Annotated in this window: 447 protein-coding genes, 4 tRNA genes and 2 pseudogenes (2 of these 453 only partly in view); 213 read left to right on the forward strand and 240 right to left on the reverse strand. The window is 74.7% G+C overall.

Features of this window, described 5'->3' with window-relative positions; all coding sequences use genetic code 11:
• Window positions 1–4,122, forward strand: the 3' portion of a protein-coding gene (locus WCD58_RS01905) for an ATP-binding protein (RefSeq protein WP_337698933.1). Its footprint begins 1,599 nt before the window's first position; only the last 4,122 of its 5,721 coding nucleotides appear in the window; the start codon falls outside the window, past its left edge; its stop codon occupies window positions 4,120–4,122.
• Between the two features lie 169 nt (window positions 4,123–4,291).
• Here WCD58_RS01905 and WCD58_RS01910 read toward each other — a convergent pair whose 3' ends face one another.
• A complete protein-coding gene (locus WCD58_RS01910; RefSeq protein WP_337698934.1) occupies window positions 4,292–4,537 on the reverse strand; it encodes a hypothetical protein in 246 nt (81 codons plus the stop codon).
• 223 nt (window positions 4,538–4,760) lie between these two features.
• Here WCD58_RS01910 and WCD58_RS01915 point away from each other — a divergent pair, with 223 nt between their 5' ends.
• A complete protein-coding gene (locus tag WCD58_RS01915; protein WP_373696185.1) occupies window positions 4,761–5,630 on the forward strand; it encodes an enoyl-CoA hydratase-related protein in 870 nt (289 codons plus the stop codon).
• On the opposite strand, the gene WCD58_RS01920 is transcribed toward WCD58_RS01915, so the two are convergent.
• Genes WCD58_RS01920 through WCD58_RS01930 form a run of 3 tightly spaced genes read right to left on the reverse strand, consistent with a single transcriptional unit; the run spans window position 5,627 to window position 8,166 of the window.
• Window positions 5,627–6,283, reverse strand: coding sequence for a winged helix-turn-helix transcriptional regulator (locus tag WCD58_RS01920; RefSeq protein ID WP_337698936.1), 657 nt, complete (start codon window positions 6,281–6,283; stop codon window positions 5,627–5,629). The genes WCD58_RS01915 and WCD58_RS01920 overlap by 4 nt on opposite strands.
• 57 nt (window positions 6,284–6,340) lie before the next feature.
• The gene (locus WCD58_RS01925) at window positions 6,341–7,006 is read right to left on the reverse strand and encodes a response regulator (RefSeq protein WP_337698937.1); all 666 of its coding nucleotides are present in this window, start codon (window positions 7,004–7,006) and stop codon (window positions 6,341–6,343) included.
• A complete protein-coding gene (locus tag WCD58_RS01930) occupies window positions 7,003–8,166 on the reverse strand; it encodes a sensor histidine kinase (protein ID WP_337698938.1) in 1,164 nt (387 codons plus the stop codon). The genes WCD58_RS01925 and WCD58_RS01930 overlap by 4 nt, the downstream gene beginning before the upstream one ends.
• 169 nt (window positions 8,167–8,335) lie before the next feature.
• Between WCD58_RS01930 and WCD58_RS01935 the strand changes: the two genes are divergently transcribed.
• Window positions 8,336–9,049 carry a hypothetical protein gene (locus WCD58_RS01935; RefSeq protein ID WP_337698939.1) on the forward strand — a complete coding sequence of 238 codons (714 nt, stop codon included), beginning with the start codon at window positions 8,336–8,338 and terminating at the stop codon, window positions 9,047–9,049.
• Between the two features lie 82 nt (window positions 9,050–9,131).
• Here WCD58_RS01935 and WCD58_RS01940 read toward each other — a convergent pair whose 3' ends face one another.
• The 6 genes from WCD58_RS01940 to WCD58_RS01965 all read right to left on the reverse strand — a co-directional run bounded on the left by WCD58_RS01940 (window position 9,132) and on the right by WCD58_RS01965 (window position 13,558).
• Entirely contained in the window at window positions 9,132–9,533 is a 402-nt protein-coding gene (locus WCD58_RS01940) for a VOC family protein (RefSeq protein ID WP_337698940.1), read from the reverse strand.
• Window positions 9,534–9,573: 40 nt separating this feature from the next.
• A complete protein-coding gene (locus tag WCD58_RS01945) occupies window positions 9,574–10,368 on the reverse strand; it encodes an enoyl-CoA hydratase (protein WP_337698941.1) in 795 nt (264 codons plus the stop codon).
• Window positions 10,369–10,453: 85 nt separating this feature from the next.
• Window positions 10,454–11,143, reverse strand: a complete 690-nt coding sequence (locus WCD58_RS01950; RefSeq protein ID WP_337698942.1) for a DUF4383 domain-containing protein — start codon at window positions 11,141–11,143, stop codon at window positions 10,454–10,456.
• Window positions 11,140–11,424, reverse strand: a complete 285-nt coding sequence (locus tag WCD58_RS01955) for a hypothetical protein (RefSeq protein ID WP_337698943.1) — start codon at window positions 11,422–11,424, stop codon at window positions 11,140–11,142. Before WCD58_RS01955 ends, WCD58_RS01950 begins: the two co-directional genes overlap by 4 nt.
• A gap of 78 nt (window positions 11,425–11,502) precedes the next feature.
• Window positions 11,503–12,252 carry a histidine phosphatase family protein gene (locus tag WCD58_RS01960; protein ID WP_337698944.1) on the reverse strand — a complete coding sequence of 250 codons (750 nt, stop codon included), beginning with the start codon at window positions 12,250–12,252 and terminating at the stop codon, window positions 11,503–11,505.
• 19 nt (window positions 12,253–12,271) lie between these two features.
• A complete protein-coding gene (locus tag WCD58_RS01965; protein ID WP_337698945.1) occupies window positions 12,272–13,558 on the reverse strand; it encodes an alpha-hydroxy-acid oxidizing protein in 1,287 nt (428 codons plus the stop codon).
• Window positions 13,559–13,680: 122 nt separating this feature from the next.
• Here WCD58_RS01965 and WCD58_RS01970 point away from each other — a divergent pair, with 122 nt between their 5' ends.
• On the forward strand, window positions 13,681–14,124 hold the full coding sequence (locus tag WCD58_RS01970; RefSeq protein ID WP_337698946.1) for a nuclear transport factor 2 family protein: 444 nt from the start codon (window positions 13,681–13,683) through the stop codon (window positions 14,122–14,124).
• A gap of 7 nt (window positions 14,125–14,131) precedes the next feature.
• Here the strand turns inward: WCD58_RS01970 and WCD58_RS01975 are convergent, their stop codons facing one another.
• From WCD58_RS01975 to WCD58_RS02025, 11 genes are read right to left on the reverse strand one after another with little or no spacing between them, the layout of a single operon-like run.
• The gene (locus WCD58_RS01975) at window positions 14,132–16,732 is read right to left on the reverse strand and encodes an ATP-binding protein (protein WP_337698947.1); all 2,601 of its coding nucleotides are present in this window, start codon (window positions 16,730–16,732) and stop codon (window positions 14,132–14,134) included.
• Window positions 16,733–16,750: 18 nt separating this feature from the next.
• Window positions 16,751–17,446: an alpha/beta fold hydrolase gene (locus WCD58_RS01980; protein ID WP_337698948.1), complete on the reverse strand. Its 696-nt coding sequence runs from the start codon at window positions 17,444–17,446 to the stop codon at window positions 16,751–16,753.
• A complete protein-coding gene (locus WCD58_RS01985) occupies window positions 17,436–17,882 on the reverse strand; it encodes a RidA family protein (RefSeq protein WP_337698949.1) in 447 nt (148 codons plus the stop codon). Before WCD58_RS01985 ends, WCD58_RS01980 begins: the two co-directional genes overlap by 11 nt.
• A complete protein-coding gene (locus WCD58_RS01990) occupies window positions 17,879–18,538 on the reverse strand; it encodes an HAD-IA family hydrolase (RefSeq protein ID WP_337698950.1) in 660 nt (219 codons plus the stop codon). Before WCD58_RS01990 ends, WCD58_RS01985 begins: the two co-directional genes overlap by 4 nt.
• 44 nt (window positions 18,539–18,582) lie before the next feature.
• Window positions 18,583–20,397 carry a PEP-utilizing enzyme gene (locus tag WCD58_RS01995; protein ID WP_337698951.1) on the reverse strand — a complete coding sequence of 605 codons (1,815 nt, stop codon included), beginning with the start codon at window positions 20,395–20,397 and terminating at the stop codon, window positions 18,583–18,585.
• A complete protein-coding gene (locus WCD58_RS02000; RefSeq protein WP_337698952.1) occupies window positions 20,387–21,508 on the reverse strand; it encodes a PEP/pyruvate-binding domain-containing protein in 1,122 nt (373 codons plus the stop codon). The genes WCD58_RS01995 and WCD58_RS02000 overlap by 11 nt, the downstream gene beginning before the upstream one ends.
• A complete protein-coding gene (locus WCD58_RS02005; RefSeq protein WP_337698953.1) occupies window positions 21,505–21,750 on the reverse strand; it encodes a EutN/CcmL family microcompartment protein in 246 nt (81 codons plus the stop codon). Before WCD58_RS02005 ends, WCD58_RS02000 begins: the two co-directional genes overlap by 4 nt.
• Window positions 21,747–22,076 (reverse strand): BMC domain-containing protein, encoded by a 330-nt coding sequence (locus tag WCD58_RS02010; protein ID WP_337698954.1) that lies wholly within the window; start codon window positions 22,074–22,076, stop codon window positions 21,747–21,749. Before WCD58_RS02010 ends, WCD58_RS02005 begins: the two co-directional genes overlap by 4 nt.
• 2 nt (window positions 22,077–22,078) lie before the next feature.
• Window positions 22,079–22,369: a BMC domain-containing protein gene (locus WCD58_RS02015; RefSeq protein WP_337698955.1), complete on the reverse strand. Its 291-nt coding sequence runs from the start codon at window positions 22,367–22,369 to the stop codon at window positions 22,079–22,081.
• Window positions 22,369–23,184 carry a DODA-type extradiol aromatic ring-opening family dioxygenase gene (locus WCD58_RS02020; RefSeq protein ID WP_337698956.1) on the reverse strand — a complete coding sequence of 272 codons (816 nt, stop codon included), beginning with the start codon at window positions 23,182–23,184 and terminating at the stop codon, window positions 22,369–22,371. The genes WCD58_RS02015 and WCD58_RS02020 overlap by 1 nt, the downstream gene beginning before the upstream one ends.
• A complete protein-coding gene (locus WCD58_RS02025) occupies window positions 23,181–24,143 on the reverse strand; it encodes a DODA-type extradiol aromatic ring-opening family dioxygenase (RefSeq protein WP_337698957.1) in 963 nt (320 codons plus the stop codon). The genes WCD58_RS02020 and WCD58_RS02025 overlap by 4 nt, the downstream gene beginning before the upstream one ends.
• Window positions 24,144–24,251: 108 nt before the next feature.
• Here WCD58_RS02025 and WCD58_RS02030 point away from each other — a divergent pair, with 108 nt between their 5' ends.
• The 9 genes from WCD58_RS02030 (at window position 24,252) to WCD58_RS02070 (ending at window position 31,380) form a co-directional block, all read left to right on the forward strand.
• Entirely contained in the window at window positions 24,252–24,974 is a 723-nt protein-coding gene (locus WCD58_RS02030) for an IclR family transcriptional regulator (RefSeq protein ID WP_337698958.1), read from the forward strand.
• Between the two features lie 71 nt (window positions 24,975–25,045).
• Entirely contained in the window at window positions 25,046–25,987 is a 942-nt protein-coding gene (locus WCD58_RS02035; RefSeq protein WP_337698959.1) for an acetaldehyde dehydrogenase (acetylating), read from the forward strand.
• Window positions 25,984–27,018 carry a 4-hydroxy-2-oxovalerate aldolase gene (dmpG, locus tag WCD58_RS02040; RefSeq protein WP_337698960.1) on the forward strand — a complete coding sequence of 345 codons (1,035 nt, stop codon included), beginning with the start codon at window positions 25,984–25,986 and terminating at the stop codon, window positions 27,016–27,018. The genes WCD58_RS02035 and dmpG overlap by 4 nt, the downstream gene beginning before the upstream one ends.
• Before the next feature lie 4 nt (window positions 27,019–27,022).
• Window positions 27,023–27,445: a tautomerase family protein gene (locus WCD58_RS02045; RefSeq protein ID WP_337698961.1), complete on the forward strand. Its 423-nt coding sequence runs from the start codon at window positions 27,023–27,025 to the stop codon at window positions 27,443–27,445.
• A gap of 7 nt (window positions 27,446–27,452) precedes the next feature.
• Window positions 27,453–28,442, forward strand: coding sequence for an AraC family transcriptional regulator (locus WCD58_RS02050; protein ID WP_337698962.1), 990 nt, complete (start codon window positions 27,453–27,455; stop codon window positions 28,440–28,442).
• A gap of 39 nt (window positions 28,443–28,481) precedes the next feature.
• A complete protein-coding gene (locus WCD58_RS02055) occupies window positions 28,482–29,717 on the forward strand; it encodes a cytochrome P450 (protein ID WP_337698963.1) in 1,236 nt (411 codons plus the stop codon).
• Between the two features lie 72 nt (window positions 29,718–29,789).
• The gene (locus WCD58_RS02060) at window positions 29,790–30,128 is read left to right on the forward strand and encodes an ArsR/SmtB family transcription factor (protein ID WP_337698964.1); all 339 of its coding nucleotides are present in this window, start codon (window positions 29,790–29,792) and stop codon (window positions 30,126–30,128) included.
• Window positions 30,125–30,640, forward strand: a complete 516-nt coding sequence (locus WCD58_RS02065) for an SRPBCC domain-containing protein (RefSeq protein ID WP_337698965.1) — start codon at window positions 30,125–30,127, stop codon at window positions 30,638–30,640. The genes WCD58_RS02060 and WCD58_RS02065 overlap by 4 nt, the downstream gene beginning before the upstream one ends.
• A gap of 17 nt (window positions 30,641–30,657) precedes the next feature.
• Entirely contained in the window at window positions 30,658–31,380 is a 723-nt protein-coding gene (locus WCD58_RS02070) for a pentapeptide repeat-containing protein (protein ID WP_337698966.1), read from the forward strand.
• On the opposite strand, the gene WCD58_RS02075 is transcribed toward WCD58_RS02070, so the two are convergent.
• Window positions 31,377–32,285, reverse strand: coding sequence for a methionyl-tRNA formyltransferase (locus WCD58_RS02075; protein ID WP_337698967.1), 909 nt, complete (start codon window positions 32,283–32,285; stop codon window positions 31,377–31,379). The genes WCD58_RS02070 and WCD58_RS02075 overlap by 4 nt on opposite strands.
• A gap of 61 nt (window positions 32,286–32,346) precedes the next feature.
• Between WCD58_RS02075 and WCD58_RS02080 the strand changes: the two genes are divergently transcribed.
• A complete protein-coding gene (locus tag WCD58_RS02080; protein WP_337698968.1) occupies window positions 32,347–33,177 on the forward strand; it encodes an alpha/beta hydrolase in 831 nt (276 codons plus the stop codon).
• A gap of 12 nt (window positions 33,178–33,189) precedes the next feature.
• On the opposite strand, the gene WCD58_RS02085 is transcribed toward WCD58_RS02080, so the two are convergent.
• Window positions 33,190–33,945: an SDR family oxidoreductase gene (locus WCD58_RS02085; protein ID WP_337698969.1), complete on the reverse strand. Its 756-nt coding sequence runs from the start codon at window positions 33,943–33,945 to the stop codon at window positions 33,190–33,192.
• Window positions 33,946–34,090: 145 nt separating this feature from the next.
• Here WCD58_RS02085 and WCD58_RS02090 point away from each other — a divergent pair, with 145 nt between their 5' ends.
• Window positions 34,091–35,869 carry a PEP-utilizing enzyme gene (locus WCD58_RS02090; RefSeq protein WP_337698970.1) on the forward strand — a complete coding sequence of 593 codons (1,779 nt, stop codon included), beginning with the start codon at window positions 34,091–34,093 and terminating at the stop codon, window positions 35,867–35,869.
• 20 nt (window positions 35,870–35,889) lie between these two features.
• Window positions 35,890–37,026: a PEP/pyruvate-binding domain-containing protein gene (locus WCD58_RS02095; protein WP_337698971.1), complete on the forward strand. Its 1,137-nt coding sequence runs from the start codon at window positions 35,890–35,892 to the stop codon at window positions 37,024–37,026.
• Between the two features lie 62 nt (window positions 37,027–37,088).
• Here WCD58_RS02095 and WCD58_RS02100 read toward each other — a convergent pair whose 3' ends face one another.
• From WCD58_RS02100 to WCD58_RS02115, 4 genes are all read right to left on the reverse strand, one after another.
• Complete coding sequence (locus tag WCD58_RS02100) at window positions 37,089–37,916, reverse strand: hypothetical protein (protein ID WP_337698972.1); 828 nt, start codon at window positions 37,914–37,916, stop codon at window positions 37,089–37,091.
• An 85-nt stretch (window positions 37,917–38,001) separates the two neighbouring features.
• Window positions 38,002–38,766 carry an IclR family transcriptional regulator gene (locus WCD58_RS02105; protein WP_337698973.1) on the reverse strand — a complete coding sequence of 255 codons (765 nt, stop codon included), beginning with the start codon at window positions 38,764–38,766 and terminating at the stop codon, window positions 38,002–38,004.
• 11 nt (window positions 38,767–38,777) lie between these two features.
• Window positions 38,778–39,395, reverse strand: coding sequence for a carboxymuconolactone decarboxylase family protein (locus tag WCD58_RS02110; RefSeq protein WP_337698974.1), 618 nt, complete (start codon window positions 39,393–39,395; stop codon window positions 38,778–38,780).
• Complete coding sequence (locus WCD58_RS02115) at window positions 39,392–40,702, reverse strand: MFS transporter (protein ID WP_373696172.1); 1,311 nt, start codon at window positions 40,700–40,702, stop codon at window positions 39,392–39,394. Before WCD58_RS02115 ends, WCD58_RS02110 begins: the two co-directional genes overlap by 4 nt.
• Before the next feature lie 72 nt (window positions 40,703–40,774).
• On the opposite strand from WCD58_RS02115, the gene WCD58_RS02120 reads away from it, so the two are divergent.
• The 4 genes from WCD58_RS02120 (at window position 40,775) to WCD58_RS02135 (ending at window position 44,889) form a co-directional block, all read left to right on the forward strand.
• On the forward strand, window positions 40,775–41,734 hold the full coding sequence (locus WCD58_RS02120; protein ID WP_337698975.1) for a GlxA family transcriptional regulator: 960 nt from the start codon (window positions 40,775–40,777) through the stop codon (window positions 41,732–41,734).
• A gap of 93 nt (window positions 41,735–41,827) precedes the next feature.
• The gene (locus tag WCD58_RS02125) at window positions 41,828–43,177 is read left to right on the forward strand and encodes a Rieske 2Fe-2S domain-containing protein (RefSeq protein ID WP_337698976.1); all 1,350 of its coding nucleotides are present in this window, start codon (window positions 41,828–41,830) and stop codon (window positions 43,175–43,177) included.
• 11 nt (window positions 43,178–43,188) lie between these two features.
• The gene (locus WCD58_RS02130) at window positions 43,189–43,428 is read left to right on the forward strand and encodes a hypothetical protein (protein ID WP_337698977.1); all 240 of its coding nucleotides are present in this window, start codon (window positions 43,189–43,191) and stop codon (window positions 43,426–43,428) included.
• A 96-nt stretch (window positions 43,429–43,524) separates the two neighbouring features.
• Window positions 43,525–44,889, forward strand: coding sequence for an HNH endonuclease signature motif containing protein (locus WCD58_RS02135; RefSeq protein WP_337698978.1), 1,365 nt, complete (start codon window positions 43,525–43,527; stop codon window positions 44,887–44,889).
• A 34-nt stretch (window positions 44,890–44,923) separates the two neighbouring features.
• Here the strand turns inward: WCD58_RS02135 and WCD58_RS02140 are convergent, their stop codons facing one another.
• From WCD58_RS02140 to WCD58_RS02170, 7 genes are all read right to left on the reverse strand, one after another.
• Window positions 44,924–45,763 (reverse strand): proprotein convertase P-domain-containing protein, encoded by an 840-nt coding sequence (locus WCD58_RS02140; RefSeq protein WP_337698979.1) that lies wholly within the window; start codon window positions 45,761–45,763, stop codon window positions 44,924–44,926.
• A 92-nt stretch (window positions 45,764–45,855) separates the two neighbouring features.
• Window positions 45,856–46,197, reverse strand: a complete 342-nt coding sequence (locus WCD58_RS02145; RefSeq protein WP_337698980.1) for a Rieske (2Fe-2S) protein — start codon at window positions 46,195–46,197, stop codon at window positions 45,856–45,858.
• On the reverse strand, window positions 46,194–46,397 hold the full coding sequence (gene thmT, locus WCD58_RS02150; RefSeq protein WP_337698982.1) for a 2-hydroxymuconate tautomerase: 204 nt from the start codon (window positions 46,395–46,397) through the stop codon (window positions 46,194–46,196). Before thmT ends, WCD58_RS02145 begins: the two co-directional genes overlap by 4 nt.
• 55 nt (window positions 46,398–46,452) lie before the next feature.
• Window positions 46,453–47,232 (reverse strand): 2-keto-4-pentenoate hydratase, encoded by a 780-nt coding sequence (locus WCD58_RS02155; RefSeq protein WP_337698984.1) that lies wholly within the window; start codon window positions 47,230–47,232, stop codon window positions 46,453–46,455.
• A gap of 2 nt (window positions 47,233–47,234) precedes the next feature.
• On the reverse strand, window positions 47,235–48,038 hold the full coding sequence (locus WCD58_RS02160; RefSeq protein WP_337698986.1) for a 2-keto-4-pentenoate hydratase: 804 nt from the start codon (window positions 48,036–48,038) through the stop codon (window positions 47,235–47,237).
• The gene (locus WCD58_RS02165; RefSeq protein ID WP_337698988.1) at window positions 48,039–48,830 is read right to left on the reverse strand and encodes an IclR family transcriptional regulator; all 792 of its coding nucleotides are present in this window, start codon (window positions 48,828–48,830) and stop codon (window positions 48,039–48,041) included.
• The gene (locus WCD58_RS02170; protein WP_337698990.1) at window positions 48,827–49,552 is read right to left on the reverse strand and encodes a hypothetical protein; all 726 of its coding nucleotides are present in this window, start codon (window positions 49,550–49,552) and stop codon (window positions 48,827–48,829) included. The genes WCD58_RS02165 and WCD58_RS02170 overlap by 4 nt, the downstream gene beginning before the upstream one ends.
• A 126-nt stretch (window positions 49,553–49,678) precedes the next feature.
• Between WCD58_RS02170 and WCD58_RS02175 the strand changes: the two genes are divergently transcribed.
• From WCD58_RS02175 to WCD58_RS02190, 4 genes are read left to right on the forward strand one after another with little or no spacing between them, the layout of a single operon-like run.
• Window positions 49,679–50,593, forward strand: a complete 915-nt coding sequence (locus WCD58_RS02175; protein WP_337698992.1) for a catechol 2,3-dioxygenase — start codon at window positions 49,679–49,681, stop codon at window positions 50,591–50,593.
• Window positions 50,594–50,601: 8 nt separating this feature from the next.
• Window positions 50,602–51,540 (forward strand): catechol 2,3-dioxygenase, encoded by a 939-nt coding sequence (locus tag WCD58_RS02180; protein WP_337698993.1) that lies wholly within the window; start codon window positions 50,602–50,604, stop codon window positions 51,538–51,540.
• Window positions 51,537–52,610, forward strand: a complete 1,074-nt coding sequence (locus WCD58_RS02185) for a histidine phosphatase family protein (protein WP_337698995.1) — start codon at window positions 51,537–51,539, stop codon at window positions 52,608–52,610. The genes WCD58_RS02180 and WCD58_RS02185 overlap by 4 nt, the downstream gene beginning before the upstream one ends.
• 1 nt (window position 52,611) lies before the next feature.
• Window positions 52,612–53,430, forward strand: coding sequence for an IclR family transcriptional regulator (locus tag WCD58_RS02190; protein WP_337698998.1), 819 nt, complete (start codon window positions 52,612–52,614; stop codon window positions 53,428–53,430).
• A 4-nt stretch (window positions 53,431–53,434) separates the two neighbouring features.
• Here WCD58_RS02190 and WCD58_RS02195 read toward each other — a convergent pair whose 3' ends face one another.
• Window positions 53,435–54,535, reverse strand: a complete 1,101-nt coding sequence (locus tag WCD58_RS02195) for an FAD-dependent oxidoreductase (RefSeq protein WP_337699000.1) — start codon at window positions 54,533–54,535, stop codon at window positions 53,435–53,437.
• Window positions 54,536–54,609: 74 nt separating this feature from the next.
• Between WCD58_RS02195 and WCD58_RS02200 the strand changes: the two genes are divergently transcribed.
• The 7 genes from WCD58_RS02200 (at window position 54,610) to WCD58_RS02230 (ending at window position 63,707) form a co-directional block, all read left to right on the forward strand.
• Window positions 54,610–55,284, forward strand: coding sequence for a TetR/AcrR family transcriptional regulator (locus WCD58_RS02200; RefSeq protein ID WP_337699002.1), 675 nt, complete (start codon window positions 54,610–54,612; stop codon window positions 55,282–55,284).
• A gap of 10 nt (window positions 55,285–55,294) precedes the next feature.
• Window positions 55,295–56,815: an MFS transporter gene (locus WCD58_RS02205; protein ID WP_337699004.1), complete on the forward strand. Its 1,521-nt coding sequence runs from the start codon at window positions 55,295–55,297 to the stop codon at window positions 56,813–56,815.
• A gap of 68 nt (window positions 56,816–56,883) precedes the next feature.
• Window positions 56,884–58,038, forward strand: a complete 1,155-nt coding sequence (locus WCD58_RS02210; RefSeq protein WP_337699006.1) for a cobalamin-independent methionine synthase II family protein — start codon at window positions 56,884–56,886, stop codon at window positions 58,036–58,038.
• A gap of 301 nt (window positions 58,039–58,339) precedes the next feature.
• Window positions 58,340–61,492 (forward strand): helix-turn-helix transcriptional regulator, encoded by a 3,153-nt coding sequence (locus WCD58_RS02215; RefSeq protein ID WP_337699008.1) that lies wholly within the window; start codon window positions 58,340–58,342, stop codon window positions 61,490–61,492.
• Complete coding sequence (locus tag WCD58_RS02220) at window positions 61,485–62,252, forward strand: DUF5995 family protein (protein WP_337699010.1); 768 nt, start codon at window positions 61,485–61,487, stop codon at window positions 62,250–62,252. Before WCD58_RS02215 ends, WCD58_RS02220 begins: the two co-directional genes overlap by 8 nt.
• A 79-nt stretch (window positions 62,253–62,331) precedes the next feature.
• Window positions 62,332–63,201, forward strand: a complete 870-nt coding sequence (locus WCD58_RS02225) for an RluA family pseudouridine synthase (RefSeq protein ID WP_337700777.1) — start codon at window positions 62,332–62,334, stop codon at window positions 63,199–63,201.
• Window positions 63,198–63,707, forward strand: a complete 510-nt coding sequence (locus WCD58_RS02230) for a 2'-5' RNA ligase family protein (protein ID WP_337699012.1) — start codon at window positions 63,198–63,200, stop codon at window positions 63,705–63,707. The genes WCD58_RS02225 and WCD58_RS02230 overlap by 4 nt, the downstream gene beginning before the upstream one ends.
• A gap of 75 nt (window positions 63,708–63,782) precedes the next feature.
• Here WCD58_RS02230 and WCD58_RS02235 read toward each other — a convergent pair whose 3' ends face one another.
• Window positions 63,783–63,938, reverse strand: coding sequence for a hypothetical protein (locus WCD58_RS02235; protein WP_166660086.1), 156 nt, complete (start codon window positions 63,936–63,938; stop codon window positions 63,783–63,785).
• 328 nt (window positions 63,939–64,266) lie between these two features.
• On the reverse strand, window positions 64,267–65,082 hold the full coding sequence (locus WCD58_RS02240; protein WP_337699019.1) for a proprotein convertase P-domain-containing protein: 816 nt from the start codon (window positions 65,080–65,082) through the stop codon (window positions 64,267–64,269).
• Window positions 65,083–65,268: 186 nt separating this feature from the next.
• On the opposite strand from WCD58_RS02240, the gene icmF reads away from it, so the two are divergent.
• Window positions 65,269–68,502: a fused isobutyryl-CoA mutase/GTPase IcmF gene (icmF, locus tag WCD58_RS02245; RefSeq protein WP_337699021.1), complete on the forward strand. Its 3,234-nt coding sequence runs from the start codon at window positions 65,269–65,271 to the stop codon at window positions 68,500–68,502.
• A 3-nt stretch (window positions 68,503–68,505) separates the two neighbouring features.
• On the opposite strand, the gene WCD58_RS02250 is transcribed toward icmF, so the two are convergent.
• From WCD58_RS02250 to WCD58_RS02260, 3 genes are all read right to left on the reverse strand, one after another.
• The gene (locus tag WCD58_RS02250) at window positions 68,506–68,922 is read right to left on the reverse strand and encodes a hypothetical protein (RefSeq protein WP_337699023.1); all 417 of its coding nucleotides are present in this window, start codon (window positions 68,920–68,922) and stop codon (window positions 68,506–68,508) included.
• 182 nt (window positions 68,923–69,104) lie between these two features.
• Entirely contained in the window at window positions 69,105–70,460 is a 1,356-nt protein-coding gene (locus tag WCD58_RS02255; RefSeq protein WP_337699025.1) for a wax ester/triacylglycerol synthase family O-acyltransferase, read from the reverse strand.
• 63 nt (window positions 70,461–70,523) lie between these two features.
• Window positions 70,524–70,949: a hypothetical protein gene (locus WCD58_RS02260; RefSeq protein ID WP_337699028.1), complete on the reverse strand. Its 426-nt coding sequence runs from the start codon at window positions 70,947–70,949 to the stop codon at window positions 70,524–70,526.
• 99 nt (window positions 70,950–71,048) lie between these two features.
• On the opposite strand from WCD58_RS02260, the gene WCD58_RS02265 reads away from it, so the two are divergent.
• Window positions 71,049–71,828, forward strand: a complete 780-nt coding sequence (locus WCD58_RS02265) for a helical backbone metal receptor (RefSeq protein ID WP_337699030.1) — start codon at window positions 71,049–71,051, stop codon at window positions 71,826–71,828.
• Between the two features lie 3 nt (window positions 71,829–71,831).
• On the opposite strand, the gene WCD58_RS02270 is transcribed toward WCD58_RS02265, so the two are convergent.
• Entirely contained in the window at window positions 71,832–72,512 is a 681-nt protein-coding gene (locus tag WCD58_RS02270; protein ID WP_337699032.1) for a hypothetical protein, read from the reverse strand.
• A 22-nt stretch (window positions 72,513–72,534) separates the two neighbouring features.
• Window positions 72,535–73,296, reverse strand: coding sequence for an SDR family NAD(P)-dependent oxidoreductase (locus tag WCD58_RS02275; RefSeq protein ID WP_337699034.1), 762 nt, complete (start codon window positions 73,294–73,296; stop codon window positions 72,535–72,537).
• A gap of 79 nt (window positions 73,297–73,375) precedes the next feature.
• Between WCD58_RS02275 and WCD58_RS02280 the strand changes: the two genes are divergently transcribed.
• The gene (locus WCD58_RS02280; protein ID WP_337699036.1) at window positions 73,376–74,293 is read left to right on the forward strand and encodes an AEC family transporter; all 918 of its coding nucleotides are present in this window, start codon (window positions 73,376–73,378) and stop codon (window positions 74,291–74,293) included.
• Window positions 74,294–74,303: 10 nt separating this feature from the next.
• Here WCD58_RS02280 and WCD58_RS02285 read toward each other — a convergent pair whose 3' ends face one another.
• On the reverse strand, window positions 74,304–75,524 hold the full coding sequence (locus tag WCD58_RS02285; RefSeq protein ID WP_337699037.1) for an MFS transporter: 1,221 nt from the start codon (window positions 75,522–75,524) through the stop codon (window positions 74,304–74,306).
• 106 nt (window positions 75,525–75,630) lie between these two features.
• On the opposite strand from WCD58_RS02285, the gene WCD58_RS02290 reads away from it, so the two are divergent.
• Genes WCD58_RS02290 through WCD58_RS02300 form a run of 3 tightly spaced genes read left to right on the forward strand, consistent with a single transcriptional unit; the run spans window position 75,631 to window position 78,275 of the window.
• Window positions 75,631–76,563, forward strand: coding sequence for a LysR family transcriptional regulator (locus WCD58_RS02290; RefSeq protein ID WP_337699039.1), 933 nt, complete (start codon window positions 75,631–75,633; stop codon window positions 76,561–76,563).
• A 54-nt stretch (window positions 76,564–76,617) separates the two neighbouring features.
• The gene (locus WCD58_RS02295) at window positions 76,618–77,469 is read left to right on the forward strand and encodes a 3-hydroxyacyl-CoA dehydrogenase family protein (RefSeq protein ID WP_337699041.1); all 852 of its coding nucleotides are present in this window, start codon (window positions 76,618–76,620) and stop codon (window positions 77,467–77,469) included.
• A 2-nt stretch (window positions 77,470–77,471) separates the two neighbouring features.
• A complete protein-coding gene (locus WCD58_RS02300) occupies window positions 77,472–78,275 on the forward strand; it encodes an SDR family NAD(P)-dependent oxidoreductase (RefSeq protein ID WP_337699043.1) in 804 nt (267 codons plus the stop codon).
• 400 nt (window positions 78,276–78,675) lie between these two features.
• Here WCD58_RS02300 and WCD58_RS02305 read toward each other — a convergent pair whose 3' ends face one another.
• Window positions 78,676–79,152: a methylated-DNA--[protein]-cysteine S-methyltransferase gene (locus WCD58_RS02305; protein ID WP_337699046.1), complete on the reverse strand. Its 477-nt coding sequence runs from the start codon at window positions 79,150–79,152 to the stop codon at window positions 78,676–78,678.
• A 50-nt stretch (window positions 79,153–79,202) separates the two neighbouring features.
• On the opposite strand from WCD58_RS02305, the gene WCD58_RS02310 reads away from it, so the two are divergent.
• The gene (locus tag WCD58_RS02310) at window positions 79,203–80,141 is read left to right on the forward strand and encodes an NADP-dependent oxidoreductase (RefSeq protein ID WP_337699048.1); all 939 of its coding nucleotides are present in this window, start codon (window positions 79,203–79,205) and stop codon (window positions 80,139–80,141) included.
• 53 nt (window positions 80,142–80,194) lie between these two features.
• On the opposite strand, the gene WCD58_RS02315 is transcribed toward WCD58_RS02310, so the two are convergent.
• The 3 genes from WCD58_RS02315 to WCD58_RS02325 form a co-directional block, all read right to left on the reverse strand.
• Window positions 80,195–81,487, reverse strand: a complete 1,293-nt coding sequence (locus WCD58_RS02315) for an Nramp family divalent metal transporter (RefSeq protein ID WP_337699050.1) — start codon at window positions 81,485–81,487, stop codon at window positions 80,195–80,197.
• Window positions 81,488–81,542: 55 nt separating this feature from the next.
• Window positions 81,543–82,676: an alpha/beta hydrolase gene (locus WCD58_RS02320; protein ID WP_337699052.1), complete on the reverse strand. Its 1,134-nt coding sequence runs from the start codon at window positions 82,674–82,676 to the stop codon at window positions 81,543–81,545.
• Between the two features lie 298 nt (window positions 82,677–82,974).
• Window positions 82,975–83,763 (reverse strand): TspO-related membrane protein, encoded by a 789-nt coding sequence (locus tag WCD58_RS02325; protein ID WP_337699054.1) that lies wholly within the window; start codon window positions 83,761–83,763, stop codon window positions 82,975–82,977.
• 69 nt (window positions 83,764–83,832) lie between these two features.
• Here WCD58_RS02325 and WCD58_RS02330 point away from each other — a divergent pair, with 69 nt between their 5' ends.
• On the forward strand, window positions 83,833–84,300 hold the full coding sequence (locus WCD58_RS02330) for a MarR family transcriptional regulator (RefSeq protein WP_337699056.1): 468 nt from the start codon (window positions 83,833–83,835) through the stop codon (window positions 84,298–84,300).
• 16 nt (window positions 84,301–84,316) lie between these two features.
• Window positions 84,317–85,159: a hypothetical protein gene (locus tag WCD58_RS02335; protein WP_337699058.1), complete on the forward strand. Its 843-nt coding sequence runs from the start codon at window positions 84,317–84,319 to the stop codon at window positions 85,157–85,159.
• Window positions 85,160–85,240: 81 nt separating this feature from the next.
• Here WCD58_RS02335 and WCD58_RS02340 read toward each other — a convergent pair whose 3' ends face one another.
• The 3 genes from WCD58_RS02340 to WCD58_RS02350 form a co-directional block, all read right to left on the reverse strand.
• Entirely contained in the window at window positions 85,241–86,281 is a 1,041-nt protein-coding gene (locus WCD58_RS02340) for a protein kinase domain-containing protein (protein WP_337699061.1), read from the reverse strand.
• Window positions 86,278–86,841 (reverse strand): hypothetical protein, encoded by a 564-nt coding sequence (locus WCD58_RS02345; protein ID WP_337699063.1) that lies wholly within the window; start codon window positions 86,839–86,841, stop codon window positions 86,278–86,280. The genes WCD58_RS02340 and WCD58_RS02345 overlap by 4 nt, the downstream gene beginning before the upstream one ends.
• Before the next feature lie 133 nt (window positions 86,842–86,974).
• Complete coding sequence (locus WCD58_RS02350) at window positions 86,975–88,678, reverse strand: L-lactate permease (RefSeq protein ID WP_337699065.1); 1,704 nt, start codon at window positions 88,676–88,678, stop codon at window positions 86,975–86,977.
• 158 nt (window positions 88,679–88,836) lie between these two features.
• Here WCD58_RS02350 and WCD58_RS02355 point away from each other — a divergent pair, with 158 nt between their 5' ends.
• Window positions 88,837–90,303 (forward strand): peptide MFS transporter, encoded by a 1,467-nt coding sequence (locus WCD58_RS02355; RefSeq protein ID WP_337699067.1) that lies wholly within the window; start codon window positions 88,837–88,839, stop codon window positions 90,301–90,303.
• 6 nt (window positions 90,304–90,309) lie between these two features.
• Window positions 90,310–91,188, forward strand: a complete 879-nt coding sequence (sigJ, locus tag WCD58_RS02360; RefSeq protein WP_337699068.1) for an RNA polymerase sigma factor SigJ — start codon at window positions 90,310–90,312, stop codon at window positions 91,186–91,188.
• On the opposite strand, the gene WCD58_RS02365 is transcribed toward sigJ, so the two are convergent.
• Entirely contained in the window at window positions 91,178–91,750 is a 573-nt protein-coding gene (locus WCD58_RS02365; protein WP_337699069.1) for a carboxymuconolactone decarboxylase family protein, read from the reverse strand. The genes sigJ and WCD58_RS02365 overlap by 11 nt on opposite strands.
• Before the next feature lie 68 nt (window positions 91,751–91,818).
• Here WCD58_RS02365 and WCD58_RS02370 point away from each other — a divergent pair, with 68 nt between their 5' ends.
• The 3 genes from WCD58_RS02370 to WCD58_RS02380 are packed head-to-tail and all read left to right on the forward strand — an operon-like array spanning window position 91,819 to window position 94,637.
• Complete coding sequence (locus tag WCD58_RS02370; RefSeq protein WP_337699071.1) at window positions 91,819–92,976, forward strand: acyl-CoA dehydrogenase family protein; 1,158 nt, start codon at window positions 91,819–91,821, stop codon at window positions 92,974–92,976.
• Between the two features lie 52 nt (window positions 92,977–93,028).
• Window positions 93,029–94,210 (forward strand): acetyl-CoA hydrolase/transferase C-terminal domain-containing protein, encoded by a 1,182-nt coding sequence (locus WCD58_RS02375; protein WP_337699073.1) that lies wholly within the window; start codon window positions 93,029–93,031, stop codon window positions 94,208–94,210.
• A 58-nt stretch (window positions 94,211–94,268) separates the two neighbouring features.
• Window positions 94,269–94,637 carry a hypothetical protein gene (locus WCD58_RS02380; RefSeq protein WP_337699075.1) on the forward strand — a complete coding sequence of 123 codons (369 nt, stop codon included), beginning with the start codon at window positions 94,269–94,271 and terminating at the stop codon, window positions 94,635–94,637.
• Between the two features lie 4 nt (window positions 94,638–94,641).
• Here WCD58_RS02380 and WCD58_RS02385 read toward each other — a convergent pair whose 3' ends face one another.
• Window positions 94,642–94,923, reverse strand: a complete 282-nt coding sequence (locus WCD58_RS02385; protein WP_133829807.1) for a metal-sensitive transcriptional regulator — start codon at window positions 94,921–94,923, stop codon at window positions 94,642–94,644.
• 32 nt (window positions 94,924–94,955) lie between these two features.
• The gene (locus tag WCD58_RS02390; RefSeq protein ID WP_337699084.1) at window positions 94,956–96,326 is read right to left on the reverse strand and encodes a serine hydrolase; all 1,371 of its coding nucleotides are present in this window, start codon (window positions 96,324–96,326) and stop codon (window positions 94,956–94,958) included.
• Between the two features lie 227 nt (window positions 96,327–96,553).
• Between WCD58_RS02390 and WCD58_RS02395 the strand changes: the two genes are divergently transcribed.
• Complete coding sequence (locus tag WCD58_RS02395; protein WP_337699086.1) at window positions 96,554–98,839, forward strand: heavy metal translocating P-type ATPase; 2,286 nt, start codon at window positions 96,554–96,556, stop codon at window positions 98,837–98,839.
• Window positions 98,840–98,854: 15 nt separating this feature from the next.
• On the forward strand, window positions 98,855–99,865 hold the full coding sequence (locus tag WCD58_RS02400; protein WP_337699088.1) for an aminotransferase class V-fold PLP-dependent enzyme: 1,011 nt from the start codon (window positions 98,855–98,857) through the stop codon (window positions 99,863–99,865).
• Between the two features lie 76 nt (window positions 99,866–99,941).
• On the opposite strand, the gene WCD58_RS02405 is transcribed toward WCD58_RS02400, so the two are convergent.
• Window positions 99,942–101,393 (reverse strand): MFS transporter, encoded by a 1,452-nt coding sequence (locus WCD58_RS02405; RefSeq protein ID WP_373696186.1) that lies wholly within the window; start codon window positions 101,391–101,393, stop codon window positions 99,942–99,944.
• Between the two features lie 87 nt (window positions 101,394–101,480).
• Here WCD58_RS02405 and WCD58_RS02410 point away from each other — a divergent pair, with 87 nt between their 5' ends.
• Window positions 101,481–102,215, forward strand: a complete 735-nt coding sequence (locus tag WCD58_RS02410; protein ID WP_337699092.1) for a M50 family metallopeptidase — start codon at window positions 101,481–101,483, stop codon at window positions 102,213–102,215.
• Here the strand turns inward: WCD58_RS02410 and WCD58_RS02415 are convergent.
• A complete protein-coding gene (locus WCD58_RS02415) occupies window positions 102,212–103,015 on the reverse strand; it encodes a (2Fe-2S)-binding protein (RefSeq protein WP_337699094.1) in 804 nt (267 codons plus the stop codon). The genes WCD58_RS02410 and WCD58_RS02415 overlap by 4 nt on opposite strands.
• 147 nt (window positions 103,016–103,162) lie before the next feature.
• Here WCD58_RS02415 and WCD58_RS02420 point away from each other — a divergent pair, with 147 nt between their 5' ends.
• Complete coding sequence (locus tag WCD58_RS02420; RefSeq protein ID WP_337699096.1) at window positions 103,163–104,431, forward strand: ICP22 family protein; 1,269 nt, start codon at window positions 103,163–103,165, stop codon at window positions 104,429–104,431.
• Here the strand turns inward: WCD58_RS02420 and WCD58_RS02425 are convergent.
• Entirely contained in the window at window positions 104,413–104,907 is a 495-nt protein-coding gene (locus tag WCD58_RS02425) for a methylated-DNA--[protein]-cysteine S-methyltransferase (protein ID WP_337699098.1), read from the reverse strand. The genes WCD58_RS02420 and WCD58_RS02425 overlap by 19 nt on opposite strands.
• A 17-nt stretch (window positions 104,908–104,924) precedes the next feature.
• The gene (locus WCD58_RS02430; protein ID WP_337699100.1) at window positions 104,925–105,503 is read right to left on the reverse strand and encodes a hypothetical protein; all 579 of its coding nucleotides are present in this window, start codon (window positions 105,501–105,503) and stop codon (window positions 104,925–104,927) included.
• Between the two features lie 110 nt (window positions 105,504–105,613).
• Here WCD58_RS02430 and WCD58_RS02435 point away from each other — a divergent pair, with 110 nt between their 5' ends.
• Complete coding sequence (locus tag WCD58_RS02435; RefSeq protein WP_337699102.1) at window positions 105,614–106,576, forward strand: GlxA family transcriptional regulator; 963 nt, start codon at window positions 105,614–105,616, stop codon at window positions 106,574–106,576.
• Here WCD58_RS02435 and WCD58_RS02440 read toward each other — a convergent pair.
• Window positions 106,563–107,525 carry a cation diffusion facilitator family transporter gene (locus tag WCD58_RS02440; protein ID WP_337699105.1) on the reverse strand — a complete coding sequence of 321 codons (963 nt, stop codon included), beginning with the start codon at window positions 107,523–107,525 and terminating at the stop codon, window positions 106,563–106,565. The genes WCD58_RS02435 and WCD58_RS02440 overlap by 14 nt on opposite strands.
• Window positions 107,526–107,626: 101 nt before the next feature.
• Here WCD58_RS02440 and WCD58_RS02445 point away from each other — a divergent pair, with 101 nt between their 5' ends.
• Both WCD58_RS02445 and WCD58_RS02450 read left to right on the forward strand, forming a co-directional pair.
• Window positions 107,627–108,265 (forward strand): class I SAM-dependent DNA methyltransferase, encoded by a 639-nt coding sequence (locus WCD58_RS02445; RefSeq protein ID WP_337699107.1) that lies wholly within the window; start codon window positions 107,627–107,629, stop codon window positions 108,263–108,265.
• The gene (locus WCD58_RS02450) at window positions 108,262–109,881 is read left to right on the forward strand and encodes a Na+/H+ antiporter (protein ID WP_337699109.1); all 1,620 of its coding nucleotides are present in this window, start codon (window positions 108,262–108,264) and stop codon (window positions 109,879–109,881) included. Before WCD58_RS02445 ends, WCD58_RS02450 begins: the two co-directional genes overlap by 4 nt.
• Window positions 109,882–109,895: 14 nt before the next feature.
• Here WCD58_RS02450 and WCD58_RS02455 read toward each other — a convergent pair whose 3' ends face one another.
• The 4 genes from WCD58_RS02455 to WCD58_RS02470 form a co-directional block, all read right to left on the reverse strand.
• Window positions 109,896–110,207 carry a hypothetical protein gene (locus WCD58_RS02455; RefSeq protein WP_337699112.1) on the reverse strand — a complete coding sequence of 104 codons (312 nt, stop codon included), beginning with the start codon at window positions 110,205–110,207 and terminating at the stop codon, window positions 109,896–109,898.
• 73 nt (window positions 110,208–110,280) lie between these two features.
• Window positions 110,281–111,084: a helix-turn-helix transcriptional regulator gene (locus WCD58_RS02460; protein WP_337699113.1), complete on the reverse strand. Its 804-nt coding sequence runs from the start codon at window positions 111,082–111,084 to the stop codon at window positions 110,281–110,283.
• Window positions 111,085–111,149: 65 nt separating this feature from the next.
• Entirely contained in the window at window positions 111,150–111,743 is a 594-nt protein-coding gene (locus WCD58_RS02465) for a hypothetical protein (RefSeq protein ID WP_337699116.1), read from the reverse strand.
• Window positions 111,740–112,645: a cation diffusion facilitator family transporter gene (locus WCD58_RS02470; RefSeq protein WP_337699118.1), complete on the reverse strand. Its 906-nt coding sequence runs from the start codon at window positions 112,643–112,645 to the stop codon at window positions 111,740–111,742. Before WCD58_RS02470 ends, WCD58_RS02465 begins: the two co-directional genes overlap by 4 nt.
• A gap of 160 nt (window positions 112,646–112,805) precedes the next feature.
• Here WCD58_RS02470 and WCD58_RS02475 point away from each other — a divergent pair, with 160 nt between their 5' ends.
• Window positions 112,806–114,977: a bifunctional lysylphosphatidylglycerol flippase/synthetase MprF gene (locus tag WCD58_RS02475; RefSeq protein ID WP_337699120.1), complete on the forward strand. Its 2,172-nt coding sequence runs from the start codon at window positions 112,806–112,808 to the stop codon at window positions 114,975–114,977.
• A 10-nt stretch (window positions 114,978–114,987) separates the two neighbouring features.
• Window positions 114,988–115,215 (forward strand): DUF2630 family protein, encoded by a 228-nt coding sequence (locus WCD58_RS02480; protein WP_337699122.1) that lies wholly within the window; start codon window positions 114,988–114,990, stop codon window positions 115,213–115,215.
• A gap of 499 nt (window positions 115,216–115,714) precedes the next feature.
• On the opposite strand, the gene WCD58_RS02485 is transcribed toward WCD58_RS02480, so the two are convergent.
• The 5 genes from WCD58_RS02485 to WCD58_RS02505 form a co-directional block, all read right to left on the reverse strand.
• Complete coding sequence (locus WCD58_RS02485; protein ID WP_337699124.1) at window positions 115,715–117,271, reverse strand: amidase; 1,557 nt, start codon at window positions 117,269–117,271, stop codon at window positions 115,715–115,717.
• A gap of 105 nt (window positions 117,272–117,376) precedes the next feature.
• Window positions 117,377–119,056 carry an MFS transporter gene (locus tag WCD58_RS02490; RefSeq protein WP_337699126.1) on the reverse strand — a complete coding sequence of 560 codons (1,680 nt, stop codon included), beginning with the start codon at window positions 119,054–119,056 and terminating at the stop codon, window positions 117,377–117,379.
• A gap of 38 nt (window positions 119,057–119,094) precedes the next feature.
• Window positions 119,095–119,736 carry a TMEM175 family protein gene (locus tag WCD58_RS02495; protein WP_337699128.1) on the reverse strand — a complete coding sequence of 214 codons (642 nt, stop codon included), beginning with the start codon at window positions 119,734–119,736 and terminating at the stop codon, window positions 119,095–119,097.
• 7 nt (window positions 119,737–119,743) lie between these two features.
• Window positions 119,744–120,358, reverse strand: a complete 615-nt coding sequence (locus WCD58_RS02500; RefSeq protein WP_337699130.1) for a histidine phosphatase family protein — start codon at window positions 120,356–120,358, stop codon at window positions 119,744–119,746.
• Between the two features lie 7 nt (window positions 120,359–120,365).
• The gene (locus tag WCD58_RS02505; protein ID WP_337699132.1) at window positions 120,366–120,794 is read right to left on the reverse strand and encodes an HIT family protein; all 429 of its coding nucleotides are present in this window, start codon (window positions 120,792–120,794) and stop codon (window positions 120,366–120,368) included.
• A 146-nt stretch (window positions 120,795–120,940) separates the two neighbouring features.
• Between WCD58_RS02505 and glgX the strand changes: the two genes are divergently transcribed.
• Genes glgX through nhaA form a run of 3 tightly spaced genes read left to right on the forward strand, consistent with a single transcriptional unit; the run spans window position 120,941 to window position 127,401 of the window.
• Window positions 120,941–123,160 carry a glycogen debranching protein GlgX gene (gene glgX / locus WCD58_RS02510; RefSeq protein WP_337699136.1) on the forward strand — a complete coding sequence of 740 codons (2,220 nt, stop codon included), beginning with the start codon at window positions 120,941–120,943 and terminating at the stop codon, window positions 123,158–123,160.
• Window positions 123,157–125,502, forward strand: coding sequence for a malto-oligosyltrehalose synthase (gene treY, locus WCD58_RS02515; RefSeq protein WP_337699139.1), 2,346 nt, complete (start codon window positions 123,157–123,159; stop codon window positions 125,500–125,502). Before glgX ends, treY begins: the two co-directional genes overlap by 4 nt.
• 18 nt (window positions 125,503–125,520) lie before the next feature.
• Window positions 125,521–127,401, forward strand: coding sequence for a Na+/H+ antiporter NhaA (gene nhaA / locus WCD58_RS02520; protein ID WP_337699141.1), 1,881 nt, complete (start codon window positions 125,521–125,523; stop codon window positions 127,399–127,401).
• Between the two features lie 249 nt (window positions 127,402–127,650).
• Here nhaA and WCD58_RS02525 read toward each other — a convergent pair whose 3' ends face one another.
• The 7 genes from WCD58_RS02525 to WCD58_RS02555 all read right to left on the reverse strand — a co-directional run bounded on the left by WCD58_RS02525 (window position 127,651) and on the right by WCD58_RS02555 (window position 134,661).
• A complete protein-coding gene (locus tag WCD58_RS02525) occupies window positions 127,651–128,547 on the reverse strand; it encodes a ferric reductase-like transmembrane domain-containing protein (protein ID WP_337699143.1) in 897 nt (298 codons plus the stop codon).
• 10 nt (window positions 128,548–128,557) lie between these two features.
• Complete coding sequence (locus tag WCD58_RS02530; protein WP_337699145.1) at window positions 128,558–128,737, reverse strand: hypothetical protein; 180 nt, start codon at window positions 128,735–128,737, stop codon at window positions 128,558–128,560.
• A 76-nt stretch (window positions 128,738–128,813) separates the two neighbouring features.
• Window positions 128,814–129,104 (reverse strand): hypothetical protein, encoded by a 291-nt coding sequence (locus WCD58_RS02535; protein ID WP_337699147.1) that lies wholly within the window; start codon window positions 129,102–129,104, stop codon window positions 128,814–128,816.
• A 94-nt stretch (window positions 129,105–129,198) separates the two neighbouring features.
• On the reverse strand, window positions 129,199–131,955 hold the full coding sequence (locus WCD58_RS02540) for an ATP-binding protein (protein WP_337699149.1): 2,757 nt from the start codon (window positions 131,953–131,955) through the stop codon (window positions 129,199–129,201).
• A gap of 39 nt (window positions 131,956–131,994) precedes the next feature.
• Window positions 131,995–132,792 carry an alpha/beta fold hydrolase gene (locus tag WCD58_RS02545; RefSeq protein WP_337699151.1) on the reverse strand — a complete coding sequence of 266 codons (798 nt, stop codon included), beginning with the start codon at window positions 132,790–132,792 and terminating at the stop codon, window positions 131,995–131,997.
• Window positions 132,793–132,848: 56 nt separating this feature from the next.
• Window positions 132,849–133,844: an aldo/keto reductase gene (locus WCD58_RS02550; RefSeq protein WP_337699153.1), complete on the reverse strand. Its 996-nt coding sequence runs from the start codon at window positions 133,842–133,844 to the stop codon at window positions 132,849–132,851.
• 157 nt (window positions 133,845–134,001) lie between these two features.
• Complete coding sequence (locus tag WCD58_RS02555; protein WP_337699155.1) at window positions 134,002–134,661, reverse strand: hypothetical protein; 660 nt, start codon at window positions 134,659–134,661, stop codon at window positions 134,002–134,004.
• A 205-nt stretch (window positions 134,662–134,866) separates the two neighbouring features.
• On the opposite strand from WCD58_RS02555, the gene WCD58_RS02560 reads away from it, so the two are divergent.
• Together WCD58_RS02560 and WCD58_RS02565 are read left to right on the forward strand one after the other, a co-directional pair.
• Window positions 134,867–136,963: a sensor histidine kinase gene (locus tag WCD58_RS02560; protein ID WP_337699156.1), complete on the forward strand. Its 2,097-nt coding sequence runs from the start codon at window positions 134,867–134,869 to the stop codon at window positions 136,961–136,963.
• The gene (locus WCD58_RS02565; protein ID WP_337699158.1) at window positions 136,960–137,604 is read left to right on the forward strand and encodes a response regulator transcription factor; all 645 of its coding nucleotides are present in this window, start codon (window positions 136,960–136,962) and stop codon (window positions 137,602–137,604) included. Before WCD58_RS02560 ends, WCD58_RS02565 begins: the two co-directional genes overlap by 4 nt.
• A 1-nt stretch (window position 137,605) precedes the next feature.
• Here the strand turns inward: WCD58_RS02565 and WCD58_RS02570 are convergent, their stop codons facing one another.
• Complete coding sequence (locus WCD58_RS02570; protein WP_337699160.1) at window positions 137,606–142,666, reverse strand: SpoIIE family protein phosphatase; 5,061 nt, start codon at window positions 142,664–142,666, stop codon at window positions 137,606–137,608.
• Between the two features lie 95 nt (window positions 142,667–142,761).
• On the opposite strand from WCD58_RS02570, the gene treZ reads away from it, so the two are divergent.
• Complete coding sequence (gene treZ, locus WCD58_RS02575) at window positions 142,762–144,528, forward strand: malto-oligosyltrehalose trehalohydrolase (protein WP_373696173.1); 1,767 nt, start codon at window positions 142,762–142,764, stop codon at window positions 144,526–144,528.
• A gap of 73 nt (window positions 144,529–144,601) precedes the next feature.
• Window positions 144,602–145,513 (forward strand): SDR family oxidoreductase, encoded by a 912-nt coding sequence (locus tag WCD58_RS02580; protein ID WP_337699164.1) that lies wholly within the window; start codon window positions 144,602–144,604, stop codon window positions 145,511–145,513.
• 16 nt (window positions 145,514–145,529) lie between these two features.
• On the opposite strand, the gene WCD58_RS02585 is transcribed toward WCD58_RS02580, so the two are convergent.
• Genes WCD58_RS02585 through WCD58_RS02595 form a run of 3 tightly spaced genes read right to left on the reverse strand, consistent with a single transcriptional unit; the run spans window position 145,530 to window position 147,087 of the window.
• The gene (locus tag WCD58_RS02585) at window positions 145,530–146,141 is read right to left on the reverse strand and encodes a protein-L-isoaspartate(D-aspartate) O-methyltransferase (protein WP_337699166.1); all 612 of its coding nucleotides are present in this window, start codon (window positions 146,139–146,141) and stop codon (window positions 145,530–145,532) included.
• Window positions 146,141–146,656 carry an STM3941 family protein gene (locus WCD58_RS02590; RefSeq protein ID WP_337699168.1) on the reverse strand — a complete coding sequence of 172 codons (516 nt, stop codon included), beginning with the start codon at window positions 146,654–146,656 and terminating at the stop codon, window positions 146,141–146,143. Before WCD58_RS02590 ends, WCD58_RS02585 begins: the two co-directional genes overlap by 1 nt.
• Window positions 146,653–147,087, reverse strand: a complete 435-nt coding sequence (locus WCD58_RS02595; RefSeq protein ID WP_337699170.1) for a CoA-binding protein — start codon at window positions 147,085–147,087, stop codon at window positions 146,653–146,655. The genes WCD58_RS02590 and WCD58_RS02595 overlap by 4 nt, the downstream gene beginning before the upstream one ends.
• A gap of 112 nt (window positions 147,088–147,199) precedes the next feature.
• Between WCD58_RS02595 and WCD58_RS02600 the strand changes: the two genes are divergently transcribed.
• Window positions 147,200–150,133, forward strand: coding sequence for an FAD-binding and (Fe-S)-binding domain-containing protein (locus WCD58_RS02600; protein ID WP_337699172.1), 2,934 nt, complete (start codon window positions 147,200–147,202; stop codon window positions 150,131–150,133).
• Between the two features lie 112 nt (window positions 150,134–150,245).
• On the opposite strand, the gene WCD58_RS02605 is transcribed toward WCD58_RS02600, so the two are convergent.
• Window positions 150,246–151,424 carry a MalY/PatB family protein gene (locus tag WCD58_RS02605; protein WP_337699174.1) on the reverse strand — a complete coding sequence of 393 codons (1,179 nt, stop codon included), beginning with the start codon at window positions 151,422–151,424 and terminating at the stop codon, window positions 150,246–150,248.
• Window positions 151,424–152,842: a pyruvate kinase gene (gene pyk / locus WCD58_RS02610; RefSeq protein ID WP_337699176.1), complete on the reverse strand. Its 1,419-nt coding sequence runs from the start codon at window positions 152,840–152,842 to the stop codon at window positions 151,424–151,426. Before pyk ends, WCD58_RS02605 begins: the two co-directional genes overlap by 1 nt.
• Before the next feature lie 87 nt (window positions 152,843–152,929).
• Between pyk and WCD58_RS02615 the strand changes: the two genes are divergently transcribed.
• The 4 genes from WCD58_RS02615 to WCD58_RS02630 all read left to right on the forward strand — a co-directional run bounded on the left by WCD58_RS02615 (window position 152,930) and on the right by WCD58_RS02630 (window position 156,942).
• Window positions 152,930–154,285, forward strand: a complete 1,356-nt coding sequence (locus tag WCD58_RS02615; protein WP_337699178.1) for an AI-2E family transporter — start codon at window positions 152,930–152,932, stop codon at window positions 154,283–154,285.
• A gap of 79 nt (window positions 154,286–154,364) precedes the next feature.
• Window positions 154,365–154,841, forward strand: coding sequence for a hypothetical protein (locus tag WCD58_RS02620; RefSeq protein ID WP_337699180.1), 477 nt, complete (start codon window positions 154,365–154,367; stop codon window positions 154,839–154,841).
• 63 nt (window positions 154,842–154,904) lie between these two features.
• Complete coding sequence (locus tag WCD58_RS02625) at window positions 154,905–155,744, forward strand: DUF4097 family beta strand repeat-containing protein (RefSeq protein ID WP_337699181.1); 840 nt, start codon at window positions 154,905–154,907, stop codon at window positions 155,742–155,744.
• 4 nt (window positions 155,745–155,748) lie between these two features.
• On the forward strand, window positions 155,749–156,942 hold the full coding sequence (locus WCD58_RS02630) for a cytochrome P450 (RefSeq protein ID WP_337699183.1): 1,194 nt from the start codon (window positions 155,749–155,751) through the stop codon (window positions 156,940–156,942).
• On the opposite strand, the gene WCD58_RS02635 is transcribed toward WCD58_RS02630, so the two are convergent.
• From WCD58_RS02635 to WCD58_RS02675, 9 genes are all read right to left on the reverse strand, one after another.
• Window positions 156,926–159,415 carry a RelA/SpoT family protein gene (locus tag WCD58_RS02635; protein WP_373696174.1) on the reverse strand — a complete coding sequence of 830 codons (2,490 nt, stop codon included), beginning with the start codon at window positions 159,413–159,415 and terminating at the stop codon, window positions 156,926–156,928. The genes WCD58_RS02630 and WCD58_RS02635 overlap by 17 nt on opposite strands.
• A 208-nt stretch (window positions 159,416–159,623) precedes the next feature.
• Window positions 159,624–160,166 (reverse strand): adenine phosphoribosyltransferase, encoded by a 543-nt coding sequence (locus WCD58_RS02640; RefSeq protein WP_337699187.1) that lies wholly within the window; start codon window positions 160,164–160,166, stop codon window positions 159,624–159,626.
• Complete coding sequence (gene secF / locus WCD58_RS02645; RefSeq protein WP_373696175.1) at window positions 160,163–161,524, reverse strand: protein translocase subunit SecF; 1,362 nt, start codon at window positions 161,522–161,524, stop codon at window positions 160,163–160,165. The genes WCD58_RS02640 and secF overlap by 4 nt, the downstream gene beginning before the upstream one ends.
• Window positions 161,521–163,326 carry a protein translocase subunit SecD gene (gene secD / locus WCD58_RS02650; RefSeq protein WP_337699189.1) on the reverse strand — a complete coding sequence of 602 codons (1,806 nt, stop codon included), beginning with the start codon at window positions 163,324–163,326 and terminating at the stop codon, window positions 161,521–161,523. The genes secF and secD overlap by 4 nt, the downstream gene beginning before the upstream one ends.
• Before the next feature lie 104 nt (window positions 163,327–163,430).
• Entirely contained in the window at window positions 163,431–163,862 is a 432-nt protein-coding gene (gene yajC, locus WCD58_RS02655) for a preprotein translocase subunit YajC (protein ID WP_337699191.1), read from the reverse strand.
• A gap of 69 nt (window positions 163,863–163,931) precedes the next feature.
• On the reverse strand, window positions 163,932–164,996 hold the full coding sequence (ruvB, locus tag WCD58_RS02660) for a Holliday junction branch migration DNA helicase RuvB (protein ID WP_337699194.1): 1,065 nt from the start codon (window positions 164,994–164,996) through the stop codon (window positions 163,932–163,934).
• The gene (gene ruvA / locus WCD58_RS02665; RefSeq protein ID WP_337699196.1) at window positions 164,993–165,598 is read right to left on the reverse strand and encodes a Holliday junction branch migration protein RuvA; all 606 of its coding nucleotides are present in this window, start codon (window positions 165,596–165,598) and stop codon (window positions 164,993–164,995) included. Before ruvA ends, ruvB begins: the two co-directional genes overlap by 4 nt.
• 43 nt (window positions 165,599–165,641) lie before the next feature.
• A complete protein-coding gene (locus WCD58_RS02670; RefSeq protein WP_337699198.1) occupies window positions 165,642–166,442 on the reverse strand; it encodes an alpha/beta fold hydrolase in 801 nt (266 codons plus the stop codon).
• Between the two features lie 56 nt (window positions 166,443–166,498).
• On the reverse strand, window positions 166,499–167,092 hold the full coding sequence (locus tag WCD58_RS02675; RefSeq protein ID WP_337699200.1) for a crossover junction endodeoxyribonuclease RuvC: 594 nt from the start codon (window positions 167,090–167,092) through the stop codon (window positions 166,499–166,501).
• Between the two features lie 442 nt (window positions 167,093–167,534).
• Here WCD58_RS02675 and WCD58_RS02680 point away from each other — a divergent pair, with 442 nt between their 5' ends.
• Both WCD58_RS02680 and WCD58_RS02685 read left to right on the forward strand, forming a co-directional pair.
• Window positions 167,535–167,999: a nuclear transport factor 2 family protein gene (locus WCD58_RS02680; protein WP_337699202.1), complete on the forward strand. Its 465-nt coding sequence runs from the start codon at window positions 167,535–167,537 to the stop codon at window positions 167,997–167,999.
• A gap of 75 nt (window positions 168,000–168,074) precedes the next feature.
• Window positions 168,075–169,193 carry a mandelate racemase/muconate lactonizing enzyme family protein gene (locus tag WCD58_RS02685; RefSeq protein ID WP_337699204.1) on the forward strand — a complete coding sequence of 373 codons (1,119 nt, stop codon included), beginning with the start codon at window positions 168,075–168,077 and terminating at the stop codon, window positions 169,191–169,193.
• On the opposite strand, the gene WCD58_RS02690 is transcribed toward WCD58_RS02685, so the two are convergent.
• Window positions 169,190–169,849, reverse strand: coding sequence for an alpha-ketoglutarate-dependent dioxygenase AlkB (locus WCD58_RS02690; RefSeq protein ID WP_337699206.1), 660 nt, complete (start codon window positions 169,847–169,849; stop codon window positions 169,190–169,192). The genes WCD58_RS02685 and WCD58_RS02690 overlap by 4 nt on opposite strands.
• A 53-nt stretch (window positions 169,850–169,902) precedes the next feature.
• On the opposite strand from WCD58_RS02690, the gene WCD58_RS02695 reads away from it, so the two are divergent.
• Together WCD58_RS02695 and WCD58_RS02700 are read left to right on the forward strand one after the other, a co-directional pair.
• Window positions 169,903–170,169 carry an acylphosphatase gene (locus tag WCD58_RS02695; protein ID WP_337699208.1) on the forward strand — a complete coding sequence of 89 codons (267 nt, stop codon included), beginning with the start codon at window positions 169,903–169,905 and terminating at the stop codon, window positions 170,167–170,169.
• Window positions 170,166–171,290 carry a DNA glycosylase AlkZ-like family protein gene (locus WCD58_RS02700; RefSeq protein WP_337699209.1) on the forward strand — a complete coding sequence of 375 codons (1,125 nt, stop codon included), beginning with the start codon at window positions 170,166–170,168 and terminating at the stop codon, window positions 171,288–171,290. Before WCD58_RS02695 ends, WCD58_RS02700 begins: the two co-directional genes overlap by 4 nt.
• Here WCD58_RS02700 and WCD58_RS02705 read toward each other — a convergent pair.
• Genes WCD58_RS02705 through WCD58_RS02715 form a run of 3 tightly spaced genes read right to left on the reverse strand, consistent with a single transcriptional unit; the run spans window position 171,274 to window position 173,613 of the window.
• Entirely contained in the window at window positions 171,274–172,326 is a 1,053-nt protein-coding gene (locus tag WCD58_RS02705; RefSeq protein WP_337699211.1) for an endonuclease/exonuclease/phosphatase family protein, read from the reverse strand. The two genes, WCD58_RS02700 and WCD58_RS02705, sit on opposite strands and share 17 nt — an antisense overlap.
• Window positions 172,323–172,817: a GNAT family N-acetyltransferase gene (locus tag WCD58_RS02710; protein ID WP_337699213.1), complete on the reverse strand. Its 495-nt coding sequence runs from the start codon at window positions 172,815–172,817 to the stop codon at window positions 172,323–172,325. The genes WCD58_RS02705 and WCD58_RS02710 overlap by 4 nt, the downstream gene beginning before the upstream one ends.
• A gap of 34 nt (window positions 172,818–172,851) precedes the next feature.
• On the reverse strand, window positions 172,852–173,613 hold the full coding sequence (locus WCD58_RS02715) for a YebC/PmpR family DNA-binding transcriptional regulator (protein ID WP_337699215.1): 762 nt from the start codon (window positions 173,611–173,613) through the stop codon (window positions 172,852–172,854).
• Between the two features lie 204 nt (window positions 173,614–173,817).
• Between WCD58_RS02715 and WCD58_RS02720 the strand changes: the two genes are divergently transcribed.
• The 3 genes from WCD58_RS02720 to WCD58_RS02730 all read left to right on the forward strand — a co-directional run bounded on the left by WCD58_RS02720 (window position 173,818) and on the right by WCD58_RS02730 (window position 176,323).
• Window positions 173,818–174,312 (forward strand): PaaI family thioesterase, encoded by a 495-nt coding sequence (locus WCD58_RS02720; RefSeq protein ID WP_337699217.1) that lies wholly within the window; start codon window positions 173,818–173,820, stop codon window positions 174,310–174,312.
• 80 nt (window positions 174,313–174,392) lie between these two features.
• Entirely contained in the window at window positions 174,393–175,790 is a 1,398-nt protein-coding gene (locus WCD58_RS02725; protein ID WP_337699219.1) for a PQQ-dependent sugar dehydrogenase, read from the forward strand.
• A gap of 59 nt (window positions 175,791–175,849) precedes the next feature.
• Entirely contained in the window at window positions 175,850–176,323 is a 474-nt protein-coding gene (locus WCD58_RS02730; RefSeq protein ID WP_337699223.1) for an SRPBCC family protein, read from the forward strand.
• Between the two features lie 3 nt (window positions 176,324–176,326).
• On the opposite strand, the gene WCD58_RS02735 is transcribed toward WCD58_RS02730, so the two are convergent.
• Genes WCD58_RS02735 through WCD58_RS02745 form a run of 3 tightly spaced genes read right to left on the reverse strand, consistent with a single transcriptional unit; the run spans window position 176,327 to window position 178,372 of the window.
• A complete protein-coding gene (locus WCD58_RS02735; RefSeq protein WP_337699225.1) occupies window positions 176,327–176,809 on the reverse strand; it encodes a winged helix-turn-helix transcriptional regulator in 483 nt (160 codons plus the stop codon).
• Window positions 176,806–177,852, reverse strand: a complete 1,047-nt coding sequence (locus WCD58_RS02740; RefSeq protein WP_337699228.1) for an LLM class flavin-dependent oxidoreductase — start codon at window positions 177,850–177,852, stop codon at window positions 176,806–176,808. Before WCD58_RS02740 ends, WCD58_RS02735 begins: the two co-directional genes overlap by 4 nt.
• Window positions 177,853–177,862: 10 nt before the next feature.
• Window positions 177,863–178,372, reverse strand: coding sequence for an SRPBCC family protein (locus WCD58_RS02745; protein WP_337699230.1), 510 nt, complete (start codon window positions 178,370–178,372; stop codon window positions 177,863–177,865).
• A 138-nt stretch (window positions 178,373–178,510) separates the two neighbouring features.
• On the opposite strand from WCD58_RS02745, the gene WCD58_RS02750 reads away from it, so the two are divergent.
• Both WCD58_RS02750 and WCD58_RS02755 read left to right on the forward strand, forming a co-directional pair.
• On the forward strand, window positions 178,511–178,798 hold the full coding sequence (locus WCD58_RS02750; protein ID WP_337699232.1) for a DUF1490 family protein: 288 nt from the start codon (window positions 178,511–178,513) through the stop codon (window positions 178,796–178,798).
• A gap of 1 nt (window position 178,799) precedes the next feature.
• Complete coding sequence (locus WCD58_RS02755; protein WP_337699233.1) at window positions 178,800–180,962, forward strand: heavy metal translocating P-type ATPase; 2,163 nt, start codon at window positions 178,800–178,802, stop codon at window positions 180,960–180,962.
• A gap of 13 nt (window positions 180,963–180,975) precedes the next feature.
• On the opposite strand, the gene WCD58_RS02760 is transcribed toward WCD58_RS02755, so the two are convergent.
• Complete coding sequence (locus tag WCD58_RS02760; protein ID WP_337699235.1) at window positions 180,976–181,968, reverse strand: LLM class flavin-dependent oxidoreductase; 993 nt, start codon at window positions 181,966–181,968, stop codon at window positions 180,976–180,978.
• Window positions 181,969–182,068: 100 nt separating this feature from the next.
• Between WCD58_RS02760 and WCD58_RS02765 the strand changes: the two genes are divergently transcribed.
• Together WCD58_RS02765 and WCD58_RS02770 are read left to right on the forward strand one after the other, a co-directional pair.
• Window positions 182,069–183,013: an ATP-binding protein gene (locus WCD58_RS02765; RefSeq protein WP_337699237.1), complete on the forward strand. Its 945-nt coding sequence runs from the start codon at window positions 182,069–182,071 to the stop codon at window positions 183,011–183,013.
• A 71-nt stretch (window positions 183,014–183,084) separates the two neighbouring features.
• Window positions 183,085–183,477 (forward strand): SCO5389 family protein, encoded by a 393-nt coding sequence (locus tag WCD58_RS02770; protein ID WP_337699239.1) that lies wholly within the window; start codon window positions 183,085–183,087, stop codon window positions 183,475–183,477.
• Here WCD58_RS02770 and pdxT read toward each other — a convergent pair.
• The 5 genes from pdxT to WCD58_RS02795 form a co-directional block, all read right to left on the reverse strand.
• Window positions 183,446–184,078, reverse strand: coding sequence for a pyridoxal 5'-phosphate synthase glutaminase subunit PdxT (gene pdxT / locus WCD58_RS02775; protein WP_337699241.1), 633 nt, complete (start codon window positions 184,076–184,078; stop codon window positions 183,446–183,448). The genes WCD58_RS02770 and pdxT overlap by 32 nt on opposite strands.
• A 20-nt stretch (window positions 184,079–184,098) precedes the next feature.
• On the reverse strand, window positions 184,099–184,554 hold the full coding sequence (locus WCD58_RS02780; RefSeq protein WP_337699243.1) for a DUF4190 domain-containing protein: 456 nt from the start codon (window positions 184,552–184,554) through the stop codon (window positions 184,099–184,101).
• 20 nt (window positions 184,555–184,574) lie between these two features.
• A complete protein-coding gene (locus tag WCD58_RS02785) occupies window positions 184,575–185,108 on the reverse strand; it encodes a hypothetical protein (RefSeq protein ID WP_337699245.1) in 534 nt (177 codons plus the stop codon).
• 43 nt (window positions 185,109–185,151) lie between these two features.
• Window positions 185,152–186,054, reverse strand: a complete 903-nt coding sequence (pdxS, locus tag WCD58_RS02790) for a pyridoxal 5'-phosphate synthase lyase subunit PdxS (RefSeq protein ID WP_337699247.1) — start codon at window positions 186,052–186,054, stop codon at window positions 185,152–185,154.
• A gap of 104 nt (window positions 186,055–186,158) precedes the next feature.
• A complete protein-coding gene (locus WCD58_RS02795; protein WP_337699249.1) occupies window positions 186,159–186,743 on the reverse strand; it encodes a TetR/AcrR family transcriptional regulator in 585 nt (194 codons plus the stop codon).
• Between the two features lie 73 nt (window positions 186,744–186,816).
• On the opposite strand from WCD58_RS02795, the gene WCD58_RS02800 reads away from it, so the two are divergent.
• Window positions 186,817–187,221 carry a VOC family protein gene (locus WCD58_RS02800; protein ID WP_337699251.1) on the forward strand — a complete coding sequence of 135 codons (405 nt, stop codon included), beginning with the start codon at window positions 186,817–186,819 and terminating at the stop codon, window positions 187,219–187,221.
• On the opposite strand, the gene WCD58_RS02805 is transcribed toward WCD58_RS02800, so the two are convergent.
• The 8 genes from WCD58_RS02805 to WCD58_RS02840 form a co-directional block, all read right to left on the reverse strand.
• The gene (locus WCD58_RS02805) at window positions 187,218–188,267 is read right to left on the reverse strand and encodes an NUDIX hydrolase (protein ID WP_337699254.1); all 1,050 of its coding nucleotides are present in this window, start codon (window positions 188,265–188,267) and stop codon (window positions 187,218–187,220) included. The two genes, WCD58_RS02800 and WCD58_RS02805, sit on opposite strands and share 4 nt — an antisense overlap.
• Window positions 188,264–189,460, reverse strand: a complete 1,197-nt coding sequence (locus WCD58_RS02810) for a glycosyltransferase family 4 protein (RefSeq protein ID WP_337699257.1) — start codon at window positions 189,458–189,460, stop codon at window positions 188,264–188,266. The genes WCD58_RS02805 and WCD58_RS02810 overlap by 4 nt, the downstream gene beginning before the upstream one ends.
• 159 nt (window positions 189,461–189,619) lie before the next feature.
• Window positions 189,620–191,062 carry a sugar porter family MFS transporter gene (locus tag WCD58_RS02815; protein ID WP_337699258.1) on the reverse strand — a complete coding sequence of 481 codons (1,443 nt, stop codon included), beginning with the start codon at window positions 191,060–191,062 and terminating at the stop codon, window positions 189,620–189,622.
• The gene (locus tag WCD58_RS02820) at window positions 191,059–192,036 is read right to left on the reverse strand and encodes an ROK family glucokinase (protein WP_337699260.1); all 978 of its coding nucleotides are present in this window, start codon (window positions 192,034–192,036) and stop codon (window positions 191,059–191,061) included. The genes WCD58_RS02815 and WCD58_RS02820 overlap by 4 nt, the downstream gene beginning before the upstream one ends.
• Window positions 192,033–192,782 carry an HAD family hydrolase gene (locus tag WCD58_RS02825; RefSeq protein WP_337699262.1) on the reverse strand — a complete coding sequence of 250 codons (750 nt, stop codon included), beginning with the start codon at window positions 192,780–192,782 and terminating at the stop codon, window positions 192,033–192,035. Before WCD58_RS02825 ends, WCD58_RS02820 begins: the two co-directional genes overlap by 4 nt.
• Entirely contained in the window at window positions 192,779–195,385 is a 2,607-nt protein-coding gene (locus WCD58_RS02830) for a glycoside hydrolase family 65 protein (RefSeq protein WP_337699264.1), read from the reverse strand. The genes WCD58_RS02825 and WCD58_RS02830 overlap by 4 nt, the downstream gene beginning before the upstream one ends.
• Before the next feature lie 118 nt (window positions 195,386–195,503).
• A complete protein-coding gene (gene otsB / locus WCD58_RS02835; protein WP_337699267.1) occupies window positions 195,504–196,385 on the reverse strand; it encodes a trehalose-phosphatase in 882 nt (293 codons plus the stop codon).
• Window positions 196,386–196,537: 152 nt separating this feature from the next.
• Window positions 196,538–197,737, reverse strand: a complete 1,200-nt coding sequence (locus tag WCD58_RS02840) for an ROK family transcriptional regulator (RefSeq protein ID WP_337699268.1) — start codon at window positions 197,735–197,737, stop codon at window positions 196,538–196,540.
• Between the two features lie 168 nt (window positions 197,738–197,905).
• Between WCD58_RS02840 and WCD58_RS02845 the strand changes: the two genes are divergently transcribed.
• The 3 genes from WCD58_RS02845 to WCD58_RS02855 are packed head-to-tail and all read left to right on the forward strand — an operon-like array spanning window position 197,906 to window position 199,407.
• Complete coding sequence (locus WCD58_RS02845) at window positions 197,906–198,343, forward strand: SRPBCC domain-containing protein (RefSeq protein ID WP_337699270.1); 438 nt, start codon at window positions 197,906–197,908, stop codon at window positions 198,341–198,343.
• Window positions 198,330–198,701 carry a metalloregulator ArsR/SmtB family transcription factor gene (locus tag WCD58_RS02850; protein ID WP_337699272.1) on the forward strand — a complete coding sequence of 124 codons (372 nt, stop codon included), beginning with the start codon at window positions 198,330–198,332 and terminating at the stop codon, window positions 198,699–198,701. Before WCD58_RS02845 ends, WCD58_RS02850 begins: the two co-directional genes overlap by 14 nt.
• Complete coding sequence (locus WCD58_RS02855) at window positions 198,691–199,407, forward strand: DUF899 family protein (protein ID WP_337699274.1); 717 nt, start codon at window positions 198,691–198,693, stop codon at window positions 199,405–199,407. Before WCD58_RS02850 ends, WCD58_RS02855 begins: the two co-directional genes overlap by 11 nt.
• A gap of 94 nt (window positions 199,408–199,501) precedes the next feature.
• Here WCD58_RS02855 and WCD58_RS02860 read toward each other — a convergent pair whose 3' ends face one another.
• Genes WCD58_RS02860 through WCD58_RS02880 form a run of 5 tightly spaced genes read right to left on the reverse strand, consistent with a single transcriptional unit; the run spans window position 199,502 to window position 204,998 of the window.
• Window positions 199,502–200,416 (reverse strand): phosphatidylinositol mannoside acyltransferase, encoded by a 915-nt coding sequence (locus WCD58_RS02860; RefSeq protein ID WP_337699277.1) that lies wholly within the window; start codon window positions 200,414–200,416, stop codon window positions 199,502–199,504.
• Window positions 200,413–201,090, reverse strand: coding sequence for a phosphatidylinositol phosphate synthase (gene pgsA / locus WCD58_RS02865; protein WP_337699278.1), 678 nt, complete (start codon window positions 201,088–201,090; stop codon window positions 200,413–200,415). Before pgsA ends, WCD58_RS02860 begins: the two co-directional genes overlap by 4 nt.
• A complete protein-coding gene (locus tag WCD58_RS02870) occupies window positions 201,087–201,647 on the reverse strand; it encodes an HIT family protein (protein ID WP_337699282.1) in 561 nt (186 codons plus the stop codon). Before WCD58_RS02870 ends, pgsA begins: the two co-directional genes overlap by 4 nt.
• Window positions 201,647–203,698, reverse strand: a complete 2,052-nt coding sequence (gene thrS / locus WCD58_RS02875; RefSeq protein WP_337699284.1) for a threonine--tRNA ligase — start codon at window positions 203,696–203,698, stop codon at window positions 201,647–201,649. The genes WCD58_RS02870 and thrS overlap by 1 nt, the downstream gene beginning before the upstream one ends.
• 40 nt (window positions 203,699–203,738) lie before the next feature.
• Window positions 203,739–204,998, reverse strand: coding sequence for an alpha/beta hydrolase fold domain-containing protein (locus tag WCD58_RS02880; RefSeq protein ID WP_337699286.1), 1,260 nt, complete (start codon window positions 204,996–204,998; stop codon window positions 203,739–203,741).
• A gap of 139 nt (window positions 204,999–205,137) precedes the next feature.
• Between WCD58_RS02880 and WCD58_RS02885 the strand changes: the two genes are divergently transcribed.
• Window positions 205,138–206,370 carry a helix-turn-helix domain-containing protein gene (locus WCD58_RS02885; protein ID WP_337699288.1) on the forward strand — a complete coding sequence of 411 codons (1,233 nt, stop codon included), beginning with the start codon at window positions 205,138–205,140 and terminating at the stop codon, window positions 206,368–206,370.
• Between the two features lie 22 nt (window positions 206,371–206,392).
• Here WCD58_RS02885 and WCD58_RS02890 read toward each other — a convergent pair whose 3' ends face one another.
• From WCD58_RS02890 to WCD58_RS02900, 3 genes are all read right to left on the reverse strand, one after another.
• On the reverse strand, window positions 206,393–207,547 hold the full coding sequence (locus WCD58_RS02890) for a fatty acid desaturase family protein (RefSeq protein ID WP_373696188.1): 1,155 nt from the start codon (window positions 207,545–207,547) through the stop codon (window positions 206,393–206,395).
• Between the two features lie 265 nt (window positions 207,548–207,812).
• Complete coding sequence (locus WCD58_RS02895; protein WP_337699293.1) at window positions 207,813–208,991, reverse strand: iron-containing alcohol dehydrogenase family protein; 1,179 nt, start codon at window positions 208,989–208,991, stop codon at window positions 207,813–207,815.
• Window positions 208,992–209,017: 26 nt separating this feature from the next.
• Window positions 209,018–210,103 carry a mandelate racemase/muconate lactonizing enzyme family protein gene (locus WCD58_RS02900; protein WP_337699296.1) on the reverse strand — a complete coding sequence of 362 codons (1,086 nt, stop codon included), beginning with the start codon at window positions 210,101–210,103 and terminating at the stop codon, window positions 209,018–209,020.
• 96 nt (window positions 210,104–210,199) lie between these two features.
• Here WCD58_RS02900 and WCD58_RS02905 point away from each other — a divergent pair, with 96 nt between their 5' ends.
• On the forward strand, window positions 210,200–210,652 hold the full coding sequence (locus WCD58_RS02905) for a hypothetical protein (RefSeq protein ID WP_337699298.1): 453 nt from the start codon (window positions 210,200–210,202) through the stop codon (window positions 210,650–210,652).
• Window positions 210,649–211,365 (forward strand): IclR family transcriptional regulator, encoded by a 717-nt coding sequence (locus tag WCD58_RS02910; protein ID WP_337699299.1) that lies wholly within the window; start codon window positions 210,649–210,651, stop codon window positions 211,363–211,365. The genes WCD58_RS02905 and WCD58_RS02910 overlap by 4 nt, the downstream gene beginning before the upstream one ends.
• 28 nt (window positions 211,366–211,393) lie before the next feature.
• On the opposite strand, the gene WCD58_RS02915 is transcribed toward WCD58_RS02910, so the two are convergent.
• Window positions 211,394–212,578: an MFS transporter gene (locus WCD58_RS02915; RefSeq protein WP_337699302.1), complete on the reverse strand. Its 1,185-nt coding sequence runs from the start codon at window positions 212,576–212,578 to the stop codon at window positions 211,394–211,396.
• Window positions 212,579–212,656: 78 nt separating this feature from the next.
• Window positions 212,657–213,217, reverse strand: a complete 561-nt coding sequence (locus WCD58_RS02920) for an MOSC domain-containing protein (protein ID WP_337699304.1) — start codon at window positions 213,215–213,217, stop codon at window positions 212,657–212,659.
• Window positions 213,218–213,291: 74 nt separating this feature from the next.
• On the opposite strand from WCD58_RS02920, the gene WCD58_RS02925 reads away from it, so the two are divergent.
• The 8 genes from WCD58_RS02925 (at window position 213,292) to WCD58_RS02960 (ending at window position 220,953) form a co-directional block, all read left to right on the forward strand.
• Window positions 213,292–214,407, forward strand: coding sequence for an N-acetylglucosamine-6-phosphate deacetylase (locus tag WCD58_RS02925; RefSeq protein WP_337699306.1), 1,116 nt, complete (start codon window positions 213,292–213,294; stop codon window positions 214,405–214,407).
• Window positions 214,408–214,545: 138 nt separating this feature from the next.
• Window positions 214,546–215,817: a glycosyltransferase family 2 protein gene (locus WCD58_RS02930; protein WP_337699308.1), complete on the forward strand. Its 1,272-nt coding sequence runs from the start codon at window positions 214,546–214,548 to the stop codon at window positions 215,815–215,817.
• A 39-nt stretch (window positions 215,818–215,856) separates the two neighbouring features.
• Complete coding sequence (locus WCD58_RS02935; protein WP_337699311.1) at window positions 215,857–216,036, forward strand: hypothetical protein; 180 nt, start codon at window positions 215,857–215,859, stop codon at window positions 216,034–216,036.
• Window positions 216,037–216,040: 4 nt separating this feature from the next.
• Window positions 216,041–216,865 (forward strand): polysaccharide deacetylase family protein, encoded by an 825-nt coding sequence (locus tag WCD58_RS02940; RefSeq protein ID WP_337699313.1) that lies wholly within the window; start codon window positions 216,041–216,043, stop codon window positions 216,863–216,865.
• Window positions 216,862–218,388 carry a lanthionine synthetase LanC family protein gene (locus WCD58_RS02945; protein ID WP_337699316.1) on the forward strand — a complete coding sequence of 509 codons (1,527 nt, stop codon included), beginning with the start codon at window positions 216,862–216,864 and terminating at the stop codon, window positions 218,386–218,388. Before WCD58_RS02940 ends, WCD58_RS02945 begins: the two co-directional genes overlap by 4 nt.
• 96 nt (window positions 218,389–218,484) lie before the next feature.
• Entirely contained in the window at window positions 218,485–218,997 is a 513-nt protein-coding gene (locus WCD58_RS02950; protein WP_337699318.1) for a CvpA family protein, read from the forward strand.
• Between the two features lie 2 nt (window positions 218,998–218,999).
• A complete protein-coding gene (locus WCD58_RS02955; RefSeq protein ID WP_337699320.1) occupies window positions 219,000–220,088 on the forward strand; it encodes a hypothetical protein in 1,089 nt (362 codons plus the stop codon).
• Window positions 220,089–220,122: 34 nt separating this feature from the next.
• Window positions 220,123–220,953 carry a hypothetical protein gene (locus tag WCD58_RS02960; protein WP_337699322.1) on the forward strand — a complete coding sequence of 277 codons (831 nt, stop codon included), beginning with the start codon at window positions 220,123–220,125 and terminating at the stop codon, window positions 220,951–220,953.
• Here the strand turns inward: WCD58_RS02960 and WCD58_RS02965 are convergent.
• Entirely contained in the window at window positions 220,950–221,621 is a 672-nt protein-coding gene (locus WCD58_RS02965; RefSeq protein ID WP_337699324.1) for a maleylpyruvate isomerase N-terminal domain-containing protein, read from the reverse strand. The two genes, WCD58_RS02960 and WCD58_RS02965, sit on opposite strands and share 4 nt — an antisense overlap.
• 312 nt (window positions 221,622–221,933) lie before the next feature.
• Here WCD58_RS02965 and WCD58_RS02970 point away from each other — a divergent pair, with 312 nt between their 5' ends.
• Entirely contained in the window at window positions 221,934–222,257 is a 324-nt protein-coding gene (locus tag WCD58_RS02970) for a MarR family transcriptional regulator (protein ID WP_373696176.1), read from the forward strand.
• On the opposite strand, the gene WCD58_RS02975 is transcribed toward WCD58_RS02970, so the two are convergent.
• Together WCD58_RS02975 and WCD58_RS02980 are read right to left on the reverse strand one after the other, a co-directional pair.
• Complete coding sequence (locus WCD58_RS02975) at window positions 222,254–222,475, reverse strand: hypothetical protein (RefSeq protein ID WP_337699327.1); 222 nt, start codon at window positions 222,473–222,475, stop codon at window positions 222,254–222,256. The two genes, WCD58_RS02970 and WCD58_RS02975, sit on opposite strands and share 4 nt — an antisense overlap.
• A gap of 47 nt (window positions 222,476–222,522) precedes the next feature.
• Complete coding sequence (locus WCD58_RS02980; protein ID WP_337699329.1) at window positions 222,523–224,091, reverse strand: MFS transporter; 1,569 nt, start codon at window positions 224,089–224,091, stop codon at window positions 222,523–222,525.
• Window positions 224,092–224,175: 84 nt separating this feature from the next.
• On the opposite strand from WCD58_RS02980, the gene WCD58_RS02985 reads away from it, so the two are divergent.
• Window positions 224,176–224,823, forward strand: coding sequence for a VOC family protein (locus WCD58_RS02985; RefSeq protein WP_337699331.1), 648 nt, complete (start codon window positions 224,176–224,178; stop codon window positions 224,821–224,823).
• Window positions 224,824–224,826: 3 nt separating this feature from the next.
• Here WCD58_RS02985 and WCD58_RS02990 read toward each other — a convergent pair whose 3' ends face one another.
• Together WCD58_RS02990 and WCD58_RS02995 are read right to left on the reverse strand one after the other, a co-directional pair.
• Complete coding sequence (locus WCD58_RS02990; protein ID WP_337699333.1) at window positions 224,827–225,642, reverse strand: GAF and ANTAR domain-containing protein; 816 nt, start codon at window positions 225,640–225,642, stop codon at window positions 224,827–224,829.
• Window positions 225,643–225,909: 267 nt separating this feature from the next.
• Window positions 225,910–227,355 carry an HNH endonuclease signature motif containing protein gene (locus tag WCD58_RS02995; protein WP_337699335.1) on the reverse strand — a complete coding sequence of 482 codons (1,446 nt, stop codon included), beginning with the start codon at window positions 227,353–227,355 and terminating at the stop codon, window positions 225,910–225,912.
• A 171-nt stretch (window positions 227,356–227,526) separates the two neighbouring features.
• Between WCD58_RS02995 and WCD58_RS03000 the strand changes: the two genes are divergently transcribed.
• Window positions 227,527–228,108 carry an HD domain-containing protein gene (locus tag WCD58_RS03000; protein WP_337699337.1) on the forward strand — a complete coding sequence of 194 codons (582 nt, stop codon included), beginning with the start codon at window positions 227,527–227,529 and terminating at the stop codon, window positions 228,106–228,108.
• Here WCD58_RS03000 and WCD58_RS03005 read toward each other — a convergent pair.
• Entirely contained in the window at window positions 228,087–228,536 is a 450-nt protein-coding gene (locus WCD58_RS03005; RefSeq protein WP_337699339.1) for a cupin domain-containing protein, read from the reverse strand. The two genes, WCD58_RS03000 and WCD58_RS03005, sit on opposite strands and share 22 nt — an antisense overlap.
• Before the next feature lie 110 nt (window positions 228,537–228,646).
• On the opposite strand from WCD58_RS03005, the gene WCD58_RS03010 reads away from it, so the two are divergent.
• The 3 genes from WCD58_RS03010 to WCD58_RS03020 all read left to right on the forward strand — a co-directional run bounded on the left by WCD58_RS03010 (window position 228,647) and on the right by WCD58_RS03020 (window position 230,699).
• Window positions 228,647–229,366 carry a winged helix-turn-helix transcriptional regulator gene (locus WCD58_RS03010; protein ID WP_337699340.1) on the forward strand — a complete coding sequence of 240 codons (720 nt, stop codon included), beginning with the start codon at window positions 228,647–228,649 and terminating at the stop codon, window positions 229,364–229,366.
• Window positions 229,367–229,451: 85 nt separating this feature from the next.
• Window positions 229,452–229,880 (forward strand): ester cyclase, encoded by a 429-nt coding sequence (locus WCD58_RS03015; RefSeq protein WP_337699342.1) that lies wholly within the window; start codon window positions 229,452–229,454, stop codon window positions 229,878–229,880.
• A 3-nt stretch (window positions 229,881–229,883) separates the two neighbouring features.
• Window positions 229,884–230,699 (forward strand): alpha/beta fold hydrolase, encoded by an 816-nt coding sequence (locus WCD58_RS03020; RefSeq protein WP_337699344.1) that lies wholly within the window; start codon window positions 229,884–229,886, stop codon window positions 230,697–230,699.
• Here the strand turns inward: WCD58_RS03020 and WCD58_RS03025 are convergent.
• On the reverse strand, window positions 230,694–231,641 hold the full coding sequence (locus WCD58_RS03025) for an AraC family transcriptional regulator (protein ID WP_337699345.1): 948 nt from the start codon (window positions 231,639–231,641) through the stop codon (window positions 230,694–230,696). The two genes, WCD58_RS03020 and WCD58_RS03025, sit on opposite strands and share 6 nt — an antisense overlap.
• A gap of 112 nt (window positions 231,642–231,753) precedes the next feature.
• Between WCD58_RS03025 and WCD58_RS03030 the strand changes: the two genes are divergently transcribed.
• Window positions 231,754–232,446: a DUF899 domain-containing protein gene (locus WCD58_RS03030; RefSeq protein WP_337699347.1), complete on the forward strand. Its 693-nt coding sequence runs from the start codon at window positions 231,754–231,756 to the stop codon at window positions 232,444–232,446.
• Window positions 232,447–232,548: 102 nt separating this feature from the next.
• Complete coding sequence (locus WCD58_RS03035; RefSeq protein ID WP_337699349.1) at window positions 232,549–233,424, forward strand: EthD domain-containing protein; 876 nt, start codon at window positions 232,549–232,551, stop codon at window positions 233,422–233,424.
• Between the two features lie 51 nt (window positions 233,425–233,475).
• Here WCD58_RS03035 and WCD58_RS03040 read toward each other — a convergent pair.
• From WCD58_RS03040 to WCD58_RS03055, 4 genes are all read right to left on the reverse strand, one after another.
• Window positions 233,476–233,547: transfer RNA gene (locus WCD58_RS03040), tRNA-Val, on the reverse strand.
• Window positions 233,548–233,570: 23 nt separating this feature from the next.
• The gene (locus WCD58_RS03045) at window positions 233,571–234,053 is read right to left on the reverse strand and encodes a TIGR02611 family protein (protein WP_337699351.1); all 483 of its coding nucleotides are present in this window, start codon (window positions 234,051–234,053) and stop codon (window positions 233,571–233,573) included.
• A complete protein-coding gene (locus WCD58_RS03050; protein ID WP_337699353.1) occupies window positions 234,050–234,916 on the reverse strand; it encodes an anti-sigma factor domain-containing protein in 867 nt (288 codons plus the stop codon). Before WCD58_RS03050 ends, WCD58_RS03045 begins: the two co-directional genes overlap by 4 nt.
• Window positions 234,913–235,485 carry a sigma-70 family RNA polymerase sigma factor gene (locus tag WCD58_RS03055; RefSeq protein WP_337699355.1) on the reverse strand — a complete coding sequence of 191 codons (573 nt, stop codon included), beginning with the start codon at window positions 235,483–235,485 and terminating at the stop codon, window positions 234,913–234,915. The genes WCD58_RS03050 and WCD58_RS03055 overlap by 4 nt, the downstream gene beginning before the upstream one ends.
• Window positions 235,486–235,785: 300 nt before the next feature.
• On the opposite strand from WCD58_RS03055, the gene WCD58_RS03060 reads away from it, so the two are divergent.
• The 4 genes from WCD58_RS03060 (at window position 235,786) to WCD58_RS03075 (ending at window position 236,594) form a co-directional block, all read left to right on the forward strand.
• Window positions 235,786–236,211, forward strand: a complete 426-nt coding sequence (locus WCD58_RS03060) for an SsgA family sporulation/cell division regulator (protein ID WP_274279071.1) — start codon at window positions 235,786–235,788, stop codon at window positions 236,209–236,211.
• A gap of 108 nt (window positions 236,212–236,319) precedes the next feature.
• A tRNA-Gly gene (locus tag WCD58_RS03065) sits at window positions 236,320–236,392 on the forward strand.
• Window positions 236,393–236,446: 54 nt separating this feature from the next.
• A tRNA-Cys gene (locus tag WCD58_RS03070) sits at window positions 236,447–236,518 on the forward strand.
• A 1-nt stretch (window position 236,519) separates the two neighbouring features.
• Window positions 236,520–236,594, forward strand: a tRNA-Val gene (locus tag WCD58_RS03075).
• A 93-nt stretch (window positions 236,595–236,687) separates the two neighbouring features.
• Here WCD58_RS03075 and WCD58_RS03080 read toward each other — a convergent pair.
• From WCD58_RS03080 to WCD58_RS03125, 10 genes are read right to left on the reverse strand one after another with little or no spacing between them, the layout of a single operon-like run.
• Complete coding sequence (locus tag WCD58_RS03080; protein WP_337699361.1) at window positions 236,688–237,926, reverse strand: tyrosine-type recombinase/integrase; 1,239 nt, start codon at window positions 237,924–237,926, stop codon at window positions 236,688–236,690.
• A complete protein-coding gene (locus WCD58_RS03085; RefSeq protein ID WP_337699363.1) occupies window positions 237,926–238,111 on the reverse strand; it encodes an excisionase family DNA-binding protein in 186 nt (61 codons plus the stop codon). Before WCD58_RS03085 ends, WCD58_RS03080 begins: the two co-directional genes overlap by 1 nt.
• 3 nt (window positions 238,112–238,114) lie before the next feature.
• Window positions 238,115–238,474: a hypothetical protein gene (locus WCD58_RS03090; RefSeq protein WP_337699365.1), complete on the reverse strand. Its 360-nt coding sequence runs from the start codon at window positions 238,472–238,474 to the stop codon at window positions 238,115–238,117.
• The gene (locus WCD58_RS03095; RefSeq protein WP_337699367.1) at window positions 238,471–238,683 is read right to left on the reverse strand and encodes a hypothetical protein; all 213 of its coding nucleotides are present in this window, start codon (window positions 238,681–238,683) and stop codon (window positions 238,471–238,473) included. The genes WCD58_RS03090 and WCD58_RS03095 overlap by 4 nt, the downstream gene beginning before the upstream one ends.
• Window positions 238,680–238,913 carry a hypothetical protein gene (locus tag WCD58_RS03100; RefSeq protein ID WP_337699369.1) on the reverse strand — a complete coding sequence of 78 codons (234 nt, stop codon included), beginning with the start codon at window positions 238,911–238,913 and terminating at the stop codon, window positions 238,680–238,682. The genes WCD58_RS03095 and WCD58_RS03100 overlap by 4 nt, the downstream gene beginning before the upstream one ends.
• Window positions 238,910–240,400 carry an FtsK/SpoIIIE domain-containing protein gene (locus WCD58_RS03105; RefSeq protein ID WP_337699371.1) on the reverse strand — a complete coding sequence of 497 codons (1,491 nt, stop codon included), beginning with the start codon at window positions 240,398–240,400 and terminating at the stop codon, window positions 238,910–238,912. The genes WCD58_RS03100 and WCD58_RS03105 overlap by 4 nt, the downstream gene beginning before the upstream one ends.
• Window positions 240,397–240,675 (reverse strand): hypothetical protein, encoded by a 279-nt coding sequence (locus tag WCD58_RS03110; protein ID WP_337699373.1) that lies wholly within the window; start codon window positions 240,673–240,675, stop codon window positions 240,397–240,399. Before WCD58_RS03110 ends, WCD58_RS03105 begins: the two co-directional genes overlap by 4 nt.
• The gene (locus WCD58_RS03115) at window positions 240,675–240,926 is read right to left on the reverse strand and encodes a hypothetical protein (RefSeq protein WP_337699375.1); all 252 of its coding nucleotides are present in this window, start codon (window positions 240,924–240,926) and stop codon (window positions 240,675–240,677) included. The genes WCD58_RS03110 and WCD58_RS03115 overlap by 1 nt, the downstream gene beginning before the upstream one ends.
• A gap of 3 nt (window positions 240,927–240,929) precedes the next feature.
• Window positions 240,930–241,265 carry a hypothetical protein gene (locus WCD58_RS03120; protein ID WP_337699377.1) on the reverse strand — a complete coding sequence of 112 codons (336 nt, stop codon included), beginning with the start codon at window positions 241,263–241,265 and terminating at the stop codon, window positions 240,930–240,932.
• Entirely contained in the window at window positions 241,265–241,675 is a 411-nt protein-coding gene (locus WCD58_RS03125; protein ID WP_337699378.1) for a hypothetical protein, read from the reverse strand. Before WCD58_RS03125 ends, WCD58_RS03120 begins: the two co-directional genes overlap by 1 nt.
• A 208-nt stretch (window positions 241,676–241,883) precedes the next feature.
• Between WCD58_RS03125 and WCD58_RS33860 the strand changes: the two genes are divergently transcribed.
• Window positions 241,884–242,090: a helix-turn-helix domain-containing protein gene (locus WCD58_RS33860; RefSeq protein ID WP_337699380.1), complete on the forward strand. Its 207-nt coding sequence runs from the start codon at window positions 241,884–241,886 to the stop codon at window positions 242,088–242,090.
• Between the two features lie 16 nt (window positions 242,091–242,106).
• Here WCD58_RS33860 and WCD58_RS03135 read toward each other — a convergent pair whose 3' ends face one another.
• Entirely contained in the window at window positions 242,107–242,319 is a 213-nt protein-coding gene (locus WCD58_RS03135) for a hypothetical protein (RefSeq protein WP_337699382.1), read from the reverse strand.
• A 103-nt stretch (window positions 242,320–242,422) separates the two neighbouring features.
• Here WCD58_RS03135 and WCD58_RS03140 point away from each other — a divergent pair, with 103 nt between their 5' ends.
• Entirely contained in the window at window positions 242,423–243,895 is a 1,473-nt protein-coding gene (locus WCD58_RS03140; protein ID WP_337699384.1) for an NsdA family TPR-like regulatory protein, read from the forward strand.
• 586 nt (window positions 243,896–244,481) lie between these two features.
• Window positions 244,482–245,327, forward strand: a complete 846-nt coding sequence (locus WCD58_RS03145) for a hypothetical protein (protein ID WP_337699386.1) — start codon at window positions 244,482–244,484, stop codon at window positions 245,325–245,327.
• Between the two features lie 7 nt (window positions 245,328–245,334).
• Here the strand turns inward: WCD58_RS03145 and WCD58_RS03150 are convergent, their stop codons facing one another.
• Both WCD58_RS03150 and WCD58_RS03155 read right to left on the reverse strand, forming a co-directional pair.
• Window positions 245,335–246,495, reverse strand: a complete 1,161-nt coding sequence (locus WCD58_RS03150; RefSeq protein WP_337699388.1) for a hypothetical protein — start codon at window positions 246,493–246,495, stop codon at window positions 245,335–245,337.
• A gap of 1,085 nt (window positions 246,496–247,580) precedes the next feature.
• Window positions 247,581–248,750 (reverse strand): rep family protein, encoded by a 1,170-nt coding sequence (locus WCD58_RS03155; RefSeq protein WP_337699390.1) that lies wholly within the window; start codon window positions 248,748–248,750, stop codon window positions 247,581–247,583.
• Between the two features lie 708 nt (window positions 248,751–249,458).
• On the opposite strand from WCD58_RS03155, the gene WCD58_RS03160 reads away from it, so the two are divergent.
• From WCD58_RS03160 to WCD58_RS03175, 4 genes are all read left to right on the forward strand, one after another.
• Entirely contained in the window at window positions 249,459–249,806 is a 348-nt protein-coding gene (locus WCD58_RS03160; protein ID WP_337699392.1) for an SLOG family protein, read from the forward strand.
• Between the two features lie 746 nt (window positions 249,807–250,552).
• Entirely contained in the window at window positions 250,553–250,927 is a 375-nt protein-coding gene (locus WCD58_RS03165; protein ID WP_337699393.1) for a YybH family protein, read from the forward strand.
• A gap of 26 nt (window positions 250,928–250,953) precedes the next feature.
• Entirely contained in the window at window positions 250,954–251,085 is a 132-nt protein-coding gene (locus tag WCD58_RS03170) for a hypothetical protein (RefSeq protein WP_337699395.1), read from the forward strand.
• Window positions 251,086–251,176: 91 nt separating this feature from the next.
• A complete protein-coding gene (locus WCD58_RS03175) occupies window positions 251,177–251,941 on the forward strand; it encodes an IclR family transcriptional regulator domain-containing protein (protein WP_337699397.1) in 765 nt (254 codons plus the stop codon).
• A 4-nt stretch (window positions 251,942–251,945) separates the two neighbouring features.
• On the opposite strand, the gene WCD58_RS03180 is transcribed toward WCD58_RS03175, so the two are convergent.
• From WCD58_RS03180 to WCD58_RS03195, 4 genes are read right to left on the reverse strand one after another with little or no spacing between them, the layout of a single operon-like run.
• Window positions 251,946–252,623, reverse strand: coding sequence for an AAA family ATPase (locus tag WCD58_RS03180; RefSeq protein ID WP_337699399.1), 678 nt, complete (start codon window positions 252,621–252,623; stop codon window positions 251,946–251,948).
• A gap of 7 nt (window positions 252,624–252,630) precedes the next feature.
• Window positions 252,631–253,434 (reverse strand): alpha/beta fold hydrolase, encoded by an 804-nt coding sequence (locus WCD58_RS03185; protein WP_337699401.1) that lies wholly within the window; start codon window positions 253,432–253,434, stop codon window positions 252,631–252,633.
• Window positions 253,434–254,408 carry an NADPH:quinone oxidoreductase family protein gene (locus WCD58_RS03190; protein ID WP_337699402.1) on the reverse strand — a complete coding sequence of 325 codons (975 nt, stop codon included), beginning with the start codon at window positions 254,406–254,408 and terminating at the stop codon, window positions 253,434–253,436. The genes WCD58_RS03185 and WCD58_RS03190 overlap by 1 nt, the downstream gene beginning before the upstream one ends.
• Before the next feature lie 59 nt (window positions 254,409–254,467).
• Complete coding sequence (locus WCD58_RS03195) at window positions 254,468–255,073, reverse strand: class I SAM-dependent methyltransferase (protein ID WP_337699404.1); 606 nt, start codon at window positions 255,071–255,073, stop codon at window positions 254,468–254,470.
• Window positions 255,074–255,221: 148 nt separating this feature from the next.
• Here WCD58_RS03195 and WCD58_RS03200 point away from each other — a divergent pair, with 148 nt between their 5' ends.
• Window positions 255,222–255,452 carry a DUF8847 domain-containing protein gene (locus WCD58_RS03200; RefSeq protein ID WP_337699406.1) on the forward strand — a complete coding sequence of 77 codons (231 nt, stop codon included), beginning with the start codon at window positions 255,222–255,224 and terminating at the stop codon, window positions 255,450–255,452.
• Here the strand turns inward: WCD58_RS03200 and WCD58_RS03205 are convergent.
• Window positions 255,431–255,817, reverse strand: a complete 387-nt coding sequence (locus WCD58_RS03205) for a hypothetical protein (protein WP_337699407.1) — start codon at window positions 255,815–255,817, stop codon at window positions 255,431–255,433. The genes WCD58_RS03200 and WCD58_RS03205 overlap by 22 nt on opposite strands.
• 92 nt (window positions 255,818–255,909) lie before the next feature.
• Here WCD58_RS03205 and WCD58_RS03210 point away from each other — a divergent pair, with 92 nt between their 5' ends.
• Window positions 255,910–256,752, forward strand: coding sequence for an alpha/beta fold hydrolase (locus WCD58_RS03210; RefSeq protein ID WP_337699409.1), 843 nt, complete (start codon window positions 255,910–255,912; stop codon window positions 256,750–256,752).
• Here WCD58_RS03210 and WCD58_RS03215 read toward each other — a convergent pair.
• Entirely contained in the window at window positions 256,749–257,387 is a 639-nt protein-coding gene (locus WCD58_RS03215; protein ID WP_337699411.1) for a TetR family transcriptional regulator, read from the reverse strand. The genes WCD58_RS03210 and WCD58_RS03215 overlap by 4 nt on opposite strands.
• A gap of 110 nt (window positions 257,388–257,497) precedes the next feature.
• On the opposite strand from WCD58_RS03215, the gene WCD58_RS03220 reads away from it, so the two are divergent.
• Window positions 257,498–260,056, forward strand: coding sequence for a DEAD/DEAH box helicase (locus tag WCD58_RS03220; protein ID WP_337699413.1), 2,559 nt, complete (start codon window positions 257,498–257,500; stop codon window positions 260,054–260,056).
• Between the two features lie 82 nt (window positions 260,057–260,138).
• Complete coding sequence (locus WCD58_RS03225) at window positions 260,139–260,348, forward strand: hypothetical protein (RefSeq protein ID WP_337699415.1); 210 nt, start codon at window positions 260,139–260,141, stop codon at window positions 260,346–260,348.
• Here WCD58_RS03225 and WCD58_RS03230 read toward each other — a convergent pair.
• From WCD58_RS03230 to WCD58_RS03235, 3 genes and pseudogenes are all read right to left on the reverse strand, one after another.
• A complete protein-coding gene (locus tag WCD58_RS03230) occupies window positions 260,345–260,491 on the reverse strand; it encodes a hypothetical protein (RefSeq protein ID WP_337699417.1) in 147 nt (48 codons plus the stop codon). The two genes, WCD58_RS03225 and WCD58_RS03230, sit on opposite strands and share 4 nt — an antisense overlap.
• Window positions 260,492–260,549: 58 nt before the next feature.
• Window positions 260,550–260,789: pseudogene (locus tag WCD58_RS33585) on the reverse strand (hypothetical protein); the annotation flags it as partial.
• A 171-nt stretch (window positions 260,790–260,960) separates the two neighbouring features.
• Entirely contained in the window at window positions 260,961–261,965 is a 1,005-nt protein-coding gene (locus tag WCD58_RS03235; RefSeq protein WP_337699419.1) for an AraC family transcriptional regulator, read from the reverse strand.
• A gap of 120 nt (window positions 261,966–262,085) precedes the next feature.
• On the opposite strand from WCD58_RS03235, the gene WCD58_RS03240 reads away from it, so the two are divergent.
• Both WCD58_RS03240 and WCD58_RS03245 read left to right on the forward strand, forming a co-directional pair.
• On the forward strand, window positions 262,086–262,958 hold the full coding sequence (locus WCD58_RS03240) for an NmrA family NAD(P)-binding protein (RefSeq protein ID WP_337699421.1): 873 nt from the start codon (window positions 262,086–262,088) through the stop codon (window positions 262,956–262,958).
• Between the two features lie 15 nt (window positions 262,959–262,973).
• Entirely contained in the window at window positions 262,974–264,317 is a 1,344-nt protein-coding gene (locus tag WCD58_RS03245) for a cryptochrome/photolyase family protein (protein ID WP_337699424.1), read from the forward strand.
• Between the two features lie 3 nt (window positions 264,318–264,320).
• On the opposite strand, the gene WCD58_RS03250 is transcribed toward WCD58_RS03245, so the two are convergent.
• A complete protein-coding gene (locus WCD58_RS03250; protein WP_337700781.1) occupies window positions 264,321–265,187 on the reverse strand; it encodes an exodeoxyribonuclease III in 867 nt (288 codons plus the stop codon).
• 112 nt (window positions 265,188–265,299) lie between these two features.
• Here WCD58_RS03250 and WCD58_RS03255 point away from each other — a divergent pair, with 112 nt between their 5' ends.
• Window positions 265,300–266,904, forward strand: a complete 1,605-nt coding sequence (locus WCD58_RS03255; protein ID WP_337699426.1) for an ATP-binding SpoIIE family protein phosphatase — start codon at window positions 265,300–265,302, stop codon at window positions 266,902–266,904.
• Window positions 266,901–267,218 carry an STAS domain-containing protein gene (locus WCD58_RS03260; RefSeq protein ID WP_337699428.1) on the forward strand — a complete coding sequence of 106 codons (318 nt, stop codon included), beginning with the start codon at window positions 266,901–266,903 and terminating at the stop codon, window positions 267,216–267,218. Before WCD58_RS03255 ends, WCD58_RS03260 begins: the two co-directional genes overlap by 4 nt.
• Before the next feature lie 37 nt (window positions 267,219–267,255).
• Here WCD58_RS03260 and WCD58_RS03265 read toward each other — a convergent pair whose 3' ends face one another.
• The 3 genes from WCD58_RS03265 to WCD58_RS03275 form a co-directional block, all read right to left on the reverse strand.
• Window positions 267,256–267,711, reverse strand: coding sequence for an SRPBCC family protein (locus WCD58_RS03265; protein WP_337699430.1), 456 nt, complete (start codon window positions 267,709–267,711; stop codon window positions 267,256–267,258).
• An 84-nt stretch (window positions 267,712–267,795) separates the two neighbouring features.
• Window positions 267,796–269,727, reverse strand: a complete 1,932-nt coding sequence (locus tag WCD58_RS03270; RefSeq protein ID WP_337699432.1) for a trypsin-like serine peptidase — start codon at window positions 269,725–269,727, stop codon at window positions 267,796–267,798.
• On the reverse strand, window positions 269,724–271,436 hold the full coding sequence (locus WCD58_RS03275) for a peroxidase family protein (RefSeq protein WP_337699434.1): 1,713 nt from the start codon (window positions 271,434–271,436) through the stop codon (window positions 269,724–269,726). Before WCD58_RS03275 ends, WCD58_RS03270 begins: the two co-directional genes overlap by 4 nt.
• Window positions 271,437–271,874: 438 nt before the next feature.
• On the opposite strand from WCD58_RS03275, the gene WCD58_RS03280 reads away from it, so the two are divergent.
• From WCD58_RS03280 to WCD58_RS03305, 6 genes are all read left to right on the forward strand, one after another.
• The gene (locus WCD58_RS03280; protein ID WP_337699436.1) at window positions 271,875–274,580 is read left to right on the forward strand and encodes a helix-turn-helix transcriptional regulator; all 2,706 of its coding nucleotides are present in this window, start codon (window positions 271,875–271,877) and stop codon (window positions 274,578–274,580) included.
• A gap of 54 nt (window positions 274,581–274,634) precedes the next feature.
• Window positions 274,635–275,963: an ATP-dependent 6-phosphofructokinase gene (locus tag WCD58_RS03285; protein WP_337699438.1), complete on the forward strand. Its 1,329-nt coding sequence runs from the start codon at window positions 274,635–274,637 to the stop codon at window positions 275,961–275,963.
• 88 nt (window positions 275,964–276,051) lie between these two features.
• A complete protein-coding gene (locus WCD58_RS03290) occupies window positions 276,052–279,144 on the forward strand; it encodes an ATP-binding protein (RefSeq protein ID WP_337699440.1) in 3,093 nt (1,030 codons plus the stop codon).
• Between the two features lie 88 nt (window positions 279,145–279,232).
• Complete coding sequence (locus WCD58_RS03295; protein WP_337699442.1) at window positions 279,233–280,282, forward strand: methyltransferase domain-containing protein; 1,050 nt, start codon at window positions 279,233–279,235, stop codon at window positions 280,280–280,282.
• 2 nt (window positions 280,283–280,284) lie between these two features.
• Window positions 280,285–282,396 (forward strand): alpha/beta hydrolase, encoded by a 2,112-nt coding sequence (locus WCD58_RS03300; protein WP_337699444.1) that lies wholly within the window; start codon window positions 280,285–280,287, stop codon window positions 282,394–282,396.
• The gene (locus WCD58_RS03305; protein WP_337699446.1) at window positions 282,393–282,644 is read left to right on the forward strand and encodes a hypothetical protein; all 252 of its coding nucleotides are present in this window, start codon (window positions 282,393–282,395) and stop codon (window positions 282,642–282,644) included. The genes WCD58_RS03300 and WCD58_RS03305 overlap by 4 nt, the downstream gene beginning before the upstream one ends.
• On the opposite strand, the gene WCD58_RS03310 is transcribed toward WCD58_RS03305, so the two are convergent.
• The 6 genes from WCD58_RS03310 to WCD58_RS03335 form a co-directional block, all read right to left on the reverse strand.
• Entirely contained in the window at window positions 282,637–283,035 is a 399-nt protein-coding gene (locus WCD58_RS03310; RefSeq protein ID WP_337699448.1) for an FKBP-type peptidyl-prolyl cis-trans isomerase, read from the reverse strand. The genes WCD58_RS03305 and WCD58_RS03310 overlap by 8 nt on opposite strands.
• 10 nt (window positions 283,036–283,045) lie before the next feature.
• On the reverse strand, window positions 283,046–284,359 hold the full coding sequence (locus tag WCD58_RS03315; protein WP_337699451.1) for an MFS transporter: 1,314 nt from the start codon (window positions 284,357–284,359) through the stop codon (window positions 283,046–283,048).
• Between the two features lie 30 nt (window positions 284,360–284,389).
• Window positions 284,390–286,210, reverse strand: a complete 1,821-nt coding sequence (locus WCD58_RS03320) for a thiamine pyrophosphate-requiring protein (protein WP_337699454.1) — start codon at window positions 286,208–286,210, stop codon at window positions 284,390–284,392.
• A gap of 69 nt (window positions 286,211–286,279) precedes the next feature.
• The gene (locus WCD58_RS03325; protein WP_337699456.1) at window positions 286,280–287,740 is read right to left on the reverse strand and encodes an alpha/beta-hydrolase family protein; all 1,461 of its coding nucleotides are present in this window, start codon (window positions 287,738–287,740) and stop codon (window positions 286,280–286,282) included.
• Window positions 287,741–287,750: 10 nt separating this feature from the next.
• Window positions 287,751–288,833, reverse strand: a complete 1,083-nt coding sequence (locus WCD58_RS03330; RefSeq protein WP_337699459.1) for a glutathione S-transferase family protein — start codon at window positions 288,831–288,833, stop codon at window positions 287,751–287,753.
• Window positions 288,830–289,552 carry a DUF2306 domain-containing protein gene (locus tag WCD58_RS03335; protein WP_337699461.1) on the reverse strand — a complete coding sequence of 241 codons (723 nt, stop codon included), beginning with the start codon at window positions 289,550–289,552 and terminating at the stop codon, window positions 288,830–288,832. Before WCD58_RS03335 ends, WCD58_RS03330 begins: the two co-directional genes overlap by 4 nt.
• Before the next feature lie 64 nt (window positions 289,553–289,616).
• Here WCD58_RS03335 and WCD58_RS03340 point away from each other — a divergent pair, with 64 nt between their 5' ends.
• The 5 genes from WCD58_RS03340 to WCD58_RS03360 all read left to right on the forward strand — a co-directional run bounded on the left by WCD58_RS03340 (window position 289,617) and on the right by WCD58_RS03360 (window position 293,230).
• Entirely contained in the window at window positions 289,617–290,279 is a 663-nt protein-coding gene (locus tag WCD58_RS03340; protein ID WP_337699463.1) for a TetR/AcrR family transcriptional regulator, read from the forward strand.
• 106 nt (window positions 290,280–290,385) lie between these two features.
• On the forward strand, window positions 290,386–290,961 hold the full coding sequence (locus tag WCD58_RS03345; protein WP_337699464.1) for a dihydrofolate reductase family protein: 576 nt from the start codon (window positions 290,386–290,388) through the stop codon (window positions 290,959–290,961).
• Between the two features lie 11 nt (window positions 290,962–290,972).
• Window positions 290,973–291,590, forward strand: a complete 618-nt coding sequence (locus tag WCD58_RS03350) for a dihydrofolate reductase family protein (RefSeq protein ID WP_337699466.1) — start codon at window positions 290,973–290,975, stop codon at window positions 291,588–291,590.
• Between the two features lie 42 nt (window positions 291,591–291,632).
• Entirely contained in the window at window positions 291,633–292,013 is a 381-nt protein-coding gene (locus WCD58_RS03355; RefSeq protein WP_337699468.1) for a YciI family protein, read from the forward strand.
• Complete coding sequence (locus tag WCD58_RS03360; protein ID WP_337699470.1) at window positions 292,010–293,230, forward strand: RNA polymerase sigma factor; 1,221 nt, start codon at window positions 292,010–292,012, stop codon at window positions 293,228–293,230. The genes WCD58_RS03355 and WCD58_RS03360 overlap by 4 nt, the downstream gene beginning before the upstream one ends.
• Here the strand turns inward: WCD58_RS03360 and WCD58_RS03365 are convergent.
• Both WCD58_RS03365 and WCD58_RS03370 read right to left on the reverse strand, forming a co-directional pair.
• On the reverse strand, window positions 293,227–293,805 hold the full coding sequence (locus WCD58_RS03365) for a dihydrofolate reductase family protein (protein WP_337699472.1): 579 nt from the start codon (window positions 293,803–293,805) through the stop codon (window positions 293,227–293,229). The genes WCD58_RS03360 and WCD58_RS03365 overlap by 4 nt on opposite strands.
• The gene (locus WCD58_RS03370; RefSeq protein ID WP_337699475.1) at window positions 293,802–294,695 is read right to left on the reverse strand and encodes an alpha/beta hydrolase; all 894 of its coding nucleotides are present in this window, start codon (window positions 294,693–294,695) and stop codon (window positions 293,802–293,804) included. The genes WCD58_RS03365 and WCD58_RS03370 overlap by 4 nt, the downstream gene beginning before the upstream one ends.
• Before the next feature lie 55 nt (window positions 294,696–294,750).
• On the opposite strand from WCD58_RS03370, the gene WCD58_RS03375 reads away from it, so the two are divergent.
• The 4 genes from WCD58_RS03375 to WCD58_RS03390 all read left to right on the forward strand — a co-directional run bounded on the left by WCD58_RS03375 (window position 294,751) and on the right by WCD58_RS03390 (window position 298,913).
• Window positions 294,751–295,227 (forward strand): ester cyclase, encoded by a 477-nt coding sequence (locus tag WCD58_RS03375; RefSeq protein WP_337699477.1) that lies wholly within the window; start codon window positions 294,751–294,753, stop codon window positions 295,225–295,227.
• A 95-nt stretch (window positions 295,228–295,322) separates the two neighbouring features.
• A complete protein-coding gene (gene ppc / locus WCD58_RS03380; RefSeq protein ID WP_337699479.1) occupies window positions 295,323–298,109 on the forward strand; it encodes a phosphoenolpyruvate carboxylase in 2,787 nt (928 codons plus the stop codon).
• A gap of 98 nt (window positions 298,110–298,207) precedes the next feature.
• Complete coding sequence (locus WCD58_RS03385) at window positions 298,208–298,402, forward strand: hypothetical protein (RefSeq protein WP_337699481.1); 195 nt, start codon at window positions 298,208–298,210, stop codon at window positions 298,400–298,402.
• A gap of 214 nt (window positions 298,403–298,616) precedes the next feature.
• Entirely contained in the window at window positions 298,617–298,913 is a 297-nt protein-coding gene (locus WCD58_RS03390; protein WP_337699482.1) for a hypothetical protein, read from the forward strand.
• A 9-nt stretch (window positions 298,914–298,922) separates the two neighbouring features.
• On the opposite strand, the gene WCD58_RS03395 is transcribed toward WCD58_RS03390, so the two are convergent.
• Window positions 298,923–299,672, reverse strand: coding sequence for a GNAT family N-acetyltransferase (locus WCD58_RS03395; RefSeq protein WP_337699485.1), 750 nt, complete (start codon window positions 299,670–299,672; stop codon window positions 298,923–298,925).
• A gap of 109 nt (window positions 299,673–299,781) precedes the next feature.
• On the opposite strand from WCD58_RS03395, the gene WCD58_RS03400 reads away from it, so the two are divergent.
• On the forward strand, window positions 299,782–300,585 hold the full coding sequence (locus WCD58_RS03400; RefSeq protein WP_337699487.1) for an esterase/lipase family protein: 804 nt from the start codon (window positions 299,782–299,784) through the stop codon (window positions 300,583–300,585).
• Between the two features lie 41 nt (window positions 300,586–300,626).
• Here WCD58_RS03400 and WCD58_RS03405 read toward each other — a convergent pair whose 3' ends face one another.
• Both WCD58_RS03405 and gltB read right to left on the reverse strand, forming a co-directional pair.
• Window positions 300,627–302,090, reverse strand: coding sequence for a glutamate synthase subunit beta (locus WCD58_RS03405; protein WP_337699489.1), 1,464 nt, complete (start codon window positions 302,088–302,090; stop codon window positions 300,627–300,629).
• A complete protein-coding gene (gene gltB, locus WCD58_RS03410; RefSeq protein WP_337699491.1) occupies window positions 302,083–306,696 on the reverse strand; it encodes a glutamate synthase large subunit in 4,614 nt (1,537 codons plus the stop codon). Before gltB ends, WCD58_RS03405 begins: the two co-directional genes overlap by 8 nt.
• A 415-nt stretch (window positions 306,697–307,111) precedes the next feature.
• Here gltB and WCD58_RS03415 point away from each other — a divergent pair, with 415 nt between their 5' ends.
• The 9 genes from WCD58_RS03415 (at window position 307,112) to amaP (ending at window position 311,559) form a co-directional block, all read left to right on the forward strand.
• On the forward strand, window positions 307,112–307,654 hold the full coding sequence (locus WCD58_RS03415; protein ID WP_337699493.1) for a DUF3072 domain-containing protein: 543 nt from the start codon (window positions 307,112–307,114) through the stop codon (window positions 307,652–307,654).
• Window positions 307,651–308,421 (forward strand): pyrimidine reductase family protein, encoded by a 771-nt coding sequence (locus tag WCD58_RS03420; protein ID WP_337699495.1) that lies wholly within the window; start codon window positions 307,651–307,653, stop codon window positions 308,419–308,421. Before WCD58_RS03415 ends, WCD58_RS03420 begins: the two co-directional genes overlap by 4 nt.
• A 156-nt stretch (window positions 308,422–308,577) precedes the next feature.
• On the forward strand, window positions 308,578–309,084 hold the full coding sequence (locus WCD58_RS03425; RefSeq protein ID WP_337699497.1) for an Asp23/Gls24 family envelope stress response protein: 507 nt from the start codon (window positions 308,578–308,580) through the stop codon (window positions 309,082–309,084).
• Entirely contained in the window at window positions 309,081–309,437 is a 357-nt protein-coding gene (locus WCD58_RS03430; protein WP_337699499.1) for a hypothetical protein, read from the forward strand. The genes WCD58_RS03425 and WCD58_RS03430 overlap by 4 nt, the downstream gene beginning before the upstream one ends.
• Window positions 309,434–309,718, forward strand: coding sequence for a hypothetical protein (locus WCD58_RS03435; protein WP_337699501.1), 285 nt, complete (start codon window positions 309,434–309,436; stop codon window positions 309,716–309,718). Before WCD58_RS03430 ends, WCD58_RS03435 begins: the two co-directional genes overlap by 4 nt.
• 76 nt (window positions 309,719–309,794) lie before the next feature.
• Window positions 309,795–309,974 carry a hypothetical protein gene (locus WCD58_RS03440; protein WP_133825242.1) on the forward strand — a complete coding sequence of 60 codons (180 nt, stop codon included), beginning with the start codon at window positions 309,795–309,797 and terminating at the stop codon, window positions 309,972–309,974.
• Window positions 309,971–310,420, forward strand: a complete 450-nt coding sequence (locus WCD58_RS03445) for an Asp23/Gls24 family envelope stress response protein (RefSeq protein WP_337699507.1) — start codon at window positions 309,971–309,973, stop codon at window positions 310,418–310,420. Before WCD58_RS03440 ends, WCD58_RS03445 begins: the two co-directional genes overlap by 4 nt.
• Window positions 310,421–310,423: 3 nt before the next feature.
• A complete protein-coding gene (locus WCD58_RS03450; protein WP_337699509.1) occupies window positions 310,424–310,957 on the forward strand; it encodes a DUF6286 domain-containing protein in 534 nt (177 codons plus the stop codon).
• The gene (gene amaP / locus WCD58_RS03455) at window positions 310,954–311,559 is read left to right on the forward strand and encodes an alkaline shock response membrane anchor protein AmaP (RefSeq protein ID WP_337699511.1); all 606 of its coding nucleotides are present in this window, start codon (window positions 310,954–310,956) and stop codon (window positions 311,557–311,559) included. The genes WCD58_RS03450 and amaP overlap by 4 nt, the downstream gene beginning before the upstream one ends.
• Here the strand turns inward: amaP and WCD58_RS03460 are convergent, their stop codons facing one another.
• On the reverse strand, window positions 311,560–312,630 hold the full coding sequence (locus WCD58_RS03460; protein ID WP_337699513.1) for an ATP-dependent DNA ligase: 1,071 nt from the start codon (window positions 312,628–312,630) through the stop codon (window positions 311,560–311,562).
• Window positions 312,631–312,720: 90 nt separating this feature from the next.
• Between WCD58_RS03460 and WCD58_RS03465 the strand changes: the two genes are divergently transcribed.
• The 4 genes from WCD58_RS03465 to WCD58_RS03480 all read left to right on the forward strand — a co-directional run bounded on the left by WCD58_RS03465 (window position 312,721) and on the right by WCD58_RS03480 (window position 317,202).
• Complete coding sequence (locus tag WCD58_RS03465) at window positions 312,721–314,292, forward strand: alpha/beta hydrolase (protein ID WP_337699514.1); 1,572 nt, start codon at window positions 312,721–312,723, stop codon at window positions 314,290–314,292.
• Between the two features lie 57 nt (window positions 314,293–314,349).
• A complete protein-coding gene (locus WCD58_RS03470; protein ID WP_337699516.1) occupies window positions 314,350–315,312 on the forward strand; it encodes an SDR family NAD(P)-dependent oxidoreductase in 963 nt (320 codons plus the stop codon).
• Window positions 315,309–316,529, forward strand: coding sequence for an acyl-CoA dehydrogenase family protein (locus WCD58_RS03475; RefSeq protein WP_337699519.1), 1,221 nt, complete (start codon window positions 315,309–315,311; stop codon window positions 316,527–316,529). The genes WCD58_RS03470 and WCD58_RS03475 overlap by 4 nt, the downstream gene beginning before the upstream one ends.
• A 256-nt stretch (window positions 316,530–316,785) precedes the next feature.
• Window positions 316,786–317,202, forward strand: a complete 417-nt coding sequence (locus WCD58_RS03480) for an ATP-binding protein (RefSeq protein ID WP_337699521.1) — start codon at window positions 316,786–316,788, stop codon at window positions 317,200–317,202.
• A gap of 9 nt (window positions 317,203–317,211) precedes the next feature.
• On the opposite strand, the gene WCD58_RS03485 is transcribed toward WCD58_RS03480, so the two are convergent.
• Window positions 317,212–317,817 (reverse strand): TetR/AcrR family transcriptional regulator, encoded by a 606-nt coding sequence (locus WCD58_RS03485; RefSeq protein ID WP_337699523.1) that lies wholly within the window; start codon window positions 317,815–317,817, stop codon window positions 317,212–317,214.
• Between the two features lie 31 nt (window positions 317,818–317,848).
• Here WCD58_RS03485 and tsaA point away from each other — a divergent pair, with 31 nt between their 5' ends.
• Window positions 317,849–318,283 carry a tRNA (N6-threonylcarbamoyladenosine(37)-N6)-methyltransferase TrmO gene (gene tsaA / locus WCD58_RS03490; protein WP_337699526.1) on the forward strand — a complete coding sequence of 145 codons (435 nt, stop codon included), beginning with the start codon at window positions 317,849–317,851 and terminating at the stop codon, window positions 318,281–318,283.
• Between the two features lie 98 nt (window positions 318,284–318,381).
• Here the strand turns inward: tsaA and WCD58_RS03495 are convergent, their stop codons facing one another.
• Both WCD58_RS03495 and WCD58_RS03500 read right to left on the reverse strand, forming a co-directional pair.
• On the reverse strand, window positions 318,382–318,975 hold the full coding sequence (locus WCD58_RS03495) for a hypothetical protein (RefSeq protein WP_337699528.1): 594 nt from the start codon (window positions 318,973–318,975) through the stop codon (window positions 318,382–318,384).
• Window positions 318,972–319,559: an RNA polymerase sigma factor gene (locus WCD58_RS03500; protein WP_337699530.1), complete on the reverse strand. Its 588-nt coding sequence runs from the start codon at window positions 319,557–319,559 to the stop codon at window positions 318,972–318,974. The genes WCD58_RS03495 and WCD58_RS03500 overlap by 4 nt, the downstream gene beginning before the upstream one ends.
• Window positions 319,560–319,638: 79 nt before the next feature.
• On the opposite strand from WCD58_RS03500, the gene WCD58_RS03505 reads away from it, so the two are divergent.
• The 5 genes from WCD58_RS03505 to WCD58_RS03525 are packed head-to-tail and all read left to right on the forward strand — an operon-like array spanning window position 319,639 to window position 323,558.
• A complete protein-coding gene (locus WCD58_RS03505; RefSeq protein ID WP_337699532.1) occupies window positions 319,639–320,340 on the forward strand; it encodes an SDR family NAD(P)-dependent oxidoreductase in 702 nt (233 codons plus the stop codon).
• 27 nt (window positions 320,341–320,367) lie between these two features.
• Window positions 320,368–320,973 carry a histidine phosphatase family protein gene (locus tag WCD58_RS03510; RefSeq protein ID WP_337699534.1) on the forward strand — a complete coding sequence of 202 codons (606 nt, stop codon included), beginning with the start codon at window positions 320,368–320,370 and terminating at the stop codon, window positions 320,971–320,973.
• 25 nt (window positions 320,974–320,998) lie between these two features.
• Window positions 320,999–322,195 (forward strand): glycosyltransferase, encoded by a 1,197-nt coding sequence (locus WCD58_RS03515; protein ID WP_337699536.1) that lies wholly within the window; start codon window positions 320,999–321,001, stop codon window positions 322,193–322,195.
• Complete coding sequence (locus tag WCD58_RS03520) at window positions 322,192–322,887, forward strand: 2-keto-4-pentenoate hydratase (RefSeq protein WP_337699538.1); 696 nt, start codon at window positions 322,192–322,194, stop codon at window positions 322,885–322,887. Before WCD58_RS03515 ends, WCD58_RS03520 begins: the two co-directional genes overlap by 4 nt.
• Window positions 322,884–323,558 carry a DUF427 domain-containing protein gene (locus WCD58_RS03525; RefSeq protein ID WP_337699540.1) on the forward strand — a complete coding sequence of 225 codons (675 nt, stop codon included), beginning with the start codon at window positions 322,884–322,886 and terminating at the stop codon, window positions 323,556–323,558. The genes WCD58_RS03520 and WCD58_RS03525 overlap by 4 nt, the downstream gene beginning before the upstream one ends.
• A 55-nt stretch (window positions 323,559–323,613) precedes the next feature.
• On the opposite strand, the gene WCD58_RS03530 is transcribed toward WCD58_RS03525, so the two are convergent.
• Entirely contained in the window at window positions 323,614–324,363 is a 750-nt protein-coding gene (locus WCD58_RS03530; RefSeq protein ID WP_337699543.1) for an HAD family hydrolase, read from the reverse strand.
• Window positions 324,360–326,723 carry a phosphoribosyltransferase domain-containing protein gene (locus WCD58_RS03535; protein ID WP_337699545.1) on the reverse strand — a complete coding sequence of 788 codons (2,364 nt, stop codon included), beginning with the start codon at window positions 326,721–326,723 and terminating at the stop codon, window positions 324,360–324,362. Before WCD58_RS03535 ends, WCD58_RS03530 begins: the two co-directional genes overlap by 4 nt.
• 71 nt (window positions 326,724–326,794) lie before the next feature.
• On the opposite strand from WCD58_RS03535, the gene WCD58_RS03540 reads away from it, so the two are divergent.
• A complete protein-coding gene (locus WCD58_RS03540) occupies window positions 326,795–327,466 on the forward strand; it encodes a GNAT family N-acetyltransferase (RefSeq protein ID WP_337699547.1) in 672 nt (223 codons plus the stop codon).
• 118 nt (window positions 327,467–327,584) lie between these two features.
• Window positions 327,585–328,490, forward strand: coding sequence for a hypothetical protein (locus WCD58_RS03545; RefSeq protein WP_337699549.1), 906 nt, complete (start codon window positions 327,585–327,587; stop codon window positions 328,488–328,490).
• A 3-nt stretch (window positions 328,491–328,493) separates the two neighbouring features.
• On the opposite strand, the gene WCD58_RS03550 is transcribed toward WCD58_RS03545, so the two are convergent.
• The 6 genes from WCD58_RS03550 to WCD58_RS03575 form a co-directional block, all read right to left on the reverse strand.
• A complete protein-coding gene (locus WCD58_RS03550; RefSeq protein WP_337699551.1) occupies window positions 328,494–329,618 on the reverse strand; it encodes a serine hydrolase domain-containing protein in 1,125 nt (374 codons plus the stop codon).
• 21 nt (window positions 329,619–329,639) lie between these two features.
• Complete coding sequence (locus WCD58_RS03555) at window positions 329,640–329,873, reverse strand: hypothetical protein (RefSeq protein ID WP_337699553.1); 234 nt, start codon at window positions 329,871–329,873, stop codon at window positions 329,640–329,642.
• A 95-nt stretch (window positions 329,874–329,968) separates the two neighbouring features.
• Complete coding sequence (locus WCD58_RS03560) at window positions 329,969–330,376, reverse strand: PASTA domain-containing protein (protein WP_337699555.1); 408 nt, start codon at window positions 330,374–330,376, stop codon at window positions 329,969–329,971.
• Between the two features lie 168 nt (window positions 330,377–330,544).
• Complete coding sequence (locus WCD58_RS03565; protein WP_337699557.1) at window positions 330,545–330,724, reverse strand: hypothetical protein; 180 nt, start codon at window positions 330,722–330,724, stop codon at window positions 330,545–330,547.
• Window positions 330,721–331,968: an Nramp family divalent metal transporter gene (locus tag WCD58_RS03570; protein ID WP_337699558.1), complete on the reverse strand. Its 1,248-nt coding sequence runs from the start codon at window positions 331,966–331,968 to the stop codon at window positions 330,721–330,723. Before WCD58_RS03570 ends, WCD58_RS03565 begins: the two co-directional genes overlap by 4 nt.
• Before the next feature lie 120 nt (window positions 331,969–332,088).
• Entirely contained in the window at window positions 332,089–333,048 is a 960-nt protein-coding gene (locus WCD58_RS03575; RefSeq protein ID WP_337699559.1) for a manganese catalase family protein, read from the reverse strand.
• 393 nt (window positions 333,049–333,441) lie between these two features.
• Between WCD58_RS03575 and WCD58_RS03580 the strand changes: the two genes are divergently transcribed.
• On the forward strand, window positions 333,442–334,170 hold the full coding sequence (locus WCD58_RS03580) for an AfsR/SARP family transcriptional regulator (RefSeq protein ID WP_337699561.1): 729 nt from the start codon (window positions 333,442–333,444) through the stop codon (window positions 334,168–334,170).
• A gap of 5 nt (window positions 334,171–334,175) precedes the next feature.
• On the opposite strand, the gene WCD58_RS03585 is transcribed toward WCD58_RS03580, so the two are convergent.
• A complete protein-coding gene (locus WCD58_RS03585) occupies window positions 334,176–334,862 on the reverse strand; it encodes a TetR/AcrR family transcriptional regulator (protein ID WP_337699562.1) in 687 nt (228 codons plus the stop codon).
• Window positions 334,863–334,876: 14 nt separating this feature from the next.
• On the reverse strand, window positions 334,877–336,016 hold the full coding sequence (locus WCD58_RS03590; RefSeq protein ID WP_337699564.1) for an FAD-dependent oxidoreductase: 1,140 nt from the start codon (window positions 336,014–336,016) through the stop codon (window positions 334,877–334,879).
• Between the two features lie 181 nt (window positions 336,017–336,197).
• Between WCD58_RS03590 and WCD58_RS03595 the strand changes: the two genes are divergently transcribed.
• Together WCD58_RS03595 and WCD58_RS03600 are read left to right on the forward strand one after the other, a co-directional pair.
• The gene (locus tag WCD58_RS03595; RefSeq protein WP_337699566.1) at window positions 336,198–337,703 is read left to right on the forward strand and encodes an FAD-dependent monooxygenase; all 1,506 of its coding nucleotides are present in this window, start codon (window positions 336,198–336,200) and stop codon (window positions 337,701–337,703) included.
• Between the two features lie 8 nt (window positions 337,704–337,711).
• Window positions 337,712–338,275 carry a TetR/AcrR family transcriptional regulator gene (locus tag WCD58_RS03600; RefSeq protein WP_337699568.1) on the forward strand — a complete coding sequence of 188 codons (564 nt, stop codon included), beginning with the start codon at window positions 337,712–337,714 and terminating at the stop codon, window positions 338,273–338,275.
• A gap of 90 nt (window positions 338,276–338,365) precedes the next feature.
• Here WCD58_RS03600 and WCD58_RS03605 read toward each other — a convergent pair whose 3' ends face one another.
• From WCD58_RS03605 to WCD58_RS03615, 3 genes are read right to left on the reverse strand one after another with little or no spacing between them, the layout of a single operon-like run.
• Window positions 338,366–339,607: a cytochrome P450 gene (locus WCD58_RS03605; RefSeq protein ID WP_337699570.1), complete on the reverse strand. Its 1,242-nt coding sequence runs from the start codon at window positions 339,605–339,607 to the stop codon at window positions 338,366–338,368.
• A gap of 11 nt (window positions 339,608–339,618) precedes the next feature.
• Window positions 339,619–340,560 (reverse strand): PDR/VanB family oxidoreductase, encoded by a 942-nt coding sequence (locus WCD58_RS03610; protein ID WP_337699573.1) that lies wholly within the window; start codon window positions 340,558–340,560, stop codon window positions 339,619–339,621.
• Window positions 340,561–340,609: 49 nt separating this feature from the next.
• Entirely contained in the window at window positions 340,610–341,359 is a 750-nt protein-coding gene (locus tag WCD58_RS03615; protein WP_337699575.1) for an IclR family transcriptional regulator, read from the reverse strand.
• Window positions 341,360–341,466: 107 nt separating this feature from the next.
• On the opposite strand from WCD58_RS03615, the gene WCD58_RS03620 reads away from it, so the two are divergent.
• Window positions 341,467–342,393, forward strand: a complete 927-nt coding sequence (locus WCD58_RS03620) for a Rieske (2Fe-2S) protein (RefSeq protein ID WP_337699577.1) — start codon at window positions 341,467–341,469, stop codon at window positions 342,391–342,393.
• A 13-nt stretch (window positions 342,394–342,406) separates the two neighbouring features.
• Window positions 342,407–342,763: a Rieske (2Fe-2S) protein gene (locus WCD58_RS03625; RefSeq protein WP_337699579.1), complete on the forward strand. Its 357-nt coding sequence runs from the start codon at window positions 342,407–342,409 to the stop codon at window positions 342,761–342,763.
• A gap of 3 nt (window positions 342,764–342,766) precedes the next feature.
• On the opposite strand, the gene WCD58_RS03630 is transcribed toward WCD58_RS03625, so the two are convergent.
• Window positions 342,767–343,621 carry a CPBP family glutamic-type intramembrane protease gene (locus WCD58_RS03630; RefSeq protein WP_337699580.1) on the reverse strand — a complete coding sequence of 285 codons (855 nt, stop codon included), beginning with the start codon at window positions 343,619–343,621 and terminating at the stop codon, window positions 342,767–342,769.
• 229 nt (window positions 343,622–343,850) lie between these two features.
• On the opposite strand from WCD58_RS03630, the gene WCD58_RS03635 reads away from it, so the two are divergent.
• Entirely contained in the window at window positions 343,851–344,501 is a 651-nt protein-coding gene (locus WCD58_RS03635; protein WP_337699582.1) for a hypothetical protein, read from the forward strand.
• 19 nt (window positions 344,502–344,520) lie between these two features.
• Here the strand turns inward: WCD58_RS03635 and WCD58_RS03640 are convergent, their stop codons facing one another.
• Complete coding sequence (locus tag WCD58_RS03640; protein WP_337699584.1) at window positions 344,521–345,390, reverse strand: CPBP family intramembrane glutamic endopeptidase; 870 nt, start codon at window positions 345,388–345,390, stop codon at window positions 344,521–344,523.
• A gap of 162 nt (window positions 345,391–345,552) precedes the next feature.
• Entirely contained in the window at window positions 345,553–346,518 is a 966-nt protein-coding gene (locus WCD58_RS03645; protein WP_337699586.1) for an Lrp/AsnC family transcriptional regulator, read from the reverse strand.
• A gap of 110 nt (window positions 346,519–346,628) precedes the next feature.
• On the opposite strand from WCD58_RS03645, the gene WCD58_RS03650 reads away from it, so the two are divergent.
• The 3 genes from WCD58_RS03650 to WCD58_RS03660 all read left to right on the forward strand — a co-directional run bounded on the left by WCD58_RS03650 (window position 346,629) and on the right by WCD58_RS03660 (window position 349,792).
• Window positions 346,629–348,149 (forward strand): DHA2 family efflux MFS transporter permease subunit, encoded by a 1,521-nt coding sequence (locus WCD58_RS03650; RefSeq protein WP_337699588.1) that lies wholly within the window; start codon window positions 346,629–346,631, stop codon window positions 348,147–348,149.
• Window positions 348,146–348,973: an SAM-dependent methyltransferase gene (locus WCD58_RS03655; RefSeq protein WP_337699590.1), complete on the forward strand. Its 828-nt coding sequence runs from the start codon at window positions 348,146–348,148 to the stop codon at window positions 348,971–348,973. Before WCD58_RS03650 ends, WCD58_RS03655 begins: the two co-directional genes overlap by 4 nt.
• A gap of 75 nt (window positions 348,974–349,048) precedes the next feature.
• Complete coding sequence (locus WCD58_RS03660) at window positions 349,049–349,792, forward strand: TetR family transcriptional regulator (RefSeq protein WP_337699592.1); 744 nt, start codon at window positions 349,049–349,051, stop codon at window positions 349,790–349,792.
• 19 nt (window positions 349,793–349,811) lie between these two features.
• Here WCD58_RS03660 and WCD58_RS03665 read toward each other — a convergent pair whose 3' ends face one another.
• Window positions 349,812–350,243, reverse strand: a complete 432-nt coding sequence (locus WCD58_RS03665) for a nitroreductase family deazaflavin-dependent oxidoreductase (RefSeq protein ID WP_337699594.1) — start codon at window positions 350,241–350,243, stop codon at window positions 349,812–349,814.
• Window positions 350,244–350,295: 52 nt separating this feature from the next.
• Here WCD58_RS03665 and WCD58_RS03670 point away from each other — a divergent pair, with 52 nt between their 5' ends.
• Entirely contained in the window at window positions 350,296–351,039 is a 744-nt protein-coding gene (locus WCD58_RS03670) for a hypothetical protein (RefSeq protein ID WP_337699596.1), read from the forward strand.
• Here the strand turns inward: WCD58_RS03670 and WCD58_RS03675 are convergent.
• The 3 genes from WCD58_RS03675 to WCD58_RS03685 form a co-directional block, all read right to left on the reverse strand.
• Window positions 351,023–352,117: a hypothetical protein gene (locus WCD58_RS03675; RefSeq protein ID WP_337699598.1), complete on the reverse strand. Its 1,095-nt coding sequence runs from the start codon at window positions 352,115–352,117 to the stop codon at window positions 351,023–351,025. The genes WCD58_RS03670 and WCD58_RS03675 overlap by 17 nt on opposite strands.
• 19 nt (window positions 352,118–352,136) lie before the next feature.
• Window positions 352,137–353,714: a fatty acyl-CoA synthetase gene (locus WCD58_RS03680; protein ID WP_337699599.1), complete on the reverse strand. Its 1,578-nt coding sequence runs from the start codon at window positions 353,712–353,714 to the stop codon at window positions 352,137–352,139.
• A 292-nt stretch (window positions 353,715–354,006) separates the two neighbouring features.
• The gene (locus WCD58_RS03685) at window positions 354,007–354,462 is read right to left on the reverse strand and encodes a BLUF domain-containing protein (RefSeq protein WP_337699601.1); all 456 of its coding nucleotides are present in this window, start codon (window positions 354,460–354,462) and stop codon (window positions 354,007–354,009) included.
• A gap of 120 nt (window positions 354,463–354,582) precedes the next feature.
• Between WCD58_RS03685 and WCD58_RS03690 the strand changes: the two genes are divergently transcribed.
• Window positions 354,583–354,906, forward strand: a complete 324-nt coding sequence (locus WCD58_RS03690) for a rhodanese-like domain-containing protein (protein WP_337699603.1) — start codon at window positions 354,583–354,585, stop codon at window positions 354,904–354,906.
• Here the strand turns inward: WCD58_RS03690 and WCD58_RS03695 are convergent.
• Entirely contained in the window at window positions 354,903–355,691 is a 789-nt protein-coding gene (locus WCD58_RS03695; protein ID WP_337699605.1) for an alpha/beta fold hydrolase, read from the reverse strand. The genes WCD58_RS03690 and WCD58_RS03695 overlap by 4 nt on opposite strands.
• Before the next feature lie 145 nt (window positions 355,692–355,836).
• On the opposite strand from WCD58_RS03695, the gene WCD58_RS03700 reads away from it, so the two are divergent.
• Entirely contained in the window at window positions 355,837–356,832 is a 996-nt protein-coding gene (locus WCD58_RS03700) for an LLM class flavin-dependent oxidoreductase (RefSeq protein WP_337699607.1), read from the forward strand.
• A 36-nt stretch (window positions 356,833–356,868) separates the two neighbouring features.
• On the opposite strand, the gene WCD58_RS03705 is transcribed toward WCD58_RS03700, so the two are convergent.
• The 4 genes from WCD58_RS03705 to WCD58_RS03720 all read right to left on the reverse strand — a co-directional run bounded on the left by WCD58_RS03705 (window position 356,869) and on the right by WCD58_RS03720 (window position 359,954).
• The gene (locus WCD58_RS03705; protein WP_337699609.1) at window positions 356,869–357,888 is read right to left on the reverse strand and encodes a DNA glycosylase AlkZ-like family protein; all 1,020 of its coding nucleotides are present in this window, start codon (window positions 357,886–357,888) and stop codon (window positions 356,869–356,871) included.
• Window positions 357,857–358,129 carry a hypothetical protein gene (locus WCD58_RS03710; RefSeq protein WP_337699611.1) on the reverse strand — a complete coding sequence of 91 codons (273 nt, stop codon included), beginning with the start codon at window positions 358,127–358,129 and terminating at the stop codon, window positions 357,857–357,859. The genes WCD58_RS03705 and WCD58_RS03710 overlap by 32 nt, the downstream gene beginning before the upstream one ends.
• A 294-nt stretch (window positions 358,130–358,423) precedes the next feature.
• A complete protein-coding gene (ligD, locus tag WCD58_RS03715; RefSeq protein ID WP_337699613.1) occupies window positions 358,424–359,458 on the reverse strand; it encodes a non-homologous end-joining DNA ligase in 1,035 nt (344 codons plus the stop codon).
• Between the two features lie 13 nt (window positions 359,459–359,471).
• Window positions 359,472–359,954, reverse strand: coding sequence for a MarR family winged helix-turn-helix transcriptional regulator (locus tag WCD58_RS03720; protein ID WP_337699615.1), 483 nt, complete (start codon window positions 359,952–359,954; stop codon window positions 359,472–359,474).
• A gap of 48 nt (window positions 359,955–360,002) precedes the next feature.
• Here WCD58_RS03720 and WCD58_RS03725 point away from each other — a divergent pair, with 48 nt between their 5' ends.
• From WCD58_RS03725 to WCD58_RS03740, 4 genes are all read left to right on the forward strand, one after another.
• A complete protein-coding gene (locus tag WCD58_RS03725) occupies window positions 360,003–360,350 on the forward strand; it encodes a hypothetical protein (RefSeq protein WP_337699617.1) in 348 nt (115 codons plus the stop codon).
• 39 nt (window positions 360,351–360,389) lie between these two features.
• Window positions 360,390–360,815 (forward strand): peptide-methionine (R)-S-oxide reductase MsrB, encoded by a 426-nt coding sequence (gene msrB, locus WCD58_RS03730; protein WP_337699619.1) that lies wholly within the window; start codon window positions 360,390–360,392, stop codon window positions 360,813–360,815.
• 56 nt (window positions 360,816–360,871) lie between these two features.
• Window positions 360,872–361,627 (forward strand): class I SAM-dependent methyltransferase, encoded by a 756-nt coding sequence (locus WCD58_RS03735; protein ID WP_337699621.1) that lies wholly within the window; start codon window positions 360,872–360,874, stop codon window positions 361,625–361,627.
• Window positions 361,628–361,789: 162 nt separating this feature from the next.
• Window positions 361,790–362,215, forward strand: coding sequence for a PH domain-containing protein (locus tag WCD58_RS03740; RefSeq protein WP_337699624.1), 426 nt, complete (start codon window positions 361,790–361,792; stop codon window positions 362,213–362,215).
• 3 nt (window positions 362,216–362,218) lie between these two features.
• On the opposite strand, the gene WCD58_RS03745 is transcribed toward WCD58_RS03740, so the two are convergent.
• From WCD58_RS03745 to hemE, 5 genes are all read right to left on the reverse strand, one after another.
• Window positions 362,219–362,533 (reverse strand): hypothetical protein, encoded by a 315-nt coding sequence (locus WCD58_RS03745; RefSeq protein WP_337699626.1) that lies wholly within the window; start codon window positions 362,531–362,533, stop codon window positions 362,219–362,221.
• An 82-nt stretch (window positions 362,534–362,615) separates the two neighbouring features.
• Window positions 362,616–363,308 carry a hydrogen peroxide-dependent heme synthase gene (hemQ, locus tag WCD58_RS03750; RefSeq protein ID WP_337699628.1) on the reverse strand — a complete coding sequence of 231 codons (693 nt, stop codon included), beginning with the start codon at window positions 363,306–363,308 and terminating at the stop codon, window positions 362,616–362,618.
• A 26-nt stretch (window positions 363,309–363,334) separates the two neighbouring features.
• Window positions 363,335–364,699, reverse strand: a complete 1,365-nt coding sequence (locus tag WCD58_RS03755; protein WP_337699629.1) for a DUF2252 domain-containing protein — start codon at window positions 364,697–364,699, stop codon at window positions 363,335–363,337.
• Between the two features lie 19 nt (window positions 364,700–364,718).
• Window positions 364,719–366,143 (reverse strand): protoporphyrinogen oxidase, encoded by a 1,425-nt coding sequence (gene hemG / locus WCD58_RS03760; RefSeq protein WP_337699631.1) that lies wholly within the window; start codon window positions 366,141–366,143, stop codon window positions 364,719–364,721.
• A complete protein-coding gene (gene hemE / locus WCD58_RS03765; protein WP_337699633.1) occupies window positions 366,140–367,210 on the reverse strand; it encodes a uroporphyrinogen decarboxylase in 1,071 nt (356 codons plus the stop codon). The genes hemG and hemE overlap by 4 nt, the downstream gene beginning before the upstream one ends.
• A 184-nt stretch (window positions 367,211–367,394) precedes the next feature.
• Between hemE and WCD58_RS03770 the strand changes: the two genes are divergently transcribed.
• The 3 genes from WCD58_RS03770 (at window position 367,395) to WCD58_RS03780 (ending at window position 370,640) form a co-directional block, all read left to right on the forward strand.
• Window positions 367,395–368,000 (forward strand): DUF3000 domain-containing protein, encoded by a 606-nt coding sequence (locus tag WCD58_RS03770; protein ID WP_337699635.1) that lies wholly within the window; start codon window positions 367,395–367,397, stop codon window positions 367,998–368,000.
• A gap of 478 nt (window positions 368,001–368,478) precedes the next feature.
• Window positions 368,479–369,174: a response regulator gene (locus WCD58_RS03775; protein WP_116706142.1), complete on the forward strand. Its 696-nt coding sequence runs from the start codon at window positions 368,479–368,481 to the stop codon at window positions 369,172–369,174.
• Window positions 369,175–369,365: 191 nt separating this feature from the next.
• Window positions 369,366–370,640, forward strand: coding sequence for an HRDC domain-containing protein (locus WCD58_RS03780; protein WP_337699637.1), 1,275 nt, complete (start codon window positions 369,366–369,368; stop codon window positions 370,638–370,640).
• On the opposite strand, the gene WCD58_RS03785 is transcribed toward WCD58_RS03780, so the two are convergent.
• The 8 genes from WCD58_RS03785 to WCD58_RS03820 all read right to left on the reverse strand — a co-directional run bounded on the left by WCD58_RS03785 (window position 370,628) and on the right by WCD58_RS03820 (window position 381,130).
• Window positions 370,628–371,722 carry a sensor histidine kinase gene (locus tag WCD58_RS03785; RefSeq protein ID WP_337700786.1) on the reverse strand — a complete coding sequence of 365 codons (1,095 nt, stop codon included), beginning with the start codon at window positions 371,720–371,722 and terminating at the stop codon, window positions 370,628–370,630. The genes WCD58_RS03780 and WCD58_RS03785 overlap by 13 nt on opposite strands.
• Window positions 371,723–371,825: 103 nt before the next feature.
• On the reverse strand, window positions 371,826–372,497 hold the full coding sequence (locus WCD58_RS03790; RefSeq protein WP_337699638.1) for a response regulator transcription factor: 672 nt from the start codon (window positions 372,495–372,497) through the stop codon (window positions 371,826–371,828).
• A gap of 52 nt (window positions 372,498–372,549) precedes the next feature.
• The gene (gene dxs, locus WCD58_RS03795; RefSeq protein WP_337699640.1) at window positions 372,550–374,538 is read right to left on the reverse strand and encodes a 1-deoxy-D-xylulose-5-phosphate synthase; all 1,989 of its coding nucleotides are present in this window, start codon (window positions 374,536–374,538) and stop codon (window positions 372,550–372,552) included.
• A gap of 91 nt (window positions 374,539–374,629) precedes the next feature.
• Window positions 374,630–375,217 (reverse strand): class I SAM-dependent methyltransferase, encoded by a 588-nt coding sequence (locus WCD58_RS03800; RefSeq protein WP_337699642.1) that lies wholly within the window; start codon window positions 375,215–375,217, stop codon window positions 374,630–374,632.
• 39 nt (window positions 375,218–375,256) lie between these two features.
• Window positions 375,257–376,567 (reverse strand): M20 metallopeptidase family protein, encoded by a 1,311-nt coding sequence (locus WCD58_RS03805; RefSeq protein WP_337699644.1) that lies wholly within the window; start codon window positions 376,565–376,567, stop codon window positions 375,257–375,259.
• The gene (locus WCD58_RS03810) at window positions 376,564–377,745 is read right to left on the reverse strand and encodes an amidohydrolase family protein (RefSeq protein WP_337699646.1); all 1,182 of its coding nucleotides are present in this window, start codon (window positions 377,743–377,745) and stop codon (window positions 376,564–376,566) included. Before WCD58_RS03810 ends, WCD58_RS03805 begins: the two co-directional genes overlap by 4 nt.
• A 56-nt stretch (window positions 377,746–377,801) precedes the next feature.
• Window positions 377,802–379,037: a class I SAM-dependent RNA methyltransferase gene (locus tag WCD58_RS03815; RefSeq protein ID WP_337699648.1), complete on the reverse strand. Its 1,236-nt coding sequence runs from the start codon at window positions 379,035–379,037 to the stop codon at window positions 377,802–377,804.
• A complete protein-coding gene (locus WCD58_RS03820) occupies window positions 379,034–381,130 on the reverse strand; it encodes an APC family permease (protein WP_337699650.1) in 2,097 nt (698 codons plus the stop codon). Before WCD58_RS03820 ends, WCD58_RS03815 begins: the two co-directional genes overlap by 4 nt.
• Window positions 381,131–381,218: 88 nt before the next feature.
• Here WCD58_RS03820 and WCD58_RS03825 point away from each other — a divergent pair, with 88 nt between their 5' ends.
• Together WCD58_RS03825 and WCD58_RS03830 are read left to right on the forward strand one after the other, a co-directional pair.
• Window positions 381,219–381,884: a potassium channel family protein gene (locus WCD58_RS03825; RefSeq protein ID WP_337699652.1), complete on the forward strand. Its 666-nt coding sequence runs from the start codon at window positions 381,219–381,221 to the stop codon at window positions 381,882–381,884.
• Window positions 381,884–382,552 carry a potassium channel family protein gene (locus WCD58_RS03830; RefSeq protein WP_337699654.1) on the forward strand — a complete coding sequence of 223 codons (669 nt, stop codon included), beginning with the start codon at window positions 381,884–381,886 and terminating at the stop codon, window positions 382,550–382,552. Before WCD58_RS03825 ends, WCD58_RS03830 begins: the two co-directional genes overlap by 1 nt.
• Here WCD58_RS03830 and WCD58_RS03835 read toward each other — a convergent pair whose 3' ends face one another.
• From WCD58_RS03835 to dut, 4 genes are all read right to left on the reverse strand, one after another.
• Window positions 382,553–383,131, reverse strand: coding sequence for a DUF3159 domain-containing protein (locus WCD58_RS03835; protein WP_337699655.1), 579 nt, complete (start codon window positions 383,129–383,131; stop codon window positions 382,553–382,555). It lies immediately after the preceding gene.
• Window positions 383,132–383,444: 313 nt separating this feature from the next.
• Complete coding sequence (locus tag WCD58_RS03840; RefSeq protein ID WP_133825167.1) at window positions 383,445–383,819, reverse strand: OB-fold nucleic acid binding domain-containing protein; 375 nt, start codon at window positions 383,817–383,819, stop codon at window positions 383,445–383,447.
• A 107-nt stretch (window positions 383,820–383,926) separates the two neighbouring features.
• Entirely contained in the window at window positions 383,927–384,649 is a 723-nt protein-coding gene (locus WCD58_RS03845) for a DUF3710 domain-containing protein (RefSeq protein ID WP_337699659.1), read from the reverse strand.
• Entirely contained in the window at window positions 384,646–385,149 is a 504-nt protein-coding gene (gene dut / locus WCD58_RS03850; protein WP_337699661.1) for a dUTP diphosphatase, read from the reverse strand. Before dut ends, WCD58_RS03845 begins: the two co-directional genes overlap by 4 nt.
• A 25-nt stretch (window positions 385,150–385,174) precedes the next feature.
• Between dut and WCD58_RS03855 the strand changes: the two genes are divergently transcribed.
• Window positions 385,175–385,672 (forward strand): DUF3093 domain-containing protein, encoded by a 498-nt coding sequence (locus WCD58_RS03855; RefSeq protein WP_337699663.1) that lies wholly within the window; start codon window positions 385,175–385,177, stop codon window positions 385,670–385,672.
• On the opposite strand, the gene WCD58_RS03860 is transcribed toward WCD58_RS03855, so the two are convergent.
• Window positions 385,673–385,975 (reverse strand): DUF4193 domain-containing protein, encoded by a 303-nt coding sequence (locus tag WCD58_RS03860; protein ID WP_133825164.1) that lies wholly within the window; start codon window positions 385,973–385,975, stop codon window positions 385,673–385,675.
• A 382-nt stretch (window positions 385,976–386,357) separates the two neighbouring features.
• On the opposite strand from WCD58_RS03860, the gene cei reads away from it, so the two are divergent.
• Window positions 386,358–386,981: an envelope integrity protein Cei gene (cei, locus tag WCD58_RS03865; RefSeq protein WP_337699667.1), complete on the forward strand. Its 624-nt coding sequence runs from the start codon at window positions 386,358–386,360 to the stop codon at window positions 386,979–386,981.
• A 3-nt stretch (window positions 386,982–386,984) separates the two neighbouring features.
• On the opposite strand, the gene WCD58_RS03870 is transcribed toward cei, so the two are convergent.
• Window positions 386,985–387,836 (reverse strand): inositol monophosphatase family protein, encoded by an 852-nt coding sequence (locus WCD58_RS03870; RefSeq protein ID WP_337699669.1) that lies wholly within the window; start codon window positions 387,834–387,836, stop codon window positions 386,985–386,987.
• 278 nt (window positions 387,837–388,114) lie between these two features.
• Between WCD58_RS03870 and WCD58_RS03875 the strand changes: the two are divergent.
• The 5 genes and pseudogenes from WCD58_RS03875 to fmdA form a co-directional block, all read left to right on the forward strand.
• Window positions 388,115–389,512, forward strand: a pseudogene (locus WCD58_RS03875) (RNA polymerase sigma factor); the annotation flags it as partial.
• A 374-nt stretch (window positions 389,513–389,886) separates the two neighbouring features.
• A complete protein-coding gene (locus WCD58_RS03880) occupies window positions 389,887–391,446 on the forward strand; it encodes a LytR C-terminal domain-containing protein (protein ID WP_337699671.1) in 1,560 nt (519 codons plus the stop codon).
• A gap of 448 nt (window positions 391,447–391,894) precedes the next feature.
• On the forward strand, window positions 391,895–392,131 hold the full coding sequence (locus tag WCD58_RS03885) for an FmdB family zinc ribbon protein (protein WP_337699673.1): 237 nt from the start codon (window positions 391,895–391,897) through the stop codon (window positions 392,129–392,131).
• A gap of 69 nt (window positions 392,132–392,200) precedes the next feature.
• Window positions 392,201–392,860 carry an AmiS/UreI family transporter gene (locus tag WCD58_RS03890; RefSeq protein WP_337699675.1) on the forward strand — a complete coding sequence of 220 codons (660 nt, stop codon included), beginning with the start codon at window positions 392,201–392,203 and terminating at the stop codon, window positions 392,858–392,860.
• A gap of 51 nt (window positions 392,861–392,911) precedes the next feature.
• Window positions 392,912–394,165, forward strand: a complete 1,254-nt coding sequence (fmdA, locus tag WCD58_RS03895) for a formamidase (protein WP_337699678.1) — start codon at window positions 392,912–392,914, stop codon at window positions 394,163–394,165.
• A 9-nt stretch (window positions 394,166–394,174) separates the two neighbouring features.
• Here fmdA and WCD58_RS03900 read toward each other — a convergent pair whose 3' ends face one another.
• Window positions 394,175–394,330: a hypothetical protein gene (locus WCD58_RS03900; protein WP_337699680.1), complete on the reverse strand. Its 156-nt coding sequence runs from the start codon at window positions 394,328–394,330 to the stop codon at window positions 394,175–394,177.
• Window positions 394,331–394,411: 81 nt separating this feature from the next.
• Between WCD58_RS03900 and WCD58_RS03905 the strand changes: the two genes are divergently transcribed.
• Window positions 394,412–394,588, forward strand: a complete 177-nt coding sequence (locus WCD58_RS03905; protein ID WP_337699681.1) for a hypothetical protein — start codon at window positions 394,412–394,414, stop codon at window positions 394,586–394,588.
• 19 nt (window positions 394,589–394,607) lie between these two features.
• Here the strand turns inward: WCD58_RS03905 and WCD58_RS03910 are convergent, their stop codons facing one another.
• Entirely contained in the window at window positions 394,608–396,104 is a 1,497-nt protein-coding gene (locus tag WCD58_RS03910; RefSeq protein WP_337699683.1) for an ArnT family glycosyltransferase, read from the reverse strand.
• A gap of 90 nt (window positions 396,105–396,194) precedes the next feature.
• Between WCD58_RS03910 and gvpJ the strand changes: the two genes are divergently transcribed.
• From gvpJ to WCD58_RS03935, 5 genes are read left to right on the forward strand one after another with little or no spacing between them, the layout of a single operon-like run.
• Window positions 396,195–396,569, forward strand: coding sequence for a gas vesicle protein GvpJ (gene gvpJ, locus WCD58_RS03915; protein WP_337699685.1), 375 nt, complete (start codon window positions 396,195–396,197; stop codon window positions 396,567–396,569).
• Window positions 396,570–396,604: 35 nt separating this feature from the next.
• The gene (locus tag WCD58_RS03920) at window positions 396,605–396,892 is read left to right on the forward strand and encodes a hypothetical protein (RefSeq protein ID WP_337699687.1); all 288 of its coding nucleotides are present in this window, start codon (window positions 396,605–396,607) and stop codon (window positions 396,890–396,892) included.
• A 58-nt stretch (window positions 396,893–396,950) separates the two neighbouring features.
• Window positions 396,951–397,745 carry an inositol monophosphatase family protein gene (locus WCD58_RS03925; protein WP_337699689.1) on the forward strand — a complete coding sequence of 265 codons (795 nt, stop codon included), beginning with the start codon at window positions 396,951–396,953 and terminating at the stop codon, window positions 397,743–397,745.
• Between the two features lie 42 nt (window positions 397,746–397,787).
• On the forward strand, window positions 397,788–400,517 hold the full coding sequence (locus WCD58_RS03930; RefSeq protein ID WP_337699691.1) for a helix-turn-helix transcriptional regulator: 2,730 nt from the start codon (window positions 397,788–397,790) through the stop codon (window positions 400,515–400,517).
• Between the two features lie 11 nt (window positions 400,518–400,528).
• On the forward strand, window positions 400,529–401,098 hold the full coding sequence (locus WCD58_RS03935; protein ID WP_337699693.1) for a hypothetical protein: 570 nt from the start codon (window positions 400,529–400,531) through the stop codon (window positions 401,096–401,098).
• Here the strand turns inward: WCD58_RS03935 and WCD58_RS03940 are convergent.
• Entirely contained in the window at window positions 401,095–402,450 is a 1,356-nt protein-coding gene (locus WCD58_RS03940; RefSeq protein ID WP_337700788.1) for a type I glutamate--ammonia ligase, read from the reverse strand. The two genes, WCD58_RS03935 and WCD58_RS03940, sit on opposite strands and share 4 nt — an antisense overlap.
• Window positions 402,451–402,777: 327 nt before the next feature.
• Here WCD58_RS03940 and WCD58_RS03945 point away from each other — a divergent pair, with 327 nt between their 5' ends.
• Entirely contained in the window at window positions 402,778–402,972 is a 195-nt protein-coding gene (locus WCD58_RS03945; protein WP_274189263.1) for a DUF7455 domain-containing protein, read from the forward strand.
• A 425-nt stretch (window positions 402,973–403,397) separates the two neighbouring features.
• Here WCD58_RS03945 and WCD58_RS03950 read toward each other — a convergent pair whose 3' ends face one another.
• Both WCD58_RS03950 and WCD58_RS03955 read right to left on the reverse strand, forming a co-directional pair.
• A complete protein-coding gene (locus WCD58_RS03950) occupies window positions 403,398–405,164 on the reverse strand; it encodes a DEAD/DEAH box helicase (protein WP_337699698.1) in 1,767 nt (588 codons plus the stop codon).
• Window positions 405,165–405,208: 44 nt separating this feature from the next.
• Window positions 405,209–405,469 (reverse strand): DUF3039 domain-containing protein, encoded by a 261-nt coding sequence (locus WCD58_RS03955; RefSeq protein WP_337700790.1) that lies wholly within the window; start codon window positions 405,467–405,469, stop codon window positions 405,209–405,211.
• 148 nt (window positions 405,470–405,617) lie between these two features.
• On the opposite strand from WCD58_RS03955, the gene WCD58_RS03960 reads away from it, so the two are divergent.
• Both WCD58_RS03960 and WCD58_RS03965 read left to right on the forward strand, forming a co-directional pair.
• Window positions 405,618–406,910, forward strand: coding sequence for a hypothetical protein (locus WCD58_RS03960; RefSeq protein ID WP_337699700.1), 1,293 nt, complete (start codon window positions 405,618–405,620; stop codon window positions 406,908–406,910).
• A gap of 39 nt (window positions 406,911–406,949) precedes the next feature.
• On the forward strand, window positions 406,950–408,569 hold the full coding sequence (locus tag WCD58_RS03965; RefSeq protein WP_337699702.1) for a DUF1996 domain-containing protein: 1,620 nt from the start codon (window positions 406,950–406,952) through the stop codon (window positions 408,567–408,569).
• A 9-nt stretch (window positions 408,570–408,578) separates the two neighbouring features.
• Here WCD58_RS03965 and WCD58_RS03970 read toward each other — a convergent pair whose 3' ends face one another.
• From WCD58_RS03970 to WCD58_RS04000, 7 genes are all read right to left on the reverse strand, one after another.
• Complete coding sequence (locus tag WCD58_RS03970) at window positions 408,579–409,034, reverse strand: hypothetical protein (RefSeq protein WP_337699705.1); 456 nt, start codon at window positions 409,032–409,034, stop codon at window positions 408,579–408,581.
• Window positions 409,035–409,082: 48 nt separating this feature from the next.
• Entirely contained in the window at window positions 409,083–409,526 is a 444-nt protein-coding gene (locus tag WCD58_RS03975; RefSeq protein WP_337699707.1) for a DUF3099 domain-containing protein, read from the reverse strand.
• Window positions 409,527–409,599: 73 nt separating this feature from the next.
• Window positions 409,600–410,190 carry an HhH-GPD-type base excision DNA repair protein gene (locus WCD58_RS03980; protein WP_337699708.1) on the reverse strand — a complete coding sequence of 197 codons (591 nt, stop codon included), beginning with the start codon at window positions 410,188–410,190 and terminating at the stop codon, window positions 409,600–409,602.
• A 4-nt stretch (window positions 410,191–410,194) separates the two neighbouring features.
• The gene (locus WCD58_RS03985) at window positions 410,195–410,722 is read right to left on the reverse strand and encodes a GNAT family N-acetyltransferase (protein ID WP_337699710.1); all 528 of its coding nucleotides are present in this window, start codon (window positions 410,720–410,722) and stop codon (window positions 410,195–410,197) included.
• An 18-nt stretch (window positions 410,723–410,740) separates the two neighbouring features.
• A complete protein-coding gene (locus WCD58_RS03990) occupies window positions 410,741–411,529 on the reverse strand; it encodes a DUF1365 domain-containing protein (protein WP_373696177.1) in 789 nt (262 codons plus the stop codon).
• On the reverse strand, window positions 411,526–412,767 hold the full coding sequence (locus WCD58_RS03995; protein WP_337699712.1) for an NAD(P)/FAD-dependent oxidoreductase: 1,242 nt from the start codon (window positions 412,765–412,767) through the stop codon (window positions 411,526–411,528). Before WCD58_RS03995 ends, WCD58_RS03990 begins: the two co-directional genes overlap by 4 nt.
• Window positions 412,768–412,790: 23 nt before the next feature.
• Window positions 412,791–413,495 carry an alpha/beta hydrolase gene (locus tag WCD58_RS04000; RefSeq protein ID WP_337699714.1) on the reverse strand — a complete coding sequence of 235 codons (705 nt, stop codon included), beginning with the start codon at window positions 413,493–413,495 and terminating at the stop codon, window positions 412,791–412,793.
• Window positions 413,496–413,610: 115 nt separating this feature from the next.
• Between WCD58_RS04000 and WCD58_RS04005 the strand changes: the two genes are divergently transcribed.
• Window positions 413,611–414,072 carry a peroxiredoxin gene (locus tag WCD58_RS04005; RefSeq protein WP_337699716.1) on the forward strand — a complete coding sequence of 154 codons (462 nt, stop codon included), beginning with the start codon at window positions 413,611–413,613 and terminating at the stop codon, window positions 414,070–414,072.
• Window positions 414,073–414,091: 19 nt separating this feature from the next.
• On the opposite strand, the gene WCD58_RS04010 is transcribed toward WCD58_RS04005, so the two are convergent.
• Window positions 414,092–414,916, reverse strand: coding sequence for a DUF1295 domain-containing protein (locus WCD58_RS04010; RefSeq protein WP_337699718.1), 825 nt, complete (start codon window positions 414,914–414,916; stop codon window positions 414,092–414,094).
• Entirely contained in the window at window positions 414,913–416,244 is a 1,332-nt protein-coding gene (locus tag WCD58_RS04015; RefSeq protein WP_337699720.1) for a class I SAM-dependent methyltransferase, read from the reverse strand. The genes WCD58_RS04010 and WCD58_RS04015 overlap by 4 nt, the downstream gene beginning before the upstream one ends.
• Before the next feature lie 153 nt (window positions 416,245–416,397).
• Here WCD58_RS04015 and WCD58_RS04020 point away from each other — a divergent pair, with 153 nt between their 5' ends.
• From WCD58_RS04020 to WCD58_RS04030, 3 genes are all read left to right on the forward strand, one after another.
• The gene (locus tag WCD58_RS04020) at window positions 416,398–417,081 is read left to right on the forward strand and encodes a M50 family metallopeptidase (protein ID WP_337699722.1); all 684 of its coding nucleotides are present in this window, start codon (window positions 416,398–416,400) and stop codon (window positions 417,079–417,081) included.
• An 84-nt stretch (window positions 417,082–417,165) separates the two neighbouring features.
• Window positions 417,166–417,891 (forward strand): alpha/beta fold hydrolase, encoded by a 726-nt coding sequence (locus WCD58_RS04025; protein WP_337699724.1) that lies wholly within the window; start codon window positions 417,166–417,168, stop codon window positions 417,889–417,891.
• Between the two features lie 55 nt (window positions 417,892–417,946).
• On the forward strand, window positions 417,947–418,783 hold the full coding sequence (locus WCD58_RS04030) for a lysophospholipid acyltransferase family protein (RefSeq protein WP_337699726.1): 837 nt from the start codon (window positions 417,947–417,949) through the stop codon (window positions 418,781–418,783).
• 295 nt (window positions 418,784–419,078) lie between these two features.
• Here the strand turns inward: WCD58_RS04030 and acs are convergent, their stop codons facing one another.
• Window positions 419,079–421,016: an acetate--CoA ligase gene (gene acs, locus WCD58_RS04035; protein ID WP_337699729.1), complete on the reverse strand. Its 1,938-nt coding sequence runs from the start codon at window positions 421,014–421,016 to the stop codon at window positions 419,079–419,081.
• Between the two features lie 242 nt (window positions 421,017–421,258).
• On the opposite strand from acs, the gene WCD58_RS04040 reads away from it, so the two are divergent.
• From WCD58_RS04040 to WCD58_RS04050, 3 genes are all read left to right on the forward strand, one after another.
• Entirely contained in the window at window positions 421,259–422,755 is a 1,497-nt protein-coding gene (locus WCD58_RS04040) for a DUF7782 domain-containing protein (RefSeq protein WP_444876313.1), read from the forward strand.
• Window positions 422,752–423,213, forward strand: a complete 462-nt coding sequence (dtd, locus tag WCD58_RS04045) for a D-aminoacyl-tRNA deacylase (RefSeq protein ID WP_337699733.1) — start codon at window positions 422,752–422,754, stop codon at window positions 423,211–423,213. Before WCD58_RS04040 ends, dtd begins: the two co-directional genes overlap by 4 nt.
• 177 nt (window positions 423,214–423,390) lie before the next feature.
• Window positions 423,391–424,389, forward strand: coding sequence for a sigma-70 family RNA polymerase sigma factor (locus WCD58_RS04050; protein WP_337699735.1), 999 nt, complete (start codon window positions 423,391–423,393; stop codon window positions 424,387–424,389).
• Window positions 424,390–424,626: 237 nt separating this feature from the next.
• On the opposite strand, the gene WCD58_RS04055 is transcribed toward WCD58_RS04050, so the two are convergent.
• The 4 genes from WCD58_RS04055 to WCD58_RS04070 form a co-directional block, all read right to left on the reverse strand.
• The gene (locus tag WCD58_RS04055; protein WP_337699737.1) at window positions 424,627–425,127 is read right to left on the reverse strand and encodes a hypothetical protein; all 501 of its coding nucleotides are present in this window, start codon (window positions 425,125–425,127) and stop codon (window positions 424,627–424,629) included.
• Window positions 425,128–425,211: 84 nt separating this feature from the next.
• Window positions 425,212–427,902, reverse strand: a complete 2,691-nt coding sequence (locus WCD58_RS04060; RefSeq protein ID WP_337699739.1) for a bifunctional acetate--CoA ligase family protein/GNAT family N-acetyltransferase — start codon at window positions 427,900–427,902, stop codon at window positions 425,212–425,214.
• A 16-nt stretch (window positions 427,903–427,918) separates the two neighbouring features.
• A complete protein-coding gene (locus tag WCD58_RS04065; RefSeq protein WP_337699741.1) occupies window positions 427,919–429,118 on the reverse strand; it encodes an acetoin utilization protein AcuC in 1,200 nt (399 codons plus the stop codon).
• A gap of 61 nt (window positions 429,119–429,179) precedes the next feature.
• Window positions 429,180–430,100, reverse strand: coding sequence for a sulfurtransferase (locus tag WCD58_RS04070; RefSeq protein ID WP_337699743.1), 921 nt, complete (start codon window positions 430,098–430,100; stop codon window positions 429,180–429,182).
• Between the two features lie 85 nt (window positions 430,101–430,185).
• On the opposite strand from WCD58_RS04070, the gene WCD58_RS04075 reads away from it, so the two are divergent.
• Together WCD58_RS04075 and galE are read left to right on the forward strand one after the other, a co-directional pair.
• Window positions 430,186–430,911, forward strand: a complete 726-nt coding sequence (locus WCD58_RS04075) for an iron-dependent transcriptional repressor DtxR (RefSeq protein ID WP_337699745.1) — start codon at window positions 430,186–430,188, stop codon at window positions 430,909–430,911.
• Window positions 430,912–430,946: 35 nt separating this feature from the next.
• Window positions 430,947–431,939 (forward strand): UDP-glucose 4-epimerase GalE, encoded by a 993-nt coding sequence (gene galE / locus WCD58_RS04080; protein ID WP_337699747.1) that lies wholly within the window; start codon window positions 430,947–430,949, stop codon window positions 431,937–431,939.
• A gap of 3 nt (window positions 431,940–431,942) precedes the next feature.
• Here galE and WCD58_RS04085 read toward each other — a convergent pair whose 3' ends face one another.
• Window positions 431,943–433,016, reverse strand: coding sequence for a DUF4192 domain-containing protein (locus tag WCD58_RS04085; protein WP_337699750.1), 1,074 nt, complete (start codon window positions 433,014–433,016; stop codon window positions 431,943–431,945).
• 145 nt (window positions 433,017–433,161) lie between these two features.
• Here WCD58_RS04085 and sthA point away from each other — a divergent pair, with 145 nt between their 5' ends.
• A complete protein-coding gene (sthA, locus tag WCD58_RS04090) occupies window positions 433,162–434,610 on the forward strand; it encodes a Si-specific NAD(P)(+) transhydrogenase (RefSeq protein ID WP_337699752.1) in 1,449 nt (482 codons plus the stop codon).
• A gap of 112 nt (window positions 434,611–434,722) precedes the next feature.
• On the forward strand, window positions 434,723–435,811 hold the full coding sequence (locus tag WCD58_RS04095; protein ID WP_337699755.1) for an aminotransferase class V-fold PLP-dependent enzyme: 1,089 nt from the start codon (window positions 434,723–434,725) through the stop codon (window positions 435,809–435,811).
• 87 nt (window positions 435,812–435,898) lie between these two features.
• On the opposite strand, the gene WCD58_RS04100 is transcribed toward WCD58_RS04095, so the two are convergent.
• The gene (locus tag WCD58_RS04100; protein ID WP_337699757.1) at window positions 435,899–437,026 is read right to left on the reverse strand and encodes a baeRF2 domain-containing protein; all 1,128 of its coding nucleotides are present in this window, start codon (window positions 437,024–437,026) and stop codon (window positions 435,899–435,901) included.
• 83 nt (window positions 437,027–437,109) lie between these two features.
• Between WCD58_RS04100 and WCD58_RS04105 the strand changes: the two genes are divergently transcribed.
• The 7 genes from WCD58_RS04105 (at window position 437,110) to WCD58_RS04135 (ending at window position 442,126) form a co-directional block, all read left to right on the forward strand.
• Window positions 437,110–437,991 (forward strand): fumarate hydratase, encoded by an 882-nt coding sequence (locus WCD58_RS04105; RefSeq protein WP_337699759.1) that lies wholly within the window; start codon window positions 437,110–437,112, stop codon window positions 437,989–437,991.
• Complete coding sequence (locus tag WCD58_RS04110; RefSeq protein WP_337699761.1) at window positions 437,988–438,542, forward strand: FumA C-terminus/TtdB family hydratase beta subunit; 555 nt, start codon at window positions 437,988–437,990, stop codon at window positions 438,540–438,542. The genes WCD58_RS04105 and WCD58_RS04110 overlap by 4 nt, the downstream gene beginning before the upstream one ends.
• Window positions 438,543–438,554: 12 nt before the next feature.
• Window positions 438,555–439,013 (forward strand): cupin domain-containing protein, encoded by a 459-nt coding sequence (locus WCD58_RS04115; RefSeq protein ID WP_337699763.1) that lies wholly within the window; start codon window positions 438,555–438,557, stop codon window positions 439,011–439,013.
• A 102-nt stretch (window positions 439,014–439,115) separates the two neighbouring features.
• Window positions 439,116–439,862, forward strand: a complete 747-nt coding sequence (locus WCD58_RS04120; RefSeq protein WP_337699765.1) for a dienelactone hydrolase family protein — start codon at window positions 439,116–439,118, stop codon at window positions 439,860–439,862.
• A gap of 2 nt (window positions 439,863–439,864) precedes the next feature.
• Window positions 439,865–440,122: a DUF6295 family protein gene (locus WCD58_RS04125; RefSeq protein ID WP_337699766.1), complete on the forward strand. Its 258-nt coding sequence runs from the start codon at window positions 439,865–439,867 to the stop codon at window positions 440,120–440,122.
• A 159-nt stretch (window positions 440,123–440,281) separates the two neighbouring features.
• Entirely contained in the window at window positions 440,282–441,055 is a 774-nt protein-coding gene (locus tag WCD58_RS04130) for a PadR family transcriptional regulator (RefSeq protein WP_337699768.1), read from the forward strand.
• 222 nt (window positions 441,056–441,277) lie between these two features.
• Complete coding sequence (locus WCD58_RS04135) at window positions 441,278–442,126, forward strand: alpha/beta fold hydrolase (RefSeq protein WP_337700794.1); 849 nt, start codon at window positions 441,278–441,280, stop codon at window positions 442,124–442,126.
• Between the two features lie 73 nt (window positions 442,127–442,199).
• Here WCD58_RS04135 and WCD58_RS04140 read toward each other — a convergent pair whose 3' ends face one another.
• The gene (locus tag WCD58_RS04140) at window positions 442,200–443,252 is read right to left on the reverse strand and encodes an alpha/beta fold hydrolase (protein ID WP_337699770.1); all 1,053 of its coding nucleotides are present in this window, start codon (window positions 443,250–443,252) and stop codon (window positions 442,200–442,202) included.
• A 40-nt stretch (window positions 443,253–443,292) separates the two neighbouring features.
• Between WCD58_RS04140 and WCD58_RS04145 the strand changes: the two genes are divergently transcribed.
• On the forward strand, window positions 443,293–445,335 hold the full coding sequence (locus WCD58_RS04145) for a prolyl oligopeptidase family serine peptidase (protein ID WP_373696178.1): 2,043 nt from the start codon (window positions 443,293–443,295) through the stop codon (window positions 445,333–445,335).
• Window positions 445,336–445,386: 51 nt separating this feature from the next.
• Here the strand turns inward: WCD58_RS04145 and WCD58_RS04150 are convergent, their stop codons facing one another.
• Window positions 445,387–445,875: a GNAT family N-acetyltransferase gene (locus WCD58_RS04150; RefSeq protein WP_337699774.1), complete on the reverse strand. Its 489-nt coding sequence runs from the start codon at window positions 445,873–445,875 to the stop codon at window positions 445,387–445,389.
• Window positions 445,876–445,949: 74 nt separating this feature from the next.
• Entirely contained in the window at window positions 445,950–446,327 is a 378-nt protein-coding gene (locus tag WCD58_RS04155) for a VOC family protein (RefSeq protein ID WP_337699776.1), read from the reverse strand.
• Window positions 446,328–446,392: 65 nt separating this feature from the next.
• Between WCD58_RS04155 and WCD58_RS04160 the strand changes: the two genes are divergently transcribed.
• Window positions 446,393–446,819: the 5' portion of a TetR/AcrR family transcriptional regulator C-terminal domain-containing protein gene (locus WCD58_RS04160; protein WP_337699777.1), read on the forward strand. Its footprint extends 317 nt past the window's final position; 427 of the gene's 744 nt are visible here — the first part of the coding sequence; it begins with the start codon at window positions 446,393–446,395; its stop codon lies beyond the right edge, outside the window.

The following is a 446,819-nucleotide window of genomic DNA, read 5'->3' on the forward strand; positions in this document are numbered from 1 at the left end:
CGGCTGCGGGTGGCCCGCACGCGGCCGTCGCACTACCGGGTCGTGCTCGAGGGCGACGGGGACGGCTCCGGGGTGGACGTCGTCGTGGAACGCTCCGGGCGCTTCGAGCGCCGCCTCACCGTCGGCGGGCGCACCTTCGGCGTGCTGTCGGTGGCGCAGGGACCGGACTACCTCGTCGAGGTCGACGGCGCCGTGCACCGCATCGCGGGCGGCGAGGCCGGGCTCGTGCGCGCGCCCGCCCCGGCCATGGTCGTCTCGATCCCCGTCTCCCCCGGCGACACCGTGGCCGAGGGCGACACCGTCGCGGTCGTCGAGAGCATGAAGCTCGAGACCGCGCTGCGGGCTCCGGTCAGCGGGCGGGTGGCCGAGGTGCTGGTCGACGCCAACACCCAGGTCGAGGGCGGCTCGCGGCTCGTACGGCTCGAGCCCGACGCCGACGACCCCGGCGGCTCCACCGGCGAGGAGCGGGTCAGCCTCGCCGCGCTGGCCTCCCCACTGCCGGACGCGGAGCGCAGCGGAGCCGGACCGTTGATGTCGGAGGACGAGCGCGCCGACGCCCGCACCCGGGCCCGCGACGCGCTCGCCGCCCTGCGCGCGCTCGTCCTGGGCTACGACGTCGACGAGCGCGAGACCACGCCGCTGCTCGAGGCGCTCGACCGCGCCCGCGAGGAGCTCCCCGCCGACGACCGCGACCTGCTCGCCGACGAGATGAGCATCCTGCGCATCGTCGCGGACCTGTCCGCGCTCTCGCGCAACCGTCGCCTCGAGGGCGGCCCGGGCGAGCTCGACGACACGGCGGTCGACGAGGAGTCGACCCGCAACCCGCAGGAGTACTTCTACGCCTACCTGCGCTCGCGCGACGCCGACGCCGAGGTGCTGCCCGAGTCGTTCCGGCTCAAGCTCGCCCGCGCGCTCGAGCACTACGGCGTGCCCGACCTGGGCGCCGCGCCGGAGCTGCTCGGGCCCGCGCTGTACCGGATGTTCCTGGCCCACCGCCGCGCCGGCGCGCACCAGCCGGTGGTCGCCGCGCTGCTGCGGGCGCGGCTGCGGGCGCCGGAGTCGGTGCATGCGGACGGCAGCGATGGGGGCGAGGCCTACCGCACGGTGCTCGACCACCTCGTCGCCGCCACGCAGGTGCGCCACCCGCAGATCGGCGACCTCGCCCGCCAGGTGCGGTTCCGCTGCTTCGACGCGCCGCTGATCGAGTCCGAGCGCGAGCAGACCCAGGAGCGGGTGCGCGCCGAGCTCGACGCGCTGTCCGGCGACCCCGCGACCCGCCGGCGGCAGATCGACGAGATCGTCGCGTCCGGCGAGCCGATCCTCGGGCTGTTCTCCGAGCGCCACCACGCGGTGATGCTCGAGGTGATGACCCGGCGCTACTACGGGCTCATCCGCGACGTCGGCGACGTGCAGGTCGACGAGCACCTCGGCCGCCCGCTGCTCACCGCGCGCTACACCCACGACGGGGACTCGTACGTCGTGGTCGCGACCGTGGCGACGGTCGACCAGCCCGACGGCGCCACCGCCCCGGCCACCGTGTCCACCGACCTGCACCGCCTCATCGAGGCGCTCCCGGACGGCGACACGGTGCTCGTCGACCTCTACGTCACCTCGCCGCGCGGCCCCGAGGCCCCCGACGGGCCCGAGGAGCGCGCCACGCGGATCCGCGACTCGATCGGCACGATCCCCGCGGCGGTCGGGCGCGTGACGGTCGGCATCCGCGGCACCGTCCACGACGGCGACCACGGGGGCGCCGCGACCAGCTGGTTCACCTTCCGGCCCGACGACGCGCACGCCCCGGTCGAGGACCGCACCCTGCGCGGCCTGCACCCGATGGTCGCCGAGCGCCTCGGGCTGTGGCGCCTGCGCGACTTCGAGCTGACCCGCCTGCCGTCGGCCACCGACGTCCACCTGTTCCACGCGCAGGGCCGCAACGTGCCCGAGGACCGGCGGCTGATCGTCACCGGCGACGTCCGGGACCTCACGATCCTGCGCGGCGACGACGGGGCGGTGCGGGCGCTGCCCCAGGTGGAGGCCGTGCTCGACGCGGCGCTCGACAGCCTGCGCTCGGCGCGCGCCGCCGACGCGGAGCTCGCGGCGCTGCGCTGGAACCGCGTGCTGCTCTACGTGTGGCCGCTCGTCGAGGTCCCGCTCGCCGAGCTCGACGGGATCGTGCGCACCCTCGCGCCGCGCACCGAGTCGCTGGGCATCGAGCAGGTCATGGTGCGCTTCCGGACCCCGGACGGCGAGTTCCTGCTGCGCATGTCCCGCCCGCCGGGCGCCGGGCTCACGCTGCGGGTCACGGCTCCGCCGACCGGGCCGATGGGCGAGCTCGACGCGTACACGCAGAAGGTCATCAAGGCCGCGCGGCGCGGGGCGCTCTACCCCTACGAGCTCGTCCCGCTGCTCACCCGCAGCCCCGACCCGGGCGGCGAGGCGGGCACGTTCACCGAGTACGACATCGACCCCGGGACCCTCGCGCCGGTGCCCGTCGACCGGGCGCCCGGGTCGAACACGGCGAACTTCGTCCTCGGCATGGTCACGACGCCGACGGTGCGTCAGCCCGAGGGCCTCACGCGCGTGGTGCTGCTCGGCGACCCGACCCGCGCGCTCGGGGCGATCGCCGAGCCGGAGTGCCGCCGCGTCCTCGCCGCGATCGACCTCGCCCGCGAGCACGGCGTGCCCATCGAGTGGTACGCGGTCTCGGCGGGCGCGAAGATCGCCATGGACTCCGGCACGGAGAACATGGACTGGATCTCCCGCGTGCTCCGGGCGATCATCGACTTCACCCAGGACGGCGGCGAGATCAACGTCGTCGTCACCGGCATCAACGTCGGCGCCCAGCCCTACTGGAACGCCGAGGCCACGATGCTCATGCACACCCGGGGCATCCTCGTCATGACCCCGGACTCGGCGATGGTGCTCACCGGCAAGCAGTCGCTCGACTACTCCGGCGGCGTCTCGGCCGAGGACAACTACGGCATCGGCGGCTACGACCGCATCATGGGCCCCAACGGCGAGGCGCAGTACTGGGCGCCGGACCTCTCGGGCGCGGTCGACGTGCTGCTCGCGCACTACCGGCACACCTACGTCGTGCCCGGCGAGCGCTTCCCCCGCCCCGCGCCCACCCACGACCCGGTGGAGCGCGACGTCCGGTCCGCGCCGCACCACGGCGACGGGTTCACGGTGCTCGGCGAGATCTTCGACCCGGCGAGCAACGCCGAGCGCAAGAAGCCGTTCGACATCCGCTCGCTGATGAGCGGCGTCGCCGACACCGACCACCCGACGCTCGAGCGCTGGGCCGACATGCAGGCCGCGGAGTCGGTGGTGGTGCTCGACGCCCACCTCGGCGGGCAGCCCGTCGAGCTCATCGGCATCGAGTCCAAGCCGCTGCCGCGCCGCGGCCCGCCGCCGGTGGACGGGCCGTCGCAGTGGACCGCGGGCACGCTCTTCCCGCGGTCGTCGAAGAAGACGGCGCGGGCCATCAACGCCGCGAGCGGCAACCGGCCGGTGGTCGTGCTCGCGAACCTCTCGGGCTTCGACGGCTCCCCCGAGTCGCTGCGCGGCCTGCAGCTCGAGTACGGCGCGGAGATCGGGCGGGCGGTCGTCAACTTCGACGGGCCGATCGTGTTCTGCGTCGTGTCGCGGTACCACGGCGGCGCCTTCGTCGTGTTCTCCGGGACGCTGAACGACGAGATGGAGGTCGCCGCGGTCGAGGGCTCGTACGCCTCGGTGATCGGCGGGGCGCCGGCGGCCGCGGTGGTGTTCTCCGGCGAGGTCGCCAAGCGCACCGCCGCCGACCCGCGCGTCGCCGACCTCGAGAGCCGGATCAGCGAGCGCCTCGAGCGCGGCGAGGACGTCGCCGAGCTGCGCGGCGAGCTGGCCGGCGTCCGGCCGGTGGTGCGCTCGGAGAAGCTCGGCGAGGTGGCCGACGAGTTCGACACGAAGCACTCGGTGGCCCGGGCCCAGGAGATGGGCTCGGTGCACGCCATCGTCGACCCGGAGCGGCTGCGGCCCTACCTCGTCGACGCGGTGCGCCGCGGGATGGAGAAGACGCTGGCGCGGGGGGCGTCGGGGTCGGCGTCGGGGTCGGCGTCGTCGGAGGTGCTCTCGCAGTCCTGATCGTCACCCTGCTCGTCGTCGCGGGCGCGCGGCGCGGGCAGGGTGAGGTCCAGCTGGTCGTCCCCGGCCTGCTGGGGCCGCCGGTAGTGGGAGACGACCCACCCCGACTCGCGCGGGTGCCCGTGGACGAACGACATGTCCCCAGGAAACCACGGGGGTCCGACAGCGACTACCGGATCACGAAGCCCAGACCGCGACCCGTGGCGGCGTCGCGGGCGCACGAGAGCACGCGGGCGAGGTCGGGGTCGGCGGCGCGGTCGCCGGCCTCGACGACGATCGTGAGCACGGCCCCCTCTCCCGCGCCCGCGATGACGCCGTGCAGGCGGCAGCTCAGGGTGGCGGCGTCGTCGGGGACGGCGACGACGATCTCGGCGGGGTCTGTCGGCGTGGACGCGTCGGGGAGCGCAGTGGTCACGGGTCCTCCTCGGGCGCCGCGGGGGCGCCGGCTGGGGAACGGGCGACCGCACCGTCGACCCGGACTCCTGACCTTCCTACCCCACCGGGGCCCTGTCCACGCCGCACGGCGCCCGTGATCGCTTCGTTGCCTCGCGCAGGTTCCGGTCAGGGTTGACCGTTCCCGGGGGCGGCGAGAGGGTGCGTCTCGTCGGTGACCGAGGGACGGGGAGGCGCGCGTGCCGGTGGAGGACTACACCGAGATCGAGTACTCGGTGGCGGACGGGATCGCCACGATCGTGCTCGACCGGGAGGCGCGGATGAACGCCTTCACCGGCCGGATGTGCGACGAACTGGTCGCCGCCTGCGACGCGATCGACGCCGACGACGCCGTGCGGGTGCTGGTCATCACCGGCCGCGGCCGGGCGTTCTGCGCCGGCGCGGACCTCGGCGAGGGCGGCAGCACGTTCGACGACCGGGGCCGCGGCAAGGCCGAGCGCTACGGCGAGATCGACGGCGTCGGGCGCGACCGGGGCGGCGTGGTGTCGCTGCGCCTCGCCGCGCTGCGGGTGCCCGTGATCGCGGCGGTCAACGGCCCGGCGGTGGGTGTCGGCGCGACGATGACGCTGCCGATGGACGTGCGGATCGCCGGCGCGTCGGCCCGCTTCGGGTTCGTGTTCGCGCGCCGCGGGATCGTGCCCGAGGCCGCGTCGAGCTGGTTCCTGCCGCGCGTCGTGGGCATCTCGCAGGCCATGGAGTGGGCGATGACCGGGCGGGTCTTCGGCGCACAGGAGGCGCTGGAGGGCCGGCTCGTCTCACGGGTCGTGCCCGACGAGGAGCTCCTGGACACCGCCTACGCCCTGGCCCGCGAGGTCGCCGAGAACACTTCGTCGGTGTCCGTGGCGCTCACGCGGCAGATGATGTGGTCGATGCTCTCGGCGAGCTCGCCGTGGGAGGCGCACGCCCTCGACTCGCGCGCCGTCGTCGAGCTCGGGCGCGACGCCGACGCCGCCGAGGGCGTCACGGCGTTCCTCGAGAAGCGCCCGCCGGCGTTCCCGCTGCGCCGCACCCGCGACCACGTCGACCTGGCGCCGGGGTGGCCGCAGCGACCCTAGGCGGGCAGGGGCTCGGGCATCTGCACGCTGTCGGCGAGCCGCTCCAGCGCGGAGACGTCGCCGGTGAGCTCGAGCAGGCCCTGGGCCTGCGCGTCGGCGACCGGCAGGCCCATGTGCACCACGCCGGCGAGCGTCGTGGGCGAGCAGCGCACGGTGGCGTCCGCGCCGGACACCTCGCCGCGCTCGATGTCCAGCTCGCCGTGCGCGAGGTGGACCTTGAAAGGCTGCTCGTCGAGCACCAGCTGCAGGGTCACGTCGACGTCGGCGGCCCGCGCGGGCACGAACAGCGTGCGCAGCGACAGGATGAACGAGTCGACCTTGATGCTGTCCGCCTCGGGCAGCGAGCGGGCGGCCCAGCGGCCGAGCGCCTGGAGCACCGGCTCGAGCTCCTGGCCCCACTCGGTGAGCTCGTACACCGCGGACGCGGCGGGCGGGGGCAGCCGGCGGCGGCGCAGCACGCCGGCGTCCTCGAGCTCGCGCAGGCGCTGCGAGAGGACGTTCGGGCTGGCGTGCGGCAGGCCGGCCCGCAGGTCGGTGAAGCGCTTCGGCCCGAGCACCAGTTCGCGCACGACGAGCAGCGCCCAGCGCTCCCCCACGAGGTCGAGCGCGTGCGCGGCGCCGCAGCCGTCGAAGTAGTCCCGTCGTGCAGCCATAGCCGCACCCTACCACCGGATACGTCTACCGACCCGATAAGTTGCTTTGTAGGACCATCACGATCCGTGCTCGGCCGTGACCACGCCGTGCTCCCACGCGAACGCGATGAGCCGCGGCCGGTCCGGCAGCCCGAGCTTGTCGAGCACGCGCCCGAGATGGGTCTTCACGGTCGTCTCCCCCAGGTGCAGCCGGGCCGCGACCTCGGCGTTCGACAGCCCCCGGGCCACCTCCGCGAGCACCTCGGCCTCACGCGCGGTGAGCGTCGCGAGCTCGCGGGGCGGCGTCGGGCGGGGCCGCCCGCGCGCGACGGCGGCGACCACCCGGGGCACCACCGACGGGTCGAGCGCGCCCTGGCCGTCCGCGACCCGGCGCACGGCGTCGAGCATCTGCTCGGGCGGCGCGGTCTTGAGCAGGAACCCCGCGACCCCCGCGCGCAGCGCCGCCTCGAGCGTCTCGTCCTCGTCGAGCGTGGTCAGGACGAGCACGCGCGCCGACGACCCGGCCTCGGCGAGCGCCCGCGCGGCGCCGATCCCGTCGAGTCCGGGCATGCGCACGTCCATGAGGACCACGTCGGCCCGGGCGTCGAGCGCGACGCGCACGGCGGCCTTCCCGTCGCCCGCCTCCCCGGCCACGACGAGGTCGGGCTCGCCCTCGAGCAGCATCCGCAGCCCGGCGCGCACGAGCAGCTCGTCGTCGGCGAGCACGACGCGGATCGCGCTCACGAGGCCACCGACCCCGCCGCCGCGACCGGGGAGGGCCCGAGCGGGAGGACCGCCTCGACCCGGAACCCGCCGCCCTCGCGCGGGCCCGCGACCAGCGTGCCGCCGAAGAGGGCGGCGCGCTCGCGCATGTGCAGCAGGCCGTGCCCGTCGTCGGACCGCGTCGCCTCCGCGCCGGCGCCGCGGTCGGTCACGGTGATCGTGAGCGACTCCCGGCGGTGGGTCAGCACGACCTCGGCCTCCCCGGCGCCGGCGTGGCGCAGGACGTTCGTGAGGGCCTCGGCGACGATCCGGTAGGCGGAGGTGTCCATCGCGGGCGCGAGGGACACGGGCTCGCCGTCGTGGCGAACGCCCACCGCGAGCCCGACCCCGTCGAGCTCGGCGACCAGGGCGTCGAGGCGGGCGAGCGAGGGCGCGGGGTCGAGCGGGTTCGCGCCGTCGGCGTCCTCGCGCAATGCGCCGACGACCCGGCGCAGCTCGTCGACCGAGCGCCGGCCCAGCTCCTCGACCGCGCGCAGCACCTCGCCCTCCGGGGTCTCCTGGAGGCGCCGGCGCAGGACGCCGACCTGCAGGGTCATGACGCTGACGGTGTGCGCGACGGCGTCGTGGAGCTCGCGGGAGATGCGGGCGCGCTCCTCGACCACCGCCAGCCTCCCGGAGCGTTCCCGCTCGGCGGCCAGCGCGGCGGCGAGCGCGCGCAGCTCCGCGCCCCGGTGCCGTTCCCGGCGCAGCAGCCAGCCCAGGCTCCAGGCGCCGCCCATCGTCGCCGCGAAGAAGACGAACTCGAACAGGGACTCGCCGTCGACGACGATCGACGCGGCGGCGCCCAGGGCCGCCAGCGCGGCGCCGAGCGCGCTCCAGCGCGGCGGCAGGCGCAGCCCCCCGTAGGCGATCAGCACCATCATCGTGATCAGCGCGGTGCCGCCGATGCCCGGGGAGTCGGGGGTCAGGAACACCTGGAGCGGGAAGCTCACGACCGCCGCGAGCACCCCGACCGCCGGGAGGAACGGGGCCACCGCGGCGCCGGCGATGAGCGCCGCCATCGGCAGCAGGACCCCGCCGACCGGGGCGCCCCGGTAGGTCAGCGCCTCGACGAGGCTCGCCGCGGTCACGAGCGCCGCGCCGCCGACCGCCATCGCGACACGGGTGACCACGGGGCTCATCGCGCGGACAGTAGGCCGCGACGTCGCCGCGCGGGTCCTCCCACGGGAGGACCCGGAATGGACTCGCGGAGGATCATCACGGCCCGCAGACACGATCCGTGATCGTAGGCGGCTTCGTAGCGTTCCGGTCACCGCTCGAACAGCGCAACCGGAACCACGAGGAGCCACCATGAGCACCGTCAGCAGCGACCGCACCGCCGTCATCGCGACCCAGCAGCCCGCCGACGGCCCCGCCCCGTTCGTCCGCATCGCCGCCGGCCTCGCCCTGATCGCGTTCCCGGTGCTGTTCACGGCCGGGATCGCCACGTCGCCGCCCCAGGCCTCGGACGCCCCGGCGGACTACGTCGCCAGTCTCGGGGCGGATCCCTGGCTCACGGCGGTGTCGGCGGGCCTGCTGCACTACTCCTGGGTCGCCTTCGCGCTGGGCGTGCTCGCCGTGATCGGTCTGGTCCGGGGGCCGCGGGGACGGGTCGTCGTGCCGCTCGCCGCGATCGTCACGTCGCTCTCGGCGATCCAGCTCTCCGGGCTCCTGCTCTCCGACTGGTTCACCGGCGCCGCCGCGCGGTCGATGCCGCTCGAGGCGGCGACGGCGATGACCGAGGGCGTCTGGAACGACCCGTGGGTGTCGACGTGGACGATCACCGGACGGTTCGTCGGCTTCGTCGGCATCCCGCTCGTGATCGCCGCCCTCGCCCGCGCCGGGGTCGTCAGCTGGTGGCTGCTGCTGGCCTCGGTGATCGGGTTCGCCGGGTTCTTCGTGCCCGTCTCGTTCGGCATCCTCGTCGGCATGTTCGTCGCGACCGCGCCGATGATCGTCGTCGGCGTGCGCCTGCTCCAGCGCGCCTCGGCCCGCGTCCGCCGCGAGGAGCTCGCCGCGGCGTGAGCTCCCCGGATACGAACGAACGGCGCTCTCGCTGCTACGCAAGCAGCGAGAGCGCCGTTCGTTCGTCCGGGGCGGGCGAGGCTCAGGTGCCCGGCGCGATGAAGAACTCGAGGGCGATGTTGTCGGGGTCGCGGAACGAGATGCCCGAGCCGTAGTGCGCCTTCTTGATGCCGCCGTGGGCGATGCCGAGCTGGTCGAGCTTGTCGCGCCACTGCTCGAGCTCGGCGGTGCCCGAGAGCCCGAAGCTGACGTGGTCCAGGCCGGTGCGGCGCTCGTCGGCGCGGTCCTTCGACTCCTTGCCCATGTGGGTGTGCAGGCCGAAGAGCGAGCCGCCGTCGAGGGCGTACACGACGTGGCGGAACTCGCCGCCCTCCTCGTCCTCGACGAGCACCGGCTCCGCGGCGAAGAGGCGGTTGTACCACTCGGTGCTGCGGTCGATGTCGGACACGGTGATCGCGACGTGCTGCAGGCCGGGGAAGGCCATGGACGGGCTCCTTTGCCTCGAGGGATCCGGGAAGCGGCAGCTACTCGTGGTGCTGCCAGTGCGGGGCCCGCTTCGCGAGGAAGGCCGACATGCCCTCCTGGGCGTCGCAGGTCATGGCGTTGGTCGCCATCGTCTCGCGCATCGCCTCGTACGCCGCGTCCTCGGGCAGGTCGACCTGCCGGTAGAACGCCTCCTTGCCGATGCGCAGCGTGACCGCGCTGGCGTCGGCGACCTTGGCCGCGAGCGCGCGCACCGCCCCGTCCAGCTCGTCGGCGGGGACGACCTGGTTGACCAGGCCCCAGTCGGCGGCGGTGGCGGCGGCGATCGTCTCGCCGGTGAGCAGCAGCTGCATCGCCCGCTTGCGCCCGATCGCGCGGGTCACCGCGACCATCGGCGTGGAGCAGAACAGCCCGATCTTCACCCCGGGCGTGCCGAACACCGCGCCCTCGGCGGCGACCGCGAGGTCGCAGGCGGCGACGAGCTGGCATCCCGCGGCGACCGCCACCCCCTGCACGGCGGCGATCACGGGCTGGGGCACCGCGTGGAGCGCGGTCATGAGGTCCGTGCAGACCGCGAAGACCTCGCGCTCCTCCTCGAGCGTCCGGTCGACCATCTCCGAGAGGTCGTGGCCGGCGGAGAACGCCGGGCCCTCGGCGCGCAGCACGATCGCCCGGACCCCGTCGCGCGCGGAGACGTCACGCAGCGCGGCGGTCAGCTCGGTCATCGTGGCGACGGACAGCGCGTTGCGGCGCTTCGGGTTGTCGAGCGTCAGCACCGCCGTCGGCCCGTCGACCTCGATGCGTAGTGCCGATGTGGTGACGGTCCCCGTGGTCATGCGTCCACGTCTATCAGTCGTGCGCGACCACGGCCAGATCGCGACGGACGACGACGGCCCCTCCGTTCGGAGGGGCGTGCGCGAGTCAGTGCGCGGCGCCGTCCATCCAGATCGCGCGGCGCTCCTCGTGGGTGCGGGCGTGGTCGGCGGCCGCGAGGCGTCGGCGCTGGTCGTCGTCGGCGACGCCCTGCGCGAGGGCCCGCTCGGCCGCGGCCATGGCGGCGTCGGCGTCCGCCTCGGCCGGCGACGCCGGACGCGGCTGGCGGTGGGCGTCCTCCGGGGCGTCGGCGGCGTCGCCGTGGTCCTCGGGGTCGTCGGGCCGCCGCTCGAGCTTGTACGGGTTGTCGGGCGGGAGCTTCGCCGAGGCCCGCCCGTACGCGCCGGTGAACAGCAGCACGCACCCGGCGGCGATCGAGAAGAAGACGTTCGGCAGGCGGAAGGCCAGCAGGTTGTAGGCCGTGCCGATCAGCGCCAGGTTGGCGAACGCCGACACCAGGAAGAGCGTGCCGACGACCATCATCACGGTCGAGGCCAGGCGCCCGCCGCGGATCGCCGCGGCCACGAGTACCACGGCGGTGACCAGCGAGATCGTCGACAGCGCCCCGTTGGTCGACAGGCCCATGACGGGCGCGCCCTCGGTGTCGAAGAACGACAGGCCGCCGACGAGCCCGAGCACGCCGAACGCCGCGATGACCAGCGCGACCACGACCGCCCCGATGCGGTGCACGTGGACGACGCGCTGGTCCGGGCGGACGCCCTGCGCCCCGGTGCTCATCGCTCGGCCTCGCGCCGCGCCTCGGCACCGGTCTCGCCGGCGTAGCCGAGGTCGTGGCCGGCGGCGCGGCCCACGAACACGTCCGTGTCCCCGGTGCCGGTGACCGAGCCCTGGTCGCCGCGGTGCTCCGTGTGCGTCCCGCCGGTGGGGCGGGAGGCGGCGGTGCGCGGGTCGTGCCCGGCGTCGGACTCGGAGGGCTCGGCGGCGGTCGAGGGGCCGACGGGCCCGTTCTCACCGGTCAGGCGGGCGCGCCAGCGGGCGAGGGTGTCGGCGAGGGACATGACGGGTGCTCCCCGGGGTGGTGGTCGGTGACCCAGGAGCATCGGCCGTGCACGACGAGTCGAAACCTCGCGCCACCCTCACCAGCGGTGCGCCGCGCGCTCCCCCGCGTCGAGGTAGGCCGGGTTCAGCCACGGCGGCAGCTCCGCCGGGACCTCGACGTCGGCGCGCTCGCCGCGGTACGTCACCACGGCCCGGGCGCCGTCGAGCTCCACGTCGACGTGCTCGAGGTTGCGCGGCTCGCCGACGTCACGCCCGAGCGCGGCGCTCGCGAAGCCCCGCAGCAGCGCCGAGTGCGAGCTGGCCAGGGCCACCGTCCCCGGCGCCTGCGCCTTGATCCCGGCCCACGCGCGGTAGGCGATCACCTGGGGCGGCTCGAAGTGCAGGTCGGTGGAGACCATCCACCGGTCGATCGGTCCGCCGGCCTTGGAGCCCGCGCCGAAGTCGGTGTCGAAGCGGTCGAAGGCGCGCGCCCAGTCCGGGTGCTCGCCCTCCAGCCCGATGCGGTGCTTCGCGACCCCGGACGACTCGCGCGCCTGCCCGCCGTAGAGGAACTGCAGGCTGTCGAAGCGGCCGTCGGGCACCAGCTCGCCGATCTCGACGCCGCTGTCCGGGCCGAGCTCGGCGAGCAGCACCTCGCGCAGGAGCACCGCGGTCGCCGTGCCCCGGGCCGTGGGGGCGTGCGGCATCGCCACCCGCGTCCCCGGGGCCAGCGTGGCGGCGAGCTCCTTGCCCTTCGCGCGGCACTGCTCCTCGCCGAGGTCGGTGAGCCCGACGTCGTCGAAGTAGCCGTGGGTCTCGCCGTGGCGGATCAGCAGCACCCGGGTCATGCCCTCCACCCTGGCGTGATCACCGTCCCGGGCGCACGGCCGGTTCCCCGCTGGCGAACGGCGCGAGCTCCACGTCGGCCGGTGTGCGGGCCCCGGCGAGGGCGAGCGTGAGGTCCAGCTCGGCGAGGACGTCGCGCACGACCTGCGCCACCCCCGCCGCCCCGGCCAGCGCGAGCCCGTAGACCCAGGGCCGGCCGAGGCACACCGCGCTCGCCCCGAGGGCCAGCGCGCGGGCCGCGTCCGAGCCGCTGCGCACCCCGGAGTCGAGCAGCACCGGCGCCCGCCCGTCGACGGCCTCCACGACACCGGGCAGCGCGTCGAGCGTCGGCACCGACCCGTCCACCTGGCGCCCGCCGTGGTTGCTGACCAGCACGCCGTCGACCCCGTGGTCCAGCGCGCGCCGAGCGTCGTCGGGGTGCAGCACGCCCTTGAGCACCACCGGCAGCCGCGTGCGCGAGCGCAGGGTGGCGATGTCGTCCCACGCGAGCGTCGGGCGGGAGTAGACGCGCAGGAACGTCTCCACGGCCGCGCGGGGCAGCGGCGAGCGGAGGTTGTCGAGGAACGCACCGGGGTGGTGGCGGCTGATCTCGAGCAGCGTCCGGACGGCGGCCGGCGTGGGCCGGGGGCTCGCCCGGCGGGGGCCGTCGGCGGTCTCCTGGGCGAGCCGCGCGAACACCGGGTCCGACGTGTACTGCGCGATGCCCAGTCCGCGGGCGAAGGGCAGGTGCCCGAGGTCGAGGTCACGCGGGCGCCACCCCAGCGTCGTCGTGTCGAGGGTGACCACCACGGCGCCGGCGCCCGCCGCCTCGGCGCGCTGCAGGAAGCTGTCGACGAGGTCGTCGGAGGTCGACCAGTAGAGCTGGGACCACCAGCCGGCCGTGGCGCGCGGGGCGATCTCCTCCATCGGGAAGCCGGCCTGGTTGCTCACGATCATCGAGACGCCCGCGTGCGCGGCGCCCTCGGCGACGGCGAGGTCCGCGCGGCGGTGCACGAGGTCGGTCGCGCCGATCGGGGCGAGCAGCAGCGGGTGGTCGTGGCGGCGGCCGAACAGCTCGACCGAGGTGTCCCGCTCGCCGACCCCGCGCAGCATCCGCGGCGCGATCCGGTGCCGCTCGAACGCCGCCCGGTTGGCGCGGACCGTCTCCTCGCTGCCGGCCCCGCCGGCGACGTAGGCGTGGGCGCGCCGCGACATCGCCCACCGCGCGCGGCGCTCCAGCGCCGGGAACGCCGTCGGCACCGCCGGCCGCCGCCCGGTGATCCCCGCCCGGTACACCTCGTCCTGCCGCACCCGCCCGCTCTGGCCCATGCCGCTCATCCTCGCGTGGCCGTCCCCCTTCGGCCGCGCGTGTTCCAGCCTGGGGGCCACGCTTGCGTTGAACGTCAGGAAATCCGCATCCTCGCCCGGCACACCGAGATCAGGAGGCCGGGTTGAGCGCAGGGACGACGTCGGCGGAGCTCGAGGCCACCGTGCGGGGCTACATGGACGCGTGCACGTCCGGGGACGCCGACGCGGTCGCCCGCCACCTCGCCGGGAACGCCCGGCACTACTTCCCGCCGGACATGTACGACGGGCCGTGGGTGGGCGCGCGCGTGATCGCCCAGCGCTGGGCCACCGCGGTGCGCGAGCGCGGGTCGTCGTGGACCGTCGACGCGATCGTCGTCGACGAGCCGCGCCGCCGGGCGGTGTGCGAGTGGACCCACCACAAGGGCTCGCTCGGGGTGATCCTGCGCGGCGCGGAGTGGTACGAGTTCGACGACGAGGGCCGCATCACCGAGATCCGCGCCTACTACGCCTCGCCCCAGGCACCCGACCTCACGCGCCTCGAGCTGGGTGGCTTCGACTACGCGGGGCGGGGCTACCCGCACGCCTGACGAGGGCTCACCGCGGCTCGCGCCGACGGTCCGGCGCCACGCCCAGCTCCCGCGCGACCGCCGCGGCCTCGCGCCGGGTGCGCACGTCCAGCTTGGCCAGGATCGCCGACACGTGGTGGTCGGCGGTCTTCTCCGAGATCACGAGCCGGGCCGCCACCTCGGCGTTGGTCAGCCCCTCGGCGAGCAGCGCGAGCACCTCGGTCTGGCGGTCGCTCAGCCCGGCGGGGTTCGACCGCGTCGCCGCGTACGGCCCGCGCGGGATGTGCGTGACGCCCAGCTCCCGGAGCCGCCGGCGGGCCATCCGCGCGGCCGGCTTCGCGCCGAGCCCGTCGAGGATCCGCAGCGCGCGCAGCGTCGGCTCCGCCGCGCCGGAGTCGAGCAGCTCGAGCGCCTGGTGGTACGGGGCGCGGTCGGCCTCCCACGCGGCCGCCGCAGCCTCCCAGTCGCCGCGGATCCCGGCGGCGTGGACGGCGCGGGCCCCCGCCGGCACCTCGACGGCCCGTCCGAGACGCCGCTGCCAGCGGGCCAGCTCGCCGCGGTCGAGCTCCCGGCCGGGCGCGGCGGTCAGCCCCTCCAGCCGCGCGACCGCCTCGTCGGCGTCCCCCACGCGCCCGGTGAGCCACGCCGTCTCGATCTCCAGCAGCCCGGACGTCCACGAGACGTCGTAGCACCGGGCGCGGGCGGCGAGGTCGCACGACCACGCCAGGTACGCGGGGGCGTCGTCGTCGCCCCGCCGCGCGAGCAGCCGGGCCAGGGGCGGGAGCGCGTAGCGCAGTGAGCCGCGCTCCGGCTCGCCGCGGACGCCGGCGATCCCCCGTAGGCCGGCGATCGCGGGGTCCCAGTCGCCGTGCACCGCGCGCAGGCGGTACCCGACGGCCTGCCACGACGTGGCGAGGAACCAGGTCTCCAGCTCCTCGGCGTAGGCGATCGCCTCCTCCAGGTGGCGGGCGCACTCGTCCCAGCGCCCGAGCCCGAACAGGTCGAGGACCAGGAGCCCGTGAGCGATGAGCGTGAACGTGTGCGCCCCGGCCGCCCGGGTGCCGGCCAGCCCCTCGCGCATGAGCGCGAGACCGTCGTCGTGCTCGCCCGCGATCAGCCGCGCCCGGCCGAGGCAGGTCAGGCTCATCCCGAGGTGCTCGGGGGCGCCGGTGCGCTCCGCGGAGGCGGCGGCCGCCTCGGCGGACGGGAGGACGTCCTCGTCGCCCGTCATGGCGAGCAGCACCGAGCGCCACAGCAGCGCGAAGGTCCGCGCGGGCGTCTCCGGCACCGACTCGAGCAGCGCGACGGCCCGGGCCAGGCTCGCCTTCGCGTCGGCGGTCAGCGCCAGCGACCACTGCGCCGGCCCGAGCACGATCAGCGCCTCACCGAGAGCGGCGACGTCCCCGAGCTCCTCGTAGGTCCGCGCCGCGGCCAGCCCGTGCTCCAGCGCCTCGGTGGGCTCGTCGGTCGCCCAGAGCACCGACGCCAGCCGGTTGCGCGCGGCCGCGGCCTCGGCGGCGGGCAGCAGGTGCTCGCGCGCGAGCAGCAGGCGCAGGCACCCGATCACCTGGCCGTAGCTGCCGTCGCGCCCCGCCCGCTCCGCCGCCCGCGGGGCCAGGTCGACCACCCGCGCGTCGTCGGCGGCCTCGACGGCGTGGTGCAGCGCGCGGGGCAGGTCGACCTGCTCGGGAGCGCCGTCGAGGAGCGCGTCGAGCACGGCGGCGTGCGACCGCATCCGCTCGCTGGCCGGCAGCGAGTCCTCGACCGCCCGGCGCGCCAGCTCGTGCCGGAACGCCACGGCGTCGGCGCGCACCTGCAGGACGCCGCGCCGCTCGGCCTCGGCGAGGACCGTGAGGTCGCTCAGCAGCGCCCGGGCCAGCGGGAGCTCGACCTGCGAGGGCACGACGGCGAGCTGTTCGAGCGCACCGCGGGTCGCCGGCGGGAGCCGGTGCAGGCGCGCCATGACGGCGTCGGCGACCGTGAGGGGGACGGTGTCGTCGCCGGCCGCGACCACCTCGGTGACGTAGAACGGGTTGCCGCCGGTGAGGGCGAAGACCGACACCGAGGACGGGCCGGCGAGCGTGGCGACGGCCCGCAGGGACAGGCGCGGCACCACCACCCGGTGCACCGCCGTGCCGGTGAGCGCGCCGAGCAGGCGCTGCGCCGGGTGGTCGCGGCCGACCTCGTCGTCGCGGTAGGAGACCACGAGCACGGCCGAGGTCCGCTCGATGCGGCGCGCCACGTAGCGCAGGACGTCTAGGGTGGCGTCGTCGGCCCAGTGGACGTCCTCGACGACGAGCACGGTCGGCCGGGCGAGCTCGGCCAGCACGCCGACGAGCACGTCGTCGCGGGTGCCCTCGGCGAGGAGGCGGTCGAGGCGCTCGGAGTGCCCGGCGAACGCGTCGCGGATCGCGCCGAGCGTGCGGGGCGTGACGAGGTCGTCGCAGGCGCCGAGCAGCACCCGGGTGCCGGGCGGCAGCGCGGCGACGAACGAGGAGATGAGACTGGACTTGCCGATGCCCGCCTCGCCCGCGACGAGCACCACGCCGCCGCGTCCGTCGGCGGCCGCGGTGACCGCGCCGGCGAGCACCTCGAGCTCGCTCGCGCGCTCGAGCAGCGTGACGCTCACGACGACGATCGTCGCAGGTCAGCGACCCTCTTCACCAGCGAGCAGATCCGTCACCTGTCGGTACACGGTCGGCCACGCGGCGTGCTCCGGGTCGACGAGGGTGAAGTGGTCGCCGGCGACCTCGACGAGCTCCGCGTCGTCCCCGGCGGCCCGGGCGGCGGCGACGTAGGACCGGCTGATCGACAGCGGCACGCGGTCGTCGCCGGGCGCGTGCACCGCGCGCAGCGGGACGCCCAGCGGCAGCAGGGCCACCGGGTCGGCGGCGGCGTACCGGTCGGGCGCCTCGTCGGGTGCAGCCCCGACGAAGTCCTGGACCGCGCCGTCGCCGATGCCCTCGCGCGCGGCGTCGGCCAGCGTCAGCACCCCGGCCAGCGAGACCACGCCGAGCACCGGGACCCGCGAGGCCACCCACGCCGCGAGGTGCCCGCCCGCCGAGTGGCCGACGAGCACGGCGGGCCCGTCGACCGTGCGCAGCGCCGCCTCGACGTCGTTCAGCGTCGCCGGCCAGTCCGCCTGACCCACCCGGCGGTACTCGACGTTGACGACCGTGTGCCCGCGCGCGTGCAGCGCCTCGGCGACCGGGGCGATGTGGTCGAGCGCGACCCGCGCCCGCCAGAAGCCGCCGTGGAGCAGGACGACGGGTGGCCCCGCACCGGGGTACACGTCGACGAACCGGTGCTCCCCCGGCCCGTAGGACCGGCGCTCAGCGGACACGCAGCATCGCGTCCAGCTCGACGGCGAACCCCTTCGGCAGCGCGCGCACGCCGATCGCGGTCCGGGCGTGCTCGCCGCGCTCGCCGAACACGGCCGCGAGCAGATCCGACGCCCCGTCGACGACACCGGGCTGGTCGACGAAGTCGTCGGTGCACGCCACGTAGCCGCGCAGCACGAGCACCTGGGCGACGCGGTCGAGCGAGCCCAGGGCGTCGCGGGTCTGGGCGAGCAGGTTGAGCGCGCACCCCCGGGCGGCGGCGTAGCCCTGCTCGACGCCGAGGTCCGCGCCGAGCCGGCCCGTGTGCCCGTCGGCGCCCTGCCCGGCGAGGTGCAGGACGTCCCCGGCCATGGTCCAGCCGCGGTAGTGCCCGGCGGGGCTCCTCAACCCCGGCAACGTCAGCCCCAGCTCGGTCAGACGCTGCTCCGGGGTACTCACGGCGACCACACCCTCCGCCGCCGCGGCTCCTCGGCCGGCAGCCCCAGCGCCCGGGCGACGCGCGCGACCGAGCCCGCCGGGTCGGTGACCTCGAACAGCTCGGCGGCCATGCCCGCGGCACGGGCCCCGTCGAGGTTCGCGGCGAGGTCGTCGACGAACAGACAGCGCCGGGGGTCCTCGCCCAGCGCGTCCGCGGCCGCGCGGAAGGCCTGCGGGTCGGGCTTGAGCACGCCCATCTTCGCGGCCTCGAGCACCCCGTCGAAGCGGGCGACGGCGGGGAAGCGCGTGGGCCAGTCGTCGCCGAACCAGTGCGCCATGTCGTTGGTGAACGCGACGACCCGCACCCGGCCCGCGAGCCGGGCGATCAGCCCGAGCACCTCGTTGCGCACGTAGGAGCAGTCGCGCCACAGCGCCCCGATGTCGAGGTCCGGGCGCCGCTGCGCCAGCCGCGCCCAGTAGTCCCGCTCCTGCGAGGCGCCGGCCTCCACCGACCGGTAGTCCTCGTCGACCCCCGTCGGGCCGGCCGGGAAGCCGGGCACCGCCGTCGACTCGAACAGCGTCGGGATGACGACCCCGCCCATGTCGAGCAGCAGGGTGCCGCTCGCGGTCCGCGTCCGGCGCAGGGCGCGCCGCCGGCCGGCGCGGACCGCGTCCACCGGGACGGGCTCCGAGCCGTCGGGCGGGCGAGGAGCGCAGGAGGTCACAGCACCGTCACCACACCGCTGTTCCCGTCCACCCGCACCCGCTGGCCCGTCCGCAGCGTCGAGACCGCGTTGCCGGTGCCGACGACCGCCGGCATCCCGTACTCCCGGCACACGATCGCCGTGTGGCTCATGATCCCGCCGACGTCGGAGACGGTCGCCGCGACGCGCGCGAACACCGGCGCCCACGCCGGCGACGTCGCCGGGCAGACCAGCACGTCGCCGGGCTGGACCTCGGGCAGCTCGTTGGGGTGCGTGACCACCCGCACCGGGCCCTCGACCACCCCCGGCGAGCCCGCGGTGCCCCGCAGGGTGCCGTCCTCGGAGTCGGCGCGGAGCCACTCCGCCACCGACGCCGTCGTGATCCCCCACAGCATCACGGTGAACGGCTCGTCGATCTGCGTCGGCGGCGGCCCGAGCGCCGGCGGCGGCTCCCAGGCCCGCAGGGCGGTGTAGATCTCGCGACGGCGGGCGATCGTCGGCCGGAGGTGCTCGGCGCCGCGCGGCCGCGAGCCGACCGACCACGCCGCCACGCAGTCGTAGATCGCCTCGGCGACCTCGTAGCGGCGCAGGAAGAACATGTCCTCGGGCTCGTCGATCTCGCCCATCGCGGCGAGCGCCCGGGAGAGCTCGTGGGACTTCGCCCAGAACGTCGCCCACATCCAGTGCTCGATGTAGAGGACGTGCTCCTCGATGAACGCGAAGACCTGGCGGGCCAGGGCGACGGTCTCGTCGAAGGTGGCGCGGTCGGCGTCGGAGAGCAGCTCGCGGTAGCCGGCGGTGATCCGGTCCCGCTCGGCGAGCACCTCGTCGGTCGGGCGGTCGATCGACTCGCCCTCCTCCAGGCGCCGGAGGTACTCCCGGACCGACGCGAGCGGGATGTCCGGCTGGTCCGCCCAGGTCGGGTAGGTGTGGTAACCGCCGGGGTGCCCGGGGTCGGTGTTGATGAGGAACCACGGGTCCGCGGTGCGCTCCCAGTCCGCGACCCACTCGGCGCCGGCGGCGTCCCCCCGCAAGGACGCGAAGAGCGACGCCGCGTCCTCGGTGCCCGACAGGCGCTCGACGAGCCCGAGCCGCTGGGCCTCCTTGGCCAGGCGCTTGAGCTCGTCGTCGGGCCGGTAGAGCTCGACCCGCAGCCCGCCGACCATCCGGGAGATCGACTGGTCGGAGATGTCCGGGAAGGCCTGGCGGCACAGCCCGAAGAACGTCAGGTAGGCCGCGTAGCCGATGTTGAGCAGCTCGAAGTGGTACTGGTACGTCTCGTACATCGTCAGCACGAGACGGTCGAAGTCCCGGATCATCCGGAACCCCGCCGAGTGCCCGACGTGGTCGAACACGGTGCTCTCGGGCTCCAGGTCGGGCAGCGGGTCGAACCGCATCTCCCGGATCTCGGAGAGCCTCGCGGTGACCTTCTCCTTCCACTCCGCGTAGATCGCGTCCCAGCGCTCGTAGTAGTGCCCGGCGCGGCGGCCGAACTCCTCGGCGCGGGCCCCGATGTGCTCGGCCGGAGCCGGCACGGGGGTGACGTAGAGGCGGCCGTTGACGATCCGCTGGTCGACGCCAAACGCGGGCGGCATCGCGAAGATCCGCGTGTTGAACGCGCCGAGCGCCTGCCACCAGCACTCGCACTGGATCTCGTCGTAGGGGTGCAGGACGTCGGGGTGGTGCAGGCGGTCGGCGAACCAGAACCGGCCCTCGTCCAGCTCGCGGCGCTCCGGGCCGAAGAGGTGGTACCAGTCGTACATCGACTCCCAGCCCTCGGCGCCGGGCGGGGTCTCGATCTCGAACGGGCTCGGGAAACGGTCAGCCGCCATGGTCGGGCCTTCCTTCGGGCGTCGGGGTCACAGCCCCTCGTGTGAGCGTCGCCAGGACCGCGGACAGGGCGGTCCGCGTGCCGGGTGTGTCGGTGGCGGCGCGCGGGCCGCGGGCGCTCCAGACCGTCTCGGGACGGGTCTGGAGGAGGTGGACGCGCGCCGGTCCGCCCGGCTCGGCCACCGCGAACTCGCCGTCCTGCGGCACCCCGGCGTCGCGCTCGACGCGGCGGGCCAGCGCCAGGATCTCGGCGAGCTCGGCGTCGTCGAGGCACGGCTGCTCGCGGCGCTCGGCGGGGACGTCGGTCTCGCGCGTGCCCGGGTGCTCGGGGTCGCGGACCAGGGCGCGCGCCTTCTCCGCGACCTCGCGGCGCACGACCTCGCCGCTGATCTTGTCGATGACGAAGCGGTCCGGGGTCACCGTCCCGGAGACCAGCGGCTCCCCCAGCCCCCAGACCGCCTCGCACACGACGGTCGAGCGGTCGCCGTTCGCGGGGTTGAGGGTCATGAACACCCCGGCGGCCCGCGCGGGGACCATCTCCTGGACGACGACGGCCATCGCGCCGGCCGGCCCCGCGCCGTATCCATGGTCGAGCTCCGCTCCGCTGCGTCTCCCGGCGTGCTCGCGGTAGGAGACGGCGCGGGCGGTGTAGAGGCTCGCCCAGCAGCGGCAGACGGCGTCGGCGACCGCGTCGCGGCCCCGCAGCTCGAGGAACGTGTCGTGCTCGCCCGCGAACGACGCGCCCGCGGCGTCCTCGCCGACCGCCGACGAGCGCACCGCGACCCGCGTGATGCCGCCGGCGAGCCCGTCGTAGGCCGCGCGCACGGCGTCGAGGACCGGCCCGGTGGTGGCGGCACGCAGCAGGCGCGCGCGGGCCTGGGCGGCCGCGCGCTCGACCTGGTCGATGGGGGCGTCCGGCGCCAGGTCCCGCAGGGGCGCCTCCACGTCGTCGACGTCCGGGAGCGCCGCGCGGAACGCGTCGGTGGTGACGACGAACCCGCACGGCACCCGCGCGCCCAGCGCCACCAGCCGGTGCAGCCCGGCGCCCTTGCCGCCGACGGCGGCGACGTCCGCGGCGGCCGGGTCGGCGAGGCCCAGGATCCACGCACTCACGGCGCATCCCACCCGGCGACCAGCGCGACGACCGCGGCGTCGACGCAGCTGCGCCCGGTCACGGCCGCCGCGGCCTCGTCGGTCGCGACGAGCACGGTGGTGCCGGTCCCGGCGTCGAGCATGTCGACCGCGACCCGCTGCGTCCCGGAGTCCTGCTCGCGCACCATCACCATCCGCACGCCGCCGAGACCGTCGACCTCGCGCTCGGACCAGACCCGCCCGACGACCTCGCCGAGGATCACTGCCCCGTCCCCGCCCCGATGGCCCGGGTCAGGCGGTCCGCGCTCCCGTTCTCCAGCAGCCCGACCGACACCCCGTGCGGCTTCGGGTACACCTGGGCGGCGCGCAGCTCGCCGTACTGCTCGATGGCCGCAGACCCGGCGTTGACGGCCTGGCGCACCGCGGCCAGCGACCCGCGCACGGCGGCGGCCAGGTAGCCGCTGCTGACCCGGTCGACGGTGACGGTCTCGACGTCGGCGGTCTTCATCATCGCCTCGATGCCCGCCGCGAGCGCCACCACGCCGCGGGTCTCGACGATGCCGATCGCTCCGGCTCCCCGCTCGGCCACCTCTAGCTCCCCACCATCGCCATGTCGCCGGCCAGGGCCTGGACCGGGACGCACGGGCTCGCGAACACGATCGACTTCACCGCGCGGCCGGACACCGCCCGCGCGACCTCCTCGCCGACCTCGACGGCCTCCTCGACCGTCGCGAGGTCGCCGGTCACCGCCACCGCGACGAGCCCGCCGCCGAGGCGCACCGCCCCCTGGACCTCCACCTCCGTCGCCTTGACCATGGCGTCGACCGCGTCGAAGACCGGCACGAACCCCTCGGCCTCGATGAACCCCACTGCGCGTGCCATCAGCTCTCCTGTCCCGTCCACCAGACGACCGCCGCACCCGTGCCCCACACCGGCCCGTAGGCCAGGACCTCGCCCGGCCCGTCCACCGCACCGCTGCCCGCCAGGAACGCGAAGGCGCGGAACTGGCTGTCGGCCTGCGCCGCCGCCGCGAACTCCTCGCGCATCGCCAGCACCGCCGCGCGGTCGCCGGTGCGGATCGCGTCGAGGACCTTGCGGTTCCAGCGGTCGTGCTCGGGCTCGACGCGGTCCTGCGACGGGCGGATCCAGCGCGGCGTCAGCCCGGACGACAGCCCGCTGACGGCAACGACCCCGAGCCGGCGGCCGAGCCCGGCCGCCGCCCGCACCCCGGCCGCCGCGACCTCGGTCATCGCGGACGCCTCGGCGTAGAGGTTGCACGACACCTGGGCCCAGCGCCCGTTCCCCGACGGGTCGAGCAGCCGCGACGCGACCACCGCGCCGGTGTCGACCGGGAAGCCGTCGTAGCGCGTGCGCCGGGCCTGCATGCCGGCGGCGTCGATCGCGTCGGCCCAGGCGTGGGCGAGCTCGGTGTCGACGGTCAGGTCGTGGTCGAGGTGCCCGTAGTCGTAGGCGTACCAGTTCTCGTCGGTGCGCCGGCCGCGCAGGCGGTCGTCGCACTGCACCTGGTGGCCGAGCACGGTGAACCAGTGCGTCGAGAGCAGCAGCACGGTGTCGACGCCCGCGGCGCGCAGGCGGTCGCCGACGGTGCGGGTCGCGGCGGCGAGCTCGGCCCAGCTCTCGGCGGGGTCGCCCGCCAGCAGGTGGGGCATGGCGGGGACCAGGGCCGCGGGGGTCACGGGGCGACCCACTCGACGAGCGCGTTCCCGGTCGCGATCACCGTGCCGTAGGCGAGCACGTCGCCGGCGATCGCGGGCCAGCCCATCGCCGCGAGCAGCCAGGTCAGGCTCCCCGCCTTGGTCTCGGACGACGTCGCCTCGATGTGCCGCGGGACGGCCTCCTTCAGCCGCGCCGTCGGGCCCTCGCGGATGGTCTGCAGCAGCTCCATGTCGCCCGCGTACTGCGCGTGGTCGAAAGGCCGCTCGACGCCCATGTCCTCGGGGAGGTCCGGCTCGGTGTCCCAGTGCAGGTGGGACAGCGAGTTCGACGCGAGCAGCACGGCGCGGCGGCCGGTGCGCTCGATCGCGCGGCGGGTGGCGGCACCGAGCGTCTCCATCTCCGCGAGCGAGGCGTCGGAGTAGTAGTACGGGTTGTTGTTGGCCGAGAGCGACACGACCGGGAGGTCCCAGTCGGGGTTGGCCAGGTGCAGCGCCCCGATCGTCGCGTAGTCGACGCGCACGCCGTCCTCGCGCATCGCGCTGGTGACCAGTCCCGCGCGGGCGCCCTCCTCGACGATCGCCTCGGCGAGGTCGACGTCGGTGCGGAAGTCGTAGTGGTAGCGGAAGAGGTGCGGGAAGATCGGTTCCACGGAGACGCCGCGGGGGTTCGGCACGCAGTTCACGTGGTGGCCGACCATCGTGATCCAGTGCGGCGCGTGCACCACGAGCACGTCGGGCTCGTGGGCCCGCAGGCGCGTCCGGAGCTCCTCGTAGCCCCAGCGCAGCACCTCCCAGCCGCCGGTGGAGCGCGGCTCGTTCTGCGGCGGGTTCTCGGCGTAGACGAGGTGCGGCGGGTGCGGCGCGAGGTAGCCGGCGACGATGCCGCCGCGCCGGGGCGTCGGCGCCACCCGAGGGGTCTCCTCGGCTCGACGACGACCCGACCGGCTGCTGCCCGCCGTGACGTGGAACACACGCGCCATGACGCCGACGCTAGGGAGCGGCGCGGTCACCCACCCAGGCCTGCGTCCCGTCCTGCTGGACACCGCTTCCCACCGCGGAGCATCCTCGAACGGGTGACGGTGGCGGCGGTGAGCAAGTCCGCCGTCCTGCTGCGCGCGTTCGGCCCCACGTCCGACGTGCTCTCCACCCGCGCCCTCGCCTCGCGCACGGGCATCCCGCGCAGCACGGTGCACGTGCTGGCGAGCACCCTCGCGGCCGAGGGACTCCTCGAGACCGTCCCGGGCCGCGGCTGGCGGCTCGGTCCGCTGCTCGTGGGCCTCGCCGGGCAGATCATCGAGCGCACCGGGCTCGTCGCGGCCGTCGAGGGCGGGCTGGGCGGGCTGCGGCGGGCCGTCGGCCAGGAGGTCCACGTCGCGCAGCTGGTCGGCGGCTGGACCGTCTACCTGCACCGCGAGGCCGGCCCGGTCCGGGCGCCCATGGACAACCGGGTGGGGCTGCGGGCGCCCGCCTGGCGCGGGGGCTGCGGCAAGGCGGCGCTCTCGCGGCTGGCGCCCGCGGAGGTCGACGAGCGCGTCGGTCGCCTGTGCCGCGACGAGGGCGTCGACCCGCCCGACCGCGGCGCCCTCCACGAGGAGCTCGGCGCGGCACGGCGCGTCGGGTACCTCGTCTCCTCGACGTTCCAGGCGGGCCGCACGTCGGTGGCGGCGCCGGTGGTCGACGCCGACGGGCGCCCGGTCGGCGGGCTCTCGGTGGCGGGCCCGTCGTCGCTGTTCACGCGGCCCGTGCTCGCCCGGTGCGCCGAGGACGTCGTCGGGGCGGCGGCCCGGGCGGGACGGCAACTGGTCTGCTGACGGGCACGCGCGTCCCGGCTGGTGGAACGCTGCGGTTCCCCGGTGTCGGTGAGCGGTGTCACTCTGCGGGCATGAGTGCGCCTGCGAAGGTCCCGGCCGCGATCGTCGGTCCGGGCAACATCGGCACCGACCTGCTGGCCAAGCTCGCGCGCAGCTCGCGCCTCGAGGTCACGGCGATGGTCGGCGTGGTCGAGTCCGAGGGGCTGGAGCGCGCCCGTGCGGCGGGCGTGGCCGCGTCGGCCGAGGGCGTCGACTGGCTGCTGCGCCAGGACCCGCTGCCCCGCATCGTCTTCGAGGCGACGTCGGCGAAGGCGCACGTCGCCAACGCGCCGCGCTACGCGGAGGCGGGCATCACGGCCGTCGACCTGACGCCCGCGCACCTGGGGCCGATGGTGTGCCCGGCGGTGAACATGGGCGAGCACCTCACGGCCCCGAACATCAACATGATCACCTGCGGCGGGCAGGCGACCATCCCGATCGTCGCCGCGGTCTCCCGGGTCGCGCCGGTGGCCTACGCGGAGATCGTGGCGTCGGCGGCGTCGCGCTCGGCGGGCCCGGGCACGCGCGCCAACATCGACGAGTTCACGCAGACCACGGCGGGCGCGGTCGAGGAGGTCGGCGGCGCCAAGCGCGGCAAGGCGATCATCATCCTCAACCCGGTCGAGCCGCCGATGATCATGCGGGACACGGTGTTCTGCTCGCTGCCCCCGGAGGTCGACACCGACGCGGTCGCGGCCTCGGTGCACGACATGGTCACGCGCGTCCAGCAGTACGTCCCGGGCTACACGCTGCGCGCCGAGCCCCAGTTCGACCCGCCCTCGGAGAAGTGGGGCGGGCGGGGCCGCGTGGCCGTGTTCCTCGAGGTCAAGGGCAACGGCGACTACCTGCCGGAGTACGCCGGCAACCTCGACATCATGACCGCCGCGGCCGCGCAGGTGGGCGAGCTGATCGCGACCGACCTCGGAGACGCAGCGGAGCGGAGCTCGACCATCGACGCGGAGGTGCCGGCATGAGCCGACCCGAGATTCGCCACGACGTCCGGCTCACCGACACCACCCTGCGCGACGGCAGCCACGCGCAGGCGCACCAGTTCACGGAGGAGCAGGTCCGCGACACCGTCCGCGCGCTCGACCGCGCCGGCGTCGAGGTCATCGAGGTCACCCACGGCGACGGTCTCGGCGGCTCGAGCTTCAACTACGGCTTCTCGCACACCGACGAGCTGCAGCTCATCGCCGCGGCCCGCGAGGAGGCGAGGCAGGCGAAGATCGCGGTGCTGCTGGTGCCCGGGATCGGCACGGTCGACGACCTGCGCCGGGCCCGCGACGCCGGCGCCGACGTCGTGCGCGTCGCCACCCACTGCACCGAGGCCGACGTCTCGCCGCAGCACTTCGGGGTGGCCCGCGACCTGGGCATGGAGACGGTCGGCTTCCTCATGATGGCCCACCGCACGTCGCCCGAGGACCTCGCGAAGCAGGCCCGGATCATGGTCGACGCCGGGTGCCAGTGCCCCTACGTCACCGACTCCGCGGGCGCGCTGCTGATGAACGACGCGCGGGCGCGGTTCGAGGCGCTGCTCGCCGAGGTCGGCGACGAGGCGTGGGTCGGCTACCACGGCCACCAGAACCTCTCGCTCGGCGTCGCGAACTCCGTGATCGCCGCGGAGCTGGGCGTCAAGGAGATCGACGGGTCGCTGTGCGCGCTCGGCGCGGGGTCGGGCAACTCGCCCACCGAGGTGCTCGCCGCGGTGTTCGACCGGATGGGCATCGCGACCGGCGTCGACGTTACCGCGCTGCTCGACGCCGCCGAGGACGTCGTGCGCCCCTACCTGCACCGGTGGCCGAAGATGGACCGCAACGCCATCACCCAGGGCTGGGCGGGCGTCTACTCCAGCTTCCTGCTGCACGCCGAGCACGCGGGCGAGCGCTACAAGGTCCCGGTGCCCGACATCCTGCGCCGCTGCGGCGAGCTGGGGCTCGTCGGCGGCCAGGAGGACATGATCATCGACATCGCGCTGGAGCTGGCGCGCGAGCGCGAGCAGGGGTGACGACGTGCCCGTGCTCGAGCTCCACCTCGTCGAGGGCGACCACTCCCCCGCCGAGCACGCCCGGCTGCTCGACCGCCTCAGCGTGCGCTACGCCGAGGTGCTGGAGTCGCCGATCGAGCGGGTCCGCGCCTACCTGACGCTGCACGCGCCGGAGCACTGGGCGGTCGGCGGGTCGACGCGGGTGGAGCCCGCGCCGTACTTCACCGCGATCGTGCTCGAGGGCCGGCCGGTCGAACAGCGCCACCGCCTGCTCGCGGAGTTCACCGACCTCGTCGTCGAGCTCCTCGGGGTGGAGCGGTCGCGGGTGCGCGGGCGCATCATCCAGGTGCCGCCGGACGACTGGGCGATCGGCGGCGTCCCGGCGTCCGGCGCGCGCCGGGCGGAGATCGCGGCGCGGGCGGCCGCCACAAGGTCCCCGGCTGGGTAGCCCCCCAGTGCAGGTCACGACCTCGGACCCGGATCGTGCTCGGGCGGAGTGCGCGGACGTCTACTTCCCGCACCGCCTGACGATGCTCCACGACCCGGGCGAGTTCTCGATGTCGCTCTCGGCCGTGGACCTCGGGGCGGTGGCGGCCGGGGTGCTGTCCTACGGCGGCGAGGTCGTGATCGAGACCGGCGAGCTGGCCACCGGCTACGAGGTGAACATCGCCCTCGACGGCGTCCTGCGCACGCGCAGCGGGCGCGCCGACGTGTGCTCCACGGCGACGACGGCCGCGGTCTACCGGCCCGACGGCACCGCCCGGCTCCACGGCTGGGCCCAGGGCGGGCGGCTGTTCGGGCTGAAGATCGAGCGCGGGGCCCTGGAGGACCAGCTGGCCTCCCTGCTCGACCGGCCGGTGCGCGGGGCCGTCGCGCTGGCGCCGACGATCGACCTCGAGACCGACGACGGGCGCCGGTGGTGGTCGCTGGTGCGCACGCTCGCCGACCTCGCGGCCGACCCGCGCGGGCTCGCCGCCGACCCGCGGGTGATGGGCCCGTTGATCGAGGCGGTGGTCGCGGGCCTGCTGCACACGGCGGACCACCCCTATCGCGACGCCCTCGCCACGCCCGCCACGGCGGTGGGGCCGCGGTCGGTGCGCCGCGCGGTGGCCGCCGTCGTCGAGCGCCCCGAGCACCCGTGGACGGTCGCCTCGCTCGCCGCGATCGCCGGGGTCAGCGCCCGCGGCCTGCGCGACGGCATGGTCCGCCACCACGGCGTCTCCCCCATGGCGCTCGTCCGGGACGTGCGCCTGCGCCGCGCCCGCGACGACCTCGCCGCCGGCCGCGGCAGCGTCGCCGAGGTGGCCACGCGCTGGGGTTTCACCCACCTCGGCCGCTTCGCCCGGTCCTACCGTGACGCCTTCGGCGAGCCGCCGTCGCGCACTGCCGGAACCGGCGCACGGGCTACCGCGCGCGGATCGACGGGTGAGCCACGCCACACCTAGCGTCGGTGGCCCACCACCGTCCCCGGGAGGCACGACGCCGTGACCACCACCGACGAGAGCAGCCCCGCGCTCGAGTTCAACCCGATGGTCAGCCCGCACCGGGAGGACCCGCACCTGTTCTACCGCGAGGCCCGCGCCCACTCGCCGATGATCAATCCGGTCCTGGGCGCGTACATGGTGACGAAGTACGACGACCTCGTCACCGTCATCGACGACCCGGCGACGTACTCCTCGGCGGTCGCCGTCCCGAAGATCTACTGGAATCCGCCCGAGGTCACCGAGGTCCTGCGGGCCGGCCACGTCCCGGAGACCAACGCCGTCGTCAACGAGGACGAGCCCGCCCACCACCCCATCCGGCGCGTGTTCGATGCCGGCTTCACCGGGGCCCGGGTGCGCGCGATGCTGCCGACGATGCGGGCGACCGCGGAGTCGCTGATCGACGGCTTCACCGACGGCCGCGCCGACCTGGTGGGCGGCTATGCGGTCCCGTTCGTGCAGTCGGTGATCAACGCGATCATCGGCTTCCCGGCCGACGACGGCGAGCGGATCCAGCAGTGGACCGACGACGTCAACATGCTGTGGAACCTGCTCGCACCCCTCGAGGACCGCATCGCCTCGGCCCGCCGGATGGCCGACTACACCGTCTACCTGCAGGCCCTCATCGACGACCGGCGCGCGCACCGCCGCGAGGACCTGATCTCCGACCTGGTGCACGGGGCGAACGGCTTCCCCGGCCTCGACGACGACTACGTCATCAACGTCGTGCGCGGGGCCGCCCGGGTCGCCGGCTTCGACACCACCCGGGACGCGATCACCGCGACGATGCTGGCGATCCTGCAGAACCCGGACGTCCACGCCCGCGTGCAGGCCGACCCGGCCAAGGCCATCCCGAAAGTCACCGAGGAGGTCCTGCGCCGCGACGCCCCGCACCGCGGCCTGTTCCGCATCACGACCCGCGACACGAGCCTCGGCGGCACCGACCTGCCCGCGGGCACGATGGTGCTGCTGCTCTTCGGCTCGGGCAACCGCGACGAGACCACGTTCCCCGACCCCGACGTCGTCGACATCGACCGCGCCAACGTCCGCGACCACCTCGCCTTCGGCCGCGGCCTGCACGTCTGCCCCGGGGCGCCGATGGCCCGCGCCGAGATCCGCGTGGCCCTCGAGACGCTGGTGCGGCGCCTGCCCGGGATGCGCCTGGCCGACGGCTACGAGCCGACCTACATCGCGAGCTACTTCTTCCGCGGCCTGGAGACCCTCGACGTGACGTGGTGAGCGCGGCGCGCAGGCGACCGCGCCCACTCCATGCCTTGCGCGGCATATTCCTCGTGCGGCATGCTCGGCGCCGTGACCACCACAGCGGACGCCGGGACGTGGACCGCCCTCGCCGACCCGCACCGGCGCGCCATGCTCGGCCTGCTGCGCGAGCGACCGCGAGCCGTCGGGGAGCTCGTCGACCTGCTCGCGCTCAGCCAGCCCAGCACGTCGAAGCACCTGCGGGTGCTCCGCGAGGCGGGCCTGGTGCGCGCCCGGCCGGAGGCCCAGCGCCGGGTCTACGAGGTCGACCCGGCGCCGCTCGTCGCCCTCGACGCCTGGCTCGCGCCCTACCGGCGGCTGTGGTCCGACAGCCTCGACGCCCTCGGACGGCGCCTCGAGGAGACCGATCCGCGGAAGGACACCCCGTGAGCCCCACCGGCAGCTACCTCGAGATCGACGGACGCCCCGCGCTCCGCTTCGTCCGCGAGTACGACCACCCCGCGGACCGCGTCTTCGCCATGCTCACCGACCCCGACGAGCTGGCGCACTGGTTCCCGGCGCGCGTCGCCCCGGCCGCCGGGTGGACGAGGGGCGCCCCGATCACCTTCACCTTCGAGGCCGACGGCGACGGCGGGGGCGGCGAGGTCCTCGCCCACGAGCCGCCGCACCGCGTCGGGTTCTCGTGGGGCGGCGAGCAGCTCTGGTTCGAGGTGGAGACGCTGCGCGACGGCCGCACCCGGTTGACGTTCACGCACCTCATGGACGAGCGCGACGGTGCCTCGCGCAACGCCGCCGGCTGGGACCTCTGCCTCGACGCCCTCGACGGGGCGCTCGCCGGCACCCCCGGCGGCGCACCGGGGGGCCGCACCCCGGCGTGGGAGGAGCTGTACGAGGCCTATGTCGCCGCCGGCGTCCCCTCGGGAGCCCCGATCCCCGGGTGAGGGCAGACTCGCCGCCCGTGAGCACCGACCCCCTCGCCGCGCTGGAGCAGGGCCACGAGGTCACCGACGTCGACTTCACGCGCGCCGACCCCGAGGCGGTCCGCGAGGCGCTGAGCGACGGCGGGCAGTGGGTGCTCCGGCGCTGCGACCTCAGCGAGCTCGACCTGTCCGGCGTCGACCTGGCCACGGCCACTCTGGAGCGCTGCACGCTGACGAGGACGCGGCTGCGCGGGGCGGTCCTCGACGGCGCGACCGTCGAGGGCGGCTCGCTGGCCGAGGCGGACCTGGGCGACGCCGACCTCACCGACGCGGTCCTCTCCGGCGTCGACCTCTCCCGCGCCCGCCTCGTCGGCGCCCGGCTCACCGACACGGAGTTCCGCGACTGCCGCATGATCGGCGCCGACCTGACCGGGATGCGCAGCCTCGCGGTGACGTTCTCGGTGGACGGGTGCTCGCTCGCCCTCGCGCGGCTCGCCGACGCCGCCCTGCGCGGCTGGCGCCTCGCGCGCGTCGACCTCTCCGACGCCGACCTCTCGGGCGCCGACCTGCGCGACGCCGTGCTCACCGACTGCGCGCTGCGCGGCACCGATCTCACCCACGCCCGCCTCGAGGGCGCGGACCTGCGCGGCGCCGACCTCGGCGAGATCACCCCGGAGACGCCGGCGCTGCTGCGCGGGGCGATCGTCTCCGCCGAGCAGGCCGCCGACGTCTGCCGGGCGCTCGGCCTGCAGGTGGTCTAGGCGAGCCGGTCCCCGGCGCGCAGCACCGCGGCCGGGTCGCAGCCACGCCCGGACGCCACGAGACGGCGCGGGCGGACCCACTCGTCGGCGGTCGCGACCACCGGGCCCTCGTCGTCGACCTCCACCTCGCCGGCGGACCGGCCGGGGCACGGCTGCCCGGTGGTCGCGAGGCGCACGACGCCGAGCTCGGTGCCGTCGCGGTCGGTCGTCGGGATGCCCCAGGGCGACGGGTAGGGCCCGTAGTCGCAGGCCCGGACGAAGTCGACGACCTCGCGGGCGGGCTTCGACCAGGGCACGCGGCCCTCGTACGGCACCGTGCGGCCGAAGTAGCGCCGGGTGGCGAGGTCCTGCGGATGCTGCGGCACGACACCGGCGTCGAGGTGCGCGAGCAGGCGGTCGACGAGCTCCTGGCCGCGCCCGACGCACTTCACCGAGACGGTGAGCGCGGTGTCCTCCGGCGTGATCGGGAAGCGGACCTGCTCGACGACGTCGCCGGTGTCGATCCCGGCCTCCATCCGGTGCAACGTGACGCCGTGCTCGGCGTGACCTCGCGCGATCGCCCAACTGGGGGCGTTGAGTCCCGCACACTCGGGCAGGGGTCCGGGGTGGAGGTTGAACGCCCCGACGCGGGGTGCCGCGAGGACCTCGGGACGGACGAGGTGGAGCGAGTGGACGTTGAGCAGCACGTCGATCCCCGCGTCGCGCAGCACGTCGGCGAGTCCGGGGTCGCGGACGCGCTCCGCGGGCAGCGTCAGCACGCCCCGCTCGGCCGCCGCGGCGGCGACGCTGCGGGGCTCGTCCGCGCGGCTCGCGGTGAGGACCATGCGCAGACGGTGACCACTGCCCGCGACCCGCTGCAGCGCGCGGGCCCCCGCGGCCTCCTCGGCGACCAGTGCGATCTCCACGAGCACCACCTCCCCAGTCGGGGACAATCCCTACCATTTCGGACGTAGAGGACGAACAGGCATGGTCGTGACGCGGCTCGTCGCCACGGGCGTCGCCGTGCTGCTCGTCGCCGCGCTCGTCCTCGTGGGCGGCCTGTGGCTGTTCCAGCGCGAGCTCGTCTACGTGCCGTCGGACGGGCCTGTCGAGCCGGCGGCGACCGCGCTCGCGGAGGCGCAGGACGTCACGCTCACGACCGCCGACGGCCTGGCGCTCGGCGCGTGGTTCGTCCCCGCGCGCGGGGAGCGGCGCGAGGTGACGGTGCTGGTCGCGAACGGCAACGCCGGCGACCGCTCCGCGCGCTCACCGCTGGCGGCGGCCCTCGCGGAGCAGGGGCTCGACGTCCTGCTGTTCGACTACCGCGGCTTCGGCGGCAACCCCGGCAGCCCGAGCGAGGAGGGGCTCGCGACCGACGCCCGCGCGGCCCGCGACCACCTCGTCCGCGAGCGCGGCGTCGACCCCCGGCGGTTGCTCTACCTGGGCGAGAGCATGGGGTCGGCGGTGGTCGCCCGGCTCGCGGCGGAGACCTCAGGGGCGCCGGTCGCGGGCATGGTGCTGCGCTCGCCGTTCGTCGATCTGCCCTCGATCGGCGAGCTCGTCTACCCGTTCCTGCCGGTCCGGGCGCTGCTGGCTGACGAGTACCCGGTCGCCGAGACGGTCGCCCGGGCCCGGGTGCCGACCACCGTCGTGCTCGGCGAGGCCGACCGCACGATCCCGCCCGCCCAGAGCCGCGCGGTGGCCGCCGCGGCCGGCGGGGACGTCGTGGCCGTGCCGGGTGCCGACCACAACGACGCCGTCCTCGCGCACGGCCCGGCGGTGATCGGCGCGGTGGTGGCGCAGGCGGAACGAATCTAGGACGGCCGGGCTCTAGATCCCCCGGCGCGCGCCCATGTCCAGGGCCAGGGTGGAGCCGGTCAGCGCCGACGCCTCGGGGTCGAGCAGCGTCGCGACCGCCCAGCCGACCTGCTCCGGGGTGACCATCGCCCCCAGGGGCGACTCGGCTCGGCGCTCGGCGAGGACGTCCTCCACGTCGACGCCGCGCGCCGCGGCCTGCGAGGCCGAGAGCCGGCGCAGCCGGTCGGTGTCGGCGGGCCCCGGGGCGACGAGGTGCGCGGTGATCCCCCGCGCGCCGTAGGCGTCGGCGAGCTGGCGCACGAGGTTGGCCAGCGCCGCGTTGGTGACCCCCGCGCCCGGGACGTGCGGCGACGGCTCGGCGCCGTAGTGCCCGCCGAGCGCGACGATCCGCGAGCCGTCGGTCAGCCACGGGTCGGCGGCGCGCACCAGGCGTAGCAGCCCGCCGACCTTGAGCGCGACCGCCGCCCCGAGCGCCGCGGGCTCGACGGCGTCGAGGCCCCCGAGCGCGGGCAGCCCGGCGGCCTGCACGACCATCCGCACCGGCAGGTCCCGGGTGCGCAGCGCCTCGGCGATCACCGCGCCCGCGCCGTCGTCGCCGATGTCCGCCGCGCACGCCCCGACGCCCTCGTCGTCGGCCGACAGCGCCGCGAGCGCCTCGCCCGAGCGGGCCACGGCGAGCACGGGCAGCCCGCGCGAGCGCAGCCGGCGCACGATCGCCCCGCCCAGGGCCCCGGTGGCGCCGACGACGACGGCGAGCGGCTCGGTCATGCCCCGGCACCCTAGGGACACCCGGGCGGGCCACCCACGCCCCCGTTCGGCGGCGGGCAACGTTCGCGGTGGAGGAACGTGTTGCTTGCATCACAGCGCCGTCGGGATGAACGGTGACCCCGCGCTCATCGACGAGGAGGATCAGATGGCCAACGTGGTGCCGGTGGACGAGTTCGCCACGGGCGAGTGGTACCCGGGGTTCAAGCCGGAGCACTTCGAGTCGCCGTACATCGTCGACGCCGCCGGCCCGTTCCGGCCCGGGGACGAGCAGGGCTTCTGGTTCCTGGACTTCCACTGGTCGCGCGGCCTGACCCCGCTCGCGGCGACCCTGTGGAGCTCCGACGGCTACTGCTGGGGCACCCAGCACGCCGCCGAGGCGCTGCCGCTCCCGCCCGGCCGCGGCATCACCGCACGCTTCGCCGGCACCCACCTCTACGGCTGCGCCCTGCCCGAGACCGACCCCCGCGAGATCGGCGCCCGGGCCAACCGCATCGCGACGAACCTCCCCCACTTCCTGCAGAACTACCGCTCGATCTGGGAGGCCGGCCGCGACGAGCTGGAGTCGACCTGGCAGTACTTCCGCGGCGTCGACTTCGCCGGGGTCCCGGACCTCACCGAGCTGCTGACCCAGGGCCGGCGCTACCACAAGCGCTCGATGGAGATCCACTTCGGCGTCATGTACCCGATGCTGGCGAACTTCCTCGGGTTCTACGGCGCCTGCGCCGACATGGGGATCAACCCCAGCGAGATCGGCAAGTTCCTCCAGGGCGAGGACACCAAGATCATGGAGACCGACCGCGAGCTCTACAAGCTCGCCCTGCGGGCCCGCCAGGGCGGGCTCGAGGCGGTCTTCGAGGAGAACGAGCCGCACCAGCTGCGCGAGGCGCTGGGCCGGCACGGCGGCGCCGCGTCGATCTGGCTGACCGAGTTCGACGACTTCCTGCAGGTCTACGGCTGGCGTGCCGAGGCCACCTGCGACGTCGGCGTCCCGAGCTGGATCGAGGACAACACGATCCCGCTCGGCCTGGTCAAGACGTTCCTCAAGCGCGACGACGCCCACGACTTCGAGGCCGCCGCCCGCAACGCGGTCGCCGAGCGCGACGAGGCGATCGACAACGCACGCTCGGGCCTGACGCGCGAGGAGCAGGCGGTCTTCGACGCCGGCCTGCAGTCCAACCAGGCGGCCAACTTCCCCTGGTGGCAGGACGACCACAACTACTACATCGACCTCAAGGTCATGCTCCCGCTGCGGTGGGGGTGCCAGGAGCTGGCGCGGCGCGAGAACGCCGACGACAGGGACGACATGCTCTACCTGTTCTGGCCGGAGCTCCTGGACGTCGCCAGCGGGCGGCGCCCGTACGCGGGCGAGCTCAAGAGCCTCGTCGGCGAGCGCCGCCAGTACTTCGACCACTGGTTCGCCAAGCGCAGCGAGATGCCCAAGGTGCTCGGCACGATCCCCGAGGCCGTCGAGGACCCGGTGCTCATCGAGATCTTCGGGCTCAACCCCGGCGCGATCAAGGCCGTGCAGAACCCGGACGCCGCGAAGCAGACGGTGATGTCGGGCGTAGCGGCCGCCAAGGGCACCGCGCGCGGCATCGCCCGCGTGCTGCAGTCGTCCGACGAGCTGCATCGCCTCGAGCCCGGCTCGATCCTCGTCTGCGAGTCGACGTCGCCGAACTGGACGCCGGCGTTCGGCAAGATCGCTGGCGCCGTCTGCGACGGGGGCGGCATGCTGTCCCACGCGGCGATCGTCGGTCGTGAGTACGGCGTCCCGACGGTCACCGCGGTCGGCGTCGCGACGCTGTCGATCACCGACGGCGACGAGATCGAGGTCGACGGCACCACCGGCACCGTCACCATCCTCACGAAGGCCACCACCACCCCGGACACCGCCGCCGAGACGCCCGCGGGGGTCGCCGGGTGACCGCCGCTGCGGAGGTACGCATGACCGTGCCCGACCCCGTCGAGCCGACCCCCACCGTCACACCCGTCACGGGGCACAGCTGCGACGCCGTCGTCTGGATCGACGAGGTCGACCCGCAGCGGGCCATCGCGGCCGGCGGCTCGAAGATGGGGCGGCTCGCCGAGCTCCTGCGCTCGGGTGTGGAGGTGCCGCAGGGCTTCGCGGTCACCGTCGACGCCTACTCCGGGCACTGCCGCGAGTCGGGCCTCGACGAGCGCATCGACGCGGTGATCGGGCGACTCGGTGCGTCGCCGAGCGAGGCCGAGATCGAGGCGGCGTCGGCGGAGATCCGGGCGATGTTCACGGCGACGCCCGTCGGCGAGCACCTCACGGCCCGGCTCACCGAGGCCTACGAGGAGCTCTGCCTGCGCGCCGTCGACGTCAACGTGCCGGTCGCGGTGCGCTCGTCGGCCACCGGCGAGGACGCCGCCGACGCCTCGTTCGCGGGCATCTTCGACACCTACCTCGGGGTGTCGGGGATCGAGCGGGTCCTCGACGCCGTCCGCAACTGCTGGGGCTCGCTGTTCACCGCCCGCGCGCTCGCCTACCGGCTGCGCAAGGGCATCAGCCACCACGCGATGCCGATCGCCGTCGGCGTCATCGAGCTGATCCACGCCCGCGCGTCGGGCGTGGCGTTCTCGGTCCACCCGGTCACCGGGAAGTCCGACCGGATCGTCGTCGAGACCAGCTGGGGCTGGGGCGAGGCGATCGTGCAGGGCCTCGTCGACCCCGACCACGTCGAGATCGGCAAGGCCGACGGCCGGGTGCTGAAGTACGACGTCGCGCACAAGCGGGTCGTGTCGGCGTTCGACTTCGCGGTCGGCGCGGTCACCGAGATCGAGATGCCGGCCAAGCTCGCCGACCGGCAGGTGCTCGACGAGGAGCAGATCGGCGCGATCGCGTCGGCCGTCCGCTCCATCGAGGAGCACTACGGCCACCCGGTGGACGTGGAGTGGGTGATCAGCCGCCACCGCCGCGCGGGCGACCCGGTCTGCATCGTGCAGACCCGCCCCGTGACGGTGACCGCGGCGCCGGAGGAGGCCGCGCCGACGGCCTACGACCCGGTGGCGCTGGCCCAGAAGTACCTGTTCTCCGGCAAGCCGATCCCGGGACGGTGACGGCTTCGCCAGGTGAGTGATCCGGGTCGCCAGGGCGACCCGGATCACTCACCTGCGCAGCATCAGCCGTCGGGTCCGTCGGCCGCTTTGCCGTCGTTCTCGGTCTCGCCCTCGGTCCCCTCGTCGTCGGCCTCGGTGGGCGCGGCGGTGTCGGAGGCGGCACCGGGATCGGAGGCCTCCGGCGCCCGGGGCGCCGGGATCGCCGGCGCGGCCGCACTGTCGTCCGCCAGCCGCTGGTAGACGCGCCCGAGGTCGATCAGGCCGGACACCTGGGCGACCGGGTCCCCGTGACGGTCCAGGAAGCGGACCGCTTCGGTCAGGCTCACTGCCGCGTCCTGGACCCGGCCCAGGAGCACCTGCATCCGCGCCGCCGCCCGCAGGACGCCCCCGCAGGTGCCGGGGCGCGCCTGCTCGTCGATCAGCGTCAGCGCCCACTCGAACGTCTCCAGGGCCTGCCGGTAGGCGCCGACCGCACCCTGGTCACCCAACTGTTCGTAGAGCAGGCCCAGGCGGTACACCCGGTCCGCCCGCCGTGACCGGCTCAGATCCATCCCCGGGCGGCTCAGCAGCTCGGCGGCCTCGTCGGCCACGACGTGGGCCTCCTCGATCTCCCCCGCGCGGAGGAGACACTTCGCCAGGGAGGTCAGGGTGATCTGCAGGTCTTCCGGGGCCGCGCCGGTGCGCTTCGCCGCCGCCGAGCGACGGTAGAGGTCCGCCGCCTCCAGGACCCGTCCGCTCGACTCGTGGACCTGGGCGATGTCGTGCAGCAGGACGCCGTATGTCACCGGGCGCTCGTCGGCGTCCGTCAGGGCGAGCGCCCGCTCGAACGCGGCCAGGGCCTGGTCGAGATAGAACTCGGGCGAGGCGACATCCTGCGATTCGGTGGTCACGGGCGCTCCAGGGGGTTCCGGCTCCCGCTCAGGATAGGGCGGATCACCCCGAAAGTGTGAGCTGTGCCACCGTCCGAGCGGTCCGCTACGTCAGCGCGAGCCGCCGGCTGATCACGTCGGCGGTGTCGGTGACGAGCGTCGTGTAGCGGCGCATGGTGGCCGCGGCCGCGCGCGTGACGGGGACGGCCACGCTCACCGCCGCGACCGACTCGCCCGCGCCGTCGCGGATCAGCGCCCCGACCGACACGACGCCCAGCCGGCTCTCCTCGCGGTTGTCGGCCCAGCCCCGCTCGGCGATCTCGGCCAGGCGCCGGCGCAGCGTCACCGGGTCGGTGATCGAGTGCGGGGTGGGCCGCTCCGGGGACCAGGTCGCGAGGCGGGCCTCGAGCTCGTCGGGCGGCAGGGCGGCCAGCAGGACCTTGCCCGTGCTCGTCGTCGTCGCCGGCAGGCGCGTCCCGACCCGGGCGAAGATCCGGACGGTGTGCGGGCTCTCCAGTCGCTCGACGTACACCGAGTCCATCCCGTCGAGCACCGCGAGCTGCACGGTCTCCCCCGTGGCGTGGCGCAGGCCGGCCATGGCGGGCATCGCCGCCTCGTGCAGCCCGACGTGCGGGGCGACGCTCGCCCCGAGCTCGTGGACCGCCAGGCCCAGCCGGTAGGTGCCGCCGGGCCCGCGCTCGAGGAGGCGCTCGTCGGCGAGCGTGGCGAGCAGCCGGTGCACCGTGCTCGTGCCGAGCCCGAGGCGGCGGGCGAGCTCGGCGACCCCCAGCTCGCGGTCGGTGACCGAGAACTCCTTGAGCAGCCGCGCCGCGTTGCGCACCGAGCTCAACTGCCAGCTCGGGCGCTCCACGAGGGCAGAACCTAGTCCGGGATCGGCGGCGCCGGGATCTCGAAGGCGTTGAGCAGCGCCGAGGTCGCGAGGTACATCCCGACCAGGTGCACCATGTCGAGGACACCGTCGCGCCCGAAGGTCTCCTCGGCGGTCGCGTAGGTCTCCGGCGTGACGCGGTGGGTGCGCACGAGCTCGTCGGTGAACCGGTGGGCGGCGAGCTCGTCGGGCGCGAAACCCTCGGTCGAGCCCCCGCGCAGGCCCGCGACCACCGTCTCGGACAGCCCGACCGACCGGGCCACGGCGACGTGGGCGTAGATCTCGTAGTCGGCCTGCCAGGCGATGCCGACGGTGAGGATGACGACCTCCCGGATCGGCGCCGAGAGCGACGATCCGCGCTGGTCGGCGACCACCCAGCGGTTGAACGCCCGCGCCGGCTCGGGGCGCAGGACGAACGGGTTGAAGGGGCCGATCAGCCCACCCTGGTCGTCGGTGGGCGCGAAGCCGGAGCGCTCCGCCCAGGCCCCGGCGTTCTCGAGCAGCTTCTCGCGGGCGGCGCGCTGGTCGTCGTCGAGGTCGAGCGACTCGTTGCGCGGGAGGCGCCCGCCCCAGTCGCGGTCGTCGGCGCCGGGGTGCTCGGTGATCGTCACCCGCCGGAGGCTAGCCCCGCCGGGGTGCGCGCGGCGCGACGGATCGCGACCGAGAGTCCCGCGGCCACCAGGCACAGCGCGCCCGCCGACCACCAGGCACCGTCGTACGCGCCGGTGAGGTCCCGGATCAGCCCGGCGCCCACGGCCGCGATGGCCGACCCCACCTGGTGCGCCGCGAAGACCCAACCGAAGACGATCGGCGCGCGCGAGCCGAAGTGCTCGCGGCACAGGGCGACGGTCGGCGGCACCGTCGCGACCCAGTCGAGCCCGTAGAAGATGATGAACGCCCACAGCGGCGGCGCCGCGGTCGGCGCGAGCAGGAACGGCAGCACCATGAGGGACGCGCCGCGCAGCACGTAGTAGACGGCGAGCAGCTTGCGCGGGTCGACGCGGTCGGTGAGGTAGCCCGAGGCGATCGTGCCCGCGACGTCGAACACGCCGACCACCGCGAGCAGCCCCGCGGCGGTCGTCGCGGGCATGCCGTGGTCGTGCGCGGCGGGCACGAAGTGGGTGTTGAGCAGCCCCACGGTGGTCGCGCCGCAGATCGCGAACCCGCCCGCGAGCAGCCAGAACGTGCTGGTGCGCGCGGCGTCGAGCAGCACGGTGACGGTGCGCCGCGCCGCGCCGGTGGTGACGACCTCCTCGGGCTCGGCCTCGCCGGTCGCGGCCCCGTGCGCGACGGTGCCGACGTCGGAGGGCCGGTCGCGCAGCAGGAGCAGCACCAGCGGCACGACGACGAGCGCCCCCGCCGCGACCACCAGCGAGGCGAACCGCCAGCCCACCGACCCCGCGAGCGAGGCCATCAGCGGCAGGAACACCAGCCCGCCGGCCGCCTGGGCCGCGGTGAGGACGCCGGACACGAGCCCGCGGCGCGCGACGAACCAGCGCCCGACCACCGTCGCGACGAACGCCAGCGCCATCGACCCGGTGCCGACCCCGACGAGCACGCCCCAGAGCAGGACCAGCTGCCAGGCCGCGGTCATGAACACCGTGAGGCCGCTGCCCGCCGCGACGAGCAGCAGGGCGATCGAGACGACGCGCCGCATCCCGAAGCGTTCCATCAGCGCGGCGGCGAACGGCGACATGACCCCGTAGAGCAGCAGGTTCAGCGACACGGCCGAGGAGATCGTCGCCGTCGACCAGCCGAACTCCGCGTGCAGCGGCTCGACGAACACGCCGGGCGCGGACCGGAAGCCCGACGCGCCGAGCAGCGTCACGAACGCGGTCGCCGCCACCGCCCACGGCCAGGCGGAGGAGCGGAGACGGGGCTCGCTCGGGGTCGGGGCGTCGGGCCGCGTCTCGGTCACGAGAGGACAGCGTGGACGACCGCCCGGCGCGGAACCAGTGGCCGGAACGCCATGTCGTGCAAGAATCCGGCCATGGCTCACGTGGTGGCCGTCCTCGCCCTCCCCGAGGTCGTCGGCTTCGACCTGCAGATCCCGCCGCAGGTCTTCGGCACCGCCGAGGGGCCCGACGGTCCGCTCTACGACGTGCGCGTCTGCGGCCTGACCGACCGCGTCCCGTCGACCGCCGGGTTCTCCCTGCTGCTCGACCACGGGCCCGAGGCGCTCGCGGCGGCGGACACCGTGATCGTGCCCGGGACCCACTACGTGCCCGCGCGCCGCGACGGCGTCCTGCCCGACGACCTGCTCGCCGCGCTCGACACCGTCCCCGCCCACGCCCGCTGGCTCTCGATCTGCACGGGCGCGTTCGTCCTCGCCGCGGCCGGGCGCCTCGACGGGCGGCGGGTCGCCACCCACTGGGCCCGGGCCGCCGAGCTGCGCGCCCTGCACCCCCACCTCGAGGTCGACGAGTCGGTCCTGTTCGTCGACGACGGCGACGTCGCGACCTCGGCGGGCCTCGCCGCCGGCCTCGACCTCTGCCTGCACGTGCTGCGCGGCGACCACGGGGCGGAGGTCGCCAACGCCGTCGCGCGCCACCTCGTCGTCGCCCCGTGGCGCGACGGCGGGCAGGCCCAGTTCATCGACCACCCGCTGCCCCCGGCCGGCGCCGGTGCGACGGGCGCGGTGCGGGCGTGGGCGGTCGAGCACCTCGACGAGGACATCGACGTCGCGGCCCTCGCGGCGCGCGCCTCGATGAGCGTCCGCACCTTCGCCCGCCGGTTCCGCGCCGAGACCGGGACGTCGCCGCACGCGTGGCTGGTGGCCCAGCGGGTCGCCCGCGCGCGGCGGCTGCTCGAGGGCAGCGACCTGCCCGTCGACCGCGTCGCCACCGCCGCTGGACTGGGGACGGCGGCGTCGCTGCGGGCCCATCTCGCCGACGAGGTGGGCCTATCGCCGCTCGCCTACCGGCGCCGCTTCCGGCGCGAGGGCGCCTGAGCGCCTGCGTCCCGCGGAGAGGGACGCGGCTCTTCTCCGTCGTCCGGCGGCTGCTTAGCGTCGTGGTCACCGCCACACCCCGGGAGGACGCACGTGCTGACCGCCGAGCAGAACGAGGAACTCACCGCCGTCGAGGCCGGCACGCCGATGGGCGAGGTGCTGCGCCGCTACTGGTACCCCGTCGCGTTCGCCCGGGAGCTCACGGAGTTCCCGGTCAAGCGCGTGGAGCTGCTCGGCGAGTTCTTCGCGCTGTGGCGCTCGCCGTCCGGGAAGTACGGGATCATCCCCGAGCCCTGCCCGCACCGGAAGGCGTCCATGGCCTACGGCGTCGTCGAGGGCGACGGGCTGCGCTGCCCGTACCACGGCTGGAAGTTCGACACCGACGGTGCGTGCACCGACCAGCCCGCGGAGAAGGCGAACACCAACTTCCAGGAGCGTGTGCGCGCCACGGCCGGCAAGGTCGAGGAGCTCGGCGGGCTCGTGTGGGCCTACATCGGGCCGGACCCGGCGCCGCTGCTGCCGCGCTTCGACGTCTACGTGATGGACGGCTACCGCGACATCGGCTGGGCGGACATCCCCTGCAACTACGTGCAGGTCATGGAGAACGCCGTCGACCCGCACCACGTCGAGCACCTGCACGGGCGCTACTTCGAGTTCATCGGCCGCCACGAGGGCTTCGAGGCCCCGGCGTCGTTCGGCAAGAAGCACCAGCGCATCGGCTTCGACGCCTTCGAGTGGGGCATCATCAAGCGCCGCGTGCTGTCCGGGGCGAGCGAGGACAACGACGACTGGAAGGTCGGGCACCCGCTCGTCTTCCCGTACAACATGCGCGTCGGGGGCGGCGGCATCCACCAGATGCAGATCCGCGTGCCGATCAACCGCACGACCACGCGGTTCATGCTCTACACGGTGCACGCGCCCGAGGGCTACGAGCCGGTCGAGCAGGCGTCCGTGCCGGACTACGAGATCCCGGTGTTCGACGACCGCGGCAACCACGTCGTCAACTACGTCGAGGGCCAGGACATCATGGCCTGGGTGACGCAGGGGCCGATCACCGACCGCACCACCGAGCACCTCGGGCGCTCGGACATCGGGGTCTCGCTGCTGCGCAAGATGTTCCGCCAGGCGATGCAGGCCGTCGCGAAGGGCGAGGACCCCCTGGGCACCATCCGCGAGCCGCACGAGCGCATCGACCTGCCCTGCGAGAAGGACAAGTTCCACGCGGGCGGCGCCGAGTTCGCGATCGACTTCTGCAACATGGGGTCGACGCGCTACTCCCCCGCGCTCGAGCCGATCAAGCAGGTCCACCTCGCGGCGGCGGCGCGGGTCGAGGCGGACAAGGAGGCCGGGCGCCCGTCGTTCACCCCGGCCGGCGGCATCGGCACGGCGACCCTCGCCCCCGACACTTCCGCGCAGGTGGACTCAGGGACGATCCCGCGGTGAGACTCTCTGCTGTGACGACTCCCGACGGCTCGCCCGGCGCGAAGATCGACCGGCGGTTCGCCGCGGACGTCGAGGCCCACCGCCGCGACGCGCCCCGCTTCTGCCCGGCGTGCGCCCGCGACCTGGGGCTCGCGAACGAGTTCTGGGAGGGCGACGCGCGGCGCTTCTACTGCTGGTGCGCCACCTGCGGCTGGACCGGCGAGGTCACGACCACCGGCGACACGGCGATCGGCCACGAGCCGGAGCACTGACCATGGTGTTCGGGCAGGCTCCGGGATCGGGATTGCGGCTCCCTTCGAACCCGACGCCGGTGTCGCCGATGACGCCGACCTGGTATTCTCGAACACATGAGCGAACGGGTGCTCGGGCCGGTGGAACGGGACGCGCTCGAGCGCGCCCGCCTCGGTGAGATCGCCCGCCGCCGTAAGGGCTACCGCCGTCTCGAGCAGGTCGCCGAGCTCGACCGCGGCCAGGTCGCCGAACTGTCCGGGGACCGCTCCACCTCCCGCCTGCTCGAGGCCCTGTGGCGCATCCCCGCCGCCGAGGCGAAACGCCTCGTCGGCGAGGCGCGAGACCTGTGCCCCCGCAGCTCGCTGCCCGGTGAGCCGCTACCCCCGCGGTTGCCGGCCACCGCGACCGTGGCGGCGGCGGGGGAGGTCGGGCCGGCGCACATCGCGATCATCCGCACCACCATGCGCCGCCTCGACCGCGTCGACGACCTGCCCGTCGACGACTGGACCGCCGCGGAACGCACCCTGGCGGACGAGGCGACCCGGCTGGGTCCGAAAGGGCTGCAGGCGGTCGCGGACCGGGTGCTGGCCCACCTCGACCCCGACGGCGAAGAACCCCCCGAGGAGGACGCCGGGCGCGACGACGAACTGTGGTTCGTCCGCCGCCGCAACGGGATGCTGCTGTTCCGGGGGCGGATGTCCGACCCGGTCGACGCCGAAGCGTTCGTCGAGACCATCGACACCCTCGCGACCCCCTGCGGGCCCGACGATCACCGCGAACTCAAGCTGCGGCGCATCGAAGGACTCAAAGACCTCGTCAACGACGCCGCCGGCCCGCACGGCATCGCCACCGACACCCAGTCCGACACCAACGTCGAGACTGAGGACAGCACGACCGGCGACACGGTCGCGGATGCGCTGATCCCCGCGCCCCGCCGCCCGGAGCCGTCCGGACGGGCACCGGCGCGGGCCCAGCGACCCGGGCGGGCACTGCTGACGATCACCCTCGACCAGCGGTGGCTCACCGACACCCTCACCACCCGCGCCCGCCACCGTGGCTACGGGCTGCTCGACTCCGGCGCCCCGGTCCACCCCGCCACCCTGCGGCGCTGGGCCTGCGACGCCGACATCGTCCCCATTGTCCTCGGCGCGAAATCAGAACCCCTCGACGTCGGACGGCTCCAACGCACCGTCACCGACGCCATCCGCCGCGCCCTCAACCTGCGAGACGGCGGCTGCGCCTTCCCCGACTGCGCCCGCCGCCCCCGCCGCTGCCACGCCCACCACATCCGCCACTGGCGCGACCACGGCCCCACCCAGATCGACAACCTCGTGCTGCTGTGCAGCTACCACCACCAACTGCTCCACCACGGCCACTGGACCGTCACCATCCGAGACGGCCGACCCTGGTTCACCCCACCCCACTGGATCGACCCCCACCGACAACCCCGCCTCGGCGGACGACCCCGCGTCCCGACCTGAGCGTCGCGGCGGGTGCTCCGTCCGGACGGCACCGTCAGCGCTCGACCTTGATCTTCCAGCTGTCGAGCGTGCCGCGGTCGATCGCGACCCCGTCGGCCACCGAGAGCGTCCACGGGCCGGCGACCGGCTGCCCGACGAGCGGGGCGAGCGGGCCGCCCTGGTTGCTGTCGAGCGTCAGGGCCAGGCCCGGGCGGTTGCGGTCGCACTGGTCGAGGTCGGAGAGCACGGCCGTCGCGCCCTGCGGCGAGCGCAGGGTGACGACGAGGTCGCAGACGTACGGGTGGCTGATGGTGACGTCGACCTGGAGCGCCGAGACCGTGCCCGATCCGTCGAGCGTGATCGTGTCGGTGATGCCCGCCGGGTTGGCGTCGGGGATCGGCACCGAGCGCACGGACTCGCCCTCCACCGTGCTGCTGCCAAAGGTGACGAGCAGGACGACGACCGCGACCACCGCGACGATCAGCGCGGCGCCGCCGCCGAGGAGCCAGGGCAGCGCCTTGTTCTTCTTCGGCGGCGGCTGCTGCTGCTGCTGCCAGCCGTAGCCGCCGTACGGGCCGTAGCCCGGCTGCCCGTAGGGCTGCTGCTGCCCGTACGGCTGCCCGTAGCCCTGCTGCGGGTATCCGGGCTGGCCGTAGGGCTGCCCGTACCCCGGCTGGCCGTACGGCTGCTGACCGTAGGGCTGTTGGCCGTACGGCTGCTGCCCGTATCCCTGCTGGGACGGGTCGCCGGTCTGTCCCCCGTAGTACGGCTGGGGTCCGGACGACTGCTGCCCGTAGGGGTCGGCGGTGGGCCCGTACTGCGTGGGCCGGGAACCGAACGACTCCGGGCGATCAGGGTCTCCGGAGCCGGAACCGCCGCCGAAAGGGGAGGACACGCGCGGCAACATACCTCCCGGGCGGGGGCGTCCGGTCTCCCCTCGCGAGATCGTCGCGGGCCCGTGCGGAGGACCGGGACGAACCGGGCGGACTACTCACGCGCGTGGGCCCGCAGGCGCTCCGACCACGACAGTTCCCGGGGCGGATCGCCGACGTCGGCGTAGGTGACACCGTCGATCACCCGCACCGGGTGCACCCCGAGGACGTGCTGCGGGGAGGTCGCGCACTCGCCGGTGTCGAGGTCGAAGCGGTACCAGTGCCAGGGGCACACGATCGTGTTCCCCTCCCGCACCCAGCCCTGCTCGAGCGGGCCCCGGTTGTGCGGGCACGCGGCGTCGACGACGCGCAGGCCGTCGGGCACCGCGAGCACGACGAAGCGCCGGCCGTCGTCGCTCGTGACGACACCCGGCGCCTCGACGCGTATCAGGCTCACCGCTGACCGGACGCCCGCAGCGCGGCCAGCGACTCCCCGCCCACGAACCAGTGCTCCGGTTCGCACTCGGTGACGACGACGCGCACGTTGCCGGGGGGCGCGCCGACCGCCCTGGTGACGGCGGCGGTGACCTCCTCGCCCAGCGCGGCGAGCTGCTCGGGGGTGCGGCCCCGGGCGAGGGTGATCTGCACGAGCGGCATGACAGGGCCTCCCATCGTTGTGAGCACTTTCCGGGCCTGGAGGCCCGGAAAGTGCTCACGTACAGGCGAGCTCGACCGTCCCGAGGCGGTCGACGGTCACGGTGACGACGTCGCCGGGGGCGACGGGGGTGGCGGCGGTGAGGCCGCCGGAGAGGACCACCTCGCCGGCCGCGAGGCCCTCGCCCGTGGCGGCGAGGCGGCGCACCAGCCAGGCGACCGCGGCGGCGGGGTGCCCGAGCGACGCGGCGCCCGAGGCCGTCGCCATCAGCTCGCCGTTCTTCTCCAGCAGCACGCCGACCAGCCGGACGTCGACGCCGGCGGCGGGCACCGGGGTGCCGACGACGAAGCGGGCGGCCGAGGTGTTGTCGGCGACGACGTCGGCCATGGTGAAGCGGTAGTCGCGGAACCGGGAGTCGAGGATCTCGATGCCGACGGCGAGCCCCGACGTCGCGGACAGCACGTCGGCGGCCGTCACGTGCGGGCCCGCGAGGTCGCGCCCGAGGACGAACACGATCTCCGGCTCGGCGCGCGGCTGGATCAGCTCGCCGGTGCGCAGCGGCTCCCCGAGATCGAGGGCGCCGGTGCCCGGCAGGAACCCGAACACCGGGTCCGAGACCCCGACCTGTGCCTGCTTCGCCCGCGAGGTCACCCCGAGCTTCCAGCCCACCCGCGGGCCCGCCCGCTCGCGCAGCACGCGCTGGACGGCGTAGCCGGTCTCGAGGTCGAGAGCCGGATTGGGGTCGGAGAAAGCGACGTCGTCGGTGAGCGGCTCGATCGCGGTGCGCTCGGTGACGGCCTTGGTCAGCCGGTCGGCCAGCTCCTGGAGGTCGGCCATGGCTAGGACTCCTTCACCCGGATCGTCACCGGCCCGAGCCGGTCGAACTCGGCGCGGAACACGTCGCCCGCGGCCAGCGGGACCGCCGCGTGCAGCGCCCCCGTCATGATCATGTGGCCGGGCTCGAGGGCCACCCCGGCCTCGCCCAGCACGTTCGCCAGCCACGCGACGACGGCCAGCGGGTCGCCGAGCGCCGCCGCGCCCGCCCCGGTGTCGACGAGCTCGCCGTTGCGCGTGAACGTCATGCCGATCAGGCGGGTGTCGAGCCCCGCGAGCGGCACCAGCCGCGAGGACACCGCGACCGCGCCGTTGGACGCGAGGTCGGCGACGGTGTCGGCGAGCTTGATCCGCCAGTCGGCGATGCGGGAGTCGACGATCTCCATCGCCGCCGCCACCCCGGCCACCGCCGGTGCGACGTCGGTGGGCCCGATGCCGGGGCCCTGCAGCCGCGAGCCGAGCACGAACACGATCTCGGCCTCGACCTTGGGCGCGATGAAGCGGCTCAGCGGGATCGCGTCGCCGTCGCGGTAGACCGTGGACGAGAGGACCGGGCCGTAGTCCGGGGTGTCGATCCCGATCATCTTCTGCATCGCCGCGGACGTGACGCCGACCTTGTGCCCGACGACGCGGTCGCCGTCGGCGAGCAGCAGCGGCACGAGCTCCTGCTGGATCGCGTAGCCGTCGGCCATGTCGAGGTCGGGCTCGGTGTCGGTGAACGGCGCGATCGGCACGCGCGTGCGCCGCGCCTCGTAGAGCGCCCGCGCCTTCGCCTTCACTGAATCTGCCGGGGGGTCGGTGAGGGCCACTCAGCTCTCCTTCTCGAGTATCGGTGCCTCTTCGGACCAGCCGAGCCGGCGGGACACGGCCTCGCCCGCCTCGACGATCGTGCGGGCCAGCCGTTTACGGGGCATCGCGCGGAACCGGCTGACCGGCGCCCCGATACCGATGGCGGCGACGACGACCCCGCGCGCGTCGCGGATCGGGGCGGCGAGCGACGCGACGCCGACCTCGCGCTCGTCGACCGCGTCGGCCCAGCCCCGGGCGCGCACGGTGACCAGCGCCCGGCGCAGCTCGTCGGGGTCGGACAGCGTGTGGGGCGTGTGGCGGGACAGCGTCGCCGTGGCCAGGTAGCGCTCGCGGACGTGCTCGGGCGCGAACGCGAGCAGCACCTTGCCCGAGCTGGTGCAGTGCACCGGCACCCGGCGGCCCGTCTCGGTGAACAGCCGCAGCGCGTGGCTCGACTCGAGCCGGTCGACGTAGACGACGTCGTGACCGTCGAGCATGCCGACCTGCGCGGACTCGCCGGTCTCCTCGCGCAGGTGGGCGAGCACCGAGCCGGCGGCGGCGTGCAGGTCCATGTGCACGCGGACGGCCTCGCCGAGCTCGAAGACCACGAGCCCGAGGCGGTAGCCGCCGGTGCGCGGGTCCTGCTCGACGAGCCCCTCGGCGGCGAGCGTGGTGAGCAGCCGGTGCACCGCGCTCTTGCCGAGATCGAGGCGGCGCGCCAGCTCGGAGACGCCGAGCGACTCCTCGCGGGTGAGGAACGCCTTGAGCAGCCGGGCGGCGTTCGTGACCGTCTGCAGCGGCGCGTCGGTCACGCCGGCTCCTGACCTGATGGGTCGAGCTCCGCTTCGCTCCGTCTTCCGGTGAACGCCTCGAGGAGCACCTTGCGCACCGCGTCCGGGTCGGGCGTCGCACCGGGCCTCAGCGCGGCGTCCACGGCCTCGCCCACCGCGGTGTCGTACGGGCGGATCGCGCGGGCCAGCAGGATCTGGGCGCGGGCGAGCCCTGCCACGGCGGCGCCCTCCATCTCGTCGACCAGCGCCTCGCGGCCGCGGGCCCGGTCGCGCAGGCGCTCGAAGTCGCGCGCCGCGGCGGAGTGGGAGCTCGCCAGCCCGGAGCCGACGTGCCCGGCGTGGTGCGGCGAGAGACCGGACCCGGGCTGGGTGACCACGTGGTAGACGACCGTCGAGATCCCCAGCGCGCCGCGGACCTTCTCCGACGCCGGCCCCTCCGACTCGTCGATCAGCCCGAGCGCGGGCACGACCACCGGGTCGTAGAAGCGCACGACCCACTCGAGCCCGTCGGCCGAGCCGGGCAGCTCGACCTCCTGCCCGCGCGTGGGCCCGAGGCCCTCGGTGGTCGCCAGGATGTGCAGGTTGCGCGCGCCGACCGCGGCCACGGTGACCCGCCCCGCGGCGATCAGCGGCAGCCGCCCCTGCACCGCCGGCGGGAACGTCTCGGCCTGCTTCAGGTAGGCGCGGTGGATGCCCTCGACGTAGCCGGCGACCGCGCGGCGCATGGCCATCGGGTCCGCCACGTCGACCCCTCCCGTCAACCCCTGGCGTTCCGGAAGTCGGAACGCGTTGTCTTCCTTCCGGAACGCTAGGGCGGTTAGCGTCGCGGCGTCAAGGAAGCAGGCTCGCCCGCGGAAAGGGCATCTCGCATGGGAATCCTCCGCCTGGCCCACGTCGACGTCCGCACGCCCGACCTCGATCTGTCGGCGGCGTACTACACCGAGGTGATGGGCCTGCAGCAGGTGCAGCGCACCGACGACTGCGTCTACCTCAAGTGCTGGGACGAGGAGGACCACCACTCGCTGCGGATGCGCTACAACCCGCGCACCGGGATGGACTCGTTCACCTTCCGCGTCGAGGAGGAGGACGACCTCCACGAGCTCGAGAAGAAGGTCGAGGCCTACGGCTGCCCCACCTCGCGCGTCAGCCGCGGCGAGGCGGTCGGCCAGGGCGAGTCGCTGCGCTTCGAGGTGCCGTCGGGCCAGATCATGGAGCTGGTCTGGGACATCGAGAAGACCGGCAACATGCTCGGCAAGACCAACCCGTCGCCGGTCCCGCCGCCCGACCTGCCCGGCATCGCGCCGCCCCGGATGGACCACATGCTGGTCAACGCCGAGGAGGTCGCGGAGTCCGCGGCGTTCTTCATCGACGTGCTCGGGATGCGCATGACCGAGCAGGTCCTCGACGGCAACGGCCACCAGCTCGGCGTGTGGCTCGCGGGCAACACCCGCTCCCCGCACGACATCGCCATCGTCAACGGCCCCAACGGCGCCCTGCACCACTGGGCGTACTGGCTCGACGACTGGGACCACATCCGCAAGGCCGCGGACACGCTGGCCTTCAACGGCGTGCAGATCGACCAGGGCCCGACGCGCCACGGCGTCACCCGCGGCAACACCATCTACTTCTTCGACCCGCTCGGGATCCGCAACGAGGTCTTCACCGGCGGCTACTGGGTCGACCCCGACACCGAGATCCTCACCTGGACCGAGGACAACTTCGGCAAGGGCCTCTTCTACTACGAGAACGTCATCAGCCAGCGGTTCCTGCGGATGCACACCTAGGAGACCCCGTGCCCACCACCAGCGACCGGATCATCCGGCTGCAGCACGTCGAGGTCCGGGTCCCCGACCTCGAGCTCGCCACCGCGTACTACACCGAGGTCCTGGGCCTCATCGAGACCGCGCGCGACGAGCGCGACGGCGCCCCGCGGGTCTTTCTCAAGTGCTGGGACGAGCGCGAGCACCACTCGGTGATCCTGCGCGAGGCCCCCACCTACGGCCTCGACCACATGTCGTTCAAGCTCAACGAGGCCTCGGACCTCGACCACTTCACGACGAAGCTCGAGGCCGCCGGCGTGCCGGTCAAGCGCTTCGCGGCGCGCGAGCTGGGCCCGGGCTGGGGCGAGGCGATCCGCTTCGACGCCCCGTCGGGCCACCTCGTCGAGCTCACCCACGGCACCGAGCGGATCGGCAACATGCTGCCGAAGACCAATCCGCCGCCGCGCCCGCAGGACCTCATCGGCATCGCGCCGCCGCGCCTGGACCACGTCTTCGTCATGGCCGAGGACGTCGAGGCGTTCACCGCGTTCTTCACCGAGCTGCTCGAGTTCCGGCTCACCGAGCAGATCCTCGCCAACGACGGCCACCAGCTCGCCACGTTCCTCGAGCACTCGCACACCCCGCACGACATCGCCGTCATCACGGGGCCCAACGGGGCGCTGCACCACTTCGCGTTCTGGCTCGACGACTGGAACGGCATCCGCGAGGCGGCCGACGCGCTCGCGTACCACGGCGTGACGATCGACGTGGCCCCCACGCGCCACGGCGTCACCCGCGGTTACACGACGTACTTCTTCGACCCGGCCGGCAACCGCAACGAGCTCTTCACCGGCGGGTACTGGGTCGACCCGGACTTCGAGCCGATCACCTGGACCGAGGAGGAGATGGGGCGCGCCATCTTCTACTACCACCGCCAGGTCAACGAGCGCTTCTTCACGGTGCACTCGTGACCGGGGTGGAGAACCGGCCCGACGCCCGCCGCGTCGACCGCTACGAGGCCCCGGACTACCTGTCGCGCTACCGCTCGCGCCGCGGCGGCTCGGCGGAGACGCCGCCGGCGCCCGAGGACAGCCAGAACACCGACCAGGCGAGCACGCCGCTCTACCTGCGTCGCTTCCGCGAGCGCGGGTCGGCGCCCGCCGACACGGGCACCGTCTCCTACGAGGGCAGGACCTTCACGCCGGCGCTCGCCGAGGCGAGCCGCGGCAAGGAGGTCGCCGCGCCGGTGGAGCGGCGGGCGTCGGAGAAGATCGTCTGCGAGATCTCGATCATCCGGCACGGCATCACCCAGGGCTACTCCACCGACGCCGGCCTGACGCCGATGGGCGGCTGGCAGGCCCACCGCCGGGGCCACGAGCTCGCGCGGCGCTTCGACCACGGCGACAGGGTGCGCCTGGTCTGCGCCGACACCAACCGCGCCCGCCAGACCGCCGACCAGCTGTACAACGGGATCACCGACGGCCTGCAGATGTGGGGCATCGACGCCGAGATCACCGAGAAGGAGCCGATCCCCGAGCTGCGCAACTTCGGGGTCTGGACCCCCGACGGCCTGCGTGACGTCACCTCGGCGTTCCGGCAGTACCAGGCCACCAACGAGACCCTCGAGCGCCTCGCCGTCGGCGACCGCCCGCGCTGGCTCGTCGAGATCGACCGCTTCTACCGCACGCAGCTGGGCGGGGCGGACCCGATCCAGGAGTGGCTGACGATCCCGATGATGTACTTCGAGCCGCCGGCGATGTGCGTGCGCCGCTTCTGGCGGGGGTTCCACCGGCTGATCACCGAGTCGACGCAGCCCGACGGCACGCTGACCCACCGGCGCATCCTCGCCGCGACCCACTCCGGCCCGATGCGCGCCTTCGCCACCTGGGCGCACGGCTACGACCCCGGCGAGCCGCTGAACACCGAGGAGATCCGGGTCAAGGTGCGCGAGGGCGCGCAGAGCGCGTTCGTCTCCTACCGCAACCGGGTCACCGAGGTGAACGTCCCGCCGCCCGACGAGTTCCCGCACTGGGAGGCCTGAGATGACGGTGCTGTCCCTCCCCCCGCTGGATCTCGACGCCGGCGTCGGCCCGGCCGAGGACGACTCCCCGCTGCGGTCGGTGTCGACCGCGGTCTCGGTGCTCGACTGCTTCGCCGACGAGGCCGAGCTGGGCGCGACGCGCGTCGCCGCCCGGCTCGGGATCGCCAAGAGCACCGCGTGCCGGATGCTGGCGGCCCTGGCCACCGGCGGACTGCTCGAGCGCACCGGCTCGGGTCGCTACCGCCTGGGCCTGCGCCTGTTCGAGTACGGCCAGCTCGCCGTCGACCGGCTCATGCTGCGCGACGTGGCCCTGCCCGCGATGGGCGAGCTGCGCGAGCTGCTGCGCGAGACCATCCAGCTCGGCGTCAGCGTCGGCACCGACGTGCTCTACGTCGAGCGCGCCGAGTCGGCGGCGATGAACGTGCGCTTCCGCAGCGAGCACCGCCGCAACCCGGCGCACTCGTCGAGCGCGGGCCGGGTGCTCGCGGCTGCTGACCCGGCGCTCATCACGGCGATCCTCGAGCGCGGGCTGCAGCGCTACACGCCGTTCACGGTGGTCGACCCGCTGCGCTACCGCCAGATCCTCGCGATCACCCGCGAGCAGGGCTACGCGACCTCGCGCGAGGAGTTCGAGCCCGGCTGGTCGTCGATTGCCGCGCCGATCACCCTCACCCGGGGCGGGCGCCCGCACCCGGTGGCCGCGCTGTCGGTGGTCGGGCCGACCTCGCGCGTGCTCGGACCCCGCAAGCCGGCGGTCGTCCAGGGCGTACGCCGGGCCGCGGCACGGATCTCCGCGGACCTGGAGCGCGCGCGGGGCTGACCCCTCACGACGTGAACGCCGCGACCAGCCCGTGCGGCGCCGCGTCGCCGAACATGAGCGCGTAGAGCTCGGCGCCGTCAGTCGCGGCCGCCTCGCCGCGCGGGAACAGGGCCTGCTCGTAGGCGTCGAGCGCGGCCTCGACGTCGCCCGGGTGCGCCGCGATCGCCAGCGCGAGCTCCGCACCGTCCTGCATCGCGATGTTAGCGCCCTCGCCGTTCGGGGGCGCCAGGTGGGCGGCGTCGCCGACCAGCGTCACCCCGGCGACGCGCTCCCAGCGGTGGCCGATCGGCAGGGTGTTCAGCGGGCGCACGACCGGCGGGGTGTCGGTCTCGGTGATCAGGGCGGTGAGCTCGGGCGCCCAGCCCGCGAACTCCGCGGCGACCCGGGCGGTCACGTCGGGCCCGTCGAACCACTCCGGCGGCCTGGACAGCGCGATGTAGGCGTGCAGGGTGCCGCCCGCCTCGCGGTGGGCCTGGATGCCCTTGCCCGGCTCGGGGGCCATGAGCGACCCGCCGCCGACGGCCGCCGCGGCCGCCGGGTGGCGGGTGTCGCCGTCGTGGAGCCAGGTCTCCACGAAGGTGGTGCCCGAGTAGGTCGGGGTGGCGTCGGAGACCAGGGAGCGGACCCGGGACCACGCGCCGTCGGCACCGACGAGCAGGCCCGTGGTGACGGTGTCGCCGCCGGCGAAGGTCGCCTCGTGGCGGCCGTCGCCGAGCGCGCGGACGCCGGTGACCTTGTGGTCCCAGCGCACGGTGCCCTCGGGCAGCGCGTCGAGCAGGAGTCGCCGCAGGTCGGCGCGCTGCACCTCGGGGCGGCCGCCGTCACCGGTGTCGGGCTCGTCGTGGAGCACGGTCCCGTCGCGGCCGAGGATCCGCATGGCCTGGCGGCCCTCGAGGACCAGCGCGCGGAACTCCTCGGTCAGCCCCGCGGCCGCGAGGGCCGGCTGCCCGCTGTCGGCGTGGATGTCGAGCATCCCGCCCTGGGCGCGCGAGGTCGGTGAGGGTTCGGCCTCGTGGACCGTGACCGGGATGTCGTGGACGGCCAGGACGCGCGCGAGCACGAGCCCGCCGAGCCCGGCACCGATGATCGTGACGTGGGTGGTCATGGTGACTCCTCCTCATCTGCCGTGGAACGTCGTTCCATGGCCCGATGTTGGAACGCCGTTCCAAACATGTCAAGATGACCTCCGTGACCACCCCGCCCCGCCGCCGCGCCGAGGCGCTCACCCGCGGGCGCATCGTCGAGGTCGCCGTCGAGCTGCTCGACACCGACGGCGAGGGCGGGCTGACGTTCCGGGCCCTGGCCAGGGCCCTCGCGACCGGGGCCGGGGCGATCTACTGGCACGTGGCGAACAAGGACGAGCTGCTCGCCGCCGCGACGGACGCGGTCGTCGCGGACGCCCTGGCGACGGAGTCCGCCGGTGACCCCGCGGACCGCGTGCGGGCCGTCGCGCTCGGCCTGTTCGACGCGATCGACGAGCACCCGTGGGTGGCGGGCCAGCTCTCGGCGAGCTCCTGGCAGGCCACCTCGCCCCGGATCTTCGAGATCGTCGGCCGGCAGGTCCGCGACCTCGGCGTGCCGCACGCCCGCTGGTTCACGGTGACCTCGGTGCTCGTGCAGTACGTCCTCGGCGCCGCCGCCCAGAACGCCGCGAACGCGCGCATCCTCGGCCCCGACGTGGACCGCGACGAGTTCCTGGGCGCGGTGTCGACGACCTGGGAGGAGCTCGACCCCGACGAGTACGCGTTCACCCGGACCGTCGCCGAGCAGATGCGCTCCCACGACGACCGCGAGCAGTTCCTCGCGGGGATCGACCTGGTGCTCGCGGGCATCAGCACCCTCGCGCCCGGGTAGCCACGGGCTCGTGCCTGCGCCCGACCAGACTCCCGTGCCGGGCCGGTGGGCCGCCCTCGCGGTCTGCATGCTCGCCGGCGTCATGATCTTCGTCGACGTCAGCATCGTGAACGTCGCGCTGCCGGCGTTCCGCACCGGCCTCGGCGCGAGCCCCGCCGACCTCTCCTGGATCGTCGCCGGCTACACGCTCACGTTCGGCCTGGCCCTCGTCCCGGCCGGACGCCTCGGTGACGGGCGCGGGCGCAAGCGCGTGCTGGTCGCGGGCCTCGTGCTCTTCGCGCTGGCGAGCCTGGCCGCGGGGCTCGCGCAGGACGCCACCTGGCTCGTCGCCGCGCGCCTCGTGCAGGGCCTGGCCGGCGGCCTCGTGAACCCACAGCTCCTCGGGCTCATCCAGCAGATGTTCCGCGGGTCGGAGCGCGGCACCGCGTTCGGCGTGTTCGGCGCGGTCAACGCGTCGTCGACGGCGGTCGGTCCCCTGCTCGGCGGCCTGCTCATCGACCTCGGCGGGGCGGAGGGCTGGCGCTGGGTGTTCCTCGTGAACCTGCCGCTCGCGGTCGCCGCCCTCGTGCTCGCGCCCCGGCTGCTGCCCGCCGACCCCGGCCGGGAGGAGCGGACCCGCACCTCGCTCGACCCCGTCGGCGCGGTGCTGCTCGGCGTCGCGGTGCTCGGGGTGCTGCTGCCGGTCGTGCTCGCCGAGCGCGACCCGGCCGCCGCGCCCTGGTGGACCGCGGCCGTCGGCCTCGCGGTCGGCGCCGGCTTCGTCGCCTGGGAACGCCGGTACGCCCGCGGCGGGCGCGACCCGCTGCTCAACGAGCGGGTCCTGCGCAGCCCCGGCTACGTGCTCGGGACCTCGCTGGGCGCGCTCTACATGGCGGGCTCGACCGCGATCTTCTTCGTGCTCACCGTCTACCTGCAGCAGGGCCTGGGCTACTCCGCGCTCCTCGCCGGGCTCGCGACGATGCCCTACGCCGTCGGCTCGGCGATCGCCGCCGCGTGGGGCGGGCGGGTCGTGACGCGGGTCGGCCGGCCGCTCGTCGTCGCCGGCACGGTCGTCATGGCGGTCGGGATCGCGACGACGCTGCTCGTGGTGGCGTTCCGGACCGACCCGTCGACCGGGCTCTACACGGCGCTGCCGCTGTTCGTCGCCGGGATCGGCAGCGGGCTCGTGATCACCCCGAACCAGGCGCTGACGCTGCAATGCGTGCCCACCGACCAGGGCGGCACCGCGGGCGGCATGCAGCAGACCGCGCAGCGGCTCGGCTCGTCGCTGGGCATCGCGGTGGTCGCCTCGGTGTTCTTCACGGTCCTCGCCGCGTCCGGGCAGCAGTTCGGGACCGCACTCGCGGTCGGCCTCGGCGTCGTGCTCGTGTGCGTGCTCGCGGCGTTCGCGCTCGGCCTCGTCGACGTGCTGCGCCGCCGCCGGGGACACCGGCGCGGCCCCGACGACCCCGCCGCCCTCGGCACCGGGCTGGTCTCCGGCACCGCCACGGAGCCCGACCCGCACGCGGCCGCCGGGCACCCGCACCACTGAGTCTCTCCGTTCGCCGCACCGGAACAGCTCACGTACGACCCGGCGACACCGCTCCTACCGTCAGGTCCATGCAGCGCAGCACCGACCGCGTCCTGACGACCCACGTCGGCAGCCTCGCCCGCCCCGAGGCCCTGCTCGACACGATGCGGGAGAAGGAGCACGGCCGTCCCTACGACGCCGACCTCTTCGCCCGGCAGGTGACCGAGGCCGTCGCCGACGTCGTCGCGCGCCAGCGCGAGACCGGCATCGACGTCGTCACCGACGGCGAGATGGGCAAGGTCAGCTTCGCGACCTACGTCCAGCGCCGGCTCGACGGCTTCTCCCCCGACTCCGGCGAACGCCTCCTGCCGCCGTCGTGGCAGGTCGAGATCGACGCGTTCCCGGAGTACTACGAGGGCTACCTCGGCAAGTACACGAAGACGGTCGCGCCGATGCAGACCGTCGCCTGCGTCGGGCCGGTGAGCTACACCGGCCAGGACGAGCTGCAGACCGACCTCGCGAACCTGCAGAAGGCGATCGCGGACGTCTTCGGGGTGGTCGAGGCGTTCATGCCCTCCACCTCGCCGCGCGGGTTCGGGCGCAACGAGTACTACGCCACCGATCGCGAGTACTACGAGGCCGTCGGCGAGGCGCTGCGCGAGGAGTACCTGGCGATCGTCGACGCCGGCTTCCTGCTCCAGATCGACGACCCCTGGCTGATCGAGATCCTCTCCGACCCGACCCTCGAGCCCGCCGAGCGCGACCGCACCGCGCGCGAGCACGCCGAGATCGTCAACCACAGCCTGCGCGACATCCCGACCGAGCGCATCCGCCTGCACACCTGCTACGGGCTCAACCACGGGCCGCGCATCCACGACATCGGCATGGGCGAGGTCGCGCCGTACATGATCGCGATGCGCGCGGGCGGCTACTCGTTCGAGGTCGCCAACCCGCGCCACATGCACGAGTGGAAGATCTGGGAGGACCTGGCGCTGCCGGAGGGGTCGGTGCTGATCCCCGGCCTGCTCGGGCACGCGCAGAACTACGTGGAGCACCCGGAGCTGATCGCCGACATGATCGGCTGGTACACGTCCTGCGTCGGCCGGGAGAACGTCATCGCCGGCGCCGACTGCGGGTTCTCGTCGCGGGCGAGCTACTCCCCCGAGGTGCACCCGAGCGTCGTCTGGGAGAAGTTCCGGGCGCTGTCGGCGGGCGCGCAGATCGCCACGCAGCGCCTCTACTGACGTTCGGCTCTGCCCGCTCGGCTCTGTCCGCTCGGAAGGGGGAGGCGGGGCGTCCGGGCGTCCCCCCGGGCGCCAGCAGGCCCCGCCTCCCCCTCCCGTCGCGCGCCCGGCCACATGACCCCGGGCGAGCGCGAGGACGTCCGAGCGACCCCCTCCGGTCCCCCGACGACCGTCGTCCCGCCCTCACGACGAAGCTTCTCGGAATCGGTCGAGCCGGCACATCAGAAGAAATGACTAGCCCGACAGGTGGCCTGCCTACGCCGCTGGACGCCGCCGATCGCGCGCGCCTAGCGTCCTCGCCGTGGGAGGTCAGGGGGCGTACCGGGAGGGTGGCGCGGGCACGGCCGAGCCGCCGCCCTGGCGTGCCGCCGACGCCGCCGTCCTCGCCCGGTGCTGGGAGCGCGCCCGGAGCAGCGGCGCGCTGACCGTCGTCCTCACCGGCGACGCGGGGGCCGGCAAGACCCGGCTGGTGCGCGGGCTCGCCGAGCGCGCCGAGGCCGACGGCGGCGTCGTCGTCAGCGGCGCCGCGGTCGACGTGGGCGAGCAGCTGCCGCTCTGGCCGGTCGCCACCGGGCTGCGGCGGCTGCTGCGCCCGGCTGGCACCACTGCGGACGCCCCGCCGGCCGTCCTCGCCGCGCGCGCCGCCCTCGCGCCGTGGCGCGACGAGCTCGCCCCGCTGCTCGACCCCGGCCCCGGCGCGACACCCCCGTCGGGCGGGCACCTGCTCGAGCTGGTGCGCCGGGTGCTGGTCACCCTGGCCGCCGAGGCGCCCGTGCTCGTGGTCGTCGACGACCTGCACTGGGCCGACCGCACCACCCGCGAGCTCGTGGTGTCCCTGGTCGCGCACCTGACCGACGAGCGGATCCTGCTCGTGGCCACGGCCCGCTCGGAGGCGCTGGACGTCACCCATCCCCTGCGCCGCATGCTGCCCGAGCTGACCCGCGACCGGGCCGTGCGGGCCATCGAGCTCGCGCCCCTGCCCCGCGGGCGGGTCGAGGAGATCGTGCGCGACGCCGGCGGCGACACCGGGCTGACCGACCTGGTGTGGCGGCGCTCGGCGGGCAACCCGTTCATCGTCGCCGAGACGCTCGCCGCGGTCGCCGACGGCGCCGCCGACGGCCTCTCCCCCGGGCTGCGCGGCCTCGTCCTCGGGCGGCTCTCGGGGCTGCGGCCGCTGGCGCAGACCGTGGTGGCCGCGCTCGCGCTCGGCGAGGAGCCGGTGCCGCACCGGCTGCTCGCGGAGGTGGTGCGCACCGAGGAGGACGACCTGCTCGCCGCCCTGCGCGAGGCGGCCGAGGCGGCGATGGTCGTCGTCGACCCGGAGGTCGAGGGTTACGCGCTGCGCCACGGGCTGATGCGCGACGTGGTCGCCGCCGAGTTGATGCCCGGGGAACGCCGCGGGCTGCACCGCCGCTACGCGCTGGCCTACGACGCCGTGCTCGGCGCGGGACCGGAGCTGGCGCACGACCCGGCGGCCTCGCTGCGCCGCGCGCACCACTGGACCCGCGCCGACGACCCCGAGAGCGCCCTGCCCGCGGTGGTGCACGCCGCGACCGTCGCCGAGCAGATCCACGAGTTCGGCACGGCGCACCGGCAGTGGATGGCGGCGCTGGCGCTCGCCGCGGCCCGCGCGACGCCCCCGTCGGCGCGGGTCCTGCCCGGTCACCGACCGCCCGCGCTGCCCCCGGCCGGCGGCGACGACCCCGAGGCGGGCGTCATGCTCGCCCGCGCCGCCGACACCGCCCAGCTCGCCGGGGAGTACGACGCGGCCGTCGACCTCCTGCGCCGGTTAGTCCCCGACCCCGCCGCGGCCGGCGCCGCCGAGCTGCCCGCGGTGGTGCGCCTCGGGCGCTCGCTGCTCGACGCGGGGCGCACCGGCGACGCCGTCGCCGTGCTGCACGACGCCGGGCGCGCCGAGCGCGTCGGCGACGACCCCGCCCTGGCCGCCGTGCACGCCGCGCACGCCGAGGCGCTGCTGATCACCGGCGACGTGCGCGGCGCCCAGCGCGAGGCCGAGCGGGCGCTCGCCGTGTCGCGCCGGCAGGGCGAGCACGCCGAGCAGGCGCCGATGCTCGCCACGCTGGGCTCCGCGCTGGCCTACCTCGAGAACCCCGACGCCGGGCTCGCCGCCGTCGCGGACGGGCTCATGATCGCCGAGCGCACGGGCGACGCCGCGGCGGTCGGGCGCGCCTACCAGGCGTGGGCGGACCTGCTGTCCGGGCCGCTGGGCGAGCTGCACGAGGGCGTGGAGATCGCGCGCCAGGGCGTGGCGCGGATGCGGGACCTGGGCCTCGCGCGCTCGGCGGGCGTGCGGCTGCTCGCCACCACGGCGAACGGCCTCTTCCGGCTCGGGCGCTGGTCGGAGGCCTCCGACGCCGTCGACGAGGCGTGGGCGCTCTCGCCGACCGGCGCCGACGCGCTCGAGGTCCGGCTCGCGCGCTGCCGCCTCCAGGTCGGGCGCGGCGAGTTCGTCGAGGCCGACGAGGACCTCCGCGCGGTGGATCTCCTCGCGCTCGACGGCACGGGCGAGGACTCCGCGGCGCCGGACGACCGCACCCCCGGCCCACCCCGCCGGGGCACCGTGGCCTCGCGCTACCGCGTCCCGCTGCTGACCCTGCGCTCGGGCGTCGAGATGTGGCGCGGGCGCCCGGACCTCGCGCGCACGCTCGTCGCGCGCGGTCTCGACGTCGCCGAGCACACCCCCGACGACGTGTTCCTGGTCGCCCCGCTGGTCTGGCACGGGCTGCGGGCCGAGGCCGAGGCCGCCGCGCGCGGCATGGCCACCGACCGCGCCGCGCTCGAGCGCCTCGCCCGGCACGTCGTCAACCTGGAGCGGCGGGTGCCGAGCACCGTGCCCGCGCTGCGCCGCACCGTGCTCGCCTACGTGACCATGTGCCGCGCCGAGGCCGGCCGCGCCGCCGGCGCCTCCGACCCGGACGCCTGGGCGCAGGTCGCCGAGATGTGGGGCAAGCAGCTCAACCCCTACCCCGCGGCCTACGCCATGCTGCGCCGCGCCGAGGCCCTGCTCGCGTCCGGTACCCGCCGCGGCGAGGCGGCCCGCGCGCTGCGCTCGGCGGCGGAGACCGCGACGGCGATGGGCGCCGGGCCGTTCCTCGACGAGATCGCCGGGCTCGCGCGCCGCGCCCGCCTCGACGTCACGCACGCGGGCGAGGCACCGGTCGCGACGGCCGCCGGCGAGACCACCGCCGCCGCGCGCCGCGCCCCCGAGCTCGCGGCCCTGACCTCCCGCGAGCACGAGGTGCTCGCCGTCCTCGCCGACGGGCTGTCCAACCGCGAGATCGCCCACCGCCTCTACATCAGCGAGCGCACCGTCGCGGTCCACGTCTCCCGGGTGCTCGCCAAGACCGGCACCCGGTCACGCACCCAGGCCGCGGCCCTGCTCCAGCGTGTCCGCGCGCGTCCCACCGGCCCCGAGCGAGGAACCCGTGCCTGAACGCCAGACCCTGGTGGGCAACCAGACCCTGCTCGCGCCGCTCGCGGCGCAGCGCCCGACCGACGTGCCCGGCGTCGTCACGGCGCTCCGGGAGCTGCGGGACACGGCGGACCACCTGGGCGGCACCGGGGACCGCCACCGCGACGGGATCGCCTGCTTCTCCGACCTCTACCTCACGATCACCCAGGACGTCCTCGCCGAGTACGAGCGGGGAGCGATGTTCCACTGCGGCGAGTTCATCCTGCAGCTCGACATCGCGTTCGCGCGGCGCTACCTCGTCGCCCTCGACGACCACCTGCACGGCCGCCCGAGCGCGCCCGGCTGCTGGGAGGTGCTGTTCACCCGGCGCCAGGAGGACCACGAGGAGTGGCAGTTCGCGGTCGTCGGGGTCAACGCGCACGTCAACTTCGACCTGGCCTTCGCCCTGCTCGACGTGTGGGAGGACAACCCGACCCCGCTCGCGACGACGAGCGCGCAGTACGCGGACTACGAGGCCATCAACACGATCTTCCGCAACAACATGGACGCGCTGTGCGAGAAGAACGAGGTGCCCTGGACGAAGTGGGGCCCGGACGGCGGGATCATCGACGGGCTCGGCAACCTCGTCGGCAACATCCTCGTCTCCGGGACCCGTGACGTCGCCTGGACGTTCGCCGAGCACATGTGGGCGCGGCGCACCGCCGACCCCGAGCACTACCGCGTGGCGCCCACCGCGGCGCTCGACAGGATCGCGACCGGCGTCGCCGAGGCGTTCCTCTAGGGATCCGTAGTCTCGGGCCGTGCCCCGCCGCAGCCCGCCGCTCCCGCCGCGCGACGGGCTCGACCCGGCCCGGGTGCGGATGCCGGACGCGGGCCCGTGGGCGACGCTGCGCGACCACCTCGTCGACCGGCTGCCGGTCCCGCCCGCGCGGGTCGACGCGATGCTCGCCGAGGGGCGGATCGTCGACCACGACGGGCCGCTCGGGCCGGACACGCCGTTCGTGCCCCGGTCGGTGATCTGGTTCCACCGCGACCTGCCCGACGAGGCGCCGGTGCCGTTCGAGATCGACGTCGTGCACCGCGACGACGAGATCGTCGTGGTCGACAAGCCGCACTTCCTCGCCACGATCCCCCGCGGGCGCCACGTCCGCGAGACCGCGCTGGTGCGGCTGCGCCACCGGCTCGGGCTGCCGGCGCTGAGCCCGGCGCACCGGCTGGACCGGGTGACCGCGGGCCTCGTCCTGTTCGTCGTCGAGCCCGCGCGGCGCGGGACCTACCAGAACCTGTTCCGCGACCGGCGCGTCACGAAGGCCTACGAGGCGGTCGCCCCCTACGACCCGGCGCTGGCGCTGCCGCGCACGGTGCGCAGCCGCATCGTCAAGGAGCGCGGGGTGGTCACCGCGCAGGAGGTGCCGGGCGAGCCCAACGCGGAGACGCGGGTGGAGCTGCTCGAGGCGCGCTCCGACCGGGCGCGCTACCGTCTCGAGCCCCGCACCGGGCGCACCCACCAGCTGCGCGTGCACATGGCCTCGCTGGGGCTGCCGCTGCTCGGCGACCCGTTCTACCCCGCCGTGCGCGACGTGCCGCTCGACGACTTCCGCGCGCCGCTGCAGCTCCTGGCCCGCGAGCTGGCGTTCCCGGACCCGCGGACCGGCGAGGAGCTCCGCTTCACGAGCCGCCGGAGCCTGCAGGCGTGGGACGACCCCGACGGATGGACGGCAGGCCCGTGAGCGACACCGACCCGCTGATCGTCACCGCGCTGCTCGACGAGGAGACCCAGGCGGAGCTCGACGCGCAGCGCCGGCGGTTCTTCCCGTCGCGGCGCCTGGTGGTCGGCGCCCACCTGACGCTGTTCCACGCCCTGCCCGGACACCGCGCCGACGAGGTCACCGCCGCGCTGGACGAGCTGGCGGGACGGGCACCGATCGCCGGGCGGGTGCGCGCGCCGTTCGCGCTCGGGCGGGGCGTGGCCTACCGGATCGAGGCGCCCGGGCTCGACACCCTGCACGCGGCGATCGCGCGGCGCTTCGCCGACGACCTCACCCGCCAGGACGCGCGGCGGCCGCACCACCACGTCACCGTGCAGAACAAGGTCGACCCCGAGACCGCGAAGGCGACGCTCGCCGAGCTCGTCGCCGCGCACAGCCCCTACCCCGCGACGGTGGTCGGCCTCGCCCTCTGGCGCTATCGCGGCGGCCCGTGGGAGGCCGCGGGCGAGTTCCCGTTCCGCGGGTAGCGCCCACCGAACAGAACGGCCCGTCCCCCTCGCCGGGGACGGGCCGTGGTCGTGCGTCTCGGTCGTGCGGAGCGGTCAGAAGTAGGTCTTGCGGCCACCGACGCCACGGCCGACGGCGCCCAGGATCGTCAGGATGAGCCCGACGACGGCCAGGATCGCGCCGATCGTGTAGAGGATCGAGATGCCGGTGACAGCGCCGATGATGATGAGGATGACGCCGAGAATGATCACTTCGTACTCCTAGTACCGAGGGGCCCTTCGGGGGCGGGGCCAGCCTGATACCCGGCGTGATGAGGCAGGAACCCCGGCGTTCGGACCATTCCTGACTCACCCGTTCGCCTCATGACGCGGGCGTCGAAACGCTTCCCCCGCCGCAGCGTCGCCGGGGCGGGTATCGATCGGTGAGCGCTCTGCGCCGACCGCGTGGACCTGCCCCGCGAGCCTCGGCCGCGCCGCCCCCCGAACGAACGAACGGCGCTCTCGCTGCTTCGGAAGCAGCGAGAGCGCCGTTCGTTTCGCGCAGGCGCGCCGGGTGCGCGCCGGGCGTGCGGCGTCCGGGTCAGTCCGACTGGACCGTCAGGCCCCACCCGGTGAGCCGGCCCTGGTCGATGCCGACGCCGTCGACGACCTTCAGCTGCCACTGCCCGCCGGCCTGCTGACCGGCGAGCGGGGCGAGCGGGCTGCCCGGCGTGGTGCTGTCGAGGTTCAGCTGCAGGCCCGGGTTCTGCCGGCTGCAGTCCTGCGGGTCGGCGAGCGTGACGGGCGTGCCCTGCGGCGAGATCAGGGTGACGGTGAGGTCGCAGGTGAACGGGTGCGTGATCGTCGCCTCGACGTGGACGCTCTGCACCTGGCCGGAGCCGTCGAGCGCGATGACGTCGGTGACGCCGGCCGGGTCGGCGTCGGGGATCGCGACGTTGTTCGCGGACACCCCGATCAGCGTGCCGCCGCCCGAGAGCAGGACGACCGTGCCCACGACGCCGGCGACGAGGACGAGCGCGACGCCGGCGACGAGCCAGCCGATCCAGCCCCGTTTGCGCGGCGGGGGCACCGGGGCGTAGCCGGGCACCGCGCCGGTCGGGGGCGGCCCGTAGCCGGGCGCCGGGTAGCCGTAGCCCGCCTGCCCGTAGCCCGCCTGCCCGTAGCCCGCCTGCCCGTACCCGGCCTGCCCGTACGGGGGCTGGTCGTAGAGCGGCGGCCCGTATCCCGGCGGCGCTCCCCCGGCTCCCGGCACCTGGCCGACCACCGCGGTGGGCTGGGCCGAGGCAGGGATCTCACCGACCTGACCCGCCTGACCGACGACCGCGGTCGGCTGGGACGACTGCGGCACGCCCTCCCCGGCGGGGAAGGGACCGGACGGCGGGAGGACGGTGCTCATGGGGTGCTCCGGGGGTGAGCGGACGGCTGTCTCGACGCACCGTAATCAGATTCGGGCCCGAACGGCTCGCTCTTCACTCTTTCAGCCCAGCAACGACTTCGCTCCGTGAGTGATGTGTGTCGCTGGCCGCGAAACGCTTTGACGTCCTACTATTTGCCGGAGCGCCGACCTGGACTGCGAGGAAGCATGACGGACGAGCTGTACGTCCCGACCCACCCGATCCGCTTCGTCACCGCGGCGAGCCTGTTCGACGGGCACGACGCGGCCATCAACATCATGCGGCGGATCCTCCAGCGCCAGGGCGCGGAGGTCGTGCACCTGGGCCACAACCGGTCCGTGGACGAGGTCGTCACGGCCGCGATCCAGGAGGACGCCCAGGGCGTGGCCATCAGCTCCTACCAGGGCGGGCACGTCGAGTACTTCTCGTACCTGGTCGACCTGCTGCGCGAGCGCGGCGCCGGGCACGTCAAGGTCTACGGCGGCGGTGGCGGCGTCATCGTCCAGGACGAGATCGACCAGCTGCACGCCCACGGCGTCGCGCACATCTTCTCCCCGACCGACGGCCAGCGCCTGGGCCTGCCGGGGATGATCAACACGATGATCCGGGCGTGCGACGTCGACCTCGGCGCGGAACCGCCCTCGAGCTGGGACGGCGTCTTCACCGGCGAGCCCGCGACGCTCGCCCGCGCCCTGTCGGTCGCCGAGGCGGGTGCCCTGCCCGACGAGGTCCGCGAGCGCGCGCGGTCGGCGGTCGAGGGCAAGGCCGTGCCGGTCCTCGGCATCACGGGCACCGGCGGGTCGGGCAAGTCCTCACTCACCGACGAGCTCGTGCGCCGCTTCCGCCTCGACCAGGAGGACAAGCTGCGGATCGCGGTGCTCGCCGTCGACCCGACGCGCCGCAAGGGCGGCGGCGCCCTGCTCGGCGACCGCATCCGCATGAACTCGCTCGGCGGGGCGCAGGTCTACTTCCGCTCGATGGCCTCGCGCGGCGGCGGCGGCACGCTGCCCGAGAACCTCGCGGACGCGATCCTGCTGCTGCGCGCCTCGGGCGCCGACCTCGTCATCGTCGAGACCCCCGGCATCGGCCAGGGCGACGCCGGCATCGTCGACGTCGTCGACTCGTCGCTCTACGTCATGACGCCGGAGTTCGGCGCCGCGTCCCAGCTCGAGAAGATCGACATGCTGGACTTCGCGGACGCCGTCGCCATCAACAAGTTCGAGCGCCGCGGCGCCGACGACGCCCGCCGCGACGTGTCCCGCCAGCTCGTGCGCAACCGCGACGCGTTCTCCTCGTCGTGGGAGGACATGCCGGTCTTCGGCACCAGCGCCGCGACGTTCCACGACGACGGCGTCACCGCGCTCTACGGGTACCTGCGCACGCTGCTCGCCGAGCACGGGATGACGGTCGGCGATGGCCGGCTGACCATCCCGGACTCCAAGGTCTCCACCGACTTCGCGGCCTCGATCCCCCCGGAGCGCGCCCGCTACCTCGCCGACATCGCGGGCACGGTGCGCGGCTACCACGACCGCACCGGCGCGATGGTCACCGCGGCCCGCCGGCGCGCGGCGCTGCGCACCGCCGCCGAGGCCCTCGGCGACCGCGAGGCGGGCGAGCTGCCCGCCGTCCTCGCCGAGGCCGAGCGCGACCTGCCCGGCGAGGCCGTGGCGCTGCTCGACGCCTGGCCGGAGACCGTCGAGGCCTACGCGGGCGACGAGATGGTCGTGCACGTGCGCGACAAGGAGCTGCGCACCCAGCTGACCCGCGAGACGCTCTCGGGCAACAAGGTCAACCGCGTCGCGCTGCCGGCGTTCACCGCCGACGAGGAGATCCTGCGCTTCCTGCGCAAGGAGAACCTGCCCGGGCACTTCCCGTTCACCGCCGGGGTGTTCTCGTTCAAGCGCGAGGGCGAGGACCCGGCGCGCATGTTCGCCGGCGAGGGCGACGCGTTCCGCACCAACCGGCGCTTCCACTACCTCTCGGAGGACTCGCCGGCCAAGCGCCTCTCGACCGCGTTCGACTCGGTGACGCTCTACGGCCACGACCCGGCGACGCCGCCCGACGTCTACGGCAAGGTCGGCACCTCCGGGGTGTCGATCGCGTCGCTGGACGACATGAAGGTCCTCTACTCCGGCTTCGACCTGAGCTCGCCGACCACCTCGGTGTCGATGACGATCAACGGCCCGGCGCCGGCGATCCTCGCCTACTTCCTCAACACCGCGGTCGACCAGCAGGTGGACGCCTTCGCCGAGGAGCACGGACGGGCGCCGAGCGAGTCCGAGCGGGCCGAGCTCGCCGAGCACGCCTACCAGAACGTGCGCGGCACGGTGCAGGCCGACATCCTCAAGGAGGACCAGGGCCAGAACACCTGCATCTTCTCCACCGAGTTCTCGCTGCGGATGATGGCGGACATCCAGGAGTGGTTCATCCGCCACAAGGTGCGCAACTTCTACTCGGTGTCGATCTCCGGCTACCACATCGCCGAGGCCGGGGCGAACCCCATCAGCCAGCTCGCGTTCACGCTGGCGAACGGGTTCACCTACGTCGAGTCCTACCTCGCGCGCGGCATGGACATCGACGACTTCGCGCCCAACCTGTCGTTCTTCTTCTCCAACGGCATGGACGCCGAGTACTCCGTGATCGGCCGCGTCGCCCGCCGGATCTGGGCGGTGGCCATGCGCGACCGCTACGGCGCGAACGAGCGCAGCCAGAAGCTGAAGTACCACGTGCAGACCTCGGGCCGGTCGCTGCACGCGCAGGAGATGAACTTCAACGACATCCGCACGACGCTGCAGGCCCTCTGCGCGCTCTACGACAACGCCAACTCCCTGCACACCAACGCCTACGACGAGGCCGTCACCACGCCCTCGCAGGAGTCGGTGCGGCGCGCGCTGGCCATCCAGCTGATCATCAACCGCGAGTGGGGCCTCTCGATGAACGAGAACCCGCTGCAGGGCTCCTTCGTCATCGACGAGCTGACCGACCTCGTCGAGGAGGCGGTGCTCAAGGAGTTCGACTCGATCGCCGAGCGCGGCGGCGTCCTCGGCGCGATGGAGACCGGCTACCAGCGCGGCAAGATCCAGGACGAGTCGATGCTCTACGAGTCGCGCAAGCACGACGGCTCGCTGCCGATCGTCGGGGTCAACACCTTCCTGCCGCCCGAGGACGCGGAGCAGGAGGGCCACGAGCTCGAGCTCTCCCGGGGCACCGAGGAGGAGAAGAAGGGCCAGCTCGAGCGGGTCGGCGACTTCCAGGCCCGCCACGCCGACGCCGCGCCCGAGGCCCTGCGCCGGCTGCAGGACGCGGCGACCTCGGGGGCGAACGTCTTCGACGAGCTCATGTCCGCGGCGCGCGTGTGCACGCTCGGTCAGCTCACCGACGCCTTCTTCGAGGTCGGCGGGCAGTACCGGCGCAGCATGTGATCGCTACCGGCGGCTGAACCAGGACCCGCTCTCGGGGCGGTACAGGAACACGACGAGCGCGACGGCGAGGCCGGCGGCGAGGACCGCCGGCACCGTCGTCGTGGCGTCCCCGCCCGGGAGCACCGCGAACAGCGCGAGCACCGTCAGCGTGCTCAGCGCGGTCATGGTGACGCGTGCCCAGTCCCGGCCCGCCCACATCCGCGCGGTGAGCCAGAGCCACACGCCGTTGCCGACGAGGAAGAACACGACGGGCAGGGTCTCGGCGATGCCGCGCGCCGTGCTGCCGCTCGTCGTGACACCGCTCTCGCCGTGGAGCACGTCGGCGATGCCGGAGATCGCCGGGGAGTCGTTCATCAGCAGCACGAGCCCGAGCAGCGACACCGGGACCTGGAGCAGGGCGACGACGAGCGCCCGGCTCACCGCGGGTGGTCGCGGGACCGGGCGGGGCGTGACCCTCGCTGATCGACCGTCGCGGCGGGGCGTGGGCATCGGACCGGGGACCGTGGAGAAGGACATGCACGGAACGTAACGCCCGGCGGAGATCAGGAGGGGTTCTGTCCGGATTCGGCCAGAGATTCGTCAGGATTCGTGACTCCGGGTAGCTACTCCAGTGCGGCGAGCTGCTCGTCGAGGGCGGCGACGAGGCGGTCGACGCCGTACTCGCCGCCGAGGATCGCGGTGTCGGCGCGGACGCCGAGGCGCACGCGCCCGGCGTAGGACAGGATGCTCACGCCCAGGGCGAGGTGCCCGGAGCACGGCACCCAGAACAGGGCGTCGCGGACGCGCGTCCCGACGATCGTCAGCGGGGCGACGGGGCCGGGGACGTTCGAGATGATCACCGAGGACGTCGTGGCGTACCGGGCCACCAGCGCGCGGGTCCACGCCGGGCGGCCGTGGCCCGAGCCCGCGATGCCGGCGAAGGTCGCCAGGGCCTGGTTCGTCCGCTTGATCGTGCCCATCGCGTCGTGCACGCGCTCGATCCGCCGGCCGGGGTCGGGCTCGTCGGTCGGCAGCGGCGGGAGCACGAGCCCCACCTCGTTGCCCAGCTCGTCGGAGATCGGGCGGTCGAGCGGGCGCATGTTGATCGGCATCACCGCGCGCAGGCGCGGGAGGTCGTCCCCGAGCACGGTGCGCAGCGCCCCCGCGATCGCCGCGCACAGGACGTCGTTGACGCTCGCCCCGTGCGGCTTGCCGGCCGCCTTCACCGTCTCCAGGGGGACCATCGACGTCCAGCGCGCCGACTTCGTCGTGCCCGGCTCGCCCAGCAGCGACGACGGCGCGTCCCGGGGCGGGCGGGCGAGCATCGTGGCGGACGTCCGCACCGCCCGGCCGGTGGCGCGCAGCTCCGCGGCACCCTCCTCGGTGCCCGCCGCCCGCACCTTGCCCCGCAGGTCCGCGACCCGCCCGCGCAGCTCGCGGTGCAGCAGACGCCAGTCGTGCGCCCGGCGCGGCCGGCGCGGCGCCTCGGCGTAGGCGGCCGGGGTGCCCTCGGCGGCGGGGTCGTCGGACAGGACGTGGAACAGGTGGTTGAGCGCGACGCCGTCGGCGAGGCCGTGGTGGATGTTCACCAGCAGCGCCGACCCGTCGCCCCGGTAGCCCGACACCAGGTGCAGCGACCACCACGGCCGGTCGGCGGGCAGCGGCTGCGACATCGCGGCCCCGACGTGGCGGGCGAGCGCGGCGTCGTCCCCCGGCTCGTCGAGCGCGACGACCCGCACGTGCTCGGTGAGGTCGGGCGGGGCGTCCACCCACCGCGCCGGGCCGAACCGGCCGACGGGCCACCTCGGGCGCTGGCGCAGGCCGGGGTAGACCGCGACCCAGCGCTCGCGGACCCGCTCGCGGAGCGCGTCGATGTCGATCGGACCCTCGCAGAAGAGGATCCCGTGCACGGCCATCCGGTTGGTCGGCTGCTCGAGCTGCAGCCAGGCCGTGTCGATGCCCGACGCCCAGCGGTCCACGACGATGTGCCTCCGGTCACGCGAAAGATACCGGTACCGACGGTATCGGATGCCGCGGACGGCTCAGCCGGGGCGGTACCAGTCGCGGACGTCGCGGCGCAGGAGCAGGCCGAGGGCCGTCACCGTGCCGGCGATCAGGAGGAGGTCGACGACGACCCCGACGGGCCCCTCGCTCAGCGCGAACGTGAGAGTCATCAGCACGCTCGCGACGCCGAGGAAGCCCAGGGCGGTGCGCGCGCCGCCGTGGCGGAGCCACAGCCGCCCCGCGACCACCACCCACACCGCGTTCACCACGACGGCGAGGCCGACCAGCGCACCCGGCGGCGGTTCCACGAGGGTCGCGGCGAGCAGCGCCGTGAGGGGCCCGAGCAGCGGGGTCAGCGCCGGCACGAGCGGGACCAGCACCGACGCGACGAGGGCCACCGCCGCCTGCACCACCAGGATGACGACGATCACGCGGACCGCGACCGGGCGGCTCGGGGCGATCACCAGGCGGAGTCTGGCCGTCCGCGGGCCGGACCGGAAGGGAACGCCCCGAACCGGACATCCCCGACCACCCACGCCGCCGTCCTGCGGCACCCTGGGGTCATGAACGTCGTCGACGACGAGGGCCGCCGCGTCCCGCTCCCCGCGAGCGTCGGCCGGGTGGTCAGCCTCGTCCCGTCGCTCACCGAGGCCGTCGGGGTCACCGAGCCGGGCCTGCTGGTGGGCGCCACGGACTGGTGCACCCACCCGGACGACCTCGACGAGCACGGGATCACGCGGGTGCGGGGCACCAAGAACCCCGACATCGACACCATCGTGGCGCTGCGCCCGGACCTCGTCCTGGCCAACGCCGAGGAGAACAAGCCCGCCGAGCTCGAGAAGCTGCGTGCGGCGGGGCTCGCGGTGTACGTCACCGACATCCGCACGGTCGACGGCGCCCTGCGCTCGCTGGAGCGGATGCTCGCCGCCTGCGGGCTCGAGCGCCCGGCCTGGATCGACGGCGCGCGGGCGGCGTGGGACGCCCTCCCGCTGCCCGACGCGCCGCGCCGCGCCGTCGTCCCGATCTGGCGCAAGCCGTGGATGGCGGTCGGCTCGGACACGTTCACCGGCGCGGTGCTCGCGCGCCTGGGCGTCGAGAACGTGTTCGACGACTCGCCCGAGCGCTACCCGCGCTTCGACCCCGCCGACCTGCCCCCGCACGACCTCGTCGTCCTGCCCGACGAGCCCTACCGGTTCACCGCCGACGACGGGCCCGAGGCGTTCGCGGCCCCGTCGGCGCTGGTCAGCGGCCGGTTGCTCACCTGGTACGGGCCGAGCCTGCTCGAGGCGGCGCGGGTGCTGCCGGGGGCGCTGGCGGTCGACGAGGCCACGGCGGCCCGCTGAGCGCTACCCGGCGGTACGCCGCACCTCGTCGTGGGAGCCCTCGACGTCGATGCGCGCGAGGGCCCCGGCGAGCCGGCCGATCTTCTCCGGCCGGTTCCCGTAGCGGGCGAGGTCCTCGGCACTCTCCCCCAGTCCGAGGGCCGCGGCGGCGCGCAGCGCACGGGTGCCGGCGAACGGGGCGACCTCGTCCCAGAGCGGCTGCACCTCGCGGAAGTACACGTCGACGACACCGTCGTCCACGCCGGGCAGCGCGGTGAGCAGCTCCCGCTCGCGCGCGGGGTCGTGCCCGGCCTTCTCGCGCAGCCCGCGCAGGTCGCCGCCCCAGGTCTCGGAGACCGCCGACGCGAGCGCGACCAGCGTCGCGGCGGTGTCGGAGGCGCTGTCGTCGCCGTCGCCTCGGTCGACGCCCTCGACGGCGGCGCCGAGCTCCTTGGCGACGTCCTGCGCGCTCGCCGCCGCGAGGTCCGCGGGCGTGTGCCAGCGGTTGGTCACCTCGTGCGCCGCCCGCGCCGGCCCGCTGCTCTCGCCCCGCGGGGCGACCAGGACGGCCGTCACGAGCAGCCCGAACAGGCTCGCCGGGTTGTTGGTGCGCCCGAGCCCGATCTCCTCGGCGAACCCCCGGCCCTCGCGCGCCAGGACCGCCCGGACGGTCAGCTTCTGGTCTTCACGCAGCGTGTCGTCCATGGGCGCCGGGCTACCCGATTCCCTAGGTCGTCGTCACCCCGCCGTCGACGGTCAGTGTGGTGCCGGTGACGTAGGACCCGGCGTCGGAGGCCAGGAAGACCAGGGCAGCGGCGAGCTCCTCGGGATCCCCGATCCGGTTGGCGAGGACCCGCGGCATCATCGTCTCGAGGTAGCCCTCGTGGTAGCTGTCGGTCATCTCCGAGGTGAAGAAGCCCGGGGCCAGCGCGTTGACCCGGATGCCCTTGCGCCCGGTCCACTGCTGCGCGAGGTCGCGGGTCAGGCCGATCAGCCCGGCCTTCGACGCCGAGTACGCGGCCTGCGGCAGCCCGGCGGTGGTGAGTGCGAGGATGCTCGAGACGTTGACGATCGAGCTGCCGGGCTGCATGTGGCGGGCGGCCGCCTGGGCCATCCAGTAGCAGCCGTTGAGGTTGATGTCGATGACCTCGCGGAACTGCTCCGGGGTCTCCTTGGTCGCGGGGTAGGCGGTGCCGATGCCGGCGTTGTTGACCAGGACGTCGAGGCGCCCGAGCTCGTTCACCGCGGCGTCGGCGAGCGCCCCGCAGTCCTCCGGGGAGGCGACGTCGGTGCGCACGGTGACCGCCCGGCGCCCGCGCTCCTCGACGGCCTTGCGCGTGTCCTCCAGCTTCTCGGTGCGCCGCGCGCCGAGCACGACGTCGGCGCCCGCCTCGGCCAGCGCGGTGGCGAACACCGCGCCCAGCCCGGAGGAGGCGCCGGTGATGACGGCGACGCGGTCGTCCAGTCGGAAGCGATCGAGGATGCCCATGGTCACAGGACCGTAGGGCACGTTCTCCGGGGCCCGCAGCGCTCCCGGGCCCGGCCTAGGCTCGCGCGGTGATCTCACGGTGAGCGGGGTGCTGACGGGCTTCCTGGTCATCGGCGTCGTCGTGGCCGTCGGGGTGCTGGTCGGGCGCCTGGGCGTGCTGCCCGACGGGGCGACCGAGGTGCTCTCGCGCACGGCGTTCTTCGTGGCCAGCCCGGCGCTGCTGTTCGTGACGCTGCTGCGCGCCGACGTGGCGCGGGTGCTCTCCACGGGGCTGGTGGTCACCGCGCTCGCCGCGCTCGCGGTGTGCCTGCTCTACGTGCCGGTCGGCGTGCTGCGCCGGCGCCCGCGGGGCGAGACGGTCGTCGGCTCCATGGCGAGCGGCTACCTCAACGCCGGCAACCTCGGCATCCCGATCGCCACCTACGCGCTGGGCAGCGCCGCCGAGATCGCGCCGTCGCTGATCTTCCAGCTGGCCGTGCTGACGCCCGCGTACACGACGTTGCTCGACGTCGTCGCGGCCCGGCGCCGCGGCGAGGACCCGGGGCTCGGCGGGGCGCTGCTGGCGCCGCTGCGCAACCCGCTGCTGCTGGCCACCGTGGCGGGGCTGCTGCTCAACGTGGCCGGGGTGCACGTCCCCGAGGGCCTGCTCGAGCCGATCGAGCTGCTCGCCGACCTCGCGGTGCCGGCGATGCTCCTGGCGTTCGGGCTCTCGCTCGCGCACGCCCAGCGGCCGGGCCGCGACGACGACCCGGTGTGCCTGGGTGCGGTGATCCTGCTCAAGAACGTCGTGCACCCGTTCCTGGCGTGGACGATCGGCTCGGCGTTCGGGCTCACGGGCCCGGCGCTGCTCGCGGTGGTGGTGAGCGCGGCCCTGCCGACCGCGCAGAACGTCTTCGGCTACGCCGTGCGCTTCGCGACCGGGGTGCCGCTGGCCCGCGACGCGGCGCTGCTCACGACCGTCGTCAGCGTGCCCGTCCTGCTGGTGGTGGCGCTGTGACACGTGCGTGTCAGGCGGGGACGAGTTCGCGGTCCGGCTCGGTGGCCTCGGTGGCGGCCGCCTCGCGGCGGCGGCCCCGGACCTCGAGGCCGCCGGAGAAGATGAGCACCAGCAGGCCGACGACGGCGAGGGTCGCGCCGACGACCGTCGGGGCCAGGTAGCCCAGGCCCGCGGCGATCACCATGCCGCCGAGCCAGGCGCCCAGCGAGTTGGCGATGTTCGACGCCGACTGGATCGCCGCCGACGCCATGGTGGGCGCCCCACCCATCGAGCCGACGAGGTCGAGGATGCGCGTCTGGATCGCCGGGCCCAGGGCCAGTGAGAACATGCCCGCCCCGAACAGCGACAGCACCGCCAGCACCGGGTGGTGCACGGTGACGACGAAGCTCACGAGCACGCCGGCCAGCGCGAGCAGGCAGACGTAGAGGGTGGCCATCGGCGCCCGGTCGGCGGCGCGGCCGCCGAGCACCGAGCCCGCGGTCATGCCGAGCCCGACGACGGCGAGCAGCACCGTCACGGTCGCGGTGGAGAAGCCGCCGACCTCGGTGAGCATCGGCGACACGTAGCTGTAGACGGCGAACATCGCGCCGAAGCCGAAGATCACCGCGGCCAGCGAGAGCACGACCTGCGGGTGGCGCAGCGTCGACACCTCGGCGCGCAGGGCGCCCTTCCCGGTCGCGGCGGGCGCGGCGGCGGGGACGAACGCGGCGATGCCGGCGACGGCGACGAGGCCGATCACGCCGACGACGCCGAACGTGGCTCGCCAGCCCGCGGCCTGGCCGAGCAGGGTGCCGAGCGGCACGCCGACCACGTTGGCGATGGTCAGGCCCAGGAAGACGCGCGACACGGCCGTGGCGCGGCGGTCGCGGCCGACCATGCCGGCCGCGGCCACGGAGGCGGCGCCGAAGAAGGCGCCGTGCGGCAGGCCGGTGAGGAAGCGGACCGCCATCAGCGAGCCGATCTCGGGCGCGACGGCGGAGAGCAGGTTGCCGACCGCGAAGACGCCCATGAGCGCCATGAGCACGGTGCGGCGGGGCAGCTTCACGGTGGCCCCTGCGAGCAGGGGGGCGCCGACGACGACGCCGGCGGCGTACGCGGACACGAGGTGGCCGGCCTCGGCGACGGGGACGCCGAGACCGTCCGCGACCTCGGGCAGCAAGCCCATGATCACGAACTCGGTGGTACCGATGCCGAAGGTGCCCAGGGCAAGGGCGATCAGGGCCAGAGGCACGGGGAGCTCCTCAGGAGGACGTCGTCTTCATCCGTCGCGCTCCACCGTCGGCGTCCTGCAGTCATAAGTCGAAGAAGCTGAGCGACGATGCGCATAAGCTGAGCTGATGCCGACCCTGCGCCAGCTGGAGTCCTTCGTCGCCGTCGTCGACGAGGGATCGTTCACGCGGGCCGCCGACCACCTGTTCGTCAGCCAGCCCGGCCTCTCGCAGCAGATCGCGGCGCTCGAGAAGGAGTTGGGCGGATCACTGTTCAGCCGCCTGCCGCGTGCGGTGGCTCTCACCCCCACCGGCCGGGCCCTGCTCCCGCACGCCCGCGCCGCCGTGACCGCCGCCGAACGGGGCAGCGCCGCGGCCCGCCAGGTGACCGGGACCGAGGGCGGCGAGCTGCGCATCGCCTGCGTGTACTCGGTGAGCCTCGGCCTCCTGCCGGGCGTGCTGCGGCGCTGGCGCGCCGAGAACCCCGACGTCACCGTGCGCCTCTTCGAGCACCGCCACGGCGACGCCCTCGCCGCCGCCGTCCGGGAGGGCCAGGCCGACATCGGCGTCGGGCCCGTCCCCGCGCAGTGGCGGGGACGCCTGCGTGCGCTCGGGCACGAGGAGATGGTCGTGCTGCTGCCGCCCAACCTCGGTCCCGACGACGTCATGGCACCCGCGGGCGGCGAGATCGCGCTCAGCCGCCTCGAGCACGTCCCGTGGGTGCAGTACGCGCCCGACCACGCGCTGGCCGACGTCCTGTTCGACGCGTGCGAGCAGGCCGGGTTCCGGCCGCTCGTGGCCGTACGCACCGAGCAGACCGCCGTCGCCCCGCTGCTCACCGCGGCGGGGATCGGGCCCTCGTTGGTGCCGGCGGCGATCGTCCCGCCGGTGTTCGCGGGCACGATCGCCCGCCCGCTCCCGCGCGTCGACCGCGAGCTCGCGGCCTACACCGGCGCCGAACCGGACACGCTGACCAACCGGTTCGTCGCCGACGTCGCCCGGCACGCCGTGCTCATGCCCGACCACGTCGCGAGGGCGCTGCAGGGTCCCGCCGTGCTATGACACGGGCGATCAGCTCGCCCGAGAGACCCCGAGAGACCCTGGAGGTCACCCCGTATGGATGCACGCCCGACGAGTGCCGTCATCGGCGGCGGGACGATGGGCGCCGGCATCGCCCACGTCCTGCTCGCCGCCGGGAGCCCGGTGACCCTCGTGGAGGCGGACGCGGACCGGGTCGAGGCCTCGCGCCACGCCGTGGAGTCGAGCCTCGACGGCGCCGCGCAGCGCGGCAAGCTCCCCGAGGGCGTGGGACGCGACGACCTGCTGGCCCGCCTGACGATGTCCACCGGCGTCGACGATCTGCCCGACGACACCGCGCTCGTGGTCGAGGCCGTGCCCGAGCGCGTCGACATCAAGCAGACCGTGCTGGGCGGCGCCGCCCGCGCCTGCCCGGCCGCCGTGCTCGCGTCGAACACCTCGTCGCTGTCGATCGCGGCGATCGCCGCCGACCTGCCCGGCGAGCGCGTCATCGGCATGCACTTCTTCAACCCGGTGCCCGCGCAGAAGCTCGTCGAGCTGGTCGTGCACCCCGGGACGTCGGAGGAGACGACCGCCGAGACCCGCGGCTGGGTCGAGGCGCTGGGCAAGACCGCGATCGTCGTCAACGACGCCCCCGGCTTCGCGACGTCGCGGCTCGGCCTCACCGTCGGGCTCGAGGCGATCCGGATGGTCGAGGAGGGCGTGGCGAGCCCCGAGGACATCGACACCGGGATGCAGCTCGGCTACCGCTGGCCGATGGGCCCGCTGCGGCTCACCGACGTCGTCGGGCTCGATGTGCGCCTCGCGATCGCCGAGCACCTGACCCGCGAGCTGGGCCCGCGCTTCACCCCGCCGCAGCTGCTGCGCGACAAGGTCGAGCGCGGCGAGCTCGGGCAGAAGTCCGGCCGCGGCTTCTACGACTGGAGCTGACCATGGAGCTGGGACTGGACGGGCGGGTCGCGATCGTCACCGGTGCCTCGCGGGGCATCGGGCTGTCGTGCGCGCGGGAGCTCGCCACCGAGGGCGCGCACGTCGTGCTCGTGGCCCGCGACGCCGAGGCGCTGGAAGCCGCGGCGGGGCGGGTGCGCTCGGCGGGGCCGGCGTCGACGGTGCTGCCGATCGTCGCCGACACCACCGACGACGCCTCGGTGCGCGCGATGGTCGCGCGGGTCGTCGACGAGCTCGGCGGGGTGGACGTGCTGGTCAACGCCGCGGCGCGCCCCGCGGGCGGCTCCCCGATCCCGCCGCTGGCCGAGCTGACGGATGCGGCGGTGCTCGAGGAGGTCGACACCAAGGTCCTCGGCTACCTGCGCACCGCGCGGGCGGTGGCGCCGCACATGACCGCGCAGGGGTGGGGCCGGATCGTCAACGTCTCGGGGCTCAACGCGCGCCGCACCGGGTCGATCGCGGGGACGATCCGCAACGTCGGCGTCGCCGCGCTCACCGCGAACCTCGCCGACGAGCTCGGCCCGCACGGCGTCGGCGTCGTCGTCGTACACCCGGGCTACACCGAGACCGAGCGGACGGTGGGCATGATCGCCGACCGGGTGGCGTCGACCGGGAAGTCGGAGGACGAGGTCCGTGCCGACCTCGCGGCGGGCACCAGCCTGCGGCGGATCATCACCGCGGACGAGGTCGCCGACGTCGTCGTGTTCCTCGCCTCGCCGCGGGCGGTCGCCGTCACCGGCGGCGCCGTCGCGGCCGCGGGCGGCGAGCGCGGCGTGGTCCACTACTAGTCGGTCGCGCCGAGGAGAGACGCACGTCAGCGCTCCGGGGGTCCCCGGTGATCTCCGCGCTGATCGCCCCCTGAACATGCACGAACCGGCGCCCCGTGATCGGGACGCCGGTTCGTGATCTGGGAGGAAGTGTCAGCTCGGGACCCGCACGGTCCCGGTCGTCCCACCGACCGCCTGTCTGCGCTCAGCGGCGTGGAGTCTGGTGTGGATCAGCTCCCGTGCGCGGTGCGGCGCCGGGTCGACCGGGTCCTCGTGATGCGGTGCGGGGTGTTCCCTGCGTCCAATCCATCACCTCTTCCCGGTCATCCAACTTGGCCGTGTGCGCGGTGCGGACCAGCCCTCAGCTCGTGTGATCGGCACCACAGCGACACCTCTGACGGTACTCGCGGCGCGGCCCCGGTCAAGGGCTTCCACGTTCGAGGGACAGGAGCAAACGCTTGCGGTCCACGCCGGGTCCCCCACCTGACGGAAGGCCCGCGGCGTTGACTACGCGGTGACACGGAACGAGCAGGCTGACCGGATTGCGCGCGTTCGCGGTGCCGACGGCCTGGGCCGCGCGGGGTCGTCCGACGGCCGCCGCGAGCGCGCCGTAGGTCGTCACCGTCCCGTACGGCACCTCCGCCAGCACCGCCCACACCGCCCGCGAGAACGCCGTGCCGGGCGGGTCGACGGGCACCGTGAAGCGCCGCCGCGAACCCGCGAAGTACTCGTCGAGCTCGCCGGCGAGGTCGTCGAGCCCGGCGCACGCGCCGCCGTCGGGGTCGCCGAAGGCCGGGTCCGGGTCGCGGTCCCGCTGGTCGTGGACGTGCAGCCCGCGCACGGCGTCCACCTCGTCGTCCCACGTCAGCGTGAGCGGGCCGATCGGGCTGTCGATCACACGGAAGCAGCGCACGCGTCCCGGTCTACCCGACCGGGTAGGCAGGACACGTGCGTGCCATCGGAGTGAATTCCTACGGAGGACCGGACGCCCTCGAGGTCGTGGAGCTGCCCGAGCCCCACGCCGGGCCGGGCGAGGTCCGCCTGCGGGTGCGGGCGGCGGCGGTGAACCCGACCGACACCCTCGCCCGCGACGGCTCCCGGGCGGAACGCCAGCGCAAGGACCCGCCGCCCTACGTGCCGGGCATGGACGCGGCGGGCGAGGTCGACGAGATCGGCGAGGGCACCGACACCGAGCTCCACGTCGGCGACGCCGCGATGGCGATCGTCGTGCCCGACGGGAGCCACGGCGCCTACAGCGAGTACGTCGTCGTGCCGGCCGCGTCGGTCGTGCGGGCGCCGAGGGACGCCTCGACCGTCGAGGCGGCGACGCTGCCGATGAACGCGCTGACCGCGCGGCTCGCCCTCGACACCCTGGCGCTGCAGCCGGGCCGGACGCTCGCCGTGACGGGCGCCGCGGGCGCGCTGGGGGGCTACGTCGTGCAGCTGGCGAAGGCGGACAGGCTCACCGTCGTGGCCGACGCGTCGGAGGCGGACGAGTCGCTGGTGCGCTCGCTCGGGGCGGACGTCGTCGTGCGCCGCGGCGACGACGTGGCCGCGCGCATCCGGGAGAGCCAGCCCGGCGGCGTCGACGCCCTGGTCGACGGGTCGCTGCAGGGCGACGTGCTGCTCGACGCCGTCCGGGACGGCGGTCGCATCGCCACCGTGCGCGGGCACCGGGGCGCCGAGGACCGCGGGATCACGTGGCACCCGGTACTCGTGCGCGAGGTCGCGCGGGACCACGCGGCGCTCGACCGCCTGCGCCGGCAGGCCGAGGAGGGCGCGCTCACCCCGCGCGTCGCCGACACGATCCCGGCCGAGAAGGCCCCGGAGGCCCACCGCCGCCTCGAGGCCGGCGGCGTCCGCGGCCGCCTGGTGCTGACGTTCTGACCCCTCCGTGCGTGATCTTCCGAGCTACACCTGGGAAGATCACGCACGTAGGGCTAGCCGAACGTGTCCATCAGCTCGGTGACGCAGAGGACGAGGAACAGGGCGGCCGCGCCGATCAGCAGCGTCGTCGACAGCCACCCGTTGCGCCACTCCCGCGGGGTGCGGCTGCTGTTGAGCAGCCAGAGCAGCGTGATCGCCAGGAACGGCATGAAGAACGCCCCGAGCGCGCCGTACGCGACGACCAGCGCGAACGGCCGGCCGAGGAACAGCAGGACCATCGGCGGGAACGTCAGCCACAGCAGGTAGGCGCGGAACGGGGTGCTGCGCTCGGCGTCGTCGTGGAGCTGCCCGGCGGCGGCGAGCTGGTCGGGGGTCTTCGCGACGGCCTCGCGGCGGGTGCGGACGAAGTCGGTGACCATCAGGCTCACGCCCTGCCACACCCCGAGCAGCGACGAGAACGACGTCGCGAAGAAGCCGACGAGGAACAGCGTCGCGATCACCGGGCCGAACCGCTGCTCGAGGATCGCGTCGAGGTCGAGCAGGCCGCGGTCGCTCTCGACCAGCGCGATGTTCGCCGTGTAGAGCAGCTCCGCGCCGACGACGAGCATGGCGGCGACGAAGATTCCGGTGGTGATGTAGGCGACGCGGTTGTCCAGGCGCATGACCTTCATCCACGAGCTGTCGCGCCAGCCCTTGGCGTTGATCCAGTAGCCGTAGGCCGCCATCGTCACCGTGCCGCCGACGCCGCCGACGAGCCCGAGCGTGTAGATCCCCGAGCCCTCCGGCAGCGTCGGGATCAGGCCCGCGAGCATCGCCGGGACGTCGGGCAGCACGAGGATCGCCAGCCCCACCACGACGACGAACATGACGCCGACGAGCGCCGTCATGATCTTCTCGAAGAGGGGGTACGAGCCGAACCACACGAGCACGAGCCCGACCAGCCCGCACGGGATGCCCCACGCCGGGATCGACCCGCCGAACATCGCCGCGAGCGGCAGCGCCGACGACGTCATCGCCGTCGCGCCGTAGACGAAGCCCCAGATGGCGACGTAGACGACGAAGTAGACCGTCGTCCAGGGCCCGAGCGAGCGCCAGCCCGCGAAGATCGTCGAGCCGGTCGCGAGGTGCCAGCGTCCCGTGGCCTCGGCCAGCGCGATCTTGACGACGACCCCGAGCACGACCGCCCAGAGCAGCGTGTAGCCGTACTCGGCGCCGGCGACGAGCGTCGCGACGAGGTCGCCGGCGCCGACACCGGTCGCGGCGACGACGATGCCCGGGCCGACGATGCTCCAGCGCCGGCGGGTCTGCTGGGTGTCGACGGCGTCGTCCGTACCCCGATCGGTCATGCGGGGTAGTTCAGCACGAATCGTCACACTCTCGGCACCCCCGGCGACCGGTCGGTCACGGTGTGCGAGCGGCGACGTGCTCGGCGAGGAACGCCGCGACCTGCGGGCGCGTGACCTGCGCGCCGGGGCTGCCGAAGGGGTGGTCGAAGACGTGGTCGGCGTGCGGCACCTCGACCAGCCGGCCCGGGACGCCGGCGGCGCGCAGGTCGCGGTCGTAGGCGTGGACGCGCTCGGGGAAGACGAAGTGGTCGGCGGAGCCGAGGACGAGCAGCGTCGGCGGGAGGTCGGGGCGGATGAGGTCGGCGGGTGAGGCTGCTGCTGTCTCGAGGCGTTGCTGCGCAGCGGGTCCCCCGAGCACCGCGTCCTGGAGCGAGCGGTCCACGGCGCGCAGGTCGGTGACCGGGTAGTAGGCGACGACGGCGCGGGGGCGCGGGGCCGGGAGGTCGCCCGCGAGGATCGCGCTGGTCGTGCTCAGCGCGAGCGTGGCGCCCGCCGACTGGCCGGCGAGCACGATCCGGCCGGGGTCGAGGTCCTCCTCGGCGGCGTGCGCGGCGGCCCAGGCGGCGGCCGCGGCGACGTCGCGGCGCTGGCCCTCCCCCACCGGCGCGGGCGGCGGCAGGCGGTACTCGACGGCGACCACGGCGTACCCGCGGTCGGCGAGCCAGCGGTTCAGCGCGGTGCGGTCGTCGCGCTCGCCCCGGACCCAGCTGCCACCGTGCACCCAGACGACCACGGGGTGCGGGCCGGGACCGGCGGGCCGGTAGAGGTCCAGGTGCAGCGGGCGCCCGAGCTCGTCCAGGGCGTACTGCTCGGTGCGGTCCGGGTGCCCGTCGGGCTGGCCGACGACGGTGAGGGCCGCCCACCAGTCGACGCTGCTGCCGCTCGTCTGGCTGGCGAGGACGGCGGTGAGCGCAACGGTGCCGGCGAGGGCGACGGCGGCGGTCACCACCCCGTCCCGGCCGCCGAGGAGCCAGGTGCCGACGCCGAGGCCGACGCCGAGCAGGGCCGCGAGCGCGGCGTGCAGGGGGTACTGGCCGGTGACGAAGGAGCCGAGGAACCCGATCACCGGCAACCGCGGGGCGTACGTGCCGAGGGCGACGACGAGCACGCCCAGCAGCCACACGATCCCCACCGTGCGCACGAGCCACACCAGCACCCGGCGTCCTCCTCGCTCCTCGCCGGTGATCACCTCACCACGCCGGTCCTCCGTGTGCCGACGGCGCGGGGTTCGGGGGTGGTGACGCAGCGAACGTGGTGTTCGCTGCTTCTACGCGCGCGAAGTCCCCGCTGATCAGGGCGGGCGGACGCCCGCGGATGATCACGAGTGCGGTGTGCACCTCGGGAGGCCGTTCGACGTGGACAGCGCTCTCCTGATCACGCCGGCTCGGGGCGCTCGGCGTGTCGCGCGGCGAGCCTGTGGCGATCCTGGCGTGGGACGCCGGCGATGCCGCATCGCTCGCACCCCGCCGACGCTGCCGACGACGCCCTCAACCGAAGGCGGCGGCGACGCGGGCGCCGGGCGGGGCGGTGAGGACGCGGCGGGCGGCGACGGCCAGGACGGCGAGCAGGGCCACGAGCGCCGCGACCACCACGGCGACCGGCGGGCCCATGGCCACGATCGCCCCGAGCGCCCAGACCACCGAGGCCGCGTAGGGCACGGCGCCGGCGCCCCGGGCCACGACGCCGGACGCGATCGCCCCGGTGACGAGCAGGACGAGCGCGCCCAGCACGGCCAGGTCGCCCGGCGCGCCGAGGAACGTGCCGGTGGTGGCCGCGCCGACGACGGTCGCGACGCTCACCCACCCCGCGTAGAGCGCCACGGGACCGTGGAGCATCAGCCGGTCCGCGGCGCCCGCCGCCGGGAGCCGGGTGAGCCGGGCCAGCGCCACCGCGAGCACGACGAGCAGCGCGACGATGATCACCTGCGCGAGCACGACCGCCTGCGCCGAGAACGCGAGGATCCACCCCGCGTTGAGCAGCGTCGACGCCACGAGCCACCAGCCCGTCGCCCGGTGCACCGCGCGCTCGGGCTGGCCGGGCAGTACCCCGCGCACCGCGAGCACCAGCAGCCCCGCGTACACCAGGCCCCAGATCGAGAACGCCGCCGGCACGGGCATGACGACCGTGGTGTTCTCGCGCGCCACCACCCCCACCGACAGCCCGAACGCGCCGGAGCCGCCCAGGCCGCCCGCGACCACCTGCAGCAGCGCGCCGGCCAGCAACGCCCCGGCCCGGACCCGGTCGGCGACCGTCGCGCCGGTGATCACGGAAGTCACAGCCACATCCCTCCATCGTGGAATCTCTCGATGATGGAGATTACCCGCTCCCCCGATACGATGCAGAACGTGACCGGCGAGCGCGAGCACCTCGTGCAGCTCCTCCAGGACTACGCCGACGAGGCGGGCCGGCTCGGCCACACCTTCGCCGCCGGGCAGGGCCTGCACCGCACCGACGCGGCCGCGCTGCTCGCCGTCCTGCGTGCCGAGCGCGAGGGCGACGCGCTCACCCCGGGCCGGCTCGGCGAGGAGGTCGGCCTCTCGTCGGGAGCGACGACCGCGGCCGTCGACCGCCTGGAGCGCCTCGGCCACGTGCACCGGGTGCGCGACGACGCCGACCGCCGCCGCGTCACGCTGCACCACGACCCCGCCGGCGCCGAGGTCGGGCGCGCCTTCTTCGGCCCGCTCGCCGCGCGTCTCGACGCCGTCCTCGCCGGCTACACGCCCGCCGAACTGGCCGTCGTCCACCGTTTCCTCACCGACGTCGTCACGTCGGTCGCCGAGCACCGCGCCGAGATGACGGAGCCGCCGCAGTGATGGGGACCCCGCCCGCATGAGCTCCCCGATCGGCGCGCGCGCCGGGGTCGCGGCGGTCGTCGTCGCCGTCGTGGCGGTCCTCGCGCTCGTGATCACGTTGATCGTGGTGCTGTCGCGGAGCGAGATCGGGGCGCGGCCGCGCTGCACGATCACCGCGCCGCCCGACTCCCCCGGCCTGCCCGCCACCTGGACGCTCTCGCCCGAGCAGGCCGACAGCGCGGCGACGATCGCCGGCGTCGGCCGGCGCCTCGGCGTGCCCGACCGCGCGGTGACGATCGCCCTCGCCACCGCCATCCAGGAGTCGACGCTCGCCAACCTGCGCGGCGGCGACCGCGACTCCCTCGGCCTGTTCCAGCAGCGCCCGAGCCAGGGCTGGGGCAGCGAGGAGGAGATCCTCGACCCCGTCTACTCGTCGACGGCGTTCTACGAGGCGCTGCTGCAGGTGCCGAACTGGGCGACGATGGACATCACGGTCGCCGCGCAGACGGTCCAGCGCAGCGGCTTCCCCGAGGCCTACGCCGACCACGAGCCCGAGGCGCGCCTCATGGCCGTCTCGCTGCTCGGGCAGGCGCCGGGGTCGTGGACCTGCGTCGACCTCCCGGCGACCCCGGCCGCCGACCCCGGCAGCGGCGCGGTCGCCGAGCTCGCCGCCTCGGAGCTCGGGACCCGGCGCCTGTCGGGTGCGCAGGAGCCGGAGGCCGGCTGGGCGATCGCGACCTGGCTCGTCGCGCACGCCGAGCGCCTGGCGCTCGAGAGCGTCACGTTCGACGGGCGCACGTGGTCGGTCGGCTCCGGGGCGTGGGAGCAGACGGGCCCCGCCGACGGCCGGCTCGCGCTGCGGCGCCTCGGCCAGCCCTGAGCCCGCTCCGCCGAACGCCAGATCGAGCGCGTGGCGTGAGGGACGTCCAGTGTCTGCGACGCCACGTCGCTGACACGAGCACTACGCCAGGAGCAGGAACGCGCCCGCGCCGAGGAGGACCAGGACGGCGAGGACGATCAGCGCGACGCCGACGCGGCGGACCGCCGACCAGGGTTCGGTCTCGCCGGGGTCGGGGCCCTCGTCGGGGACGTCCTGGGGGCGGGTGCCCGTGGGGCCGGCGTCCGACGGGGCCGGGCGGTTGATCACCTCGGTGCGCAGGGTCGTGTCGGTCGCGGCGAAGCGGCGGAGGTCGTCGGCGAGCTCGCGGGCGTCGTGGTGGCGCATCGCGGGCTCGAGGGCCAGGGCGCGCAGGACGACCGCGTCGAGGTCGGGCGAGAGGTCGCGGACGAGCTCGCGCGGCGGCACCGGCGACTCGCGCAGGCGCTGCGAGGCCACCTCGACCGAGCTGGGCCCGCGGAACGGGACGTGCCCGGTGAGCAGCTCGTAGAGCGTGCACCCCACCGCGTAGACATCGGAGCGGCCGTCGAGCGGGTCGCAGCGGACCTGCTCGGGCGAGAGGTACGCCGCGGTGCCGACGACGACGCCGCTGCTCGTGAACCCCTCGACGTCGGCGACGCGGGCGATGCCGAAGTCCATCAGCTTCACGGTGCCGTCGGTGCAGCGCATGACGTTGCCGGGGTTGACGTCGCGGTGGACGACGCCGCGCTCGTGCGCGGCGGCGAGCGCCTCGCACACCGGCACCAGCAGCGCCGCGGCCTCCTCGGCCGGCAGCCGGCCCCGGTCGCGGAGCTCGTCGCGCACCGTGCGCCCCTCGACCAGCTCCATGACGACGAAGACCTCGCCGCCGCCCGACGCGCCGACGTCGTGGACGGCGACCACGTGCGGATGGTCGATCACGGCCGCCGCGCGCGCCTCGTCGCGCAGCCGCCCGCCGTACTCGGCGTCGCCGCGGAACTCCGAGGGCAGCAGCTTGACCGCGACCGTGCGCCCGAGCTCGCGGTCGACCGCCCGGTGCACCTCGGCCATCCCACCGCGCCCGATGAGCCCGAGGAGCTCGTAGCGGTCGGCGAGCACGCGCGGCGGGCTCTCGGGCGCGCTCACATCCGCCGCGTCCGGGCCGCGTCGCCGCCGGCGAGCAGGGCGTCGAACACGTAGCGCTGGTCGACCATCGCCTGGCGCATGTCCTCGGTGCCCGCGGAGCCGTCCTCGACCTCGGTGGACACCCGGTGCGCGGCGCGGTAGCGCTCGACGAGGTCGGGATGGTCGACGGAGATCATCTTCGCGCGGTCCGAGAACCGCTCGACGGGGTAGCCGCGCTCGCGCATCACCTGCTGGACGAGCAGGTCGGCGTCGCGCAGCCCGGTCGACGGGTTCTCGACGAAGCTCGACTGCGCGGTCTCCCACGCCTGCCCGAAGCGGTCGCGCTCCCCGCCGTCGAGCTCGCGCACCTCCAGCTCGCGGCGCCGCTTGAGCCGCGCGCGCAGCTCGCGCTCGCCGTCGCGGGTGCCGTACTCGCCGACCACCCGGTCGTACTCGTCACCGAACTGGCTGCGCAGCGCCGCGCGTCGCGAGCGCGACCGGCTGCGCGCCACGACGACGAGCACGATCCCGACGACGAGCACCGCCGCGGCGATCACCACCACGATCAGGATCGGATCCATGCACCCCTCCGTGCGCGAGCCGGCTGCCGCGACCGCGCGGAGCGATCACACCACCAGGTACCCGCATGATCGCGCGCGACGGGTGGGGCGGCGCCAAGTGCCGTCCAACGGAGCTACCCCATCACCCGCACGCTCAGCCAGGAACGACCATCCAGCCCAGCACCGGGGTCGACTGGAGATACACGAGCACGCACATCCCGGCGAGGAACACGAGGCTCCACAGCAGCACCTTGCGGAAGATCTCGCCCTCGCGCCCGCTCATCGCGACCGCCGACGCCGCGATCGCGAGGTTCTGCGGCGAGATCATCTTGCCGAGCACGCCCCCCGAGCTGTTCGCGGCGGCGAGCAGGATCGGGTCGAGCCCGGCGCCCCGGGCGGCGGTGACCTGCAGCGAACCGAACAGCGAGTTCGCCGACGTGTCCGAGCCGGTGACCGCGACGCCGAGCCAGCCCAGCACCGGCGAGAGCACCGCGAAGAACCCGCCGGTCCCCGCGAGCAGACCGCCGAGCGTGAGCGTCTGGCCCGAGGTGTTCATGACGTACGCCAACGCGAGCACCGCCATCACCGTGACGATGGCCGTCCGCAGCTGCACCAGCGTGCGCCCGTAGGCGGCGACCGCCGCGCCCGGCCGCAGCCGCAGCACGAGCGCGGTGAGGACGCCGGCGATGAGCAGGATCGTGCCGGCGGACTCGAGCCAGTTCAGGGTGAAGGCCTGCGTGGACACCGGCTTCCCGGCCTCGGTGAGGACGTTGAGCCCGGGCCAGTCGAACTTCGTCGTCGTGGCGCCGAGCGCGTCGTCCACGGCCGGGATCTGCTGGAGCGAGAACAACAGGATGATGATCAGGTAGGGCGCGTAGGCGAGGACCACGTCGCGCCGGGTGTCCCGGGTGTGGTCGTCGTGGTCGGCGCCCTCGGGCGCCCGGGGGGTCCCCGGTTCGTCGGCCGTCGCGTCACCGCCGCCCCCGGACCCGACGGTCACGGTCTCGCGGGTCTCCTGCGGCGCGTCCGTGCGGACCTCGGCACGGCGCGGGGGCCGGACCCGCACGAGCAGCACCACCGCGCCCGCCGCGAGCAGCGCCGCGACGATGTCGGTGAGCGCGAGGGAGACGAAGTTGGACGTCGCGTACTGCGCGACACCGAAGACCACCCCGGCGACGAGCGCCACCGGCCACGTCTCGCGCAGGCCCCTGGCCCCGTCGACGAGGGCGACCAGGACGAACGGCACGAACACCGCCAGGATCGGGGTCTGGCGGCCGACCATCGCCCCGAGGGCCTCCTCGGGCAGCCCGGTCACCGACGCCAGCGTCGTGATCGGGACGGCGATCGCCCCGAACGCGACCGGCGCCGTGTTCGCCACCAGGGCCACCACCGCGGCCTTCAGCGGGCTGAACCGCAGGGCGATGAGCATGACCGTGCAGATCGCGACGGGGGTACCGAAGCCCGCGAGCGCCTCGAGCAGCGCGCCGAAGCAGAAGGCGATGATGACGGCCTGCACGCGCTGGTCGTCGGACACCGAGCCGAACGAGCGGCGCAGGACGTCGAAGTGCCCCGTCACCACCGTCATCTGATAGATCCAGAGCGCGTTGATGACGATCCAGAGGATCGGGAAGAACCCGAACACCGCGCCCTCGGTGCCGGCCAGCAGCGCCTGGCCGACGGGCATCCCGTAGGCGAGCACCGCCACGAGCAGCGCGACCGCCAGGCCGATCAACGACGCCAGCCAGGCCCGCACGCGCAGGGCGCCGAGCAGCACGAACAGCGTGAGCAGCGGGAGCACCGCGACCAGCGAGCTCAGCGCCAGCGACCCGCCGAGCGGGGTGTCGTTCTGCACGTACACGGTGCCCACCTCCGGAACGCGGCAGTGCGTGGTGGCGCAGGGTGCCCGTTCCGTCGCAGCGTGTCGACACGAAACGGTGACGACTTTCGGGGAACGGAAACATCAAGTCTCGGTGAGTTCTCTGGCGATCGCACTGGGCGAGGAGCACCCTGCACGCCGTGACGACGACCCCGCCGGCGACCACCGGCTCGACCGACCGCCGCTTCTTCGGCCATCCCCTGGCCCTCGGCAGCGTCTTCTCGGTGGAGCTGTGGGAACGCTTCTCGTTCTACGGGATGCAGGCCGTCATGGCGTACTACCTGTACTACGCCGTGGCCGAGGGCGGGCTCGGGTTCCCCGAGGAGTCCGCGACGAGCATCATCGGCGCCTACGGCGGCCTGGTCTACCTCGCGGCCGTGGTGGGCGCGTGGGTCGCCGACCGGCTGCTCGGCGCGGAGCGGACGCTGTTCTGCTCCGCGATCGCGGTGATGGCCGGGCACCTCGCCCTCGCGGTCCTGCCCGGGGTCCTCGGGGTCGCAGTGGGCCTCGTGCTGGTGGCGCTGGGCAGCGGCGGGGTGAAGACCTCGGCGACGACGGTCGTCGGGTCGCTCTACGACCGCAACGACCCGCGCGCCGACGCCGGCTTCTCGATCTTCTACATGGGCGTCAACATCGGCGCGCTGGTCGGTCCGCTGCTCACCGGCCTGACCCAGGAGCTCGCCGGGTTCCACTGGGCGTTCGGGCTCGCCGCGATCGGCATGGCGATCGGCCTGACGATCTACACCCTCGGCCGCCGCGGCCTGCCCGCCGGCGCAGCCGTCGTGCCGAACCCGCTGCCCACCGGCGCCTGGGTGCGCCCGGCCGTGGTCGCGGTCGTCGTCGTGGTGCTCGTCGCCGTCGGCTTCGCCACCGGCATCCTGACGGCCGCCACGCTGTCGACGAGCGTCGCGATCGTCGTCGCCCTGATCTCGATCGCGATCTTCGCGATCATGCTGACCAGTCCGGAGGTGGAGGACGACGAGCGCAGCCGCGTGCGGGCGTTCATCCCGATGTGGCTGGGCAGCGTGGTCTTCTGGTCGCTGTTCCAGCAGCAGTTCACCGTCGTCACGCTCTATTCCGACACACGGCTGGACCGGAACCTGTTCGGCTGGGAGATGCCGATCGCGTGGGTGAACTCGATCCAGCCGTTCTGGGTCATCGTCCTGGCCCCGCTGTTCGCGGTGCTCTGGACCAAGCTCGGCGACCGGGCCCCGTCGACTCCCGTCAAGTTCGCCCTCGGCGCCGGGGGGATGGGCGTGGCGTTCCTGCTCTTCCTGCCCTGGGCCGGCGGCGGCGTGAACACCACGCCGGTGCTCGCGATCGTGTTCATCCTGCTGGTCTTCGCCCTCGCCGAGCTCAACCTCTCGCCGGTCGGGCTCTCGCTGTCCACCCGCGTCGGGCCGGCCGCGTTCCGGAACCTCACGGTGGCGCTGTTCTACCTGTCGGTCTCGCTCGGCTCGGCGCTGGCGGGCACGCTCGCCGGCTTCTACTCCCCCGAGACCGAGGGCGCCTACTTCGGGATCACCGGTGCCGCGGCGATCGTCCTGGGGCTCGCGCTGTTCGCCCTCAGCCCGTGGATCCGGCGGGCGATGCGCGGCGTGCGGTAGCCGCCGATGGACGCCGCCGTCGACGCCCTCGAGGAGCACCGCCCGTCGCTGCTCGCGGTCGGCTACCGGCTGACCGGCTCCTGGGCCGACGCCGAGGACGCCGTGCAGGACGCGTGGCTGCGCTGGGACCGGCTCGGGGCCGACGGGCGCGACGCCGTGCGCGACGTCCGGGCCTGGCTGGCCACCACCGTCGCGCGCCTGTGCCTGGACCGCGTGCGCTCGGCGCCGGCGCGCCGCGAGAGCTACGTCGGGCCGTGGCTGCCCGAGCCGCTGCTCACCACGGGGCCCGACGACGTGCTCGACGCCGTCGTCACCGCCGCGGACGTCCGCATGGCCACGATGCTCGTGCTCGAGCACCTCACGCCCGACCAGCGTGTCGCGCTCGTGCTGCACGACACCGTCGGGCTCGGGTTCGACGAGGTGGGCGCGGTGCTCGGCACCACCGCGCCCGCCGCCCGCCAGATCGCGCACCGGGGCCGGCGCCGCGTCCGGGAGGCGGCGCGGGACGGCGAGCTGCCGGCGCCCGTCGGGGAGCCCGAGCAGCGCCGCGTGCTCGACGCCTTCCTCGCCGCGCTCGCCTCCGGCGACGTGCCGACGCTGGTCGCCGTCCTGCACCCCGACGCCGCCCTGCGCACCGACGGCGGCGGCGTCGTCAAGGCCGCGCGGCGGGTCGTGCGCGGCGCCGACAAGATCGCGCGCCTGCTCGTCGCGCTCCTCGAGGAGGCGGGACCGGACCTCCTCGACGTGGTGCGCACGGTCACCGTCAACGGCGAGGTGGGGATGCTCGTGCCGTCGTCACCGCCGATGGTCGGGGTGCTGACCGTCGCCGACGGGCGGGCGATCGGCGTGCACGTGGTGATGACCCCGGAGAAGATCAGGACCTGATCGTCGGGACCTCGCACGCGTCGGCGAACCCCTGCGCGTGCAGGCCGAGGGCGGCGTTGGCGCGGGCGCGCTGGTTCTCGACGGCCACGTGGTGGGTCAGCTCGACGAGCCCGGCGTGCCCGAGGCGGGCGTCGAGGTCGGCGACCTGGGCGTCGGTGACCGTGATCGGCTGCGCGGTCATCGCGTCGGCGTAGGCGAGGACGGCGCGCTCGTCCTCGTCGAAGGCGGGGTCGTCGGGGGCGCCGTCCGCGGTGGCGCGGCGCAGGTGGTCGACGTCGAGACCCTCGTGGATCCAGAGCATCTCGCCGAAGTCGACGCACCACGAGCAGCCGACGCGGGTCGCCGTGCGGTACACCGCGAGCTCGCGCAGCCGGGCGGGCAGGACCGTCGACGACCGTTCCAGCAGCGACTCGCTCACCGCCGCGGTCCAGAACAGCCGCCGGTGGTGGCGCAGCGCCGCGAACGGCTCGGGGACCTCGCCGAACCGGCGGCGCGCAAGCGCGTAGGCGAGGCGGCCGAGGACGCCGGCGTCGCGGTCGCCGACGAGGGGGATGCGGGCCATGGGTCTCCTTGTCCGGGGTGTCGAGAGGTGGACGGCGCAGCCCCGCGGAACGTGACACCGTGTCGCCCATGGAGGCCTCCGACTTCGCCGACGTCCTGTCCTCGGTCCGCGAGTTCGTGCGCGAGGAGGTGGTGCCGCGCGAGGACGAGATCGAGGCGGCCGACGAGGTCCCCGAGAAGCTGCGGGCGCAGTGCAAGGCGATGGGCCTCTACGGGTTCGCGATCCCCGAGGAGTTCGGCGGCATCGGGCTGTCGATGGCCGAGGAGGTCGAGCTCGCCATGGAGCTCGGCTGGACCACGCCGTCGCTGCGCTCGCTGTTCGGCACCAACAACGGGATCGCGGGCCAGGTGCTGCTCACCGGGGGCACCGCCGAGCAGCAGCAGGAGTGGCTGCCGCGCCTGGCGACCGGCGAGGTCGTCGCCTCCTTCGCGCTCACCGAGCCCGATGCCGGCTCCGACCCCTCCTCGTTGACGACGAAGGCCGTCCAGGACGGGGACGAGTGGGTGATCACCGGCGCCAAGCGCTGGATCACCAACGCCCCGCTGGCCGATGTGCTCATGGTCTTCGCCCGCACCGACCCGGACGCCTCGCCGGCCAAGGGCATCTCGACGTTCCTCGTGCCCACCGACGCCGCCGGGGTCTCGTTCTCCGAGCACGACGCCAAGATGGGCCAGCGCGGGTCGTGGACCTGCGAGGTCTACCTCGACGACGTCCGTGTGCCACAGGCGAACCTCATCGGCGGGGAGCAGGGCCTCCACCGCGGGTTCGTCACCGCCATGCGCTGCCTCGCCCACGGGCGCCTGCACATCGCCGCGCTGTGCATGGGGATGGCGGCGCGGCTGGTGCACGAGATGACGGAGTTCGCGACGGAGCGCGAGCAGGGCGGGCACAAGATCGCCGCCTACCAGCTCGTCCAGGGTCTCGTGGCCGACTCGGTGACCGACTGGCACGCCGGGCGCGCGCTGGTCCGGGAGGCCGCGCGCACCTACGACGACGGCTCGGACACCACGCTGGGCCCGTCGACGGCGAAGTACTTCTGCTCCGAGGCCGTCGGGCGCATCGCCGACCGCGCGGTGCAGGTCCACGGCGGCTCGGGCTACATGCGCGGCGTGCCGGTGGAGCGCCTCTACCGCGACGCGCGCCTGTTCCGCATCTACGAGGGCACCAGCCAGATCCAGCAGGTGATCATCGCTCGCGGCGTGCTGGGAGGCGCTGCGCGCATGTGAGTGGAATGGGTCGCCGGGGCGACCCATTCCACTCACGTGCGAAGCTTCGATCATGGCGCTCGACGGCCGCGTCCTCGCGGCACTGGTCCGGCCGGGTGCGCGGATCGCGCTGGCCGACGGCACCGGCAGCCCGCGCGCCGCGTACCCGCTGCTCAGCGCGCTCGCCCGGGAGCGCGGCGACCTGCGCCTGGTCACCGGTTGGCTCCCCGGCCCCGCCGACGGGCTCGAGCTCGACGCCTTCGCCGACGCCCGCACGGTGATGCCCGGCTGGGGCCTGCGCCGCGCCGCGGACGCCGGGCAGGTCCGGTCGGTGCCGGCGCGCCTGTCGGCCGTGCCCGCCCTCGTCGCCGGAGCGCTGCGCCCCGACCTGCTCGTCGTGGCCGCCGCGCCCGGACCGGTCGGCCCGGTGCTCGGCAGCGAGGCCTCCTGGGTGCGCGCGGTGATCGACCTCGGCGTGCCGATCGCCGTCGTCCTCGACCCCGGGCTCCCCCGCGCGGTGTCCGGTCCGCCGCTGCCCGACGAGCAGGTCTTCGTGCTCGGCGAGGCCGCCGACGGCCCGCACGTCGTGGCCGCGGCCGACCCCATCGCCGAGCACGAGGCGGTCGGCCGCCACGTCGCGAACCTGCTCAGCGACGGGGTGCGCCTGCAGTGGGCGCCCGGCCAGCTCGGGGCGGCGGTGGTCGACGGGGTCCGCGCGGCCGGGGTGCGCGTGCACGCCGACTCCGGGCTGCTCGGCGACGGCGTCGTGGCGCTGGAGAAGGCGGGACTGCTGCTCGGCGACCCGGTGGCGACCTACCTCGTCGGCACCCCCGAGCTCTACGCCTGGGCGGACGCCCGCGGGCGCGCCGGGCGCCCGGTCGTCCACCGCATCGAGCACACCCACGACCCGGCGCGGCTCGGCGGCGACCCGCCCCTGGTCGCCGTCAACACCGCGGTGGAGATCGACCACGACGGTCAGGTCAACGTCGAGGGCACCGCGACCGCCCTGGTCGGCGGCATCGGCGGGCACCCCGACTACGCGGCCGCCGCGGCCCGGGCGGCGCGCAGCCTGTCGGTGATCGCGCTCGCGTCGCACCACCGCGGGCGCTCGACGCGCGTCGAGCGGCTCTCGCGCCCGGTGACCACGGCGTCCCACGACGTCGACGTCGTCGTCACCGAGCACGGCCACGCCGACCTGCGCGGACTCGACCGTGACGAGCGCCGCCGCGCGCTCGACCCCCTCTTCCCCCACTGAGATCCGCCTAGGGTGGGTACGCCCTGCGTTCACCCCGCCGATCCCCGGAGGACACCCCATGGCCGACGGCACCGCCGCTCCGCCCGCCGCCCGCGCGCACCTCGCCGCGGTGCCCGACGAGACGGTGACGCGCACGCCCCCGCTGCCGTCGGAGACCGCCCCCGAGCCCTGGGAGGCCCCGAACCTGCTCGCCGCGCTCGACGCCGGCGACGAGGAGGCCGTGAAGGCCTGGGTGCGGGCGCACACGCCGACCCCGGAGAGCCTGGTGCTCCACGGGCTCTACCTCGGCGCCGGGATCCTGGGGCTCATCGAGTGGCCGTCGGTGCTGCTGGCCGTGCTCGGTCAGATCGTCGTCGACCGGCGCTTCGGCGGCGTGGAGTCGCTCGCCGCCGAGCTGCGCGCCCGGGTCGAGGCCGCGCGGGCCTGAGGTCCTAGGACCGCACGAGGCGGGCGATGGCCGCGGAGGCCTCCTGGACCTTCTCGGCCGCCTCCTCGTCGCCGGCCTTCGCGGCGTCGACCACGCAGCCGCCCATGTGCTCCTCGAGCAGGCCGAGCGCGACGTTCTGCAGGGCGCGCGTCGCGGCGGACACCTGGGTGAGGACGTCGATGCAGTACTTGTCGTCCTCGATCATCCGCGCGATGCCGCGGACCTGACCCTCGATGCGCCGCAGCCGCCGCAGATGGTCGTCCTTGCTGTCCGCGTAGCCGTGCATGACCCTCCTCGCGCCGGGGTGCGGACCCGAGGCTACCCGGCCGAGGACACCGGCCGGAGGTGCTCGCGGAGCGCGCCGGCGGCCGCCGAGACGTTCTGGCGCGCCTGGTCGTAGCCGGGGGGCGCGCTGCTGAGCACCGCGACCATGTAGCGCCCGTCGACGATGCCCGCCGAGTGCACCTCCGCGCGCCCCTGGAGGCAGCACATCCAGCCCTGCTTGACCGGCGTGGCCCCGTCGAGGAAGCCGAAGGCCTGGTCGAAGCCGTCGCCGGCGACGCGCGCGGCACGGCCCATGGCCCCGAGGACGAGGTCGCGGTCCTGCTGCGGGAGGTCGGCCTGGACGTGGCGCAGCAGCTTGACCATGTCGCGCGCCGAGGTCTGCACCTCGCCCCACTGCGACGAGTCCTCGGGGGTGCTCGTGTCCTCGAGGTCGAGCGACTGCGACACCCGCGTGATCGCGCCGGGCCCGTCGTACTGGGTCCACAGGGCGTTCATCGCGGGGTCGCTGCTCGAGACCAGGGCGGCGTTGACGAGGCGGACGTCGCGGGCGCCCAGGGTCAGCTCGCCGTCGCGCTGGCGCTGGAGCATGTCCACGACGAGGAAGAGCTTCGCCAGCGACGCCGTGTCGAAGGTCTGCTCGCCGCTCGATCCCGGCGCGAGCTCGCCGGTGGCCAGGTCGATGGCGGCGACGCCGACGGTGGCACCGTTGCGTCCGCCCGCCTCCTCCCCCGCGGCGACGGCCCCGGCCAGGTCGATGCGCGGGGCCTCGGGGGCCGTGGCGGGGCCGACCGACTCGACGGGCTCGGCGCCGCCCGGGATCTCCTGGAGCAGGTGGTCGGCGGACGCGAGGGGATCGGCGGTGCCGGTGGAGATCGTGTCGACCGTGACCATCGTCCCGGCCATGAGCGCTCCGGCCATCGCGGCGCCGAGTCCGAGCGGCACCCCGCGTCCGCGGCGCCGGGGGGCGGCGGGGACGACTCCCGGGGTGACCCGCGACGCCCGGCGCGCGGGCGTGACGTCGGCGGGGAGCGCGACCGGCAGGCCCGGCGAGGTCCCGGTGGGCCGGGCGGTGGTCCGGGGCGCGGCGGTGCGCGGGCGCTCCTCCGGGACGACGTCCGGGCGGACGTGGCGCCCGGACGGGCGGGGGTCGACGCCGGGCTGCCGGACCGGGGCGCCGGCGTGACGTCCGCCGTGCCGGGGCCCCGGACGCTCGGCGGGCGGCGGGGTGGGTACCCGCGGTGATGCGACCCGAGGAGCCGGCGGCGCCCAGGGGGCCGGTGCCTGCTCCGGCCGCCGGCGGGGCGGCGCCACGTGACCGGCGTTCGCCGTCGGGACGGGCATCCGGCGCACCGGCGGCGGGGGCGTGAGCACGGCCACACCGGTCGCCGGGCCGGACGCCTCCACCGGCGCGCGATGGCGCGCCGGCGCGTCGACGGGCCCGCGGGGGCCGGGCGGCCCGGGGTGTCCCGGTGGTCCATCCGGCCCCGGCCGCGGCGGCGGCCGGTGGGAGGTCACGGTTCCATCACACCACTTCGCTCGCCGTGATCGGCGACCCCCCGACCGAAACGGTGCTCCGGTTTGACAGTCATACCCCCCAGGGGTACCAACGAGGGCGTGGAGACGAGGGCCCGATGAGCGCACCGGCGGCGTCGAGCGCCCCCGCCCCGACGTCGGACCCGGCCCGCGTCGAGCTCGCGATCACCGGGATGACGTGCGCCTCGTGCGCCGCCCGCATCGAGCGGCGCCTCAACAAGCTGGACGGCGTGCACGCGGACGTCAACTACGCGACGGGCACCGCGTCGGTGGAGCACCCGGTGGCCGTCGGCGTCGACGACCTGGTCGCGACGGTCGAGAAGCTCGGCTACGGCGCCGCCCCGCCCGCTCCCCCGTCGGCTCCCGCCGGGGACACCGCCGCTCCCGACCACGCCGACGTCCTGCGCACCCGCCTGCTGATCAGCCTCGCGCTGACGGTGCCGGTGGTGGTGCTCGCGATGGTGCCGGCGTGGCAGTTCACCAACTGGCAGTGGCTCTCGGCGATCCTCGCCGCCCCGGTGGTCGTGTGGGGCGGGCAGGACGTCCACCGCGCCGCGTGGACCAACCTGCGCCACGGCGCGGCGACGATGGACACGCTGGTGTCGGTCGGCACGCTCGCGGCGCTGGGCTGGTCGTTCTACGCCCTCTTCCTCGGGCACGCGGGCATGCCGGGCATGACCCACCCGCTCTCGCTCACCGCCGACGCGGGCCCGGACGCGATCTACCTCGAGGTCGCCGCCGCGGTGACGACCTTCGTGCTGGCCGGGCGCTGGTTCGAGGCCCGCGCCAAGCGCCGCGCCGGCGACGCGCTCCGGTCCCTGCTCGACCTCGGCGCCAAGGACGTGGCGGTCCGCCGCGACGGGCGCGAGGAGCGCGTCCCGGTCGAGCGCCTGGCGGTCGGCGACGAGTTCGTCGTGCGCCCCGGCGAGACCGTGGCCACCGACGGCGTGGTCGTCGAGGGCCGCGCCGCGGTGGACGCGAGCGCGATGACCGGGGAGTCGGTCCCCGTCGAGGTCGGGCCGGGGGACGCGGTCAGCGGCGCGACGGTCGCCGTCGGCGGGCGCCTCGTGGTGCGGGCGGACGCGGTCGGCGCCGACACGAAGCTCGCCCGGATCGCGCGCCGCGTCGCCGAGGCCCAGAACGGCAAGGCCGCCGCGCAGCGCCTCGCCGACCGCATCTCCGCGGTGTTCGTCCCCGCCGTCATCGCGCTCTCCCTGGGCACGCTCGCGGTCTGGCTGCTCGCCGGCGCCGGGTCGTCGGCGGCGTTCACGGCGGCCGTGGCCGTCCTGATCATCGCGTGCCCCTGCGCGCTGGGGCTGGCCACGCCGACCGCGCTCATGGTCGGCACCGGTCGCGGGGCCCAGCTGGGGATCCTGCTGCGCGGCCCGGAGGTCCTCGAGTCCACCCGCCGCGTCGACACCGTCGTGCTCGACAAGACCGGCACGGTGACCACCGGGCAGATGAGCCTGTCGCGCGTGGTCGCGCTGCCGGGGGTGGACGAGGACGAGCTCCTGCTGCGCGCCGGCGCGCTCGAGGACGCCTCGGCCCACCCGGTCGCCCGCGCCGTCGCCGACGCCGCCCGCGTCCGCCTGGGCGATTTGCCCGCCGCCGTCGACGTCGCCAGCCGCGACGGGCTCGGCGTCACCGGCACCGTCGACGGCCGCGCGGTGGTCGTCGGCCGCGGGCGCCTGCTCGACGAGCTGGGCGTGCCGGCCGACGGCGCCCTGGCGGACGCGGTCGCCGAGGTCGAGGCGGGCTGGTCGACGCCGGTGTGCGTGGCCTGGGCCGGTCCCGACGGGACCCTGCGCGCCCGCGGCGTGCTCGCCGTCGCCGACACCGTCCGCGACACCTCCGCCGAGGCGATCGCGTCGCTGCACGCGCTGGGCCTGCGCACGGTGCTGCTGACCGGCGACCACGAGACGGTCGCCCGCACCGTCGCCGACCGGGTCGGCATCGACACCGTGATCGCCGGCGTGCTCCCCGAGCAGAAGGCCGACGAGGTCGCGCGCCTGCAGGACGCGGGCGCGGTCGTGGCGATGGTCGGCGACGGGGTCAACGACGCCGCCGCCCTGGCGCGCGCCGACCTCGGGCTCGCGATGGGCGGCGGGTCGGACGCGGCGATCGAGGCCGGCGACCTGACCCTGGTCCGCGGCGACCTGCGCCTCGTCCCGGACGCCCTGCGCCTCGCCCGGCGCACGCTGCGGACGATCGAGGGCAACCTGTTCTGGGCGTTCGCCTACAACGTCGCCGCGCTGCCGCTCGCGGCCCTGGGTCTGCTCAACCCCATGATCGCCGGCGCCGCGATGGCCTTCTCGAGCGTCTTCGTGGTCGCGAACAGCCTGCGCCTGCGGCGGTTCACGCCGTCCCCTGACCGCCCGTCGTGATCTAGCCTCGACGGCGTGCGGCACGCGTTCGGCACCACCTTCGACGTCGACGACGTCTACCTCAACACCCCGTCCATCGGCGTCCCGCCGCGACCCGTGGTCGACGCGGTCGCCGACGCGGTCGCCGCCTGGGGGCGCGCGGAGACCAGCGCGCCCCAGTTCGACGGCGCCGTCGCCACCGCGCGCGCGGCGTTCGCGCAGCTCGCGGGCGTCCCGGTGTCCTCGGTCGCGCTCGGGGCCACGGTGTCGGGGCTGCTCGGGCTCGTCGCGGCGTCGCTGCCGCCGGGCTCGCGGGTGCTCACGGCGGACCGCGAGTTCACCAGCGTGATCTTCCCGTTCGTGTCGGCCGGGCACGAGGTGGTGGAGGTGGCGCTCGACGAGCTCCCCGAGCGCACCGGAGCCGCGGACGTCGTCGCGGTCAGCGTCGTCGCCTCGGCCGACGGCGGCCTGGTCGACCTCGCCGCCCTGCGCGCCGAGGTCGGCCCGGACACCCTCGTCGTCCTCGACGCCACGCAGTCGCTGGGCTGGCTGCCCGCCGACATCGGGTGGGCCGACGTGGTCGTCGCCGGCTGCTACAAGTGGCTGCTCGCGCCCCGGGGCGCGGCGTGGATGGCGCTGTCGGACCGGCTCGCCGAGCGCATCGCGCCCGTGCAGTCCGGCTGGTACGCGGGCGGGTGGGACGCGATCTACGGCCTCCCGCTGCGCCTGCACCCCGACGCCCGCCGATTCGACCTCTCCCCCGTGTGGCTCGCCCAGGTCGGCGCGGCGGTCGCGCTGCCCTGGGTCGCCTCGCTCGACATCGAGGCCGTCCACGACCACGCCGTCGGCCTCGCCAACCGCGTCCGCCGGGGGCTCGACCTCCCCGCGGGCGAGTCGGCGATCGTCGCGGTGCGCCACCACGGCGCCGCCGACCGCCTCGCCGCCGCCGGCGTGCGATGCGCCGTCCGGGGCGGCGCCGCCCGCCTCGGGTTCCACCTGCACAACACCGAGGCCGACGCCGACACGGTGCTCGAGGCGCTCCACTAGGGCGCGGTGCCGCGCCCGGCACGTCCCGCATGATCGACGGGCCGGGGAACCTGCCGCGCGTGCCGCTCGCGGAGGCTCAGTCGCGGGGGTACTGCTGCGGTGCGGTGACGCCGCAGTGCGAGCACGACTCCGTCGGGAAGCGCGGGGCCGCGGGCTCGGCGCGCCGCTGGGGGCGCAGGAGCACCGCCGAGAGCAGCGAGCCGGCGACGAGCAGGCCCGCCGAGATCGTCATGGCGGCGCGGAAGCCCTCGGAGAAGGCGGGCGGGTCGGTGTAGTCCTGCCCGGAGATGCCCGCGACGGCCGGGATGAGCGCCACCGCCAGGAGCCCCGCGGCGCGGGCGATCGCGTTGTTCACGCCGGAGGCGATGCCGACGTGGCGGTCGTCGGCGGCGTCGAGGACGGTCGCGGTGAGCGGGGCGACGGTGCCCGCGAGCCCGAGACCGAACAGCGTCACCGCCGGCAGCACGTCGACGAGGTACGACGCGCCGGGCCCGATGCGGCCGAGCAGCAGCATCCCGCACGCCGCGAGCAGCAGCCCGATCGTCATCGGCCAGCGCGGCCCGATGCGCTGCGCCAGCCGCCCCGACCGGGCCGAGAGCAGCAGCATGATCACCGTGATCGGCAGCATCGCCGTGCCGGCCGCGAGCGGGCTGAACCCGGCCACGACCTGCAGCTGCAGGACGACGAGCACGAAGTTGACGCCGAGGGCCCCGTACACGAGCAGGGTGACGACGTTGGCGCCGGTGAACCGCGCGTTCGCGAACAGCTCGCCGGGTACCAGCGGCGCCCGCGACCGGCGCTCGACGAGCACGAACGCCAGGAGGGCGAGCACGCCCGCGACGCCCGCGACGATCACCGCCGGGGTGCCGCCGTCCTCGCCCGCGGCGGTGAGCGCCCAGGTCAGCGCGCCGAGACCGGCGACGGCGAGCACGGTGCCGGGCACGTCGAGCCGGCCGGCGGCCTGGGGGTCGCGCGATTCCGGCACGTGGCGCAGCGCGACCACCACGACGACGGCGGCCAGTGGCAGGTTGATGAGGAACACCGCGCGCCAGGTCCACTCGACGAGGAAGCCGCCGAGGAACGGGCCGACCGCGCCCGCCACGCCGCCCAGGCCCGACCAGGCCCCGATCGCCGCCGCGCGGTCGCCGCCGTGGAACGACGCGGAGATCAGCGCGAGGCTGCCCGGCGTCAGCAGCGCGCCGCCGACACCCTGCAGCGCGCGCCCGGCGATGAGGAACTCCACCGACGGCGCGAGCCCGCACAGCGCCGAGGCCAGCGCGAACCACACGACCCCGATCAGGAAGATCCTGCGCCGTCCGAAGCGGTCGCCCAGCGAGCCGCCGAGCAGGATCAGCCCGGCGAGGGTGAGCGTGTAGCCGTTCACGGTCCACTGCAGGGCGGCGAAGCTCGCATCGAACTCGTCGCCGATGCGCTCGAGCGCGATGTTGACCACCGTCGAGTCGAGCATCGCGAGCCCCGACCCGAGCACCGTCGTCAACAGGATCCAGCGGCCCCGGGCGGAGCCCATGCGGACGTCCTCGGCGGCGGTGTCGGTCACCGCGACAGCATGGCGGACCCGGGGCCGCTCGCATCCCGGGCTACCGTGGCCCCCATCGTGACGACCGGCCACCCCACCTCGCTCCCGCTGCCGTTCGACGGCCTCGACCAGCTCAGTACGGGGCAGACGCAGGCCACCCTGGTGATCCTCGGTGGTCTCGTGGCCCTGCTCGTCGTCGGCGTGCACGGCTCGTGGCGGCTCGCGCGCAACGTCGTCACCATCGCCCACGAGGGCGGCCACGCCCTGGTCGCGATCTGCTCCGGCCGCACGCTCACCAAGATCCTGCTGCACTCCGACACGTCGGGCGTGACGGTGTCGAAGGGCCGCCGCGACGGGCCGGGCATGGTCGCGACGGCGGCCGCCGGCTACGTGGCCCCGCCGGTCCTCGGCATCGGCGCGGCGGCGCTCGTCGCGGCGGACGCGATCTCGGCGATGCTGGTGATCGCGGTCGTGCTGCTGCTCGCGACGCTCATCCTGATCCGCAACGCGTACGGCGTGCTCTCGGTGGTGCTCACCGGCGCGGTGTTCGTGGTCGTCGCGGTCTACGGGTCGGCGAGCGTCCAGTACGGGTTCGCCTGCTTCGTCACCTGGTTCCTCATCATCGGCGGGCTGCGCACGGTGCTCGAGGTGCAGCGCAAGCGCTCCCGGCGCCGTGCGCCCGACTCCGACGCCGACCAGCTCGAGCGCCTCACGGGCCTGCCCGCGGGCCTCTGGGTGGCGCTGTTCCTGACCGTCGGCGTGTTCTCGCTGCTCGGGGCGGGACGCCTGCTCGTGGTGTGGCCGCCCGTCTAGCGCCGGAGCACGCAGTCCCCGCACGTCCCGCCGCCGGGCACGCGGTAGTACAGGCAGCAGGTGGTCCGCCGGAACCCGAGGCCGCTGGGGTGATCGGGCTCGGCGACGAAGCGCCCGAGGCCCGCGAAGGGTCCGTGGGCGAGCACGCCGCGGGCGAGGGCGAGCGCGGCGGCGTGCCGGTCCGGGCGCGCCGCGCCGAGCACCCGCACGGCCCCGCCGAGCGCCCCTGCCGCGTTGCCCCACAGCACGCGCTCCGACACCGACGCGCGGGCGCGCAGGGCGGCGACGATCGGGGCGACGTGGTCCTCGGCGAGGACGCGGGCGAGCGCCGCGGCGGCGTCCGGGTCGTCGGGCGCGCCGAGCTCGACCCCGGTGAGCCGCCCAGGATCGGCCCACAGCGGGATGGGGCCGCCCGCCCACGGACGCGCGTGCAGGACCGACGCGGGCGAGAGGTCGGGCAGCACGCCGGCCGCCGCACACGCGAGCAGCACCGACACCGGACGCGAGACCAGGGACTGGCCGAGCAGGGACGCGGCGATGCGCCGCTGCGCGCCGAGCCCGTCGGCCACGGCCGCGAGCCGCTCCTCGATCGGGTCCGGGCCGCTCGCGGGGACCGCCAGCAGCGCCGCGAGCGGGCGCCACGAGGGGTCGGCGCCCTCGGCCGCGCGGGTGGAGACCGCGAAGAACCCGTCGACGGCGTCCGACTCGGCGAGAACCGTCCGGACCCTGTCGGCGTCGGCGTTCGGGGCAGCGTCCGGCCCGGTGATGTTGCCCCGTCGGCCGGTCGTCCCGCTGCTCACGGCCCACCATGCTGGCGGACATGAGGGTCGGGAGCACGCGGGGCCGCACGGGCCGGTCGTCGGGGTCGGGTCGGGCGGGGTCCGATCTGCCGGGATCGGGGAGGTCGGTCCTCCGCCGTTCGGCCCCGTTCGGTTAGGTTCGACGCCATGCTCGACTCCGGCGTCCGTCTCGCCGCAGCCTCGCTCCCCGTCGGTGTCCCCGTGATCGTGGGCCTCGTGGTGGCCGTGCTGCGCCGGCGTGAGCTCCCCGCGGTGTCGACCCCCGCCATCGTCGGGCTGGCCGTGCAGCTCGTCGTGGTCCTCATCTCGACCTTCCTCGTGGCCGCCACCTCGTTCGACGCGTTCAGCCTGTCGCCCGAGACCCTGCTGCCGCTGTCGAGCGTGCTGGGCTTCGTCGTGATCCTGCTGCAGGTCGTGTGCTGGACGCTCCTGCTCATCGCGCTGTTCCGGCGCCTGCCGGGCGCGACGCCGGCGCCGAGCGAGGACCGCACCCCGACCGGACGCCACGCCCTCGTCGACGACCGCGGCGACCAGGTCATCGCGGAGGCGGGCACCACGTTCCTGCCGGTCGGCGCCGGGGCCACGTCCCGCACAGGCCCGCCCACCGGCCCCCGCCCGGTGACCGGGCCGCCGACCCCTCCCCCGTACGGCGCGCCCCCGGTGGCGCCGCCCGGGCCACCGTCCGTAGCGCCGTCCGTGGCGCCGCCGGGCCCGCCCCCGGGTGTGCCGTACCGCACGACGACGGTGACGCGCCCGGGTCCGCTGCCCGGAAACGGCCCCGCCTCCCCCGGCTCGCCCCTGCCCTCGATGCCGATCCCCGTCGGTGCCCCGACCCCGGACGAGCCCGAGGACGAGGTGCAGGACGCCGACGCCCCCGAGATCGGCGACACCGAGAGCGCCGACACCGAGACGATCCAGGCCTACCGCGAGCCGGAGCCCGGGCCGACCGCCGAGGAGCCGGAGGCGCCCGAGGAGGAGCCCGAGGAGCCCGCCGCGACGGACGACGCGGCGCCGGAGGAGGACACGGGAGCGGGCGTCACGCAGGAGGACGCGGAGGACGCAGCCGGCGCCGTGGACGCTCCCGACGACGGCCGGTACCCGGGCCATCTGCAGGAGGCCGAGGACGGCGCCGCCGAGCCCGAGGCCACGACGGGGACCACCGAGTTCCCCGGCTACCTCGAGGGCGTCGAGAGCACCGAGAGCACCGAGACCGCCGACGGGACCGCGAGCGGCGACGACGCACCCGGGGAGGACGTGGACGAGGAGCCGCCCGCCGACGCGGACGCCGAGGGCGACCACACCGGGGCCACCGACGGCAGCACCGACGGCAGCACCGACGGGGGCGCCGGTGGCCACCCCTGGTTCGACCCGGACGGCGAGGCGGCCCGGACCGCCGCTCAGCCCGAGCGGAGCTGAGCGGTCCGCGACTCCAGGTCCAGCAGCGCGCGCTTGCGCTCGACACCGCCGCCGTAGCCGGTCAGCGAGCCCGTCGCGCCGACGACGCGGTGGCAGGGCACGACGATGCTGATCGGGTTGCGCCCGTTGGCGAGGCCCACCGCGCGCACGGCGGACGGCTGCCCGATGGCGGTGGCCAGCTCGCCGTAGCTCACGGTCCCGCCGTAGGGGATCTCGCGCAGCGCCGCCCAGACGCGCTGCTGGAACGCGGTGCCGCCCGCGGTGGTCGCGAGGTCGAAGTCGGTGAGCTCGCCGGCGAAGTAGGCGGCGAGCTGCTCGCGCGCCGCGGGCAGGCCGTCGTCGTCGCGGGCGCCGAGGGTGTCGGCGGCGGGCCCGTGGCGGTGCTCGGTCATGTACAGCCCGGAGAGCACGCCGTCGTGCGCCCGCAGCGTCAGCGGTCCCAGCGGGCTGTCGAGCACCGTGTGCGTGACGGTCACGCCGACCATGGAACCACTCACACCAGGAACGCCAGGACCAGGACCGCGACCCCGGCGGGTGCGTCGAGCGCCACGCAGGCCTCGGCCAGCGACGGCGAGACCTGGTCGCGGTGCCGCCGCAGGTGCCACAGGTCCCACGCCCCGTGCCCGATGAGGGTCAGGGCGGCGAGGAACAGCCCGGGCGCGGGCGGGAGGGCGAGCGCCACGAGGGCCAGCAGGCCGTAACCCACGAATCCCGCCGTCTGCCGCGCGAGGGCCGGCCGCGCCGCGCCCCGCACGACGCCGAGCACCAGCAGCGCGACCCCGGCGACGCCGTTGACCAGCACCGGCGAGATCGCGAGCAACCGGGACGCCACCACCAGCACCGAGCCCACGGCGGCCCACACCCACGCCATCCACGGGCGGGCGAAGGCCGCCGCGGCGACGTAGCAGGAGGCGGCGATCACGATCACCATCGCGAGGTCGGCGGCGCTCGCCGGGCCGCTCAGCGCGAGCGCCGCGGCGGCGAGCAGTCCGACCGCGACCGGCCAGCGCCGGGCGAGGGCGGCGAGGCCCGTGGGGTGGTTCCGGTGGGTGTGTCCGTCCGTGGTCGTCATGGCGAGGACCATGCGCCTCGACTCATACCCCCGGGGGGTATTGAGCGAGACGCGTCCGGAATCCTGCGCAGCGGGTCCGGACGGACACGGTCCGCGCTAGGCTCGGGCCCGTGGAGCGCGCGACGGTGGTGGTCGGCTACGAGGACGCCGAGCTGCTCGACATCGCCTGCGTGACCTCGACGTTCTCCACCGCGCGCGACGTCGGCGCCGACCCGGCCTACGCCGTCACGCTGCTGACCCCCGGCGCCCGGACCATCACCTGCCGCCCCGGCCTGCGCCTGGAGGCGAACGGCGCCCTCGAGCACCACACCGCCACCGTCGACACCCTCGTCGTGGTCGGCGGCCTGGGCAGCGAGCGCGCCGCGGCCGACCCGGTCCTCCTCGCCCACGTCCGCCGCCTCGCCCGCGACGCCCGCCGGGTGGCGTCGGTGTGCACGGGCGCGAGCGTGCTCGCCGCGGCCGGGCTGCTCGACGGCCGACACGCCACCACCCACTGGCGGTTCGCCGGCGACCTCGCCCGCGCCCACCCCGCCGTCCACGTCGACCCCGACCCGATCTTCGTCCGGGACGGCCGGGTCGCCACGTCCGCGGGGGTGACCAGCGCCCTGGACCTCGCGCTGTCGTTCGTCGACGAGGACCACGGCCCGGTCATCGCCCGCCGCGTCGCCCGGGCGCTCGTCACCTACCTGCAGCGGCCGGGGACCCAGGCGCAGATGAGCCTGCACGTCGCCGCGCCGGCGCCCACCGACGACGTCGTGCGCCGCGTGGTCGACCACGTCGCCGAGCACCTCGACGCCGACCTCGGCGCCGCCGCGCTCGCCGACCGCGCCGGCGTCAGCGAACGGCACCTCACGCGCCTGTTCCGCGCCCACCTCGGACGCACGCCCGCCGAGCACGTGCGCCGCACGCGCACCGAGGCGGCCGCCGCGCTCGTCGCCACCACCGACGTCCCGCTGGCCCGGGTGGCGTCACGGTGCGGGTTCCGGTCGACCGAGACGATGCGCACCGCGTTCCTCGACGCCTACGGCCGCACGCCCTCGGAGCACCGGCGCGCGTTCGTCACGACTTCCTGACGGCCTCGCCGAACCCGCCCAGCGGCAGCGGGGTGCACGCCTCCTCGTGGTCGGCGTGCTCGACGGCCTCGATCTGCAGGGTGCTGTGGTGCAGGCCGAAGCGGTCGCGCAGCACCGTGGTGGCGCGGTCGAGCACGCCGTGCTCCCCGCAGTCGGCGGTGGCGCAGCCCGCGTCGGAGATCACGAGGTGCGCCGACACGGCGGGGCTGCGGTCGTTGATCGCCCAGACGTGCAGGTCGTGCACCTCGGCGACGCCCTCGACGCCGAGCAGCGCGGTGTGCACCTCGTCGACGTCGATGCCCGCCGGGGCGCCCTCGAGCAGGACGTGCCCGGTCTCGCGCAGCAGCGACACGGTGCGCGGCAGCAGGATCGCGACGATGACCAGCGAGGCCACGGTGTCGGCGTAGGCCCAGCCCGTGGTCAGCGTGACCACGGCGGCGGCGAGCACGGCCACCGAGCCCAGCGCGTCGCCGAGCACGTGCAGCGCGGCGCCGCGGACGTTCATCCCACCGCTACCGCGCTGCAGGACGACCAGCGACACGAGGTTGCCGACGAGGCCGACGACGCCGTAGAAGAGCAGCCCGCCGCCGGGGACCTCGGTGGGCGCGGCGATCCGCTCGACGGCCTCGACGGCGACCCAGACGGTGACGCCCAGCAGCAGGACCGCGTTCACCCCCGCACCCAGCACCTCGGCGCGGCCGAGCCCGAAGGTCCGCCGGCGGCTCGGGGGGCGCACGGCGAGCGCGGAGGCGATCAGCGCGGTGGCCAGCGCGACGACGTCGGTGCCGACGTGGCCGAGGTCGGCGAGCAGGGCGAGCGATCCGGTGACGATCGCGCCGACCGCGCCGACGACCGCGACGAGGGCGGTGACGCCGAGGGCCAGGCCGAGCCGCCGGCGGTCGTCGCCCGCGGTGCCGTGGCCATGTCCATGACCGTGTCCCTGTCCCACGCGGCCGACAATACATGCACGTATTCGCATGCGACACGCGGCGTGGCCGACGGCTCACCGGCGTCCTCACGAGAGGCTCACACCGGCCCTAGAGTGTGCCGGTGAACGTCAATCCCTGGCTCGCCGTCACCGGCGGGACGGCCGGACCGGGCTACGCCGCGCGCTTCGCGGCGCTCGAGGAACGGGGCGCTGACCTGCACGGCGAGGCCCGCCGGGTGCACGCGCTGCTCGGCGAGCGGCCCTCCGACGTCCTCGACGCCGGCTGTGGCACCGGGCGCGTCGCGATCCACCTCGCCCGTCTCGGGCACCGGGTCGAGGGCGCCGACCTCGACGCCTCCATGCTCGCGGAGGCCCGTGCGGCCGCCCCGGACATCCCCTGGCACCTCACCGACCTGGTCGACCTGCACCTCGGCCACCCCGTCGACGCCGTCGTGGCCGCCGGGAACCTGTGGCCGCTGCTCACGCCCGGCACGCACGCGCAGGTCGCCGCCGTCCTCGCCGGCCACCTGCGCCCGGGCGGCCTGCTCGTCGCCGGCTTCGGCCTCGACGCCGACCACGTGCCGTTCACGCTGCCCGAGGGCGTCCCGTTCCCGGGTCTCGCCGACTACGACGCGGCGTGCGCCGCGGCGGGCCTCACCCTCACGACCCGCACCGCCGACTGGGACGTCGCGGAGCCGTACGCGGGCGGCGGCTACGCGGTCAGCGTGCACACGAGGACCGCCCCGGGGCCGCCGCGATGACCGAGTACACCGGCCCCACCCTGCTCGTCGTCTTCGTCGTCGCGCTCGGCGTCACCGCACTCGCGCGGCGGTACTCGTTCCCGGCGCCGCTGGTGCTCGTGGTCGTCGGGCTCGCGGTCTCGTTCGTGCCCGGCGTGCCGTCGGTGCCCCTCGACCCCGACCTCGTGCTCTTCCTCGTGCTCCCGCCGCTGCTGTACTCGGCGGCGCTGGAGAGCTCGACGCTGCGGCTGCGCGAGAACCTCCGGCGGATCAGCCAGCTCGCGGTCGGGCTGGTCGTCTTCACCACGGCCGTGGTGGGCGTCGCGGCGTGGCTGCTGGTGCCCGGGCTGCCGCTGGCGAGCGCGCTGGTGCTGGGCGCGGTGGTCGCGCCGCCGGACGCGGTCGCCGCCGCCTCGATCGGCCGCCGGCTCGGGCTCCAGCGCCGGATCATGACGATCCTCGAGGGCGAGAGCCTGCTCAACGACGCGACCGCGCTGACCCTGTTCCGCGTGCTGCTGGCGGCCGCCGTGGCCCCGATGGCGATCAGCACCGGGGCGACGATCCTCGACGGTCTCGGCGAGTTCGCGCTCGCCGCGGTCGGCGGCGTGGTGATCGGCGCGGGCGCGGGCTGGCTGCTGCACCGCGTGCGGCTGATGCTCCGCGAACCCGTGCTCGAGAGCTCGGTCGGCCTGCTCGTCCCGTTCGTGATCTACCTGCTCGCCGAGGAGCTGCACACCTCCGGCGTGCTCGCGGTGGTCATCGCCGGGCTCTACCTCGGCCACAAGGCCACCGAGGCCGGCTACGCGACGCGCCTGCAGGACCAGGCGGTCTGGAAGGCGCTCGACACGCTGCTCGAGGCGCTGGTGTTCGCGCTGATCGGGCTGCAGCTGCGGATCGTCTACGACGGTCTCGGCGACAACAAGGGCACGATCGTGCTGGTGTCGTTGGCCCTGCTGGCGGTGACGGTGCTGGCGCGCTTCGCGTGGGTCTTCCCGACGATCTACCTGCCGCGCCTGCTGCCCAGGGTGCGCCGTCGCGGGCCCCCGATGCCCTGGCGGGTGCCGTTCGTCATCTCGTGGGCGGGCATGCGCGGCGTGGTGACGCTGGCCGCGGCGTTCGCGATCCCGCACGGGATCGGCACCGACCCGGCCATGCCCGGCTACAACGTCGTGGTGTTCGCGGCGTTCGTCGTCACCGTCGGCACGCTGCTGCTGCAGGGGCTGACCCTGCCGGCGATCATCCGGCGCCTGCACGTCCAGGACAAGGGCGCCCAGCGCGACGTGCTCGACGAGGCCGCCGCGAAGCAGGCCGCGGCGGAGGCCGCGCTGAACCGCCTCGACGAGCTCACCGACGACGGCACCCCGGAGCACGTCACCGAGCAGCTGCGGACCTGGGCCCAGCACCGGTCCAACAGCGCGTGGGAACGCCTCGGGCGCCCCGACGAGGAGATCGGCGAGGCGCCCTCGGTCGCGTTCAGCCGACTGCGCCGCGCGATGCTCGGCGCGGAGCGCGAGACGTTCGTGCGCTTCCGCGACATGGGCCGCATCGACGAGGGCATCCTGCGCGACATGCTCCGCGAGCTGGACTACGAGGAGGCGATGCTGAACCGCGACGAGACCGGGGACCAGGCCCGGTGATCACACCCCGGTGATCACACCTCCGTCTTGAGGATGCAGATCGCGAGGTGCGCGGCCTCGACGGACTCCCGGGCCGCCCCGCCGAGGCCCGGGTCCGCCGCGGCGGCCGCCCGCGCGCTGTCCGCCGCCTGCTCGAGCTCGATCACCGCGTCGCGGGCGCCGTCGTCGGCGGCCGCGACGGCCTTGTCGGCCTTGCCGAGGTACTCGCGGACGACGGCGACGGTGACGACGGAGGCTCCGGCGTCCTCCTCGGTGTCGCGCATCGCGGCGGCGGTCTTGGAGCGGCAGTCGTCGAGGCGGGCGCGGATGTCGGTGGTGGCGAGCACGGTGATCCCCGTTCGTGGACGTGGTGGTCCCCCCATTCACGACGGGACGTGACGAGTGCGACAGGGGCGGGATCTACGTACGCGCCACGACCGGCGGGGGCAGCAGGCCCAGGAGCTGGGCGCGCTGCACCGCGGCGAGGCGGTCGGCGACGCCGAGCTTCGCGTAGACGCGCTGCAGGTGCTTCTGGACGGTCCGCTCGCCCACCGTGAGGCGGCGGGCGATCGCCCGGGCGGTGGCACCGGTGGCGAGCATGTCGAGGACGACGCTCTCCCGGGGCGTGAGGCCGATGGCGTCCGCGGTGGGCACGGCCGACGGCCCGACCCGCGCCGACCAGCGCGCGTGCGCGTCGATCTGGCGGTCGAGGCCGACGAACACGCGCTGCAGCCGCCGCGCCAGGTCCATCTCCTCGACGGTGTACTCGTCGACCCGCCCGACCAGGAACGACCGGTTCCCGGTGGGGCCCAGACACAGCGGCAGGGAGACCTGGGAGACGATCTCGCCGTCCAGCACGTCCGCGCACGCCGCCCGCCAGCGCTGGTGCACCCGGCGGTCGGCAAACCGCTCGGGCACCTCGGCCACCTGCATGACCTCGGGGCGGCCGGTCGCGAGGTAGTAGCGCAACAGCGGATGGTCGCGCGGCGCGTACTCGCGCGTCCACCGGTCCATCTCGGCGCGCCGGTCGAGGTGGAAGTCGACCGGCCACTGGCGCTGCACGATCGTCCCGCCGGAGTCCTCGGCGTAGTAGCTCCCGGCCGGGGAGGCGAACGTCGTCACCAGCAGCTCGGTCACCTGTTCGGCGGGCCAGCGTGTCAGCGGACGCGCCACGAGGTCCGCGACGAGGTCCAGCCACTGTCCCTCGCGCTGGATGGTCTCCATCGCCGACCCCGTCCCCCCGCGACACGCACGCGCGCGAAAGGGTCCTCCGGTCGGGGGCGTCGTCGCTACCCGGCGTCACCCGATGCGTCGCTCGCAACCACCCGTTCGGTCGAGGGACGGGCCCGCACTTCCACCGGCATCGCCATCAGCGCGGTGAGCACCCGCCGCTGGCGTTTCAGCGGGAGGCGCGCGAAGAACAGCGTGTCGAGGGGGTACCAGAGCCCGATCCAGGCGATGACGAGGAAGACGCCGTTGCCGAGGACGTTCTGGAAGAACTCGGGCACGTCGGGTGCGAGGAAGTCGGTCGAGAACAGCAGGCCGACTCCGAAGAGAGGGATGCCGGGGCGCAGGGCGGCGACCCCCAGCCGCCGCTGCAGGCCCGCGTCGCGCGCGACGGCCTCGAGGCGGCGCAGGCACCAGCGCCGCAGCCCCGCGGTGAGCCGGGCGGCGACCGCGCCGGAGTCGTCCCCCGCGGCGCCCGCCGGCAGCGTCAGGACGACCCGGTCGAGCCCGCGGCGGGGGCGTCGGCGGGCGAGCATCGTCTCGAACAGCTCCTCGGCGCCCGGGATCGTGCGGCCCAGGTCGTCGTCGAGCAGCCCGGCGGGGTCGACCGCCAGCAGGTCCTCGGGCCGGCCGAGGTGCACCACCAGCTCGCTCATACCGCCCACCGCCGGTCGGTCGTGATCGCGACGACCACCGAGCGCTCGTGGCCGAGCGCCTCCAGCCGGTCGTGCAGCGCCTGCCGGACGGCGTCCCCGTCGGCCACCGTGTGCACGGACGATCCCTCCCCCACCACGTAGTCGACCTCGACGTCCACCCGGCCGCCGACCTTCGACGCCCGCAGGAACGCCTCGGCGAGCCCGAACTCCTCGCGCACCGCCTCGACCGCGGCGTCGAGCTCCGCCCGGGTGTCGGCCGGCGGCGACATCGCGAGGATCTCGCGCGTCCCCTCGCCGATCAGCCGCCCCGGGATCCGCAGGAACGCCAGCGAGACCACGACGACCATCGCCGGGTCGACGTAGGCCGCGAGGTCCGGGCGGCCCGCGGACACGAGGACCGCGGCGATGACGAAACCGACGAGCACCCCGACCGAGAGCAGGGTGTCGCCGAACCACTCCGCCGCCTCGGCCCGCACGAGGTCGGACCGCCCGCCGCGGCGCATGAGCACGGTGACGACGACGCCGGCGACCGTGGCGACCACCGCGTAGGCGAGCGCCCAGCCCGTCGAGACCTCCCGGCCCCCGTTCAGGAGGTCCGCGATCCCGCCCACCACGGCGTAGACGCACAGCGCGGCGAGCGCGACCGCCTTGATCACGACGACCAGCGGCTCCCAGGCCTCGCGGCCCCACGGGTAGCGCTCGTCCGGCCCCCGCCGCGAGGTCCGCAGCGCCACCACGGCCAGCATCGAGAGCCCGATGCTCGCGAACGACGAGAGCCCGTCGAAGACGATCATCGAGGAGCCGCTCAGCACGCCCCAGACCGAGGACACCGCGGCGAACGCGGCGGACGCCCACACCGAGAGCAGCAGCAGGCGCCGATCACGGGCGGCGGTGTCGTCCACGCCGATGATCGTGGCCCGTCACCGCCCGCCGCGTCGAGACGTTCGATCACTAAGAGGATTGTCTTCGCGGGCGCCGAGTCGGACACTCATGGCCGTACTCACCCGTTCGGCCGCACCGCGCGGTCGCTCGACAGCGCAGTGTGACAGCCCAGGAGAACGCATGACGGCGACCGCCCCGCCCGAGCCGACGGACCCGGTCGAGCAGGAGCCGGACGAGCAGATCGGGGTCGTGCGGGCCCGCGCCACGGGGATCGCGCGCTGGCGGCCGGTCACGACGGTGACGACGCTGCTGGTGCTCGTCGCCGGCGTCGGCACCGGGGCGTTCTGGGCCCCGCTCGCCGACCGGACCTGGGCGTCGGGGGTCGCGACCGGCGTGCCGGCGCTGGTCGAGGGCCACTGGTGGACGCCGGTGTCGGCGGCGCTGGTCGGGGTCCACCCGGTCGGCGCGCTGCTGGGGCTCGTGCTCGCCGTGGTCGGGCTCGGCTGGGCCGAGGGCCGGCTGGGGTCGGGGCGCACGGCGGCCGTGCTCGTGGTCGCCCAGCTCGTCGGGGTGCTCGCCGCGATCGGGGTCGTCGCCGCGCTCGCGGCCACCGGCTGGGTCTGGGCGGTCGCGCTCGCCGGAGCGCTGACCGGCGGCCTCTCGACGGGCGTGCTCGCGGTGCTCGCGGTCGCCTCCGCGACGCTCGGCGCGCCGTGGCGGCTGCGCCTGCGCCTGGTGCTCGTCGGCGTCGCGCTCGTCGGGCTGCTGTTCCTGGGCCACCTCGCCGACACCGCCCACACGCTCGTGCTCCTGCTCGCGCTGCCGCTCGGGCGCCGGATCGCCGGGCCGGACCTCGCCCCCGACTCCCCCACCGGCCGCCCGGGGCGTCGCGAGTGGCGTCTCGTGGCGGCGGCCGGCCTGCTCGCCATCGCCGTGATCCGCGTGCTGACCCTCGTCGTGCCCGTCGTCGGGCCGCTCGGGAACACGGCGTCGGACTCGACGGTCGTCGAGACGCTGGTGTCGGTCGTGGTCTCGCTGCTGCTCGCCGAGGGTCTGCGGCGCGGGCGGCGGCTCGCGTGGGTCGCGGGCCTCGTGCTGGGCGCGTTCTACCTGGTCGTCGGGCTGTTCGTCGTCGGCGTCGTGATCTGGGCGCAGGCCACCGGCCAGATGGACCAGGTCGAGCTCGTCGGCCTCGCGGTGTTCGTGCCGAACGCGGTGCTGTGGTCGGCGCTGCTGGTGTGGCTGATCGCCGGGCGGCACGCGTTCGCCGTCCCGTCGCGCCGGCGGCTCCGGCGCCGGGCGGGCGCGGCCGCGACGGGCCCCGAGGTCGCCCGCGACGCGCTGCACCGCGTGGGCGGGTCGACGCTGTCGTGGATGGCGACGTGGCCGGAGAACCGGTACCTGGTGCACGACCACGGGGCGGACGGCGTCACGGCCTACCGGGTGCACGCGGGCGTCGCGGTGGCGCTCGGCGACCCGATCGTCGCCCCGGCCGACCGGACGGCGGCGCTCGAGGAGTTCCGGGCGCTGGCAGAGCGGTCGGGCTGGGTGCCGTGCCTGTTCTCGACCACCGAGGCGCTCGCCGACGCCGCCCGCGCCGACGGCTGGCGCGCGCTGCAGGTCGCCGAGGACACGCTGATCGACCTCGAGGGCCTCGAGTTCAAGGGCAAGCCCTGGCAGAACGTGCGCAGCGCCTTCAACCGCGCGGGCAAGGCGGGGATCGAGCATCGGATGGTGCACCTCGCCGAGGAGCCGCGCTCGGTCGTCGCGCAGGTCCGGGCGATCTCCGAGGAGTGGGTCGGCGACAAGGGCCTGCCCGAGATGGGCTTCACCCTCGGCGGCGTCGAGGAGGCGCTCGACCCCGAGGTGCGCACCGGGCTCGCGGTCGACGCCGAGGGCACCATCCACGGCGTCACCTCATGGCTGCCGGTGTACGGGCCCGACGACGTCGTCGTCGGCTGGACCCTCGACGTGATGCGCCGGCGCCAGGAGGGGTTCCGCGCGGTCGTCGAGTACCTCATCGCCTCGGCGTGCCTGACCTTCCAGGCCGAGGGGGCGCGGTTCCTCTCGCTGTCGGGGGCGCCGCTGGCCCGGGCCGGCGGTGACTCCGGCGGGGAGGTGGAAGGCGAGCAGGTGCTCGACCGCGTGCTCGACCGCATGGGCGAGCTGCTCGAGCCGTACTACGGCTTCCGCTCGCTGCACACGTTCAAGGCGAAGTTCCAGCCGCGCTACGAGCCGATGTTCCTCGTCTACCGCGACGAGGCCGATCTCCCGCGCGTCGGGATCGGCATCGGGCGCGCGTACCTGCCCGACGCGCGCGTGCGCGACCTCGTGGCGCTGGTTCGGAGCTAGGCTCGATCACATGGCCGAGGACGAGACGCTGTCGAGGATCCACTCCCTCGTGGACGAGGAGCACCAGCTGCGGGCGCACGGCGAGGCGATCTCCGAGGACGACCGCGCCCGCCTGTCGCAGATCGAGGACCAGCTCGACCAGTGCTGGGACGCGCTGCGCCGCCGCCGCGCCGGCCGCGACTTCGGTGGCGACCCGGGCGAGGCCACCGCGAAGCAGGTGCACGACTACCTGCAGTAGGCGTCCCCGCGCTCCCAGGCCTCGTAAGCGGCGAGAACAAGCGTGACGTCGGTGTGCGTGGCTGTCATGGGTGGCGACGCCAGGGGCGCCGGCGACTCCTCGAAGGCGTCTTCACCGAGGGCCGACGAGCTCGCCGGAACGATCTCGCGAGGATGCCGCCACGGTCGTCGCGCGCCGCGAGGCGCGGCTGGCCGCTGTCGATCATGCGCGCCCGTGCCGGTCGGGGGCGGCCCGCCACCGTGATCGCTCCAGGTGCTCCGGGGACCTGATGTCGCGGGGTCGACGGAGCACCGGGAGCGATCATGCACCCGACAGCGCTCCGCCGATTCCGGCCGAGGGCGCCCCTCGCCCATCTAGGCGACCGAAGGGGCCCTTCGGTCAGAACCGCGCTCCCCGCCGCGCCGAGCCCGGATTCCGGCCGAGGGCGCCCCTCGCCCATCTATGCGAGCGAAGGGGCCCTTCGGTCAGAACCGACGGCACACTCAGCCCGACGGCACGCTCAGCCCGCCGGCACCGCCGGGCGCGAGGCCACGTGCGGCGAGGGGAAGCCTCCGACCGCCTGCTCGAAGGCGTGGGCGACGCGCAGGCAGGTGGCGTCGTCGAACCGCCGACCGATGATCATCATGCCGACCGGGAGCCCGTCGGCGGGCGCGGCCGGCACGGACGTCGCGGGGTGCCCGGTCACGTCGGTCGGGGCGGTGTTGACGATCATCTCCAGCGCGCGCACGACGATCTCCGCGGGCGCGGCGTCGTCGGGCGGGATCACGCTCGGCAGGATCGGCACGGTCGGCATGACGAGCACGTCGTGGTCGGCGAGCGCCGCGTCGTAGGCCGCGCGGGCGGTGGGCAGCAGGTTGCGCGCCATCGCGTAGTGCCGGCCGTGCTCGCGCGTCAGGGCGTGGCGCCCGGCCATGGTCACCATCTTCACGGTCGGCGAGAACAGGTGCCCGCCCTCGGCGCGGCGCTGCCCGTAGTGCGCGATGAGGTCCGGGTCGTAGAGCCCGTCCCAGTTCATGCCGTACCCGTTGCCCTCGATCATCTGGGCGACGACGCCGTCGGTGGCGACGACCGTCCACACGTCGAACGCGTGCCGGTGCCACGGCACCGAGATCTCCTCGACGGCGAGCCCCGCGCCGGCGAGGACCTCGACCGCCGCGCGCACGCTCGCGTCGACCCCGGGCGCCGACAGGCCCTCGATCCCGAAGCCCTCGCTGACCACGCCGACGCGCAGGCCCTGGGCGCCGCGGGCGATCTCGGCGAGGTAGTCGACGGGGTCGAGCGCGTCGGGCTGGCGCGGGTCGAGGCCGTCGGGGCCCGCCATGATCCCGAGCGCCAGCGCGGCGTCGGACACCGTGCGGGTCATCGGTCCGAGGTGGTCGATCGTCGCCTCGATCGGGAAGGCGCCCGTGTAGGGCACGAGGCCCCAGGTGGGCTTGTGGCCGACGATCCCGCTCATCGCGGCCGGCATGCGCACCGACCCGCCCTGGTCGCCGCCGGTCGCGAGGTCGACCTCGCCCGCCGCCAGCAGCGCCGCGCTCCCGCTGGAGGAGCCGCCGGTGGTGCGGCTCGGGTCCCAGGGGTTGCGCACCGGCCCGGTGTGCGAGGTGTGGCTGCCGCCGGAGAAGCAGAGGTCCTCGCACACGGACTTGCCGGTGACGGTGGCGCCGGCCTCCAGCAGGCGCGTCACGACCGTCGCGTCCCGCGCGGGCACGTAGCCGTCGACGAGGCGCGAGCCGTTGGCCATCGGCACCCCGGCCACCGCGGTGTTGTCCTTGACCGCCACCGTGCGCCCGGCCAGCGGCCCCTCGGGCGCGCCCTCGACGCGGCAGCGGACGTACCAGGCACCCCACGGGTTCTCGCCCGCCGCGGGCCACGACCACTCCCGCTCCGGGGCCACCGGCGCCTCCGCGGCCCACAGCTCCTCGACGCGGTCGTAGGCGCCGAAGGAGCCGGTGACCAGCGGGGCGAACGCCGCGAGGCCCTCGGTGTCGAGTCCCAGGCCGTCGCGCACGGCGAGGGCGGCGATCTCTTCGGGGGTGGGCGGGGTGACGGGCACGGCGTCTCCTCGGGTGGTCGGGAGCAGTGGTCGGGAGCAGCGGGCGGGAGGCCAACCGTAGGAACAACGGGCCGCTCGTGGGTCACGACCGGGTGACGGTGCCGATCACCCGGACACGGGCCGTGAGCGCGCCGCCGTGGTCGGCAGGCGCGCGGGCCGAACGGGGTGGCGGAAGTCGGGGTCGCCGTAGCCGGGCTCCGGCGACGCGCCCCACTCCGTGTCCGGCACCTCCGCCTCGGCGACCTCGGTGGCGGGCGGCGCAGGGCGCCGGACCAGCCAGGCCGAGGTGACGGCGCCGACCACCGACAGCACCGTCACCGCGAGGAACGCGGCGACGTACCCCATGTCCGACGCATGCCGCGCGACGTCGAGGTACTCGGCGACCTGCGGGTCGAAGCGGCTCGGCACCAGGCCGGTCTGCTGGGCGTCGGCGAGGGCGTCGCGCAGCTCGATGCCGCGCTCGAACGTCAGCGGCGGGAGCCCCCGCTCCGCGACGCCGTTCGTCAGCGAGGTGATGTAGGTCAGGTGGAGCAGGGCGTAGAGCAGCGCGATCCCGACGGCGCCGCCGCCCTGCTCGGCGGTGGCCGAGACGCCGGACGCCTGGCCGTGGTCGCTCTCGGGCACCGTGTCGAGGCTGACCGGGTCGTTGACGGTGAGCACCACCGCGAGGCCCACGCCGTAGACGACCAGCCCGGGCAGCAGCCACCAGAAGTCGTTCGTCGGCATCCCGAGCGCGAGCAGCACCCCCGATACCGCGAGCAGCGCGAACCCCGTCACCAGCGGCGGGCGCCCGCCGGCGCCGTCGTACCACCGGCCGACCAGCGGGGCGACGAGCACCATCGGCACCGTCGTGGCCAGCAGCGCGAGCCCCGCCACGGCGGGGTCCATCTCCAGGTTGAGCACCAGCGCGAGCGGCAGGATCAGCCCGAGCCCCATCTCGGCCATGCCCGCGAGGCCCTGCGAGATCGTCGCGCCGCGGTAGTCGCGGCTGCGCGCGAGCAGGCGCAGGTCGAGCAGCGGGTCGTCGATGCGCCGCTCCCGGACGACGAACAGCACCGCCGCGAGCACGGCCACGACGAGGGAGACGACGACGTCGGGAGCCGTCCAGCCCTCGGTGGTCGTCTGCGCGAGCCCGAACACGAGCCCCACGAGCACGAGCCCGAGCAGGGCGGCACCGGGCAGGTCGACGTGCACGCCCCGGCGCCGCGGCCCGTCGGCCGGCACCGCGCGCAGCGTCGCCCACAGCGTCACCGCCAGCAGGGGCAGGTTGACGAGCAGCACCGCGCGCCAGCTCAGCGCCGACGTCAGCACCCCGCCGATCGTGGGGCCGAGCGCGCCCGCCGTCGCCGCGATCCCGCCCATGGCGCCGAGGGCCCGGCCGCGCTGCGAGGCGTCGAACGCGCTGCTCAGGATGGCCACGGTGGCGGGCAGCATCAGCGCGCCGCCCGCGCCCTGCAGCACGCGGGCGACGAGGAGCACGGCGAAGTCCGGGGCCGCGCCCCCGACCGCCGACGCGCCGGCGAAGACCACCGACCCGAGCAGGAAGACGCGGCGGCGCCCGAGCAGGTCGCCGAGACGCCCGCCCAGCACCAGCAGGCCCGCGAGCGGCAGCAGGCTCGCCGTGAGCACCCACTGCACGAGCAGCGAGCTGACACGGAACTCCTGCGCGATGTCGGGCAGCGCCAGCGGGACCGCCGTCTGGTCCACGAGGATCATCGCGTTCGCCAGGGTCATGGCCGCGAGGACCATCCGCTGACCGCTGCGCGAGGGCGCCGAGGTGGTCACCCGCCGAGCGTCGTCCACCCCGGCGCGGCGAACAAGGATCAGTTGCGCGGGCGCTGGAGGCGTCGCTCGACGACGGGCGCGAGCAGCCGCTCCACGGGCGAGCTGAGGAACAAGAGCAGGAGCGGCCAGTAGCCCAGCTGCGGGGCGACCAGCGTGGTGACGAAGATCAGCAGGAGCAGCACGCCCGTGCCGCCGGACCCGCCGCGCTTGGGAGCGCGGTCCGCGAGCACGCGCGAGCGCTGGACGAGGAACGTCATGATCGTCAGCAGCGCGCTGCTCACGAACAGGGTCCCCACGTAGAAGTGCAGGGTGAACCGGTCCTCGGGGAAGGATCCCACCATCTCGGTCGGGAACGGCAGCACGACGATCGTGAACAGCCAGACGGTGTTGATCCAGACGATCGTCGGGCTGACGCGCGGGGCGTCGTCGAACACCCGGTGGTGCGCCGCCCAGAACCGCGCGATCACCGCGAAGCTCAGCACGAAGCTGCCGATCGGGGCGAGGTTGTCGGTGAGGATCTCCAGACCCGAGCCGTGCGGCTCCTCGGCGTCCGGGACGAGCTCGGCGAGCGGGAGGATCAGCAGCGTCAGGCCGATGGCGACGACGCCGTCGCTGAAGGCGAGCAGGCGCTCCGGGCCGAGCCAGTCGCGGCTCCGGTCGTCCTCCCCCGCCCCGGTCATCCCCGCCTCACAGCATCCCGGCGAGGTGCTGCGTCTCGTTCACCGAGCTCACCCGGCGGGCTCCCGACCGCGAGACGAGCACCCGGGTCACCGAGGTGTGGTGCAGCGGGAAGGTCAGCGGGCGCTCGATGCCGAGGATCCCGGTGACGTAGGTGTTGATCACGCCGGCGTGGCAGACGACGACGGCGGTCGCCCGCGGGTCCTGGCGGGCGGCGATCGCGTCGAGCGCGGCGACGATCCGGTCCGTGAACGCCGCGCCGTCGACGTACGAGGGGAAGACGCCGGCGCGGATGGCCTGCCAGTCCTCGTCGGCGTCGTCGCGAAGATGCACCGGGCGATAGCTCGCGCGCCCGGCGTCGAACTCGCACAGGTCGCCGACGGTCACCGGCTCCGGCGTGCCCAGCAGCCGCACGGCCGGCGCGGCCGACTCGCGGGCGCGCCGCATGGTGGACGTGACGATCTCGGCGACGCCGTCGCGGTCGGGGGCCCCGGCGAGCCACTTCGCGAACCGGTCGGCCTGCTCCTGCCCTCGCTCCGAGAGCGCGGGGTCGGCGCCGGCCGCCCCGGGCTCGGCGGTGGCCGCGAGCGGCTCGGCGTGGCGGACGAGCAGCAGCTGGGTCACGGCCGGCTCACGCGGACGGGACCGCGGCCCCGTGGCCCGCCGACCGCAGCCCGGCGCGGATCGCCTCGGCGTTCCGCTCCATCCCGTCCTGGTCCGGGTCGCTCTCGGCCTGCGTGAAGTCGAAGGCCTCGAGGCCCCAGGCCGGGTGGACGTGCACGTGGAGGTGGGGCACCTCGAACCCGGCGATCATCAGCGCCACGCGCGGCGGCGACCAGACGTCACGGATCACCGACCCGATGGTCTTCGCCACCGCCATGGCGTGCTCGAACAGGCCGTCCGGGGCGTCGATCCACTGGTCGACCTCCTCGCGCGGCACGACCAGCACGTGGCCGGGCCCGAGGGGGTTGATCGAGAGGAACCCGACCACCTGGTCGTCCGACCAGACGAAGCGTCCCGGGATCTCGCCGTTGATGATCTTGGTGAAGACCGTCGCCACGGCGGGGATGGTAGCGATCGGGGCGCGGGTCCGCGGCCCCGTGCTGCATCGATCCCGCGCTGTCGGTCCGGGCCCGTATCCTCGCCAACGCGATCGGGCACTCCGTCCGAGCCCGTTCCCCACCATCCCCCGCGGAGGCGACCCCGATGCAGCCCTGGCCCGGCACGTCCTATCCCCTGGGCGCGACCTACGACGGGGCCGGCACCAACTTCGCGCTCTTCAGCGAGGTCGCCGAGGGCGTCGAGCTCTGCCTGTTCGACGAGGCCGGCGAAGAGACCCGCATCGCGCTGCCCGAGCGCGACGGCTTCGTCTGGCACGGCTACCTGCCCGGCATCGTGCCCGGTCAGCGCTACGGCTACCGGGTCGCCGGCCCGCTCGAGCCCGACCAGGGCCTGCGGTGCAACGGCCACAAGCTGCTCATCGACCCCTACGCCAAGGCGCTCGACGGCACGCTGGGCACCACCTACGCGTGGGACGAGTCCCTGTTCGGCTACCACTTCGAGGACGCCGACGAGGCCAACCACGACGACTCGGCGCCGCACGTGCCGAAGTCCGTGGTGATCAACCCGTTCTTCGACTGGCACGACGACCGCCCGCCCCGCACGCCGTACCACGACACCGTGGTCTACGAGGCGCACGTCAAGGGGCTGACCTACCTGCACCCCGAGGTCCCCGAGGAGATGCGCGGCACCTACTCGGGCGTCGCGCACCCGGCGGTCATCGCCCACCTCCAGCGTCTGGGCATCACGGCGATCGAGCTCATGCCGGTGCACCAGTTCGTCCACGACGACGCCCTCGTCCAGCGCGATCTGCGCAACTACTGGGGCTACAACACGATCGCCTTCTTCGCGCCGCACTTCGGCTACGCGAGCCGCGGCGTCACCGGGCGGCCGGCGCCGGGCGCGCACGTGCAGGAGTTCAAGGCGATGGTGCGCGACCTGCACCACGCGGGCATCGAGGTGATCCTCGACGTCGTCTACAACCACACCGCCGAGGGCAACCACCAGGGCCCGACGCTGTCCATGCGCGGCATCGACAACCAGGCGTACTACCGCCTCGTCGACGACCAGCCGCAGTACTACATGGACTACACGGGCACCGGGAACTCCCTGAACGTCCGGCAGCCGCACACGCTGCAGCTGATCATGGACTCCCTGCGCTACTGGGTCACCGAGATGCACGTCGACGGCTTCCGGTTCGACCTCGCGGCCACGCTGGCCCGCGAGTTCTACGACGTCGACCGCCTCTCCACGTTCTTCGACCTCGTCCAGCAGGACCCGGTGATCTCGCAGGTCAAGCTCATCGCCGAGCCCTGGGACGTCGGCCCCGGCGGCTACCAGGTCGGCAACTTCCCGCCCGGCTGGACCGAGTGGAACGGCAAGTACCGCGACACCGTGCGCGACTTCTGGCGCGGCACCCCGGGCACGATGGGCGAGTTCGCCGCCCGGCTCACCGGCTCGTCGGACCTCTACCAGGACGACGGCCGCCGGCCCTACGCGTCGATCAACTTCGTCACCGCGCACGACGGCTTCACGCTCAACGACCTCGTCTCGTACAACGAGAAGCACAACGAGGCCAACGGCGAGGGCGGCCAGGACGGCGCCGACGACAACAACTCGTGGAACCACGGCGTCGAGGGCCCCACCGACGACGCGGAGATCCTCGACCTGCGCCACCGGCAGCGCCGCAACTTCCTCGCGACGCTGTTCCTGTCGCAGGGCGTGCCGATGTTGCTGCACGGCGACGAGATCGGGCGCACGCAGTACGGCAACAACAACGGCTACTGCCAGGACTCCGAGATCTCCTGGATGGAGTGGGCGCCGGAGAAGGCCGACCTCGACCTCATGGACTACACCGGCAAGGTCAGCGAGCTGCGCGCGTCGCACCCGGTGTTCCGCCGGCGCCGCTTCTTCAACGGCCGGCCGATCCGCCCGGCGGCGGGCGCCCCGGACGCCGAGGTCCAGCGCGACATCGCCTGGTTCACGTCCTCGGGCGAGGAGATGAGCGACGCCGACTGGGAGTCCGGCGAGGCCCAGGTGCTCACCGTGTTCCTCAACGGCGACGGCATCCTCGAGAGCGACCCGCGCGGCCAGCGGGTCGTCGACGACACGTTCCTGCTGATCTTCAACGCCCACTACGAGGACGCCGAGGTCACCCTCCCCGGCGAGGGCTTCCCCCACCGCTGGGCGACGGTCCTCGACACCACCACCGGCGAGGTGGTCGTGGGCACCACCCGCACGACCCAGACCTGGAACACCCCGCCGCTGCCCGAGGGCCTCGACGACCACGTGGGCGGCGACGTCGTCGCCGTCACCTCGCGCTCGATGCTGCTCCTGCAGCGCACGGACCAGACGGAGCACGCGTGAGCGACCTGCCCTCGTCCACCTACCGGCTGCAGCTCTCGCCCGCGCAGGACTTCGCGGCGGCCCGCGACCTCGTCGGCTACCTCGACGGGCTCGGGGTCGGGGCGCTGTACTGCTCGCCGATCTTGCAGGCCGCCCCGGGGTCGACCCACGGCTACGACGTCGTCGACCCCACCCGCGCCAACGACCAGCTCGGCGGCGAGGACGGCCGGCGCGCCCTGGTCGCGGCGCTGCGCGACGCCGGGCTCGGCGTCCTCGTCGACCTCGTGCCCAACCACATGGGCGTGGCGGTGCCGGAGGCCAACCCGTCGTGGTGGTCGCTGCTGCGCGAGGGGGCGTCCTCGCCCTACGCGTCCTGGTACGACGCCGACCTCACGCAGCCCCTGCTGATCCCCGTGCTCGGGTCCCCCGAGGACGTCGGGGCGCTCACGCTCTCCGACGACCGCGCCGAGCTGCACTACTACGAGCACCGCTACCCGGTGGCCCCCGGCACCGCGGACGAGGGCACGCCGCAGGAGGTGCACGAGCGCCAGCACTACCGGCTCGTGCACTGGCGCCGCGGCAACGCCGAGCTGACCTACCGGCGCTTCTTCGACGTCTCCGACCTCGCCGCCGTCCGCGTCGACGACCCGGAGATCTTCGACGCCACCCACGCCGAGGTCCTGCGCTGGCGGGCGATCGGCGAGCTCGACGGGCTGCGCATCGACCACCCCGACGGGCTCACCGCGCCCGGCGCCTACCTGCGCCGGCTGCGCGCGGCGCTCGGCGAGGAAGCCTGGCTGCTCGTCGAGAAGATCCTCGGGGCGGACGAGGAGCTGCCCCTGTCCTGGCCGGTGGACGGCACCACGGGCTACGAGGCGCTGCGCGAGAACCAGGGCCTGTTCGTCGACCCGCGCGGCGAGGCCCTCGTCGACGCCGTCGCCGCGCAGCACACGGGCGTTCGCGAGGGCCTGTCGACCGCCGAGCACACGGCGAAGCGGCTGGTGACCGACGAGATCCTGGTCGCCGAGGTGCGGCGCATCGCCGCGCTGGTGCCCGGGGACGACGATCCCGAGAAGGTGCGCGACGCGGTCGCCGAGCTGCTCGGCGCCTACCCCGTCTACCGCTCGTACCTCCCGGAGGGCCGCGACGCGCTCGACCGCGCCGTCGACACCGCCGCGACCGCCCGCCCCGAGCTCGCCGAGATCCTCCGGCGGATCCACGCGGCGATGACCGCCGAGCCCGACGGCCACCTCACCCGGCGCGTCGAGCAGACCAGCGGGATGGTCACCGCCAAGGGCGTCGAGGACACGACGTTCTACCGGTGGAACCGCTTCGTCGCCCTCAACGAGGTGGGCGGGGCGCCCGACCGCTTCGGGGTCTCCCCCGCCGAGTTCCACGCCCGCGCCGCCGCCCGCGACGCGGCGACCCCGGCGACCATGACCACGCTCTCGACGCACGACACCAAGCGCTCCGAGGACGTGCGCGCGCGCCTCGCGGTACTCAGCGAGCTCACCGCCGAGTGGGGCGCGTTCCTGCGCTCGGCGGCCGCGCGCCACCCGCTGCCCTCGCCGTCGCTGGAGCTGCTCGCGTGGCAGTCGGTGCTCGGCGCCTGGCCGATCTCCGCGGAGCGCCTCTCGGGCTACCTGACGAAGGCGTCCAAGGAGGCCAAGCTCGTCACCGCCCACGTCGACGCGGTGCCCGAGGTCGACGAGGCCGTCGCGGCCTGGCCGGCGCAGGTGCTCGCCGACGCCGAGGCGGTCGCCGAGATCGAGGCGTTCGTCGCGCGGCTCAACGCCCCCGGGCGGTCGAACTCGCTGGGCCAGAAGCTGCTGCAGCTCGCCGGCCCTGGTGTCCCGGACGTCTACCAGGGCACCGAGTGCTTCGAGTACTCGCTGGTCGACCCCGACAACCGGCGACCGGTCGACTTCGCCCTGCGCCGGCGCCTGCTCGAGCGCCTCGACGGCGGATGGACGCCGGCGTTCGAGAACACGGGGTCCGACGACCCGGACGACCTGGCGGGCACCAAGCTCGCCGTCGTCTCCGCCGCCCTGCGCCTGCGCCGCTTCCGGCCCGAGCTGTTCGACGGCTACGCGCCGCTGCCGGCGTCGGGGGTGTCCGCGGACCACGCGGTCGCCTTCGCCCGCGGGGGCCCGGCGGGGCGCGAGCGTCTCGTCGCCGTCGCCACCCGGCTGCCCGTCGGGCTGGCGGCCGCCGGGGGGTGGCGCGACACCGCGCTGCCGCTGCCCGGGGGCGCCGACGACTGGACCGACGTGATCACCGGTCGCCCGGTGGAGGGCTCGGCGCCCGCGCTCGGACGTGTGCTCGACCGCTTCCCGGTCGCGCTGCTCGTCCGTCCCGCCTGATCCTGCTTGGATCAGGACATGGCCGACGTGACGGACAGCCGTCCCCGCTGGCACGGTGTCCTCGAGCGGATCTCGGAGGCCCGCAAGGGCGACGCGAGCGAATCGCTCGCCGCGGTGTTCATGCTCGGCGCGACGGTGGTCGCGCTGGTCTGGGCGAACTCCCCGTGGGGGTCGACCTACGACGCGTTCTGGCACATGCCGCTCGCGATCTCGCTGGGTGACGCGTCGATCGACCTCGACCTGCAGCACTGGGTCAACGACGGCCTCATGGCGCTGTTCTTCTTCGTCGTCGGCCTGGAGGTCAAGCGCGAGTTCGCCCTCGGTGAGCTGCGCGACCGGTCGAAGGCGGCGGTCCCGCTCACCGCCGCCCTCGCGGGCCTCGCCCTGCCGGCCGTCCTGTTCCTGCTGCTCAACCCCTCGGGGCCGGCGGCGGCGGCCTGGGGCGTGGTGATCTCCACCGACACGGCGTTCCTGCTCGGCGCGCTCGCCGTGATCGGGCCGGGCCGCGCGGAGCGGCTCCGGATCTTCCTGCTCACGCTGGCGGTCGCCGACGACATCGGCGCGCTGGCGATCATCGCGCTCGTCTACACCGACGAGCTGCACCTCGTCCCGCTCACGGTGGCGATCCTCGGCCTGCTCGCGATCTGGCAGCTGCGGCGTCTGCGGGTCTGGCGCGGCGGCGGCTACCTCGTGGTCTCGCTCGTGACGTGGGTGGCGCTCTACGAGTCCGGGGTGCACGCGACGCTGGCCGGGGTGCTGATCGCGCTCCTGCTGCCGGTCTACCCGCCGAAGCGCAAGGAGGTCGAACGCGCGGCGGCGCTGGCCCGCGCGTTCCGCCAGTCGCCGAACCCGGAGTACGCGCGCAGCGCCCGGCTCGGGCTGGAGCGCGCGGTGTCGGTGAACGAGCGCCTCATGCGCCTGTGGCAGCCCTACACCGCGTTCATCATCGTGCCGGTGTTCGCGCTGGCCAACGCCGGCGTGCCGCTGACCGCCGAGACGCTGCGCGCCGCCGTGGTGTCGCCGCTGTTCTGGGGCATCGTGCTCGGGCTCGTGGCCGGCAAGTTCGTCGGCATCACCGGCGCCACCGCGGTCATGGCGCGGCTGCGCCCGGGCAGCCTGGCGCCCGGCCTGACGATGCCGCAGGTGGCGGGCGGCGCGGCGCTGTCGGGGATCGGGTTCACGATCTCGCTGTTCATCGTCGATCTCGCCCTCGAGGACGAGGCGCTCGCCGACCTCGCCCGCGTCGGCGTGCTCGCAGGGTCCGTGCTCGCGCTGGCGCTCGGCGCCGCGGTGTTCCGCGCCGGCCGCTCGGCGCTGCCCGAGGAGCCCTCGCGCGACCTGCTGCGCCCCGTCGACCCGCGCCGCGACCACATCCGCGGTCCCGTCGGGGCGCCGCTCACGATCGTCGAGTACGGCGACTTCGAGTGCCCGTTCTGCGGCAAAGCGACCGGCAACATCCGCCAGGTGCGCGAGCACTTCGGCGACGAGATGCGCTACGTGTTCCGCCACCTCCCGCTCGACGAGGTCCACCCCCACGCCCGCAGCGCCGCCGAGTTCGCCGAGGCCGCCGCCGAGCAGGGACGCTTCTGGGACGCCCACGACACGTTCTTCGCGCACGCCGACGCCCTCGAGCGCGACCACCTCCTCGAGTACTGCGCCGACCTCGGGCTCGACACCGACCGCCTCGAGGAGGACCTGCGCGACGGCGACGCCGCCAACCGCGTCGAGGACGACGAGATCGACGCCCGCAGCAGCGACCTCCCGGGCACGCCGACCTTCTACCTCGGCGTCGGCGACACGCTCCCCCAGCGCCACGTCGGCCCGTACGACGCGAAGACCCTCATCGGCGAGCTCGAACGCCTGCGTGCCGAGACCCGGGACGTCGCCGACCCGCGCTGAGTTGTTGCAGCGAAAGCTTCTCGGCGCCCGAAGTCCCCGTTCGCGGTCCGGAGCGGGCGCCGGCGCACCCCGACCGGCACGCCGCGCATGATCGACGGGCTCGCGCGCCGGCGGAACGTGCCACTCGCGGGGCAGCCGGCCCGTCCGCGCGGCCTCGCGCCCCACCACGCGCGGTTACTGGCTGGTATCGATCGCCTGGCGAGCGATACCAGCCAGTAACCCTCGAGGAGTGGGGCTCGCGAGGCCCGGTCAGCGCCGGCGGGGGCGCGGCGGGAGCGCGACGGTCGGCGCCTCGGTGCCCGCCATGGTGTCGGTCTGCGCGTCGGCGCCGGCGTCGTCGTCCGGGTCGGCGGAGTGCCGGGAGCGCCGGGGCCGCTGCTCCGGCGCCCCCGTCTCCGAGGGCGCGGACCGGGTGCCGGGCCGCGTGACGACGCGCAGCTGGCGCACCACCCGCCGCGCCGGCCTGCCCTCCTCCGACCCGCCCTCCCGGGGGGCGGGCGCCGACACCTCCGGCGGGTCCACGCGCACCACCGGCTGCGAGCCCGTCGCGTGGTCGGCGGCGCGTTTCGCCTCGGCGGGGTCGGTGCGTCCGCGGTCGGCGAGCGGGAGGGCCGGGCGACGACGGGCGGCGCGCCGGTAGAGCAGGGCCGCGACGACCAGCCCGGTGGCGAGCAGCGGCACGACCAGCGTCCACCACGTCCCGCCGCGGAACGACGCGTTGGCGACCGCGTGCCCCACGGCGACCGGGAAGCACACGTAGGTCGTCCAGTGCACGACGAGCCAGGCGCGCTTGGAGAGGTACTTGCGCAGGCTCGACGAGATCACGACGGCGAGGAGCAGGTCGAACGCGATCGCCCCGAGCGCGACCGGCCACGGGTTGAACGTGGCGGTGAACGGGACGAGCAGGTGGTACCAGCGCAGCGGCAGGTAGGGCGTGACCAGCACCGTGACCACGTGCAGCAGCACGAACACCACGGTGATCAGCGCGAGGTTGCGGTGCAGCGCCACCAGCACGAACCGCGGCAGGGCCTGCCCGACCACCTTGGTCAGCGAGGTGTTGTGCAGCGCGCCGAGGGCCAGCACGATGCCCATGAGCAGCAGCGCGACGAGGCCGAGCGCCCGCGAGACGTTCCAGAGCTCGATCACGGAACGGGGCTCAGCGGTACTCGGCGGTGGTGACCCGCGGGACGTCGGCGGCCGTCGACGACGCCGAGATCGCCCCGTGCAGCCCGACGACGAGCATCGCGGCCGCCACCGTGATCCAGGCGGTCAGCTCGACGATCGTGCGCTTGTTCTGCTCGTGCTGTGCGGCCTTCGCCGTGCGGCGACCGGGCACCGGCGTCTCCCTCCTCGTCCCCCGGTGCCCAGGATGGACGATCGCGCAGTGTGACCCGGGTCAGGGGTCACCATGATCACGCGACCGGCACGGCCGTCCAGCTCCGCAGGACCTCCAGCCCGGTCGCCTCGGGGCGCCCGGCGACGTCGGGGCCGAGCACCCGGGCGAACGCCGGGCCGAGACGTTCGGCGAGGAAGCGCTCGGCGTGCTCCCTCGAGGTCCAGAGGGTGACCACGCGCAGCGAGCCGTCCGCGGCCTGCCCGCACCAGCGGCCCTCCATGCCCTCGCCCTCCCCCGCGGTCGCGCTCACCGCGTCGAACGCCTCCACGGTCTGTACCGGCGGGGTCGCGATCAGGATGTACGACATGACGTCCTCCTCGTGCTCGGCGGCCCGGTCGGCCGCGCCGGGACGACGCTAGGGAGGACGCGGGCACCGGCCATCCGCGAAAGCACGGAACGCGCTACGGAATCCCGCCCCGCGCCACCCACGCCGCGACCTGGCTGCGCGAGCGCAGGCCGAGCTTGGCGAGCACGTGCTGGACGTGGCTCTCGACCGTGCGTTCGGAGAGCACGAGCCGCGACGCGATCTCCCGGTTGCTCAGGCCCTCGCCGACGAGCGCCGCCACCTCCACCTCCCGCCGGCTCAGGTCGTGGCGGCGCGCCGGCCGCAGCCGCCCGGCGAGCGCCGTCACCCGCTCGCTCCAGGCCGCCATCCCGAGGGCGCCGACGAGCCGCTCGGCGTCCCCGAGCGCGGCGACGGCGCGTTCGTGGTCCCCGGGCGCGCCGCGCTCGTGGCACGCCGACGCGAGGAGGACCTGCGCCTCGGCGGCGAAGGCCGGCGCGCCCGCGCGGTCGGCGGACGCGACGGCCGCGGTGAGGTCGTCGACGGCGTCGTCGAGGCGCCCGAGGTCGAGGGCGGCGCGGCCGAGCGCCAGCTCCACGGGGCCGAGGAAGAACACCCCGGTGCCCGCGACGTACCGCCCGCGCAGCGGCTCGAGCCGCGCCGTCAGGACGGCGAGGTCGTCGTGGAGGCCGAGCGCGCCGCAGATCACCGCCGCCGAGGCGTGCATCGAGACCACGAAGAACACCGGGAGCGACCACGTCGCGAGCGGGCCCGCCTGCCGGAAGGACGCGGCCGCCTCGTCGCGGCGCCCGGCGGCGAGGAGCAGCGCGGCGCGTGCGATCCGGTACTGGGTGCGGAAGCGCGGCGGCGGGTCGAACGACTGCTCGAGGAACGGCTGCGCCTCGGGCCGCACGCCGACATGGCGGGCGAGGGCGATCTGGAGACCGAGGAACGCGCCCGACGCCGGCGCGGGTTCCACCGCACGCATGCGCTCGAAGCCGCGCCGCGCCGACGTCGCCGCGTCCTCGAACCGGCCCTGGCCCTGCGCGACGCACGCCGAGGCCCGCGCGAGGTGCCAGGCGGGCACGGGCCCGCCGAGGCGCGCGACGGCGATCTCCAGGGCGGCGAGCTCGTCCTGCGCCTCCCGCAGGCGACCCGCCTCGACGAGCGTGTCGACGCGCCACAGCTCGCCCCACATCGCGCTGCGCGCGCGGCCGGTCCGCCGGGCCAGCGCGATCATCTCGGTGGCGAGCCCGGCCCGTTCGTCGTGACCCGCCGGCCCGGGGCAGGCCTCGTGGCGGGCGCGGAGCGCGGCGGACAGGGCCTCGTCGTCACCCGAGCGCCGGGCCAGCGCGAGCGCCTCCCGGCTCGCGGTCGCGCATCGGTCCTGGTCGCCGTCGTAGAACGCGAGCTGGCTGCGCGCGGCGAGCAGGCGGGCCCGCAGCGGGTCGTCGATCGACGGATCCGCCAGCGCCTCCTCGACGAGTCCACCCAGGACGGCGTCGACCGCGGGGTCGGGGACGGCCTCGAGCACGAGCGCGGCCTCGGCGAGGAGGTCCGACCGGTCCGCCGCCCGCGCCGCGTCCCCCGCCCGCGCCGCGGCCTCGGCGGCCGCCGCGACGTCGCCGACCGCGTGCGCGGCGCGGCCGAGCGCGGCGAGGAGCACGCTGCGCTCGCCGTCCGGGAGCCCGGCCGGGTCGATCGCGAGCGCCGCGCGGTAGAGCCGCACACCGTCCTCCGGCGCGAGCCGGTCGACCGCGTCGGCGGCCGCCCGGACCGTCCACGCCCGCGCCCGCGCCCGCGGACCCTCGCCGTGGTGGGCGAGCTCGCGCCAGTGCCGCGCGACGTCGGCGAGCCGGTCGGCCACGACGCCGCCGGCGCCCGCCTCGAGGGCCTCGGCGACGGCCCGGTGCCGCGCCAGCCGCTCGCCGGTCGGGGTCGCGGCCTCCACGGCGTCCCGGGTCAGGGCGTGGACGAAGCGGTAGGACCCCGCGCCCGTCTCCTCGACGAGCCCGTGGGCGCGGACCTCGTCGAGCACCGGGAGGCACGCCGTCCGCGGCTCCCCGAGCGCGACCGCGAGCAGCCCCAGCGAGAAGTCGCGCCCGGCGATCGCGGCGGTCGCCACGAGCCGGCGCGCGTCGGGGCCGAGCCGGTCGAGCCGTGCGCCGACGACGTCGAGCACCGAGCGGGGCGGCCGTCCCGGTCGCCAGGTCCCGTCGGCCACGGCCCGCGCGATCTCGCGGACGAACAGCGGGTTCCCGCCGGTGAGCTCGAGGACGGTGTCGACGAGCTCGTCGTCGGCGAGCTGCGCCCGGACCTCGTCGGCGCCGAACCCGCGCAGGTCGAGACGCTCCGCGCCGGGGGCGCCGGCGAGGTCCGGCAGCATCCGCGACAGCGGGCCGTCCGGGCCGACGTCGCGGTAGGTGGCGAGCAGGAGCACGCGGGCGCCCGTCACCGCCGTGGCCGCGTGCCGCAGGACGTGCAGCGACGCCTCGTCGCCGCGGTGGACGTCGTCGAGGACGACGAGCAGCTCGCCCGCGTCGCACAACGCCGTCCCGACGTCCTCGACGACGCGGAACCGTTCCTCGCCCTCGAGCAGACCGGCGTCGGACCCGAGGCCCCGCAGCACCTGGCGCCACGGCCAGAGGGCGGGCACCTCCCCGTCCTCGGCGCACCGGCCCCAGACCACCGCGACGCCGCGGGCGAGCGCGCGCCCGGCGACCTCCTGGGCGAGCCGGGTCTTGCCGATCCCCGGCTCCCCGCCGCAGAGCACGAGACGTCCGGCCCCGGCGCGCGCCGCGTCCAGCCAGCCCGCCAGCAGCGCCAGTTCCCGGTCGCGGCCGACCAGCGCGCCGTCGACGGAGGTGCTGGTCACCCGGCCGAGCATCCCGCCTCGGGGCGGGCGCGGGAAGGCTCAGATGCGGCGCAGGATCGCGTCGGCGACCAGCTCCGGCGCGGTCTGCAGGGCGGCGTGACCCTGGCCGGAGAGAACCACGACCTCGGCGTGGGGCAGCGCCTCGGCGACGGCCGCGGTCGACGCGCGCAGGTGCTCGGCGCTCTGCTCGCCGAGCAGCATCACCGTGCGCAGTCCGACCGACCGCAGCACGGCCGTGCCCTCGGGCATGCGGAGGAGCGCGCGCCCCTCGCGGGGCCACGTGTGGGCCTGGGCCACCCGCAGGGGCCACGACGGCGTCTGCTTCATGGCCTCGACCACCGACGGCGGCGCCTCGACGAGCCGGACCATCCCGGTCTCCAGGACCCCCTCGGGGTCGCCGGCGGCGAGCCGGGCGTCCATGGCGTCGAGGGCGGCCGAGTAGTCCGCACGGCCGGGCAACGGCCACGGCGGCTCGTAGAGCACCAGCGACGCCGCCGGCAGCTCGCCCGACGCCGCGGCGGCCAGGACGCAGACGGCGCCCGAGGAGTGCGCGGCGATGGTCGCCGCACCACCGAACCACGCGGCGACCGCGCGGACGTCCTCGGACTCGCGCTCGAAGGAGTACGGCTCCGTGTCCCCGGAGTCGCCCTTGCCGCGCCGGTCGGCCAGCCACACCTCGAAGGACCCGTCGAGCCGCTCGGCCGCCGCCGACCAGTTCGCCCGGCCGGCGGTGGCGCCCGGGAACGTCACGAGGGGGCGCGGACCCTCGGTGACCTGCTCGAGTGCGATCGCCGTGCCGTCGGCGGAGGTGACGTGCTGCAGCGACGGCGCGACCATGGCCGGAGTGTCCCGGCCGCCCCGGAGCGCCACCACGACGCTCCGGGGCCGGACGTTCAGCCCAGGAGCGTCGCGTCCGCGGGCGAGAGGCGGTCGGTGATCGTGTTCTTCTGGTGCCAGTAGGGGTAGAGCAGCGGCGTCGCGCTGACCTCGTCGAGGCGGGCGACCTCGTCGTCGGTGAGGGCGAGCTCGGCGGCCGCGAGGTTGTCGGCCAGCTGCTCCTCGGTGCGGGCGCCGACGACGAGCGACGTCACGCCCGGCTTGCGCAGCAGCCACGCGTTGGCGACCTGCGCCACCGAGACGCCGTGCGCGTCACCGATCTCCGCGGCGACCTCGATGATGTCGTAGAGGCGCTCGCGGTCGTGGACCGGCGGCTCGGACCACTCGCCGAGGTGCCGCGAGGTCTCCGGGTCGTCCTGGCCGCGGCGGAACTTGCCCGACAGCAGGCCGCCGGCGATCGGGCTCCAGACGAGGATGCCGAGGCCCTGGTCGACCGACACCGGCACGAGCTCGTTCTCGACCTCGCGGGCCTGCAGCGTGTAGTGGATCTGCTGGGAGACGAAGCGCTGGTACTCGCCGCGCTCCGAGACGCCGAGGGCCTTCATGATGTGCCACGCCGAGTAGTTCGAGCAGCCGATGTAGCGGATCTTGCCCTTGCTGACCAGGGTGTCCAGCGCCTCGAGCGTCTCCTCCAGCGGCGTCACGCCGTCCCAGCCGTGGAGCTGGAAGAGGTCGATGTGCTGCGTGTCGAGGCGGCGCAGGCTGTCCTCGACGCTCTTCACGATGTGCTGGCGCGAGGCCCCGCCGTCGTTCGGGCCGTCGCCCATCGGGAAGCGGCACTTCGTCGCCAGGAACAGGTCGTCGCGGTGGTTCTTGGTGGCCTGGCCGACGATCTCCTCGGAGACGCCCGCCGAGTACATGTCGGCGGTGTCGACGAGGTTGACGCCGTGGTCGACGCACAGGTCGATCTGGCGGGTGGCGCCCTCGACGTCGGTGGCGCCGAGCTTCTCGAACCCGCCCTTCCCGCCGAACGTCATCGTGCCCATCGTCATCGTCGAGACCTTCAGCCCCGACCGTCCGAGAGTGCGGTACTCCATGGCCGTCGGTTGCCCGCGACCGGACGGGCGGGAACGTGACGTGACCGAAGGGCCCCTCCGCTCGGGTAGATCGAGCGGAGGGGCCCTTCGGTCGGAACAGGACGGGGCGCGATCAGCGCCGCGTCAGGTCCGGGCGCACGGCGAGCAGGACGCCGAGGGTCGCGTAGCCGACGAGGAAGTGCGCGCCGGCGACGACGGAGCCGACGACCGGGCCGAGCAGCATCATCGAGGGCAGCGCGACGAAGATCCACGTCTCGGCGACGACCGGCCACGCCCGCAGGGCCCCGCGCCAGCGGCCCGCCACGGCCACCTTGATGCCGAGGATCGCCATGCCGAGCATCGACAGCGGCCAGAACGGGTCGAGGACGGTGGCGACGGTGCCCCACTCGCCGCCGAGGGACGGCAGCGTGGTCAGGGACTGGATCGTCGCGACCCCGAGGACCACCGACTCCACCACGATCATGGTGCGGGCCAGGCGCGTCGTGCCGGTGGCGTACGTGCGCCACATCGCCGCGAGCAGGCAGAACACGCCGAGCTGGAAGGCCACGCCGGTGAGGTCGATGAGGAACCGCCCGACCCCGTCCTCCTGGCTCCCGACGAGGATGAACGTGACCCCGTAGGCCGCCGCGCCCACCGCGAGGCCGGCGCCGAGGGCGCGCAGGGTCCCGGCACGGACCCCCGGGCTCCCGGAGCCCGAAGCAGGGGCCACGGCCACGGCCTCGGTGACGGCGTCGGTGCGGACACGGGCAGGCTGGGTGCGGATCGTCGTCATGGCGGGCTCCCGGGTGAGTCGGTCGGCGAATCGGCGGTCGGCCGGTGGCATGCCGAGAACTCTGGGCGGCGGCCGTCCCGCCCCGGCAGGGCCGCGCGCCCCGTGATCGTCCCGACGATGTCCCGGGCACCCGGGACACGACTCGGGACGCACGACGGGACCGCGACCGGGGACAGACCCGCCCGCGACCTGGAACGATCACCGTGTGCGACCCACGGCCGAGCAGAGCGCGGACGCCCCCGCGCGGCGGCCGGAGCCCGCGGCCCCGCCGCTCCCGGACGGGCCCGCCACCGGTCGTCGCGACGTCGTCCTCGCCCTCGTCGCCCTCGTCGGGCTCGTCGTCGCGGTGCTGATCGTGGCGCTCGCCGTGCGCCACCGCGACGTGGTGGTCGGACCGGACGAGGGCGGGGGGATCGTCGAGGTCCTCGCCGGGCCCGTCCTGCTCGCCGCCGGCCTGCTCGTGCTGCGCGGCGCCCGGCGTGGGCGGCCCGTCGGATGGGTGCTCACCGCCGCCGGGATGGGCTGGCTCCTCTCCGGGCTCGCCGCGCAGTGGATCGTGGAGGGCCTGTACCTGACGCCGGGCGCGCCGGGGACGTCGCTCGCCTACGCCGTCAGCGCGCGCTACGGCTCGTTCCTGCTGCTCGCGCTGCCGCTGGCGCTCATGCTCTTCCCCGACGGCCGCCTGCCCTCGGGACGGATCGGGCGCCCGGTCGCGCTGGCGAGCCTGGCCGGGACGGCCCTGCTGCCGGTGAGCCTGCTGGTCGTGCCGGCCCGCGTGGTCGAGGCCCGCAGCGGCATGCCGTTCACCCCGCGGGTCGCCGCGCTCGACCTCGACCCGCACTCGGTCCCGCTGCCGATCTGGCCCGCCGTGCTCGACGTCGCGTTCGCCCTGCTCCCGCTCGGCATGATCGTGCCGTTCGTGGTGGTCGCCGTCCGCTACGGGCGCTCGACGGGGCGCCGGCGCCTGCAGCTGCGCTGGCTGGTGTGGGCGGGGCTCGTGGACGCCCTCGTCATCGGGTTCGCGCTGCTGCTCCCCGAGCCGTGGCCGTCGATCGCGCTGCTCGTCGCGATCACGGTGACGTGCGCGGCGATCGTGGTCGCTGTCGTGCGCGAGCGCCTCTACGACGTCGACCGGCTGCTGCCGACGACGATCGTCGCCGTCGCCCTCGGGCTGCTCGTGCTCGCCGTCGACGGGTTCGTGCTCCTCGTCGCCGGCGCGGCGTTCGGTGGGCGCGACTCCGCGCTGCTCGCGGTGGCCGTCGTCGCCGTGCTCTACACCCCGCTGCGCAGCAGGCTCTGGCGCGCCGCCCGCCGCCTGACCCGCGGCTCCCGCGACGACCCCTACGCCGCGGTCGCGACCCTCGCCGGGCGGCTGGAGACCGCGGTCGCGCCCGGCGAGCAGCTCGCCGCGCTGGCCCGGTCGGTGGCCGAGGCCTTCCGCCTGCCCTACGTCCGCGTCGAGATCGACCGCGCCGACGGGGCCCGCGCGGTCGTCGAGCACGGGCACACCGACCGCCCGACCGTCGAGCTCGCCATCCGCTACCGCGACGAGACCATCGGGCGGGTCGTGGTCGCCGAGGGCCGCCGGCTCTCCGAGTCCGACCAGCGCCTGCTCGGCGACCTCCTGCGCCAGGCCGCGGCCGCCGCCCGCGCCGGCGCGCTGTCGGCCTCGCTGCAGCAGGCCCGCGTCGACCTCGTCACCGCCCGCGAGGAGGAGCGCCGGCGCCTGCGCCGAGACCTCCACGACAGCCTCGGCCCCGGGCTCGGCGCGGTGACGCTGCGCATCGAGACGGCGCGGGGCCTCGCCGCGAAGGACCCCGAGGCCGCCGACGCGGTGCTGGCGCAGGCCGTCGGCGACGTCGGCACCCTGCTCATCGACGTGCGCCGGCTCGTCCACGACCTGCGCCCGCCCGCGCTGGACGAGCTCGGGCTGCTCGGGGCGCTGCGCAGCCAGGCCCGCCGGCTCTCCGGCGACGAGCTGGAGATCGCCGTCGACGGGGACGTCGGCGAGCTCCCCGCCGCCGCCGAGGTCGCCGCCTTCCGCATCGCCTCGGAGGCCATGACCAACGTCGTGCGCCACGCCGGGGCGGGCACGGCGACCGTCACCCTCGACCACCGGCCCGACCGGCTCGTCGTCACCGTCGCCGACGACGGCCGCGGGATGGGCGCCGACGTCGTCGCCGGCGTCGGGACGCTGTCGCTGCGCGAGCGCGCCGCCGAGCTCGGGGGACGCACGAGCGTCTCCTGCCCGCCAGGGGGCGGCACCGTCGTCACCGCCGAACTGCCGCTGGAGGTCTCGTGACCGACATCCGCGTCGTCCTCGCCGACGACCACCCCGTCTACCTCGACGGCCTGGCCGGCCTGCTCGCCACGGTCGACGGCGTCGAGGTGGTGGGCACGGCGACCGACGGCGCCGCCGCCGTCGAGACCGTCGCCGCCCTGCGCCCCGACGTCGTCGTCATGGACGTGCGGATGCCCGAGCTCGACGGGATCGCCGCCACTCGGCGCATCGTCGACGCCGACCCGTCGGTCGGGGTCGTCGTGCTGACGATGAGCGAGGAGGACGAGACGGTCTTCGCCGCGCTGCGCGCCGGGGCGCGGGGCTACCTGCTCAAGGGCGCGACGAAGGACGAGATCGTGCGGGCGGTGACCGCGGTCGCCGAGGGCGACGCGATCTTCGGCCCGGCGCTGGCCCGGCGGGTCGTCGAGTTCCTCGCCCCGCGCCGGGCGTCCGTCGACGTCTTCCCCGAGCTGACCGCCCGCGAGCGGGAGGTGCTCGACCTCGTGGCCGCCGGGCGGGCCAACCCGCAGATCGCGTCGGCGCTGTTCCTCTCGCCCAAGACGGTGCGCAACATCGTCTCGGCGATCTTCACGAAGCTGCACGTCGCGGACCGGGCGGAGGCGATCGTCCGGGCCCGCGAGGCCGGGCTCGGGCGGGCCTGACCTACCCCTCGTCGGGCAGGGCGAGCGAGAGCACCCGCGCCGCGGGGCTCCCGGGCGCCGTCGTGAGCCGGGCGTGCCCGCCCCGGCGGCGGGTCGCCTGCAGCGCCTCGAGCACCAGCCCGACGCCGGCGCTGGCCAGGTGCCCGACGCCGCGCAGGTCGATCTCCACCGACGGCGCCCCGTCGACGGCCCCGTTCACCGCCCCGAGCAGCGCCTCGTGGCACGCCGCCGCGCCGGCGAGGTCGAGGTCGCCGGCGAGCACGATGCGGCAGACCGCGGCCCCGTCGGAGCCCTCGTCGTGGACCTCCACCGACGCCGGCCGGCCCGTCGCGCGCTCCTCCTCGGGGGGTGTCTGCGTGGCGCCGACCGGGTCGTCGTCGGTGGGCTCCACCCGGAACGCGACCCGGGTGCCGCCGTCGGGCGAGGTGGTCACGGTGGCGTCGCGGCTGACCTCGCGCAGCAGCGTCAGGCCCCGGCCGCGGAAGCCGGGGTCGGCGGGCGCCGGGCGCCAGGTGCCGTGGTCGACCACGCTCGCCTCGGTCGAGCCGTCGGCCCGGCGGGCGAGCCGCACCTCGACCTCGCCGGAGCCGTCGCCGCCCCGGTACCCGTGCTCGACCGCGTTGGTGGCGGCCTCCCCGAGGGCGAGCTGCAGGTCGCCGAGGACGACCTCGGAGACACCGGCCGCCCGGGCCCACCGCGAGGTCCGGCGGCGCAGCACCGCCAGCGCGTCGGCGCGCGCGGGAAGCCGCAGCTCCAGGGGCGCCGGGGCGAGCCGGGCGACGACGAGGGCGACGTCGTCGTTGCGCGTCCCGAGGTCGGCGAGCAGCGCCCCGGCCAGCGCGTCGGGGGCGGCGTCGCGGTGCCGGTCGGCCGAGGCCACGAGCCGGTCGAAGCCCTCGTCGAGGGTCTCGCCGCGGCGTTCGACGAGGCCGTCGGTGTAGAGCACCACGACGCTGCCCGGGTCGACGGTGAGGACGGCCTCGCCGTGGTCGCGCAGCCCGCGCGGCAGCCCGAGCAGCGGCCCGTGGCCCGCGGGGTCGTCGAGGAAGTGCACGGGACCGCCGTCGGCCGGTGCCAGCAGGGCCGGGAGGTGCCCGGCGCGGGCGTAGCGCAGCTCCCCGGTGCCCGTGTCCAGCGTGAGACACATGGCCGTGGACGCCTGCGAGCCGGGGATGCGCGAGGTCAGCCCGTCGAGCAGGCCGAGCGCGTCGGCGGGGCCGTGGCCGGCGAGCAGGTAGCCCGACAGGGCCGTGCGCAGCTGGCCCATCACCGCGGCCGCCGCCGTGCCCTGCCCGACGACGTCGCCGACGGCGATGGCGACGCGGTGCTCGTCGAGCTCGACGACGTCGTACCAGTCGCCGCCGGCCTGCGTGCCGGTGGCGCCGGGCAGGTAGCGGACCGCGAGCCCGAGGCGGTCGAGCGTGGGCAGCGCCTGCGGGAGCAGGCTGCGCTGCAGGGTGTCGGCGATCTGGTGCTCGGCGCGGTACAGCCGCGCGCGGTCCAGGGCGATCGCGCACGGCTCGGCGAGCGCGACCAGCGTGATGCGCTCCGTGCGCGGGACGCGGACCCGGTCGGGCAGGCCGACCCCGATCGCGCCGACCGTGACCCCGGCCGCCACCAGGGGCAGCGCCATGGCGCCGCGGATGCCGGCCTCCCGCAGGGCCGCGCGCAGGTGCTCGGTGTCCGGTGTCTCCGGACCCCCGCCGACCAGCCAGAGCGGCTCCCCGCTGTCGACCGCCGCCCCGACCATCGTCGGGGTCTCGCGCTCGGCGCCGACCACGGGCGGGTCGACGTTGACGGCGGCGAGCGGGGCGAGGGCGCCGGTGCGGGGCACGTACTCGAAGACCGCGACCCGCGCCGACGGGCCGAACAGCGAGCGGAGGTGCCCGACGGTCACGTCGGCGACCTCGGCGGGCGTCGCGGCGGCCGAGAGCTCGGTGGTGGCGCGCTGCAGCAGCGAGAGCCGGGCAGCGGTGGCGCGCTCCTCGGCGAGCAGCAGCGCGTTGTCCAGGGCCAGCGCGGCGCGGGCCGCGACCTCCTCGACGAGGTCCAGGTCGTCCTCGCTCCACCCCGGCGAGCCCTCGGTGCGCGCCAGCGCGAGCACGGCCACCGGGTGGTCGCGGACCGTCAGCGGCAGGTGCAGCACGCCCGCCTCGGTGATGGGCGACCGGTGGTCGAGGGCCCGGCGCTCGCCCTCGCCGGCCCCGTCGGCGGACAACGGCACGACGCTCACGGCCCCGCCGGTGACCTCAGCCGCCCGGCCGCCACCGGGAACGCCGTCCTCGTCGACCGTCCGCGCGGCGGCCCGCGCGGCGAGCCCCACCTCGACGAGCAGGCGCACGAGGCTCTCGAGGCGGTCGACGACCTCGGGCTCCCCGTCGAGCTCCGCCCCGACCCGCGCGAGCAGCCGCTGGCGCTCCGCCTCGAGCCAGCGCGCGTGGACGTCGATGCAGCTGCCGACCCAGCCGGAGACGCCGCCGTCGGCGGGCAGGGGGACGGCGTGCTCGGCGACCCGGTGGTACGCCCGGTCGGCACCGCCGTCGTCGCGCCGCAGTCGGTACTCCACCTCCCAGCCGCGCCCGGCGGCCATCGCCCGGGACCGCACGTCGCGGTAGTGCTCCCGGTCGTCGGGGTGCATCCCGGCGAACCAGCCCTGCCCGCGCTCCTGGGCGTCGGAGCGGCCCGTGAAGCGCCGCCAGCCCGCGTTGTGGAACGTGCGCGCGCCGTCCGCGTCGGCCACCCAGATCATGGCCGGGGCGAGGTCGGCCATCGCCGTGAAGCGGACCTCCGCACGGCGGCGCGCCCGGCCGAGCTGCAGGTGCGCGTCGACGCGGGCCCGGAGCTCGGACGCGGTGAACGGCTTGACCAGGTAGTCGTCGGCCTGCGCGGCGAGCCCCTCGACGGCCGCCTCCTGGCCGGCGCGGGCCGAGAGCAGCAGCACCGGCACCCGCGCGGTCCGCTCGTCGGCGCGCAGGGCCGCGAGCAGGGCGAGCCCGTCGCGCCGGGGCATCATCACGTCCGAGATGACGAGCTCCGGCGGGTTCGCCTGCGCCGCGAGCAGGGCCTCCTCGCCGTCGGCGACGAGACGCACGTCGTGGCGCGGCGCGAGCAGCCGGTGCAGGTAGGAGCGCATGTCGGCGTTGTCGTCGGCGACGAGGATGCGGCCGCGCGCGACCTCGGTGCGCTCGTCCGGCGCGTCCTCGGGGTCGTCGGTGCCGTCGGTGTCGGGCAGCCAGCGCATGGCCTCGGCGACGAACGACTCGGCGTCGTCCGACGGCGCCGCGGCGGGTCCGGGTTCGTCGAGGATGCGCTCGGCGGGCAGGTGTTCGCGCCCGAACGGCAGGGTGACGGTCATGGTGGTGCCGACGCCGAACTCGCTCGCGGCGCTGACCTCGCCGCCGTGCAGCCCGACCAGCTCGCGGACCAGGGCGAGCCCGATGCCGCTGCCCTCGCCGGAGCGCGCGCCCTCGCCCTCCACGCGGTGGAAGCGCTCGAACAGCCGCGGCAGCTCGGCGGCGGGCACGCCGACGCCGGTGTCGGCGACGTGCAGGACGGCGGCGTCGTCGGTGGCCTCCACGCGGACCGTCACCGACCCGGCGGTGGTGAACTTCAGCGCGTTGGAGAGCAGGTTGAGGACGACCTTCTCCCAGGCGTCCCGGTCGAGCAGGACCGTGCGGTCCAGCGGCGCGACGTCGACGACGTACTCGAGGCCGGCGCGCTCCATCGCCGACCCGAACATGCCGGCGAGCTCCTCGGTGGCCCGCCCCAGGTCCGTCGGCACGTAGTGGGCCTGGCGGCGCCCCGCGTCGAGGCGCGAGAAGTCGAGCAGGCTGTTGACCAGCCGTCCGAGCCGGCGGCCGTTGCGGTAGACGATCTCGAGCTCGTGGCGCCAGTGCTCCGCGTCCACCTCCGGCGCGTCGCGCAGCTCCTCGACCGGCCCCATGATCAGGGTCAGCGGCGTGCGGAACTCGTGGCTGACGTTGGAGAAGAACTCGGTCTTGGCGCGGTCGAGCTCCGCGAGCGCCTCGGAGCGGCGCCGCTCGGCCTCGAAGCCCCCGGCGTTGGCGAGGCCCGCGGTGATCTGGCCGCCGAGCAGCTCGAAGAAGCTCGCCATCCGGTCGTCGTAGCGTCGGTGCGGGTTGACCCCGGCGACGAGGAAACCGGCGATCCCCGCCTCGCCCTCCCCCGGCGCGGCGGCCAGCGGGACCATGACCGCCTGGGTCGCGGGGCGGTCCCACGCGCCGCGGGGCACGGCGTCGCCCCAGCGCTCGGCGAGGTCGTCGACGAGGACCGGTACCCCCGTGGCGAGCCGCTCCGCCGGCCACGCCCCGTCCCCGCCCGCGACGGTCGGCGGTGCGACCGGGGAGCCGGCGACGACCCCGGAGCTCGCGGCGAGCCGCGCGACGCCCGCGTCGCCGCCGTCCGGGTCGTACAGGTAGACCAGCGAGAACGGCAGGTCGCGGTCGTTCTCGCCGAGGGTGTCCTCGACGGCGTCCAGCACGTCGGACCGCGAGCGCGCCGGGCCCACGGCCGTGCCGAGGTCGCTCATCGTCGTCAGCCGTCGGTCGCCGATGACGCGCTCGGTGGTCTCGGTGACCACGCAGAGCATCCCGGCGATGCTGCCGTCGGCGTCGGCGAGCGGGCTGTAGGAGAAGGTGTGGAAGGTCTCCTCGGGGTAGCCGCTGCGCTCGAGGAACAGCAGCAGGTCCTCGTCCCAGGTCGCGACGCCGGTCTCGAGCACCGAGGCGATGCGCGGGCCGATGTCGGGCCAGATCTCCGACCACATGACCTTGGCCGGCTTGCCCAGTGCCCACGGGTGCTTCGACTGCAGCGTGTCGCGCCAGTAGGCGTCGTTGTAGAAGACGGTGAGGTCCGGGCCCCACGCCATCCACATGGAGAAGCGCGAGGTGAGGAGCATGCGCACCACGGTGCGCAGCGGGGTGGACCAGGTGTCGGGCTCGCCGAGCGGCGTCGTCGTCCAGTCGACCGACGCCATGTCGGCGCCGACCCGCCCGCCGCCCGCGACCAGCGCCTGCGTGCCGGGTGAGACTCCCGTCCCCATATCACCGCCCCTGTCGCCGTGGACGACCGGATCGTCCCACCTCGCCGTGGTGACCGTCTCGATCCGCGCCCCATCATCGCGGGCGCGGCGCAGGCATGCGCGGGCGACCCGTCGGGAAGCATCGCGGCGTGGCACACGAGTTCGCGGTCTGGGCGCCGGAGAGCACGTCGGTGGATCTGGTCCTCCCGGGTCCCGGCGGTGACCGGACCGCTCCGATGACCGCCGGGAGCGGCGGCTGGTGGCACCGCACCGTCCCGGAGGCCGGCCCGGGCACCGACTACGCGTTCTCGCTCGACGGCGGCGAACCGCTGCCCGACCCGCGGTCGCGCTGGCAGCCGCACGGGGTGCACGCGGCGTCGCGGCTGGTCGAGGTCGAGCCCTCCCCCGCCGACGCCGCGTGGACGGGCCGCTCGCTGCCCGGCTCGGTGATCTACGAGATGCACGTCGGGACGTTCACGCCGGGGGGCACGTTCGCGTCCGCCGAGGAGCGGCTCGACCACCTCGTCGACCTGGGCGTCGACCTCGTCGAGGTCCTGCCGGTCAACGCCTTCGACGGCACGCGCGGCTGGGGCTACGACGGCGTGCTCTGGTACGCGGTCACCGAGAACTACGGCGGGCCCGCCGCGTTCCGCCGGTTCGTCGACGCCTGCCACGCGCGCGGACTGGGCGTGGTGCTCGACGTCGTCTACAACCACCTCGGCCCCTCGGGCGCCTACCTCGACCGGTTCGGGCCGTACTTCCTCGGCGAGAACGTGTGGGGCCCGTCGCTGAACCTCGACGGCCCCGGGTCGGACACCGTGCGGGCCTACATCCTCGACAACGTCACGATGTGGCTGCGCGACTTCGGCGTCGACGCGCTGCGCCTCGACGCCGTGCACGCGCTGCGCGACGCCCGCGCGACCCACCTGCTCGAGGAGATGGCCGACCACGTCGCGGCGCTCTCGGCCCACCTGCGCCGGCCGCTGACGCTGATCGCCGAGTCCGACCTCAACGACCCGCGCCTGATCACCCCGCGCGAGGCGGGCGGCTACGGGCTCGACGCGCAGTGGTGCGACGACATCCACCACGCCCTGCACTCGACGCTCACCGGCGAGACGCAGGGGTACTACGTGGACTTCGGCGCGCTGGCCTCGCTCGCCGAGGTGCTGCACCACCCCTTCCACCACGCCGGCACGTGGTCGACGTTCCGCGGCCGGACCCACGGGCGGCCGGTGGACCTGCTGCGCACGCCCGGGCACCGGTTCCTCGCCTACCTGCAGGACCACGACCAGGTCGGGAACCGCGCCGCCGGGGACCGGTTGTCGGCGACCGTCTCCCCCGGGCTCCTGGGGTGCGGGGCGGCGCTGGTGTTCTGCTCGCCGTACACCCCGATGATCTTCATGGGCGAGGAGTGGGGCGCCCGGACGCCGTGGGCGTTCTTCGTCGGCTTCGACGACCCGGAGCTCTCCGCCGCTGTACGCGACGGGCGCACCCGGGAGTTCGCCGAGCACGGGTGGGGTGCCGCCGACGTGCCCGACCCGACGGCGCTGTCGACCTTCGAGGCGTCGCGGCTGGACTGGTCGGAGCCGTCGCGGTCGCCCCACGCCGACCTTCTCGGGATCTACCGGGAGCTCATCGCCCTGCGCCGCGCCCACCCCGAGCTCACGGATCCGCACCTGGATCCGGTGCGCGTCGACCACGACGACGAGGCGCGCACGCTGGTCGTGCACCGGGGCGGTCTGCGGCTGGCGGTGAACCTGGGGGCGTCGCCGGCTCCGCTGTCCCTGACCGCGTCCGAGGTGCTCTTCGCACCGTCCGGGGTCGACGTCTCCGGCAGCACCCTGACCCTTCCTCCGGAGTCGTTCGCCCTGGTCCGTACGTGAGTACTTTCCGGGCCCACAGGCCCGGAAAGTACTCACGAGGGCACTGTCGGGGGGTCGTGCGAGCCTCGACGGTATGACCGATCTGACCGGATGCGTCGCCCTCGTCGCCGGGGCCACGCGGGGGGCGGGACGCGGGATCGCCGTGGAGCTCGGAGCCGCCGGCGCCACGGTGTGGTGCACCGGGCGGAGCACCCGGGAGCGCCGCTCCGAGTACCAGCGGGCCGAGACCATCGAGGACACCGCCGACCTGGTCACCGCGGCCGGCGGCACCGGCATCGCCGTCCCCACCGACCACCTCGATCCCGACGCCGTCGCCGCGCTCGTGGCGCGGATCGGGCGCGAGCACGGCCGGCTCGACGTGCTCGTCAACGACATCTGGGGCGGCGAGCTCATGGTCGAGTGGGACGTTCCGGTGTGGGAGCACGACCTCGCCAACGGGCTGCGGACGCTGCGCCTCGCGATCGACACCCACATCATCACCGCCCACCACGCCCTGCGGCTCCTCGCCCAGCGGCCGGGCGGGCTGGCCGTCGAGGTCACCGACGGGACCGCCGAGTACAACGCCGCGCAGTACCGGCTCAACGTCTACTACGACCTCGCGAAGATCGCGCCGATCCGGCTGGCGCGGTCGTGGGCGCACGAGCTGTCCGGCCACGGCGGCACGGCGGTCGCGGTCACGCCGGGCTGGCTGCGCTCGGAGATGATGCTCGAGCACTTCGGGGTCACCGAGGAGACGTGGCGCGACGCCCTCGACGCCGAGCCGCACTTCGCGATCTCCGAGACCCCGCGGTTCGTGGGCCGCGGCATCGCCGCGCTGGCCGCCGACCCGGAGCGTCACCGGTGGAACGCGGCGTCGACGTCGTCGGGCGAGCTGGCGCGCGTGTACGGCGTCGACGACCTCGACGGCTCGCGGCCCGACGCGTGGCGCTACGTCGTCGAGGTGCAGGACGCGGGGAGGCCGGCGGACGTCACGGGGTACCGGTGAGCCCGACAGCGAGCCTTCACAGCAGCGGCACGAACGACACCGGCAGGATGACCTCGGCCCGCCCGTCGCGGCCCATCCGCACGAGGTCGCCGTGGCGCCCGTGCCCGACGGGGCAGACGAGGACGCCGTCGTCGGCGAGCTGCTCGAGCAGGGCGGCGGGCACCTCGCCCTCGGCCATCGCCGCCACCGAGATCGCGTCGAACGGCGCGCGGTCGGGGGCGCCGCGCCGGCCGTCGCCGTGGCGGACCTCGACGCGGTGGCCCGTGGCGGCGAGCGCGTCGCGGGCCGACGCGGCGAGCGAGGGGTGGTACTCGACGGTGACGACCTCGCCCGCGAGCCGGGAGAGCACGGCGGCGGCGTACCCGCTGCCCGCCCCGACCTCGAGCACGCGCTCGCGGCCTGTGAGGTCCAGCAGCGCGGCCATGGCGGCCACCATCGCCGGCGCCGAGATCGTCTGCCCGCAGGCGAGCGGCAGCGGGCCGGTGCCGTAGGCGCCGTCGGCGAGATGCGCGGGCACGAACCGGTGGCGCGGCACCTCGCCCATGACCGCGAGGACCCGCTCGTCGACGATCCCCTGCTCGCGCAGGTTCTCCACCATCTCCCGGCGGCGGCGCGCATGATCGCTCATCAGCGGTCCGGTCGCAGGCGTTCCAGGTCGGCGGCGATCTCGTCGGCGGGCACCGGCAGGACCGTCGGCGGGAGGACCACCGGGCTGCCGAGGCGGCCGGCCTGCGCGCGCCCGACGCGTGCGCGCGCCGGCGTCGTCCGGGACAGCACGGCCTCGGGGTCGCGGACGCCGATGACGAGCATCGACCCGCCGCGCGCGGGCAGGACGTCGATCGTCCCGAGCTCCGACCAGGGCAGGAACCCGGCGGCGACGATCGACCCGCCGTCGTCGATGCCGTCGGGGGTCGCGATCAGCAGCGGCTTCCCGCGCGCCAGCCGCAGCGCGGCCCGGAGGGCGCCGACCCCGAAGAACAGCACGAGCACGGCGCCCAGGAGCAGGTTCGCGGTGCCGCCCGCGAGCAGCAGCCACACGCCGGCGACGAGACCGATCACGCCGGTCACGAGCGTGACGACGGGCGCGGTGCGGGGCGCGCGGATCTCCAGCCGGTCCGGCTCGCGGGTCACCGGGGGGCTCACGCGCACCACCGCTTGTGGTCCGCGCGCAGGTCGCGGTCGGCGACGGCCTCGACCCCGGCGCGCTGCGCGCGGGCGATCGTGCGGGCCGTGGTGTTCCCGTCGGCGACACCCCGGGGCAGCCACACGGCGCGGCCCCCGACCGCGGCGACCTCGTCCACCACCGCCTCCCAGGCGCCCGGCGCCCGGAACACGACGACGAGGTCGGGCGTCGGGACGTCGGCGAGCAGCGGGGCGCAGAGCCGCCCGAGCGTCTCCACGACGTGCGGGTTGACCAGGTCGACCGTCCACGCGGTGCGGTCGAGCAGGTAGGCGGCGAGCCGGAAGCTGGGCCGGTTGAAGCGGTCGGAGACGCCGAGCACCGCCACCCGCCGCACGCTGGTCAGCAGCGCGCCCACGGCGGCGTCGTCCACGAGCCCCGTCCCCGATCCCACGCGTCCCATCCTCCCGCATCCCTCGTGCGTGGTTTCCCGCCCTATAGCGCCGGAAAGTGCTCACGAGGCGGAGAACTTGCGTCCCGCCGGGCACGCACAGAGAGTCGTCGCCGTGGCCACGGTCGACCTGCCCTCACCCCGCACCCGCCCGGAGAGCGAGGCGGAGTCCCTCGCGCGGGTGCTGCGCGAGCGCGTCGACGGCGAGGTCCGCTTCGACAACGGGTCGCGCGCGGCCTACGCGGTCGACGCGTCGAACTACCGCCAGGTCCCGATCGGCGTCGTCGTCCCGCGCTCGATCGACGCCGGCGTCGAGGCGCTGGCCGTCTGCCGCGAGCACGACGTGCCCGTGCTCTCCCGCGGCGGCGGCACGAGCCTCGCCGGGCAGTGCTGCAACGCCGCCGTGGTGATCGACTGGTCGAAGTACTGCACCCGGATCGTGTCCGTGGACGAGGACGCGCGCACCTGCGTCGTCGAGCCCGGGATCAAGCTCGACGACCTCAACGCCGCCCTGCCCGGCCGGCTCATCTACGGCCCGAAGCCGGCGACCCACGTCAGCTGCACGCTCGGCGGGATGATCGGCAACAACTCCTGCGGCTCGACCGCGCAGGTGTTCGGCAAGGTCGCCGACAACGTCCGGCGCCTCGAGGTGCTCACCTACGACGGGCTGCGGATGTGGGTGGGCCCGACGAGCGAGGAGGAGTACGCCGCGATCCAGGCCGCGGGCGGGCGTCGCGCCGAGATCTACCGGGGCCTGCGGGCGATCGCCGAGGACCACGCGAGCCTCGTCGCGGAGCGCTTCCCCGACATCCCGCGGCGCGTGTCGGGCTACAACCTCGACGACCTGGTGCCGGGGTCGGACTTCCACCTCGCGCGGGCGCTCGTGGGCTCCGAGTCGACGCTGGTCACGGTGCTGCACGCCGAGCTCGACCTCGTCACCGAGGCGCCGCACACGGCGCTCGTCGTGCTCGGGTTCGACGACGTCGTGGCCGCCGCGCGCTGCGTCGACGCGATCCTGCCCCACGCCCCGCACTTCCTGGAGTGCATCGACCGCAACATCGTCGAGTTCCAGCGCGCCCGCGGCGTGCACCAGCGCGCGATGGCCGCGATGCCCGAGGGCCACAGCTGGCTCATGGCGCAGATCCGGGACGAGGACCCGACGCGGGTGCTCCCCCGCGCGACGGCCCTGGCCGACGCCCTGCGCGAGCACGGGCCCTCGATCCTCACCGTCACCGACCGCGCCGAGCAGGCCGAGCTGTTCGCGATCCGCGAGTCCGCGCTGGCTGTGTCCGCCCGCGACCCGCGCACCGGCGTCGACAACTACGAGGGCTGGGAGGACGCGGCGCTGCCCACCGACCGGCTCGGCGACTACCTCGCCGAGTGGGTCGCGCTGCTCGAGGAGTACGGGTTCACCGAGAGCACCGCGATCTACGGCCACTTCGGGCACGGCTGCATCCACACCCGCATCCCGTTCGACCTGAACTCCCCCGCCGGCGTCGCGGACTACCGGTCGTTCATGGAGCGCTCGGCCGACCTGTGCGTGAAGTACGGCGGGTCGCTGTCGGGCGAGCACGGCGACGGGCAGTCGCGCGGGGAGCTGCTCGAGCGCATGTACGGCCCGGAGCTGGTGGCGGCCTTCGAGTCGGTGAAGGCGCTGTTCGACCCCCGCAACCGGATGAACCCCGGCAAGGTCGTGCACCCCTACCGCCTCGACGAGCACCTGCACGTCGGCGCCGACTACGCCCCCGCCGACCCGGCGCCGACGTTCTCGTACCCCTCCGACGACGGCCGCTTCACCCGCGCCGTCGAGCGCTGCATCGGCGTCGGCCGCTGCCGGCGCACCGACGGGGACGTCATGTGCCCCTCGTACCGGGTCACCGGCGAGGAGCACCACTCCACGCGCGGGCGCTCGCGGCTGCTGTGGGAGATGCTGCGCGGCCACGCCGACTCGCCGATTCAGGACGGGTGGCGCTCCACCGAGGTCCGCGACGCCCTCGACCTCTGTCTGGCGTGCAAGGGGTGCCTCTCGGACTGCCCGGTCAACGTCGACATGGCGACCTACAAGGCGGAGTTCCTGCACCACCACTACGCCAGGCGGCAGTGGCGACGCCCGCGCTCGCACCTGTCCATGGGCTGGCTGCCGGCGCTCTCCCGGCTCGCGTCACCGCTCGCGCCGCTGGTCAACAGGGTGACCTCGTCGCGGGTCGCCGGGCTGCTGAAGCGGGCGGGCGGCATCGACGAACGGCGCTCGATCCCGGCGTTCGCGAGCCCGCGGTTCTCGCACTGGTACCGCGCCCGCGGCCCGCGGGGCACCGGCGAGCGCGGCGAGGTGCTGCTCTGGCCGGACACGTTCACCGAATTCCTGCACCCCCGCGCCGGTGCCGACGCGGTGCGCGTGCTCGAGGCGGCCGGGTTCCGCGTGCGCCTCCCCGAGAAGGAGCTGTGCTGCGGGCTGACCTGGGTGACGACGGGCCAGCTCGGCGTCGCCGCGCGCGTCCTCGGGCGCACGCTCGACGCGCTGGCGCCGGCCGTCGGCGCGGGCATGCCGATCGTCGGCCTCGAGCCCAGCTGCACCGCGGTGTTCACCGACGACGCGCCGAACCTGCTGCCCGGGCCGCGCGCCGACGCGGTCGCCGCGGCCACCACGACGCTGGGGCGCCTGCTCGCCGAGCGCGCCCCGGACTGGGTGCCGCCGGGGATCGCGGGCCGCGAGGTGATGGTCCAGCAGCACTGCCACCAGCACGCCACCGGCGGCTACGGCGCGGAGACCGCCGTGCTGCGCCGCGGCGGCGCCGAGGTGGAGGTGCTCGACTCCGGGTGCTGCGGGCTGGCGGGCAACTTCGGCTTCGAGCAGGGGCACTACGAGGTGTCGGTGGCGTGCGGGGAGCAGGTGCTGCTCCCCCGGGTGCGTTCGGCCGCGTCCGACACCGCGGTGGTCGCCGACGGGTTCTCCTGCCGCACGCAGATCGACCAGCTCACCGACCGCCGCGGCGACCACCTCGCGACCCTCCTCGCCGCCGGCCTCCCGCCCGAACCCCTCCCCTGGTGACGCGGGGGACGAGAACGAACGGCGCTCTCGCTGCTTCCGAAGCAGCGAGCTCGCCGTTCGTTCGCCAGCGGGCCGTCAGCGGGGCCCGTCAGCGGGGCCGTCAGCGGGGCCGTCAGCGGGGCGCCGGCGCGCGGCTCAGCGCCTCGCCGATGCGGGCGAGGGACTCGGCGAGGACCGGGCGGGACATGGCGAGGTTGAGGCGCATGCCGCCGCGGCCCGCCTCGCCGCACGCGGCGCCGTCGGTCATCACCACGCCGGCCTCGCGGGTGAAGAACGCCGACGGGGGCTCGTCGAGCCCGAGCCCTCGCGCGTCCAGCCACGCCAGGTAGGTGCCGTCGGGCACCGTCACCTCGATCCCGGGCAGGCCCGCCGCGGCGAGCAGGGCGCGGTTCCCCTCCAGGTAGGCGAGCACCTCGTCGAGCCAGTCGCGCCCGTCCCGGTACGCCGCGGTCGAGGCGAGCACGCCGGGCGTCGCCGTGCCGTGCTCGGCGAGGTAGCCGGTCGCCGTCCAGTGCTCCGCGTCGGCGGCGTTCGACAGGATCACCTGCCCGCACTTGAGCCCCGGCAGGTTCCAGGCCTTCGACGCCGAGGTCGCCGTCACCGTGTGCGCCGCCGCCGCGTCGGACGTCGTCGCGTAGGGGCGGTGCCGCGCGGTCCCGAACGTCAGCGGCGCGTGGATCTCGTCGCTGAACACCCGCGCGCCGTGCCGGTCGACGACCTCGGCCAGCGCCGCGAGCTCGTCGGCGTCGAACACGCGGCCGGTCGGGTTGTGGGGGTTCGTCAGCACCAGGAGCCCGGCGCCGTCGGCGAAACCGCGGTCGATCGCGTCGAGGTCCAGCTCGAAGCGCCCGCCACGCAGGGGCATCGGCACCTGCACCAACGGCCGGTCGATCATCCCCGGCACGGTCAGGAACGGCATGTACGCGGGGGTCGGCAGCAGGATCGCGCTGCCGGGGCGGGTGAAGTGCCGGACCGTGGCCGTGAACGCGGTCAGCACGTCGGGCACCGGGCGCACCCACGCCGGGTCGGGCGCCCAGGAGAACCGGTCGCCCCAGAACGCCGAGCACGCCGACGCCATGTCGGCCGCCCAGTCGTCGGGCAGGTAGCCGAACGCCGAGGCGTCCGCGGACCACCGGACGGCGTCGGACACCGCCGGCGCCACCGGGTAGTCCATCTCGGCGACGAACGCCCCGATCAGGCCGCGGCCGTGCGAGTCGCCCGGCGTCGACCACTTCCACGACCCGCCCGCACGCATGCGCTCCGCGGTGAGGTCATCGAACCGGTGTGCCACTAACGGCTGTCCTCGCCGATCTTGTGCACCCGCAGCAGGTTGGTCTTGCCGACGGTGCCGGGCGGCGAGCCGGACACGATGACGACGAGCTCGCCCGCGGCGAAGCGCCCGATCTCGAGCAGCGACGCGTCGACCTGCCGGATCATCGCGTCGGTGGTCTCGGCCCAGGGCACGAGGAAGGTCTCGACGCCCCAGCTGAGCGCGAGCTGGCTGCGCACCTCGGGGATCGGGGTGAACGCCAGCACCGGCAGCCGCGTGTGGAGGCGCGCGAGGCGCCGCACCGTGTCGCCGGTGCGCGTGAACGCCACCAGCGCGCGGGCGTTGAGGCGCTCGCCGATGTCGCGCGCCGCGGTGGTGACCACACCCCGCTGGGTGCGCGGCACGTGCTGGATCGGCGGCACCGAGGCCGGGCCGACCTCCACCGCGGCGACGATGCGCGACATGGTCGACACCGTCTCGATCGGGTAGTCGCCGACGCTCGTCTCGCCCGAGAGCATCACCGCGTCCGCGCCGTCGAGCACGGCGTTGGCGACGTCCGAGGCCTCGGCGCGGGTCGGGCGGAAGTTGTGGATCATCGACTCGAGCATCTGCGTCGCGACGACCACCGGCTTGGCGTTCTCGCGCGCGATCTGCACCGCGCGCTTCTGCACCAGCGGCACGTCCTCGAGCGCCAGCTCCACGCCCAGGTCGCCGCGCGCCACCATGATCGCGTCGAACGCCAGCACGATCGCCTCGAGCGCGTCGACCGCCTCGGGCTTCTCGAGCTTCGCGATCACCGGCAGGCGGGCACCGGTCTCGTCCATGATCTTGTGGACCAGCTCGGCGTCCGCGGGCGAGCGCACGAACGACAGCGCGATGATGTCGACGCGCAGCCCGAGCGCGAAGCGCAGGTCCGCCTCGTCCTTCTCGCTCATCGCGGGCACGGACACCGCGGTGTTGGGCAGCGAGATGCCCTTGTGGTCGGAGACCCGGCCGCCCTCGAGGACGCGGGCGACGACGTCGCGGCCCTCGACCGCCGTGACCTCGAGGGCCACGTTGCCGTCGTCGACCAGCAGGGACTCGCCGGGGCGGACGTCGTCGGCGAGACCGGAGTACGTGGTGGAGACGCGGTCGTGGGTGCCCTCGACGTCCTCGGTGGTGATCCGCACCGTCTCGCCGGCGGCCCACATCTGCGGGCCGTCCGCGAACGTCCCCAGGCGGATCTTCGGACCCTGCAGGTCGGCGAGGATGCCGACCGCGCGCCCCTCGGAGTCGGCCGCCTCGCGCACGAGGCGGTAGATGCGTTCGTGCTCGGCGTGGGTGCCGTGGCTGAAGTTGAGGCGAGCGACATCCATCCCCGCGCGGACGAGGTCGCGGATGGCTTCCGGTGAGGACGTCGCCGGCCCCAGCGTGCACACGATCTTGGCTCGTCGGCTCACGGCCCCATGCTAGTCGGTTCTGCACCGATCCAGCAGGCGCGGTGCGATCGCGACCCGTCGTTCGTGGGGCCGGACTACGGTGAGCCGATGAGCCTGCCGTCGCCGCCGCCGGACCCCGCCGGGGACCCGGACCCGGGGGGCCGGCGACGCAGCGACCCCGAGCTCGACACCCCGGGGCGGCCGGGCCCTCCGAAGGACATCGGCGACCTGCCCGGCGGCAAGGTCGTCGACCGCGGCCCCGAGGCCGTCATCCGGCCCGCCCGGCGGTGGGACGTGCCGGTCGGGCTGGAGATCGCCAGCGGCCTCGCCTGGAGGGTGCTGCTGCTCGCCGCGGCGGGCTACGCGGTGCTCTACGTGATGGGGATGCTCTCGGCGGTCCTCATCCCCGTGGTGCTCGCCGTCATCGCCGCGTCACTGCTCGCACCGGAGGCCCACGCCCTGTCGCGGCGCTGGCGCGCCGTCCCGCACGCGCTCGCGACCGCGCTCGTCCTCTTCGCCGGCATCGCCGTCGTCACCGCCGTGTTCTACGGCGTCGTGCTCGCGTTCATCTCGGGCCTGCCGGACCTCACCACGCAGCTCACGGCGAGCCTCACCGGCATCCAGGACTGGCTGCGCACCGGACCGCTCGGGCTCAACAACGAGCAGTTCACCGCGATCGGCAACCAGGCCATCGCCTACCTGCAGTCCAGCCAGGCCACCCTCGCGTCCAGCGCGATCGGCGCCGTCGGCACCGTCGGCGAGCTCTTCACCGAGATGCTGCTGACGCTGTTCACGCTGATCTTCTTCGTCTACGACGGCGGGCTCGTCTGGCGCTTCCTGCTCTCCGGCGTCCCGAAGGCCGCGCGCGACCGCACCGACATCGCGGGCCGCCGGGCGTTCGCGTCGCTGGTCGGCTACACGCGGGCGACGGTCCTCGTCGCGGCCGCCGACGCGGTCACGGCCGGCGTGGGGCTCTGGCTCATCGGGGTGCCGCTGGCCGTCCCGCTGGCCGCGCTGATCTTCTTCGGCGCCTTCGTCCCGACGCTCGGCGCGGTCGTCACCGGGGTCGTCGCCGTCCTCGTCGCCCTGGTCAGCGGCGGGCTGACCGACGCCCTGCTGGTCGTCCTGCTCCTCATCGCCGTGCAGAACATCGAGGGCTACATCCTCCAGCCCCTGCTGCTCGGCCGGTCGATCAAGCTGCACCCGCTGGCGGTCGTCCTGCCCATCGCCTGCGGCCTCGTCATCGCCGGCATCCCCGGCGCGCTGCTCGCGGTGCCCCTGGTGACGGTGCTCGACGCCGGCATCCGCTCCCTGGTGCGCCCCTCGGACGGACCCGGCCTCGACCCCGCGACGGTGAACCCGCTCGACCCGCGCTCCGCCCGCCCGGAGTGGCACGACGCCGCAGGCACCCGCCCCGGCCAGGGCCTCCTCGGACTCTTCCGGCGCCGCCGCCCGAGCTCCTGAGCCAGAGTGGCGCCACTGTAACGCCATGCTGGCACCATCGACTCTTGCGCATGGCGCCATCGTGCGCCACAGTGGTGCCATGCAGCTGAACGTCTACGTCGACCGGCTCCGCGAGGAGTTCGCGGCGGCCGCGGAGGCCGCCGGCGACGACGTGCGGGACGTCGCCGAACGCCTCGTCACGCCGCTCGACGCCGCCACGCGCCTCGTGCTGCTCGAGGCGCTGGCCGCCGCCACCGAGGAGATCACCCTCGACCTGGCGCCGGGCTCGGTGCACCTGCGGCTGCGCGGCCGCGACCCGGACTTCGTCGTCACGCAAGCGACGGAGACGACGCCGGCCCCCGCGGCACCGGCCGAGCCCGAGACCCACGACGGCCCCTCCGCCCGCGTCAACTTCCGCCCGCCCGAGAGCCTCAAGACCCGCATCGAGGAGGCCGCCTCCCGCGACGGCCTCTCGGTCAACACCTGGCTCGTCCGCGCGGCCACCGCCGCGCTCGGCACCCGCGCCGACGCCGCCCCCCGCCCGACCACGACCGGCCGCGCCGGCTGGTTCGGCTGACCGCACCCCACCTCCCACCCGCGAACCCACGGGGTCGACCGGACCCCGAGGAGGCGATGACCCGTGCCCACCTTCGACACGCCCACCCCCATCACCGCCACGATCGACCTCCCGATCGGCGAGGTGCGCATCGTCGCGACCGACCGCCCCGACACCACCGTCGAGGTCCACCACTCCCCCGCCGACAAGGCCGAGGCCGAGGCCGTCGCCATCGAGATGATCGGGGACGAGCTCCGCGTCCAGGGCCGCCGGCTGGGCCTGCGCGCCCTGCGGTTCGGCACGCCGGGCAGGTCCCTCGAGGTCGAGATCGGCCTGCCGACCGGATCCGCGGTGAGCGTCCGCACCACGTACGGCGGCATCCAGGTCGACGGCCGCCTCGCCGGCTGCCGCGCCCGGGCCACCTACGGCGACGTGCGCCTCGAGAACGCGGCCGCCGCCGACCTCGCGACCAGCTACGGCCAGGTGCGCGTCACCGGCACGGTCACCGGCGACGCCACCGTCGACGCCGAGCACGGCGACGTGCGCGTCCACCGGGTGGAGGGCGACGCGGCCCTGTCCACCAAGCACGGTTCGGTGCACCTCGACGACGGCGGCGGCACGGTCCGGCTGACGGGCGTGCACGGCGAGCTCGAGGTCGAGACCGCCGCCGGGGACGTCGAGGCCCGCAGCGCCTACGGCGGCGTGCGCCTGCACCGGGTCGTACGCGGCGAGGTGTCCCTGACCAGCACGTACGGCCGGCTCGAGGTCGGCGTCGACCCCGCCAGCGCGGTGTGGCTGGACGCCGACACCCGCGGCACCGTCCGCAACGCGCTCGAGGCCCGCCCGGGCCCCGAGGGCTTCGCCGAGACCGTCGCCATCCACGCCCGCTCCCGCGACGGCGACGTCGTCGTCCGGCGCGCCTGAGCCGATGCCGCTCGCCACCGCCCGCGACGCGGGCCCCTTCGACCCGCCGTCCCCGGTCCGCCGGCTGCGCGACACCCGGCCGGTGAGCCCCATGGTCTTCCCCGACGGCCACACCGGCTGGGTCGTCACCGGGTACGACGCCGCGCGGCGGCTCCTCGCCGACGTCCGGTTCAGCTCGCGGCTCGACCTCGACGTCCTCCACATGCCCTACGAGACCCCCGGCATGCCGGCCGCGACCGAACCGTCACCGCCGGTGCCGGGCCTGTTCATCGCCACGGACCCGCCGGACCACACCCGGCTGCGGCGCAAGCTCACCGGCGCCTTCACGGTCCGGCGCATGAAGCAGCTCGAGGAGCACATCGTCGACGTCGCCGAGCGGGCGCTCGACGCGATGGCGCGCCTGACCCCGCCCGTCGACCTCGTCCGGGAGTTCGCCCTGCCGGTGCCCTCGCTGGTGATCTGCGAGCTGCTCGGCGTCCCCTACGCCGACCGGGCTGACTTCCAGGCGCACGCCGCGCAGTTCCTCGTCAAGGACCAGACGCTCGAGGAGAAGGGGGCCGCCTACGGGGCCCTCACCGGCTACCTGGCCGACCTGGTCACGCGCAAGCGCGCCGCCCCCGGCGACGACATCCTCTCCGACCTGGCGCGCGACGGGGACCTCACCGTCGAGGAGCTGACCGGGTGCGCGTTCCTGCTGCTGCTCGCGGGCCACGAGACCACCGCCAACCTGCTCGCGCTGGGCACGTTCGCGCTCCTCGAGCACCCCGAGCAGATGGCCGCCCTGCGCGCCGAGCCCGACCTGATGCCGGGCGCGGTCGAGGAGCTCCTGCGCTACCTGTCCGTCGCCGACGTCTTCTTCCGGTACGCCGGAGAGGACCTCGAGCTCGGCGGCGAGACCGTCCCGCGCGGATCGACCGTGGTCGTCTCGCTCCTGGCCGCGAACCGCGACCCGGCGCGCTTCGAGCACCCGGACACCCTCGACGTCCGCCGCGCGGCCCGCGGTCACCTGTCCTTCGGGCACGGTGTGCACGCGTGCCTCGGCCAGCAGCTGGCGCGCGTGGAGATGCGCGCCGGCCTCGAGGCGCTCCTGCGCCGCTTCCCGACGCTCACGCTGGCCGTCCCGGCCGCCGAGGTGCCGCTACGGACCGACATGACGATCTACGGCGTGCACCGGCTGCCGGTCAGCTGGCCGACGTGACCCGGTAGACGTCGTAGACGCCCTCGACGTTGCGGACCGCCTTGAGCACGTGCCCGAGGTGCTTCGGGTCGCCCATCTCGAAGGAGAACCGGCTGACCGCGACGCGGTCGCGGGACGTGGTCACCGACGCGGAGAGGATGTTGACCTTCTCGTCGGCGAGGACCTTGGTGATGTCGGAGAGCAGGCGGTGCCGGTCGAGCGCCTCGGCCTGGATCGCCACGAGGAACAGCGCGCTCGACGACGACGCCCAGTGCACGTTGACCAGGCGTTCCGGCTCGCTGCGCAGCTCGTCGGCGTTGGTGCAGTCGGTGCGGTGCACGCTGACCCCGCCGCCGCGGGTGATGAAGCCCAGGATCCCGTCGCCGGGCACCGGGGTGCAGCAGCGGGCGAGCTTGATCCACACGTCGGACGAGCCGCCGTCGCCGGCCCCCTCGTCCATGTCGTCGAGCACCACGCCGACGTCGCCCGTGCCGCGGCGGCGCTGCACCGTCGAGGGCGTCGCGCGGTCGGCGAGCTCCTCCTCGTTCTGCTCGACGCCGCCGAGCAGCGCGACCAGGCGCTGCACGACGTGCCGGGACGACACGTGGTGCTCGCCGACCGCGGCGTAGAGCGCGGAGACGTCCTGGTAGCGCAGCTCGTGGGCCAGCGCCGACATCGAGTCGGCGGAGACGAGGCGCTGCAAGGGCAGGCCGGTGCGGCGCGCCTCGCGGGTGATCGCCTCCTTGCCGGCCTCGATCGCCTCCTCGCGCCGCTCCTTGGCGAACCACTGCTTGATCTTCTGCTTGGCCCGCGGCGACGCGACGAACGACAGCCAGTCGCGCGACGGCCCGGCGCCCTCGGCCTTCGAGGTGAAGATCTCGACGACCTCGCCGTTCTCGAGCTCGCGCTCGAGCGCGACGAGCCGGCCGTTGACGCGGCTGCCGATGCACTTGTTGCCGACCTCGGTGTGCACGGCGTAGGCGAGGTCCACCGGCGTCGAGCCGCTGGGCAGGGTGATCACGTCGCCCTTCGGCGTGAACACGAAGATCTCGCGCGTGGCGAGGTCGTAGCGCAGCGACTCGAGGAACTCGCCGGGGTCCGCCGCCTCGCGCTGCCAGTCGAGCAGCTGGCGCATCCACGCCATCTCGTCGAGCTCGAGGGTGCCGTCGCCGCCCGAGCCACCCGAGTTCTTGGGCCCGCCCTTGGTGATCTCCTTGTACCGCCAGTGGGCGGCGATGCCGTACTCGGCGGTGCGGTGCATCTCGTGGGTGCGGATCTGCACCTCGAGCGGTTGCCCGTCCGGCCCGATCACGGTGGTGTGCAGCGACTGGTACACCCCGAACCGCGGCTGGGCGATGTAGTCCTTGAACCGCCCCGGCATCGGCTGCCAGAGGGCGTGCACCATGCCCATCGCGGCGTAGCAGTCGCGGACGTCCTCGACCAGCACCCGCACGCCCACCAGGTCGTGGATGTCGTCGAAGTCCTTACCCTTGACGATCATCTTCTGGTAGATCGAGTAGTAGTGCTTCGGGCGGCCGAGCACCTCGGCCTTCACCCGCGCCTCGGTGAGCTGGCCGGACACCTCGTCGATCACCGTGCGCAGGTAGGTGTCGCGGCTGGGCGCGCGGTCGGCGACCAGGCGGACGATCTCGTCGTAGCGCTTGGGGTGCAGGATCGCGAACGCGAGGTCCTCGAGCTCCCACTTCACCGTCGACATCCCGAGGCGGTGGGCCAGCGGGGCCAGCACCTCGAGCGTCTCGCGGGCCTTCTTGGCCTGCTTCTCCGGCTTCAGGAAGCGCATCGTGCGCATGTTGTGCAGCCGGTCGGCCAGCTTGATGACGAGCACGCGCGGGTCGCGCGCCATCGCGACGACCATCTTGCGGATCGTCTCGGCCTCGGCGGCCGCGCCGAGCTGGACCTTGTCGAGCTTGGTGACGCCGTCGACGAGGTGGGCGACCTCGGCCCCGAAGTCGCCCGACAGCTTGTCCAGCGAGTAGGCGGTGTCCTCGACGGTGTCGTGCAGCAGCGCGGCGACCAGCGTCGTCGTGTCCATCCCCAGCTCGCCGAGGATCGTCGCCACGGCCAGCGGGTGGGTGATGTACGGGTCGCCGCTCTTGCGCATCTGCCCGTCGTGGAAGCGCTCGGCGGTGTCGTAGGCCCGCTGCAGCGTGCCCATGTCCGCCGACGGGTGCAGCTCGCGGTGGACCGCGGCCAGCGGCTCGAGCACCGGCTTGACCCCGCCGGAGCGCTGGGCGGTGATGCGCCGGGCGATCCGCGCGCGGACCCGGCGCGTCGCCGACGGCGGGCGGGTGGAGCTGACCGGCGGCGCGGGCGAGAGGCCGGCGGCGTCGAGGACCGCGTCCTCGTGCGGGGTGTCCGCTCCCGCGCCCTGATCAGGGGCGATCGGCGTGCCCGCGGCGTCGACGTCCTGGCTCACGCGTCGTCCCCTTCCCTCCGGGCGGGAGCGCGGTGGAGCCCGGTGCCCGGAATCCATCCAGCGTATCCCCGCCGTGGCGGTGTGTCCGGACGGTCGCTCGCCGATCGGGTCATCGGTCGCCCTCGATCGGTGCGCGTGGAGAGATCCCCGCCCGGCGCGGCCGGGGTGGCCGGGCGGGCGCGACGGGCGGTCGGCCCGCGCAGGGTCAGCGGGTGGGTCAGCGGGTGTGTCGGCGGACGAGTCAGCGGGTGTGTCGGCGGACGAGTCAGCGGGTGAGCAGGGCGTGCACGGGGCGGCCGTCGAGGCGCTCGCGACCCCCGAGGGCCGGCAGCTCGAGCACCACCGACACCGCGGCCACCCGGGCCCCGGCGCCCTCGACCAGCGCGCACGCCGCGGCCGCGGTGCCCCCGGTGGCGAGGACGTCGTCGACGAGCAGCGCCCGCTCGCCGGGACGCAGCACGTCGGCGGGCAGCTCGAGCGTCGCCGAGCCGTACTCGAGGTCGTACGACTCGCTCGCCGCGACGATCGGCAGCTTGCCCTTCTTGCGGACCGCGACGACGCCGAGGCCGAGCGAGTGCGCCACCGCGGCGCCGAGCAGGAAGCCCCGCGCCTCGATGCCCACGACGATCTCGGGCGCCGGGCCGTCGTGCTCGGCGAGCAGGCGCGTGGTGGCCGCGAGGCCGGCGCCGTCGGCGAGCAGGGCGCTGAGGTCCCAGAACCGGATCCCCGGGGTCGGGAAGTCCGGGACGTCGCGCAGGAGCCCGGCGACCACGTCGAGGTCCGTGGTCGCGTTGCCGGAAGCGCTCACTTGCGCCGCTTGCCCGAGGGCCGGCCGGTCTTGCCCGCCGGGCGCGCGCCCGGCCGCGGTGCCGCGGTCCGGCTCTCCCCGCGCCCGGCGCCCGCCGCGGCGACCTCGCGGGTGTCGAGGACGTCGGTGGACGGGCCGGTGACGTCGCCGGCGGCCTCGGCGGCCTCGGCGGAACCCGCGGCCTTGCGCGCCGCCTTCGCCCGCCGCGCCCGGACCTTCTCGGCCTGCGCGATCCAGCGCTTGTCGCGCATGGCGAGGTCCACGACGATCGGCGTCGCGAGCAGCACGGACGACGCCGCGCCGACGATCGTGCCGACCAGCTGAACGAGCGCGAGGTCGCCGAGCACGCCGACGCCGAGCAGCACCACGCCGATGATGAACAGCCCGATCAGCGGGAGCGCCGCGATCAGCGAGGTGTTCAGCGAGCGCATCAGCGTCTGGTTGACCGCGAGGTTCGCGGCCTCGGCGTAGGTGCGGCGCGTCAGGCCGAGCAGGCCGCGGGTGTTCTCGCGGACCTTGTCGAACACGACGACCGTGTCGTAGAGCGAGAACCCGAGGATCGTCAGCAGGCCGATGACGGTCGCCGGCGACACCTCGAAGCCCACCAGGGAGTACACGCCGGCGGTGATGATGATGTCGTTCGCCAGCGCGATGAGCGCCGCGAACGCCATCCGTCTCTCGAAGTAGAACGAGAGATAGATGGTCACGAGCACCAGGAACACGGCGAGCGCGACCAGCGCCTGCTGCGTGATCTCCCCGCCCCAGCTCGCGCTGACGGCACTGTCGGAGATCGCGTTGACGTCGGGCGCACCGCTGGTCCCGATGGGCTGGAACTGCGTGAACAGCGCCTGGCGCAGCGCGAGGACCTGGCCGATGTCCAGGCTCTCCGACCGGATGATGATCGTCGCCGTGGCGCCCTGGCCCGCGCTCTGCACCGACGTCGCCGGGAAGCCGAGCGTCTGGGTGTAGGCGTCCTGGACCTGCCCGGTCTGGATCACGCCGTTCGCGCCGTTCGCCGGCATCTGGACGCTGGTGCCGCCCTCGAAGTCGATGCCGAAGTTGAAGCCCCGGATGACCATCGACAGGATGCAGATCACCAGCACGGCGCCGAAGACCGCGTACCAGGTCTTCCCGCGCCCGACGATGTCGAGCCCGCCGTTGCCGCGGTAGAGCATGTCGAGGCGGCTGGGCTTCTTGCCCGGGCGGGCCGGCGCCTCGTCCCGGTCCTCGGCGTCGTCGAGGTCCTCCTCGGCGTCGAGGACCTCCTCGTCCTGCTCGTCGAGCCGGTCGTCGGCCATCTCGCCGGTCTGTTCCTCGACGCGGCGGCGCCCGCCGGGCCGTCCGGTGGAGCGGGTCATCGGTCACCTCCGCGTCCCGCGCGGGTGCGCGACGCGCCGGCACCGTTCCCGCCGCCGCGCGGGCCGGACCCGGACCCCGCACGCGGCCGGGTGGTGCCGCGCGCGCCCGGCCGGGGCCCCGAGGTCCCGGGCCGCGGCGCGTTGTGCACCACCTGGCCGAGCCCGGACCAGGCGGGGCTGGCGAAGAGCTTCGAGTTCGAGGCGAGGGCGAGCAGCGGGTGCGTCACGAGGAAGACCACGATGAGGTCGAGGACGGTGGACATGCCCAGGGTGAAGGCGAAGCCCTTGACCTGGCCGACGGCGAGCACGTAGAGCACCACGGCCGCGAGGAAGCTCACGGCGTCGCCGGAGAGGATCGTGCGCCGGGCGCGGACCCATCCCCGCGGTACCGCCGAGCGGAAACTCCGCCCGTCGCGCACCTCGTCCTTGATCCGTTCGAAGAAGATCACGAACGAGTCGGCGGTGATGCCGATCGCCACGATGAACCCGGCGACGCCGGCGAGGTCGAGGGTGAAGCCGATGGTGCGCCCGAGCAGCACGAGCACCGCGTAGACCACGGCCCCGGACAGGATCAGCGACAGGATCGTCAGGACGCCGAGCGCGCGGTAGTAGAAGAGCGAGTAGACGAACACCAGCGCCAGGCCGACGACGCCGGCGATGAGCCCGGCCTGCAGGGACGCGTAGCCCAGCGTCGCCGAGACCGTCTGCGCCTCCGAGGTGTCGAACGACAGCGGCAGCGAGCCGTAGCGCAGCACGTTCGCGAAGTCGGTGGCCGAGCCCTGGTTGAACTGGCCGGAGATCATCGCGTTGCCGTCGAGCAGCGGCTGCTGGATCCGCAGCGCCGAGACCACCTGCGTGTCGAGCACCACCGCGTTCGAGTTGTTGACGTTCGCGCTCGTGTAGTCGGCCCACGTCGTCGCGGGCTGGCCGCCCTTGAACGCGAGGTTGATGACCCAGCCGACGCCCTGCGGGTTCGGGTTCGGCGTCGCGCTCGCGACGTCGGTGCCCGAGAGGATCGACGGCCCGAGCAGGTACTTCTCGGTGCCCTCGCGGTTGCAGGCGATCAGCGGCCTGGCCGGGTCGTCGTAGCCGCGCAGCGGGTCCTCCACGGCGCAGTTCAGCGCGAGCGCCGCCTGCTCCTGGACCGCCGGGTCCTCGCTCTGACGGGTCGCCTTGGCCTCGGCAATGGCCTGGGCCTGGCGCGGGTCCTGCGACTCGGCGCCACCGCCCGGCGGCGGGGTCGGCGGCGGTGCCGGTTGGGCCGGTTGGGCCGGCGCGGCGATCGGTGCGCTCTGTCCGCCCGGGGTCTGGCCGGGGGTGCCGGCGCCGCTGGCCCCGCCCTGCTCGGCCGTCCCGCCGGGCGGCGCCCCCGGCTGGGCCGGCTGACCGGGCTGGCCCGGCTGTCCCGGCTGGGGCCCCGCCGGGATCGGGCCGCCGAGCACCGGGCGGAAGTAGAGCCGCGCCGTCTGCCCCAGCGACCGAGCCTGGTCGCCCTCCTGGCCGGGCACCGTGATGACCAGGTTGCTGCCGTCCTGGACCACCTCGGCGCCGCTGACGCCCAGCCCGTTGACGCGCTGCTCGATGATCGTGCGCGCGAGGTTGAGCTGGTCGGGCGTCGGCGCCGCACCGGTCTCGGTGCGGGCCGTCAGCGTGACGCGCGTGCCGCCCTGCAGGTCGATGCCGAGCTTCGGCGTCGGCGACCCGTCCCCGGTGAAGAACACCAGCCCGTAGAGCGCGGCCACGATCACCAGGAAGGCGGCGAGGTAGCGCCCGGGCCGGAAGCGGACGGTCGGAGGGGCCACGCTGCGTTGCTCCAGGGAGAGGGGGTGCGGTCAGCCGGGGTGGGGCTCGTCGCGAGGGTAGGCGGCGGGCCCGGCGCGCCCGGCGCCGCCCCACCCGCTCCCGGTCAGGAGGAGCGCGGCGAGGACACGTTGTCCGTCGTGTCCACCTTGCTGTCCGCGGCGTCCTTCGTGTCGGCCTTCGGCGTGCCGTCGGCCGCCTCGACGGCCGGCGTCGACTCGGTCGGCACCGCGGACTCGAGGACGGTGTCGTCCACGTCGTCGGCGTGCTCGTCGGCCGTGTCCGCGACCAGCTTCTCGCGCACCGCGGCGCGCAGCCACGTCGTGACGACGTCGGGCGCGATCTCGAGGTCGATGGTGCGCTCGTCGTCGACGTCGACGACCGTGCCGCTGATCCCGGAGGTCATGACGACCACGTCGCCGACGGCGATGCTGTTCTGCAGGTCCTTCTGCTGGTTCTCCTGCTTCTTGCGCTGACGGCTGGACATGAACACCAGCCCGATCATGAACAGGATGAGCAGGGGGAAGATCAGGTCCATCGTTCTCCGTTCACCGGGCGGGCGCGTCGGTCTCCGCACCCCGCACTGTCCGATTCCGAGTCTGCCAGCTCAGCCGAACAGGGTCCCCTGGCCCCGGTCCTCGTCCGGCCGGTCGGCGGGGGGCTCCTGCCCCAGATGGCGCCACGCCAGGGGTGTCGCGACACGCCCACGTGGCGTACGGGCCAGCATCCCGGCCCGCACCAGGTACGGCTCGCACACCTCCTCGACCGTGCCGGGCTCCTCGCCGACGGCCACCGCCAGCGTCGACACGCCCACCGGGCCGCCGCCGAACGAGCGCACCAGCGCGGCGAGCACGGCCCGGTCGAGACGGTCGAGCCCGAGCTCGTCGACGTCGTAGACCTCGAGCGCCGCGCGGGCGACCTCGCGGGTGACCGCGCCGTCGGCCCGGACCTCCGCGTAGTCGCGCACCCGGCGCAGCAGGCGGTTGGCGATGCGCGGGGTGCCCCGCGAGCGGCCCGCGATCTCGCGCCCGCCGTCGGGGCGCAGGTCGACGTCGAGGATCTTCGCGCTGCGGGCGACCACGAACTCGAGCTCGGACGGCTCGTAGAACTCCATGTGGCCGGTGAAGCCGAAGCGGTCGCGCAGCGGGCCGGTCAGGGCGCCGGCCCGCGTCGTGGCGCCCACCAGCGTGAACGGCGCGACGTCCAGCGGGATCGACGTCGCGCCCGGCCCCTTGCCGACCACCACGTCGACCCGGAAGTCCTCCATCGCGAGGTAGAGCATCTCCTCGGCGGGCCGGGCCATGCGGTGGATCTCGTCGATGAACAGCACGTCGCCCTCGAGGAGGTTCGACAGCATCGCCGCGAGGTCGCCCGCGCGCTCCAGCGCCGGCCCCGAGGTGATGCGCACGGCGCTGCCGAGCTCGGTGCCGATGATCATGGCGAGACTCGTCTTGCCCAGCCCCGGCGGGCCGGAGAGCAGCACGTGGTCGGGCGGGCTGCCGCGGCGCAGCGCGCCCTGGAGCACGAGGTCGAGCTGCTCGCGCACGCGGGGCTGGCCGATGAACTCCGACAGCCGGTCCGGGCGCAGGCGGTTCTCGAGGTCGGACTCGCCGTCCTCGGGTGTCGCGTCGAGGGCGCGCTGGAGGCTGCCCTCCAGGTCGTTCTCACTCATCGCGACGGCCCGAGACGCGTGAGCGCCGCGCGCAGGACCCCGGAGGAGTCGGACGGGCCACCGGCGCCGAGCACCTCGTCGACGGCCTTCTCGGCGGGCTTCGCGGCGAAGCCGAGGCCGACGAGCGCCTCGACGACCTGGTCGCGCAGCGTCCCCGCGGCGACCGGCGAGGCCGGGGCGTCGCCGGTGTCGGCCGCGCTCGGCGGGGCGACCTTGTCGCGCAGCTCGATGATCAGCCGCTCGGCGCCCTTGCGCCCGATGCCCGGCACGCTGGTGAGCGTCGTGATGTTGCCGTCGGCGAGCGCGTGGCTCAGCGCCGCCGGGTCGAGCACCGCGAGCGCGGCGAGCGCGAGCCGCGGCCCCACCCCCGACACGGTCTGCAGCAGCAGGAACAGCTCGCGCTCGGCGGCGTCGGCGAACCCGTAGAGCGTCAGCGAGTCCTCACGGACCACGAGCGCCGTGTCGAGCCGTGCGGGCTGGCCCCGGCGCAGGCGCGCGAGCGTCGACGGCGTGGCCTGCACGGCCAGCCCGACCCCGCCGACCTCGACGACCGCGTGGTCGAGCCCGACCGCGAGGACCTCCCCGCGCACCGACGAGATCACGGCAGGACCCTCCCGACTGCTGTGGCGAACACGCGTTCGAAGGCTACCGGCCGCCCCCGACAGGGCCGGGGACCGGCGCGCCCCCGTCGAGGAACTCGGCGAGCACCGGGGCCAGCACGGGCGGGGTGACGATGTGCCCCTGCCCGGGCAGCGTCCGGTGCCGCGCGCCCAGGACCGCGGCCGCCAGCGCGGCGACGGCGCCCCGCACCCACGCCGGGCTGTGCTCCCCGTCGAGGGCGAGCAGCGGGAGGGCGAGGGTCGCGAGGCGGTCGGTCGGGACGGGCTCGCCGACCACGAGCGCGACGTCGTGCGGGAGCGACGGAGCGAGGGCGACGGTGCCCGCCCAGAACGGCGTCCGGCGCAGGCGCTCGACCGGCGCGGGCGCGGCCGCCGGGAAGCCGCCGAGGAACGCGGCCGCGGCGTCGTCCGGGCTCCCGGCGCGCAGGGCGGCCAGGGTGGCGGCGCCGAGGTCGCGGCGCGGGCCGGGGTCGTCGCCCGCGACGCGCCACGGGGGCTCGTGGGCGACGACCCTGCTCGCCGGCACACCGCGCAGGACTCCCTCGAGGACGAGCATCGCGCCGGCGGAGTGGGCGTAGTGGGCGGGCGTCCCGCCCGCGTGCGCCACGACCGCGGCGAGGTCGCCGACCTCCTCGGTCACCATGGCCGCGCCGTCCGGCCCGAGCGGGTCGCGCGCGGGGTCGGGCACTCCCCCGCTGTCGCCGCGACCCCGCCGGTCCCAGAGGTTCACGGTGAACCGGCCGGCGAGGGCCTCGGCGAGCAGGCGCACGCTCGCCCGCGCCTGCAGCGCACCGGTCGTGAGCACGAGCGGGGGGCCGTGCCCCACGGTCTCGACCGCGATCGGCGTGCCGTCGGGCGCGAGGACGTGCTGCGTGGTCGCGGTCAGCGGGCGGCCTTCGGGGCAGCCTTCGGGGCAGCGGCCTTCTGGGCGGCCTTGAGGCGGGCGCGGTGCCGTTTCGTCGCCTCGGCCGCGCGGGCCTCCGCCTCGGCCATCCGCGCGATCATCGGGGCACGCCAGCAGTGGCAGACCGCGAGCGCGAGGGCGTCGGCGGCGTCGGCGGGACGCGGGGCCGTCTCGAGCGCGAGCACGCGGGTGACCATCGTCGTCACCTGCTCCTTGCCCGCGCGCCCCGAGCCCGTGACCGCCGCCTTGACCTCGCTGGGCGTGTGGAACGCGACGGGCAGCCCGGCGCGACCGGCGACGAGGGCGACGACCCCGCCGACCTGCGCCGTGCCCATCACCGTGCGCACGTTGTGCTGGGCGAACACGCGCTCGACGGCGACGACGTCGGGGCGGTGCTCGGCGATCCAGGCCTCGACGACGTCGGCGACCGCCCCGAGCCGCTCGGCGACCTCGGCCTCCGGCGGGGTGCGGACGACGTCGACGGCGACCGCGCGCACGACACGCCCGCCGCCGCCCTCGACCACGCCGAGACCGCAGCGCGTCAGCCCGGGGTCGACGCCCAGCACCCGCATGGGCGGGACGCTACGCGGCGCCGACCGGCGATCCTGCGCTCGTCCCCGGCCCGGTGTGTCGCGATCGAAGATCAAGAGCGTCTCCATGCACCTCCGAGCTCGGCGGAGGTGCATGACGCGCTCCTGATCACCAGGCGGGCGAAGGGCACGTCCGGCAGCCCGGACGAGCCGACGATCATGCGCAACGCGCTCCTCGCGGACAAGGCCCGCCCCGCGCCGGGCTCCACGGAGATCAAGAGCACCTCATCCACCCGTCGCCCGCCATCGAGGTGGATGACGCACCCCTGATCACCGGCCGACCCCGGACCCGGCTGCTCCTCGACGAGAATGCTTCGGTTTCCGAAGCGTTCTCACGAAAGCCGACCGCTCCGGCCCGCCACCCCGGCGCCCACGGCATGCTGACCGCCGGAGCACACCCGAGCGCCCCGCGAGGAGGACCACCGTGAGCACAACCGAGGAGCCCCGTCCGCCGTTCCCGCCGTTCGACGAGGAGTCGGCGCGGGCGAAGGTGCTCGCCGCGGAGAACGCGTGGAACACCCGTGACCCCGGGAAGGTCGCGCTGGCGTACACGTTGGACACGGTCTGGCGGAACCGCGACGAGTGGGTCACCGGCCGCGACGACGTCGTCGCGTTCCTGACCCGCAAGTGGGAGCGCGAGCGGGACTACGTGCTGCGCAAGTCGCTGTGGACCTTCGGCGGCCACCGGATCGCGGTGCGCTTCCAGTACGAGTGCCGCGACGCCGCCGGGCAGTGGTGGCGCAGCTACGGCAACGAGAACTGGGAGTTCGCCGACAACGGGCTCATGCGCCGGCGCGAGGCCAGCATCAACGACCTGCGGATCGCCGAGGAGGACCGACGCCTGCACGGCCCGCGCGCCGACGGTGACACCAGCGAGATCCCGACTTAGTACGGCTCGTACACGATCGCGTGCGCGACGTTGCGATGGACCGCAACGGTCACGACGCACGAGACTCGTGACCCCGTGAGGATCACCCGCATCGCGCTCCACGCCGTCGACCTGCCCTACGCGGGCGGGGTCTACCGCCTCTCGGGCGGCCGGACCTACACGTCGTTCGACGCGTCGATCGTGCGTGTCACCTGCGACGACGGTACCGAGGGGTGGGGCGAGAGCACGCCCTTCGGGTCGACGTACGTGGCCGCGCACCCGGCCGGCACGCGCGCCGGGATCGGACTGCTGGCCCCCGCCCTGCTCGGGCACGACCCGCGGCGCACCGAGCGGATCGGCGACCTCATGGACGCGACCCTGACCGGTCACCACGACGCCCGCACCGCGCTCGACGTCGCGTGCTGGGACGCCTTCGGGAAGTCCGTGGGCCTGCCCGTGTGCGACCTGCTCGGCGGCTCCACCGACGTCCCGATGGCGCCGACGTCGTCGATCGGCGCGGGCGACCCCGACGCGATGCGCGCCGCGGTGGCCGACCACCGGGCCCGCGGATACCGCGCCCACTCCGTCAAGATCGGCGCGCTCGACGCGGAAGGCGGACCGGCCCTGGACGCGGAGCGGATCGCGGCGAGCCTCGCCGACCGCCGACACGGCGAGACGTTCCTCGTCGACGCCAACGGCGGCCTGCTCGTCGAGAGCGCCCTGCGCATGATCGCCCAGCTCCCGCCCGGGCTGGACCTCGCGCTCGAGGCGCCGTGCGCGTCCTGGCGCGAGACCGCCGCGCTGCGCCGCCGGTGCCCCTACCCGATCGTCGTCGACGAGCTGGCCCAGCTCGACGCCGACGTCCACGCCGCCGCCGACGTCGCCGACGGGATCAACCTCAAGATCTCCAAGGCCGGCGGGCTCACCCCGGGGCGGCGCCACCGCGACCTCGCCCGCGCCGCCGGGCTGACGGTCAGCGTGCAGGACACCGTCGGGTCCTCGCTGTCCTACGCGGCGATCCTGCACCTCGGCGCGACGGTGCCGCCGCGCACGCTGCGCGGGGTGCTGAACAGCGAGGACATGGTGACCCGCAAGGTCGCGGCGCTCGACACCGTCGTCACCGCCGAGGGCGTGCTGCCAGGCGGCTCCCCCGGCCTCGGCGCGACCGTCGACGAGGAGGCGCTCGGGGAGCCGGTGGCCGTCTGGGAGACCTAGGGACGGGGCCCCGGGTCGTCATGGCGGAACGTGACGCTGACCCGCGGGCCGGCGCCGGGCCACTTCGGCACCGTGTGCTGCCAGTCGTGCTGGCAGCGCCCGCCCATGACCAGCAGATCGCCGCCCGCGACCGTCAGCCGTGTGGACGCACGCTTCCCCCGAGGTCGAGCTCCGGCTCCGCCTTCGTCTCCCGCCGCGAGGGGCCGCAGCCCGAAGCGCCGCGGCGCGCCGAGGGACACGATGGCGACGATCGGCGCCGCGTGGGTGAAGCGCACGCGGTCGCCGTGCCAGGCCACCGAGTCGTCCCCATGGCGGTAGTAGTTGCAGCCCACCCCGTCGAACCGCACGCCGTAGCGCGCGGTGAGCGCCTCGGCGACCGCGCCCATCGGCTCGGGCGCCTCGTCGATGCCCCACCCGCACGTCAGGCGCGGCTCCATGACGTCCTGGTCGTACATGCGGCGACGCCGCTGGTTCCACGGCGCGTGGGCCACGATCGCGTCGAACCAGGCGTCGGCGCCCGTGATCCACGCGGGGGCCAGGTCGACCCACGAGCGATCGTCCAGGACGATGCGGCGCGGGACGACGCCCGGATCCACCCCGGGATCCTCGGCCGTCTCGCTCCCGCCGAAGAGCGAGGGCGTCCAGGCTGTCGTCATCCCCGTCAGTAGAACACATGTTCGAACACATCGCGAGAAAGGGTGCTCGAGGCGTGCAGAGCAAGCACATCGTCGTCCACGGACGCGTGCAGGGCGTCTTCTTCCGGGCGAGCGCCGAGGACGCCGCCGGCCGCCTCGGCGTCGGCGGCTGGGTGCGCAACCGCGAGGACGGCACCGTCGAGATGGTCGTCGAGGGCGAGGACGAGGCCGTCGAGCAGATGGTGGCCTGGGCCCGCGAGGGCTCGCCGCAGGCGTGGGTCAGCGGCGTCGACGTCACCGACACCGAGCCGCAGGGGCACCGGACGTTCGAGCAGACATGACAGCACCGCCGGGTCGAGCTCCGCTGCGCTCCGTCTCCCCCGAGCAGGTCCGCCGCTTCCGCCTCCGGCGCCAGTTCGTCGCCGACCGCGACGGCACGGACCCCGTCGCCACGGCCCGCCGCCTGCTCGGCGTGCAGGCCCAGGTGCCCTCGGCGGCGGCGCAGGGGGTCGCCGTCCGGACCACGACCGGCACCGCCGACGACGGCACCGTCGACGCCGCGCTGGCCGCCGGCACGCTCGTGCGCACCTGGGCGGCGCGCGGGACGCTGCACCTGCTCGCGACCGACCAGGCCCCGTCCCTGCTCGCGCTGCTGGCCGCCGCCCGCTCGTGGGACAAGGGCTCGTGGCAGCGCGAGTTCGCCACCGCCGAGCAGATGACCGCACTCGAGGCCGCGGTGGTCGACGTCCTCGCCGACGGCGCCGTCCTGACCCGCGAGGAGCTCACCGCCGCACTCGTCGCCCACAGCGGCGACGAGGGGCTCGCCGAGGCGATCCGGTCGGGGTGGGGCACCGTGCTCAAGCCGCTCGCCTGGCAGGGCCTGATCTGCCACGGGCCGCCGTCGGGCACCCGGGTGACCTTCACCCGACCCGCCTGGCCGGGTCTCCCCGACGCCGACGAGGCCGCCCGCGCGATCGTCCCCGCCTTCCTCGCCGCCCACGGCCCCGCGACACCGACCGCGTTCGACGCGTGGCTCCTGCGCGGCATGACCCCGAAGGCGCGGCTGCGGCGCTGGTTCACCGACCTGGTCGCCGACGGGACGCTGGCCGAGGTCACCGTCGACGGCGAGGCGCGCTACGCCCGCCCCGAGGACCTCGACGACCTGGAGACGGCGCCGCCGGTCGGCGCGAGACTCCTCGGCCCCTTCGACCCCTACGTGCTCGGCACCGGGACCGCCGACCCCGACCTCGTCCCGCCCGCGCGTCGCAAGGAGGTCAGCCGCGCGGCCGGGTGGATCGCGCCGGTGGTCGTCGACGACGGCCGGGTGGTCGGCACGTGGAGCGCGGACGACGACGTGCTCACGGTGACCCCGTTCGACGGGCCCGTGGACGGCGACGCCCTCGAGGCCGAGCGCGCCGTCTGGTCCCGGGTCCTGGGTCGCCCGCTCACGCTCCCGGGGTGACCGGCGCGCGCCCGTCGCGGACGAGCAGCCGCACCACGACGCCGGCGTGGTCGCTGCCCGGGAGCACCTGCGTGGTGAGGTCCACCGGCGCGATCGGCCCGGACACGAGCACGTGGTCGATCGCCGCGAACGGCGGCAGGGTCCGGTCGGTCGGCCAGGTGCCCCGCAGCCCGGCGCCGACCGCCGCGGCCGAGTCGGTCCACGGGCCGGCGCCGAGGGTCGAGCTCCGCTCCCCTATCGGCGTGCTCCCCTTGATGTCTCCCGAGAGCAACTCCCGCAGGGGCCGGTGGTCGAGCGTCGCGTTGAGGTCGCCGAGCACGAGGCGCGGCGGGCCCTCGAGGGGCGCCGGGCCCGGGAGGTTCGTGATCTCGCGGGCCCAGCCGGCGGCGTCGTCGCGGAACACCGGCGCCGCGGGGTGGGCGACGACGACGTCGACGGGCCCGCTCGGCGCGAGCACCCGCGCCGTGACCTGCGAGAACACGCCCTCCCGCAGGACCAGCCCCGAGGAGGTCAGCGGGTGGCGCGCGTACAGCGCCGTGCCGCCCGCGCCCTCCTCGGCCCGGGACGCCACGAACGGCAGCTCGGCGCGCAGACCCGCGTCGGCCAGCGCCTGCTCGGCCTCCGGGGTGACCTCCTGCAGCCCCAGCACCTCGACCTGCTGCGCGCGGACGAGCCCCACCACGGCCGCGGGATCCGCCTGACCGAACCTCATGTTGATCGTGGCGACCGTGACCGGCGCACTGGTCGGGCCCGGCGTGACGACCGGGTCGCCGTCGCCGGTCGCCCGCGGCACGACCACCGCGAGCAGGGCGAGCGCCGCCACCGCCGCCACCGCGCCGGTGACCCACCGGCGGGCCAGCAGGCAGACGGCCGCGACGACCACGGCGACCCCGCTGACGACCGGTGTGAGCGCCAGCAGCCCGAAGGCCAGCGGCGAGCCGACCGGCGCCCACCACCAGAACGGCACCCAGGCGACGACGGCCGCCGCGGCGAGCGCCAGCAGGACGCTGACCACGCGGGACCGGACGGGCCTCACCGGGGCGCCAGACGTTCGAGGCGCAGCAGGTCGACCCCGGCGCTGTCGACGAGCCGGCCGGTCTCCTCGTACCCCGCGCGCCGGTAGAGCCGCAGGTTCTCGTCGCTGCGCGCCCCGGTGACCAACCAGCTCACGTCGCCCGGCGCCAGCTCGGCGTGCGCGCGCTCCATCAGCGCGCGGCCCACCCCGTGACCCTGGGCGTCCGGCGCGACCGAGTACCGCGCGAGCTCGGCGCAGCCCGTGCCGCTGCCGATGCCGTCGCCGCGCAGGCGCACCGACCCGACCAGCCGCGATCCCGCCCACGCCCCGAACCCGCGCACGTCGGGACGCCCGAGGTCGGCGGCGAGCCCCGCGACCGTCTCGCGCAGCGGCGGGATCTCCGTGGTGCCGTAGCGGCGCGCCTCGGACAGGTACGCCGCGTACTGCACGGTCAACGCCTCGCCGGCGTCACCCGCCGCGAGGACCGCGACGACGCACGGCGCGAGGGTCATCGCGGGTCAGCCGACCCTGCTCATCCGACCCTGCTCATCCGACCTCGGCCATGACCTCGTCGGACGCGTCGAAGTTCGAGTAGACGTTCTGCACGTCGTCGGAGTCCTCGAGCGCGTCGATGATCCGCAGCACCTTGCGGGCGCCGTCGGCGTCGACCTCGACGTTCATCGAGGGGACGAACGAGACCTCGGAGGAGTCGTAGTCGAGGCCCGCCTCCTGCAGCGCCTTGCGCACCTCGACGAGGTCCGAGGGGTCGGTGAGCACCTCGAAGCTCTCGCCGTAGTCGTTGACCTCCTCGGCCCCGGCCTCGAGCACGGCGAGCAGGACGTCGTCCTCGGCGAGCTCGCCTGAGCCCTGCGCCTTCGGGACGATGATGACGCCCTTGCGGGTGAACAGGTACGCGACCGAGCCCGGGTCGGCCATCGCGCCGCCGTTGCGGTTCATCGCCGTGCGGACCTCGCCCGCGGCGCGGTTCTTGTTGTCGGTGAGGCACTCGACGAGCACCGCGACACCGCCGGGGGCGTAGCCCTCGTAGGTGATGGCCTGGTACTCGGCGCCGCCCGCCTCGGCCCCGGACCCGCGCTTGACGGCGCGGTCGATGTTGTCGTTGGGGACCGAGGTCTTCTTCGCCTTCTGGATGGCGTCGTAGAGCGTCGGGTTGGCCGCCGGGTCGCCGCCTCCGGTCCGCGCCGCGACCTCGATGTTCTTGATCAGCTTGGCGAACATCTTGCCGCGCTTCGCGTCGATCGCGGCCTTCTTGTGCTTGGTGGTCGCCCACTTGGAGTGGCCGCTCATCGTCTCCCCTTCGCCTCGCGTGTGCCTCGCGGGACGTCCCGCGGCGCCGCTCCCGGATCGTCCGGCCGGCACAGACAGCGGCTCGCGCCGCGCACACTTCCAGCGCTCCAGTCTACCGAGGTCCTCACGGGGCCGGTGGGACGGTACGGTGCTGACACGGCTGGGTACCGATGCGATACCCAGAACCCCGGCGACAGGAGCCCGATGGACGTCACGACGCGCGAGCGCACCCACACCTGGTCCGACCCCCGGACGCTCGCCGCGGCGGCGACCGGGCGCGACGGGCTCGCGTTCCTGCAGGCCATGACGGACGGGACGCTCCCGCCGCCGCCGATCATGACGCTGGTGGGCGCCGGGGTGGAGTCGGTGGAGCACGGCAAGGTCGTCTTCGCCCTCGAGCCCGCCGAGTACCACTACAACCCGATCGGCTCGGTGCACGGCGGCATCTACGCGACGCTGCTCGACTCCGCCGCCGGGTGCGCCGTGCACAGCACGCTGCCCGCCGGCGTCGGCTACACGAGCATCGACCTCAACGTGAAGTTCCTGCGCCGGCTCACCGCCGACTCGGGCACCAGCCGCGCCACCGGCTACGTCGTCCACTCCGGGCGCAGCACCGCGCTCGCGCGCGCCGAGCTCGTCGACGGCCAGGGCCGCCTGGTGGCCGAGGCGACGTCGAGCTGCCTCATCCTGCGGGGCTGACCCCGGCCGACCCGGCGCGGCGCACCCGTCGCGCGTGTGGTGGGCTCGACCCGTCGGGCCGTCGAGGACGAAGGGTCGGTATGCCTCGTTCCATCGTCGCCGTCGTGGCCGCGGCGGTCCTCGCCCTCGCCGCCGCGTGCGGGGGCGCCGCGACCGACCCCGCCCCACCGGCCGGCCCGCCGGACCCGGCCCGGACGGCGTCCGCGGGACCGGTCGGCGAGCAGGAGCCCGCGCCGGCCGGCGCCGCGACCCAGGCGCTGGTCAGCACCCCCGTGACGGTCCCGCCCGGGCTCGGCGCGGAGCCGTTCGACACCGCGCGCCAGGCTCTCGTGCCCGCCGGCTGGACGATGTCGGTCTGGACCCGCGTGGACGGCGCCCGGATGGCGGCGTTCGCCCCCGACGGCGCCCTGCTCGTCTCGCGGCCGGGCGCGGGCGAGGTCGTCCGGCTCGTCGGCGGGCCGTCCGGGACGACGTCGAGCACCCTCGTCGGCGACCTCACCCAGCCGCACGGCCTGTGGTTCTCCGGCACGACGCTCTACGTCGCCGAGAGCAACGCGGTGCGCTCGTACCCCTACGAGGGCGGGCGGCTCGGCGCGCCGACCACGATCGTCGACGGCCTGCCCGACGCGCGCAGCCCCGACCTGCGCGGGGCCTATGCGCACGCGCTCAAGAGCGTCGCCGTCGGCCCCGACGGCGCCGTGTTCCTCTCGGTCGGGTCGACGGCCAACGTGTCCCCGCTGGACCGCGACTCGACCCCGCAGCGCGCCGCGATCCTGCGCGTCCCGCCGGGCGGCGGCCCCGCCGAGCCGTACACGCGCGGCGTCCGCAACGGCACCGGTCTCGCGATCGCCCCGGACGGCGCGGTGTGGACCGCGGTCAACAACCGCGACAACATCCCGTTCCCCTACGACCGGCCCTACGGCGAGAACGACGGCTCCGCGCGCGGTCAGGTCATCCCCGACTACGTCGACGACCACCCGCCCGAGGAGCTCGCCCGCCTCTACCCCGGCCGCGACCTGGGCTGGCCGTTCTGCAACCCGGACCCCGACGTGCAGCCCGGCGTCCCCGAGAGCGCCCTCGACCCGTCCGACGTCCCCTTCGTGGCCGACGCGGAGACCAACCCGGACGGGCGCGCGCTCGACTGCGCCACGCTGACCCCGGTCGAGCAGACGATGGGCGCGCACTCCGCCCCGCTGGGCCTCGCCTTCGGCACGCTGCCCGCGCCGTTCGGGCAGGGCGCGCTGGTCGGGGTGCACGGGTCGTGGAACCGGCAGACGCCGCGGGCGCCCGAGGTGTCGTTCTACCCCTGGCGCAACGGGGGCCTCGACGGCCAGCGCACGCTCGTCGGCGGCTTCCAGGCCCCCGACGGCTCGCGGTGGGGACGTCCGGTCGCGGCGGTGCCCGGCCCCGACGGCGCCGTGTACGTCACCGACGACGGGGCGAACGCGGTGTACCGGCTGGCGCCGCCCGGACGCTGAGCGGTTCGCCGGTCGTGCCCAACCGTTTGCCCGGTGGGCGTGACGGGCACGACACCGGCATGAGTGAGCAGATCACCGTGACCCGCACCGTCGACGCCAGGCCCGAGCAGCTCTTCACGCTGCTGGCCACGCCCGGGCGCCACCACGAGTTCGACGGCGCGGGGATGCTGCAGGGCGTCGACGGCAACGCGACGGTCAGCGGCGTCGGCGACCAGTTCGTCATGAACATGCGCAACGACGCGCTGGGCGACTACCAGATGCTCAACACCGTCACGTCCTACGAGCAGGACCGCGAGATCGGCTGGTCGCCCCAGCTGCACCCGCTCGACGGCTACACCGACAAGCTCGGCGACGTCACCGCCAAGGGCCACACGTGGACGTGGAAGCTCGCGCCGTCGGGCAGCGGCACCGAGGTCACCCAGGTCTACGACTGGAGCGGTGTGCAGGACGAGCAGTTCAAGGGCTTCTTCCCGATGGTCACCGAGGACCAGATGACGCAGACGATCGACAAGGTCGCCGACGCAGCGCAGTAGTCGTCACGCCGGGGGCGCGGAGCTGCGCGCCCCCGGCCCCGGCGTGCTGCGCACCCGGTCGCCGGGTCCGAGCCGGTGGCCGGCGGCGCACTCCGCCACCAGCTCCACCGGCTCCCCGCAGCCCTCGTGGCGCACGACCACGGGCGGGCCGCCCTCGCGGTGCCGGTCGCCGTAGGCCATCAGCGCCATCAGCACCGGACGCAGGTCCTGCCCCGCCGCGGTGAGCCGGTACTCCCGGCGGGTGCGACGCCCCGGCTCCCGATACTCGGCGGTCTCCACCAGCCCCGCCTCCGCCAGCACCGCGAGGCGGCGGGTGAGCACCGTCCGGGCGATGCCGAGGTGGGCGACGAGGTCGTCGAACCGGCGCACGCCGTGCAGCAGGTCGCGCACCACGAGCACCGTCCACGGCTCGCCGAGCACGGTCATCGTGCGCGCGATGGAGCAGATGCCGCTGTCCATGTCGCGCCAGCGCAGGGCCCCGGTCATGACGACACCTCCCGAACGAGCTGGATCCCTCGCGCCAACGTCTCCAGCCGCTCCCCGAGGTCGGCGCCCGCCGGGTAGAGCCGCACGGTCGTGACCCCGGCGTCGCGCCACACCGCGAGGCGCTCGCGGACGCCGTCCTCGGTGCCGATCAGCGTCGTCGCGGCGACCATCTCCCGGGGCACCGCGGCCGCCGCGTCGTCGCGGCGCCCCGCCAGCCAGAGCGCCCGGACCTCGGCGGCGACCTCGCTCCAGCCCTGGCGGACGTAGGCGTCGTGGTAGAAGTTCCGGCTCGCCGAGCCCATCCCGCCGAGGCTGAACGCGAGTCCCGCGCGGCGGTCGTCGAGCATGCCGGCCAGCTCGTCCTCGTCGCGCGCGAACGCGATCTCGGCGCCCTGGCAGAGGTCGAGGTCGGCGAGCGTGCGCCCGGCGGCCGCGGCCCCCTCGGCCAGCGGCTCGAGCGAGGTCGCGGCGCCCTCGGGGACGAAGCTCGTGCCCAGCCAGCCGTCGGCGACCTCGCCGGTCAGGCGCAGCATCCGCGGCGACAGCGTGGCGAGGTAGAGCGGCACCGGCCGCTCGGCGGTCACCGACACCCGCATCGGGCGCGCCTCCCCGCCCGGCAGCGGCAGCGTCACGTGCCGCCCGTCGTAGGTGACCTTCTCCCCCGCCATCACGCGGCGGACCACCTCGACGGTCTCGCGCATCCGGCCCAGGGGGTGGGCGAACGGCACCCCGTGCAGCCCCTCGAGCACCTGCGGCCCCGAGCTGCCGAGCCCCAGCAGGAAGCGGCCCCGCGACATCGTCTGCAGGGTCAGGGCCGTCTGCGCGACGAGGGCCGGCGAGCGCGTGCCGACCTGCACCACCCCGGCGCCGAGCAGCATCCGCTCGGTGCGCGCGGCGAGGTAGCCCAGCGGCGACGGGGCGTCGGACCCCCACGCCTCGGCGACCCAGCACACGTCGAGACCGAGGCGCTCGGCCTCGACGACGAAGTCGACGGTCCCGGCCCACGGCGCACCGGAGGCCTCGATCGTCGTGGCCGTTCTCACTGGGCCGTCCTCACTGCTCGGCGCGCTCCTTGATCCCGGCGAGCGTGCGCTCGATGTTCTGCTGGAACTCCCGCAGGCGCCCGGCGACGATGCGCTCCTCCTTGTCGGGCATGCGCTCGATCACCGTGGTGAGGTTCGACGGCCCGGGCCCGAGCTGCGCCCACTGCCGCAGCGCGGTGCCGCCGTCGGCCGGGCGCAGCGTGAAGCGCCACAGCGCCGAGGGGTTCGCGGTGTCCATGACGGCCCAGGCGAAGGCCCGCTCCTCGTCGCACTCGACGACCTCCGAGACGGTCTCCCACTCCCCGGCCTGGGGGTGCGCGTTGCGCCCGCGGAAGCGGTGCCCGACCGCCGGCGCGTCCCCCTCCCCGGGCCCCTCGGGCGCCGGGAGCCAGTTCGCCTCCTGCAGCTCCTCGGAGGTGTCGGCGACGACGCCGATGTCCCGGACCAGCGGCCACACCCGCGCGGGCGTCGCCGCGATGTGGACCTCGGCCTCGACGGTGGGGCGGTCGGCGTAACGCATCGCCCGAGGGTAGCCCCGCTGGGTTCGTCGGCGATATCCAGCAGCCGAGGCATGCATTCACGCGCATGACCTGCCATGACGTCCGCCGATCACGGGGCTAGCCTGCGGCCCGAGATCACTTCGAGAGAGCAGGTGGGCATGACGGCGTGGGCCGGACTGGCGGCACGGGCGGCGGGCACGATCGCGACCGGGGTGGTGGGCGTGGCCGTCGTCGAGGGCGTCCGGAAGATCGCCACCGGGCAGCGGCTGCACGACGCCGCGGTGACCGTGACGACCGTGGGCCTGCGCGGTGCGCGGGTGGCCGAGGCGGGGGCCGAGCGCGTCCGCCTTTCCGCGGGGGACATCGTGGCCGAGGCGCGCGGGCGTCTCGGGGAGGAGGCGCCGGCTCCGGGCGCCGGGGCGAACGGGCACGACCACGAGCACTGAGGTGACCGCGCACCCCACCGTCGTCTCGGACGCCGCGGGCCGCGTCCGGTTCGCCACGCCCTGGCTGCGGGATCGCGTCGCCCTCGCCGTCGCGGTCGAGGACGCGCTCGACGCGGTGCCGGGCGTGCGCCGGGCCCACGCCCACCCGCGGACCGGGGCCGTCGTGGTCTGGTACGACCCGGGCTCGTCCGCCCGCGGCGTCCTGGCCCAGGTGATCGCCGGTGTGCCGGCGCCGGACGCCCCGGCCCGACGCGCGCCCCGCTCGGCCGACGTCGGCAACGGCGACCTGCTGCGCATGGCCCTCGGCGCCGTCGCCCTGCTGCTGCTCGGCGGGCGGCGCTACGTCCTGCGCCGACCCCCGGTCCTCGGGCCCACGAGCCGGCTCGCGGCCACCGGCGTCACGGTCGTCACCGGCTACCCCTTCCTGCGCGGTGCCCTGCGCTCGCTGGTCGGCGGGCGCGGCGCCGGCACCGACGCGCTCGTCTCCGCGGCCACCATCGCGTCGCTGGCGCTGCGCGAGAACGTCGTCGCGCTGACCGTGCTGTGGCTGCTCAACATCGGCGAGTACCTGCAGGACCTGACCCTGCGCCGCAGCCGCCGCGCGATCTCCGACCTGCTCTCGGGCTCGCGGACCCGCACCTGGGTGCGCGCCGACCACGGCACCGAGGTCGAGGTGGACATCGCCCGGCTCGCCGTCGGCGACGAGGTCGTCGTCCACGAGCAGGTGGTGCTGCCCGTCGACGGCGTCGTGGTCGAGGCGAGCGACGGCGGCGCCGTCGTCGATCAGGCCGCGATCACCGGCGAGAACCTCCCGGTGCAGGTCGAGGCGGGCGCGCAGCTGCCGGCGGGCTCGGTGCTGCTGCGCGGACGGATCGTGGTCCGCGCCGAGCGCGTCGGGACCGAGACCGCGCTCGGGCGCATCGTCGAGCGCGTCGAGTCCGCCCAGGCCGACCGCGCGCCCATCCAGACCGTCGGCGAGACGTTCTCGCGGCGCTTCGTCCCGACGTCGTTCGCGCTGTCGCTGGCCACGCTCGTCGTCACCCGCGACGTCCGCCGGGCGATGACGATGCTGCTGGTGGCGTGCCCCTGCGCGGTGGGGCTCGCGACCCCGACGGCGATCAGCGCGGCGATCGGCAACGGCGCCCGGCGCGGCATCCTCGTCAAGGGCGGGTCGCACCTCGAGGCGGCCGGGCGGGTCGACGCCGTCGTGTTCGACAAGACCGGGACGCTGACCGTCGGGCGGCCCGTGGTCACGAACGTCGTGTCGTTCGACGACGACGTGACCCCCGAGCAGGTCCTGGCGCTGGCCGCGAGCTCGGAGATCCACTCGAGGCACCCGCTCGCCCAGGCGGTGATCCGCTCCACCGAGGAGCGGCGCATCGAGATCCCGCCGCACGAGGAGTGCGAGGTGCTGCTCGGGCAGGGCATGCGGGTGCAGGCCGACGGCCGCACGCTCCTGCTGGGCTCGCGGGAACTGCTCAGGGCGCAGAAGGTGACGATCTCGCGAAAGGCCCACGGGTGGGTCCGCAAGCTGCAGCACGCGGCGGAGACGCCGCTCCTGCTGGCCGTGGACGGGAGGCTCACCGGGCTGATCAGCCTGCGCGACACGGTCCGCCCCGAGGCCCCCGAGGTGCTCGCGGCGCTGCGGGCCGACGGCGTGGAGCGGATCGTCATGCTCACCGGCGACCACCCCGAGACCGCCGCCGCCGTGGCCGCGGAGCTCGGCGTCGACGAGTGGCGCGCGCAGGTCCTGCCCGAGGACAAACAGGACGTGGTCCGCGAGCTGCAGGCGGCGGGGCACACGGTGGCCGTGGTCGGCGACGGCACCAATGACGCGCCCGCCCTGGCGCTCGCCGACATCGGCATCGCGATGGGCGTCGGCGGCACCGACGTCGCCGTCGAGACCGCCGACGTGGCCCTGGCCGGGGACGACCTCGCGCGCCTGCTCGACCTGCGCGACCTCGGCCGGCACGGGATCGCGCTGATCCGGCAGAACTACGGGATGTCGATCGCGGTGAACGCGGTGGGGCTGGTCGTCTCCGCGGGCGGCGCGCTGTCGCCGGTGGTCGCGGCCATCCTGCACAACGCCTCGTCCGTCGCCGTCGTCGCCAACTCCTCCCGCCTCATCCGCTACCGCCTGGACTCGGCCGAACGTCGTGTGTGAGCGAAATTCGGGGCTATAGCCCCGAGATTCGCTCACGAAGGGAGGCGAGGGCCTCGACCGTCCCGGTGGTGCGGGCGGGGTCGCCGGTGGTCTGCACCATGAGCGCGAGGTGGCGCAGGCCCGTCGCGGCGGCGGTGCGCGCGAGGTGCTCGGCGACGTCGTCGACGGTGCCGACGGGGTGCAGCGAGCACAGCAGGTCGGTGTACGCGACGGGGTCGCGCAGGGCGCGCGGGGCGCCGTCGGCGCGCACGTGGCCCGCGAGCCCGGGGCCGAGCCAGGTCGGCAGCGCCTCGCGCACCGCCCGCCGCGCCGCCGCGCGGGTGTCGGCGACGTGCGCGATCCCGACGCCGACGTGCTCCCCGGCGCGCCCGGCCCGGTCGTCCCAGCGGCGCACCATGCCGCCCCGCTCGGCGTCGTCGGCGTGCATCCCGAGCAGCAGGGGCAGGTCGCGGTCGGCGGCGAGGTCGACGGTGGCGTCGGTGGTCGCCGCCACGCGCACGGGCGGGCCGCCGGGTGTCGCGGGACGGGGCACGACGGCGACCTCGGGGAACGCCAGCACGGGGCCCGGGCCGGCGACCGTGGGCGCCCGCCACGCCCCCAGCAGCGCGTCCAGCTCCTCGGCCAGGCCGTCGGCGAACCGCCGCGTGCCCCCGCCCTGCACCACCAGCTCGCGCCACGGCCCGCCCCGCCCGACGCCCAGTGTGAACCGCCCCGGCGCCAGCTGGTCGAGCATCGCGGCCTGCTCGGCGAGCGCCACCGGGTGGGTCACCGGCAGCACGCTCACCGCCGTGCCCACGCCGATCCGGGCCGTCGTTCCCAGCAGGTGCCCCGCCAGCGTCGTCGCGGACGGGCAGACGCCGTAGGAGACGAAGTGGTGCTCGGCGAGCCAGACGTCGTCGAGGCCGAGGCGGTCGGCGAGCGCGGCCAGCCGGACGGTCTCGGCGAGCGCCTCGCCGTGGCTGCGGCCGGGCCACTGCGGCGAGATCAGGAACAGGCCGAGGCGCATGGGCCGTCACCCTGCCCGAGGGCGCCCCGACAACCATGCGTGACGTCGCATGACTTAGAGTAACCACTCGTTCGGCGCAGCGTCACGAGAGGGGTCGCAGGTGAAGGTCGCGTTCGTCGGCAAGGGCGGGAGCGGGAAGACGACCTGCGCCTCGCTGTTCGCGCTCCGGGCGGCGGCCGCGGGCGCCCCGGTGCTGGCGCTGGACGCCGACATCAACCAGAACCTGGCCGTCGCGCTCGGCGCCACCGCGGAGGACGCGGCGGGGCTCCCGACGCTGCCGAGCCACCTCGGCCTGATCAAGAACTGGCTGCGCGGCGACAACCCGCGCATCCCGTCGGCCGACCAGATGATCAAGACGACGCCCCCCGGCCGGGGCTCGCGGCTCCTGGGCGTCGTCGAGGACAACCCGATCTACGACGCCGCGGTGCGCGAGGTCGTGCCCGGCGTGCGCGTCGGGCTCGCGGGGGCGTTCGAGGACGCCGACCTGGGGGTCGCCTGCTTCCACGCCAAGACCGGCGCCGTGGAGCTGCTGCTAAGCCACCTCGTCGACGGGCCCGGCGAGTACGTCGTCGTGGACATGACGGCCGGCGCCGACGCCTTCGCCTCCGGGCTGTTCACCCGCTTCGACCTCACCTTCCTGGTCTGCGAGCCGACGCTGCGCTCGGTCGGCGTCTACCGCCAGTACGCCGGCTACGCCCGCGACTTCGGCGTGCGCCTCGCCGTCGTCGGCAACAAGGTCGCCGACGACTCCGACGTCGCGTTCCTGCGCGACGAGGTCGGCGACGACCTCGTCGGCGTCCTCGGGCACTCCGGCCACGTGCGCGCCGGCGACCGCGGCGCCCCGCGGGACGTCGCGGGCCTGGAGCCGGCCAACGCCGCCGTGCTCGACGACCTGCGCGCCGCCGTGGACGCCGTCGACAAGGACTGGGCCAGCTACCAGGCCGACGCCGTCGCGATGCACCTCCGCAACGCGAACGCCTGGGCCGGCTCCGCCCTGGCCGAGCAGATCGACCCGGACTTCGTGCCGGCGCCCGCCACGCTCTGAACACCCCGAACCGCACACCCCACCCCCGGTCGAGCTCCGGCTCCGCCTTCGTCTCCCCTGGAGGTCACACCATGTCCCTGGACGTCTCCCCCGAGCTGCTCGACGCCGCCGCCCGCGGCGAGGTCACCGACGCCGCGTTCGTCGACTGCGTGCGCACCTCGCTGCCCTACGCGTGGACCGTGATCTCCTCGACGGTCGCCGACCTCGAGCTCTCCGACGGCGAGCTGGCCGACCACGAGGTCCCGCCGCCGAGCGAGGCCGAGCGAGGCCAGCTGCTGCGCGCGCTGGCCTCCGACGCCATCCGCGGCGGGCTCGAGCGCCACTTCGGCGTGAAGCTCGCCTTCCAGAACTGCCACCGCGTCGCCGCGTTCCGGCCGTCGGCCGTGGACGGCGCGACCTACCGCGAGTTCACCTCGGCGCGCGGCCAGCTGCTCAACCAGTCGCCGGAACTGCGCGACTGCTAGCGCGCACCTGGCGCAGGAACAGGTCGTGCAGGCGGGCGTCGCCGGTCTGCTCGGGGTGGAACGCGGTGGCGATCACCGGCCCCTGGCGGACGGCGACGACCTTGCCCGACGCCGGCCCGGCGACACTGCCCGGGACGCGGGCGAGCACCTCGACCCCGCGGCCCGTCGACTCGACCCACGGCGCGCGGATGAACACCGCCCGCACCGGGCCGCCGCCGACGCCGGTGACGGCGAGGTCGGTCTCGAACGACTGCACCTGGCGGCCGAACGCGTTGCGGCGCACCGTGATGTCCAGCGCGCCGAGCTGGTGCTGGTCGGGGCGGGCGTCGACGGCCTCGCGCGCCAGCAGGATCATCCCCGCGCACGACCCGAACGCCGGCATCCCCGCGCGCAGGCGCTCGCGCAGCGGCTCGAGCAGCTCGAACGCCTCGAGGAGCTTCGACAGCGTCGTCGACTCCCCGCCCGGCAGCACGAGCCCCGCGACCTCGGCGAGCTCCGCCGGGCGACGCACCGGGCGCGCGTCCGCGCCGCAGGCCCGGAGGGCGTCGAGGTGCTCGGGGACGTTGCCCTGGAGGGCCAGGACGCCGACGGGTGCGCTCACGGCTCCAGTCTAGGAGCGCGCTACCCGGTGCCCGGGTCGCCGAAGCGGGCGCGGTACTCGTCGACGTGCTGCGAGGCGCACATCCGCTCCTCCTGCTGCCCCTGCGCCTGGGCCATGCACTCGTCGAGCGTGAGGCCCTCGCCGAAGGTGCCGATGCCCAGCAGGCCCGGCACGACGATCCACGCGCCGACGACGAGCCCGACCAGCGACAGCACGAACCCGCCGAGCGACATCCCGCCGCTGCGCTGCGGGTCGTGGAAGGCGCGCCGCGAACCGATGAAGCCGACGACCAGGCCGATGAGACCGAGAGCCAGCGCCGCCCAGCCCAGCCCGTCCATCCCCGACCACAGCGCGGCCGTCAGTCCGGTTCCCGCGGCGACGAGGCCGAGGGCCAGCGCCGCGGTCCCGAGGCCGCCGTCCTGCTCACGCTCGTCGCTGCGACCCTGCTGGGCATGGGGCTGCTGGGCCGACGTCATGGCGCGATCGTGCCAGGCGCTCACTCGGCGGCGTTCGGGTACCGCTCGTTGAACTCCGCGAGGTGCTGCGACTTGCACATGTGCATCTCGCGCGCCGTCGTCGACTGCTCCATGCACTGGTCGAGCGTCAGCCCGTCGCCGAAGCCACCCGAACCGAACAGCGTCGGCCACACGATGACCGCGCCGACGACCAGCCCGACGAGCCCGGCGACGAACCCGCCGAGCGACGAGGCGCCGTCGGTGGCGAGGTTGTGGAACGCGCGGCGCGCGCCCAGGTAACCGGCGACCACCGCGGGCAGGCCGAGCACCACGCCCGCCCAGCCCGTCCAGCACGTCGCGGCGGCGAGCAGGCCCAGCACCAGGGCCGGCGTGCCCATGCCGTTGCGCTTGGCCGGCTCCTCGACCGGCTCCTGCTCGACCGGCCCGCGGCGAGCGGGGCGCGGCGGGGCCGGAGCAGGGGCACTGTCCGGCCCGACGGCGCGCAGGGTCTCGGTGCGGGCCTCGGGATCGACCGGGGCCTCGGCGGAACGGCGCGGGCCGTGCGAGGTGGTCATCCCCGGCATCGTCCCACGCGCCCGCACGGGCGGTGAGCGAACCTCACCACCCGCGGGTCGCGAGCCGCTCGTGCTCGGGCATGTCGGCCGTCGTGCGCCCGACCATCGCCTCGCCGAGCCCCGCCGACACCTTCGCGATGACGTCCGGGTCGTCGTGGAAGGTGGTCGCCCGCACGATCGCCTCGGCGCGCTTGGCCGGGTCGCCGGACTTGAAGATGCCCGAGCCGACGAACACGCCCTCGGCGCCGAGCTGCATCATCATCGCCGCGTCGGCCGGGGTCGCGATGCCGCCGGCGGTGAACAGGACGACGGGCAGGCGCCCGGCCTCGGCCACCTCCTGCACCAGCGTCACCGGGGCGCGCAGCTCCTTGGCCGCGGCGTAGAGCTCCTGGGGCTCCATCCGCGACAGGGCGCGGATCTCCGAGCGGATCGCGCGCATGTGCCGCGTCGCCTCGACGACGTTGCCGGTGCCCGCCTCGCCCTTCGAGCGGATCATCGCCGCGCCCTCGCCGAGGCGGCGCAGCGCCTCCCCGAGGTTGGTGGCACCGCACACGAACGGCACGGTGAACGCCCACTTGTCGATGTGGTGGGCCTCGTCGGCGGGGGTCAGCACCTCGGACTCGTCGACGTAGTCGACGCCGATCGACTGCAGCACCTGGGCCTCGACGAAGTGCCCGATGCGCGCCTTGGCCATCACCGGGATCGACACCGACTCGACGATCCCCGCCACCATGTCCGGGTCGGACATGCGCGCCACGCCGCCCTGGGCGCGGATGTCGGCGGGGACGCGCTCGAGCGCCATGACGGCGACGGCGCCGGCGTCCTCGGCGATCTTCGCCTGCTCCGGCGTCACGACGTCCATGATCACGCCGCCCTTGAGCATGTCGGCGAGGCCGCGCTTGACCCCTCCGGTGCCGGTGGTGGGGGCGGTGTCGGGCCTGGTCACGGTGGTCCTCCGGGGATGCACTTCTCGACAGCGACGTCTGGTGGCGATGGTACGTCCGTCAGGCGCGCGTGAAGGGTGACGCGGTGCACCCTCGGCGCCCCCTCTCACCGCAGGGCCTCCATCATCGCCAGGAGCTCGCCCCACACCCGCTCGAGCGCGTCGGGCTCGTCGGTGACGGCGAGCCACAGCGCGGCCTCGTTCATCGCGCCCCCGAGCAGGTGGGCCAGCGGCGCTACCGGGCGCGGGGCGAGCACACCCCGGGCGACCAGCGTCTCGAGCGCCTCGACGAGATGGCGTCCCGACGTGGCCTCGTCGACCGCGCGCCACTCCGTCCAGCCCAGCACGGCCGGCCCGTCGACGAGCGCGATCCGGGCGACGGCCGGGTCGGTGCTCGCCTCCAGGAAGGCGCGGCTCCCCGCCGTCAACTGCGCCCACGGGTCGTCGCCCTGCGCCTCGGCGGCCGCGACGACCGCGTCGGCGACCTCGGCCGCGACGTCGGCGAGCACCGCCCGGAACAGGGCGGTCTTGCCGTCGAACTGGTGGTAGAGCGCGCCCTTGGTGACGCCCGCGGCCGCGACGATCTCGGCGAGGCCGACGTCGCCGTAGCCCCGCGTGGCGAACAGCGCCCGCGCCTGCGCGACCAGCGCCCGCCGCGTGCGCTCCCGCTGCTCGACCCGCACTCCGGCCACACCGACCCCCTTGACGTACCGATGGTACGCGAACACTATTGACGTACCAACGGTACGCGAAAGGACCCCGACCATGGAACCGACCGGCTTCTACCCCGTCCTCGGCGTCGACGACGTCGCTGCCTCGCGGGCCTTCTGGGTCGAGCACTTCGGCTTCGAGGTGGTCTTCGAGGTCGACTGGTACGCGAGCCTGCGCCGCGGCGCCCACGAGCTGGCGTTCGTCGCCGCCGACCACCCGACGGTCCCCGCGGGCTTCCGCACCGCGGCGCGCGGCCTGCTGCTCAACGTCGAGGTGCCCGACGTCGACGCCGAGTACGAGCGCGTCGTCGTCCGCGGCGGCCTGCACCCCGAGCTCGACCTGCGTTCCGAGGAGTTCGGTCAGCGCCACTTCATCGTCGCCGACCCCGCCGGGGTGCTCGTCGACGTCATCACCGAGATCCCCGTGGGTGCGGAGTACGCGGAGGCCGTCGTGGGCTAGTGGATGGCGAGCGGCACCGGGCCCGGCTCGAGCGCCCGGGGGTCGGCGAGCAGGTCGGGCAGCTGGTGGGGGTGCACCACGTCGAGCGTCACGGCCAGCTCGGCCGGGGTCCACCAGCGGTGGCCCTTCACCGTGCGGGACTCGTGCTCGGTGAACGTGCTGGCGTCGACCTCGCCGCTCGCGGCGTGCACGGCGTGGAACAGCTCGCGGCCGGCGTAGGTCGTGCCGTCGGCCTCGAAGACGACCTCGCGGATCCACAGCGGGCCCCGGACCTGGTCGAGACGCACCACCAGGCCGGTCTCCTCCCCCACGGTCCGCACGACGGCCGCCGCCGGGTCCTCCCCCGTCTTGACGCCGCCGCCGGGCGCGAACCAGAACGTCTCGGCGGGGCGGGCGGGGTCGACGCCCTCGAACAGCAGCACGCGCCCCTCACCGTCGATGACGACCGCACGCACGGCGTCCTGCGCGACGTGGACCGCGGGCTCGCCGGGCAGGCCGTCGGGCCCGGGTTCGGCGATCTCGAAGTAGCGCGGCACCGGCGCCGTCCCGGCCAGACCCAGCCAGCGCACCATGCGGCGCCCGCGCAGGGCGCGCGTGTCGCGGACGGCGTCGTTGTGGATGCGGCGCGCCACCGACACGCGGGCGTGGGCGTCGGCGAGCTCGGCGGCCAGGTCGGCGGGCAGCGCCGCGGTGTCGAGGGTGCCGAGCGCGCGGGTCAGGTCGTTCTCGGCCGCCTCGCGCTCGGCGTCGAGGGCCCCCTCGCCGGCGGCCCGGGTCGCGGTAGCCGCGCGGGCGGCGGCGCGCAGGGCGCGGCGGTCGGCGTCGGCGAGCGCGACGGGCCCCGCGGTCGCGGCGATCGCCCGGACCACCGCGGCGCGCCGGTCGAGCACCGCCGCGAGGCCCGCGGCGGCGGCGTCGGTGCGCACGTGCAGGCGGTCGAGCCGCCGGGCCCGGGCGACGAGCACCGCGGCGGTGACGATCACCAGGAGGAGGACCGCAGTGGCGACGATGACCACCAGCACGCCGGTGGGGCCGAGAAGGGTCACGAGGAGGACGGTAGGTCGTGCGCGCGGCGGGCCTGCTCGCGGGATCCCGTGGCGAAGGAGCCGTTCGCCCCCACCCGGCGGGGATCGGCCGCGACGGCGACCTCGTACACCCGCAGGACGGCGGCGGCCACGACCGACCAGTCGAACGCGGCCACCCGGCGGCGCCCGGCGGCGCGCAGGGCGTCGCGGCGGGCGGGGTCGTCGAGCAGCGCCCCGATCGCCGCGCTCCACGCGCCGGCGTCGCCACTGGGCACCGCCACGCCCGCCGGCGGGTCGCCGAGCACGCGGCGGAAGGCGTCGATGTCGCTCGCGACCACCGGCGCCCCGGCCGCCATGCCCTCGGCCAGCACGACCCCGAAGCTCTCCCCGCCGGTGTTCGGGGTGGCGAGCAGGTCCACCGAGGCGAGCATCGAGGCCTTCGTGGGCTCGTCGACGGCACCGAGGAGCTCGATCCGGTCGGCGAGCCCGGGACCGGCCTGCTCGCGCAGCTCGTCCTCGTCACCGCGGCCGACCACGACCAGCCGCAGGTCCGGGCGCTGCGCGGCGAGCGGGCGCAGGGCGTCCAGCAGCAGCGGCATCCCCTTGCGCGGTTCGGTGTAGCGGCCGACGAAGCCGACGGTGGCCCCGTCGCCGTGGTGCGCGTGGCCGGGCAGCGGCGGCGCGTCGGCGAAGGCGCCGACGTCCACGCCGTTCGGGATCTCCACGGCGTCGCCGCCGAGGTGCTCGACGTAGACCTGGCGCGCCAGCGGCGACACCGCGATCCGCGCGGTCACGCGCTCGAGCAGCGGGCGCAGCACCGGTTCGAAGAACGTCATGGTGCGCGAGCGCGGGGTCGAGGTGTGGAACGTCGCCACCACCGGGCCCTCGGCGACGACGAGCGCCAGGAACGACAGGCTCGGCGCCGTGGGCTCGTGGACGTGCAGGACGTCGAAGTCGCCGTCGCGCAGCCAGCGCCGCACCCGCGCCAGCGAGACGGGCCCGAAGGTCAGGCGGGCGACCGAGCCGTTGTAGGGGATGCCGAGCGAGCGCCCCGCCCGTGTGACGCCCGCGGGCACCGGGGTGTCCTCGCCCGCCGGCGCGAGCACGTCGACGTGGTGACCGAGACCCGTCAGCGCGTGGGCGAGGTCGAGGACGTGCGCCTGGACCCCGCCGGCGACGTCCAGCGAGTACGGACACACGATCCCGATGCGCATGGCGGTCGCCAGCCTATCGGCGCCGCGTCAGGGCCCCGTGACGACGTCCACGCGCGGCCTGCCTCGGCCTGCCTCGCCGACGACGACGGGGCGGGTCGGCCAGGGGTTCCACGCCCTGATCGACCCGCCCCGCCCATCGGCAGTGCGCAGTCGGGGTTGCTACCCGACCATCTCCTCCAGCTCCTTGCCCTTGGTCTCCTGCACGTAGCGGCTGACGAACACGAACGACAGGAGAGCGAAGAAGGCGTAGAGCGCGTACGCGAGCGTCAGCCCGATGTCCGCGAGGGACTGGAAGCTGACCGTGATGAGGAAGTTCGCGATCCACTGCGCGGCCGCGGCGACCGACAGGGCGGCCGCACGCAGCCAGTTCGGGAACATCTCACCGAGCAGCACCCACACGACCGGGCCCCACGAGACTGCGAACGCGACGACGTAGAGGTTGGCCGCCACCAGCGCGATCGGCCCCCACGGACCGGGCAGGTTCGGGGTCTCCTCGCCGTCGGCGCCCACGGTGATCACGGCCTGGGAGAACGCGATCGCCATGACCGCCAGCGTCACGACCATGCCGGCGGAGCCGCCGAGCAGCATCGGCTTCCGGCCGACCCGGTCGACGATGAGGATCGCGACGACCGTGGCGAGCACGTTGACCAGCGAGTTGATGACCGACGCCAGGAACGAGTCGCTCTCCGAGAACCCGACGGCCTGCCACAGCGTCGTCGAGTAGTAGAAGATCACGTTGATGCCGACGAACTGCTGGAAGACCGACAGCAGGATGCCGACCCAGACGATCGGACGCAGGCCGGTACCCGGAGCCGTGAGGTCGCGCAGGCTCGGCTTCTCCTCGCGGCGCAGCGTCTCGCCGATCTCGTGGACCTTCTCCTGGACGCCCTCGACCGTCGAGCCCAGCACGTTCGCGAGGACCTGGCCCGCCTCCTGCGTGCGGCCCTTCGCCACGAGGTAGCGCGGCGACTCGGGGATCCGCAGGGCGAGGATCGCGTAGATGATCGACGGGATGAGGCCGACGAGGAACATCCAGCGCCAGGCCTCGAGCCCCAGCCAGAACGTCTCCGCCGCGCCGCCGGCGACGCCCGCGAGCAGGGCGTCGGAGAGCAGGGCGACGAAGATGCCGAGCACGATCGCCATCTGTTGCAGCGACGCGAGCCGCCCTCGGATGTGGGCGGGTGCGATCTCGGCGATGTAGGCGGGCGCGATCACCGAGGCGATACCGATGCCGACACCGGCGAGGAAGCGCCAGATGATCAGGTCCCACACCGCGAACGCCAGTCCGGACCCGATCGAGCTGATCGCGAACAGGGCGGCCGCGATGAGCATGACGCGGACACGGCCGTAGCGGTCCGCGAACGGGCCCGCGAACCAGGCGCCGACCGCCGACCCCAGCAGGGCCACGGCCACCGCGAAGCCGGAGAGCAGCGGGCTGTCCTGCAGCCCGAACTGCTCGTTCAGGGCGTCGACGGCGCCGTTGATGACGCTCGAGTCGAACCCGAACAGGAAGCCGCCGACGGCGGCGACGATGGAGATGAGGATCGCTTTCGCGGTCGTCTTCTCCCTGGAACCGGGAGCCCCCGGCGCTGGATCGGTCATCGGTCACTCCCCGGAACGGCACTGTCGTCATTGGTCCGGGCCAGGTCGGCGGCGCCGACCATCCCGGACTCCCACCCCAACTCCGCGAGCCGCACCTCGGCGACGGGCCGGTGGCCGCGTCCCGTGAGATTCGCTCGGAAGGTCTCCTCCACCCGGCCCCGCAGGACCTCGCCGGCCGCGGACACGCCGCCGCCGATGACGAACAGGGTCGGGTCGAGCACCGCCGCCAGCTGCGCGAGACCGAGGCCGATCCACCGGCCGATCTCGTCGAAGCAGTGCAGCGCGCCCACGTCGCCCTGCTGTGCCGCGGCGGTCACCATCTCCCCGGTGATCGCCTCCGGGTCGCCGCCGGCCGCCGCGATCAGCCCGGCCGCGAACGCGGGCGAGTGCCGGGCGATCTCGCGGGCCTCGCCGACGAGCGCGCGCCCCGACCCGTACTGCTCCCAGCAGCCCTGCAGGCCGCAGCCGCACCGGCGCCCGTACGGGACCATCGTGATGTGGCCGATCTCGGCCGCCACCCCGAACCCGCCGCGCAGCAGCCGCCCGTTGGTGACGATGCCGCCGCCGACGCCGGTGCCGATCGTGATCGCGACGAGGTCGTCGTGGTCGCGGCCGGCCCCGAAGCGCGACTCGGCCCAGGCGACGGAGTTGGCGTCGTTCTCGACGACGACCGGCAGGTCGAGCGCGATCGACAGCTCGCCGCGCAGGTCCTCGTCGCGCCAGGCCAGGTTCGGCGCGAACATCACCTTGGCGCGGGCGGCGTCGACGAACCCCGCCGCGCCGATGCCGACCCCGACGATGTCGTGGCCGGTGCGCAGCTCGCGCACGCCGTCGGCGATGGCCTCGAGCACCATGTGGGTGTCGGTCGCCGGCGTCTCGCGCCGCGTCGAGGCGATGAGCTTGCCGTCCTCGTCGACGACCCCCGCCGCGATCTTGGTGCCGCCGACGTCCACGCCGACGGTGAGCCCGCTCATGACTTCCTCACCAGCTCGTGGCGCCCGAGCGCGGACAGGTCGATCGTGCCCATGTCGGTGACGACGACGTCGGCGCCCTCGGCCGCGAGCGCGTCGACGTCGTCGGCGCGGGACACCCCGAGCGCGCCGAAGCCGCCGGCCTTCGCCGCCTGGATGCCGTTGACCGCGTCCTCGGCCACGAACGCGTCCGCGGGGTCGACGCCGAGCTCGGACGCCGCGGTCAGGAAGATCTCCGGGTTCGGCTTGCCCTGCGCGAAGTCGCGGCCGGAGACGTCGACGTCGAAGTAGCCGTGGAGGTTGCCCTCCGCCCCGAAGCGGGACAGGTCCACGCGCTCGAGGAAGAGCTTCGCGTTCTTCGACGACGACGCGGCGGCGATCGGGATGCCGGCCTGCTTGACGTTGACGACGAACTGCACGGCGTCGTCGTAGGCCGAGAAGCGCCCCTCGGAGATCAGCCGGATGATCATCTCCTGCTTGTACTCGCCGTACTCCTGCACGCGGCGGTCGATGTCGGGCACCCCGAAGTACTCGAGCGCCGCGGTGGCGCCGGCCTTGCGCGGCTTGCCCGACATCCGCTCGTGGTAGAGCGCGGGCGTGAACTTCTCGGGCGTGTAGCTGGTCTGCGAGACGATGTCCGACCAGGGGCCCTCCATGAGCTCGCGCAGCGACTCGCGCCAGGCCTCCTCGTGCGGGGAGTCGACGAGGACGCCGTCCACGTCGAAGATCGCTCCGGTGTAGCCGCTCATGCGCCGTTCCCTTCGTGGTCGTGACCGCTCGTGGCGGACGTCTGGGCGGTGTCGGGCACCGGCACGGCGGCGGGTGCCGCGGAGGTCGAGGCGATCCGGCCGTCGCTGTCGAGCGACACCGTCCACTCCTGCCCGGCGCCGAGCTCGCGGACCTCGCCGCCCAGCCCGATGCGGACCGGGTGGCTGAAGCCCTCGGACTGCACGGCGACGGTGAGCGAGCCACCGTTCACCGACACGCGCAGCGTCGTGCCCTGGAACACCAGCGAGAGTGCGAGCCCGTCGAGGCGCAGGGTCAGGCGCGGGTCGAAGGTCAGGACACCGTCGCGCGCCCCGGCACCGAGGTAGGCCCGCTGGAGCAGGTCGAGGGTCCCCGACATGACCCCCATGTGGATGCCCTCCTTGGTGGTGCCGCCCTGCACGTCGCCGATGTCGGACTCGACGGCGACGAGGAAGCGCTCCCAGGAGCTCTCGGGGTCGATGCCGGCCAGCACCGCGGCGTGCGCGACGAGCGAGAGCGTCGAGCCGTGCGAGGTGCGCCTGTCGTAGTAGGCGATCGTGCGCCGGGCGAGGTCGGCGTCGTCGGCGATCGCGTCGTAGCCGAGCCGGGAGAAGATCTCGCGGAGCTCGTCCTCGCCGAACAGGAAGAACAGCATCACCGCGTCGGCCTGCTTGGCCAGCTTGTAGTGGTCCGGGTCGTCGCCCTCGGCCTTGAGGATGCGGTCCATCCGCTGGATGTTCTTGTGCCGCGCGCGGTAGCCGTCCCAGTCGAGCTCGCCGAGCTGCTCGTAGCCCTCGAACTGCGTGATCACCAGGTGCCCGTCGTCGTCGCGGTGGGTGGGCACCGTCATCGACGTGCACATCTCCGACCAGCGCGTGATCTCGTCGTCGGTGATCCCGAGGCGGCTGCGCAGTGCCCGGCGGCGGCTCTTGGGCAGCAGCGCGAGGACCTTCGGCGCGGTCGCGCAGATCCACGCGACCATGACGTTGGTGTAGGCGTTGTTGCGCAGCCCGCCGGTCTCCGAGCCCGGGTAGCGCTCGTGGAACTCGTCGGGCCCCATCACGCCGTGGATCTCGTAGCGGCCGGTGTTCGGGTTCTTGTGCGCGATCGACGCCCAGAACCGGGCGATCTCGAGCATGAGCTCGGCGCCGTAGTCGCGCAGGAACTCCAGGTCGTCGGTGGCCTGGTAGTACTGCCAGACGTTGTAGAAGATCGCCGCGTTGACGTGGCGCTGGTTGTGCGAGTGGTCCGGGTCCCACTGGCCCGACAGCGGGTTGAGGTGGACGACCTGCGTCTCCTCGGTGCCGTCGCTGCCGGACTGCCACGGGAACATCGCCCCGCGGTAGCCCTCGAGCGCCGCGGCCGCGCGGGCCTCGGCGAGGCGCCGGTAGCGGTACATCAGCAGCCCGCGGGTGATCTCCGGGACGCGGTAGTTGAGGAACGGGTAGACGTAGAGCTCGTCCCAGAAGACGTGCCCGCGGTAGGCCTCGCCGTTGAGCCCGCGGGCGGGGACGCCGGCGTCGTGGCGGGCGGTGTGGCGCGAGCAGACCTGCAGCACGTGCGCCATGTGGAAGCGCAGCAGCAGCTCGATGCGCGGCTCGCGCGGCACCTCGAGGTCGGCGACGTCCCAGTACTCGTCCCAGGCGTCGACGTGCTCGGCGAAGCACCCCGCGAAGTCCGGGTAGCGCTCGACGTGCCGGCCGGCGGCCGTGAGCGTCTCGGTGATCGCGTTGTCGTGGCTGGTGAAGAACGACACGATCTTCTCGACCCGGACGGTCTCGCCCTCGGTGAGGTCGAGGTCGAGGACCTGCTGGATGTAGTCGTTCATCTGGTGGAGCGTGCGGACCGGCTCGACCTTCTCCCAGCCGCGCCCGCGGCCGCGGTACACGCGGGTGCGTGCGGCCTCGGAGACGTAGAGGTTGGACTGCCGGGTGCGGACCTTCAGCGCGATGATCTCCGGCCCGAACGTCCGCGGGGTGACGGGGTCGAGGTGGCGGCCCTCGAGGTCGCGGTAGCGGGCGACCATCGTGTTGTCGACGCGGCCGTCGATCGCGGAGACGATCCCGATCCGCCCCGACCAGTTCTCGGCGGTGATCGTCCACTCCATCGCCGCCTGGTGGCTGTGCGCCATCGACACGAAGCGCCTGCTGCGCAGCGTCGTCTCCCGGCCGGCGCGGTCGCGGAAGCGGAACTCGCGGCTGACCGTGGCCGTGCGGATGTCGTAGGAGTGGCGGTAGTCCAGCACGTCGACGTTGTCGAGGCGGATCGCCTCCTCACCCTCGATGCGCAGCTTGAGGACGAGCCAGTTCGGCAGGTTGACGAGGTCCTCGTTGAGGACCGGGCGCCCGCCCAGGATCGTCGTCTCGCGGTTGTACGCGCCGTGGGCGTAGGTGCCGGCGTAGTGCTTGGGCGCGTCGGTGTCCTCCCACTCGGCCGCGCCGCGGGTGCAGAAGTAGCCGTTGCCGGTGCTGGTCAGCGCCTCGCGCAGGCCCTCGTCGTCGGGCTCGAGGCCGGTCCACGTGAGGGTGAAGTCGTCGGCCACGGCGCCGCCGGGCAGGACCTCGCCGGTGGCGTTCGTCGGAGTCTGGTCGGTCGCGCTCGTCACTGACGTCTCCGTACTCGAGGGAGGGTCGGTCGGGTCGGGTGCATGGGGTCGGTCACCGGTCGGTCACCGGGCGCTCACCGGGCGCTCACCGGGCGCTCACCGGGCGCTCACCGGGCGCTCACCGGGCCAGGCCGTCGAGGAAGCGGCCCACCTCGTCGACCGTGGCCAGCACCGCCGTCGCGGCGGTCTCGCGGCCGGCCGCGTCGGACGGGTCGATCACGAGGACGCCGAGTCCGGGCGTCTCCCGCTGCGCGAGCGCGCGGAACGCGTCCTCGTCGGTGATGTCGTCACCCAGGTAGATCGGGACGGTGGGTCGACCATCCGGCCCTGGGTGGTCGAGGCCGAGGACGCCGATCAGGTGGTCGACGGCCTTGCCCTTGTTCCAGTCGATCTTCGGCTGGATCTCGTGGACGAACTTGCCCGGCGTCACCTTCAGCTCGCCGGGGTGCTCGGCGAGCACCTCGTCGACGAGGGCGGCCACGCGCGGCCGCTCCTCGGGCGCGACGTGCCGGTCGTGCAGGGCGACCGACGCGTGCTTGGGCTCGACCTGGGTGCCCTCGATGTCCGCGGCGGCGACCCGGACGCGCTCGGTGACCTCGGCGACGAGGTCCTCCCAGCCGCGGGAGGCCTCGTGCTCGATCGCACCGCGCTGCGGGTCCCAGATGTCGAAGCCGTGGCTGCCGGCGATGACGAGGTCGTCGACGCCGCTGAGCTCGGCGACGACGCCGCGGTCGCGGCCCGAGACGATGCAGACCGGGCAGCGGGCGGCGAGCGAGTGGAGGATCTCCCGCATCCCGTCGGTCATGATCGCGTCCTCGGGCCGCGGGACGATCGGCGTGAGGACGCCGTCGTAGTCGAGGAAGACGGCGGGGCGGCGGCCGTCGAGGCGCCGCGCCACCTCGGGGGCGTCGAGCGCGTGCGGCAGGGCGTCCGCGGTCGTCGTCGCCGCCCCGGAGACGGGGCGGGCCGGAGCTCGACCGTCGTCGGCAGGCACGGTCACCAGGGCCTCCGCATCTCGGCGCGCCGTTGTCGTGTGATGCGAACCACAGGCTAGGGCGGGCCGTGGGGCGTCGTCAACGGATGAACACAGCGGCGCGATCTTGGACCTGTCAGAGCCCGCGCGCCAGTCGGGACCGCACCCGTTCGGGCTGGTCAGGCCGCGCAGCGATCGAGGGCCAGCGCGAGGGCCCCGAGGACCGGCGCGTGCTCGGCCAGCTCGGCGACCACGACCTCGGCCGTGCGGGTCGTGCCGGGCAGCGCGGCGGCCGCGAGCGCGGCGTGCAGGGGCTCCAGGAGGAGGTCCCCGGCCTGGGCGAGCTCGCCGCCGACGACGATGCGCCGCGGGGTCAGCACGGTGCACAGCCCGGCGAGCGCCGCCCCGACGTGGTGGCCGGTGTCGGCGAGGATGCGTGACGCCGGTGCGTAGTCGTCGCGGGCGCGCGCGACCACCTCCGCGACCGTGAGCGGCGCGCCGAGCAGCGGCTCGAGCATCGCGGTCACCGTCCGCGTCGACACCACCGTCTCGAGGCACCCGCGGTGCCCGCAGCGGCACACGGCGGCGAAGCGGTCGCCCGGGTCGACGACGACGTGCCCGATCTCGCCCGCCGTGCCGTCGGGGCCGCGGTAGAGACGCCCGCCGAGGACGAGCCCGGCACCGACGCCGTCGGAGAGCTTGAGGAAGATCCCGTCGTCGACCCCCCGCAGGGCGCCCCATCGCTGTTCGGCGAGGGTGCCGAGGGTCGCGTCGTTGTCGACCCAGCTCGGGACGCCGAGGTGCTCGGAGACCCGCCCGGCGAGCGGGACGCCGACCCAGCCCGGCAGCACGCCCGACGCGCCGACCGCCCCGGTCAGGAGGTCGAGCGGCGCCGGCAGCCCGACCACCGCGCCGCGCAGGGCCGCGCGGTGGACCCCGGCGCGCCCGAGCGCGGTGTCGAGCAGCCCGGCCGCGGTGTCGAGGCCGTCGGCGACGCCGTGGCCGTCGTCGAGGTCGGCGCGGAACTCGGTGCGCTCGGGCGGGACGGGGTGCCCGGCGGCGGCGGTCGGGTCGGCGACGTCGGCGAGCGCAACGCGCACGTGCCGGTGGCCGAAGTCGATGCCCGCGACGATCCCCGCGCCCCGTACGAGGCGCACGGCGCGCACGCGGCGCCCGGCGCGCACCTCGTCGCCCGCCACGAGCACGCCCGCGGCGCCCAGGTCGCGCACGATGTTGGACACCGTGGCGGGTGCCAGACCGGTGGCCCCGGCGATCTCCGCCTGCGTCGGCGCCCCGCCCGCGCGGACCGCGTCGAGGACCCGTCGACGGTTGGCGTCGCGCAGACCGGCCGGCGAGCCGGGCCGCGACGCCGTGTTCATGCGATGAACGATAGCGGGTTCCTGTGTGCTCCACGTCACGTCTACCCCGAACGGACGCGCACGCTGCGCGCGCCGTCTGTCCACCACGCGACACAGCTTGACGCAACTCACTGGTTGTCATAGTTTCGCAACCATTGAGTTGCCACAGCCGAGTCGACAGGAGGCGCCGTGGGATTCCCCGATCGCATCGAACGCACGGTGGAGCTCGCCCACCGCCCGCAGGCCGTGTGGGCGGCCCTGACCACCGCCGAGGGCCTGCGGTCCTGGCTCGGCGACCGGGCGTCGATCGACCTGCGTCCCGGCGGCGCCGCGGAGGTGGTCTGGACGAGCGAGGAGACCACCGCCGAGATCCGCGTGGAGCGCGTCGAGGAGCCCCGCGTCCTCGGGTTCACCTGGCGCGTCGACGGCATGGACCGCGACGACCCGCGGCGCACCTACGTCGAGTTCACCCTCGAGCCGACGCCGACGGGCACCCGGCTGCACCTCGTCGAGTCCGGCTTCGCCCAGCTGCCCGACGACGGCCACCGCGACGGCTACGCCTCGCACGACGACGGCTGGACCCACGAGCTCGGCGAGCTCGTGGCGTACCTCGATGCCGCAGCCTGACCGGGACGACCACGAGGCGGTCGCCGAGCAGGTCTTCGTCGCCCTCGCCGACCCGACGCGGCGGGCCGTCCTCGCCGCGCTGGCCGCGGGCGGGCCCGCCACCGCCACCGACCTCGCGGCACGCCTGCCGATCTCGCGGCAGGCGGTCGCCAAGCACCTGACCCTCCTCGCCGACGCGGGGCTGGTCACCGCCGAGCCCGGCGAACGCCGCCGGGTCCGGTTCCGCCTGCGGTCCGCGCCGATGCGCGTGGCCCAGCAGTTCCTCGCCGCCCTCGCCCGCGACTGGGACGACCGGCTCGACGCCCTCGTCGCGCATCTGGACGGCACCGACACCGCGGGAGAAGAAGATGACCACTGACCTGACCGCCCTGCCCCCGATCGTCGACCGCGCCGCCTGGCAGGAGCAGCGCGACGCCCTGCTCGTCCGCGAGAAGGCGCACACCCGCGCCGGCGACGCGATCGCCGCGGCCCGGCGCCGCCTGCCGATGGTGGAGGTGGACGCCGCCACCCCGCTGACCGGCGCGGACGGACCGATCACGCTGCTCGACGCGTTCGAGGGCCGCGGCCGCCTCGTCGCCTACGCCCAGATGTGGCACGAGGGCCACCCCGCCGCCGAGCAGTGCCCGGGCTGCACGTACTACAACAGCCAGGTCCGTGAGCTCGCCTACCTGCACGCCCGCGGGGTCACCTACGCGACCTTCGTCCAGGGTCCCTGGGAGGAGTCCGAGCGCTACCGCGCGTTCATGGGCTGGGACGTCCCCTGGTACGCGGTCGGGCGGCCGAACCCCGCGCTCGACCTCGACGGCGGGTTCCGGCTGCTCGCCTACCTGCGCGTCGGCGACCGCGTGTTCGAGACCTACCGGACCACCGGCCGCGGCGTGGAGGTCATGTCGCCGACCTACGGCCTGCTGGACATGACCGTGTACGGCCGCGGCGAGCCATGGGAGGACTCCCCCGCCGGCTGGCCGCAGCCGGTCGTCGTCGACGGCAGCGACCTGGAGCTCGACGGGCGCCCGGCGTCCCAGTGGCCCCGGATCGCGGCGGGCCACACGCCGGCCCCCTGAACGACTCCCGGGGTGGGGAGTGCGAGGGCGTCCCTCGCTGCCTGGGGCGCAGTCGGGGAGTCCCTCGCTCCCACCCGGGCACCGGCACCGGGCGTCAGGGCAGGTCGCGCCAGACGCGCTGGAGCATGTGCCAGTCCTCGGGGTGTTCCGCGATGTCGCCGGCGAAGACGTCGGCGACGCGCTGGGTCGCCGCGGGGACGGCGCTGCGGTCGGGCACGGGCACCGGGGGGTGGATGCGGAAGTGCCAGCCCTCCTCCCCCGTCACCGGGTCCTCGGTGAACCACAGCCCGACGGGCAGCAGCGCGGCGCCGGTGCTCGCGGCGAGCGAGGCCGGGCCCGGCGGCATGGAGGCCGGCGCGCCGAAGAAGGTCACGGGCACGCCGTGGGCGGAGAGGTCGCGGTCGGCCACCAGGCACACGACCTTCCCGGCGCGCAGCGAGCGCACGAGCCCGCGGACCGGGGCCTCGCCGCCGGTCATCGGCAGGATCTCGAAGCCCAGCGACTCGCGGAACGCCACGAAGCGCTCGTACAGCGACTCCGGTTTCAGGCGCTCGACGACCGTCGTGAACGGGCCGGAGTGCGCCACCAGCCAGAGCCCCGCCATGTCCCAGTTGCCCGAGTGGGTCAGGGCGACGACGACCCCGCGCCCGGCGGCGAGGGCCTCGTCGAGGTGCTCCCGGCCCTCGACGACCGGCCGCCTCGACAGCGCCTCGTGGTCCATCGCGGGCAGGCGGAACGCCTCGCGCCAGTAGCGCGCGTAGGAGCGCAGACCCGCCGCGGTGAGCGCGTCGAGCCCGTCGGCGTCCAGGTCGGGGCGCACGCGCCCGAGGTTGGCGCGCAGCCGCTCGGTGCCGCGCCCGCCCCGGCGCGCGGCGAGGTCGGCGCCGGCGCGGAACGCCCACCGGGCCGCCGGCGCAGGGATCGTGCGGACCAGGCGCCAGCCCGCCGCGTAGCCGAGCTCGCTGGCCCGTTCGCCGAGCGAGAGCGCGGGCGGGGCGGTCGTCGTCACGCGGGTCCCGGGCCGTTCGGGGCGGGCTCGTCGGAATGATCCGACGGCTGGGTGTGCCCGGTGGCCGCCCCGTACTGGTCGCGGGCGCTGCGCCACACCGCCAGGACGCGCTGGCCGACCGTGATCACCGACCCGACCGCGAGCAGCCAGAGCGCCACGTCGAGGGCGTACGGCACGCCGAGGCCGGTGAGCCCGCAGCCGGCGAGCCCGAGGATCAGGCGCTCGGCGCGCTCCACGAGGCCGCCGTCGGCGCGCAGGCCGGCCGCCTCGGCGCGCGCCTTGATGTAGGAGATCAGCTGGCCGGTGATCAGGCACGCGAGCGCGAGCCCGGCGAGCAGCGGGCGGTCGACGCTGAACGCCCACCACGTGATGCCGGCGAAGACCGCACCGTCGACGAGCCGGTCGCCGACGGAGTCGAGCACGCCCCCGAAGGGGCTCGCCACCCCCCGCGCGCGGGCCATGGCGCCGTCGAGCACGTCGAGCATCGCGAACGCCCACACCACGAGCGACGCCGCGAACAGGTGCCCGGTGGGGATGAGCCACAGCGCCGACGCCGTGGACGCCACCGTCCCGAAGATCGTGACGACGTCGGGGTGCACCCCGCGCCGGACCAGCCACGACGCCGTCGGCTCCACGCCGCCCTTCATCGCCGCGCGGGCCCACTCGTTGATCATGTGCGCCAGGCCTCCGCGAGGCGGCTCCGCGTCTCGGCGAGCAGCTGCGGGATCACCTTGGTCTGCCCGACGACGGTGATGAAGTTGGCGTCGCCGCCCCAGCGCGGCACGACGTGCTGGTGCAGGTGGTCGGCGAGCGAGCCGCCGGCGACGTGCCCGAGGTTGATGCCGACGTTGAACCCGTGCGGCGCCGCGACCGCGCGCAGGGCCCGCACCGCCTGCTGCGTGACACCGACGAGCTCGGCGGACTCCTCGAGGTCCAGCTCGTCGAGCCCGGCGACGTGGCGGTACGGGACGACCATGAGGTGACCGGGGTTGTACGGGTGCAGGTTGAGCACCGCGTAGACGCGGTCGCCGCGGTGCAGGACCAGCCCGTCCTCGTCGGACAGGGTCGGGATCCGGCACAGCGGGCACTGGCCGGACTCCTCGCCGGTGCCGGTCTCCCCCGCGATGTAGGCCATCCGGTGCGGCGCCCACAGGCGCCGGAAACCGTCGGGCGTGCCGGCACCCCACAGCTCGTCGAGGTCAGACGGCTCCTGGCCCACGTCCTCGCTCATCAGGGCGCGAACTTCTCCGCGTCGGGTGAGGCGTTCTCGCGACGGCGCACCCAGTCGACGACCGCCGCGACCGCGTCGTCCACCGGGACCGCGTTGCGCTGCGAGCCGTCCCGGAACCGGAACGACACCGCGCCGGCGTCGGCGTCCTTGCCCCCGGCGAGCAGCAGGAACGGCACCTTCTGCAGGGTGTGGTTCCGGATCTTCTTCTGCATCCGGTCGTCGGAGTCGTCGACCTCGACCCGCAGGCCCTCGGCCCGCAGCCGGGCGGCCACCTCGGCGACGTAGCCCGCCTGGTCGCCCGAGACCGGGATGCCGACCACCTGCACCGGCGCGAGCCACGCCGGGAACGCGCCCGCGTAGTGCTCGGTGAGCACGCCGAAGAAGCGCTCGATCGACCCGAACAGCGCGCGGTGGATCATCACCGGCCGCTGCCGCGAGCCGTCGGGAGCCGTGTACTCCAGCTCGAAGCGGTCCGGGAGCATGAGGTCGACCTGGATCGTCGACATCTGCCAGGTCCGCCCGATCGCGTCCTTGGCCTGCACGGAGATCTTCGGGGCGTAGAACGCGGCGCCCCCGGGGTCGAGCACGAGGTCGAGCCCCGCACCCTCGGCGACCTCGCGCAGGACGTCGGTCGCCTCCTCCCACGCCTCGTCCGACCCGATCGACTTCTCCGGGTTGCGGGTCGAGAGCTCGAGGTAGAAGTCGTCGAGCCCATAGTCGCGCAGCAGGTCGAGCACGAACGCCAGCAGCGAGCGGATCTCGTCGCGCATCTGCTCGCGGGTGCAGTAGATGTGCGCGTCGTCCTGGGTGAAGCCGCGGGCGCGGGTCAGCCCGTGCACCACGCCGGACTTCTCGTACCGGTAGACCGTGCCGAACTCGAAGAGCCGCAGCGGCAGTTCCCGGTACGACCGCCCGCGCGCACGGTAGATCAGGTTGTGCATCGGGCAGTTCATCGGCTTGAGGTAGTAGTCGATGCCCTGCCGCTTGAGCTCCCCCGCCTCGTCGTACTCGGCGTCGAGATGCATCGCGGGGAACATGCCCTCGCGGTACCAGTCGAGGTGGCCCGACACCTGGAACAGCTCGCCCTTGGTGGCGTGCGGGGTGTTGACGAACTCGTAGCCGGCCTCGGCGTGCCGTCGACGGCTGTAGTCCTCGAGCTCCTTGCGGACGATCCCGCCCTTGGGGTGGAAGACCGGCAGCCCCGAGCCGATCTCGTCGGGGAAGCTGAACAGGTCCAGCTCGGAGCCCAGGCGGCGGTGGTCGCGGCGCTCGGCCTCGGCGACCCGCTCGAGGTAGGCGTCCTGGGCCTCCGGCGACTCCCAGGCCGTGCCGTAGATCCGCTGCAGCTGCGCGTTGCGCTGGTCGCCGCGCCAGTAGGCGGCGGCACTGCGCGTGATCTTGAAGGCCGGGATGAAGCCGGTGGTCGGGATGTGCGGGCCGCGGCAGAGGTCGCCCCAGACGCGCTCGCCGGTGTGGGCGTGCACGTTGTCGTAGGCGGTGAGGCTGCCCTCGCCGACCTCCATGACCTCGGAGGTGTCGACCGTCCCCTTCAGGTCCACCAGCTCGAGCTTGAACGGCTCGCCGGCCAGCTCCTCGCGGGCGGCGTCGAGCGAGTCGTACTCGCGGCGCACGAACCGCTGCTTCGCCTTGACGATCTTGCGCATCGCCTTCTCGAGGGCCTCGAGGTCCTCGGGTGTGAAGGGGCGGTCGACGGCGAAGTCGTAGTAGAAGCCGTCGGTGACCGGCGGGCCGATCCCGAGCTTGGCCTCGGGGAACATCTGCTGGACCGCCTGGGCCAGCACGTGCGCGGCCGAGTGGCGGATGACCGCCCGCCCGTCCTCGGTGTCGGCGGCGACGGGCGTGACGTCGGCGTCCGCCTCCGGGCTCCACGACAGGTCCCGCAGCGCGCCGTCGGCGTCCCGCACGACGACCACCGTCTGCGGCCCGGAGCTCGGCAGGCCCGCCTCGCGGACCGCCTGACCCGCGGTGGTGCCCGCCGTCACCCGCACGCTGTCGGCGACGAGGGGCTGGGGCGGGGCGAGCGAGGACACGACGGACTCTCCTGAGGATGTCGAACGGGGTGTCACCAGCCTATCGATCGTCGCGCGCTCCTCGTCCGACCACCGCCTCCAGGAACGCCGCGACGGCCCGGACGGCGGCCAGGGTGCGCGCGGTCGGGACCAGGTCGAAGCCGTGCTGGGCGTGGGCGAGCTCCGCGTGCACCACCGGTGCGCGCGACACCGCCCGCAGCCGGGCGACGAACGCCCGGCTCTGCGCCGGCACCACGATCGCGTCGCCGGTGCCGTGCAGGACCATGAACGGCGGCGCGCCGGGGTGCACGCGGGCCGACGGCGACGCCGCCACGTACGGGTGGGCGTCCTGGTCGAGCGCGGTCGGCATCATCGTCTCGGCCAGCAGCTCGTCGAGGGTGCCGCTGCCGTCGTCGCTGGTCAGGTCGTAGATGCCGTAGAGGCACACGGCGGCGGCGACCGAGGTGTCGGCGTCGGCGAACCCGGGCTGCCACGCCCCCGGGGTGAGCGCCGCGAGCGCCGCGAGGTGGGCGCCGGACGAGCCCCCGGTGATCGCGATGCGGGCGGGGTCGCCGCCGTGGTCGGCGATGTGGGCGCGGGTCCAGGCCAGCGCCCGCTTGATGTCGACGATCTGCGCGGGCCAGCGCTCCGCGGGCCCGAGGCGGTAGTCGACGCTGACGCACACCCAGCCCCGCCCCACCATGTGCGCCATCAGGGGGTGGGCGTCGGCCGCCTTGCTGCCCGTCGACCAGGCGCCGCCGTGGATCTGCACGAGCACCGGGGCGCGGGAGTCGGGCGCGAGCAGCGGGTCGCGCCAGACGTCGAGGAGGTTCGCCACCGGGTCGGGGCCGTAGGGGATGTCGCGCGCGGTGGCATAGCGGCTGCGGCCGAGGATCGACCGGAGCACCCTCCCCCGATCCGGGAGCTCGACCGGTCCAAGCTCCGCGGACAGGGCCTCGGTGAGGTTCGCGGCGTCGGCCCGCGCCCCGCGGTCCAGGGCGAGGAGCACCCCGACCGCGCCGGCCGCGACGGCGAGCCCGACCCGGCCCGCCGGGTTGCCCGCCGCCCCGCGGCGCAGGGCGACGCCGGCGCCCACGCCCACCAGCAGCGCGGTGGCGCGCGGGGTCTCCGTGGCCGTCGAGGACAGCAGGCTGCCCACCACCGCCGCGGGCCAGCGGCGCGTCAGCGGGCGCAGCCCGGACCCGGCGACGAGCGCGGCCACGGTGCCGACCAGCAGCGAGGTCCGGGCCCCCGGCTCCGCGAGCTCGGAGCGCAGCCGTGCGGAGCACGCGCCGACGAGCGCACGCACCGGCCGGATCACGCGCTCATGGTGGACCCCCGGTCGGACGGCCGCCCGGCCGAGTCATCTGCGCCACGTCGCCCCGGGCGGCGGTCCTCGAATCCTGGCGTCTTCCCGCGATCCTGCGACACTGGGCGCCGTGAGCGACGGTGTGTGCCCGGTGACGGACGCATCGCGACGGCATCCGTGGGCCGACGTGCCCTCGGCGGCGGGCGCGCGCCTGCGCCCGGTGGTCCTGGGCGCCGGCGACGAGATCATCGCGGCGGTGCGCGCCGAGGTGGCGGAGTACGCGCTGTCCATGGACGGCGAGTTCGGGCGCCGCATCCGGCTCGGGGTCTCGGTCGCGCTCGACCAGTTCCTCGACCTGCTGGGCACCGACGACGCGCTGCCCGACACCACCGTCTACTTCGAGCTGGGCCGCGTCGAGCACCGCCACGGGCGCACGATGGACGCCCTGCAGAGCGCCTATCGCATCGGCTCGCGGGTGCTGTGGCGGCGCATCGCGTCCACGAGCGACGGCAGCCACACCGCCGGCGGGAACGGCGCCGACGCGCCCGACGACCTGGGGCTCGGCGCGGACGCCATCTTCCGGCTCGCCGAGGCCCTGTTCGCCTACATCGAGCAGCTCGCCGCGGCGTCGGTCTCGGGCTACGCGTACGAGCAGTCGCTGGCGGCCGGGTCGCGCCAGGCGCGCCAGCACGCCCTGGTGGAGCGCCTCTGCCGGACCCCGCCGCCCGAGCAGCCCGAGCTCGACGCGCTCGCCCGCGAGGCCGGGTGGACGCCGCCGAAGTCGGTGGGCGCGCTCGTCATCGCCGAGGAGTCCCTGGCCGTCGCGTGCCGGCGCCTGCCGCCCGAGGTCGCCGCGTCCGTCGTCGACGGCGTCGGCGTCGTGTTCGTGCCGGACCCCGACGGGCCGGGGCGGCTCGACGCCCTCGCCGACGCCGTGCGCAGCACGCCCGCGGTCCTCGGCCCGACCGTGACGCCCGACCAGATCCCGCGCACCGTCACCCGGGCCCGTGCGGCGTGGGCGCTGCAGCTCGACGGCCACCTGCCCGGCGACGGCCTGCTGCGTGCCGACGACCACCTGCTCGCGCTGCTCCTGCACGCCGACGTCACCCTCACCGCCGACCTCGTCGCCCAGCGGCTCGAGCCCCTGCGGCGCATGACGTCGGCGGCGCGCGACAGGGCCGTCACCACCCTGACCGCCTGGCTCGACGCGCACGGCGACGTCGCCGAGGCGGCCACCCGCCTGCACGTGCACCCGCAGACCGTGCGCTACCGGCTCGCGCGCCTCAAGGAGGCGTTCGCGGGTGTCCTCGACGACCCGGTGGGACGCCTGGAGGTCGCCCTGGCGCTGCGCGCCGGAGGCCCGGGCCTCGCAGCAGAAGGCTGAGACCCGGGCCGACTGAGCGTCGTCAGGCCGCGGCGGCCGGGGCGGCGGCGTCGAGGGACTCGGCGCGCCGGCGACCGAACGGCAGGGCCCGCAGGCGCTGCTTCGCGGTGCGCTTGTGCCCGCCGGGGAACGACAGGCGGGCGATCTTGCCCAGCACGCCGCCGTACTGCTTCCACATCGGGCCCGAGTGGTACGGCAGCCCGTAGCGGCGGCACAGGTCGCGGACCTGCGGCGCGATGGTGCGGTACCGGTTCGAGGGCATGTCCGGGAACAGATGGTGCTCGATCTGGTGCGAGAGGTTCCCGGTCATGATGTGCAGGAGCTTCGAGCCCTCGATGTTCGCCGAGCCCAGCATCTGGCGGACGTACCACTCGGCCTGCGACTCGTTCTCCAGGCGCTCCTCGTCGAAGGTCTCCACCTCGACCGGGAAGTGCCCGCAGAAGATCACGGCGTGCGACCACACGTTGCGGATCATGTTGGCCAGCACCCCGCCGACCAGCGCCGGGACGAACGACGGGCCCGACAGCGCCGGGAAGACCACGAAGTCCTTGAGCGCCTGCTTGCCGGCCTTGCGGCCCATCTTCCTGAGCTCGGGGAGCTTGTCCTTCCAGGTCTTCTCACCGCGCTGGATCTCGTCCAGCTCGAGGTCGAAGGCCGCGATGCCCCACTCGAAGATCATCGCCAGACCGGCGTTGGTGAAGGTCTGGAACAGGTAGATCGGGTGCCACTCCTGCTCCGGGTCGACCCGGAGCACGTTGTAGCCGATGTCCCGGTCCTTGCCGTGCACGTTGGTGTACGTGTGGTGCAGGTAGTTGTGGGTCTGCTGCCAGCTCTTGGCCGTCGAGACGTGGTCCCACTCCCACGTCGTCGAGTTGATCTCCGGGTCGCGCATCCAGTCCCACTGGCCGTGCAGGACGTTGTGCCCGATCTCCATGTTCTCGAGGATCTTGGCGAGCGCGAGCGAGGCGGTGCCGGCCAGGAACGCCGGCGGGAACATCGCGCCGAGCAGCAGGATGCGACCGGCGGCTTCGAAGCCGCGCTGGCTGCGGATGACGCGGCGGATGTAGCGCGCGTCCTTGTCACCCAGCGTGCTCATCACGCTGTCGCGCAGGGCCTCGAGCTCGGCACCGAGGCGTTCGATGTCCTCGACGCTCAGGTGCTCGGTCGACGGCGTGATGTGCGCGGTGCTCGCGCCCGGGCGGCCGGGCCCGGTCGGCGTCTTGGCCGCGTTGATGCGGGTGACGTGCTCGGGAATCGTCTCGAGGGCGGTCACATGGCCTCCTGAGGAGTCCGGGGGAGCGTGTCGAGCAGCCCGGCGGGCCCTCGGCTGATCACACTCCCGACGGTAAGGACCGCCTTGCTCCCCGCTCTACGCGCGCAGCGAGGACTCCGCGGGAAAACCTGTTGCATGACCTCAAATCCGGGCGAACGGGCCCCGGGGTTCAGCAGCGGGACACCAGGGTGACCAGTTCGTCCGCCGATGTCGGGTGCCGCGGGGCGTTCCGGCTCACCGGGTCGGCCAGCGCCGTCGCCGCCAGCTCCGCGTACAGCTCGGGCCCGGCGTGCAGGTCGGCGACGCTCACCCGCGTCCCGACGGCCTCGAGCGCCCCGCCCAGCGCGTCCGGCAGCGCCGCGGCGGACGGTAGCCCGGCCGCCTCGGCGGCGCGCCCCCATCCGGCCGGATCGGCGTCGAGCGACCAGCCCACGACCTCGGGCAGGACGGCGGCGAGCGCCAGCCCGTGGATCGCGCCGGTGTGCAGGCTCAGCGCGTGCGCGAGCCCGTGCACCAGCCCGAGACCACTGCGCGTGAGCGCCTGGCCCGCGAGGTGGGCGGCGACGAGCATCTCGGCCCGTGCCCGCGGATCGCTCCCGTCGGCGACCGCGACCGGCAGCCACGTCCACGCCCGGCGCACGGCCTCGGCGGCGAACGCCTCCGACATGGGGTCGCGGCCCCGCGAGGCCAGCGACTCGAGCCCGTGGACCAGCGCGTCGACCCCCGTCGCGGCCGTGGCCCCCGCCGGCAGCCCGTAGGTGAGCTCGGGGTCGAGCACCGCCACGCGCGGCACCACGCTGGCGTCACCGCAGTAGACCTTCTGCCGGGTCCCACTGTGTTCCGGAGCGTCCTCCAGGACGCCGAACCCGTTGGTCTCCGCACCGGTGCCCGCGGTGGTCGGGACGGCCACCACCGGCAGGCCCGCCGCGGGCGTCGCGCCGCTGCCGTCGGCGCGGGCGCCCGGGCTGGGTGCGAGCAGCGCGATGCCCTTGGCCGCGTCGAGGCTCGACCCGCCGCCGAGGGCCAGCACGGCGTCGAGACCCAGGGCCCGCGCGTGCTCGGCGCCCTGCTCGACGACCTCCACCGAGGGGTTGCCGCGCACGGCGTCGAACACCTCGACGGCGACCCCGGCGGCCGCCACCGGCGCCGTCACCGCGTCGACGACCCCCGCGGCCCGCAGGCCCGCGTCGGTCACCACGAGCACCCGCCGGGCTCCCTGGGCGGCGAGGTGGCCGGGAATTCGGGCCACCGCGCCGGGCCCGAAGTCGACGACCGGCCCGGAGCCGGACAGGAACGCGGTGCCGGCGGCGACGCCGGCGCAGGGCGAGGTGGTCAGGGGCCCGGTCACGGATCTCCTCTGATCGGTTCGGGTGGTCAGGCGAGCACGGCGCCCAGGCCGGGCGCGTCGGGCACCACGAGCATGCCGTCGGCGTCGGGACGCAGGGGCTCGGCGAGCAGGAAGTCGCGACGTTCGGGGGTCCAGCCGCCGGCCGGGTCGTCGGGGAACTCCAGGTACGGCCCCGCGCCGACACCGGCCGCGACGTGCAGGTTCGCGAGCAGGCCGAGCCCGTTGGTCCACGTGTGCGGGGTGAAGCGGCGGTGCCGCGCGCGGGCCGCCTCGGCGAGCTGGCGCGCGCGGGTCATGCCCAGGGCCAGCACGACGTCGGCCTGGTAGACGTCGAGCGCGTCGGCCTCGAGCAGCGCGAGGGTCTGCGGCAGCGAGTCGAGCATCTCCCCCGCGGCGATCCGCAGGCCGGGGTTGTCGGCGCGCAGCAGGCGGTGGCCGTCGGCGTCGGCGTAGGGCAGCGGCTCCTCGACCCACGCGACGTCGTACTCGGCGAGCCGGCGCACGACACGGCGGACGTCGGCGAGCTCGAGGGGCTCGGTGACGTCGCCGGCCATCCGCCAGGCCTGGTTGAGGTCGACCATGATGTCGAGCCGGTCCCCGACGGCCTCGCGGACCGCGGCCACGGCGGCGACGCCCTGGCGCAGGCGCCGGGGGTGTGCCCGGATCTTGACGGCGCGGATGCCCTGCTCGACGAGCCGGTGCGCGTCCTCCGCCCGGCGGCCCGGCGCCTGCTCCGAGCACCACGACGCGTACACCGGCAGGCGGTCGGTGACGCCGCCGAACAGCGTCGCGACGGGCAGCCCGGCGACCTGGCCGACGATGTCCCAGATCGCGGCCTCGAGCGGCCAGAAGCGCCCGGCGTGGAAGCCGACGGACTCGATGCGGCGGACCTGGACCTCGGTAGCGAGCGGGTCGGTGCCGAGGAACAGGTCGCGGTGCTCGTGGAAGCCGGCCATCGTGTCGCCGGAGCCGACGCCCGCGACGCCCTCGTCGGTCTCGACGCGGACGATCGTGGCGGCGAACCGGGTGCGGGGCTCGGGGTCCCAGGCGGCGTAGCAGGGCGGGTCGAGCACGGTCTCGCGGTGCTCGAGGCGGATGTCGGTGATCTTCACGAGGCTCTGATCTTCGCGAGGGCGTTCTTCACGGCGTTCTCCGGACGGGCGACGTCAGTGAAGAATCCGCCGGCCGGATCGGCAACAATCCGTGCGGTGAGCGCAAATGACCTGGCAGAGACGCTGCTGCTCGCCGTCCACGCGGCCGCGGTGTGGTTCTGCACGGGCCTGGTCTGGGTGATCCAGCTGCTGGTCTACCCGGGGTTCGCGCACATGGAGCGCGCCGGCTGGGTCGCGGTCCACCGTCGTCACACCCGCCTCATGGGCCGGCTGATCGTCGCACCGTGGCTGGTGCAGGGGCTGACGTGCGCGGTGCTGCTGGTCTGGCAGCCGCCGGGCGTCCCGGTCGTGCTGGCGCTGGCGGCCGGGGTCTGCGGGGCCGCGACGGTCGCGGTCACCGTGGCGATCTCCGTGCCGTGCCACGAGCGGCTCGCCGAGGGCTTCGACGCGGACGTCCTCGCGCGCCTGACCAGGACCAACTGGTGGCGCACGGCGGCGTGGACCCTCGGCGGGGCCGTCGCACTGGCGATGATCGGGCTCGCGGGATGACGCGCCCCCGGTCGGCCGGGCTGCGCCGCGACGTCGACCTCCTGGCCGTGCTCGCCGACCCGGAGGCCCGCGCGGCCGGGCTGGGGGTGAGCAGGCTCGCCGCGATCACGGGCCGCGCGCCGAGCCAGGTGTCCCGGGCGCTCGCGGCCCTGGAGGACGAGGGGCTCGTCGAGCGCGACGACCGCTCCCGGCGCTACGCCCTGGGCTGGCGGCTCTACGCGCTCGCCGCCGGGACCGCGGAGGCCCGGCTCGTGCGCTCGGCCGGGCCGGCGCTCGTCGCGCTCGCGGCCCGGACCGGCGAGAACGCCCACCTGTGCCGTCTGCACGGGCCCCGGGTGGCGACGCTGCTGACCGCCGAGGCGGGCGGGGGCGCGCCGCGGGCGCGGTTCGACGTCGACGACGTGCCCGCGGCGACCACGTCGACCGGGCGGGTGCTGCTCTCCGAGCGCGACGGGGCGGCGGCCCGGGCGGTGGGCGCCGATCCGGAGGTGCTCGCGGCCGTCCGGGAGGCGGGCCACGCGGTGGTGGACGGCGAGTTCGACCCGGCGCTCGCCGGCGCCGCGGCCCCCGTCCGCGGGTTCCACGGCGGCATCGTCGCGGCGCTCACGGTCTCGGGGCCGGCGGCGCGCCTGCGCCCCCACCTGGCCGCGCACGCCGCGGCGACCGCGGCCGCCGCCTCGGACCTGTCGGTCACCCTGGGCTCACGTGAGTGATCTTCTGAGTCATCACTCAGAAGATCACTCACGTACGGGGCAGGAACCAAACGCCGAGGCCGACCAGCGCGACCACGCCGCCGAGCAGGCAGACGCCGAGCCAGCCGCCCGCGGGGTAGATCACGGCCACCGCGGCCGAGGCCAGCGTGCCGCCCAGGAACGCGGACACCATGTAGGCGGTCGTGATGCGGCTGCGGGCCTCCGGGGCCAGCGCGTAGATCACGCTCTGGTGACTGATCTGCAGCGCCTGCTGGGCGAGGTCGAGGACGACGACGCCGACGATCAGCGCCACCACCGACACCCCGCCGAGCCCGAGCAGCGACCAGCTCGCGGCCAGCGCGACGAGCCCGAGCGTCACCACGAGCCGCTGGTGGCCACGGTCGGCGAGCTTCCCGGCCAGCGGCGCCATCAACGCCCCGGCCAGGCCCGCGAGGCCGAACAGGCCCACCACCGCCGGGCCGAAGCCGTACGGCGGGCCCGAGAGCAGGAAGTCGATCGAGGTCCACAGGATCGTGAAGCACCCCATGCCGACCGCGCCGAGCGCCATGCGCCGCCGCAGCTCCGGCTCGCGGCGCACGAGCCCGAGCACCGTGCGCAGCAGGCGCGGGTAGGTCGCGGTCTCGGTGGGCGGCACGACCGGCAGCCCGAGGCGCACGACCACCGCGAGCAGCACCATCAGGCCCGCCGCGGCCCCGAACACCCAGCGCCAGCCGCCGAACTCCGCGACGAACCCGGCGACGGTCCGGGCGCCGAGGATGCCGATGAGCAGCCCGCTCATGACGGTGCCGACGACCTGCCCGCGCTCGTGGTTGCCCGCCAGCGACGCCGCGAGCGGCACGGCGATCTGGGCCACCGCGGACGTCACGCCGACCAGGGCGATCGCGGCGGCGAGCAGCCCGAACCCGGGGGCGGCCGCCGCGAGCGCGAGCACCACCGCACAGGCGGCGAGGAGCACGGTGACGAGCCGGCGGCGCTCCAGCAGGTCCCCGAGCGGGACGAGCAGGGCCAGCGCGGCGGCGTAGCCGACCTGCGAGGCGGTGACCAGCAGACCGGCCGTGCCGTCGCCGACCCCGAACGCCGCGCCGATCGTGTGCAGCAGCGGCTGCGCGTAGTAGATGTTCGCGACGGCGGCGCCGCACAGCACGGCGAGCAGCAGGGTGCGGGCGCGCCCGATGGTCTGCTGCTGGGCCGTCGTCCCGGTGTCGGCGCTCACCGGACGACCGTTCCCGCGCCACGGGGTCCGCGACGCGTGTCGAGACGGATCCCACGCTCTGGAGGACGGGCGCGCGCGTCACACGCGCGTGCGCCGCCGGTGCGGGAGGCCGGCGCGGGCGGGGTCCGGGTCGCCGAGGGCGTCCGGCACGGTCACCGTCGCCGGCCCGACCCGCAGCGTCCCGGTCGACAGGGCCGCGCAGCGCACCCCGGCGCGCCCGCGCAGGGCGGCGTGGGCACCGGGCGCGAGGACCAGGTCCATCCAGGCGCACGGCGCGGCCGGGCGCCCGCCGCCGAGGAGCACGGGGCCGTCCCCGGAGTCGATCGCGAACTCCCGGCCCCGCAGCGCCTCCACCTCGAGCCCGCGCGTGAGGATCGTGCGCCGGGCCGCGGCCGGGTCGAAGGGGGGCACGCCGAGCTCCGCGGCCACGGCCTCCAGGGCCTCGATCGCGAGGACGGTGACGGCGGCGTGGCGGTGGGCGCGGTGCCCGGCGTAGCGGTCGCCGACCACCCCGTGGCCCGCACGGACCTCGATGTGGTCCGGCGAGCTCGTCGCCACCGGCCGCGGGCCGTCCGCCGGGCGCCCCTCGTAGGCGTGCGCGGACGAGACGACGAAACCGACGATCTCGATGGGGAGCACTCCGTCCACGGTAGGTGGGGTGGCCGACCCGTGTCCCGAGGACACGGGTCGGACGCTCGACGAGACTGGCCCCCGTGCGACTCGGCGTCTCCGGAGCGGTCGTCGACGGCGCCTGGTGCCCCGGCGACGTCGAGGTCGCCGACGGCCGGGTCGCCGCCGTCGGCCTCCCGGCGGCGCGGGGCGGGCGGATCGCGGTCCCCGGACTGGTGGACCTGCTCTGCCACGGCTACGCGGGGGTCGACCTCGCGAGCGCGGCCGTCGAGGAGGTCGCGACGGTCCGGGCGGCCGCCGCCCGCGACGGCACCACGGCCCTGTGCCCCGCGCTGCTCACCGACGACGCCGACCGGACCGCCGCCGCGCTGGCGCGCCTCGACCACGCACGCACCGACGACGCCCCCGGCGCCCGCCTGCTCGGCGCCCACCTCGAGGGCCCGTTCCTCTCCCCCGCGCGGATCGGGACCCACCCGCCCGAGCACCGCCGCGACCCCGACCCGGTGCTGCTCGCCCGCCTGCTCGACGCGGGCCGGGTCGACGTCGTCACCCTGGCCCCCGAGCTCCCCGGCGCAGGGGAGCTGATCGACCTGCTGCGGGCGCACGGAGTCCTCGTGTCCGCCGGGCACAGCGACGCCGACGCCCCGGCCGCGCACGCCGCGGTCGACCGCGGGGTCCGGGCCGTCACGCACCTGTACAACGCCATGAGCGGGCTCGCGCACCGCGCGCCGGGCCTCGCGGCGGTCGCGCTCACGCGCCCCGAGGTCGCGCCGACCCTCATCGGCGACGGCCACCACGTCGCCCCCGAGATGCTGCGCCTCGCCGCGGCCGCCGCACGCGGGCGCTGGGCGCTCGTCACCGACGCCACCGCCGCCACGGGCATGCCCGACGGCCCCTTCCGGCTCGCCGGGGTCCCGGTGACGCTCACCGACGGGACGGTGCGCAACGCGGCGGGCGGGCTGGCCGGCGCCGCCGCCCCCCTGGTCCGCGGCGTGCGCACCGCCGTCGCGGCCGGCGTCGACCTCGTCGAGGCCGTGGGTGCCGCGACCACGGTGCCCGCGCGCCTGCTCGGGCGATCCGACGTGGGGTGCCTCACGCGGGGTGGCGCCGCGGATCTGGTCCTCCTGGACGAGACACTGAGCGTCACCCGGGTGTTCCTGCAGGGCCGCGAGATGGACGAGGAACCCACGGGCGAGTGAGCTCTGATGTCACTCGGAACACCCGATTTCTCACGATGGTGTAACGAAATCCCGCCTGTGTACGGTATGTCCCGCAGGCGGCCCACCGATCGGGTGAAGGCCGTCCGAGGAACCGACCGGCGACACGAGCGAGGTGACGTGGCGAGCAGCCAGGCTGTGCGCACCGGGCGAGCGGACGGATCTCCGTCGCGCACGCCGGCACCCACCGGCACCCGCCACCGCCCGGCCCGTCGCTCGAGCGACCCGGACGCGCCGACGATCCAGCTGCGCACCACGGTCGCCGCGCCCGCCGCGGTCAAGCCCCCGCCGGCGCGCGCGCAGGCCCCGGCGAAGACCCCGGCGAAGCCCCGCACCCGGCGCTCGCAGACCACCACGGTCGCGGTCCTCGTGCCGGCGCACAACGAGGAGGAGGGCATCGCGGCGACCGTCGAGGGCCTGCTCTCCCAGGACGTCCCCGAGTGGCTCGAGATCTCCGGGATCGTCGTCGTCGCCAACAACTGCACCGACCGCACCGCCGAGATCGCGCGCCGCTACCCGGTCACCGTCCTCGAGATGCCGGACAACCCGGACAAGAAGGCCGGCGCGCTGAACCACGGCTGGCGGGTCGCGGCCCAGGACGCCGAGCTCGTGCTGACGATGGACGCGGACACCGTCCTGCTGGACGACACCGTCGCGGCGATGGCGGCCGAGCTGCGCGGCAACGTCGTCCTCGGCGCCGTGTGCGCCCGGTACTGGGCGACCCCGGGCAAGGGCCTGGCGTGGCGGATGCAGCGCCTCGAGTACGCCCGCTACGACGACCTGCGCGATCTGCGGGGCTGGCGGGTCTCGGTGGCCAGCGGCGCCGCGGCGATGTACCGCAGCGCGGCGCTGGCGGCGGTGGCGAAGGCCCGTGCGGCGGGCGAGCCCTGGGACGGCTCGTCGCTGATCGAGGACTACGCGCTGACCCTGGAGCTCAAGGCGCTCGGGTGGCGCGTCGCCGCCGCGCGGAACGCCCACGTCTACACGACGCCGCCGGACACGTTCCGCGCGCTGTGGACCCAGCGCCTGCGGTGGGGCCGCGGCGGGATGGACGAGTGCCTCAAGCGCGGCTGGTCGACCGCGACGCGCAAGGACATCTTCGCGTACGGGCTGTTCGGGTTCAGCGTGTTCTTCCGCCTGCTGTTCGTGACCATGCTCGCGCTGATGATCATCTACGCGGTGCCGTTCCGGTACGCGCTGATCGGGCTCATCCCGCTCGCCGTCATGTGGCTGGAGCGGATGACCTCGATGTGGCGGCTGCCGGGCCGGTCGTTCACCGACGTCGCGCTCGTCGCGATCGTGCTGGTGGAGGACGTCTACGGGTTCTTCCTGGAGTGGTGCGCGGTGGTGGCGGCCTGGCGCTGCCTCAACGCGCGGCGCCAGGCGTGGTGAGCGGAATCGATCAGGGCTCGGAAGGGGACGGACGCGGGGATGTACGGCGAGCACTCGATGTACCTCACGAGCGGTGTCGGCGGTGGGACCACCGGACTGGCGCTGGCCGCGGCCACCGGGATCAACGTGATGGCCGCCGTCCTGCTGGGCGTGACCGTGATCTTCACGGCGATGCTGCTCGTGCGGATCGTGCGCCGCGGCGTCCGACACCTGCGCTGAGCGCGTGTCCTTCGACGACCGGCGTCGCAACGTCCGTTCGCTGCTCTTCTTCGTCGTCGCCCTGGCGGGCACGGCCGTGGTGTCGTTCATCGGCTCCTTCGCCGGCGCCGCGGACCGCGGCGAGCTCGCCCTCGGGCCGCGCTACACCCCGACGGCCGCGGACGCCGCGCTCCCGGCGGCGCCCGACCGGCGCCCGGGCCCCCGCGTCGCCCTGACCTTCGACGACGGCCCGTCGCCCCAGATCACGCCGTTCGTCCTCGACGTCCTCCAGGCGAAGCGGGTGCGGGCCACCTTCTTCGTGCAGGGCGAGAACGCCGAACGGCACCCGGAGCTGGTCCGGCGGATGCAGGCCGAGGGCCACGTCGTCGCCAACCACGCCTGGCAGCACGCCTGGTTCCCCGACCTGACGTCCGAGGAGGCCGAGTCCGAGATCCGACGCACCCACGAGCTGCTCACCGAGCTCACCGGTGTGCGGCCGACGCTGTTCCGGTACCCGTTCGGCCAGCCGTCCCCCGACGGGGACGCGGCGCTCGCCCGGCTCGGCATCGCGGGCGGGGTCCACTGGAAGTGGACCTCGAACCTGGAGGGCGACTTCCAGTGCCCGGGCGCCGACCGCATGGTCGACTTCGTGGTCACCGAGGCCGCCGACCAGGCGATGCTCCTGCTCCACGACGCCAACGACGTGATCACGTGCTCACCCGACCAGATCCAGTACCTGCCGCGCGCGATCGACCAGCTGCGCGCCCGTGGCTTCACGTTCGGGGTCGTCGCCCCGTCGCCGGTGCGCTCGGCACTGAACTCGGGCTCGCCCGCGGCGGTCGTGCCGTGATCCGCGTCCTCGTTCTCGTGCTCGCCGCCGGGCTCCTCGCGGCCGGCTGCGCCTCGGCGCCCGCCGACGAGCCGGCCCCCGGCACGAACGCGCCCCCGCTGCCCACCGCGTTCGCCGACCAGTTGCTCGCCGACGCCGTGCCCGACCCGCTGGCCGCGCTGGGTGACGACGTCCCCGCGGAGCTGTCCGGCGCGCGCGCCTGGACCAGCTCGATCCAGGCGCCGAACCGTCAGACCGACCGGGACGTCGGCGCCGCGGGCATTGCGCACGGGTTCCTCGCGCTGGCCGCGGCGACGCCGGACCCCGCCGCGCGCGAGCGCTGGCTGGCCGGGGCGCGCTCCGCCGGCGACTTCCTGCTCGGCGCCTCCCGCGGCGGCCGGGTCCCCGACTACGTCAACCCGAACGGCCCCGCCGACCGCGCCTACACCTCGTTCGACGACGGCGCGGCGGGCGTCGCGGAGATCCTCTGGCGGGTCGGCGAGGCCACCGGCGAGGAGCGCTACCGGCAGGGCGCCCGGGCCTCGCTGCAGTGGGTGCTCGACCGCGCCGAGGGCGTCGACGGGCTCCCCTGCCCGCAGCGGTGCCGCTGGTCGTGGGCCGACGTCGAGGGCGGCGGTGCGCCGTCGTACCGCCACGGGATGGGCGAGGGCCAGTCCGGGATCGTCTACGCGCTCTCGGTGATGGGCGAGCGCCTGCGCGACCCCGAGCTCACCGCGCACGCGGCGGGCGGCGCGGCGTACCTGTCGAGCCGTCTCGACGACGACGGCGGCCTGCCCGAGCGCGACGACGAGCCGCGGCGCAACACCGGCTTCCTCTCCGGCACCGCGGGCGCGGCCTTCGTGTTCCTGCGGATGTACCAGGCCACCGGCGACGAGCGCTGGCGCCGCGACGCCGAGTCCGCGCTGGGCTTCCTCGACCGGACCGCGCAGCCCGCGGGACGGGGGGTGACCTGGCCGATACTGCTCGGCGCGGGCCCGCAGGCCCTGGTCCCCGACAACCCGAACCGCGCGACCGGCATGGAGGAGGGCGCGGCCGGCATCGGGTGGGTGTCGCTGCAGGCGCACGCGATCCTCGGCGACGCCCGCCACCTCGAGCGGGCCCGCGCGGCCGGGCGCTGGCTCGTCGACGTCTCGCTGACCGAGCCGGTCGGCCGCGCGTGGGCCGAGTACGAGGGCAGCCCGATCGTCCACACCGCGACCAACAGCGGCGCGGCCGGCACGGGCTGGTTCCTCGACTCGCTGGGCCGCGTCACCGGCGACGACGAGTTCTCCGGCGCCGCCCGGGCGGCCCGCAACTGGCTGCTCGCGGTCGCGACGCCGGAGCACCGGTGGGGCGCCACCCGCCAGGCGGGGGCCTGGACCCTGCCCGGCGAGCCGTCATGGCACTGGGGATCGGCGGGCGTGATCGGCTTCCTGGCGCGCATGGCAGGCGGTCCCGTCGACAGCCCCGGCATGCAGGAGGTGCTGGTGCCGCTCGAGGGACCCGGAGCTTCCGGGAACCGGCCCGTCGATTCCGGGAATTAGTTCCCGATCGTCCTCCTCCGCCCCGTCACGGGCGGCGTTGACTCGATGTCACCCGGAGCAGTGTGCCGGGAGCCGGGGTCGAGATCGGGAGGTCCAGTGACCGTCGTCGACGTGCTGGTGCTCGCGGTGGTCGCCGTCGCCGCATTGCGCGGCTGGCGCCGCGGGGGCACGGGGCTCGTGCTGAAGGCCGCGGGCGCCGTGGCCGGCGTACTGCTGGCGGGCGCGCTGGCGCGCTGGCTCGTGCCGATGCTCGTGGCCGCGGACGACGGCGTGTCCCGCGGTGCGCTCGTGCTCGGCGCCGCGCTGGTCGGCGCGCTCATCGGCTGGGGGCTGGGCCGCCGGCTCGGCGACACCCTGGCCCGACGCACCGGTGGCGGCCTCCGACGTCCCGGCCTGCCCGACCGCGTGCTCGGCGTCGCCGCCCACGGCGCGCTGGCGCTCATGGTGCTCGTGCTGCTCACGGGCGTCGTCACGGCGTTCGGCCCGGCGGGGCTCGGCGACGCCGCGCGGGACAGCGCCGTGCTCGGCGCCGCCGCGGAGCGCCTGCCGAACCCGCTGCAGCTGCTGCCGGCCGAGGCGCCCACGCTGGCCGACGGGGGTGCGCGATGAGGATGCCCGCCTCCCTCCCCCGCCTCGTCGCCGGCGGCGCGGTCGCGCTGCTGCTGCTGACCTGGTTGGGCTCCGGCTCGTTCCTGCTGGCCCTGCTGGTCGTCGTCCTCGTCGGTGCGACCGCCGCGGGTGCGTGGCTGTTCGTGTCCTGGAGCGGGCGCACCGCGCGCGGCCAGGCGGGCGGCGCTTCGGGGACGGCCGCCGAGGTCGTCGCCGCGCTGCCCACCACCGACCTCGGGCCGGCCCCCGCCGGCGAGCGCGTCCGCCGGACCCTGCGCGGCATGCTCGGCCGGCCGTGGGTGCACGGCGACGGGCTGATCCGCGCGGCCGCACGCCGCCTCGCCTCCGAGGACGCGCTCGTGTGGACACCGCGGGGCCAGCGCGTCACGGCGCCGCACCTGTGGGTGGAGTTCCACCCCGACGACCTCGCCGACGTCGCCGCCCGCTGGCCGCTCGAGGTGCTCGCCGACGAGCTGCTCAGCGGCTACCTCGAGCACGCCCGCGGCAGCGAGGCGCGCCGGATGGCCGAGCGGACGTACCTGCACCTGCTCGCGGGCACCGACGTCCCCGTCGGCCGCGTGCTCGTCACCGCCGCGTTCTCGCGGCCGGCCGCGACGCCCGCGGCCACCACGTCGGCGACCGACCCGACCCCCTCGTCGGTGTCGGCGCCCTCCGCTCCGGCGGGTCCCCCCTCCCCGCCGGGGCTGCCCGGCCCGGCCGTGCCGGGGGCAGCCGGCCGGCCGGGTCCGGCGTTGCCCGCTCCGCCACAACCAGGACAGCCTCGGCCGGCCCCGGCGCGGGGGCCGGCGGGGGGTTCCCGGAACTCTGTCGGGGGGTTCCGGGGAGACGGAGCGCAGCGGAGCTCGACCATCTGGCGGGGAGCCGGTCGGGTGTGGCGCGGGCACGACGGCGCCACCGTCACCGCGCCGGTGGCGCCCACCGCGACCGCCCGCGGTGGCACGCAGGTCGCCGCCCGCCCCACCCTCGTCGAGCGGGTCGTCGCGACCGCCAGGTCGGCGAAGGAGAACGCCGGTCGGCCCGGCGTATCCTGGGGACGACCGGCGGACCCCCGCCGCCGCGGGGGCGAGTGAGGCCCGCCCGCTCTCCGGCCGACCGGGAGGTGGCGTGACGCGACCCGCTGCCCGCCCGCCCCGTTCCGGACCTCCCCAGGCGCCCGCACCCCGCCTGCCCGTCGGCGGCCTCGCCGTCCTCGACGTCCGCACCGAGCACACCCAGTCGGTGCCATGGGGCGAGCGGATCACCCTCGGGCGCGGCGACGCGACCGGCCGCACGGGGGTGGGCGGGTCGCGTCACGTGCCGGTCCCCGACGACCGGGTCTCGCGGCTGGCCGCCGAGATCGAGGTGCGCGACGACGCCTACCTGATCATCAACCGCCAGCGCCACGGCGCCCTGCTGACGCTGTTCGTGCCCGGCGTACCGGGGAAGGACCGCATCCGGGGCGGCAACGGCCTGCTCGTGCGCGACGACCGCTCCTCGCTGGGCCTGTGGTTCCCCGACGGCCAGGAGCTGACCCTGGCGCTGCTGCGCTTCGCGCCCTCCGCGGGCGCCGGGCCGTCCACCAGCGGCGGGCTGGCCGGCGGGCGCACGATCGACACGTCCCTGCCGACCGCGGAGACGTGGTGGTCGGTGCTGGTCGCCGCGTGCGGCCCCACCCTCATCGCGGCGGCGGCCGCGGGGCACGGGAGCTTTCCGCGTGACGTGCACGGCGACGCCGAGCAGATCGCCGACTGGCACCGCGCGGAGGGCCGGCCCGCCCCGAGCCCGAAGACCCAGAGCGAGGCCTTCCGGCACGCCCAGCGCTGGCTGCGCGGCGTGCGGCTCAACGACAAGACCCGGGGCTGGCGGATCGCGGTCGTCGAGCAGGTCATCCACCTGCGGCTGGTGACCCTCGACGACGTGCGCCTGCTGTTCCCGAGCCAGATGCCCCGGCGCTAACCGTCGGTGAGGTCCTCGTCGGGCAGCGGGCCGAGCGTCGCGAACGCCGCGAGGTAGGGCTCGACGTCGCCGCGGACGGTCCACGCGCGCAGCTGCGACGCGGAGCGCCGGGCCATCAGCGCGCGGGCGAGGTCGAAGTCCGACGCGCGGACCTCGACGGCCGCGTCGGCGGGCTCCCCGTCCGAGCACCACGACCACTGCTCCCCCACGAGCGCGATCGGCGGCAGACCCGGGTCGAGTCGCGGGGCGAAGCGGCCGACGAAGCGGTCGCGCAGCGCCGCCATCGCCGGGGTGTCGCGGCCCCCGGGCTCCTCGAGCGCGCCCCGCAGGTCCTGCTCGTGGATCGTCACGTCCCCGAGCGGGCGCGTGCCGTGCTCGGCCATCCAGGTGCGCAGCGGCTCCGCGACGACCTCCCACTCCGCGACGAGCGCCCCCACGTCACGCCCGCGGCGGGCGTCGACCTGCCGCGCGGTCCACTCCTCGTTGTGGTCGTCGGGCTCGTCGCCGGCGAGGACGTCGGCCCCCAGACCGACCATGTGCGAGAGCAGATCCCGCACCGTCCAGTCCGGGCAGGCGGGCACCGTCGTCTCCGCCCGGTCCGCCGACACGCCCGTGACCAGCGCGATCACTCGCTGTTGCGCACGACTCCACTCCGCGATCTCGTCCACGGAACGACCATCCCACCGTGCCCGGACGTTCGCTCACTGTACGAAGAACCGACCGCGCGCCCCGGTGAGCGCGTCACACGACCGTTTGTCAGTCTCGTGACCGCCGGTAATGCGTTGTGCGTCACCGAGTTGTGTCACAGTAGGCGAATGTCACGCGAGGGGGACGCGACGAACTCGGAGGGTGGCCCGGCCACTCCAGCAGTCATACGCCAAGCGCCCGGATATCTGGCCCGCCGCCTGCACCAGGCCTACATCGCCGCCTGGGCCCGTCGAGTGGACCCGGTGCTGACCGGTCCGCAATACGCCGTTCTGGTGACGGTGGATGCCCACCCGAGACTCGACCAGGGCTCGCTCGCCCACACGGTCGCGCTCGATCGCTCGACGATGGCCGACGTCTGCCGCCGTCTCGAGGACCGCGGGCTCATCGAACGCACCCAGGCCCCGGCCGACGGCCGCCGCAAGCTGCTCGGGCTCACCGACGAGGGCCGCGTCGCCCTCCAGCGCCTCCGCGACCGGGTGAGCGCGCTCGAGGACGAGCTCATGGCCGAGCACGCCAGCGGGCTCGGCGAGCTCCTCGAGCGCCTCGACGCCCTGTCCCGCCGCTGGGAGACCGTCGCGACGGGGTCGGCGAGCTAGCCCTCCCGCTCCCGCCGGCTGCGCATGAGCATCAGCGCGACGCCCGTCACGAGCGTCGCGGCCAGGGCCAGCGTGAAGATCGTCCACGGCAGCAGCGCGCCGGTGGCGATCGCGAACGCGCCGAAGTACAGGGTGACCAGCGCGTAGAGCACGACCTGCAGGCGGCACAGGAACCGGTTGCGGTCGGTGTCGCGCGGCGGCCAACTGAAGCCCGGCATGGCGGCACCGTAGCCGGTGCCGCCGTGCCGTCGGTGCGCGGCCGTCCTCACGCCAGGGCGGGCTCGGGACTTGCCTGCGCCGGGGCATTCTCGGCGGCCTCGCCGGTTGTCTCGCCGGATGCCGCGGTGACCGGGACGTGGCGGAAGGCGACGGTGGCGACCACCGCGAGCGCGGCGAAGACGACGGCGCCGACCGTGGCGGCCACGCCGAGCCCCGCGGTGAACGCCGACTCGACCGCACCCGCCAGCGCGGGCGCCGGACCGGCCGCGGCGACCTCGGTGATGCCGGCGCGCGCCGCGTCCGCGAGCGGGGCCGGCGTGCCGGCCGGGATCACCAGCGTGTCCCGGTAGACGGCCGTCGCCAGGCTCCCGAGCGTCGCGACACCGAGCGCGATGCCCAGCTCGCCGCTGGTCTCCGAGAGCGCGCCCGCCGAGCCCGCCTTCTCCTCGGGCACCGAGCCGACGAGCAGGTCGGTGCCGAGCGCGGTGGGCAGCGCGATGCCGACCGAGGCGAGCAGGAAGCCCGCGAGCAGGACGACCGTGCCGCCGCCGGCCCCGGCGCCGAGCAGGCCGACCACCGCGAGGCCCACCCCGCCGACGACGAGGCCGGCCGCCGTCACGCGGGCCGGGCGGATCGTGCGGGCGAGGCGCGGGGCGAGCAGGGAGGCCGCCACCATCGCGGCCTGCAGGGGCGCGAGCACCAGGCCGACCGTGAGCACCGACAGGCCGGCGACGAGCTGCAGGTAGAGCGTCAGCAGCAGGAACGTGCCGGCCATGACGACGCCGCCGCCCAGGTTGATGCCCAGCGCGCCGGCCGGGGCGCGGTGGCGGAACAGTCGCAGGTCGAGCAGCGGGTCGTCGAGACGCAGCTGGCGGCGCACGAACAGCGCGCCGAGCCCGATCCCGACGGCCAGCGCCACGAGGGCACCGGGCTCGGGTCCCGACGCCGCCAGCGACTTGAGCCCGTGCACCACCGGCAGCACCGCGCCCAGCGAGAGCGCGACGCTGGCGAGGTCGAGGCGCCCGGCGGACGCGTCACGCGACTCGGGCAGCAGGATCGGGCCGACCACCAGCAGCAGCACCATCACCGGCACACCCATGAGGAAGGCCGCGCCCCACCAGAACGCCTCGAGCAGCGCCCCGCCGACCAGGGGGCCGACCGTCATCCCGCCCATGAAGCAGCTCATCCAGATCGAGATGGCGGTGCCGCGGGCCCGGGGGTCGGGGAACATCGTGCGGATCAGGCCGAGCGTCGAGGGCATCAGCGTCGCGCCGGCGACGCCGAGCAGCGCGCGCGTCGCGATCAGCATCGCCGGCCCGGTCGAGAACGCCGCCGCCACCGACGCGACCCCGAACGCCGCACCCCCGATGAGCAGGAGCCGGCGGCGGCCGATGCGGTCGCCCAGCGTGCCCATCGTGACGAGGAAGCCGGCGATCATGAAGCCGTAGACGTCCATCGCCCAGAGCTGCGCGGTCGGCCCGAGGCCGAGGTCCGCGGACAGGGCGGGGAGCGCCAGGTACAGCACGCTCATGTCGAGCGAGAGCAGCAGCGTCGGCAGCGCCAGGACGGCGAGCCCGATCCACGCGCGGCGTCCGGTGGTCGCGGGGGAAGTCATGGAGGCACGCTAGCAGCGGTAAGTCCTAGAAAACAACTTATCGATTCTGTATTCGTACTTCATCTGCTCGGTACGGTCGTCGCTGTGTCCCCCGCGCCCCCCGCGCCCGCCGTCGACCACCTCATCGTCGCCGCCCAGGACCTCGCGCAGGGCGTCCCGGCCCTCGAGGCGCAGCTCGGGGTCCGGCTCGCGGCCGGCGGCCGGCACGCCGCGTTCGGCACCCACAACGCCCTGCTGGCGCTCGGTGGCAGCACCTACCTCGAGCTGATCGCCGTCGACCCCGAGGCGCCGCCGCCCGACCGGCCGCGATGGTTCGGGCTCGACACCGCCGCCGTCCGGGCACGCCTCGTCGACGGCCCGCGGCTGCTGCACTGGGTGGCACGTCCGACGGTGCTGCCGCCGGGTCCCGACGACCACGGCGAGCGCCTCCGGCTGTCGCGCGACGCGCTGTTGTGGACGGTGACCGTGCCGGCGGACGGGTCGCTGCCCGGCGACGGCGGCGGGCTCGTGCCCTCGCTGATCGCCTGGGACTCCCCCGGCGCGCACCCCACCGACGGGCTCGAGGACGTCGGCGTCCGACTGGAACGCCTCGTCCTGGCGACACCGGACGCCCCCGCCCTGCGCCGGCGGCTCGCGGCGCTGGGGCTCTCGGGGAGCGTGACGGTGGCCGACGGTCCGCCGACCCTACGGGCCGAGCTCCGGACCCCGGCCGGGTCCGTCGTGCTCGGGTGAGCGTCAGCGCTCGGGCGGGAACAGCTCGGACGCCGCGGCGTCGATGCGCGCGCCGTCGACCTTCGCCCCGTCGGTGGACGCGCGGCGGGCCCGGCGCCGGTTGACCTCCCCGACGAGCCACCGCGCGACGTCGACCAGCTTGAGGTTCGTGCTCTGGGACGACTCGACCAGCATCTGGAACGCCTCGGTCTCGTCGACGACGAAGCGCTCCATGAGGATGCCCTTGGCCTGGCCGATGACGTCGCGACTGTCGACCGCCCGGCCGAGGTGGACGGCCTGCTCGCTGCCGTGCAGGAGCATGGCGGCCTGCACCCCGAAGAGCCCGGCGGTCAGGCGCGCCTCGAGGTCGAAGACGTCGGGCTCGGCGGCGTAGAGGTTGAGCGACGCCCGCATCGGGCCCGCCGTCGCGAGCTGGGCGGACAGCATCGACCGGTAGCCCGCCGCGACCGCCGCCGGCGCGAACCGGGGCCACCGCTCGCCGTCGGGCCCGCCGAGGTCCCCGGCGAGGACGACCCCGTCCTCGGTCGGGCTCTCCATCGCGGTGATGCTCGGCCCCTCGTGCAGCTCGCCCTGCAGCCGGTCGAGCTCGGAGATGCCGCGGCTCGTGGGGTTGCGGGTGTCGACGATCCCGTCCTCGCTCACCGAGATGCCCCCGGCCGTCGCGCCGGGCACCGTCTCGACGGCGGCGGCGACGATCTCCGAGAGCGTCTGCTGGAGATCTCGGATGCTTCGTCGTTCGAGCAGGGTCTGGGCTGCCTTGCGCAGAGCGACGACGAGCTGCTCGGCCTTGCCCGGGTGCACGCGTTCTCCCACCTTCACGGTCGCTACGAGACTCGGGGCAGCACGGGAGAGGCCGTCCAGCAGGTCCTCCGAGCGCACGACCGTCCACTCCCACCCCGGACATGGGTGCGAGCGGTCACGCACATCGGACGGACCTGGCGAGCGCACGGCGACGGGCCGGCGCCCCGATCCACGAAGCGGCCGTCTGTTCGACCGCGGCCCGGGAATACTAATCAGAGCCGCGTGCGTCGGCGCCGCGGGACACGACGTCGGCCGCGGTGACCGCCGTACGGGTGGCGACGGCGCCTAGGTGGGGGCGCGGGGGCGTCCTCCGGGGCGGGGTCGTCGGTCGGTGTCGATGTACCAGGGTGGGGTGAACCACGCCCGGCCGTTGATCATCTCGATGGTCCAGTGGCCGTGGTGGACGAGCTGGTGGTGGTAGCGGCAGAGCAGGCACATGTTGTCCAGGGCCGTGTCGCCGTCGGGGTACCAGTGGCGGACGTGGTGGGCCTGGCAGCGGCGGGGTCGGCGGTCGCAGCCGGGGAAGGCGCAGCCGCCGTCGCGGTGGTTGAGGGCGCGGCGGATGGCGTCGGGGGCGGTGCGTTGCCGTCTTCCGACGTCGAGGGGTTCGGACTTGCTACCGAGGATCATGGGGATGATCTCGGCGTCGCAGGCCCAGCGGCGGATGGTGGCGGCGTCGACGTGGTGTCCGGAGTCCAGCGTCCCGTAGCCCCCCTTGCCGGCCAGGGCTTCGCAGAGCCAGCGGTGGTCGATGGTGACGGTGAGCAGGACCCGCCCGGGCCGCTCGGTCCAGCCCCGGCCTGCCGGTGAGGGAGTGTCGGGCTCGGGGCGGCGTGGTTCGGGGATCAACGCCAGCGGCGCCTGGCCCTCGCCCGGCTCGTCGGCGTCCGCGGCCGGCTCCTCGGCGGGCTCGGCGCCCGGTTCGTGGGCGGCCGGTTCGTCGGTGTCGGTGTCGGTGCGCGCGGGGTCGGTGGTGTCGTTCTCCCCGCGGCGGGTGTCGGTGGCGATGCCGTGGGGGCCGCGGGCGTCGTCGATGAGGTCTTTGAGGGCGTCGGCCTGGCGTCGGGCCAGGGATCGTTGGTCCTCGCTGCCCGCGCGGGCCGAGAGCACCCCGACCACCTCGACCATCTTCTCGGCCTCGAGCGGATCCCCGAACCGGCCCTTGAACACCAGCGACCCGTCTTTGCGGCGCAGCATGTGCATCTCGTCGCCGGCGTCCTCCCCGTCAGAAGGTGCTGCCCCGTCGGGGTCGTAGAAGTCCACGAACGCTTTCGCGAGCCGGCGCAGCATCTTCGGCGGCAGCAGCTGCGCCTTGTCCGCCAGCGTCTGCTCGACCCCGGCGAGCTCGTCGGGCGGCGGCGGGGTCATCAGCCCGGCCAGGTGGCGCACCGTGTCCCGCACGATCCGCACGTGCGCCGGGTCCACCAACCCGGCGGCGAGCGCGTCCGCGGTGGCCGGCAGCCGGGCGGGCAGCACCTCGCCCGACAGCGAGGTCCGCGCGCACAGGTCGCCGGCCTCGTCCACCAGCCGCTTCGCCTCGGGATGATCCACGTTGTCGAGATCGGCGACCAGGTTCGGCAGACTGCGATACCCCGTGGAACTGACCGCGCCGAGCTCGTCGAGCGCGGCGATGTCCTGCAACCGCTGGTAGTAGCCGCGCCGCTGAGCGATCACGTGGGCGCGGGCACGGTCGAACACCTCCCGCTCCGCCGCGCCCATCGATTCGCTCATGTGTTCGATAGTACCTCATGGCGGCGACATCAGCGACACTCGCGTCGTCAACGGATGAGCTCGCCGAGGCATCGCAGCAACCCCGCGACCAGCACCTTCCACAGCTCAGAAGCCCGATGATCATGCGGGGCGCGCCGCTCGCGCAGCGCAGGCAGGGGTACCGTCCACGCCGTGCCGTCGTTCGCCGACGCCCGGGCGCTCGCGGAGACGGTGCTCGCCGAGCACTTCCCCGACCGCTGGCGCCACGTGCAGTCGGTCGCCCGCGAGGCGCTGCGGATCTCGGCGCTGCCCGAGGTCGACCGCGACGACTTGATCCAGGCGGCGGTGCTGCACGACATCGGCTACTCGCCCGTCGTCGCGCGGACGCGGTTCCACCCGCTGGACGGGGCGCGGTTCCTCGCCGCACGCGGCTACGAGGACCGCGTCGTCGACCTCGTCGCACACCACTCGGGCGCCGCGATCGAGGCCGAGCTGAGGGGCATCGGCGGCCTCGAGCGCTTCCGCGACGAGGCGAGCCCGACCCGCGACGCCCTCTGGTACTGCGACGCCGTGACCGGACCGCAGGGCGGGCGGGTCACCCCGGACGAGCGGTGGGCCGAGATCCGCCGGCGCTACGGCCCCGACCACGTCGTCACGGCCTTCCTCGACCGTGGCGAACCGGAGCTCCGGGCCGCCGTCGCCCGCACGACGGCCCGGATCGAGGCCGCCGGCCTCGATCAGAGGGGCCTCGGTCAGACCGGCACCGAGTCGTAGCGCGCGGAGATCGCCGCGCGGATCTCAGGGTCGCGGAGGCTGTCGAACCCCAGGTCCCCCAGCTCGAAGAACATGTCCTCGTGTCCTCCGGGCACCATGAGGCACAGGCACCGCCCCCCGCCCGGGCCCGCCGCCAGCACGTGCGGGGTCTGCCGTGGGACGAGGACGTAGGAGTTCGGGCCGGCGGTCACCTCGTCGTCGCCGACCCGGAAGGTGAACTCCCCGTCGAGCACGAAGAACGACTCCTCCATGCCACGGTGGACGTGCGGAACGCTCCACGGACCTTCGTCCCCGGTGAATTCCGCGAGCGTGAAGGCCCGTCCGGTGACCGCATCACCCGCCGCGAGCACACGCATCCGGATGATCCCGAGATCGACGAGACGGCCGTCAGCGGGACCGACGGTGTGGGCGTGTCCGGGGAGGATCATGGTCGTCACCTTTCCGTGCGATTCCGGTCCGATGCTCCTCCCCCGACTCCGAGCCGCACGCTCAGGAACTGAAGTTGCCGCGACACGACCGGGAGGTCGACCCTCGACGGGTGCGCACCTACGGGCAGTTCTGTCCCATCGCCCGGACCTCGGAATTGATCGCGGAACGATGGACGCCGATCATCATCCGCAACCTGCTGGTCGGGTGCCGCACGTTCACCGAGATCCGGCAGGGCGCCCCCGGGATCTCCACCGCGCTCCTCGCCCAGCGACTGGAGGCCCTCGAGCGCCACGGCGTCCTCGAGTGCCACCCGGGCCCCGCGGGACGGAAGACCTACCGGCTCACCGAGAAGGGCCGCGAACTGAAGGCCGTGTGCGACGCGATGGGCCACTGGGGCGCGCGGTGGCTGGAGATCGAACCCCACCACCTCGACCCGGCGTACGTGCTGTGGGTGACGACCAAGCTCGTCGACGTCGACCGGCTCCCCGACCGCACGGTCGTCGTGCGCTTCGACCTGCGCGATCGCCCCGACCAGCGGTACTGGCTCATCCTGCGGCGGCCGCTCCCGGAGCTGTGCACCCGCGGACTGGGTCACGTCGAGGACGTCGTCGCCACCACCGACGACACCGACTGCCTCGTCGACCTCCACCTGACGCGGACCGCCTGGCCCGAGGCGATCCGGTGCGGCCGGCTCGTCCTCGCCGGACCGCCCGGGCTCACCCGCGAGTTCACGACGTGGATTCGCCCCAGCCCGTTCGCGTCGTCGGTTCCGGGGACCGCCGCCGAACGCGCATCTCATCACGCCTCGGAATCGCCCGACGACGACTAGCGACGGCGACCGGAGAGGAGTTCACGGCCCACCCCGACCGCGCTAACTTGCCGCTCTCCGACATTTCCGACCGAGGAGGACCGCCATGAGCACGACCGTGCCCGGAACACGCAACGAGGAGGCGGTCACGCGGGCCATCCGGAGCTGGAACGACGGCGATCTCGCCACGTATCTCGAGCTGTACGCCGACGACATCCGGAATCACGGACTGACGCCCGAGCCCCTGGACAGGAACGGCACACAGGCGTTCTACGAGGGACTGCTCGCTTCCTTCTCGCACAGCCACATCGAACTGCACGAGATCCTGAGCGACGGCGACCGCCTGACGCTCCGGTTCACGCTCACGGGCCGCCACGACGGCGACTTCCTGGGCATCCCCGCGACCGGCCGCGAGATCGCACTCCCGGGCATCACGATCCTGCACTTCCGCGACGGCCGCTGCGTCGAGCGCTGGACCTCCAGCGACATGCTGGGGCTCCTGGTCCAGCTCGGCGCCGTCCCGCTGCCGGGGTAGGGCGTGCCTCCGGTCCGCTCCCGGGACGGCACGCCGATCGCGTCCCGGCGCAGTGGCGACGGACCGCCGCTCGTGCTGGTGCACGGCACGGCGTCGGACCACAGCCGGTGGGCTCCCGTCCTGCCCGCACTCGAGCAGCGCTGGTCGGTCCACGCCGTCGACCGCCGCGGCCGCGGCAGCAGCGGTGACAGTGGTGACAGCGGTGACGCGGCGACGTACGCGCCGGAGCGGGAGTTCGAGGACGTGACCGCCGTGGCGGACGCGCTCGGGGAACCGGTCACGGTGTTCGGGCACTCCTACGGGGCCCTCTGCACACTCGAGGCCGCCCGGCTCAGCCACAGCATCGCGACGCTGATCCTCTACGAACCCTCCTTCGACACCGACGGCGCGGAGGTCTACCCGCTCGAGGTGGTCGAGCGGCTCGAGACCTTGCTGCTGGCGGGCGACCGGGACGAGGTCGTGGCGACGACGGCGCGGGAGGTCGCCGGGGTCCCGCCGGACGCGGTGGCGGCGTTCCGGAGATCGCAGCCGACCGCGTGGCGGGCACGCACCGCGGCGGCGCACACGATCCCGCGCGAGCTCCGCGCGGCGAAGACCTACCGCTTCGACCCCGAGCGCTTCCGGGACCTCGCGGTCCCGACGCTGCTGCTGGCCGGGAGCGAGAGCCCACGCGCCTATCGCCGGGCGACCGAGGCCGTGGACGGTGCGCTGCCCGGCTCCCGGATCGTCGTCCTGCCCGGTCAGGGGCACACGGCCATGGACACGGCGCCCGACCTCGTCACGTCCGAGGTCATCCGGTTCCTCGGCGCCCGGTCATGAGTCGCCGGACCCCGCGCGATACGAACCCGGACTCACGCCCACGACCTCGCGGAACGCGCGGTGCAGCTGCGCCTCGCCGGCGAAGCCGCACCGGCCGGCGACCGCGGCGATCGGCAGGCGCGGCTCGGCGCGCAGCACCACCCGCGCGCGTCGCACCCGCTCGTCGCGCAGCAGCTCGCGCAGGGACCGGCCCTCGGCGGCGAGCACGCGGAACAGGGTGCGGCGCGACACGTGACAGGCCGCCGCGACGTCCTCGGCGCTCACGCCGGGCTCGCCCGCCATCCGGGCGATCGCGCGGTGGACGGTCTGGCGCACGGCGGCGTCGGTCACCTCGGGACCCGGCGCCGACGACCCGGCCAGGCCCAGGGCGTACTCGAACAGGCCGACGGCGTGCGGGACGAGCCCGGGCGCGGGGTGCCCGTCCTGCGCCTCGCGGGCGAGCCCGACGAAGAAGTCGGTCACCAGGCGCCCCGGCCCCGGCCCGCAGAGCGCGACGGCCGTCGCGTCGCGGACCCGCGCGACCGGCAGCGCGGCGCGGGGCACCTGGACGACGAGCTGGCGGAAGTGGTCGCCGAACTCGAGCGTGTAGGGCCGCGTGCTGTCGTAGAACGCCATCGACCCGGCCCGCAGCCCGGCCACCCGCCCGTCCTGGCAGACCTCGCCGAACCCCTCGAGCTGGACGCTCGCCAGCAGGTAGTCCTCGTGGCTGCGGGCGATGAGGGAGCGGGTGCGGTCGACGCGCTGGGCGTCGGCGGTCACCGTCGACAGCTCGACCTCGCCGAGCGCGCGGTGTGCGATCGAGCCGGCGAACGGGCCGGGGAGGACCGGGCGCGCGGAGAGCTGCACGAAGGCGTCGCAGATGAGGTCACGCCAGTAGTCGAAGGCGTGGTCCTGATCCACCGCGGCCGTGGACCACCCGTCCGCGGCCGGGGTGGCTCCCATGCCTTCGGGATCGAACCGCCCGGCCCACCGGTTGTCCAGGCCCGGTTGCGTTTCAGTACTACTTCAGTATCGTCCAGTACTGATTCCGCACCATCGACGAGGAGGTCCCGCGATGACGTCGCTGCCCCTGCCCGACTCCGCCCTGCCGCCCGTGGTGTCGCCCGAGGAGTGGCGCGAGGCGCACCGGGCGATGCTGGTCAAGGAGAAGGAGTTCACGCGCGCCGGCGACGCCCTCGCCGCGCAGCGCCGCCGCATGCCGATGGTCCGCGCCGAGAAGGACTACCGCTTCGTCGGCGCGGCGGGCGAGGTCGGCCTGCTCGACCTGTTCGAGGGGCGGCGCCAGCTGCTGGTCTACCGCTTCTTCTACGACTCCGACGTGAACGGCTGGCCGGACAAGGGCTGCCCGGGCTGTTCGTACCTGGCCGACCACGTCCCGCACCTCGCCCACCTCCACGCCTGGGACACGAGCTTCGCGATGGTGTCGCCCGCGAGCCAGGACCAGATCACCCGGCTCAAGGAGCACATGGGCTGGGAGGGCACGCCCTGGTACACGCTCGTCGGTGACGACTTCAGCCGCGACTTCGACGTCCCCGAGATGTTCGGGATCAACGTCTTCCTGCGCGACGACCACGACCGCGTCTACCGCACCTACTTCGTCACGGGCCGGGGCGTGGAGTCGATGCTGCCGACGCTCGGGATGCTCGACCTCACCGCGCTCGGCCGCCAGGAGACGTGGGAGGACACGCCGGAAGGCCGGCCCCAGCTCCCGCCGTACCGCGCGGAGCGCCACGACGAGTACGCCTGACGCCCCGGCCGGGTCCCGCACGTCTCGGTCAGCGGGACGCGATCTTGGTCGGGGCCCTCGCCCCTGGTGACGTTGTGAGCCCCGTCACCGTGGAGGTGCGCCATGGCCGATGCCCTCACCCTCGTCATGCCGCTGCGCAAGAAGGAGGCGATGAGCGTCGCCGACTTCCGCCGGTACTGGCTCGACGTGCACGTCACCCTGCCCGCTCGCTACCCCGGTCTGCGCAGCGTGTTCCTCCACCTCGTGTCGTTCCCGGACTCGCGGTGGCCCGCCGTCGACGGGGTGTCGGCCGCGCCGGCCGAGGCCGACGAGTTCCACGGCGTGCCCGAGGCGACCTTCGCCGCGATGGACGACCTCGCCACGTTCCAGGCCGCGTCGCACTACCAGATGGTCGACGGCGTCAACTTCCTCTCCGAGATGCTCGCCTACCCCAGCGTCGGCACCCACTCCGAGACGCTCGTCGACACCACCGACCCGGTGCCCGACGGCCACGACGGCCTCCTGCGGCACCTGGTGTTCCTGCGCCGCCGGCCCGACGTCGACGTCGCGACGTTCCGCGCGTGGGTGGCCGACGACCTCGCGCCGGCGCTCGCCGCGCACGCGAGCAAGGTGCGCCGGCACCTGCTCGAGGAGATCGAGGTGTCCCTCGACCACCCGGGCACGGTCATGTCGAAGCCGCTGGACCGCCAGTACCAGGCGTGCGTGGAGGTCGCGTTCCCCGACGCCGCGGCGCTCGACGCGCTCGTCGCCTCGGACGCGTGGGTGAAGATCGCCGACGGCGTGCGCGAGCACTGCGCGGCGGTGCACGCGCCGCTCGTGGAGCGCTGCATCGCGACCCGTCACGACGGCCACATCACGCTCGCGGGGCTGCGCGGGGTCACGGTCGCGGACCTGATCACCCAGCTGCACGCGGAGAACCAGATGAACCCGGCGGTCTCACGGATCTTCGTGCAGGACGACGGCCTGCTCCCGGCCTGACAACGGCGAAGGCCCGATCCCATGACACGGGATCGGGCCTCTGACCTGCGGTGGGCGATACTGGGATCGAACCAGTGACCTCTTCGGTGTGAACGAAGCGCTCTCCCCCTGAGCTAATCGCCCGCAGCGCCTACGAGCCTAGACCATCAGACGAAGGGGCTCTGCAGCCAGGTCCAGTGCCCGAGGCCGACGAGCTTCGCCACCAGGTAGGGCGCGCCGAGCAGCCACAGGGTGGCGAGCACGACCGCGCAGGTGAGCAGGCCGAGCAGGCACTTGACGATCACGTGCTGGCGGCCGACCCACGCCATCCAGCGGTCGTAGTGGCGCCGCGCGAAGCGCAGGAGCCGGCCGGCCCACGCGAACTCGGTCGCGAGGATGCCGAGACCCGCGAAGACGATCAGCCAGCCCGGACCCGGGTACGGGATCGCGATCACGCCGAGGATGAGCACGATCGTCCCGAGGACCCCGATCCCGAGGCGCCAGGCCTTGTTCGTCTTCGGCTTGGCGCGCACCCGGGCCCGGAAGTGACGCAGCCGGGTGCGGAAGGTGCGGTGGCGCGGCGGCGGGGTCACGGTGTCGGGAGGAGCCTGCTGCGCGGTCGCGGTCGACTGCTCGCCCGATTCGCTCAACGTCCCACCTGCCCACTCGCGACGACCCTGGTCGGCGAGGCGGGCGCCGTGCGGCCGGGCTCGAGTGACACCGCGAACCCGGCAAACGGAGCCGCCTCGGGAGACGAGGGTACGGAACGGACGTCCGGACCCGGGCCCCCGACGTCGAACGTCCCGAGCGGCTGCGGGGTTCCCCCGGCGAGCCCCCACAGGACGTAGGTCTCGTCGGCGGTGTCGTTGGGACCGAGCCCGGTCGTGAGCACGCGCTGCCCGGTGCCGTCGTCGACGACGAGGCCGACGATCCCGCCCTGGGCCCCGGCGAGGACCGCGTGCGGCACCCCGGGCGTGCCGGCGTCGTGCAGGACGTCGGCGACCGCGGCCTCGCGCTCGGCCTGGGCGGCGGCCGCGGCCTGGGCGCTGTCGCGCTCGGCCCGCAACGACTGGTTGGCGGCGGTCAGCCCGCCGATGGCGGCGACGACGAGGACGACGGCCGCCGCCGCGATCCACCGCGTCGCGCGCCGGCGCGGCGCGAGGGGGACGACCGTGGCGTCGCGTTCCGCCGCCGGCTCGGCCGGCTCGCCGTCGGTCGCGGCCGGGGTGGCGGTACCGGTGACGTCCGGGGTGTCGACACCCGGACCCGACTCCGCGTCCACGGCGTCGAGCAGGCGCTGCCGCAGGTGCGGCGGCGGGTCGACCGGGACGACGGCGCCGCCGATGTCGCCGAGGATCGCGGCGGTGTCGTCGACCGTCCGCCGACAGGTCGGGCAGGTCTCCAGGTGGGGCTCGAAGGCCGCGGCCTCGTCGGAGTCGAGGGTGTGCAGGGCCCACCCGACGGCGAGGGCGTCGTGCTCGCCGGTGTGCGAGTCGGGGGCGCGGTGGGTCATCGCTCCTCCCCCTCCACCTCGACGTGCGGGCCCAGGATGGTCCGCAGCTTCTGCGTCCCGGCGAACATCCGGGACTTGACCGTGCCCAGCGGGACGCCGACGAGGCTCGCCACCTCCCGCTGCGTGTAGCCGCCGAAGTAGGCGAGGGCCAGGGCCTCGCGCTGCTCGGGCGGCAGGTCGGTGAGCGCGTCGCGGACCTTGCCCGCGACCACCGCCCCCAGTGCCGCCTGGTCCGCGCCGGGCCCGGGCGGGAGGTTCCAGTCCTCGCCGTCGGAGCCCGCCGGCGCGGTGCGCCTGCGACGGGTCGCCTCGCGGCGCACGGCGTCGACGGCCCGGTGGTGGACGAGCGTCAGGAGCCAGCTCGACACGGCACCGCGGGCGGGGTCGAAGCGGCCCGGATCGCGCCACACCACGAGGAAAACCTCCTGCACGACGTCCTCCGCCAACGACTCGTCCACGCAGATACGACGGGCGAGCGAGTACGCGGGACGTCCGAAGCGGTCGTAGAGCTGCGCGAGGGCTTCCGCGCTGCGCTCGCCGATCCGTTCGAGCAATGTGGCGTCGGTCACACCAATAACCGGGTCGTCGTCACTCTCCGGAGTCGCCTCCGGGACTCCGCGCGACGCGTCCGTCACTGGTCGACACTCTCCTCCGGGTGCGTGTCCGGGCAGGACGTGCGCCAGGCTAGTGCTCCCGGGGCAGGGGTGGACGCCCGGCCGGGGAGGGTGGTTCGTTACGGAACCGAACCGGGTAAGCGCTCATCCGAGTGCTCGTCCGGTGTGATGCGTGCGTGAGCCGGGTGAACCGGCGTCACAGGGTCGTCCGCCAGTCGTTTCCCCCGACGACAGCAGCGTGCGAAAGGCAGCCTCATGCTCAACGACCACACGACGATCCGCTCCACGGCGGTCTTCGACCTCGTCGGTCCGCCGAACCCGCCCGTGCCCGTCCAGGTCGAGATGCGGTACGACACGCGCGACCCGTACGCCGTGCAGGCGGCGTTCCGTACCGGTCGCGCCGGATGGGTGGAGTGGGTCTTCTCCCGCGACCTCCTCACCGACGGACTCCTCGGTGCGGCCGGCGCCGGCGACGTCCGTATCCGCCCGGCGGACGGCGACGCCGAGTCCGTCGAGATCGAGCTCAGCTCCCCCTCGGGTCACGCCACCTTCCGCGCCGCGAGCCGCGAGGTGTCGGAGTTCCTGACCCGGACCCACGAGATCGTCGCGCCCGGCTGCGAGGACGACTGGCTGGACCTCGAGCACGCCCTGGGCCTGCTGCTGTCGAGCGACCCGAGCTGACACGCCCCCCCCCCCGCCGACGCGGGGGGCGCACGATGCAGTAGTGTTCTTCATGTCGGCAACGGCGGGCCGGACAGCCGCAAGGCTTCCGAAACCCGCCGGCCACACGCGGACGTAGCGCAGTTGGTAGCGCATCACCTTGCCAAGGTGAGGGTCGCGGGTTCGAGTCCCGTCGTCCGCTCGGGAGGCTCCTCGCCTACTTCTCCACGGTGAGCCGGAAGACCTCCGGAAGCCTGGCGCAGTGGCCGAGTGGCTTAGGCAAGGGCCTGCAAAGCCCTGTACGCGGGTTCGATTCCCGCCTGCGCCTCGGGCGATTAGCTCAGTGGGAGAGCACTACCTTGACACGGTAGGGGTCACTGGTTCAATCCCAGTATCGCCCACCACGAAAGCCCTGGTCAGGACCTCGCAAGAGGTCACCGGCCAGGGCTTTTTGGTGTTCCGGGACCGAGAAGTCAGCGAGAAGTCAGCACGGTTCGTCATTCCGGCTCCCGGACGTCCGCAGAGCCGTCGTCGCCCTGGTCGTCATCGTCGTCGTCGGACAGGGCGTCGAGCACGCGGTCGGCGTCGTCGGTGCGCCGGGTGTAGAGGTCCATCGTCGTCGACGACCGCTCGTGCCCGAGGACGCGCTGGACCATGTTCGGCGGGACGCCGTCGTCGACGAGCCAGGTGGCGTACGAGTGGCGGAGATCGTGGAAGCGGAGCCCGCCGGCCTGGTGCTCGGCGACGAGGGCGACCGCAGCCGCGCGGGTCGGCACGGTCTTCGTGTGCTCCTCCCCTGTCTCGTCCGTCCAGATGGCCGCGAAGCCTTCACCGTCCGCATCGACCGTGCCGAGTAGTCCGGCCCGGACCAGGGACGGGCGCCACACCCGACGGCGGAACATGCTGCGTCGCAGCGGAGCGCCGACCTCGTTGGCGAAGACGGGCGCGTTGAGCGCGGCCGGCCACCGGTCGAGGTGATCGAGCAGGATCGGCATGACCCAGCGCGGTATGGGCACGGTCCGCCGCCCGGCACTCGACTTCGGGAACGGCTTGAACGAGGTGTGCCCGTTGACCTCGATGACCGTCCGGATCACGGTCAGCGCCGGCCGCTCCAGGTCGAAGGCGTCACGCCGCAACCCGATGGCCTCGCCCCACCGCAAGCCCGTTCCCGCGGTCGTCGCGATGAGCGCGCGGTGACGAGGGGGCACGACCGGAAGGAGCGCCCGCAGGTCGGCGAGACTGATGATCCGCTCGTCGGTGTCGCTGCGTCGGACCTTCGGCAGCTTGACGTCCTCTCCCGGGTTCGTCGCGATGAGTCGGTTCCGGACGGCCGAGCGCAGCACACCCATGAGCAGCAGATAGCAGCGGGACACCGTGTGCGGCCCGCGGCGGCGCCCGAGGTCGGTCACCCATTGCTGCACCGAGAGGTGGTCGATCTTGGCCAGCGGCCAGTCCGCCCAGCGGGGCATCACGTGCGTGCGCATCACCGACGTGTCGCGGGACGTGGTGGTCTCGCTGGTGTTCCAGGTCGCCATCCACTCACGCGCGTGATCACCGAAGAGGGTGCGGCCGGCGTGCGGGGACACGTAGGTACCCCGGGTCTTGGACGCCTCGGTGTCGGCGAGGAAGGCCGCCGCCTCCTTCTTGGTCCGGAAGGTCTTGGCGCGCTGGCGCCCGCTCGGCTCCCGCCAGTTGGCTCGCCAGTGGCCGGCGGGCGTCTTCTTGAGGAAACCCATCAGCCCTCTCCCCCGTCCTCGGTCTCACCGTTGAGCCAGGCGTGGAAGCGGTCGCGCGGGATGAGCCAGCGCCGGCCCATGCGCACGGCAGGAATCTCGCCGTCACGAACGCCCTGATAGGCGACGCCCCGCGCGATGCGCAGGAGCTTGGCGATCTCTTCGACGCTGTACGTCAGCGTTTCCATCGTTCAGTCCTTCTCGGTCCGGCCGAGGTGGCCGAGGTTGTTCTGCGCGGCGGTGAGGTGGTCGAACACGTCGCGCAGGTGGCCGAGGGCGACTTCGATGTGCCGGTGGGACAGGCACAACGTGACGTTCGGGTCGCCGCCCTGGTCGTCGACGTAGCCGGCGCCGTCGCTGGCGCGCAGGCCGGTGGCGAAGTAGTCGAGGATTTCGCCGTGGCGGTCGATCATCGTGATCACGTAGCCGATGGCGTCGTGGGTGTCGGTGGCCTCGAAGGGCGTGCGCTGCATGGTCATGGCGTGCTCCTCACGGACGATGTCGGTTGCCTCCGCGAGGGCTTCGGCGAGGCTGTAGGTGGGCTGGTTCATCGGGCGTCTCCACTGGTGGACTGGCTGAGGGCGTCGCCGATGCCGGCGGCGATGGCGGCGAGGACGTGGCCGGTGCCGGTGACGACGTCGGGGGCCACGACCGCGAGCAGGGCGACCGTGACGACGCCGAGGACGACCGCAGCGCCGACGGCTCGGGCGTTGGCGGCGATGACGGTGAGCAGGGCAGCGATGATGACCGCGGCGATCATCGGGAGGTCTCCTTCGGAGCCGGGACGGTGATCACGAGCGCTCGCGCCGGCGGGAGGGTGCGGGTCGTGACGGGCGTGACTGCGCGCTCGCGACGGGCGCGCCGGTAGCGGGAGCCGAGGACGAGCACGCCGCACAGGAGGTAGGCCGCGACGACGAGGCCGACCATCAGGAAGAACAGCCACCGCGGGGTGTCCGCGGTAAGCAGGGCGGCGGCGACTCCGGCGGTCATGACGCATCCCGACGCTTGCCGGCCTTGGTGGCCAGGGCGGGGATGTCCTCGTGGGTGGGGCTCGGGTAGGTCGCGGACAGCCAGCTCATCTCGGCGTCGTCGTGGTACTCGGCGCGGACCTTGACCGGGTCGCGCCGGTCCTCGTCGTCGACGACGTAGCCGATCCCTGGGGTCAGGGAGTTGATCTGCTCGCAGTGCGCGCCGCGGTCGTGGGCGTTGTCGCCCAGGACCATGGCGACTTCGGTGTCGGAGTCGAGGCGCAGCCCGACCTTGACGGTGAACAGGTTGCGCAGGTCGAGGACTTCCTTGCGGGGGTCCTGGACGCATCCGACGACCGAGAAGCCAGGCGCGCGGCCCTTGGTCAGCAGCACCGCCAGCGCGGCCTTGGCGCGGTCCTTGAGCGCGCGGTCGGTGATGTAGGCGGTCAGCGAGGCGACCTCGTCGACGATGACGAAGTAGTGCGGCTCGTCGACAGTGGGCCGGTGCAGCCGGGTTCGTCCGCGCAGGGCCTCGCAGCGCCCGGCGGCGAGGGCGGCGGCGGCTTCGAGGGCGGCGACGAGCTCGGCTTCGGAGTCCATGGCCAGCATGTGGAACAGACCGGGGTACATGCCGAACTCCATGCCCCCCTTGGGGTCGATCCCGATGACCCGCACCCAGCCGTCACGGATGGCCGGTGCGAGCGCCCAGAGCAGCGCGGTGACGACCGAGCCCTTGCCCGCCCCCGACGAGCCAGCGATCAGCAGGTGGCGTCCGAGGAGGCGCAGCGTCCAGGGCCGGCCGTCCTCGCGACGCCCGAGCGTGAGTCGGCCGAGGTCGACCTGATCGCGGGTGGAGTCCGCGGGCTGGTCGGCGAGGGGGTCGGTGTAGACCACGCGCAGCAGCACCCAGCCGGCGGCGCGGGGGTGGCGGGTGACGCGGACCTCGAGGGCGCACCACTCGCAGGCCAGAGCGTCGGCCTGCTCGGCGAGACGGTCGGGGGTGATGCCGGGGCAGAGCTGGACGCTCAGCTCGTCGACGTGGTCCCCGAGCCGGACCCAGAGCAGGCGGGGCACGACGATGCGGTGGGCGGCATCGGTGGCCTTGATCCCGGAGGCGGCAAGGACGTCGTCCCAGGTGAAGCGGTAGCGGATGCGTCGCCAGAACCGGCGGCCTCGGGACTCGACCCACCGCCAGGTGCGCGGCCACCGGCGGGACCAGAGCCACACGCCGGCCCCGGCGAGGCTGCTGACGAGCGCGAGGGCCCACCAGCCACCGAGGACCAGGGCCAGGGCGGCGACTACGGTGAAGAGCCCGGCGGGCGGGATGTAGACGGCGGCCCAGAGGACCATGACCGTCGCCCACGTGCCCCAGCGAAGGGCCCACAGGGCTCGGCGCAGCGCCCCGGTCAGGACCCGCCCGGAGAGGGTGGGCGGTTCGTGGATGATCTGTGTGCGTTGGACGTCGGCGTGGCGGCGGATGGCTTGGCCGCGGAACAGGGTGCCGCTCATCGGTCACAGCTCCCGGAACGAGACGAGCGGTGTGCGCGCCGGCCGGCGCGGTGGCGGCGGGCCAGCGCCGTGGGAGAGCCCGAGACCTGCACCTCGGTGACCTCCCACGACGAGGACCCGCAGCGCGGGCACACCTCGATGGACAAAGCGACGACCGTGCGTCCGTCCTTGCAGATCGGGACGGGGCTCCACTGCTCCAGGCAGTCGCCGTCCCGGCAGGTCAGGACGAGCAGGTCGAGCGAGGCCGACGAGTCGACCTGGACGGGTGCGCCCATCACGAGCCACCCCCGCTCGCGATCTCGAAGAGCGCGACCTGATCACGGCACGCCGGACAGAGACGGTGCGTGCCGTCGAGGTCGAACCCCGTGCGGCACTCCACGCACCGCCCGACGTGCCGGGTGATGCACGACGGGCACCAGCGGGTGTCGGCGTGCTCCTCGGTGCGGGGGTAGACCCCGGCGCAGTCGCGGCACGTGCTGTGGCCGGCGATGGCCCGTCGGGCTGTCGGTGAGATGGCCTGGCTCATGGCCTACTCGCCTCCCCACCGCTGGTGGGCGGCCTGACGGGTTGTGCCGAGCTGCCGTCCGATCGCGCTCCACGAGAAGCCCGCCGAACGCAGTCCACGGACCGCGGTGCGGGTGGCGTCCTGGACGGCGCGGTCGAGAGCGGCCAGGTCGCGCAGTCCCTCGACGTCGCCGGAGCTGACCCGACGGCCGTGGGCGGTGACGACGCGACGGACGAAGCCAGCGAACTCGTCGTTCTCGACGACGGGCCGCAGGCGGTGGATCGTCAGGCCGTCGTTGACATCCGAGCGCCGCTCGCAGGGCAGGTGGTGTGTCGGGCCCGCCGCCCCGGAGGGACGCATCAGGCGGCCTCGCCCTCGGCGGGGCGCCGGGTCTGGCGCTGGGGTCCGGTGGCCGGGCGGACCATGTCCGCCGAGAACGCGACCTCGACGCCCCGGCCCTCCTTCGGGCGCTTGACCCGAACCCGCAGGCCCACGACCTCGGCCGGCGAGTAGGGATCGAGCTTCGGCACCTCGTGGGAGGCGAACCGGACGCCGAACAGCTCCGGCTTGCCGTCGCGCCCGAAGGGCATGAGCAGGTCCGCCACCTGGAAGGGAGCCTGCGACTCCGGGTCCAGCTCAGGAGTCGTCCCCATCCGGCGACCGTTGGGGGTGTCCTCCCAGGCCATGACCGGGGCGACGTGGCCGGTGGCCACCACAGTGATCTGCGAGCAGTCGAGGAGTGCTTCCAGCTGATAGAGCAGCGATGACATTGCGGGTGATCTCCTTGGTGAGGTCGGCCAGGCCCGTCGGATGGGTGCTGGCCACGAGCCACGCGAGGACCGCGTGGCTTGGCTGCGGACATCGATTGACGCAAACGATGCACACGAGGCGAGGGTAGGTTGAACGAGGCGAACGATGCAAGAGACGCAGGCGACGTGGCTGCGTCGAACGAGGCGGACGACGTGGGACCCTGAGGGCATGGCGGACACGGCGCATCGACTCGTGGGCACCGGTGAGGCGGCGCGCGCTCTGGGCATCGACCGGACCACGCTGGCCCGCTGGGCTGCCGCCGGCTCCGTCACGCCCGCGAGCCGCACGGTAGGTGGGCACCTGCGGTGGGACCTGGACAAGCTCCGAGCGCAGCTCGCGGAACTCGGAGTCGGGCCCGCGACCGACGGCGGGTAGACCGTGGCGGCGCTCATCAGACCCGCTCCCAGCTCGGGCGCTCCGCGGTCCGCGGCTGCGGGATCAGGCGCTCGGGTGCGTAGCGACCGGTCCGCGTCTCGAACTCCAGCGCGTACTGCGCCCGCAGGTGGCGTGCCTCGATCAGCCGGCGTTCACGCCGCGCCCCGACCTGCACAGACACCCACGCGGCGGCGCCGACCAGGAGCGCCGCGACCACGGTTGCGATCACCTCGAACATGCCGAGTAGTCGACCAATCGAAGTGGCCACCAGATCAGGCCTAGATCCGGCATCCTGACGTCAAAAGCCGGTCAAGTTGGGAGGTGCGCGAGCGGTGGACTCTCACGCGCCGACGCCTGCCGACGACTCCCACGAGGACAGCCGGCCATGGTGCGACCGATTGCAGGAATGGCGCGAAATCACAATGGGCTGGAGTGTTTCGACCTTCCTCGAACACTTCACCTATCACGCCGGCCACCTCGGCGAATACAAGAAGGACCGCCTCGTCGAGGCCACCGCCAAGGACGTCTGGCGCTGGGAGAGCGGCGCCACACCGAGCATCCACGCCCAGACCCGGCGCATCCTCACCGCGATGGGGGCACCTCTCCCAGCGCACCGCCGACGGGCCAAAATGACGTCGAAAAGCCCTGTGCCCATCCTGGTTGCACCACCTCAGACCAGGGACGATGCGGACTGGGAGGGCGTCCCGGAGCACGCCGCAGACCTCATCGGCCACGTGACCAGGAAGGACCTCTTGTTGAACCGCCGAGACCTCGGCCGCTTGTTCGCCACCGTGCTCGTCGGTGGCCCCCTGCTTGACCGGCTGGAGCGCTGGCTGTCAGCCCCGCAGCTCCCCGGTCGAGCCGTTGCAGCGGCACCGACCTCGATCGGCTACCAGGAGGTCGGTGAGCTGGAGAACGCAGCACGCGTCTTCCGTAACTGGGACGACCAGTACGGGGGCGGACTCCGCCGCAAGGCTGTCATCGGCCAGCTCAACGAGGTCTCAGACCTCCTCCAGGAGCACCACCCCGCCGATATCGGCCGGCGCCTGCATGGCGTCGTGGCCGAGCTGTCCGAGACCGCCGCCATGATGTCCTGGGACACCGGCCACCAGGCCGTGGCTCAGCGGTACTACCTCATGGCGCTCCATGCAGCCCGCACCGCCGACGACCCGGCCTTCTCCGCCAACGTCCTCGCCGGCATGGCCCGGCAGCTCCTCTACCTCGGCGAGCCCGGCGACGCCCTCGAACTCGTCCGGCTCGCCCAGAAGGAAGCAGACGGCCGCGCGACGCCCTCGGTCGTCTCGATGCTCCACACCCGCGAGGCGTGGGCGCTGTCCGCCATGGGTCGGCGCACCGGCTTCGACCGAGCCACCGCGGCCGCCGAGGACACTCTCACCGGGGCCCACGGCGACGAGCCCCACTGGATTCAGTACTACGACATCGCCGAGCTGCACGGCACGACCGGAGGCCGGCTACTCGAAGTCGCCTACAAGCAGCCCGAGTTCGCCGACCAGGCAGCCGAACGCATTACCGCTGCCATCGAGGCCCGGCGCGCCGGCCGGCTCCGTAGCTCTGCCCTCGACGAGATCGGCCTGGCCGAGGCCTCCCTCATCCGCGGGGACTTCGACGAGGCCACCCGCATCGGCAACGAGGCTCTCGACATCACCGAGCAGACATCGTCCGACCGAGTCCGCGTACAACTCGGACAGCTACAGAGTTTGGCCGAGCGCATCCCAGCCCAGGCCCTCGCCAACCTGCGCGAGCGCATGACTTCCGTATTGGCCACGCCAAGCTTCAAGGATTGATCGTGATGAGAGTAGCTGTCACCGGCCACATGGACGTATCTGCAGACAGTGTCGAGTTAATCCGCAACGAGCTACGAGCGCGTCTCGACGACCTTGATTCTGGAACTCCGGTAACCGGCATTAGCTGCCTTGCGCGGGGCGCAGACTCCATCTTCGCCGAAGAGGTCCTAGCGGCCGGGGGCACCCTAGAAGTTGTCTTACCCTCGCCTCACTATAGAGAGAAGAAGGTAAAGCCCGATCACGCACCAATCTTCGACAGACTCATGGCAAGCGCGAACAAGGTACGTACCTTGCCATTTGAAGACGTCGGGAAAGACGCCTACGCCGCCGCAAACGACCTCCTAGTTGAAGAGTGCGATCGACTATTCGCTGTTTGGGATGGCAAGAGATCGGGTGGGAGTGGAACCGCCTCTGTGGTTCAGCAAGCGGAAACTCAAGGGGTGCCGTTTACTATCGTCTGGCCGAAAGGGGCGAAGCGTGATTCCGACTAACAGCATCAGACCAATCGCCTAAAGTCACATCGCGCAAGGCAAGCATCACGGCGCGCGCCGCTACCAAGCCACCTTAAGGACAGGCAGATGCCCACATGTCCAGTATGCTGGCAGAACTGCAGCCCAAAGACGTACTGACGCTGGCGCTTAGCGCCTTCGCGGTCGTCGTATCGCTTATCGGATTCGCCGAGCGTCGGTCACAGGCGAAGCGCGCTAGTCGCGCGAGACTGAGTGAGTTAATAGACGAGCTCAACCAGCTCGATATAGCACAGGATCAGGCACGACAAGACGTCCAATCAGCCAACCTGAGTCGTCGCTCATCGGATTCAAGGATGGCTCAGTCGGGCTTATACGACCAACACCACGACGGCGCGGTATATAACGCTCGGCGAGAACTCCTCATCCAGCAGTCAGAAGTAATCCTGGCCACGCTCCCCGATCGTTGGATAACGTCTTCCGAGTACAGGACACTTGCACTTGCCCTCAAGGAGTGGGGCGATCGCGACGCAGAGCAAAGGTACTGGGCAAAGGCAATTCGGCGCGCCCGATCTACCTCTTCGCTCGATGCCTTAGCAATAGTCCTGCGCGGCTACGGCTTATCTTTGCTGGACGACCCGCGTCGGCGTGAGGACGGGCGCAAAGCCATCGCGGCGAGCCTCGCGGCAAGCCAGAAAATAAGCCAACAGGTACAGGCAAGGGAGCGAGAAGTAGAGACATTAGAAATGTGGCTAGACGCGGAATCAAGCGATCTCCACGAGCCGAACGAAGAAATCAAGAAGCGGTTGGACGTAGCCAGGGATCAGCTGAATAAGATCGTCGAAGAACAGCACCCCGCGCAAATTTCGTCGATTCCAGAGAGGCTCTTCGACGGCGGAACTCCGACGCTTAGCGACGTAATCCGTGAAGCACGCCGCCGTCACGATAATCAACCCAAGGACTAGCCAAAGTCTAGTCGCGCTTGATCAAACCAGTGAAGCCGGCCACGAAGAGTGTGGCGAGGGCCCATGATGCAAATCGGAGCAACGTGGTCGCAACCAGTAGGGTCTGCGCCAACGGACCTTCTGTCAATGAGCATTGTTGAAATCGGAACCCAGCACCAACAAGCGGTATCGCGATGTCGCCCGAAAAGCTCAGTTGTTCGATGACGCTGCATGCAACTTTGGACTGACCAACTGGTCGCATCAGAACTAGGGGATCGATCAGACTAGCGCCGACAATCGCGAAGGTAGTAATTGCTAGAATGGCAACGAACGGGACCACCGCCTTGTGCGGTAGATACCCGTAACCGATCACGCTTCCCTTGAATCGGTGCCAGAGAGATTCTCTGGCATTCATATTGGCGCCGACTTCCCGGCGATCCCGCTCCTGTTGGATGAAAATCTTCTTTGCGTCTGCCGGGTGACCGGATTCTCGCAGAATCTTGGCTAATTGTTGATACGGCTGCGCCGAGAAGCGGTCCGTATGGCTTCTTAGAACGATCTGCCACGTCTCTAGCGTGGTATCTTCGGTCGAGAGGCCTTCATAGGTCGTACCTTCCAAGTCAACGACGAATCGCGCTGGTCGACTGCGCTCAACGAGATCAGCAAACCTTACTCGCAAAGCTCCGGCGATGGTTGTGCTCTGAAGTACAACAGCCTTGCCGTTGCTTCCTCTTGGATTCTTAATGGTGCTCTGCGAGACGTAGAAGTCTCCTCCAGAGGACGCAGATATCAGTCTCACGGTCTCATTTAGAGCTTCCAAAACGGAGCCCCGAAGGACTACTCCAGTCGCAAACTCTGCCCCCTGACAATTGATCCCCGATCCACCAAAGTTCGTCAGGAATGATTCAGTGAACGCAAACTGACCTCCAATCTTAGCTCCGAGGAGTCTCAATGCACCGCCAGGGTAGTCAGCAACAAAGTTGCTGCGAGCAGCAATCGCTAGATCGTCGGACACTTCTATCCCATCGCCGACGACGCTCGGCCCGTCTTGATTCGAGAAGCGACAAGTCGTTAGGCTGAGCTGGCCCGTTACTCGCGCGCCTACCAGGCGCAAAGCGCCCGCACTGCCGCGCGCCGTCACTGCGAACCGACGGGCAGTTAACGACCCTCCGATCTGGGCCTGATCCATGGCTACTCCGCAGCCAAGCTTCGAAATTACTGCGACTCGCCGAATATCCAGGTTCGCCTCACACCGCAAGCCCTTCAAGTCGACTGCTTGCTCTCGTGAGGACGCCTCGAAATGGGTCCACCGAAGGAATAGTCCTCCGTCTACTCTCATGCCAGACCCAACGAAAGCTGGGCCTCTCTCGTTCGTGATCGTCGCCCTGTGAAATATTGCTTGGCCGCCGATATGCGCACCGATTAGGCGGACAGACCCACTAGGTCCGTGCCCACGAAAATAGGACTTGCCGTCGACGCTGAGCCCCAACTCAACTCGGCCATTAATCGCCCGAAGTGCGGTACCAGACGCGTTTTCAACATAAATGCGGTCAAGAGTCAACATGCCCTTGACATCGATATTGTTGGCCTGGATAGCTCCCGTCTGGGAGTCGACAACAACGCGTGCGTCTGTGAGGTCGAGTGCCCCACCGATAGAGGCGTACTGCACGGACAGCCCGGGACCTTTTGAGCTGTTAACGGTTATCGCTGAAAGATCGGCTCGCGCTTCAATCGAACTATGTTCAAGAGTAACGGCCGGTTCGTCTCGACTCGTCGCCACCCTGCTCGATCGAAGATCGAGCTGGCCCTGAATGACCGCACGCGCTAGACCTATCCCGCTGGCGTCCGAAGAGGTGACGACCTTACGCATGTCGAGGTCGCCTCTGATTCGCGACCCCGTCAGGTTGAGCCCCCCGATACTAGCCGTGACGTTGTATAGAACCAACGTGTGGTTTGATTCAACCTCTTCCATCGAAAGATGTTCGAGATCGCACTCCGCCAGGATCAGGCGATGGAAGGTGCTTCTGTCCGCTAGGAATTCGCCGTCGAAAGTGCAGCCGGCGAAGCTGATAGGAGTTCGTAGAACTAGGTCCGATAGATCAAGACCTCCTGTGACCCTCACGTTCTCAACGATGAGCCCCTGACTGCTCGACGCCTCGGGCCCGAGTGCCGCTAGTACCTCGCGAACAAAAGCCCCCTCCAAGCGTCGTGGACTCGAAGAAGAGCTACCGATCTGGGCTCCGACTGATATGGCTCGTTCAACTTCCGCTTTGGTTACATACGGAGAGGTCGGCACCAGTCGACGATACTGTCTCGCTCCGGATCTTCATGCAGGGGTATTCCCTGTTCACGGCACCAGAGTCGGACAGCGCGAAGCCCTCCGAGCTCGGCGACCGCCAGGACATCGCACGCTAGCCGAGAACCGGTCATGAGTGCCCAAGCCTCGTTGTGCAGAACGAGGTACGAGTCGGCACCGTGCTCTTCTCTGGCGACCTCATCATCAGGCGCCACTTCACCCAGACCCGCCAAGGCTCGGAGGTCACGCCGTCCGACAGACCATGTGAGCTGACGGCGACCCTCGCTCGCCTGCTCCCACTCGCGCCACCGCACCGCAGCCGACCCCTCGCATGAGTCCACCGCGTCGGCGAGAAGCTGCATCGGCGTTCGACCACCGGCACGCCGGCCTCCTTTGCGGTGGGACCCAGTGACCTCGTGGGCAATTTTGGTGAAGTAGTCGGCAAGGTCGCCGTCGCCGAGCTGCACACGGCGCAAGTCCCACCCGTGTTCGTCGGAGGCGTCGAAGCCCTTGCGCTCCAGGGCGCGACGCCATCGGCCGAACATCCGTGCTCCGACGCCCGCGGCAACCATGTCCGCGGAGACCTGCTCGCGGAAGCAGAGGAGGGCGTGGATGTGGACGTGCCAGCCGTTCTCGCCATCGGTGACTTCGACGACCCGAGCCCACCCGAGCAGGCCGCCGAACAGCTCCTGGTCGGCCTTCCATGCGGCACCTGAGGTGACCTTGGCCCAGGCGTCAGAGAGGACGTCCCAGCAGCCCTTCCGGGCGGTCAGGGTGTTGTGCTCGATGGCGTCGGCTTCGGCCTGGCGCTCATCAAAGGACCAGCGGTTGGCGTTCGCGACCTCGTACGAGGCGAGGTTGTCCTCGAGCTGACGCAGCCGGGCGCGCTCCTGCTTCGACAGCCCCAGACGGTCGCCGCGCGAGTGCCTCATGGTCAACGTCAGCAGGAACGCCGAGCCGCTGGCATCGTCGACAGCGCGCATGACCTGAGACAGCTCGTCGGCACGACGGGTGGCGATCTTCGCGGCGCATTGCGGGCAGGCCCAGACCGAGCCGCACGAGGCCAGCCCCGAATAGCCGGCGGTCCGGGTCCCGTCCGAGTTCGTCGTGACCGCCAGCGTCACGCCCTGCTCCGGATCGAGCATCACGCCGCACTGGCGTACCCGGTGCAGGGATGTGATCTTGCGAAGCTGAGCGCGCCGAGCCCATCGACCGGCGCGCCGATGTTGAGCTTGAGCAACCCGCTGGTCCGGGGTGAGCCTGGCGTTGGCGCCACGGCGGGCCCTGGTGCGGTGAAGACCTGTTCGCCCATTACCGAGAGCCGGGGCCGTCATCGAGCACCTCCGGCGGTGAGGGCCGGCGCTGACGCGCCGGTGCCCGGCCCTTCCGGGCCGGGCACGCTTCCCCTCCTGTCTCCGACCCGGGGCGCGCACCCGACCCGAGGGCCGGGCAGGGACGACGCAGCGACGAGCCCAACCGGCGAGGGCGACGAAGACGGATAACCCGGCGGTCGGGTGGACGACGAGCTCGCAGCACCGGGCCGGCGGTGACCGAGCCGGCTCAGGGCCGCGGGGCCGAGAAGTACAGAGGAACCGGCTGCGCCGGTGGGCGGGGCGGCGGCACGCGAGCTTGATCGGCCGTCCCTCCCCAGCAAGGGCCGCCAACCATCTTGACCGGCGAATCGACGAGACAGGCGCAAGGCGAGGTTGACGGGCCGTTCAAGATCGTTGGCTTCCTCCCTTGCTGGCGAGCCTCCGACGGCCGAAGGGCCCGCAGGCGCGGTGAGGCCGGGACGGACCCCACCCGGGGCGCGAACCGCCGCCCCGCCGATCTCTCGGGCGTCGGAGGTGGCCACGATGGCGATGCGAGTCCTGCTGGCAGGGTCGAAGTTCTGGACCGACTGGCAGACGGTCATGGCGGCGCTGACGCTGGTGTGGGAACCGGACGCCGTGCTCGTCACCGGCGCATGCCCCGAGGGCGCCGAGGACCTCGCCGCTCGCTGCTGGGCGCGCTGGGGCGGACGGGTCGAACGGTGGGAGTTCGACTGGGACCAGCCGCAGGGAACGGTCGTCGAGAGCCGGCACCGGCGGATGATCGACGCAGGCGCCGATGTCTGCATGACCTTCCGGGACATGGCCGGCCCGCACGCCCTGGGGACCATGAGCCGCGTGGCCGGCGTCCCGACGTACGCATGGGATGCCTGATCGCACACGCGTTCGATGGACAGGGCGGGCGGCGCGAGGCAGCCTCGCCGGCCATGCGGACAATCAGAACGTGGCGCGTGCTCCGCCGTCAGGGACGGGGGCTCAGCCTCTGGGCCGTCGCTCGCGGTTGGTCCTGAGCGCCAGCGAAAAGTCATCGAGAGGGATGTCAGCCGCCGTCCGTCGACATCATCAGACGACAGGACGCCGCAGCTCAGGCGGCACGCGACGACATCAGGTGACAGGGGCCCCGGGGCTCGTGACCTGATTGACACGGTAGGGGTCACTGGTTCAATCCCAGTATCGCCCACCACGAAGGCCCTGGTCACGACCTCGCAGCGAGGTCGGTGCCAGGGCCTTTCGGTGTTCCGGGGGTCGGTTGATGGACATCGTCCCGGCCGGGTCCTCGCGGTCGCGCACGTCGTGGACGGACCCGACGACGGCTGGCCGGTCGTGCTCTCGCACGGCTTCCCGTACGACGTCCACGCCTACGACGAGGTCGTCCCGCTGCTCACCGCGCGCGGCGCCCGGGTGGTGCGTCCGTTCCTGCGCGGGGCATGGCCCGACCGCCTTCGCCGACGCAGTGCTGACCGAGTGGACGCGGGACCGGTGACTCCGCCGGACCGGTCGACCCCGGCCCGTCGACGTCGCTGCGCCATCTCAGCGACTTACGGCGCTTCCCACGGCAGCCGCTGCGACCCTGTGTGACGCCCACCTCAACCACCCAGGAGGAACCAGGGGGTCACACCATGGCGATCACGAGCCCGGCGCAGGCCGACCAGGTCTGGATGGACCTGTTCAACGGCGGCGACCTCGAGGGGCTGCTGGCCCTCTACGAGAAGGACGCGCTCTTCGTGCCCGAGCCCGGCGGCGCGCCGCTGGTCGGCCCGGACGCCATCCGCGCCTGGATCGCGGGCTTCCCGCTGCGCGAGGCGCAGGTCGACCTGCGCACCCAGCGGATCTTCGAGCGCGACCAGGAGGCGCTCGTCTACTCCGACTACACGCTCTCCGGCGAGGACGACGACGGGCCGGCGAGCATGGAGGGCCAGGCCGTCGTGCTCCTGCGCCGCCAGGCCGACGGCACCTGGCTGCTCGCCTTCGACGACCCGTTCGCACAGCGCTGACCGACCCGCCGAGGCACGCTGACCGGGTGGACCCTGCCGACGAGGGCGGCGACCCCGCCTGCTGGATGCACCGCGTCTGCCCGGAGTGCGGGCGCCTCGCCGACGAGGACCCGCCGACCCGCTGCCCGGGGTGCGGCGTGGTGCTGGAGGCGGAGTGACGGGCGCGGCCCTGTCCGGATCGCGACTTTCACCCTTTCCTCAGAGCGGAGCCGTTCCGGACGTCGACGCGCGTCCCTAAGATCACGTGTCGTGACCATCGAGCTCCCGCTGCCCCGGACGGGCGATGCGCACGCGGTCGCCCCGGGCACGCTGCGTGCGCTGCGCGTGCTCGCGGCCCACCCGGAGGGCGTCGACCTCGCGACCCTCGGCGGCCACCTCGGCCGCACGAGCACGGACCTCCTGCCCGTGCTCTCGGGGCTGCTGCGCTCCGGGCACGCCGAGCGCACCGACGCCGGGGCCTACCGGCTGCGGGCCCACCCGACGTGGGGCGGGCCCGAGCAGCCGGCGCCGCGGCGCGAGCTGCCCGAGGTGCTCTCGGACGCGGTCAGCGAGCTCTACCGCCGCACCCGCGCCTGGACCTACCTCGTCGAGTGGGCCGACGACGACCACCTCGACGTCGTGGACCTGCGCGGCCACCAGGGTCTCGGGCTCGTCCCCGAGCTCCCCGCACGCATCCCGCCGTCGATGGCGCACGCGCTCGCCGTGAGCAAGGTGCTCGTGGCGTTCGCGCCGGAACGCCGGGCTCGGCTCGACACCCGCGCCTGGACGCCGGCCACGAAGGCGGCGTTCGACGCCGAGCTCGCCCGGGTGCGCTGCGACGGCTACGCGCTCGACGAGGAGGAGTACGCCCCCGGCTTCGGCTGCGTGTGCGCCCCGATCGCCGACCCGGGCGGCCGGGTCAGCGCCGCGATCGCGATCTCGCTGCCCGCCGCGCGCTTCCGGGCCGAGCGCGCCCGGCTCGTCGCCGACGTCACCGACGTCGCCCGCACGGCCCACCGCCGCTGGTACCGCTGACCAGCTAGCTCTCGTCGTACTTGTCCGCCGCCTCGGTGCGCTGCTTCGCGATCTCCAGCGCGTGCTCGGCGGTCTCCTTGTCGGGATACGGGCCGAGACGGTCCGCGGAGCGGCAGCCGTCCCACGGCTCCACCCGATGGTGCTTGAGGCAGTAGTACCACTCGTTCTCGTGGGCCACGGACCCATGCTGGCACGGCGACCTGTCCTCCGGGGGGACGGGCGGCGCCGCGAGCGGCGGCAGGCGCCCGGTGCCGGGGTCGAGGAACCGGGCCGCCAGGTCCCGCAGCCGCTCCTCCCCCACGCGCTCGACCTCCGGGCGGGCGGCGTCGCGGCGGACGCACTCCTCGAGATCGGAGACCACCTCCTCCACGTGCCACCCCGCCCCGCACTCCTCCGCGAGCGCCAGCCACCGCCGCGCCGGCCCGGCACGCAGGTTCATGGCGTCGACGACGATGTCCACCCCGTCGCCCAGCGCGCCGCGGGCGATGCGCTCCTCCACGTCGGAGATCCGCCGCTCCACGGCGTCGACCGGCGTCGCGTAGGCCGGGTCGACCATGCTGGGGCGCAGGTCGTCGCGGTTGAGCCGCAGGATCGAGCCGGGCCGCCGCGACGCGACGAGCGCCCGCGCCCACGTCGACTTCCCCGAGGCCGGGAGGCCGCGGACGAGGTAGAGCGTGGGCACCGTCGGGTCAGGCGGACCGCGGACGGGTGGCCGCGAGGACGAGGTCGGCGACGAGGTGGGGGTCGTCGCCCATCGGGACGTGCCCGCAGCCGGGCAGCACGTAGACCGCCGCGCCGGGCAGGGCGCGGCGCAGGCGCTTGGACTGCCAGCGGGGCAGCAGGAAGTCGCGGGCGCCCCAGCCGACGGTGGTCGGCACGCCGCCGGGCTGCGGCGGCGTCCACGTGTCGAGCGCGGTGAGCATCTTGCGGAACGACGAGCGCGGGTGGCTCAGGCCGTGCAGGTCGCCGGTGATCTGCTCGACGTCGACCTTCGACGGGTGCGCGAGGAGCACGCCGAGCAGCACCGTGCGCAGCACCGTGCGCAGCACCGGCACGGCGAGCATCCGGCGCAGCCGCGCCGACGGGATCAGCGCGAGCAGCGCGTGCGCCCCACCCAGCACGCCGCGGACGTAGACCCGCTCGGCCGTCGACCAGAACCCGGCGGGCGAGAGCGCCGTCGCCGAGCGCACGGTGCCCCGCGCGGCGAGCTCGAGGGCGACGAGGCCGCCGAGGGAGTTGCCGACCACGTGCGGGCGCTCGAGCCCCTGGGCGCGGCAGAACGCCTCGACGGCGTCGACGACCGGCGCGATGTCGCCGGTGTACTCGGGTGGGAGGTCGGGCGACTCGCCGTGGTCGGGCAGGTCGACCGCCCACACCTCGCGCTCCTGCGCGATCAGGGGCGTGACGAGGTCCCAGCCCTGGCGGCGGTGGGTGATGCCGTGCAGGAGCAGGACGGGCTCGCCGCTCCCGGTGCGGGTGTGCGCGAGATCCACTACTGCTCCCCGGGGTGGATGACGACCTTGCCCGTGACGCGCCGCTCCGCGAGCTCGGCGATCGCCGCCGCGGCCTGCGACAGCGGGTAGGTCGCGCTGATCGGCGGGGCGAGCTTCCCGCTCGCGACGTCGTCGCGGATCGCGTCCCACTGGCGGCGCATGAAGCCGGGGCGCTTCGACGCGTAGGCACCCCAGCCCGCGCCGACCACGGAGGTGTTGTTGAGCAGCAGCCGGTTGACCTTGACGGTGGGGATCTCGCCGGCGGTGAAGCCGACCACCGCGAGGCGGCCGTCGTCGCCGAGGCTGCGCAGCGAGTCGGTGAAGCGGTCGCCGCCGACCGGGTCGACGACGACGTCGACACCCCGCCCGCCGGTGAGCTCCTTGGCGGCGTCCTTGAAGCCGTCGACCGGCACCCAGTGGTCGGCGCCCGCGGCCGTGGCCACCTCGCCCTTGGCCTCCGAGGACACGACGGCGATCACCGTCGCGCCGCGGGCCTTGGCGAACTGGATGCAGGCGACGCCGACCCCGCCGGCCGCGCCGTGCACGAGCACCGTCTCGCCCGCCGCGAGGTGCGCGCGGGTCTCGAGCACGAAGTGCGCGGTCAGGTAGTTCATGGGCAGGCAGGCCCCGATGTCGGACGACACCCCGTCGGGCAGCGGGAACACGGTCTCGGTGGACGCCGCGACCGTCGTGGCGAAGCCGCCGAGCACCGGCAGCGCCGCCACCCGGTCGCCCGCCGAGAAGCCCGAGCCGTCCGGGGCCTCGCGCACGGTGCCCGCGACCTCGCTGCCGAGCAGGAACGGCAGCTCGGGCCGCATCTGGTACTGGCCGCGGGTGAGCAGGAGATCGGGGAAGACGACACCGGCCGCCTCCACGTCGATCAGGACCTGGTCGGCCCCGGCCTTCGGCTCCTCGACCTCGCCGACCTCGACCGCCTCCGGCCCGTCGAGCCGGACGACCTGTACCGCGCGCACCGCGACCCCTCTCGTCCCCCAGAACCGTCAGTCGTGACGGTTGTACAGGAGGCCCCGGATCACGTGAAGCGGTAGACCGTGGTCGTGGTGGTCGCGCCGCCCTCGAGGTCGGCGGTGCCGGTGACCTCGTAGCGGCCCAGGGCCGTCACGCGGCGGCGCGGCAGGTACTCGCGGCCGGGGTCGCCGACGACGACGTCGACGCCCGCCGCGCTCGCCTCGTCGCAGAACCGTTCCATGTGACGGGCCATCGGCTGCTCGTAGAAGACGTCGCCGGCGAGGACGACGTCGACGTCGATCTGGTCGTCCGCCTCCACCACGTCGCCGACCACCTCGACCTCGACGCCGTTCTCCGCGGCGTTCAGCCCGATCGCGGTGCGCGAGCGCGCGTCGGTGTCGGAGGCGATCACCGCCGTGGCGCCGGCGCGGGCCGCGGCGATCGCGACCAGCCCCGACCCGGACGCGAGGTCGAGCACGCGGCGCCCGCGCACCAGCTCGGGGTGGTCGAGGACGTGGCGGGCGAGGGCCTGCCCGCCGACCCACGCGAACGCCCAGAACGGCGGCGCCTCCTCGTCGAGGGCCGACCAGGTGCGGTGGATGTCGTCGGCGAGCAGGAGCGTGATCTCCGGGACCAGCGGCGCCGTCCCCGGCGCCGTCCAGTCACGCACGCCGTCACCGTGATCGTCACCGGCACCGTCACTGCTCGTCACCGTTTGCCTCCGAAGAGACGCAGCGCCGGACGGTGTTGATCCCTACGCTGGATCCGACGCATCATCCGCGTACCCGCCAGCCGTCGAGCACCCCGAGGAGGCCGCCATGACCGACGAGGACGCGGTCCTGCTCTACGTGGGCGGCCCGCTCGACGGGCGCGTGGAGGTGCGCGAGGCGCGTCACGGCGCCCCGCTCCCGGTCGTCACCCACACCCACCTCCACGACGGCCCCAAGGTCGTGCACGTCTACGACCTGCACCCGCTCACCCCGGCCGCCGGTGTCTACCACCTGCGGCCCGCCGAGGTCCCGGTCGATCAGTCGCCGGCGGCGAGGTAGCTCAGCCCGCACAGCGCGCCCCATACGGCAGCGACGCCGGCCGCCTTCGCGCGGTACTGCTTGCCGGGCAGCGACGTCCCGAGCACGGCGAGGTCGGCGACGTCGGCGCCGACGCGCACCGCGACCGCGGTCCTCAGCGCCTTCCCGGCCGGCGCCAGCGCCATCGCGGCGCCCGAGGCCAGGTCGCGGCCGCCGAGCGCGCGCACCCCGATCGCCGTGGCGGTGGGCAACGGCGCCCCGTCGGCCTGCAGACCGGTGGGACGGGCGAAGAGCGAGGGGTTGGCGATGATCGCCACGCTGTAACCGGCGGTCGCGACGCCGAGCAGGCGGGGGATCCAGGTCAGGTCGCGCGAGTTCTTGGACACGGGCCGGGCGTACCCGAAATCCTCGCCGGACCGATGAGTCCCGGGCCCCGGACCCGTCACACCCCCGACATCCCGACCACCCGGAGGCTCCCGTGACCGCCGCCCCGTCGCCCGTGATCGACACCCTCGCCGTCCCCGGTGCCCGCCTGCACCACGAGGTCCGCGGCACCGGCCCCCTGGTCGTCCTGCTCGGGACGCCGATGGGCGCCGACGCCTTCGCCGGCCTCGCCGACCTGCTCGCCGCGGACCACACCGTGCTCACCACCGACGTCCGCGGCATCGGCCGCAGCCCGGTCGACGACCCGGAGGCGAGCCCGACGCTGTCGACCCGCGCCCACGACGTCGCCCGGCTGATCCGGCAGAGCGACCCCGCCGGCCCCGTGACGCTGTTCGGGTCCAGCGGCGGCGCCGTCACCGCGCTCGCCGTCGCGCAGGAGCACCCCGGGCTCGTCGACACCGTCGTGGCCCACGAGCCGCCGCTGGTCGAGCTGCTGCCCGACCGCGAGGAGCGCCACGCCGGCGAGGACGTGGTGATCGAGCGCTGGTTCGCCGGCGACCACGTCGGCTCGTGGCGGGCGTTCCTGGAGAACGCGGACATCGCGATGCCCGAGGAGGTGTTCCGGATGGTGTTCGCGTCCGCGCCGGATGCGGCGGCGAAGGCCGACGGCGACTACCAGAACGCGCACCTCCTGCGCCCGACGACGCACTTCCGCCCGATGTCGCGCTGCTGCGCGCCGGGCGCCCGCGCCTCGTCGTCGGCATCGGCGAGGACTCGGCCGGACAGCTGTGCGACCGCACCTCGCGGGCGCTGGCGGCCGCGCTGGGCATCGACCCGACGCTCTTCCCCGGCGACCACATCGGCTTCGCCGACGACCCGGCCGCCTTCCTGCCGGCACTGCGCGCGGTGCTCCCCGGGTCGGTGGCCTGACGGCTAGGACGCCGGCAGGTGCAGGATCAGGCGCAGGACGCGGCTGTACAGATCGGGGGGCACGGCGTCCTCGCCCAGCACGCGGCGCAGGCGGATGAGGCCGTGGAAGAGCGCGGCGGCCGCGATGACGAACTCGTCGTCGCGGACCGCGGAGCGCACGGCGGGGTCCATCGCGTCCCAGTCGTGCGAGAGCCGGTCGTTCGCGAAGCGGGCCATCCGGACCTCGTGCTCGGCGAGACGGTCGGCGAACTCCGGGTGCCGGACCGCGTAGAGCCACATCTCGGCGTCGAGCAGCGCCTCCTCGCGGGAGTCGGCGACGTCGGTGACGAGCCGGTCGAGTGCCGCGAAGGTCTCGTCGGGGTCGTCGTGGACGACCGCGCTCATCGCCGAGACGTCCGCCGAGGTCTGGGCCTCGAGCAGCGCGGTGAACAGCGCTTCCTTGCTCGCGAAGTGCACGTACACCGAGCCGACCGAGACCCCGGCCGTGCGGGCGATCTCCTCCACGGAGGCCGGCCCGTACCCGCGCTCGGCGAAGACCCGGCGCGCGGCGGCCAGCAGGGCCCCGCGGGTCCGTGCCTTGGTCGCGGCCCGCCGGCCGAGCGGCGCGCGCGTCGTGCACGTCGCCTCGTCACCCTGGGTCACACGTCATCCTTCCTGCCACCGACCGGCCCAACGACGGCAGGCGCGTGTAGTGACGCATCGTAACCCGCGGGCCTCCTCGGGGAGGGGGTGCGATCCCGGACAATGGAGCCGTGACCACCTCGACCGCGCTCCTGCCCGCATCCGGCGCGGACCCGGACGAGATCTACGAGGGCTTCGCGGAGTGGGCCGCCGAGCGCGGCCTCGACCTCTACCCCGCGCAGTCCGAGGCGCTCATCGAGCTCGTGTCGGGATCGAACGTGATCCTGTCGACGCCGACGGGCTCGGGGAAGTCGCTGGTCGCGCTCGGCGCGCACGTGACGGCGATGTCGCGGGGCGAGCGCTCGGTGTACACCGCGCCGATCAAGGCGCTGGTCTCGGAGAAGTTCTTCGCGCTCGGCGCCCAGCTCGGCTACGCCAACGTTGGCATGCTCACGGGCGACGCCGCCGTGAACCCCGAGGCGCCGGTCATCTGCTGCACCGCCGAGGTGCTGGCCAACTGGGCGCTGCGCGAGGGGCGCGAGGCCGAGGTCGGCCAGGTCGTCATGGACGAGTTCCACTACTACGCCGACACCGAGCGCGGCTGGGCGTGGCAGGTGCCGCTGCTCGAGCTGCCGCAGGCCCAGTTCCTGCTGATGTCGGCGACCCTCGGTGACGTCACGTTCTTCCAGGGCGACCTCACCCGGCGCACCGGCCGCGAGACCGCGGTGGTCGCGCACACCGAGCGCCCGGTCCCGCTCTCGTTCCGCTACGCCACGACGCCCCTGCACGAGACGATCACCGAGCTGCTCTCCGGGCAGCAGGCGCCGGTCTACATCGTCCACACCACGCAGGCCGCGGCGATCGAGCAGGCGCAGGCGCTGATGAGCCTCAACGTGTCGACGAAGGCCGAGAAGGAGCAGATCGCCGAGCTCATCGGCTCGTTCCGCTTCACCGCGGGGTTCGGCAGGACGCTCTCGCGGCTGGTGCGCCACGGCATCGGCGTGCACCACGCCGGGATGCTGCCCAAGTACCGCCGGCTCGTGGAGACCCTCGCGCAGGCGGGGCTGCTCAAGCTCATCTGCGGCACCGACACCCTCGGCGTCGGCATCAACGTCCCCATCCGCACCGTGCTGTTCACCGCGCTGACGAAGTTCGACGGCCAGCGCGTGCGCCACCTGCGCGCCCGCGAGTTCCACCAGGTCGCGGGCCGCGCCGGGCGCGCCGGGCACGACGTCGCGGGCTACGTCGTCGCCCAGGCCCCGGAGCACGAGGTCGAGAACGCCAAGCGCCTCGCGAAGGCCGGCGACGACGTCAAGAAGCAGCGGCGGGTCGTGCGGGTGAAGCCGCCCGAGGGTTTCGTGTCGTGGTCGGAGAAGACCCTCGAGCGGCTCATCGAGGCCCAGCCCGAGGCGCTGACCAGCCAGTTCCGGGTGTCGACGGCCATGCTCCTGCAGGTCGCGCAGCGCCAGCAGCCGTTCTTCGCCGCGATGCGCCACCTCCTCGAGGACAACCACGCCGACCGCCCGGTCCAGCGCCGCCTGATCCTGCGCGCGATCGCGCTCTACCGCGGGCTGATCGACGCCGACGTCGTCGAGCGCGTCGAGACGCCCGATGGGAGACGCAGCGAAGCGGAGCTCGACCCGGACCAGAGGTGCCCCGACGTGCGACTCGTCGACGACCTCCAGGTCGACTTCGCCCTCAACCAGCCGCTCTCGCCGTTCGCGCTGGCGGCGTTCGACCTCCTGGACAAGGAGTCGCCGACCTACGCGCTCGACATGGTCTCGGTGGTCGAGTCGACCCTCGACGACCCGAAGCAGATCCTGCGCGCCCAGGAGAACCAGGCGCGGGGCGAGGCCGTGCAGGCGATGAAGGCCGAGGGCATCGAGTACGAGGAGCGCATGGAGCTCCTCGAGGACGTCACCTGGCCCAAGCCGATGGCCGAGCTGCTCGGGGGCGCCTACGAGTCCTACCGCTCCGGGCACCCGTGGGTCGCCGACCACGAGCTGTCGCCGAAGTCGGTGGTCCGCGACCTCTACGAGCGCGCGATGACGTTCACCGAGTACGTCTCGTACTACAAGATCGCGCGCTCCGAGGGCCTCGTCCTGCGCTACCTCACCGACGCCTTCCGCACCCTGCGTCAGACGATCCCCGAGGCGGCGCGCACCGAGGACCTCGACGACCTCATCGCCTGGCTCGGCGAGCTCGTCCGCCAGACCGACTCGTCGCTGCTCGACGAGTGGGAGAACCTGGCGAATCCGACCGAGCTCGACGCCGCCGGCGACGACGCCCGCCCCGTCGACCAGGGCCCACCGCCGGTCACGCGCAACGAGCGGGCGTTCCGGGTGCTCGTGCGCAACGAAATGTTCCGTCGCGTCGAGCTGTTCGCCCGCCGCTCCCCCGCCGAGCTCGCCGACCTCTCCGAGCACGGCCCGGACGCCGCGTTCTGGACCGAGGCGATCGAGGGCTACTTCGCCGAGTACGACGAGCTCGGCGCGGGCCCCGACGCCCGCGGCCCCGCGTTCTACCGCGTCACCGTGGACGGGCGGACCTGGCACGTCCGCCAGGTCCTCGACGACCCCGAGGGCGACCACGACTGGTCCATCACCGCCGACGTCGACCTCGACGCCTCCGACGAGCTCGGCGCCGCGGTCGTCCACGTGACGGGCGCCGGGCCGATGTCGCCGACCTGAGCGATCAGGAATCGAGAAGCCCGTCCGTCCGCCCCGCCCTAGCGTCAGCGGTCACCAGATCGCTCGACGAAGGAGTGGACCCATGGCTAGTGCGAACCGCGTGGTGCGGCAGACCCACCGCTGGATCAGCATGCTGTTCGTGGTGACGGTCGTGGCGACCACGATCGCCCTCGCCGTCGGCAGCGCGGCGTCGGTGTGGATCGTCTACACGCCGCTGTTCCCCCTCGCCCTGCTGCTGATCACCGGGCTCTACCTGTTCGCGCTGCCCTACCGCGCACGGCGCCGGGCCTAGCGACCCCACCACGGCCGGTCGAGGCCGGCCTCACGACGGGCCCGCCGCCGCTCGGCGAGGATGCGGCGCCGGACGGTCGCCTCGGCCAGCGCCCGGGCCTGCGCGAAGCAGGCGTCGCCCAGCCGGACGACGACATCGGCCACGAGGGAGTGCCGGCGGTCGCGGACCCGGTGATCGGCGACCGCCGCCCGCCTCGAGCCGCCGGAGGAGCTTGGCCACCGCGCTGCGCGTCGGGCCGAGCTGCTCACCGATCCGCCCGCTCGAGATCGGCCCGCGCCGGCGACAGAGGTCGAGGCACAGCAACTCGGTCGGCGAGAGGCCGACGCGACGGGCGACCTCCTCGCGATACCACTGAAGCGCCGGCCCCAGGTTGTCCAGCAACAGACCGAGGAGCTCGTCCGTCGCGTCGTCCTCCTGCTGGTGCCTGCCGGCGCGGTCCACGGTGAACAGCGTCGCCGAGCGGTGACCGCCGCGGGGGCGGAACGGGGGAAGCCGACCCGTGTTCTGAGGACACGGGTCGGAGCCGACGCCGCCGGTCGCGCCCGGCCCCGCGGGGTCGCGGATCGCGACCCGTCCACCCGTGTCCTCGGGACACGGGCCGCGATCGACCGGTCAGGCCCCGAGCAGCAGCTCGTCCACGCGCGGGCGGGCGCGGACGGAGCCGGGCGGGGTCCCGACGACGCGGCGGAACGCCCGGCTGAACGCCGCCTCGGAGCGGTAGCCCATCGCGGCGGCGACGGCGGCGACCGTCGTGTCGCCCGCGCGCAGGCGGTCGTGGGCGACGAGCATCCGCCAGCGCGTCACGTAGGCCATGACCGGCTCCCCGACGAGCGCGGTGAACCGCGCGGCGAAGGTCGAGCGGGACAGGGCGAGCTCGCGGGCGAGGCCGGCGACCGTCCAGTCGCGGGCCGGGTCGGCGTGGACGAGGGCGAGGGCGCGGCCGATGTCGGGGTCGGCGAGCGCCCCAAGCCAGCCCGAGCGCGCCGCCGGGTCGTGGGACAGCCACGCGCGCAGCATCTGCACGACGAGCACGTCGGCGAGGCGGGTGATCACGGCCTCGCCGCCGGGACGGGTCTCCTCCACCTCGAGCGCGATCAGCCGCAGGGTGTCGTGCAGGCGCGCGGTGAGCGGCGAGACCGGGACGTGGACGACGTCGGGCATCAGCTCCACGAGCCGCTCGGCCATCGGGTGCTCGAGGCGGACGGCGCCGCAGATCATGGTCGTGGCCGGCCCGTCGCCGCCGTAGGTGATCGTCGCGTAGCGGTCGCCGTACCAGGTGTGCGGCAGCGTCAGGACGTTCGGCGCAGGTGAGCGGGGCGCCGGGTCGGTCGAGCGCAGCTCGTGGCCCTCGCCCCGTGGGAGGAGCACCACGTCCGACGGCGACAGCGTCACCTCGTCGTCGGGGTCCCCGGGGTCGCTGGAGTCACCGCCGACCCGGATCGTCGCCGACCCCGACGTCACGACGTGGAACCACAGGCAGCTCGGCGTCCGGGGCAGCCTCAGGGCGAACGGCGCCCGCAGGTCGGACGAGCAGTAGAACGTCCCGTTCATGCGCAGGACGTGCAGGGCCTCGCCGACCGCGTCGGTCGGCGTCCAGGGTGGCTGGACGACGGTCACGCACCGAGCCTCCAGCACGGTGGACGATCGAGCAAGACACTCGGTGTCGCGGTGATGGTTCGTCCGGCCGCACGGCAGCAGGCTCGGACGCAGCAGATCGAGCCACACCGAGGAGCCATCATGATCACTGTCCTGGGAGCGAGCGGGAACACCGGCGGCCGGGTCGTCCGGCGGCTGCGCGAGGCCGGGGTGCCGGTGCGGGCCGTGGGGCGCGACGCCGCCCGGCTCGCCGACGCCGCCGGGCACGGTGCCGAGCCCGTCGTCGGCGACATCACCGACGCCGCGTTCCTCACCGAGGCGATGCACGGCGCCGACGCGGCCTACGTCCTCATGCCCCTCGACCTCGCCGCGGGCGGCTACCGGGCACAGCAGGAGCAGGTCGGCGGGGCGATCGCGGCGGCGCTCGCCGCCGCGCGGGTCCCGCGGGTGGTCGCGCTGAGCTCGCTCGGCGCCGACGTCGAGCGCGGCACCGGTTTCCTCGAGACCCTCCACGAGCAGGAGCGGCGCCTCCGCGCGCTCGACGCGCAGGTGACGTTCCTGCGCCCCGGCCTGTTCTTCGAGTCGTTCCTGCCCTCGCTCGCCGCGATGCAGGCGACGGGCGTGCACCACGACACCGTCGACCCCGACGTCGTGCTGCCGATGGTGGCCACCGCCGACGTCGGCGACGCCGCGGCCGCCGCGCTGCTCGACCCGACCGCCTCCGGGGTCCGGGAGGTGCTGGGCGCCGAGGACGTGACGATGCCCGACGCCGTCGCCCGGCTCGGCGGGGTGCTCGGGACCCCGCTGCGCTACGAGCGCGCGCCGGACGACGTCATGCGCGGGGTGCTCGTCGAGGCCGGACTCCCCGCCGACCTCGTCGCCGAGCAGCTCGCCATGAACGCGGCGTTCAACCGCGGCGTCGTCCGCAGCCACGCCGGGCGCACGCCGGCGACCACGACCCCCACGACCCTCGAGCAGTGGGCCCGGACGCTCGTGAGTACCGCGTCGGCCTGACGGGAACGCAGCGAGGTGCCCACCGTCTGCCTGTTCACCCGTGACCTGCGGGTCCACGACCAGCCCGTCCTGCACGCCGCCGCCGAGCAGGGGGACGGCGACGTGGTGCCGCTCTTCGTGGTCGACGACGAGGTCGAGGGCTTCCGGGTGCCGAACCGGGCCCGCTTCCTCGCCGACTCGCTCGCCGACCTCGACGCGGGCCTGCGCAACGCCGGGGCGCGGCTGGTCGTGCGGTGGGGCGACGTGGTGGAGGAGGTCCGGACGGTCGCCGGCGAGGTCGACGCGACGGCGGTGCACGTCGCGGGCGACGTGAGCGCGTACGCGGGGCGGCGGCGCGAGGCGCTCGAGAAGGGTCTCGGCGAGGACGGCCGCGAGCTCGTCGTGCACGACGCCGTCGTCACCGTCGTCGCGCCCGGGACGGTGACGCCGACGAGCGGCGACCACTTCAAGATCTTCACGCCGTACCATCGGAAGTGGGCCGGGGTGGAGACCCGCGCGCCGCTCGACCCGCCGCGCGGGCTCCGCCTGCCGAAGGGCGTGAAGGCCGGCGCGCTGCCGGCGGCGACGGACCTCGCCGACGGCGACACCGCCCACGGCCTGCTGCCCGGCGGCGAGAAGGCCGCCCGCGCGCGGGTCGACGACTGGCTCGACCGCATCGACGAGTACGGCCAGGGCCAGGACCTGCCCGCCCGCGACGGGACCTCGCGCCTGTCGCCGTACCTCCACTTCGGCTGCCTCTCCCCCACCGAGCTCGCCCGGCGGGCCGGGACCGACTCCGAGGCGGCCGCGCAGTTCGTCCGCCAGCTCGCGTGGCGGGACTTCCACCACCAGACCCTCGCCGCCGTGCCCCGGGCGTCGACGCAGGACTACCGCGACCGGGGAGACCGGTGGCGCCGGGACGACGAGGAGTTCGCCGCGTGGGCGGAGGCGCGCACCGGGGTGCCGATCGTCGATGCCGGCATGCGCCAGCTGCACCACGAGGGCTGGATGCACAACCGCCTGCGGCTGATCACCGGGAGCTTCCTCACCAAGTCGCTCTACCTCGACTGGCGCCTCGGCGCGCGCCACTTCCTCGGCCACCTCGTCGACGGCGACGTCGCCAACAACCAGATGAACTGGCAGTGGGTGGCGGGCACCGGCACGGACACGCGCCCGAACCGCGTGCTCAACCCGATCACGCAGGCCAAGCGCTACGACCCCGACGGCGACTTCGTGCGCCACTGGGTGCCGGAGCTGGCCGAGCTCGAGGGCACCCGCATCCACGAACCGTGGAAGCACGGCGGGAATCTCGACTACCCCGCGCCGATCGTCGACCTCGAGCAGGCCGGCTCCGCGTTCCGGTCGGCCCGGGGCGCGTGACCCTCAGGACTTCTTGCGCGACCCGCCCTTCTTGGCGCCCAGGGAGGGCGGGGGCACGACCGGCCCGATGTCGCCGTCGGGGGCCTCGTCGAGATCGAGGATCACCGGCGCGTGGTCGGACGGGCCGGTGCCCTTGCGGGCCTGGCGGTCGACCCAGAGTGCGGCGCGCCGCCGCGCGACCGGCTCGCCCGCGAGCACGAGGTCGATGCGCATGCCGCGGTCCTGGTGGAACGCGCCGCCGCGGTAGTCCCAGTAGGTGAAGACCCGCTCGTCGGGCCAGCGCTCGCGGGTGACGTCGTGCAGCCCGGTCTTGAGCAGGGCCGCGAGGGCCTCGCGCTCGGGCGGCGTGACGTGGGTGGACTCGGCGAACGCCTCGACCGAGTAGACGTCGGGGTCGGCCGGGGCGATGTTGAAGTCGCCGGCGACGACCGCCGAGTCCGCCCCGGCGGCCTCGACCCTGTCGCGCAGGGCGGCGAGCCACTCGAGCTTGTAGGCGTAGTGGGGGTCGGCGGGGTCGCGCCCGTTCGGCACGTACACCGAGGTGACCCGCAGGCCGCCGCACGTCGCGGTGACCGCGCGCGCCTCCTGGTGCGGGTAGCCCGGCCCGCCGGGCAGGCCCTCCTCGACGTCGTCGAGCCCGACGCGCGAGAGCAGGGCGACGCCGTTCCAGCGGCCCTCGCCGTGGTGGGCGACCGCGTAGCCGCGCTCGGCGAGGGGGGCGCCGAAGGACTCGTCGAACGCCTCGTCGGACAGCTTGGTCTCCTGCAGGCAGACCACGTCGGGCGCGCGCTCGTCGAGCCAGCCGAGCAGCCGCGGCTCGCGCGCCTTGGCCGAGTTCACGTTCCAGGTCGCCAGTCGCACGCCCGCCACGCTAGCCGGGAGCACCGACAGCCCCGCCGACGGCGTCGTCACCCCGATGCGGATTCGTTTCGGGGCCACGGTCGTTCCGTGACGTCGGGCGCGCGTACTAGCGTTCGCCCCTATGGCAGCGTCCAGCCCCGTCACCGATGAGGACCGGCTGCGGCGCATCGAGCAGATCACCGACACCGGCCTCGCCCACCTCGACGTCGAGGATCTGCTCACCGAGCTGCTCGACCGCGTCCGCGCCCTGCTCGGGGCGGACACCGCGGCCGTGCTGCTGATCGACGCCGCCGGCGACAACCTCGTCGCCACCGCCGCCCGCGGCATCGAGGAGGAGGTGCGCCAGGGGGTCCGCATCCCGGTCGGGAAGGGCTTCGCCGGGCGCATCGCCGCCGAGCGCCGGCCCGTGGTCATCGACGAGGTCGACCACTCGAACGTCATGAACCCGATCCTTCGCGAGAAGGACATCCGCTCGCTGCTGGGCGTGCCGCTGATCGTCGAGGGCGACGTCCTCGGCGTCCTGCACGTGGGCACCCTGCGCCCGCGGCTGTTCACCTCCGACGACGCGGACCTCCTGCAGACGGCCGCCGACCGGATCGCCCTGGTCACGCGCACGCACCTGCACGGCCTCGACCGCGCGGCGGCGTCGGTGCTCCAGCGCAGCCTCATGCCCGGCGCGCTGCCCAAGGTCACCGGCATCGACTTCGCGGCGCGCTACGTCCCCGGCGAGGCGGGCGGTCTCGGCGGCGACTGGTACGACGTGTTCCCCCTGCCGTCGGGGCGTCTCGGGATCGTCATCGGGGACGTCGTGGGCCGGGGGCTGCAGGCCGCGGTGGTCATGGGCCGCCTGCGCAGCGCGCTGCGCGCGTTCGCCCTCGAGGAGGAGGACCCCGCCGAGGTGATCGAACGGCTGGACGCCAACGTCCAGCACTTCGAGGAGAACGTGATGGCGACCGTGCTCTACGCGATCGTGGAGCCGTCGCTGGAGTCGTTGTCGCTGTCGACCGCCGGCCACCTGCCGCCGGTGATGGCGCGCTCCGGGTTCGAGGCGAGCCTGATCAACGTGCCCGTCGACCTGCCGGTCGGCGTGTCGGTCGGCCCGCCGCGGCGGACGACGACGATCGAGCTGCCGGCGCAGTCGCTGCTCTTCCTCTACACCGACGGCCTCGTCGAGCGGCGCGGGCGGTCGCTGGACGTCGGTCTCGACACGCTGTGCGAGGTCATCGACGCGGACACCGACGCGGACGCGGTGTGCGCCTCGGTGCTGCACCGCATGATCGGGGCGGACTCCGTGCACGACGACGTCGCCATGCTCGTGCTCCGGCGGGGTGTGACGCCGGCGGTCGTGCCGCTGAACATCGTCGTGCCGGCCGTCCCGCGGGTCCTCGCGGACATCCGGTCGGCGGTCCGCCGCTGGCTCGGCGCCGCCGGGGCCACCGGGGAGGACATGGCCGACATCCTCGTCGCCGCCGGCGAGGCCGCGTCCAACGTCGTCGAGCACGCCTACGGCCCCGCGGGTGGCACGCTGACGCTGCAGATGGAGCGCGAGGGCGGATCGGTGGTGACCACCGTGCGGGACAACGGCCGCTGGCGGTCGGCCCGCGGGCACAACCGCGGGCGCGGCACGGCCCTCATCCGGCAGTGCAGTGACGAGATGGACGTGATCGCCGGGGCCGGCGGCACGACCGTGACCTTCCGGCGCCGCATCAGAGGGGACGCGCCATGACCGACGCCACCGTCGTCGTCCGGCCCGAGGGCCCCGACGTCCGCATCACGATCGGCGGCGAGGTCGACCTCGAGAACGCGACCCTCGTCGAGGAGCAGCTCGCCGCGGCGATCCCGAACGAGACGAACGCCGTCACCCTGGAGCTCGCCGATCTCGACTACCTGGACAGCGCCGGCCTGCGGGTGCTGTTCGCGCTGGCCGCGCGGCTCGAGGTGCTGCAGATCGAGCTGCGGGTCGACGTGCCGCCCGGCTCGCACACGCGGCGGGTGCTGCAGCTCTCCGGGTTCGAGAGCCTGGCGTCGCTGGAGGCGTGACCCGCGCCCCGACCAGCCCAGCCCGGTCCAGCCCGGCTCAGCCCTGCTCGGCGTGGCGGCGGACGGCGTCGAGCGTCTCCTCCATGCCGCGCCGGTTGGCCGCGGGCACGTCCCAGGCCCGCGCCCGGCCGACGACGTTGGCGAGCGGGCTGCGCTTGTCCTGCCAGTACTGCTCGATGCGCGTCCGGTCGCCCTCGGGGGTCAGGCGGAAGCCCCACCGCGCGACCGACTGGCCCATGAGGTCGACGTCCCAGCTGATCTCCCGCTGCGGGGCGTACTCGACGACCGTGCCGACGGTCGACCACCGCAGCAGGCCCTTGCGGTTGTGGCCCTTGAACCTCGCGCCGGGCGCGGGTCCCGAGGCGCCGCCGAGCCAGTCGACGCGGTGGCACTCCGGCGAGATGGCACCGATGCGGGCCGGGTCGCCGACCAGGTCCCAGACCCGCTCGGCGGGAGCGTCGACGGTGCGGGTGACGACGACGTCGTCGGCCATGGGTTCCTCCGGATGGCGGCAGCGGGACCGCCGCACCGTAGCCCGCACGGCGGCCCGCTGCTCACCGTCATCCGGAGTGCCCGGTCAGACGCCGGCCCCGATCGCGGACGCCACGCGCAGGTCGGCGAGGTACTCGGCGATCGAGTGGGCCGCGGTGAGCGGGTTGTCGGTCCGGATGTCCTCGACGCCGCTGCCCCAGGTCGGGGCGAGCGGGCAGCCGATCGTCACCGCGTCCGCCACACACCAGGCGTTGACCCACCGCTGCACGTCCGGTCGCACGGGCCCGTCCGTGAGCAGCCGCTTGTTCACCGAGTCCAGGCCGAGCGGGCTGCCGGCGGTGACGAGCAGGCGGAGGTCCACCTGCGGCGGCACCCGGGTCAGGAGGTCGAGCGCGACCACCGTCCCCAGGCTGTGCGACACCAGCGTCACCGGCCCGGACGTCGGGAACGTCTCGAGCACGGTGTCGAGGACCTGGCTGCGGACCCGGTCGTCGTCCAGGTAGAGCGCGATGTCCCGGAACCGCACGGCGATGAACAGGTCGTCGAGCCGGCTGCGGGCCGCGAGGTGGGACAGCGCCGCCTGGACGGGACCGAGGAGGTCCGAGAGCCCCTCCTCCGCAGGCGTGTCCGGGCGGAAGCCGGCACGCGCCGCCGCGTCCTCGATGAGCGCGGCGTACGTGGTGCGGGCCGACGAGCCGGCGGGAGCCCCCTGCTCGGCCGCCGTCATCCCGGCGTCCTCGTTCGCCCCCGCCAGTTCGACGGCCGACGGGCCGGCGAGCTGCGCGAGACGGTCGCCGTAGTACGGGAACCACGCCCGTGCCGGGTCGAGGGGCGGGAGCCCGGCCGCCCCGAGCCCGCGCGTGAGCCCGCCGGCCCAGGCGAGGCGCAGCTCGGCCGGGTCCCGGTTCTGCTGGGCCCGCCCGTGCAGGAACACGAGGTGGGGCGGCGTCTCCGGGATGCCGCGGACGCCCCGCCGGCCGGTGTCCTCGCGGGCGATCGTCGTCGTGCTGCGCACCCTGGACTCGGCCGGTATCGCGCCGACCGCCTCGGCGCCCAGCTCGTCGACCAGGGCGATCTGCGCGGGTGTGCGGGCCAGCGCCCGCAGCCGCGTGAGCACCACCGAGATCCGCGCGCCCTCGTTGGCCACCCAGTCGACGACGGCGTCGCCCATCGAGCGGTCCCACACCGCGCCGTCGACGGTCAGCCACCGCCCGGCGTCGTCGGTCCTCGGCACTCCGGAGTGGTGGAGCGCGACGACCTCCCACTGGTCGTTGAAGACCGGCGACCCGGAGTTGCCCGGCTCGGTGTCGGCCTCGTAGTGCAGGAAGAGGTCCAGCTGGTCGAGCAGCCGGTTGTTGCGGACCGCGATCTCCTTGCGGCGCCCCGAGGGGTGGCCGATGACGTTCGCGGCCTCGCCGATGACGATCTTCCCCTGCTGCTTGAGCAGCTTGTTCCACCCGTACTTGTCGCCGGCGACGACACCGCTCGCCGGCGCGACGGCGACGAGGCTGGCGTCGACCTCCGCGTCGGTGAGGAAGAGCGTGTCGGGGTCGAGGGAGAACGCGGCCGGCGTCTCCGGCCGGCCGTCGGGCCCGAGCTCGAAGTCGAACTCCACGAACGCGTCGGCCGCGGTGGCGGCGTCGGGCAGGACGTGGTTGTTGGTCAGCAGGAGCCGCCGGCCGACGAGGAAGCCGGTGCCGGCCCCGCCGCCCGCCAGCGAGATCCGGCCGACCGACTCGGCGATCGCCGTCCCGCGGCCGAGGAAGAGGCTCGGCTGCAGGTCGTTCTCGGCGATGATCCGCTCGAGCGCACCCTCGGTCCGCGCGGCCTGCCGCACCGCGCGGACGCCCACGGCGTCGCCGAGGAGCCGCTCGGCCCGGGCGCGGATCTGGTCGGGTTCGTCGGCGACCAGCGTCCCGGTCGCCTCCTGCTTGCGCTCGGTCGCCGCACGCTCCGGGGCGCGGTCCTTGTACCGCGCGGCGGCGAGGTCCTGCTGGTCGCGCAGGCTGGTGCTCATACCGGGAACCCGGCGAAGCGGATGAACTGCGCGATCGAGGTGACCGCGGACCCGTCCTGGAGCTTGACGCCGTCGGCCGGCGTCCACGCCGTCTGGCTCAGATAGGAGCGCGGGTCGTTCCGGATCTGGCCGATGATCGTCTCGGCGACGATCCGGCTGCCCACCGGACCGAGGGCGTGTCCGTTGGACTTCACCTCGGACTCGCGGAGCACGTAGAACCACAGCGGGGTGCGGTCGACGAACCCGCCCTTGTCCAGGGCGTCGCGCACCCCTTGGTCGAGCCCGTCGGTCAATTCGGTCGCCGTCAGGGCCGTGATGCCCAGCTTGCCGGCGACCGCCTGACCGGTGGGGAGGCTGAGAGCGAATCCGCGGAGGAGATTCCGCCGGGCGAGGTGCTTGAGCAGGATGCCCAGGTCGCTCGACGACGTGACCGACGTACCCACGAGCTGGTTCTCCATCTCGGTGAGAGGGAGTGCCAGGCGAGTGTCGATCGGACGGGCGGCACGCGCCACGAAGGCGGGATCGGTCCGGACCAGCCGGTCGTACTCGGCGGGCCAGTTGTCGGGCAGGGTCGGGTTGTCGCCGAGCTTCCCGTCGCCGGTGAACAGGAACAGCAGGTTGAAGCCGGCATTCGGTACGAAGTCCCCGGGCGCGCCGAAGTTGCGGTTCCAGTCGTAGGCACCGCGCACCATGCTGTGCCCGAACCGGAAGGCCGCCACCGAGAACTCGAGCGGCATGTAGGGCTTGGATCGGCCCGCGAGCCCGAGGAGGTCGTCCTCGCTCGCCAGGACGTGGTCCACGGTTCCGGGGGTGAGCACCGCGCCGAGGAAGTCGTGGACGCAGAGCCACTGATAGGTCCAGCGGGTCAGCTCCCGTGCGCGGGAGAACACCTCGCCGACTCCGGTCCGCTGGGGCTCGTGGTCGCGCACCCAGTCGACCGCGGCGTTGTGGAAGCGCAGGAACGCGACGTGCAGCTGGGCGACGACGAGGTTCTCGTCGTTGCGGCCGTCACCGATCTGGGCTTTCCGGTTCACCCGCGGGAGGTCCCGCTCCACGTCGTCGACCGGAGGGATGCGCACACCACCGGAGCCGTTGAGCGCCGTGAGCGTCCCGAGCTTCAGTTTGGCCCTGTCGCCATCCTGGTAAGGCACGACGACCTTGGACGGGTCCGATACCGCGAAGGGCCCGTCGCCGTACACCGAGTCGAGATTGAGCGCGGGATTGCGCCCGTTCTTCAATTTCGCCTTCACGTCGGCCGGCGCCGTCGGTGTCAAGGGGACGGCGTCGATGCCGATGACCGAGTTGTTGTCGGTCGCCGCGGTGAGGTCGTGGTCGACGAACTGGCCCCAGTAGGTGTGGATCGGGGGGATGGGAGCGTTCTGGGTGGACGGCCCTTGCTCGACCATCGCGTTGCCGAGGTCGTTGAGGGCGTCGACCGTGTTCTGTGCGACCTGGGGACTACCCGCCGGCAGGAGGTTGGTCTCCTCCTCGACGAGAGACGGGAACAGGTAGTCGAAGTCGGTGACGCCGACCATGGCCAGTGCCGATGCGGGGTCGGCCTTCTCCAGATCCGGATCCTGGGCCACCTCGCTCAGGCGCACGGAACCCTTGCTGACGGCATCGTCGACGCCGGGAGCCTCGTCCGCGATGGCGTGGCCACCGTGTCGCAGTCCGACGACGACCCGCCGGGTCGAGCCGTTCTCGCTCATGCGCTTCTCCTTCGGACCGTGGTGGGACGACGACGGATGCGGCGTCGGGGGTCTCGGAGAGCCGCGCGCGACCGCACTGGCTCGACCTGGACAGCACCCGTGTCGGCACGGCGCCCCCTACCTGTCCGGTTTCGACGATTCCGCTCCGTGCACAGCAGCGGCAGTGGGGAGAACTCCCGCATCGCCGGATTCCGTCGTGGCGACGCGTACTCGATCGGTCACCGCACGCATTCCTGACGCGCAGCACCTCTACCCATCCGTGACCGATCGATTGCGCACGGTCGTTCCGTCATCCCGACGGCGTAGGACGCCTTTCCCGGGCACCCGGGAAATCCCCCATGTCCGACCCGAAAGGCGGCACGACCGCCCGAGGGACCAGCGGCATCCTGTGTCCCACCCACCACGCACGCCCCGGTGACACCACCACGGGGGGACACGATGACCGCAGGGACGGACGCGGCGCCGTTCGTCGGGCGCGCGGCGGAGATCGAGACCCTCGGCGCGCTCGTGGCGGGGCGCCGTCCCGAGCGGGTGGCGCTCGTGCGCGGCGAGCCCGGCATCGGCAAGACCGAGCTGCTCGCGCGCACGACCCCGAGGGGCCGCACGGTGCGGGTCGCCGGGAGCGAGGCGGAGTCCCACCTCCCCTTCGCCGTGCTCGCCGACCTCGTCCGGCCGCTGCGCGGCGCGCTCCCCGCGCTCCCGGACGTCCAGCGCGAGGCCCTCGAGGTCAGTGTGGCGCTTCGCGCCGGGCGGGCCGGCGGGTCGCTCGCGGTGTGCGCCGCGGCGCTCGGCCTGCTCGAGGCGGCCGGGGACCGCGAGCCGCTGCTGGTGGTCGTCGACGACCTGCAGTGGGTCGACACGCCGTCGACGGAGGTCCTGCTGTTCGTGGCGCGGCGCCTGCGCTCGTCGCGGGTCGCGCTGGTGCTCGCGACGCGCGACCGCAGCCGCGCGGTGCCGGGCGCGCTCGTCGTCGACCTCGACGGGCTCCCTCCCGACGAGAGCCGGCGACTGCTCGGCCCCCTTGCCGACCGGCTCCCCCCGGTCGCCCTCGACCGGCTCGTCGAGGACCTCGCCGGGCACCCGCTCGCCCTCGTCGAGAACGCGCGGCACCTGACCGGCGACCGGACGACGACCCCGCGACCCGGCCCCGCCCTCGCGTCGCTGTGGACGTGCGCGCTCGCGGGCCTTCCCGAGGCGGCGCGCGTCGCCGTGACGGTCGTCGCCGCTGCGGGGTCGGCGGACGCCGAGGTCGTGGACCGGGTGCTCGCCGACCTCGGGGTGTCCGCGCCCGACCGCCGGCTCGCCGAGCAGGCCGGCCTCGTCCGCGCCGACGGCGACCGTTGTCTCCTGCGCCATCCCCTGCTGCGCCCGGTCGTCCTCGGCGCCGATCCCACGATCACGCGCCGGGTGCACCTCGCCCTCGCCGCGCGCACCACGGGCGCGCGGCGCGCGTGGCACCTCGCCGCGACCGTCGACGGTGTCGACGACGCCGTCGCCGCCCAGCTGGCGGCGGCCGCCGCCGAGGCGACCGCGCTCGGCGGTCACCGCTCCGCCGGCGACGCGTGGGCGCGGGCCGCGCAGCTCACCACGGACCGCGGGCACCGCGCCGAACGCTTCCTCGCGGCCGCGCGCGAGTTCCTCCTCGCGGGGGCACTCGACCAGGCGGCGGGGCACGCCGAGGCCGCCGCGGCGCTGGACGACGACGTGGCGTTCGGCGTCGACGTCGAGGTCGTCCGGAGCCGGGCGACCGCCTGGCTCGGCGACCCTCGGCGCGCCTACACCGACCTGGTGCGGGCCGCCGAGCGCGTGGCACCGGTGGACGCGCGGGCGGCCGCCGCGCTCTACACGGAGGCGACGATGCCGGCCGGGATGGCGGGCCGGGTCCACGCGATGCTCGACCTCGCCCGCCGGGCGACGGACCTCGCGCCGGGGTCGGCGGACGTGGCGCAGGTGTGCGCCCTCGTGCTGGGCGGGGAGAGCCGCGAGGCGCTCGCCCTGCTCGACGGTCTCGACCCCGGCACGGGCCCGTGGGAGCTGCAGCACGCCGCCCAGCTCGCCCAGGTCGCCGTCCACACCGAGCGCTACGAGGACGCCGACCGGCGGATCGAGGCCCTCCTGACCGCGGGACGTCGCCACGGCACGGCGACGATGCTGGCGTACGCCCACGCGGTGCGCGCCGAGCTCGACTGGTGGCGCGGGCGCTGGCCCGCCGCGCGCGCCGACGCCGTCGAGGCCCGCCGGTGGGCCGAGGAGCGGGGCGAGGCGGGCACCGCCGCGATCGCCGCGCTGGTCCTCGCGCGGCTGGACGCCGCCGCCGGGCACGTGGACCGCAGCCGCGAGAGCACCCGGCGCGTGCTCGCCGAGGTCGGGTCGCACGGGATCGACTGCCTGCAGACCTACGCGCCGGCGGTGGAGGGGCTCGCCGCCCTCGTCGCCGGGGAGACCGACGTCGCCGTCGAGCACCTCGAGCAGGCCCACCGCCGGGCGCGCGCCGACGGCCTCGAGGCGACCAACGTCGTGCCCTACGGCCCGGATCTCGTCGAGGCCCTCGTCCGCCGCGGCGACGCCTGCCGGGCCCGCGACGTGCTCGCCTGGTGGGAGCCGAAGGGGGCATCCGGTCTCGTCTTCCCGGCCGCGACGGCGGCCCGGTGCCAGGGGTTCCTCGCCGACGACGCCGACGAGGCCGCCGCGTGCTTCACCCGGGCCCGCGAGCTCCACACCCGGTGCGACCAGCCGTTCGAACGCGCGCGGACCCTGCTCGCCGAGGCCGAGTGCCTGCGCCGCCTGCGCCGCCCGACCGCGGCGCGGTCCGCCGCCCGCGACGCGCACGCGGCGTTCGTCACCCTCGGGGCCGCGCCGTGGGCGGCGCGCGCCGAGTCGGAGCTCGCCGCGGCCGGGGTCTCCTCGCCGCGCCGCTCCCCCGCGCAGACCGCGTGGGCATCGCTGACGCCCCAGGAGTTCCAGGTCGCGCGGGTCGTCGCGGAGGGTCGGTCGAACGACGAGGCGGCAGCCGCCCTCTTCGTCTCCCGCAAGACCGTCGAGAACCACCTGACCCGCGTCTACCGCAAGCTCGGGCTCCGGTCGCGCAGCGAGCTGGTGCGCCGGTTCCCCGACGGGACGGGCGACGCGTCTCGGTTATCGTGAACGATACAGAGCCGGTAGCGCCGCCGGTCCGCCACGACGACCCGGGAGCCTCCCGTGACGCTCGAGCTCGACGACCTGCGCGTCCGCACCCTCGGCGAGTGCCGGTACGACTCCCCGTTCGCCGAGATGCTGGCCTCCAAACGGACCTCGCCGCACTACGTCCACGAGGACGACCGCGTGCTCGTCGACGACACGGTGTCGGTGCTGCTGGGACGCGGGGTGCCGATCGACCGGCTGCCCAGCCTCGAGGCGGCCGGGCCCCGCCGGAAGGTCTACTTCGACCCGGCGACGACGAACGTCGGCATCGTGACCTGCGGCGGCCTGTGCCCCGGGCTCAACGACGTCATCCGCGGCATCGTGCAGGAGCTCACCGAGCACTACCACGTCGCCCACATCTACGGCTTCCGCAACGGCTACGCGGGCCTCACCGAGCAGCACCGCGAGCGCGTGGTGGAGCTGGACCTGCACGCCGTGCGCGACATCAACAACGACGGCGGCACGATCCTCGGCAGCTCGCGCGGCGACCAGGACCCCGGGGAGATGGTCGACACCCTCGTCGGCCTCGGCATCGACGTCCTGTTCGTCATCGGCGGCGACGGCAGCATGCGCGGCGCCATGAAGCTCACCAAGGAGATCGACTCCCGCGGGCTCGACATCGCCGTGGTCGGGGTCCCGAAGACGATCGACAACGACCTGCCCTTCACCGACCAGAGCTTCGGGTTCCAGACGGCGTTCGCGCAGGCCACCGAGTTCATCGCCTCGGTGTTCGTCGAGTCGCAGGCCGCCGAGAACGGCGTCGGCATCGTCAAGCTCATGGGCCGGCACTCGGGCTTCATCGCCTGCTACGCGGCATTGTCGAACAACGACGCCGACTTCGTCCTCATCCCCGAGGTGCCCTTCGTCCTCGACGGGCCGAACGGCGTCCTGGCGCGGGTCGAGGACCACGTGCGCCGGCACGGGCAGGTGGTCCTCGTGGTCGCCGAGGGCGCGGGCCAGGAGCTCCTCGAGGAGGAGGGGCGCACCACCGACGCGTCGGGCAACACCAAGCTCGGCGACATCGGCCTGTTCCTCAAGCAGAAGCTCACCGAGCACCTGACCGCGGTCGGCCTGCCGCCCACGGTGCGCTACCTCGACCCCAGCTACGCCATCCGCAGCGTCGCCGCGAACGCCTACGACAGCGTCTACTGCGTGCGGCTCGCCCACGCCGCGGTCCACGCCGGCATGGCCGGGCGCACCGACACGGTCGTCGTGCGCTGGCGACGCCGGTTCGTGCACATCCCGATGTCGCTGATCACCTCGCACCGCAACCAGGTCGACCCCGACGGCGACCTGTGGATGTCGGTGCTCGAGGCGACGGGGCAGCCGGCGTCGTTCAGCGCATAGACCGTTCGACTACGGAACGTCAGCAAATTGCTCTGATCGGGCGATGTCCGGATTGCCCCGCCGACGGTGACCGTCGCACACTGTGGTGATGGGCGTCACAGTCCGGCTGGCCGGGCCGTTGCGCGTGGAGCGGGGGTCCCCGCCGGAGACGGTGCGCCTCGGGAGCCCCAAGGAACGGCGGCTCCTGGCCCTGCTCGCGGCGCGGCGGCCTGCGGTGCTCACCGGCGACCAGCTCGCCGCGGAGCTGTGGAACGGCGACGCGCCGCGCCACCCCGCGGCCGGCGTCGCGACGCTGGTCAGCCGCCTGCGCAGCCGCCTCGAGCCGGACGTCCTGCTCGGTGACCGCGGCGGGTACCGGCTCGGCGGCCCGCCCGACGTCGTCGTCGACCTGGACGACGCCGCGCGCCTGCTCGACGAGTCCGACCGCCGCCTCGCCGCCGCCCCGGGGCTCGCGGCCAGCGCCGCCGCCCGGGCCCTCGCGCTGCTCGGGACCGGGGAGCCGCTCCCGGAGGAGGCCGACGAGCCGTGGGTCGCCGCGGCCCGCGACGAGTGGCGCGAGCTGCTGCGCCGCGCGCGGCACGCCGACGCCCGGGCCGCCCTGGGCACGGGCGACGCGGACCGGTCCCGGCGCGCCGCCGCCGACGCGGTGGCCGCCGACCGGTTCGACGAGACGGCCCACCGCCTGCTCATGCGCGCGCACCGGCTCGCGGGCGAACCCTCCCGGGCCGTCGACCTCTACCACCGGCTGCGGGCCGCGCTCGCCGACGAGCTCGGCGTCGAACCCGCCCCGCAGACCCGCGACGACTACCTCGCGCTGCTCCAGGAGCGCGAGCCCGTCGCCGAGGCCTCCGCGCGCCCGGAACCGGTGCCGCACTGCGTCGGGCGCGACGCCGAGATCGCCGCGCTGACCGCCCGCTGGGACGCGGCCACGCGCGGGGCGTCCGGGCTCGTGCTGCTCGCGGGCGAGGCCGGTATCGGCAAGACCCGGCTGGCCGGCGAGGTCACCCGGCTCGCCGCGGCCACCGGGAGTCGGGTCGCCTCGGCGCGCTGCCACGGCGCCGAGCGCTCGCTCTTCCTCCAGCCGGTGGTCGACGCGCTGGGTCCGGTGCTCATCCCTGACGCGGGGCGATCGCCCGCCCTCGCGGGCCTCTTCCCGGGCCTGCCCGGCGAGCCCGGGGACGACCGCCCCGACCCCCGCCGGGTGTTCGCGGGCCTCGCGGACCTGCTCGCCGAGCTCACCGCCACCGCTCCCCTGCTGCTGGTGCTCGACGACCTCCAGAACGCCGGCCTCGCCACCGTCGAGCTCCTGCACTTCCTCGCCCTGCGGCCCGCCGGCGCGCGGGTCCTCGTCGTCGCGACCGTGCGCGCCGAGGAGGGCACCGAGGCGCTGACGCAGCTCGACGGGGTGGGCGAGCGCCTCGATCTCGGCCCGCTGGACGCCGCCGCGGTCACCGCGCTCGCCGACCGCGCCGGCCGTCGCGACCTCTCCGCGGCGATCCACCGCCGGACGCGGGGCCACCCGCTGTTCGTCGTCGAGACGCTCCGCGGCCTCGCGGCGGGCGAGGTGGGGGTGCCGGAGTCGCTGCAGGCCGCCGTGCTGGCCCGGGTCCGCCGTCTCGGCGACGAGGTCGACGAGCTGCTGCGCGCGGGCGCCGTGCTCGGCGCGGGCCTCGACCCCGAGGTGGTCGCGGGACTGCTCGCGCTCCCGGTGCCCGAGGTCGCCCGGCGCTGCGAGCGCGCCGCCGCCGCGCGCCTGCTCGTCCCGACCGGCGCCGCCTACGAGTTCGCCAACGACCTCGTCCACGAGGTCCTCTACGCGACGACCCCGGCACCGGTGCGGCACCTGCACCACCGCCGGGCGGCCGACCTGCTCGCCGGCAGCCCGGAGTCCGCGGGCGCGCACGCCGCCGCCGCGCAGGACTGGCCCCGTGCCGCCCGCGCGCTGCTGCTGGCCGGCGAGACCGCGGCGCGCCGCGGCGCGATGGGCGACGCCGAGTCGTTGCACGACCGGGCGCTCGCCGCGGCCGAGCACGCCGCCGACCCGGAGATCAGCGGCCGCGTGCTGGTGGCCCGCTCCCGCGCCCGCGAGGGCCTCGAGCGCCACGAGGAGGCGTGGAGCGACCTGCGCAGCGCCGCGGCGGCGGCCCGCGAGGCCGGCGACCGGCGTCTCGAGATGGCGGTGCTGCGCCAGCTCGGCGGCGACGTCCCGGTCGCGCTGGGGGTGCCGCCCGGCGAGTGCGTGACGCACCTGCGCACGGGCCTGCGCCGCGCCGCGACCCTCGGCGACCGCGGGGCCGAGGCCGACCTGCGCGGGCGCCTCGCCGTGCTCGCCACCAACGACCTGCGCTTCGGCGAGGCCATCGACCAGGGCCGGCGTGCCGTCGACGCGGCGCGCGACGCCGGCGACCAGGCGCTGCTCGTCGGCCTCGACGGGCTCAAGGCCGCCTACGCGTACAGCGGGATGGTCGACGAGCTCGCCGAGGTGGTCGACGAGCTGGAACCGCTGGCCCGGCGCCTCCCCGACCGCGCCGTCCTGCAGTGGACCCTGTTCGAGGGCTCCTTCCCCGCGGTCGCCGCCGGGCGCTGGGACGAGGCCCGCGAGCGGATCGCGGAGGCCATGGCGGTCGCCCGGCACTCCGGGTACGGCGGGCACGACGCCTGGTTCCTCGCCCACCTCGGGTGGCTGGCCCGCCTGGAGGGCGACCTCGACGAGGCCGTCGAGGCCGGGCGTCGCGCGGTGGTGCGCAGCGGGGAGCGGGGCCACCGGTGGTGGACGCCGACGGCCGCCGCGCTGCTCGCGACGACGCTGCTCGCGCGCGGCGAGACCGCCCCGGCACGGGACCTCGCCGCGCAGGGCCTGGCGTTCGCCGGGCCCGACGCCGTCGCCGCCGTCCGCGTGCGGTGCCTGGCGGTGCTGGCGGAGGCGGGCGACGGCGACGAGGCCGACACCCTCCCCGCCGACACCGCCCTGCTCGAGGCGGACCGCCTGCTCGCCGGCGTCACCGCCCCGCCCGCGACGGCGTGGCTGCTCGGCGCCGACACCTACGTCTCGGTGGCGCGCGGGTGGCTCGCCCGCGGGCGCGAGGCCCGGGCGCGCGTCACGCTCGCGCCCCTGCTCGCCGCCGCCCGGGCGCACGGGTGGCGGCACCTCGCCGACCGCGTGTCCCGGGTGGTGCCGTGACGCGCGCGCAACGGCGGCGCAACGGCGAGGGCGACCGTGGCGACGGTGGCCGGGACGGCCCGGGCAGCTCGAGGAGGAGGGCGGCGCGATGGCTCTCGACAGGGACGTGGTGATGGAGCTGGTCGGACGGGCCGTCGCCGACGTGGGCGCCGTGTTCGCCGCCGGCACCGTCGTGCTCGGGCAGCGGCTGGGGCTCTACCGCGCCCTGGCCGAGGGACCCGCGACACCCGACGAGCTCGCCGCCCGCACCGACACCACACCGCGCTACGTCGCGGAGTGGCTGGCGGGGCAGGCCGCCGGCGGCTACGTCCAGCACGCCGACGGCGTCTACTCGCTCTCCGAGGAGCAGGCGTTCGCCCTGACCGACCCCGACGCACCGTTCGACATCCCGCGCGCGTTCCTGCTGGCCACCGGCGTCCTGCGCAGCGAGCCGCGGATCACCGAGGCGTTCCGCACCGGCGCCGGCGTGGGCTGGCACGAGCACCACGAGGACGTGTTCCTCGGCGACGGGGCGTTCTCCCGCGCAGGCTGCGCCGGGCAGCTGACCACCGAGTGGCTCCCGGCCCTCGACGGCGTCGTCGAGAAGCTGTGCCGCGGCGCCCGCGTCGCCGACGTCGGCTGCGGCCACGGCGCGTCCACGGTGCTCCTGGCCGACGCCTACCCCGCCTCGACGGTCGCGGGGTCCGACCACCACGGCGCCGCGGTCGACGTGGCCCGCAAGCGCGCCGCCGACGCCGGCGTCGCCGACCGGGCGAGCTTCGAGGTCGCGAGCGCCCAGGCCTTCACCGGCACGGGCTACGACCTCGTCACGACCGTCGACTGCCTCCACGACATGGGCGACCCCCTCGGCGCGGCCCGCCACATCCGCGCGGCGCTCGACGCCGACGGCGCCTGGATGGTGGTCGAGCCGGCCGCCGGCGACACGGTCGACGAGAACCTCAACCCCGTCGGGCGCCTGTTCTACGGGATCTCGACGCTCTGCTGCGTCCCCGCCGCCCGCGCGCAGGAGGGCGGCTACAGCCTCGGGGCCCAGGCGGGACCGGCCGCGTTGCGCCAGGTCGCCACCGACGCCGGCTTCACCCGGTTCCGCCGGGCCATCGGCAGCCCGCTGCACGACGTGTACGAGATCCGGCCCTGATCATGCGCGCCCGGGAGCCCGACGCCCTCGGCTCGATCACCCGCGACGGCGTCCGCGTGGGGTACGAGGTGTTCGACGGGCCCACCCCGTCGCCCACGATCGTGCTGCTGACGTCCTGGGCGATCGTGCACGCCCGCCAGTGGAAGGCCCAGGTGCCGTTCCTGGCCCGCGAGTTCCGCGTGATCACCGTCGAGGGCCGGGGCAACGGCGCCGCCGACCGTCCCCGCGATCCGGACGCGTACCGGGACACCGAGATGGTCGCCGACGTCGTCGCCGTCCTCGATGCGACCGGCACCGAGCGCGCCGTCGTCGTCGGGCTGTCGATGGGCGGGCGGCGGGCCCTCGAGCTCGCCGCCTGGCACCCCGACCGCGTCCTCGGCGTCGTGGCCATCGGCGCCGCGCTGCCCTGGCCGCTGCCGGGCGACTTCGACGAGGTCCGGGAGTCCCACGAGGGCTGGGAGAAGGCCAACCGCCACTACTGGAAGGCCGACTACCCGGGCTGGGTCGAGTTCTTCACCTCCCGGATCCTCACCGACGCGCACTCCACCAAGCCGTTCGAGGACATCGTCGGCTGGGGCCTCGAGACCGACGCGGAGACGCTGATCGCCACGGTGCCCGGCATCGCGGAGCGCACGACGGCCGACGCGGAGGCGATCTGCCGGGCGATCCGCTGCCCGGCGCTGGTGGTGCACGGCGACGCCGACGAGGTCACCCCCTACGAGCTGGGCGTCGCGATCGCCGGCTGGACGGGCGGGACGTTCGTGACGATCCCCGGCGGCGGGCACGCGCCCCCGCTGCGCGAGCCCGTGCGCGTCAACCTCCTGCTGCGCGAGTTCGTGCGCTCGCTCGCGCCGCCGCGCCCCCGGCGCGCGACCTGGACGCCGGCGCGGGACCGCCGCCCGCGCGTGCTGTTCGTCAGCTCGCCGATCGGGCTGGGCCACGCGCGCCGCGACGTCGCCATCGCCCGGGAGCTCGCGGCCCTGCGTCCCGACCTCGAGATCGACTGGCTGGCCCAGCACCCGGTCACCGCGGTGCTCGACGGCGCGCGGGTGCACCCGGCGAGCGGCCTGCTCGCCTCGGAGAGCGCGCACATCGAGTCCGAGGCGGGCGAGCACGACCTGCACGCCTTCCAGGCGGTCCGCCGCATGGACGAGATCCTCGTGGCGAACTTCCACGTGTTCGCCGACGTCGTCTCCGACGGGCAGCACGACCTCGTGGTCGCCGACGAGAGCTGGGAGGTCGACCACTTCCTGCACGAGAACCCCGAACTCAAGCGCGCGCCGTTCGCGTGGCTCACCGACTTCGTGGGCTGGCTGCCGATGCCCGACGGCGGGGCGGCCGAGGCGGCGCTGACCGCCGACCACAACGCCGAGATGGTCGAGCACCTCGCCCGCCACCCGCGGCTGCGCGACCGCTCGGTGTTCGTCGGCGAGCCCGACGACCTCGTCACCGACCCGCTCGGCCCGGGCCTGCCGACCGTGCGCGACTGGACGTGCGAGCACTTCGCGTTCAGCGGCTGGGTGCCCACCGGCGGCCCGCCGCGCGATCGCGAGGAACTGCGCGCCGAGCTCGGCTGGCGCCCCGACGAGCGCGTCTGCGTCGTGAGCGTCGGCGGCTCCGGGGTCGGGCGGGCGCTGCTGGAGCGGGTGGCGCGCGCGTACCCCGAGCTGATCGGGAGGGTGCCCGGGCTGCGCCTCGTCCTCGTCGCGGGCCCGCGTATCGACCCGGCGTCGCTGCGGGTGCCCGCGGGCGTCGAGGTGCGCGGGCACGTCCCCGACCTCGAGCGCGAGCTCACCGCGTGCGACGCCGCCGTCGTGCAGGGCGGGCTCACCACCACGATGGAGCTCGCCTGCGCGGGCGTGCCGTTCCTCTACGTCCCGCTGGACCACCACTTCGAGCAGCAGTTCCACGTGCCGCACCGGCTCGCCCGCCTCGGCGCCGGGACCCGCCTGGACTACGCCGACGCGACGCCGGACGCGATCGCCGCGGGCGTCGCCGACCTGCTCGCGCGGCCCGTCGCGCCCGCCGCCGTCCCGGACGACGGCGCGCGGCGGGCCGCCCTGCTCCTCGCCGACCTCGTCGGCCGGCACCCCGCGAAACGGAGTCCGTCATGATCGAGATGCCGCCGCAGCCGCCGGTCATCCGGGGCGACGCCCCGGTGCTGCTGCCCCACGAGCGCTCGCGCCTGCGGGCCGCGGCCCACCACGCCCGGCGTGCGCTGCCGGGCCCGCTGGGCGACCTCGTGCACCGCGAGCTCATGGCCTACGCCGAGTTCGGGCACCGGATGACCGACGACGCGCTGATCCCGCGGCTGGCGGCCGACGTGCTGGCGCGGCCGGCCGCCGGCGAGACCTCTAGTTGACCTTGACGAGGTCGACGACGAAGACGAGGTGCGCGTTCGCCGGGATCACCGGCGGCACGCCGCGGTCGCCGTAGCCCTGGTGCGGCGGCACGACGAGGATCCGGCGGCCGCCCTCGCGCATCCCGGAGATGCCGAGCTTGAAGCCGTCGATCACGCCGTTCAGCGGGAACTCGACCGGGGTGCCGCCACGGCCCCAGGACGAGTCGAACTCGCCGGAGTCCGAGACGCGGATGCCCTGGTACTGGACCTGCACGGTGTCGCGCGGGCCGGCCTCGGTGCCGCCGCCGACCACGAGGTCGGTGATGTCGAGGTCGTTCGGCAGGGTGTCGGGGGTGACCGACGCGCCGGGCGCGCGGGTCAGGTCGTCGGTGTTGTCCACGGTGACTGCCATGCCTGCGACCCTACGGGCGGGCGGCACCGGCCTCCGACCCGCCCGAGACGGCGGCCGCGAGCTCCTCGTCCTCGCGCGGGTCGTGGTCGCGGCCGAGCGCCAGCCCGACCGCGGACAGCACGCACGCGAGCGCCACGTAGCCCGCCGCGGCGGCCCAGCCGAGGTCGGCCTGCAGCGAGGTCAGCAGCAGCGGGGCGAGCGCGCCGCCCAGCACGCCGGCGACGGTGTAGCCCAGCGACGAGCCGGTGGAGCGCAGGCGCGGGCTGAACTGCTCGGTGATGAACGCGGCCTGGGGCCCGTAGGCCATCGCGTGCAGGGCGAGCCCGACGACGACGGCGAGCACGAGCAGGCCGAACGACCCGGACGTGATCAGCGGGAACAGCGCGAACACCCACAGGCCGATCCCGACGACGGCGACCAGCGACACCAGCCGGCGGTTCCACCGGTCCGACAGCGCCCCGAACGCCGGCACGAGCCCGAGCTGCAGCGCCGAGCCCACGAGGACCGCGGAGAGCACCGCGGCGCGCTCGAAGCCGGCGGTCCGCGTCGCGTAGGTGAGCACGTAGACCGTCAGCAGCGAGTACGCCACGTCCGGCCCGAGCCGGGAGAGGATCGCGGCGACCAAGCCGCGCGGCTGGGTGCGCACGACCTCGCGGATCGGGCTGCCGGAGGTCTCCCCCGACTCCTGCAGGGCGCGGAACACCGGGGTGTCCTCGAGTGTGAGGCGGATCCACAGCCCGAACGCGACGAGCAGCGCCGAGAGCAGGAACGCGACGCGCCAGCCCCAGGACAGCAGCTGGTCCCCGGTCAGCGTCGCCGCGAGGACGGCGAAGACGCCGTTGGCGAGCAGGTTGCCCGCGGGCGGGCCGATCTGGGCCGCCGACGACCAGAACCCGCGCCGCCGCGGGTCCCCGAACTCGCCGGAGAGCAGCACCGCGCTCCCCCACTCGCCGCCGACGCCGACGCCCTGGGCGAAGCGCAGCAGCACGAGCACGATCGGGGCCGTCACGCCGATCGTCTCGTAGGTCGGCAGGAGGCCGATGAGGACGGTGGCGACGCCGATCAGCAGCAGCGTCGCCACCAGCACCCGCTTGCGCCCGAGGGTGTCGCCGAGCCGGCCGAACACGAACCCGCCGACCGGCCGCGAGATGTAGCCGACGGCGAAGGTGGTGAAGGCCAGCAGGACGCCGGTCAGCGGGTCCGAGCCCGGGAAGAACAGCTGCGGGAACACCAGCGCCGACGCCGTCCCGTACACCGCGAAGTCGTAGTACTCCAGCGACGTCCCCGACAGCGACGCGACGAACGCCTTCCCTCTGGCTGCCATGACGGGATGTGTGCCCTGCCCGGAGACAGATCACTCCTTCGGCGGCAGCCCCAGGACCGAGCGGGCCTTCGCGCCGACGGTCTCCCTGACGCCGTTGGCGATGATCGACAGCGCGTCGGGGTCACCCGCCAGCTGGGAGCGCGCGGTGTTGAGCGCCTGCTGGACCGTCACGTGCGGCGGCACCAGCGGGATGTCCTTGTCGACCTTCGCGTCGACCACGAACGGCCGGTCCGCGGCGAGCGCGCGGTCCCACACCCCGCCGATGTGCGCGCGGTCCCGCAGCTCGATGCCGTCGAGCCCGAGCAGCATGGCCCACTGCGCGTAGGGCACGTCGGGCACGGCCTGGGACTGCGGGTCGGGCGCCTCGCCGAGCATCCCGCGCGTCTCCCAGGAGACGTAGGACAGGTCGTCGTTCGACAGCACGAGCACGACGAAGCGCGGGTCGGTCCACTGCCGCCAGTACCGCTGGACGGTGACGAGCTCGTTGACCCCGTTCATCTGCATCGCGCCGTCGCCGATCAGCGCGACGACGGGACGGTCGGGGTGCGCGTTCTTCGCCGCGATCGCGTACGGCATCCCGCCGCCCATCGACAGCAACGTCCCCGACAGGGAGCCGTACTGGCGGCCGTGCAGCGTGACGTCGCGGGCGTACCAGGACGTCGCGGTCCCGCAGTCGACGGCGAGCAGGGCGTCGTCGGGCAGGCGGTCGGAGAGCTCGCGGACGACGAGCTCGGGGTTCAGGGCGCTCGTGTGGGCGTGGGCGCGCTGGGCGGAGTAGTCGTCCCAGGCGCTCGTCCACCGCTCGACCTGGGCGCGCCAGGCGTCGCCGTGGTGGGTCAGCCGCGGGAGCAGAGCCGCCAGCGTCGCGCCGGCGTCGCCGGTGAGGTTGACCTCGGTGTCGTAGCGGATGCCGCACCGGGAGCCGTCGACGTCGATCTGCACGGCACGGGCCTGGCCGGGCGCCGGGTAGTACTCGGTGTACGGCATCGTCGAGCCGACGATCAGCAGCGTGTCGCACTCGCGCATGAGGTGCCACGACGCGGTGGTCCCGAGCAGCCCGATCGCGCCGGTGACCCACGGCGAGCGCTCGTCGACGACGCCCTTGCCGAGCAGCGCGGTGGCCATCCCCGCGCCGAGCGTGTTGGCGACCTCGGTGAGCTCGGTGGACGCCCCGAGCGCACCGGCGCCCGCGAGGATCGCGACCTTCTCCCCCGCGTTCAGCAGCTCCGCGGCGGCGTCCAGCGCGGCGTCGGGCGGCGTGGTGATCGCGGACGAGGGCGCCGCGGAGGTGTGGTAGTAGCCGTGGGCGTCCGGCGGGTCGACGACGGCGTCCTGCTCGAGCACGTCGGAGGGCAGGACGATCGCCGACGGGGTGCGGTCGGCGAGCGCGGTGCGGCAGGCGCGGTCGACGACGTGGCGGACCTGGCTGGGGTCCTTCACCTCGGCGAGGTAGCCGGTGACGTCGGCGAGCAGCGCGCCCAGGTCGATCTCCTGGTAGTAGCCGCCGCCCTGGGCGGTCTGCGCGGTGTGCCCGACCAGCGCGACCACGGGCTGGTGGTCGAGCTTCGCGTCGTAGAGCCCGTTGAGCGCGTGCACCGCCCCGGGCCCGCTGGTGACGACGCAGCAGCCGATCGGCGAGCCGCCGTACTTCACGTCGGCGCACGCGGCGAACGCGGCGGTCTCCTCGTGGCGGACCTGGACGAACTCGGCGTCGTCCCGTTCGGGGAGCGCGGTGAAGATGCCGCCGATCCCGTCGCCGGGATAGCCGTAGAACCGGTGGACACCCCACTCGGCGAGGCGGGCGAGCACGTGCTGGGCAACGGTCTTCGGCGTGGTCGTGGAAGGGTTCACCCCGCAGGGCTCCCCGCTACGGCCTGCGGCCATGTGAGCGATGTGGGTCGCCGGAGCGACCCATATCGCTCACCTGGCGACAGCCATCCACCCGTCCACGAGCAGCGCGTCGTAGAGGTGGCCGTGGTCGGGCGGCACCGACTGGGCGCGGGCGAGGTCGACGGTGGTCGCCCAGAACGTGATGACCGGGAGCCAGGGCTGGCCGGGGACGTCGAACCCGGGCGGTTCGGCGAGCCGGTCGGGCCGGCGCCGGAGCAGGTCCGGCGACCACCAGACCACGGGGTCGGACGGGTGCTGGAGGTAGAGCACGCGCGGGGTGTCCCACGGCCCGGCCGGCGTCGCGAGGTCCCCGGCCCGCCCCGCGAACCGCACCGCGCGCCCGCCGTCGACCACCGGCCGCACCTGCGGCGACCCCGGGTCCCGGCCGGCGACGAGGCCCGCCCACGGCTCGCTCGCGTGCGGCGGGCCGACCCACAGCACGCCGTCGACCCGCGACCGGACCTCGTCGAGCGAGGTGAACGCCGCCTGCGACCCCAGCGCACCGAGCGACTGCCCGTAGAGCAGCAGCCGGGGCCGGCGCTCCGGCGGGCGCCGGTCCAGGCGGGCCCGCACGGCGTCGACCAGGGCCCGCGTCTGCTCCGCCGCCCGCGGCCCGTCGACGAGCAGCGACAGGTCGCTGGGCAGCGTCGAGTACTGCACCGCGGCCATGGCGGTGTCGCCGCCGCGCACCCGCTCGAGACTGCCGGGCACCTGCGGGTCGACCGCGCCCGACCCGGTCGGCGTGGCGAGCACGAGGACGGACCGGTCGAAGCCGCCCGCCCGCTCGAGCTCGGCGACGGCCAGCGCCGCGCGCGCCTGCGGGTCGGGCGCGCTCTCCAGGCCGACGTAGACGCGGACCGTGTCACCGGCTCCGCCCACGAACCGCCGCCCGTCGCGCCCCAGCGTCTCCCACGGCACCAGCGAGGCCGGCGAGCCCGACCGGGTGGCGCTCGCGGGCGCCGCCACGGGCCCCGGCTCGTCGTTGCGCGCCGCGAACGACTGCTCGGCCGCCGCGAGCGCGCCCCAGCCCAGGGCGCCCACCACGAGCACCGTGCCCAGCGCCACGACCAGCACCGCGGCCCCGGGCAGCCGCGCGCCGAGCCACCGGCGCACGAGGCGGGTGAGCCCCCGGAACCCCCGACCCACCACCACGAGCACGCCCACCACGGCGACCGTCACCGGCAGGGCCAGCAGGAACTCCCCCGTGGTCGGCCCGGGGGCGCCGATCAGCGCGGCGGCGTCACGCTGGCGTCCGGCCGCCACCACGAGCGCCACACCGAACCCGAGCAGCCCGACGAGAGCGACGACCCGGCCGCCCCGGCGGGAGCCGGGCAGCGCAGCACCCGACCCGTACCCCAGCGCCGCCACGCCCCCGGACACGACGCCCTGGACGATCCCGTCGCGCGGCAGCAGGCCGGGCGCGAGCGCGAGCACCGCGACGAGGGCGGCGACGCCGGCCCCGAGCGGGTCGACGGACCACCACCGCGTCACACGACGAGCCTCACATGTCGAGCGGCGGGAGCGGGCGCAGCGGGCCCGCGAGCGGCTCGGGCGGGGTGCCGTCGGGACCGAACGGGGAGCCGCCGAGCTCCTCGCGTCGGTGCGGCTCCAGCCACGCGGCCGGCTCCGGGCCGAGCGGCACGATCTGCGTCGGGTTGATGCTCGTGTGCACCTGGTAGTAGTGCCGCTTGATGTGGTCGAAGTCGACGGTGTCGCCGAAGCCGGGGGTCTGGAAGAGGTCCCGGGCGTAGGGCCAGAGGTTCTCGAACTCGGCGAGCTTCTGCCGGTTGCACTTGAAGTGGCCGTGGTAGATGGCGTCGAAGCGCGCGAGCGTGGTGAACAGCCGGATGTCGGCCTCGGTGATGTGGTCGCCGACGAGGTAGCGCCGATCCGCCAGCCGCTCGTCGAGCTCGTCGAGGCGGGCGAACAGCGCGGTGTACGCCTCCTCGTAGCGCGCCTGCTTCGTCGCGAAGCCCGCCTTGTAGACGCCGTTGTTGACGTCGTGGAAGACGCCCTCGTTCACCGCGTCGATCTCCGCGCGCAGCTCCTCCGGGTAGAGCGTCGGCGCGCCCGGGCGCTGGTACTTCGCCCACTCGATCCCGAGGTCGATCGTGATGTTCGGGTAGTCGTTGGTGACGAGCAGTCCGCTCGACTCCTCGACGATCGCGGGGACGCTGACGCCGTTGTCGGTGCCGTGCTCCGGGTCGCGCGCGAGGTAGGCCTCCTCGAGGAAGCGGTACCCCAGCACCGGGTCGACGCCGTTCTCGTCGAGGCCGAAGCGCCACGACCGGTCGTCCTGCAGCGGGTCGACGATCGCGAGCGAGATCGCGTCCTCGAGCCCCATGAGCCGGCGCACGATGATCGAGCGGTGGGCCCACGGGCACGCGAGCGACGCGACGAGGCGGTAGCGCCCCGGCTCGGCGGGCCAGTGGGAGACGGAGCGAAGCGGAGCTCGACCCTCGGACTCCGGCCCCGCACCGGACGGCTCGGCGACGATGCGGTCGGTGAACTGCGGGCCCCGGCGGCGGTAGGAACCGCTGCTGTCGGCGGAGGGACGGTTGCCGACGTCGGTGGGAGTGCTCACGACCCCACGGGTGCCCGGTGCTCGCCCTCGGGCAACGTGACGCGGCCCCGCCGCCCCGATCGCAGGATCCACCACTCCGCGACGAGCAGGTTCACGATCCAGCTCGTCCACACCGAGGCGGTCGCGGCGTGCGGGATCAGCTCGGGGTCGGCCGGGTCGACCGCCATGAGCAGCACGACGTAGACGACCACCCAGAACCGGTTCACCACGATCGAGAAGGTCAGCGCGACGCTGCGGATCATCCAGGCGCGGTGGTCGGCGTAGCGGCGCGCGCGGGCGGCGCGCCAGCCCGCGACCGACGTCGCGAGCCAGAGGACCGCGAGGAACGTGTTGCCGACCGCCGAGGCGAACCCCGTGCTGCTCACCGGCGCGACGCCCAGGACGACGACCCCACCCGGCAGCACCCCGCCGAACAGGTAGAGCCGCCCCGACCAGCGGTGCACGCGCGGGTGCGCCCGCCGCAGCCACGGCCAGATCTGCAGGCACGCGGTCAACAGCGCCACCGAGCCGAACATGATGTGCGCCCACAGCAGCGGGTAGTGCAGCGCGTAGTCCGTGCGCACCGGGATCCGCGAGCGCGCCGGGTCGACGCCGAGGTAGGCCGGCAGCTCGAGCACGAGGAACACGACGCACACGAGCGCCGTGACCGCGAGGCCGATCCGCACGCGGCGCGGGTCGGGCTGTCGCCGCCGGGTGGTGGGCTCCTGCGTGGTCGTCATGTGCGTAAGCCTTACGCACAATGCGTAAAGCTGTCTACACTGGATTCATGCGACGATCACATCCGTGCACGACCCCCGCTGGGCGCCCGCGGCTCCCCCGACCTCGCGCCGTCCGTTGACGCGCGCCGCGATCGTCGACGCCGCCGTCGCCCTGGCCGACGCCGAGGGGATCGAGGCGGTGTCGATGCCGCGCCTGGCCCGCACCCTCGGCGCGGCCCCGATGTCGCTCTACCGCCACGTCCCGCACAAGGACGCCCTCGTCGACCTCATGCTCGACGCGGCGATCGGCGACCCGCCACCGTCCGACGGCCCGTGGCGCGACGCACTCGCCGCCTGGGCGCGCGCCAACCGGACGGTGTTCGTCGAGCACTCGTGGACGCTGCCGCTGGTCAGCGGCAGCCGCCGGATGGGCCCCGCCGAGTGCGCGTGGGCGGAGGCGGCCCTGCAGGCCGGCGTCGACGCCGGGCTCCCGGTCCCCGACGCGCTCGCCGTCCTCCACGCGGTCAACAGCTACGTCCGCGGTGCCTCCGCCCCGCTCGGCGACCGCGCGCCGCGGGCGGAGGACCTGCACGGCTCGGGCCGCGCCGGGGAGTTCCCCCTGCTCCTGGGACTGCTGGAGGCCGCCCCGGAGGACGCGCCGCCCGAGGACCCCTTCGAGGACGGCCTGACGCGTGTTCTCGACGGGGTCGCGGCGCACGTGGACGATCCGGCACGCGATCGCCCCTGAGCGTGCTCGTTCGTCCGCGACCACCGGGCCGCGACCAAGGACGCCGGCGCCGCCCGACGTCGGGGTGACCGGGCCGGCAGGGCCCGCCGCACCTCGGGAGCACCCCATGAGCCGCACCGTCAGCGCCAACATCACCCTCTCCCTCGACGGCTTCGTCGCCGGGCCGGAGGGCGACATGTCCTGGCTGGTCGAGACCGCCGTCCACGAGCAGTGCGCGTCGGGCTTCGCCGGCTGGTGGCGCGGCGTCGACACCGTCCTGCTCGGCCGCACCAACTACGAGGGCTTCCACGGCTACTGGCCGGCCGTCGCCGACGACCCGGCCGCCGACCCCCGCAGCCGCGAGCTGTCCCGCTTCCTGAACGGGGTCGAGAAGGTCGTCGTCTCCCGCACGCTCACCGAGGCGACGTGGTCGAACGCCCGCGTCGTGCGCGACCTCGAGGCCGAGGTCCGCGCGCTGCGCGAGGCCGACGGGGGCACCGTCGCCGTGTTCTCCAGCGTCAGCCTCATCCGCGCCCTCCTCGCCGCCGAGCTGCTCGACGAGCTGCGCATCACCCGGGTGCCTGCGGTCCTCGGCGAGGGTCAGCGGTTCCTCGAGGGGTCCCTGCCCCGGTCGACCTGGTCGCTGGAGTCGTTGCAGACCATCCCGACCGGCGCGATCGTCTCCCTCCTGCGGCGTCGGTGAGGAGAACGGTCATGGGCAGCATCGTCCTGTACATGTGGATGTCCCTCGACGGGTTCGTCACCGGGCCCGACGACGGGCCGGGCCAGGGGCTCGGGGTCGGCGGCGAGCGCCTGCACGACTTCCTGACCTTCGACGGCCCCGACCACCCGGGGGCCGCCCACACCCGCGACGAGGTCGGGGCCGCCGTGATGGCCGAGGCCATGGCGACCGGCGCCGTGCTCACCGGCCGGCGCACCTTCGACCTCACCGACGGCTGGGGCGGCGATCACCACGACGGCGTGCCGATCATCGTGCTGACCCGGTCGCCCCGGCCGGCGTCCGGGCACGTCCGCTACGTCGCCGACGTGCACGAGGCGGCCGCGGCGGCCCGCGCGGCCGCGGGCGACAGGAACGTCCTGTTCCACGGGGCCGCCGCCGCCCAGGCCCTGCTGCGCGCCGGCGAGCTGGACGAGATCGCGCTGCAGATCGTCCCCGTCCTGCTCGGCCAGGGGCGCCGGCTGTTCGACGAGATGCCCCCGGAGCACGTCGAGCTCGACCTGGTCCGCAGCGCCGACGGGCCGGGCATGGTCCACCTGCGCTACCGGGTCCGGCGCGCTGTCGATTCCGGTGGTGGGTCCGCGACGTCATGATGAGGGCCCCGACCGCGGAGCCCCGGACCCCGAGGAGACGTCATGGGCCAGTACCTCATCCTGATCTACACCGACGAGCCGTCGTGGGCGACGTTCGGCGAGCAGGAGATCGGCGCGGTCATGGCCGCCCACCAGAGCTTCGGGGCGAAGCACGGGGCGGCGCTGCGGGGCCGCGGCTGGCTGCACCCGACCGCGACCGCCACCACCGTGCGTCGCCCCGACGGCCCGCGGCGCGACGACTTCACCGCCGGCGAGGACGCCCTGGTCACCGACGGGCCCTTCCTCGAGACCAAGGAGGTCCTCGGGGGCTACTACGTCGTCGAGGCCCCCGACCTCGACACGGCGCTCGCCATCGCCCGCGACGTGCCGGAGCCGTTCGGTGGCGTCGAGGTGCGGCCGCTGCGACCGACGGGCAGCGAGTGACCGACCCGGCGCTCGCCGTCGCCGACGCGCACCGTCGCGAGTGGGCCTCCGTGCTCGCCGCGACGGTGCGCGTCACGCGCGACCTCGACCTCGCCGAGGAGTGCGTGCAGGAGGCGTACGCCCAGGCCCTCGTCGCGTGGCGCTACGCCGTGCCGGCGCGGCCCGGCGCATGGCTGACCACGGCGGCCCGCCGCCGGGCCCTCGACCACCACCGGCACGCCGCGGTGGCGCAACGGGCGCTGCCGCTGCTGGTGGTCGACGAGGTGGCCCCGGAACCCGCGGGGCCACCGCCGGACGACCTGCTCGCCCTGCTGTTCACGTGCTGCCACCCCGCGCTGACCGCCGAGGCGCGGGTCGCGCTGACGCTGCGCCTGCTCGGCGGGCTGTCCACCCCGGAGATCGCGCGGGCGTTCCTCGTGAGCGAGCCGACGATGGCCGCCCGCCTCACGCGGGCGAAGAAGAAGATCGCCGCGGCGGGCGTGCCGTTCCGCGTGCCGGCGTCCGACGAGCTGCCGCGCCGGCTCGGCGGGGTGCTCGCGGTCGTCCACCTGGTGCTCACGACCGGGCACACCGCCCCCACCGGGGCCGCCCTCGTGCGCGACGACCTGCTCGACCGGGCGCACGACCTCGCGCGCCTCCTGCGCTCGCGGTTCCCCGACGACCCCGACGTCGCCGGGCTGCTCGCCCTCGTCCTGCTCACCGACGCCCGCCGGGCGACCCGCACCGACCCCGACGGCGGGCTGGTCCTGCTCGCCGACCAGGACCGCTCGCGGTGGGACGCGGCGATGATCGCGGACGGGCGCGCCCTGGTGCTCGAGGCGCTCGCGGCCCGGCCGGTCGGGCGCTACGCGGTGCTCGCCGCGATCGCCGCCGTGCACGCCGATGCCCCGTCGTTCGACGCCACCGACTGGCCCGAGATCGTCGGGCTCTACGACGTCCTCGCCGCGCGCTGGCCCTCGCCCGTCGTCGACCTCAACCGGGCGGTCGCCGTCGGGTTCGCCGACGGGCCCGAGGCCGGGCTCGCGGCGCTCGACGCCCTGACCGGCGAGCCCCGGCTCGCGGGCTACGGCTACCTCGCCGCCGCCCGCGGGGAGCTCCTGCGGCGCGCGGGCCGGCCCGAGGAGGCGCGCACGGCGCTCGAGGAGGCCGCCGCGCTCGCCGGCAACGACGCCGAGCGCGACCTCCTGGACCGGCGCCTGGAGGCCGTCGAGGGTTAGGCGGGCCCCGTCACCGCGAACCGCAGGTGCGCCCCGCCCGCCGGGAACACCTCGCCGGCGAGCTGCCGCAGCCCGAGCGGCCGTCCGGGCGTCACCAGCGGGGTCCCGCCGCCGAGGGCGATCGGGGCGACGAACAGGTCGAGCTCGTCGACCAGACCCGCGTCGAGCAGCGTGCGCATGAGGGCCAGCGAGCCCCAGACCAGCACGATCCCGCCCGGCTCGGCACGCAGCGCCCGCACGTGCGCGACGGCGTCGGGCACGACGCTCGCCGGTGCGTGCCCGCCCCACGGGGCCGCGGTCAGCGTGCTCGACGCGACGACCTTGGGCACGGCGTTCACCAGCGGGGTGATGGGGACGTCGCGGGCGGCCTCCGTGGGCCAGAACGTCACGAACGCCTCGTAGGTGCGGCGGCCGAGCAGCACGGTCTCCACGTCGGCGATCAGCTCCGCGTTGAGCTCCATGCTCCGGGCGTCGCTCGCGGCCGGCACCCCCGCGAAGATCTCCATCTCGTCGGTGGGGCCGGTGGCGAAGCCGTCGATCGAGATCCACTGCTGGGCGACGACACGGCGGTTCACGAGAGTCCGTCCCATCCTCGGTGCAGCGCGGCCCGGAGCTGGTCGAGGCCGGGCTGCTCGACGGGCAGGTGACCCGCATTCTCCAGCATGACGAGCTCGGTGGGCGCCGCGATCCTCTCCAGGAACCGGATGCTGAGCGCGGGCGGGGTCCAGGTGTCGGCCGCGGGGTGGGTGAGCGTCACGGGGCAGACGGTGAAGTCCTCGGGGGCGACGGTCGGCCGCGAGGTCATCCACGTCCGCAGGAAGCGCAGCGACACCCGGCCGCCGCCGCCCCGCGGATCGCGGCACACGAGGTCGGTCAGCGCCGGGTCGGCGGACATCGCCGTCATCCGCGTGAGCCAGCGGACCGGCACGCGCAGGGGGTCGGCGACCCGGGTGGCGCCGAGCAGCGCGGGGCCGTGCTCGCCGAGGAGCGGCCACCGCGCGGCGGCGCGTCGGACGCGGCGGTCGGACGGGTCGGCGAGGCAGGTCGCGACGACGTGGCGCACCCGGTGGTCCCCCGAGGCCCCGACGGTGGCCGCCACCTCGTAGGCGAGCATCCCGCCCAGGCTCGCCCCGAGGAGCACGACCGGGCGGTCCTGGGCGCGCACGAGGTCGGCGACGCAGGCGATCCAGTCCGACCAGGTGACCGGGCCCCCGACGCGCGTGTCGCCGTAGCCGGGCAGGTCGGGCGCGATCACCTCGGCGCGCCCCTCGGCCAGGCGGCCGTACGGCAGCAGCATCGCGCCGTGGCCGCCCGCCCCGTGCAGGACGACGGCGACCACCGGGGCCTCGGGGGCGGGCAGGCGGTGCAGCCGCAGGTCGTGCGGGCCCCAGCGCCACCACTCGCCGGTCGGGGTGGGTCCCCCGTGGAGCGCGGCGGGGTAGTGGGCGAGGTAGTCGACGTCCACGCGCGCAGCCTACGAACCGTCGCGTGCGCCCGGCGTCGGGTGCGAGCATCGGACGATGACCAAGGCCGTGCAGGACATGATGGTCGCGGTCGAGCGCACCCGGGACGCGTTCGCCGCGGCGGTCCGCGCCGGCGACGTCGACGCCGCGCTGGCCGTCGTCACCGACGACGTGGCGCTGGCGACGCTGCCGGCGGGCACCGGCGCCCGGGGCACCGACGCGCTGCGGCGCCACCTCGCCGAGGACGTGCTGCCGCACCGCCCCGCGGACCTCGCGAGCGTCCGCGTCTCGCGCACCGTGGACCGCTGGCGGGTCGTCGACGAGCAGCGCGTGACGTTCACGCACGACGTGGCGCTGCCCTGGCTCCTGCCCGGGGTGGCGCCGACCGGCCGCCGCGTCGAGGTGCTGGCGATCTCCGTGGTCGCCGTGCGCCGCGAGCGGATCACCGAGCACCGCACGCTCTGGGACCAGCACGGCCTGCTCTCCCAGCTCGGCCTGCTCCCCGAGGCGGCCGCCGTCACGCAGGTGTCCTGACCGCCGATCGGGGGCACAATCCCGTGGCGTCCCCACCGTCGCGGACCCCACCCGCTCGAACCCCGGGCGGGCAGGCCGACCAGGAGGGCGTCCCCATGAGTGAAGAGCGCGAGAACACCCGGCCCGCGCGCGCCGACCGGGTCCCCACCGAGGGCAGCGTCGCGTCGGAGTCCGAGCACTCGGCGCTGCGTGCCGACATCCGGCGGCTGTCGACGCTGCTCGGGCGCACGGTGGCCGCGCAGCACGGCGACGACATGCTCGAGCTGGTCGAGAAGGTGCGCCGCCTCGTGCGCGACGTCCCTGAGCGGGGCGACACCGCGATCCGCGACCTGCTCGCCGAGATCGACCCCGGCACCGCCGCGGTCCTCGGCCGCGCGTTCGCGACCTACTTTCACCTGGCCAACCTCGCCGAGCAGCTCCACCGCAGCCAGGAGCGCGCGGCCGTGCACGCCGAGGGACGCGGCCCGCTGCACACCCTGGTCGACCGCCTCGTCAGCGACGCCGACCCCGACGAGCTCGCGACCGCCCTGTCCCGCCTCGAGCTCGAGCCCGTGTTCACCGCGCACCCCACCGAGGCGCAGCGGCAGTCCGTGCTCGGCAAGCTGCGCACGATCGCGGGCGTGCTGGCCGAGGACCTCCCCGACGCGCTCGCCGAGAAGCGGCTGCACCGGCTCGTCGACCTCATCTGGCAGACCGACGAGATCCGCCCCGAGCGCCCGACCGTGCTCGACGAGGCGCGCTCGGTGTCGTACTACCTCGACCAGCTCGGGCGCCGCACGCTGCCGGAGGTGCTCTCCGAGCTCGACGACGAGCTCGAGCGCGTCGGGCTGCGCCTGCCGGAGGGCTCGCGGCCGCTCGTCCTGGGCTGCTGGGTGGGTGGCGACCGCGACGGCAACCCGAACGTCACCGCCGACCTGACGCTCGAGACGATGCGGATCTACGGCGAGCGGGGTGTGCGCATCCAGAGCGACATGCTCGAGGACCTCGTCCAGGAGCTGTCGGTGTCGACACGCCTCGTCGGGGTCTCGGAGGACCTGCGCCGCAGCCTCGCCCGCGACCGCCGCGCGCTGCCGGAGGTCTACGACCGCTTCGTGCGGCTCAACGCCGAGGAGCCCTACCGGCTGAAGTGCTCCTACGTCCACGCGCGCCTGGAGAACACCCGCCGCCGCTACGCCGAGGGCACGCCGCACCAGCCGGGCCGCGACTACCTCGGCGCCGACGAGTACCTCCGCGACCTCGAGGTCATGGACGTCTCCCTGCGCGGCCACCAGGGCGAGCGGATCGCCGACGGGGGCCTGCGCGACGTCATGCGCAGCGCCAACGCCGTCGGGCTGCACCTCGCGAGCGTCGACGTCCGCGAGCACACGAACTACCACCACACGGCGCTGGCGGCGCTGTTCGACCGGCTCGGCGAGCTCGACACCCCGTACGGCGAGCTCGACCACGGCGGGCGCCGGGAGGTGCTCTCGCAGGAGCTGGCCGGGCGGCGCACGCTGACCCCGCGCCGCGACGGGCAGTTCGACGAGTCGGTGACCGAGACCCTCGAGGTCTTCGACTGCATCCGCACCGTGCAGCAGACCTACGGCCAGGAGGCCCTGCACACCTACATCATCTCGATGGCCCAGAACGTCGACGACATCCTCGCCGTCGCCGTGCTGGCGCGAGAGGCGGGGCTGGTCGAGCTGACCGCCGACGGGGCCGCCTCCTCGCTGGACATCGTCCCGCTGTTCGAGACCGCGACCGAGCTGAAGATCTCCGGCGACCTGCTCGACGGCATGCTCTCCGACCCGTCGTACCGGGCGCTCGTCGCCGCCCGGGGCGACGTCCAGGAGATGATGCTGGGCTACTCCGACTCCAACAAGGGCGCCGGGCTCACCACGTCGCAGTGGTCGATCCACCAGGCCCAGCGCCAGCTGCGCGACGTCGCCGCCAAGCACGGCGTGCGGCTGCGCCTGTTCCACGGCCGCGGCGGGTCGGTGGGGCGCGGCGGCGGGCCGGCGGGCGAGGCGATCGCCGCCCAGCCGCACGGCGTCGTCGACGCGGTGATGAAGGTGACCGAGCAGGGCGAGGTCATCTCCGACAAGTATTCGCTGCCCGCGCTGGCCCGGGACAACCTCGAGATCATGCTCTCCGCGGTGCTCGACGCGACGCTGCTGCACCAGACCTCGCGGGTGGAGGCGGCGACGCTCAAGCGCTGGGACGAGGCGATGGACGTCATCTCCGACGCCGCCCAGGAGGCCTACGAGAAGCTGATCTCCCACGAGGGCCTGCCGGACTTCTTCACCCAGGCCACGCCGGTCGACGAGCTCTCGATGCTCAACGTGGGCTCGCGCCCGGGCAAGCGCCCCGGCGCGGGCGGGCAGACCTCGCTGTCGGACCTGCGGGCGATCCCGTGGGTCTTCGGCTGGACGCAGACCCGGATGATCGTGCCGGGCTGGTTCGGCCTGGGCACCGGTCTGAAGGCCGCGCACGACGCCGGCTACTCCGAGGTCGTCGACGAGATGCGCGACTGGGCGTTCTTCGCGAACCTCCTGTCCAACGTCGAGATGACGCTCGCGAAGACCGACATGCGGATCGCCGGGTTCTACGTCGCCGAGCTCGTCGACCCGGAGCTCCAGGAGGTCTTCGAGATCATCAAGACCGAGCACCGGCTCACCGAGCGCGAGGTCCTCAAGCTCTCCACCGGCGGCGCACTGCTCGACGGCAACCCGCTGCTGCGCCGGACCCTCGACATCCGCGAGGGCTACCTCGAGCCCCTGCACCACCTCCAGGTGCACACGCTCGCCGAGCGCCGCAAGGTCAGCGAGCCGGACCCGGACCTGCAGCGCGCGCTGCTGCTCACCGTCAACGGCATCTCGGCGGGGATGCGCAACACGGGCTGACACCAACTAGCCCGGACGGGGCACCGCTCGCCGCGCCCTCTGGTGCTTTCGACGAACCCGCTGACATTCCGAGGGTCACGAATTCCACCGTTGGGGGCATGCGCGCGCCCAGCCCCTCCCCGCGCTCGGGGCGTCGCCGGCTCACCGGCGGCGAGTCGGCGCTGAGCATGCTCCAGGACCTGCCTCACCGGCCCCGGCGTGACGGTCTGGGCCCGGACCGCGGGCGCACCGGAGCGGGTCCGGCGGACGGCGACGCGGAATCGGACTCGCCCGGCCCGTCCACCGCCTCCTGACGGGCGAGGGCTTCCCGGGCACCGCCGAACGGGCCACGCGCGCCCTCCCTGCGGCAGACGGCACGACCGTACGGGCGACACACGAGCGGGCGGACCACCCGTCGCGGAATCGGTTCAGCTCGGCGCGGACCGCCGCGCGCCGCTCGTCGGAGGGTCGCCCGGAGGGCTTCACTGGTGGCGGGCCGGCCCGAACGGACCGGCGGGAGGAGATCCGGTGACCTACGACGCGGTCAGTGCCTACACGGTGCTGTTCGGGGACGGCGAGTCCCCGGCCACCGTCAGCGTGCACGGCTCGGCCGACGAGGCCTGGGGCGCTCTCGACGTCCTCGTCCGGGGGCGTTCCCGCCGGTGGCGGGCCCGGCCCACGGCGGTGGACGAGGACCGGGTCACCGAGCTCGCCGAGCGCTGGCGCCTCTCGGACCCCGAGCGCCGCTACTGGCAGGTCGCCCCGCACCGGCTGCGGGTCACGGTGCCGGCGATCGCCGCCCACCGGCAGCCCCGCCCCGCCTAGGCACCCGGTTCAGACCTTCAGGACCCGCGCGTTCTCGACCTCGGCGGGTCCGAGCGGGCGGAACCGCACGCTGAGGTGACCGAGCCGGCGGGTCTCCCAGCGGTCCAGCGCGGGCAGGAACCCCGCCCGCTCGCAGCCCTTGAGGCTCGCGATGTTCTCGACGCCGACGAAGGTGAGGACGTCGCGGGCACCGAGGTCGCGCGCCTTCTCCGCGATCATCGACATGCCGGCGCTCATGATCCGCCGGCCCTGGTGGCGGGTCGGCGTGAACGCGCCCTCGAGCAGTGCCTCCTCGGGGCCCAGCTCGGGGAAGATACCGTGGAAGAACTCGCGGACCTCGGCGTTCTCGTCCGGCCCGAACAGCCACTGCACGTAGCAGGGGTCGTCGTCCGGGTCGACGGCCACCCAGGGCCGGCCGATCCCGCGCTCGAGGAGCCGCACCCGGGTGTGGCGCTCCCAGCGCTCCGCCTCGTCGACCTCGGCGTGCTCGTCGAGGATGTGCGGGAGGTCGGCCTCGACGAGCGGGCGCACCGAGATCGGGATCTTGGCGACCGGGGTCTCGTGCGCCGCCGAGAGGTCCCGCTTGAGTCCGTAGGCGTGATGGGTCGACGACACCCGCCGGCCGAGCCGCCTCGCGGTGTCCTTGTACGTGCCCGACTCGACGGTGTACCGCGCGGCCCGGGCGTAACGCGCCGCCGTGGCGCCGATGCCCTGGACGTCCACTGTTCTCGCCCCTTCCGGGTCAATGCGGGGGAGCACCCTACCTCCTCGGCGGGCTCGCCCACCCGACACGGGGCGATCTACCGAGCACGCTCGTGACCAGCAGCCGCCGGGCATCGGAGCCCGGCCCCGGTCACGGAGGTGGGTCATGGGCATCACGTCGACGGTGCGCCGCCACCTCCGCGAGGTCCGCTCGGCGCTGCGCGTCGTGATCGCCGTGCTCGGCACCCTGCTGCTCGCCGCGCTGCACACCGGCCGGACCCGCCCGCCGGAGCCCCCCGAGCCCCCGGTCGCCGACGCCCGCTCGCTCGTCGTCCTCGTGCACGGCTTCGGCGCCGGCCCCGACTGCTGGGACGCCGTCGCCGCCGCGCTGGGCGGCCCGGGTGTCGCCGTCGTGACCCACCGCTACACCTGGACCGCCGGCGTCGCCTCGCTCGGCGCGGCCCTGGCCGACGAGGTCGAGAGCCTCGCCCGCCGCAGCGGCGCCCGCTCGGTGACCCTCGTCGGGCACAGCCTCGGCGGCGTGATCGTCGCCGCGAGCCTGGCCGACGGGCGCCTCGCCGGCGTCGTCACCCGCGTCGTCACCGTCGCCGCCCCGCTGCGCGGCACCGGCTGGGCCCGCCTCCTTCCGGTCGGCGCGGTGCGCGACCTGCGCCCCGGCTCGCCCGTCCTGCGCTCGCTCGCCACCCCCGGCGTGCCCTGGACCGCGCTGGCCTCCCACGCCGACGTCGTCGTCGCCCCGGCCGCGGCCGCGCTCGAGGGCACCGAGGCGGTCGTCGTCGACGGCGTCGGGCACTGCGGCCTGCTGCGCGACGCCGGCGTCGTCACCCGGATCGCCGGCCTGGCCCGTCCCGCGCGTCACACCCGCCCCGCCCGGCGCACCCGCACCGCGGCGCTCGCCCTCGCCGCCCGCCCCGTCGCGGCGCGCCCGGCCCTCACGGTCGTCGCCTAGCAAGCGCCCCACACACATCCGCGAACGGGGACTTCCCTCGCCTAGGCCATCGCGCGGTCGGTCGGGTCGATCGGGCGCGGGAGGACGTCGCGACCCGTGAGGAACGCGTCGACACCGGCCGCGGCCGAGCGGCCCTCGGCGATCGCCCAGACGATCAGCGACTGCCCGCGGCCCGCGTCACCCGCGGCGAAGACGCCGGACACGGAGCTCTGGTAGTCCTTGCCGCGCCGGACGTTGCCGCGGTCGTCGTACTCGACGCCGATGCTGTCGAGCAGCCCCTCCTTCTGCGGGCCGAGGAAGCCCATCGCGAGGAAGACCAGGTCCGCGGGGATCTCGCGCTCGCTGCCCTCGACCGGCACGAACTTCCCGTCGACGCGCTCGACGTCCACCAGGCGCAGCGCGCGCAGGTTGCCGTGCTCGTCGCCGAGGAACTCGTCGGTGTTCACCGAGAACATCCGCTCGCCGCCCTCCTCGTGGGCCGAGGAGATGCGGAAGATCATCGGGTAGGTCGGCCAGGGGTTGGTGCCCGGACGCTCCGACGGCGGGATCGGCATGATCTCGAGCTGGGTCACCGACTTCGCGCCCTGGCGGTGCGCGGTCCCGACGCAGTCGGCGCCGGTGTCGCCGCCGCCGATGACGACGACGTCCTTGCCCGCGGCGTCGATGTAGGAGCGCTCGTAGTCGCCCTGCTGCACCTTGTTCGACGGCGGCAGGTACTCCATCGCCTGGTGCACGCCGTGGAGCTCGCGCCCGGTGATCGGCAGGTCGCGCCAGGACGTCGCGCCGACCGAGAGCACGACGGCGTCGTGGTCGGCGCGGAGCTTCTCGACCGACAGGTCGGTGGCGGCCGGTCCCCCGACCTCGACGCCGGCGAAGAACCGCGTCCCCTCGGCCACCATCTGCTCGAGGCGGCGGTCGAGGCGCTTCTTCTCCATCTTGAACTCGGGGATGCCGTAGCGCAGCAGGCCGCCGATGCGGTCGGCGCGCTCGTAGACGGTGACGTCGTGCCCGGCGCGGGTGAGCTGCTGGGCGGCGGCGAGGCCCGCGGGCCCCGAGCCGACGACGGCGACCGACCTGCCGGTCTTCGACTCCGGGAGCACGGGGCGCACGAAACCCTCGTCCCAGGCCCGGTCGATGATCTCGATCTCGACCTGCTTGATCGTCACCGGGTCCGAGTTGATGCCGAGCACGCAGGCGGACTCGCACGGCGCCGGGCACAGCGTCCCGGTGAACTCCGGGAAGTTGTTGGTGGCGTGCAGGCGCTCGATGGCCTCGGCCCAGTCGTCGCGCCAGACCAGGTCGTTCCACTCCGGGATCATGTTCCCGAGCGGGCAGCCCTGGTGGCAGAACGGGATGCCGCAGTCCATGCAGCGCCCGGCCTGCTTGCGCAGTGTCGCCGGGTTGAACTCCTCGTAGACCTCGTGCCAGTCACGGATCCGGATGTCGACGGGCCGGCGCCGCGGGAGCTCCCGGCCGGTGGTCATGAAACCGCGAGGGTCAGCCACGAGCTGCCTCCATGATCGCTTCGTTCACGTCGCGGCCGTTGCGCTCCGCGTCGGCGGTCGCCTGCAGCACCCGCTTGAAGTCGGTGGGCATCACCTTGGTGAACCGCGGCAGGGCGGCCTCCCAGTCGGTGAGCAGGTCGTGGGCCACGGACGAGTCGGTGGCGGCGTAGTGCCGCTCGACGAACGACCGGAGCTCCTCGACGTCGTCGGCACCGACGACCTCGAGCTCGACCATCTGGTGGTTGACCCGGCTCTCCTGCAGGTCGAGCACGTAGGCGATGCCGCCGGACATGCCGGCCGCGAAGTTGCGCCCGGTCGGGCCGAGGATGACCGCGCGGCCGCCGGTCATGTACTCGCAGCCGTGGTCGCCGACGCCCTCGACGACGGCCAGCGCGCCGGAGTTGCGGACGCAGAAACGCTCGCCGACCTTGCCGCGCAGGTACGCCTCGCCGGCGGTGGCGCCGTAGAGGATGACGTTGCCGGCCACGATGTTCTGCTCGGCGACGAACGGGGCCTGCGGGTGCGGGCGCACCGAGAGCCGCCCGCCCGAGAGGCCCTTGCCGAAGTAGTCGTTGGTGTCGCCGATCAGCCGCATCGTCACGCCGTGCGGGAGGAAGGCGCCGAACGACTGGCCGCCGGACCCGGTGAACGTGATGTCGATAGTGTCGTCGGGCAGGCCCTTGCCGCCCCAGCGGCGGGTCACCTCGGAGCCGAGCATCGTGCCGACGGTGCGGTTGACGTTGCGCACCGGCAGCTCGAGGCGCACCGGGGTGCCGTCGGCGATCGCGCCCTCGGCGAGCTGGATCAGCGTGTGGTCCAGCGCCTTCTCGAGGCCGTGGTCCTGCGGCTTGGTCTGGTGCAGCGCCTGCCCCGCGAAGTTCGCCGGCGGCTCCGGGCGGTGCAGGACCGGCGAGAGGTCGAGGCCCTCGGCCTTCCAGTGCGACTCCGCGGCGCGGGTGTCGAGGACCTCGGTGCGCCCGATGGCCTCCTCGATCGACCGGAAGCCCAGCGCCGCGAGGTGCTCGCGGACCTCCTGGGCGATGAACTCCATGAAGGCGACGACGTACTCGGCCTTGCCGTCGAACTTCTGGCGCAGCACGGGGTTCTGGGTCGCGACGCCGACCGGACAGGTGTCGAGGTGACAGACCCGCATCATGATGCAGCCGCTGACCACCAGCGGGGCGGTCGCGAAGCCGAACTCCTCGGCGCCCAGCAGGGCGGCGATGACGACGTCGCGGCCGGTCTTGAGCTGCCCGTCGGTCTGCACGACGATCCGGTCGCGCAGCCCGTTGGCCAGCAGCGTCTGCTGGGTCTCGGCGAGGCCGAGCTCCCACGGGCCGCCCGCGTGCTTGATCGAGCTCAGCGGCGAGGCGCCGGTGCCGCCGTCGTGCCCGGAGATCAGGACGACGTCGGCGTGCGCCTTCGACACCCCCGCCGCGACCGTGCCGACCCCGACCTGCGAGACGAGCTTGACGTGCACGCGCGCCCGCGGGTTGGCGTTCTTCAGGTCGTGGATGAGCTGGGCGATGTCCTCGATCGAGTAGATGTCGTGGTGCGGCGGCGGCGAGATGAGGCCGACCCCGGGCGTGGAGTACCGGGTCTTCGCGATCCACGGGTAGACCTTGTGGCCGGGCAGCTGCCCGCCCTCGCCGGGCTTCGCGCCCTGGGCGATCTTGATCTGGATGTCGTCGGAGTTGACGAGGTACTCGCTGGTCACCCCGAAGCGCCCGGACGCGACCTGCTTCACCGCCGAGCGGCGCGAGTCGCCGTTCGGGTCGCGGGTGAAGCGGCCCGGGTCCTCGCCGCCCTCGCCGGTGTTCGAGCGCCCGCCGAGGCGGTTCATGGCGATCGCCAGCACCTCGTGCATCTCCTGCGAGATCGACCCGTAGGAGATGGCGCCGGTGTTGAACCGCTTGACGATCTCGGCGACCGGCTCGACCTCGTCGATCGGGACCGGGGTGCGGCCGGTCTCGGCGCCGTCCTTGAACCCGAACAGTCCGCGCAGCGTCAGCAGCCGCGAGCTCTGCTCGTCGACCGCCGAGGTGTACTCCTTGAACGTGTCGTAGTTCTGGGTGCGCGTGGAGTGCTGCAGCTTGAACACCGTGTGCGGGTTGAAGACGTGCAGCTCGCCCTCGCGGCGCCACTGGTACTCGCCGCCGACCGCGAGCTCGCGGTGGTCGGGCTTCACGCCGTCCGCGGGCCAGGCCTGGCGGTGGCGGATCGCCACCTCCTCGGCGAGGACGTCGTAGCCCACGCCGCCGAGGCGCGAGGTCGTCCCGGCGAAGCAGTCGTCGACGACCTCGGTGCCGAGGCCGATCGCCTCGAACACCTGGGCGCCCATGTAGGACGCGACCGTCGAGATGCCCATCTTGCTCATCACCTTGCGGACGCCCTTGGCGAGCGCCTCGACAACGTTGCGGGTCGCGGTACCCGAGGTGACGCCGGTGATGACGCCGCGGTCGATGAGGTCGTCGACGGTGTCCAGCGCGAGGTACGGGTTCACCGCGCTCGCGCCGAAGCCCAGCAGCAGCGAGACGTGGTGGGTCTCGCGGACGTCGCCGGCCTCGATCACGAGGTCGACCCGGGTGCGGGTCTTCTCGCGCACGAGGTGATGGTGCACGGCGCCGGTGAGCAGCAGCGACGGGATCGGCGCGTGCTCGGCGTCGGAGTTGCGGTCGGACAGGATGATGATGCGCGCGCCGTCGGCGACCGCGGTGCCGACCTCCTCGCGGATCTCCGCGAGCCGGGCGCGCAGCGCCTCCCCGCCGCCGGCGTGGTGGTAGAGCCCCGACACCACGTACGGCGCGAAGCCGGGCATGTCGCCGTCGTCGTTGATGCCGACGAGCTGGGCGAGCTCGTCGTCGTCGAGCACCGGCAGCGGCAGCACGACGCGGCGGCACGAGGCCGGCGAGGCGTCGAGCAGGTTGGTCTCCGAGCCCAGGTGCACCTGCAGCGAGGTGACGAGCTCCTCGCGGTAGGCGTCCAGCGGCGGGTTGGTGACCTGCGCGAACAGCTGCACGAAGTAGTCGAACAGCACCCGGCTGCGCGAGGAGAACGGCGCGAGCGGCGCGTCGTTGCCCATCGAGCCGGTGGCCTCGGCGCCGGTGGTCGCCATCGGGCGCAGCAGCAGCGAGACCTCCTCGCCGGTGTAGCCGAACGACTGCTGGCGGCGCACGAGGGTGTCGTGCTTGAACGGGATGCGCTCGCGGCTGGGCAGGTCGGCGAGCTCGACCATGCCGGCGTGCAGCCACTCGTCGTAGGGGTGCTCGGCGGCGAGCTCGCCCTTGATCTCGTCGTCGTCGACGATGCGGCGCCCGACGGTGTCGACGAGGAACATGCGGCCGGGCTCGAGGCGGCCCTTGCGCACGATCGTCGTGGGGTCGATGTCGAGGACGCCGACCTCGGAGCCGAGCACGACGAGGCCGTCCTCGGTGACCCAGTAGCGGGCCGGGCGCAGGCCGTTGCGGTCGAGCACCGCGCCGATCACCGAGCCGTCGGTGAACGCCGCGAGCGCCGGGCCGTCCCAGGCCTCCATCAGCGTGGAGTGGTACCGGTAGAAGGCCCGGCGGCCCGGGTCCATCTCGGTGTGGTTCTCCCACGCCTCCGGGATCATCATCAGCACCGCGTGCGGCAGCGTGCGCCCGCCGAGGTGCAGCAGCTCGAGCACCTCGTCGAACGTCGCCGAGTCGCTGGCGTCGGGCGTGACGACCGGGAAGAGCCGGTCGAGCTCGGCCTCCCCGAACGCGCCGGTGGCGAGCATCGACTCGCGCGCGGCCATCCAGTTCCGGTTGCCGCGCAGCGTGTTGATCTCGCCGTTGTGCGCGAGGTAGCGGTACGGGTGCGCGAGGCTCCACGCCGGGAACGTGTTGGTGGAGAACCGGCTGTGCACCAGCGCGATCGAGCTGGTGGTGCGCTCGTCGGAGAGGTCGGCGAAGAACGCCTCGACCTGCGGCTCGGCGAGCATCCCCTTGTAGACGACGGTGCGCCCGGACAGGCTCGGGAAGTAGGTCTCGACGCCCGCCGCGCGCGTCTCGTGCTCGACCCGCTTGCGGACGGCGAAGGCGCGCCGCTCCAGGGTCATCACGATGCCGGCGTCGTCGTCCCCCGCGTTCGGCGTGTCGACGACGTGGTCCACCCCGGCGGGCAGGCCCAGGAAGAGCTGGCGGAACCGCGGCATGACCGCGCGGGCGGTGTCGCCGATGCCGGCGCCGTCCGGGTCGACGGGCAGCTCGCGCCAGGCCAGGACCTCGAGGCCCTCCTCGGCGGCGATGCGCGCGACGATCTCCTCGACGCGCGCCGGGTCGGCGTCCGCGGGCAGGAAACCGTTGCCGACGGCGTAGCGGCCGGCCTCGGGGAGCTCGACGCCCGCCTCGGCGAGGATCGGGCGGTAGAGGCCGTCCGGGACCTGGAGGAGGATGCCGGCACCGTCACCGGTTTCGGGCTCGGCGCCGCGGGCACCCCGGTGCTCGAGGTTCAGCAGCGCCGTGAGGCCGCGGCTGACGGTGCGGTGGTCACGGCGCCCGGCGATGTCGGCCACGAAGGCGACGCCGCAGGCGTCGTGCTCGTACGCCGGGTCGTAGAGCCCCTCGGAACGTCGAGTCTCCACGTGCGCCTCCGATCGTCGCTTCCGTGCAGGTGGTGGTGCCGGGGTCCGGCGTGGTGGTCGTGGGTCCTCCGGAGCGCTCGGGGGTGGCGCTCGTCGGAGGGAGAGGCCCCGGCGCACCGGTCGGGGGTCCGTAGCCGGACGACCGGAGGGGCAATCTGACGTTAACCTCCGCGGCCGTCGCTGCGCACCGTGCGGACGCGTCCGAAAGAGTGCTGATCGCCATAGCGCAGCACCGCGGGACCGGACACGGAGCGCGGTCGGCCGACCGAGGTGTCCCTCGCCGTTGAGGGGGTAACCGGGTCAGGTACTCGAACGTCTGTTCGAGAACCGTGCTGTGGTCCCGGCGGTATCACCGTACGGGTCGCGGCCGGGCAGACCGGCCGCGGCGACGTCGCCCGACGAGCGAGGAGTGCTCATGACCGATCCCGACACGCCGACCAGTCTGACCGACGACACACCGTCGGGCCAAGAGGCCACTACCGCTGGGTACGGCGGTGACGCCGCCGACGCGCCCGATCCGCACGCCGTGAAGACCCCGGGCGACGACTCCCCCGCGGCGAAGGACAACAGCGCCTGGGTCACCGGTGACGAACCCATGACCGGGCCCCAGGCCAGCTACCTCGAGACCCTCGCCCACCAGGCGGGAGAGGCTCCGCCGTCCGGCCTCACCAAGGCGCAGGCCTCCGACGAGATCGAGCGCCTCCAGGGTTCGGTGACGCCCGGTGACGGGTCGGCCGGCGGCGGCGACGCCGACTCCCCGGATCTCTCCCGCCAGGAGCGTCCGACATCCGAATGGGTGACCGGGGACGAGCCGATGACCGGCCCCCAGGCCAGCTACCTGGAGACGCTCGCGCAGCAGGCGGGCGTCGAGCCGCCGACCGGGCTGACGAAGTCGCAGGCGTCGAGGGCGATCGACGACCTCCGCCAGAAGGCATCACCGCAGCAGGCCTCTTCTTGAGGCACGTCTGGCCCGCTCCGGGCGGCGCCGAGCTGGAACGCGACGACCTCATTGATCTGTACGCCTATCCCCCGGACCCCGACCGGCCCTGGGTCCGCGTGAACTTCGTCGCCAGCGCGGACGGTGCGGTCGCCGACACCGCCGGGGGCCTCTCCACCGGCCTGCACGCGCCCGGCGACCGCGAGGTGTTCGGCGTGCTGCGCGAGCTCGCCGACGTCGTGCTCGTCGGGGCGGGCACGGCGCGCGCCGAGCGCTACCGCGGGGCCCGCACCACCCCCGAGCGCCGGGAGCGCCGCGCGGCCCGGGGCCAGGCACCGGTGCCGCCGATCGCCGTCGTCAGCACCCGCGGCGACCTCGACCCCGGCGCCGGCCTGTTCACCGACACCTCCGTGCCGCCGCTGCTGCTCGTCGCCGCGACGCACGCGCGGGACACCGCGGCGCGGCTGGACCGGGCCGAGGTGGTCGCGGTCAGCGGGGACGACCCCACCGCCACCGACCCCGGCGCGGTGCTCGCCGCCCTCGCCGCGCGGGGCCTGCGCCGCGTGCTCTGCGAGGGCGGCCCGGCGCTGTTCGGGGCGCTGCTCGCCACCGGGCACGTCGACGAGCTCTGCCTCAGCATCGCGCCCCAGCTGGCCGGCGGCGGCGTCGAGCGGATCGTCGGCGGCCCGCCGCTCGACGGCCCGCGGCCCCTGACGCTGGCCTCGGTCCTCGCCCACGACGACGGGCTGCTGCTGCGCTACCGCACGGCACCCTCCACGACGCCTTGACCGGCAGAGGAAGGTGACCCCGGCCACTTCTGTCGTCTTTTCGGGTGACAGCGCATGACGTTCCGGCGGCGGCCGTGTCCTACGGGTACCGGGTCGGCAACCGGGCCGCCCGGTCCTTGACGTGACACGACCCCAGCGCACCAGGAGCGCCACACCATGACGCAGAGCCCCAGCACCGCCACCGGCTCCGAGGCCGCAGCCGTGTCGAGCGGACGGACCGGGGGCGCGACCCCCGCCCGCCTCGCCGACGACACGGGGCAGGGCAAGACCACCATCGCCTCGGGCGTGGTCCAGAAGATCGCCGGCATCGCCGCCCGTGACGTCTCGGGCGTGTACTCGATGGGCGGCGGCGTCTCGCGCGCCTTCGGCGCCATCCGCGAGCGCATCCCCGGCGGCAGCGGCACCTCGCAGGCCGCCGGCGTCCAGGTCGAGGTCGGCGAGAAGCAGGCCGCGATCGACCTCGACATCGTCGTCGAGTACGGCGCCGGCATCGTCGAGCTCGCCCGCGCCGTGCGCCGCAACGTCATCGCCGCCGTCGAGCAGATGACCGGCCTCGAGGTGATCGAGGTCAACATCGCCGTGAACGACATCCACATGCCCGGTGACGACGACGACGACAACGGCGAGGCGGCGCCGAGCCAGCCGTCGACGCGCGTCGAGTGAGCACGCCCCGTCCCACCGGCACGCGGCCCCCGGGGGCCGCGCTGGCCCCGGGGTCGCCGGAGGCCCCGGGCCTCGGGCCCCTGCCGGAGCGGATCGCCGAGGAGCTGCTCGCCCACCCCGCGGTGGCGGCGCTCTCCGGCGGCCCGTTCGGCACGGTGGCGAGCTACCTGCCCGGGCGCCGCCTGCCCGGCATCGTGCTCGGCGACGCCGAGGAGCCCGACCGGATCGCCGTGGTCCTGTACTACGGCGCGCCGGTGGAGGCGACCGCGGCGCAGCTGCGCCGGATCGTCGCCGCGGCGTCCGGCAACCGGCGCGTCGACGTCACGGTCGTCGACGTGGAGATGCCGGCATGAGCGGGCCCGCCCCGGCGGACGCCGCCGTCGCGGCGCGGGCGGCGCGGCGGGCGTTCGTCCGTGCGCACCACCCCGACCGCGGCGGCGACCCGGTCGCCTTCCGGGAGGGCCTGGCGGCGCACGGCGCCGCCGGGCGCCCGCCGGGGCCGGGCGCCGACGACCCCCGGCTCGACGCCCCGATCGTCGTCGTCCCCGACGGCCGTCTCGCCCGGCTCGGGCGGTTCGGTCGCCGCCTGGCCCGCCGGTACGACCCGCGCCGCGGCAGCGCCCGCGTGCAGTAGTCGTGCTGCAGCCGGCCGTGCTGCAGTCCCGTCCCGCCGACCGCGCGGGACGACATTCTTCGTGGAGGTAGTGGTCATGAGCGCCACCCGCGCCGGCATGTTCGTCGGCCTCATCCTGGGTGTGGCGGCCGCCGCCGGCGGTCTCCAGGGCTTCTTCATCGCCCTGGTCCTCGGCGTCCTGGGCTTCGTCGTCGGGCGTGTGCTCGACGGCGAGCTCGACGTCAACCAGTTCGTCGGGCGCGGCCGCGACAAATGAGCTCCCCGACCGACGTCACCGCGCCGACCGGCATGCCCACGGTCGACCTCGTCCCGCAGGCCGTCGACGAGTCCGCCGACGAGGCCGCCGAGCGGGGTCGCCTGGACGTGTCGCTGTCGGTGGTCCGCAAGATCGCGGAGTACGCCGCGGACCACACGGCGGGCACCGTGCGCACCCAGCGCCGCCTGGCCGGGCTGGACCTCGGCGAGTCCGGGACCAGCGCGAAGGTCTCGGGCTACGGCGAGCAGGTCGACCTGCGCCTGGAGGTCCCGCTGGCCTACCCGGCGCGGATCGCCGACAGCGCCGCCGCCGTGCGCGACACCGTCCGCGAGCGGGTGCAGGCGCTCACGCCGTACCGCGTGCGCTCGCTCGACATCGGCGTCTCCGCGCTGACCGATCCCGATCTCCGGGCGCCCACCCGGACCCCCGCCTCCCGGACGGAGTGAGAAGTGCGCCTGCTCCTGCGCGTGCTCGCGCCGCTGTTCGGCCTGCTGGTCGCCGTCGCCGGCCTCGCCCTCGTGGTCGAGACCGTGACGGCCTGGGTCGCGCCCTCCTCGAGTCCGCTGGTCGTGCCGTGGCCGGCGTGGCGCACCGCGGTCGAGGGCCTGACCTGGCAGTCCGGGTCGGTCCGTGTCGCCGCGGTCGTCGTCGGCGTGATCGGGCTGTTCGTGCTGCTCATCGCCCTGCTGGCCCGCCGGCACGACGTGTTCCTCGCCGACCCGGTCCCCGAGGTCACGGTCACCACCTCGCCGCGCTCGCTGGCCCGCGCCGTGGGCCACGAGGTCCGCTCGCACGACGACGTCGTCTCGGCGTCCGTGGTCGCGTCGTCCTCGAAGATCACCGTCAAGGCCGCGACCCTCGACCCCGCCGAAGGGGTCCGCGCGGCGGTCCGCGACCGCGTCGAGCAGATGCTCGTCCGCCTGCCGCTGGCGCGGCGCCCGCGCGTCGCGGTGTCGGTCACCACCACCAAGGGGGTCAAGTGAGCCGCCGCTCCCGCAAGGCCGTCGCCCGGTCCGCCGGGGGCGACCGCACCCTGACCACCCTGCTCGGCCTCGTCCTCGTCGCCGCGTCGGTGCTCGCGCTGCTCGTGAGCTACGGCGTCTTCGGGAGCAACCGCGCGGGGCGCCCGCTGATCGACCCGATCGCGGTGTCCTGGGTGTCGACCCACGTCTCCGCGACCCGCTGGATCGCGATCGGCGCGGGCCTGGTGCTGTTCCTCGTCGGCATCTGGTGGACGCTGCGCTCCCTGCGCCCCGAGCCGCGGCCCGACGTCTCGCTCTCCGAGCTGCCCGGCGAGCGGCTCACGGTCGAGCACGCGGCGATCTCCGACGCCGTGCGCCACGACGCCGAGACCATCGACGGCGTGAGCCGGGCCCGCGTCCGGCTCGTCGGGACCCCGCAGAAGCCCGCGCTGCGCATCGCGCTGACGCTGGTCGAGGGCACCGACGTCCGCGACGTGTGGGCCGACCTCGACGGCCGGGTCCTCGCCCGCGCCCGGGAGGCGTTCGCGGTGTCGGCGCTGCCCACGGCCGTGCGCCTGGAGCTGGACGCCAGCGCCTCGCCGACGCCGGCGCGGGTGGAGTAGCTACCGTGCGGTCAGCACCTCGGCCAGGTCGAACCGCACCGGCCGGTCGAGCTGCTCGAACGTGCAGGACTCGGGGTCGCGGTCCGGGCGCCAGCGCTTGAACTGCGCGGTGTGCCGGAAGCGGACGCCCTCCATGTGGTCGTACTTGACCTCGACGACGCGCTCCGGGCGCAGCGGCACGAACGACAGGTCCTTCTGCGCGTTCCAGCGGCTGTGCTCGGCCTCGCGCGGGGTGCGGGTGCCCTCCTCCTGCGCCGCCCAGGCCCAGGGGTGGCCCTCGAACGAGGTCACGAGGGGCTGGAGCTCGGTGAACAGCTCCTTGCGCTTCGCCATCGGGAACGCGCCGATCACGCCGATGCTCTGCAGCGAGCCGTCGTCGGTGTAGAGGCCGAGCAGCAGCGAGCCCAGGGCGTCGGGGCCGGACTTGTGGACCCGGTAGCCGGCGACGACGCAGTCGGCGGTGCGCTCGTGCTTGATCTTGCTCATGACGCGCTTGTCGGGCTGGTAGGTCAGGTCCGCCTTCTTGGCGATGAGCCCGTCGAGCCCGGCGCCCTCGAACTGCTCGAACCACCCCGTGGCCGTGTCGAGGTCCTCGGTCATCGGCGTCAGGTGCAGGTCGGGGCGTTCGAGGCCGCCGACCACCTCCGCCAGGCGGGCCCGGCGCTCGCTGAAGGGGCGGGACGTGAGGTCGTCGTCGCCGAGGGCCAGGAGGTCGAAGGCGACGAAGTGCGCCGGGGTCTCGACGGACAGCTTCTTCACCCGCGAGGCGGCCGGGTGCACGCGCTGCAGCAGGGCCTCGAAGTCCAGCCCGGTGCCCTCGGCGTCGACCACGACGATCTCCCCGTCGACGACGCACCGGGGCGGGAGCGCGTCCCGGACGGCCTCGACGAGCTCGGGGAAGTAGCGGGTCATCGGCTTCTCGTTGCGGCTGCCGATCTCGACCTCGTCGCCGTCGCGGAACACCACGGACCGGAAGCCGTCCCACTTGGGTTCGTAGAGCTGCCCGGCGGGGATCTCCGGGACGGCCTTGGCCAGCATCGGGGCGACGGGCGGCATGACGGGCAGGTCCACGGGAGGCATCATCCCGCCCCCTCACCGAGACGCCACCCGTGGCCGTCAGACTCGCAAGGGTCGACGTGTGTAGATCATGAGGAGCGTGGCGTGCCCGGACCCCTGCGAGGCGTGCTCGTCCTCGTGCTGGGCGCCGCCCTGCTGGGCGGGTGCGCGGTCGGGCCGTCGCAGCGGCCGCCGATCGCCACGATCGTCGACGAGCCGCCGAGCGCGGAGCCGGCGCCGGAGGGGTCCGCACCGGGCCCGGCGCCCTCGCTGCTCCCGCCGCTGCTCCCGGCCCCGGCGGCCGGGGCCGGGTTCACCGACTGCACCGCGGAGATCCGGGCGACGCTCGCCCCCACCGACCTCGGCGGCCGGGACCTGCGCTTCGGCTGCCAGAGCGTCGCGGTCGGCGGCGGCGGCTCGTCGCGCACGGAGGTGGGCGTGCTGCAGGTCAGCATCGGCCCGCTGCCGCCGGGCGGCCCGATCCCGATCGCGGTGGTCGGCGAGGCGGGCGGCCCCACGGGCAGCGACCGCGCGATCCGGCTCGCCGCGACGGCCCCGGAGCCGGTGCTCGCGGGCACCGCGCTCTACGGCGTGGACCTGCGCGGCACCGGCAACTCCGAGCCCGTCGACTGCATCACGCCCTCGGTGCGCGAGGCGCTGGTCGACGCCGACCCGGTGGCGGCCGACCCCGGCGCGCTCGCCGGGCTGCGGGACGCCGCCGCCGCGGCCGCCCGCACGTGCACCCAGGTGCTCGAGAACGCCCTCACCGACTTCCGCACCGCCGTCGACGCCGAGGACCTCGAGGAGGTCCGGGCGAGCCTGAGCGTCGACCGGATGCACGTGGTGGGCGTGGGCGAGGGCGCCGGGGTGGCCGCGACGTGGGCGCGGCGCTACCCGGCGGCGGTCGGCCGCACGGTGCTCGACGGGGCCCCGGACGCGACGACGTCGTTCTCCCAGCGTGGCCGCGAGCGCGCCACCGCCGCGCGGGAGGCCCTCGACACCTTCGCGGCCGACTGCACCGCCCGCCCCGATTGTCCGCTCGGCCCCGATCCCGCCGGCGCCGTCACCGGCATCCTCACCAACCTCCACACGGCGCCCCTGACCGCGCCGGGCGGGCGGCGCGTCACCGACGGCACCGCCACCCGCGCGCTCGTCGCCGGGCTGGGCGAGCCGTCGACGTGGCCCGCGCTCGCCGCCGCGATCGCCGCGGCCGGCCAGGGCAACCCGACCGGCGTGCTCGACCTGCTCGCGCCGGAGGAGACCGACGGCGGCGGGTTCGACGCCGGCATCCTCCAGACCTGCAACGACACGATCGAGCGACCCACGCTCGACCAGGTCGCCCGGGACGCGGGCCAGGCGCGGGGTGCCGACCCGGTGTTCGGGGCGTACTTCGCGCACGACGCGCTGCTGTGCAGCTCGTGGCCGGTGCCGACCGAGGTCCCGCCGCCGGGCGGGGCCGCCGGGCCGCCGTCGCTGGTGCTCGGCACGCGGGGCGACCCGATCACCCCGCTGCCGGGCAGCGAGCGCGCCGCGAACCAGCTCGGGTCCGCCAGCCTCGTGACCTGGCTCGGCGCGGGACACGGCGCCTTCCCCGCCACCCCGTGCATCCGCACCGCCGTCGCCGGCTACCTGCGCGACGGCACCCTGCCCCAGCAGGGCACGGTCTGCCCGCCGTGATCTTTGTCCGGTGCGTCCGGAGAGCCGCGAGCGGCGGTTCTGCGTAGCCTGCGCCCCGTGCAGCTTCCCCGCCTGGTCGACGCGGCGCTCGACCGTCTGGTCGTCCCCGGTTACTCCCGCCTGGGGTACGCGGCGCGGCGCGCCGGCTGGAACACGCTGCGGGCCGGCAGCCTCGAGGGACGGACGGTCCTCGTCACCGGCGCCTCGGGCGGGCTCGGCGCCGCCACCGCGCGCGGGCTCGTGGCGCTCGGCGCCCGGGTCGAGCTCGTGGTGCGCGACCGCACGCGCGGCGAGCAGGCGCGCGCCACCCTGCGCGCCGAGCACCCGGACGCCGTCGTGGACGTCGCCGTGTGCGACGTGTCGTCGCTCGCCGACGTGCGCCGCTACGCCGCGGAGGTCCGCGACCGCGAGGCGGCGGTGCACGGGCTCGTGCACAACGCCGGCGTGATGCCGCCGGAGCGCACCGAGACCGCCGAGGGGCACGAGCTCGCCCTCGCGACGCACGTGCTCGGGCCGTTCCTCCTGACCCGCGAGCTGCGCCCCGTGCTGCGGGCCGGGGCGTCGCCGACCTCGCCGTCGCGGGTCGTGTTCGTCTCCTCCGGCGGGATGTACACCGCGTCGCTGCCCACCGACGACCCCGAGTTCCGCGCCGGCACCTACTCCGGCGGCGCGGCCTACGCGCGCACGAAGCGCATGCAGGTGGTGCTCGCCGAGCTGCTCGCCGACGACCTCGCGAGCGACGGCATCGTCGTCCACAGCATGCACCCGGGCTGGGCCGACACCCCCGGCGTCGCGAGCTCGATGCCCGGGTTCCGCCGCGTCACCGGTCCCCTGCTGCGCACCGACGAGCAGGGTGCCGACACGGCCGTCTGGCTCCAGGCCGCCGCCGAGGCGGGGCACAGCACCGGGGTGTTCTGGCACGACCGGGCCCCGCGCCCGACCCACTATCTCCCGCGGGGCGCCGAGACACCCCAGGCGCGGGCCGCCCTGTGGACGCTGTGCGTGGACGCGACGTCGTGAGCACCACGTGGAAGCGCCGGGGGCTCGGCGAGGTCACCACCGCCGCCCCGTCCGACGCGCTCGCCCTGACCCCCGAGCGCCGGGCCCTGCAGCAGACCGCGCGGACCTTCGCCATGGAGGAGGTCCTGCCGGTCGCCGACGAGCTCGACCCCCGGCGCGAGGACATCCCCGCCTCGCTGCTCGACCGCCTCGGCGAGCTCGGGTTCTTCGGGCTCCTGGTGGACGCCGAGCACGGCGGGCAGGGCCTCGGGGTGTTCGAGTACTGCCTCGTCTCCGAGGAGCTCGCCCGCGCGTGGATGAGCGTCGGCAGCATCATCGCCCGGGGCAACGGCACCGGCTGCGCCTCGCCCGACCCGCAGCGCCGGGCCGAGCTGCTGCGCGCGAGCGCGGCGGGCGACTGGGTCGGGGCGATCGCGTTCTCCGAGCCGCACGCGGGCTCCGACCTCGCGGGAGTGGAGTGCACGGCGCGCCGGGTGGACGACGGCTGGGTCGTCGAGGGGACCAAGCGGTGGGTGGGCCACGCGCTGTCGGCCGACTTCCTGCACCTGCTGGCCCGGACGCGCCCGCCGGGTGAGGGCGAGAGCCGCTCCGACGGCCTCGAGCTGTTCCTCGTCCCCAAGGAGCGCGGGAGCTTTCCGGACGGCGTCACCGGCACGCCGATCGACAAGATCGGCTACTTCGGGCTGACGACCTGGGAGCTGCAGCTCGACGGGCTGCGGCTGCCCGCCGAGGCCCTGCAGGACACCGGGCAGGCCGAGGGCCAGGGCTTCAAGGACAGCCTGCGCTGGCTCGGCACCGCCCGGGTGCAGACCGCGGCCCGCGCCGTGGGGCTCGCCCGCGGGGCGCTGGAGGACGCGGTGGCCTACAGCCGGCGCCGCGAGCAGTTCGGCCACCCGATCGCCGACCAGCAGGCCCTGCGCCACAAGCTCGCCGACATGGCCGCGGCCGTCGACGCCGCCCGCACACTGTGGTGGCACGCGGCCTGGCTGCTCGACGAGGGCGCGCCGGGCGGCGACGTGGCGGCGTCGTCGGCCAAGCTGTTCGCCTCCGAGACGGCCGAGCGCGTCACGAGCGACGCGCTGCAGATCTTCGGCGGCAACGGCTACACCACGGAGCACTCGGTCGAGCGCTACTGGCGTGACGCCCGCCTGACGACGATCTTCGAGGGCACCTCGGAGATCCAACGGAAGATCATTTCGGACACGCTGCTGCGCTGAGGGCCGTCCGGCGGGAGATCCGTTCACCCGGATGCCACGGCTGTCGTTCACCCACGCGGACGTGCGACGACGGACGTTGCCGACCGTTCACCCGCCGACCGTGCCGGACGGACCGTTCGTGTCGTTGGTGGTCGACCTCTCCGGTGATCGGCGCGCACGGTGGGGACACGGTGTCGGGGCGTGACCGCGTCGTGACCGAGAGGTCGCCGCGCGGACCTCCCCGACACGCGACGACCGGGGCGGGGGACGGGGAACCATGAGGGACGCAGTGGAGTTCGCGCGGGCGGTGCACCCGGCGCGCGTCGACGAGAGCCAGCGGATACGGCACGAGGCCCGGGACTGGCTGGCCGGGCTCGACATCGACCAGGAGGCGCGCGAGCGCGTCCTGACCGCGGTGTCGGAGGCCGTCGAGAACGCGTGCGAGCACGCCTATCCGGGCGAGACCGAGGGCACGGTGGAGCTGACGCTCTGGTGCGAGGTGGACGCGATCAACGTCCGCGTCACCGATCGGGGGCAGTGGTCCGAGGGCTCCGAACCGGCGGCGCCGGGGTCGCACGCGCGGCGCGGGCGCGGCTTCGTGCTCATGCACCGCAGCGTCGACAGTGTCGCGATCCGGCACACGGCCGACGGGACGACGGTGGCGCTGCGACAGCTGCGGGAGCCGGCGCCCTGACGTCGCTGACTAGGTGCGGGTCATCCCGGTGAGCACCTGGTCGAAGAAGCCGAGCAGCTCCTCGCGCAGCGCGGGGTGCTGCTCGGGGGGCGCCTGGCCCAGGAGCTGGCCCGCGCTCGAGAGCATGCCGAGCACGAGCGTGGGATAGGACGCGCCGGGCGGGCGCACGAGGCTCCCCTCGCGGGCCAGCCCGTCCAGCACCCGGGCGATGAAGGCGTAGGCGTAGTCGCGCTCGCACTCGCGCCAGCGCTCCCACCCGAGCGCCAGCGGGCCGTCGCGGAAGACGATCCGGCCGTAGCGCGGCTCGCTGCAGGCCTCGAGGAAGGTCGCGAGCGCGGTCCGGGCGCCGGTGAGCAGGTCCGGGGCGTCCTCGAGCGCCTGCGCCAGCCGCTCGTGCACCTCGGTCTCGCGGGCGGAGAAGACGGCCTCGAACAGGGCGGCCTTGCCGGCGAAGTGGTGGTAGACGGCGCCCTTGGTCATGCCGGCGACGGCGGCCACGTCGTCGATGGAGGTCTCGGCGAACCCGCGCTCGGCGAACAGCGCGGTGGCCGCCTCCACCAGCCCGGCCCGGGTCGCGGCCGTGGCCTCGGCACGGGGGGACGTCACGCGGGGCACGGCTGCACAGTACGGCCCCTACGGTGTGCTGATGGCCGAGTCCCGTCCCGTCCTGCGCGTGCTGGGTCACGTGTCGTCGCCGCTGCTCGACCGGTCCGACGCGCCGCGCCAGGGCGACGAGGGCGGTCCCGACGCCGTCGTGCGCCTCGACCCCGACCTCGTCCCCGCCGTGGCCGACCTCGCCGTCGGCGACCTCGTCCTGCTGATCACCTGGCTCGACCGCGGCGACCGCTCCGTGCTCCGCGTGCACCCGCGCAACGACCCCTCGCTGCCCGAGACCGGCGTGTTCGCCACCCGCTCCCCCGACCGCCCCAACCCCCTCGGACTACACGAGGTGCGAGTGCTGGCGATCGACGGCACGGACCTGCGCGTGTCGGACCTGGAGGCGGTCGACGGCACGCCGGTGGTCGACATCAAGCCGGTCCTCGGCCGAATCGGCGAGCGCTGCCACAACCCCCGCGCGTAGCTCGCAGGGTCAAGATCCCGACCAGTGGCGCGAATGTCTCGCTGAGCGGAGCATTCGCTCCACGAATCCCGATCTTGCCGATCCGGTGACGCCAGGGACTACAACAGCACGTCGTCCACGTGCACGAGCACGGCCACCGGCTCCAGGCCCGTCGACGCCCGGATCCCGCCGGCGACGACCGCCCGGATGCGGGCGCCGAGGGCGACGAGGTCCTCGCCGAGATCCGCGGCCAGGGTGATCGAGACGACGGTCGACGAGCCCGCCACGCCCGCGGTCACCGCGGGACCGCCGATCATGCTCGTCTCCGGTCCCCCGCCCGCGGCGACGAGCCTGCTGAGCGCCACCCGCACGCCCGGCACACGCGAGGCGAGGTGCCGCGCCAGCGACTCGACCGCGTGCGCGCTGATCCGCGTCCGGCCGCGGACGTCGGAGATGCTGCCGAACTCCGGGTCGGCGGCCACCCCGCGGATGCGGCGCAGCGCCTCGTCGAGCAGGCCCTCGGGCGCCCGCGGGCGGTGGTCGGCGACGGCCCGGACCGGCGCCCACAACCGGTCGAACTCGGCGAGCGCCGCCTGGCAGTAGGGGCACTCCTGCTGGTGGGCGTCCCGGCGGTCCCCCGCCCCGTCCGCGACCTGCGCGACGAGCGCGTCGGTGTCGCGCCCGCAGGGCAGCCGGGCGTCGGTGGTGGTCATGTCCAGTCCTTCATCTCGGACATCAGGGTGGCGCGGGCCCGGGCCAGCCGCCCGCGGACCGTGGCCTCGCTGGTCTTGGTGACCACCGCCGCCTCGCGGTACGACAGCCCCTCGAGCTGCACCAGGACCAGGGACACCCGCTGATCCTCGGGCAGCCCGCTGATCGCCCGCAGCCCGGCCTGCAGCTCCTCGCCCGCGAGCACCCGGCTCTCCGGGCCCGCCACGCACGGGTGGTCGACGTCGGCGAGCTCGTCGTGGGGCCGCTGGCTGCGGCGGTGGTTGAGGCAGCGGTTGACGACGACCCGGTAGAGCCAGGTCGTGAACGCGGACGTGCCCGCGAAGCCCGACATCGCCGTCCAGAGCTGGATGACGACCTCCTGCGCGACGTCGTCGGCGTCGGCGGGACTGCCGAGCATCCGCAGCGCGATCCGGTAGATCCGGTCGCGGTGCCGGCGCACCAGTTCCTCGTAGGCGCCCCGGTCGCCCGCGCGGGCGCGACCCACCAGCCAGCGGTCGGCCTCGTCGTCGAAGCCGGCCGAGGCCCGGGTCCCCCCCGGGCCGGGCTCCTGCCCCGGCGCGCTCACGCCGCTGAGCTTCCCACGGTCGGCGGGGCCCAACCGATCATCGTTGCCCGGGTGGGGGACGGCACGTCACGATCCGGTCGTGCCCCCGTCACCAGAGCGCGGCCTCGCCGTCGTCACCGGCGCCAACCGGGGCCTCGGCCTCGGCGTCGTGCGCCGCCTCGCCGAGCGCGGACACCCCGTCGTGCTCGGCGCACGCGACCGCGGCAGGGGCGAACGCGCCGCCGCCGGTCTCCAGGGCGACGTCACGGTCCGCGAGCTCGACGTCGCCCGCCGGGACTCCGTCGACGCCCTCGCCGCCTGGGTCCGCGAGCACCACGGCGGCCTGGAGATCCTCGTCAACAACGCCGCGGTCCACTACGACACCTTCCAGACCGCGGTCGGCGCCGACCTCGCCATCGCCGAGGAGGCGCTCGCGGTCAACACCCTCGGCGCGTGGCGCACGACGGTGGCCTGCGCGGACCTGCTCCCCCGCGGCGGGCGCGTCGTCATGGTCTCCAGCGGGTCGGGCTCGTTCGGCGAGACGGCCGGGGCCGGCGGCACCCCGGCCTACGCGGTCAGCAAGGCGGCGCTCGACATGCTCACCGTCAAGCTCGCCGCCGACCTGCGCCGGCGCGGGGTGCTCGTCAACGCCGTCTGCCCCGGTTGGGTCGCCACCGACATGGGCGGCCCCGGCGGGCGCCCGCTCGACGAGGGCGTCGACAGCATCCTCTGGGCCGTCGACCTCCCGCCCGACGGCCCGACCGGCACGTTCACGCGCGACGGCCGCCCGATCCCGTGGTGACGGTGGGCCGGCGGGATAGTGGGCGGCGTGACCGACCTGGTCCTGGCCCGCCACGGCGAGACGCTCTGGCACGCCGAGAACCGCTACGCCGGGCGATCCGACGTCGAGCTCGCCCCGGGCGGGCACCGGCAGGCCGAGGCCCTCGCGGGCTGGGCCGCCGGCGCGCGGCTCGACGCCGTGATCACCTCGCCCCTGCAGCGCGCCCGGGACACCGCCTCGCCCGCCGCCCGGGCCGCCGGCCTGACGCTGCGCACCGACCCCCGGCTGGTCGAGGTCGACTTCGGCTCCGGTGACGGGCACACCCGCGAGGAGATGGAGACGCTCTTCCCGGAGGCGCTCGCCGCGTTCCTCGCCAAGCCCGCGAGCTCGCCGCTGCCCGGCGGCGAGACGGGTCCCGACGCGGTCGAGCGCGCGCTGCCGGTGATCACAGGCGCGCTGGCCGAGCACCCGCACGGCCGCGTCCTCGTCGTCGCGCACCAGACGCTGCTGCGCCTGCTGCTGTGCCACCTGCTCGGTATCCCGCTCGACCACTACCGCAGCGTCTTCCCGCGCCTCGAGGGCGCCGCGCGCACCGTGGTCCGCCCCGCGCCGCACGGGCCGGCGGCGCTCGTCGCGCTCAACGTGCCCTGCTGAGCGAGGGCGCCTAGCGTCGGTGATCGTGGCCGCACCCCGGATTCTCGCCACCGTCACCGGCTCCCCCTCCCACGCCCGCGCCGTCCTGCCGTTCGCCCGCGCGCTCGCCGCCGCGGGGCACGCGGTGCTGGTCGCGTGCCCCGAGGAGCTCAGCGGCGTGTTCACGGGCTTCGAGATCGCCACCGTCATGCCCCCGATGAGCGCGGCCGTCGCGCCGCTGCGCCCGGCGCTGGCCGAGCTCGCGGGGCTGAACCGTCCGGAGGGGATGGCGGACATGGACACGGTCATGCCGCTGTTGTTCGCCGGCCCCCATGTCGCCGACGCGGTGCGGGCGCTGCGGCCCGTCGCCGAGCGGTTCGCGCCCGACCTCGTCCTGCGCGACGGCACCGAGCTCGCCGGGCTGCTGCTCGCCGAGGAGCGCGGCATCCCGCACGTCGCGGCCCCGTCCGGCGGCGGCCAGCAGATGCGGCCCGCGCTCCTCGACGACGCGCTGCGGGCCCGGAGCGCCGAGCTGGGCCTCGCGCCGGTGACGGGCGCCGACCTGCACCGCCACGGGCGCCTCGACTGCCTGCCGCCGGCCTGGTCGTTCGCGGCGGCGGGTGTCGCGCCGGCGTGGTCGTACCGCCAGGACGACGAGGTCGCGCGCGGCGACGTCCTGCCCGCGTGGATCGGCGAGCTGCCGGCGGGCCGCCCGCTGGTGCTCGCGGCGATCGGGACGGCGCTGCCGATGATGGCGGGGCGCGAGGGGGACGGGCCGCCCGTCGACCCTCCGGGGGCGCTGCGCACGCTCGTCGACGGGCTCGGCGCGCTGGACTGCGAGGCGGTCGTCGCGACCGGCGGGCTGCCCGTGGCCGACGGCCCGCCGCCCGCGGACCACGTGCACGTCCTGGACTGGGTGCCCCAGCCCCTGCTGCTGTCGTGCGCGGACCTGCTGGTCACCCACGGCGGCTACAACAGCATCCGCGAGGCCGTGCGCACCGGCACCCCGATGGTCGTGCTGCCGCAGTTCGGCGACCAGGAGGCGAACGCCGACCGCGTCGGCGCGCTGGGGCTCGGGCGGCGGTCGGGCCCCGACGACGTCACCGCGACCTGCGCCGCGGTGCTCGCCGACGCCGCCGTGCGCGCCGAGGTCCGCCGGGCCCAGCGCGCGATGCTGGCGCTGCCGCCGGTGGCCGCAGCCGCCGACGACCTCGCCGCCCTGGCCGCCCCGGCCGCGGCGTGACGTCGCCGGACGCCTGGGCGGCGTGGATCGACGAGGCGCACCTCGCGGGCCGGCTGCTCGACGCCCCGGACGAGCTCGGTCCCGCCGACGCCTACGCCGTCCAGCGCGCCCTCACCGCCCGGCGGGAGGCCCGCGGCGCGCGGCGGATCGGGTGGAAGCTCGGCTACACGTCGGCGGTGATGCGCGCGCAGATGGGGGTCGACTCGCCGAACCTCGGGCCGCTGCTGGACACCATGGTCGATCCGCCGCCGTCCTCGTTCGTCCAGCCCCGCGTCGAGCCCGAGATCGGGATCGTGGTCGGCGCCGACGGGCGGCCCGCGGGGGCGCGGGCGGTGCTCGAGGTCGTCGACTCGGTGTGGCGCGACTACCGCTTCACGCTCGCCACCAACACCGCCGACGGGTCCTCGGCCGCCGGGGTCGTCGTCGGCGGGGAGCTCGACGGGGACCTCGCCGCCCTGACCGTCGAGCTGTGGCGGGACGGGGTGCACGAGGCCACCGGCACCGGCGAGGCCGCGATGGGCCACCCGCACCGCGCCCTCGACTGGCTGCGCGACGCGCTCGCCGACCAGGGCGACGCGCTGCGGGAGGGCGACCTCGTGATCACCGGCGGGCTCACCAGGGCGGTCGAGCTGCCGCCGGGCGGGGTGGTCGAGGCGCGGTTCCCCGGCACCCGTGTGACGGTGCGGGGATGAGCCCGGCAGTCCCCGGTCCCGCCGTCCCCGCCGGCCACGTCGAGCCCTGCCCGCGCCGGGTGCGCGCCCGGCTCGGCGGGCGGGTCGTCGTCGACACCACCGCCGCCCGGTACCTCTGGGAGCACCCCTGGTACCCGCGCTGGCTGGTCCCCGCGCGCGACGTCGACCCCGCCGCGCTGGACGCCGACCCCGGGCATCACCGGGTCGACGACGGGTACCTCGCGCTGACCTGGGCGGCGTTCGACGCGTGGTTCGAGGAGGACGAGGAGGTGCACGTCCACCCGCGCAGCCCGTACGTCCGCGTGGACGCGCTGCGCTCGCGGCGCCGGGTGCGGGTCGAGCTCGACGGGGTGCTGCTCGCCGAGTCCGACGCCCCGGTCCTGCTGTTCGAGACCGGTCTGCCGACCCGCGCCTACCTCGACCCGACGGCCGTCGACGCCTCGGTCCTCGCACCCTCGCCGACGCGGACGGCGTGCCCCTACAAGGGCGTGACCAGCCGGTACTGGTCGGTGCGGACCCCGGCCGGGCGGTACGACGACCTCGCCTGGACCTACGACCACCCGGCGCCGGCCGTCGCCCGGATCGCGGGGCTGGTCGCGTTCTACGACGAGCGCGTCGACGTGACCGTGGACGGCGAGCGGCAGGACCGCCCGCGCACGCACCTGGCCTGAGGACGGGCCTGCGGCCCAGGTGAGTGATATGGGTCGCCCGGGCAGCCCATACCACTCACCTGGGCCGCAGGCCCCTCAGCAGCCAGGCCGCGATCTCCTCCCCCGCCGCGAGGCCGCGGCCGCTCGTGACTGCCACGTGGTCGGCGCGCCAGCCCGCGGCGTACAGCCGGCCGTCGACGGGCTGGATGCCGGCGTCGGCGGCGGCGAGCAGGTCGGCGTCGAGCGGGGAGTCGCCGGCGGCCAGGAGGCGCGCCGCCCCGGTGCGACGGCGGACCTCGGCGACCGCCGCGCTCTTCGTCAGCGCGACGGGCAGGACGTGGACCTTGTCGCGGTGCGCGTCGACCCGCCAGCCGCGCTCCGCGCACCACGCCGCGAGGCCGTCGGGCTGCGCACCCCGCGCGACGAGGAAGCAGCCGTCGGCATCGCGCGAGGTCCCGAGACGCCGCGCGATCTCGGGGAGGGGCGCGGACCGTGCCAGCCGCCGCGCGACCTCCGCCGACCACGCCGCGTCCGGCACCCCGTCCACGAGCAGCACCCCGCCGTTCGCGCAGACCGCGTACCGCGGGGCGACGCCGAGCCGGGGCAGGGCGAGGCGCTCGTACTCGGCCACGGTGCGGGTCGTGGCCGGGACCCACCACGCCCGGCGGTCGAGCGCGACCAGGCGCTGCGCGGTCCGGGGCGTCAGCAGCGCGGTCGCGACGCCGCCCCGGCGCTCGAGGCAGACCACCCCGTCGGGCACGGTCCCCGCCGCCCGCGCCGAGTGCACGAGGGTCCGGTCGAGGTCGGTCGCGACGAGGGTGGTCATCGGTCCCGCAGCACGCCCACGCACCGGTACGGCGACGCGATGCCGCCCGCGCAGGCCGGCAGCGGCCGGCTCGGCACACCCCGCTCGGCGCACAACCGGCGCACCGGATCCAGCTCGGGGCCGGCGTCCGGGGCGAGGAGCACGCCCGCCGGGTCGCGGCGCAGCAGCACCCGCAGCGTCTCGCCGACCCCGCCGCGGAGCCGCCGGCACCCGCCGCCGAGGTCGCCGCGTTCGGCGGCCAGCGCGGCGAGGTAGCGGGCGCCCCGGCCGTCGGGGGCGGCGCCGGGCGGCGGCAGGGGCGCCCGCGCCGGGAACCGGTCGCTGACCACGTCGAGGAAGGCCGCCGTCCGGTCGCCGACGGCGAGCCCTGCGTAGAACTTCGCGCCGTCGTAGGCGCCGGGACCGAGCAGGTCGGCGCGGGCGACCGTGCGCGACACGAGCCCGGAGACGGTCGCGTTGAGGCACGCCTGCGGCACGAGGAGGTCCTCGCGCGTGCCGTACAGCGGGCTGCGGTGGGCCGGGTCGGCGAGCACGGCGACGGTGGGGTCGACGACGGTGCCGGTCTCGCGGGCGTAGCGGTCGAGGTCGGCGCGCACCTCGTCGGCGATCCCGCCCGCTCCGGTCCAGCCGTCGAGCAGGACGAGCGCGGCCGGGTCGTGCGCGGCGAGGAGCGCGCCGAGCGCGGCCCGGTCGAGGCCCCGGCCGCGGACCACACTCAGCGCGTAGTGCGGCAGCGCGACCCCCCGCACGCGGGCCGCCCAGCGCCGCACCAGCACCCCCACCGGCGTGCCCGCCCGCGCCAGCGACACCAGCACCGCACCGGAACCGCGGCGGGCGAGCAGCCGGTCGGCCAGCACCCCGACCGCGGCCGCCACCGGCTCCGCCGACCGCTCGAGCGCCCGCGCCACCACGCGCGCGTACCGCGGGCTCGGCCCCCGCTCGACGGGCAGGCTCGCCGCGTAGGAGGTCCCGGCGGAGATCGCGTCCTCCCGCGCGGCGGTCGGGGTCTCGAGCGCGTGGCCGTCGAGGTCGCTGAGCAGCCAGCCCACCTCGTCGCGGGCGAAGGAGCCGAACCCGGGGCCGCGGCGCGCCGCCACGACGGGACCGGCCGCGGGCCGCGGCGGGCGGCAGGGCACCACGGCCTCCACGACGCGGCCGGTGATCGCGGCGAGGCGCGGGAGCAGCCCGTCGGCGCCCCGCAGGGCCGGGGTGCGCGCGGCGGCGTCGACGACCACGACGACCGTGTCGTGGCGGCCCTCCCCGACCCCGTAGACGTAGCGCTCCGGCGCGTGGCCGAGCGCGTGGTCGTGCGCCGCGTACGCCAGCACGGACCGCACGGGGTAGCCGGGGACGTCGCGCGCCACCAGTGGCGAGCGGCTCGTCGCGCCGATCTCGACGTCGACGCCGCGGGCGGCCAGGGCCTCGGCCAGGCGGACGGGCAGGTAGTGCAGCTCCTCGCAGCCCAGGACGAGCACGCGCCCCGGTCGCGTGCCGAGGACGTCGGCCAGCGCCGCCGCGGCGCCCGGCACCGCCGCGTCCAGCGCCGCCCGGCCGGCCCGGTCGAGCCCGTGACGCGCGCCCTCCCCGGCCCCGCCGAGGGGCAGGGAGACGGACACGTGCGCCGGTCCGGGCGGGGGCCGCAGCGTCGTGTCCGGCTCGGCGGCGAGGATCGCGGCGGCGCGCTCGAGGACGTCGGCGGGCGCGGTCAGGGCGGCGCGGGCGACGGCGACGACGTCCACCCGCACGCCGAGCTCGCGGGCCAGGCGCGGGATCGCGTCGTCGCCGGGACCCCGCAGGTCGGCCAGCGTCGCCACGACGTAGCGCGACCGCGGCAGCCGGCGGTGCAGCCGGCGCACGGTGGCCGCGACGGTCCGGCCGGTGGAGAGCTCGTCGTCGACGAGGACGAGCGGGCGGTCCGGGGTCCAGCCGCCCGGGTCGTCGGGGACGAGCACGTGGCGCGGGGCGTGGCTGTGGGCCTCGTCGAACGCGGCGAGGACCGACGCGCCGGCGACGACCCGGCGCGTGGTGTGCACGACGTGCGCGGCGTCCAGGGTGTCGGCGACGAGGTGCGCGAGCGCGGTGGCGTTCTCGGCGAACCCGACGACGACCGGCGCGGCCCCCCGGTCCGCGAGCGAGCCCCGCACCCGCCGCGCGAGCGCCGCGGCCGCCGCCCGGACCCGCGCCGGCGCCACTGGCACGTGCTTGCCCAGCACGCGGGCGACCGGGAGGTGCGCGCGGCGCGGGTTGCGGCGCAGCGCCAGCCCGACGACGTCGCGCGCGGGCGTCGCCTCCTCGTCCGGGCCGAGCACGAGACCGAGGGCGTCGTGGACGACCTCGCCGGGCCAGCTCGCGTCACCCACGGGTGTCCTTGATGCCAGACGCGCGCGCGGAGCACCACCGTCGGCGGGCGGAGGGACCAGGATGAGGGGGCATGGCCCCCGATCCCGCCGACCCACTGCGGCACTGGCCGCTCGCCGGGCTCGTGCTGCGCAGCCCGCGGCTCGAGCTGCGGCCCGACGACGACGTCGGGCTCGCGGCGCTGGCCGACCGCGCGCTCGACGGCGTCCACCCGGCCGAGGAGATGCCCTTCCTCGAGCCGTGGACCGACGGCGCGGACAGCCCCGGCTTCGCGCGCGGGGTCATGCAGTACGCCTGGGGCTGCCGCGCCGACCTCGGGCCGGCGCGGTGGTCGGTGAACTTCCTGGTCCGCGAGGGCGGCCGGGTGCTCGGGATGCAGACGCTCGCCGCGACCGACTTCGGCGTGCTGGGCGAGGTGCGCAGCGGGTCATGGCTGACCCGGGCGGCGCAGGGCCGGGGGCTGGGCACCGAGATGCGCCACGCGGTCGTCGCCCTCGCCTTCGACCACCTCGGCGCCCGCGCGGCCCGCACCAGCGCGTTCGCCGACAACTCGGCCTCGCGACGGGTGTCCGACCGGCTCGGCTACACCCCCGACGGCGTCGAGCGCCACGTCCGGCGCGGGCGCTCCGCGCTGCTGCTGCGCAGCCGCCTCACCCCCGACGACTGGCGGCGGCCGGAGTGGACGCTCGGGGTCGAGGGGCTGGGTCCGTGCCGCGCGCTCCTCGGCTCGTCCGATCGGGGCTAGGCTCCGCCGCGTCCAGGCGACACGCCGGACACCTTCGGGGATTACCGACACCCGGGGGATTCGCGAACGGTCTCCGACGGGGTAGACCACGATCAAGAACGTTGCCCCGGGGGGATCGATGTCACTGGCCGCGCGAGCCGACGCGTCGCCGGACGCCGTGCGCGGCGTCCGGCGGATGATCCGCGCGCTCGCGTCCGTGATCGTCACCGGCGTCTTCGCCGGGGCCTTCCTCGTCCTGCTCGAGACCGCGGTCGCCGAGCCGGACCCGCGCCGGACCGTCGGCGAGCTGCTCGCGCCGGCGACCCCGGAGCCCCCGGAGCTCGCCGTCACCGCGCCGATCCCCTACGGCGGCGCGCTCGACCGGCCCCGGTCCCCGGACGACCTGCTCGGCCCCGGCGGCCTCATGGGCCTCGGGCTGCTCGTGCTGGGGCTCGCCAACGGGATGGTGTTCCTCGCGACCGCGACCTGGGACGGCATGGTCGCCCCCTCGCCCGCGGAGACCCGGCGGCGGCTGAGCAACCGCGCCGAGCCCGGCATCGTCCCCGGCGGACGGCGCGAGGTCCGGCGCACCGTCGCGCTCCGTGCCACCGCGCCCGCCGCCTCGGCCGGGCCCGCCCTCGAGGACCTGCCGGCCCTGCGCAGCGTGCCCGGGCGGCCCGTCCCCGGCACCACCTACGCACCCTTCCCCCGCCCCGGCGTCGCCTGGCGCGACCCGCTGCCGGTCCCCGCACCCCGCGAGCCCGAACCCGTGCTCGAGGCCGACCCCGCGGTCGCGGCCGAGCGTGTTCCCGCGCCCGTTCCCGAGCCCCTCCCGGAGGCCGATCCCGTGCCCCTCGACCCCGTCGACGAGCTCGAGCCCCTGGTGCCCGAGGTGGCGCCCCGCCGGCGCCCCTCGCCCGTGCCGCGCGACGGCGGCGACGGCCCGAAGCGCGCCACCCGCCGCGGCAGCGGCCCCTGGGGCTGGCGCCCGGCACGCCCCGACCCGGTGCCGTGGCGCAACCCCGTGCCCGCGATGGCGCACTGAGCGTCAGACCAGCGCGTCCTCGACCGTCCGCGTGAACGCCGCGAACACCGACCCCGTCGGCGGCAGCACCTGGGTCACCAGCACCGCGGCCAGGTCGTGCTCGGGCCACGAGTACCAGAGCGTCCCCAGCCCGCCCGCCCAGCCGTAGCGGGGCCCGGCGGCGCTCGCGGTGACGCCCAGGCCGAGCCCCCAGCCCCCGCCGTCGAGGAACGGGGCGGCGCCGGGCGCGGCGCGCTGGGCGGGGGTGAGGCGGTCGCTGGTCATCGCGGTGACGGCCGCGGGGTCGAGGAGCCCGCCGCCGCCCTCGAGGAGCATCCCGGCGAAGCGCAGGAGGTCCTCCGCGGTCCCGGCGAGCCCGCCCCGGGCGTCGGGGAACGCGGGCGGCGCGAGCCAGCGGCTGTCGGCGACGCCGTCGAACACGACGAGTCCCCCGTCGTCGCCGCGGGCGTACGCCGGGACGAGGCGGGACGGGTCGGCGCAGAACCCGGTGGCGTCCATCCCCAGCGGGGCGAGGATGCGGGCGGTGAGCACCTCGCCCAGCGGGCGCCCGGCGGCGCGGGCGAGCACCACCCCGAGCACCGCGAACGACAGCTCGTAGCGCCACGCGGCGCCGGGCTGATCGAGCAGCGGGAGGTCCGCCAGCCGCGCCACCCACTCGTCGGGTCCCGGCAGGCCGTGCGGGTCGGGCGGGCCGAATCCGAGCCCGAGCGCCACGGCGCGGTCGAACGTCGGGCACGGGCCCTCGTCGACGACGAAGCCGAACCCCATCCGCATGGTCAGCAGGTCCTCGACCGTGATCGGGCGGGCGGCCGGCACGGTCTCGGTGCCGTCGAGGCGCACCAGCACCCGGCGGTCGGCGAGCTCGGGGACCAGGCGGTCGATCGGCTCGTCGAGCGCCAGCAGCCCGTCCGCGACCAGACACAGCGCCAGGGCCGCGACGAGGGGCTTGGCGTTCGAGCTGAGCCGGACGACGGCGTCGGCGCGCAGCGGGACGTCCCCGCCGGGCTCGGTGGCGCCGGCCGCGGCCAGGCTGGTCACGCCGTGGTGGCGGACGCCGACGATCGCGCCGGGCACGGCGCCGGCGTCGACGTGCGGGGCGACGCCCGCGAGCACCTCGTCGGCCTGCACCGGACCCCCTCGCGCTCCGGCTCAGGCGACCCCGACGGTGCTCCCCCGGCGGTCGCCCAGCGGATCCGCACCGTAGCCGAGGACCTGCGGGTCGACGACCAGGCGCTCGGGGTGCACGACGATGCGGCGCGCCCGGGCGTCGAGGACGGTGACCGACCCGGGACGCCCGGTGGCGCGCAGGGTGCGGATGCGCTCGAGGTCCTCGGGGCTCACGAACGCGCCGAGCGCGGGGCGCCCGACGTAGTGCAACGACACGTGGTACACGGTTGAATCATCAACTGCTCGGTGGGGGATCTCCAGCGATCCCGACGCGGATCACTCCGCGCCGGGATCCCGGACGATCCGGGTGATCAGCCGTTGAAGCCGCCGCCCGCGGGGCCGACGGGGCTGGGCTCCGGCTTCACGCCGCCCCCGCCGCCCGACCCGTCCGGGCCGTCGTCGGGGTCCGGGCCGGTCGCGGTGCGGGCCGCGCCGCCCTGGATCCAGATGCCGACCTCGGTGCCACGCTCGAGCGTCTGCCCGGCCGCGGGTTCCTGGTCCTCGACGTGCCCGCGCCCGGCGCCCGTGTGGACCGCGTTGCGGCCGACGGCGAGCACCCCGGCGTCCAGGGCGCGGTCGTGCGCCTCGGCGGCGGGCAGGCCGACCAGCTCGGGCACGGTGGTCATCCCCTCGGGCACGTCCTGACCCATGTCCTCGGTCGTCCCCTTCGTCGTGCTCGTCCCGGTGTCCATCGTCGCCTCCTTCGGCGTACCGCTCATGACGGATCCCTACCCATCCTGCCCGGGACCCGAAGCCGGGTCGGACATCACCCGGGGTGTCGGGGCGCTCCCCGGCCGTCACGACCCGCCCCGGGCTGGGGCGCAGCCGACGAACCACGCCGGTGTGGTCCTCGTCTCACCGGCGCCCCGCCGGACCCTCACCAGGCCTCATCCGGAGGCGGCGACGGTCTCCAGCCAGCGCCGCACGAGCTCGCACGCGCCCTCGACGTCGCCGGCGACACCCACCGGTCGGGGCGGCCCCTCGAGGTCGTCGGTCGCGGTCAGCCGCACCCGCAGCGCCCCCTCGTCGACCCAGGCGCTCAGGAGCAGCACCGCCCCGGGGCTCACGAGAACACCGCCACGACGAGGTAGGCGTTGACGCCGACGACCACGGCGGCGAGGACGCCCGCGAACGCCGTGACCGCGGGCCGGGTCACCAGCGCGCCCATCAGCCCGCGCCGCCGCCCCAGGTCGAGCACCGGCACCAGCGCGAACGGGATGCCGAACGACAGCACGACCTGGGAGGCCAGCAGGATCAGGGTCGGGTCGGCGCCGAGACCGAGCAGCAGGAGCGCCGGTCCGAGCGTGACGGCGCGGCGCACCCACAGCGGGATCCGGCGGCGCAGGAAGCCCGCCATGATGACCTGCCCCGCGTAGGTGCCGACCCCCGAGGACACGAGGCCGGAGAGCAGCAGCGCCACCGCGAACGCCGTCGCGGCCAGCGGCCCGGCCAGCACGCCGAGCCCCGCGTGCACGCCCTCGAGGTCGTCGGGCGGGGTCACGCCGGGCCGGAAGAACACCGTCGCGGCGACCACGAGCATCACCGCGTTGAGCACCCCGGCGGTGCCCATGCCGAGCGCGAGGTCCCAGCGCTGCCCGCGCAGCGCCGCGGCCGTCCCGCCGGCGCGGCGGCTCGCGTCGCGGGTGAGGTCGGAGTGCAGGTAGATCACGTGCGGCATGACCGTCGCCCCGAGGATGCCGGTGGCGAGCACGACGCTGTCGACGCCCGCGAGACCGGGCACGAGCCCGCCCGCCACGACGGCCGGGTCGGGCGAGGTCTGGCCGAGCGTGGTCAGCAGGCAGACGAGGATGCCGGCGAACAGGGCGACGACGAGCAGCTCGAAGCGCCGCGGGTGGCGCTGCTGCACCGCGAGCAGCGCGCAGGCGACGATGCCGACGGCGAGCCCGCCGGGGAGCAGCGGCACCCCGAACAGCAGGTTCAGCGCGATCGCGCCGCCGACCACCTCGGCGAGGTCGGTGGCGATCGCGACGCCCTCGGCCTGCACCCACAGCAGCCGGCTCACCGGGCGCGGGTAGTGGTCGCGGCAGAGCTCGGGCAGGTTGCGGCCGGTGGCGAGGCCCAGCTTCGCGGTCAGGTACTGCACGACGACGGCCATGAGGTTGGCCGCGACGATCACCCAGAGCAGCAGCGCGCCGTGGGAGGCGCCCGCGAGGGTGTTGGTGGCGAAGTTGCCCGGGTCGACGTAGGCCGTGCCCGCGACGACGGCGGGACCGAGCAGGGGGAGCAGGCGCCGCACGCGGCGGGTGGGCGACGCGTCCGCGGTCGGGGCGCTGGGTGGGGCGACGGTCATCGGCTCTCCGGGGACGCGGACGGGCGGCGCTGGGGGATGACGCCGGGGGAAGTCGACGGACGAGCCGGCCGGCCCACCCGGGCCTCGAGAGGGCCCGGGCGGCCGGCCGGTGGGATGCCGTCAGCTCTGGGCGCTGCTGCCCGTCGGCCCGTACTGCCCGGGCTCGGTGGCGTTCTCCATCTCCGCGGTTTGCTGGATCAGCTCCATCAGCTCGCTGTCGAGCCCGGGGCCGAACTCCTCGGGACGCTCGACGGCGATCTCCATCGGCGCGCCCTCGGGGGCCTGCTCGGTGGAGAGCTCCGTGCCGTCCTTCGACGGCGACGGGCCGTTGTAGACCTTCGCGGCCTCGTTCTGCTGGTCGATGTTGAAGGTGTACTGCTTGCTCTGCAGCCCCTTCTCCAGCAGCGCGGCGACCTCGGGGAACCGCTCGGCGTTGGTCTTCGGGATCGGCAGGAGCTTGTTCCACTCCACGCCGAGGCGCTCGAGCGCCTTCGCGTACGCGTTCTCGTGCGCCTGGTCGCGCACGATGAGGTACGCGATCGTCGACCGGGCGGTCTTGTTGGCCGTCATCTCGTAGAGCCGGCACTTCTGCAGGCGGCCCGTCGACTCGAGCATGAGGTTGTAGAGCAGGTTGAGCGGCAGGTTCCCGCTGTCGTAGACGTACTTGCCGGTCCACGGGTCGCCCTGCGCGTCCACCGGCAGCGCGCCCTGGGCGCCGACCAGCCAGTGGTGGATGTTGCCGCCGCCGAGCGCGACCGACAGCGGCGTCGCCCCGCCCTCGCCGGGCTCGTCGAGGTGGGTGGGGTTGCCCTGGTAGCGCGGCGACCCGTCGACGAGGCGGGCGATCGTCGTGGCGATGAGCTCGACGTGTCCGATCTCCTCGGTGCCCACGCCGTACAGCAGGTCACGGAACGGCTTGGCCGTCGGACCACGGAAATTGAAGCTCTGGAACAGGTACTGCATCATCGTGCGCATCTCGCCGAACTGACCGCCCAGCCCCTCCTGCAGGGCGTTCGCGGCCGCCGGGTCCGGCTCGTCCGGGACGATCTCGTTGATCAGGCGCTGCACGTGGAAGAACACGTCGGTCCTCTCTGGGGTGGGCAGTGGTCCGCGTCTCCGGCACGACGGCGTCCTCGGTGTCGCCCCGGATCGATCGGTGCGGCCACCCTCGACGGCGCCCGTCCCCCGGCCGTCGGTCGCGACGTCGCCGGCCGTGTCCCCGCCGCGTCCCCGCCGCGTCCCCGCGGCGTCCCCGGCACGTCTCGATCGCGTCCCCCGTGGGCACCCCCGACCGTGCCCGTGCTCCGGACCCGGTCGTGCACGTCCGGGTCGCGGTGCGGGTCCGAGGTCCCTACCGTGAAGCCTGCGCGCTTGAGCCCGTCAGTCGCGCCGCTCCCCCGGTCCCCGACCGGGGCTCTCCCTCCCCTTGATCAGCCGGGCCACGCTCCCCGTGGCCCGACGGGAACGGCGGCGATGACGATCCCCGAGCCGACGGCTCAGCTGTACCTCGTCGGGCGGTTCGCGTGCCGCGTCGGCGACCAGGACGTGCGGCTGACGCCCACCGCCGAGCGGGTCCTCGCGTTCCTCGCCCTGGCCCGGCGGCCCGTCCGCCGCCACCAGCTCGCCGGCACGCTCTGGCCGGACGTCACCGACCGCCAGGCCCTCACGCGGCTGCGCTCCACGCTCTGGAAGGTCCCGGCTCCCCAGCGCGCCGCGCTCGTCGCGGCCGACACCACCAACGTCGCGCTCAACCCCGACGCCACGGTGGACCTCTACGCCCTCGACGACGAGCCCGACGAGGCCCGTGACGGCCGCGACACCGGGGGTGCCGGCCGGGTCGCGACCGCGCCGATCAGCCGCGGCGAGCTCCTGCCCGGGTGGTGCGACGAGTGGGTGCTCGTCGAGCGCGAACGCCACCGTCAGCTGCGGCTGCACGCGCTCGAGGACCGGTGCGCCCGGGCCTGCGGCGCCGGGCTGTACACCGCCGCGCTGCGCGCCGGGCTCGAGGCGGTGGCCCAGGAGCCGCTGCGCGAGAGCGCCCACCGCCGCGTCATCGAGGTCCACCTCGCCGAGGGCAACAGCGCCGAGGCGCTCGCCCAGTACGAGCGGTTCCGGACGCTGCTGCGCGCCGAGCTCGGCCTCGCGCCCTCCCCCGCCATCCGCGCGCTCGTGCGCCCGTTGCTGGGGCGGCCCGCGGACTGACCGCCTCAGGGCCGGGGCGTGCTCGCGGCGCCGGCGAGCAGGAGCTCGACGAACCAGCGGGCGCGGTCCGGGCCCTCGCCGGACACCAGCTCGCCGGCGAGCGCGGCGACGCGCGGGTACCGGTCCGCCGGCGCTCCGCGCAGGCTCGCCGCGAGGTGGGCGTCGCTCGTGGCCTCCGCACCCTCGGCCCGGCGGGTGCCGTGCTCGGCGGCCGCGGCGGTGGCGACCAGGAGCAGCAGGTCGACGGCCCAGGCCGCGCGGTCGTCGGGCATCCCGCCCTCGGCGAGCAGGGCGAGCAGGGCGTCGAGCAGCGCGAGGTACCCGGGACCGCTGGGCCGGATGACGACGGCGACGCGCGCGAGGCTGGGGTGGGCGTGGAGCACCGCGGTGTAGGAGTCGACGACGCGGGCCACCCGCTCGGTCCACGCGCCGGGCCCGCCGACCGGGGTCAGGTCGACGGCGCCGAGGAACTCGCCGAGCACCGCCGCCTGCAGGTCCACGGTGTCGCGGACGTAGACGTAGAGCGAGGCCGGACCGGTGTCGAGCCGCTGGGCCAGCCGGCGCATGGTCAACCGCTCGGCGCCCTCCTCGCGGACGAGGGCGACGGCCGTGGCGACGATGCCGTCGCGGGTCAGCGGGGGTTTCGCGGGGCGGTCGCGGCGGCTCACCGGCGCCGGTCGTCCACCCGTCACGGGCCGCACGCTACTCACCCGTGGTGGGAGGCCATCACGTCGCGCAGCGCGTGCCCGCCGTCGGGGCCGAAGGCGAGGTCGAGGTTCGCGGCGGACTCGGCGGCCGCCGCCGCGGCGCGCGGCACCATCGCCGCCTCGTGGTCCGCGATCGCCCGCTCCCGCCCGGCCGCGGTCCCGACGCCGTGCGCCAGCAGCGCCGCCGCCAGATCCGCGGCGTCCTGCATCGCGAGGTTCGCACCCTCCCCGGCGAACGGCGACATGACGTGCGCCGCGTCCCCGAGCAGCGTCACGCCCGGCCGGTGCTCCCACGCGTGGCCGACCGGTAGGGCGTGGATCGCGCGGGGCACGAACGGCTCGTCCGCCTCGGTGATCAACGACCGCAGCGCCGGGGCCCAGCCGTCGAAGCGCGCGAGCAGGCCGCCGCCGGCCGCGAGGCGCGCCATCTCGGCCGGGTCGTCGACCCGCAGCGCGGCGTAGACCTCGAGCGTCGCCCCGGGCTCGCGGTGGGCGATGAACCCGCGGTGGTCGCCGAGCGCGAACATCAGGCCGGCGCCGACGACCGCGGCCGGCACCGGGTGGCGGACGTCGACCTCGCGCAGCCGGGTCGCCGCGAACGCGACGCCGCTGTAGGCGGGCTCGGCGTCGGAGAGCAGCGCGCGGACCCGCGACCAGGCCCCGTCCGCGCCGACGAGCAGGTCGGCGACGAGCGTCTCCCCGGCGCCGAGCACCACCTCGTGGCGCCCGTCCCCCAGGGCGCGGACGGTCCGGACCGCCGCGGCCCACCGCACGGTCCCCCGAGGCAGGGCGGCGAGCAGGAGGTCCCGCAGCGTCTCGCGCTGGATCTCCGGGCGGTCACCGTCCCCGTCGTCCTCCTCGGCGTGCAGGACGCATCCCGCCGGGTCGAGCACGCGCATCGCCTCGCCGCCGGGGAGGACCTGCGCCCGGAAGGCCTCCTCCAGCCCGGCCGCCCGCAGCGCCGCCTGGCCGGACTCCTCGTGGAGGTCGAGCATCCCGCCCTGCACCCGCGCATGCGGCCCGTCGTCCCGGTCGAGCACGACGACCGGGACACCGTGCCGGTGCAGCACGGCGGCGAGGGTGAGGCCGCCGAGCCCGGCTCCGACGACGACGATCCAGGGCTGCGGGTGGGTGGTCATCGCGGCTCCCGGGGGACGCGTCGGGGTGATGAGGTCGACGCTACACGAACATGTTCGCCACGAACATGTTCGTGCTTCTTTCGTAGCCGGCCGACCACCCTCCGAGGTTCACCTTGACGACCCCGAGCAGGGCGTCCTCTACTTGGTTGGGTTACCAAACCGGGGTCGAGAGGGCGGGCGCATGGGCGACGTACTGGTGGTCGGAGCGGGACCGGTGGGGCTCACCGCCGCGTGCCAGCTGGCCCGGCTGGGCGTGGGTGTCCGCGTGATCGACGCGCTCCCGGAGCCGACCACCGAGTCGCGCGCGGTGAGCATCCACGCCCGGAGCATGGAGATGCTCGCGGCGCTCGGGGTCGTGCCGCGGCTGGAGTCCCTCGGCCGGCGGATCGCCGCGCTCGAGATCGTCGACGGGCCCACCGGCGACACGCGGGCGCGGCTCGACTTCGGCGGGATCCCGAGCCGGTACCCCTACCTCCTCGACATCCCCCAGCCCGACACCGAGGCCGTGCTCGCCGCCCGCGCCACCGAGCTCGGGGTGGTCGTGGAGCACGGGGTGTCGCTCACCGCGCTCACCCAGGACGACACCGGTGTCGACGTCACGCTCGCGACCCCCGCGGGCGAGCAGACCGCCCGGGTCGGCTGGGTCGTCGGGGCCGACGGCGGCCACAGCACGACCCGCCGGCTCGTCGGCGCCCACCTCGAGGGCGCCTTCCACGGCGAGCACTTCGCCATGGCCGACGTCGACGTCGCGACCGACCTGGACCGCGACACCATCCGGATGTTCGCCCACCGCGACGGCATCGGTCTGCTGTTCCCGCTGCGGGGCGACCGCGCGCGGATCATGTTCCTGGTCGGCACGCCCGAGCCCGGCACCGCGCCCTCGCTCGCGGAGGTCCAGGCCCTCGCCGACGCCCGCATGGACGGCCGGGTCACCGTGTCGAACCCCCGCTGGCTGGCGTACTTCGAGATCCACCACGCGCAGGTGCCGCAGTACCGCCACGGCCGGGTCCTCCTCGCCGGCGACGCCGCGCACATCCACAGCCCCGCCGGCGCGCAGGGCATGAACACCGGCATCCAGGACGCGGCGAACCTCGCCTGGAAGCTGGCCCTGGTGGCGCAGGGCCGGGCGGACGCCTCGCTGCTCGACACCTACCAGGACGAACGGCACCCCGTCGGCGCCACCGTGGTGCGCGGCACGACGGTCCTCACCGAGGTCGGCACCGCCACCGGCGCGAAGGCCGCCGTCCGCGACGCCGCGCTGTTCGTGGTCGGGCACGTGCCCGCCCTCGGCGCCGCCGCCGCGACGACCGCCGCGGAGCTGCGCGTCCACCACCGCGACAGCGTGCTCTCGGTGCAGCACGGTCACCGCCACCACGGCGCCCGGGCCGGCGACCACGCCCCGGACCCCGAGGGCACCGCCGTCCCGGTCGAGGAGCTGCTCGCCCGGCCCGGGTTCCTGCTGCTGGTCCGCGGCGCCGTCGACGGGCTCGAGGCGGTGCTGGGTGACCTCGGCTCCGTGGTGTCCGCCGACGACGCCGTCGCCGCGGCCTACGGCTGGGGCGGTGACGGCATGGCGCTCGTCCGCCCCGACGGCTACCTGGGCCTCGTCGCCGACACCGTCGACGCCGACCTGCTGCGCCGCTACCTCACCGAGACGCTGCGGGTCACGGCCCCCGCCCGGGTCTGAGCCCCGCCGTGCCCGCGAGACCCGACCGGCGCCGGGCGATCATCGACGCCGCGCTCGAGGTGATCGGCGAGTCGGGGCCGGGCGGGTTCACCCAGCCCCGGGTCGCCGCGCGGGCCGGCATGCGCCAGAGCCACCTGACCTACTACTTCCCGACGCGCGACGACCTGCTCGTCGCCGTCGCCGACGAGGCCGTGCGCCGCCGCGTCGCGGCGCTGACCGCCGCGCAGGACGGCGCCGACGGCCTCGACGAGCAGATCGCCGCGGCCGCCCGGGTGTTCGCCTCGCCCGAGCAGACCCGGGTCCTGCTCGCCCTCGCGCAGGCCGCCGACCGGAACGAGGCGGTGCGGGCGTCCTTCGCCGCCCTCGCGGCGGGCGTCGCCCCGATCGCCGCCGGCCTGCTCGCGGCAGCCGGTGCGGAGGCCGACCCCGCCGCGCTCGCCCTCCTGCAGGCCACCTCGACCGGCATCGCGGTCCTCGCCCTCACCCGCGGCGGCGGCGACACCGCCACGGCCGAGCAGCTCCTGCGCGCCTTCCTCGACCGCCTCACCGATCCCGGGAGAGGATCTCCGTGACCGCACTCCCGGCGCCGGGCTGAGCGCGAGCGGCTCGTCCGGCAGGTCCCGGTGCCCGACGACGACGCGGAACGTGCCGGTCGCGGCTCCTCAGCCCGCGAGGTGCAGGCGCAGCGGCAGGGAGGCGAAGGCGCGCATCGTGTTGTTGTGGTGCCGGGTCGGCGCGGCGGCGGGTTCGAGGCGTTCCACCCGGCGCGCCAGCGCGGTCAGCAGGGCCGCGCCCTCCAACCGCGCAACGTGCTGGCCGACGCACTGGTGCAGGCCCATCCCGTAGCCGACGTGGCCCGAGGGGTCGCGGTCGAGGTCGAAGCGGTCGGGGTCGATCCAGTGCCGAGGGTCGCGGTTGGCCGCCCCGAGGAACATCAGGATCTTGTGGTCGGGCGGGACCACGGTGCCGCCGATCGGGACCCCGCCGCTCGGGGCACCGCCGTCGGCGGTCCGGAAGAAGGTCTGCACCGGGGACTGCCAGCGCACGGCCTCGTCGAACGCGACGCGCACCCGCTCGGGGTGCGCCCGCAGCGTCGCCCACGCGTCGGGGTGGGTCGCGAGGCCGTGCAGGACGGCGCCGAGCCCGTGGACCGTGGTGTCGACGCCCGCGGTGAGCAGCGAGCGCACGATGAGCGGGGCCTGCGCCGGCGTGATGTCGCCCCGGTCCGACGCCGCCCAGATCGCCGCGCCGAACCCGTCGTCGGTGAGCACCTCGCGCCGGCACTGGTCCGCCACCCATGCCGAGAGCTCGCCGACCCGCGGCGCGCCCTTCGCCACGAGGTCGTTCACCGGGCCGAAGGCGTTGAACGCGTGGTCGCCGTAGGGCAGCAGGTGCTCGCGGCCCTCGGGCGGCAGGCCGACGGCGTCGGGGAACACGCGCAGCGGGAAGGCCTCGGCGAGCGCGGTCATGCCGTCCAGCTCGACGACGTCACGAGCCCCGGACAGCAGCCCCGCGACGAGGTCCTCGGCGTCGGCGAACCAGCGGTCCTTCAGCCGGCGCAGCGCCCGCGGTCCGAGGATCGCCGAGAGCACGGCGCGCGGGGCGTCGTGGTGCGGCGGGTCGGCCTCGAGCAGCAGGCTCGGCGGGCGCCACGGCGTCTCGTGGCGGAAGTTCGACATCCCGACCCCGGCGCTCGACGGGAACCGCTGCCAGTCGACGAGCGCGGCGCGGACCTCCGCATATCGGGCGACGGCGTAGAGGTCGTAGCGCGGGACGTACACCACCGGTCCGGCGTCGCGCAGCGCCGCCTGCATCGGCAGCGGGTCCTCGAGGGTCTCGTGGGAGAAGGGATCGACGTCGACGACGGGGACCGTCGAGAGCGTGGTGGTCGGTGCGGTGGTCATGGGCGAGGCTCCTACAGGTCCAGCACGAGGCGGTCGGTGCACGAGCGCGAGACGCACGGGAACAGGCAGTCCCCGGCGGCGCGCTCGTGATCGGCGAGGATCGAGTCGCGGTGGTCGGGCACCCCGGCGAGCACCGGCGTCTCGCACGTCCCGCAGGTCCCCTGCTCGCAGGAGGACAGCGCGGTGGCCCCGGCCCGCCGCGCGGCCTCGAGCACCGAGAGCTCCGGGCCGATGGTGACCGCGGCGCCGGTGCGGGCGAGCTCGAGGACGAACGGCTCGTCGCGCACCGGGGCACCGAGCTCGGCGGCGACGAAGCGCTCGGTGCGCAGCAGGTGGCGGGGCCGGTGCGCGGTGGCGTCCTCGATCGCGGCGAGCAGGGGCCCCGGACCGCAGCAGTAGACGACGGTGTCCTCGTCGGCGGCGGCGAACCACGCGGCGAGCGGGAGCAACCCGCCCTCGTCCTGCGGGTGCACGGTGACGCGGTCGCCGTGGCGCGCGAGGTCGTCGACGAACGCCATCGTGTCCCGCGAGCGGCCGCCGTAGAGCAGCGCCCAGTCCGCGCCGACGAGGTCGGCCTGGTGCACCATCGGCAGCAGCGGTGTGATCCCGATGCCGCCCGCGACGAACAGGTACCGGGTCGACGGCACGAGCGCGAAGTGGTTGCGCGGCCCGCCGAAGCCGACGGTGTCGCCGGCGGCGAGCTCGTCGTGGACGAACGCCGACCCGCCGCGTCCGTCGACCTCGCGCAGCACCGCGACGCGGTAGGTGTGCGCGTCCCACCGGTCGCCGCACAGCGAGTACTGGCGGGTGGCGCCGCTCGCCAGGGTGACGTCGATGTGCGCGCCCGGGGCCCAGTCCGGGAGCCGCCCGCCGTCGGGGCGCGCGAGCGTCAGCGCGACGACGTCCCGCGCCGCACGCCGCTTCTCGATCACCACGAGCCGGTCGGAGTCCATGCGCAGGAGGATGCGAGCACGCCCACGACGCCCGATACGCGGTTCTCATTCAATGGGCGGCCAGCCGCTGCTCGATCCGGCGGGCCGCCGCGGCCAGCGGCGCGACGCGGTCCCGCGCGAGCTCGTCGTTCGGGACGATCACCGACACCGCGGCCGCCACCTGCCGGTGCTCGTCGCGGACCGGCACCGCGATCCCCGTCGCCTCGGGGTGGAGGTAGCCGCAGCACACCACGAAGCCGTCCCGCCGGATGGTCGCGAGCCGGCGGCGCAGCTCGCCGGGGTCGGTCGGCGTGGACGGCGTGAACCGGGCCAGCGGACCCGCCAGCACCCGCTCCTGGAGCTCCGGCGGGGCGTGGGCCAGCAGCACCAGGCCCGACGACGAGGCGTGCAGCGGCAGCCGCGCGGCGATCCGCGTGTAGTTGATGACGGCCTGCTCCGCCGAAAGCCGCTCGACGAACAGCACCTGCTCGCCGTCGAGCACCCCGAGCTGGGCGTGGTGGCCGACGAGGGCGTGCAGCTCCTCGAGCACCGGCATCGCGAGCTCGCGCAGCGAGAGCGTCGGCGACGCCCGTGACGCGAGCTCCCAGAGCCGCGTGCCGACGCGCACCCGGCGGTCGGCGTCCCGCGTGAGCAGCCCGTGGGCGACCATCTCGGCGACCATCCGCGAGCCCGTCGCGGCCGGCAGCCCCGCCCGCCGCGACACCTCCCCCACCGTCAGCGCGCGGTCGGACGGGGTGAACGCCTCGAGGATGCGCACCACGCGCTCGAGGACCGACTCTCCCGACGTCGACCGCGCCATCCCCGGGAGTCTGACGGATCGCGGGTATGGCGGAGATCACAAGGGAGTGCCAGGCTCCTCCCGAGACCCACCGATCGATCCACCACTGAGATCCCTGGGGGCGGCGGATGGCGGAGTCCGGAGCGACGGCCTGGCACCAGCGTGCCCTCGCGGAGATCACCCGGTGGCCGTGGCTGCAGCGCCTCAACGACCAGGCCAGCGCGGCGGTCGACCCCGTCTACGACCGGTTCCGGGCCAACCCCGCCGTCGAGATCCTGCACGGCGGACGCTGGCTCGGGCACTCGCTGCACCCCGCGCTGTCCGACCTCCCGATCGGCTTCTGGTCGGCGACGGTGCTGCTCGACATGGCCGGTCAGGACGTGCCGGCGAACGGTGCGCGTCTCGACCCCTCGTCGACGCTGTCGGCGGCCGGGATCGCCGCCGCGGCCGCCACCGCGGCCACCGGGCTCGCCGACTGGAGTGTCAGCGACAACGAGGACCGTCGGGTCGGGCTCTTCCACGGCCTGCTCAACGGGGCGGGCACCCTGCTGCAGGGCGTCTCCCTGGCCGCCCGGCTCAGCGGGCACCGCCGCACCGGACGCGCGCTCGGCGCCGCGAGCCTCACGGTCACGGTCGCCGCGGCCTACGTCGGCGGGCACCTCGTCCAGGGCCGCGCGCTCATGGTCAACCGGGTCGCGGCCAACACCGGTCCCCAGCGCTGGGTCAAGGCGGTCGCCGAGGACGACCTGGCCGAGGGCGCGATCACCGGCGTCGAGGTCGAGGGCCGGCAGGTCCTGCTGCACCGTCGCGACGGCGAGGTCCACGCGATCGACGACGTCTGCAGCCACGCCGGCGCCCTGCTGCACCGCGGCGAGGTCGAGGGCTGCACCGTCGTCTGCCCGCTGCACTACTCGGTGTTCGACCTGCGCGACGGCCGCATCGTCCGCGGCCCCGCGCACCATCCCCAGCCCGTCCTGCCCGCGCGCGTGCGCAACGGCTGGATCGAGGTCCGCGGCTCCGCGCCGCCGGCCCGGTCGCGCCGGTCGTCCAGCTGAAGGGAACACCACCATGGCCTGGGAAGCAGTCGCCGACGTCGACCAGCTCGAGGAGGGCGACATGATGCTGTGCCACATGGGTGGCGAGCCGATCTGTGTCGTCCGGCTCTACGAGGACGAGGCGGTCGCGGTGCACAACACCTGCACCCACCAGCAGCAGCCGCTCAACGAGGGCCACCTCCAGGAGGACGACTCCCTCATCTGCCCCGCCCACAACTCACGCTTCGACCTGCACACCGGCGTCCCCACCGGCGTCCCCGCGGTCGACCCGATCCCGACCTACGCCTGCAAGATCGAGGACGGCGCGATCTGGGTCGACTTCGAGCAGCAGACCAACGACGCCGCGATCCCGCACAAGCCGTACCACTGAGCCCTACAGCGAGGTGCCGGGATCCTCCGGCGTGCGCCGGTAGGTCCACGTGCCGGCGCACACCACCACGGCGACCATCCCCAGCGCGACGGCGACGAGGAGCCCGGACTCCGCGCCGACCCACACCGCGGCGCTCGCACCGCCCGCGGCCGCCGCCGGCCAGAACGCGCCCGCGACGATGCCGGTCCAGGCCCCGCGGGCCACGACGCCGGGCCAGAGCGACCCGGAGGACAGGCGCATCCGGGCGAGCAGGAAGCCCATCGGCACGGTGGCGGCCATGAAGATCACGGCGGCGACGACCGGGTCCGGGTGGTCGACGGCGAGCAGCCCCGCGAAGATCAGCGGCAGCTGCCAGAGGCCCCAGAGCACGGCGTGCACGAGCACCGGCCGCGGCACGCCCGCATCGACGAGGCGCGTGAGCACGTAGCCGCGCCAGCCGATCTCCTCGCCGGTCGCCCCGACCACGCCGAGCACCAGCCCGACGGCGAGCGCCCCCAGCAGGCCCGGCGCGCCGCCGGGCGGGGCGAACGGGACGAGGCCGCTCAGCCACACCGCGCCGAAGGACAGCGTCCCGACCACCAGCGGGACGACGACGCCGACGATCGCCCAGCTCGTCGACCGGGGACCGCCCCAGCGGAAGGACACGTCGCGGAAGCCCTCGCGGGTGACGAGGCGCGCCGCCACCGAGGCGAGCGCGACGCTCCAGAGCAGGAGGTAGAGGGTCGCCGGGCTGCCCGTCGCCGTCAGCAGCCCGAGGCACGCGACCTCGGCGACGACCACCAGCGGGACGAACACGGCCAGTCCGCGGCGGGCGCGGGCCCGCTCGCTGCGCGCCACCCCGGTGACGACCTCGGTCATGTCCGCCCCTTCCCCGCACCGTCGACGGGACCAGCGTGCTCACGGTGCGTGAGAGGAGTCAACGGTCACGATGCGCTGAACAGGCGAACTGTCGGGAAGCGGACAGCTACTAGCCACAGTGGGTAGCAGCACGGGCGCGTCGCGCACCGAACTCACCCGCGCTGGGTGAGCACCGCCGCTCCCCCGGGCGCCATCGTCGCCGTCACGAACGGCGGGAGCGGTGGTGAGCATGAACGGGACCCGGACAGCACTGTGGGAGCTCGAGTGCCGCTGGACGATGGGGCGCGTCGTGCCCCGCGATCTCCTGAGCACCGTCGGCATCGACCTGCGGCGGGAGGCCCCGCGGCGGCGGGCGTACGTGCTGGCGGTGATCCGCCGGCGCGCCGAGGAGATCCGGGACGAGCACGCGGAGCTGCCGGTCGACGAGCCGTCGGAGGCGATGCTCGCGCTCTCGGCGACGGTGCTGGCGACCCGCGAGACATTGCTGGACGTCTTCACGTGCGGCGACGACCGGACCGTCGCCTACCTCGCGCACGCCCTCGGCACCGTCCGGCGCCGCCCGCGCGGGATCGGGTCGATGGGTCTGCGCGAGGACCCGCTCGGGGCGATCGAGACCGCGTGCCGCGCGGAGGCGCCGCACTACGGCGAGTACGTCGCCATCCGCTACGACCGCCCGGGCCCGGACACCTTCGAGATGCGGGTCGAGCGCTGCTTCTTCCACGACCTCTTCGCCCGCCGCGGCGTCCCCGGTCTCACCGCGGCCGTGTGCACCTGGGACGCGCCCTGGCGGCGCACGGCCGACGGCCCGCCGGAGGCCGGCGGGCCGTCGGTGACGCCGCTGGACGACGACGCCTGCGGGTTCCGCGTCGTGCGCCGGTGACCCGGCCCCGTGCGGACCCTCAGTCCTTCCGGGGGCCGGCCATGAGCTCGTCGGGCGTACGCCGGTAGGTCCAGGTCCCGGCGCAGAGCGCGACGCCCACGACGATGAGGGCCACCGCGACGAGGATGCCGGTCTCCATGCCGACCCAGACCGCGGCGCTCGCGCCTCCGGCGGCCGCGGCCGGCCAGAAGGCGCCCTGGATGATCGAGTTGTAGGCGCCGTGCGCCGCGATCCCCGGCCAGACCGACCCCGTCGACAGGCGCGCGCGGGCGAGGATGCAGCCGTAGGGCACGACGCTGACCATGAAGATCAGCGCAGCCACGATCGTCACCGGGTGCTCGGTGTAGATCAGCCCCAGGAGGATCAGGGGCAGGTGCCACAGGCCCCACACGATCGCGTGGGTCAGCACCGGGCGCGGGATGCCCGCGTCGATGAAGCGGGTCAGCATGTACCCGCGCCAGCCGATCTCCTCGCCGGCGGCCCAGACGAGGTTGAGCACCAGGCCGACCGTCACCGTGCCCAGCAGCAGCGCCCAGAAGCCGCCCTCCGGCGGGGCGAACGGGACGAGCCCGACGAGCCACGCCGTGCCGAACGACAGCACCCCGACGACCAGGGGCAGCAGGAGCCCGATGACGATCCAGCGCACCGAGCGCGCCCCGCCGAAGCGGAAGGACACGTCCCGGAAGCCCTCGCGCATCACCAGGCGCGCGATCACCGAGGCGAGGGTGACGCTCCACATCAGGACGAAGATCCACCATGCCTGTCCGGTCGACAGCAGGGCGATGAGGCAGAGCGCCTCGAACACGATCGCGAGCGTGAGGAACACCGCCAGGCCGCGGCGCGCCCGCGTGCGGTCAACCGCGGGAACGGCGGTCATCACTCCGGTCACGTCACTGTCCCTTCCACGAGGAATCAAGGTCGTGGAACGAGATTCGGACACCCTGAGTAAGCCGTCAACGGTCGACGTGGTAACGATATCGCCCGGACGGCCCCGCTGTCCGGAATCCGACAGCGTCGTCGTGACACCACGTAACGGACGGTGCCCGCGTCGTCACCGCACCGGGTACTGCGTGCCCGCCGCCTTGACCGTGCGGATCACCGGCGCGGTCTCCGCCGCGGCGACGCCGGGCAGGGCGGCGACGCGGGTGGTCAGGTAGCGGTAGAGCCCGGCGGCGTCGGCGCTCGCGACGCTGGCGTAGATGTTCGCCCGGCCCGCGACGGCGGCGGCGAACGGGACCTCGGGGTGCGCCGCGAGCGCGCGGCCGGCGGCGTCGAGGTGGGCCGGGGCGACGGTCAGCCACAGCATCGTGCGCAGCGGCAGCTCGATGACCTCTGGGGTCACGTCGACGTCGAGGTAGAGCAGGCCGCCGGCGCGCAGGTCGTGCAGGCGGCGGCGCACGGTCGACGCCGACGTCCCGCACGTGCGTGCCATGTCCTCGACCGCCGTGCGCCCGTCGTCGCGCAGCAGGTCGAGCATCCGCCGGTCGACGTCGTCGAGGCGCGGCGGCGGGGCGGGTGCGGGCAGGTGCTCGCGCAGCGCGGCGGCCTGCTCCTCGGTGAGCGCGCCCTGCTTGGTGAACGGCTCGCGGGCGCCGCCGTAGAACACGTGCAGCACCTCGTGGGCGCTGACCTCGAGGATGCGCGGGGTCCGCGGCAGGCGGTGCAGCAGCATCTCGTCGGCGGACGGCCCGTGACCCCGCAGCGAGCACGCGATCTCCGCGCCGCCGGAGATCAGCCCGATCCACGCGGTGTCGGGGCGGCGGGCGAGCGCCTCGGCGATCTCGACGCTCGCGTCCGGGGCGCAGCGCAGCCGCACGTGCCACTGGTCGTCGCCGACGGCGGTGGGGTCGCTGAAGCCGACGACGCGCAGCGCGCGGGTCGAGCGCAGCCGGGCGTAGCGGCGCGCGACGGTCTGGTCGGAGACGCCGAGGACCTCGGCGACCCGGCGGAACGGGGCACGCCCGTCGATCTGGAGGGCGTGCACGAGGGCGCGGTCGACGTCGTCGAAATCCTCCACGTCAGCCCCTCCCGATGTCGATGACCGCTGATTGTGGCCCGATTCCTCGGCCGATGCGCCGGCCGATGTCGAACATGGTCGCAGCTGTCCCGACTCCCCGAGGAGAACCCATGCGCCCCTGGTGGCCCCTGGTGGCGATCTGCCTGGGCACCTTCATGCTGCTGGTCGACGTCACGATCGTGACCGTCGCCCTGCCCCCGATCGCGACGTCGCTCGGCACGTCGTTCTCGTCGCTGCAGTGGGTGATCGACGGGTACGCGCTGGCCCTCGCCGCGCTGCTCATGGTCACCGGCACCCTCGCCGACCGCTTCGGGCGCCGGCGGCTCTACCTCGCCGGCCTCGCCGTCTTCGCGGTGTCGTCGCTCGCGTGCGGGCTGGCCCCGTCGGCGGGCGCGCTCGTCGCGGCCCGGGTCGCGCAGGGCGTGGGCGGCGCGGCGATGTTCGCGACCACCGCCGCGCTCCTCGCCGCGACCTACCACGGTCCGCGCCGCGGCACCGCCTTCGGCGTCTGGGGCGCGGTCAACGGGCTCGCCGCCGCGTGCGGCCCGCTGCTCGGCGGCCTGCTCACCGAGGCGTGGGGCTGGCGGGCGATCTTCCTGGTCAACCTCCCGGTCGCCGTGGTCGCGGTCGCCCTGACCCTCGCCGTCGTGCACGAGTCGGCGTCCGACGCCGCCGGGCGCGTCGACGTCGCCGGGGCGGCGTCGTTCACCCTCGCCGCGGCCGCGCTCGTGTGGGGCCTGGTGTGGGCGGGCGAGCGGGGCTGGACGGCGACGCCGACGCTCGGGGCGCTGGCCCTCGCGGCCGTCGCCCTCGCGGTCTTCGTGGCCGTCGAGCACCGCAGCGCCGCGCCGATGCTCGACCTCGCGCTGTTCGCCGACCGCTCGTTCACCGCGTTCATGGTGGCCGCCGCGGTGCTCTCGGCCGCCGCGTTCGCGCACCTCGCGCTGGTGTCGCTGTGGCTGCAGTCGGTCCTCGGGCTCACCCCGATCCGCGCGGGCCTGGTGGCGCTGCCGCTGAGCCTCGCCGCGTTCGCGGTGTCGGCGCTCGCCGGCCGCTTCCTGCACGGCGGCTCGCCCGCGCGCCCCGTCGCCGGCGGTCTCGCCCTCATCGGTGCGGGCGCCCTGCTCATGACCGTCGTCGACGCCGGTTCCGGACCGTGGGCGCTGCTGCCCGGGCTCGTCGTGGCCGGTCTCGGGGTGGGTCTCGCGACGCCGGTGCTGGTGTCGGCCACCCTCGCCGTCCTGCCGCCGTGGCGGGCCGGCGTCGGCAGCGCGGCCGTCAACACCTTCCGCCAGCTCGGCCTGGCCGTCGGGCTCGCGGTGCTCGGCACCGTGTTCACCGGACGGGTCGCCGGCGTGTTCACCTCGGCGGGCGTGCCCGGCGCCGACGACCTCGCGGCCGCCGTGGCCGGCGGCGGCACGCCGGGGGTCCTCGCCGCGACCCCGCCGGCCGGGCGCCCGGCACTGTCGGCGCTGATCGGCCAGGCGTTCCCGACCGGCCTCGACACCGTCTTCACCGTCGCCGGCGTCGCCGCCCTGCTGGCCGCGATCCTCGTCGTCGTCCTGGTCCGCCCGGCCGGTCGGGATGAGAAGATCGTCCCGACTCGGGAGGCGGCGGGGAGGTCGGCGTGACGGACGCATCGGGCGGGAGCTGGCGGGAGGCCGAGCAGGCGCTCGAGGCCGGGATCGACTTCGAGCGCGCGAACGCCGCCCGCATCTACGACTACCTGCTGGGCGGTGCCTGCAACTTCGCCGTCGACCGCGAGCAGGCGTCCAGGATCCTCGCCCAGAACCCGGACATGGCCTACGTCTGCCGCGCGAACCGCGACTTCCTGCGCCGCGCGGTGGAGTGGTGCCTCGCCCACGGGATCACCCAGTTCCTCGACCTCGGCTCCGGGGTGCCGACGGCCGGCAACGTGCACGAGATCGCCCTCGCCCAGCACCCCGACGCCCGCGTCGCGTACGTCGACTTCGAGCCCGTCGCGGTCGCCCACGCGCACGAGGTCATCGGCGGGACCGAGGGCGTCAGCGTCACCCGCGCCGACATGCGCGACCCGGAGGGCGTGCTCGCCGCCCCGGGCGTGCGGGACCTGCTCGACGTCGGCCGTCCGGTCGCGCTGCTCACGGTCGCGGTGCTGCACTTCGTCCCCGACGCCGAGCTGCCGTCGATCCTCGCGCGCTACCGGGCCGCCCTGGCGCCGGGCAGCGCGCACGTCATGAGCCACGGCAGCGCCGACCACGACGACCCCGAACTGGCGGCGCGGACACGGGCCATCCAGGACGGCTACCGCGGCAGCGCCACCGAGGTGGTGCTGCGCTCGCGGCCCGCGATCCGCGAGCTCCTGGGCGGGAACGAGCTCGTCGACCCCGGCCTCGTCGACATCGTCGACTGGCCCGCGCCCGCCCCCGGCGAGCGCCCGACCGGGGGTTATGCGGCGATCGCCCTTTTCGACTGATCATCCGCGCGCCGTTCACCGCACCGTGGTCCCCGCTTCCTGCCGGTCGACAGCGTCGATCCGCATACTCGCCGTATGACGCCGGCGTGGTTCGACCTCCCGGTGTCCCGGTGGTCCGATCAGGTGGCCACCGCGTCCCTCCAGGCGCGCGCCCGCGCCACCCGCCGCGAGCTGCTCCTCGCCGCCGCCCGCCGTTTCGCCGTGCAGGGCTACCACCCGACGTCGCTGTCGCAGGTGGTCGCGGACGGCGGGCGCACGAAGGGCGCGCTGTTCTTCCACTTCGAGAACAAGTCCGCACTCGGCTGGGCGGTCGTCGACGAGGTGCACTCGTCGTGGGACGACATCCTCGCGCGCATCCGGGCCCGGGGCCTCGACCCGCTGCGCGCGCTGCTCGTCCTCTACGACGCGCAGATCGGTCGGCTCATGCACGACCCGATCGTCATGGGCGGCGTCCGGGTGCTGCGCGAGGACCCGGCCATGCAGGCCGACCGGCACAAGTGGGTCGACGGGTGGCGCACCGACACCGAGGTCCTGCTCGCGCAGGCCTGCGCCGACGGCATCGTCGGCGCCGGCACCGACCCCGCCTCGGTGAGCTCCACGCTGCTCTCGACGGTCGTCGGGCACCACTACCTGTCCGAGGTCCAGCCCGACGGGCCGTCGCTCTGGGAGCGGATGACCGGTACCTGGCTCGCGCTCCTGCCGACGCTGGCCCGGGCGTGCTGGTCCGACCACTGGTCGACGCCGGAGTGGGTGGCGCGGCCGGCGCCCGACGCCGCGGCCTACGAGTGCGCCCGCCGCGACGGGACGGAACCGGCCTGACGCTCCCCCTCGGCGGAGATCAGCGGGGCTCGAGCACGAACACCGGGATCTCGCGGTCGGTCCGCGTCGCGTACTCCGCGTAGTTCGGGAACGCCGCGACGGCCCGGTCCCACCACTGCGCGCGCTCCTCGCCGGACACCACGCGCGCCGTGTACTCGCCGGTGACGGTGCCGTCCTGCAACGAGATCTGCGGATGGGCCCGGATGTTCTCGAACCACACCGGGTTCTCCGGCGCCCCGCCCTTCGACGCGACCACCGCGTAGCTGCCGTCGTGCTCGACGCGCATCACCGGGGTGTAGCGGCGCTTGCCGGTCTTCGCGCCGCGCAGCGTCATCAGCACGATCGGCGAGCCGTTCACCTCGACCCCCTCGGTGGTGCCCGTCTCCAGGATCTTCTGCGTCTGGCCCCGCACCCAGTCCGTCGGGCTCAGCTCGACCGCGTCATCGCTCATGTCCCGCAGAACCAGGGGTGGGTCCGGGTCATTCCGGGTGCACGATGGGCGCGTGACGACCCGGGCCCCGACCGCGCTGACGCTGCCCAGCGTCGGGCCCGAGCCCCTCGCGCTGGACCGGGCGCACGACGCCGTCCTCGGGTACGCCCGCGGGCTGCGCTGGCTGCGGTTCCGCTCCCCCGGCGTCCCGGAGGGCCGGTGGACGCAGGTGCCCGCCTTCGGGTGGTCGCGCTTCGACACCCGCCCGGCCGGCGAGAACCTCGACGCCGACGTCCTGCTCGGCGAGGGCCTGCACGGCCGCCTCGACCCGGCCGGCTGGCACGCGGTCCACGACGCCCTGGCTGCGCTCGCGCCGCGGGTCGACGAGCTGGAGGCGCGCGCGGGCGGGCGCCCGTTCTGGGAGCTGCCCGACGAGGAGCTCTCGGTGCTCGGTGAGCCCGGCACCGTCGGGGCGCTGCTGCGACGCATCGGGGAGGACGCCGGCCCACGCCCGGCGCACGTCCTCGCCGCGCTGCACCACCGCCGGCCCGACCTCGTCCCGCACCTGACCCGCACCACCCGGCGCACGCTGCTGCCGTTGCTCGAGGAGGGCGACAGCGGCGTCGAGGCCGTCGTCCACCGCGAGCTGCGGGCCAACGAGGAGGGCTTCGCCGCGCTCGAGGCGGCGCTGGCCGAGGACGTCGCCGAGGTGCGTCCGACCCGCCTGCGCCTGCACGACGTGCTCTTGTGGCTGGCGACGACGCTGCGGTTCGCGCACGCGGAGAACGAGGGGCGGCGGGTCAGGGGGGCGTCGTGAGGAACCTCGTGCGGTAGCGGCCGGCGAGCACGAGCAGGGCGAGCTCGACGACGACCGCGACCACCACCAGCTCGGCGTCGAGGTAGCCGAGCGCGACGTTGACCCCGGCGAGGGCGACGAGCAGCCCGATCCGGCACAGTCGCACGCCGATCCGGTCGCGGCCGAGCAGCAGCGCGCCGGCCGCGACGAGCAGCAGCACCCCGACGACCGCCTCCCCCGCCGAGGCGACCACGAGCACCGGCGGCCTGCTGCCGGGCGGGAGCGTGCGGTCGTCGAGCACGATCTGCACGTCCGGGTCGCTGCTCCACAGCGCGAGCAGCACCACGAGGCCGACCAGCGAGAGCAGCCCGAGCACCGTCGATCCCGCGATCAGCAGGATCCGGTGCACCCAGCGCGGCCCCAGGGTCGCCTCGGCGCGGTGCAGCCCGGCGACGAGGGGGCGGGTGCGGTCCCGCGGCTCCTCGACCGGCGCGGCCTCCACCACCGGGCGCAGGGCCGTGGCGTAGGCGACGAGGTCGGGGCGCGACGGGTGCGCCGCGAGCGCGTCGAGGTCGGCGAGGAGCGCTCGTCGATCGTCGGGGCGCAGGGGTCCGTCGACGAGGCCCTTCGACCGGACCGCCACCGAGTACGCGAGCACCCGCGGCCGGTCGAGCCGGGCGCGGCCGGCCAGGACCGCGAGCCCGAGCACGCCGAGGAACACGGCGTAGATGATCGGCGCGGCCAGCGGGGTGAAGTAGTCGTTGCGCTGGGTGATGAACTTGCCGACCTCGTCGACGAAGAGCCCGGACCCGACGCCCACGCAGACGGCGGTCGGGGTCGAGGTCCACCGGTTGCTCCACGCGAGGGCGATCAGCCCGCCGGCGAGGAGCAGCAGCCCGCCCCACAGCGCGTGCGCGAGGTGGTAGACCTCGCCCCCGATCTGCGGGTAGCCGGTCAGCGCGAGGTAGAGCCGCGTGACCACCACCGTCACGCCGAACGCCACCGCCACCAGCCGGACGCTGCGCGCGGCGTCCTCGCGCGGGACGGGGCCGTGGTAAGCGCTCGCCGTGGCCCGTTCACGCGGGACCGTCGTCGTCACCGTCGCCCCCCTCCCCCGGTCAGCCGTCCGCGAGCCCGGCGTAGGTGTCCCGCAGCTCACGCTTGAGGATCTTCCCACTCGGGTTCTTCGGCAGCTCGTCGACGATCACCACGTACTTCGGGGCCTTGAAGCCCGCCAGACGCTCGCGGGCGTGCGCGACGATCTCGCCGGGCTCCGCGCTCGCCCCGTCACGCAGGACCACCGCGGCCGCGACCGCCTCGATCCACTCGGGGTGCTTGACCCCGAACACGGCGACCTCGCTGACCGCGGCGTGGGTGTAGAGGGCGTCCTCGACCTCGCGGCTCGCGACGTTCTCACCGCCGGTGATGATGATGTCCTTCTTGCGGTCGACGATCGTGAGGTAGCCGTCGGCGTCCATCACCCCGAGGTCGCCGCTGTGGAACCAACCGTGGCGGAACACCTCGGCGGTCGCCTCCGGCTTGCCCCAGTAGCCGCGCATGGCGTGCGGGGTCCGGTGCACGATCTCGCCGATCTGCCCCACCGGCACCGGCCGGTCGTCCTCGTCGTGCAGGCGGGTCTCGACGTTGAGGCTCGCGCGCCCGGCCGTGCCCGCCTTGCTGATCTGCTCCTCGGGGAACAGGACGGTCGCGTTCGGGGCGAGCTCGGTCTGGCCGTAGTAGTTGAACAGGCGGATGTCGGGCAGCCGCCGGCCCAGCTCCTCCAGGACGGCGACCGGCATGATCGCCGCCCCGTAGTAGCCCTTGCGCAGCGACGACAGGTCGCGGGCGTCGAACTCCGGCGAGCGCAGGAGCCGGATCCACACCGTCGGCGGGCAGAACATCTTCGTGATCCGCTCGGTCTCGACGGTCCGCAGGATCGTCTCCGGGTCGGCGGAGTCGACGACGACGCTGGTCGCGCCGAGGTAGACGTCGGGCGTGAGGAAGTCGTGCAGCGCCGCGCAGTGGTACAGCGGCAGCGCGTGCAGCTCGACGTCGTCGCGGTGGTACTCGCCGTCGACGATGTCGCTGACGTACTGGGCGATGAGGTTGCGGTTGGTCATGATCGCGCCCTTGAGCGCCGACGTGGTGCCGCTGGTGTATAGCAGCTGGACCGGGTCGTCGTCGCCGATCTCGACGTCCGGCTCGCTCGCGTCGTCGTGGGCGAGCAGCGTGGCGAACGACGTCCACCCCGGGCTGTGGCCGACGACCACGCCCAGGGCCACCGCCACCTCGGCCGCGCCGAACGTGTGGACCAGCGCGTCCTCGACGATCGCCGCGGTCGCGCCGCTGTCCTGCAGGACGTAGCGGACCTCGGAGGCGACGAAGTTGAAGTTGACGGGCACCGAGATCGCCCCGAGGCGCGCGAGCGCGAAGTAGGCGACGACGAACTCGTAGGAGTTGTGCGAGAAGATCGCGACCCGCTGGTTCCGGACGACGCCCCGGCTCGCGAGCGCGTTCGCGACGCGGTTGGCGTCGGCGTCGAGCTCGGCGAACGTCCGGCGTGTCTCCCGGTGCACGACCGCGAGCTTCGCGCCGTGCTTCAGCGCGCTGCGCGCCAGCAGCGAGCCGATCGTCTGCCGGCGGGCGCGCGCGACGTCCGCGGTGAGGGGCGGGAGGTAGCGGTCGAGATCGTCCACACCGCTGCTCCTACCGATCTCCGCGCCCGAGGGCAATGGGCTCCGCCCGCCCGTCGACGTTGCCGTTGGGCGACCGGCACGATCCGCAGGCCCGGACACCCGTGGATCACGCCGGAGGTGCCGCTCGCGCGGACTGCGCCGGCCCCGTCGTCGGCGACCGGCACGTCCGGCGACCCATGACCCTCGTCGATCATGCGCAGGGTGCCGCTCGCCCCGGCGACCGTTCCGGCCGAGGGCACCCCTCGCCCCTCTATCCGACCGAAGGTGCCCTTCGGTCAGAACACCCCGCGCCTCAGACCGTGTCCGCGCCGATCGCGTTGCGCATGGTCGCGAAGACCTTGGACTGTTCGGGCGTGAGGTGGCTCGGCGCCGCGGGGTGGATCTCGCCGTTGGCGGTGTGCAGCGGGATGTCCGCGTGCCCCGCCGCCGAGACCTGGGCCATCGACCACTTCCCGAACGCGCGCTGGTCGACCGTCCCGGACTCGAGCACGGCCAGGCGCTCGTGCCGGGAGTCGCCGCTGATCCGGCCGTAGAGCTCCTCCACGTTGTCCTGGGGCCCCTCGAGGACCTGCGCGAAGTAGTGGTCGGTGATCAGCAGCGCGCCGGTGATCCCCGCACCCTTGTTGCGCGAGCGGGCCTGGCTGAAGATCTCGCCGAGGACCGTCGGGCGGTCGGTCTTCGGGATGCGGCTGTGGCTCTGGTAGATCAGCCGGAAGACCGGCGACCCACTCTCGTCCGGTCCGGCCATCAGAGGTCTCCTCGGGTGGACTGTGATCGGCGTCTCATTATGCTGGTCTCCCTCGAGCTGTCGAGGGGTCCGCTTCCGGAGACGAGGAGGAGGCACGGAGCGGGGTGTCACGCTGGGCGCATGTCCGCCATCGATCCCGCCGACGCCCGCCGCCGCGTCGAGAGCGGCGAGGCCGTGCTCGTCGACGTGCGCGAACCCGACGAGTGGGCCGCCGGCCACGCCCCCGGCGCCGTGCACCGGCCCCTGGGCGACCTGGACCCCGCCGAGTTCGCGGGCCGTTCGGTGATCACCACCTGCCGCGGCGGCGGGCGGGGCGGACGGGCCGCGGAGACGCTCGCCGAGGCCGGCGTCGACGCCGTGAGCCTCGACGGCGGGCTGCGCGCGTGGTCCGAGCACGGCGGCGCGCTCGTGCGCGACGACGGGTCGCCGGGCGCGCTGGACTAACGGACCACCGACCGCCGGACCACGTCGCGGACGGTGTCGAGCACCTCGCCGGGGTGGTCGAGGTGGACGCTGTGGGTCGCCCCCGGCCAGGTCAGGACCGGTGCGTCGAGCGCGGCGGCGAGGCGCTCGTGGGCGCGGCGGATCGCCGCCCCGGGCTTGCGGTCGGCGGTCACGACCGCCGCCGGAACGCGCGGGAGCGCGTCGTCGCGCCACCCCCGGGCGAGCTCGGTGAGACCGTCCACGGCGCCGACGAGCTGGTCGACGTCCATCGCCATCGTCCGGTCGACCGCCGCCGCGCAGTCCGGGCGCAGCCCGCGCTTCATCCGGCGCGCCGTGACGGCGAGCGTCGCGCGCAGCAGCGCCGGGCCGAGCACCGGGACCGCGGTCGCCCGCGCGATCGTGGCGGTGCGCCGCTCGACCTGGGCGGCGATCTCCGGGTCGTTGACCGGCGTCATGTCGAGCAGGACGAGCCCGGCGACGTCCTGCGGGTGGGCGGCCGCCAGCAGCGTCGCGACCGCCCCGCCGAGGCTCTGCCCGACCACGACCACCGGGCCCGTCGCGAGGTCGGTGACGAGGGCGTGCAGGTGGTCGGCGGCGTCGGCGAGCGTCCCGGGAACGGGCGACGAGCCGGTGCCGGGCCGGTCGTGGACGACCACCCGACAGCCAGGATCCCCGACGAGCCCCTCGACCATCCCGGGGAAGAACCCCTCGGTCGTCTCCGCGCCGCCGGGGAGCAGCAGCACGGGCGGTCCGTCGTCGCCGTGGACGCGCACGCCGTCGGTCACGGGGCCGGACGGTAGTCGTCCGGACACGGTCGGCGAACGGCCGATCCCCTTCGCCTGGTCAGTTGCGTCACACCGATCGGTGCGGGAGCGTTCTCCCAGCCCTATGTGACCCGCCTTACACGCACGGCGAGGAGGCCGTTCCCCGATGAAGCTCGCTCTCTACCTGCCGAACTTCCGCACCGAGGTGACGATCAAGGAGCTCGAGGACCTCACCGACCTCGCCGAGGAGCTCGACTTCGACTCCGTCTGGACGCTCGACCGGATCGTCGTGCCGGAGGCGTCGGACCGCGAGGAGCTCCAGTACACGTTCGGCATGATGGACAACCTGCCGCACGCCCTGCCCGTGCAGGCGCGGGGCCAGTGGTTCCAGGGCTATCCGCTGCTCCCGTGGCTCGCGGCGCGCACGTCGAAGGTCCGCATCGGGCAGAGCATCATCGACACCCCCTTCCGCGCGCCGGGCGTCCTCGCCGCGGAGCTGGCCACCATCGACCACCTCTCGGGCGGGCGCCTCAACGTGGGCCTCGGCGCCGGCTGGATGCCCGAGGAGTTCGCCGCCGCGAGCGCCGCGGACATCTTCCCGAAGCGGCACAAGCACGTGCGCGAGACGATCGAGGTGCTGCAGGGCGTCTGGGGCAACGACCTCTTCGAGTACCACGGCGAGTTCGCCGACTTCGACCGCTGCGGGTTCGGCGCCAAGCCGCTGCAGCAGCCCCGCCCGCCGATCTTCATGAGCGGCCTCAAGGACCCGCTGCGCTCCGCGAAGCGCATCACGAAGTACGACCTCGACGGCTGGATCGGCATCCAGGACTCGCCGGAGGGCCTCGCGAAGTGGCTCACCGCGATCGACGAGCAGTTCGAGGAGATCGGCAGCCCGAAGCGGTCGAAGGACCTCGAGATCTGCAGCATGATCTGGACGGTCATCACCGAGGAGGAGATGGACCAGAGCACCGCGGGCGGTGTCGCGTCGAACCTGCTGGTCGGCACCGAGAAGCAGCTCACCGACCGGCTGAAGGCCTACAAGGAGGCCGGGCTGACGATGCCGCTGATCTGGCCGCCGTTCACCGACGTCCCGGTGTCGAAGACGCTCGACGACCTCAAGCGGATCAAGAACGACATCATGCCGAAGGTCAACGCCGCCTAGGAGCGATACCGATCGCGGTCTCGGTGACGGAGCCACTCACCTCCGACGGCGTCCGTCACCGAGACCGCGAGCTCCGGAGCCGCCGACTCCGTCGCGAGCCCAGGTCACCCCGACCTCGGGGTCGAGGCCGAGCGGGAAGCCCGCGGCCTCCTGCTCGGCGGCGCTGCGGACGTCGTCGGGGAGGTCGTCGAACGCGGTGATCTCCACCCGGTGGCCGCGACGCCGCCAGGTGGCGACGATCTCGCCGTCGGCGAGCAGCGCGCCGGGCTGGGCGACGCCCAGCGGCCACACGGCACGGCGGCGGTCGGCGTCCGGGACGAGCAGCTCGCGGTCCGGCGCGAGCAGGAACGGGTCGCCGGGCGGGAGCAGGCGTGCCCCGCGGGCGGGTGCCGCCGCGGACGCCGGCTCCGGCCCGGCCACCGCCTCCCACGTCGTGCGGACCTCGGCCGGCCGCAGGCCGCTCCAGCGCGCGAACCCGGCCGGGGTCGACGGTCCGAGCGCGTCGAGGAAGCGGCGCAGGAGATCCGCGCGCGCCGTCTCCGGGTCGACGGCCGGCGCGGGGACGATCCACACCAGCGTGTCCCGCCCGTCCCAGCGCAGGCGCACTCGTCCCGTGACGGCGGCCGCCATGAGCCGGTCGAGCCGCCCGTCGACGATCTCCAGGACCTCGCGCTTGCGCACCCGGTCGGGGCCGAGCGCGGTGCCGAGGACGTCGGCGGTCTCCTCGGCGGCGTCCCGGACGCCCTCGTCGCGGGGCATGAGCCCGAGGGTGAAGGCGGCGACGTCCGCCGCGAGCACGACGTAGACGGCACCGCGCGGTCCCCACACCTGCGCCAGGTCGGGGTGCTCCCACGCGTCGGGGGCGACACCGGAGACCCGCGCGTGCAGGGCGAGCACCGCCGACCGCGGCGCGCTGTCCTGCAGTCCGCAGGCGACCGCCTCGCGCCAGCGGGACGCGGGCAGCCGACGATCGAGATGCTGGACGGCGAGCCGGTGCGCGACGACCGCGGCGCGATCCACGCCGTTACCGACCTCGCGCACCGACCAGCCAGCCACGGAGCTGATCGTCATCGCGTTCGCTGATCATCTGCACGACACCCGCGTGATCCCGATGGTTCGGGACGTCACGGAGCCGCTCGTGCCAGTCCGCCGCGTACTGCCGAAGGGCCTCGATCATCTCGGTGACAGCTTCGTCGACCGTCGGGCCGTCCGCCGAGACGGGCAGCCCCGGCACGAACAGCGACCATCCGCCGGCCTCGTGGACGACTTGCACCCGTCCGCCGTACTGCGCAGACATGTCGTCCTCCCCCGCGATGAGTGGTGACACGGTCGACGGCGAGGGGTCGAGCCAGGTGCACGAGCACCCGTATCCCGGGCTGGTCGCCGAGCGCACTGACCGACCACTCCCACGGCTCCGCCTGCTGCGCCATGTCGACGAGCTCGACCTCGGACGCGCGACCGGGCGTGACGACCTCGAGCTCCATCACCCAGGTGACCTGCTCGTCCATCACTGCCCTCCCGAGGACAGCGTCACCTTTCCCTTGCGGACCGTCAACCGGGCGACGCCCTCGTCGCCGACCGCGAGGCACCGTCAGGTGACCGTCTTGCCCGTCGTGTCGGCGCGGCTGCGGCTGGGCTGCACGCGTTTCGGCTCGCCCGGCATCTTCGGGTACTCCGGCGGATAGGGCAGGTCGCCGAGGTCGTGGTCGCGCTGGTCGCGTTCGACCCACTCCAGCACCGTCTCCAGGCTCCCGGGATCGTCGTGCAGCCCGGCCAGCGCGTCGCCGCGTTCGGCCAGGACACCGGCGGCGGTGAGGACGTCGAAGTCGTCGGGGTCGACGTCCGGCAGCTCCTCCCAGCGCAGCGGCATCGACACCGTCGCCCGCGGGGTGCCGCGCACCGACCACGCCGAGGCGATGGTGCGGTCGCGGGCGGCCTGGTTGTAGTCGAGGAAGACGCGCTGACCGCGCTCCTCCTTCCACCAGTCCACCGTCGCCTCGGACGGGATCCGCCGGCACACCTCGCGGGCCAGCGCGATCACCGCCCGGCGCACGCCGACGAAGTCCCAGTCCGGGCGCACCGGCACGAGCACGTGGACGCCGCGGCCGCCCGAGGTCTTCGGGCGCCCGTGCAGGCCGGCGTCGTCGAGCACCTCGCGCAGCACGCCCGCGACCCGCACGGCGTCGGCGAAATCCGTGCCCGGCTGCGGGTCGAGGTCGATGCGCAGCTCGTCGGGCTGGTCGACCTGGCCGCGGCGCACGGGCCAGGGGTGGAAGTCGAAGGTGCCGAGGTTCGCCGCCCACGGCAGCACGGCGGTGCGCGTCGGGCAGATCTCGGTGGCGGGCCGTCCGCTGGGGAAGCGGACCTCGACGGTGTCGACCCACTCGGGCGTACCCTTGGGCACGCGCTTCTGGTAGAAGAACTCGCCGGTCACGCCGTCGACGAACCGCTTGAGATGCGTCGGCCGCTCGTAGAGCACCGCGAGCAGCGGCTCGCGGACCGCGACGTAGTGCTCGACGACCTGCCGCTTCGTGATCCCGCGGTCCGGGAAGTAGACCTTGTCGGGGTTGCTGATGCGGACGGCCAGGCCGTCGACGTCGATCTCCTCCGCCGGGGACTTCGCCACGGCGGGGAATCTACTAGTCCGCGCTGGTGACGCCGCTCTCGTCGGCGGTGCGCAGACGGTCGGCCAGGGCCTGGAGCTCCCCGCGCAGCCGGTCGATGTCGCCGGACTCGAGGCCCGTCTCGGCCGCGACGCGGCGCTGGATCGCCAGGACGGGCTCCCTCAGGGCGTCGCCCTCGGCGGTGCAGGACACCTCGACGGTGCGCTCGTCCTCGGGGCGACGGCGCCGGACGACCCGGCCGCGCTCCTCGAGGCGCTGCAGCAGCGGCGAGAGCGTGCCGCTGTCGAGGTGCAGCTCGCGACACAGCCGGCCCATGGTCGTGGGGCCGTTCTCCCACAGCACGAGCAGGACGACGTACTGGCTGTAGGTCAGCCCGAGGGGCGCGAGCCCGCGACGGAAGGACGCCGCGATCGCGCGGGAGGCGTCGTGGAGCGCGAAGCACAGCTGTGCGTCGAGCTTCGTGGGCGCCGCCGAAGTCGCCGGGGTGTCCGTGCTCATGTCCCCAGGGTAGGCCCGACGGGAAGTGGTGCGCGTTACCGTGGGGTGATGAGTGCGTCGAAAGGCCCAGGTGGGGGCGTTTCCGGGACATCGGGTTCGGGGTCCGACGAGCCCGCGGGCCCGCCCGGGCGGTTCGCCGACGACCTCATCGGTCTCGACCCCGACGACCCCGAGGCCCGCGCCTTCGCCGCGCACCTCGACCGGATGGAGCACGTCGGCCCCGCGGCGTTCACCGTGGAGGGGCAACTGGCCGGGGTCCGCGACTTCGCCGACTCCGCCAATCGAGCGGACGGCACCCGGCGCCTCGCGGCGATCGTCCTGGTCACGCTGGTGCTCCTCGGCACCGGTTTCGTGATCTTCGAAGTCCTCGAGGTGGTCTTGAGCACGGTCTTCTGAGCCGGGCGCGCCCGCGCGGCGCCGTATTAGCCTGGACGCATGAGCAGTGACGCCTCGATCGGCACCCCGAAGGTCAGCAAGTCCGACGCGGAGTGGCGCGAGCAGCTCACGCCCGAGGAGTACCAGGTGCTGCGCCGCGCGGGGACCGAGCGTCCCTTCACCGGCGAGTACGACGAGGTCTTCACCGAGGGCGTCTACTCCTGCCGCGCCTGCGGCGCCGAGCTCTTCCGGTCCGAGACCAAGTTCGCCTCCCACTGCGGGTGGCCGTCGTTCTACGCGCCCTCCGCGGACGACAACGTGATCCTGCGCGAGGACAGCTCGATGGGCATGACGCGCGTCGAGGTCCTGTGCGCGACCTGCCACTCCCACCTCGGCCACGTCTTCAGCGGCGAGGGCTACGGCACGCCCACCGACCAGCGCTACTGCATGAACTCGGTGAGCCTGCACCTGGAGCCCGCCGGCTGACGGCGACGTCACCCGGGGGTGTTCGTTCCCGGGTGGTTCGTTACGCTTTCCGGCCGATGACCGCCGTGCTGACGTCCCGGGAACGACCCCGACGGGTGATGCGGGAGCTCGCCCGCCGCCTCGCCCCCATCCAGCCCCGCCGCCTGCTCGTCGCGGCGGGACGCGCGCTCTCACCCCGACAGCTCACCGGCCTGCGCACCGCCCTCGGGGCGCTCGAGCAGGGCAGCTGGATCCGGGGCCTGGAGGCGCACGTCCCCAACCGCGGCGACCGGTTCGCGGTGTTCGGCGAGATCGTCGAGCGCCTGCGCTCGCCCCGCCCGCTCTACCTCGAGTTCGGCGTGCACGAGGGCCGGACCCTGCGCTGGTGGAGCGAGCACCTCACCGCGCCCGGCGCGCGCATGATCGGCTTCGACAGCTTCGACGGCCTGCCCGGCGACTGGCACGCCGACGCCCCAGCGGGCAGCTTCGCCACGGGGGTCGTCCCGCAGATCGACGACGAGCGGGTGGAGGTCGTCCCCGGCTGGTTCTCCGACACGCTGCCGGGCCGGGAGCTGCCGCCGCACGACGAGCTGGTCGTCAACGTCGACTGCGACCTCTACACGAGCACGCGCGAGGTCCTCGACTGGCTCGAGGACCACCTGCGCCCCGGCACGCTGGTCTACTTCGACGACCTGTTCGACCACGACGCCGAGCTGCGGGCCGTGTGGGAGTGGGTGGACGCGCACCCGGAGACCGTCCGGCCGCTGTCGATGGCGCGTTGGGGTCAGCACCTCCTTCTCGAGTACCGCGCGACCCCCGAGAGCTCGCCCTGACGCTGCGCTGATCGGACCAGCGGACACGCCCGGCGCGACGTTTTCGGCGCCGACACCGGTGTCCGACGCCACCGACGGCGGGCGTGGACCGGCAGGATCACTACCGTCGGGAGACGGCCAGCCCGCCTCGCGCCACAGGTTGCAGATAGGACGATGCCGTCGATGGGCCACCCGCTCCGACCCGGGACCGCGCCGGACAACCACCACCCGCGCCGCCCCCACCCGCTCTCCGCCCGTCTGCCGAGATTCGACGAGACGGTCCAGTACGACGTCATCCGCGACTGCCTCATGCCCGAGGAGCAGATCGACGGTGTCTACGCCAGCGAGAGCGCCGGGATCGCGCTGTGCGGCATCACCAACCGCCGCGTCATCCTGCTGGACACCGCGTTCCCCGGCGGCCGCGCCGCACTGATCACCGCGCCGTACAGCCGCATCACGACCGTCTCGTACGTCTCCTCGGAGGACGAGCCGATCTTCTCGCGCACCGTCGCGATCCAGGTCGGCCGGACGTTCTACGAGGTCACGTGCCGCGGTGAGGAGCAGGCCGCGGAGATCCACGACCTCATCACCTGGCACCTCATCGACTGAGGTTCACCGGCTGAGGGCGGGCACTCCCCCGGAGGGAGCCACGAGCTCCTCGACGCCCACCGCCGCGATGCCGCGCTCGCGCGCGACGCGCACCACGAGGTCGGTCAGGTACGGCCAGGTGCAGATCACCGCGTCGACGTCGCGTCCCACCAGCTCGCCGACCCGGGCGGCCACGCGGGTGGCGATGTCCGGCCCCGGGCGCAGGAGCGTCCGGTCGACCAGGTGGACGTCGACGACACCCGGCGCGTGGTCGGCCAGCAGCCGGCGGGCCTCACGGACGTGCTCGGCCGCCACGTGCAGGAAGCCGACGGTCGCCACACACGGAATATGTCATGTCGCGTTCCGTGAAGCGACTACTTGATCGATGTACGGCTCGTCCGGTACGCCGGGCGGAGGACCGTTACGGCAACGAGGTGACGAGCTGGCCCGGTGAGACGCGCGGACCGGTGAAGAACGGGACCTCCTCGCGCACGTGGCGCCGGGCCTCGGTGGCCCGCAGGTCGCGCATGAGGTCGACGATGCGGTCGAGCTGGTCGGACTCGAAGGCGAGGATCCACTCGTAGTCGCCGAGCGCGAAGGCGGGCACCGTGTTGGCGCGGACGTCGGCGTAGCCGCGGGCGGCCTTGCCGTGGTCGGCGAGCATGGTGCGCCGCTCCTCGTCGGGCAGCAGGTACCAGTCCAGCGAGCGCACGAACGGGTAGAGGCACAGGTAGCCCTTGGGCTCCTCGCCCGCGACGAACGCCGGCAGGTGGCTCTTGTTGAACTCCGCGGGCCGGTGCAGCGCCGTCGACGACCACACCGGCGTCGACGCCCGCCCGAGCGCGGTGCGGCGCAGCGCGGTGTAGGTGGCCTGCAGCGACTCGATGTCCGGGGCGTGTGTCCAGACCATCCAGTCGGCGTCCGCGCGCATGCCGGCGAGGTCGTAGACCCCGCGCACGGCGACGCCCTTGCCCTCGGCCTGGTCGATCACGCCGGCCAGCTCGTCGCCCAGGGCCGCGCGGTCCTCGGGCAGGCGCGCCGGGTCGGTGCGGAACACCGACCACATGGCGTAGCGGATGGTCGAGTTCAGCTCGTCGTAGTTCAGCCGGGCCACGGGCTCCATCGTGCCACCGAGCGGCGCTACAGCGACTCCTCGGTCGCCGAGACGCCGGGCACGCGGTCGGCGCGGAACGCCTCGACGAAGCGGCGGTGGTCGTCGCGCACCACGGCGGCGTACGCGCGCCCGAAGCCGACGAGGTCGTCGACGAACGCGTCCTCCCCCTCGCCGACCACGGCGAGGACCGCGTCCTCGACCTGCGTGGTGACCAGCCCCGCCTCGGCGTCCGCGTCGGACACGCAGTGCGCCCGCGCGGTGGCGCGCCCCAGGTGGTGCAGCACGTCGCGCAGCTCGCGGGGCTCGGTGAGGTCGTCCCAGTCGAGGTCGTTCTCGTAGGGCGAGAGCTCGCTGACGACGTAGCCGACGCCGCGCATGGCGGTCCAGCCGAGCAGCCGGTCGGCGTGGGCCTGCAGCGCACGGCGCGACAGCGCGGTGCGGTGGCCGTGGTGGTGGAACGAGCCCGCGACGTCGGGATCGTCGACGACGCGGCTCGGCGCTGCCCGCACCGCCTGCTTCATCGACAGGACGATGTCGTTGTCGAGCGCCTCGGTCGGCCCCTCGATGAGCACGTTGTAGGCCGGCAGGCCCGCGCTGCCGATCCCGAAGCCGCTGCGCCCGACGACGTCGTGCACCACGTACGCCGGGTCGGGCCAGCGCTGGGCGGGCGGGATCGTGTCGAGGTAGGCCTCGTAGGCCGCGACCACCTCGGCGCGCTCGTCGTCGTCGAGGCGGCGCACGCCCGGGCCGGCGCGGAACACCCGGTCCTCCCCCTCGATCTCGGTGAGGGCGTCGAGCAGCCCGCGGCGGCTGCGCTCCCGCGCGCGCTGCAGGGCCAGGTGGATCGGGCCGTCGGTGTTCCTCCGCGTCAGCGCGAACTCCCGCTCGCCCGACCCGCCGGAGAACGACCGCACGGCGTCGAGGTAGCCGCGCAGGTAGGCCGCGTTCAGCGCGTCGATGTCGGCGTCGGAGAACGCCTTGGACCAGCCGAGCAGGGCGACGCTCGCGACCAGCCGGCGGAGATCCCAGGTCCACGGGCCGACGTAGGCCTCGTCGAAGTCGTTGACGTCGAAGACGAGCACGCCGTCGCCGTCGAGGTAGGTGCCGAAGTTCTCGGCGTGCAGGTCGCCCTGGATCCACACGCGCCGCGTCCGCTCGTCGACCCACGGGTCGTCGAGGCGGGCGACGTCGGCGTAGTACAGCGCCGCGCTGCCCCGGTAGAACGCGAAGGGCTCGGCGGCCATCTTGCGGAACTTGTTGCGGAACGCCGCGGGCGCCTCCGTCATCAGCTCGGCGAACGCCTCGGCGAGCGTGTCGACGATCAGGCGGGTGCGCGCCTCGTCGTCGTGTGCCCCGAGGGTGGTCGCCAGCTCCCCGGCGAGATCGGCCATGGGGCCAGTGTGCTCGCGGTCACCGCCGTGCCGCCGCGAGGTGCTCGACGACCCGGTGGGCGGCGGCGTCGGCGGTGGCCAGGCAGGCCGGCACCCCGACACCGTGCAGCGTCGCGCCGGCGATCGCGAGCCCCGGGAGCGCGGCCACGCCGCCCTCCATCGCCGCGACGCGGTCGAGGTGCCCGACGCCGTACTGGGGCAGCCCGCCCGGCCAGCGCACGACCGCGCTCTCGACCGGGACCTCCTCGATCCCGGTGAGCGCGGCGAGGTCGCTGCGGGCGGCACTGAGGAGGTCGTCGTCGTCGCGGCGCAGCGCGCCCTGGTCGCCGTGGCGGCCGATGGACAGGCGCAGCACCGCGGTGTCGTCGGGGTCGTCGCTGTTCGGCGCCAGGTGCGGCCACTTCTCGGAGCTGAAGGTCGCCGCCTTGATCGTCCAGGGCAGGCCGTCGGGACGCCGCTCGCCCGCGCCGACGAGCACTCCGGAGCGCCCGGCGAGCGGGCCCGCCGCGGCCGCGGGCAGGGCGAGCACGACGAGCGCGGTGGAGGCCAGCTCGATCTCCCCCGCGGCCCGCGCGGCGTCGGGGGCGTGGTCGGCGAGCAGGCGGCGCAGCGCGGGCGCGGGGACGGCGAGCACGACGGCGTCGGCCTCGATCGCGTCGCCGCCCGCGTCGACGGTGGCGCGCCAGCCCGCGGCGGTGCGCTCCAGCCCGGTCACCGTGCGCCCGAGGCGGACCTCGGCGCGGGCGGCCAGGGCGAGCGTGGCGGGCAGGTCGGCGAGGCTCCCTCGCAGCGTGCCGAACACCGGGACCGGAGGCGCACCCTCGACCGGCGGGGCGGGCAGGCAGGAGCGGGCGGCGGCGAGCAGCGAGCGGGGATCGGCGTCGAGCGCGCTCGCGAGCGCGGGCACGGTGGCGCGCAGGCCCAGCCCGTCCGCGTGCCCCGCGTAGACGCCGCCGAGCAGCGGGTCGACGAGGCGGTCGGCGACCTCGTCGCCGAGGCGCTCGCGCACCAGCGCGCCCACCGCGACGTCCCCGCCGGGCTCCCAGGCGCCCGGGCGGTCCTCGCGCAGCGCCGCGAGCCCCGCGGGCGAGAGCGCGTCGGCGGCGACGTCGGGGTCGCCGGGCACGCCCATCACCGTCCGCGGCGGCAGGCCGACCCGCCGCCCGCCGACCTGCAGGGACGAGGCGGCGCGGCCCGGGTGCACGAGCTGGTCGCCGAGGCCGAGCTCCGCGATGCGCTCGGCGGCCTCGGGTCGGCGGGCGAGGAAGGCCTCGGCGCCGACGTCGACGCGGCGCCCGCCGAGCTCGAGGGCGGAGAGCTTGCCGCCGAGCGTGCGGGCGGACTCGACGACGACGAGCTCCGCGCCGGGGCCGAGCAGCGTGCGCAGACGATGGGCCGCGGCGAGCCCGGACACCCCGCCGCCGACGACGAGGACGCGGGTCACGGTGTCCCGTGCACCAGGTCCACGACCCGCGCCAGCGCGTCGGGATCGGTCTCGGGCAGCACGCCGTGGCCCAGGTTGAAGACGTGGCCCTCCGCGGTGGCGCCCTCGGCGAGGATGCGGCGGACCTCGCGCTCGACGACGTCCGGGCCGGCGAAGAGCAGCGCCGGGTCGAGGTTGCCCTGCAGCGCCGTGCCGGGCGGGACCCGGCAGGCGGCGACGTCGAGGGGGATCCGCCAGTCGACGCCGACGACGTCGGCGCCCGCCTCGCCCATCGCACCCAGCAGCTCGCCGGTGCCGACCCCGAAGTGGATGCGCGGCACGCCGGCGTCGGCGAGGCCGGCGAGCACGCGCGCGGAGTGCGGCATGACGAGCTCGCGGTAGTCGCGCTCGGAGAGCGCGCCGGCCCAGGAGTCGAAGAGCTGGACCGCGTCGACGCCCGCCGCGACCTGTGCGCGCAGGAAGGTCAGCGTGGTGTCGGCGAGGGCGGAGCACAGCGCGTGCCAGGTGTCCGGCTCGGCGTGCATCAGCGCCTTGGTGCGCTCGTGGTTGCGGCTGGGGCCGCCCTCCACGAGGTACGAGGCGAGCGTGAACGGCGCGCCGGCGAAGCCGATCAGCGGCGTCTCGGCGAGCTCGCGGACGAGCAGGCGCACCGCCTCGGCCACCGGGGCGACGCCCTCCGCGTCGAGCACCGGCAGCGCGGCGACGTCGGCCGCGGAGCGCACCGGCTCCTCGACGACCGGCCCCGTGCCGGCGACGATGTCGACCCCGACGCCGGCGGCCTTGAGCGGCACGACGATGTCGGAGAAGAGGATCGCCGCGTCGACGCCGTAGCGGCGCACCGGCTGCAGCGTGATCTCGCAGGCGAGGTCCGGGGTCAGGCAGGCCTCGAGCATCCCGGTGTCCTTGCGGACCTCCCGGTACTCCGGCAGCGAGCGCCCGGCCTGGCGCATGAACCACACCGGGCGGCGCGCCGGGCGCTCTCCGCGCGCGGCGGCGAGGAAGGGCGCGTCGGGCAGGTGCCGGCGCCCCGTGGAGATGTCTGTCGTCACGATCCCTGCCCTGCTCATGGTGCGCCCATCCTCCCACGGCCCCGCCGGTCACCGTGATCGGAGCGAGGGTCACGCTCGCTGCGTCCCACGCACCCGGGGACGCCCTCGCACCCCCGCCGGCCGCCCCACGCCGCGGGTGAGCCGCGGCCGCGCTCGGCGTGGGAGGTACACGCGCCTACCCGTTCGGCCTACTGTCATCGAGGTGACGGCGCCCACCACCCACCCCGAGACGTTCCGGCGCGCGGTGGACTCCCTCAGCGAGCTCGAGACGCGCGCGGAGATCGAGCTGCGCACCATGCGGCCCCCGCAGCGCCTGGCGCCCTACTCGGCCGCCTGGAGCGCCGAGGTGCTGGCGAACCCGACGCCGCCGGGCACGGGCGAGGTCGACGACGCCGAGGTCGTGGTCACCGGGCGCCTCGTGCTCCTGCACGACCCCGAGGGCCAGGACGCCTGGGACGGCACGCTGCGCGTGGTGACGTTCGTGCGTGCCGAGCTCGACCCGGAGCACGCGGGCGACCCGATGCTGCCCGAGGTCGCGTGGTCGTGGCTCACGGGCGCGCTGGAGGACTCCGGGGCGGCGTGGACGGCGCTGGGCGGCACGGTCACCCAGACCGCCTCGGTCCGCTTCGGCGACATCAGCGGCCCGAGCCACGCCACCGATCTCGAGCTGCGCGCGTCGTGGACGCCGACCGAAGAGGTCCTGACGGCCCACGGCGACGCGTTCGCGGGTGTCCTCGCCATCGCGGCTGGACTTCCGCCGGTGGGCGTGACGACGCTCGGTGCCCGTCGCGCCGGGCGTTCCGGCTGACATTCTCCCGGTACCCCCGGTATCGCTGTCGCAATTTTTCCGGGCGTCCACAGGACTTCCCGCAGGTCATCCGCGCGTCATCCTGTGCATTCACAGGGATGCACAGGGTGACGTCCGATCAGCCCGCTCGTACTGCGACCGTCACGCGTAGACGTTGGGGCGTTGGCAGCAGCCGCCCTACAGCGGTCGGCGCCACTTGGCACTCTCCGTAGTCGCGGTTACACCGAGTGTTACTGCGAGACGATTTCGTGGAGTCTGTCCACTCCAAAGGGTGACCGCGACCGCGTAACACGCGAAACTCCACCGAGCGAAGTTGGCCCTGATGCTCTCGTTAACTCGCCCGGGGGGATATCTTCTCTCGCACGCACTTCCTCGTCCGATCGGCGGCGCGGTCGATGGTTCGAGGGCCCGGTGCGGAATGTCGGGGGGCAAGACCGACTTCTAGGAGGTACTCGACGTGGCAACCGTGGGCCCAGGCATGGCCCTTCGCGGCGTCGCGAGCGGACTGCTGCCGCCGGCCATGGTCCCGCATCCGCGGGAAGAGATGTTCACCGTGCTGGTGGTCGACGACCACCCGCTGTTGCGCGAAGCGATCGCGCAGCGGCTCTCCTCGATGGGCGCGGGCACCGTCCACGAGGCGGCCTCGATCTCCGAGGCCCGCACGCGAGCCCTGGCCTCCGGGCCGTGCGATCTCGCGATCCTCGACCTCGGACTGCCGGACGGCAGCGGGCTGGACCTGATCGCGGAGCTCCGCGCCCAGGGCTGGAACCGTGTCGTGGTGCTGGCGGCCTCCGACGACCCGTCGGCGGTCCGTGCGGCCTTCCAGGCGGGCGCCCAGGCCTACCTGCTCAAGTCGGCGTCGCCCGGTGTGGTCACCGACGGCGTGCGCCGGGTCCTCGAGGGCGGCCTCTACGCCGACCCGTCCGTCGCTCCCCTGCTCGCGGCGGGCACCCGCGTTCCGGCGACCGACAACACCCCGCGGGAGCTCTCGGCCCGCGAGGTCGAGGTGCTGCAGCTCGTGGCCGACGGCCGCTCCAACAAGGAGATCGGTGACGCGCTGAGCCTCTCGGCGCTGACGGTCAAGAGCCACCTCTCCCGGATCGGGCGCAAGCTCGGCACGGGTGACCGTGCGCAGATGGTCGCGCTGGCCATGCGGGCCGGCGTCATCCGCTGAGCGCGGGGGCACGCAGGTCGACCACCGCCGACGGCGAGCGGTCGACCGTCGGGCCGGGCAAGGTCATGCGGTCCACGGACCCCGCCGGAGACGCCGGCGGGGTCCGTGACCGGACTCCGGGGGACGACACACCCCCGGGTTCCGCCGGATCTCCCGCGGACGCGGGAGATGCGGGGCAGACTCCTCTCTTCGTGACGGCAGACACGGACCCCCAGGCCGGTCCCGCGGCCGAGCCGGACGTCGTCGACCTGCTCGAGCCGGCCGAGGGCGTGCCGCCACTCGTCGCGGACCGCGCGGCGCTGACGGACGCCGCGGCTGCGCTGGCGTCGGGTCACGGCCCGGTCGCGGTCGACGCCGAGCGGGCGTCGGGGTACCGCTACTCCGCCCGCGCCTATCTGGTGCAGCTGCGCCGCGAGGGCGCCGGCACCTTCCTCGTCGACCCGATCGCCTGCGACGGCGACCTCTCGGTGCTCGGCGAGGCCCTGCGCGGGGTGGAGTGGGTGCTGCACGCCGCCTCCCAGGACCTGGCGTGCCTGGCCGAGGTCGGCATGCGCCCGGACACCCTCTTCGACACCGAGCTCGCGGGGCGCCTCGTCGGCTACCCCCGCGTCGGGCTCGGCCCGCTCACCGAGCACCTCCTGGGCGTGCGGCTGCAGAAGGGCCACGGCGCCGCCGACTGGTCGCGGCGCCCGCTGCCCGAGGACTGGCTGACCTACGCCGCCCTCGACGTCGAGCTGCTCGTGGAGCTCCGCGACGCGGTGGCCGCCGACCTCGACCGCCAGGGCAAGACCGCCTGGGCGGAGCAGGAGTTCGAGGCCGTGCGCCTCGCCCCTCCCCCGCCCCCGCGCGCCGAGCCGTGGCGGCGCACCTCGGGCCTGCACAAGGTCCGCCGGCCCGCCGCGCTCGCGGTGGTGCGCGAGATGTGGGAGTCGCGCGACGAGCTCGCCGCCACCCGGGACATCGCCCCCGGCCGCCTCCTGCCCGACGCCGCGATCGTCGACGCCGCGCTGCGCGAGCCCGCCCGCCGCGACGAGCTGGTCGCCATGCCCGTCTTCCGGGGCCGCGCCCAGCGCCGCCTCGCCGACCGCTGGTGGTCCGCGATCGAGCGGGCCCGCGGGCTGGCGCGGTCGCGGTGGCCGGCGAGCGCCCCGGCCCCCGACGGCCCGCCGCCCGCGCACCGCTGGGGCGACAAGGACCCCGCGGCCGCCGCGCGGCTGGCCGCGGCCCGTGCCGCGCTCGCCGCGCTCTCGGAGCGCACCGGCACGCCGGTCGAGAACCTCGTGACGCCCGACGTCGTCCGCCGCCTGTGCTGGGCGCCCCCGGAGACCGCCGACGCGGCCACCACGGCCGCGACGCTCCTCGAGCTCGGGGCGCGGCCGTGGCAGGCGGAGCTCGCCGCGCCGCTGCTGGCCGAGGCGCTGCTGGTACGCCCGGAGACCCCGAAGGACGAGCCTCAGGAGTCCTGAGCCGGCGCCCGGCTCGGGAGCACCACGCGGACCGCCAGGCCGCCGCCCTCCACGGGCTCGGCCACCGCGCGGCCCCCGTGCGCGTGCGCGACGGCCCGCACGATCGACAGGCCCAGCCCGGTGCCGCTGCCGGTACGCCCGGCCCCGCGCCGGAACGGCTCGAAGAGCTCGGCGACCATCCCGGGCGCGACGACCGGGCCCGACGACGCCACCGAGAGCACCGCGTGCCCGTTCTCGACGCCCGTGCGCACGCTGAGCCAGCCGCCCTCGACGTTGTGGCGCACCGCGTTCTCGAGCAGGTTGCCGGCCACGCGCCCGAGCAGGGCCGCGTCGCCGGCGACCCCCGCGCTCGCGAGGTCGGTCCGCACCGACAGGTTGCGGTCGCGCGCCTCGGCGCGGACGGCGTCGAGCGCGCCGGGCACGGTCTCGGCGAGGTCGACGGGGTCGGCGGACACAGAGTCGGCGGCCTCGGTGCGGGCGAGCAGCAGGAGCCCGGCGACGAGGTCCTCGGCGCGGCGGGTGGCGTCGCGCAGGACCTCGCCCATGCGCCGCAGCTCGGCGGCGTCCGCGTCGGGGTCGGCGAGGGTCACGTCGACCTCGGTGCGCAGCACCGCCAGGGGCGTGCGCAGCTCGTGGCTGGCGTTGGCGACGAAGCGGCGCTGGGCGTCGAACGCCGCCTGGAGCCGGTCGAGCATGGCGTCGAAGGTCGCGGCGAGCTCGGCGACCTCGTCGCGGGGGCCGGTGACGCCGATGCGCGCGTCGAGCGACTCCGCCGACAGGCGCCGCGCCGTCGCCGTGACGTCGTGCAGCGGGCGCAGGACGCGCCGCACGAGCACCCAGGACACGATCGCGGCGGCCACGACGACCATCGCGAACGCCACCGACCCGAGCCGCAGCACCTCGACGCGCGCCGACTTCGTCAGCGCGTCCGCGAGCTGCCCGGCGGGCACGCGAACCCCGTCGACGATCACCGGGGTGTCGGGCGGCAGCTGCGGGACGCCGGCGGCGACCTCGCCGACCAGGACCCAGCCGAGCCACACGAGCAGCACCGCGACCAGGGCGACGAGCCCGGTCGCGAGCATCGTCAGCCGGACGCGGAGCCCCGGGCCGCGGCGCAGGGCTGTCGATCCGGCGGGGGTCACGGGCGAGGACGCTACGGGGCGCGCCGCAGGACCCCGTGAAGGGTCAGACCGTGGCGGGTGTCCCCGCCGGCACGCGGTAGCCCGAGCCCACGACGGTGTCGATGATGCCGGGCTCGCCGAGCTTCTTGCGCAGCGTCATGACCGTCACGCGCACGGTGGTGGTGAACGGGTCGGCGTTCTCGTCCCAGACCCGCTCGAGCAGCTCCTCGGAGCTGACGACGGCGCCGCCGGCGGCCATGAGCACCTCGAGCACCCCGAACTCCTTGCGGGTGAGCTCCAGGGTGGTCTCGCGGCGGGTGACCGTGCGCTTCGCCGGGTCGAGCACGACGTCGCCGGAGCGCAGCACCGGCGGCACCGCGGGCGTGGCCCGGCGGCCGAGGGCGCGCACGCGGGCGACGAGCTCGGGGAAGTCGAAGGGCTTGGGCAGGTAGTCGTCCGCGCCGAGGGCGAGGCCCTCCACCTTGTCGCGGAGCGTGCCGCTCGCCGTGAGCATGATGACGCGGGTGACCCCGCCGACGATCTCGGCGCACAGGTCGTCTCCGGACCGGCCCGGCAGGTCGCGGTCGAGGACGACGACGTCGTAGCGCGTCACGCCGACCTTCTCGCTGCCCTCGTCGCCGTCGTACGCGACGTCGACGGCCATCCCCTCGCGACGCAGCCCGCGGGCCAGCGCGTCGGCCAGGGCCTGCTCGTCCTCCACGATCAGTACTCGCACGTGTTCCACGGTGCCACAGCTCACCTGAGCGAGCGCTGAGAAGAAGGTGTGCTCAGCGGGCGAGATCGGCGTCCGGCACGGTCAGCGCCTCCCGGCCCGACACCCACTCGGTGATGCGGCGGGCGACGTCGGCGTCGGTGAGCCCGGCCGCGGAGAGCACCTGGCCGCGCGAGGCGTGCGCGAGGAACTCCTGGTCGAGGCCGAGGCGGCGCACGGGGACGTCGACGCCGGCGGCCGAGAGCACCTCGGCGAGCGCCGAGCCCACACCCCCGTGGCGCCCGCCGTCCTCGACGGTGACCACGAGCCGGTGCTCCCCGGCGAGCGTGGCCAGCGCCTCCGGGACGGGCTGCACCCAGCGCGGGTCGACGACGGTGACGCCGATCCCCTGCGCGGTCAGGCGCTCCGCGGCCTGCACCCCGAGCTCGCCGAACGCGCCGACGCACACGAGCAGCACGTCGGGGACGTCGGGAAGCGCGGCGTCGGGCAGCCGCTCGACGGCGGTGGGCCGCGGCGCCGCCAGGGAGGGCCGCTGCGGCTCGGCGAGGACGTCGACGCGCCCCGGCCCGTCCACGGGCCCGAGCGTCCGGATCGCGGGCACCGAGGCGGGGACCGCGCCCTTCGACCAGCGCAGCGCCGTCGGGCCGTCGTCGATGCCGACGGCCTCGCGCAGCTCCTCGCGCAGGGTCACCGCGTCGCGGGGCGCCGCGACCCGCAGGCCCGGCACGATGCCGAGGATCGACAGGTCCCACATGCCGTTGTGGCTCGCGCCGTCGCTGCCGGTGACCCCGGCGCGGTCGAGCGCGATGGTCACCGGCGCGCGGTGCAGGGCGACGTCCATGAGCAGCTGGTCGAACGCGCGGTTGAGGAACGTCGAGTAGATCGCGACCACGGGGTGCAGACCGCCCGCGGCGAGGCCGGCCGCCGAGGTCATCGCGTGCTGCTCGGCGATGCCGACGTCGAAGAGGCGCTCGGGGTAGGTCTCGCCGAACTTCGCGAGCCCGGTCGGGCCGGGCATCGCGGCGGTGATCGCGACGACGTCGGAGCGCTCGCGGCCCAGCTCGAGCATCGACTCGGTGAACACCGCGGTCCAGTCCCGGGGCTTGGGGCCGACGGGCTGCCCGGTCTCCGGGTCGAGCGGCCCGGGCGAGTGCATGAGGTCGGCCTCGTCGGCCTCGGCGGGCGCGAACCCGCGGCCCTTGGCGGTGACCGCGTGCACCACCACCGGCCCGCCGAAGTCGCGGGCGACCCCCAGCGCGTGCTCCAGGGCCGCGACGTCGTGGCCGTCGACGGGGCCGAGGTACTTCAGCCCGAGGTCGGCGAACAGCGGCTGCGGGCTCAGCGCGTCCTTCACGCCGGCCTTGGCCGCGTGCAGCGCCGAGTACAGCGTCGAGCCGAGGACCGGGACCCGCTGCACCGCGCGCTTGCCGTGCTCGAGCACCTGCTCGTAGCGCGGGAGCAGCCGCAGCGAGGTCAGCTTGCGCGAGAGCCCGCCGATGGTCGGCGAGTACGACCGGCCGTTGTCGTTGACGACGATGACCACCGGGCGGTCGGGCGCCGCCGCGATGTTGTTGAGCGCCTCCCAGCACATGCCCCCGGTGAGCGCGCCGTCGCCGACGACGGCCACGACCGCGCGGTCGCGCCCGGTCAGCGCGTCGGCCTTGGCGAGGCCGTCGGCCCACGACAGGGCCGTCGAGGCGTGGGAGTTCTCGACGAGGTCGTGCTCGCTCTCGGCGCGGCTCGGGTAGCCCGACAGGCCGCCGCCCTGGCGCAGCCCGTCGAAGTCACCGGCCCGACCGGTGAGGATCTTGTGCACGTAGCTCTGGTGGCCGGTGTCGAAGATCAGCGCGTCGCGTGGGGAGTCGAACACCCGGTGCAGCGCGAGCGTCAGCTCGACCACACCCAGGTTCGGTCCGAGGTGCCCGCCCGTGCGGCACACCTTGTCCACGAGGAACGCGCGGATCTCCGCGGCGAGGGCCACGACCTCGTCCGCGTCGAGCCCACGCAGCTCCGCGGGGGTGCGGACACGGTCCAGCAACGTCACGGGTCACCTCGGCTCGACCGGCGGATCGGTTCAGCAGGCCAGTCTACGGACGCGGGCCGGGGCCGCAGTCCAGCGCGCGTCCGGTGGACACTCAGCGGATCCGCGGCCGCCGCGCCACGTAGACGACGGCGGGCGGGATGTTCGCGAGCACCGTGCGCGTGACCACGACCTCCTCGAAGTTCGCCTCGAGGTTGCGCTGCACCTTCCGGGCATCCGGGAAGAACCGGATCCAGGCGTGGGCGAGCTGCGTCACGGCGCCGCCGGGGGCCGACAGCCGCGCGAGGGGCTCGAAGATCGAGCGCCCGCGGCGCGGCGCGGTGGCCAGCCAGGGCAGGCCGGAGACCGCGAGGTCGGTGCGCACGCCCTCGGCGAGGAGGCGGTCGACCACGGCGTGGGCGTCGTCGCAGATCACCTCGACCTTCGGGTGGCGCTCGGCGAGCACCGCGGCCATCCGCGGGTTGAACTCGACGGCGATGTGGCGCCCGCGGCCGCCGAGACGCTCCTGGATGACGTCGGTGACCTGGCCGGTGCCGGCGCCGAGGTCGAGCACGACCGGGTCGCCGGTCTCGGGCAGCGGGGCGGCGGCCTGGCGGCAGAGCGGGGCGAAGCTGGGGAACAGGGCGGCGACGTTGAGCGGGTCGCGCAGGAACTCGCGGGCGAACGCCTGGATCTCGGTCACGGTGACTCTCGGGGACTCGTCGGTGGGCGGAGAGGGGATCTACGCGTGCGGGGCGGCCGCGGTGAGCGGGTCCTCGGCCGGGACCAGCGCGGCACCCGCGGCGGTGACCGCGGCGAGCAGGGCCCGGGCGACCTCGCCGACCATGGCGTCGTCCGGCGAGAACTCCGGGTGGTGCAGCCCCGGGCCGGCGCCGGGGGTGGCCCCGGCGGCGGCGGTGCCGACGAACAGCATCAGCGACGGCAGGACCTCACCGTAGTGGGAGAAGTCGTCGGCGCCGCAGGAGCGGAACGTGGTGTCGAGCACGAGGCCGTCCGCGGCCGGCTCGGCGTCCCCGTTGCCGGGGTCCACGGGGTCGTCCCGCCGCCGCGACCCCAGCGACCGCGCCACCGTGCGCGCGAGCGCCTCGTCGTTGACCACCGCGGGCTCGTTGGGCACCACGGTGAGGGTCGCCGAGCAGCCGTAGGCGCGCGCGGTGCTCTCGACGACCTCGCGCAGGGCGGCGAGCAGCTCGTCGCGGGAGGCGTCGAGCGCGCGGACCGTGCCGCGCGCCGTCGCGGTCTCGGGGACGACGTTGGGCGCCGACCCGGCCTCCAGCTGCCCGAGCGTGATCACGCCCGCGGTCATCGGGTCGACCCGGCGGGACACGATGTGGTGCACGCCCGCGACGATCTGGGCCAGCGCCAGCACGGGGTCGCGCGTGCGGTGCGGGTAGCCGCCGTGCCCGCCGCGGCCGTGCACCTCGATCTCGATCTCGTCCGCCGACGCGTTCACCGGCCCGCCGCGCACCGAGACGGTGCCCCGGGGCAGCTCGGGCTGGACGTGGACGCCGAGCATCGCGCCGGCCCCGTGGGCGGCGAACCGCGGGTCCCCGGCGACGTCGGCCGCCCCCGAGGGTGCCTTCTCCTCGCGGGGCTGGAAGACGGCGAGCAGCGGGGCGGTCAGCAGCTCGGGGCCCGCGCGCGCCACGGCCCGCGTCACGGCCACCAGGGCGGCGACGTGCACGTCGTGGCCGCACACGTGCGCGACGTCGCCGGTGGCGCTGAAGGGCAGCCCCGTGCGCTCGACGACGGGCAGCGCGTCGAGCTCGGCGCGCACGGCGACCGCGGGGCGTGCGGGGTCCGGGGGCGCGCCGAGGCGCAGCATCGCGCCGGTGTCGGCGATCAGCTCGGGGGTGCCGAGGTCGGCCAGGGCGGCGAGCACCAGGTCGCGGCTGTCCGCCTCGTCGCCGGAGAGCCGGGGCTCGCGGTGCAGGGCGTGGCGCAGCGCGACGGCGTCGTCGAGCTCGGCCTCCAGGGCCGCGCGGAGGGCGGGGGCGAGCCGGGGCGGGTCGGCGGGCACCGGACGACTCACGCCGGCATCCGCCCGTAGACCCGGCGTGCGTTGTCGGTCCCGATCATCGTGGCCACCCGTTCGGCGTCGGCGGGCGCGAGCTCGTCGGTCGCGCAGAGGTGCTCCAGCAGACCACCCAGCGAGGACCGGAAGCGCAGCGCCCCCAGCAGGTGCAGCTCCGGCAGTCCGAAGGCGTCCGAGGAGTACAGGACCTTGCCGTACGGCGCGAGCTCGAGCACCTCGGCGACGATCGAGGCCGCGCGCGGGCCCACGTAGGGCACGGCGAGGCCGACGTCGACGTGCACCACCGAGAACACCTGCGCGAGCCACGCCGCCTCCCGGTGGTACGGGTAGCAGTGCAGCAGCATGAGCGGCACGCCCAGCGGCTCGACCAGGCGAGCCAGCCCCACGAGCAGGGCCGGGTTCGACCGGTGCAGGTCCTCGTCGGCGTCGCCGAACCCGGTGTGCAGCTGCAGTGGCAGCCCGGTGTCGATCCCGGCCCACAGGCCGTGGCGCAGCAGCACCGGGTCGCGCAGCGGCTCGCCGGTCTCCGCCCGGCGGCGCAGCCACCCGTCGGCCGCGCGGCGCACCTCGTCGGGCTCCGGGCGGGTCGGGTCGACGTCCAGCCCCGCGCGGTAGGCGAGCACGCTCTTGGTGGCGACGGGCATCGGGTGGCGCCCGTCCGCGGTGCGGACCGCGACGGCCTCGATCACCGCGTCGCCGTAGTCGGCGGCACCCACCCCGGCGTCGGCGACCGCCTCGGCGACGGCCTCGAGGCGCACCACCTCCCCGACCGACGCGCCGGCGGTCGCGCCGAGCATCGCCGGAGGCAGCAGGCCGTCGGCGGAGAAGCCGTGGTCGACGAACACCGCGCCGACCCCCGCGCCGCCGAGGAACCGGCGGTTGACCTCGTCGGGGCCGAGCTCCGCGCGCCGCGCCAGGTAGTCGTCGGGCGCGGTGTGGGCGGGCAGGTCGAGCGCGGGCGCGCACCAGCGGCGCACCGAGAACCCCAGCGCGGAGTCGAAGCTGCTCGTGCCCGGGGCCGGGCCGGCGCCCTCGGTGAGCAGGGCCTCGAACCCGGGGCGGTCGAGGGGGCCCGCGACGACGCTGTGGCAGTGGTGGTCGACGAGCCGGACGCCGTCGAGGAAGCTCACCGGCCCCGCCGGCACCAGCCCCGCGCTGATCAGGCTGCCGCTCACGGATGATCCCCTCGACGACCCCCTCGACACCGCCGCGTCCTTCGTACCGGAGCCGGTCACGGCCCGAGGAGGGTTGCGACACATTCGACGTGATGGGTCATCGGGAAGGCGTCGAAGGCACGCAGGACGTCCAGTCGGTACCCGTGCTCGGCCAGGGCGGCGACGTCGCGGGCCAGCGCCGCGGGGTCGCAGGCCACCAGCACCACCCGCGCGGCGCCCTGCTGCGCCAGCTCGCCGGCCAGGCGCCGCCCGAGGCCCTTGCGCGGCGGGTCGGCGACGATCACGTCGGGCGGGCCGGGCAGGCTGTTTCGATGGGTCGAGCTCCGGCCGGCTCCGTCTCCCGCCAGCACCTTCTCCACCCGCCCCCGCACCACCTGCACCGCGGGCAGGTCGGTCAGGCACTCCCCCGCCGCCGCGGTCGCCGCCGGGTCGCTCTCGACGAGCACCACCCGGCCCCCGGCGCCGACGCGCTCGGCCAGCGGGGCGGCGATCAGCCCGGCGCCGCCGTAGAGGTCCCACGCGCAGGATCCCGGCTCCAGCTCCCCGACGCCCTCGAGCACGGCGGCGACCACCGCGTCCGCGGCGTGCGGGTGCACCTGCCAGAACGCCTCCGGTGGCAGCGCCCAGTCGCGGCCCGCGGCCTGCTCGTGGGCGGTGCCCCCGCCCAGCTCGGGGTGCCGGGCGCCCTCGAACAGCTCGGCGGCGTGCACCTCGCCCGCCGCGTCGCGCACGACCTCCACCTCGGCGGTCGGCGTCCACGTCCGCTCGAGCACCGGGGCCAGCGCGCCCGGCGCGGCGATCGGGCAGTCGCCGACGGGGAGCACCTCGTGGCTGCGGTGCGCCCGCAGGCCGGGGCGCCCGTCATCGGTGACCGCCATGCGCATCCGCGTGCGCCAGTCCAGGGCGCCGCCGGGCAGCTCCTCGACCACCACGTCGCGCTCGATCCCGGCCAGGCGCGCGAGCTGCTCGGCGACCACGGCCGCCTTGAGCGCGCGCTGGGCGGCCGGCGTCGCGTGCTGCCAGTCGCAGCCGCCGCAGCCGCCCGGGCCGGCCCAGGCGCACGCCGGCTCGACGCGATCCGGGGACTCGTGCAGCACGCCCACGGCGTCGGCGCGGCAGAACGAGCCGCCGGCGTCCTCGGTGACCACGGCCCGCACCCGCTCGCCGGGCAGGGCGTGGCGCACGAACACCACCCGGCCCTCGTGGCGCGCGACGCAGTGCCCGCCGTGTGCCACGGGGCCGACGTCGACCTCGAGCAGGCGGTCGGTCCAGTCGGTGGTCCCGGTACTCATCGCGGTCCTGCCGGTGCGCGGTCGGTGCCCTTGCGGGCCGGGGGCGCCGGGGCCGCGTCGGGCGGGGCGGAGCCGGTGCCGCCGGCGCCGGGCGGGGGCTCGTAGCCGCGGCGCGCCGAGCCGGGCGCGCCCGGGGGCCGCCGGGCCGCGGCGCGCTTCGACGACTCCAGCTGCCACGGCACGCTGACCACCATGACGCCGGGCTGGAAGAGCAGCCGGCCCTTGAGGCGCAGCGCGCTCTGGTTGTGCAGCAGCTGCTCCCACCAGCGCCCGAGCACGTACTCGGGGATGAACACGGTGACCACGTCCCGCGGGTTGTCGGTCCGGATCCGCTTGACGTACTGCAGGATCGGCTTGGTGATCTCGCGGTAGGGCGACTCGACGACCTTGAGGGGCACCGGGATGTCCCGCGACTCCCACTCCGCGACGAGCTGGCGGGTGTCGGCGTCGTCGACGTTGACCGTCAGGGCCTCGAGCACGTCGGGCCGGGTGGCGCGGGCGTAGGCGACGGCCCGCAGCGTCGGCATGTGCAGCCGCGAGACCAAGACGATCGCGTGGTTGCGGCTGGGCAGCGTGCTGGTCATGACCTCCGGGGCGGCGATCTCCTCGCTGACCCGGTCGTAGTGCCTGCGGATCGACAGCATCATGAGGAACGCGAGGACCCCGGCGACGATCGCGATCCAGGCGCCGACCACGAACTTCGTGACGAGCACGACGAGCAGCACGGTGCCGGTCATGGCCGTGCCGAAGCCGCTGATCCACCGCGAGCGCCGCAGCCGGGTCTGCTCGGAGGCGTCGGTCTCGGTGCGCAGCAGCCGCGTCCAGTGCCGGACCATGCCGGTCTGGGACAGCGTGAACGACACGAAGACGCCCACGGTGTACAGCGGGATGAGCGCGGTGACCTCGGCCGAGAACCCGACGACGAGGACGATCGCGAAGAACGCCAGGAACAGGATCCCGTTGGAGAACGCCAGCCGGTCGCCGCGCGTGTGCAGCTGGCGGGGCAGGTAGCGGTCCTGGGCCAGGATCGAGCCGAGCACCGGGAAGCCGTTGAAGGCCGTGTTGGCCGCCAGCACGAGGATGAGGGCGGTGAAGATCGTCACGGCCCAGAAGCCCGGCGGGAAGCCCTCGAAGATCGCCCGGGCCAGCTGGGCGACGAGGGTCTCCTGGCGGTAGTCCGGCGGCGCGCCGACGAGCTGCTCGGCCGGCCGCTCGGCCATGACCACGCCCGACGCACGGGCCAGCGCGATCATCCCGGAGAACAGGAACACCGCGATGAGCCCCAGCATCGCCAGCGTGGTGGCCGCGTTGCGCGACTTGGGCTTGCGGAAGGCCGGCACGCCGTTGCTGATGGCCTCGACGCCGGTCAGCGCCGCGCAGCCCTGGGTGAACGAGCGCAGCACGAGGAACACGAGGGCGAGCTGCGTGAGGTCGTCGGTGGACTCGCCGCCGCCCTCGGGGCGCACGCCGAACCCGGCGCTGGGCGCGACCAGGTCCTGGCCGAGGACCAGCTGCACGACGCCCCACACGATCATGCCGACCAGGCAGACGATGAAGCAGTAGACGGGCACGGCGAACGCGGCCCCGGACTCGCGGACCCCGCGCAGGTTGATGGCGGTGAGCACCACGATCGCGGCGACGGCGAAGAGCACCTTGTGGTCGCCGACGAACGGCACGAGCGCGCCGAGGTTGTCCGCCGCCGAGGACACCGACACGGCGACGGTCAGCGTGTAGTCGACGAGCAGGGCGCTGGCGACGGTGAGACCGGCGTAGCGGCCGAGGTTCACCGTCGCGATCTCGTAGTCGCCGCCGCCCGAGGGGTAGGCGTGCACGTTCTGCCGGTAGCTGACGACCACCGTGCCCAGCACGATGATCACGGCGACGCCGACCCACGGCGAGAGCGCGTAGGCGCCCAGCCCCGCGAGCGACAGGGTGATGAGCACTTCCTGCGGGGCGTAGGCCACCGACGACAGGGCGTCGGAGGCGAACACCGGCAGGGCGATGCGCTTGCGCAGCAGGGTGCCCTGCAGTGCGTCGCTGCGGAACGGCAGACCGAGCAGCAGGCGCTTGGTCGCCGTGGCGAGCTTGGACACGAACGAAGCGTAGGCGCGTCCGTGCGCGCGGGTGCATCCGGCGCAGATACGGTCGCACCGCCATCGAGGAGTCGGGGAGGCGGGCGGCGTGCACATCGTCGTGATGGGCTGCGGGCGCGTGGGGTCGTCCCTCGCGCTGGCCCTGGAGCGGCTGGGCCACGACGTGGCCGTGGTCGACCGCGACCCCCAGGCGTTCCGCCGCCTGGGCAGCGACTTCCACGGCCAGGAGATCGTGGGCATCGGCTTCGACCGCGAGACGCTGACGGCGGCGGGCATCCACCGCGCCGAGGCGTTCGCCGCGGTCTCCTCGGGCGACAACTCGAACATCATCGCCGCGCGCGTGGCCCGCGAGACCTTCGGCGTCTCCCACGTCGTCGCCCGCATCTACGACGCCAAGCGCGCCGCGGTCTACGAGCGCCTCGGCATCCCCACGGTCGCGACGGTCCCGTGGACCACCGACCGCCTGCTGCGCATGCTGCTGCCCGACGGCGTCGCCACCGCGTGGCGCGACCCCTCGGGCACCGTCGCGATCATGCAGCTGCACTTCCACGAGGACTGGTCGGGCCGCCCGGTCACCGAGCTCGAGGAGGCCACGGGCAGCCGCGTGGCGTTCATCGTGCGCTTCGGCACCGGCGTGCTGACCACCGGCGACACCGTGCTGCAGGCCGAGGACGTGGTGTACGCCGCGGCGGTCAGCGGCACCGTCGCCGCCGTCACCGCCGCCGCGGCGGCCTCGCCGGAGAGGGCGGAGTAGTGCGCGTCACCGTCGCAGGGGCCGGGGCCGTCGGGCGCTCCATCGCCGCCGAGCTCGTCGAGGCCGACCACGAGGTGATGCTCATCGAGCGCGACCTCGCCCACGTCGAGCCCGAGGCCGTCCCGCAGGCCGAGTGGGTGCACGCCGACGCCTGCGAGCTCGCGTCCCTCGAGGAGGCGCGCCTGCAGGGCTGCGACGTCGTCATCGCCGCCACCGGCGACGACAAGGTCAACCTCGTCGTCTCGCTGCTCGCCAAGACCGAGTTCGCGGTGCGCCGCGTCGTCGCCCGCGTCAACGACCCCCGCAACGAGTGGCTCTTCAACGACGCCTGGGGTGTCGACGTCGCCGTGTCCACCCCGCGCATGCTCGCCGCCATGGTCGAGGAGGCCGTCACCGTCGGCGACCTCGTGCGCCTGCTGACCCTGCGCCAGGGCACCGCGAACCTCGTCGAGGTCACCCTGCCCGCCAACACCCCCCTCGCCGGCCGCGCGGTCCGCGAGGTGCCCCTGCCCCGCGAGGCCGCGCTCGTCGCGATCCTGCGCGGCGGGCGCGTGATCGTCCCCCAGCCCGACGACCCCATCGAACCGGGCGACGAGATGATGTTCGTCGCCGGCGAGGACGTCGAGGAGGAGATCCAGCGCGTCCTGCGCGGGGAGCCCGAGGAGTAGCTAGCGGGCGGCTGCCGTCCGGCGGCTGCGCCGGATCGCCCAGATCGTCACGAGCGCCGCCGCGGCGGCGAGCGGCACGCCCATCGCGAGGCGCACCCAGCCCAGCCAGGTCTCGGCGTACACGGAGTCGTAGAGCCAGCGCTGCACCACGAACCGGGCGCCGAAGACGACGACCCAGGCCAGCGAGGCCAGGTCGTAGCCGCGCAGGACGCGCTTGTCGTGGCGCCAGTCCTGGCCCTCCCCGTTGACGAGGTGCCAGATCACCCCGACGAGTGGCCGCCGGACGAGCACCGAGACCAGGAAGACGCCGCCGTACGCGAGGCTCGTCCAGATCCCGAGCAGGAAGAAGCCCTTGGCCTCGCCGGTGCGCCAGGCGATGAACGCGCACACCGCGACGCCCAGCAGGCCCGAGAGGGCGGGCTGCACGGCGTCGCCGCGCGTGAAGCGCCAGATCGCCACGGCGATCGCGGACCCGACCGCCGCGGCGATCGACCCGACGAGGTTGCCGAAGATCGCCTGGGCCACCACGAACACGACGACGGGCACGCCCGACGCGACGATGCCCGACACGCCGCCCATCTGCTCCAGCAGCGTCGGCGTGCGGGGCTCCGGTGCCTCCTCGGCCTCCGGAGCCTCGTCGGCACGGGGAGCCGGCGCGAACGACTCCGTCGGCGGGTCGGCCCGCGTCAGGTCGACCGGCCCGGTCGGGGGGTCGACAGGACCGCTGTCACCACTGTCACCGCCGTGGCGGGGGGAGCGCGTCTCGGGTCGGATGGCGGACTCCTGCGGGGACGGCGGGTCCGTCGGGCCCGCGCCGGCCGGCGGCCGGTGCCACCACGGTACGACCCCGGCCCCCGCGGAGGTTCCTGCGCCCGCGGGCGTTACGCCGGGATCAGTGTGCCCGCTGCAGCTCGTAGTACGGGTTGTAGATCACCTTGCGGCCGTCGCGGACGGCCACGCGCCCGCTCGCCCGCACGGTGCGCCCCGGCTCGATGCCGGGGATGCGCCGCCGGCCCATCCAGACCAGCGTCACGCCGTCGGTGCCGTCGAACAGCTCCGCCTCGAGCGTGGCGACCGATCCCCGGGGACAGATCTCCACCGAGCGCAGCCGTCCCTTGACGGTGACCGCCTCACCCGTGCTCGAGTCGCACGCCCGGTCGCACCCCGACCGGACGGCCTCGGCGGACAGGTCGTCCGCGTCGAGGTCGCCGACATCCGAGGTGAGACGACGGACCATGCGGCGCAGGAAACCGGTCTCGGCGCTCATGAGTGCTCCCGTGCACGTCCCCGCGGTCTCGGTGACGGTCGCCCCCATCGGGCTCCGTCGACCGCGGACACCGTCAGGATAGTCCGATCGTGCGCCACCCGGGTGTCTCAGGAACGACCAGGGGACGTCCCCGCGCCGGCGCGCTGGGGCAGCATCATCGGGATCACGGGGCCGTCGGGCCGGGTGATCTGACGGGGCTTGGTGGGCATCGACTCGACCAGCGAGTCGGCGAACTCGTCCGGCACGTCCTCGGGGACCTCGAGCGGCAGGAGCGAGCGCACCGGCAGGGGGTCCGAGGACCGCGCCACGACGGTGCCGCGCAGCATCTCACGCAGCATCCCGTGCAGCTTGAGGGCGTGCTCCACGGGGCCGGTGCCGACGCCGCGCAGCATCCAGCGCGGGCCCTCGACGCCGATGACGCGCGCCACGGTGTTGCCGTTGCGGGCCACGAGCTCGCGGCCCCACTCCCCCCGGTCGCGCCGGATCGTCGCGCCCTCCTTCTGGAGCTGGGCGGCGAGCTCCTCGACCAGCTCCGGCCAGAGCCCCCCGGTGCGCGGCGCCGCGAAGGCGCTGACCGTCAGCCGACCCTCGGGGACCATCGCGTGCACCGCCCGCAGCGGACCGCTCGGGTCCGGCTCGGCCTTGAGCCGGGCGCCCCGCGGGATCGGGAGCTGCACCGAGCTCAGGTCGAGGCGCAGGCGGCCGTCGCGCGGCGCGTCCTCGGCGTCCCACGGGCCCTGTCGCTGGTGGTGGCGCCGGCCCGCGGGCTCGGCGGCCACCGACACCTGCGCGACGCGACCGGCACGATGCCGGTGCCGCCCCTCGCTCACGACTGTTCTCCCTCCGTCACGACACCGGAGGCTCCGGTCGACCCGAAGCCCCCCGCCCCCCGTGCCGTCGGCGCGACGGCGGCGAGCGTCTCGAGGTCCTCGACGCCCTCGAGCACCCGGAACACGGTCTCCTCGACCTTCTGGACCACCAGCTGCGCCACGCGGTCGCCGCGACGGATCGTCACGGTCCGCGACGGGTCGTGGTTGACCAGGCACACCTGGATCTCGCCCCGGTATCCCGCGTCGATCGTGCCCGGGGAGTTGAGCAGCCCGACGCCCTCCCGCACGGCCAGCCCGGAGCGGGGCATCACGAACGCCGCGTAGCCCGCGGGGAGCACCACCGCGACGCCGGTCCCGACCAGGACGCGCTCGCCGGGGGCCAGCGTGACGTCGCGGGTCGCGGACAGGTCCGCGCCGGCGTCGCCGGGACGGGCCCGCGAAGGGACGGGGAGACCGGCGTCGAGGCGCACGAGGTCGACCTGCACCACACCCTCCGACACGGGGGGCGAGACTACTCTGGGTGTCGTGAGCACCCCGCGCCCCTCACCGGGAACCGACACGACCCCGGCCGGCCCCGCGGCGTACGCGGAGCGCCTGGTCGTGCCGTGGTGGTCCTGGCCGCCGGCGCTGCTGATGGCCGGGCTGCTCGCCGCGGAGCTGCACATGGGCTACCCGGGCGTGCGCTCCTGGCTGCCCTACGTCCTGCTGTTCCCGCTGACCGTGGTGCTGCTCGTGTGGCTCGGGCGCATCCGGATCGCCGTCGACGGCGACGGCCCCGGGGTGCGCGAGCTGCGCGCCGGTCCCGCCCACCTGCCGCTGTCGCAGATCGGGCAGGTCGACGTCGTCCGCGGTGAGGCCAAGCGCCAGGCGCTCGGGCCACGGCTCGACCCCGAGGCCTTCGTCGTGCACCGGCCGTGGGTGGGTCCGGCCGTCCGGATCGAGGTCATCGACCCGGACGACCCCACCCCGTACTGGGTCGTGTCCACCCGCCGCCCGGAGGAGCTCCTCCGAGCACTTCAGTGATCAGGCCGCGCAGTCGCGGCAGATGAAGAGGCCGCCGCGCTGGTCGGCGAGCCGGCTGCGGTGGTGCACGAGGAAGCAGCTCCCGCAGGTGAACTCGTCAGCCTGCTTCGGGAGCACCCGCACCGTCAGCTCCTCGCCGGAGAGGTCGGCGCCCGGGAGCTCGAAGCTCTCGGCGGTGTCGGTCTCGTCGACGTCCACGGCGGCGGACTGCGCTTCGTTGCGCCGGGCCTTGAGCTCCTCGAGGGAGTCCTCGCCCATCTCGTCGGTCTCGTTGCGGCGCGGGGCGTCGTAGTCGGTCGCCATAGCGGTTTCCCACCCTCGGTCGTGCCCGGTTCCTGCCCGGTTCCACTTCGGTCGTGCGGCAGCACAACGCGGGACGGCGACCGTTTGTGCCGACCGGGAAAGTGACCCGGATCTCACCTCTGGGGTCCCACGGCACGGACGAGACGACGTCCGCGCGGCTGCGGAGCGGCGGGAGGGTAACTCACGTGACCCGCTGCGGTCAGCCGGCCCCCGGCTCGCGGCGGCGGAGTGTCGAGATCGTGACCTTCCCGCGGGGCCGCGCCGCGCCGCGCCGCCGCGGAACCGTCGGCGCGGTGCCGGGGCACCACTACCCTGCACCGCAGCAGGTCTTCTCGGGGAGGGGCGTCGGTTGGTCGGCTCGGTAAAGGCGGGAACGTCGCGGGTGCGCGAGGTCTACCGGCGGCGCAACCTCGTGCCGGCCACGGTGCTGGTGGCCGTCCTCGCCGTGGCGAGCATCGTCACGTGGACCGTGGTGTTCACCAACTCGACGTCGGGTTCGGTGACGTCCTGCAACGTCTCCCCCGTGGCCGGGGCGGGCTCCCCGCAGTCGGCCGACGCCCTGGACGACCAGCAGGCGGCGGCGCCCGGCGACGTGCGGGTGCACGTGCTCAACGGCGCGGGCCAGCGCGGCCAGGCCCAGCTGGCGGCCGCCGAGCTGGGCGAGCTGGGCATCGCCGAGGCCGCCCCGCCCGACAACGACGCCCTCTACCCCGCCCAGGACCTCTCGTGCGTCGGCCAGATCCGCTACGGCACCGAGGGCGCCGCGGCGGCCCGCACGCTGAGCATCGTGGTGCCGTGCGCCGAGCTGGTGTCCGACGGGCGCACGGGCGCCGAGGTCGACCTCGCGCTGGGCGACGACTTCCGCGACATCGCCCCGCCCCAGCCGGTCACGGAGGCACTGCGGGCGCTGGCCCGCCAGACCGCCACGGACGGCTCGGGCGCTCCGGCGGCGGTCCCGGAGAACGCGGCGCTGACCCAGCTGCGCGCGGTCGACTGCAGCAGCTGACCCTCACGCGATCCCGCCGGCTCCTTCGGCGACGAGCAGCTCCGTGAGCGGGCCCGCCAGGGCCGGGGCGGCGACGAGCGTGGCCTCGGCGCCGAGGCCGTCGGGGTCCGCGCCGGGGAGGCGGACCACGGCGCCCGCCTCGGCCGCGATGAGCCCGCCGGCGGCGTGGTCCCACGCGTGCAGGCCGTGCTCGTAGAAGCCGTCGAGCCACCCGGCGGCCACGGCGCACAGGTCGAGGGAGGCGCACCCGGTGCGCCGCACGTCCCCGATCCGCCCGGCGATCCGCGCGAGGACCGCGGCCTGGCGGGCACGGCGCCCCGGGTCGTAGCCCAGACCCGTCCCGATGACGGCGAGGGCGAGCTCGTCGAGGGTGGACGTGCGCAGCGTCTCGCCGTCGCGCCGCGCCCCGTGCCCGAGCGCCGCGCGCCAGACCCGCCCCGAGACGGGCTCGACGACGGCCCCGGCGACGATCCGCCCGTCGACCTCGGCGCCCAGCGACACCGAGAACCACGGCAGCCCGTGGGTGTAGTTGACGGTGCCGTCGATGGGGTCGACGACCCAGCGGACCTGGCCGGGCCCGGGCGTCCCGCTGGTGCCCTCCTCCTCGCCGAGCACGAGGTCACCCGGACGGGTCGCGGCGAGGCGCTCGCGGACCAGCGCCTCGCAGGCCCGGTCGCCCTCGGTGACGACGTCGGTGGCCGAGCTCTTCGTGTCCAGCCGGTCGCGGCCCACCACGCGCTCCCGCACCGCGAGCGCCAGCGCCGCGGTCTCGCCCGCGACGTCGACGGCGATCTGCTCGAGCTCCTCGACCGGCACCGGGTCGACCCTGTGCGCGACGTCGGGGGAACGGTTCATGGCGGCATCGGACCACATGTGGGTGTCCGCGGAGCGACGAGCGGTCCACGGGCCGGTGATCGCGCTGCGCAGCCGTTCCGAATCGATCCCGCGACCCCGTCGTGGCAGCTCGGCGGGGCTCGGCGACTGTGAGGTGCGACGTCCGGCGCTGCGGCTCGTTACAATGGACGGGAGCCGAGGCGGTTCACCGGGAGGGACCGGGGCCCTCGCCCGTCGTCCCGCGTCCGGGTGGCCATCCGGCGACCCGGGTCCGTCGATTCCGTCGCCGTTCAGCCGTTCGTCACGAAAGGTCGTCTGTGGCAGCCGCAAAGTCCGCAACCCGACGCCGCGTCACCGACGCCACCGACACCGAAGAGCCCGCCGCCGGCGGCCCGGTCGGTGTGGTCGCTGCTCCGGACGCCACGGAGGCGCCGGCGAAGAAGGCCGCCACGCGCTCGGCCAAGGGTGCCAAGAAGGCGCCCGCCAAGGGCAAGGGCGCGGCCAAGACCGACGCCGACGCGCCCGAGGGTGCCGAGGAGGTCGACGTCGAGGGCGGTCCCGAGGGCGCCGACCTCGAGGGCCTCGAGACCTCCGAGCTGGAGGCCGCCGCCTCCGAGCTCACCGAGGACGTCGTCGTCCTGGGCGCCGAGGTGGTCGAGGCCGCCGAGGTCGAGACCGAGGAGCCCTCCGAGGAGGACAAGAAGTCCGGCGACTTCGTCTGGGACGAGGAGGAGTCCGAGGCGCTGCGCCAGGCGCGCAAGGACGCCGAGCTCACCGCGTCCGCCGACTCGGTCCGCGCCTACCTCAAGCAGATCGGCAAGGTCGCGCTGCTCAACGCCGAGGAGGAGGTCGAGCTCGCCAAGCGCATCGAGGCCGGCCTCTACGCCTCCGAGCGGCTGCGCAAGGTCGCCGAGGCCCAGCAGGAGCTCGCGACGCAGATGCGGCGCGACCTGCGGTGGATCGTCCGTGACGGCGAGCGCGCCAAGTCCCACCTCCTCGAGGCCAACCTGCGCCTCGTGGTCTCGCTGGCCAAGCGCTACACCGGCCGCGGCATGGCGTTCCTGGACCTCATCCAGGAGGGCAACCTCGGTCTGATCCGTGCGGTCGAGAAGTTCGACTACACCAAGGGCTACAAGTTCTCGACCTACGCGACGTGGTGGATCCGCCAGGCCATCACCCGCGCGATGGCCGACCAGGCCCGCACCATCCGCATCCCGGTGCACATGGTCGAGGTCATCAACAAGCTCGGTCGCATCCAGCGCGAGCTGCTCCAGGACCTGGGCCGCGAGCCCACCCCGGAGGAGCTCGCCAAGGAGATGGACATCACCCCGGACAAGGTGCTGGAGATCCAGCAGTACGCCCGGGAGCCCATCAGCCTCGACCAGACCATCGGCGACGAGGGCGACTCGCAGCTCGGTGACTTCATCGAGGACTCCGAGGCCGTCGTGGCGGTCGACGCGGTCTCCTTCACGCTGCTGCAGGACCAGCTGCAGTCGGTCCTCGCGACGCTCTCCGAGCGCGAGGCCGGCGTGGTGCGCCTGCGCTTCGGCCTCACCGACGGCCAGCCGCGCACCCTCGACGAGATCGGCCAGGTCTACGGCGTGACGCGCGAGCGCATCCGCCAGATCGAGTCGAAGACGATGTCGAAGCTGCGCCACCCCTCGCGCTCGCAGGTCCTGCGCGACTACCTGGACTAGGTCCCGGACCGACCGACGGCCCCCGAGCTCCGGCTCGGGGGCCGTCGTCGTTCTGCGCCGGCTCGCCTGGTGATCAGGGGCGTCCTGGTGCACCTGACGGTCGCGTCGCGGTGGATGACGGCGCCCGTGATCTCCGGGCGGCAGCGTCCTCCCGGGGCGAGCGGCGCGCTCGGCAGGCATCGGGCCCTGTCGGTCGTGCGCGGGGTGCCTCTCACCCGCCGGGGCGCCACTGCCCCGAGTCCCGAACCGACTCCGCGTCCCGTTCCCGGCGCGTCGGCTCGGTGTGAAGTCTCGATCGTGGTGTCATGCCGAACCTAAACACACGATCGAGTGAACGACGGTCGCCTTGACTCGTCGTTGCCGGGGGGCGCGAGATGACCGGACCCGACAGACCCGACGCCTCGCGTCTCCGCATCGCGGGCATCACCCTGCTCGCCGTCGCCGCGGTGGCCGTCCTGGTGGGCGTGCTCGTCCTCGGTGGCAGCGGCCCGACGACCCCGGTGGCGACACCGCCCGGTCCGGCTCCGGGACAGGCGCCCGGCGCGACCTCCTCGACCGGCCCTCTCCCCGGCCCGTCGCCGGAAGCCGTTCCGCCCGGTGCCGGCGTGCCGAGCGCGCTGCCGCCCGGCACCGGCCCCGGCGAGCCGGGCGCACTGCCGCCCGGCACCGGCGCCCCGGGCGCCGTGCCACCTGGCACCGCTCCCGTTCCCGGAGGCGCGCCCGCGCAGGGGACCGCCGGCGCGCCCGGAACTCCGCAAGGTGGCGGGCCGCTGGCGGCCGCGCCGATCGTGCCGGGCGGCACTCCCGGCGGGGCCATCGCTCCCGGCGGGGCCGTCGCTCCCGGTGGGGCCGTCGCTCCTGATGGGGCGGTCGCTCCTGGCGGGGCCATCGCTCCTGATGGGGCGGTCGCTCCCGGTGGGGCCGTCGCTCCGGATGGGGCCGTCGCTCCTGGCGGGGTCGTCGCTGCCGGCGGAGCGGCCCCCGGCGGCGGGGCGGTCGCGGCGATCGCCCATGGTGGAGCGGTCGCGGCGACCCCCGCCGGCGCACCGGCCGACCTCGGTGGAGCAGGCGCCCCCGGAGTCGGACTGACGTTCTACCCCCCGGCGTACAACCAAGCGTTCGTCAATGCGGACGGCGAGAACCGCTCGCTCGGTGACGCCCTCGCTATCATCCTTGAAGCAGACAGCGACTCTCCTGGAGCAGGCGGTGCGCAGTGTTTCGACGACACGGTATGCGTGCAGGGTGTCGTCGAGCTCTTCCTGTTCGCTGATTTCGCCAACGATGACCCGCAAGGGGAACTCGGCTGGCACGGCTGGACGAACGCAGGTAATCGCGACCTCACCGACGCTGAGATCGAACAGTTCTTGAAAGAGCCCTCCATTTCTTGCGGGGCGCGGCCGATCTTCTACTACGACTCCCGCCAGACAAGCTTCGAGAACGCAGGGGTCGCGGGGAGTCCCGAGCGCGTGGACCAGCTGAAGTCCGCCGCGAACGGGCTCCGCGAAACCGAGGTTCCGGTGGCTGTTGTCGACAACTTCGTTGAGGCGCTTCAACTCAGGGACGATCAAAGGGTAGCGGTTCGGGTGTACAACAACTCGGACGAGGTCGGTCTGGCCGATCGCGCGGCCGCTCAGATGCGCGCGCAGCGCTGGACCGTCGACATGGTCGGCAACTACAACGCGGTCGACCTCCCCGAGAGCGGGGTCTACTACCGTCCCGGCACCGAGGAAGAGCCTGCCGCTGTAGCGCTCGCGAGGCAGTTCGGGGTCCTCGCGGAGCCGCGCTTCGAAGGCATCTCGAACGCTTCGCCCGGCGTCATCGTCATCGCTCGAGAGAACTGGGGCCGGAACTCGCGGGCGGCCGAGACGATCGAGAACGCCGGTGGGGCATTCGCGCCGCGGTGCGGCCCCGCCAACCCAGTGGCCAGTCCCTGACGGGCTCGCCTCCCGTCGGCCCGTCTCCGGACCCATGGGCGTCGCCGTCGGGAACCGCGATGGCGGAGGAGAGCTCCGGACCGCGGGCTCTCCTCCGCCAACCCGGAGTCATGATCGCTCCCGTTGCTCCGGGAACCCTGTGACATCGGGTTGACGGAGCACCTGGAGCGATCGTGGCCGAGGGCGTGCGTCCCACGGCGCCGCCGCCCGCCGCACTCACGGTTACTGCCTGGTATCGCTCGCCTGGCGAGCGATACCAGCCAGTAATCACCCCGCTCGGCCCGCCAGAGGCCCGCAGCGCGCGCCACCCACCACTGCTCCGGACGGCCGACGCGTGCGGGACCCGCGACCTCCCCCGTCCGGACCTGCGATTTTGCGCCTTGCCCCATCGATGCCCGTGCGCGGAAACTATTTCCCACTCGCGCGGGACGGTGCCGGGGAGGACGCGATGGCGACGTACGCCTACCGCTGCCCCGACTGCGGCACCTTCGACGTGACCCGCCCGATGGGGGAGGCCCCGGAGCGCGTGGAGTGTCCACGCTGCGCTGCGTCCTCGCCGCGACAGTGGACGGCTCCGCTGCTCGCCCAGATGGATCCCGCGCTGCGGTCGGCGCTGGCGCGGGAGGAGAAGAGCCGCGACGTCCCCGAGGTCGTCACCCGCGCCTCGGGCACCACGCGTCGCTGACCGCACGTGTGACGCCCCGGGGCCGCGCGGCGCGCCCGGGGCTCCCCCGGTCCTGTCCTGGAGGGACCCATGGCATCTGTCGGCCTGTTCTACGTCGGCGCCGTCCTGTTCGTGAACGGTCTGCTGCTGCTCGGCTTCGTCGAGGGCAAGGCGGCGGCGATCATGAACCTGTTCGTCGGGACGCTGCAGGTGGTCACGCCGACGTACCTGATCTTCACCGCGAACGGCGACCAGGACACGATCATCCTCGCCGGCGGGCTGTACCTCTTCGGTTTCACCTACCTCTACGTCGGGATCGGCCTGCTCGCCGACCTCGACACCACCGGTGTCGGCTGGTTCTCGCTGTTCGTGGCCATCGCCGCCCTCGGGTTCTCCTTCGTCAACTTCACGATGCTCGACGACGCCCCGTTCGGCGTCATCTGGCTCTACTGGGCGGTGCTGTGGACCCTGTTCTTCCTGCTGCTCGGGCTCAAGCGTGAGGCACTGACCCGCTACACGGGCTGGGTCACGCTCATCGAGGCCTGGGTGACCGCCGCGATCCCCGGGTTCCTCCTGCTCATCGGCGCGTGGCCGACCACCGGCATGACCGCGCTCGTGCTCGGCGTCATCGGCGTCGTGATGCTGCTCGTCCTGCTGCCGACGCTGCGCCCGCCGCGACGCCAGGCGGCCGGCTCCGACAGCCCGGCCCCCGTCGAGTCCCCCGACTCGACCCCTTACACCCGCACCTGAGCACATCCTCGGTCGGCGACCGCCGGCCCCGATCGGAAAAGGTGATCGCCCATGCCCGAGGTCGTCTTCGAGGTCGACCAGTCCAAGTCGATGCGCGACCAGGCCGTGCCCGGCCACAACCGCTGGCACCCGGACATCCCGCTGGCCTCGATGGTCCGCCCGGGGAGCGAGTTCCGGGTGGAGTGCCGGGAGTGGACCGACGCGCAGCTGGGCAACAACGACTCCGCCAACGACGTCCGCGACGTCGACCTGAGCCACGCGCACATGCTGTCCGGGCCCATCGGTGTGGAGGGCGCCGAGCCGGGTGACCTGCTCGTCGTCGACATCCTGGACCTCGGCCCCTGCCAGGGCCCTCAGGAGTACGGCGACGCGCCCGGTCAGGGCTGGGGCTACACGGGCATCTTCGCCCGCGAGAACGGCGGCGGGTTCCTCACCGACTCCTTCCCCGACGCCGCCAAGGCGATCTGGCACTTCCACGGCCAGGTCGCGACGTCCCGCCACCTGCCCGGCGTGCGCTACACCGGCATCACCCACCCCGGCCTGTTCGGCACGGCGCCGTCGGCCGAGCTTCTCTCCCGCTGGAACCGGCGTGAGCAGGCGCTGATCGACCGCGACCCGGACCGCGTGCCGCCGCTCGCGCTGCCGCCGCTGCCCCAGAGCTCGCTGGGCGGCCAGGCCACCGGCTCGCTCGCCGAGCAGATCGCGGCCGAGGGCGCGCGGACCGTCCCCGCCCGCGAGAACGGCGGCAACCACGACATCAAGAACTTCACGCGCGGCAGCCGGGTCTACTACCCGGTGCACGTCGCGGACGCGAAGCTCTCGGGCGGCGACCTGCACTTCAGCCAGGGCGACGGCGAGATCACGTTCTGCGGTGCCATCGAGATGGGCGGGTTCATCGACTTCGGTGTCGACCTCATCAAGGGCGGCATGGAGAAGTACGGGGTCAGCACCAACCCGATCTTCATGCCGGGCAACGTCGAACCGCGCTACTCGGAGTTCCTGACGTTCATCGGGATCTCGGTCGACCACGACACCGACACCAACGAGTACCTCGACGCGACGCTGGCCTACCGGCGGGCGTGCCTGAACGCCGTCGAGTACCTCAAGAAGTTCGGCTACACCGGCGAGCAGGCCTACCTGCTGCTCGGGTCGGCGCCGATCGAGGGCCGGGTCAGCGGCGTCGTCGACATCCCGAACGCCTGCTGCTCGCTCTACCTGCCGACGGCGATCTTCGACTTCGACATCCGCCCGACCGCGGACGGACCGGTCTCGGCCGACCGGGGCATGTCGGCGGTCACCAGCTGAGCGGCGTCCTCACGAGGTGAAGGCCGGCGGGTCGTCACCGTCCACCCGCGGGCGGGAGGTGACGACCGCCGTGCCGCCGCAGTTCCAGCACGACGGCTCGGGCTCGCGGTCCCGGCCGCCGACGTCGCACCGGGGGCAGTGCCAGTGGCTGACGATGATGTCCATGACGAGGCTCCTGACGAGAAGGACCCGAAAGCCCGCGACTGGGTCCCCCCGCCGCGGCACGTCGCCGCCGACCGCGCCGGTGTGCACAGTCTGTACACAGTCCAGCACATCACGGAGGGGCTCGCCGACGCGGGCGTCCCCGAGGAGCCCGTCGTCCTCGACCGCACGGGCCCCCACCGGAGCATCCAGGGGCTCGAGCGGCTGCTCGACGACGCGCTCGAGGAGGAGGAATCCGGGAAGCGCGAGGAGGACGACTGAGCGGACCTGACTCTGCAGCTCAGGCCAGCCGGCGGATCTGCGGCCACAGCGCGGCCCACGTGTCGCGGCGCCCGCTCGCGACGGCCACCGGCGCCCCGCGCTCCTCGTTGTCCACGCCGACCTCGTTCTCGATCCGCGTCACCACTCGCACATCGGTGAACCAGCGCCGCAGGGCCGCCTCGTCGTAGCCGACGGCGACGACGGTCGTCGCCGACTCCGGCGGCGGGCCCCAGTCGGCGTAGCTGTTCTGCCCGCTGAAGGCGGGCGGGAGGTCGGCGAACGCCGGTTCCGTGGCACGGAAGACGTCGACCGCCCCCGCCTCGCCGTAGTTGCTGGTCAGCACGACCGTGCCGGGCGGCGCGCCGCGGACCACCTCCGCGACGGTGGCCACGAACGTCGGCCAGCCCACGGTCTCGGCGGGGATCGGTGACACGGCGACCTGCGGGCTGCCGGGCAGGGAGCGCTCGGGGACGATCGGCAGCATCAGCCAGGCCACCACGACGACGTTGACGGCGAGCACCGCGCCGACGACGCGCGGTCGGGCCGGGCCCCGCCGCATCCACGCCACGACCGGCACCGCGCCGGCCGCGAGCAGCACCGGGTACAGGCCCGCGAGGTAGTAGTGCTTGCCGCCCGCCACGAGGAGCAGAACGAACAGCAGCCCGTAGGCGACGGCGAACGCCCGAGCCCACACGACCTCCGGGTCGCGGACCAGCCGCCACAGCCCCGCGACCCACACGGGCACGAGGAACGGGCTGACCTCGATGAGCTGGAAGAGCGGGAACGTCCAGCGGGGCTCGCTGCCGCCGTTGCCGACGGTCGCGATCTGCTGCCCGAACGCCAGCTGGGGCCAGCCGTGGGTCGCCTGCCAGACCAGGTGCGGGGCCCAGATCGCGAGCGCGAGCACCGCGGCACCCCACAGCCACGGGTCACGGAACACCCGGCGCGGCCCGGCCGCGAGCACGCCCGCCGCGACCACGCCGAGGAACGCCGCGACCAGGGACTTGTTGAGCAACCCGACTCCCGCCACGAGCCCGACGGCGAGCCAGACCCGGCCGCCGTCGCGCAGGGCGCGCACGAGCAGCCAGGACAGAGCGGTCCAGACGAGCACGTCGAGGGTGCTCGTCGAGAGCATGTGGCCCGTGGCCAGGGGGAACGCCGCCCCGGCGGCGCAGGCGGCGGCGACGGCGGCCGCGACCCGGTCGCCGCCGAGCTCCCGGGCCATCCGCCCGGTGATCACCACGCAGAGGCCGACGGCGACCGCCGGGACGAGGCGCAGCGCGGTCGGCGAGGCCCCGAACACCGCGGCCTGCCAGCGCGCGAGCGCGGGGGTCAGCGGCGGGTTGTCGACGTAGCCCCACGCGGGGTGGCGCCCCGAGACGAGGTAGTAGAACTCGTCGCGGTGGAAGCCGTAGCGCGCCGACACCGCCAGCAGCAGCACGGTGACGGCGAGCCCGAGGAGGACCGGCGCGGCCGCGAGCAGGCGTTCGGTGCGCGGCACGGCGACGGCGGTCACACACACCTCCTACCCCGCGCCGCTCGGCGGGGTGCACGGGGCCGTCCGGACGATGGTCACGTTCGGTGCGGCGTTCCTAGACTCCCCGGCGTGACCTCCCCCGGTGTCCGGCGCTCGCCCCAGGGCGGGCTGGCCGAGGTGCTCGACCTCATCCTGGACAAGGGCCTGGTGATCGACGCCTTCGTCAAGATCTCGGTCGTCGGCATCGAGCTGGTGACGATCGACGCGCGGATCGTCGTGGCCAGCGTCGACACCTACCTGCGCTTCGCGGAGGCCACCAACCGCCTCGACCTGCACGAGAAGGGCGGCGTCGGGCTCACCGAGCTGCCCGGGCGCATGATCGAGAAGACCTACGAGGGCGGCGCGAAGGGCATCACCAAGGGCGTCCTCGACGCCGGGCACGAGGCGTGGCAGGAGATCCGCGAGGAGCGCCGGGAGAAGAAGCGCCGCAAGCGCAGCGGGTAGCGGTCACGCGCGCGGCGCCTGACATGCTGGCGGCCGTGCAGCCCGACCCCGCGAGCAACCTGCCCGACACCGATCCCGCCGAGATCCACCGACGCTCGGTGGCGCTGATCCAGGGCATGGACGCCGGCGACCTGGACGCCGTGGGCGCGCTGCTCGGCGAGCTGGGCGGGCCGGAGGAGTTCGCGGCGCAGGTCATCAGCCTCGCGAGCCTGGCCCGCCTGCTGCTCGACCAGCGCGAGGACACCGCCCCCGGCGCCGAGGACGCCCGCGCCGCCGTGCTGCACGAGCTGGCCGGCGTGCTGGCCGCGGCCGAGTCGCCCTGACACGGGGATCACGCCGACCCGCGCGGCCCTGCCGCGACCCGTCGTGCAGGATCGGGGGGTGAGTGCCGCGAGGGAAGAGCCGACGAGCACCGAACCGAGTCACGAACCCACGGTCGCCGAGGACGCCGCACTGGCCCGCGAGCTGGCCTACGCCACCGGCGCGCTGCTCCTGGAGCTCCGCGACGACACCGGCCCGGGCCGCGACCGGGAGTACCGCGGCGACGCCGAGGCGCACGAGTTCCTCGTCCACGCCCTGCAGCGCCACCGGCCCACCGACGCCGTCCTCTCCGAGGAGGGCACGCAGGACCCGGCGCCGCGGCGCGGGGCGCACCGGCTCTGGATCGTCGACCCGCTGGACGGCTCGAGCGGCTACGGACGCGGCGGCGACGAGTGGGGCGTGCACGTCGCGCTCCTCGTCGACGGCGAGCTCGTGGCGGGCGCGGTCGCGCTTCCGGCGCGCGGCGAGCTGGCCGACTCCGCGACGGTCACGCCGCTGCCGGACACGCCGATCGACCCCGAGCGCGGGCTGACGGTCACCGTGAGCCGCTCCCGCCCGCCCGCCGAGCTGCGCCGCCTCGCCGCGGTGTACCCGGTGCGCACGGTCGCCCTGTCCGCGGCCGGGGTGAAGACCCTCGCGGTCGTCGACGGGCAGGTCGACGCCTACCTGCACTCCGGCGGCCAGTACGAATGGGACAACGCCGCGCCGGCCGCCGTCGCCGTCGGCGCGGGCCTGCGCGTCACCCGGCTCGACGGCACCCCACTGCCCTTCGGCGCCGACGACCCGTACTCCCCCGACCTGCTCATCGCCCGGCCCGCCGCGCACGAGGCGATCCTGGACGTCCTGCTGGGCTGACCTGCCCTTTCGCTCCGGCGGACGGAGTACCACCATGCCCGGGTGGAGGGTGTTCACGGGCGCGACGCGGAGCTCGCGACGCTCGACGCCGCCGTCGACCGGCTCCGGTTGGGCCCCGTGACGCTGGTCGTGTCCGGGCCGCCCGGCAGCGGTGTCAGCACGCTGTGGTCGGCGGCGGTGCGCCGGGCCCGCGAGCAGGAGACCGGCGTCGTCACCGCCCGGCCGACCGCGGCCGAGACCGGGTTCCCGCACGGTGTGCTCGCCGACCTCCTGCCGGGGCTGCTGGACCTGTCGGACGACGGCACGGTGCTCCCGGAGCCCCAGCGCCGTGCGGTCGACGCCGTGCTCCTGCGGTCCGCGCCGGGGCCCGACGTCGACGCGCGCACGGTCGGCAGCGCGCTGCTCGGCCTGCTCTCCCGCGTGTCGGGCCCCGTGCTCCTCGCCGTCGACGACGCCGACCTCGTCGACGCCTCCAGCGCCGCCGCCCTGGCGTTCGCGCTGCGCCGGGCGGCCGGACCGGTCGGTGTGCTCGCCGGGCTCGCCGCGGACGCCCCGGCCCCGGACTGGGTCACCGCGCGCGGGGACGTCGAGCGGCTCGTGCTCGGCGATCTGCCGCCCTCGGCGCTGCACCGGCTGGTCGTCGAGCACACCGGCGCCGCCCTCCCCCGGCCCGCGCTCGACCGCCTCGCCCGCATCTCGGGCGGCCGCCCGCTCTACGCCCTCGAACTGGCCCGCGCGGACCGGGACGGGCGCGGCGACCACCTCCCGCCGACGCTCGGGGCGCTCGTCGCCGACCGCGTCGCCCGGCTCGCGCCCGCGACCCTCGACGCCCTGCTGCTCGTCGCCCTGGCCGGCGCGCCGACCGTGGCGCTGCTCCGCCGCGCCGGCGCCGACCCGGCGGACCTCCTGCCCGCCGAGGCCGACGGCGTCGTCGCGATCGCCGGGGAGCGGATCGCGTTCGGGCACCCGCTGCTCGCCGCCGCCGTCGCCGACCGCGCCGGACCCGGTGCCCGCCGCGACGCGCACCGGCGCCTGGGCGCGGTGACCGACCATCCCGAGGACCGCGCCCGGCACCGCGCGCTCGGGAGCCTCGGCGCCGAGCCGGTGGTGCTCGCGGACCTGGACGCCGCGGCGGCGAGCGCCCGGGCCCGCGGGGCGCCGGACGCCGCCGCCGAGCTGCTCGAGCTCGCCCTGGGGCTCGGCGGCGACACGGCGGCGCGCCGGGCGGGCCTGGCCGGGCACCTCCTCGCCGCGGGCGACGCGGCGCGGGCGCGGGAGCTCCTCACGACCCTCGGGGACCGGGACGCGGCCGCGGAGCGCCTGCTCGCCCACGTGCACCTGCACACCGACAGCTACGCCGAGGCCGCGGCGCACCTCGAGGCGGCGCTGGCCCGCGCCGGCGACGACGCGGAGCGGGCCCGGGTGCGCGCCGAGCTCGTGTACGTGACGGTCAACCTCGGGCGCATCGGCGAGGCGGCCACGCTCGCCGACCAGCTCGCCGCGGACGCCGCCGCCGTGGGCGACGACGGTCTGCTGGCGGTCGCCGAGGCCACCCGCACCATGACCGTGTTCCTCGCCGGCGGCGGCCTCGACCGGGCCGCGCTCGACCGCGCGCTCGCCGGCGAGGACCCGACGGCGTCGGGGGCCGTGATGACGCGCCCGAGCCTCGTGCACGGCCTGCTGCTGGCGTGGACCGGCGAGCTGGACCGCGCCCGCGACGTCCTCCTAGGCCTGCGTCGCGACGCGCTCGACACCGGCGCCGAGGCCGACCTGCTCTTCCCCGCCTTCCACCACGTGATCCTCGAGTGCTGGCGCGGCGACCTCGCCGCCGCGGAGGACCTCGCCCGCGACACCGCGGAGCGGGCCGAGCAGCTCGGCGGCTCCGTCGCGCACGCGATCGCGGCGTCCGTGACGGCCACCGCCGCCGCCTACGCGGGGCGGCTCGACGAGGCGCGCGCCCAGGCCCGGCGGGCGATCGCGCTGCTCGCGGAGGGCAGTGCCGTCGCCGCCACGGTCTGGCCGATGATCACGCTCGGGTTCGCCGAGCTCTCGGCCGGCGACCTCGAGGCGGCCGCGGCGGTCCTCGGCCCGATGGCGGCCGCGACCCGCGAGATGGGCTACGGCGAGCCCCTCGCCGCGCCGTTCGTGCCGGACGCCGTGGAGGCGCTCGTCGGGGTCGGGCGGCTCGCGGAGGCACGCCCGCTCGTGGACGCGCTGCAGGAGGCCGGCCGGACGCTGGACCGTCCCTGGGCGCTCGCGCTGGGCGGGCGGTGCCGGGGGCTCCTCCGGGCCGCCGACGGGGACCTCGACGGCGCGGCCGCGGCGCTCACCGACGCCCTGCACGAGCACGACCGCCTCCCGGTGCCCGTCGAGCGGGCCCGCACCCGGCTCGCCCTCGCCGCCGTCGAGCGACGCCGCCGGCGCCGCCGGGTCGCGACCGAGCACGCGGAGGCCGCGGCCGCGGTGTTCGCCCGGATCGGGTGCGCGACGTGGGCGGCGCGGGCGCGGACCGAGGCCGGACGCCTGCACCCGGTGCCCGAGCCGCACGGTGACGGCCTCACCCCCGCCGAGCACCGCATGGCCCTGCTCGCCGCCGCGGGTCGCACGAACCGGTCGGTGGCGGCCGAGCTCGCGGTCAGCCCCAAGACCGTCGAGGCGACGCTGGCGCGGGCCTACCGCAAGCTCGGGATCCGGTCGCGCGCCGAGCTCGGTGCGCTCATGGCCAGGCTGGAGAGGGAAACACCCGATGTCGGGGGTGCGCGGCGCTCCTAGCGTCCGCGGGCATGATCCCTCGCGCCGCCGCCCGGCCGCTCGCCCTCGCCGCGGTCGTCCTGACCGCCGTCTCCGTCCTCGTCTCCCTGTACGTCGCGATCGTCGGCGCCGAGTTCGCCGCGATCGGTGCCGTGCTCGCGGTGATCACCCTCGGCGAGCTCGCGGCCGCCGTCGCCGTGGTCGCCTGCGGGGCCGCCGGCCGGGGCGCGCTCGCCGTCACCGGCCTCGTCGTCACCGCGGTGGGCCAGCTCGGCTTCTTCGCCGCCCACATCATCAACCTCATCGACGAGGCCGCGGCCGCACCGCTCTACGCCACGGCGCCGATCGTCACCGGCGTCGGCATGGTCGTGCTCGGCATCGCGGTGCTGCGCGCGCAGGTCTTCGACGGCTTCGCCCGCGCCCTGCCGCTGCTCGTCGGGCTCTGGATGCTCGTGATCGCGATCCCGACGATCATCATCGTCGACGGCCCGCCCGCGCTGGCCGCGGTGCTGACCCTGGTGGTCTGGGACCTGCTGTGGCTCGGCACCGCGGTCGCCGTCCTGACCCACGTGCGGACGGCGACGCGGGTGCCGGTGGCCTAATAGCGCCAGCGCCAGGCGGCGAGGACGTCCTCGGTCTCGCGGTCGGCGGCGAACGCCGCGTCGGCGCGGCGCACCGCCAGGAAGGCGCCGAGCCGTTCGGGACCGAGCAGGTCGGTCAGGCGCGGGCAGGCCAGGAGCGCGGCCTCCTGGTCGGCCTGGGTGGTGGGCAGCGCCGTGACGCCGGCCGCGGCACGCTCCTTCTTCTTCCACGTCCCGGGGTCCGAGGCGATCGGCGCAGGCGGCGCGAGGTTCTCCTCGACCCCCGCCACGCCTGAGGTCAGGATCGCGGACAGCGCGAGGTACGGGTTGGCCGAGGCGTCGGAGACCTTGAGCTCGACGTTCGCGTGGTCCAGGCCGAGCAGCTCGGAGCCCGCGACGTAGCGCAGCGGGGCCTCCCGGTTCTCGATGCCCCAGAACCCGTAGGCGCCCGCGAAGAAGCCGGGCCGCAGCCGCGCCATGGAGCCGATCGAGGGCGCGGTGATCGCCGCGAGCGCGGGCAGGTCGCGCAGGAGGCCCGCGACGTAGCCGGCGCCCGCGGTCGTCCCCGGGCCCTCGGCGCCGCCGGCGAGCAGGTTGACGCCGTCGCGCCACAGCGAGGTGTGCGCGTGCCACCCGTTGCCCGCGAGGTTCAGCGAGGGCAGGGGCGCGAAGCTCACGCGCAGACCGTGGCGCGCCGCCGCGGCCAGCACGGTCTGGCGGGCCAGCAGCTGCTCGTCCGCGGCCGTCACCGGGTCCGCGGCGCCGAGCGAGAGCTCGACCTGCCCCGGCCCGTACTCGGCGTGGAACTGGCCGATGCGCAGCCCGTTGGCCTCCGCGTCGCGCAGGACGTCGGTGACGAACGCGTCGATCTCGAGCAGGGCGTGCGGGCTGTACGCGGGGCTCCGGTAGGCCGGGACGACCGCCCCGTCCTCGGAGGGCAGGCTGACCGCGAACTCCAGCTCGTAGCCCACCCGCGCCGTGTAGCCGCGCTCGGCGAGGGCGTCGACGGTGGAGGTCAGCAGCGAGCGCTGGTCCCACGGCCAGGGCGACCCGTCGACGGTCACCTGCGTGCCCGGCGCCCAGGCGAGGCCCGGCTGGCCGGCCAGCGAAGTGAGGCGGTCGAGGTCGGGCACCAGGCGCACGTCGCCCGAGGGCGTCTCGCGGCCCGGCGCTCCGTATTGGATGCCGTCGTTGGTGTCGAAGATCGAGAAGACGGTGCTCACGCCGATGCCGTGCTCGGCCACCCCGGGCAGCGAGCCCACCGGCACGGTGCGCGAGCGCGGGATGCCGTTGTTGTCCGCCCAGACGACCGTGACGCCCGCGACGCCCCGCGCGCGCAGCTCCTCCACGAGCCCCGCGGCGCGTTCTGCGATGTCGCCCACCGCTGCCTCCCCTCCACCCCGGCGTATGGCCCGAGAGGCTAGTGGGCGACACGGGCCCGGCGGTGGTTCCCGCGCGTGACCGCTCACGGGCGGGTGGCGCCGACCACTCGTCGCTCGAGATCGACTCCCGATCGGGTGGTCTCCCGCCGTACCCCGGAACAAGCGGCGCCTCACCTCCGATGAGCGGTTCGTGACGGACGACAAAGCGCCGCGTGAACACGAGCGGTCGCGGGCAGCGTCTGACACAGTGGAGAAGCGACGGTCGCACGACCGGAGCTCGCGGGCTCGGACCTCCGTCCGAAGCCTCGACGGAGGGAGATGACGATGCCCGGCACCCTGACCCGGCCAGAACTCACCGCCTCGGACCGCTGCGATCGCTGCGGTGCAGCGGCGAAGGTTCGCGCCGTACTGCCCTCCGGTGGAGAACTCCTCTTCTGCGGGCACCACGCCCGGGCCCACGAGGCCAAGTTGAAGGAGCTGTCGGTGGACGTGCAGGCTGGAGAGAGCGCGTGACAGCCGCCTGACCAGCAGTTTCTTCGACAAGAACATCACAGCGACCAACACCGCGACGGGCGGGGACCCCAGGGTCCCCGCCCGTCGTCGTGTGTGGAGGGGGCTCTCCGGAGATCGTCACCGGCGATCACGCCGGCGACCGCTCGCGCGGACCGGTGTCCGATGCGTCCGGATCGGTGCCGGACCCGGCGACCGCGACCCGTTCGTCCCCGGACTACCGGTCCCTGCGCATCCGGGCCAGCCACTTCGCCCGGTGACGAGCCCGGTGGGGCGGCGTGATCATCACTCGATCGTGACGCCGCGATGAACGCTGTGTCGCGACGATGTCGGACCGCGACGGCGGCGACACCAGTTGATCGCCACAGTGTGTGATATGCACCACACGTCACTGACCGACCACGCTCTGTGGACGATCGGCCGGCCGATCAGCGCCAGGACCGCAGGGTCGCGATCCGCTCCTCGATCTGCTCCATGGTCGCCATCGGGGTCGCCGGGCCGCCGCAGTGCTTGCGGAGATCGCCGTGGATCTGGCCGTGGGGCTTCCCGGTGCGGTGGTGGTGCGCCGCCACGAGCCCGTTGAGCTCGCGCCGCAGATCCTTGAGCCGCTCGGCCACGCCGACGTCGCGGCGGAACTCCCGGGTGGGCGCCGGCGGCTCCGCGGTGGTGACCGGCGAGGGGCTCTCCTCGCGGGCCTCCTCGCGGTCGAGCTGCTCGCTCTGGCGGCGGCGCAGCAGGGCGCGCACCTGGTCGGGCTCGAGCAGCCCGGGCAGCCCGAGGTAGTCCTGCTCCTCGGCGGTCCCGGCGCCGGCCGCGGTGCCGAACGAGGACCCGTCGTAGATCAGCTGGTCGAGCTCGGCCTCCGCCGAGAGGGCCTCGAACGCCTTCTCCTGCTCGCCGGGCTCGTCCTCGGTGCGGTTGGCCGCCTCGAGGAGGTCGTCCTCCCAGCCCTCCTTGGGGCGGTGGGGCTCGCCGAGTACGTGGTCGCGCTGCACCTCGAGCTCGCTGGCCAGGGTCAGCAGCGACGGCACGCTGGGCAGGAAGACGCTCGCGGTCTCGCCGGGCCGCCGCGAGCGGACGAAGCGCCCGACGGCCTGGGCGAAGAACAGCGGGGTCGACGCGCTGGTGGCGTACACGCCGACGGCGAGGCGCGGGACGTCGACGCCTTCGGAGACCATGCGCACGGCGACGAGCCAGCGGTCGTTCGTGCGGGAGAACTCGGCGATGCGCCCGGACGCCTTCGGGTCGTCGGAGAGCACGACCACCGGCTCCTCGCCGGCGATCCGGCGCAGCAGGGCCGCGTAGGCCTTCGCCGTGGTGTGGTCGGTCGCGATGACGAGCCCGCCCGCGTCGGGCACCCCGCCCTGCCGCAGCTGGGTCAGCCGCGTGTCGGCGGCCTGCAGGACCGCGGGCATCCACTCGCCCTTGGGGTCGAGCGCGGTCTTCCAGGCGCGGGAGTTCTGCTCGGCGGTGAGCGGCTCGCCCAGGCGGGCGGTCATCTCCTCGCCCGCGCTGGTGCGCCAGCTCGCCTGGCCCGAGTAGGCCAGGAACACCACGGGGCGCACGACCCCGTCGGCCAGCGCGTCGGCGTAGCCGTAGGAGTGGTCGGGCCGCGAGCGCAGCACGCCCACCGCGTCCGGCTCGTAGGTGATGAACGGGATCGGGCTGTCGTCGGACCGGAACGGCGTCCCGGTGAGCGCCAGGCGCCGCGTGGCGCCCGCGAACGCCTCGCGCGTCGCCTCGCCCCAGGACTTGGCGTCGCCGGCGTGGTGGATCTCGTCGAAGATCACCAGGGTGCGGCGGCCCTCGGTGCGGTTCATGTGCAGCACCGGGTGCGCGGCCACCTGCGCGTAGGTGACGGCGACGCCGCGGAAGTCCGTCGAGGTGCGGCCGACGCTGTTGGAGAACTCCGGGTCGATCGCCAGCCCGGCGCCGCGGGCGGCCTCGGCCCACTGGTGCTTGAGGTGCTCGGTCGGGCAGACGATCGTCACCGTGTCGACGGAACGGTCGCCGAGCAGCTCGGTCGCCGCCCGCAGCGCGAACGTCGTCTTGCCGGCGCCGGGTGTCGCGACGGCGAGGAAGTCGCGGGGACGGTCCGTCAGGTAGCGGGTCAGGGCGCGCCGCTGCCACTGGCGCAGCGGTCGTGCTCCCGAGGGATCGGTGCTGGTCGGGCTACCGGTCGCGCGGGTGGTCAACGGCCCTCCGGGGCGGAGTCGGACAGGGGGAGGCGGGAGGCCTGCTACTCCCCGTCGTCACCGCCGCGCGGCATCTTGTTGAAGATCTCCTTGCACTTCGGGCAGACCGGCGAACCGGGCTTGGGCGAGCGGGTGACCGGGAAGGTCTCGCCGCAGAGCGCCACCACCATCGAACCGGTGACCGCCGACTCGGCCACCTTGTTCTTCCGGACGTAGTGGAACATCTTCGGGTCGTCGTCGCCCGTGCGGTCGGTCCCCTGCGGGCGGGTGTCGGGAAGCACCGCGGTCTGGCTCATGCCCTCCATGATGCCCCACGGCCCTGACACGGGGCCCACACCGGGCGGTGCTGTGTCGCCTCCCCGGTACCGGGGGCACTTCTGCCAAACCGCACCCACGCCCTCGCCGCTGCTGTCACGGTGACGTCGTCCCGGTCGCGGCGGTGAGGAGATCCAGGTGAGCCATCCGGTCCGTGCCCTCGGGCGCCCCGCCGTGCCGTTCGAGGAGCTGCCCGGCGATCCGGGCTCCCTGCTGCGCGACGCGCTCGCCTTCGTCGAGGCGCACCGGGCCCGCCTGCTCCGCCTCGGGCTGCACCTCGTGGTCGCCGCGCTGCCGCTGCTGGCGATCTCGGTGCACGTGTTCGGGCTGGCCCCGATGAACGTCACCGCCGGGCTCGTCGTGGTGCCGCTGACGCTCGCGGTGCTGCTGCTCTCGGTGTTCTCCCCGCTCGGGGAGGACCGGATCGTGCTCATGGGCGCGATCTGGGGCGTGATCGCGACGCTGGTCTACGACGCGGTCCGGCTCGACACCGTCTACCTACTGGGCTGGTGGGGCGACTTCATCCCCACGGTCGGCACCTGGATCCTCGGCGTCGACGGCGGATCCACCGCCGTGGGCGCGATCGTCGGTTACGTCTGGCGCTACGTCGGCGACGGCGGCGGCATCGGCATCGTCTTCTTCGTCCTCGTCGCCGCCACCGGCCTGCGCCGCTGGGGCGAGCGGGCCACGGTCGCCGCCGCGGTCGTGTTCGCCGTCTTCCCGGTGTGGACGGGGCTGATCGCGACGGTCGCCGTCGCGCCGCGGGGCGAGCGGCTGATGTTCCCGCTCACCGTCACCACGGTGACACTGTCCCTGCTGGGCCACCTCGTGTTCGGGCTGGTGCTCGGGCTGGGGTGCGCCCGGTGCCGGGGGCTCGAGGAGCGCTGGCCGTGGCCCCCGCTGCTCGACCGGCCGTGGGCTCCGGTGGCGGGGATGGCGGGGGCTCCGGTGGCGGCCGCCGCGGTGCTCGACCCCCGGCCGGCCCGTGCGGCGGAGGGCGACGGGTGGGGGCCGGCGGCGCTCGTCGCGGGCCCGACCCGCACCCCGATCCCCGAGACCCCCGGCGAGATCACCGAGATCCGCGTGGAGCGCCCGGTGCCGCGGCGGACCGGCCGGGCGTCGGGCCCGTCGCGGGCGCGGACGCCCGTCGTGGGGCCCGACTCCGGGCCGATCCCGGTGCCCGTCCCGGCCCGCCGCGAGCCGGCGTCCGGGCCCGTCCGGGTCCTCGGCACGCCCTCGCACCCGGTGCCGGTCGCGGGCCCGGCGCGCCCCGCCGGGCCACCGCGGCGCCCGACCGGGCCGGTCCCGGTGGCGCCGGGGCCGTGGTCGCGGGCGGTCCCGCGGACCGGCTCCGACCCGTGGCTCGGCACGGGGCGGACCGGCGCCGCGAGTTCCGCCGAACCGCACCCGGGGTCCGGGGCGCGCGGCTAGCGTCCGCGACCTAGGGGCACGACGGACGAGCGGAGGACGATGAGCGGGTCGGCGTGGGAGCGCAGCGGGGGGCGCGCCCCGGCGCGCGCGGGCAGCCCCTGGGACGCCCTCGAGCGCCCGCGCCGCCGGCCGCGCGACGTCCAGGTGGCCGTGCTGGCCGTCGCCGCGGCGGTGGTCCTGCTCTGCCTCGTCCTGCGGGTCGGCGAGCCGTCCGCGATCCCGCCCGGCGGGGTGGTCACCGCCGCGGAGGAGGGCTCGGAGTCCGGCGACGACTCCGGGAACGGCTCGGGCGGCGACTCGGAGGACTCGGAGGACTCGCAGGACGGCGAGGGCCAGGACGGCGGCGGCGACCAGGACGATCAGGACGATCAGGGCGCCGGCCAGGAGGGGCAGGACGACGAGGAGTTCCCGGGGCGCGACCAGATCGGGCGGGCCGCGGCGAACGAGTACGTCGACATCCAGCGGGTGCAGCGCGGGGCCTTCTCCGGCGAGGGCGGGGTGTTCTCCGGCGGCAGCTACACCGTCCGGTGCGGGGTCAGCGACCACAAGAACTCCGACAACTACCTGATCACGCCCGGGAAGCGGAACGGCGCCCAGCACGTGCACGACTACGCCGGCAACGAGGGCACCAACTTCGCCTCCGAGCGCGACGTCCTCGAGGAGACCGAGACGACCTGCACCAACGGCGACCGCTCCCCCATCTTCTGGCCCGTCCTGCGCGACCTGCGCAACCAGGGGCCCGACGTGGGCGTCGACGGCGGCAGCCTCGACGGCAACGTGGGCTCGATCGTCGAGCCGACCGCCGTCGACTTCACCTTCTCCGGGCACGGCACCCGGCGCACCGAGCCGTTACCGCTGAACATCGCTCTGGTCACCGGCTCGGCCAAGGCCGGCACCAACGACGGCGAGGGCGCCAACGCCAAGTACACCTGTACCGGTGCTGGCGGCCGGCTGACCGACCTCTACACGATGTGCCCCGAGGGGTCGGCGCTGCAGCGGATCTACGACTTCCCGAGCTGCTGGAACGGCCAGGACATCGACTCCGAGGACCACACCACCCACATCGTCTTCCCCGACGAGGACGGCGAGTGCGACGAGGACTTCGTCCCGGTCCCGGCCCTGCGGATCACCGTGAGCTACGACGACCCGCCGCCGGGCCGGACGTTCGCCATCGACAGCTTCCCCGAGCAGCAGCACAACCCGATCACCGACCACGCCCTGCTCGAGTACCTGTCCTCGGAGCGGCGCGCCCAGGAGGGCGCCGACTGCATCAACGCCGCCCGCCGCTGCGTCCAGGGCCCCGAGCAGGACGGCGCCGCGTCGGGCTCCACCGCCTCGAGCGACCGCGTGCCCCGCTCGCAGACCTTCGCCCACGCGTTCGCGACGCACGCGACCGCGCACCAGCGGCCGGGGCCCACGGCGTCCGGTCACGACGGGCACCGCGGTGCCGGCCCGGGGCTCGCCGCCCCGGCCGCCCGGGTCGCCGGGACCCAGGGCCCCGCCTCGCTCGCCCCGCCCGCGACGGCGTCGGACCCGACGCCCTCGGGCGGGCCGGGACGCCTGCCGGTCGCCGACCCGTCGGACGCCCTCGGCCCGCTGCCCGGGATCACGCGCCTGCCCGGGCTCGCCGCGCCGCTCGGGACCTCCCAGGGCACCTGACCGCGGAGGTCAGGCCACCGCGTCCCACTCGACGACGATCACCGGCGAGCCCTCGGGGTCGAGGCGGATCGGGAGCATCCGCCCGACGCGCACGTCGGCGGCGTGGTTGAACGGCACGCGCACCCGGCGCCGGATCAGGCGGCCGTTGACGTCGAGGTCGAGCACCGGGATCGCCTCGTTGCCGATCGAGCTCGTGGTGCTGGTGACCCCGGCGATGCGGGCCAGGGCCGGCGTCCCGCGCCGGGCGGTGCGCCGCAGGGCGGCGGGGCTGCCGAACCAGCGGCGCTGCAGCGTCGTCCAGATCACGCCCTGGACGAGCAGGACCGCGCCGGTGACCCCGACGGCGAGGGTGGTCGCCATGAGCGCGGTGCCCTCGAGCAGCGGCACGACGACCGCGAGGGCGACGGCGCACAGCGCGGCGCCCGCCAGGAAGCCGCGCCCGAGGCGCTCGAACACGATCGTCATCTGCTCCCCCCGGCTCGCGCGACGGGGCGAGTATCGCGGAGGAGGTGTCTAGCCCCCGCTGCCCGTGCGCGGCGGCGCGTGCCCGGCGTCGTCCTGCTGCGACTGGCGCGGCCACTCGGTGCGCTGGTCGAGCTTCTCGGCGGCGTCGATGATCTGCGCGTCCGGGACGGCGCCCAGCTCGTGGTGGCTGCGGCGGTAGCGGTTGGCCTTCTCGGCCTTCTTGGGCGGCCGGTCGTTGGCGATGAGCACGGCGACCCACGGCAGCGGCACCGACAGCACGATGAACGCGACCGCGAGCCACGGCAGGTTGAAGCCGATGCCGGCGACCCCGGCGAGGACGAGGCACGGGATGCGGCACGCCATGATCAGCGAGTAGCGCTTCTTGCGGGCCGCGAACTCCTCGTCGTACGAGACCGCGGCCTGGGTGATCAGGATCGGCTGTCCGTCGTCATCCTGACGTCGGTTCACCACGAGCGTCGCCTCCTTGGGCACCGGCCATCCCCCACGGGTGCCCTCACGCGCCACTCTGAACCTCGCGCCGTCACCGCGCCACCGGGGAGGCCGGTCAGGAGGACGCCTCGGCCTTGGCGGCCTTGGCAGCCTTCTTCTGGGCCTGCTTGAAGTCGCGGACCTCGCCGAGGGTCACCGGGTCGACCACGTCGGCGATCGAGCGCCGGGAGCCCTCGTCGCCGTAGGACCCGGCGGCCTCGCGCCAGCCCTCGGGCCGCACCCCGCACTGCTTGCCCAGCAGGGCGGTGAAGATCTGCGCCTTCTGCTTGCCGAACCCCGGCAGCGACTGCAGGTTCGCGAGCACCTCGCGCCCCGAGCCCGCGTCGGCCCACAGCCGCTCGGCCTCCCCGCCCCAGTCCTCGACGAGCAGCCGGCACAGCGCCTGCACCCGCTCGGCCATGGAGCGCGGGTAGCGGTGCAGCGCCGGCGGGCCGGTGAACGCGGCGACGAGCGCCTCGGTGTCGTACTCCGCGATGCCGGCGGCGGTCAGCGGGCCGCCGAGGCGCTCGGTGAGCAGGGCGGGCGAGGCGAAGGCGCGCTCCATCGGGAACTGCTGGTCGAGCAGCATGCCGATGAGCAGGGCCAGCGGGTTGGCGCTCAGGACCGCATCGGCGTCGGCGTCCTGGGCGAGGGTCAGCTCGGGCACCGTGTCAGCCTCGCAGATCCTTCTCCAGCACGGCGAACCTGAAGTCGTCGTCGCGCGGGGTCCCCACGCCCTCCTCGCCGTACGGGAACGGCCGCGACTCGCCCGAGCGCACGTACCCGCGCCGCTCGTACCAGGCGATGAGCTCGGTGCGCCGGTCGATGACGCACATCTCCAGGGTCGTCGCGCCGCGCTCGCGGGCGGTCTGCTCGGCGGCCTCCAGCAGCGTCGACCCGACACCGCCGCGCTGCCCGCCGGGGCGGACCGCGAACATCCCGAAGGACGCCGTCGTGCTCCCGGACGCGAGGGTCACCGCGGCGCACCCGACGAGGTCGCCCGCAACGAGCACGGTGATCGTGGGGTCGGCGACGTCCGCGGCGAGCAGCTCGCGGGTCGTGCGGGGCCCGTCGATGAGATCGGCCTCCGAGGTCCAGCCCTCGCGTCCCGACGGCCCCCGGTAGGCGCTGTGGACGAGGGCGAGCAGGGAGTCGACGTCGACGGCCTCGGCGACGCGGACGGTGAGTGAGGCGGTCACGGAGGGCCAGTGTGCCCGTCAGCGGGTGAGCTGTCCCAGCCCGCGGTCGGTGTCGGCCGGGGTCCGGGCGACGACGGGCACGCCGCGCGCCCAGAGCCGGATCCCGCGGTGCCGGATGGCGGCGGCGACGCGCAGGGTGACCGCCGGGTGTCGGGCCAGGGCCGCGAGGACCGTGCGCGCGGTCGCGGGCCGGCGGCGCCCCCGCAGGGTCGCGACGAAGGCGGTGGCGCCCTCGCGGCGCAGGACGACGGTGGCGGCGAGCGTCTCGCCCGGCTCGGGGACGCGCATCCGGTACTCGCCGTCGACCGGGAAGAAGGGTGAGACGTAGAAGTCCTTGTCGACCTGTGCGCGGCCCTGCTCGTCGACCTCGAGCAGATAGTGGTGGCGCCCGCCGTAGGTGTTGTGGACCTCCGCGACGACCGCGACGAGCGCATCGGCCTCGTCGCGGCACCAGTAGAGCGTGATCGGGTTGAACACGTACCCGAGCACCCGCGCGTGGGCGAGCATCAGCACCCGCGCCGGGCGCGCGACGCCCCGGGCGGCGAGGAACGCGTCGAGGTTCTCGCGGATCGAGCGCTGCGGGTCGCCGATGTGGTCGGCGGCGTCGAACCGCGCGAACGGCCGCAGCGGCGCGGGCAGGCGCGGCAGGTCGTCGAGGTCGACGAGCCAGAGGTAGAGGCGGTGGGTGAAAGCGTCGTCGAGGCGCTCGTGGCGGCGGTGCCCGACCTCCGCCTCGTAGATCGCCGGCGCGAGCGTGTGGCGATACGGACGCTCGGTGTCAGCGGTGGCCCCCCGCTGACGTCTCACCACGTCACCCCGAGCGCCTCGGCGGCCCGCACGCCGGACGCGCAGCCGTCCTCGTGGAAGCCCCAGCCGTGGTAGGCGCCGGCGAAGGCGAGGCGGTCGTCGTTCAGCTCCGGCAGCCGGCGCTGGGCCGCCACCGACTCGGGCGTGTACGCCGGGTGCTCGTAGACCATCCGCGCGATCACCGTCGTGGGGTCGACGCGGTCGGTGGCGTTGAGGGTGACGACGTGGGTGTCGGGACCGGGGAGGTCCATCAGCCGGGTCATGTCGTAGCTGACGAGCACCCGGTCCTCCCCCGGCACGCGCAGCAGGTTCCACGCGGCGCGGGCGCCCGCGGCGCGGGGCAGCACCGAGGTGTCGGTGTGCAGCCAGGTCTCGTTGCGCGAGTACCGGAAGGCGCCGAGGACGTCGGCCTGCGATCGCGTCGGCGCGAAGAGCATGCGCAGCGCGTCCGGGGCGTGGGCGGCGACGACGGCGCGGTCGAAGCGGTACTCGGTGTCGGCGTCATCGCGCAGGAGCACCTCGTCGCCCGAGCGCACCAGGGCGCGCACCGGCGTCGACACCTCCACCGCCGAGAGCCCCTTCGCGGCCCGCTCGACGTAGGTGCGCGAGCCGCCGACGACCGTGCGCCACTGGTGCGAGCCGCCCACCGAGAGCATCCCGTGGTTCGCGAGGAACGCGAACAGGTAGCGCGCCGGGTACTGCCGCGAGAGCTCGGGGCCCGACGACCACACCGCCGACACGACCGGCACCGCGAACGTCTCGACGAAGAACCGCGAGTAGCGCCCGGCGTCGAGGAACTCGCCGAAGGTGACGTCCTCGCCCAACGGGGAGGTCCCGTCGACGACGGCGCGCGCGGCGCGGTGGAAGCGCAGGACCTCGCCGAGCATGCGCAGGTAGCGGGGGTTCGCGAGGTTGCGCGGCTGCGCGAAGAGCCCGCGCACCCCGCGGGCACCCGCGTACTCGAGACCCGTGGCCTCGTCGCGCACGCTCATGCTCATCTCGGAGTCCTGGGTGGCGACCCCGAGCTCGGCGAACAGTCGCAGCAGGTGCGGGTAGGTGACGTCGTTGTGGACGATGAACCCGGAGTCGACGGCGAGCGGGCCGACGTCGTGGGTGTGCGCGTGGCCGCCGAGCCGGGCGTCGGCCTCGAACAGGGTGACGTCGTAACGGCGCTGCAGCAGGTACGCCGCCGTCAGCCCCGACACGCCCGCCCCGACGACCGCGACCCGCTCGCGCATGCCACCACTCCTCGTCCCGACCCTCAGGGGTCCTCCAGGGGGACCGACAGCCCGTCCGGGTCCCCCGCCGCCATGGCTTTCGCGACCGGCTCGGTGAACGGTTCGAGACCGAGCGCGCCCAGGGCGAAGTGTGTGACGAGGTCGTGCCACGCGTGCGCCCTGCGCAGCATGGTGTGGCCGTCGCCCCGGACCTCGAAGCGCGCCACGCGGTCGGAGACCGACGCCACCCGCCCGGCGAACCACCGCGAGGCGTCCGGCGAGGTCATCCGCTCCCGGTCGCCGTGGGCGATGAGCACGGTCCGGTCGGCGAGGTGCGCGTACGGCTCCCCGCGCTCGATCCACGGCGCGAGCCCGGCCACGCCGACGACGCCGTCGTCACCCCCGGCGCGCAGCGCGGCCCGGCCGCCCATCGAGTGCCCGACCAGCACGACCGGGACGTCGCCGTGACGCGCCCGCACGTCGCGCAGCGCCCAGCGGGCGTCCTGCACCGGGTCGAGGTCGGGCGCGTTCCAGCCGCGGTAGCGGTAGCGCAGGAGCCCGACGTCGACCCCGCGCCGGGCGCCGGCCGCGGCGAGCGACCGCGCGAACGGCACCATGCGCAGGTAGGGCAGCCGCAGCCCGTCGGCGGCCTCGTGGCCGTTCGGGCGGCCGCCGTGCAGCAGGAGCACCGCGCCGGTCACCGGGCGGCGGGTGGCGGGGCGGACGCGATCGAGACGCGGCAGGGTCACCGGACCATCCTGCGGCCGACCGCCCGTCCCGGCGCGCGAGCGCCACCCCCGAACCGCCCGTGCCCGGGCTGCGAACGCGATCACGGCCAGACCCCTGCCGGAAGGACGACATCGCATGAAGGCCGGAGACACCGCCCCCGACTTCGAGCTCGCGGACGACACCGGCACCCGCCGGTCGCTGTCCGGGCTGCTCGCCGACGGCCCGGTGGTGCTGTTCTTCTACCCCTTGGCGTCCTCGGGCGGCTGCACGCAGGAGAGCTGCCACTTCCGCGACCTCGCCGGCGAGTTCGCGGCGGTCGGCGCCCAGCGCGTCGGCATCAGCGCCGACTCCGTCGAGAAGCAGCACGCCTTCTCCAGCGCGAACTCCTTCGACTACCCGCTGCTCTCCGACCCCGACGGGGCCGTCGCCAAGCAGTTCGGCGCGAAGCGCTCGTGGCTGCCGGCGCTGCCGGTGAAGCGCAAGACCTTCGTCATCGACACCGACCGCACGGTGCTCGAGGTGATCGGCAGCGAGATGAAGTTCGACCTCCACGCCGACGACGCCCTCAAGGCGCTGCGCGAGCGCCAGGGCGCCTGAGCCGCGGCGTCCGGCCCGCTCACGTGGCGCGGGCCGGACGCGAGCCCGGGGGCAGCGGCAGGAAGCCCGAGGTGCGGCGGACGTACTCGTCGTACCCGGGCCGCTGCGACATCGACTTCTCGGTGAGCTCCTTGCCGGTCACCGACACCAGCAGGTACGTCATCAGCAGCGGCCCGACGACGGTGACCAGCGCGAGCGGGTGTCCCGCCGCCACGATGAAGATCCCCCACCAGACGCACGCGTCGCCGAAATAGTTCGGGTGGCGCGTGTAGCGCCACAGGCCCGAGTCGAGGATCTTCCCCTTGTTGTCCGGGTCCGACTTGAACGCCGCCAGCTGCGCGTCGCCGACCGACTCGAACACGAACCCGACCAGCCACAGCACGATCCCGATGACGACGACGGGCACCACCGCCGAGGCGCGGACCATCGCCGCCAGCACCGGCAGCGAGACGACGAGCATCACGCCCGCCTGCGGCAGGTAGACCTTCCGCAGCACCGTGGACGTCACCGCGCCCGGCGCGTGCTCGTCGCCGAGCATCTCGGCGTAGCGCGGGTCCTCGCCCTTGCCGCGGTTGCGCCAGCCGATGTAGAGCGCGAGCCGCAGCCCCCACACCGCCACGAGCGCGAGCACGACCGTGCGCACCCCCGCGTCGCCGACGCCGAGCACGCCGGAGATGAGGTACGCGACGACGGCGACGGCCACGAACCCGAGGCCCCAGGTCACGTCGACGACGCTGTGGCGCCCGGTGGCGCGGGCGACGGCGAGCGTCACGCTGAACGCCGCCAGCACCGTCGCCACCGCGCCCACGAGCAGCAGGCCGAACGCGGCCAGGTCGAAGCTCACGTGCCCGGCTTACCCGCCTCCGTGCGCGAGCGCACCGCCCAGTCGTCCCGGGTGGCGGGCATCCCGCTGCGGCCGCGGTCGGTGGGGCGGGCCAGGAGGATCTGGTCGACGCCCATGCGGTTCTCCTCGAACGCCAGCGCGCCGCCCGCGAGGTAGAGCCGCCACATGCGCGCCCCGCGCTCGCCGAGCAGCGACACCGCCTCGTCGAAGTGCTCCTCGAGGGTGGCGAGCCAGGCGCGGATGGTCGGCACGTAGTGCTCGCGCATCACGTGGACGTCGCGCACCTCGAGCCCGGCGTGCTGCAGGAACGTGAGGGTGTCGCCGACCGGGCGCATGACCATGTCGGGGGTCACGTAGGTCTCGATGAACGCGCCGCCGCCGGGGGCGTTCGCGCCGCGGGACATCTGCTGCACGAGCGCCCGCCCGCCCGGGCGCAGCGCGCCGTGCAGCGTCGCGGCGAAGGTCGGGTAGTGCTCGTCGCCGACGTGCTCGCCCATCTCGATCGCGCTGACGGCGTCGAACGGGCCGTCGGTGGCGGTGATGCGCTCGGCGACGTCGCGGTAGTCGAGCAGGTCGACCTGCACCTTCCCCGCCAGCCCCTCGGCGCGGATGCGGGCGTTGACCTGGTCGCGCTGCTCGCGGGAGATCGTCACCGCGCGGACGTTCGCGCCGTGCTCGCGGGCGGCGTGGACCGCCAGCGAGCCCCAGCCGCAGCCGATGTCGAGCAGTCGCCGGCCCGGGGCGAGGTCGAGCTTGCGGCAGATGAGCTCGAGCTTGTCGTGCTGGGCCTGCGGCAGCGTGCTGTCCTCGGAGGTCCAGTAGCCCGACGAGTAGGCCATCGAGTCGTCGAGCAGCAGCGAGTAGAAGGCGTTGCCGGCGTCGTAGTGGTGGGCGATGACGTCGCGGTCGCGCCGGCGGCTGTGCAGGCGGCCCTTGATGCGGATCGCCTCGGGGGGCGGGGCGGGCTTCGTCCCGATCAGCCCCAGTCGTGCCGCCTTGGTCGCGAGGCCGGGGATCTCGCTCAGGCCCGGGCGGCGCTTCGTGACCGTTCCGGCGTTCACTAGCGTCCACATCGCCGAGAGCCCCTCGGCGAGGTCGCCGTCGACGTCGAGATCGCCCGACACGTAGGCGTGCGCGAGCCCCATCTCGCCGGGCTCCCAGAGCAGCCGGCGCAGCGCCCGCCGCGACCGCAGCACCACCGTCGGCACGCCCGGCCCCGGCGCCGCCCCGGCCTCGCTGCCGTCCCACGCCCGGATGCGCACCGGCACCGGTCCCTCGAGGAACGCCCCGACCGCATCCGCCACCCGCTGCGCCGCGCCTGCACCCACGCCGATCTCCTTCCGTCGCCTCGCCCGGGGAATCGGACCAGAGCCGCCGGCGGTTCGCCTCTGCGGTGGACGTCGCACTCCGAAGATCGCGGTTGGGCGTAGACGGCGTGTCGTCCGGGTGATCCGAGTACGGAATGTGCTCGGATTCACTCCATGGGGGTAGGTCTGGGGGTCAACGACGTCCCGATCGTGGGGGAACCGGTCGCGTTCGGGGCGGGGTTCATCGCGCTGCTGTTCGTGTGCTTCTCGACCTACATCGCGCGGTATTTCTACTTCTACGCCGCCACGGGCGGGTCGCTGCTCACGCTCGTCGGTCTTGCTCAACCGATCGGCGGCTACGCGATCGACGAGAAAGGGCTGGTGTTCGGCAGACTGGTCGTCGGTGGCCGAGGGCTACCTGTCGTCGTCCTCGCCTACATCGCCGGCTACATCGGTCCGCCCCTGCTCGGGGTGGCCGGGGCGGCCCTGATCGCCGCCGGGAACCCTTGGGCCGTCCTCCTCGGCACGACCTTCCTTTCACTGCTCGCACTCCTCGTAGCGGGAAACCCACTCGGCTTCACGATCCCGCTCCTGATCGTCCTCGGCCTCGGCGCCGCCCTTTTCTACGGAAGCGGGGACCAGCAAGCCTTCGCGGCGGCCTTCGTGGTGTGGTTCCTCCTCTTCGGCGGAATCGCCGGGGCCTTCCGCGCCTCGGGCCTGGGTGGCGAGCGCAACACCCTTGCCGGGAGGACCTTCATCCCCGCTGTGGTGTGGCAACTTCTGTTCATCTCCGTCGCGATCGTGTCGTTGATCGTTGGCGGTCAACTGCTCCTCCGCCCCGGTTACGACGTCGTCTAAGAGCTACTACCGCGGGACTCGCTACCCCAGCAGGATCAGCATCCCCGGCACGGCGCCGGGAGCAGAGCGCGGGAGGGCACCCCGATGAGCACGTATGTCCTGGTCCACGGCTCCTGGCACGACGGCGGCCTCTGGGAGGGCGTCGCCGAACCCCTCCGCGCCGCGGGCCACACCGTGCACACGCCGACGGTCGCCGGGCACGGCCCGGGCGTCGACAAGGCCGTGAACCACGACGACTGCGTCGCCTCGATCGTCGACCACGTCGTCGGCCAGGACCTCTCCGACATCGTCCTGCTCGGCCACAGCTTCGGCGGCACCGTCATCGCCCGCGTCGCCGAGGAGATCCCCGACCGCATCCGGCGCCTGATCTTCTGGAACGCCTTCGTGCCGGCGCCGGGCAACTGCCTCGACGACGAGACCCCGCCGCACTACCGGGAGCTCTTCGCCCAGCTCGCCGCGAGCACCGACGACGACACGATCATGCTGCCGTTCCCGGTCTGGCGGGAGGCGTTCATCCAGGACGCGCCGCTCGAGCTGGCCCAGTCGACCTACGAGCTGCTCTCCCCCGAGCCGGCGCAGCCCTTCCGCGACAAGCTCGCGCTCACCCGCTTCTACGAGTCCACGATCCCCCGGTCCTACATCAACGCGACCGAGGACATCGCGCTGCCGCCCGGCGAGTGGGCCTGGCACCCGCGCATGTCGAGCCGCCTGGGCATGTACCGCCTGGTGCAGCTGCCCGGCAGCCACGAGGTCATGTTCACCAACCCCGGGCTGCTGGCGCAGAAGATCGTCGAGGCGGGCCGCGACTGAGACCCGGGCGTTTCTACGCATGCACGTCGGGCCCCGGCGAGACATGATCCGGGGCATGGCGCGGCAGGACCGACTCCGACGGATCTCCCAGTCCCACGACCGTCGGCGGTCGGGGCGCGGGATCCGCCTCTGGCGCAAGCTCGCGATCTGGGTGCTCTACCCGCGCACCGACCGCGGCTTCTGGTACGGGTTCGCGATCGACCTGCTCTGGCCGGTGCTCATGGCCGTCGCCCGCTGGGACTACCGCGGCGGGAACCAGGTGCCCACCCGGGGCGGCGCGCTGCTCGCGGTCAACCACCTCTCGCACGTCGACCCGATCGTGCTGGTCAGCTACGTGCTCGCCAACGGCCGCGTGCCGCGGTTCCTCGCGATGAAGGAGCTGTGGGGCCAGACGTTCGTCGGCGCGCCCCTGCGCGGGGGCCGGCACATCCCCGTCGACCGCGGCAAGTCCGGGATCGAGGCGTACCGCGCGGCGGTCGAGGCGGTCCAGCGCGGCGAGGTGGTCGTCGTCTACCCGGAGGGCGGGTTCGCCGACCACTCCGACGGCTGGCCCCGCGCCGCCCGCACCGGCATCGCGCGGATGGCGCTGGAGACCGGCGCGCCGGTCATCCCCGTCGCGCAGTGGGGCTCCAACCACCTGCTGCCGCCCACCGCCACACGCCCGACGCTGTTCCCCCGCGCCACGCTGCGGGTGCTCGCGGGCCCGCCGGTCGCCCTCGACGACCTGCGCGCGGGCCGCATCGGCCGAAAGTCCCTGCAGGAGGCCACCGACCGCATCATGGGCCGGATCACCGAGCAGCTCGCCGTGCTCCGCGGTGAGGAGCCCCCGCAGCGCCCCGAGCCCGTCGAGCCCGCCCACGCCGACGACCTCCAGCCGCCCGCGGTGAGCTGAGCAGACGGCGACGATCAGCAGACCGGAACGCACCTCGGGAAGGGTGCTCGAGATGCCTTTCCACCTGCTGATCTCCAGCCCCTGGAGATGAACGGGAGCACATGATCACGGGCGTGCCCACGCACCTCGTCGCCACGCCCCGGTGCACCACGACGCCCTTGATCTCCACGGACGCGCCGGGCCTTCCCCGAGGACCGCGTGCCGAGCCCCGCGCCCACCCCGAGAACGACCGAAGGGCACCCTCGCCCGGAAGAACCGAGCGAGGGTGCCCTTCGGTCACATCAGGACCCGCGACCTAGCCGTTCATCTGCTTCTGCATCTCCTCGACGACGCTCGGGTCGACGAGCGTGGACGTGTCGCCCAGCTCCTCCCCCTCGGCGAGGTTCTTGAGGAGCCGCCGCATGATCTTGCCCGACCGCGTCTTCGGCAGGTCGTTGGCGAAGATCACCGTGGCCGGGCGGGCCAGCTTGCCGATCGACTGGGCCACCTGCTCGCGCAGCGCCTGCTCCAGTTCCTCGGTGCCCTGCTTGTCGCCCTTGAGCGAGACGAAGGCGATGATCGCCTGGCCGGTGTCGTCGTCCTTGCGCGCCGCGACGGCGGCCTCGGCGACGTCGGCGTGCTCCACCAGCGCGCTCTCCACCTCGAAGGTCGAGAGGCGGTGCCCGGACACGTTGACGACGTCGTCGATGCGACCCATGAGCTGGATGTCGCCGTCGGCGTCGTACTTGGCGCCGTCACCGGCGAAGTACGCGTCGGAGTACTTCGACCAGTACGTGTCCTTGAACCGCTCGTCGTCCTTGTAGAGCGTGCGCATCATGCCCGGCCAGGGCTGGGTGAGCACGAGGTTGCCGGTCTGCTCGACGTCGAGCTGGTTGCCCTCGTCGTCGCGGATCTCGGGCCGCACGCCCGGGAAGGGCTGCTGCGCCATGCCGGGCTTGAGCGTCGTGATGCCCGGCAGCGGCGTGATCAAGATGTGCCCGGTCTCGGTCTGCCACCAGGTGTCCATGATCGGCGCCGTGCCGCCGCCGACGTGCTCGCGGTACCACTCCCACACGTCGGGGTTGATCGGCTCGCCGACGCTGCCCAGGATCTTGATCGAGGACAGGTCGTGGCCCTCGATGTGCTGCTCGCCCGCCTTCATGTGCGACTTGATCGCCGTGGGCGAGGTGTAGAGGATCGAGACCCCGTACTTGTCGATGATCTTCCACCAGACGTCCTTGCCCGGGTAGCCGGGGACACCCTCGAAGAGCACCGACGTGCACGCGTTGGCCAGCGGGCCGTAGGTGATGTAGCTGTGCCCGGTGATCCAGCCGATGTCGGCCGCGCACCAGTAGACCGAGTCGTCCTTGACGTCGAAGACCAGGTTGTGGGTCGTCGTGACGCCGAGGAGGTAGCCGGCGGTGGTGTGGACGACGCCCTTCGGCTTGCCGGTCGAGCCCGAGGTGTAGAGGAGGAAGAGCAGGTCCTCGGAGTCCATCGGCTCGCACGGGCAGCTCTCGGGGTCGTCCGAGACGTTCGCGGTGAGGTCGTGGAGGTAGACGTCCCGGTCGTTCATCGGGATGTCCGCACCGCTCCGCCGGACGACGACGATCTTCTCGACGGTCGTCGGGCCGGCGTCGAGGCCCTCGTCGGCGTTGGTCTTCTGCGCGCCGGCCTTGCCGCCGCGCATGGCCTCGTCCTGGGTGATGAGGACCTTGCACTCGAGGTCGTTGCAGCGCTCGGCGACGGCCTTGCCGCTGAAGCCGCCGAACACCACGGTGTGCGGCGCGCCGAGACGGGCGCACGCGAGCATCGCCACGACCGCCTCGGGGATCATCTGCATGTAGATGCCGACCGGCACGCCCTTGCCGACGCCGAGCTCCTTGAGCCCGTTGGCCATCTTCACGACCTCGCGCTGGAGCTCCGAGAACGTGATGTCACGTGCCTCGGGCGAGTCGGGCCCGTCGTCCGGGACGACGTGCAGCGCGACCTTGTCGCCCTTACCGCCCTCGACGTGGCGGTCGACGCAGTTGTAGCAGGCGTTGAGCTTTCCGCCGACGAACCACTTCGCGTACGGGAGCTGCCAGTCGAGGACCTCGTCGTAGTCCTCGAACCAGTCCAGGCGCTGCTTCGCCTGCTCGTCCCAGAACTCCCGGAGGTCCTGCTCCTTCATCTCCGGCCGCACGTTGGCCGTCTTCGACAGCTCCGGGTCCGGCGGGTACGTCTTCCCCTCGGTGGCCGTCTGTTCCGACATCCGCGTGTGCCTCCCGGTCGATCCACGGGCACCGGTCGTCACCGTTCGACGCCGGTGCCCCCTTGCTGTGTGCGCAGCGTCTTGCACAACCCGGTCCGTGGCAACGGTGCGATCGGAGGGGTCGTGGACAGGGTGGCGAGGACCGGCTGCGCGAGCAGTGTGACGATCTAGCCGTGCCCCGACCCGACCACCTCGACGCGGAACGTCGCCCTACGGACGGTGTCGACGTCTCAGATGCCCGATTGTGGCGTGGCTTACGCACCGCCCTCGCTCACGGCGGCTTCACCGTCGACGGAGTGGCCGAACTGCTCGGCCCGGCCGCCCGCGCCGCGCTCGACCGCGGGGAGACGACGCCGGCCCGCCGGGCGGTCCGGCACGCCGGGGTCGCCGGCACGCTCGTGCGCCTGTTCCTGCTGGGTGACGCCGTCCCGCGTACCGAGGTCGCCGCCGCCCTCGACCCCGTCGACGTCGACGAGGCGGCCGGCGCCGGGCTGCTGGACGTCGACGGCGACCTCGTGACCGCCGCCCTCGACCTGCGCCCCCACGGCGACGCGGCGATTCCGACCGCGCCGCCGTGGTGGGTGCTCTCGGACCTCGAGGTCGCGCCGCAGGGCCGGACCGCCGACCGCGAGCACGTCCTCGGCACCGGGGCGGCGTCGCTCTCGCTGGCGCGGGCGACGGTGCGGCGCCCGGTCGCGACCCTGCTCGACGTCGGCACGGGGTGCGGGGTGCAGGGGCTGCACTGCTCGGGCCACGCCGGCCGGCTCACCGCCACGGACGTCTCCGAGCGCGCGTTGGACATGGCGCGGGTGACGTTCGCGCTGTCGGGGGTCGACGCGGAGGTGCTCGCCGGGCCCTGGCTGGAGCCGGTCGCCGGGCGGCGCTTCGACCAGATCGTCAGCAACCCGCCGTTCGTGCCCGGGCCGCCGCAGGTCGACCACGTCTACCGCGACGCGGGGCTGGGCGGGGACGGGGCGTCGGCGCTGCTGGTCGGCGCCCTGCCGGCGCACCTCGCCGAGGGCGGGGTGGCGCAGCTGCTCGCGTCGTGGCTGATCACGTCCGAGGACTGGACCGAGCGCCCGCGCACCTGGCTCGACGAGGCCGCCCGGTCCGTGGCGCCGGGCGGGCTCGACGCGTGGGTGGTGCAGCGCGACGTCGCCGACCCCGCCCTGCACGTCGGGACCTGGCTGCGCGACGCCGGCGTCGACCCCGCCTCGCCGGAGGGGACGGCGCTGTCCGAGCGGTGGCTCGACTTCCTGGCCGCCGAGGGCGTGCAGGCCGTCGGGTTCGGGTTCGTCACGCTGCGGCGCACCGCGCCGGACGTGCCGGGCACCGTCGTCTGCGAGGACCTGCGCCAGTCCCACGACGACCCCCTGGGTCCGGAGATCGAGGCGTGGCTCGACCGCACCGCGTGGCTGGCGCAGCACCCCGGCGAGGCGCTGCTCGACGCCCGCCTGCGGGTGCCGGACACCGTGGCGCTGGAGCGCGGACTGATCGGCACCGACGAGGGGTGGGACCCGGTCGCGGCGACCCTCGTGCGCCTCGACGGGCCCCAGTGGCGCCACGACGTCGACGAGCTCGGCGTCGCGCTGCTCGCCGGGTGCCGGGGGTACCTCCCGCTGCGCGACCTCGTGGAGCTGCTGGCCGTCGCCCACGGGCGCGATCCCGAGGAGCTCGCCGCCGCCGCACTGCCCGTGGTCCGCGACCTCGTGCACCACGGGATGCTGGTGCCGGCGTGAGAGCCGTCGTGAGCCGTGTCGTGTGGGCGCGGGTGGTCGTCGACGACGAGGTCGTCGGCGAGCTCGAGGAACCGGGAGTGCTCGTGCTGCTCGGCGTGCACCGCGACGACGGCCCCGACGCGCCGGCCACCATGGCCCGCAGGCTGCACGAGCTGCGCATCCTGCGCGACGAGCACACCGAGTTCGATGGTCGAGCTCCGCGGAGCTACGTCTCCTGCGCCGAGACGGGCGCCGGCCTGCTCGTCGTCAGTCAGTTCACCCTGTACGGGGACACCCGCAAGGGCCGGCGTCCCTCGTGGTCCGCCGCCGCGCCGCCGGACTCGGCCCGCGACGCCGTGGACGCCGTCGTCACCGCCCTGCGTGATCGCGGCGCACCCGTCGCGACCGGGAAGTTCGGCGCGGACATGCGCGTTGAATCCTGTAACGACGGCCCGTTCACGGTGATCGTCGAAAGCTGAACGTCGAGATCTTCACTCCCGCCACACGTTGCCTCCGAGTGGTGTCCGCCATGCGTCACGCACGACACAGCGGGCACCCGTGACCGGAAGCCCCCGGCGGGAACGAACGCCGATCCCGACGCGTTCGACCTAGTGACGCGGCGCCCCAGCATCTTCGCGCCGCGCAGGGAGGAAGCAATGACGGCGACACTCGCACCGCAGACCGGGTCCGAGGCGGCTCTGCCTTCTGTGCCTGCTGAGAGCGACCTCGACGCCCAGGGCCCTGCGGCGGACCTCGTCCGCGTCTACCTCAACGGTATCGGAAAGACCGCGCTGCTGACCGCCGCCGACGAGGTGGAGCTGGCGAAGCGCATCGAGGCCGGCGTCTACGCCGCACACCTGCTCGAGGAGTCCGGTCAGGACCTCGAGCAGCAGCGCGCCGCCGACCTCCGGGCGGTGGCCCGTGACGGCCGCCGCGCCCGTGCGCACCTGCTCGAGGCCAACCTGCGCCTCGTGGTCTCGCTCGCCAAGCGGTACACCGGACGCGGCATGCCGCTGCTCGACCTGATCCAGGAGGGCAACCTGGGTCTGATCCGGGCCGTGGAGAAGTTCGACTACACCAAGGGCTTCAAGTTCTCGACCTACGCGACGTGGTGGATCCGTCAGGCCATCACCCGCGGCATGGCCGACCAGGCCCGCACCATCCGCCTGCCCGTCCACCTGGTCGAGCAGGTCAACAAGCTGGCCCGCATCAAGCGTGACCTCCACCAGACCCTCGGTCGCGAGGCGACCAACGAGGAGCTGGCGGAGGAGTCGGGGCTGACGCCGGAGAAGGTCGCCGACCTCCTCGACCACAGCCGCGACCCGGTCAGCCTGGACATGCCGGTCGGCTCCGAGGAGGAGGCCCCGCTCGGGGACTTCATCGAGGACGCCGAGGCCACCGACGCCGAGTCGACGGTCATCTCCGGCCTGCTCCACGACGACATGCGCCGCGTCATCGCGACGCTGGACGACCGCGAGCAGAACGTCATCCGGCTGCGCTACGGCCTCGACGACGGCCAGCCGCGCACGCTCGACCAGATCGGACGCCAGTTCGGGCTCTCGCGTGAGCGGGTGCGCCAGATCGAGCGCGAGGTCATGGTCAAGCTCCGCGACGGCGACCGCGCCCGGCGGCTCAAGGCCTACGCCGCGAGCTGAGCGCGACCGACCCACCGGCACGCTGCGTGACCGTATCGGTCCCGCAGCGGCCACCGGGTCGACGCATTGACGGTGACTCGCCGGTAACGGCAGTCTGAAGCGCACGGGCCGGATGTGACCCCACTCACGTGGGGTCACCCGGCCCGGCCAATGACCACGGGACGGGCTGGCCCTCACACAGCCCGTCGGCGACGGGAGACCGGGACGGTCGGGGGCCAGCCCGGTCTTCCGGCTTTTCTAGGCCACCGCGCCGGTCAGGACGACCGGCCGCTCCCCCAGCGGCGCCTGCAGCGTCGCCTCCAGCGGCGGGTAGACGAGCTCCCGGGTGCACGGGCCCGGCCCGGTGCTGAACTGCTCCACGCGCAGCACGACGCGCTCGGCACCCTGCTCCACCACGGTGAGCCGCGCGTCCGTGCACCCGCCCGCGCGCCCGTACACGCCCACCACGTCCGCCCCGCGCGTCCACACGAGCCTCGGCAGGCCGCCCGGTAGCGTGCTCGCGTCCACCCGCCCCGTCGGGAGCGCCGTGGCGCCGGCCGGAGGTGCCGCGGTGAGCGGGTCCGGCTCCGCCGGGACCGGGCGGTTCGAGGGCGGTGGCGCGCCGGTCGGGATCGTCGGCGAGGTGCCCGGCGCCGGGGGCTCGGGCGTCCCCGACTGCCCGCAGCCCGCGGCCAGCAGCACGGCGGCGACGAGCAGGCCGAGGCGCAGGGTCGGCGGGGGGACACGGGGTCGGCACATGGTCCCACCGACCGTAGGGCGACCCCGGCCACGACGCCGTCCCGACGCGGTCACTCCTTCGAGGCGCGCCGTGGTGGTTCCGCGTCAGCGCAGCCGGCGCGGTCCGCCGTCGCGGGGGCCCGGGGGCGGGCCGAGGGTGACCGTGACGCCGGTGGCGTGGGCGCCCCGGTCGGCGGCGAGCACGGGGTCGAGCACGAGCGAGCGGATCTCGGGGACCGCGTCGGCGAGCACCCCGATGCGCAGCACCAGGTCCTCGAGGGCCGGCAGGTCGGCGCGGCGGGCCCCCCGGTAGCCGTCGAGCAGCGGGGCCGCCCGGGGCGCGCGCACGAGCGTCGCGGCGTCCATCGTCGACAGCGGCGTGGCCCGGTAGGCACGGTCGCCGAGCAGCTCGCCGACCACGCCCGCGAGCCCGAACGAGACCAGCGAGCCGAACGACGGGTCGTCGCGGATCTCGATCACGCACGGGATGCCCGGCGGCGCCTGCACCTGGACGTACACCTCGTCGCTGCCGGAGAGCTCGACGAGCTGGTCGTAGGCGCTCGCGATCGCCGAGGACTCGGTGAGCCCCACGTGCACGCCGCGCAGGTCGGTGCGGTGTCGCCAGCGCCGGTCGGCGGTCTTGAGCACCGCCGCGCCGCCGAGCTCCCGGGCCGCCGCGACGGCGTCGTCGGCCGAGTGGACCCGGCGGAACGGGGCGACGACGACCCCGACGCAGCGCAGCAGCGCGTCGGCCTGCTCATCGCTGAGCACCGTGCGGGGCGCCGGGGCGATGTCGTCCACCAGCGCCCGCGCGGCGTCGACGTCGACGCCCTCCGGGACGACGAAGTCGCCGACGGGCCGCGAGCGCCACTGCGTGTACCGCACGGCCCGGGACAGGGCGAGGACCGCGCGCTCGGGGCTCGGGTACGAGGGGATGCTCCCGCGCTGGGGCCCGGCGTCGCCGTCGCCGACCGTCAGCACCTCGGGCACGCCCTCGGAGGCGAGGAACGTGGAGACCACCGGCTTCTCGGCGCCGCGGACGGCGTCGGCGAGCGCGCGGGCGTGGTCGGTCGGGTCGGTGGTGACCGCGGGGACGAAGACGACGACCAGCGAGTCGCACTGGTCGTCGGCGAGCAGGTCGGCGACCGCGGCGTGCAGCTCCTCGGCGCCTGCCGACGTGCCGAGGTCGACGGGGTCGCGCGCCAGGAACAGGCCCTGGGCGAGGACGACGTCCGCGGCGAGGATGCCGAGCGCGGTGGAGTTGCCGACGATCCCGACCCGCGGGCCGGGCGGCAGCGGCTGGTGCGCCAGCAGCTGGGCGGCGTCGAAGAGCTCGTCCACCGAGTCGACCCGGATGACCCCGGACTGGTCGAACACCGCGGCCACCGCGGCCTCGTCGATCGGCTGCCCGCTGGCCGCGAGCCCCGGCGCGGCGGCGACGTGCCGGCCGCTCTTCACGGCGACCACGGGCTTCTGCCGCGCGAGCCGCCGCGCGACCCGGGCGAACTTGCGCGGGTTGCCGAAGGTCTCCAGGTAGAGCAGCACGACGTCGGTGTCGGGGTCGGTGTCCCAGTACTGCATGAGGTCGTTGCCCGACAGGTCGGCGCGGTTGCCGGCGGACACGAACGACGACAGCCCCAGGCGCCGCTCGGCGGCCGCGGCGAGGATCTGGATGCCCAGCGCGCCGGACTGGCAGAAGAACCCGACCCGCCCCGGCGGCGGCAGGTGCGGCGCGAGCGAGGCGTTCAGCGACACCTTCGCGTCGAGGTTGACCACGCCCAGCGCGCTCGGCCCCACGACGCGCATCCCGTTCGCGCGGGCGTCGGTGACGAGCCCGCGCTGCGCGGCGAGCCCGGTCGGGCCCTTCTCGCCGAAGCCCGAGGTGATGACGACGAGCGCGCGCACGCCCTTCGACAGGCAGGCGTCGAACACCCCGGGCACCTCGTCGGGCGGGACCGCGAGCACGGCGAGGTCGACGTCGTCGGGGATGTCGGTGACCGACGGGTAGGCCCGCACGCCGCGCACCGACCGCGCCTCGGGGTGCACCGGGTACACGGGGCCGGTGAACCCGCCGCGGAGCAGGTTCGCGAGCACGACGTGGCCGATCTTGGTCCGGTCCGGCGAGGCGCCGACCACGGCTACCGACCGCGGGGTGAGGACGTTCGCGACGCTGCGGGCCTCGGCGCGCTGCTCGCGGGAGAGCTGCACCTCGCGGGCGCGGGAGGTCGAGGCGACGTCGAACTCCAGGTGCAGCGTCGAGCCCTCGAGCGCGCGGCTGACCTCGAACCCGGCCTCGCGGAACACGCGCACCATCTGGTGGTTCTCGGTGAGCACCTCGGCGACGAAGCGGGTCAGCCCGCACTCGCGGGCGGCCGCCGCGAGGTGCTCGAGCAGGATCGAGCCGAGCCCGCGGCCCTGGTGGTCGTCGCGCACGACGAACGCGACCTCGGCGGCCGGCGACTCCGCGAGCCGCACGTAGCGCCCGATCGCGATGATCTCCCGGCCGAGCCACAGCACCAGGGCGACCCGGTCGTGGTGGTCGACCTCGACGAAGTTCTTGAGGTCGCGCTCGGGGATCTGCGGGTAGGGGCTGAAGTACCGGAAGTAGCGGGTGCGGTCCGAGAGCTGCGCGTGGAAGGCGACGACGGCGTCGGCGTCCTCGGTGGAGATCGGGCGCAGGTGCGCGGTCGCCCCGTCGGAGGCGACGACGTCGGCCTCCCAGTGCGCGGGGTAGGGCGCGTCGGGTACCGCCCGGACCTCTGCGGTGATGGCGTCGGGGTCCGCCGTCTCGGTCATCTCCGCCTTCAGGGAGTCAGTCGCGGGAGTCCGCGGGGTCGAGGCCGTGCAGCGGGAACACCGCGCGGCGGGTCTCGAGCAGGAAGGGGTCGACCTCGACCTCGGTGAACCCGCCCCACGGCTCGAAGTCGGTGGGCGCGTCCTCGGTCATCGACGTCGGCAGGGGCCGGCGGGTCTTCCCCGTCGCGTAGGACGTCCAGTCGGCGGGGATGGTGCGGTGCGGCTCGACGTCGCGGTCGAGCACCGTGGCCAGCAGGTGGGTCCACGACCGCGGGACCGCCCGGAAGAGGCCGTAGCCGCCCCCGCCGAGGGCGAGCCACTTCCCGTCGCTGTGCTCGGCGGCCAGGCGCCGCAGGCTCTGGTAGATCGCCCGGTGCCCGTCGACCGAGAGGGAGAGCTCGGCCAGCGGGTCCTCGTGGTGGGTGTCCACGCCGCACTGGGTGACGAGGATCTGCGGCCGGAACGACCGCAGCAGCCCGGGGACGACGGCGTGGAAGGCGCGCAGCCAGCCGGCGTCGCGGGTGCCCGGCGGGAGCGCGAGGTTCACCGCGCTGCCGGACGCCCGCCCGCTGCCGAGCTCCGAGGCGAACCCGGTGCCCGGCCACAGGGTGCGCGGGTGCTGGTGCATCGAGATCGTCAGCACGCGGTCGTCGTCGTAGAACGCGGCCTGCACGCCGTCGCCGTGGTGGACGTCGGTGTCGATGTAGCAGATGCGCTCGTAGCCGTGGTCGAGCAGCCAGGAGATCGCCACCGCGCAGTCGTTGTAGACGCAGAAGCCCCAGGCGTGGTCGGCCATCGCGTGGTGCAGGCCGCCGGCGATGTTGACCGCCCGGTCGGCGCGGCCCTCGGCGATCTCGCGGGCCGCGGCGATCGAGCCGCCGCACACCAGCGCGCTCGCCTCGTGCATGCCCTCGAAGATCGGGTTGTCGGACGTGCCGAGCTGGTGGATCGGGTCGTCGCCGCTGGTCGGGGCCCGGCGCACCGCCTCGAGGTACGACGCGACGTGGATGCGCTCGACCTCGGAGTCCGGGGCGGGCGACGGCACCAGCGGCTCGATCCCCTCGAGCACTCCGAGGGAGTCGGCGAGGCGCATCGTGAGGTCGAGGCGGACGGGGTGCAGCGGATGCTCGTCCGAGAGCTTGTAGCCCAGGAGACTCTCGTCCCACACCACGGCCACGCGGGCCGGGTCCACGGTCGGCGCGCCGGAGCTCGTCACGAGCCCGACGGTACCGGTCGGCCTACCCCTCGCCCGTCTCCATGGTCGAGCTCCGGCTTCGCTACGTCTCCGTCTCTACGGGGCGCCCGGTGCCGCACCAGTGCGACCAGCTGCCGACGTAGAGGCCGGCGGGGTCCTCCGGCGGGCGCAGGCCGGCGTGCTCGAGGCCGAGCACCAGCATCGCCGCGCTCACCCCGGAGCCGCAGTAGGCCCCGACCGCCCCGGCCTCCTCGACCAGCGGGCGCAGGACGGCGGCGGCGTCGTCGGGGTCGCGCCAGTGCCCGTCGGCGACCAGCGAGGCCGCCGGCAGGTTGGCCGCGCCGGGCACGTGGCCCGCGATCGGGTCGATCGGCTCGGTCTCGCCGCGGAAGCGCTCGGCGGCCCGGCCGTCGAGCAGGACGCCCTCGGTGCCGGCGGCCAGCCCGGCCGCGTCCTCCGCGGTGAGCACGGGCATCGCGCCCGTGCGGATCTGCAGGCCCCCGGGGCGCCGGACGCCGCCGCCGGCGGTGGACACCTCGCCGCCGTCGGCGACCCACGCGGGGAACCCGCCGTCGAGCACGGCGACCTGGCCGGGGCGCAGGCCCGCCCAGCGCAGCACCCACCACGCGCGCGCCGACGCCATCCCGTCGCCGCCGTCGTAGAGGACGATCTCGGAGTCGGCGTCCGCCCCGGCGCGCTGCAGCGTCTCCTCGAGCACGTCGGGGTCGGGCAGCGGGTGCCGGCCGGCGGGCCCGGGCGGGCCGGCGAGCTCGGTGTCGAGGTCGACGTACACCGAGCCGGGGACGTGCCCCGCGTCGTGCTCCACGAGACCCGGCGGGTCCTCCCGCGCGGCGGCCTTGCGCTCCTTCGCGGTGCGGGGCGGCGGGCGCAGCGTCCAGCGGACGTCGAGCACGACAGGGCGCCCGTCCTCGCGCCCCAACGCCTCGCGCAGCCAGGCGACGGACACGACGGGCGTGGGCAGGGGACCCGGCGAGGTGGCCATGCGACGATCGTGCCCTGCCCCACGGCGTGACCGCCGTCCGGTGTCCGGCGTCGTCGGTACCATGGGTGTGCAGAAAGGGGTGGGCATGAACGACCTCATCGACACCACCGAGATGTACCTCCGCACGATCTACGAGCTCGAGGAGGAAGGGGTCGTCCCCCTCCGAGCCCGCATCGCCGAACGTCTCGAGCAGAGCGGGCCGACCGTGAGCCAGACCGTGGCGCGCATGGAGCGCGACGGTCTCGTCCACGTGGCCGGCGACCGCCACCTCGAGCTCACGCCCGGCGGCCGCGCCAAGGCGGTGGCGGTCATGCGCAAGCACCGCCTCGCCGAGCTGCTGCTCGTCAACGTCATCGGTCTCGAGTGGGAGCACGTCCACGTCGAGGCGTGCCGCTGGGAGCACGTCATGAGCGACGCGGTGGAGCGCAAGCTCTTCACGCTGCTCGGCGAGCCGTCGGTGTCGCCGTACGGCAACCCGATCCCCGGGCTCGAGTCCCTGCGGAGCAACGACGGCGACGGCGAGGCCGCGCTGCCGACCCGCACGCCGACCCCCGACGAGGCCGGTCTCGTCCGCCTCGACGAGTTCGCGCGCAGCGGCGGCGGCAAGGTCGAGGTGCGCCGCATCGCCGAGCACATCCAGCTCAACGAGCCCCTCATGGCCCACCTCAAGAGCGCCGGTGTCCTGCCGGGCAGCGACGTCGACGTCGTGGCGATCCCCCGCTTCGGCGACGCCGTGGGCGTGGGGCACAAGGGCTCGCGCTCCGAGGTCGACCCGCTGGTGGCCCACGCCGTGCTGGTGCGGGCCCAGTAGCGAGCTCCGCCGACCCCGCCCGGCACACTGGCGTCATGACGTTGGTGGTCACGGGCGGGGCGGGCTATGTCGGCAGCGTCTGCGCGCAGCACCTGCTCGACGCCGGGCACGACGTGGTGGTGGTCGACGACCTGTCCACCGGCCACGAGGACGCCGTCCCCTCCGGGGCGCGGCTCGTGGTGGGCGACGTCGCGGAGGTCGCCGACGAGGTCCTCGGCGCCGGTGGGGTCGACGGCGTGATCCATTGCGCGGCGCGCTCGCTGGTCGGCGAGTCGGCCGAGAAGCCCGCGAAGTACTGGCACGGCAACGTCGTCACGACGATCCGGCTCCTCGACGCGCTGCGCCGCCACGAGGTGCCGCGCCTGGTGTTCTCGTCGACCGCCGCCACGTACGGCGAGCCGGAGACCTCGCCGATCACCGAGGACGCGCCCACCCGCCCCACCAACACCTACGGCGCCACGAAGCTCGCCGTCGACCACGCGATCGGCACCTACGCCGCGGCGTCGGGGCGCGCGTTCGGCGCGGTGAGCCTGCGGTACTTCAACGTGGCCGGGGCGCACGCCGCGCCGACCCTGGGCGAGCGGCACACCGTCGAGACCCACCTCATCCCGCTCGTCCTGCAGGTCGCCCTCGGGCAGCGCGACGAGATCGCGATCTTCGGCGACGACTGGCCCACCGCCGACGGCACCTGCGTGCGCGACTACATCCACGTCGACGACCTCGCCGAGGCCCACCTCCTCGCGCTCGACCTGCTCGCCCGCGGCGAGGCTCCCGAGGGCGGGCACCTCGTGTGCAACCTCGGCAACGGCACCGGCTTCTCCGTGCTCGAGGTGATCGAGGCGTGCCGCCGGGTCACCGGCCACCCGATCCCGGCGCGCGTGGCGCCGCGGCGCACCGGCGACCCCGGCGTCCTCGTCGCCTCCTCCGCGCGGGCCCGCGACGAGCTGGGCTGGAAGCCGGCCCACACCGACCTCGACCGGATCGTCGCCGACGCCTGGGACTTCGCCCGGTCCCGCGCGGCGGGCTGAGCCTCACCCGGCCCGTCCCCGCAGGCGCTCGGCGGTCTCCGCGCTGGAGTCGCGGATGATCCTGCGCACCGCGTCCGGGCCCGCCCCGGTGGCCAGGAGTGCCTCGACGATCGCCGCGAGGCGGTGGCCGGGGTCGGCGCGCCGCGCGCGGTCGAGGGCGACGCCGACGAGCGCGCCGCCGCCCCGCACCAGGAGCGCGCAGGCGAGCATCACCGCCGGGTCGGCGACCTCGGGGGCCGGCAGCCTCCGCACCAGCAGGGTCCACAGCTGCCGCGCGGCGCCCGCGGCGGCCTCGTCGGGATCGAGCGCCCAGCCCATGGCGACGTCGCGCACCGCCGGGTCGCCCAGCGCGACGGCGAGCCGCGCGATCTCGACGTCGGTCAGCACGCGGCCGGCGGCCACCTCGTCGCGGGCGGCGGCGACGGCGGCGAGGTCGCGGCGCGCGGCGGCGGGCCCGCCGAGCTCCCGGTCGAGGATCGCCGCCTCCAGCTCCGCGCGGATCAGCTCGGCGAGCTGCGGGTCCGGCGGGCCCGCGGCCAGTGAGGCCTCGAGCTCGGCGCGGGAGCCGAAGGTGACGTGCCCGAGCCAGGCCGCCGCGGCCGCGAACGGCGAGTCCTCCGTCGGCCCGACCGTGCCCCGACAGTCGCACGGCGGGTAGCAGCGCCACGGCGCCCCGCCGGCGATCCGCGGCACCCACAGCCGGGTGGGCGCGCCGATCCTCCTGCCGGCGAAGGCCGCGCCGACCGCGTCGGCGACGTCCCGGCGCGGGGGATCCCCGTTCCCGCCGCCCACCACGACCGCGATCACCTCGCGGGGGCCGGCCGGCGCCATGCGCGTCGCGAGGCCGTGCACGGCGTCCGTCGTCTCGGGGGGCGGCGGCAGATCGGTGCGGGCGACGACCCCGAGACGGCGGCCTCCCGGTGCCCCGTCGGTGCCGTGGACGGCGACGAGGACCAGGGACTCGACGGGCGGGAACCCGATCAGGTGGGGGACGGCGGCCACGAGCTCGCCGGGATCGCGCAGGCGCAGCTCCGGACGGTCGGCGTCGGGCGGGCGGGGGCGGTGGTCGGTGCTCACGCGGGTTCCGACGCAGCGACGGTTCCCCCGGATCCATCGGGTTCCCGGCCCTGTGGACAACTCCCCGCACGGTGTTCGCGCGACCGTCATCGCCGGCGCGCTTGCCGGGGTGCGCGGCGACGGCGAGGGTGAGCACGTGCACCCGGTGGACCCGCCCGCTGAGACCTCACCCGAACCCGCCCCCGAACCCCGCCGCGACTACGACCTCGTCGTCATCGGCTCCGGGCCCGGCGGGCAGAAGGCGGCCATCGCGGCGGCGAAGCTGGGCCGGCGCGTCGCCGTCGTCGAGCGCCGCGGCATGATCGGCGGCGTCTGCACGCAGACCGGCACGATCCCGTCGAAGACGTTGCGCGAGGCCGTCCTCTACCTCACCGGCTACGCGATGCGCGGGCTCTACGGCGAGAGCTACCGCGTCAAGCAGGACATCACCGTGCAGGACCTGCTCGCGCGCACCCACTTCGTCATCGGCCGCGAGGAGGAGGTGATCCGCGCGCAGCTGCAGCGCAACCGGGTCGACCTGCTCGCCGGCGCCGCGCGGTTCGTCGACGACCACAGCATCGAGGTCGTCGGCGAGCGCCGCGGCGAGCACCAGGTCGTCACCGCCGACCGGGTCGTCATCGCCACCGGCACCCGGCCCGCCCGGCCGCCGCAGGTCGAGTTCGACGACCGCCGCGTCCTCGACTCCGACGGCATCCTGACGATGGAGCACATCCCGTCGAGCATGGTCGTCGTCGGCGCCGGGGTGATCGGCATCGAGTACGCCTCGATGTTCGCCGCGCTGGGCACGCGCGTCACCGTCGTCGAGAAGCGCCCGCAGATGCTCGACTTCTGCGACGCCGAGGTCGTCGAGTCGCTGAAGTTCCACCTCCGCGACCTCGCGGTCACCTTCCGCTTCGGCGAGGAGGTCTCCGGGGTCTCGGTGTCCGAGCGCGGCACCGTCACCTCGCTGGTGTCCGGCAAGAAGATCCCGGCCGAGACGGTCATGTACTCCGCGGGGCGCCAGGGCGTCACCGACGAGCTCGACGTGGAGCGCGCCGGGCTCGAGACCGACGCCCGCGGCCGCATCAAGGTCGACGAGCACTTCCGCACCGCCGTCCCGCACATCTACGCGGTGGGCGACGTCATCGGCTTCCCCGCGCTCGCGGCCACGTCGATGGAGCAGGGCCGCCAGGCGGCGTACCACGCGTTCGGCGAACCCGTGCACTCGATGGCCGAGGTCTCGCCGTTCGGGATCTACACGATCCCCGAGGTCAGCTACTGCGGGGCGACCGAGGCGGAGCTGACCGAGAAGGCGATCCCCTACGAGGTCGGCATCTCGCGGTACCGCGAGCTCGCGCGCGGCCAGATCGTCGGCGACGACTACGGGATGCTCAAGCTGCTGGTGTCGCCGGAGAACCACGCGCTGCTCGGGGTCCACGTGTTCGGCACGTCGGCCACCGAGCTCGTGCACATCGGGCAGGCCATCATGGGGTGCGGCGGCACCGTCGACTACCTCGTCGACGCCGTCCTGAACTACCCGACGCTCTCGGAGGCCTACAAGGTCGCCGCCCTCGACGCGACGAACAAGATCCGTGCCCTCGAACAGTTCGCCTGAGCCCTCCCCGACGGTCGAGCTCCCCTATCGGCGTGCTCGTCTCGACGCTCCGTCTCCCGGCTGGGCCCGCCCACGGTTCTCGCTCCCCCGTGCACCCGACGGCTCCGACGCCGTGTACCTCGCCGGCAACTCCCTGGGCGCGCAGCCCCACGCCGCGCGGGCGGCGCTGTTGTCCGCCGTCGACGATCAGTGGGCCTCCGTCGGCGTCGCGGGCTGGGAGGACTGCGGCTGGTGGGCGACCCCGCAGCGCCTCGGCGACCGGGTCGGCGCGCTGGTCGGGGCGGCGCGGGGCCAGGTCGTCGTCGGCGACTCGACGTCGGTGCAGCTCTTCGGCGCGCTGATCGCCGCGGCGCGGCTGCGCCCGGGGCGTCGCGTGCTGCTCTCCGACGGCGGCCACTTCCCCACCGACCGCTACCTCGCGGCCTCGGTGGCGCGGCTGACGGGGCTCACGCTGGTCACCGCGGCGCCCGACGCGATGGCCCCGGACGCCGACACCGCCGTGGTCGCCGTGCCCGCCGTCGACTTCCGGACCGGGGAGCGGTGGGACCTCGCGGCGATCGTCGGGCGGGCCCACGAGGCCGGCGCGGTGGTGCTCGTCGACCTCTCGCACGCGGTCGGCGTGATGCCGCTGGCGCTCGACGCGCTCGGCGTCGACCTCGCGGTGGGCTGCACGTACAAGTACCTCAACGGCGGGCCCGGGGCGCCGGCGTTCGCCTACGTCGCGACACGCCACCACGACGTCCTCGACCCCCCGCTGACCGGCTGGACCGGGCACGCCGAGCCGTTCGCCATGACCGAGGCGTGGACGCCGGCCCCGGGCGTGGGGCGGCTGCGCGTCGGGACACCGCCGATGCTGTCGATGCTCGCGCTCGACGGGGCGCTGGAGGTGTTCGACGGCCCCGGCAGCCCCGACCTCGCCGGCGTCCGGGCGGCGTCGCTGGCGCTCGGCGACGCCTTCCTCGCCGCGCTGCCCGCGGGCGCTGCCGACACCGACGTCGTCACCCCGCGGGAGCACGGGCGGCGGGGCGGGCACGTCGCGGTCCGGGTGCGGGACGCCGAGGGCCTCTGCGCGGCGCTGGCCCGCCGCGGCGTCGTCGTCGACGCGCGCCCGCCGGACCTGCTGCGCTTCGGCTTCGCGGCGCCGTACGTGACGCTCGACGACGCCCGCACCGCCGCCCGCGAGCTGGCCGCCCTGCTCTGAACAGACGAACGCCCGGTGTCAGCGGTGGGCCACCGCTGACACCGGGCGTCCGTATCGCCGCACGCTCGCGGCGAGGTGCTCGTCCGTTCAGCTCCCGGTCGGGAAGCGGAGGTTCGCGCCGACGCCGTCCTGGAGCTCGGCGCCTCCCCCGAGGACCTGGACGTCGCCGCCGAGCGCCCCGACGGCGCGCAGCAGCACCTGCTCGGCCGGGCGGGCGACGGGCTCGACGTCCGAGATGTCCTTCAGGTTCGCCGGGTCCGTCGAGATCTGCTCGGGCGACGAGCCGACGTAGAGCTCGCCGGGCACCTCCTGGCCGTCGACCAGCAGCAGCGTGTCGACGGCGCCGGTGCGGGCGGCCTCGAGGACCGGCTCGAGGCCCTCGACCGCGTTGGCGTGGCCCTTGCCCTCCTCGAAGCGCTGGCGCACGCGCGACTCGCGCTCGGTGGCGACGACGCCGGCCTCCGTGAGCAGTGCGTCCTCGAGCGCGTCCTCCGAGGCGCCCGCGGCGCGGCTGCCGGCCTCGATCTCACGGGTGATGTCGGCGAGGTCGCCGGGCAGCTCGTTGCGCACCGCCGAGCGGCCCTGGACCTCGCCGGCCAGGACGATGACCTCCGGGCGGAACTGCTTGGCCGCGCTGCGGATGCCCTTGACCACCTCGTCGGCGTTCTCGTACGACGCCATCTCGTGGCGGTTCTGACGCGTCCGGTTGCCGACGCCGCCGCCCCGCGCCTTGTGCACGGTCTCGATGGCCTGGCCCTTGATGGTCTCCTCGTCCAGCTCGCGGGCGCCCTCGCTGTTGTCGGCGATCACCTGGTAGAGGTCGCCGCCGGTCTGGTCGACCACCGCGAGCAGGACGCGCACCGAGCCCGTCTGGCTGCGGTAGTAGCGCCCGAGCTCGGGCAGCGGCGACCACACGGCGAGGTCGCCGGCCGCGTCCACGGCCTCGACCTCGTCGTCGAAGAGCACGCCGTCGGCCGACGCCACGAGCACGCGGCCGACCCCGGTCACCGAGCCGGCCCGCTCGCCGCTGAGCTCGTCGTCGAGCGCGGCGAGGGTCTTGTCGTCGGCGCCGTCGTTCTTCAGCTGCTTCTGCAGGTCGCGCCAGCGCAGCTCGACCTGCTTCGCCGAGTTCTCCCCGGCCTGCACGGCCTCCAGGTAGACCGTCGCGAACGGCCCCGGCCGCTCGAAGATCTCTCGGGTGCGCGACAGGTCCATCCGGTGTTCCTCCTCGGGTCCCGCGGGGGTCGCGGGGTCGTTTCTCGGGGTGTCCCCTCGCCTACCCGATGACCCTGTTGCACATGCGTCCTCGCCCCGTGTGCGGTAAGCCGAGCGGTGTGCGGGAGATACCGGTCGACGAGATGGCCGACACCGTCAGGCGCCTGTGCATCGAGGCCAACCACGAGCTGCGCGGCGACCACGTCGACGCGCTGCGGCGGGCACGGGACCGCGAGGAGTCCCCGATCGGGCAGGAGGTGCTCGACCGGCTGCTGGCCAACGCCGAGGTCTCGGCCCGCGAGCAGATCGCGTTCTGCCAGGACACAGGCTACGCCGTCTGCTTCCTCGAGATCGGCCAGGACGTCCACTTCATCGGCGGCTCGCTCGCCGAGGCCCTCGACCGCGGCGTCGCCGAGGGCTACCGCGACGGCTACCTGCGCGCGTCGCTGGTGCGCTCGCCGGTCGACCGCGTCAACACCGGCGACAACACCCCGGCGATGGTCCACTACGACCTGGTCGAGGGCGACGGCGTGCGCCTGACGCTGCTGGTCAAGGGCGCGGGGTGCGACAACATGTCGGCGCTGCGCATGCTCACCCCGGCCGCCGGGACCGAGGGGATGAAGCGCTTCGTCGTCGAGACGATCGAGGCGGCGGGGCCGAGCGCGTCGCCGCCGGTGACCGTGGGCATCGGGATGGGCGGGACGTTCGACCGCGCGGCGGTGCTCGCCAAGAAGGCGCTGACCCGCGAGCCCACCGGCTCGCCGTCCCCCGACCCGAAGCTCGCGGAGCTGGAGGCCGAGCTCGCCGACGCGATCGACGCCACGGGCATCGGGCCGGCGGGCTTCGGCGGCACGGTGACGACGGTGGCCGTGCACGTCGAGGCCTACCCGACGCACATCGCCGCCTTCCCGGTCGCGATCAACCTGGACTGCCACTCCCACCGCGTCCGGACGGTGACGTTGTGACCGACCTGCGGCTCCCCCTCGACGCCGGCACGGTCCGCGAGCTGCGCAGCGGCGACTCCGTCCTGCTCTCCGGCCCGCTGGTGACCGGCCGCGACGCCGCGCACGCCCGGTTCGCCGCGGCCATCGAGTCCGGCGACCCGCTGCCCTTCGACCCGGACGGCGAGACGCTCTACTTCGTCGGGCCCACCCCGGCCCGGCCCGGGCACGCGATCGGCGCCGCTGGCCCGACGACGGCGTCGCGGATGGACGCGTGGTCGCCGCTGCTCGTCGAGCGGGGCCTGCGCGGCATGATCGGGAAGGGCCGGCGCTCGGACACCGTCAAGGACGCGATGCGCGAGCACGGCTGCGTCTACTTCGGCGCCATCGAGGGCACCGCGGCGCTCCTGTCGCAGTGCATCACCTCGTCCGAGGTGATCGCCTACTCCGACCTCGGCGCCGAGGCCGTGCACCGCCTCGAGGTGCGCGACTTCCCCGCGCTCGTCGTCAACGACCTCCACGGCGGCGACCTCTACCGCGACGGCCCGGCCCGCTGGCGGCGCGCACCCTCCTGAAGCATGGAGGCCATGAGCACGATCGCGTTCCCGGACGGCCAGGTCGTCACCGTCGAGGCGTCCGGCCCCGACTTCGTGTTCTCGGCGGTCCTGCCGCCCCGGCACGCCGGGCCACCCGCCCACCGGCACCGCCGCGAGACCGAGGTGTTCACCGTCGAGACCGGTCTCCTCGAGGTGCGGCTCGGTCGCGAGCGGCGCCTGCTGCAGCCCGGCGAGACGGTCGCGGTGCCGCCCGGCACGACCCACGCGTTCGCCAACCCGTTCGACGAGCCGGTCCGCCTGCGCACCGTCGAGACGCCCGCCGGCCCGCTGCAGGCCCAGCTGCGGGCGCTCGCCGCCGCGGGAGGGCGCCCGCCGCTGCTCGAGCTCGCCCGCATCAACGCCGAGCACGACTTCTCGTTCACCGCGGCCGGCCTCCCCGACGTGCCCCAGCGCCTCCTCTGGCGGCTGCTCGCGCGATGGAGCCGGTGACGGGGCGAGCGGGGCACTTCGGTCGAACCGCTCCCCCGCCCGGTGCCGCGGGGCGGTCAGTGCTCTGATCGACCCCACCAGCACGAGAGCGGAGGTCGGAGCATGCAGTACGACGCGATCCTGGCCGAGACGATCGGCATCCGCGGGCACGCGGACGACGAGATCGAGGCCTACACCGCGCGGCCCATGGACGGCGGGTCCCGCGGCGGGATGATCGTCATCCACCACATGCCGGGGTACGACGCCGGGACGAAGGAGATCACGCGGCGGTTCGCGACGATGGGCTACAACGCCGTCTGCCCGAACCTCTACACACGCGAGGCCCCCGGCGCCGACCCCGACGACGCCGCCGCCACCGCCCGCGCGCAGGGCGGCGTGCCCGACGAGCGCTTCGTCGGCGACGCCGCCGGGGCCGCGCGCTGGCTGCGTTCGCTGCCGACGTCCAACGGCAAGGTCGGGGCGATCGGCTACTGCTCGGGCGGGCGGCAGGCGGTGCTCGCCGGCATCGACGTCGACGTCCAGGCCGCCGTCGACTGCTACGGCGCCTTCGTCGTCGGCACGCCCCCGGAGGGCTTCCCGCTGCAGGTCTCCCCGCTGGCCGACCGCATCCCCGAGCTCGGCGCGCCCCTGCTCGGCCTCTTCGGCAACGAGGACGCCTACCCGTCGCCCGACCACGTCGACGAGCTGGAGAAGCTGCTGCAGGAGAACGGCAAGACCTACGAGTTCCACCGCTACGACGACGCCGGGCACGCGTTCTTCTCGGTCGACCGCCCGGCGTACCGGGTCGCCGCCGCCGTCGACGGCTGGGAGAAGATCCGCGACTTCCTCGCCCGGCACCTGGGGGCCTGACCATGTGCACCTACAGCACCGAGAAGCTCGCCCTCGAGAAGTCCAGCGGCAAGGGTCCCGACGGCTGGTTCCCGCTCGAGACGGCGACGGTCTACTACGACCACCCCGTGCACGCGCCCGACGCGCACACCGTCAACATCGACTTCCTCAACCCCGACCGCGGCCCCGGCGCCCGGGTGGCCGTCGAGCTGAGCCTCGAGTCCGCCCGCGAGCTCCTCGCCGCCCTCGCCGTCACCGTGGAGCGCGCCGCGCACCACTGAGCCCGCCGCCCGTGATCAGGGGCGACGTCGTGCACCCCGTGGCCGCTCCGAGCGTGCCCGGCGTCGCCCCCGATCACGGTTCGGACACAGCGCCTTGCTCTGCCGACAGTCGCGATATATCGTTGATGTGTCGCGAACGAACGCAGAAGGAGGAGCGACATGACTACCTACGAGACTCCCGGCGGACGCCGGGACTTCGGAGACGGCCCCGACGACGAGGGCCGCGGATTCGGCGGTCGACGCGGACACGGTCCGCACCGCCACGGCGGGTTCGCCCGCGAAGCGATGTTCGGCGAGTTCCCCGGCGGCCCGCGCGGCAAGTTCCGTCGCGGACGGCGGGGCGGCCCGTTCGGCCGGCCCGGTGGCCCCGGCTTCGGCCCGGGCGGGTTCGGGCCGGGCTCCGGCCCGGGCTTCGGGCCGGGCTTCGGCGGCCCCCGCGGCGGGCACCGCGGACGCCGGGCGCGCGGTGACGTGCGCACGGCGGTGCTGGCCCTCCTCGCGGAGGAGCCGATGCACGGCTACCAGATCATCCAGGAGATCGGCGAGCGCTCCGGCGGGTCGTGGCGACCCAGCCCGGGCTCGGTCTACCCCACCGTGTCCCAGCTCGCCGACGAGGGTCTGGTGCGCACCGAGAAGGCCGAGGGCCGCTCGGTGATCCACCTGACCGACGCCGGCCGCACCTACGTCGACGAGCACCGCGAGGAGCTCGACGCCGTGTGGAGCACCGCCGCCGCCGAGGACGGCTTCAGCGCCCTGCGCGAGGCCGGTGCCGGGCTGGCCGGCGCCGTGGCGCAGGTCGCCCAGGTCGGGCGGGACGAGCAGGTCGCCGAGGCGGTGCGCCTGCTCGACGAGACCCGCCGGCGCCTCTACCTGCTGCTCGCGGGCGAGGAGACGGCGACGGCGACCGAGCCCGACGCGGACGACGAAGGGTGAGCGTCACCGGCCGGCAACGCGCGCGACACGTCGCGTCACACGGTCGGCCTAGCCTCGGGTCCCTGCTGAGAACGCGAGACCGAGGAGGCCGCAGAACCGGCCGTGCTGCTGCGCCGACCACCGTCCGGACCCCCCTCGCCCGGCCCCGTCCTGCGGGACGTGCCGGGCGAGGAGTGGGTCCTGCAGTACCGCACCGTCCACGGGTACCGCCGCGCCTTCCGCATGGCGGGCTCGGGCCCGGTGCTGCTCCTGATCCACGGCATCGGCGACGACTCGTCGACCTGGGGTCCCCTGCTCGACGACCTCGCCCGTGACCACACCGTCCTGGCCCCCGACCTCCTCGGTCACGGCGGCTCGGACAAGCCCCGCGGCGACTACTCCGTCGCCGCCTACGCCAACGGGATGCGGGACCTGCTCGGGGTCCTCGACATCGACCGGGCCACCCTCGTGGGGCACTCGCTCGGCGGCGGCGTGGCGATGCAGTTCGCCTACCAGTACCCCGAGCGCACCGAGCGGATCGTCCTCGTCGGCGCCGGCGGCGTCTCGCAGTCGGTGAGCCCGGCGCTGCGCGCGGCGTCCCTGCCCGGCGCACAGCTCGTCCTCGGGATGCTCGGGCTCCCCGGGGTCCGTCTCCCGACCGAGGCCGCGATGTGGACGCTCGCCCGCCTCGACCACCCGCTGGGCCGCGACGCCGAGGACCTCGTCCGGCTCGTCGACGCCCTCCCCGACGCCACGAGCCGCAGCGCGTTCCTGCGCACGCTGCGCGCGGTCGTCGACTGGCGCGGGCAGGTCGTCACCATGCTCGACCGCTGCTACCTCACCGCCGGCATGCCGACGCTGCTGCTCTGGGGCTCCGACGACATGATCGTGCCGACCGGGCACGCGCGGACGGCGCACGAGGCGATGCCGGGCAGCAGGCTCGTCGTGTTCGAGGGCGCCGGACACTTCCCGTTCCACACCCACCCGTCGCAGGTCCTGGCCGCCCTGCGCGCCTTCCTCGCCGACACCGACCCCGCCCGCTGGAGTGCCGCGGAGTGGCGCGAGCTGCTCCGTCACGGCCGGGACGGCTGACCGGTCGCGCCAAGGAGATGCGCACGCCGGCGCTCCTTCGTCGCACTGTCCTGCGACCTCCGGCGCGGAGGAGCTATCCCGGCGAATCCAGCATCTCGGCCATCACCTCGTGGATGAGCCGGGTGTCCTCGTCGAGGAGCCCGAACATCGCGAAGTGCCCGGCCGGGGTGTCGATCACGCGGAGCTCGCCGTGCGGCAGGTGCCCGGCGTCGGTCTCGCAGTCCTCCACGGGGAAGAACTGGTCGCCGCCGAAGGGGACGACGAAGAAGTGCGCCGGGATGCGGCCGAGCGCCGTGTGCAGCGAGCCGCCACCGTGCGGGGACAGGTCGCCGCGCCACCACTTCGAGGCCTGGCTGACGAGGTTGTTGGGGTCCATCGGCGCGAAGTACCCGCGGATGAAGCCCTGGCGGAAGTCGTCGGCGCTCGCGAACCCGAGCCGTCGCCAGTGCTCCCCGCGGTACCACTCGGGGGTGAGGCCCTGCAGCGAGAACGCGAGCGCGTGGCGGGTCAGGCCCAGGCGCACGTCGGCGGAGTCGGCGTAGAAGCCGCCCGCGAAGGCCGGATCGGAGCGCAGCAGCTCGAGGTGCAGGTCGATGAAGATCCGGTTGTGGACCGGGGTGCGCGCCGTGCCCGCGAACGCCGCGGCCCGCGGGACCATCGCCGGGAACCGCGCGGCCCACTCGTAGGTCTGCTGCGCGCCCATCGACCAGCCGAGCACGGCGTGCAGGCGCTCGATCCCGAAGTGCTCGGTGACGAGGCGGTGCTGCGCGACGACGTCGTCGGCGATCGACACCGCCGGGAACTGGCCCCGGTCGAACGGCGGCGCGGTGTTGGACGGCGAGCTGGACATCCCGCCGCCGAGCTGCCCGGGGCAGATGACGAACCACCGCTCCGGGTCGAGCGGGAGGCCCGGGCCGATGTGCACGTCCAGCGACGACGGGGTGCCCGAGTACATGTGCGGGAAGACCACCGCGTTGTCGCGCGCGGCGTTCAGCGTGCCGTGGGTGCGGTACGCGAGCGTCGCGCCGGGCAGCGTGTACCCGGACCGCAGGACGAACGCGCCGAGGTCGAAGTACTCGTGCTCACCCTGCTGCGCGTGGGTGTAGTAGCCGCGCCCGTCGGTCACGCGCTCATGAGATCACGCCCGCGAGCGGGGCCGCCCCACGATGGGTGAGGATGGACCGGTGAGCTCCCCCGACGACCCGTATCTCTGGCTCGAGGACGTCACCGGCGACGACGCGCTGGCCTGGGTGAAGGAACGCAACGACGAGTCGCTCGCCGTCCTGACGGACTCGGAGCGGTTCGCCGAGCTGCGCGATGACCTGCGGGCGATCCTCGACGCCGACGACCGCATCCCCTACGTGCGCCGGCGCGGGGAGCTGCTCTACAACTTCTGGCAGGACGCCGGGCACCCGCGCGGGCTCTGGCGCCGCACGACGCTCGAGAGCTACCGGACCGGCGAGCCCGACTGGGAGCTGCTGCTCGACGTCGACGCGCTCGCCGCGGCCGAGGACGAGAACTGGGTCTGGGCCGGAGCCGGCGTGCGCTACCCCGACTACACGCGCGCGCTCGTCCAGCTCTCGCGCGGGGGCGCCGACGCCACCGTGGTGCGCGAGTTCGACCTGGGCACCCTGGAGTGGATCACCGACGGGTTCACGCTCCCCGAGGCGAAGAGCCGGGTGGGCTGGATCGACGACGACACCGTCTTCGTCGGCACCGACCTCGGTCCCGGCTCGCTGACGACGTCGGGCTACCCGCGGGTGATGCGGCGCTGGCGGCGCGGTCAGCCCGTCGCCGAGGCCGAGGTGGTGTTCGAGGCCGCGGAGACCGACGTGTCGGCGTTCGCGGGCCACGACCACACGCCGGGCTACGAGCGCGACTTCGTCGGGCGCAGCCCCGACTTCCACACCACCGAGGAGTTCCTGCTGCGCCCCGACGGGACGCAGGTGCTCATCGACGTCCCGCCCGACGCCGACACCGACGTCGAGCGGGAGTGGCTGCTCGTCCGGACGCGCTCGCCGTGGTCGGTCGAGGGCACCGAGCACCCGGCGGGCGCGCTGCTCTGCTTCGACTTCGAGGCCTACCTCGCCGGCGACCGCACCGCCCGCGTGCTGTTCGAGCCCACCCCGAGCCGGTCGCTGAGCTCGCACGCGTGGACGCAGAACCACCTCGTGCTCTCCGTGCTCACCGACGTCGTCACCCGCCTCGAGGTGCTGACGCCGTCGCGGGACTGGGCGCGCCGGGAGCTGCCCGCGGGCCCGGACCTGGGCTCGGTCGACCTCGTCGGCGTCGACCCCGACCGCAGCGACGAGTACTTCCTCGACACCGACGGCTACACGCAGCCCTCGACGTTCCTGCGCGGCGAGCTGGGCCTCGACAGCGACCCCGACCCCGAGGTGCTGCGCACGGCGCCGGCGCGCTTCGACGCGACCGGGCTCGAGGTGCGGCAGTTCTTCGCCACGTCCGACGACGGCACGCGGATCCCGTACTTCGTGGTGGGCCGGGTGTCCGACACCCCCGGGCCGACGCTGATGACCGGCTACGGCGGCTTCGAGATCGCGCTGACGCCGGGCTACAGCGGGCTCATCGGGCGCGCGTGGCTCGCCCGGGGCGGGACCTACGTCGTCGCCAACATCCGCGGCGGCGGCGAGTACGGACCCACCTGGCACACCGCGGCGCTCGGCGAGCACCGCCACCGCGCGTACGAGGACTTCGCCGCCGTCGCCCGCGACCTCGCCGACCGCGGGATCACCACCGCGCAGCAGCTCGCGATCCACGGCGGCAGCAACGGCGGGCTGCTGATGGGCGTGATGCTCACGCGCTACCCGGAACTGTTCGGGGCGATCGTGGTGATGGTGCCGCTGTTCGACATGCGACGGTTCCACCTGCTGCTCGCCGGGGCGTCGTGGATGGCGGAGTACGGCGACCCCGACGTGCCCGAGGAGTGGGAGTGGATCTCCCAGTACTCGCCGTACCAGAACCTGCGCGCCGACGAGGCCTACCCGCCGGTCCTGGTGACGACCTCGACCCGCGACGACCGCGTGCACCCCGCCCACGCACGCAAGGCCGTCGCGCGCCTGCGGGAGCAGGGCCACCAGGTCGAGTACTACGAGAACATCGAGGGCGGCCACGGCGGGGCGGCCGACAACGCCCAGCGCGCGTTCCAGTGGGCGCTCGTGTTCGAGTTCTGCTGGCGCCAGGTGGGCTGAGTACGTGAGCACTTTCCGGGCCCACAGGCCCGGAAAGTGCTCACGGAGGGGTCACCAGAGGTCGCGGGTGAACCAGTGGTGCGCGTAGGGGTTGGCGTTGTACGGCTCGGTCTCGACGAACCCCTCGCGCGCGTAGAGTGCGCGCGCCGCGGCCAGGTCCTCGGCGGTGTCGAGGACGAGGCGCCGCAGCCCGGCCTCGCGGGCGAGCTCGGTGAGGTGCGCGAGCAGGCGCCGTCCGAGGCCCTGGCCGCGGATCGTCGGGTCGACCCACATGCGCTTGACCTCCCCGGCGCCCGGCGGGACGTCGGCGCCCTCGAGGCGCAGCCCCGCGCAGCCGATGACCTGCTCCCTCGCCTTCGCCACGACGAACACGCCGGACGGCGGGGTCAGCGCCAGCGGGTCGTCGGCGATCAGCGCCTCGGACCACTCGGGCTCCGGCGCCTTCTCGGGCCACCGGCGGGCGAGCTCCCCGGCGTAGGCCCGCAGGGCGGCGAGGCCGTCGGGCGAGTCGGGGCGCACGGGGGCCAGGACGATCTCCACGGGCCCATGATGGCCTCCGGCCAGGTGAGTGAAATGGGTCGCCCCGGCGACCCGATTCACTCACCTGCGCAGCATCAACCGTTCCAGTCCACGAGCTGCACGATCACGCGGTTCGGGTCGCGGACCTGGAACGCGCGCTCGCCCCACGGCTCCGTGGTCAGCGGCATCGTGATCGTGACGCCCTCGCGCTCGAGCCGGGCGAGCTCGCCCTCGAGGTCGTCGACGACGAACGCGAGGATCAGGCCGGCGGCGTGCTCGTCGCGCTGATCCGCGGGCAGCGACTCCAGCCCGGTCCGCAGGAAGACGACCCCCGTGCCGGCGTCCTCCCGTGCCAGCGACGCGAACCCGTCAGCGGCCATGACCTGCTCGAACCCGAAGTGGTCGACGAGGAAGGCCGCCGAGGCCTCGGGGTCGGCGACGTTGAGCGAGACCGCGGACGCGGTGATCTTCATGGGCATCCCCTCTCCGTACGCTGTACAACGTACGCCGTACAGAGAAGATGTGCCACGATGATCGCGTGGCCACGGACCCTGCCCGCACGCTCGCCCTGCTGTGGCGGGTCGAGCAGCCCGCGGGCACGCGAGGTCCGCGGCGGGGGCTCGACCTCGACGCCGTCGTCGCTCGGGCGACCGCGCTCGCCGACGCCGGCGGTCCCGACGGGCTCGCGGGGCTGTCGGTGCGGGCCCTGGCCCGCGAGCTCGGCGTGGCCCCGATGACGCTCTACACCTACGTGCCCGGGCGCGAGGAGCTCGCCGACCTCGTCGTCGACGCCGCCTACGCCGCCATGCCGCGGAAGGACACGACGGGCCTCGGGTGGCGCGAGCGCCTCACCGCCGTCGCCGAGGAGAACCGCGCCCTGCACCGCGCCCACCCCTGGGCCGCGCGCGTCGACCCGGGCCGGCCGGTGCTGGGGCCCGGCGAGACCGCGAAGTACGAGCACGAGC

This window comes from Actinomycetospora flava (assembly GCF_037400335.1).
In the GTDB taxonomy this organism is placed as follows: Bacteria; Actinomycetota; Actinomycetes; order Mycobacteriales; family Pseudonocardiaceae; genus Actinomycetospora; species Actinomycetospora flava.

What these genes read in the sequence shown, in the direction of transcription:
- WCD58_RS01920 (WP_337698936.1), bottom strand. Translation starts at nt 6,283, where the DNA reads ATGGCTGCACGACGGGACTACTTCGACGGCTGCGGCGCCGCGCACGCG.
- WCD58_RS01930 (WP_337698938.1), bottom strand. Translation starts at nt 8,166, where the DNA reads ATGAGCCCCGTGGTCACCCGTGTCGCGATGGCGGTCGGCGGCGCGGCG.
- WCD58_RS01935 (WP_337698939.1), top strand. Translation starts at nt 8,336, where the DNA reads ATGAGCACCGTCAGCAGCGACCGCACCGCCGTCATCGCGACCCAGCAG.
- WCD58_RS01940 (WP_337698940.1), bottom strand. Translation starts at nt 9,533, where the DNA reads ATGGCCTTCCCCGGCCTGCAGCACGTCGCGATCACCGTGTCCGACATC.
- WCD58_RS01945 (WP_337698941.1), bottom strand. Translation starts at nt 10,368, where the DNA reads ATGACCACGGGGACCGTCACCACATCGGCACTACGCATCGAGGTCGAC.
- WCD58_RS01950 (WP_337698942.1), bottom strand. Translation starts at nt 11,143, where the DNA reads ATGAGCACCGGGGCGCAGGGCGTCCGCCCGGACCAGCGCGTCGTCCAC.
- WCD58_RS01955 (WP_337698943.1), bottom strand. Translation starts at nt 11,424, where the DNA reads ATGTCCCTCGCCGACACCCTCGCCCGCTGGCGCGCCCGCCTGACCGGT.
- WCD58_RS01960 (WP_337698944.1), bottom strand. Translation starts at nt 12,252, where the DNA reads ATGACCCGGGTGCTGCTGATCCGCCACGGCGAGACCCACGGCTACTTC.
- WCD58_RS01965 (WP_337698945.1), bottom strand. Translation starts at nt 13,558, where the DNA reads ATGGGCCAGAGCGGGCGGGTGCGGCAGGACGAGGTGTACCGGGCGGGG.
- WCD58_RS01995 (WP_337698951.1), bottom strand. Translation starts at nt 20,397, where the DNA reads ATGGCGGCTGACCGTTTCCCGAGCCCGTTCGAGATCGAGACCCCGCCC.
- WCD58_RS02015 (WP_337698955.1), bottom strand. Translation starts at nt 22,369, where the DNA reads ATGGCACGCGCAGTGGGGTTCATCGAGGCCGAGGGGTTCGTGCCGGTC.
- WCD58_RS02025 (WP_337698957.1), bottom strand. Translation starts at nt 24,143, where the DNA reads ATGGCGCGTGTGTTCCACGTCACGGCGGGCAGCAGCCGGTCGGGTCGT.
- WCD58_RS02035 (WP_337698959.1), top strand. Translation starts at nt 25,046, where the DNA reads ATGAGTGCGCCTGCGAAGGTCCCGGCCGCGATCGTCGGTCCGGGCAAC.
- dmpG (WP_337698960.1), top strand. Translation starts at nt 25,984, where the DNA reads ATGAGCCGACCCGAGATTCGCCACGACGTCCGGCTCACCGACACCACC.
- WCD58_RS02080 (WP_337698968.1), top strand. Translation starts at nt 32,347, where the DNA reads ATGGTCGTGACGCGGCTCGTCGCCACGGGCGTCGCCGTGCTGCTCGTC.
- WCD58_RS02085 (WP_337698969.1), bottom strand. Translation starts at nt 33,945, where the DNA reads ATGACCGAGCCGCTCGCCGTCGTCGTCGGCGCCACCGGGGCCCTGGGC.
- WCD58_RS02090 (WP_337698970.1), top strand. Translation starts at nt 34,091, where the DNA reads ATGGCCAACGTGGTGCCGGTGGACGAGTTCGCCACGGGCGAGTGGTAC.
- WCD58_RS02095 (WP_337698971.1), top strand. Translation starts at nt 35,890, where the DNA reads ATGACCGTGCCCGACCCCGTCGAGCCGACCCCCACCGTCACACCCGTC.
- WCD58_RS02120 (WP_337698975.1), top strand. Translation starts at nt 40,775, where the DNA reads ATGGCTCACGTGGTGGCCGTCCTCGCCCTCCCCGAGGTCGTCGGCTTC.
- WCD58_RS02135 (WP_337698978.1), top strand. Translation starts at nt 43,525, where the DNA reads ATGAGCGAACGGGTGCTCGGGCCGGTGGAACGGGACGCGCTCGAGCGC.
- thmT (WP_337698982.1), bottom strand. Translation starts at nt 46,397, where the DNA reads ATGCCGCTCGTGCAGATCACCCTCGCCCGGGGCCGCACCCCCGAGCAG.
- WCD58_RS02155 (WP_337698984.1), bottom strand. Translation starts at nt 47,232, where the DNA reads ATGGCCGACCTCCAGGAGCTGGCCGACCGGCTGACCAAGGCCGTCACC.
- WCD58_RS02175 (WP_337698992.1), top strand. Translation starts at nt 49,679, where the DNA reads ATGGGAATCCTCCGCCTGGCCCACGTCGACGTCCGCACGCCCGACCTC.
- WCD58_RS02190 (WP_337698998.1), top strand. Translation starts at nt 52,612, where the DNA reads ATGACGGTGCTGTCCCTCCCCCCGCTGGATCTCGACGCCGGCGTCGGC.
- WCD58_RS02195 (WP_337699000.1), bottom strand. Translation starts at nt 54,535, where the DNA reads ATGACCACCCACGTCACGATCATCGGTGCCGGGCTCGGCGGGCTCGTG.
- WCD58_RS02200 (WP_337699002.1), top strand. Translation starts at nt 54,610, where the DNA reads ATGACCTCCGTGACCACCCCGCCCCGCCGCCGCGCCGAGGCGCTCACC.
- WCD58_RS02210 (WP_337699006.1), top strand. Translation starts at nt 56,884, where the DNA reads ATGCAGCGCAGCACCGACCGCGTCCTGACGACCCACGTCGGCAGCCTC.
- WCD58_RS02225 (WP_337700777.1), top strand. Translation starts at nt 62,332, where the DNA reads ATGCCGGACGCGGGCCCGTGGGCGACGCTGCGCGACCACCTCGTCGAC.
- WCD58_RS02240 (WP_337699019.1), bottom strand. Translation starts at nt 65,082, where the DNA reads ATGAGCACCGTCCTCCCGCCGTCCGGTCCCTTCCCCGCCGGGGAGGGC.
- icmF (WP_337699021.1), top strand. Translation starts at nt 65,269, where the DNA reads ATGACGGACGAGCTGTACGTCCCGACCCACCCGATCCGCTTCGTCACC.
- WCD58_RS02265 (WP_337699030.1), top strand. Translation starts at nt 71,049, where the DNA reads ATGAACGTCGTCGACGACGAGGGCCGCCGCGTCCCGCTCCCCGCGAGC.
- WCD58_RS02270 (WP_337699032.1), bottom strand. Translation starts at nt 72,512, where the DNA reads ATGGACGACACGCTGCGTGAAGACCAGAAGCTGACCGTCCGGGCGGTC.
- WCD58_RS02275 (WP_337699034.1), bottom strand. Translation starts at nt 73,296, where the DNA reads ATGGGCATCCTCGATCGCTTCCGACTGGACGACCGCGTCGCCGTCATC.
- WCD58_RS02290 (WP_337699039.1), top strand. Translation starts at nt 75,631, where the DNA reads ATGCCGACCCTGCGCCAGCTGGAGTCCTTCGTCGCCGTCGTCGACGAG.
- WCD58_RS02295 (WP_337699041.1), top strand. Translation starts at nt 76,618, where the DNA reads ATGGATGCACGCCCGACGAGTGCCGTCATCGGCGGCGGGACGATGGGC.
- WCD58_RS02300 (WP_337699043.1), top strand. Translation starts at nt 77,472, where the DNA reads ATGGAGCTGGGACTGGACGGGCGGGTCGCGATCGTCACCGGTGCCTCG.
- WCD58_RS02315 (WP_337699050.1), bottom strand. Translation starts at nt 81,487, where the DNA reads ATGACCGATCGGGGTACGGACGACGCCGTCGACACCCAGCAGACCCGC.
- WCD58_RS02335 (WP_337699058.1), top strand. Translation starts at nt 84,317, where the DNA reads ATGAGCTCCCCGATCGGCGCGCGCGCCGGGGTCGCGGCGGTCGTCGTC.
- WCD58_RS02345 (WP_337699063.1), bottom strand. Translation starts at nt 86,841, where the DNA reads ATGGATCCGATCCTGATCGTGGTGGTGATCGCCGCGGCGGTGCTCGTC.
- sigJ (WP_337699068.1), top strand. Translation starts at nt 90,310, where the DNA reads ATGGACGCCGCCGTCGACGCCCTCGAGGAGCACCGCCCGTCGCTGCTC.
- WCD58_RS02365 (WP_337699069.1), bottom strand. Translation starts at nt 91,750, where the DNA reads ATGGCCCGCATCCCCCTCGTCGGCGACCGCGACGCCGGCGTCCTCGGC.
- WCD58_RS02370 (WP_337699071.1), top strand. Translation starts at nt 91,819, where the DNA reads ATGGAGGCCTCCGACTTCGCCGACGTCCTGTCCTCGGTCCGCGAGTTC.
- WCD58_RS02375 (WP_337699073.1), top strand. Translation starts at nt 93,029, where the DNA reads ATGGCGCTCGACGGCCGCGTCCTCGCGGCACTGGTCCGGCCGGGTGCG.
- WCD58_RS02380 (WP_337699075.1), top strand. Translation starts at nt 94,269, where the DNA reads ATGGCCGACGGCACCGCCGCTCCGCCCGCCGCCCGCGCGCACCTCGCC.
- WCD58_RS02385 (WP_133829807.1), bottom strand. Translation starts at nt 94,923, where the DNA reads ATGCACGGCTACGCGGACAGCAAGGACGACCATCTGCGGCGGCTGCGG.
- WCD58_RS02395 (WP_337699086.1), top strand. Translation starts at nt 96,554, where the DNA reads ATGAGCGCACCGGCGGCGTCGAGCGCCCCCGCCCCGACGTCGGACCCG.
- WCD58_RS02405 (WP_373696186.1), bottom strand. Translation starts at nt 101,393, where the DNA reads ATGGGCTCCGCCCGGGGCCGCTGGATCCTGTTGACGACGGTGCTCGGG.
- WCD58_RS02420 (WP_337699096.1), top strand. Translation starts at nt 103,163, where the DNA reads ATGCTCGACTCCGGCGTCCGTCTCGCCGCAGCCTCGCTCCCCGTCGGT.
- WCD58_RS02430 (WP_337699100.1), bottom strand. Translation starts at nt 105,503, where the DNA reads ATGACGACCACGGACGGACACACCCACCGGAACCACCCCACGGGCCTC.
- WCD58_RS02450 (WP_337699109.1), top strand. Translation starts at nt 108,262, where the DNA reads ATGACCGAGTACACCGGCCCCACCCTGCTCGTCGTCTTCGTCGTCGCG.
- WCD58_RS02460 (WP_337699113.1), bottom strand. Translation starts at nt 111,084, where the DNA reads ATGGAGACCATCCAGCGCGAGGGACAGTGGCTGGACCTCGTCGCGGAC.
- WCD58_RS02465 (WP_337699116.1), bottom strand. Translation starts at nt 111,743, where the DNA reads ATGAGCGAGCTGGTGGTGCACCTCGGCCGGCCCGAGGACCTGCTGGCG.
- WCD58_RS02475 (WP_337699120.1), top strand. Translation starts at nt 112,806, where the DNA reads ATGACGGCGACCGCCCCGCCCGAGCCGACGGACCCGGTCGAGCAGGAG.
- WCD58_RS02480 (WP_337699122.1), top strand. Translation starts at nt 114,988, where the DNA reads ATGGCCGAGGACGAGACGCTGTCGAGGATCCACTCCCTCGTGGACGAG.
- WCD58_RS02495 (WP_337699128.1), bottom strand. Translation starts at nt 119,736, where the DNA reads ATGACCGGGGCGGGGGAGGACGACCGGAGCCGCGACTGGCTCGGCCCG.
- glgX (WP_337699136.1), top strand. Translation starts at nt 120,941, where the DNA reads ATGCAGCCCTGGCCCGGCACGTCCTATCCCCTGGGCGCGACCTACGAC.
- nhaA (WP_337699141.1), top strand. Translation starts at nt 125,521, where the DNA reads ATGGCCGACGTGACGGACAGCCGTCCCCGCTGGCACGGTGTCCTCGAG.
- WCD58_RS02535 (WP_337699147.1), bottom strand. Translation starts at nt 129,104, where the DNA reads ATGTCGTACATCCTGATCGCGACCCCGCCGGTACAGACCGTGGAGGCG.
- WCD58_RS02545 (WP_337699151.1), bottom strand. Translation starts at nt 132,792, where the DNA reads ATGGTCGCGCCGTCGCTGCAGCACGTCACCTCCGCCGACGGCACGGCG.
- WCD58_RS02550 (WP_337699153.1), bottom strand. Translation starts at nt 133,844, where the DNA reads ATGACGATGGGCACGATGACGTTCGGCGGGAAGGGCGGGTTCGAGAAG.
- WCD58_RS02555 (WP_337699155.1), bottom strand. Translation starts at nt 134,661, where the DNA reads ATGACGACGATCCGCACCCAGCCTGCCCGTGTCCGCACCGACGCCGTC.
- WCD58_RS02570 (WP_337699160.1), bottom strand. Translation starts at nt 142,666, where the DNA reads ATGGGGACGGGAGTCTCACCCGGCACGCAGGCGCTGGTCGCGGGCGGC.
- treZ (WP_373696173.1), top strand. Translation starts at nt 142,762, where the DNA reads ATGCGCGGGCGACCCGTCGGGAAGCATCGCGGCGTGGCACACGAGTTC.
- WCD58_RS02580 (WP_337699164.1), top strand. Translation starts at nt 144,602, where the DNA reads ATGACCGATCTGACCGGATGCGTCGCCCTCGTCGCCGGGGCCACGCGG.
- WCD58_RS02585 (WP_337699166.1), bottom strand. Translation starts at nt 146,141, where the DNA reads ATGAGCGATCATGCGCGCCGCCGCCGGGAGATGGTGGAGAACCTGCGC.
- WCD58_RS02615 (WP_337699178.1), top strand. Translation starts at nt 152,930, where the DNA reads ATGAGCCTGCCGTCGCCGCCGCCGGACCCCGCCGGGGACCCGGACCCG.
- WCD58_RS02620 (WP_337699180.1), top strand. Translation starts at nt 154,365, where the DNA reads ATGCAGCTGAACGTCTACGTCGACCGGCTCCGCGAGGAGTTCGCGGCG.
- WCD58_RS02630 (WP_337699183.1), top strand. Translation starts at nt 155,749, where the DNA reads ATGCCGCTCGCCACCGCCCGCGACGCGGGCCCCTTCGACCCGCCGTCC.
- WCD58_RS02635 (WP_373696174.1), bottom strand. Translation starts at nt 159,415, where the DNA reads ATGGATTCCGGGCACCGGGCTCCACCGCGCTCCCGCCCGGAGGGAAGG.
- secF (WP_373696175.1), bottom strand. Translation starts at nt 161,524, where the DNA reads ATGACCCGCTCCACCGGACGGCCCGGCGGGCGCCGCCGCGTCGAGGAA.
- yajC (WP_337699191.1), bottom strand. Translation starts at nt 163,862, where the DNA reads ATGGACCTGATCTTCCCCCTGCTCATCCTGTTCATGATCGGGCTGGTG.
- ruvB (WP_337699194.1), bottom strand. Translation starts at nt 164,996, where the DNA reads ATGAGTGAGAACGACCTGGAGGGCAGCCTCCAGCGCGCCCTCGACGCG.
- WCD58_RS02675 (WP_337699200.1), bottom strand. Translation starts at nt 167,092, where the DNA reads ATGCGGGTGCTGGGCGTCGACCCCGGGCTGACGCGCTGCGGTCTCGGC.
- WCD58_RS02690 (WP_337699206.1), bottom strand. Translation starts at nt 169,849, where the DNA reads ATGACGACAGCCTGGACGCCCTCGCTCTTCGGCGGGAGCGAGACGGCC.
- WCD58_RS02700 (WP_337699209.1), top strand. Translation starts at nt 170,166, where the DNA reads ATGACAGCACCGCCGGGTCGAGCTCCGCTGCGCTCCGTCTCCCCCGAG.
- WCD58_RS02710 (WP_337699213.1), bottom strand. Translation starts at nt 172,817, where the DNA reads ATGACCCTCGCGCCGTGCGTCGTCGCGGTCCTCGCGGCGGGTGACGCC.
- WCD58_RS02715 (WP_337699215.1), bottom strand. Translation starts at nt 173,613, where the DNA reads ATGAGCGGCCACTCCAAGTGGGCGACCACCAAGCACAAGAAGGCCGCG.
- WCD58_RS02720 (WP_337699217.1), top strand. Translation starts at nt 173,818, where the DNA reads ATGGACGTCACGACGCGCGAGCGCACCCACACCTGGTCCGACCCCCGG.
- WCD58_RS02725 (WP_337699219.1), top strand. Translation starts at nt 174,393, where the DNA reads ATGCCTCGTTCCATCGTCGCCGTCGTGGCCGCGGCGGTCCTCGCCCTC.
- WCD58_RS02730 (WP_337699223.1), top strand. Translation starts at nt 175,850, where the DNA reads ATGAGTGAGCAGATCACCGTGACCCGCACCGTCGACGCCAGGCCCGAG.
- WCD58_RS02735 (WP_337699225.1), bottom strand. Translation starts at nt 176,809, where the DNA reads ATGACCGGGGCCCTGCGCTGGCGCGACATGGACAGCGGCATCTGCTCC.
- WCD58_RS02745 (WP_337699230.1), bottom strand. Translation starts at nt 178,372, where the DNA reads ATGCGTTACGCCGACCGCCCCACCGTCGAGGCCGAGGTCCACATCGCG.
- WCD58_RS02750 (WP_337699232.1), top strand. Translation starts at nt 178,511, where the DNA reads ATGACGGCGTGGGCCGGACTGGCGGCACGGGCGGCGGGCACGATCGCG.
- WCD58_RS02760 (WP_337699235.1), bottom strand. Translation starts at nt 181,968, where the DNA reads ATGCGCCTCGGCCTGTTCCTGATCTCGCCGCAGTGGCCCGGCCGCAGC.
- WCD58_RS02770 (WP_337699239.1), top strand. Translation starts at nt 183,085, where the DNA reads ATGTCCCTGGACGTCTCCCCCGAGCTGCTCGACGCCGCCGCCCGCGGC.
- WCD58_RS02780 (WP_337699243.1), bottom strand. Translation starts at nt 184,554, where the DNA reads ATGACGTCGGCCCAGCAGCCCCATGCCCAGCAGGGTCGCAGCGACGAG.
- WCD58_RS02785 (WP_337699245.1), bottom strand. Translation starts at nt 185,108, where the DNA reads ATGACCACCTCGCACGGCCCGCGCCGTTCCGCCGAGGCCCCGGTCGAT.
- WCD58_RS02800 (WP_337699251.1), top strand. Translation starts at nt 186,817, where the DNA reads ATGGAACCGACCGGCTTCTACCCCGTCCTCGGCGTCGACGACGTCGCT.
- WCD58_RS02810 (WP_337699257.1), bottom strand. Translation starts at nt 189,460, where the DNA reads ATGCGCATCGGGATCGTGTGTCCGTACTCGCTGGACGTCGCCGGCGGG.
- WCD58_RS02815 (WP_337699258.1), bottom strand. Translation starts at nt 191,062, where the DNA reads ATGACCGATCCAGCGCCGGGGGCTCCCGGTTCCAGGGAGAAGACGACC.
- WCD58_RS02820 (WP_337699260.1), bottom strand. Translation starts at nt 192,036, where the DNA reads ATGAGCGGGCTCACCGTCGGCGTGGACGTCGGCGGCACCAAGATCGCG.
- WCD58_RS02825 (WP_337699262.1), bottom strand. Translation starts at nt 192,782, where the DNA reads ATGAGCGGCTACACCGGAGCGATCTTCGACGTGGACGGCGTCCTCGTC.
- WCD58_RS02840 (WP_337699268.1), bottom strand. Translation starts at nt 197,737, where the DNA reads ATGAACACGGCGTCGCGGCCCGGCTCGCCGGCCGGTCTGCGCGACGCC.
- WCD58_RS02850 (WP_337699272.1), top strand. Translation starts at nt 198,330, where the DNA reads ATGCCGCAGCCTGACCGGGACGACCACGAGGCGGTCGCCGAGCAGGTC.
- WCD58_RS02855 (WP_337699274.1), top strand. Translation starts at nt 198,691, where the DNA reads ATGACCACTGACCTGACCGCCCTGCCCCCGATCGTCGACCGCGCCGCC.
- pgsA (WP_337699278.1), bottom strand. Translation starts at nt 201,090, where the DNA reads ATGATCAACGAGTGGGCCCGCGCGGCGATGAAGGGCGGCGTGGAGCCG.
- WCD58_RS02870 (WP_337699282.1), bottom strand. Translation starts at nt 201,647, where the DNA reads ATGAGCGAGGACGTGGGCCAGGAGCCGTCTGACCTCGACGAGCTGTGG.
- WCD58_RS02910 (WP_337699299.1), top strand. Translation starts at nt 210,649, where the DNA reads ATGACGCGCCCCCGGTCGGCCGGGCTGCGCCGCGACGTCGACCTCCTG.
- WCD58_RS02935 (WP_337699311.1), top strand. Translation starts at nt 215,857, where the DNA reads ATGTACGGCGAGCACTCGATGTACCTCACGAGCGGTGTCGGCGGTGGG.
- WCD58_RS02955 (WP_337699320.1), top strand. Translation starts at nt 219,000, where the DNA reads ATGCCCGCCTCCCTCCCCCGCCTCGTCGCCGGCGGCGCGGTCGCGCTG.
- WCD58_RS02975 (WP_337699327.1), bottom strand. Translation starts at nt 222,475, where the DNA reads ATGCCGGGCTTCAGTTGGCCGCCGCGCGACACCGACCGCAACCGGTTC.
- WCD58_RS02980 (WP_337699329.1), bottom strand. Translation starts at nt 224,091, where the DNA reads ATGACTTCCCCCGCGACCACCGGACGCCGCGCGTGGATCGGGCTCGCC.
- WCD58_RS02995 (WP_337699335.1), bottom strand. Translation starts at nt 227,355, where the DNA reads ATGAGCGAATCGATGGGCGCGGCGGAGCGGGAGGTGTTCGACCGTGCC.
- WCD58_RS03005 (WP_337699339.1), bottom strand. Translation starts at nt 228,536, where the DNA reads ATGATCCTCCCCGGACACGCCCACACCGTCGGTCCCGCTGACGGCCGT.
- WCD58_RS03015 (WP_337699342.1), top strand. Translation starts at nt 229,452, where the DNA reads ATGAGCACGACCGTGCCCGGAACACGCAACGAGGAGGCGGTCACGCGG.
- WCD58_RS03025 (WP_337699345.1), bottom strand. Translation starts at nt 231,641, where the DNA reads ATGGGAGCCACCCCGGCCGCGGACGGGTGGTCCACGGCCGCGGTGGAT.
- WCD58_RS03030 (WP_337699347.1), top strand. Translation starts at nt 231,754, where the DNA reads ATGACGTCGCTGCCCCTGCCCGACTCCGCCCTGCCGCCCGTGGTGTCG.
- WCD58_RS03035 (WP_337699349.1), top strand. Translation starts at nt 232,549, where the DNA reads ATGGCCGATGCCCTCACCCTCGTCATGCCGCTGCGCAAGAAGGAGGCG.
- WCD58_RS03050 (WP_337699353.1), bottom strand. Translation starts at nt 234,916, where the DNA reads ATGACCCACCGCGCCCCCGACTCGCACACCGGCGAGCACGACGCCCTC.
- WCD58_RS03060 (WP_274279071.1), top strand. Translation starts at nt 235,786, where the DNA reads ATGCTCAACGACCACACGACGATCCGCTCCACGGCGGTCTTCGACCTC.
- WCD58_RS03080 (WP_337699361.1), bottom strand. Translation starts at nt 237,926, where the DNA reads ATGGGTTTCCTCAAGAAGACGCCCGCCGGCCACTGGCGAGCCAACTGG.
- WCD58_RS03085 (WP_337699363.1), bottom strand. Translation starts at nt 238,111, where the DNA reads ATGGAAACGCTGACGTACAGCGTCGAAGAGATCGCCAAGCTCCTGCGC.
- WCD58_RS03090 (WP_337699365.1), bottom strand. Translation starts at nt 238,474, where the DNA reads ATGAACCAGCCCACCTACAGCCTCGCCGAAGCCCTCGCGGAGGCAACC.
- WCD58_RS03095 (WP_337699367.1), bottom strand. Translation starts at nt 238,683, where the DNA reads ATGATCGCCGCGGTCATCATCGCTGCCCTGCTCACCGTCATCGCCGCC.
- WCD58_RS03100 (WP_337699369.1), bottom strand. Translation starts at nt 238,913, where the DNA reads ATGACCGCCGGAGTCGCCGCCGCCCTGCTTACCGCGGACACCCCGCGG.
- WCD58_RS03105 (WP_337699371.1), bottom strand. Translation starts at nt 240,400, where the DNA reads ATGAGCGGCACCCTGTTCCGCGGCCAAGCCATCCGCCGCCACGCCGAC.
- WCD58_RS03110 (WP_337699373.1), bottom strand. Translation starts at nt 240,675, where the DNA reads ATGGGCGCACCCGTCCAGGTCGACTCGTCGGCCTCGCTCGACCTGCTC.
- WCD58_RS03115 (WP_337699375.1), bottom strand. Translation starts at nt 240,926, where the DNA reads ATGAGCCAGGCCATCTCACCGACAGCCCGACGGGCCATCGCCGGCCAC.
- WCD58_RS03120 (WP_337699377.1), bottom strand. Translation starts at nt 241,265, where the DNA reads ATGCGTCCCTCCGGGGCGGCGGGCCCGACACACCACCTGCCCTGCGAG.
- WCD58_RS03125 (WP_337699378.1), bottom strand. Translation starts at nt 241,675, where the DNA reads ATGTCATCGCTGCTCTATCAGCTGGAAGCACTCCTCGACTGCTCGCAG.
- WCD58_RS33860 (WP_337699380.1), top strand. Translation starts at nt 241,884, where the DNA reads ATGGCGGACACGGCGCATCGACTCGTGGGCACCGGTGAGGCGGCGCGC.
- WCD58_RS03145 (WP_337699386.1), top strand. Translation starts at nt 244,482, where the DNA reads ATGTCCAGTATGCTGGCAGAACTGCAGCCCAAAGACGTACTGACGCTG.
- WCD58_RS03150 (WP_337699388.1), bottom strand. Translation starts at nt 246,495, where the DNA reads ATGGATCAGGCCCAGATCGGAGGGTCGTTAACTGCCCGTCGGTTCGCA.
- WCD58_RS03160 (WP_337699392.1), top strand. Translation starts at nt 249,459, where the DNA reads ATGGCGATGCGAGTCCTGCTGGCAGGGTCGAAGTTCTGGACCGACTGG.
- WCD58_RS03165 (WP_337699393.1), top strand. Translation starts at nt 250,553, where the DNA reads ATGGCGATCACGAGCCCGGCGCAGGCCGACCAGGTCTGGATGGACCTG.
- WCD58_RS03200 (WP_337699406.1), top strand. Translation starts at nt 255,222, where the DNA reads ATGACCGACGAGGACGCGGTCCTGCTCTACGTGGGCGGCCCGCTCGAC.
- WCD58_RS03225 (WP_337699415.1), top strand. Translation starts at nt 260,139, where the DNA reads ATGGCTAGTGCGAACCGCGTGGTGCGGCAGACCCACCGCTGGATCAGC.
- WCD58_RS03240 (WP_337699421.1), top strand. Translation starts at nt 262,086, where the DNA reads ATGATCACTGTCCTGGGAGCGAGCGGGAACACCGGCGGCCGGGTCGTC.
- WCD58_RS03255 (WP_337699426.1), top strand. Translation starts at nt 265,300, where the DNA reads ATGGCAGCGTCCAGCCCCGTCACCGATGAGGACCGGCTGCGGCGCATC.
- WCD58_RS03260 (WP_337699428.1), top strand. Translation starts at nt 266,901, where the DNA reads ATGACCGACGCCACCGTCGTCGTCCGGCCCGAGGGCCCCGACGTCCGC.
- WCD58_RS03265 (WP_337699430.1), bottom strand. Translation starts at nt 267,711, where the DNA reads ATGGCCGACGACGTCGTCGTCACCCGCACCGTCGACGCTCCCGCCGAG.
- WCD58_RS03270 (WP_337699432.1), bottom strand. Translation starts at nt 269,727, where the DNA reads ATGAGCACCAGCCTGCGCGACCAGCAGGACCTCGCCGCCGCGCGGTAC.
- WCD58_RS03275 (WP_337699434.1), bottom strand. Translation starts at nt 271,436, where the DNA reads ATGAGCGAGAACGGCTCGACCCGGCGGGTCGTCGTCGGACTGCGACAC.
- WCD58_RS03280 (WP_337699436.1), top strand. Translation starts at nt 271,875, where the DNA reads ATGACCGCAGGGACGGACGCGGCGCCGTTCGTCGGGCGCGCGGCGGAG.
- WCD58_RS03290 (WP_337699440.1), top strand. Translation starts at nt 276,052, where the DNA reads ATGGGCGTCACAGTCCGGCTGGCCGGGCCGTTGCGCGTGGAGCGGGGG.
- WCD58_RS03295 (WP_337699442.1), top strand. Translation starts at nt 279,233, where the DNA reads ATGGCTCTCGACAGGGACGTGGTGATGGAGCTGGTCGGACGGGCCGTC.
- WCD58_RS03300 (WP_337699444.1), top strand. Translation starts at nt 280,285, where the DNA reads ATGCGCGCCCGGGAGCCCGACGCCCTCGGCTCGATCACCCGCGACGGC.
- WCD58_RS03305 (WP_337699446.1), top strand. Translation starts at nt 282,393, where the DNA reads ATGATCGAGATGCCGCCGCAGCCGCCGGTCATCCGGGGCGACGCCCCG.
- WCD58_RS03310 (WP_337699448.1), bottom strand. Translation starts at nt 283,035, where the DNA reads ATGGCAGTCACCGTGGACAACACCGACGACCTGACCCGCGCGCCCGGC.
- WCD58_RS03315 (WP_337699451.1), bottom strand. Translation starts at nt 284,359, where the DNA reads ATGGCAGCCAGAGGGAAGGCGTTCGTCGCGTCGCTGTCGGGGACGTCG.
- WCD58_RS03335 (WP_337699461.1), bottom strand. Translation starts at nt 289,552, where the DNA reads ATGACGACCACGCAGGAGCCCACCACCCGGCGGCGACAGCCCGACCCG.
- WCD58_RS03345 (WP_337699464.1), top strand. Translation starts at nt 290,386, where the DNA reads ATGAGCCGCACCGTCAGCGCCAACATCACCCTCTCCCTCGACGGCTTC.
- WCD58_RS03350 (WP_337699466.1), top strand. Translation starts at nt 290,973, where the DNA reads ATGGGCAGCATCGTCCTGTACATGTGGATGTCCCTCGACGGGTTCGTC.
- WCD58_RS03355 (WP_337699468.1), top strand. Translation starts at nt 291,633, where the DNA reads ATGGGCCAGTACCTCATCCTGATCTACACCGACGAGCCGTCGTGGGCG.
- WCD58_RS03375 (WP_337699477.1), top strand. Translation starts at nt 294,751, where the DNA reads ATGACCAAGGCCGTGCAGGACATGATGGTCGCGGTCGAGCGCACCCGG.
- ppc (WP_337699479.1), top strand. Translation starts at nt 295,323, where the DNA reads ATGAGTGAAGAGCGCGAGAACACCCGGCCCGCGCGCGCCGACCGGGTC.
- WCD58_RS03385 (WP_337699481.1), top strand. Translation starts at nt 298,208, where the DNA reads ATGCGCGCGCCCAGCCCCTCCCCGCGCTCGGGGCGTCGCCGGCTCACC.
- WCD58_RS03400 (WP_337699487.1), top strand. Translation starts at nt 299,782, where the DNA reads ATGGGCATCACGTCGACGGTGCGCCGCCACCTCCGCGAGGTCCGCTCG.
- WCD58_RS03415 (WP_337699493.1), top strand. Translation starts at nt 307,112, where the DNA reads ATGACCGATCCCGACACGCCGACCAGTCTGACCGACGACACACCGTCG.
- WCD58_RS03425 (WP_337699497.1), top strand. Translation starts at nt 308,578, where the DNA reads ATGACGCAGAGCCCCAGCACCGCCACCGGCTCCGAGGCCGCAGCCGTG.
- WCD58_RS03435 (WP_337699501.1), top strand. Translation starts at nt 309,434, where the DNA reads ATGAGCGGGCCCGCCCCGGCGGACGCCGCCGTCGCGGCGCGGGCGGCG.
- WCD58_RS03440 (WP_133825242.1), top strand. Translation starts at nt 309,795, where the DNA reads ATGAGCGCCACCCGCGCCGGCATGTTCGTCGGCCTCATCCTGGGTGTG.
- WCD58_RS03445 (WP_337699507.1), top strand. Translation starts at nt 309,971, where the DNA reads ATGAGCTCCCCGACCGACGTCACCGCGCCGACCGGCATGCCCACGGTC.
- WCD58_RS03480 (WP_337699521.1), top strand. Translation starts at nt 316,786, where the DNA reads ATGAGGGACGCAGTGGAGTTCGCGCGGGCGGTGCACCCGGCGCGCGTC.
- tsaA (WP_337699526.1), top strand. Translation starts at nt 317,849, where the DNA reads ATGGCCGAGTCCCGTCCCGTCCTGCGCGTGCTGGGTCACGTGTCGTCG.
- WCD58_RS03495 (WP_337699528.1), bottom strand. Translation starts at nt 318,975, where the DNA reads ATGACCACCACCGACGCCCGGCTGCCCTGCGGGCGCGACACCGACGCG.
- WCD58_RS03525 (WP_337699540.1), top strand. Translation starts at nt 322,884, where the DNA reads ATGAGCCCGGCAGTCCCCGGTCCCGCCGTCCCCGCCGGCCACGTCGAG.
- WCD58_RS03530 (WP_337699543.1), bottom strand. Translation starts at nt 324,363, where the DNA reads ATGACCACCCTCGTCGCGACCGACCTCGACCGGACCCTCGTGCACTCG.
- WCD58_RS03540 (WP_337699547.1), top strand. Translation starts at nt 326,795, where the DNA reads ATGGCCCCCGATCCCGCCGACCCACTGCGGCACTGGCCGCTCGCCGGG.
- WCD58_RS03545 (WP_337699549.1), top strand. Translation starts at nt 327,585, where the DNA reads ATGTCACTGGCCGCGCGAGCCGACGCGTCGCCGGACGCCGTGCGCGGC.
- WCD58_RS03560 (WP_337699555.1), bottom strand. Translation starts at nt 330,376, where the DNA reads ATGAGCGGTACGCCGAAGGAGGCGACGATGGACACCGGGACGAGCACG.
- WCD58_RS03570 (WP_337699558.1), bottom strand. Translation starts at nt 331,968, where the DNA reads ATGACCGTCGCCCCACCCAGCGCCCCGACCGCGGACGCGTCGCCCACC.
- WCD58_RS03580 (WP_337699561.1), top strand. Translation starts at nt 333,442, where the DNA reads ATGACGATCCCCGAGCCGACGGCTCAGCTGTACCTCGTCGGGCGGTTC.
- WCD58_RS03590 (WP_337699564.1), bottom strand. Translation starts at nt 336,016, where the DNA reads ATGACCACCCACCCGCAGCCCTGGATCGTCGTCGTCGGAGCCGGGCTC.
- WCD58_RS03595 (WP_337699566.1), top strand. Translation starts at nt 336,198, where the DNA reads ATGGGCGACGTACTGGTGGTCGGAGCGGGACCGGTGGGGCTCACCGCC.
- WCD58_RS03605 (WP_337699570.1), bottom strand. Translation starts at nt 339,607, where the DNA reads ATGACCACCGCACCGACCACCACGCTCTCGACGGTCCCCGTCGTCGAC.
- WCD58_RS03610 (WP_337699573.1), bottom strand. Translation starts at nt 340,560, where the DNA reads ATGGACTCCGACCGGCTCGTGGTGATCGAGAAGCGGCGTGCGGCGCGG.
- WCD58_RS03615 (WP_337699575.1), bottom strand. Translation starts at nt 341,359, where the DNA reads ATGGCGCGGTCGACGTCGGGAGAGTCGGTCCTCGAGCGCGTGGTGCGC.
- WCD58_RS03620 (WP_337699577.1), top strand. Translation starts at nt 341,467, where the DNA reads ATGGCGGAGTCCGGAGCGACGGCCTGGCACCAGCGTGCCCTCGCGGAG.
- WCD58_RS03625 (WP_337699579.1), top strand. Translation starts at nt 342,407, where the DNA reads ATGGCCTGGGAAGCAGTCGCCGACGTCGACCAGCTCGAGGAGGGCGAC.
- WCD58_RS03630 (WP_337699580.1), bottom strand. Translation starts at nt 343,621, where the DNA reads ATGACCGAGGTCGTCACCGGGGTGGCGCGCAGCGAGCGGGCCCGCGCC.
- WCD58_RS03635 (WP_337699582.1), top strand. Translation starts at nt 343,851, where the DNA reads ATGAACGGGACCCGGACAGCACTGTGGGAGCTCGAGTGCCGCTGGACG.
- WCD58_RS03650 (WP_337699588.1), top strand. Translation starts at nt 346,629, where the DNA reads ATGCGCCCCTGGTGGCCCCTGGTGGCGATCTGCCTGGGCACCTTCATG.
- WCD58_RS03660 (WP_337699592.1), top strand. Translation starts at nt 349,049, where the DNA reads ATGACGCCGGCGTGGTTCGACCTCCCGGTGTCCCGGTGGTCCGATCAG.
- WCD58_RS03665 (WP_337699594.1), bottom strand. Translation starts at nt 350,243, where the DNA reads ATGAGCGATGACGCGGTCGAGCTGAGCCCGACGGACTGGGTGCGGGGC.
- WCD58_RS03685 (WP_337699601.1), bottom strand. Translation starts at nt 354,462, where the DNA reads ATGGCCGGACCGGACGAGAGTGGGTCGCCGGTCTTCCGGCTGATCTAC.
- WCD58_RS03690 (WP_337699603.1), top strand. Translation starts at nt 354,583, where the DNA reads ATGTCCGCCATCGATCCCGCCGACGCCCGCCGCCGCGTCGAGAGCGGC.
- WCD58_RS03700 (WP_337699607.1), top strand. Translation starts at nt 355,837, where the DNA reads ATGAAGCTCGCTCTCTACCTGCCGAACTTCCGCACCGAGGTGACGATC.
- WCD58_RS03710 (WP_337699611.1), bottom strand. Translation starts at nt 358,129, where the DNA reads ATGTCTGCGCAGTACGGCGGACGGGTGCAAGTCGTCCACGAGGCCGGC.
- WCD58_RS03720 (WP_337699615.1), bottom strand. Translation starts at nt 359,954, where the DNA reads ATGAGCACGGACACCCCGGCGACTTCGGCGGCGCCCACGAAGCTCGAC.
- WCD58_RS03725 (WP_337699617.1), top strand. Translation starts at nt 360,003, where the DNA reads ATGAGTGCGTCGAAAGGCCCAGGTGGGGGCGTTTCCGGGACATCGGGT.
- msrB (WP_337699619.1), top strand. Translation starts at nt 360,390, where the DNA reads ATGAGCAGTGACGCCTCGATCGGCACCCCGAAGGTCAGCAAGTCCGAC.
- WCD58_RS03735 (WP_337699621.1), top strand. Translation starts at nt 360,872, where the DNA reads ATGACCGCCGTGCTGACGTCCCGGGAACGACCCCGACGGGTGATGCGG.
- WCD58_RS03740 (WP_337699624.1), top strand. Translation starts at nt 361,790, where the DNA reads ATGGGCCACCCGCTCCGACCCGGGACCGCGCCGGACAACCACCACCCG.
- WCD58_RS03755 (WP_337699629.1), bottom strand. Translation starts at nt 364,699, where the DNA reads ATGGCCGATCTCGCCGGGGAGCTGGCGACCACCCTCGGGGCACACGAC.
- hemE (WP_337699633.1), bottom strand. Translation starts at nt 367,210, where the DNA reads ATGAGCAGGGCAGGGATCGTGACGACAGACATCTCCACGGGGCGCCGG.
- WCD58_RS03775 (WP_116706142.1), top strand. Translation starts at nt 368,479, where the DNA reads ATGGCCCTTCGCGGCGTCGCGAGCGGACTGCTGCCGCCGGCCATGGTC.
- WCD58_RS03785 (WP_337700786.1), bottom strand. Translation starts at nt 371,722, where the DNA reads ATGCTCGCGACCGGGCTCGTCGCCCTGGTCGCGGTGCTGCTCGTGTGG.
- WCD58_RS03815 (WP_337699648.1), bottom strand. Translation starts at nt 379,037, where the DNA reads ATGAGTACCGGGACCACCGACTGGACCGACCGCCTGCTCGAGGTCGAC.
- WCD58_RS03835 (WP_337699655.1), bottom strand. Translation starts at nt 383,131, where the DNA reads ATGGGCGGCGTGTCGGGCATCGTCGCGTCGGGCGTGCCCGTCGTCGTG.
- WCD58_RS03840 (WP_133825167.1), bottom strand. Translation starts at nt 383,819, where the DNA reads ATGAGCGCCGAGACCGGTTTCCTGCGCCGCATGGTCCGTCGTCTCACC.
- WCD58_RS03860 (WP_133825164.1), bottom strand. Translation starts at nt 385,975, where the DNA reads ATGGCGACCGACTACGACGCCCCGCGCCGCAACGAGACCGACGAGATG.
- WCD58_RS03870 (WP_337699669.1), bottom strand. Translation starts at nt 387,836, where the DNA reads ATGAACCGTTCCCCCGACGTCGCGCACAGGGTCGACCCGGTGCCGGTC.
- WCD58_RS03880 (WP_337699671.1), top strand. Translation starts at nt 389,887, where the DNA reads ATGACCGGACCCGACAGACCCGACGCCTCGCGTCTCCGCATCGCGGGC.
- WCD58_RS03885 (WP_337699673.1), top strand. Translation starts at nt 391,895, where the DNA reads ATGGCGACGTACGCCTACCGCTGCCCCGACTGCGGCACCTTCGACGTG.
- WCD58_RS03890 (WP_337699675.1), top strand. Translation starts at nt 392,201, where the DNA reads ATGGCATCTGTCGGCCTGTTCTACGTCGGCGCCGTCCTGTTCGTGAAC.
- fmdA (WP_337699678.1), top strand. Translation starts at nt 392,912, where the DNA reads ATGCCCGAGGTCGTCTTCGAGGTCGACCAGTCCAAGTCGATGCGCGAC.
- WCD58_RS03900 (WP_337699680.1), bottom strand. Translation starts at nt 394,330, where the DNA reads ATGGACATCATCGTCAGCCACTGGCACTGCCCCCGGTGCGACGTCGGC.
- WCD58_RS03935 (WP_337699693.1), top strand. Translation starts at nt 400,529, where the DNA reads ATGATCCCTCGCGCCGCCGCCCGGCCGCTCGCCCTCGCCGCGGTCGTC.
- WCD58_RS03945 (WP_274189263.1), top strand. Translation starts at nt 402,778, where the DNA reads ATGACGATGCCCGGCACCCTGACCCGGCCAGAACTCACCGCCTCGGAC.
- WCD58_RS03955 (WP_337700790.1), bottom strand. Translation starts at nt 405,469, where the DNA reads ATGGAGGGCATGAGCCAGACCGCGGTGCTTCCCGACACCCGCCCGCAG.
- WCD58_RS03965 (WP_337699702.1), top strand. Translation starts at nt 406,950, where the DNA reads ATGAGCGGGTCGGCGTGGGAGCGCAGCGGGGGGCGCGCCCCGGCGCGC.
- WCD58_RS03970 (WP_337699705.1), bottom strand. Translation starts at nt 409,034, where the DNA reads ATGACGATCGTGTTCGAGCGCCTCGGGCGCGGCTTCCTGGCGGGCGCC.
- WCD58_RS03995 (WP_337699712.1), bottom strand. Translation starts at nt 412,767, where the DNA reads ATGCGCGAGCGGGTCGCGGTCGTCGGGGCGGGCGTGTCGGGGCTGACG.
- WCD58_RS04005 (WP_337699716.1), top strand. Translation starts at nt 413,611, where the DNA reads ATGAAGGCCGGAGACACCGCCCCCGACTTCGAGCTCGCGGACGACACC.
- WCD58_RS04020 (WP_337699722.1), top strand. Translation starts at nt 416,398, where the DNA reads ATGGGGGTAGGTCTGGGGGTCAACGACGTCCCGATCGTGGGGGAACCG.
- WCD58_RS04025 (WP_337699724.1), top strand. Translation starts at nt 417,166, where the DNA reads ATGAGCACGTATGTCCTGGTCCACGGCTCCTGGCACGACGGCGGCCTC.
- WCD58_RS04030 (WP_337699726.1), top strand. Translation starts at nt 417,947, where the DNA reads ATGGCGCGGCAGGACCGACTCCGACGGATCTCCCAGTCCCACGACCGT.
- acs (WP_337699729.1), bottom strand. Translation starts at nt 421,016, where the DNA reads ATGTCGGAACAGACGGCCACCGAGGGGAAGACGTACCCGCCGGACCCG.
- WCD58_RS04050 (WP_337699735.1), top strand. Translation starts at nt 423,391, where the DNA reads ATGACGGCGACACTCGCACCGCAGACCGGGTCCGAGGCGGCTCTGCCT.
- WCD58_RS04055 (WP_337699737.1), bottom strand. Translation starts at nt 425,127, where the DNA reads ATGTGCCGACCCCGTGTCCCCCCGCCGACCCTGCGCCTCGGCCTGCTC.
- WCD58_RS04060 (WP_337699739.1), bottom strand. Translation starts at nt 427,902, where the DNA reads ATGACCGAGACGGCGGACCCCGACGCCATCACCGCAGAGGTCCGGGCG.
- WCD58_RS04070 (WP_337699743.1), bottom strand. Translation starts at nt 430,100, where the DNA reads ATGGCCACCTCGCCGGGTCCCCTGCCCACGCCCGTCGTGTCCGTCGCC.
- WCD58_RS04075 (WP_337699745.1), top strand. Translation starts at nt 430,186, where the DNA reads ATGAACGACCTCATCGACACCACCGAGATGTACCTCCGCACGATCTAC.
- galE (WP_337699747.1), top strand. Translation starts at nt 430,947, where the DNA reads ATGACGTTGGTGGTCACGGGCGGGGCGGGCTATGTCGGCAGCGTCTGC.
- WCD58_RS04100 (WP_337699757.1), bottom strand. Translation starts at nt 437,026, where the DNA reads ATGGACCTGTCGCGCACCCGAGAGATCTTCGAGCGGCCGGGGCCGTTC.
- WCD58_RS04105 (WP_337699759.1), top strand. Translation starts at nt 437,110, where the DNA reads ATGCGTCCTCGCCCCGTGTGCGGTAAGCCGAGCGGTGTGCGGGAGATA.
- WCD58_RS04115 (WP_337699763.1), top strand. Translation starts at nt 438,555, where the DNA reads ATGAGCACGATCGCGTTCCCGGACGGCCAGGTCGTCACCGTCGAGGCG.
- WCD58_RS04120 (WP_337699765.1), top strand. Translation starts at nt 439,116, where the DNA reads ATGCAGTACGACGCGATCCTGGCCGAGACGATCGGCATCCGCGGGCAC.
- WCD58_RS04125 (WP_337699766.1), top strand. Translation starts at nt 439,865, where the DNA reads ATGTGCACCTACAGCACCGAGAAGCTCGCCCTCGAGAAGTCCAGCGGC.
- WCD58_RS04130 (WP_337699768.1), top strand. Translation starts at nt 440,282, where the DNA reads ATGACTACCTACGAGACTCCCGGCGGACGCCGGGACTTCGGAGACGGC.
- WCD58_RS04135 (WP_337700794.1), top strand. Translation starts at nt 441,278, where the DNA reads ATGGCGGGCTCGGGCCCGGTGCTGCTCCTGATCCACGGCATCGGCGAC.
- WCD58_RS04145 (WP_373696178.1), top strand. Translation starts at nt 443,293, where the DNA reads ATGGGTGAGGATGGACCGGTGAGCTCCCCCGACGACCCGTATCTCTGG.
- WCD58_RS04155 (WP_337699776.1), bottom strand. Translation starts at nt 446,327, where the DNA reads ATGAAGATCACCGCGTCCGCGGTCTCGCTCAACGTCGCCGACCCCGAG.